General features: G+C 72.6%; 379 protein-coding genes, 5 tRNA genes, 3 rRNA genes, 2 pseudogenes and 3 riboswitches (2 of these 392 running past the window's edge). Of the genes and pseudogenes, 196 read left to right on the forward strand and 193 right to left on the reverse strand.

Annotation, left to right across the window (positions count from 1 at the left end):
- Positions 1-968: the 3' portion of an acyl-CoA dehydrogenase family protein gene (locus tag HDA43_RS36455; protein ID WP_179823824.1), read on the forward strand. 214 nt of this gene lie to the left of the window's left edge; the window shows 968 of its 1,182 coding nt (coding positions 215-1,182); its start codon lies off the left edge, out of view; its stop codon occupies positions 966-968.
- Between the two features lie 108 nt (positions 969-1,076).
- Positions 1,077-1,538, forward strand: coding sequence for an SRPBCC family protein (locus HDA43_RS19705; protein ID WP_179823826.1), 462 nt, complete (start codon positions 1,077-1,079; stop codon positions 1,536-1,538).
- 63 nt (positions 1,539-1,601) lie between these two features.
- Here the strand turns inward: HDA43_RS19705 and HDA43_RS19710 are convergent, their stop codons facing one another.
- Together HDA43_RS19710 and HDA43_RS19715 are read right to left on the reverse strand one after the other, a co-directional pair.
- Positions 1,602-2,393 (reverse strand): enoyl-CoA hydratase/isomerase family protein, encoded by a 792-nt coding sequence (locus tag HDA43_RS19710; protein ID WP_179823828.1) that lies wholly within the window; start codon positions 2,391-2,393, stop codon positions 1,602-1,604.
- Positions 2,390-3,154 carry a gamma-glutamyl-gamma-aminobutyrate hydrolase family protein gene (locus HDA43_RS19715; RefSeq protein WP_179823830.1) on the reverse strand — a complete coding sequence of 255 codons (765 nt, stop codon included), beginning with the start codon at positions 3,152-3,154 and terminating at the stop codon, positions 2,390-2,392. The genes HDA43_RS19710 and HDA43_RS19715 overlap by 4 nt, the downstream gene beginning before the upstream one ends.
- A 539-nt stretch (positions 3,155-3,693) precedes the next feature.
- On the opposite strand from HDA43_RS19715, the gene HDA43_RS19720 reads away from it, so the two are divergent.
- Positions 3,694-4,803 (forward strand): globin domain-containing protein, encoded by a 1,110-nt coding sequence (locus tag HDA43_RS19720; protein ID WP_179823833.1) that lies wholly within the window; start codon positions 3,694-3,696, stop codon positions 4,801-4,803.
- A 27-nt stretch (positions 4,804-4,830) separates the two neighbouring features.
- Here HDA43_RS19720 and HDA43_RS19725 read toward each other — a convergent pair whose 3' ends face one another.
- A complete protein-coding gene (locus tag HDA43_RS19725; protein ID WP_246424463.1) occupies positions 4,831-6,093 on the reverse strand; it encodes an MFS transporter in 1,263 nt (420 codons plus the stop codon).
- A gap of 64 nt (positions 6,094-6,157) precedes the next feature.
- Here HDA43_RS19725 and HDA43_RS19730 point away from each other — a divergent pair, with 64 nt between their 5' ends.
- Positions 6,158-6,808: a helix-turn-helix domain-containing protein gene (locus HDA43_RS19730; RefSeq protein WP_179823835.1), complete on the forward strand. Its 651-nt coding sequence runs from the start codon at positions 6,158-6,160 to the stop codon at positions 6,806-6,808.
- Here HDA43_RS19730 and HDA43_RS19735 read toward each other — a convergent pair.
- On the reverse strand, positions 6,796-7,632 hold the full coding sequence (locus tag HDA43_RS19735) for a helix-turn-helix domain-containing protein (protein ID WP_312873447.1): 837 nt from the start codon (positions 7,630-7,632) through the stop codon (positions 6,796-6,798). The two genes, HDA43_RS19730 and HDA43_RS19735, sit on opposite strands and share 13 nt — an antisense overlap.
- A 64-nt stretch (positions 7,633-7,696) precedes the next feature.
- On the opposite strand from HDA43_RS19735, the gene HDA43_RS19740 reads away from it, so the two are divergent.
- Positions 7,697-7,879 carry a hypothetical protein gene (locus tag HDA43_RS19740; protein ID WP_218912325.1) on the forward strand — a complete coding sequence of 61 codons (183 nt, stop codon included), beginning with the start codon at positions 7,697-7,699 and terminating at the stop codon, positions 7,877-7,879.
- A gap of 123 nt (positions 7,880-8,002) precedes the next feature.
- On the opposite strand, the gene thyX is transcribed toward HDA43_RS19740, so the two are convergent.
- Positions 8,003-8,728: an FAD-dependent thymidylate synthase gene (gene thyX, locus HDA43_RS19745; RefSeq protein WP_179823837.1), complete on the reverse strand. Its 726-nt coding sequence runs from the start codon at positions 8,726-8,728 to the stop codon at positions 8,003-8,005.
- A 211-nt stretch (positions 8,729-8,939) separates the two neighbouring features.
- Positions 8,940-11,096, reverse strand: a complete 2,157-nt coding sequence (locus tag HDA43_RS19750) for an anthranilate synthase component I (protein ID WP_179823839.1) — start codon at positions 11,094-11,096, stop codon at positions 8,940-8,942.
- Positions 11,097-11,440: 344 nt separating this feature from the next.
- Here HDA43_RS19750 and HDA43_RS19755 point away from each other — a divergent pair, with 344 nt between their 5' ends.
- Complete coding sequence (locus HDA43_RS19755; RefSeq protein ID WP_179823841.1) at positions 11,441-12,415, forward strand: helix-turn-helix transcriptional regulator; 975 nt, start codon at positions 11,441-11,443, stop codon at positions 12,413-12,415.
- Positions 12,416-12,436: 21 nt separating this feature from the next.
- Here HDA43_RS19755 and HDA43_RS19760 read toward each other — a convergent pair whose 3' ends face one another.
- From HDA43_RS19760 to HDA43_RS19825, 14 genes are all read right to left on the reverse strand, one after another.
- Positions 12,437-13,381: an SDR family oxidoreductase gene (locus HDA43_RS19760; protein ID WP_376770515.1), complete on the reverse strand. Its 945-nt coding sequence runs from the start codon at positions 13,379-13,381 to the stop codon at positions 12,437-12,439.
- A 131-nt stretch (positions 13,382-13,512) separates the two neighbouring features.
- Positions 13,513-14,805, reverse strand: coding sequence for an ArsB/NhaD family transporter (locus HDA43_RS19765; RefSeq protein ID WP_179823843.1), 1,293 nt, complete (start codon positions 14,803-14,805; stop codon positions 13,513-13,515).
- Positions 14,802-15,245: a CBS domain-containing protein gene (locus tag HDA43_RS19770; RefSeq protein WP_179823857.1), complete on the reverse strand. Its 444-nt coding sequence runs from the start codon at positions 15,243-15,245 to the stop codon at positions 14,802-14,804. Before HDA43_RS19770 ends, HDA43_RS19765 begins: the two co-directional genes overlap by 4 nt.
- A 112-nt stretch (positions 15,246-15,357) precedes the next feature.
- Positions 15,358-16,197, reverse strand: a complete 840-nt coding sequence (locus HDA43_RS19775; RefSeq protein WP_179823859.1) for a universal stress protein — start codon at positions 16,195-16,197, stop codon at positions 15,358-15,360.
- A gap of 222 nt (positions 16,198-16,419) precedes the next feature.
- Positions 16,420-17,421, reverse strand: coding sequence for an Acg family FMN-binding oxidoreductase (locus HDA43_RS19780; RefSeq protein ID WP_179823861.1), 1,002 nt, complete (start codon positions 17,419-17,421; stop codon positions 16,420-16,422).
- 224 nt (positions 17,422-17,645) lie between these two features.
- Positions 17,646-19,952, reverse strand: coding sequence for a heavy metal translocating P-type ATPase (locus tag HDA43_RS19785; RefSeq protein WP_179823863.1), 2,307 nt, complete (start codon positions 19,950-19,952; stop codon positions 17,646-17,648).
- Positions 19,949-20,836 (reverse strand): universal stress protein, encoded by an 888-nt coding sequence (locus HDA43_RS19790; protein WP_179823865.1) that lies wholly within the window; start codon positions 20,834-20,836, stop codon positions 19,949-19,951. The genes HDA43_RS19785 and HDA43_RS19790 overlap by 4 nt, the downstream gene beginning before the upstream one ends.
- 232 nt (positions 20,837-21,068) lie before the next feature.
- Positions 21,069-21,971: a universal stress protein gene (locus HDA43_RS19795; RefSeq protein ID WP_179823867.1), complete on the reverse strand. Its 903-nt coding sequence runs from the start codon at positions 21,969-21,971 to the stop codon at positions 21,069-21,071.
- The gene (locus HDA43_RS19800) at positions 21,955-22,461 is read right to left on the reverse strand and encodes a CBS domain-containing protein (protein ID WP_179823876.1); all 507 of its coding nucleotides are present in this window, start codon (positions 22,459-22,461) and stop codon (positions 21,955-21,957) included. The genes HDA43_RS19795 and HDA43_RS19800 overlap by 17 nt, the downstream gene beginning before the upstream one ends.
- Positions 22,461-23,330 (reverse strand): universal stress protein, encoded by an 870-nt coding sequence (locus tag HDA43_RS19805; protein ID WP_179823877.1) that lies wholly within the window; start codon positions 23,328-23,330, stop codon positions 22,461-22,463. The genes HDA43_RS19800 and HDA43_RS19805 overlap by 1 nt, the downstream gene beginning before the upstream one ends.
- Positions 23,331-23,499: 169 nt before the next feature.
- A complete protein-coding gene (locus tag HDA43_RS19810; RefSeq protein ID WP_179823879.1) occupies positions 23,500-24,411 on the reverse strand; it encodes a universal stress protein in 912 nt (303 codons plus the stop codon).
- An 18-nt stretch (positions 24,412-24,429) separates the two neighbouring features.
- Positions 24,430-25,431: a universal stress protein gene (locus tag HDA43_RS19815; protein WP_179823881.1), complete on the reverse strand. Its 1,002-nt coding sequence runs from the start codon at positions 25,429-25,431 to the stop codon at positions 24,430-24,432.
- Between the two features lie 57 nt (positions 25,432-25,488).
- Complete coding sequence (gene fdhF, locus HDA43_RS19820) at positions 25,489-28,257, reverse strand: formate dehydrogenase subunit alpha (RefSeq protein ID WP_312873449.1); 2,769 nt, start codon at positions 28,255-28,257, stop codon at positions 25,489-25,491.
- On the reverse strand, positions 28,254-29,930 hold the full coding sequence (locus HDA43_RS19825) for an NAD(P)H-dependent oxidoreductase subunit E (RefSeq protein ID WP_179823882.1): 1,677 nt from the start codon (positions 29,928-29,930) through the stop codon (positions 28,254-28,256). Before HDA43_RS19825 ends, fdhF begins: the two co-directional genes overlap by 4 nt.
- A 509-nt stretch (positions 29,931-30,439) precedes the next feature.
- Between HDA43_RS19825 and HDA43_RS19830 the strand changes: the two genes are divergently transcribed.
- The 7 genes from HDA43_RS19830 (at position 30,440) to HDA43_RS19860 (ending at position 37,052) form a co-directional block, all read left to right on the forward strand.
- Positions 30,440-31,933: a bifunctional aminoglycoside phosphotransferase/ATP-binding protein gene (locus HDA43_RS19830; protein ID WP_179823884.1), complete on the forward strand. Its 1,494-nt coding sequence runs from the start codon at positions 30,440-30,442 to the stop codon at positions 31,931-31,933.
- Between the two features lie 284 nt (positions 31,934-32,217).
- A complete protein-coding gene (locus tag HDA43_RS19835; RefSeq protein WP_179823889.1) occupies positions 32,218-32,859 on the forward strand; it encodes a CBS domain-containing protein in 642 nt (213 codons plus the stop codon).
- Positions 32,860-33,314: 455 nt separating this feature from the next.
- Positions 33,315-34,739 (forward strand): MFS transporter, encoded by a 1,425-nt coding sequence (locus HDA43_RS19840; RefSeq protein ID WP_179823891.1) that lies wholly within the window; start codon positions 33,315-33,317, stop codon positions 34,737-34,739.
- An 85-nt stretch (positions 34,740-34,824) separates the two neighbouring features.
- Positions 34,825-36,039, forward strand: coding sequence for a cytochrome P450 (locus HDA43_RS19845; protein WP_179823893.1), 1,215 nt, complete (start codon positions 34,825-34,827; stop codon positions 36,037-36,039).
- Between the two features lie 19 nt (positions 36,040-36,058).
- Positions 36,059-36,256 (forward strand): ferredoxin, encoded by a 198-nt coding sequence (locus HDA43_RS19850; RefSeq protein WP_179823895.1) that lies wholly within the window; start codon positions 36,059-36,061, stop codon positions 36,254-36,256.
- A gap of 88 nt (positions 36,257-36,344) precedes the next feature.
- Complete coding sequence (locus tag HDA43_RS19855) at positions 36,345-36,536, forward strand: hypothetical protein (protein WP_179823897.1); 192 nt, start codon at positions 36,345-36,347, stop codon at positions 36,534-36,536.
- A 108-nt stretch (positions 36,537-36,644) separates the two neighbouring features.
- Positions 36,645-37,052, forward strand: coding sequence for a pyridoxamine 5'-phosphate oxidase family protein (locus HDA43_RS19860; protein ID WP_179823905.1), 408 nt, complete (start codon positions 36,645-36,647; stop codon positions 37,050-37,052).
- A 217-nt stretch (positions 37,053-37,269) separates the two neighbouring features.
- Here the strand turns inward: HDA43_RS19860 and HDA43_RS19865 are convergent, their stop codons facing one another.
- Positions 37,270-39,072, reverse strand: coding sequence for a sensor histidine kinase (locus tag HDA43_RS19865; protein ID WP_179823906.1), 1,803 nt, complete (start codon positions 39,070-39,072; stop codon positions 37,270-37,272).
- A gap of 270 nt (positions 39,073-39,342) precedes the next feature.
- Here HDA43_RS19865 and HDA43_RS19870 point away from each other — a divergent pair, with 270 nt between their 5' ends.
- Positions 39,343-39,570, forward strand: coding sequence for an alpha/beta fold hydrolase (locus HDA43_RS19870; RefSeq protein WP_376770523.1), 228 nt, complete (start codon positions 39,343-39,345; stop codon positions 39,568-39,570).
- 27 nt (positions 39,571-39,597) lie between these two features.
- On the opposite strand, the gene HDA43_RS19875 is transcribed toward HDA43_RS19870, so the two are convergent.
- Complete coding sequence (locus tag HDA43_RS19875; RefSeq protein ID WP_179823908.1) at positions 39,598-39,747, reverse strand: hypothetical protein; 150 nt, start codon at positions 39,745-39,747, stop codon at positions 39,598-39,600.
- Between the two features lie 23 nt (positions 39,748-39,770).
- Complete coding sequence (locus tag HDA43_RS19880; protein WP_179823910.1) at positions 39,771-40,412, reverse strand: TetR/AcrR family transcriptional regulator; 642 nt, start codon at positions 40,410-40,412, stop codon at positions 39,771-39,773.
- Between the two features lie 88 nt (positions 40,413-40,500).
- Between HDA43_RS19880 and HDA43_RS19885 the strand changes: the two genes are divergently transcribed.
- The 3 genes from HDA43_RS19885 to HDA43_RS19895 all read left to right on the forward strand — a co-directional run bounded on the left by HDA43_RS19885 (position 40,501) and on the right by HDA43_RS19895 (position 42,460).
- Complete coding sequence (locus tag HDA43_RS19885; protein WP_179823917.1) at positions 40,501-40,866, forward strand: SgcJ/EcaC family oxidoreductase; 366 nt, start codon at positions 40,501-40,503, stop codon at positions 40,864-40,866.
- Between the two features lie 149 nt (positions 40,867-41,015).
- On the forward strand, positions 41,016-41,480 hold the full coding sequence (locus HDA43_RS19890) for an NmrA family NAD(P)-binding protein (protein ID WP_312873552.1): 465 nt from the start codon (positions 41,016-41,018) through the stop codon (positions 41,478-41,480).
- Positions 41,481-41,758: 278 nt separating this feature from the next.
- The gene (locus HDA43_RS19895) at positions 41,759-42,460 is read left to right on the forward strand and encodes a CBS domain-containing protein (protein WP_179823919.1); all 702 of its coding nucleotides are present in this window, start codon (positions 41,759-41,761) and stop codon (positions 42,458-42,460) included.
- 98 nt (positions 42,461-42,558) lie between these two features.
- Here the strand turns inward: HDA43_RS19895 and HDA43_RS19900 are convergent, their stop codons facing one another.
- The 3 genes from HDA43_RS19900 to HDA43_RS19910 form a co-directional block, all read right to left on the reverse strand.
- Positions 42,559-43,350, reverse strand: coding sequence for a CBS domain-containing protein (locus HDA43_RS19900; protein ID WP_246424465.1), 792 nt, complete (start codon positions 43,348-43,350; stop codon positions 42,559-42,561).
- A 20-nt stretch (positions 43,351-43,370) separates the two neighbouring features.
- Positions 43,371-44,279 (reverse strand): universal stress protein, encoded by a 909-nt coding sequence (locus tag HDA43_RS19905; RefSeq protein WP_179823921.1) that lies wholly within the window; start codon positions 44,277-44,279, stop codon positions 43,371-43,373.
- Between the two features lie 192 nt (positions 44,280-44,471).
- Positions 44,472-46,520: a family 10 glycosylhydrolase gene (locus HDA43_RS19910; protein ID WP_312873452.1), complete on the reverse strand. Its 2,049-nt coding sequence runs from the start codon at positions 46,518-46,520 to the stop codon at positions 44,472-44,474.
- A 250-nt stretch (positions 46,521-46,770) separates the two neighbouring features.
- Here HDA43_RS19910 and HDA43_RS19915 point away from each other — a divergent pair, with 250 nt between their 5' ends.
- The 3 genes from HDA43_RS19915 (at position 46,771) to mctP (ending at position 50,540) form a co-directional block, all read left to right on the forward strand.
- Positions 46,771-48,309 (forward strand): golvesin C-terminal-like domain-containing protein, encoded by a 1,539-nt coding sequence (locus tag HDA43_RS19915; RefSeq protein WP_179823923.1) that lies wholly within the window; start codon positions 46,771-46,773, stop codon positions 48,307-48,309.
- Positions 48,310-48,730: 421 nt separating this feature from the next.
- Positions 48,731-48,946 (forward strand): DUF3311 domain-containing protein, encoded by a 216-nt coding sequence (locus HDA43_RS35200; RefSeq protein WP_312873453.1) that lies wholly within the window; start codon positions 48,731-48,733, stop codon positions 48,944-48,946.
- A gap of 4 nt (positions 48,947-48,950) precedes the next feature.
- A complete protein-coding gene (mctP, locus tag HDA43_RS19925; RefSeq protein WP_179823927.1) occupies positions 48,951-50,540 on the forward strand; it encodes a monocarboxylate uptake permease MctP in 1,590 nt (529 codons plus the stop codon).
- Positions 50,541-50,723: 183 nt separating this feature from the next.
- On the opposite strand, the gene rrf is transcribed toward mctP, so the two are convergent.
- The 9 genes from rrf to HDA43_RS19970 form a co-directional block, all read right to left on the reverse strand.
- A 5S ribosomal RNA gene (gene rrf, locus HDA43_RS19930) occupies positions 50,724-50,840 on the reverse strand.
- Positions 50,841-51,012: 172 nt separating this feature from the next.
- Positions 51,013-54,138: ribosomal RNA gene (locus tag HDA43_RS19935) — 23S ribosomal RNA — on the reverse strand.
- Positions 54,139-54,540: 402 nt separating this feature from the next.
- A 16S ribosomal RNA gene (locus HDA43_RS19940) occupies positions 54,541-56,059 on the reverse strand.
- The 16S, 23S and 5S rRNA genes sit together here, the layout of an rRNA operon.
- A gap of 564 nt (positions 56,060-56,623) precedes the next feature.
- Positions 56,624-59,194, reverse strand: coding sequence for a valine--tRNA ligase (locus tag HDA43_RS19945; RefSeq protein ID WP_179826248.1), 2,571 nt, complete (start codon positions 59,192-59,194; stop codon positions 56,624-56,626).
- 201 nt (positions 59,195-59,395) lie between these two features.
- Positions 59,396-60,676: an ATP-dependent Clp protease ATP-binding subunit ClpX gene (gene clpX, locus HDA43_RS19950; protein WP_179823929.1), complete on the reverse strand. Its 1,281-nt coding sequence runs from the start codon at positions 60,674-60,676 to the stop codon at positions 59,396-59,398.
- A gap of 193 nt (positions 60,677-60,869) precedes the next feature.
- A complete protein-coding gene (locus HDA43_RS19955; RefSeq protein ID WP_179823931.1) occupies positions 60,870-61,514 on the reverse strand; it encodes an ATP-dependent Clp protease proteolytic subunit in 645 nt (214 codons plus the stop codon).
- Between the two features lie 11 nt (positions 61,515-61,525).
- Positions 61,526-62,170, reverse strand: coding sequence for a ClpP family protease (locus HDA43_RS19960; RefSeq protein WP_308426337.1), 645 nt, complete (start codon positions 62,168-62,170; stop codon positions 61,526-61,528).
- Between the two features lie 232 nt (positions 62,171-62,402).
- On the reverse strand, positions 62,403-63,800 hold the full coding sequence (gene tig / locus HDA43_RS19965; RefSeq protein ID WP_179823934.1) for a trigger factor: 1,398 nt from the start codon (positions 63,798-63,800) through the stop codon (positions 62,403-62,405).
- Positions 63,801-64,010: 210 nt separating this feature from the next.
- Complete coding sequence (locus HDA43_RS19970) at positions 64,011-64,877, reverse strand: Sco1979 family transcriptional regulator (RefSeq protein WP_179823936.1); 867 nt, start codon at positions 64,875-64,877, stop codon at positions 64,011-64,013.
- Between the two features lie 267 nt (positions 64,878-65,144).
- Here HDA43_RS19970 and HDA43_RS19975 point away from each other — a divergent pair, with 267 nt between their 5' ends.
- Positions 65,145-65,639 (forward strand): ATP-binding protein, encoded by a 495-nt coding sequence (locus tag HDA43_RS19975; protein ID WP_179823938.1) that lies wholly within the window; start codon positions 65,145-65,147, stop codon positions 65,637-65,639.
- 181 nt (positions 65,640-65,820) lie between these two features.
- Here the strand turns inward: HDA43_RS19975 and HDA43_RS19980 are convergent.
- Positions 65,821-65,894 (reverse strand) — tRNA-Pro (locus tag HDA43_RS19980).
- A gap of 89 nt (positions 65,895-65,983) precedes the next feature.
- Here HDA43_RS19980 and HDA43_RS19985 point away from each other — a divergent pair.
- The 6 genes from HDA43_RS19985 to HDA43_RS20010 all read left to right on the forward strand — a co-directional run bounded on the left by HDA43_RS19985 (position 65,984) and on the right by HDA43_RS20010 (position 72,459).
- Positions 65,984-66,054 (forward strand) — tRNA-Gly (locus HDA43_RS19985).
- A 690-nt stretch (positions 66,055-66,744) separates the two neighbouring features.
- On the forward strand, positions 66,745-68,466 hold the full coding sequence (locus tag HDA43_RS19990; RefSeq protein WP_179823940.1) for a SpoIIE family protein phosphatase: 1,722 nt from the start codon (positions 66,745-66,747) through the stop codon (positions 68,464-68,466).
- A 99-nt stretch (positions 68,467-68,565) separates the two neighbouring features.
- On the forward strand, positions 68,566-69,156 hold the full coding sequence (locus HDA43_RS19995; RefSeq protein WP_179823942.1) for a TIGR03086 family metal-binding protein: 591 nt from the start codon (positions 68,566-68,568) through the stop codon (positions 69,154-69,156).
- Positions 69,157-69,355: 199 nt separating this feature from the next.
- Complete coding sequence (locus HDA43_RS20000) at positions 69,356-70,156, forward strand: DeoR/GlpR family DNA-binding transcription regulator (RefSeq protein ID WP_179823944.1); 801 nt, start codon at positions 69,356-69,358, stop codon at positions 70,154-70,156.
- On the forward strand, positions 70,153-71,232 hold the full coding sequence (galT, locus tag HDA43_RS20005; protein ID WP_179823945.1) for a galactose-1-phosphate uridylyltransferase: 1,080 nt from the start codon (positions 70,153-70,155) through the stop codon (positions 71,230-71,232). The genes HDA43_RS20000 and galT overlap by 4 nt, the downstream gene beginning before the upstream one ends.
- 119 nt (positions 71,233-71,351) lie before the next feature.
- Positions 71,352-71,488, forward strand: a riboswitch (cyclic di-AMP (ydaO/yuaA leader).
- A 41-nt stretch (positions 71,489-71,529) separates the two neighbouring features.
- Positions 71,530-72,459, forward strand: a complete 930-nt coding sequence (locus HDA43_RS20010; RefSeq protein ID WP_218912327.1) for a coiled-coil domain-containing protein — start codon at positions 71,530-71,532, stop codon at positions 72,457-72,459.
- Positions 72,460-72,482: 23 nt separating this feature from the next.
- Here the strand turns inward: HDA43_RS20010 and HDA43_RS20015 are convergent, their stop codons facing one another.
- Positions 72,483-73,013: a MarR family winged helix-turn-helix transcriptional regulator gene (locus tag HDA43_RS20015; RefSeq protein WP_179823949.1), complete on the reverse strand. Its 531-nt coding sequence runs from the start codon at positions 73,011-73,013 to the stop codon at positions 72,483-72,485.
- Positions 73,014-73,078: 65 nt separating this feature from the next.
- Positions 73,079-74,386, reverse strand: coding sequence for a M50 family metallopeptidase (locus HDA43_RS20020; RefSeq protein ID WP_179823951.1), 1,308 nt, complete (start codon positions 74,384-74,386; stop codon positions 73,079-73,081).
- A 164-nt stretch (positions 74,387-74,550) separates the two neighbouring features.
- On the opposite strand from HDA43_RS20020, the gene HDA43_RS20025 reads away from it, so the two are divergent.
- Positions 74,551-75,180 (forward strand): LuxR C-terminal-related transcriptional regulator, encoded by a 630-nt coding sequence (locus HDA43_RS20025; protein WP_312873455.1) that lies wholly within the window; start codon positions 74,551-74,553, stop codon positions 75,178-75,180.
- A gap of 640 nt (positions 75,181-75,820) precedes the next feature.
- Here the strand turns inward: HDA43_RS20025 and HDA43_RS20030 are convergent.
- The gene (locus tag HDA43_RS20030) at positions 75,821-76,936 is read right to left on the reverse strand and encodes a PP2C family protein-serine/threonine phosphatase (RefSeq protein ID WP_179823955.1); all 1,116 of its coding nucleotides are present in this window, start codon (positions 76,934-76,936) and stop codon (positions 75,821-75,823) included.
- 118 nt (positions 76,937-77,054) lie between these two features.
- On the opposite strand from HDA43_RS20030, the gene HDA43_RS20035 reads away from it, so the two are divergent.
- Complete coding sequence (locus HDA43_RS20035; protein ID WP_179823957.1) at positions 77,055-78,284, forward strand: GNAT family N-acetyltransferase; 1,230 nt, start codon at positions 77,055-77,057, stop codon at positions 78,282-78,284.
- A 40-nt stretch (positions 78,285-78,324) separates the two neighbouring features.
- Positions 78,325-78,498 carry a hypothetical protein gene (locus tag HDA43_RS20040; RefSeq protein WP_179823959.1) on the forward strand — a complete coding sequence of 58 codons (174 nt, stop codon included), beginning with the start codon at positions 78,325-78,327 and terminating at the stop codon, positions 78,496-78,498.
- A gap of 25 nt (positions 78,499-78,523) precedes the next feature.
- Here the strand turns inward: HDA43_RS20040 and HDA43_RS20045 are convergent, their stop codons facing one another.
- A complete protein-coding gene (locus tag HDA43_RS20045; RefSeq protein ID WP_179823961.1) occupies positions 78,524-78,991 on the reverse strand; it encodes a ribose-5-phosphate isomerase in 468 nt (155 codons plus the stop codon).
- Between the two features lie 107 nt (positions 78,992-79,098).
- Here HDA43_RS20045 and def point away from each other — a divergent pair, with 107 nt between their 5' ends.
- Complete coding sequence (gene def / locus HDA43_RS20050; protein WP_179823963.1) at positions 79,099-79,587, forward strand: peptide deformylase; 489 nt, start codon at positions 79,099-79,101, stop codon at positions 79,585-79,587.
- A gap of 104 nt (positions 79,588-79,691) precedes the next feature.
- Here def and HDA43_RS20055 read toward each other — a convergent pair whose 3' ends face one another.
- From HDA43_RS20055 to HDA43_RS20065, 3 genes are all read right to left on the reverse strand, one after another.
- Positions 79,692-80,195 carry a hypothetical protein gene (locus tag HDA43_RS20055; RefSeq protein ID WP_179823965.1) on the reverse strand — a complete coding sequence of 168 codons (504 nt, stop codon included), beginning with the start codon at positions 80,193-80,195 and terminating at the stop codon, positions 79,692-79,694.
- 145 nt (positions 80,196-80,340) lie between these two features.
- Positions 80,341-81,750: an aldehyde dehydrogenase family protein gene (locus tag HDA43_RS20060; protein WP_179823967.1), complete on the reverse strand. Its 1,410-nt coding sequence runs from the start codon at positions 81,748-81,750 to the stop codon at positions 80,341-80,343.
- 276 nt (positions 81,751-82,026) lie between these two features.
- Complete coding sequence (locus HDA43_RS20065) at positions 82,027-82,647, reverse strand: mycothiol-dependent nitroreductase Rv2466c family protein (protein ID WP_179823969.1); 621 nt, start codon at positions 82,645-82,647, stop codon at positions 82,027-82,029.
- 263 nt (positions 82,648-82,910) lie between these two features.
- Here HDA43_RS20065 and pepN point away from each other — a divergent pair, with 263 nt between their 5' ends.
- Both pepN and HDA43_RS20075 read left to right on the forward strand, forming a co-directional pair.
- Positions 82,911-85,481: an aminopeptidase N gene (gene pepN, locus HDA43_RS20070; protein WP_179823971.1), complete on the forward strand. Its 2,571-nt coding sequence runs from the start codon at positions 82,911-82,913 to the stop codon at positions 85,479-85,481.
- Positions 85,482-85,575: 94 nt separating this feature from the next.
- Positions 85,576-86,538, forward strand: coding sequence for a hypothetical protein (locus HDA43_RS20075; protein WP_179823974.1), 963 nt, complete (start codon positions 85,576-85,578; stop codon positions 86,536-86,538).
- Positions 86,539-86,569: 31 nt separating this feature from the next.
- Here HDA43_RS20075 and HDA43_RS20080 read toward each other — a convergent pair whose 3' ends face one another.
- Positions 86,570-87,304 carry a Pycsar system effector family protein gene (locus HDA43_RS20080; RefSeq protein WP_179823976.1) on the reverse strand — a complete coding sequence of 245 codons (735 nt, stop codon included), beginning with the start codon at positions 87,302-87,304 and terminating at the stop codon, positions 86,570-86,572.
- A 446-nt stretch (positions 87,305-87,750) separates the two neighbouring features.
- Here HDA43_RS20080 and HDA43_RS20085 point away from each other — a divergent pair, with 446 nt between their 5' ends.
- The 3 genes from HDA43_RS20085 to HDA43_RS20095 all read left to right on the forward strand — a co-directional run bounded on the left by HDA43_RS20085 (position 87,751) and on the right by HDA43_RS20095 (position 91,098).
- The gene (locus HDA43_RS20085) at positions 87,751-88,461 is read left to right on the forward strand and encodes a nuclease-related domain-containing protein (protein WP_312873458.1); all 711 of its coding nucleotides are present in this window, start codon (positions 87,751-87,753) and stop codon (positions 88,459-88,461) included.
- 176 nt (positions 88,462-88,637) lie between these two features.
- Complete coding sequence (ilvD, locus tag HDA43_RS20090; RefSeq protein ID WP_179823980.1) at positions 88,638-90,476, forward strand: dihydroxy-acid dehydratase; 1,839 nt, start codon at positions 88,638-88,640, stop codon at positions 90,474-90,476.
- A gap of 136 nt (positions 90,477-90,612) precedes the next feature.
- Entirely contained in the window at positions 90,613-91,098 is a 486-nt protein-coding gene (locus HDA43_RS20095) for a helix-turn-helix transcriptional regulator (RefSeq protein ID WP_179823982.1), read from the forward strand.
- A gap of 177 nt (positions 91,099-91,275) precedes the next feature.
- Here HDA43_RS20095 and HDA43_RS20100 read toward each other — a convergent pair whose 3' ends face one another.
- The 3 genes from HDA43_RS20100 to HDA43_RS20110 are packed head-to-tail and all read right to left on the reverse strand — an operon-like array spanning position 91,276 to position 92,868.
- The gene (locus tag HDA43_RS20100; RefSeq protein ID WP_179823984.1) at positions 91,276-91,491 is read right to left on the reverse strand and encodes an FmdB family zinc ribbon protein; all 216 of its coding nucleotides are present in this window, start codon (positions 91,489-91,491) and stop codon (positions 91,276-91,278) included.
- 15 nt (positions 91,492-91,506) lie between these two features.
- Positions 91,507-92,328, reverse strand: coding sequence for a GNAT family N-acetyltransferase (locus HDA43_RS20105; protein WP_179823986.1), 822 nt, complete (start codon positions 92,326-92,328; stop codon positions 91,507-91,509).
- A 30-nt stretch (positions 92,329-92,358) separates the two neighbouring features.
- Entirely contained in the window at positions 92,359-92,868 is a 510-nt protein-coding gene (locus HDA43_RS20110) for an HNH endonuclease (RefSeq protein ID WP_179826253.1), read from the reverse strand.
- Positions 92,869-93,195: 327 nt separating this feature from the next.
- On the opposite strand from HDA43_RS20110, the gene HDA43_RS20115 reads away from it, so the two are divergent.
- On the forward strand, positions 93,196-95,268 hold the full coding sequence (locus HDA43_RS20115) for a prolyl oligopeptidase family serine peptidase (RefSeq protein WP_179823988.1): 2,073 nt from the start codon (positions 93,196-93,198) through the stop codon (positions 95,266-95,268).
- Between the two features lie 90 nt (positions 95,269-95,358).
- Here HDA43_RS20115 and purU read toward each other — a convergent pair whose 3' ends face one another.
- The 3 genes from purU to HDA43_RS20130 all read right to left on the reverse strand — a co-directional run bounded on the left by purU (position 95,359) and on the right by HDA43_RS20130 (position 98,655).
- Complete coding sequence (purU, locus tag HDA43_RS20120; RefSeq protein ID WP_179823990.1) at positions 95,359-96,213, reverse strand: formyltetrahydrofolate deformylase; 855 nt, start codon at positions 96,211-96,213, stop codon at positions 95,359-95,361.
- A gap of 388 nt (positions 96,214-96,601) precedes the next feature.
- Positions 96,602-97,096, reverse strand: a complete 495-nt coding sequence (locus HDA43_RS20125) for a GNAT family N-acetyltransferase (protein WP_179823992.1) — start codon at positions 97,094-97,096, stop codon at positions 96,602-96,604.
- Positions 97,093-98,655: an NsdA family TPR-like regulatory protein gene (locus HDA43_RS20130; RefSeq protein ID WP_179823994.1), complete on the reverse strand. Its 1,563-nt coding sequence runs from the start codon at positions 98,653-98,655 to the stop codon at positions 97,093-97,095. Before HDA43_RS20130 ends, HDA43_RS20125 begins: the two co-directional genes overlap by 4 nt.
- 442 nt (positions 98,656-99,097) lie before the next feature.
- Between HDA43_RS20130 and HDA43_RS20135 the strand changes: the two genes are divergently transcribed.
- From HDA43_RS20135 to HDA43_RS20150, 4 genes are all read left to right on the forward strand, one after another.
- Positions 99,098-99,280 (forward strand): hypothetical protein, encoded by a 183-nt coding sequence (locus HDA43_RS20135; RefSeq protein WP_229812017.1) that lies wholly within the window; start codon positions 99,098-99,100, stop codon positions 99,278-99,280.
- Between the two features lie 573 nt (positions 99,281-99,853).
- A complete protein-coding gene (locus HDA43_RS20140) occupies positions 99,854-100,729 on the forward strand; it encodes a mechanosensitive ion channel family protein (RefSeq protein ID WP_246424466.1) in 876 nt (291 codons plus the stop codon).
- A gap of 36 nt (positions 100,730-100,765) precedes the next feature.
- Complete coding sequence (locus HDA43_RS20145; RefSeq protein ID WP_179824000.1) at positions 100,766-101,164, forward strand: globin; 399 nt, start codon at positions 100,766-100,768, stop codon at positions 101,162-101,164.
- Between the two features lie 65 nt (positions 101,165-101,229).
- Positions 101,230-102,759 carry a glycoside hydrolase family 13 protein gene (locus HDA43_RS20150; protein ID WP_179824002.1) on the forward strand — a complete coding sequence of 510 codons (1,530 nt, stop codon included), beginning with the start codon at positions 101,230-101,232 and terminating at the stop codon, positions 102,757-102,759.
- A 155-nt stretch (positions 102,760-102,914) separates the two neighbouring features.
- Here the strand turns inward: HDA43_RS20150 and ettA are convergent, their stop codons facing one another.
- The 12 genes from ettA to HDA43_RS20210 form a co-directional block, all read right to left on the reverse strand.
- Positions 102,915-104,579: an energy-dependent translational throttle protein EttA gene (gene ettA, locus HDA43_RS20155; protein ID WP_179824004.1), complete on the reverse strand. Its 1,665-nt coding sequence runs from the start codon at positions 104,577-104,579 to the stop codon at positions 102,915-102,917.
- 10 nt (positions 104,580-104,589) lie between these two features.
- Entirely contained in the window at positions 104,590-105,903 is a 1,314-nt protein-coding gene (locus HDA43_RS20160; RefSeq protein ID WP_179824006.1) for a GGDEF domain-containing protein, read from the reverse strand.
- Positions 105,904-106,481: 578 nt separating this feature from the next.
- Positions 106,482-107,351 (reverse strand): single-stranded DNA-binding protein, encoded by an 870-nt coding sequence (locus HDA43_RS20165; protein WP_179824007.1) that lies wholly within the window; start codon positions 107,349-107,351, stop codon positions 106,482-106,484.
- A gap of 203 nt (positions 107,352-107,554) precedes the next feature.
- A complete protein-coding gene (locus tag HDA43_RS20170) occupies positions 107,555-109,198 on the reverse strand; it encodes a GTP-binding protein (RefSeq protein WP_179824015.1) in 1,644 nt (547 codons plus the stop codon).
- A gap of 7 nt (positions 109,199-109,205) precedes the next feature.
- Positions 109,206-110,933: a dynamin family protein gene (locus tag HDA43_RS20175; protein ID WP_179824017.1), complete on the reverse strand. Its 1,728-nt coding sequence runs from the start codon at positions 110,931-110,933 to the stop codon at positions 109,206-109,208.
- A 1,265-nt stretch (positions 110,934-112,198) separates the two neighbouring features.
- Entirely contained in the window at positions 112,199-113,431 is a 1,233-nt protein-coding gene (cobA, locus tag HDA43_RS20180; RefSeq protein WP_179824019.1) for a uroporphyrinogen-III C-methyltransferase, read from the reverse strand.
- A gap of 368 nt (positions 113,432-113,799) precedes the next feature.
- Positions 113,800-115,014: a nicotinate-nucleotide--dimethylbenzimidazole phosphoribosyltransferase gene (locus tag HDA43_RS20185; RefSeq protein ID WP_179824021.1), complete on the reverse strand. Its 1,215-nt coding sequence runs from the start codon at positions 115,012-115,014 to the stop codon at positions 113,800-113,802.
- Positions 115,015-115,258: 244 nt separating this feature from the next.
- The gene (locus HDA43_RS20190; protein ID WP_179824023.1) at positions 115,259-116,086 is read right to left on the reverse strand and encodes a sirohydrochlorin chelatase; all 828 of its coding nucleotides are present in this window, start codon (positions 116,084-116,086) and stop codon (positions 115,259-115,261) included.
- A gap of 286 nt (positions 116,087-116,372) precedes the next feature.
- Positions 116,373-116,978, reverse strand: coding sequence for a LutC/YkgG family protein (locus tag HDA43_RS20195; RefSeq protein WP_179824025.1), 606 nt, complete (start codon positions 116,976-116,978; stop codon positions 116,373-116,375).
- A complete protein-coding gene (locus tag HDA43_RS20200) occupies positions 116,975-118,387 on the reverse strand; it encodes a lactate utilization protein B (RefSeq protein ID WP_179824028.1) in 1,413 nt (470 codons plus the stop codon). Before HDA43_RS20200 ends, HDA43_RS20195 begins: the two co-directional genes overlap by 4 nt.
- Before the next feature lie 78 nt (positions 118,388-118,465).
- A complete protein-coding gene (locus HDA43_RS20205; protein ID WP_179824030.1) occupies positions 118,466-119,407 on the reverse strand; it encodes a (Fe-S)-binding protein in 942 nt (313 codons plus the stop codon).
- Positions 119,408-119,477: 70 nt separating this feature from the next.
- On the reverse strand, positions 119,478-121,067 hold the full coding sequence (locus HDA43_RS20210) for a sulfatase family protein (RefSeq protein ID WP_179824031.1): 1,590 nt from the start codon (positions 121,065-121,067) through the stop codon (positions 119,478-119,480).
- 116 nt (positions 121,068-121,183) lie between these two features.
- Here HDA43_RS20210 and HDA43_RS20215 point away from each other — a divergent pair, with 116 nt between their 5' ends.
- On the forward strand, positions 121,184-122,203 hold the full coding sequence (locus HDA43_RS20215) for an LLM class F420-dependent oxidoreductase (protein WP_179824033.1): 1,020 nt from the start codon (positions 121,184-121,186) through the stop codon (positions 122,201-122,203).
- Positions 122,204-122,336: 133 nt separating this feature from the next.
- Here HDA43_RS20215 and HDA43_RS20220 read toward each other — a convergent pair whose 3' ends face one another.
- Complete coding sequence (locus HDA43_RS20220; protein WP_218912330.1) at positions 122,337-124,307, reverse strand: FtsX-like permease family protein; 1,971 nt, start codon at positions 124,305-124,307, stop codon at positions 122,337-122,339.
- Positions 124,308-124,312: 5 nt separating this feature from the next.
- On the reverse strand, positions 124,313-125,071 hold the full coding sequence (locus HDA43_RS20225; RefSeq protein WP_179824035.1) for an ABC transporter ATP-binding protein: 759 nt from the start codon (positions 125,069-125,071) through the stop codon (positions 124,313-124,315).
- Positions 125,072-125,328: 257 nt separating this feature from the next.
- Between HDA43_RS20225 and HDA43_RS20230 the strand changes: the two genes are divergently transcribed.
- Both HDA43_RS20230 and HDA43_RS20235 read left to right on the forward strand, forming a co-directional pair.
- A complete protein-coding gene (locus HDA43_RS20230) occupies positions 125,329-125,979 on the forward strand; it encodes a response regulator (RefSeq protein WP_179824037.1) in 651 nt (216 codons plus the stop codon).
- A 106-nt stretch (positions 125,980-126,085) separates the two neighbouring features.
- A complete protein-coding gene (locus tag HDA43_RS20235) occupies positions 126,086-126,802 on the forward strand; it encodes a DUF4328 domain-containing protein (protein ID WP_179824038.1) in 717 nt (238 codons plus the stop codon).
- Here the strand turns inward: HDA43_RS20235 and HDA43_RS20240 are convergent.
- Positions 126,742-127,008, reverse strand: coding sequence for a DUF6504 family protein (locus HDA43_RS20240; protein WP_179824040.1), 267 nt, complete (start codon positions 127,006-127,008; stop codon positions 126,742-126,744). The two genes, HDA43_RS20235 and HDA43_RS20240, sit on opposite strands and share 61 nt — an antisense overlap.
- Positions 127,009-127,229: 221 nt before the next feature.
- Between HDA43_RS20240 and HDA43_RS20245 the strand changes: the two genes are divergently transcribed.
- From HDA43_RS20245 to HDA43_RS20260, 4 genes are all read left to right on the forward strand, one after another.
- Positions 127,230-129,107, forward strand: a complete 1,878-nt coding sequence (locus tag HDA43_RS20245) for a serine/threonine-protein kinase (protein WP_312873465.1) — start codon at positions 127,230-127,232, stop codon at positions 129,105-129,107.
- Positions 129,108-129,236: 129 nt separating this feature from the next.
- A complete protein-coding gene (locus tag HDA43_RS20250) occupies positions 129,237-130,196 on the forward strand; it encodes a quinone oxidoreductase family protein (protein ID WP_179824044.1) in 960 nt (319 codons plus the stop codon).
- A 120-nt stretch (positions 130,197-130,316) separates the two neighbouring features.
- On the forward strand, positions 130,317-131,150 hold the full coding sequence (locus HDA43_RS20255) for a patatin-like phospholipase family protein (protein ID WP_179824046.1): 834 nt from the start codon (positions 130,317-130,319) through the stop codon (positions 131,148-131,150).
- A gap of 16 nt (positions 131,151-131,166) precedes the next feature.
- The gene (locus tag HDA43_RS20260; RefSeq protein WP_179824048.1) at positions 131,167-132,201 is read left to right on the forward strand and encodes a 1-acyl-sn-glycerol-3-phosphate acyltransferase; all 1,035 of its coding nucleotides are present in this window, start codon (positions 131,167-131,169) and stop codon (positions 132,199-132,201) included.
- Positions 132,202-132,321: 120 nt separating this feature from the next.
- Here HDA43_RS20260 and HDA43_RS20265 read toward each other — a convergent pair whose 3' ends face one another.
- The gene (locus HDA43_RS20265) at positions 132,322-134,892 is read right to left on the reverse strand and encodes an NACHT domain-containing protein (protein WP_376770524.1); all 2,571 of its coding nucleotides are present in this window, start codon (positions 134,890-134,892) and stop codon (positions 132,322-132,324) included.
- 255 nt (positions 134,893-135,147) lie between these two features.
- A pseudogene (locus tag HDA43_RS36745) lies at positions 135,148-135,780 on the reverse strand (NACHT N-terminal Helical domain 1-containing protein); the annotation flags it as partial.
- Between HDA43_RS36745 and HDA43_RS35205 the strand changes: the two are divergent.
- The gene (locus tag HDA43_RS35205) at positions 135,725-136,150 is read left to right on the forward strand and encodes an alpha/beta hydrolase fold domain-containing protein (RefSeq protein ID WP_312873467.1); all 426 of its coding nucleotides are present in this window, start codon (positions 135,725-135,727) and stop codon (positions 136,148-136,150) included. The pseudogene HDA43_RS36745 and the gene HDA43_RS35205 overlap by 56 nt on opposite strands.
- 56 nt (positions 136,151-136,206) lie before the next feature.
- Here HDA43_RS35205 and HDA43_RS20275 read toward each other — a convergent pair whose 3' ends face one another.
- The 3 genes from HDA43_RS20275 to HDA43_RS20285 all read right to left on the reverse strand — a co-directional run bounded on the left by HDA43_RS20275 (position 136,207) and on the right by HDA43_RS20285 (position 139,655).
- Positions 136,207-137,697 carry a cobyric acid synthase gene (locus tag HDA43_RS20275; protein WP_179824052.1) on the reverse strand — a complete coding sequence of 497 codons (1,491 nt, stop codon included), beginning with the start codon at positions 137,695-137,697 and terminating at the stop codon, positions 136,207-136,209.
- A gap of 121 nt (positions 137,698-137,818) precedes the next feature.
- Positions 137,819-138,811: a cobalamin biosynthesis protein gene (locus tag HDA43_RS20280; RefSeq protein ID WP_179826257.1), complete on the reverse strand. Its 993-nt coding sequence runs from the start codon at positions 138,809-138,811 to the stop codon at positions 137,819-137,821.
- A 43-nt stretch (positions 138,812-138,854) separates the two neighbouring features.
- Positions 138,855-139,655: a phosphotransferase gene (locus HDA43_RS20285; protein ID WP_179824054.1), complete on the reverse strand. Its 801-nt coding sequence runs from the start codon at positions 139,653-139,655 to the stop codon at positions 138,855-138,857.
- A 219-nt stretch (positions 139,656-139,874) separates the two neighbouring features.
- Here HDA43_RS20285 and HDA43_RS20290 point away from each other — a divergent pair.
- Positions 139,875-139,951: transfer RNA gene (locus tag HDA43_RS20290), tRNA-Arg, on the forward strand.
- 60 nt (positions 139,952-140,011) lie between these two features.
- Here HDA43_RS20290 and HDA43_RS20295 read toward each other — a convergent pair.
- On the reverse strand, positions 140,012-140,437 hold the full coding sequence (locus tag HDA43_RS20295; protein ID WP_179824055.1) for a DUF4259 domain-containing protein: 426 nt from the start codon (positions 140,435-140,437) through the stop codon (positions 140,012-140,014).
- 343 nt (positions 140,438-140,780) lie between these two features.
- Here HDA43_RS20295 and HDA43_RS20300 point away from each other — a divergent pair, with 343 nt between their 5' ends.
- The 4 genes from HDA43_RS20300 (at position 140,781) to HDA43_RS20315 (ending at position 144,146) form a co-directional block, all read left to right on the forward strand.
- Positions 140,781-141,524 (forward strand): SDR family oxidoreductase, encoded by a 744-nt coding sequence (locus HDA43_RS20300; RefSeq protein ID WP_179824056.1) that lies wholly within the window; start codon positions 140,781-140,783, stop codon positions 141,522-141,524.
- A gap of 206 nt (positions 141,525-141,730) precedes the next feature.
- Positions 141,731-142,909, forward strand: a complete 1,179-nt coding sequence (locus HDA43_RS20305; protein ID WP_179824058.1) for a low temperature requirement protein A — start codon at positions 141,731-141,733, stop codon at positions 142,907-142,909.
- A gap of 177 nt (positions 142,910-143,086) precedes the next feature.
- Positions 143,087-143,857: an SDR family oxidoreductase gene (locus HDA43_RS20310; RefSeq protein ID WP_179824060.1), complete on the forward strand. Its 771-nt coding sequence runs from the start codon at positions 143,087-143,089 to the stop codon at positions 143,855-143,857.
- 70 nt (positions 143,858-143,927) lie between these two features.
- Positions 143,928-144,146, forward strand: a complete 219-nt coding sequence (locus HDA43_RS20315; protein ID WP_179824062.1) for a hypothetical protein — start codon at positions 143,928-143,930, stop codon at positions 144,144-144,146.
- Between the two features lie 23 nt (positions 144,147-144,169).
- Here the strand turns inward: HDA43_RS20315 and HDA43_RS20320 are convergent, their stop codons facing one another.
- Entirely contained in the window at positions 144,170-145,294 is a 1,125-nt protein-coding gene (locus tag HDA43_RS20320; RefSeq protein ID WP_179824064.1) for an IS630 family transposase, read from the reverse strand.
- Positions 145,295-145,395: 101 nt separating this feature from the next.
- On the opposite strand from HDA43_RS20320, the gene HDA43_RS20325 reads away from it, so the two are divergent.
- Positions 145,396-146,172 (forward strand): class I SAM-dependent methyltransferase, encoded by a 777-nt coding sequence (locus tag HDA43_RS20325; protein ID WP_179824066.1) that lies wholly within the window; start codon positions 145,396-145,398, stop codon positions 146,170-146,172.
- A 714-nt stretch (positions 146,173-146,886) separates the two neighbouring features.
- Positions 146,887-148,416: a pectate lyase family protein gene (locus tag HDA43_RS20330; RefSeq protein WP_179824068.1), complete on the forward strand. Its 1,530-nt coding sequence runs from the start codon at positions 146,887-146,889 to the stop codon at positions 148,414-148,416.
- 259 nt (positions 148,417-148,675) lie between these two features.
- Here the strand turns inward: HDA43_RS20330 and HDA43_RS20335 are convergent, their stop codons facing one another.
- The 12 genes from HDA43_RS20335 to HDA43_RS20390 all read right to left on the reverse strand — a co-directional run bounded on the left by HDA43_RS20335 (position 148,676) and on the right by HDA43_RS20390 (position 158,742).
- Complete coding sequence (locus HDA43_RS20335) at positions 148,676-149,212, reverse strand: OsmC family protein (RefSeq protein ID WP_179824070.1); 537 nt, start codon at positions 149,210-149,212, stop codon at positions 148,676-148,678.
- Between the two features lie 17 nt (positions 149,213-149,229).
- Positions 149,230-149,871, reverse strand: coding sequence for a VOC family protein (locus tag HDA43_RS20340; RefSeq protein WP_312873468.1), 642 nt, complete (start codon positions 149,869-149,871; stop codon positions 149,230-149,232).
- Positions 149,868-150,437: an alkylhydroperoxidase domain protein gene (locus HDA43_RS35210; protein ID WP_179824072.1), complete on the reverse strand. Its 570-nt coding sequence runs from the start codon at positions 150,435-150,437 to the stop codon at positions 149,868-149,870. Before HDA43_RS35210 ends, HDA43_RS20340 begins: the two co-directional genes overlap by 4 nt.
- Positions 150,434-151,045, reverse strand: a complete 612-nt coding sequence (locus tag HDA43_RS35215) for a CMD domain protein (RefSeq protein WP_179824074.1) — start codon at positions 151,043-151,045, stop codon at positions 150,434-150,436. The genes HDA43_RS35210 and HDA43_RS35215 overlap by 4 nt, the downstream gene beginning before the upstream one ends.
- 46 nt (positions 151,046-151,091) lie before the next feature.
- Positions 151,092-152,084 carry a putative FMN-dependent luciferase-like monooxygenase gene (locus HDA43_RS20355; RefSeq protein WP_179824076.1) on the reverse strand — a complete coding sequence of 331 codons (993 nt, stop codon included), beginning with the start codon at positions 152,082-152,084 and terminating at the stop codon, positions 151,092-151,094.
- Positions 152,081-153,634, reverse strand: a complete 1,554-nt coding sequence (locus tag HDA43_RS20360) for a dipeptide ABC transporter ATP-binding protein (protein ID WP_179824078.1) — start codon at positions 153,632-153,634, stop codon at positions 152,081-152,083. The genes HDA43_RS20355 and HDA43_RS20360 overlap by 4 nt, the downstream gene beginning before the upstream one ends.
- Positions 153,631-154,428, reverse strand: coding sequence for an ABC transporter permease (locus HDA43_RS20365; protein ID WP_179824079.1), 798 nt, complete (start codon positions 154,426-154,428; stop codon positions 153,631-153,633). The genes HDA43_RS20360 and HDA43_RS20365 overlap by 4 nt, the downstream gene beginning before the upstream one ends.
- Entirely contained in the window at positions 154,425-155,360 is a 936-nt protein-coding gene (locus HDA43_RS20370) for an ABC transporter permease (protein WP_179824081.1), read from the reverse strand. Before HDA43_RS20370 ends, HDA43_RS20365 begins: the two co-directional genes overlap by 4 nt.
- Positions 155,361-155,362: 2 nt before the next feature.
- Entirely contained in the window at positions 155,363-157,009 is a 1,647-nt protein-coding gene (locus HDA43_RS20375; protein WP_179824083.1) for a TIGR04028 family ABC transporter substrate-binding protein, read from the reverse strand.
- A 208-nt stretch (positions 157,010-157,217) separates the two neighbouring features.
- Positions 157,218-158,141 (reverse strand): DUF4132 domain-containing protein, encoded by a 924-nt coding sequence (locus HDA43_RS34440; RefSeq protein ID WP_218912332.1) that lies wholly within the window; start codon positions 158,139-158,141, stop codon positions 157,218-157,220.
- A gap of 63 nt (positions 158,142-158,204) precedes the next feature.
- The gene (locus tag HDA43_RS20385) at positions 158,205-158,348 is read right to left on the reverse strand and encodes a hypothetical protein (protein WP_179824085.1); all 144 of its coding nucleotides are present in this window, start codon (positions 158,346-158,348) and stop codon (positions 158,205-158,207) included.
- A 1-nt stretch (position 158,349) separates the two neighbouring features.
- Positions 158,350-158,742, reverse strand: a complete 393-nt coding sequence (locus tag HDA43_RS20390) for a hypothetical protein (protein WP_179824087.1) — start codon at positions 158,740-158,742, stop codon at positions 158,350-158,352.
- 211 nt (positions 158,743-158,953) lie between these two features.
- On the opposite strand from HDA43_RS20390, the gene treZ reads away from it, so the two are divergent.
- The 6 genes from treZ (at position 158,954) to HDA43_RS20420 (ending at position 166,751) form a co-directional block, all read left to right on the forward strand.
- A complete protein-coding gene (gene treZ / locus HDA43_RS20395) occupies positions 158,954-160,684 on the forward strand; it encodes a malto-oligosyltrehalose trehalohydrolase (protein WP_179824089.1) in 1,731 nt (576 codons plus the stop codon).
- A gap of 3 nt (positions 160,685-160,687) precedes the next feature.
- Positions 160,688-162,781: a 4-alpha-glucanotransferase gene (gene malQ / locus HDA43_RS20400; protein WP_246424468.1), complete on the forward strand. Its 2,094-nt coding sequence runs from the start codon at positions 160,688-160,690 to the stop codon at positions 162,779-162,781.
- A 312-nt stretch (positions 162,782-163,093) separates the two neighbouring features.
- A complete protein-coding gene (locus HDA43_RS20405) occupies positions 163,094-164,272 on the forward strand; it encodes a sensor histidine kinase (protein WP_179824091.1) in 1,179 nt (392 codons plus the stop codon).
- Complete coding sequence (locus HDA43_RS20410) at positions 164,269-164,937, forward strand: response regulator transcription factor (RefSeq protein ID WP_179824093.1); 669 nt, start codon at positions 164,269-164,271, stop codon at positions 164,935-164,937. The genes HDA43_RS20405 and HDA43_RS20410 overlap by 4 nt, the downstream gene beginning before the upstream one ends.
- A 163-nt stretch (positions 164,938-165,100) precedes the next feature.
- Positions 165,101-165,661 (forward strand): TetR/AcrR family transcriptional regulator, encoded by a 561-nt coding sequence (locus HDA43_RS20415; protein WP_179824101.1) that lies wholly within the window; start codon positions 165,101-165,103, stop codon positions 165,659-165,661.
- Between the two features lie 88 nt (positions 165,662-165,749).
- Positions 165,750-166,751 carry an SDR family oxidoreductase gene (locus HDA43_RS20420; protein WP_179824103.1) on the forward strand — a complete coding sequence of 334 codons (1,002 nt, stop codon included), beginning with the start codon at positions 165,750-165,752 and terminating at the stop codon, positions 166,749-166,751.
- Positions 166,752-166,832: 81 nt separating this feature from the next.
- On the opposite strand, the gene HDA43_RS20425 is transcribed toward HDA43_RS20420, so the two are convergent.
- The 3 genes from HDA43_RS20425 to HDA43_RS20435 all read right to left on the reverse strand — a co-directional run bounded on the left by HDA43_RS20425 (position 166,833) and on the right by HDA43_RS20435 (position 170,204).
- On the reverse strand, positions 166,833-168,431 hold the full coding sequence (locus HDA43_RS20425) for a glycosyltransferase family 39 protein (RefSeq protein WP_179824105.1): 1,599 nt from the start codon (positions 168,429-168,431) through the stop codon (positions 166,833-166,835).
- Positions 168,419-169,099 (reverse strand): thiaminase II, encoded by a 681-nt coding sequence (gene tenA / locus HDA43_RS20430; protein WP_179824113.1) that lies wholly within the window; start codon positions 169,097-169,099, stop codon positions 168,419-168,421. Before tenA ends, HDA43_RS20425 begins: the two co-directional genes overlap by 13 nt.
- Before the next feature lie 88 nt (positions 169,100-169,187).
- A riboswitch (TPP riboswitch) is annotated at positions 169,188-169,283 on the reverse strand.
- A gap of 15 nt (positions 169,284-169,298) precedes the next feature.
- Positions 169,299-170,204, reverse strand: coding sequence for a nitroreductase/quinone reductase family protein (locus tag HDA43_RS20435; RefSeq protein WP_179824121.1), 906 nt, complete (start codon positions 170,202-170,204; stop codon positions 169,299-169,301).
- Between the two features lie 614 nt (positions 170,205-170,818).
- Between HDA43_RS20435 and HDA43_RS20440 the strand changes: the two genes are divergently transcribed.
- Positions 170,819-171,637: an NAD-dependent protein deacetylase gene (locus HDA43_RS20440; protein ID WP_218912479.1), complete on the forward strand. Its 819-nt coding sequence runs from the start codon at positions 170,819-170,821 to the stop codon at positions 171,635-171,637.
- Between the two features lie 121 nt (positions 171,638-171,758).
- Here HDA43_RS20440 and HDA43_RS20445 read toward each other — a convergent pair whose 3' ends face one another.
- Both HDA43_RS20445 and HDA43_RS20450 read right to left on the reverse strand, forming a co-directional pair.
- Entirely contained in the window at positions 171,759-172,898 is a 1,140-nt protein-coding gene (locus HDA43_RS20445; protein WP_179824126.1) for a CapA family protein, read from the reverse strand.
- Positions 172,895-174,229 carry an acyltransferase family protein gene (locus tag HDA43_RS20450; protein ID WP_312873470.1) on the reverse strand — a complete coding sequence of 445 codons (1,335 nt, stop codon included), beginning with the start codon at positions 174,227-174,229 and terminating at the stop codon, positions 172,895-172,897. The genes HDA43_RS20445 and HDA43_RS20450 overlap by 4 nt, the downstream gene beginning before the upstream one ends.
- A gap of 196 nt (positions 174,230-174,425) precedes the next feature.
- Here HDA43_RS20450 and HDA43_RS20455 point away from each other — a divergent pair, with 196 nt between their 5' ends.
- Positions 174,426-175,142: an OsmC family protein gene (locus tag HDA43_RS20455; RefSeq protein ID WP_179824128.1), complete on the forward strand. Its 717-nt coding sequence runs from the start codon at positions 174,426-174,428 to the stop codon at positions 175,140-175,142.
- Positions 175,143-175,197: 55 nt separating this feature from the next.
- Here the strand turns inward: HDA43_RS20455 and HDA43_RS20460 are convergent, their stop codons facing one another.
- Entirely contained in the window at positions 175,198-176,823 is a 1,626-nt protein-coding gene (locus HDA43_RS20460; RefSeq protein ID WP_179824130.1) for a serine/threonine protein kinase, read from the reverse strand.
- A gap of 587 nt (positions 176,824-177,410) precedes the next feature.
- Between HDA43_RS20460 and HDA43_RS20465 the strand changes: the two genes are divergently transcribed.
- From HDA43_RS20465 to HDA43_RS20485, 5 genes are all read left to right on the forward strand, one after another.
- The gene (locus HDA43_RS20465; protein ID WP_179824132.1) at positions 177,411-177,983 is read left to right on the forward strand and encodes an EF-hand domain-containing protein; all 573 of its coding nucleotides are present in this window, start codon (positions 177,411-177,413) and stop codon (positions 177,981-177,983) included.
- 130 nt (positions 177,984-178,113) lie between these two features.
- Positions 178,114-184,089 carry a type I polyketide synthase gene (locus HDA43_RS20470; protein ID WP_179824134.1) on the forward strand — a complete coding sequence of 1,992 codons (5,976 nt, stop codon included), beginning with the start codon at positions 178,114-178,116 and terminating at the stop codon, positions 184,087-184,089.
- On the forward strand, positions 184,086-185,480 hold the full coding sequence (locus tag HDA43_RS20475) for a phenylacetate--CoA ligase family protein (RefSeq protein WP_179824136.1): 1,395 nt from the start codon (positions 184,086-184,088) through the stop codon (positions 185,478-185,480). The genes HDA43_RS20470 and HDA43_RS20475 overlap by 4 nt, the downstream gene beginning before the upstream one ends.
- Positions 185,480-186,958 carry an acyl-CoA reductase gene (locus tag HDA43_RS20480; RefSeq protein WP_179824138.1) on the forward strand — a complete coding sequence of 493 codons (1,479 nt, stop codon included), beginning with the start codon at positions 185,480-185,482 and terminating at the stop codon, positions 186,956-186,958. Before HDA43_RS20475 ends, HDA43_RS20480 begins: the two co-directional genes overlap by 1 nt.
- Complete coding sequence (locus HDA43_RS20485; RefSeq protein ID WP_179824140.1) at positions 186,955-188,304, forward strand: cytochrome P450; 1,350 nt, start codon at positions 186,955-186,957, stop codon at positions 188,302-188,304. Before HDA43_RS20480 ends, HDA43_RS20485 begins: the two co-directional genes overlap by 4 nt.
- Positions 188,305-188,376: 72 nt before the next feature.
- Here HDA43_RS20485 and glpK read toward each other — a convergent pair whose 3' ends face one another.
- On the reverse strand, positions 188,377-189,894 hold the full coding sequence (gene glpK / locus HDA43_RS20490; RefSeq protein ID WP_179824142.1) for a glycerol kinase GlpK: 1,518 nt from the start codon (positions 189,892-189,894) through the stop codon (positions 188,377-188,379).
- Between the two features lie 142 nt (positions 189,895-190,036).
- Positions 190,037-190,894: an MIP/aquaporin family protein gene (locus HDA43_RS20495; RefSeq protein ID WP_179824144.1), complete on the reverse strand. Its 858-nt coding sequence runs from the start codon at positions 190,892-190,894 to the stop codon at positions 190,037-190,039.
- A gap of 335 nt (positions 190,895-191,229) precedes the next feature.
- Here HDA43_RS20495 and HDA43_RS20500 point away from each other — a divergent pair, with 335 nt between their 5' ends.
- The gene (locus tag HDA43_RS20500) at positions 191,230-192,399 is read left to right on the forward strand and encodes a cytochrome P450 (RefSeq protein ID WP_179824145.1); all 1,170 of its coding nucleotides are present in this window, start codon (positions 191,230-191,232) and stop codon (positions 192,397-192,399) included.
- Between the two features lie 42 nt (positions 192,400-192,441).
- Here HDA43_RS20500 and HDA43_RS20505 read toward each other — a convergent pair whose 3' ends face one another.
- Both HDA43_RS20505 and HDA43_RS20510 read right to left on the reverse strand, forming a co-directional pair.
- Positions 192,442-192,957 carry a 2'-5' RNA ligase family protein gene (locus HDA43_RS20505; protein ID WP_179824147.1) on the reverse strand — a complete coding sequence of 172 codons (516 nt, stop codon included), beginning with the start codon at positions 192,955-192,957 and terminating at the stop codon, positions 192,442-192,444.
- Positions 192,958-193,102: 145 nt separating this feature from the next.
- Complete coding sequence (locus tag HDA43_RS20510; protein ID WP_179824150.1) at positions 193,103-193,930, reverse strand: SGNH/GDSL hydrolase family protein; 828 nt, start codon at positions 193,928-193,930, stop codon at positions 193,103-193,105.
- Between the two features lie 310 nt (positions 193,931-194,240).
- Between HDA43_RS20510 and HDA43_RS20515 the strand changes: the two genes are divergently transcribed.
- Positions 194,241-195,542 (forward strand): hypothetical protein, encoded by a 1,302-nt coding sequence (locus tag HDA43_RS20515; protein ID WP_179824152.1) that lies wholly within the window; start codon positions 194,241-194,243, stop codon positions 195,540-195,542.
- Between the two features lie 145 nt (positions 195,543-195,687).
- Here the strand turns inward: HDA43_RS20515 and HDA43_RS20520 are convergent, their stop codons facing one another.
- Positions 195,688-196,311, reverse strand: coding sequence for a TetR/AcrR family transcriptional regulator (locus tag HDA43_RS20520; protein WP_312873471.1), 624 nt, complete (start codon positions 196,309-196,311; stop codon positions 195,688-195,690).
- Positions 196,312-196,478: 167 nt separating this feature from the next.
- Between HDA43_RS20520 and HDA43_RS20525 the strand changes: the two genes are divergently transcribed.
- The 4 genes from HDA43_RS20525 (at position 196,479) to HDA43_RS20540 (ending at position 199,931) form a co-directional block, all read left to right on the forward strand.
- Positions 196,479-198,143 (forward strand): ABC-F family ATP-binding cassette domain-containing protein, encoded by a 1,665-nt coding sequence (locus HDA43_RS20525; protein WP_179826269.1) that lies wholly within the window; start codon positions 196,479-196,481, stop codon positions 198,141-198,143.
- Positions 198,144-198,306: 163 nt separating this feature from the next.
- On the forward strand, positions 198,307-199,215 hold the full coding sequence (locus HDA43_RS20530; RefSeq protein ID WP_179824154.1) for a Vgb family protein: 909 nt from the start codon (positions 198,307-198,309) through the stop codon (positions 199,213-199,215).
- 59 nt (positions 199,216-199,274) lie between these two features.
- On the forward strand, positions 199,275-199,511 hold the full coding sequence (locus HDA43_RS20535) for a hypothetical protein (protein ID WP_179824156.1): 237 nt from the start codon (positions 199,275-199,277) through the stop codon (positions 199,509-199,511).
- 117 nt (positions 199,512-199,628) lie between these two features.
- The gene (locus HDA43_RS20540; RefSeq protein WP_179824158.1) at positions 199,629-199,931 is read left to right on the forward strand and encodes a hypothetical protein; all 303 of its coding nucleotides are present in this window, start codon (positions 199,629-199,631) and stop codon (positions 199,929-199,931) included.
- A 94-nt stretch (positions 199,932-200,025) separates the two neighbouring features.
- Here the strand turns inward: HDA43_RS20540 and HDA43_RS20545 are convergent, their stop codons facing one another.
- A complete protein-coding gene (locus HDA43_RS20545; RefSeq protein WP_179824160.1) occupies positions 200,026-200,655 on the reverse strand; it encodes a nucleoside/nucleotide kinase family protein in 630 nt (209 codons plus the stop codon).
- A 447-nt stretch (positions 200,656-201,102) separates the two neighbouring features.
- Here HDA43_RS20545 and HDA43_RS20550 point away from each other — a divergent pair, with 447 nt between their 5' ends.
- Entirely contained in the window at positions 201,103-201,420 is a 318-nt protein-coding gene (locus HDA43_RS20550) for an isoamylase early set domain-containing protein (RefSeq protein WP_179824162.1), read from the forward strand.
- A 58-nt stretch (positions 201,421-201,478) separates the two neighbouring features.
- On the opposite strand, the gene HDA43_RS20555 is transcribed toward HDA43_RS20550, so the two are convergent.
- Both HDA43_RS20555 and HDA43_RS20560 read right to left on the reverse strand, forming a co-directional pair.
- The gene (locus HDA43_RS20555) at positions 201,479-201,937 is read right to left on the reverse strand and encodes a DUF6789 family protein (RefSeq protein ID WP_312873472.1); all 459 of its coding nucleotides are present in this window, start codon (positions 201,935-201,937) and stop codon (positions 201,479-201,481) included.
- Entirely contained in the window at positions 201,934-203,088 is a 1,155-nt protein-coding gene (locus tag HDA43_RS20560; RefSeq protein ID WP_179824164.1) for an acetate/propionate family kinase, read from the reverse strand. Before HDA43_RS20560 ends, HDA43_RS20555 begins: the two co-directional genes overlap by 4 nt.
- A gap of 472 nt (positions 203,089-203,560) precedes the next feature.
- Between HDA43_RS20560 and HDA43_RS20565 the strand changes: the two genes are divergently transcribed.
- The 5 genes from HDA43_RS20565 to HDA43_RS20585 all read left to right on the forward strand — a co-directional run bounded on the left by HDA43_RS20565 (position 203,561) and on the right by HDA43_RS20585 (position 207,553).
- Entirely contained in the window at positions 203,561-203,929 is a 369-nt protein-coding gene (locus HDA43_RS20565; RefSeq protein ID WP_179824166.1) for an STAS domain-containing protein, read from the forward strand.
- Positions 203,930-204,310: 381 nt separating this feature from the next.
- Positions 204,311-205,279, forward strand: coding sequence for an extracellular solute-binding protein (locus tag HDA43_RS20570; protein ID WP_179824168.1), 969 nt, complete (start codon positions 204,311-204,313; stop codon positions 205,277-205,279).
- A gap of 54 nt (positions 205,280-205,333) precedes the next feature.
- Positions 205,334-205,684, forward strand: a complete 351-nt coding sequence (locus HDA43_RS20575; protein WP_179824170.1) for a hypothetical protein — start codon at positions 205,334-205,336, stop codon at positions 205,682-205,684.
- 67 nt (positions 205,685-205,751) lie between these two features.
- Positions 205,752-206,663, forward strand: a complete 912-nt coding sequence (locus HDA43_RS20580) for a carbohydrate ABC transporter permease (protein ID WP_218912333.1) — start codon at positions 205,752-205,754, stop codon at positions 206,661-206,663.
- On the forward strand, positions 206,660-207,553 hold the full coding sequence (locus tag HDA43_RS20585) for a carbohydrate ABC transporter permease (protein ID WP_179824172.1): 894 nt from the start codon (positions 206,660-206,662) through the stop codon (positions 207,551-207,553). Before HDA43_RS20580 ends, HDA43_RS20585 begins: the two co-directional genes overlap by 4 nt.
- Positions 207,554-207,598: 45 nt before the next feature.
- Here HDA43_RS20585 and HDA43_RS20590 read toward each other — a convergent pair whose 3' ends face one another.
- Entirely contained in the window at positions 207,599-208,180 is a 582-nt protein-coding gene (locus HDA43_RS20590; protein WP_179824174.1) for an HAD-IA family hydrolase, read from the reverse strand.
- 516 nt (positions 208,181-208,696) lie between these two features.
- Here HDA43_RS20590 and HDA43_RS20595 point away from each other — a divergent pair.
- The 4 genes from HDA43_RS20595 (at position 208,697) to HDA43_RS20610 (ending at position 211,934) form a co-directional block, all read left to right on the forward strand.
- Positions 208,697-209,182 (forward strand): GNAT family N-acetyltransferase, encoded by a 486-nt coding sequence (locus tag HDA43_RS20595; protein ID WP_179824176.1) that lies wholly within the window; start codon positions 208,697-208,699, stop codon positions 209,180-209,182.
- Positions 209,183-209,526: 344 nt separating this feature from the next.
- Positions 209,527-210,627, forward strand: a complete 1,101-nt coding sequence (locus HDA43_RS20600; protein ID WP_312873473.1) for a lytic polysaccharide monooxygenase auxiliary activity family 9 protein — start codon at positions 209,527-209,529, stop codon at positions 210,625-210,627.
- Between the two features lie 99 nt (positions 210,628-210,726).
- Positions 210,727-211,245, forward strand: coding sequence for a cellulose binding domain-containing protein (locus HDA43_RS20605; RefSeq protein ID WP_179824179.1), 519 nt, complete (start codon positions 210,727-210,729; stop codon positions 211,243-211,245).
- A gap of 119 nt (positions 211,246-211,364) precedes the next feature.
- Positions 211,365-211,934, forward strand: a complete 570-nt coding sequence (locus HDA43_RS20610) for a TetR/AcrR family transcriptional regulator (protein WP_179824180.1) — start codon at positions 211,365-211,367, stop codon at positions 211,932-211,934.
- 136 nt (positions 211,935-212,070) lie between these two features.
- Here the strand turns inward: HDA43_RS20610 and rpmG are convergent, their stop codons facing one another.
- Positions 212,071-212,235: a 50S ribosomal protein L33 gene (gene rpmG / locus HDA43_RS20615; RefSeq protein ID WP_179824182.1), complete on the reverse strand. Its 165-nt coding sequence runs from the start codon at positions 212,233-212,235 to the stop codon at positions 212,071-212,073.
- 195 nt (positions 212,236-212,430) lie between these two features.
- On the opposite strand from rpmG, the gene HDA43_RS20620 reads away from it, so the two are divergent.
- The 4 genes from HDA43_RS20620 to HDA43_RS20635 all read left to right on the forward strand — a co-directional run bounded on the left by HDA43_RS20620 (position 212,431) and on the right by HDA43_RS20635 (position 217,073).
- The gene (locus HDA43_RS20620) at positions 212,431-213,009 is read left to right on the forward strand and encodes a toxin-antitoxin system HicB family antitoxin (RefSeq protein ID WP_179824184.1); all 579 of its coding nucleotides are present in this window, start codon (positions 212,431-212,433) and stop codon (positions 213,007-213,009) included.
- A 109-nt stretch (positions 213,010-213,118) separates the two neighbouring features.
- Positions 213,119-214,021 carry a DUF4097 family beta strand repeat-containing protein gene (locus HDA43_RS20625; protein WP_179824186.1) on the forward strand — a complete coding sequence of 301 codons (903 nt, stop codon included), beginning with the start codon at positions 213,119-213,121 and terminating at the stop codon, positions 214,019-214,021.
- A gap of 97 nt (positions 214,022-214,118) precedes the next feature.
- Entirely contained in the window at positions 214,119-214,328 is a 210-nt protein-coding gene (locus HDA43_RS20630; RefSeq protein ID WP_179824188.1) for a hypothetical protein, read from the forward strand.
- Positions 214,329-214,706: 378 nt separating this feature from the next.
- Positions 214,707-217,073, forward strand: a complete 2,367-nt coding sequence (locus HDA43_RS20635) for a Tex family protein (protein WP_179824190.1) — start codon at positions 214,707-214,709, stop codon at positions 217,071-217,073.
- A 58-nt stretch (positions 217,074-217,131) separates the two neighbouring features.
- On the opposite strand, the gene HDA43_RS20640 is transcribed toward HDA43_RS20635, so the two are convergent.
- The gene (locus tag HDA43_RS20640; RefSeq protein ID WP_179824192.1) at positions 217,132-217,464 is read right to left on the reverse strand and encodes a YnfA family protein; all 333 of its coding nucleotides are present in this window, start codon (positions 217,462-217,464) and stop codon (positions 217,132-217,134) included.
- Positions 217,465-217,552: 88 nt separating this feature from the next.
- Positions 217,553-218,089: pseudogene (locus HDA43_RS36750) on the reverse strand (DUF998 domain-containing protein); the annotation flags it as partial.
- Positions 218,090-218,513: 424 nt separating this feature from the next.
- Here HDA43_RS36750 and HDA43_RS20650 point away from each other — a divergent pair.
- From HDA43_RS20650 to HDA43_RS20665, 4 genes are all read left to right on the forward strand, one after another.
- A complete protein-coding gene (locus tag HDA43_RS20650; protein WP_179824194.1) occupies positions 218,514-218,876 on the forward strand; it encodes a MerR family transcriptional regulator in 363 nt (120 codons plus the stop codon).
- Entirely contained in the window at positions 218,873-219,850 is a 978-nt protein-coding gene (locus HDA43_RS20655) for an aldo/keto reductase (protein WP_179824196.1), read from the forward strand. Before HDA43_RS20650 ends, HDA43_RS20655 begins: the two co-directional genes overlap by 4 nt.
- A 168-nt stretch (positions 219,851-220,018) precedes the next feature.
- A complete protein-coding gene (locus tag HDA43_RS20660; RefSeq protein WP_179824198.1) occupies positions 220,019-220,936 on the forward strand; it encodes a sensor histidine kinase in 918 nt (305 codons plus the stop codon).
- A gap of 169 nt (positions 220,937-221,105) precedes the next feature.
- Complete coding sequence (locus tag HDA43_RS20665; protein ID WP_179824200.1) at positions 221,106-222,863, forward strand: 5'-nucleotidase C-terminal domain-containing protein; 1,758 nt, start codon at positions 221,106-221,108, stop codon at positions 222,861-222,863.
- Between the two features lie 210 nt (positions 222,864-223,073).
- Here the strand turns inward: HDA43_RS20665 and HDA43_RS20670 are convergent, their stop codons facing one another.
- Together HDA43_RS20670 and HDA43_RS20675 are read right to left on the reverse strand one after the other, a co-directional pair.
- The gene (locus tag HDA43_RS20670; protein ID WP_179824202.1) at positions 223,074-224,009 is read right to left on the reverse strand and encodes a phosphotransferase enzyme family protein; all 936 of its coding nucleotides are present in this window, start codon (positions 224,007-224,009) and stop codon (positions 223,074-223,076) included.
- Complete coding sequence (locus HDA43_RS20675) at positions 224,009-225,451, reverse strand: NsdA family TPR-like regulatory protein (protein WP_179824204.1); 1,443 nt, start codon at positions 225,449-225,451, stop codon at positions 224,009-224,011. Before HDA43_RS20675 ends, HDA43_RS20670 begins: the two co-directional genes overlap by 1 nt.
- 229 nt (positions 225,452-225,680) lie before the next feature.
- On the opposite strand from HDA43_RS20675, the gene HDA43_RS20680 reads away from it, so the two are divergent.
- Positions 225,681-225,965, forward strand: a complete 285-nt coding sequence (locus HDA43_RS20680) for a hypothetical protein (RefSeq protein WP_179824206.1) — start codon at positions 225,681-225,683, stop codon at positions 225,963-225,965.
- 378 nt (positions 225,966-226,343) lie between these two features.
- Positions 226,344-227,069 (forward strand): glycosyltransferase family 2 protein, encoded by a 726-nt coding sequence (locus tag HDA43_RS20685; protein ID WP_179824208.1) that lies wholly within the window; start codon positions 226,344-226,346, stop codon positions 227,067-227,069.
- A 147-nt stretch (positions 227,070-227,216) separates the two neighbouring features.
- Here HDA43_RS20685 and HDA43_RS20690 read toward each other — a convergent pair whose 3' ends face one another.
- Entirely contained in the window at positions 227,217-227,588 is a 372-nt protein-coding gene (locus tag HDA43_RS20690) for an STAS domain-containing protein (protein WP_179824210.1), read from the reverse strand.
- Positions 227,589-228,149: 561 nt separating this feature from the next.
- On the reverse strand, positions 228,150-229,520 hold the full coding sequence (locus tag HDA43_RS20695; RefSeq protein WP_179824211.1) for an APC family permease: 1,371 nt from the start codon (positions 229,518-229,520) through the stop codon (positions 228,150-228,152).
- Positions 229,521-229,652: 132 nt separating this feature from the next.
- Between HDA43_RS20695 and HDA43_RS20700 the strand changes: the two genes are divergently transcribed.
- Entirely contained in the window at positions 229,653-230,039 is a 387-nt protein-coding gene (locus tag HDA43_RS20700; protein ID WP_179824213.1) for a DUF8711 family protein, read from the forward strand.
- Between the two features lie 153 nt (positions 230,040-230,192).
- Here the strand turns inward: HDA43_RS20700 and HDA43_RS20705 are convergent, their stop codons facing one another.
- Complete coding sequence (locus tag HDA43_RS20705; protein ID WP_179824215.1) at positions 230,193-231,302, reverse strand: glycosyltransferase family 4 protein; 1,110 nt, start codon at positions 231,300-231,302, stop codon at positions 230,193-230,195.
- Between the two features lie 115 nt (positions 231,303-231,417).
- Here HDA43_RS20705 and HDA43_RS20710 point away from each other — a divergent pair, with 115 nt between their 5' ends.
- The 5 genes from HDA43_RS20710 (at position 231,418) to HDA43_RS20730 (ending at position 238,889) form a co-directional block, all read left to right on the forward strand.
- Entirely contained in the window at positions 231,418-232,209 is a 792-nt protein-coding gene (locus tag HDA43_RS20710; RefSeq protein ID WP_179824217.1) for a PIG-L deacetylase family protein, read from the forward strand.
- A gap of 34 nt (positions 232,210-232,243) precedes the next feature.
- A complete protein-coding gene (locus tag HDA43_RS20715; protein WP_179824219.1) occupies positions 232,244-233,305 on the forward strand; it encodes a lysylphosphatidylglycerol synthase transmembrane domain-containing protein in 1,062 nt (353 codons plus the stop codon).
- A 38-nt stretch (positions 233,306-233,343) separates the two neighbouring features.
- Positions 233,344-236,742: an ATP-binding protein gene (locus HDA43_RS20720; protein WP_312873474.1), complete on the forward strand. Its 3,399-nt coding sequence runs from the start codon at positions 233,344-233,346 to the stop codon at positions 236,740-236,742.
- 419 nt (positions 236,743-237,161) lie between these two features.
- Positions 237,162-237,698, forward strand: coding sequence for a DedA family protein (locus HDA43_RS20725; RefSeq protein WP_179824221.1), 537 nt, complete (start codon positions 237,162-237,164; stop codon positions 237,696-237,698).
- A gap of 159 nt (positions 237,699-237,857) precedes the next feature.
- Positions 237,858-238,889, forward strand: coding sequence for a D-alanyl-D-alanine carboxypeptidase family protein (locus tag HDA43_RS20730; RefSeq protein ID WP_179824223.1), 1,032 nt, complete (start codon positions 237,858-237,860; stop codon positions 238,887-238,889).
- 19 nt (positions 238,890-238,908) lie between these two features.
- On the opposite strand, the gene HDA43_RS20735 is transcribed toward HDA43_RS20730, so the two are convergent.
- Complete coding sequence (locus HDA43_RS20735) at positions 238,909-239,274, reverse strand: ArsR/SmtB family transcription factor (protein ID WP_179824225.1); 366 nt, start codon at positions 239,272-239,274, stop codon at positions 238,909-238,911.
- Positions 239,275-239,442: 168 nt separating this feature from the next.
- Between HDA43_RS20735 and HDA43_RS20740 the strand changes: the two genes are divergently transcribed.
- Complete coding sequence (locus tag HDA43_RS20740) at positions 239,443-240,549, forward strand: NADH:flavin oxidoreductase/NADH oxidase (protein WP_179824227.1); 1,107 nt, start codon at positions 239,443-239,445, stop codon at positions 240,547-240,549.
- Between the two features lie 204 nt (positions 240,550-240,753).
- Positions 240,754-241,038: a hypothetical protein gene (locus HDA43_RS20745; protein WP_179824229.1), complete on the forward strand. Its 285-nt coding sequence runs from the start codon at positions 240,754-240,756 to the stop codon at positions 241,036-241,038.
- 63 nt (positions 241,039-241,101) lie between these two features.
- On the opposite strand, the gene HDA43_RS20750 is transcribed toward HDA43_RS20745, so the two are convergent.
- Positions 241,102-241,917, reverse strand: a complete 816-nt coding sequence (locus HDA43_RS20750; RefSeq protein ID WP_179824231.1) for a TrmH family RNA methyltransferase — start codon at positions 241,915-241,917, stop codon at positions 241,102-241,104.
- Positions 241,918-242,034: 117 nt separating this feature from the next.
- On the opposite strand from HDA43_RS20750, the gene HDA43_RS20755 reads away from it, so the two are divergent.
- From HDA43_RS20755 to HDA43_RS20825, 15 genes are all read left to right on the forward strand, one after another.
- Positions 242,035-242,715 (forward strand): cation efflux transmembrane domain-containing protein, encoded by a 681-nt coding sequence (locus HDA43_RS20755; protein WP_179824233.1) that lies wholly within the window; start codon positions 242,035-242,037, stop codon positions 242,713-242,715.
- 327 nt (positions 242,716-243,042) lie between these two features.
- A complete protein-coding gene (locus HDA43_RS20760) occupies positions 243,043-244,821 on the forward strand; it encodes a substrate-binding domain-containing protein (protein ID WP_312873475.1) in 1,779 nt (592 codons plus the stop codon).
- Between the two features lie 206 nt (positions 244,822-245,027).
- Positions 245,028-246,779, forward strand: coding sequence for a sigma-70 family RNA polymerase sigma factor (locus tag HDA43_RS20765; protein WP_179824235.1), 1,752 nt, complete (start codon positions 245,028-245,030; stop codon positions 246,777-246,779).
- A gap of 170 nt (positions 246,780-246,949) precedes the next feature.
- Entirely contained in the window at positions 246,950-247,321 is a 372-nt protein-coding gene (locus HDA43_RS20770) for a hypothetical protein (protein WP_179824237.1), read from the forward strand.
- Between the two features lie 11 nt (positions 247,322-247,332).
- Positions 247,333-248,502 carry a GNAT family N-acetyltransferase gene (locus tag HDA43_RS20775; protein WP_218912648.1) on the forward strand — a complete coding sequence of 390 codons (1,170 nt, stop codon included), beginning with the start codon at positions 247,333-247,335 and terminating at the stop codon, positions 248,500-248,502.
- 135 nt (positions 248,503-248,637) lie between these two features.
- The gene (locus HDA43_RS20780) at positions 248,638-249,468 is read left to right on the forward strand and encodes a glycosyltransferase family 2 protein (RefSeq protein ID WP_179824241.1); all 831 of its coding nucleotides are present in this window, start codon (positions 248,638-248,640) and stop codon (positions 249,466-249,468) included.
- Between the two features lie 2 nt (positions 249,469-249,470).
- Positions 249,471-250,412, forward strand: coding sequence for a glycosyltransferase family 2 protein (locus HDA43_RS20785; RefSeq protein ID WP_179824243.1), 942 nt, complete (start codon positions 249,471-249,473; stop codon positions 250,410-250,412).
- Positions 250,409-251,233 carry a polysaccharide deacetylase family protein gene (locus HDA43_RS20790; RefSeq protein ID WP_179824245.1) on the forward strand — a complete coding sequence of 275 codons (825 nt, stop codon included), beginning with the start codon at positions 250,409-250,411 and terminating at the stop codon, positions 251,231-251,233. Before HDA43_RS20785 ends, HDA43_RS20790 begins: the two co-directional genes overlap by 4 nt.
- Positions 251,226-253,370, forward strand: a complete 2,145-nt coding sequence (locus HDA43_RS20795) for a lipopolysaccharide biosynthesis protein (protein ID WP_179824247.1) — start codon at positions 251,226-251,228, stop codon at positions 253,368-253,370. Before HDA43_RS20790 ends, HDA43_RS20795 begins: the two co-directional genes overlap by 8 nt.
- Before the next feature lie 72 nt (positions 253,371-253,442).
- Positions 253,443-254,351, forward strand: coding sequence for a glycosyltransferase family 2 protein (locus HDA43_RS20800; protein ID WP_179824248.1), 909 nt, complete (start codon positions 253,443-253,445; stop codon positions 254,349-254,351).
- A gap of 278 nt (positions 254,352-254,629) precedes the next feature.
- Positions 254,630-255,757, forward strand: a complete 1,128-nt coding sequence (locus HDA43_RS20805; RefSeq protein ID WP_179824250.1) for a glycoside hydrolase family 26 protein — start codon at positions 254,630-254,632, stop codon at positions 255,755-255,757.
- A gap of 172 nt (positions 255,758-255,929) precedes the next feature.
- Complete coding sequence (locus tag HDA43_RS20810) at positions 255,930-259,718, forward strand: glycosyltransferase (RefSeq protein WP_179824252.1); 3,789 nt, start codon at positions 255,930-255,932, stop codon at positions 259,716-259,718.
- A complete protein-coding gene (locus HDA43_RS20815) occupies positions 259,715-260,140 on the forward strand; it encodes a hypothetical protein (protein WP_179824254.1) in 426 nt (141 codons plus the stop codon). Before HDA43_RS20810 ends, HDA43_RS20815 begins: the two co-directional genes overlap by 4 nt.
- Positions 260,141-260,248: 108 nt before the next feature.
- A complete protein-coding gene (locus tag HDA43_RS20820; protein ID WP_179824256.1) occupies positions 260,249-260,830 on the forward strand; it encodes an RNA polymerase sigma factor in 582 nt (193 codons plus the stop codon).
- A 2-nt stretch (positions 260,831-260,832) separates the two neighbouring features.
- Positions 260,833-261,915, forward strand: a complete 1,083-nt coding sequence (locus HDA43_RS20825) for an LCP family protein (RefSeq protein ID WP_179824258.1) — start codon at positions 260,833-260,835, stop codon at positions 261,913-261,915.
- 51 nt (positions 261,916-261,966) lie between these two features.
- Here the strand turns inward: HDA43_RS20825 and HDA43_RS20830 are convergent, their stop codons facing one another.
- A complete protein-coding gene (locus tag HDA43_RS20830) occupies positions 261,967-263,061 on the reverse strand; it encodes a phosphotransferase family protein (RefSeq protein ID WP_179824260.1) in 1,095 nt (364 codons plus the stop codon).
- Positions 263,062-263,105: 44 nt separating this feature from the next.
- Positions 263,106-264,764, reverse strand: coding sequence for a MocR-like pyridoxine biosynthesis transcription factor PdxR (pdxR, locus tag HDA43_RS20835; RefSeq protein WP_179824263.1), 1,659 nt, complete (start codon positions 264,762-264,764; stop codon positions 263,106-263,108).
- 34 nt (positions 264,765-264,798) lie between these two features.
- Here pdxR and HDA43_RS20840 point away from each other — a divergent pair, with 34 nt between their 5' ends.
- The 7 genes from HDA43_RS20840 (at position 264,799) to HDA43_RS20870 (ending at position 271,134) form a co-directional block, all read left to right on the forward strand.
- Complete coding sequence (locus HDA43_RS20840) at positions 264,799-265,446, forward strand: pyridoxamine 5'-phosphate oxidase family protein (RefSeq protein WP_179824265.1); 648 nt, start codon at positions 264,799-264,801, stop codon at positions 265,444-265,446.
- Positions 265,447-265,562: 116 nt separating this feature from the next.
- Complete coding sequence (locus HDA43_RS36030) at positions 265,563-267,305, forward strand: serine/threonine-protein kinase (RefSeq protein ID WP_179824267.1); 1,743 nt, start codon at positions 265,563-265,565, stop codon at positions 267,303-267,305.
- Positions 267,302-268,696: a protein kinase family protein gene (locus HDA43_RS20850; RefSeq protein WP_179824269.1), complete on the forward strand. Its 1,395-nt coding sequence runs from the start codon at positions 267,302-267,304 to the stop codon at positions 268,694-268,696. The genes HDA43_RS36030 and HDA43_RS20850 overlap by 4 nt, the downstream gene beginning before the upstream one ends.
- Before the next feature lie 52 nt (positions 268,697-268,748).
- Complete coding sequence (locus HDA43_RS34445) at positions 268,749-269,918, forward strand: DUF2510 domain-containing protein (RefSeq protein WP_218912336.1); 1,170 nt, start codon at positions 268,749-268,751, stop codon at positions 269,916-269,918.
- Positions 269,919-269,940: 22 nt separating this feature from the next.
- Complete coding sequence (gene orn, locus HDA43_RS20860; protein ID WP_179824271.1) at positions 269,941-270,543, forward strand: oligoribonuclease; 603 nt, start codon at positions 269,941-269,943, stop codon at positions 270,541-270,543.
- A 76-nt stretch (positions 270,544-270,619) separates the two neighbouring features.
- Positions 270,620-270,695, forward strand: a tRNA-His gene (locus HDA43_RS20865).
- Between the two features lie 154 nt (positions 270,696-270,849).
- Positions 270,850-271,134 carry a helix-turn-helix domain-containing protein gene (locus tag HDA43_RS20870; protein WP_179824273.1) on the forward strand — a complete coding sequence of 95 codons (285 nt, stop codon included), beginning with the start codon at positions 270,850-270,852 and terminating at the stop codon, positions 271,132-271,134.
- Here the strand turns inward: HDA43_RS20870 and lat are convergent.
- The 4 genes from lat to HDA43_RS20890 form a co-directional block, all read right to left on the reverse strand.
- Entirely contained in the window at positions 271,131-272,432 is a 1,302-nt protein-coding gene (lat, locus tag HDA43_RS20875) for an L-lysine 6-transaminase (protein ID WP_179824275.1), read from the reverse strand. The two genes, HDA43_RS20870 and lat, sit on opposite strands and share 4 nt — an antisense overlap.
- A 176-nt stretch (positions 272,433-272,608) precedes the next feature.
- Positions 272,609-273,169 (reverse strand): HdeD family acid-resistance protein, encoded by a 561-nt coding sequence (locus HDA43_RS20880; RefSeq protein ID WP_179824277.1) that lies wholly within the window; start codon positions 273,167-273,169, stop codon positions 272,609-272,611.
- Positions 273,170-273,293: 124 nt separating this feature from the next.
- Positions 273,294-274,154 carry a universal stress protein gene (locus tag HDA43_RS20885; RefSeq protein WP_179824279.1) on the reverse strand — a complete coding sequence of 287 codons (861 nt, stop codon included), beginning with the start codon at positions 274,152-274,154 and terminating at the stop codon, positions 273,294-273,296.
- Between the two features lie 123 nt (positions 274,155-274,277).
- Complete coding sequence (locus HDA43_RS20890; RefSeq protein ID WP_179824281.1) at positions 274,278-274,889, reverse strand: DoxX family membrane protein; 612 nt, start codon at positions 274,887-274,889, stop codon at positions 274,278-274,280.
- A gap of 383 nt (positions 274,890-275,272) precedes the next feature.
- Here HDA43_RS20890 and HDA43_RS20895 point away from each other — a divergent pair, with 383 nt between their 5' ends.
- Positions 275,273-276,472 carry a M20 metallopeptidase family protein gene (locus HDA43_RS20895; protein ID WP_179824283.1) on the forward strand — a complete coding sequence of 400 codons (1,200 nt, stop codon included), beginning with the start codon at positions 275,273-275,275 and terminating at the stop codon, positions 276,470-276,472.
- 69 nt (positions 276,473-276,541) lie between these two features.
- Here the strand turns inward: HDA43_RS20895 and trhA are convergent, their stop codons facing one another.
- Positions 276,542-277,216 carry a PAQR family membrane homeostasis protein TrhA gene (gene trhA / locus HDA43_RS20900; protein ID WP_179824287.1) on the reverse strand — a complete coding sequence of 225 codons (675 nt, stop codon included), beginning with the start codon at positions 277,214-277,216 and terminating at the stop codon, positions 276,542-276,544.
- Positions 277,217-277,483: 267 nt separating this feature from the next.
- Here trhA and HDA43_RS20905 point away from each other — a divergent pair, with 267 nt between their 5' ends.
- The 7 genes from HDA43_RS20905 to HDA43_RS20935 all read left to right on the forward strand — a co-directional run bounded on the left by HDA43_RS20905 (position 277,484) and on the right by HDA43_RS20935 (position 284,086).
- Positions 277,484-278,047 (forward strand): carboxymuconolactone decarboxylase family protein, encoded by a 564-nt coding sequence (locus HDA43_RS20905; RefSeq protein ID WP_218912337.1) that lies wholly within the window; start codon positions 277,484-277,486, stop codon positions 278,045-278,047.
- A 46-nt stretch (positions 278,048-278,093) separates the two neighbouring features.
- Entirely contained in the window at positions 278,094-278,942 is an 849-nt protein-coding gene (locus HDA43_RS20910; protein ID WP_246424470.1) for a spermidine synthase, read from the forward strand.
- Between the two features lie 104 nt (positions 278,943-279,046).
- Positions 279,047-279,382, forward strand: a complete 336-nt coding sequence (locus HDA43_RS20915) for a hypothetical protein (protein WP_179824288.1) — start codon at positions 279,047-279,049, stop codon at positions 279,380-279,382.
- Positions 279,379-280,329, forward strand: coding sequence for a WXG100-like domain-containing protein (locus HDA43_RS20920; protein ID WP_179824289.1), 951 nt, complete (start codon positions 279,379-279,381; stop codon positions 280,327-280,329). The genes HDA43_RS20915 and HDA43_RS20920 overlap by 4 nt, the downstream gene beginning before the upstream one ends.
- Before the next feature lie 120 nt (positions 280,330-280,449).
- Positions 280,450-281,421, forward strand: coding sequence for a pirin family protein (locus tag HDA43_RS20925; RefSeq protein ID WP_179824290.1), 972 nt, complete (start codon positions 280,450-280,452; stop codon positions 281,419-281,421).
- Between the two features lie 183 nt (positions 281,422-281,604).
- On the forward strand, positions 281,605-282,753 hold the full coding sequence (gene bioB / locus HDA43_RS20930; protein WP_179824291.1) for a biotin synthase BioB: 1,149 nt from the start codon (positions 281,605-281,607) through the stop codon (positions 282,751-282,753).
- The gene (locus HDA43_RS20935; protein WP_179824292.1) at positions 282,746-284,086 is read left to right on the forward strand and encodes an adenosylmethionine--8-amino-7-oxononanoate transaminase; all 1,341 of its coding nucleotides are present in this window, start codon (positions 282,746-282,748) and stop codon (positions 284,084-284,086) included. Before bioB ends, HDA43_RS20935 begins: the two co-directional genes overlap by 8 nt.
- A 127-nt stretch (positions 284,087-284,213) precedes the next feature.
- On the opposite strand, the gene HDA43_RS20940 is transcribed toward HDA43_RS20935, so the two are convergent.
- Positions 284,214-284,927, reverse strand: coding sequence for a hypothetical protein (locus HDA43_RS20940; RefSeq protein ID WP_218912338.1), 714 nt, complete (start codon positions 284,925-284,927; stop codon positions 284,214-284,216).
- A gap of 107 nt (positions 284,928-285,034) precedes the next feature.
- Positions 285,035-285,325 carry a 4a-hydroxytetrahydrobiopterin dehydratase gene (locus tag HDA43_RS20945; RefSeq protein ID WP_179824293.1) on the reverse strand — a complete coding sequence of 97 codons (291 nt, stop codon included), beginning with the start codon at positions 285,323-285,325 and terminating at the stop codon, positions 285,035-285,037.
- 121 nt (positions 285,326-285,446) lie between these two features.
- Here HDA43_RS20945 and HDA43_RS20950 point away from each other — a divergent pair, with 121 nt between their 5' ends.
- The 6 genes from HDA43_RS20950 to HDA43_RS20975 all read left to right on the forward strand — a co-directional run bounded on the left by HDA43_RS20950 (position 285,447) and on the right by HDA43_RS20975 (position 290,164).
- Complete coding sequence (locus HDA43_RS20950; RefSeq protein ID WP_179824294.1) at positions 285,447-286,094, forward strand: class II aldolase/adducin family protein; 648 nt, start codon at positions 285,447-285,449, stop codon at positions 286,092-286,094.
- Between the two features lie 170 nt (positions 286,095-286,264).
- A complete protein-coding gene (locus HDA43_RS36035) occupies positions 286,265-287,476 on the forward strand; it encodes a DUF4032 domain-containing protein (RefSeq protein WP_179824295.1) in 1,212 nt (403 codons plus the stop codon).
- Between the two features lie 163 nt (positions 287,477-287,639).
- Positions 287,640-288,017, forward strand: a complete 378-nt coding sequence (locus HDA43_RS20960; protein ID WP_179824297.1) for a roadblock/LC7 domain-containing protein — start codon at positions 287,640-287,642, stop codon at positions 288,015-288,017.
- A gap of 13 nt (positions 288,018-288,030) precedes the next feature.
- Entirely contained in the window at positions 288,031-288,972 is a 942-nt protein-coding gene (locus HDA43_RS20965; RefSeq protein WP_179824299.1) for a transcriptional regulator, read from the forward strand.
- A gap of 58 nt (positions 288,973-289,030) precedes the next feature.
- Positions 289,031-289,780, forward strand: coding sequence for a roadblock/LC7 domain-containing protein (locus tag HDA43_RS36460; RefSeq protein WP_312873476.1), 750 nt, complete (start codon positions 289,031-289,033; stop codon positions 289,778-289,780).
- A gap of 12 nt (positions 289,781-289,792) precedes the next feature.
- Positions 289,793-290,164, forward strand: coding sequence for a hypothetical protein (locus tag HDA43_RS20975; RefSeq protein WP_179824301.1), 372 nt, complete (start codon positions 289,793-289,795; stop codon positions 290,162-290,164).
- Between the two features lie 47 nt (positions 290,165-290,211).
- Here the strand turns inward: HDA43_RS20975 and HDA43_RS20980 are convergent, their stop codons facing one another.
- The 3 genes from HDA43_RS20980 to HDA43_RS20990 form a co-directional block, all read right to left on the reverse strand.
- Positions 290,212-291,072 carry an alpha/beta fold hydrolase gene (locus HDA43_RS20980; protein ID WP_179824303.1) on the reverse strand — a complete coding sequence of 287 codons (861 nt, stop codon included), beginning with the start codon at positions 291,070-291,072 and terminating at the stop codon, positions 290,212-290,214.
- A 355-nt stretch (positions 291,073-291,427) separates the two neighbouring features.
- Entirely contained in the window at positions 291,428-292,201 is a 774-nt protein-coding gene (locus HDA43_RS35235) for a hypothetical protein (protein WP_246424471.1), read from the reverse strand.
- 240 nt (positions 292,202-292,441) lie between these two features.
- Positions 292,442-292,579, reverse strand: a riboswitch (cyclic di-AMP (ydaO/yuaA leader).
- A 286-nt stretch (positions 292,580-292,865) separates the two neighbouring features.
- On the reverse strand, positions 292,866-293,660 hold the full coding sequence (locus HDA43_RS20990; protein ID WP_246424472.1) for a DUF4253 domain-containing protein: 795 nt from the start codon (positions 293,658-293,660) through the stop codon (positions 292,866-292,868).
- 351 nt (positions 293,661-294,011) lie between these two features.
- Here HDA43_RS20990 and HDA43_RS20995 point away from each other — a divergent pair, with 351 nt between their 5' ends.
- A complete protein-coding gene (locus HDA43_RS20995) occupies positions 294,012-295,052 on the forward strand; it encodes a glycerophosphodiester phosphodiesterase family protein (RefSeq protein WP_179824307.1) in 1,041 nt (346 codons plus the stop codon).
- A 24-nt stretch (positions 295,053-295,076) separates the two neighbouring features.
- Here HDA43_RS20995 and HDA43_RS21000 read toward each other — a convergent pair whose 3' ends face one another.
- From HDA43_RS21000 to HDA43_RS21025, 6 genes are all read right to left on the reverse strand, one after another.
- A complete protein-coding gene (locus HDA43_RS21000) occupies positions 295,077-295,895 on the reverse strand; it encodes a nucleotidyltransferase domain-containing protein (RefSeq protein ID WP_312873477.1) in 819 nt (272 codons plus the stop codon).
- Between the two features lie 41 nt (positions 295,896-295,936).
- Positions 295,937-296,320 carry a PepSY domain-containing protein gene (locus tag HDA43_RS21005; RefSeq protein ID WP_179824311.1) on the reverse strand — a complete coding sequence of 128 codons (384 nt, stop codon included), beginning with the start codon at positions 296,318-296,320 and terminating at the stop codon, positions 295,937-295,939.
- A 223-nt stretch (positions 296,321-296,543) separates the two neighbouring features.
- Complete coding sequence (gene fmdA / locus HDA43_RS21010; RefSeq protein ID WP_179824313.1) at positions 296,544-297,791, reverse strand: formamidase; 1,248 nt, start codon at positions 297,789-297,791, stop codon at positions 296,544-296,546.
- A gap of 76 nt (positions 297,792-297,867) precedes the next feature.
- The gene (locus tag HDA43_RS21015) at positions 297,868-298,143 is read right to left on the reverse strand and encodes an FmdB family zinc ribbon protein (RefSeq protein WP_179824315.1); all 276 of its coding nucleotides are present in this window, start codon (positions 298,141-298,143) and stop codon (positions 297,868-297,870) included.
- A gap of 294 nt (positions 298,144-298,437) precedes the next feature.
- Positions 298,438-299,721 carry a HAMP domain-containing sensor histidine kinase gene (locus tag HDA43_RS21020; protein ID WP_179824317.1) on the reverse strand — a complete coding sequence of 428 codons (1,284 nt, stop codon included), beginning with the start codon at positions 299,719-299,721 and terminating at the stop codon, positions 298,438-298,440.
- A gap of 10 nt (positions 299,722-299,731) precedes the next feature.
- A complete protein-coding gene (locus tag HDA43_RS21025) occupies positions 299,732-300,424 on the reverse strand; it encodes a response regulator transcription factor (protein ID WP_179824319.1) in 693 nt (230 codons plus the stop codon).
- Positions 300,425-300,563: 139 nt separating this feature from the next.
- Between HDA43_RS21025 and HDA43_RS21030 the strand changes: the two genes are divergently transcribed.
- Entirely contained in the window at positions 300,564-301,016 is a 453-nt protein-coding gene (locus HDA43_RS21030; protein WP_179824321.1) for a hypothetical protein, read from the forward strand.
- A gap of 9 nt (positions 301,017-301,025) precedes the next feature.
- Here HDA43_RS21030 and HDA43_RS21035 read toward each other — a convergent pair whose 3' ends face one another.
- On the reverse strand, positions 301,026-301,628 hold the full coding sequence (locus HDA43_RS21035) for a PadR family transcriptional regulator (RefSeq protein WP_179824323.1): 603 nt from the start codon (positions 301,626-301,628) through the stop codon (positions 301,026-301,028).
- Positions 301,629-301,721: 93 nt separating this feature from the next.
- Between HDA43_RS21035 and HDA43_RS21040 the strand changes: the two genes are divergently transcribed.
- Positions 301,722-302,897, forward strand: coding sequence for an FAD-dependent monooxygenase (locus tag HDA43_RS21040; RefSeq protein ID WP_179824325.1), 1,176 nt, complete (start codon positions 301,722-301,724; stop codon positions 302,895-302,897).
- A gap of 12 nt (positions 302,898-302,909) precedes the next feature.
- On the opposite strand, the gene HDA43_RS21045 is transcribed toward HDA43_RS21040, so the two are convergent.
- Positions 302,910-304,154 (reverse strand): MFS transporter, encoded by a 1,245-nt coding sequence (locus tag HDA43_RS21045; RefSeq protein ID WP_179824327.1) that lies wholly within the window; start codon positions 304,152-304,154, stop codon positions 302,910-302,912.
- Positions 304,155-304,383: 229 nt separating this feature from the next.
- Here HDA43_RS21045 and HDA43_RS21050 point away from each other — a divergent pair, with 229 nt between their 5' ends.
- The 4 genes from HDA43_RS21050 (at position 304,384) to HDA43_RS21065 (ending at position 307,918) form a co-directional block, all read left to right on the forward strand.
- Entirely contained in the window at positions 304,384-305,319 is a 936-nt protein-coding gene (locus HDA43_RS21050) for a DUF8094 domain-containing protein (RefSeq protein WP_179824329.1), read from the forward strand.
- 159 nt (positions 305,320-305,478) lie between these two features.
- Positions 305,479-306,624, forward strand: a complete 1,146-nt coding sequence (locus HDA43_RS21055) for an FAD-dependent oxidoreductase (RefSeq protein ID WP_179824331.1) — start codon at positions 305,479-305,481, stop codon at positions 306,622-306,624.
- A 56-nt stretch (positions 306,625-306,680) separates the two neighbouring features.
- Entirely contained in the window at positions 306,681-307,304 is a 624-nt protein-coding gene (locus HDA43_RS21060) for a TetR/AcrR family transcriptional regulator (RefSeq protein WP_179824333.1), read from the forward strand.
- A gap of 149 nt (positions 307,305-307,453) precedes the next feature.
- Positions 307,454-307,918, forward strand: coding sequence for a GNAT family N-acetyltransferase (locus tag HDA43_RS21065; protein WP_246424473.1), 465 nt, complete (start codon positions 307,454-307,456; stop codon positions 307,916-307,918).
- Positions 307,919-307,970: 52 nt separating this feature from the next.
- Here the strand turns inward: HDA43_RS21065 and HDA43_RS21070 are convergent, their stop codons facing one another.
- From HDA43_RS21070 to HDA43_RS21095, 6 genes are all read right to left on the reverse strand, one after another.
- Complete coding sequence (locus tag HDA43_RS21070; RefSeq protein WP_179824343.1) at positions 307,971-309,278, reverse strand: alkaline phosphatase family protein; 1,308 nt, start codon at positions 309,276-309,278, stop codon at positions 307,971-307,973.
- 45 nt (positions 309,279-309,323) lie between these two features.
- Positions 309,324-309,467, reverse strand: a complete 144-nt coding sequence (locus HDA43_RS21075) for a hypothetical protein (protein WP_179824346.1) — start codon at positions 309,465-309,467, stop codon at positions 309,324-309,326.
- A gap of 312 nt (positions 309,468-309,779) precedes the next feature.
- Positions 309,780-310,994 carry an MFS transporter gene (locus HDA43_RS21080; RefSeq protein WP_179824347.1) on the reverse strand — a complete coding sequence of 405 codons (1,215 nt, stop codon included), beginning with the start codon at positions 310,992-310,994 and terminating at the stop codon, positions 309,780-309,782.
- Positions 310,975-313,050: a DUF4910 domain-containing protein gene (locus HDA43_RS21085; RefSeq protein WP_179824349.1), complete on the reverse strand. Its 2,076-nt coding sequence runs from the start codon at positions 313,048-313,050 to the stop codon at positions 310,975-310,977. The genes HDA43_RS21080 and HDA43_RS21085 overlap by 20 nt, the downstream gene beginning before the upstream one ends.
- Entirely contained in the window at positions 313,047-314,834 is a 1,788-nt protein-coding gene (locus HDA43_RS36465; RefSeq protein WP_179824351.1) for an aminotransferase class I/II-fold pyridoxal phosphate-dependent enzyme, read from the reverse strand. Before HDA43_RS36465 ends, HDA43_RS21085 begins: the two co-directional genes overlap by 4 nt.
- 58 nt (positions 314,835-314,892) lie before the next feature.
- A complete protein-coding gene (locus tag HDA43_RS21095; RefSeq protein ID WP_179824353.1) occupies positions 314,893-316,101 on the reverse strand; it encodes a tRNA lysidine(34) synthetase in 1,209 nt (402 codons plus the stop codon).
- Positions 316,102-316,387: 286 nt separating this feature from the next.
- Between HDA43_RS21095 and HDA43_RS21100 the strand changes: the two genes are divergently transcribed.
- Positions 316,388-317,224, forward strand: coding sequence for a GNAT family N-acetyltransferase (locus HDA43_RS21100; RefSeq protein ID WP_179824354.1), 837 nt, complete (start codon positions 316,388-316,390; stop codon positions 317,222-317,224).
- Positions 317,221-318,360 (forward strand): GNAT family N-acetyltransferase, encoded by a 1,140-nt coding sequence (locus HDA43_RS21105; protein ID WP_179824355.1) that lies wholly within the window; start codon positions 317,221-317,223, stop codon positions 318,358-318,360. Before HDA43_RS21100 ends, HDA43_RS21105 begins: the two co-directional genes overlap by 4 nt.
- A gap of 79 nt (positions 318,361-318,439) precedes the next feature.
- On the opposite strand, the gene HDA43_RS21110 is transcribed toward HDA43_RS21105, so the two are convergent.
- The 3 genes from HDA43_RS21110 to HDA43_RS21120 form a co-directional block, all read right to left on the reverse strand.
- Complete coding sequence (locus tag HDA43_RS21110) at positions 318,440-319,303, reverse strand: nucleoside-diphosphate kinase (protein WP_179824356.1); 864 nt, start codon at positions 319,301-319,303, stop codon at positions 318,440-318,442.
- Positions 319,304-319,933: 630 nt separating this feature from the next.
- Positions 319,934-321,160, reverse strand: a complete 1,227-nt coding sequence (locus tag HDA43_RS21115) for a M16 family metallopeptidase (protein WP_179824357.1) — start codon at positions 321,158-321,160, stop codon at positions 319,934-319,936.
- Positions 321,157-322,374 (reverse strand): nucleotidyltransferase family protein, encoded by a 1,218-nt coding sequence (locus tag HDA43_RS21120; protein ID WP_179824358.1) that lies wholly within the window; start codon positions 322,372-322,374, stop codon positions 321,157-321,159. The genes HDA43_RS21115 and HDA43_RS21120 overlap by 4 nt, the downstream gene beginning before the upstream one ends.
- Before the next feature lie 342 nt (positions 322,375-322,716).
- Between HDA43_RS21120 and HDA43_RS21125 the strand changes: the two genes are divergently transcribed.
- Genes HDA43_RS21125 through HDA43_RS21135 form a run of 3 tightly spaced genes read left to right on the forward strand, consistent with a single transcriptional unit; the run spans position 322,717 to position 324,559 of the window.
- Positions 322,717-323,166 (forward strand): RlpA-like double-psi beta-barrel domain-containing protein, encoded by a 450-nt coding sequence (locus HDA43_RS21125; RefSeq protein WP_179824359.1) that lies wholly within the window; start codon positions 322,717-322,719, stop codon positions 323,164-323,166.
- Positions 323,167-323,176: 10 nt separating this feature from the next.
- A complete protein-coding gene (locus HDA43_RS21130) occupies positions 323,177-323,773 on the forward strand; it encodes a cell wall protein (protein WP_179824361.1) in 597 nt (198 codons plus the stop codon).
- Positions 323,774-323,782: 9 nt separating this feature from the next.
- Positions 323,783-324,559: a MauE/DoxX family redox-associated membrane protein gene (locus tag HDA43_RS21135; RefSeq protein ID WP_179824363.1), complete on the forward strand. Its 777-nt coding sequence runs from the start codon at positions 323,783-323,785 to the stop codon at positions 324,557-324,559.
- A gap of 149 nt (positions 324,560-324,708) precedes the next feature.
- Here HDA43_RS21135 and HDA43_RS21140 read toward each other — a convergent pair whose 3' ends face one another.
- From HDA43_RS21140 to HDA43_RS21150, 3 genes are read right to left on the reverse strand one after another with little or no spacing between them, the layout of a single operon-like run.
- A complete protein-coding gene (locus HDA43_RS21140) occupies positions 324,709-325,698 on the reverse strand; it encodes an NAD(P)-dependent alcohol dehydrogenase (RefSeq protein WP_179824365.1) in 990 nt (329 codons plus the stop codon).
- Complete coding sequence (locus HDA43_RS35240; RefSeq protein ID WP_179824374.1) at positions 325,695-325,928, reverse strand: helix-turn-helix transcriptional regulator; 234 nt, start codon at positions 325,926-325,928, stop codon at positions 325,695-325,697. Before HDA43_RS35240 ends, HDA43_RS21140 begins: the two co-directional genes overlap by 4 nt.
- Positions 325,922-326,350: a hypothetical protein gene (locus HDA43_RS21150; protein WP_179824376.1), complete on the reverse strand. Its 429-nt coding sequence runs from the start codon at positions 326,348-326,350 to the stop codon at positions 325,922-325,924. The genes HDA43_RS35240 and HDA43_RS21150 overlap by 7 nt, the downstream gene beginning before the upstream one ends.
- 481 nt (positions 326,351-326,831) lie before the next feature.
- Between HDA43_RS21150 and HDA43_RS21155 the strand changes: the two genes are divergently transcribed.
- Entirely contained in the window at positions 326,832-327,692 is an 861-nt protein-coding gene (locus HDA43_RS21155; protein WP_218912341.1) for a DUF8757 domain-containing protein, read from the forward strand.
- Here HDA43_RS21155 and HDA43_RS21160 read toward each other — a convergent pair.
- The 3 genes from HDA43_RS21160 to HDA43_RS21170 all read right to left on the reverse strand — a co-directional run bounded on the left by HDA43_RS21160 (position 327,670) and on the right by HDA43_RS21170 (position 331,380).
- Positions 327,670-328,125, reverse strand: a complete 456-nt coding sequence (locus HDA43_RS21160; protein ID WP_179824378.1) for a DUF488 domain-containing protein — start codon at positions 328,123-328,125, stop codon at positions 327,670-327,672. The two genes, HDA43_RS21155 and HDA43_RS21160, sit on opposite strands and share 23 nt — an antisense overlap.
- A 166-nt stretch (positions 328,126-328,291) precedes the next feature.
- Entirely contained in the window at positions 328,292-329,824 is a 1,533-nt protein-coding gene (locus HDA43_RS21165; protein WP_179824388.1) for a protein kinase domain-containing protein, read from the reverse strand.
- Positions 329,825-329,832: 8 nt separating this feature from the next.
- Complete coding sequence (locus tag HDA43_RS21170) at positions 329,833-331,380, reverse strand: DUF4407 domain-containing protein (protein ID WP_179824390.1); 1,548 nt, start codon at positions 331,378-331,380, stop codon at positions 329,833-329,835.
- 235 nt (positions 331,381-331,615) lie between these two features.
- Between HDA43_RS21170 and HDA43_RS21175 the strand changes: the two genes are divergently transcribed.
- The 3 genes from HDA43_RS21175 (at position 331,616) to HDA43_RS21185 (ending at position 336,541) form a co-directional block, all read left to right on the forward strand.
- Positions 331,616-333,046: a hypothetical protein gene (locus HDA43_RS21175; protein WP_179824392.1), complete on the forward strand. Its 1,431-nt coding sequence runs from the start codon at positions 331,616-331,618 to the stop codon at positions 333,044-333,046.
- Positions 333,043-334,065: a hypothetical protein gene (locus HDA43_RS21180; protein ID WP_312873478.1), complete on the forward strand. Its 1,023-nt coding sequence runs from the start codon at positions 333,043-333,045 to the stop codon at positions 334,063-334,065. The genes HDA43_RS21175 and HDA43_RS21180 overlap by 4 nt, the downstream gene beginning before the upstream one ends.
- Before the next feature lie 61 nt (positions 334,066-334,126).
- On the forward strand, positions 334,127-336,541 hold the full coding sequence (locus tag HDA43_RS21185) for a hypothetical protein (protein ID WP_179824394.1): 2,415 nt from the start codon (positions 334,127-334,129) through the stop codon (positions 336,539-336,541).
- Between the two features lie 96 nt (positions 336,542-336,637).
- On the opposite strand, the gene HDA43_RS21190 is transcribed toward HDA43_RS21185, so the two are convergent.
- Both HDA43_RS21190 and HDA43_RS21195 read right to left on the reverse strand, forming a co-directional pair.
- Positions 336,638-336,711, reverse strand: a tRNA-Lys gene (locus HDA43_RS21190).
- A gap of 79 nt (positions 336,712-336,790) precedes the next feature.
- A complete protein-coding gene (locus HDA43_RS21195; protein WP_179824396.1) occupies positions 336,791-337,969 on the reverse strand; it encodes a hypothetical protein in 1,179 nt (392 codons plus the stop codon).
- Positions 337,970-338,692: 723 nt separating this feature from the next.
- Here HDA43_RS21195 and HDA43_RS21200 point away from each other — a divergent pair.
- The 4 genes from HDA43_RS21200 to HDA43_RS21215 all read left to right on the forward strand — a co-directional run bounded on the left by HDA43_RS21200 (position 338,693) and on the right by HDA43_RS21215 (position 341,774).
- On the forward strand, positions 338,693-339,544 hold the full coding sequence (locus tag HDA43_RS21200; protein ID WP_179824398.1) for an AAA family ATPase: 852 nt from the start codon (positions 338,693-338,695) through the stop codon (positions 339,542-339,544).
- Between the two features lie 124 nt (positions 339,545-339,668).
- A complete protein-coding gene (locus tag HDA43_RS21205; protein WP_179824400.1) occupies positions 339,669-341,072 on the forward strand; it encodes a vWA domain-containing protein in 1,404 nt (467 codons plus the stop codon).
- Positions 341,073-341,160: 88 nt separating this feature from the next.
- Positions 341,161-341,343, forward strand: a complete 183-nt coding sequence (locus tag HDA43_RS21210; protein WP_179824402.1) for a hypothetical protein — start codon at positions 341,161-341,163, stop codon at positions 341,341-341,343.
- A complete protein-coding gene (locus HDA43_RS21215) occupies positions 341,340-341,774 on the forward strand; it encodes a type II toxin-antitoxin system VapC family toxin (protein ID WP_179824407.1) in 435 nt (144 codons plus the stop codon). The genes HDA43_RS21210 and HDA43_RS21215 overlap by 4 nt, the downstream gene beginning before the upstream one ends.
- A gap of 49 nt (positions 341,775-341,823) precedes the next feature.
- Here the strand turns inward: HDA43_RS21215 and HDA43_RS21220 are convergent, their stop codons facing one another.
- The 3 genes from HDA43_RS21220 to HDA43_RS21230 all read right to left on the reverse strand — a co-directional run bounded on the left by HDA43_RS21220 (position 341,824) and on the right by HDA43_RS21230 (position 344,250).
- A complete protein-coding gene (locus HDA43_RS21220; RefSeq protein ID WP_179824408.1) occupies positions 341,824-342,660 on the reverse strand; it encodes a neutral zinc metallopeptidase in 837 nt (278 codons plus the stop codon).
- A 99-nt stretch (positions 342,661-342,759) separates the two neighbouring features.
- The gene (locus HDA43_RS21225; protein ID WP_246424474.1) at positions 342,760-343,338 is read right to left on the reverse strand and encodes a dienelactone hydrolase family protein; all 579 of its coding nucleotides are present in this window, start codon (positions 343,336-343,338) and stop codon (positions 342,760-342,762) included.
- Between the two features lie 216 nt (positions 343,339-343,554).
- Positions 343,555-344,250 carry a nuclease-related domain-containing protein gene (locus HDA43_RS21230; RefSeq protein WP_246424475.1) on the reverse strand — a complete coding sequence of 232 codons (696 nt, stop codon included), beginning with the start codon at positions 344,248-344,250 and terminating at the stop codon, positions 343,555-343,557.
- 279 nt (positions 344,251-344,529) lie between these two features.
- Between HDA43_RS21230 and HDA43_RS21235 the strand changes: the two genes are divergently transcribed.
- The 3 genes from HDA43_RS21235 (at position 344,530) to HDA43_RS21245 (ending at position 347,781) form a co-directional block, all read left to right on the forward strand.
- On the forward strand, positions 344,530-345,111 hold the full coding sequence (locus HDA43_RS21235; protein ID WP_179824414.1) for a TetR/AcrR family transcriptional regulator: 582 nt from the start codon (positions 344,530-344,532) through the stop codon (positions 345,109-345,111).
- 58 nt (positions 345,112-345,169) lie between these two features.
- On the forward strand, positions 345,170-346,144 hold the full coding sequence (locus HDA43_RS21240; RefSeq protein ID WP_179824416.1) for a helix-turn-helix transcriptional regulator: 975 nt from the start codon (positions 345,170-345,172) through the stop codon (positions 346,142-346,144).
- Positions 346,145-346,338: 194 nt separating this feature from the next.
- The gene (locus HDA43_RS21245; RefSeq protein WP_179824418.1) at positions 346,339-347,781 is read left to right on the forward strand and encodes an MFS transporter; all 1,443 of its coding nucleotides are present in this window, start codon (positions 346,339-346,341) and stop codon (positions 347,779-347,781) included.
- Positions 347,782-347,877: 96 nt separating this feature from the next.
- On the opposite strand, the gene HDA43_RS21250 is transcribed toward HDA43_RS21245, so the two are convergent.
- The 4 genes from HDA43_RS21250 to HDA43_RS21265 all read right to left on the reverse strand — a co-directional run bounded on the left by HDA43_RS21250 (position 347,878) and on the right by HDA43_RS21265 (position 352,196).
- Positions 347,878-348,996, reverse strand: coding sequence for an acyl-CoA dehydrogenase family protein (locus HDA43_RS21250; protein WP_179824420.1), 1,119 nt, complete (start codon positions 348,994-348,996; stop codon positions 347,878-347,880).
- A 55-nt stretch (positions 348,997-349,051) separates the two neighbouring features.
- Positions 349,052-350,224 (reverse strand): acyl-CoA dehydrogenase family protein, encoded by a 1,173-nt coding sequence (locus tag HDA43_RS21255; RefSeq protein WP_376770516.1) that lies wholly within the window; start codon positions 350,222-350,224, stop codon positions 349,052-349,054.
- A 125-nt stretch (positions 350,225-350,349) separates the two neighbouring features.
- Complete coding sequence (locus tag HDA43_RS21260; protein ID WP_179824422.1) at positions 350,350-351,555, reverse strand: acyl-CoA dehydrogenase family protein; 1,206 nt, start codon at positions 351,553-351,555, stop codon at positions 350,350-350,352.
- A gap of 182 nt (positions 351,556-351,737) precedes the next feature.
- On the reverse strand, positions 351,738-352,196 hold the full coding sequence (locus HDA43_RS21265) for a winged helix-turn-helix transcriptional regulator (RefSeq protein ID WP_179824423.1): 459 nt from the start codon (positions 352,194-352,196) through the stop codon (positions 351,738-351,740).
- 86 nt (positions 352,197-352,282) lie between these two features.
- Between HDA43_RS21265 and HDA43_RS21270 the strand changes: the two genes are divergently transcribed.
- On the forward strand, positions 352,283-353,539 hold the full coding sequence (locus HDA43_RS21270; RefSeq protein ID WP_179824426.1) for an MFS transporter: 1,257 nt from the start codon (positions 352,283-352,285) through the stop codon (positions 353,537-353,539).
- A 10-nt stretch (positions 353,540-353,549) separates the two neighbouring features.
- The gene (locus HDA43_RS21275) at positions 353,550-354,128 is read left to right on the forward strand and encodes a GNAT family N-acetyltransferase (protein ID WP_179824428.1); all 579 of its coding nucleotides are present in this window, start codon (positions 353,550-353,552) and stop codon (positions 354,126-354,128) included.
- A gap of 33 nt (positions 354,129-354,161) precedes the next feature.
- On the opposite strand, the gene HDA43_RS21280 is transcribed toward HDA43_RS21275, so the two are convergent.
- From HDA43_RS21280 to HDA43_RS21290, 3 genes are all read right to left on the reverse strand, one after another.
- On the reverse strand, positions 354,162-354,785 hold the full coding sequence (locus tag HDA43_RS21280) for a TetR/AcrR family transcriptional regulator (RefSeq protein WP_179824430.1): 624 nt from the start codon (positions 354,783-354,785) through the stop codon (positions 354,162-354,164).
- A 147-nt stretch (positions 354,786-354,932) separates the two neighbouring features.
- Positions 354,933-361,217: an RHS repeat-associated core domain-containing protein gene (locus tag HDA43_RS21285; protein WP_179824432.1), complete on the reverse strand. Its 6,285-nt coding sequence runs from the start codon at positions 361,215-361,217 to the stop codon at positions 354,933-354,935.
- 449 nt (positions 361,218-361,666) lie between these two features.
- Positions 361,667-365,053, reverse strand: coding sequence for a LamG-like jellyroll fold domain-containing protein (locus HDA43_RS21290; RefSeq protein WP_179824434.1), 3,387 nt, complete (start codon positions 365,051-365,053; stop codon positions 361,667-361,669).
- 392 nt (positions 365,054-365,445) lie between these two features.
- Here HDA43_RS21290 and HDA43_RS21295 point away from each other — a divergent pair, with 392 nt between their 5' ends.
- Positions 365,446-366,795 carry an FAD-dependent monooxygenase gene (locus HDA43_RS21295; protein WP_179824436.1) on the forward strand — a complete coding sequence of 450 codons (1,350 nt, stop codon included), beginning with the start codon at positions 365,446-365,448 and terminating at the stop codon, positions 366,793-366,795.
- Here HDA43_RS21295 and HDA43_RS21300 read toward each other — a convergent pair.
- Both HDA43_RS21300 and HDA43_RS21305 read right to left on the reverse strand, forming a co-directional pair.
- Positions 366,734-367,642: a DMT family transporter gene (locus HDA43_RS21300; protein ID WP_179824438.1), complete on the reverse strand. Its 909-nt coding sequence runs from the start codon at positions 367,640-367,642 to the stop codon at positions 366,734-366,736. The genes HDA43_RS21295 and HDA43_RS21300 overlap by 62 nt on opposite strands.
- Before the next feature lie 154 nt (positions 367,643-367,796).
- Positions 367,797-368,159, reverse strand: coding sequence for a VOC family protein (locus HDA43_RS21305; RefSeq protein ID WP_179824440.1), 363 nt, complete (start codon positions 368,157-368,159; stop codon positions 367,797-367,799).
- A 313-nt stretch (positions 368,160-368,472) separates the two neighbouring features.
- Here HDA43_RS21305 and HDA43_RS21310 point away from each other — a divergent pair, with 313 nt between their 5' ends.
- The 3 genes from HDA43_RS21310 (at position 368,473) to HDA43_RS21320 (ending at position 370,945) form a co-directional block, all read left to right on the forward strand.
- On the forward strand, positions 368,473-369,198 hold the full coding sequence (locus tag HDA43_RS21310; RefSeq protein ID WP_218912343.1) for a 2OG-Fe(II) oxygenase: 726 nt from the start codon (positions 368,473-368,475) through the stop codon (positions 369,196-369,198).
- Positions 369,199-369,247: 49 nt separating this feature from the next.
- Complete coding sequence (locus HDA43_RS21315; RefSeq protein WP_179824442.1) at positions 369,248-369,865, forward strand: hypothetical protein; 618 nt, start codon at positions 369,248-369,250, stop codon at positions 369,863-369,865.
- Between the two features lie 153 nt (positions 369,866-370,018).
- Positions 370,019-370,945: a DMT family transporter gene (locus tag HDA43_RS21320; protein WP_179824444.1), complete on the forward strand. Its 927-nt coding sequence runs from the start codon at positions 370,019-370,021 to the stop codon at positions 370,943-370,945.
- Between the two features lie 178 nt (positions 370,946-371,123).
- On the opposite strand, the gene HDA43_RS21325 is transcribed toward HDA43_RS21320, so the two are convergent.
- Together HDA43_RS21325 and HDA43_RS21330 are read right to left on the reverse strand one after the other, a co-directional pair.
- Complete coding sequence (locus HDA43_RS21325) at positions 371,124-371,915, reverse strand: class II aldolase/adducin family protein (protein ID WP_179824447.1); 792 nt, start codon at positions 371,913-371,915, stop codon at positions 371,124-371,126.
- A gap of 146 nt (positions 371,916-372,061) precedes the next feature.
- A complete protein-coding gene (locus HDA43_RS21330) occupies positions 372,062-373,222 on the reverse strand; it encodes a lactate 2-monooxygenase (protein ID WP_179824449.1) in 1,161 nt (386 codons plus the stop codon).
- Positions 373,223-373,469: 247 nt separating this feature from the next.
- Between HDA43_RS21330 and HDA43_RS21335 the strand changes: the two genes are divergently transcribed.
- Together HDA43_RS21335 and secA2 are read left to right on the forward strand one after the other, a co-directional pair.
- Positions 373,470-373,823, forward strand: coding sequence for a hypothetical protein (locus HDA43_RS21335; RefSeq protein WP_179824451.1), 354 nt, complete (start codon positions 373,470-373,472; stop codon positions 373,821-373,823).
- 277 nt (positions 373,824-374,100) lie between these two features.
- A complete protein-coding gene (gene secA2 / locus HDA43_RS21340) occupies positions 374,101-376,311 on the forward strand; it encodes an accessory Sec system translocase SecA2 (protein WP_376770517.1) in 2,211 nt (736 codons plus the stop codon).
- A gap of 12 nt (positions 376,312-376,323) precedes the next feature.
- Here the strand turns inward: secA2 and HDA43_RS21345 are convergent, their stop codons facing one another.
- On the reverse strand, positions 376,324-377,520 hold the full coding sequence (locus HDA43_RS21345; RefSeq protein WP_179824455.1) for a serpin family protein: 1,197 nt from the start codon (positions 377,518-377,520) through the stop codon (positions 376,324-376,326).
- Between the two features lie 162 nt (positions 377,521-377,682).
- On the opposite strand from HDA43_RS21345, the gene HDA43_RS21350 reads away from it, so the two are divergent.
- On the forward strand, positions 377,683-378,558 hold the full coding sequence (locus HDA43_RS21350; RefSeq protein WP_179824457.1) for an AEC family transporter: 876 nt from the start codon (positions 377,683-377,685) through the stop codon (positions 378,556-378,558).
- 26 nt (positions 378,559-378,584) lie between these two features.
- Here the strand turns inward: HDA43_RS21350 and HDA43_RS21355 are convergent, their stop codons facing one another.
- On the reverse strand, positions 378,585-378,860 hold the full coding sequence (locus HDA43_RS21355) for a type II toxin-antitoxin system RelE family toxin (protein ID WP_179824458.1): 276 nt from the start codon (positions 378,858-378,860) through the stop codon (positions 378,585-378,587).
- Positions 378,857-379,135, reverse strand: a complete 279-nt coding sequence (locus HDA43_RS21360) for a type II toxin-antitoxin system Phd/YefM family antitoxin (protein WP_246424476.1) — start codon at positions 379,133-379,135, stop codon at positions 378,857-378,859. Before HDA43_RS21360 ends, HDA43_RS21355 begins: the two co-directional genes overlap by 4 nt.
- A gap of 205 nt (positions 379,136-379,340) precedes the next feature.
- Here HDA43_RS21360 and HDA43_RS21365 point away from each other — a divergent pair, with 205 nt between their 5' ends.
- Positions 379,341-380,144, forward strand: coding sequence for a helix-turn-helix domain-containing protein (locus HDA43_RS21365; protein ID WP_428837508.1), 804 nt, complete (start codon positions 379,341-379,343; stop codon positions 380,142-380,144).
- Positions 380,145-380,233: 89 nt separating this feature from the next.
- On the opposite strand, the gene HDA43_RS21370 is transcribed toward HDA43_RS21365, so the two are convergent.
- Positions 380,234-380,731 (reverse strand): metallophosphoesterase family protein, encoded by a 498-nt coding sequence (locus HDA43_RS21370; protein ID WP_179824464.1) that lies wholly within the window; start codon positions 380,729-380,731, stop codon positions 380,234-380,236.
- 109 nt (positions 380,732-380,840) lie between these two features.
- Between HDA43_RS21370 and HDA43_RS21375 the strand changes: the two genes are divergently transcribed.
- Positions 380,841-381,647 carry a GNAT family N-acetyltransferase gene (locus tag HDA43_RS21375; protein ID WP_179824466.1) on the forward strand — a complete coding sequence of 269 codons (807 nt, stop codon included), beginning with the start codon at positions 380,841-380,843 and terminating at the stop codon, positions 381,645-381,647.
- Between the two features lie 165 nt (positions 381,648-381,812).
- Here the strand turns inward: HDA43_RS21375 and HDA43_RS21380 are convergent, their stop codons facing one another.
- The gene (locus tag HDA43_RS21380; protein WP_179824468.1) at positions 381,813-382,268 is read right to left on the reverse strand and encodes a MarR family winged helix-turn-helix transcriptional regulator; all 456 of its coding nucleotides are present in this window, start codon (positions 382,266-382,268) and stop codon (positions 381,813-381,815) included.
- A 213-nt stretch (positions 382,269-382,481) separates the two neighbouring features.
- Between HDA43_RS21380 and HDA43_RS21385 the strand changes: the two genes are divergently transcribed.
- From HDA43_RS21385 to HDA43_RS21420, 8 genes are all read left to right on the forward strand, one after another.
- On the forward strand, positions 382,482-383,318 hold the full coding sequence (locus HDA43_RS21385; RefSeq protein ID WP_179824470.1) for an NAD(P)H-binding protein: 837 nt from the start codon (positions 382,482-382,484) through the stop codon (positions 383,316-383,318).
- Positions 383,319-383,623: 305 nt separating this feature from the next.
- Positions 383,624-383,803 (forward strand): YegP family protein, encoded by a 180-nt coding sequence (locus HDA43_RS21390; RefSeq protein ID WP_179824472.1) that lies wholly within the window; start codon positions 383,624-383,626, stop codon positions 383,801-383,803.
- Between the two features lie 286 nt (positions 383,804-384,089).
- Positions 384,090-384,857: a DeoR/GlpR family DNA-binding transcription regulator gene (locus HDA43_RS21395; protein ID WP_179824474.1), complete on the forward strand. Its 768-nt coding sequence runs from the start codon at positions 384,090-384,092 to the stop codon at positions 384,855-384,857.
- Positions 384,858-384,959: 102 nt separating this feature from the next.
- On the forward strand, positions 384,960-386,522 hold the full coding sequence (locus tag HDA43_RS21400) for an amino acid permease (RefSeq protein ID WP_179824476.1): 1,563 nt from the start codon (positions 384,960-384,962) through the stop codon (positions 386,520-386,522).
- Entirely contained in the window at positions 386,519-387,952 is a 1,434-nt protein-coding gene (locus tag HDA43_RS21405) for an FGGY family carbohydrate kinase (RefSeq protein ID WP_179824478.1), read from the forward strand. The genes HDA43_RS21400 and HDA43_RS21405 overlap by 4 nt, the downstream gene beginning before the upstream one ends.
- Entirely contained in the window at positions 387,949-389,424 is a 1,476-nt protein-coding gene (locus HDA43_RS21410; RefSeq protein ID WP_312873479.1) for an NAD(P)/FAD-dependent oxidoreductase, read from the forward strand. Before HDA43_RS21405 ends, HDA43_RS21410 begins: the two co-directional genes overlap by 4 nt.
- Complete coding sequence (locus tag HDA43_RS21415) at positions 389,421-390,698, forward strand: NAD(P)/FAD-dependent oxidoreductase (protein ID WP_179824481.1); 1,278 nt, start codon at positions 389,421-389,423, stop codon at positions 390,696-390,698. The genes HDA43_RS21410 and HDA43_RS21415 overlap by 4 nt, the downstream gene beginning before the upstream one ends.
- Positions 390,699-390,853: 155 nt before the next feature.
- Complete coding sequence (locus HDA43_RS21420; protein ID WP_179824483.1) at positions 390,854-391,966, forward strand: ADP-ribosylglycohydrolase family protein; 1,113 nt, start codon at positions 390,854-390,856, stop codon at positions 391,964-391,966.
- 107 nt (positions 391,967-392,073) lie between these two features.
- On the opposite strand, the gene HDA43_RS21425 is transcribed toward HDA43_RS21420, so the two are convergent.
- The 7 genes from HDA43_RS21425 to HDA43_RS21455 all read right to left on the reverse strand — a co-directional run bounded on the left by HDA43_RS21425 (position 392,074) and on the right by HDA43_RS21455 (position 401,725).
- Positions 392,074-393,246 carry a hypothetical protein gene (locus HDA43_RS21425; protein ID WP_218912345.1) on the reverse strand — a complete coding sequence of 391 codons (1,173 nt, stop codon included), beginning with the start codon at positions 393,244-393,246 and terminating at the stop codon, positions 392,074-392,076.
- Positions 393,247-393,366: 120 nt separating this feature from the next.
- A complete protein-coding gene (locus HDA43_RS21430) occupies positions 393,367-396,447 on the reverse strand; it encodes a DEAD/DEAH box helicase (protein ID WP_218912346.1) in 3,081 nt (1,026 codons plus the stop codon).
- The gene (locus tag HDA43_RS21435; RefSeq protein WP_179824485.1) at positions 396,444-397,991 is read right to left on the reverse strand and encodes a protein kinase family protein; all 1,548 of its coding nucleotides are present in this window, start codon (positions 397,989-397,991) and stop codon (positions 396,444-396,446) included. Before HDA43_RS21435 ends, HDA43_RS21430 begins: the two co-directional genes overlap by 4 nt.
- Before the next feature lie 281 nt (positions 397,992-398,272).
- The gene (locus tag HDA43_RS21440) at positions 398,273-398,716 is read right to left on the reverse strand and encodes a hypothetical protein (protein ID WP_179824487.1); all 444 of its coding nucleotides are present in this window, start codon (positions 398,714-398,716) and stop codon (positions 398,273-398,275) included.
- Positions 398,717-398,901: 185 nt separating this feature from the next.
- Positions 398,902-399,366 carry a GNAT family N-acetyltransferase gene (locus tag HDA43_RS21445; RefSeq protein ID WP_246424477.1) on the reverse strand — a complete coding sequence of 155 codons (465 nt, stop codon included), beginning with the start codon at positions 399,364-399,366 and terminating at the stop codon, positions 398,902-398,904.
- Between the two features lie 229 nt (positions 399,367-399,595).
- Complete coding sequence (locus HDA43_RS21450; RefSeq protein ID WP_218912495.1) at positions 399,596-400,579, reverse strand: aldo/keto reductase; 984 nt, start codon at positions 400,577-400,579, stop codon at positions 399,596-399,598.
- 120 nt (positions 400,580-400,699) lie between these two features.
- The gene (locus tag HDA43_RS21455; RefSeq protein WP_179824491.1) at positions 400,700-401,725 is read right to left on the reverse strand and encodes a glycoside hydrolase family 113 protein; all 1,026 of its coding nucleotides are present in this window, start codon (positions 401,723-401,725) and stop codon (positions 400,700-400,702) included.
- A 181-nt stretch (positions 401,726-401,906) separates the two neighbouring features.
- Here HDA43_RS21455 and HDA43_RS21460 point away from each other — a divergent pair, with 181 nt between their 5' ends.
- A complete protein-coding gene (locus tag HDA43_RS21460; RefSeq protein ID WP_179824493.1) occupies positions 401,907-402,539 on the forward strand; it encodes a TetR/AcrR family transcriptional regulator in 633 nt (210 codons plus the stop codon).
- Positions 402,540-402,627: 88 nt separating this feature from the next.
- Here HDA43_RS21460 and HDA43_RS21465 read toward each other — a convergent pair whose 3' ends face one another.
- Entirely contained in the window at positions 402,628-402,771 is a 144-nt protein-coding gene (locus HDA43_RS21465) for a hypothetical protein (RefSeq protein ID WP_179824494.1), read from the reverse strand.
- A 298-nt stretch (positions 402,772-403,069) separates the two neighbouring features.
- Here HDA43_RS21465 and HDA43_RS21470 point away from each other — a divergent pair, with 298 nt between their 5' ends.
- Entirely contained in the window at positions 403,070-405,052 is a 1,983-nt protein-coding gene (locus HDA43_RS21470; protein ID WP_179824496.1) for a DUF6571 family protein, read from the forward strand.
- Between the two features lies 1 nt (position 405,053).
- Here HDA43_RS21470 and HDA43_RS21475 read toward each other — a convergent pair whose 3' ends face one another.
- A complete protein-coding gene (locus HDA43_RS21475) occupies positions 405,054-405,500 on the reverse strand; it encodes a hypothetical protein (protein WP_179824498.1) in 447 nt (148 codons plus the stop codon).
- 87 nt (positions 405,501-405,587) lie between these two features.
- Here HDA43_RS21475 and HDA43_RS21480 point away from each other — a divergent pair, with 87 nt between their 5' ends.
- The 4 genes from HDA43_RS21480 to HDA43_RS21495 all read left to right on the forward strand — a co-directional run bounded on the left by HDA43_RS21480 (position 405,588) and on the right by HDA43_RS21495 (position 408,893).
- A complete protein-coding gene (locus tag HDA43_RS21480; RefSeq protein WP_179824500.1) occupies positions 405,588-405,878 on the forward strand; it encodes a hypothetical protein in 291 nt (96 codons plus the stop codon).
- Between the two features lie 205 nt (positions 405,879-406,083).
- On the forward strand, positions 406,084-407,535 hold the full coding sequence (locus HDA43_RS21485) for a hypothetical protein (RefSeq protein ID WP_179824502.1): 1,452 nt from the start codon (positions 406,084-406,086) through the stop codon (positions 407,533-407,535).
- Between the two features lie 119 nt (positions 407,536-407,654).
- Positions 407,655-408,011, forward strand: coding sequence for a nucleotide pyrophosphohydrolase (locus HDA43_RS21490; protein WP_179824504.1), 357 nt, complete (start codon positions 407,655-407,657; stop codon positions 408,009-408,011).
- A 270-nt stretch (positions 408,012-408,281) separates the two neighbouring features.
- Positions 408,282-408,893: a DUF6461 domain-containing protein gene (locus HDA43_RS21495; protein ID WP_179824506.1), complete on the forward strand. Its 612-nt coding sequence runs from the start codon at positions 408,282-408,284 to the stop codon at positions 408,891-408,893.
- Between the two features lie 161 nt (positions 408,894-409,054).
- Here HDA43_RS21495 and HDA43_RS21500 read toward each other — a convergent pair whose 3' ends face one another.
- Positions 409,055-409,363: an NIPSNAP family protein gene (locus tag HDA43_RS21500; protein ID WP_179824508.1), complete on the reverse strand. Its 309-nt coding sequence runs from the start codon at positions 409,361-409,363 to the stop codon at positions 409,055-409,057.
- Between the two features lie 362 nt (positions 409,364-409,725).
- Here HDA43_RS21500 and rox point away from each other — a divergent pair, with 362 nt between their 5' ends.
- Together rox and HDA43_RS21510 are read left to right on the forward strand one after the other, a co-directional pair.
- A complete protein-coding gene (gene rox / locus HDA43_RS21505) occupies positions 409,726-411,156 on the forward strand; it encodes a rifampin monooxygenase (protein WP_179824510.1) in 1,431 nt (476 codons plus the stop codon).
- A gap of 361 nt (positions 411,157-411,517) precedes the next feature.
- Complete coding sequence (locus HDA43_RS21510; protein ID WP_179824512.1) at positions 411,518-413,401, forward strand: DUF2075 domain-containing protein; 1,884 nt, start codon at positions 411,518-411,520, stop codon at positions 413,399-413,401.
- Positions 413,402-413,410: 9 nt separating this feature from the next.
- Here HDA43_RS21510 and HDA43_RS21515 read toward each other — a convergent pair whose 3' ends face one another.
- A complete protein-coding gene (locus HDA43_RS21515; RefSeq protein WP_179824514.1) occupies positions 413,411-418,072 on the reverse strand; it encodes a DEAD/DEAH box helicase in 4,662 nt (1,553 codons plus the stop codon).
- Complete coding sequence (locus HDA43_RS21520) at positions 418,069-421,422, reverse strand: hypothetical protein (RefSeq protein ID WP_179824516.1); 3,354 nt, start codon at positions 421,420-421,422, stop codon at positions 418,069-418,071. The genes HDA43_RS21515 and HDA43_RS21520 overlap by 4 nt, the downstream gene beginning before the upstream one ends.
- 161 nt (positions 421,423-421,583) lie before the next feature.
- On the opposite strand from HDA43_RS21520, the gene HDA43_RS21525 reads away from it, so the two are divergent.
- Both HDA43_RS21525 and HDA43_RS21530 read left to right on the forward strand, forming a co-directional pair.
- On the forward strand, positions 421,584-423,353 hold the full coding sequence (locus HDA43_RS21525) for an alpha/beta hydrolase (protein WP_179824518.1): 1,770 nt from the start codon (positions 421,584-421,586) through the stop codon (positions 423,351-423,353).
- Positions 423,354-423,454: 101 nt separating this feature from the next.
- A complete protein-coding gene (locus HDA43_RS21530; protein WP_179824520.1) occupies positions 423,455-423,982 on the forward strand; it encodes a hypothetical protein in 528 nt (175 codons plus the stop codon).
- A gap of 30 nt (positions 423,983-424,012) precedes the next feature.
- On the opposite strand, the gene HDA43_RS21535 is transcribed toward HDA43_RS21530, so the two are convergent.
- Together HDA43_RS21535 and HDA43_RS21540 are read right to left on the reverse strand one after the other, a co-directional pair.
- Positions 424,013-424,213 (reverse strand): hypothetical protein, encoded by a 201-nt coding sequence (locus HDA43_RS21535; RefSeq protein ID WP_179824522.1) that lies wholly within the window; start codon positions 424,211-424,213, stop codon positions 424,013-424,015.
- Positions 424,214-424,321: 108 nt separating this feature from the next.
- The gene (locus HDA43_RS21540; RefSeq protein WP_179824524.1) at positions 424,322-424,894 is read right to left on the reverse strand and encodes an ATP-binding protein; all 573 of its coding nucleotides are present in this window, start codon (positions 424,892-424,894) and stop codon (positions 424,322-424,324) included.
- Positions 424,895-425,254: 360 nt separating this feature from the next.
- On the opposite strand from HDA43_RS21540, the gene relB reads away from it, so the two are divergent.
- Both relB and HDA43_RS21550 read left to right on the forward strand, forming a co-directional pair.
- Positions 425,255-426,148, forward strand: coding sequence for a type II toxin-antitoxin system RelB family anti-toxin (relB, locus tag HDA43_RS21545; RefSeq protein WP_246424478.1), 894 nt, complete (start codon positions 425,255-425,257; stop codon positions 426,146-426,148).
- Between the two features lie 15 nt (positions 426,149-426,163).
- On the forward strand, positions 426,164-426,373 hold the full coding sequence (locus HDA43_RS21550) for a DUF397 domain-containing protein (protein WP_179824526.1): 210 nt from the start codon (positions 426,164-426,166) through the stop codon (positions 426,371-426,373).
- A 114-nt stretch (positions 426,374-426,487) separates the two neighbouring features.
- Here HDA43_RS21550 and HDA43_RS21555 read toward each other — a convergent pair whose 3' ends face one another.
- The 7 genes from HDA43_RS21555 to HDA43_RS21585 all read right to left on the reverse strand — a co-directional run bounded on the left by HDA43_RS21555 (position 426,488) and on the right by HDA43_RS21585 (position 442,755).
- A complete protein-coding gene (locus HDA43_RS21555; RefSeq protein WP_179824528.1) occupies positions 426,488-428,224 on the reverse strand; it encodes a coiled-coil domain-containing protein in 1,737 nt (578 codons plus the stop codon).
- A 64-nt stretch (positions 428,225-428,288) separates the two neighbouring features.
- Positions 428,289-430,283, reverse strand: coding sequence for a GmrSD restriction endonuclease domain-containing protein (locus HDA43_RS21560; RefSeq protein ID WP_179824530.1), 1,995 nt, complete (start codon positions 430,281-430,283; stop codon positions 428,289-428,291).
- A gap of 217 nt (positions 430,284-430,500) precedes the next feature.
- Positions 430,501-433,899, reverse strand: a complete 3,399-nt coding sequence (locus HDA43_RS21565) for a Swt1 family HEPN domain-containing protein (RefSeq protein ID WP_179824532.1) — start codon at positions 433,897-433,899, stop codon at positions 430,501-430,503.
- 4 nt (positions 433,900-433,903) lie between these two features.
- Positions 433,904-436,750, reverse strand: a complete 2,847-nt coding sequence (locus HDA43_RS21570; protein ID WP_218912347.1) for a DUF1156 domain-containing protein — start codon at positions 436,748-436,750, stop codon at positions 433,904-433,906.
- Positions 436,747-440,259, reverse strand: coding sequence for a helicase-related protein (locus HDA43_RS21575; RefSeq protein WP_218912348.1), 3,513 nt, complete (start codon positions 440,257-440,259; stop codon positions 436,747-436,749). The genes HDA43_RS21570 and HDA43_RS21575 overlap by 4 nt, the downstream gene beginning before the upstream one ends.
- A 173-nt stretch (positions 440,260-440,432) precedes the next feature.
- On the reverse strand, positions 440,433-442,016 hold the full coding sequence (locus tag HDA43_RS21580) for a serine/threonine-protein kinase (RefSeq protein ID WP_312873480.1): 1,584 nt from the start codon (positions 442,014-442,016) through the stop codon (positions 440,433-440,435).
- Between the two features lie 220 nt (positions 442,017-442,236).
- Positions 442,237-442,755, reverse strand: a complete 519-nt coding sequence (locus HDA43_RS21585) for a DUF1643 domain-containing protein (RefSeq protein ID WP_179824535.1) — start codon at positions 442,753-442,755, stop codon at positions 442,237-442,239.
- A gap of 227 nt (positions 442,756-442,982) precedes the next feature.
- Between HDA43_RS21585 and HDA43_RS21590 the strand changes: the two genes are divergently transcribed.
- A complete protein-coding gene (locus HDA43_RS21590; RefSeq protein ID WP_179824537.1) occupies positions 442,983-444,713 on the forward strand; it encodes a methyl-accepting chemotaxis protein in 1,731 nt (576 codons plus the stop codon).
- A complete protein-coding gene (locus tag HDA43_RS21595) occupies positions 444,710-445,246 on the forward strand; it encodes a hypothetical protein (RefSeq protein WP_179824539.1) in 537 nt (178 codons plus the stop codon). The genes HDA43_RS21590 and HDA43_RS21595 overlap by 4 nt, the downstream gene beginning before the upstream one ends.
- Positions 445,247-445,249: 3 nt before the next feature.
- On the opposite strand, the gene HDA43_RS36050 is transcribed toward HDA43_RS21595, so the two are convergent.
- On the reverse strand, positions 445,250-445,378 hold the full coding sequence (locus tag HDA43_RS36050; protein WP_281395437.1) for a hypothetical protein: 129 nt from the start codon (positions 445,376-445,378) through the stop codon (positions 445,250-445,252).
- Positions 445,379-445,516: 138 nt separating this feature from the next.
- Between HDA43_RS36050 and HDA43_RS21600 the strand changes: the two genes are divergently transcribed.
- A complete protein-coding gene (locus HDA43_RS21600) occupies positions 445,517-445,936 on the forward strand; it encodes a PPOX class F420-dependent oxidoreductase (RefSeq protein ID WP_179824541.1) in 420 nt (139 codons plus the stop codon).
- Between the two features lie 141 nt (positions 445,937-446,077).
- Here the strand turns inward: HDA43_RS21600 and HDA43_RS21605 are convergent, their stop codons facing one another.
- From HDA43_RS21605 to HDA43_RS21625, 6 genes are all read right to left on the reverse strand, one after another.
- The gene (locus HDA43_RS21605; protein WP_179824555.1) at positions 446,078-448,279 is read right to left on the reverse strand and encodes an N-6 DNA methylase; all 2,202 of its coding nucleotides are present in this window, start codon (positions 448,277-448,279) and stop codon (positions 446,078-446,080) included.
- Positions 448,280-448,292: 13 nt separating this feature from the next.
- Complete coding sequence (locus tag HDA43_RS21610) at positions 448,293-449,198, reverse strand: serine/threonine-protein kinase (protein WP_179824557.1); 906 nt, start codon at positions 449,196-449,198, stop codon at positions 448,293-448,295.
- On the reverse strand, positions 449,195-451,435 hold the full coding sequence (locus tag HDA43_RS21615) for a UvrD-helicase domain-containing protein (protein ID WP_179824559.1): 2,241 nt from the start codon (positions 451,433-451,435) through the stop codon (positions 449,195-449,197). The genes HDA43_RS21610 and HDA43_RS21615 overlap by 4 nt, the downstream gene beginning before the upstream one ends.
- A gap of 61 nt (positions 451,436-451,496) precedes the next feature.
- On the reverse strand, positions 451,497-458,042 hold the full coding sequence (locus tag HDA43_RS21620) for a DEAD/DEAH box helicase (protein WP_179824567.1): 6,546 nt from the start codon (positions 458,040-458,042) through the stop codon (positions 451,497-451,499).
- A gap of 124 nt (positions 458,043-458,166) precedes the next feature.
- Positions 458,167-458,739, reverse strand: a complete 573-nt coding sequence (locus tag HDA43_RS34450) for a hypothetical protein (RefSeq protein ID WP_218912349.1) — start codon at positions 458,737-458,739, stop codon at positions 458,167-458,169.
- 285 nt (positions 458,740-459,024) lie between these two features.
- Positions 459,025-461,373: the 3' portion of a class I SAM-dependent DNA methyltransferase gene (locus HDA43_RS21625; RefSeq protein ID WP_218912350.1), read on the reverse strand. It continues 2,040 nt past the right edge of the window; the window shows 2,349 of its 4,389 coding nt (coding positions 2,041-4,389); the start codon falls outside the window, past its right edge — the gene reads right to left on this strand; it ends in the stop codon at positions 459,025-459,027.

Below are 461,373 nucleotides of genomic sequence, written 5' to 3' on the forward strand. Positions count from 1 at the left end.
CCACCGAGGCCCTGTCGGCGTCCGGCGCGGCCGGCGGCTCGGCGTTCACCTACGTCCTCACCCCCGGGTTCGGCGCCCTCACCCTGGCCCGGCACGGCAGCCCCCGGCAGCGCGAGGAGCTGCTGCCGAAGCTGGCCACCGGCGAGGTGGAGACCTGCTTCGCCCTCACCGAGCCCGACGCCGGGTCCGACTCCCTGGGCATCTCCACCTTCGCCCGCCGCGACGGCGACGAGTTCGTGGTCGACGGCCGGAAGGTCTGGATCACCGGCGTGCAGCGCGCGACCTGGATGCTCCTGGTCACCCGGACCGTCCCGGCCGCCGAGGCGAAGCCGCGCAGCCACGGCCTGACGGTCCTGCTGGTGAACGTGCCCGAGGCGGTCGCCGCCGGATCGCTGTCCTACCGGCCGATCCCGAAGATGGGCGCCAACACCACCCCCTCCAACACGGTCTTCGTCGACGGCCTGCGGGTGCCCGCGGCGAACGTGGTGGGCGAGGTTGACCAGGGGTCGCGGGTGCTGTGGGACATCCTCAACCCCGAGCGGATCCTGCTCGCCGCCGGCGGGCTGGGCGCCGCCGAGGTCGCCCTGTCGGTGGCGGTGCGCTACGCCGGGGAGCGGGAGGTCTTCGGCCGGCCGATCGGCGCCAACCAGGCCGTCGCCTTCCCCCTCGCCCAGGTCAAGGCGAAGATCGAGCTGGCCAGGCTGATGGTCCACAAGGCCGCCTGGCTGTTCGACGCCGGGCTGCCCTGCGGGACCGAGGCCGGCATCGCCAAGCTGGCCGCCTCCCAGGCCGCGTGGGAGGCCGCCGATCGGGCCTTCCAGACGCTGGGCGGCATGGCCTACTCGCTGGAGTACCCGGTGGCGCGGCTGCTGGCCGACGCCCGCATCGGCAAGGTCGCCCCGGTCACCGAGGAGCTCCTGCTCAACCACCTGGCCACCCGGGTGCTGGGACTGCCCAGGAGCTTCTGACCCGGTTGCGGAGCCGTCCCGGGGGGCAGACTCCCCTCGGGCCCGGCGATCACCGCCGGGCCCGACGACGGCGAAGAGCGTGAGACCAGCGACGAGGGGAAGCAGCCGATGCCCGCCTACGCCAGCACCGTGATCGACGCCTCCGCGGACGAGGTGTGGAGCTACCTGAGGGATTTCGGGAACCTCGCCGAGTGGCTGCCCGGGATCTCCTCCTGCGTGTTCGAGGAGGGCGAGGGCGGTCCGGGCACGGTGCGCCGGATCGAGGGCGCGGGCGGGCTCTTCCGGGAGCGGCTGCTCACCCTCGACGACGACTCCCGCTCGGCGACCTACGAGATCCTGGAGAGCCCCCTGCCGGTCCGGGAGTACCGGGCGGTCTACCGGGTCCACCCCGTCACCGACACCGGCCGGGCGTTCGTGGAGTGGTCGGCGGCCTTCGAGACGGACGGCGGGGCGGACGAGGCCAAGGTGACCAGGAACATGGTCCGGTACATCTTCGCGCCCGGCCTGGCGGCCCTGGGCGAGCGGCACGCCGGGCACCGCTCCGCGGCGGGCGCCGAACCGGTCGGCTGACCCCGGCCTCCGGATGTCCCGGACGGGCGGCCCCGGACCGGTTCGGCGGGGCCGCCCGGCCCGTCAGGTGAACTCCGGCGGTCGCCGCTCCCGTACGGCCCGCACCCCCTCGGCCACGTCCGGACCGGTGAAGCCGAGGAACTCCATGGCAAGGGAGGCGTCGAAGGAGGGGCCGGCCAGGCGCAGCCAGTTGTTGAGCGCGTACTTCGTCAGCCGGATCGCCTCGGCCGAGCCCGCGGCCAGCCGTACGGCGATCTCCAGTGCCCGCTCGTGCACCTGGTCGTCGTCCACGCACAGGCTGACCAGCCCCATCGCCTCGGCCTGCTCCCCGGTGACCGGCTCGCACAGCAGCAGGTGGTACTTGGCCTTGGCCAGTCCGCACAGCAGCGGCCAGACGATGGCGGCGTGGTCGCCGGCCGCCACGCCGAGGCGGGTGTGGCCGTCGATGACGCGCGCCGTACGGCCCGCCACGGAGACGTCGGCCAGCAGCGCGACCGCCAGGCCCGCGCCCACGGCCGGGCCCTGGACGGCCGAGACGATCGGCTTGGAACAGTTGATCACGTTGTAGACGATGTCGCGGGCCTCGGTGAAGACGCGCATGCGCGTGGCGTGGTCGCGGGTCATCTCCTCGATCATCGCGAGGTCGCCGCCGGCTGAGAACGCCTCGCCCTCGCCCCGGACGAGCACCGCGCGCACGGCGTCGTCGCGGTCGGCGTCGAGCCAGACGCCGGCCAGCTCGCGGTGGCCGACGGTGTCCACGGCGTTGAGCCTGCGCGGTTCGCTGATCGTCACCCGGAGCACCCCGTCGGCGGCCCAGTCGATCCTCAGCTTCTCGTAGTCCTCGTATCCCCTCATCGCCGGGCCTCCTCCGGCAGCGCGGCGGCGCCGGGCAGGTCCCGCGCCCCGGGACGGGCTTCGGACCGTGGTCCGGATCGCGCCGCGGCCTCGACCAGCGCCGCGACGAGCCGGTCGTCGTCGCCGCGCTCGGGGTGCCACTGGACCCCGACGCCGAAGGGGTGGTCCCGCAGCTCGACGCCCTCGACGATCTGGTCGTCGGCCCAGGCCACGGGGGTCAGGCCGGCGCCGAGCCGCCGGATCGCCTGCCGGTGCGGCGCGGTCGCCTCGACGCGGTCGCCCACCGCCTCGCCCAGCCTGCTCGACACGCTGACCTGGACGACGTGCCCGCCCCCGGTGTGGAGCTCGTGGCTGTCGACCGCGTCGGGAAGCCACGGGATCAGGCTGCCGCCCTGGGCGACGTTCAGCACGTGCATGCCCCGGGCGACGCCCAGCAGCGGCAGGCCGGCCTGGACGGCGGCGCGGGCCAGGGCCAGCTCGAAGCGGTCGCGGTGGGGCTGGGGCTCGCCGAGCCGTTCGTCGCGGGCCGCGCCGTACAGGGTGGGGTCGAGCTCGCCGCCGCCGGTGAGGATCACCCCGGAGAGGTGACGCGCGTGCTCGGCGGCCACGGCCGGGCCGAGCGACGGGAGCAGCACCGGGACGCCGCCCGCCCGCTCCACCGCCCGGGCGTAGGCGGGCGGGGACAGGACGGCTTCGCGGACCCAGTCGCCCCAGCGGGCGGCCTCGAGGTAGGAGGTGATGCCGATCAGAGGTCGGGGCATGGGCTCTCCAGTGGCCGTGCGGGAGGCGGCGCCCTGTTCCCGGACGGCACCTGTCCCGTCTTTCGGCAACATCCCTATCATGCCGCGCGCCATTTCGGTTATGCCACACATATCAGATCTCAACGGCCCGGTACGGCGAACCCGCCGCGGCGGTCCTCTCCGGGGGAATGGAGCACTCCATCGGCCGGCGGCGTCCCGGGGCGATGGAACGATCCACCTGCCGGAGATGCCCCAGAAAAGGCCCGAGGGCCGACCGGACGGTCCGACACGACATTAAATACGAAATATTACGAATATCCCTCATTTTCCACACACCTGGCCGCCAAGAGGTTATTACCCGTGACGCCCTCGCAATTACGGAAGGCCAGATTTCGCACCATATTCCAGAGAAACGGTTGTGACGCCTATGGGAAACTGCAAGAATTCAATTTGAGCGAACCGGCGGGCCGGGGTCACCGGGCGCTCGCCACCCGGAACCGTCATGGAGGTGGTCTGCGTGATCGGACTTTGATCCGGTCGGTGGGGTGAGGTCCGATCACATGTCGTTGAATCCGCGTCTCGTCAAGGAAAGCTTCGCCGTCATCGAGCCCGTCGCGGACCGGGCCGCGGCATACTTCTACGGGCGGCTGTTCGCCGTCAATCCGCACATGCGTGGCATGTTCCCCCCGGCGATGGACGCCCAGCGCGACCGACTGTTCGGCGCGCTGACCCGCATCGTCTGGAGCATCGACGGCCCCGACGGCATGGCGCCGTTCCTCGGCCGCCTGGGCCGCGACCACCGCAAGTACGGCGTGCTCACCGAGCACTACGCCGTGGTCCGCGACGCGCTGCTGGCCACCGTACGGCACTTCGCCGCCGAGGTCTGGACCCCCGAGGTCGAGCGGGCGTGGGAGGCGGCGTACGCCGTCGCCGCCGACTTCATGATCAAGGCCGCCGAGGCCGACGCGGGCGTCTCCCCCGCCTGGTGGCTGGCCGAGGTCACCGGCCACGAGCTGCGCACCCCGGACGTCGCCGTCCTCACCCTGAGGCCCGCCCAGCCCCTGCCGTACCTGCCGGGACAGCACGTCAGCGTGCAGACCCCCCGCTGGCCGCGCGTGTGGCGGCCCTTCTCCATCGCCAACGCCCCGCGGCCGGACGGCACCGTACGGCTGCACGTCCGCGCGGTGCGGGGCGGGTGGGTCTCCGGCGCGCTGGTCCGGCACACCCGCGCCGGCGACACCCTCATGCTCGGCCCGGCGTCCGGGTCGATGGCCCCGCCCGTCTCCGGCCGCGACGTCCTGTGCGTCGCGGGAGGCACCGGGCTGGCCCCGCTGAAGGCGATCATCGAGCACGTCATCGCCTCCGGGCGGCGGTCCGGCATCCACCTCCTGTACGGCGCGCGCCGCGCGGCGGAGCTGTACGACCTGCCCGACCTGGTGCGGATGGAGTCGGAGTTCCCCTGGCTGCGGGTGCTGCCGGTCGTCTCCGACGAGCCGGGCCACGACGGGGTGCGGGGCACCGTGGGCGAGGTGCTGGACCGCTTCCCCTCCTGGGCCGGCCACGAGGTCTACGTCTGCGGCCCGCCCGCCATGGTCGGCGACGCGGTCCGGCGGCTGCGGCGCGGGGGCGTCCCCCTGACCGACATCCACCGGGACATCATCGAGTCCTGAGGTCGTCTCCGAAGTCGTCCCCGCCGCTCAGGCCGTCTCCCCCGCCCGGATCTCCTCCGCACGGGCCGCCTCCGCCGCACGGGCCGCCTCCTCCGCCGCGGCGACCGAGGCGGTCGTGACGGAGCGGGAGACCACGGCGACGGCGACGACGCACAGCACCGCCGCGGCGCAGAACACCGCGGGCAGCCCCGCCCGGTCGGCGAGGAACCCGCCCGCCGCGGCGCCCAGCGGGGTGGCCCCCATCCCGATCAGGCGGGCGGTGGCGTTGATGCGGCCGAGCATCGCCCCGGGGACGATCCGCTGCCGCAGCGAGACGATGACGACGTTGGAGACGGCGTTGGTCGCCCCGAGCAGGACCGCGGTGACGGCGATACCGGGCACGGTGGGCAGCAGGACCGGCACGAACAGCAGGAGCCCGTTGACCAGGTCGGCGACGATCAGCGTCCTGACCTGGCCGGCCCGGCGCGTCAGCCGGTCGGCGACCAGCGAGCCCGCCACCGCGCCCGCCGCCAGCGCCGCGGTGAGCACGCCGTACCCGGCGGAGGTCAGTCCCACCCGGGACTCCTCGCCGACCACCCACAGCACGAACACCGCGAAGTAGGCGGCGTTGGCGAAGTTGAGCACGCCCGAGAAGAGGGCCAGGCTCCGCAGCACCCGGTGACCCCATAGGTAGCGCAGACCCTCGGCGATGTCGGCGCGCAGCGGCCGGGTGGAGGGGGTCTCGACGCGGAACCGCCCGCGCATGCCGAGCAGCGTCAGGGCCGCCGCCGCGTACAGCAGGGCGGGCGTCCCGAGGGTGGCCGTCGCGCCGATCCCGACCAGGACCCCGGCGACCGGAGCGCCGAGGAAGTTGTTGCCGACGGTCTGCACCGCGACGAGCCGGCCGTTGGCCTCGCCCAGCCGCTCGCGCGGCACGACCATCGGCAGCACCGACTGCGCGGAGGTGTCGGCGAGGACCTCCGCGACGCCGGTCAGCAGCGCCCCGGCCAGCAGCACCGGCAGGCTCAGCAGCCCCAGCCAGGCGGTCAGCGCCACCCCGGCCAGCGCGGCCGCCCGCAGCGTGTTGGCGGCGACCATGATCCGGCGGCGGTCGTGCCGGTCGGCCAGGGCGCCCGCGTGCAACGCGAGCAGCAGCCACGGCAACGTGGCCGCCGCGCTGACCAGGGAGACCAGGACCGGCGAGCGGGTCAGCGTCACCGCGACCAGCGAGACGCCGACGACGGTGATCCCGTCGGCGACGTTCGACAGGCCGGAGGCGGCCACCAGCCGGCGGAAGGGTCGTCCGGTCATGTGCGCTCCCGGTATCGTGGAAAGAGAAGTTTGCAAACGATTCTTTGCAAAGATATGGCTGCACATGACGGATGACAAGACCCGTTCCATCGACGCCGCCGCGCTCAAGGGGCTGGCGCACCCCTCCCGGCTGCGCCTGCTGGAACTGCTGGAGCGGCACGGCGAGGCGACCGCGACCCAGCTGGCCGCCCTGACCGGGGAGAACACCGGCGCGACGAGTTACCACCTGCGACAGCTCGAACGGTACGGCTTCATCGAGGACGTCCCGGGACGCGGCAGGGGCAAGGAACGCTGGTGGCGCGCGGGCAGCTTCTCCATGGACGGCGACCGCTTCCGGCGCGACCCCGACACGGCCCAGGCCGCCGAGATGGTGCTCGCCCAGGTGGTCCGCCAGCGCGGGGCCGAGCTCACCCGCTGGCTGGAGGAGTCACGGACCACGCCCCGGGCGTGGATCGAGGCCAGTGTCACCTCCAGCAGCGGCATGCGCCTCACCCGCCAGGAACTCGCCGACCTGGTCGGTGAGGTCTCCGCCGTCCTGGACATCTACCGGAAGCGGGCCCGGGACCGCCCCGGTGACACGCCGGACACCGCCCAGGTCGTCGTCCACTTCGACGCTCTGCCCTTCGGCGTCGGCGAGGCGGATCCCGACGGGGCGGACGCCGGCCGGACGGGCTCCGGCGGGCCGGACTCCGGGGAGGCTGATCAGCCGGGATGAGCCCCCGGCCACGCGATGTCGTCGACCGCCAGGAACGGCTCGCCGGCCACGGCCGCCGGGGTCGCCCCGGTGAACGCCATGACGTCCCGATGCAGGTGGGACTGGTCGGCGTAGCCGGCCTCCGCCGCGACCCCGGCCGTGCCCTCACCCGCGACCAGGCGGTGGGCGGCGTGGTCGAAGCGGACCAGCTTGGCGGCGCGCTTGGGCGACAGGCCGATCTGCGACCGGAACCGGGACCACAGGCGCTTGCGGCTCCATCCGGTCTCGGCCGCCAGCCCGTCGATCCGGACCATCCCGCGACCGGCGACGATCCGCTCCCAGGCCCAGGCCACCTCCGGGTCCACGGACGCCTCCGCCGCATGCCGCCGGGCGAGCAGCGCGTCCGTCAGCGCGAAGCGGTCCTCCCACGAGGAGACCTCGCCCAGCCGTTCAAGGATCCGCGCCGCCTCCCGTCCCCACAGGTCGTCGAGGGCCGCCACGGCGCCGCCCAGGTCCGCGGGAGAGACGCCCAGGACCGCGCGGGCGACCACCGGGGACAGGCGCACCTGCACGCACTCGACGTTCTCACCCCGCGCCCGGACCGCGCCGCCCGACCCGAAGCCGGGCCCGGCGGCCATGCTTCCCCGCTGCCGCCCGGCGGCGTGGTCCAGGACGGGTGAGCCGGAGCCGAACTCCAGAAGCAGCGTCACGGCCGGGTGCGGGACCATCCGGAGCGTGTCCAGCTCACGGACGCGGAACCCCGCCATGGTGACGCCGGCCACCCGGCTGGGCCGCCGCGGGCACGCGATGTCCCACGTGACCGCGCCGTGCATGAACCTCCGCACGGCGCCATGCTACGCGGGCCCGGCCGAGGGAGGAGCGGAGGGAACACTCGGCAAGCCGCTACTGGTGATCTTCGGCGAGGACGACCGCAGGTGGCGATCCTCGTCCGCCGCCGACTACCTGACGGTTCCGGGCGCGGAGGTCGAGGTGCTGCCCGGCCTCGGGCACTCCCCCGTCCTGGAGGATCCGCCGCGGACCGCCGCCCCCTTCCTGGCCTTCGCCGCGGCCCATGCCGTGCGGACCGGATGAGGTAGGGGTGGCCGGTGCGCCGAAGCCGGCGCACCGGTCACGAGAGCACGCCGCACCGGCCACGGGAGCACGCCGCCGGAGACGGCGCCTTCCGGCGGGCCGTGCGCCGCCGTGAGACGCCGGTCAGGGGGCGACGCGGCCGTTGGCGACGAACGCGGCGTGGGTGAGGGGCATCAGCCCCGCCCAGACGGCCTCCATCTTCTCGGCCACCATCTCGATCTCCCGCTGCGGGAACGAGGGCACCTTGGCCTGCTCGCTCTTGGTGCGCAGCGACAGGAAGTGCATCAGGGACCGGGCGTTGCAGGTGGCGTACATCGAGGAGAACAGGCCCACCGGCAGCACGGCCCTGGCCACCTCGCGGGCGACGCCGGCCTCCAGCATCTCCTGGTAGGCGGCGTAGGACTGCCGGTAGGAGTCCTCCATCGCCTCGGTCACCAGCTTGTGCTGCTCGTCGGTCCCCTCGACGAACACGTACTTGCCCGGCCGCCCCTCCTGGACGAGCCTGCGCTCCCGGCCCGGAACGTAGAAATCGGGCTGGAGCTCCCTGTATCTCCCGCTTTCCTCGTTGTACGACCATCCCACTCTGTGGCGGTGGAACTCCCGGAAGACGAAGATGGGCGCCCTGATGAAGAAGGTCATGGAGTTGTGCTCGAACGGGCTCCCGTGCCTGTCGCGCATGAGGTAGTTGATCAGTCCCCTGGACCGCTCCGGGTCCTTGTTGATCTCCTCCAGGGACTGCTCCCCCGCGGTCGACACCCGCGCGGCCCAGAGCACGTCGGTGTCCGAGGCGCTGTGCCTGACCAGCTCGACGGTGACGTCGTCGAGGAAACGCGGCTGACTGTCGTCCATGGGCGGTAGACCTTCCGGTGGCGGTTCGCGGGCACAGGCAAGCCTAGCGCCGTCCGCCGGAGCCGCCCGGAGGGGACGGGCCGGTGCGCCGCGACCGGAACCGGGCACGTCACGGGCTCGGGGGAACCATCGGGCACGGGCCGGGCGCGGCGGAGGAACCAGGGGTCCCGGCGGGCGCGGGCCGTACCGCCCGCGCCCGCCGGGGCGCCGGCTACCGGGTCCGCTGCGCGCCGGCCGCGTCGGCGCGGCAGAGCCTCAGCACGTTGGAGATGATGCGGGCCCCCGCGCCACCCTCGGCGGTGAGGATCGACTCGGGGTGGAACTGCACGGCGAAGCGCCGCCGTTCGGTGTCCTCGATCGCCATCACCGCGCCGTCGGGGGTGAGGGCGGTGGCGGTGAAGCCCACCAGGCCGGGCTGCTTGGCGTGCAGCGAGTGGTAGCGGGCGGCGACGAACTCCTCGGGCAGGCCGTCGAGGAGGGCGCTGTCGCCGGTCCTCCTGACCTGGCCGCGCTTGCCGTGCTCGGGGTTGGCCAGCAGCTCCAGCGTGCCGCCGGCCTGCTCGACCATCCCCTGCAGGCCGAGGCAGACGCCGAACACCGGCAGGTCGCGCTCGTAGAGGGCGTCGATGAGCGACGACAGGCCGAAGTCGACGGGCCAGCCCGGGCCGGGCGAGAGCACCACGAGGGACGGCGCGATCTCGTCGATCATGGCGGCCGGGAAGCCGTGGCGCAGCGTGACGACCTCGGCGCCCTGCTGGCGGAAGTAGTCGGCGAGGGTGTTGACGAAGGAGTCCTCGTGGTCCACGAGCAGCACCTTCAGGCCCTCCCCCGTCCTGGGGGTCTCGGGGGCCGGCGCCTGCTCACGCTCCTCGCCGACCGCGGCCAGGGCTTCGAGCAGCGCGCTGGCCTTGAGCTCGGTCTCGCGCTCCTCGGCCTCGGGGTCGGAGTCGAACAGCAGGGTGGCGCCCGCCCGGACGGCGGCGACGCCGCCGCGGATCTGCGCGGTGCGCAGGGTCAGGCCGGTGTTCATCGAGCCGTCGAAGCCGATGTAGCCGACGGCTCCGCCGTACCAGCGGCGGGTGGTCTCCTCGTGGTCCTCGATGAACTGCATCGCCCAGGTCTTGGGGGCGCCGGTGACGGTGACGGCCCACATGTGGGTGAGGAAGGCGTCCAGGGCGTCGAACTCCGGGCGCAGGCGGCCCTCGATGTGGTCGACGGTGTGGATCACGCGGGAGTACATCTCGATCTGGCGCCGCCCGATGACCTGGACGCTGCCCGGCACGCAGATGCGGGACTTGTCGTTGCGGTCGACGTCGGTGCACATGGTCAGCTCCGACTCCTCCTTGACGCTGCTCAGGAGGGTGCGGATGGCCTCGGCGTCCTCGATGGGGTTGCCGCCGCGGGCGATGGTGCCGGAGATGGGGCACGTCTCGACGCGGTCGCCGTTGACGCGGACGTACATCTCCGGGGAGGCGCCGACCAGGTGCTCGCCGTCGCCGAGGTTGAACAGGAACTCGTACGGTGCCGGGTTGCGCCTGCGCAGGGTGCGGTAGAAGCCGGCCGGGTCGGTGCACACCCCGTGGAAGACCTGGCCGGGGACGACCTCGAACAGGTCACCGCGGACGAACTTCTCCTTGGCCGCGGCGACGACCTCGGCGTAGGCGCCCTTGGCGGGGGCGGCGGGGACCTCGGCGGGGGCGGGAGGCAGCGGGACGCTCTCGCCCTCGCGGGCCAGGCCGCGGGTGGAGACGCCGTCCACGGTGAACTCGTAGAGGTACTCCCTGCTGGTCTCCCGCTTGCGGTCGACCACCATGATCCGGTCGGGCAGGTGCAGCACGAGGTCGCGCTGGTCGTCGGCCCGGGTGAGGACCTGCCGGATCGGCTCGAACTGGAAGGCCAGGTCGTAGCCGAAGGAGCCGTACAGGCCCAGGTGCTCGTCCTCGCCGCTGAAGGCGGCGATGATCTCGCGGATCGCGGTGAAGACGGTGGGCCGGCGGCTGCGCATCTCCTCGGGGAGGATGTCCTCGGACTCTGCGACGTGGACCTCGACGTGGTCGGCGGTCGGCTCGCCGGTGGGCTTGCCGGCGGCCAGCATGCACGAGGCGACGGCGGGCAGCACGACCCGGCCGCGGTCGTTCAGGGCGCGGGCCGAGATCCTGCGCCCGCGGGCGACGATCTCCAGGCAGGGGTCCGCGTAGGCCAGGTGCCACCGGCTGTAGCGGCCGGGATACTCCATCCCCGAGGAGAGCACGCCGCCGCGGCGCTCGCCGAGAGCGGTGACGACGTCCTCCAGCATGCTCTCCGGCACATCGGACGTCGTGACTTCGACGCCGATGCCGCCGGCAGTGGTATATCCGCTGGTCTCCACTTGCAGCCTCGTCCCTTTTGGTCGCTCGATGCCCGGAAGGAGGCGGAAACAGAAAAGGCCGCCTTCCCGGGCGGCCGTCTGTCCACTTCGCGAATGCGAAACACGCGCCGCCTAGCAGCGGCGCCACCACTGGAGGGTGTCGAGGTCTCGCATGTCGCAAGGGTACCGGCGGAAACCGTGATCATGCAACGTGCCCGCACCGGGCCGGGCCGCACGGTGAGCGGGTCGTACGGCGGGGACTGCGGCCCGGTGCCCGGATCCGGAGGCTCACGGCGGAGACCGTACGGCGGCGCGGCGCTCGGGGGCGGGGCCGGGCCGTACGGCGGGCGGGTTAGGGTCGGCGGGTGCGTGCGGCCAGGCTGATGTCGTTGCTGTTGCTGCTCCAGGCGCGCGGCGGGATGACCGCCGCGGAGCTCGCCCGTGAGCTGGAGGTCTCCGAGCGGACCGTCCACCGCGACGTGCTCGCCCTGGCCGAGGCCGGGGTGCCGGTCTACGCCGACCGCGGCCGGGGCGGCGGCTACCGCCTGCTGGAGGGCTACCGCACCCGCCTGACGGGCCTGGACCGGGCCGAGGCGGAGGCGCTGTTCCTGTCCGGGGTGCCACGGGCGCTGCGGGAGATGGGGCTCGGCGAGGTGGCGGCCTCGGCGCGGCTGAAGGCGGCGGCGGCGTTGTCGCCCGGCGCGCGCGACGCCCCCGCGAGCGCCGCGCAGCGCTTCCACCTCGACGCCCCCGGCTGGTTCGCCGGGGGCGGGCCTCCTCCGGAGGCGCTGGCCCCGCTGGCCAGGGCTGTGTGGGGCGACCACCCCGTCACCGGCCTCTACCGGGGCGGGCCCCGGACGCTGGAACCGTACGGGCTGGTGCTCAAGGCCGGGGTCTGGTACCTGGCGACGCGGTCGGCGATCTACCGGGTGGACCGCTTCTCGGGGGTCGAGGCGCACACCGACCGGCGCTTCGAGCGCGACCGCGGCTTCGACCTGGCGGCGTTCTGGGAGGAGCGGGCCGCCGAGTTCGCCCGTTCGCTGCTGCGGACGCGGGTCACCGTACGGCTCAGCCCCGTCGGCCACCGCCGGTTGCGGGTCTTCGCCGACCCGGCGGCCCTGGACGAGGCGCTGGCGTCGGCCACCGGGCCCGACGGGCAGGGCCGGGTCACGGTGTCGCTGCCCGTCGAGTCGCTGGAGGTCGCCTACGGCCAGCTCCTGGGGTTGGGGCCCGAGGTGGAGGTCCTCGATCCGCCGGAGCTGCGCGCGCTCCTGGCCGGGGCGGCCGCGCGGATGAACGCCCTGTACGGCGGGCCCGGGGACGAGGACGCGCCGGGCTGAGGACGGACCGGATGGGGCCGGTCAGCGGTAGCCGGTGGTGTCGGCCGGCTTGCCCTTGCTCTGCACCTCCTCCATGTAGCGCCAGGCGTCGGGCACGCTGCCGTCGACGTCGGTGACCCCGTACGCGCGGGCGAGCCGGACGCTGGAGACGGTCTGCCCCGACCAGCGGGCGCGGTCGTCGGCGGCGGCCAGCGCGGCGACGGCCCGGCCCGCGAAGGCCGGTGACTCGGAGATCGCGAAGTGCGGCTCCCGGGCGGTGGCGTCGCGCCAGTCGGCCTCGGTGACGCCGTAGTGCTCCAGCATCGCCTCCGAGCGGATCCAGCCGGGCGTCAGCGTGACGGCGGCGCAGCCGTGCGGGCGCAGCTCGTGGTCCATGGAGAACGCCAGGCGGTTCAGCGAGGTCTTGGCCAGGTCGTAGAAGACGGAGAGGCGGTAGTTGGCGGCGTTGTACTCGGCGGTGCCGTCGGTCACCTCGACGAGCAGGCCGCCGGGGTTCCTGATCATCAGGGGCAGGAGGTGGTGGCTGGTGATGAGGTGGGTGTCGATCGCCAGGCGCATCAGGCGCAGCCCGTCGTCCAGCGGGTGCTCCCAGACCGGGACGTCCCATTTGGCGAACATGTCGCCGCCCCAGATGTCGTTGACGAGGATGTCGAGACGGCCGTGCTCGCGGTCGATCCGCTCGGCCAGCGCGCGCACCTGGTCGCTCTCCAGGTGGTCGACCCGCTGGGCGACGCCCCGGCCGCCGGCGCGGGTCACCAGCTCGGCGGTCTCCTCGATGGTCTCGGGGCGGTTCATCTCCGAACGCGCCCCGCGGGTGGTCCGGCCGGTGCAGTAGACCGTGGCGCCCGCCTCGCCCAGCGCCACCGCGATGGCCCGGCCGGTCCCCCTCGTCGCCCCGGCGACCAGGGCGACCTTTTCCTTCAGCGTGTTGTGCATGGCGACGATGCTGCCGCCGAAAGAGGACATCTCATGTCATGTTTTCCCGGCGATCCTCCGATGCCGGGCGGCGGCCGTCACGGCCGGGCCGCACCGTCGCGGCCAGGCCGTTCGGCCGGGCCGGAGACGGCGCGGGCCCCGCGGCCCGCGCCGTCTCCGGATCACACCAGGTAGCGCAGCCACAGGTACGGCGTGGCGACCGCGACGGTGGCGAAGGTGACGACGAGGCCGTACTTGGTGAACTCCCAGAAGCTGATCGGCGTCCGGTTGCGCGCGGCGATGCCGAGGACGACCACGTTGGCCGCCGCGCCGACCGCGGTGGCGTTGCCGCCCAGGTCGGCGCCGAGGGCCAGCGCCCACCACAGCACCTGCGCCGGGCCGTTGCCGCCGTTGGCGTTCACCAGCTCGGCGACGATCGGGCTCATGGTCGCAACGTAGGGGATGTTGTCCACGATCGCCGAGATGACGGCGGAGATCCACAGCAGGCCCAGCGTGGCCACCCCCAGGCGGCCCTGGGTGGCCTCGACGGCGGCCTGGGAGACCTGCTTGATGACGCCGGTCTCGACCAGCGCGCCGACCATGACGAAGAGCCCGGCGAAGAACACCAGGGTGGGCCACTCGACCTCGCGGATCGCCTCCTCGGTGGTGACCCTGGTGACCGCCACCAGGATCCCGGCGCCGAGGATCGCCACCACCGACGGCTCGTAGTGCAGCACCGGGTGCAGGACGAAGGCGGCCAGCACCAGGACGAGCACCGTGAGGCTCTGCCACAGCAGCCGGCGGTCGGCGATGGCCTCGCGCTCGTTCAGCTGCATGATCTCCGCGGCGCGCTCGGGGTCGTAGACGAACGCCCTGCGGAACAGCAGGCGGCACAGGCCGATGAACACGACCATCAGCACCACCGCCAGCGGCGCCAGGTGGACGAGGAAGTCGTTGAAGGTCAGCCCGCCGCGGCTGGCGATGATGATGTTGGGCGGGTCGCCGACCAGGGTGGCGGCGCCGCCGATGTTGGACGCCATGGCCTCGGCGATGAGGAACGGCGCGACCGGCAGCGCGAGCCGCTCGCACACCAGGAACGTCACCGGGGCGATCAGCAGGACCGTGGTGACGTTGTCCAGCAGCGCCGACGCGAGCGCCGTGATCACCAGGAGCAGCACCATGAGCCGGAAGGGGCGGCCCCTGGCCCGTTTGGCGGCCCAGATCGCCAGATACTCGAAGACGCCCGTCTGTTTGAGCACCCCGACGATGATCATCATGCCGAGCAGCAGGAAGATGACGTTCCAGTCGATCCCGGAGTGCTCGGAGAAGAACGCGGCCCGGCCGTCGGTGGCGTGGATGACCAGCATGATGCCGGCTCCGCCGAGCGCCGCCGCGACGCGGTTGACCTTCTCGGTGGCGATCAGCGCGTACGCGACGAGGAAGATCGCGACCGTCAGCCACGCGGTGACCGTCACGACGAGAGCACCCGGCCCAGCAGCCTGGTCAGCAGGACGGCTCCCAGCAGGCGCCCCTCGTCCATGACCGCGACCAGCGGGCTGGAGGTGCGCGCCATGAGCGCGGCCACCTCCAGCACGGTCGCGTCGGGGTCGGTCACCGGCAGCTCACGGGGGTCGTCCGGCATGCAGTCGCGGACGGTGCGCCCGGCCAGCGACCGCAGGAACGCGTCGGCGTGCGCCTCGTCCACCACCCGGGCCAGCGCGGGATCGTCCAGGCAGTAGCGCGGCACGGCCTGGCGCAGCACCGCGGTGGCGGGCAGCACGCCGGCGGGCGAGCCGTCGGCGTCGACGACGATCAGCGCCAGCAGGTGCCGGTCGGCCACGATCCGGGCGGCGTCGGCCGCCGGGGCGTCGAGAGGGATGGTCGGGAACTCGCTGACGAGGTCGCGGGCGCGCATCGGATGCACCGGCACTTTCGGGGTCGACGACGGAAGCGCCGACCAGACTTCCCGGCTCACCCCGCCGGATAACCTATCAAGCCGACGCGGAACGACTTCGGAGGGGCCGGGCTCAGCGCTCCGGCGGGCCGGGGACCACGATCAGCGGGCAGGCGGCGTGGTGGATCAGCGAGTGGCTCACCGAGCCGAGCAGCAGGCCGCCCAGCTCGCCGCGCCCGCGTGACCCCACGACCAGCAGGTCGGCCCGCGCGGACAGGTCCCTGAGCACGGCGACCGGGTGGCCCTGCTCCACCTGCTCGATGACCTTGACGTCCGGGTGGCTCTCGCCCCGGCCGGCCAGGGCCTCGGCCAGTGCCCGCCGCTCGCTCCCGGCCGCCGCGCGCACCTGGAGCGGGACGGCGGGCCGTCCCCAGGCGTGGACGGCCCGCAGCGGGGCGCCGCGCAGGGCCGCCTCGGTGAAGGCGAGGTCGACGGCCGCCGCGCCTTCCGGGGAGCCGTCGACACCGACGACCACCTCGCCGCGCGAGTGGGCGGGCAGGTCGCGCACGATGGCCACCGGGCAGGGGGCGCGGCCGGTCACGCCGAGCGCGACCGAGCCGAGCAGCATCCCCCGGAAACCGCCCAGCCCGTGGCTGCCCACCACCAGCAGCTCCGCCTCCCGGGCGGCCTCCAGCAGCGCGCTCCGGGGCTCGCCGGGCAGCAGCTCCGTGTCCGTCTCGACGCCGCCTCCCTCCTCCTCCACTCGCCCCAGCGCGTCGGTCAGCGTGGCGGCGGCCCCGTCGCGCATCCACCGGCCCACGTCGGCGTACGGGGCGTCCTCGGCCATCTGAAGCGGCCAGGCCGGCATGACGTGCACGATGCGCAGTGCGGTCCGGCGCAGGCGGGCCTCCTGGACCGCCCAGCCCACGGCGTCCAGAGCGGCGCGCGAGCCGTCGGTTCCCACCAGGATCACGGTGTCCTCCCCTGCTCTCACGGGCCCGCGGCCCGGTCGTACGGTGTTCCCCCGGCTTCCCGGTTCCCTCGGTTTCTCCGGTTCCCCTGATTCCCCTGGTTACCCCGGCTCCTCCGGGCTCCCTGATTCCCCCGGTTCCCCGGTTTCCCGGTTCCCTTGGTTCTCCCGGCTCCCCGGGCCGCCGGCCGGTGATCGCCGCGCGAGCCGGCGGGGCCCGGCGGGTCAGCGCGGCGGGCGTTCCTCCAGCACCTCGGAGACCGGCCGCCGGGTGGCGGCGTTCTCGTCGAAGGTGAACCCGAGGCGCATGATCATCTGCGGGTACTCGCCGGACAGCAGCTCCTGCCGGATGAACTCCCGCAGGTGTTGCGCCTCCAGCGCCTGGGTGTGGAAGGCGGCGCTGAGGCCGTACGCCGAGGCGTGCAGCAGCACGCGCTGCAGGGCCTGGCCGGCGGTGACCCAGTCCTCGCGGGAGTCGCCGCGCGTGGTCAGCACGGCCACCGTGCCGGTGGAGGTGCCGAAGAACTGGTCGCTGTCGTTGCCCCAGGGGTGGCCGTGGGCGTAGTCGCGCTGGGCGAAGTGCGGGCGCGTCCGCCGGGGCTCGCGGGGGTAGCCGCCGGCCGGGACGCCGTCGCCGCGCGTGCTGCCCGGCGGCCGGGCCCAGCGGACCACCTCCAGGGAGAACAGCCGGTCCTGCGACTGCACGTCCTGGGCGGCGCAGGTGAGCGCGGCGAGCACCCGGACGGCGGCCTCGGCGCGGATCGGCGTGAGCCGCGCCCCCTCGGCGGCGGCCTGGGCGGCCAGCGTCTCCTCCAGGCGCTCGGGGACGGGCAGCTCGGTGAACCCGGCGCGGTGGGTGCGGCGGCGTTCGATCTCGGCGTGCAGCCGGACGGTGTGCTCGTCGGGGACGACCGTCCCGCCGACCCGCACGGTCGCCACCAGGGCGGGACGGTCGGGATCGGGCAGGATCCGCACGAGGGGTTCGTGGCCGAGGCGGCGCAGCGTGAGCCGGACGTTCATCAGGGCCGCGCCGCAGCTGATCAGCAGCTCGCGGCCGGCGGCGTCGCCGATCCGCAGCCTGCGGTCGCTGTCGGCGCGCATGGCGATCTCGTCGCCCTCGACGGTGAAGGACCACGGCTGGGTGTTGTGCACCGACGGCGCCCACACCGCGGCCTGGACCGCCGCCCTCGTCGCCGAGATGATCTCCTCCATCGGGTGAGCGCTCATGACCGTCCTCCGCCGGGCGTCCACGCGGAGGCGGTCCGCGCGCCCGTGCCATCCTTGGTCGTCATCATCGCCTCCTGTGTCGATCGTCCCCGGGCGGCGGCCGGGCGGTCAGCGGCGAAAGTCCCCGATGGCAGGGACCATGGCCCCGGTACGGGCCCGTCCCCCACCGGGCACCCGGTCCGGCCGCGCCGGGGCCCGGCCGCCGCCCCGGACCGCGGCGGGGGTCACGCCGGGGAGCCGGCGCCGAGGGCGAGGGAGAAGTACGCCTCCTCCTCCTGGTCGAAGTGGAGCAGCAGCACCGCGTGCAGGCCGTACAGGCAGGAGCGCAGGTCGTCGAGCTGCTCCGGGCGGAGCCCGGCGTTCCCGGCGAGGTCGAGGTGGCGGCCCAGCCGGCGGACGAGCCGCTCGATCTCGGCGTGCGCCCTGCTCATCGTCATGGTCACCTCCGGGCCGCCGAGCACCTGCCCCATCGCCGGGTACAGCGCACGCTCCTCGGCCCGCTCGTGCGGGAGCAGCCGTCCGGTGAGGAAGCGGTGGACCTCCCGCAGACGCCCGAGATCCTCGGGGCCGGGACGTTCGCCCAGTTCGTCGGCGGTCCGGCGGATCAGCTCCAGCGGAGGCCGCAGCGAGGAGTGGTCCAGCTCGAAGCGGCGCAGCAGGGACTCGGTGGCGGCGTCCACCGCCGGGCGGGTGCCGCGCGCCGAGCGCAGCGCCCGCAGCGCGTTGACGATCACGGCGATGTCGATGGCCTCCTGCAGCAGCGCGCCGGCCGCGGGCGGCAGCATCCCGGCCGCGGCGGCGGCCATGGCGAGCAGTGACATCGCCATCCCGGCGGCGGCGCTCTGTACGGCGATGCGCCGGGAGCGGCGGGCGACGTCCATGGCGTCGGCCAGGCGGTCCAGCCGGTCGGCGGTGAGCACCACGTCGGCGGCCTGGGTGGAGGCGGCCGAACCCCGGGCGCCCATGGCGACCCCGACGTCGGCGGCGGCCAGGGCCGGGGCGTCGTTGACGCCGTCGCCGACCATCACGGTCACCGCCCGGCCGGTCTCCCGCCGTACCGCCGCGACCTTGTCCGCGGGCGTCTGCCCGGCCAGCACCCGGTCCACGCCGAGGACCACGCCGACGCTCTCGGCGACCTCGGGGCGGTCACCGGTGAGCATGACCACCCGCTCGATCCCGGCGGCGCGCATCCGGCGCAGGGTCCGCGCCGCGTCGGGCCGCACGGTGTCGCGGAGCAGGATCACCCCGACCGGGTCGCCGTCGGCGGTCACCCAGACGGTCATGGCGCCGTCCAGGGCGGCCCGCGCCCGCTGGACGCGTTCCCACTCCGGGTGGGAGGGGGCGGTGGCCTTGCCGACCTCGACGCGGCGGCCCTCCACCAGCCCCTCGGTGCCGGTGCCGGGCCGCTCGACGACGCCGGACGGCTGCGGCGGGGAGACGCCGCGCTCCCGGGCGGCGCGGACGATCGCCTCGGCGAGCACGTGGGACGACATCCGGTCCACCGCGGCGGCCCAGAACAGCACGTCACCGGGGTCGGCGCCGGGCGCGGCCACGACGCCGGAGACGTGCGGCCGGCCCGAGGTCAGCGTTCCGGTCTTGTCCAGCACCAGCGTGCGGGCCTGCCCGAGCCGCTCCAGCGCCCCGCCGCCCTTGACGACCACGCCGTGGCGGGCGGTGCGGGACAGGCCGGAGGCGATCGCGGCGGGCGCGGCCAGCAGCAGCGGGCAGGGGGTGGCGACGACCAGCACGGCGACGGCGCGGACCGGGTCACCGGACAGCCACCAGGCCGTCCCGGCCGCGAGCAGCGTGACGGGCAGGAACCAGGCGGCGAAGCGGTCGGCGAGCCGTACGACGGGGGCGCTCGCCGCCTCGGTCTCCCTGGCCAGCCGCACGACGCCGGCGTAGGCGCTGTCGGCCGCGGTGCGGGTGGCGCGCAGGTCGAACGCGGAGCCGGCGTTGACAGTGCCGCTGCGCACCGGCCGGCCGGCGCCGTACTCCACCGGCAGCGACTCGCCGGTCAGCGCCGACTCGTCCAGCAGCGCCGAGCCGGCCGCGACCACGCCGTCGGCGGGGACGGTCTCGCCCGCGGGGACCATCAGCAGGTCGCCGGGGCGGACCACGTCCACCGGGACGAGGCGGGGCTCGCCGTCCTCGTAACGCCGGGCCGAGCGGGGGGCGCGCTCGTACAGCGCGGTGAGGTCGCGCCGGGCGCGGCGCAGCGCGTGCTCCTCCAGGGCCCGGCCGGTGGCGAGCATCACGCCGATCAGCGCGCCGGCGAGGTACTCCCGTACGGCGAGCGCGCCGCCCAGGGCGAGGACGGCGATCGCGTCCACGCCCATCCGGCCGCCGCGCAGCGCCGAGACCACCCACCACGCCGCGGGCGCCAGGGCCACGGCGGTGACCACCGCCCACACGGCATCGGCCGCGGTGACCTCGCCCGCCAGGTACAGCGCGCCGCCGCACACCAGCCCGGCCACGGTGACCGCGAGCAGGACGGCGGTGGCCCGATGCGCGGCGCGGCCGGGGTTCATGCCCGCACGACCGCCACCGGGCAGCGGGCGTGGTGCAGCACCCCTCGGCTGACAGAGCCCAGGATCGCCGAGCCGATCGTGCCCATGCCCCGGGAGCCCACGACGACCAGGTCGGCGTCCGCCGACGCCTCGACGAGGGCGTCGACGGGGTGGGCGCTGGAGACGTCCTCGATCACCTGCACCTCGGGGAGCTTCTCCCGCCAGGCGGTGAGCTTCTCCCGCACCATGCGGTCCTGGTAGCGGCGGACCTCGTCCATGTCGTAGGTGACGTCGGGCGCGAAGGCGTGCACCGGGAGCTGCCAGGCGTGGACCGCGCGCAGCGGGCAGCCGCGCGCCCTGGCCTGCTCGAAGGCGTAGGCGAGGGCGGGGTCGGACTGCGGGGAGTCGTCGACGCCGACGACGACCTCGCGGCGGTGCTCCTCGCCGCCGGGGCGGACGACGACCACCGGGCAGCGGACGTGCCCGGCGACGTAGGTGCTCACCGAGCCGAGCAGGGCGCTGGCGAAGCCGCCCAGGCCGCGGCTGCCGAGCACGATCTGGGCGGCGTCCGCGGCCTGCTCGCACAGGCTCCTCGTCCGGGACCCCTCGATCAGCTCGGTGGTCACCTCCAGCGTGGGCTGGCGGGCGCGCGCCTGGTTCTCGGCCTCCTCAAGGACGCGGCGGCCGCTCACGACGAGCGTTCCCGGCCATTCGGGGGCGGAGAACCGGGGGATGTCGTACGGCCCGCGCTCCACGACGTGCACGAGGCGCAGCGGCAGCCGCCGCCGGAAGGCGTCGTCGGCCGCCCACCGGACCGCCCTGGCGGCGTCGGGTGAGCCGTCCACCGCGACGATGACGGGGCCGGCCGCTCCAGGGACCGGCCGGGCGGTGTCGTTCGAGGACATGGTCTCCTCCTCGGGTAGGGGGCCGTCTGTTCAAGCGTCGGCGCGGGGCGGCGGGGCTCCCAGAGCCGCTGGGCCCGCCGCCGGGGGACTTTCGGCCCGTTTCCCGGCCGGGGCCGTCGCCGGATCCCCTCCGGCCCGGAAAAGCCCCGTCGCGCGGCCCATCTCCCGGCCCGGCCCGCCCCGCTTCGCGACCCGTGTCCCTCCGGGGAACGCCCGCCGGTCCGCGCGGGTCTCAGTCGCGGTCCTTGACCACCGCCACCGTGCATCCGGCCCGCCGGAGCAGCTCCCGGCTGACCGAGCCGAGCAGGCGGCTTCGCACCGGGCCGAGCCCGCGCGAGCCGACGACCAGCAGCCGGGCCCGGTGGCTGCCGGGCAGCAGCACCGGCAGCGGCGGGCCGCCGACCGTACTGGTCGTGACGGTCACCCCGGCGGTTCCCCGGGGCAGCGCGGTGACGGCCTCGGCGACCCACCGCTCCAGCTCCTCCCCCCGCCTGCCCGGCCCGTCCCGGCAGGCGTGGATCGCGTGCACCGGCAGCCGGTGCCCCCGGGCGTACTCGAGTGCGAACCGCAGGGCCGCCAGCGAGCAGTCCGACCCGTCCACCCCGACCACGACGGTCTCCGCGCCCCCCGCCGCCTCGGCGGTCCCGCGTACGGCCAGCACGGGGCAGGCCGCGTGCGTGGCGACATGGGCGCTCACCGAGCCGACGAGCAGCTCTGCCATGCCGCCGCGGCCCCGGGTGCCGAGCACCAGCATCTCCGCCGTCCGGCCGAGCGAGACCAGCTCCGTCCCGGGATCCCCCCGCAGCAGCGCCGACCGCACGGCGCGGCCGGGCAGCAGCCGCTCGGCCAGTTCCACGCCCTCCGACAGGATGAGCCCGGCGAGGCCGCGTTCGCGCGTGGTCACCGCCGCCTCGCGCTCGGCCCGGGGGCCGTCCCACACGTGGCAGACGGTCAGCCTCCCGCCGCGCACCCCGCACGCCCGCGCCGCCCACCCGACGGCGGCGCGGCTCTGCGGGGACCCGTCGAACGCGACGACGATCTCGCGTCCCGCGCGGGGGCGGGACGCGGCGCCGTACGCGACCCGGGCCAGGAAGTGGATCCGCGCGGCGAGCTGCGCGTCAACGCCATGAGTCATGCGGCAGCACCGGGACCAGGCGGAACATCCCCGTCATGAGCTCCGGTGGCTCGCCTTCGCCGGTCTCCTCGGCGATCCGGCCGGCCACCGCCCGCAGGATGTCGGTGGTGGTCACCATCCCCACGATGGTCCCCGACTCCCCCAGGACCGGGACCGCGGCGGTCCCGGCGCCGATCATGGCCGCCGCGGCCTCCCGCAGCGGCGCGCGCGCCGAGATGCGGGGGCAGCGGTGCCCGGCGATCAGGTCCTGGACGCGGACCCTGGACTGCTCGGCCGGGCCGCCCGACCAGCGGGCGGTGATGTCCTCCCGGGTGAGGACGCCCACCAGGTGGCGGTCGCCGTCCACGACCGGCAGGTGGTGGACGCCGGCCCGGCGCATGATCTCCCAGGCCAGCAGCGGGGACTCGTCGGGGTCGACGGCGACGAGCGTCCGGCTCATCACCTGGCCGACCGTGAGGTCGCGGACGTCCGACGGGCTCTTCACGTCCATCACGCCTCCCCGGGGGCGCGTACCACGGCGACGGGGCAGTGGGAGTGGTGCAGCACGCCGTGGCTCACCGAGCCGAGCAGGGCGGAGCCGGCGCGGCCCAGCCCGCGGGAGCCGACGACCACCAAGTCCGCGTTCCGCGACGCGTCGCGGATGACCGCGACCGGGTGCCCGCAGACCGCCGTCTCGGTGACCTCCACCTGCGGGTACTTGTCCCGCCACGGGGCGAGCGCCTCCTGGGTGATGTGCCGCTCGGAGGCGGCGATCTCCTCGATCAGCGGCGTGTAGGCGGTGGCGCCCGGTCCCACGACGGGCATCTGCCAGGTGTGCACGACATGCAGCCGGGCTCCGCGCCGGGCGGCGTCCTCGAAGGCGTACTCCAGGGCCGCCGCCGAGTGGGCCGAGCCGTCGAAGCCGACGACGACCTCGCCGAACGGCCGCTCCCTCGGCTCGCCCTTGACCACCACGACGGGAACGCTCACACGCCCCGCCAGGGCCAGGGAGACCGAGCCGAGCAGCAGGCCGGTGAACCCGCCGCGACCTCGGCTGCCGACCACGACCTCCCGGGCGTCGGCGGCCTCGCGGCGCAGGACCTCCACGGTCCTGCCCGGTTCCAGCACGCTGTTCACCTCCAGCTGCGGGGCGTGTTCGTGGGCCAGGTCGACGGCGCCGTCGAGCATCCCCCGGCAGTACGCGGCCATGGAGTCGTGGAAGCCCGGCGGGGTCTGGAGCGGGAGGTCGTAGGTCCACGGCTCGCACACGTGCACGATCCGCAGGGCCCAGCCTCGCCGGACCGCCTCGTCGGCGGCCCATCGAACCGCGGCCCGCGCCGGAGCGGAGCCGTCCGCACCCACCAGTACGTGCGCTGTCATGTCACCCTCCTTGGGTCCGTCACCGTCCATCCGACACCCGGGCCCGGGGCCGCCGCAGCGGCCGAAGGACCCGTCCACCCGGGACTTCCGGTCCGGGTGCCGGTACCGTCCGTGTGCCCGTCCGTGTGCCCGGCGCGGGGCGGCGCGGGCGCGCCGCGGCCGCGCACCCTCACTCCTCCCCCGGGGACGGCACCACCGCGACCGGGCAGTGGGCGTGGTGCAGCACGCCGCGGCTGACCGAGCCCAGCACGAGCGAGCCGAGCCCGGCCAGGCCGCGCGAGCCGACGACCACGAGGTCGGCCTGAGCCGAGGCCTCGCAGAGGGCGGACACCGGGTGGGCGCAGATCGACGTCTCGGCCGTCTCCACCTGGGGGTGGTCCCTGATCCACGACTCCAGCACCCCGCGCACCGCCTCCCGGCCGGAGGCGAGGGCGTCCTCGGCCAGCGACGAGCAGCCGGCCGCGTACGGGGTCATCACGGGCGCGTGCCAGGCGTAGACCACGCGGAGGCGGGCGCCGCGGCGGGCGGCCTCGGCGAAGGCGTACTCCAGCGCGGCGCGGGACTCGGCCGACCCGTCGAAGCCGGCGACGACCTCGCCCTGCACGGCCTCCTGGGCGCCGCGCACCACGACCACGGGACAGGCCGCCCGGCCGGCCAGGCCCACCCCGACCGACCCGACCAGCATGCCGGCGAAACCGCCCAGGCCCCGGCTGCCGACGACGACCTGGGCCGCCTCGCGGGACTCCTCCAGCAGCGTCTCGATGATCCGCCCGGTGACGAGCACGGGCGTCACCTCCACGCCGGGCGCCTGATCGCGGGCCAGGTCCACGGCGGTGGCGAGCATCTCCTCGCAGGCGCGCGACACGCCCACGGGCGCTCCGGGCACCCGTGCGCCGGGCACCTGCGCTCCGGGCGCCTGGACACCGGGCACCTGCACGTACGGCAGGTCGTAGGCCCACGGCTCGCAGACGTGGACGACGCGCAGGCCGCACCCGCGCCGGGCGGCGTCGTCGGCCGCCCACTTCACCGCGATCGACGCCGGCCTCGATCCGTCCGTGCCGGCCACCACCTGCCCGCCCATGGCTTCCTCCCGTCCGTGTCACCGGCCCCTGTCCCCTGCTCCCGGGGACATGCTCCCGGGGGATCCGTGCTGTCGGGGGTCCGCCGTCGGGGGCCCGCTCCCGGAGAGATCTGCTCTCAGGGACCCGCCGGGCCCGGCGGGTCCCGCGGCGGGGGGCACGACCGCGACGGGGCCGGAGGCATGCCTGACCAGGGAACGGGTCATCAGCCCCAGGTGCCCGGACAGCAGCGCCGACCGCCCGGCCCCGGCCACGAGGAGGGTCGCCTTCGCCGACGCGTCCAGCAGCGACTCCTTCGGCGCGGTGGTGCTGAGGCAGACGTCGACGGCGACCTTCGGGTACTTCTCCTGCCAGCCGGCGAGACGCTCGTCCACCCACTCCCGGCAGACCCGGGCCGAGTCGTCGACGTCGGGCAGCGGGGCCATGGCGACGCCCCACGCCGTCAGGTGGTGCGGATGGCCGGCGTGCATGACGAGCAGCCGCAGCCGCCGCAGGGCCGCCTCCTCGAAGGCGAACTCCAGTACCTCGCCGCCGGTGGTGTCCTTCAGGCCGAGGACCACCGGGCCGGGATGCAGCGGCACGGGGATCGGGCCGGTCCCACGGGTGATGAGCACCGGGGCCCGCGCGTGGGCGGCGACGGCGGAGGCCGTGGAGCCGATCACCGACCGGGCCGGGGCGTTCCGGCCGCGGGAGCCGATCACGACGAGCTCGGCGTCGGCGGACAGCTCCACCAGCCGCCGGGCCGCGGGCCCCTCGTAGAGGTCGGTGGCCACCTCCACGATCGTGCTGCACGCCCGGGCGCAGTCGGCGCCGTGCCGTAGCACCCGCCCGGCCGCCGCCCGGCCCCGGTCCCCGGCGTCCTCGCCGGCCTCGCCGTACGGCCACTGCCAGGCGTGGACGACGGTCAGCGGAAGCCGTCTGAGCTCGGCCTCGTCCATGGCCCACTCCAGGGCCTGCAGCGAGTGGTCCGAGCCGTCGTAGCCGGTCACGACCCTGCGTCGTCTCGTCCGCGGTTTCGCCATGCTGTTCCCCTCGATGCTCCTCTCGATGCCCGTGTCCGGGGACGGCGGGCGGCCGTCTCAGCCGCCCCTGGCCAGCCGTACCGCCGTCACCTTGTACTCCGGGCACGACGTCACGGTGTCGGTGTGGTCGGAGGTGAGGGTGTTGACCCCGCTTCCGGGGAAGTGGAACGCGCAGAACACCTGCCCGGGGGGCACCTCGTCGGTGAGCCGCGCGAGCAGCGTGGCCCGGCCGTGCCGGCTCTCCACGACCACCGGCGCGCCGTCGGCGAGGCCGTGCCGGGCGGCGTCGGCCGGGTGCAGGTCGAGCCGGTCGCCGGGGTCCAGCAGGAGGTTGCCCGTACGGCGGGTCATGGTGCCGGAGTTGTAGTGCGCCCAGCGCCGCCCGGTGACCATGACCAGCGGGTAGCGGTCGTCCGGCGTCTCACCCGGCGGCAGGTACGGCGGGGCGGCCAGGCGGGCCAGACCGTCGGGGGTGGCGAACCGCTCCCGGTACAGGCGCGCCTCCCCGGGGGCGGCGGGGTCCGGGCACGGCCAGGGGACGGCGCCCTCGGCGTCCAGCCGCTCGTGCGACAGCCCGGCGAACAGCGGGGCCACCCGGGCGCATTCGGCCAGCGCGGCGGCCGGGGTGGGGCAGCCGAGGTCCGCGCCGAGCGCGGCGGCGACGGCGTGGATCACCGCGAAGTCGGACATGGCCTCCCCCGGTGGGTCGAGCGCGGGGCGGACCCGCTGGAAGCGGCGGTCGAAGTTGACGAAGGTGCCATCCTTCTCCAGCCACGACGTCACCGGCAGCACGACGTCGGCGCGGCGCGCGGTCTCCGACGGGAACAGCTCCTGGCAGATCACCAGCGGGCAGGCGTCGAGCGCCTCGGCGACCCGGCCCGCGTCCGGGTCGGTGGCGCAGACGTTCTCCCCCATGATCCACAGCGCCCGCAGCGTCCCGGCGCGGGCGGCGGCGAACATCTCCGGGATACGCATGCCCGGCCGTTCCGGGACCGGAGCGCCCCAGACGGCCCCGGCCCGCCGCCGGGCGGCCGGGTCGGTGACCCTGCCGTAGCCGGGCAGCGTGTCGGGCAGCGCACCCATGTCGGAGGCGCCCTGGACGTTGTTCTGGCCGCGCAGCGGGTTGATCCCGAAGCCGCGGCCGGTGCCGACCGCGCCGCGCAGGATCGCCAGGTTGGCCAGCGCCCGCACCCCGTCTGTGCCGTGCAGGTGCTCGGTGACGCCGAGGCCGTAGACGATCGCGGGGCGCTCGGCCCGGCCGTACAGGCGGGCGGCGGCCACCAGGTCGGCGGCCGGGACGCCGGTGAGGGCGGCCACCCGCTCCGGCGGGTAGCCGTCGAGGAGCACGGCCAGCTCCGGCAGGCCGGCGGCGCGCCGCCGCAGGAACTCCTCGTCGATCATCCCCTCGGTCAGCAGGACGTGCGCCAGCCCGTGGAACAGGGCGACGTTGGTTCCGGGGCGGGGCCGCAGGTGCACGTCGGCGTGGCGGGCCAGCCCGACGGTCCGCGGGTCGGCGACGACCAGCCGCGTCCCCCGCTCCAGGACCTGCCGCAGCAGCCGGGCGCCGGCCACCGGGTGGGCCTCGGCCGGGTTGGCGCCGGCCAGCAGCAGGCAGTCGGCGCGCTCGACGTCCTCGAAGGCGTCGGTGCCGCCGGGCAGGCCCAGGGAGGCGGTCAGCCCGGCCGCCGAGGGCGAGTGGCACAGCCGGGAGCAGTTGTCGATGTTGTTGGTGCCGAGGACGACCCGCATGAGCTTCTGCAGCAGGTAGTTCTCCTCGTTGGTGGCCCGCGCCGAGGAGATCGCCGCCACCGCGCCGGGGCCGCCCCCGGCGACGGCGGCCCGCAGTCCCCGGGCGACGCGGTCGAGCGCCTCGGCCCAGGTGACCTCCTCCAGGCGGCCGTCGCGGCGCAGCAGCGGCCGGGTGAGACGGTCCGGTGAGCGCAGGAAGCCGTGGGCGAAGCGGCCCTTGACGCAGGCGTGGCCGCGGTTGACCGGGCCGTTTCGGTCGGGCAGCACGGCCGCCACCTCGCCGTCGCGGGTCAGCACTTCCAGCGAGCAGCCGACGCCGCAGTAGCCGCAGGTGGTGCGGGTGCGCGCGGTCACCGCCGCCCGGCCGCCGAGCGGCAGGCCGGGCTCGGTGAGCGCGCCGGTGGGGCAGGTGTCGACGCAGCCGCCGCAGGCCACGCAGTCGGAGTCGATCCACGGCCCGCCCGTTCCCGGGGCGACGACCGTGGCGGCGCCGCGGCCGGTCAGCGTGAGGGCGAAGGTGCCCTGGACCTCGGCGCACATGCCCACGCACCGGCCGCAGGCGATACACAGGTCGCGGTCGAGGCGGACGTAGGGGTGGCTGTCGTCCCGCCCGCGCCCGCCCGGCGCGCGGGCGGCCTCCGGCCCGACGCCGAGCGCCCGGCACGCCCCGGCCAGCTCGCTGTCGGCGTCGCCGGCCAGGGCGCGCGGCGGCAGGCCCGCCACGATCAGCTCCACGGCCTCGCGGCGCAGCCCCGTCATCTCGCCCGAGGCGACCTCCACGGAGGCGCCGCCGGCCGCCGGGGTCACGCAGGCGGCCACGACGTGCCCGCCGGCCCGCACCAGGCAGGTACGGCAGGAGCCGGCCGGTGACAGGCGGTCGTCGTGGCACAGCGCGGGCAGCGTCGCCGGCCCGACCCCGGCGGCGCGCGCCGCGTCCAGCAGCGAGGCGTCCTCGCCCACCTGGACGACGACACCGTCCACCGCGATCTTCACCGCCGCCGCCCCGGGGGCCGTACCGGAGCCCGTCCCGGGGGCCGCCGCCCGGGGGCTCTTCGCCCGCGGCGGGCCGGGGCTCACGGGTCCCACCCTTCGAGGCGGTCGCCGTAGGCGCGGGCGAGGCTGCGCACGGCGGCGGGGACCCGGCGGCCGAAGGCGCACAGGCTGGCCTGATCCATCACCCGCAGCAGCCGCGCGTACTCCTCGCCGGGCGGCCCGCCGTACCCGGCGATCTCCAGGCCGCGGCGGGAGCCGACGCGGCAGGGCGAGCAGGCGCCGCAGCTCTCGGCGGCGGCGAAGGCCCACACGTGGCGCAGCACGTCGCGCGGGGCCGGGCGCCGGTCGAAGGCGACCAGGCCGGCGTGCCCGAGCGCGGCGCCGCGGGCGGCCAGATCCGCCTCGGTCAGCGGCACGTCCAGCCGGTCGGGGGCCAGGAAGCCGCCCAGCGGACCTCCGACCTGCAGGGCGGCGAGCTCCGCGCCGTCGCGCAGGCCGCCGCCCAGTTCGGTGACGATGCGCGACAGCGGCGTGCCCAACTCGACCTCGTGGCAGCCGGGGCGGGCGAACCGCTCCGACAGGCAGACCAGCTTCGTGCCGGTCTCGGCCGGGGTGCCGCGGCGGGCGTAGGCGGCGCCGCCCCGGCGCACGATCCACGGCACGGCGGCGAGCGTCTCGATGTTGCCGACCACGGTCGGGTCGCCCCACAGCCCCTCCTGGACCGGGTACGGCGGGCGGGGCCGGGCGCAGCCGCGCTCCCCCTCCAGCCCGGCGATGAGGGCGGTCTCCTCCCCCGCGACGTAGGAGCCGGCTCCCGCGACGACGTGGACGTCGAGGCCGGCGCCGGTGCCGTGGACGTCGAGACCCAGGTGCCCGGCGGCGTGGGCCCGGTCCACCGCGGCCCGCATCGCGGCCAGCGCCAGGGGGTACTCCGAGCGCACCAGCACCACGGCCCGGCGGGCGCCGCAGGCGAAGCAGGCCAGCGCGATCCCCTCCAGCACCCGGTCGGGGTCGGACTCCATCAGCAGCCGGTCGGCGTAGGAGCCCGGGTCCCCCTCGTCGCCGTTGGCCACGACCACGGTGGCGGGCGAGCCGCCCGCGGCGGCCCACTTGGCGGCCACCGGGAACCCGGCGCCGCCCCGCCCGCGCAGCCCGGAGGCGGCCACCTCGGCGGCCACCCGCGCGGGGTCGCCCTCCCGTACCACCCGGGGCCACACCTGCCAGGCGGTCTCCCCGCCGGTGATCCCGGCCAGCACGACCGGGTCTCCGGTGGCGTCGGCGACCGGGATCGACGGCGCCCGCGGCGGCACCCGGCCGGAGAGCTGGGCGGCGAGGCCGGGGCCGGTACACGGGACGTCGCCGTCGAGGCAGGCGGGGCCCGCGTAGCAGTAGCCGAGGCAGCGCACCCCCTGCAGCGAGACCTCGCCGTCCGGGGTGACGCCGTCCACGGCGACGCCGAGCGTCTCCTCCACCTCGGTCAGGTGGCGGCCCGCGTCGGCGGCGAAGCAGGCGGCCGCCGTGCAGACCCGCACGTGGCGACGGCCGTGCGGGACGGCGAGGTCTGCGTAGAAGGTCGCGGGGCCCAGGCCGGCCGCGGCCGGCAGACCGAAGACGCGGGCCGTCTCCGGGGCCCACGCCGCCGGGCCGCCCGGCGCGGTGGCGGCGGCCCCGGCCAGCGAGTCGATCAGCCGGGCACCGGGACGCCCGCGCCGGTCGGCCAGCGCGCGGAAGGCGTCCCAGCGGGCGACCGCGTTCATAGACCCATGATGAACCCGGCCGGTTCGCTCCCCTCGTGCCATGGGAGTACCGCGATGGGACTTTTGCCGCTTCTCTACCGTCTCTCGCACACCACCGGCCCGCACGGTCCGGTCCGGGCGCCGCGAGGAGTCCCCCGGCCGCGGACCCGTGACCCCGGGAGGGAGCGGGGCCCGCCCGGGGTCACGGGTCCGCGGGGCGGCTGTCAGGCGGCGGCAGGTCGGGGCCGCGCGCCGTTGACGGTCAGCACCACCTCGATGTTGCCGTGCGCTGCGTTGGAGCAGGGGCACACCCGGTGCGTCGCCTCGATCAGGTCGGCGGCTTGGGCGGGGCCGGCGATGCGTACCCGTTCCGGTGACGCCCACCTGCGCTTTTCCGCCTCCGAACGCCGCCCGGCCGCGTCGGGAGGCGCGGGCGGGGGTAAGGGACGGGCATCGGGGACGTCCGCCCCACCGCGCGGGGCCGGGCGGCGCCGGCCGGGCGGCCGGACCGGGACGCGGAGGCGTGATCGATGGAACCGTGGGCGCAGGTCAGGGAGACGCACTCCGGCGTCGTGATCCTCCTCGGGGATCGCGCCGTCAAGCTCAAGAAGCCGGTGGATCTCGGCTTCCTCGACTTCACCTCCGTCGAAGCCCGGCGGGCCGTCTGCCAGGAGGAGGTGGAGCTCAACCGGCGGCTGGCCCCGGACGTCTACGAGGGGGTCGCCGACGTGGTCGGCCCCGACGGGCGGGTCTGCGAGCACCTCGTCGTGATGCGGCGCATGCCCGAGGAGCGGCGGCTGTCGGCGCTGGTCCGGGCGGGTGAGCCGGTCGACGACCACCTGCGCCGGATCGCCAGGGCGCTCGCCGGCATGCACGGCCGGGCCCGCCGCGACCCGCGGATCGATCGGGAGGGCGGCGTGGCGGCGCTGCGCTCGCGGTGGACGGCGAGTTTCGGCCAGGTCAGGGCGCTGCCCGAGCAGGTGGTCGGCGCCCCGGCGCTGGACGAGATCGAACAGCGCACGCTGCGCTTCCTCGACGGCCGCGGCCCCCTGTTCGCCGCCCGCGTCGCCGACGGCAGGATCGTGGACGGCCACGGCGACCTGCTCGCCGAGGACGTCTTCTGCCTGGACGACGGGCCGCGGATCCTCGACTGCCTGGAGTTCGACGAGCGGCTGCGCTTCCTCGACGGCCTGGACGACGCGGCCTTCCTCGCCATGGACCTGGAACGGCTGGGCGCGCCCCGGGCGGCCGAGCTGTTCCTGCACTGGTACACCGAGTTCTCCGGCGACCCCGCCCCGCCCACGCTGTGGCACCACTACGTCGCCTACCGTGCCTTCGTCCGCGTCAAGGTGGCCTGCCTGCGGCACGCCCAGCACGACCCCGACGCGGCGCGCCAGGCCCGTGAGCTCGCCGGCCTCACGCTGCGTCACCTGCGGGCCGGCGCGGTGCCGCTGATCCTCGTCGGCGGGACGCCCGGCACCGGCAAGACGACCCTGGCCGCGGCCATCGCCGACCGGCTCGGCGTGACGCTGCTGAGCAGCGACCGCGTCCGCAAGGAGCTGGCCGGCGTCACTCCCGAGCGGTCCGCCGCCGCCCCCTTCGGTGAGGGCGTCTACGACCGTGAGCACACCGAACGCGTCTACGGCGAGCTGCTGGCGCGGGCCGGCAGGCTGTTGCGTAACGGCGAGCCGGTCGTCCTCGACGCCTCCTGGACCGACGCCGCGCACCGGGCGGCGGCCGGGGCCGTCGCCGACGACGCGTCCAGCGAGCTGTTCGCGCTGCGCTGCACCGCCCCGCCCCAGGTGGTCGCCGACCGGCTCGCGAGCCGTACCGGGGGGATCTCGGACGCCGGTCCGGAGATCGCGGCGGAGCTGGCGGCGCGGGCCGCGCCGTGGCCCGGCGCGGTCGGGATCGACACCGGCGTCCCGCTGGAACGGTCGCTCGAACGGGCGCTGGCGGTGATCGGCCCCGCCCCGGAGCCGTCCTCCGTACGGTTCCACCGCCCCCTCCTGGAGCCCGGGTGAGCGCGGGCATCGCGGCGGCCACCGCCCCGGTCTCCGTCCCGATATCCGTCCGGACCGGAGTGTTTCCGTGCGAGGCGGGTGGTTTCCGCGCCGCGGACCGAACAGGGCCGACAGTCCCTGACAAAAAGGGCATTTAGCCTCTAGGGGCCGGCCACCCGCGCGCCCAGTCTTCTGGGTGTGAGGTGAGTCAGTTCTTCGCATGCGCCGTCCGTACCGTCGCCTCACACGTGCGGGCCGGGATCCTTCGCGGGCGCCCGCCCCGTCCGGGCGGGGCTGGAGGCACCATGTGCGTCAACGTCGGAGACGTCATGACCCAGAAGGTGATCTCGGTCCGCGAGGACGCCTGCTTCAAGCAGATCGCCGCGATGTTCGTCGCCCACACGGTCGGCGCCGTACCGGTGCTGAACGACGAGGGCCGGGTGACCGGCGTCGTCTCCGAGTCCGACCTGCTGCGCGCGGAGCCGGAGGGTCCGCCCGGGACCGCGGCCTGGGACGGCGACCGCCGCGCGGGCCGGTGCAACCTCGCCCGGCGGCTGATGTCCTCCCCCGCGATCACCGTCCGGGAGACCGCGCCGCTGGCGGACGCCTGCCGCCTGATGCGCGACCACCGCGTCAAGCGACTGCCGGTGGTGGACCGTCTGGGCCGGCTGGTGGGCATCGTCAGCCGCCGCGACCTGCTGAAGCCGTTCGTCCGGCCGGATCGGGACATCGAGCGCGAGGTCCGCCGGAACGTCCTGACCCGCTCGCTGTGGATGGACACCTCGCGGGTGCGTGTCTCCGTCAGGAACGGCGTGGTGACGCTGAGCGGCACGATGACCCTGCGCGGCGACACCCGGACCGCCCTGACGATGACGCTACGGGTCGACGGCGTCGTCGGCGTGATCGACGAACTGCTGTGGGACCGGGACAACGTGCCCGTCCGGTAGGGCCCTTAGCGCCGGTCCCGCGGATCCCCTCGCCCGCCGCGGCCGTCCAGGCGGGCCAGGGTCTCGGCGTAGCCGGTGCGGGTGGTGGGCGTCCCATCCGATCCGAGGCACCGCAGCTCAGCGCCACCCCGTACCTCAGGTTGACGAGACAGGGCATCTTCGCCGACGGCGAGTGGGGGCGAGGTTCCTCCGCGGCTTGAAGCTTTTCCTCCATCGGCCCAGCGCCGTGGGCGACACGCGGCGGAAAGCTTCCGGGAACGGTTCAACGACAGCCTTGAAGTCATGAGTGCTGACTACGACGAACAGCCCGGCGGCGCGGGGCCCGCCATCGACACATTCGTCCCGCTGCCGTGCTACGGACCGGCCGTGGCGCGGCGCCGCTCCTCGGCCGCGGGCGGCGGGTCCGAACCTGGGGAGGCGCAAGGCGGGCCTCAGCGCATCGTGAAGGTGAGCGCATGAACCTGCCCTCCGACCCGCCCGCGTGGCGGGAGTTGCTGGGCCGGGAGCATCTCGGCGCGGCGATCGTGCTGGCCGGCGGAGTGCTGGTCGGTGCGATCAACATCTACCTGGCGGCGAGCCTGCTGCCGACCGCGGTGGCCGACCTCGGCGGCGCGAGTTTCTACGCCTGGAACATGACGGTCTATCTCGTCGCCATGGTGGTCGCGACGACGCTCACCGGCCGGTTGCTGTCCCGATGGGGGAACGTCGGCGCCTATGTCCTCGGTTTCGCCACGTTCACCGCGGGCTCGCTGGCCTGCGCGCTGAGCCCGGCGATGGCGGTGCTGCTGATCTCCCGGGGCGTGCAGGGGCTCGGGGCCGGGTTGTTGTCCGGGCTGGGATTCGCCGTCATCCGGGCGGCGCTGCCGGCCCGGCTGTGGACGCGCGGCGCGGCGCTGATGTCGGCGATGTACGGCGTGGGGAACTTCGCCGGTCCGGCGCTCGGCGGACTGTTCGCCCAGTTCGGGTCGTGGCGGCCGGCGTTCGGGGTGATGGCCGTGATCGCGGCCGGATGCGGCGAGATGGTGCCCCGTGTGCTGCCGCGCGGCGAACGCGGCGGGATACGGGTGGCGATTCCGGCTGGGTCGCTGCTGCTGGTCATGGCCGCCGCCGGCGCGGTGAGCGTGACGGGGGTGGTGACGGGCACGCTCGCGAAGGCGGCCGGTATCGGGGTGGCGCTGCTGCTGGTGGCCGGGTTCATCGTGCATGAGCGGCGCAGCGAGTTGCGGGTCCTCCCGCGGACGACGTACCGGCGGGATTCGTCGTTGAAGTGGGTGTACCTGACGCTGGGGCTGCTGGCCTTCGGCGTCGCGGTCGAGTCGTTCCTGCCGCTGTTCGGCCAGCGGCTGGCCGGGTTGCCGCCCGTCGTGGCGGGGTTCTTCGCGGCGGCCATCTCGCTCGGCTGGTCGGTGACGCAGATCGGCAGCTCGTCGGTGACCGGGGAGCGTACGGTGCGCCGGCTGCGCGTATTCGGCCCGATCCTGCTCGCGCTCGGTCTGTTCGTCCAGGGGCTGTTGCAGCGCGCGGACACGCCGATCTGGCTGGTGCTGGTCTGGGTACCGGTGTTGTTCGTCGCCGGGGCGGGGATCGGCCTGGCCTACCCGCACCTGTCGGTGGCCGCGATGTCCAGCACCTCCGATCCGGAGGAAGGCGGGCGGGCGGCGGCGGCGATCGCCACCGTGACGAGCCTGGCGATCGCGTTCGGCACCGCGGTGGCCGGGATCCTGGTCAACCTGGCCGGCGACTCGATGCTGGACGCGGCACGGTACGTGCCGTTCGGGCTCGCGATCATCTGCGCCATCGGCGCTCTGACCGCACACGCCGCCGGTCGCACGAGCCGGACGAAGCCCGCCGATCAAGCCCCGCTTCACCAAGGATCGTGATCCGATGCCCGGCTCAGGACCTCGATCCCCTGGCCGGCACACGCCCGACATCATCGCCGACCGCAATGCGAGACAAGGAGATCTCATGGCTGACGACCTGTCAGAGGCGCAGATGTTCCCGATGGCCCGTGCGGCGCGGTGTCCGTTCGATCCGGCACCGGAGCTGCGCCGCCTGATCGAAGAGGCGCCGGTTTCACGCGTGAGACTGTGGGACGGCAGCACTCCCTGGGCGGTCACCCGTTACGAGGACGCCCGTGCGGTGCTCGCCGACCCGCGCGTCAGCGTCGACGTCGCGGAACCCGGCTTCCCGCACACCAATGCGGTGAGCAAGGCACGCGACGCGCAGATGAAGACGCTGATGCAGATGGACGCGCCGGAGCACATCGCGCAGCGACGGCTCATGACCGCAGACTTCAGGATCAGGAAAATGGAGGCGCTGCGGCCCAGAATTCAGCGGATCGTCGATGACCTCATCGACGAGATGCTGGCCGGCCCGAACCCGGCCGACCTGGTGGAGGCGATCGCGCTGCCGGTTCCCACGCTGGTGATCTGCGAACTGCTGGGAGTGCCCTACGCCGACCGCGCCTTCTTCCAGCGCGTGGCGGGCGCGCTGGTCATGGATGAGGGCGACCCCGCACAGGCCATGGCCGCCGGCGAGGAACTGAACGTCTACCTGGACGCCCTGGTGGAGGCGAAGAACGCCGAACCGGGCGACGACATCCTCAGCAGGCTGGCCGTCGAACAGTATCGCAGCGGCGCGATGACCCGGCGGGAGATCTCCACGATGGGTCAGCTCCTGCTGGTGGCCGGGCATGACACCACCGCGAACATGATCGCGCTGGGTACGGCCGCCCTGCTGGCGCACCCGGCGCAGCTGGCAGCGGTCCGCGACGGGGATCCCGGGCTGGTGGCAGGCGCCGTCGAAGAACTTCTGCGCTACCTGTCCATCACCCACACCGAGGCCCGGCGCGTCGCGCGGGAGGACCTCGAGATCGGCGGCCGGCTGATCCGCAAGGGGGAGGGCATCATCGTGGTGAAGAGCATCGCCAACCGCGACCCGTCGGCCTTCGCCGCCCCCGACGCCCTCGATGTCCACCGCGGGGCCCGCCACCACATCGCCTTCGGATACGGCGCCCACCAGTGTCTGGGCCAGCCCTTGGCCCGGGTGGAACTGCAGGTCGTCTACGGCACCCTCTACCGGCGTATCCCGACGCTGGCCCTGGCCGTGCCGCTGGAGCACCTGACGTTCAAGCACCACGCCGTCTTCTACGGCGTCCGCGAACTGCCCGTCACCTGGTGAGCCGAGAAGGAGAGAACAGATGAAGGTCACCGTCGACCAAGACGCCTGCGCCGGTTCGGGGCAATGCGTCCTCATCGCCCCCGACACGTTCGACCAGCGTGACGAGGACGGCATCGTCACGCTCCTCCACGACAGCCCGCGACCGGGGCTGCAGGAGGACGTTCGTGAGGCCGCCCGCATCTGCCCGGCTCTGGCCATCCGGCTGACCATGTCGTGAACCGGCTTTCTCGCATCGTGGTCGCAGGGCTTCGCCGGCCGGTCCGACCGCCGCCGAGGCCCTGCGCCGCAACGGGTTCGCCGGTTCCTTGACCCCGGTCGGACAGGAGCGGCGGCCGCCCTACGATCGGCCGCCGCCGTCCAGGCAGATCCTGCGTGGCACGTGGGACCCCGACCGGGTGACGCTGCGCCGTCACGACGACCTCGCCACCCTGGGCGCGGACCGGCTGCCGGGCCGCACCGCCATCGCCCTCGACGCCGCTGATCCGCCGGTTCGGTGACCACGTGGCGCGGTGGGGCCGAAGGTCCGTACGGCACGGGGCCATGGTCCGCGAGAAGGGGACCTTCTCCCCTCAACCGCCGGGGCCTTCCTCGACGAAGCTTCAGGTATGGACATCGACTCGATCCGGCCGCACACGCTCTCCCGGGAGGAGTGCGTGAGGCTGCTGTCGTCGGCGCTGATCGGCCGGATCGTCTTCACCGACCGCGCCCTTCCCGCGGTGGAGCCGGTCGACTTCTACGTCGACGGCGGGAAGATCGTGATCTGCACCGACTCCTCCTCCAAGGTGGCCGCCGCCACCCGGGACACCGTGGTGGCCTTCGAGGCGGACGACTTCGACACCGACGCCCGCACCGGCTGGTCGGTCACCGCCGTGGGGCGGACCCGGACCGTCCGTGACCCCGATGAGGTCACCCGGCTGACCGGGCTGCCGCTGACGGCGTGGACCACGGGCTGCGGGGACCACTTCATCGTGCTCCACATCGAGCGGATCTCCGGCCGACGCGTCCACCGTTAGCGGCGCCGCCGGGGGCGCGCAGGCCGACGGCGGCCCCCGGCAGAGAAGCTCGGGGCGCGCAGGCCGACGGCGGACCTTCGGCAGAGAAGCTCGGGGCACGCAGGCCGACGGCGGACCTCCGGCAGAGGAGTTCGAACGGCGCGTCGGCCGGGCGACCGCAACCCGGTACGCCGTGACGACCCGCGGCGGGTCCACCGTTCTTCGGCCCGCCACGCGCTCAGCCCAGCGGAACGCTCCAGGTGAGCCGGGTGCCGCCGCCGGGCGGGACATCGACGTGGAAGGCGCCGCCCAGCCGGTCGGCGCGTTCCCGCAGGTTGCGCAGGCCGCTGCAGCGGCCGTCGGCCGGAAGGCCGACGCCGTCGTCCTCGACGAGGAGGGTCAGCCGATCACCGGCGAGCCCGGCGTGCACGCCGACGCGGGTGGCCTTGGCGTGGCGGACCACGTTGGACAGCGCCTCGCGCAGTACGGCCAGCAGGTGGTCGCCGATCTCGGGCGGGACCCCGCTGTCCAGGGGGCCGTCCATGATCAGGGCGGGCCGGAAGCCCAGGTGCGCGCCGGCGTCCTCGACCAGCGTGGTGATCCGCCCGCGCAGCCCTCCGGTGTCGCCGCCGTCGGGGCTCTGCAGGGCGAAGATGGTCGAGCGGATCTGCCGGATGGTGCTGTCGAGTTCGTCGATGGCGTTCTGCACCCGAGTGGCGGCCTGGGGCCGCTCGATCAGCGGCACCGCGCTCATCAGCGTCATCGCGACCGCGAACAGGCGCTGGATGACCACGTCGTGCAGGTCCTTGGCGATGCGGTCGCGGTCCTCCAGCAGGCCGAGGCGCTCGGCGTGGATGCGGCTCTCAGCCAGCTCCAGCGCGATCGCCGCCTGCCCGGCGAAGGCGTGCAGGGTGCGCAGCTCGACCTGGCTGAACGGGATGCGGCCGGGGCGCTTGGCCAGCGACAGCACCCCGCGCACCGTGCCGGCCGCGCCGATCGGCACCGCCGCGGCCGGTCCGGGCGCCGCCGGGTCGGCCCTGCCCGGCAGGGAGCCGCCGACGGGGTCGGTCACCATGAACGGCTCGCCGGAGGCGAACGCCTGCCCGGCCAGCGAGTCGGACACGAGGGTGGACGCGCCCACCCTCGGGCACAGCCGTCCGCCGGCGTGGCCGCCGCACTCGTCCGGCGTTCCCGGTGCGTCCCGGCCGCCTTCTGCGGCGTCCGAAGCGTCCGGGCCGCCCGGGACGTCCGTTGCGGCGCCGGGGCCCTCGGCGATGACCACCCGCAGCCGGCGGCCGTCGCCGTCCGGCAGCAGCACCGCCACCGCGTCGGCGCCCGCCATCCGCCGCGCCCGCCCGGCGATCAGCGTCAGCACCTCGGTGGGCTCGGCGCCCGACAGCAGGGCGGTGGTGACGTCGGAGGACGCCTGCAGCCACACCTCCCGGCGGCGGGTCTCCTCGTACAGGCGGGCGTTCTCGATGGCGACGCCGGCCGCGGTGGCCAGCGCCACCACGATCGCCTCGTCCTCCTCGTCGAACTCCCCGCCGCCGCGCTTCTCGGTGAGGTAGAGGTTGCCGAACACCTCCTCGCGGATCCGGATCGGCACCCCCAGGAAGGAGCCCATCGGCGGGTGGCCGGGCGGGAAGCCGTAGGACTCGGAGTGGTCGGCGATGTTGGCCAGCCGTACCGGGCACGGGTCCTTGATGAGCAGGCCCAGCAGGCCCAGGCCGTGCGGCCAGTGCTCGATCCGGGCGATCTCCTCCTCGCTCAGCCCCACCGGGAGGAACTGTACGAGCGTGTTCTCCTCGCCCACCACGCCCAGCGCGCCGTAGCGGGCGTCCACCAGCGTCGCGGCGGTCTCCACGATCCGCCGCAGCACCGTCTCCAGGTCGAGGTCGCTGCCCACCGACACGACCGCGTTCAGCAGGGCCTGCATGCGGTCGCGGGTGGCCAGCACCGCCTCCAGCCGCACCTGCAGCTCCGCCAGCAGCTCGTCCAGCCGCATGTGTGGAGTCAGGACATATGGCGCAACATCTGCCATACATATCAGTTTCCCCACGAAATACGTATTGCACCCACACCGGCAGAGGTGTTGGCAAGAACCGTGACACCGGCCGCCAAATAAAGGAGAGACACCCGCGTCCACCGCTCCGCCCAGCTCCAGCCTCGGCCGCGTGGTGCGCGGCACCGGCCCCGGCCCGCTGCCCGCCCATGGTGCCGGCGGCGGCATAGACGCCGACTACGGTCCCATCCTGGACACCCTGGCCGCCCAGCGATCCCGCCGGGCACGCTGGGGCACCTCGACCTGCTCATCGACCACGTCGACGTACGGGCTGATCTCGCCGCGCTCACGGTGCCGACCCTCGTCATCTCCACCACGCTCGACCAGCTCGTCACCCCGCACCACCACTGGCAGCTCAGCAACGCCATCCCCGGGACGCGCCACACCGAGATCCCAACCGGGCATCTACCATTCATCGAGCGGCCCGAGCGGTGGGGCGCCCTCATCCGCGATTCCCTCCGCGACAGCCGCACCTGACGGCGGCCCCGCACCCGCATCGGGCGCTCATCCCGGCTGGGCCGTCGGCGGCATCCCGGCGAGTGCCGACAGCCCGCCCTCGCGCAGCGCGTCGCGGATCGTGGCGTTCGGGGCGTTCCGCAGGTGCCCGGCGAGCAGGCCGGGGACATCGATGGCCGCCGGCTGGCCGGCGGCCACCTGCTCCCGGTCCTCGGCCGCCCCTACTGGCTCGACCAGCGGCCGGTGAAGAGCTCCTTGCCCGGCGGCGAACCTGGCAACGGGTCATGCCCCGGCCGCAACCCGTCGAGCGCTATCGCGATCAGCCGTCGGCGAGCCTCGGCGGCGGCGGGCAGCAGGTCGTCCCTGCCCTGCTTGCGAAGCTGATCGACCACCGGGGAACGGCCGAACTGCTCGATGAGCAGCGAGATGTCGACCGCGGTCACATCCCTGCGGAGGACGCCGGCCTCGTGCGCTCGCCGCACCAGCTCGTCGAACAGCTCATCGCCGCGGCGGGACTTGGCGCCCATCTCCTGGGTCACCTCGATGGCACCGGCGATGGGCCCCAGCGAGCCCTGCCCGAACTCGACGCAGCCACAGACGAATGCCGCCAGGCCCATCCACGGATCGGGATCAGCCAGGCCCTGCTCGGCCGCCTCGTTCCAGTGGTCGAGGGACAGCACACTGAGCCGCTGGAACAGCTCTTCCTTCGTCTTGTAACGGCGGTAAAGACTGCCGATGCCGATGCCCGCCCGGGCGGCGATGGCGGCGACGGAGGCGTGCGCCCCGTCTTCGGCGAGCACATCCCGAGCGGCCTGGAGCAGTGCGCGGTCGTTGCGTTCCGTGATGTCTTTACGCGTGATCATCACCACACACCTTACCAGTTGCGGAGTGATTCGCTCCGGCATGGTCTCGACGCGGAGCGAAACGCTCCGCCATTTGAGGAGATACGACATGAGCTCCGATATCGAGGCGATCGAGCAGGTCGTCCGCGCCGCCGAAGAGTTGCAGAGCGACGTGACCGGTTTCACCGGGCTGCTGACCGAGGAGGTGACCCTGGTCAACTTCACCGGGACCCGCCTGCGCGGCCGCGAGCAGGTCAAGAAGGTCATGGCCGAGGCGCTGCGCACCCCGCTGAAGGACGTGCTGACCAAGAACGAACTGCTCGACGTCACGTTCCTGCGGCCGGACGTGGCGCTGGCCGGCCTGATCAAGCACGTCAACGACGGCCGCACGGGAGCGCTGACGTTCGTGCTGGTCAAAGACGGCGGCATCTGGCGGATCGCGCTGGCCCAGACCACCCCGGTGGTGAAGCCATGAGTGTGGCTCTGGTCATCGGTGCCACCGGCCGGCAAGGCGGCGCCACCGCACGTCACCTGCTGAGCCGCGGCTGACAGGTCCGCGCCCTGGTCCGCGACCCGGAGAGCCCCGCCGCGCGCCGCCTGGCCGGCGCCGAGCGGCGCACTGGAATCGAGCATTTCGAGAGCAAGGCGGCAATCGAGTCCTACATCCGGGCTCTGGGGTTGCCCGCGACCATCCTGCGGCCGGTGTTCTTCATGGACAACCTGCTGCACTACGCCGACGCCGCGGGCGAACGGGTGATGGAGCTCCCGGTGCTCCCCGACCGGCCGATGCAGCTGATCGCCACCGACGACATCGGCCGTATCGCCGCGCATGTCATCGACCACCGGGACGACTACCTGGGCAGGGAACTCGAGATCGCCGGTGACGAGCTGACCTTCTCCCAGGTGGCCGGAATCTACGAGAAGCTCACCGGAGTGCCGACGCACCTCGTCCCCCTGCCGGTCGAGGGCAGGATGTTCGAGTGGTTCGCAGAGAGCGGCTACCAGGCCGACCTCGCTGAGCTGCGCGACCACTTTCCCGGCTTGCTCACTTTCCAGAACTGGCTCGGCGGGCAGGTCAGCAAGATGTGATCCGGCCGGCCGGGGCGGGCACCGACGCCTGCGCCACCCCTGTCGTCGGGGCCGCCCTCATCGCCGGTCATGCCCGGCCGCCGTCGCCCGGCCGCTATTTAAGATCAGCTATTTGGCGGCCGGCGTCACGGCTCCTGCCGACACTCCCGGTACACGGTGATTCTCCCCGGTGGCCGAAGGTCCCCGTCGTTGAGGACCTCCGGCCGCTGCCCGGCGGGCCCCCGCGGCGGTGTGATGAGAGATGCGAGCGGCACGGGAAGTCCGGAGGAGGTCCGGCCATGCACGTGAAGGTCAAGGACGTCATGACGACGGAGGTGGCGTCGGTCAACGGCTCCACCCCGTTCAAGGACGTGGCGGAGGTGCTCATCGCCCACGGTGTGAGCGCGGCCCCAGTGGTGGACGCCGAGGGGTACGTCGTCGGCGTCGTCTCGGAGGCGGATCTGCTGCGGAAGGAGGAGTTCAGGGAGCGCTACTACCGCGAGGGCTACCAGCCGCCGCTGCGCTCCAGGCTGCGCGACCGCCTGAGCACCAAGGGCGGGGACGGCCGGGCCAAGGCCCGCGGCGACACCGCCGCCGAGCTGATGACGGCCCCCGCGGTCACCGTACGGGCGCACGCCTCGATCGTCTCGGCGATGCGGCTGATGGAGGAGCACGGGATCAAGAGGCTGCCCGTGGTGGACGCCGAGGGCGTCCTCCAGGGCATCGTCAGCCGCCACGACCTGCTGAGGGTCTTCGTCCGCGACGACGCCGACATCGCCGAGGAGGTGCGCCGGGACATCCTCGACCGCACCCTGTGGGCCGAGCCCAGCACCGTCTCCGCCACGGTCCATCAGGGCGTCGTCACCCTGACCGGGCGCATGCACCGGCGTAGCGACGCCCGCCTGGCGACACGGATGGTCCAGCGGGTCAACGGGGTGGTCGACGTGGTGGACGAGCTGCGGTGGACCCTGGACGACACCCCGGCCTGGAGCGGCCGGTAGCCACGCGCTCCGCGGGGGCCGCCGGGACGGATCACCCGCCCGGACCGGCGGGCCCCGCCGGAGCCGCTCCTTCCGTGCCCGGTCCTCCGGGGTCGCGCTCAGTCCTCCGGGGCCGTCCTCGCCAGGGTGGCCCGGCCGGTTCCGGCCGCCTCCGCCGGGCGGTCCGCGGGTTCGCCGGTCAGGTCGTCGGCCAGGTCGTCGTGGTCGTAGGTGACGTCGATCCGCAGATCGACGACGCCGTCCGCCTGCTGCGCGGCCTCGGCCAGCCTGGCGATCTGCGACCGCCTGGCCAGTCTCCCCTGGATGCGGACCACGCCGGCGTCCACCGAGATCGTGAGCGTACGGGGGTCCAGCCGCAGCCGGGCCACGGCCGCCGCCACGTCGGCCAGGACCTCCGGCGCCCGCCGGGCGAAGATCCTCAGCAGGTCGGCCTGGTGCACGGTCCCGGCGATCCGGCCGCTGACGGCGTCGATCACCGGTAGCTGCCTTACCCCGTTGACGTGCATCAGGAGGGCCGCCTCCCGGATGGAGGTCTCTCCCACGACCGTGGGCGCCGGGCTGGCCATGAGCTCCTCGGCGGTCATCTCCATGATCCTCCGGCGGTCCGGATGCCGCCCGCCGCCCGCGGGCGCCTCCTCGCCGCGCGGAAAACCCTCCCCGCCGCGCGGAAGGTCCGCCTCACCGGGCGAGAGGTCCGTATCACCGGACGGGAGGCCGGTCCCGCCGGGCAGCAGGTCGTCCTCCGACACCGTGCCGACCGGACGCCCGTCGGCGTTCACCACCGCGACGGCGTCCACCTTGAAACGGCGCATGGTCGCGACGAGCTCGGCGAACGTCGCGTCGCGCTGGACCGCGATGGCCACCCTGCCCATGACGTCCTTGACCCGCATGACCATGGTCTCCTCCCAACCTAGTCGGCCCCGGCACGCGCGACCCCGGCGGGCGCGACGTCCTCCTCCTCCCGAAGGGCCGGCACCGGGACGACCGCGACGGCGCACGCGCTGCGCTGGAGGATCGACCTGGTGACCGAGCCCAGCCGCCCGTACCCGCGCGCCCCGCCGACCACCACCAGGCTCGCCTCCCTGGAGAGGTCGGCGAGGACGTCCTTCGGCGGCCCGGCGACGCCGTGGATCCGGACGGCCACCTCCGGGTGCCTGAACTGCCACGGCCGCAGCCGCTCGGCCATCTCGCCCTCGGTCGTCTTCGCGACGGTCCCCGGCTCGGTCGTCGGCGGCCCCTGCGACAGCCACGACGCCGGCTGGAGGGAGACGCCCCGTACCGCCACCAGGCTGAGCTGCCGCACGTCCGCCTCGCCGAAGGCGAACCCGATCGCCTCGTCGCGCGTGTCCGCGGCCATGCCCAGGACCACGGCTCCCCGGCGCAGCGGCACGGGGATCGGGCCGGGACCGCGCACCACGACCACCGGGCAGCACGCGTGCGCCGCGACGTAGCCGGCGACCGACCCCAGGACCGTCCTGGCCAGGGCGCCCATGCCACGCGATCCGACCACGACCAGCTCGGCGCGGGCCGACAGCTCCACCAGCCGCTCGGCGGCGGGCCCCTCGTACAGGTCGGCGGTCACCTCGGCGATCGAACTGCACGAGCGGGCGCAGTCGGCGCCGTGGTACAGCACGTGTTCGGCCGCCTTGCGCAGGTGGAGCTTCGCCTCCTCCTCGGCCTGGCCGTACGGCCAGCGCCAGGCGTGGGCCACCCTCAGCGGCAACTGCCGCAGCTCCGCCTCGTCCATCGCCCACTCCAGGGCCTGCATGGAGAAGTCCGAGCCGTCGTAGCCGACGACCACCTCGCGGGTCTCGGTCATCCTTCTCACCCCCTCCCATGGTCGGGAGGGGGGCCTCGGGAACGGCAGGGCGGAAGGTCCCACCGGCGTGGGACCTTCCGCCCTCGTCCTCCGCCCGCGCGGGCGGCCCCGTCACGGGCCGCCCCGCGGTCCGGCGTCGTTCCCCGTTCCCCGCCCGCGCGGACGGTCCCTCACTCCCGTCCGCGCGGCTCCTCAGAGCTTGGTGACGCGGACGGCGTCGGCGATGACGTAGCCGGTGCCGGCGGTCCAGCGGCTCACGCCGACGACGTTGTAGGTGCCGGCGTTGAGGGAGAAGGTGCCGATGCTGCGCCATGCTCCGCCGCCGGAGCGCTGGTCGACGTAGACGGTCTGGTTGCCGCCGGAGGTGGCCACGATGTACGGCGCGGAGCTGTTGTAGCCCGCGTCGGCCGGGTACCACACCTCGACCTTGTAGCTTCCGGCGCTGGGGATGCCCGCCTGGTACCAGGCCACGTCGCTGGAGGAGACGGGGTCGGCGAACCGGTAGTCGGCGCCGTAGCGCTGGCCGGAGTAGGTGGAGGTGCCCCAGCTGGAACCCGCGGTGAACCCGGGGCCGGAGTTGTCGACGATCACGCTGAACTGGCCGGACCCGCTGCCGGTGACCACCTTGCCCGCGCTGGGCCCGCCCTCGGTGTGCAGGCGGTCCAGGGCGGTCACGTAGTAGGTGTAGGCGGAACCGGCCGCCGCGCCGGCGTCGGTGAAGGACGTCGCGCGGGTGGTGCCGACCAGGTTGCGGGCGTCGGCGAAGAAGCACGGGTCGGCCGCGCTCTGCGAGCCGTCCACCCGGTAGACCGCGTACGAGACCGGGGTGCCGGTGCCGCCGCGCTGCCATGACAGCGCCACCCCGCCGGTCCCCCGGGTCGCCGAGGTGATCGAGGGGCCGGCCGGCGCGGTGCCGGCGCCGTACGCGGGCACCAGGGCGGGCTTCGAGTAGTGGGCGGCCACCAGCGTGGAGACGGCGCCGATCCGGTCCGCCCTGACGTCCTTGGCGCTGAAGAAGACGTCGCCGAGCACCTCGGGGTGCTGGCGGTTGTAGGTGAGGTGGTCGCTGAGCTCGCCGGGCCGCTGCCAGGCCGCGCTCTCGCCGGACGCCCCGGCCCGGTAGGCGGCCTGGCCGACGAACAGCTGGACGCCGGTGCCCCGGACCGTGCCGGCCCACCAGGCGGTGAGCGTCTTGTAGTCGGCCACGTTGTAGCCGATGTTCCAGTAGATCTGCGGCGCGATGTAGTCGACCCAGCCCTGCTTCACCCACAGCCGGGTGTCGGCGTAGATGGCGTCGTAGGACTGCATGCCGGAGGTCTGCGAACCCAGCGGGTCGGTCGAGGCGTTGCGCCAGATGCCGAACGGGCTGACGCCGAACTTCACCCACGACTTGGCCGCGTGGATCCGCTGGTCCAGCTCCTTGACCAGGAGGTTGACGTTGTCGCGGCGCCAGTCGGCGATGTTGGCGAAGCCGCCGCCGTACTGGGCGTAGGCGGCCGCGTCGGGGATCGTCTCACCGCTGGCCGGATAGGGGTAGAAGTAGTCGTCGAGGTGCACGCCGTCGATGTCGTACCTGGTGACGGCGTCCATGACGGCGTCCTCGATGAAGTCGCGGACCACCGGGATCCCCGGGTTGTAGTAGAGCTTGCCGCCGTAGGCGAACCTCCAGTCGGGGTGCTGGCGGGCCGGGTGGGTGGACACCAGGCGGGTGGGGTCGGCGTGGTTGGCGATCCGGTACGGGTTGAACCACGCGTGGAACTCCAGGTTCCGGGCGTGCGCCTCGCTGACCATGAACGCCAGGGGGTCGTAGCCGGGGTTTCCGCCCTGGGTTCCGGTCAGCCACTGCGACCAGGGCTCGTACGGCGAGGGCCAGAACGCGTCGGCCGTCGGCCGGATCTGCACGACGACGGCGTTCATGCGCTTCTGCACCGCGAGGTCCAGCCAGGCGCGGAACTCGGCCTGCTGCGCCGAGGCGCTCAGGCCGGTCCGGCTCGGCCAGTCGATGTTGGCCACGCTGGCCACCCACATCGCGCGGAGCTGGCGTTTGGGGGTCGCGGGGTCGGTGGCGCAGGCGGCGAGGGCGGTGGCGGTGGCGGTGTGCGCCGTCCGCGGGGTGGTCACGGCGGCGGTGGCGGCGGTCGTGGGGGTGAAGGCGAAGGTGAGGGCGAGGGCGAGGGCCGTCGCGGCAATGCGGCCGAGGGCGGCGAGCCGCCGCTTGCGGCCCGCTCGAGGCGTCGTCACAGAAAAGAAGTTTCAGACCAATCCCCCGAAAGCGCAATAGTCTTCATCACCCCTCCGCGGGGCCGGGAACGGGCGGGACGAGTCCAAAGATTTTGGAACGTGCCAGAGCAAAGATGCCTGAATCAGGCAAGCCGAACATTCGGCGAAGACGGAAATCTTCTTCTAACTCGCCAGTAATGTCAATTATCGACATTTGTCAGATAAAGGCCGTACTGTGCAGCCGTTGGCACCCCCCAATCAAGGAGCGACAATGACGCTCACCCGTGCCCGGTCAGCAGCCACAGCCGCCGGCTTACTCTCCACCCTCCTGATCTTCGGAGGTCATCCGGCATCCGCCGCCCCGACCACCCCGGCCGCGTCCGAGGGGCCCATGGCCGCCGCGTTCGCCCGCGCCGCCGCAACCTACGACGTCCCGCGCGACCTGCTCGTCGCGCTCGCCTACTCCGAGACCCACCTCGACGGACACGGCGGCGCGCCGAGCGCGAGCGGCGGCTACGGCGTGATGCACCTGGTCAGCAACCCCGCCGCGCACAGCCTGGAGAAGGCCGCCCAGATCACCGGCCAGCCGGCGAGGACGCTGCGCGGGGACGACGCCGCCAACATCCTCGGCGGCGCCGCGGTGCTGCGGTCCTACGCCGACGAGATCGGCCTCGACGCCGCCGCCCGCAAGGACGCCGGCCGCTGGTACGGCGCCGTCGCCAAGTACGGCAACGCCTCCACCCCCGAGGTCGCCCGGCTGTACGCCGACACCGTCTACAACTTCCTCGGCACCGGCATCGACACGCCCAAGGTCAAGGTCGCCCCGCAGGAGGTCACCGCCGACCGCGGCGAGTACGCCAAGGCCGCCGACCTCAACGCGCCGGCCAACACGCTGGCCGCCAGCGCCGACTACCCGGCCGCGTCCTGGGTGGCCGCCAGCTCCAGCAACTACACCGCCTCCAGCCGCCCGTCGAGCTACGCCATCGACCGGGTCGTCATCCACGTGACCCAGGGCTCCTACGCCGGCTCGATCTCGTGGTTCCAGAACCCCAGCGCCCAGGTCTCGGCGCACTACGTGATCCGCTCCTCCGACGGCGCCGTCACCCAGATGGTCCGCGAGAAGGACGTCGCCTGGCACGCCGGGAACTGGACCTACAACACCCGGTCCGTCGGCATCGAGCACGAGGGCTACGTCAGCGACGCCTCCTGGTTCACCGACGCGATGTACCGCTCCTCGGCCGCGCTGACCCGCGCGATCTGCGACAAGTACGGCATCCCCAAGGATCGCTCCCACATCATCGGGCACAATGAGGTGCCCGGCGCCACGCACACCGACCCCGGCACGTACTGGAACTGGACCAAGTACATGCAGTACGTGACCGGCAGCGGCGGCGGCACCGCCTGGTCGGCCACCGTGGACAACACCACCGCCGGGAAGTTCACCGCCAGCGCCAACTGGGGCACCTCCACCTACTCCGGCCAGCGCTACGGCGCCGACTACCGGTTCGCCGACCCCGTCTCCTCCAGCGACGTGGCCTGGTACCAGGCGAGCATCCCCAGCGCCGGAAGCTACAAGGTCGAGGTGTGGTACCCGGCCGACGCGGGCTACAACAGCTCCGCGCCGTACATCGTGGCCACCTCCGGCGGCAACCAGACCGTCTACGTCGACCAGCGCTCCGGCGGCGGAGCATGGCGCAGCATCGGCACCTTCTCCCTCAACGCCGGCACCTACAACGTCGTCGGCGTGAGCCGCTGGACCGCCGGCACCGGCTACGTCATCGCCGACGCCGTCCGCGTCACCAAGCTCTGACCTCGGACGCACCATCCGGCACCGGGTACGGCTCGCACCTCCGCGGAGGCGCGAGCCGTACGCGCGTCCCCGACCGACCGCGCCTGGAAGCGCACCGGAACGGGCGCCGATGATCTCCGAACCGCGCCTGGAAGCGCACCGGAAACGGCGCCGATGATCCCGGCATCCCCGGGGCCCGGCGTCAAGAAGGCAGGGCGTGGAATGCGGCGACCGGCGTGCCCCCGTCGCCGAACGGACCGGCTCGGGCGAGCCGCGCGGCGATGCCGCAGGTGACACCGAGGATGATCGCCGGGGCTACCGCTCGCCGCGCCGACCGGCCCACTCGGCGCTGGATGACCGCAGCAGGCGGACCCCGTAATTACGCTGCCGCTCAGCCGAAGGGGCCGGCCGCCCCGCCAGCCCCTCTCCAGTCCTAGGAGATGTGTTGACCACTCCCGGAAAGGATCGCAGCGATCGCAGTCCGTGGAACTGGCTGTTGATTGTACCGATCGTCCTGCCTTTGTTGCCATTTCTCTTCAACGCCGACGGGCCCCGGCTCTTCGGCTTCCCCCGCTTCTACTGGCTCCAGCTCGCGTTCATCGTGGTCGGCGTCACCTGCACCACGATCGTCTACCAGATGACCAAGCGGAAGCGGTGAGCCGATGAGCGAACACCTGACCGAGATCATCATCTTCACCTTCCTGTTCCTGCTGGTCAGCGGCATGGGCTTCGTGGCCGCGCGCTGGCGGCGCCCCAACGACCTGGCCACGCTCGACGAGTGGGGACTGGGCGGCCGGAGCTTCGGCTCGTGGATCACCTGGTTCCTGGTCGGCGGCGACCTCTACACCGCGTACACCTTCGTCGCGGTGCCAGCGCTGCTGTGGGGAGCCGGGGCCACCGGTTTCTTCGCCGTGCCGTACACGATCGTGGTCTACCCCATCGTGTTCCTCGTGCTGGTCCGGCTCTGGTCGGTCTCGCACGTCCACGGCTTCGTCACCCCGGCCGACTTCGTCCGGGCGCGGTTCGACTCCCCCACCCTCGCGCTGCTGATCGCCGTCACCGGCATCGTCGCGACGATGCCCTACATCGCGCTGCAGCTCGTCGGCATCGAGGCCGTGCTCAAGACGATGGGCGTGACCGGCCACCTGCCGATCATCATCGCGTTCGCCATCCTGGCCGCCTACACCTACCAGTCGGGCCTGCGCGCCCCGGCGCTGATCGCCTTCGTCAAGGACACGCTGATCTACCTGGTGATCATCGTCGCGGTCATCGTCATCCCGGCGAAGCTGGGCGGCTGGGACGGGATCTTCGACGCGGCCAAGGCCAAGTTCGACGCCTCCCCGGCACCTGGTGACGGTCCCCTCCTCAACGCCAACAACCAGCTCCAGTACGTCACGCTGGCGCTGGGCTCGGCGCTCGCGCTGTTCCTCTACCCGCACAGCGTCACCGGTGTGCTGGCGTCCAGGAACCGCGACGTGATCAAACGGAACATGTCCGCGCTGCCCGCCTACAGCCTGCTGCTCGGCCTGATCGCACTGCTCGGCTACATGGCCATCGCCGCCGGGGTCAAGCCCATCGGCACCGACAACAACACGATCGTCCCGCAGCTCTTCGACAAGATGTTCCCCGACTGGTTCGCCGGGGTCGCCTACGCCGCCGTCGGCATCGGCGCGCTGGTCCCCGCCGCGATCATGTCGATCGCGGCCGCGAACCTGTTCACCCGCAACATCTACCGCGAATACCTGAAGCGGGACGCCACCGACGCCGACGAGGCCCGCGTCTCGAAGATCACCTCGCTGCTCGTCAAGGTCGGCGCGGTGCTGTGCATCCTGTTCCTGGACACCGGCTTCTCCATCGACCTGCAGCTCATCGGCGGCGTCATCATCCTGCAGACCCTTCCGGCCGTGGCGCTCGGCCTCTACACCCGCTGGTTCCACCGGGCCGGCCTGATCGCCGGCTGGATCGCCGGAATGGCGGCCGGGATGATCATGCTCTACAACATCTCCAACCCCGCCACCGGCAAGATGCACTTCGCCGGATCGGCGTTCCCGCTGGAGCAGCTGGGCTTCGACACCAAGATGACCGTCTACGCGGGCATCCTGGCGTTGCTCGTCAACCTGGCCGTCGCGGTCATCGGCACGTTCGTCGCCCGGGGCGCCAGGCTCGGCGAAGGGAACGACGTCACCCAGCCCGACCACTACTTCGCCGACGAGGGTGACCCCCGGGTCAAGGAGCTCGACCTCACCCACTGACCTACGAGAGCGGGAAAAGCCCGGGAAACCGGAAACCACAGAGACCGGGAAACCGGGAACCGCGGAGGCCCGGGAGGCCCGGAACCGCAGAGAGCGGGAACCACTGAGGCCGGGAAAAGCTCGGGAAATGCGGAAAGGGCCGCTCTCCTGGTGAAACCAGGGGGCGGCCCTCTCCAAAAGATTGTCCGGCGGCGACCTACTCTCCCACACCGTCCCCGGTGCAGTACCATCGGCGCTGAAGAGCTTAACTTCCGGGTTCGGAATGTAACCGGGTGTTTCCCCTTCGCCATAACCGCCGTAACACTATGAAACACACAAACACGCGCACCCAACCCGAAAACCAGTCCCGGGGGTGCAGACGGTGCCTGCTGCCTCAGAATCACACAGTGGACGCGAGCAAAACCAGTGATCACGCGCTGCTCCGGACCCGGCGAAGAGTACAGAGCGCTGCAGAAAACCACACGAACACTTTATGGTCAAGTCCTCGGCCTATTAGTACCGGTCAGCTCCACACATTACTGCGCTTCCACCTCCGGCCTATCAACCCAATCGTCTATTGGGAGCCTTACCCCCTCACAGGGTGGGAGACCTCATCTCAAGGCAAGCTTCCCGCTTAGATGCTTTCAGCGGTTATCCCTCCCGAACGTAGCCAACCAGCCGTGCTCCTGGCGGAACAACTGGCACACCAGAGGTTCGTCCGTCCCGGTCCTCTCGTACTAGGGACAGCCCCTTTCAAGTCTCCTGCGCGCGCAGCGGATAGGGACCGAACTGTCTCGCGACGTTCTAAACCCAGCTCGCGTACCGCTTTAATGGGCGAACAGCCCAACCCTTGGGACCTACTCCAGCCCCAGGATGCGACGAGCCGACATCGAGGTGCCAAACCATCCCGTCGATATGGACTCTTGGGGAAGATCAGCCTGTTATCCCCGGGGTACCTTTTAGCCGTTGAGCGACGGCGCTTCCACATGCCACCGCCGGATCACTAGTCCCAGCTTTCGCTCCTGCTCGACCCGCCGGTCTCACAGTCAAGCTCCCTTGTGCACTTACACTCGACACCTGATTGCCAACCAGGCTGAGGGAACCTTTGGGCGCCTCCGTTACCCTTTAGGAGGCAACCGCCCCAGTTAAACTACCCACCAGACACTGTCCCTGATCCGGATCACGGACCCAAGTTAGACGTCCAAAACGACCAGAGTGGTATTTCACCAATGACTCCACCGGAACTAGCGTCCCAGCTTCACCGTCTCCCACCTATCCTACACAAACCGTTCCAAACGCCAATGTCAAGCTGTAGTGAAGGTCCCGGGGTCTTTCCGTCCTGCTGCGCGTAACGAGCATCTTTACTCGTAGTGCAATTTCGCCGGGTCTGCGGTTGAGACAGCGGGGAAGTCGTTACGCCATTCGTGCAGGTCGGAACTTACCCGACAAGGAATTTCGCTACCTTAGGATGGTTATAGTTACCACCGCCGTTTACTGGCGCTTAAGTTCTCACCTTCGCACACCCGAAGGCATGCTAAGCGGTCCCCTTAACGTTCCAGCACCGGGCAGGCGTCAGTCCGTATACATCGTCTTACGACTTCGCACGGACCTGTGTTTTTAGTAAACAGTCGCTTCCCCCTGGCCTCTGCGGCCCCCACCAGCTCCGAGTGCAAGACTCATCACCAGCGAAGGCCCCCCTTCTCCCGAAGTTACGGGGGCAATTTGCCGAGTTCCTTAACCGCAGTTCACCCGATCGCCTTGGTATTCTCTACCTGACCACCTGAGTCGGTTTCGGGTACGGGCCGCCATGACACTCACTAGAGGCTTTTCTCGGCAGCATAGGATCACCCACTTCGCCACAATCGGCTCGGCATCACGTCTCAGACCCATGAGAGGCGGATTTGCCTACCCCTCGTCCTACACGCTTACCCCAGGAACAACCATCGCCTGGGATGGGCTACCTTCCTGCGTCACCCCATCGCTTACCTACTACCAGATCAGGTCAGGCGTTCACCCTGACGCCCGCTCCGAAGAGCAGACCGGGTTAAGGACCCTTAGTATCACTGGGTTCAGTATGGGCGCATCACAGCGGGTACGGGAATATCAACCCGTTGTCCATCGACTACGCCTGTCGGCCTCGCCTTAGGTCCCGACTTACCCTGGGCGGATTAGCCTGGCCCAGGAACCCTTGGTCATCCGGCGCAGAAGTTTCTCACTTCTGATTCGCTACTCATGCCTGCATTCTCACTCGCACGGCCTCCACAACTGGATCACTCCGCTGCTTCGCCGGCCGCACGACGCTCCCCTACCCATCCACACCCCTCGACAAAAGCCAGGGTTGATGTGTGAATGCCACGACTTCGGCGGTGTACTTGAGCCCCGCTACATTGTCGGCGCAGAATCACTTGACCAGTGAGCTATTACGCACTCTTTCAAGGGTGGCTGCTTCTAAGCCAACCTCCTGGTTGTCACTGCGACTCCACATCCTTTCCCACTTAGCACACGCTTAGGGGCCTTAGTCGGTGGTCTGGGCTGTTTCCCTCTCGACTACGGAGCTTATCCCCCGCAGTCTCACTGCCACGCTCTCACTTACCGGCATTCGGAGTTTGGCTGACGTCAGTAACCTTGTCGGGCCCATCGGCCATCCAGTGCTCTACCTCCGGCAAGAAACACGCGACGCTGCACCTAAATGCATTTCGGGGAGAACCAGCTATCACGGAGTTTGATTGGCCTTTCACCCCTAAACACAGGTCATCCCCCAGGTTTTCAACCCTGGTGGGTTCGGTCCTCCACGCGGTCTTACCCGCGCTTCAACCTGCCCATGCCTAGATCACTCCGCTTCGGGTCTGCAGCATGCGACTCAAACGCCCTATTCAGACTCGCTTTCGCTACGGCTACCCCACACGGGTTAACCTCGCCACACACCGCAACTCGCAGGCTCATTCTTCAAAAGGCACGCAGTCACATCACGAGCAGGGCGAACCCCGCTCACGCTCCTACGGCTTGTAGGCACACGGTTTCAGGTACTCTTTCACGACCCCTCACCGGGGCACTTTTCACCTTTCCCTCACGGTACTAGTGCACTATCGGTCATCAGGGAGTATTTAGGCTTACCAGGTGGTCCTGGCAGATTCACACAGGATTTCTCGGGCCCCGTGCTACTTGGGATCCCCTCCAGCAGTCGACAGGATTTCGCCTACCCGGCTCTCACGGTCTCCGGCGCCCCTTCCCAGAAGCTTCGGCTACCCCATCGATTTCTCACTGCTTGTGGCTCCGGCAGAAACCACAAGAGGGTCCCACAACCCCGAACACGCAACGCCCGCCGGCTTTAACACGCGCCCGGTTTAGCCTCTTCCGCTTTCGCTCACCACTACTCACGGAATCACTATTTGTTTTCTCTTCCTACGGGTACTGAGATGTTTCACTTCCCCGCGTTACCACCAACCGCCCTATACATTCAGGCGGAGGCAACACCACATGACTGGTGCTAGGTTTCCCCATTCGGACATCCCCGGATCAACGTCTGGTTGGCGACTCCCCGGGGCTTAACGCAGCCTCCCACGTCCTTCATCGGCTCCTGATGCCAAGGCATCCACCGTGTGCCCTAAAAAACTTGGCCACAAAGATGCTCGCGTCCACTATGCAAATCTCAAACAACACGCAGCGACCACCACGACCCCACCACCAGACACCCACACGAGGTAAGCCGGTATGACAGGCGGACGGTCCCGCAGAGGGAAACTCAGAACCTCACCAGCTCCACGCCATGCGTGAAGCGGCTGGTCCGTTTCCTCAGGACCCAACAGTGTGTCCGGACCAGCGAAACCCCTCGCAACCGCCGTTCCCACTCCCCCAGAGCGAACCCCGGAGGCGGTACTAGCCGGCCAGCGACTCCGCTGAACCGAATAGCCAGTGCTCCACTAATGAGCGCACCGTGCGCGAGACGTTCGCTCGCGGCCACGGCATGGACCGATCAGCCCCCACCCCAGCGGGTGGCGTGCTGCCGGCCGGTGCTCCTTAGAAAGGAGGTGATCCAGCCGCACCTTCCGGTACGGCTACCTTGTTACGACTTCGTCCCAATCGCCAGCCCCACCTTCGACCGCTCCCCCCCAAAGGGTTGGGCCACGGGCTTCGGGTGTTGCCGACTTTCGTGACGTGACGGGCGGTGTGTACAAGGCCCGGGAACGTATTCACCGCAGCGTTGCTGATCTGCGATTACTAGCGACTCCGACTTCATGGGGTCGAGTTGCAGACCCCAATCCGAACTGAGACCGGCTTTTAGGGATTCGCTCCACCTTGCGGTATCGCAACCCTCTGTACCGGCCATTGTAGCATGTTTGCAGCCCAAGACATAAGGGGCATGATGACTTGACGTCATCCCCACCTTCCTCCGAGTTGACCCCGGCAGTCCCCCATGAGTCCCCACCACCCCGAAGGGCGTGCTGGCAACATGGAGCAAGGGTTGCGCTCGTTGCGGGACTTAACCCAACATCTCACGACACGAGCTGACGACAGCCATGCACCACCTGTCACCCAGTCCGAAGAGGGCTCTGTCTCCAGAGCTTTCCGGGCGATGTCAAGCCTTGGTAAGGTTCTTCGCGTTGCGTCGAATTAAGCAACATGCTCCGCCGCTTGTGCGGGCCCCCGTCAATTCCTTTGAGTTTTAGCCTTGCGGCCGTACTCCCCAGGCGGGGCGCTTAATGCGTTAGCTACGGCGCGGAAACCGTGGAAGGTCCCCACACCTAGCGCCCAACGTTTACGGCGTGGACTACCAGGGTATCTAATCCTGTTCGCTCCCCACGCTTTCGCTCCTCAGCGTCAGGTAAGGCCCAGAGAACCGCCTTCGCCACCGGTGTTCCTCCTGATATCTGCGCATTTCACCGCTACACCAGGAATTCCGTTCTCCCCTGCCTACCTCTAGCCAGCCCGTATCGAATGCAGACCTGGAGTTAAGCCCCAAGCTTTCACATCCGACGCGACAAGCCACCTACGAGCTCTTTACGCCCAATAATTCCGGACAACGCTTGCGCCCTACGTATTACCGCGGCTGCTGGCACGTAGTTAGCCGGCGCTTCTTCTGCAGGTACACGTCAACTTCGTCCCTGCTGAAAGAGGTTTACAACCCGAAGGCCGTCATCCCCCACGCGGCGTCGCTGCGTCAGGCTTCCGCCCATTGCGCAATATTCCCCACTGCTGCCTCCCGTAGGAGTCTGGGCCGTGTCTCAGTCCCAGTGTGGCCGGTCGCCCTCTCAGGCCGGCTACCCGTCGTCGCCTTGGTAGGCCGTTACCCCACCAACAAGCTGATAGGCCGCGAGTCCATCCCCAACCGAAAAGACTTTCCACACGCATCCCATGCGGAAGCGTGTCGTATCCGGTATTAGACCCAGTTTCCCGGGCTTATCCCAGAGTCAGGGGCAGGTTACTCACGTGTTACTCACCCGTTCGCCGCTCGAGTACCCCGAAGGGCCTTTCCGCTCGACTTGCATGTGTTAAGCACGCCGCCAGCGTTCGTCCTGAGCCAGGATCAAACTCTCCAAACAATGTCTACAGAGTTTCTCCCGGCTGAAAGCATCCCCATCCCCAGCGAAGGAGACGAGGTGCATCAACCAAAGGAATCCGTCCTCCCACCGAGGCGGGTGGGACGGGGTTGTGCATCATGCACTGGCTTTTAACACACTGTTGAGTTCTCAAGAAACGGACGCGTTCACCGTCGGTCCGGATCGTCGATCCGCCCTCCGGGGCATTCGTTTCGCGTCTCAATCCTAGCAGTTCCGCCTGGTTTGTGTCAAACTGTCGCTTTCGCGTCAGCCGACCCGCACCCGCCGGATCCACAGCGGATCTCGAACGCCCCGTCTCCAGGGCAACCCCTCTAACTTACTCCAACATCCCGTCGTTGTCCAACCGGATGCCGCCCGGACGCGAACGTCCCAGCGGAGCAGGTTCAGAGAGAGTCGCGGGGACGCGCCCCGCGGGAAGAAACTCTAGCAGCCCTTCCGGGCCTTGATGACCAACTTCATGGAACAGTCAGGTATTCCCTCCGTCACGCTCCCTAAACCCCGAGAGCCCGGAGCCCGATCGGGCTCCGGGCTCTCGGGCACGCGGGCTCAGCCGGCCGGGAGAGCGGCCAACTGCGCGGTGAGCCGGGTGATGTCCTGGTCGGCCTGGGCCGCGCGGGCGCGCACCTTGGCGACCACCTCGTCGGGGGCCTTGGACATGAACTGCTCGTTGCCCAGCTTGGCAGCCACCTGCGCGGCCTCCTTCCGGGCAACGGCCAGGTCCTTCTCCAGCCGCTTGCGCTCGGCGACCACGTCGATCGTCCCCGCGGTGTCGATCTCCACCACGATGCCGCCCACGTCGAGACGGGCGGTGGCCGAGAACGACTCCGACGGCTCATCGAGCCGGAGCAGCGCGCGGATGGCCCTTTCGTGCGGGGAGAGAGCCGTACCGGTGAGTGACAGGCGTGCGGCGACGCGCTGGCCGGGCTTCAGCCCCTGGTCGGAGCGGAACCTGCGGACCTCGGTCACCAGACCCTGGACGGCCAGGATCTCCTCCTCGGCGGAGGAGTCGCGCAGCGACTCCTGGACCGTCGGCCACGGCGCGACCACGATGGAGTCTCCGCCGGTGAGAGCCCGCCACAGCTCCTCGGTCACGAACGGCACCAGCGGGTGGAGCAGCCGGAGCAGCGCGTCGAGGACGTGGCCGAGCACCAGCCGGGTGTGCTCCTCGCCCGCGGCGAGCTGGATCTTGGCCAGCTCGACGTACCAGTCGCAGACCTCGTCCCACGCGAAGTGGTAGAGGATGTCGGAGATCTTGGCGAACTCGAAGTCCTCGAAGGCCGCGTCGACCTCCGCCACGACCTCCTGGAGCCGGGAGAGGATCCACCGGTCGGCGGCCGTCAGCTCGTCGACCGGAAGCTCGCCGACCGCGGCGCCGTTCATCAGGGCGAAGCGGGTGGCGTTCCAGATCTTGTTGCAGAAGTTGCGGGAGCCGCCGGCCCACTCCTCGCTGATCGCCACGTCAGAGCCGGGGTTGGCGCCGCGCAGCAGCGTGAACCGGGTGGCGTCGGCGCCGAAGCGCTCGACCCAGTCGAGCGGGTCGACCACGTTGCCGAACGACTTGGACATCTTCTTGCCGTGCTGGTCGCGGACCATGCCGTGCAGGGCCACCGTGTGGAACGGCGGGCGGCCGTCCATCGCGTAGAGGCCGAACATCATCATCCGGGCCACCCAGAAGAACAGGATGTCGTAGCCGGTGACCAGGACGGAGGTCGGGTAGAACTTCTCCAGCTCCGGCGTGCGGTCCGGCCAGCCCAGGGTCGAGAACGGCCACAGACCCGAGGAGAACCACGTGTCGAGGACGTCGGGGTCCTGGACGTATCCGGCGGGCGGCTCCTCGTCGGGTCCGACGCAGACGACCTCTCCGGCCGGGCCGTACCAGACCGGGATCCGATGGCCCCACCAGAGCTGGCGCGAGATGCACCAGTCGTGCATGTCGTCGACCCAGTCGAAGTAGCGCTTGGCCAGCTCCGGCGGGTGGATCTTCGTCTGGCCCTCGCGGACGGCGTCACCGGCGGCCTTGGCCAGGGGCGAGACGTTGACGAACCACTGCAGGGACAGCCGCGGCTCCACCACGGTCTTGCAGCGCGAGCAGTGACCGACCGAGTGGAGGTAGGGGCGCTTCTCCTCGACGATCCGGCCCTGCTCACGCAGCGCGGCCACCACGGCGGGACGGGCCTCGAAGCGGTCGAGCCCCTGGAAGGGGCCGTGCGTGGTGATCACTCCGCGCTCGTCCATCACCGCCAGGGAGGGCAGCGAGTGACGGCGGCCGATCTCGAAGTCGTTGGGGTCGTGCGCCGGAGTGACCTTGACGGCGCCGGTGCCGAAGGCGGGATCGACGTGCTCGTCGGCCACCACCGGGATGCGGCGCCCGGTGAGCGGGAGCTCGACCTCGCGCCCGACCAGGTGGGCGTAGCGCTCGTCGGACGGGTGGACGGCCACCGCGGTGTCGCCGAGCATGGTCTCGGCCCGGGTCGTGGCCACGACGATGGAGTCCTCGCCGTCGCCGTACCGGATCGAGATGAGCTCGCCCTCGTCCTCGCTGTGCTCCACCTCGATGTCCGACAGCGCGGTCAGGCAGCGCGGACACCAGTTGATGATGCGCTCGGCGCGGTAGATGAGCCCGTCATCGAACAGCCTCTTGAAGATCGTCTGAACCGCGCGGGAGAGACCGGGGTCCATGGTGAAGCGCTCGCGCGTCCAGTCCACGCCGTCGCCGAGCTTGCGCATCTGGCCGAGGATCCGGCCGCCGGACTCCTCCTTCCACTGCCAGACGCGCTCGACGAAGGCCTCGCGGCCGAGGTCGTGGCGGGACAGGCTCTCCTTGGCGAGCTCCCGCTCGACGACGTTCTGGGTGGCGATACCCGCGTGGTCCATGCCCGGCAGCCAGAGCGTCTCCTGGCCGCGCATGCGGGCGCGGCGGGTCAGCGCGTCCTGGATCGAGTGGTCGAGGGCGTGACCGATGTGCAGGACCCCGGTCACGTTGGGCGGCGGCAGGACGATGCTGTACGGCTCGCGCCCGCTACTCGCGTCCGCGGTGAAGTATCCCTCCGATACCCAGCGCTCATAGCTCCGGGTCTCCACGTCGGCGGGGGTGTACTGGGTGGGCAGATCTGGCATCGTCACGGTGTCCAATTCTAGGGAAGTCCGGGTGGTCGATGCTCCAGGCTTTTCCGGGACCGTCTCTCACCCGGCCGGATCGCCCGGAGCGGGCCGGCGCCGGAACGGAGGACGCCCCCGCGGGATTCCTCCCTCGGGGGCGTCGTGGTGCGGGATCGCCGGTCGCCGGGCCGTACGGGCGGCCGGTGCGGCGGCCGCGGGTTACGCGGACTTCTCGCGCGGCGTGCGCTGCTGCTTGTTGAGCTGGTCGCGGGGCACGAGGGTCGGGTTGACGTGCTCCAGAACCGACTCGCGGGTGATGACCACCCTCGCCACGTCCTGGCGGGAGGGAACCTCGTACATCACCGACAGGAGGACCTCCTCCAGGATGGCCCGCAGGCCGCGGGCGCCGGTGCCGCGCAGGATCGCCTGGTCCGCGATGGCCTCCAGGGCGTCGTCGCTGAACTCCAGCTCGACGTTGTCCAGCTCGAACAGCCGGCGGTACTGCTTCACCAGGGCGTTGCGCGGCTCGGTGAGGATCTGGATCAGGGCGTCGCGGTCCAGGTTGTGGACGCTGGTGATGACCGGGAGGCGGCCGACGAACTCGGGGATCATGCCGAATTTCAGCAGGTCCTCCGGCATGACGTCCTTGAAGATGTCGGAGGCGTCGACGTCGTCCTTGGAGTGGATGATCGCGTTGAACCCGATGCCCTTGCGGCCGATCCGGGACTCGATGATCTTCTCCAGGCCGGCGAAGGCGCCGCCGCAGATGAACAGGACGTTGGTGGTGTCGATCTGGATGAACTCCTGGTGCGGGTGCTTGCGCCCGCCCTGGGGCGGCACGCTCGCCGTGGTGCCTTCCAGGATCTTCAGGAGGGCCTGCTGGACGCCTTCCCCGGAGACGTCCCTGGTGATCGACGGGTTCTCGCTCTTACGGGCGATCTTGTCGACCTCGTCGATGTAGATGATGCCGGTCTCGGCCTTCTTGACGTCGTAGTCGGCGGCCTGGATCAGCTTGAGGAGGATGTTCTCGACGTCCTCGCCGACGTAGCCCGCCTCGGTCAGCGCGGTGGCGTCGGCGATGGCGAAGGGCACGTTCAGCATCTTCGCCAGCGTCTGGGCGAGCAGTGTCTTGCCCGAGCCGGTCGGGCCCAGGAGCAGGATGTTGGACTTGGCCAGCTCCAGGCCGTCGTCGCGGCCGCGGTCGCCTGACTGCACCCGCTTGTAGTGGTTGTAGACCGCCACCGACAGGGCCTTCTTCGCCTGGTCCTGGCCGATGACGTAGGCGTCGAGGAACTCGTAGATCTCCCGCGGCTTGGGCAGGCTGTCCCACTTGAGCTCGGAGGACTCGCTGAGCTCCTCTTCGATGATCTCGTTGCAGAGATCGATGCACTCATCGCAGATGTATACGCCGGGTCCGGCGATGAGCTTCTTGACTTGCTTCTGGCTCTTCCCGCAGAAAGAGCACTTCAGCAGGTCTCCCCCGTCGCCGATGCGTGCCACCCCAGATACTCCTTTGCGTGGGACCGCCCTGGCTTCCGCGGTCCGTTTCTTCCGACCGGCCCGATACCCGGTGCGAAAAGTCATCCCGCTCAGGTTTCGACGTTACCGTCTTCTGGGCCCTCAGTGAGCCCCCTGGCGGCGAGTCGCACCGGAACGTGCCCAATTAGGCACCGTTCCGGTGCGGTGGACCCCGTCAGGAAGCTACGGCCTTGGCCAGCTTCTTGCGGGACGGGATGATGTCGTCGATCAGCCCGTACGCCTTCGCCTCCTCGGCATCGAGGATCTTGTCGCGCTCGATGTCCTTGCGGATCTGCTCGGCCGAGCGGCCGGTGTGCCGCGACAGGATCTCCTCCATCTGCGTGCGCATCCGGAGGATCTCGCGCGCCTGGATCTCGATGTCGCTGCCCTGGCCGCCACCCTCGGTGGAGGGCTGGTGGATCAGCATCCGGGCGTTCGGCAGGCCGAACCGCTTGCCGGGCGTGCCGCCGGCCAGCAGGATCGCCGCGGCCGAGGCCGCCTGGCCGAGGCAGACCGTCTGGATCTCCGGCCGGACGAACTGCATCGTGTCGTAGATCGCCATCATGGCGGTGAACGACCCGCCGGGCGAGTTGATGTACATGCTGATGTCGCGGTCGGGATCGAGCGACTCCAGCGTCAGCAACTGCGCCATGACGTCGTTGGCCGAGGCGTCGTCCACCTGCACGCCGAGGAAGATGATGCGGTCCTCGAACAGCTTGTTGTACGGGTTCATCTCCTTCGCGCCGTACGAGGTGCGCTCGACGAAGGAGGGAAGGACATAGCGGCCGTTGATGTCTCCCGGCCGGATCAACTCACTCACCTTGTTCCCCTTCAGGAGACGGGGCCCGTGGAGGGCACCTGCCGGGCGCTACGGACGACGTGGTCGATGAAGCCGTAGTCCTTGGCCTCCTCCGCCGTGAACCAGCGGTCGCGGTCGGAGTCGGCTTCGATCTGGTCGAGCGGCTGGCCGGTGTGGAAGGCGATCCGCTCGGCGAGGGTCTTCTTGACGTAGAGCATCTGCTCGGCCTGGATGGCGATGTCGGCGGCGGTGCCCCCGATGCCTCCGGACGGCTGGTGCATCATGATGCGGGCGTGCGGCAGGGCGAACCTCTTGCCGCGCTCGCCGGCGCAGAGGAGGAACTGGCCCATGGAAGCTGCCAGGCCCATCGCGACCGTGCACACGTTGTTGGGCACGTATTCCATCATGTCGTAAATCGCCATACCGGCGGTCACGGACCCACCGGGCGAGTTGATGTAGAGCCAGATGTCGCGCTCGCCGTCGTCGGCCGCGAGCAGGAGCAGCTCGGCACAGATTCGGTTGGCGATCTCGTCGTTGACCTGGGTGCCCAGCACGATGATGCGCTCACGCAGCAGCCGCTGGTAGAGCTGGTCTTCGAGCCTGAACGAGCCGGTCGGCTGGCTCATCGACTCGGGCCCGGAGCCGGTCGGCTGGTAAATGGTCGGCGGGCTGGTCACAGCGTCACCTTCCGATGCGTCGTAATCGATTGTGGCTTTGCTTGTGACCTTAACGCGCGCCACCCACCGGACATGCCCCCTCCCGGTGCTGTTCGCTGACGGCGCATGCTCGCCGCGCCGCCCGGACGCCCCGCGCGGGCCGTCCGGCCCTGTTCCCCGGGGGCGCGGCGAAGACGGCGGCGCCCCACCGTGCCGGGCACGGTGGGGCGCCGCGTGGTGCGCGTCGGCGAGATTACTTCTCGGTGGCCTCGTCGGCCTGCTCCGCGGCGGTCTCCTCGGTGGCGGGCTCCTCGCCGGCCTCCTCGGCGTTGATCTCGGCGTAGATGGCCTTGAGGTCGACCTCGTTGCCGGCCTCGTCGGTCACCTTGGCGGCGTCGCCGACGAGGCTCTTGGCCTTGTCACGGACGATCTCGACCATGGCGAGGGTGAGCTGGTCGTTGTCGGCGAGGTGCTGGGCGAGCACGTTCGGGGCGACGTTCATCTGCATGGCGCGGCGCACCACGAAGTTGGTCAGCTCCTGCTCGCTGACGCCGATCTCCTCGGCCCTGACGATCTTGTCGAGGACGAAGCCGGTCTTGAGGGCCTTGGCGGCGCTCTCGTCGAACTCGGCGTAGCGCTCTTCCTCGGTGGTCTGGTAGAGGCGGAAGAACGCCTCCTTGCTCAGACCGCTCTCCGCGATCTGGTGCTCCAGGTTGTGCTTGCGGTTGTCGACCTCGGCCTTGAGGGCGCTCTCCGGAAGCGGGATGTCGATCTGGGCGAGGAGGGCGTCGAGGGCGTTCTCCCGGGCCTGGACGACCTGCTCGACGAGCTTGTTGCGGCGGCCCTGCTCGCGGATGCTGGCCTTGAGCTCGTCGAGGGTGTCGAACTCGCTGGCGAGCTGCGCGAACTCGTCGTCGAGCTCGGGGAGGACCTTCTCCTTGACGTTCTTGATGGTGATCGTGACCACGGCCTCCTCGCCGGCGTTCTCGCCGCCGACCAGGTTCGTGGTGAACTCCTTGACGTCACCGGCGGACATGCCGACCAGGGCGTCGTCGAGGCCCTGGAGCACCGAGCCGGCGCCGACCTCGTAGGAGACGTCGTTGGCCTGCTGCTCCTCGATGTTCTCGCCGTCGATCGCGGCGGCGAGGTCCATGACGACGTAGTCGCCGTTGGCGGCGGGGCGCTCGACGCCGGTCAGCGTGGCGAAGCGCTGGCGCAGGCCGTCCAGCTGGGCCTCGATGTCCTCGTCGGTCACCTCAGCGACCGGGACGGTCACCTCGATGCCCTGGTAGTCGGGGACGTCGAAGTTCGGGCGGACGTCGACCTCGGCGGTGAACTCGACCTGCTCGCCATCGTCGATCTTGGTGACCTCGATGTCCGGCTGGCTGACGGGGAAGATCTCACTCTCGTCGACGGCCTGGCCGTACAGCTTCGGCACCGCGTCGTTGAGGGTCTCCTCCAGCACCACCGCGCGGCCGAAGCGCTGCTCGATGATGCGGGCCGGAACCTTGCCGGGGCGGAATCCGGGGACGCGCACCTGCTGCGCGACCTTCTTGTACGCCGCCTTCATGCTCTCGTCGAGCTCCTCGAACGGCACCTCGACAGTGAGCTTGACCCGGGTCGGGCTGAGCTCCTCGACAGCGGTCTTCACGGGGTGATCTCCTTGATCAAGCTTCGAGTGATCGCGGGCGCGTCAAGTCGTACGGCTACCGCGGCAAGCTCGCGCGCCGCGCCCACATGAGCGGCGCGGGGCACAGCCTTCGAGACATACAAGCCGTGAGGGCATGATCCACCGTGGCGGGTGTCCAGCGCCGCTGGCCAGTCTAGGGCAGTCGCGCACCACAGAGCGACCGGTGGTTGTTCAGTTCTCCTTGATGATGCGCCGCAGGATGTCGGTCGTCTCATCCGGGGTGGTGCTGACGGCGCACAGCCGTTCCATGACCTCGCTGTAACGGTCCACTTCTTCCCGTTTGTCGAGGTAGAGGGCGCTGGCGAGTTGCTCGACGTAGACCACGTCGGGCAGGTCGGGGTCGGCGAAGCGCAGCACGCTGAAGGCGCCGCCCTCGGCGCTGTGGCCGCCGAAGCTGAACGGCATGACCTGGATCGTGACGTTCAGCCGCCGCATGAGGTCCAGCAGGTGCTCCAGCTGTGCCCGCATCACGTCGGCGCCGCCGATGGGGCGGCGCAGCGCCGCCTCGTCGATGACCGCCCAGAAGAACGGCCCGTCGGGCCGGTCGAACACCTTCTGGCGCTCCATCCGCAGGTCGACGCGGCGCTCGATCTCCTCGGGCCCGACGCCGGCGCTTCCCGCGGTGATGACCGCCCTGGCGTACTCCCTGGTCTGGAGCAGCCCGGGCACGAACTGGACCTCGTAGGTGCGGATCCGGGAGGCGGCCTCCTCCAGTCCGACGTAGGTCTGGAACCACGAGGGCAGCAGGTCGTTGAAGCGGTGCCACCAGCCCGGCTCGTTGGCCCGGGACAGAAGGTCCATCACCGCCGAGCGCGCCTCCTCGTCCTCGACCCCGTAGAAGGTCAGCAGGTCGGAGACGTCGCGCTCCCGCAGTCCGACCCGGCCGAGCTCCATCCTGCTGATCTTGGACTCGGAGCCGCGGATCAGATGGCCCGCCTCCTCGCGGGAGAGGCCCCGGGCCTCACGGAGCCGGCGTAGTTGGGAGCCCAAAAGGATACGCAGAGCTGTCGGACCCGATCCCGGGTGGATCTGCGTCACTTCGCCTCCCTGTGCAGTTGGGCCAGCGCACACAGTGTCATCACTTCCGGCCTTCCTGACAAGGTCCCGACACCGTGTCCGATTCACCGAGCATCCCGTAAGAATCGGCGATGCGGCTGCACGCTGCAACTGCACGTGCATTTGGGTCTTGCAGGGGGCGGCCGGGTGACTCATGATGGCCTAGTGCATATTGGGCTTAAGGTGCACAAGCTCTGACAATTCACAGGCGGTACGGAGATGGCAATGGCGGCGGGAGGCACCGGCAGGATGGTTGAGGAGCCAGAATCGGCTACCGACTACCTGCGGGCGACCCGCGAGGTCAGCTTCGACGACCTCCTCGTGGCCGACCGCCTCGACGGCTCCGACGCGACGGCGTGCCCGCTCTCCCCTCAGGCCGACTCCGTCAAGACCGCGCGGGACGTGACCCGCTCGACGCTGCGCCACTGGGGTCTGTCGGAACTGAGCGATGACGCAGCGCTAGTGGTTTCGGAACTGGTGACCAACGCGGTCCGCTACGCGCTGTGCCCGCCCGTCCGCGTCGACACCACCCCGATCACGCTGATGCTGATGCGCATCTCGGCGCACGTCGTCCTCGCCGTGGCCGATCCGAGCAACGAGGCGCCCACGCCCAAGGAGCCCGACTTCATCTCCGAGAACGGCCGCGGCCTCTACATCGTGGAGACCTACAGCAGGTGTTGGGGATGGGACCACCTCGCCCGCGGCGGCAAGGCCGTCTGGGCCGTCTTCAGCGGGACCGACTGACCCGGACCGGGGGATCACGGGGCCCGGCGGCCTCGGCGGGATCCACGGCCCCGCGACCCTCCGGACTCGGCGCGCGGGCCGGGCCGCGCGGACCTCGCGCCCACACGGGCTCCATGCGACCGTCCGGGCCCCGCGCCCATGGGAAAGGGCCGATCCATGCGGATCGGCCCCTGGCCCGCTGTCGGGGTGACAGGATTTGAACCTGCGGCCCCCTGCTCCCAAAGCAGGTGCGCTACCAAGCTGCGCCACACCCCGGTTCGCCGAGTGCGCGCACGCTCCGGAACTCCGGTACGATTACGCCCTGACGACCGGATGAAGTCTAGACCAGACCGGCACCGGCTCGTGCGGACGTAGCTCAATGGTAGAGCCCCAGTCTTCCAAACTGGCTACGCGGGTTCGATTCCCGTCGTCCGCTCCGAACGAGAAAGGCCAGGTCACACCGTACGGCGTGACCTGGCCTTCTCGATTTCCACTTGTTTTCCGCCCGCTGCTTTCACGCCGCCCGCATCGCGCATCAGATTTTGTTCTCTCGTTTCGGCCGTCGCCCCGGGCACCGGCCCGAAGGCATGAGCGATGACGCCTCGTCCCGGCCCCGCGTCGCGCACCAGCGGATCAGCGCCACCCGCGGCGAGGCGTGCCCCACCCCGCCGGCTCCTTGCGGTTCGGGAACCCGTGCGGCTCATCCGCCCGCGGGAACACCGGAACGGTGAAGACCCGCGTGGCGCCCCGGGGCCCGCCCCGGGTCCCGCTCCCGTCGGAGGCGCCCGGCCTACGGGGTCACATGACGTGAAACGTCGCGCCGCGCCGTACAGGCGTCACAAGTCTCATACGGTGAATAATCCGAAATCTCCGGCAAAAATGAGCCTAGACCCTAGATCGTTCCTTACCATTCTTCTTTGGACGTAGCCGAGTTCGTGGAGGGGAACGTGACGAGGTCCGACGGCGTCATCATCAGCGGTGAGCACAGCGGGCTCCCCCACGCCGCGCGCCTCTCACCCTCCTGTCCGCCCACGACCGTGCCCGCCAGACCCGGCGGACGGTCCGGGAACGCGCCCACGGGCGGCCCGGCCACCCGGCGGACCCCGGCTCCCCTCCGGCGGGGCGCGTGAACCGCCGCTTCGTCACCAAGGACCCGGCCACCGCGATCCCCCGGATGAGCAGCCCCGCCTCCATGAACGAGCAGCTGTCGCTGCTCAACGCGGCGAGCAAGCGGATCGGCAGCACCCTCGACATGTTCGAGACCGGCAGGGAGCTGATGAACGTCGCCGTGCCGCGGTTCGCCGACGCGGCCGGCATCCTGGTGCAGGACCGGCTGGTGGCCGAGGGGGAGTCCCCCCAGCGCGCCACCGACGGGTCGGTGCCGGTCCGGCGGATCGCGGTCGGGGTGGCCAGCTCCTCGCCCGGCGAGTACGCCGAGGCGTTCCCGGTGGACGAGGTCGTCGTCTACGACGCCTGGACGCCGTACGCCAGGTGCATGGCCACCGGGAATCCGATCCTCTATCCCCGGCTGGGCCGCCGTACCTCCGAGGAGATCGGGCGGTTCGCCAAGCGCGAGACGGTGGCCAGGGTGCTGGAGGACAGCTCGTTCCTGGTCGTGCCGCTGAAGGCGCGCGGCCAGGTGCTCGGCTTCGTCGTCTTCACCCGCAGGCCGGACAGCGAGCCGTTCGAGGAGCAGGACATCAACCTCGCCGAGGAGCTGGCGGCCAGGACCGCCGTCTGCCTCGACAACGCCCGGCTCTACAACCGTGAGCGGCGCACCGCGCTCACCCTGCAGAGCAGCCTGCTCCCGGTCGACCTCCAGCAGCCCCTGGGCCTGACGATCGCCTCCCGCTACCTGCCCGCGAGCGACCTGGTCGGGGTGGGCGGCGACTGGTACGACGTGATCCAGCTCCCCGGATGCCGGGTGGCCCTCGTCGTGGGCGACGTGATGGGGCACGGGATCAGGGCCGCGGCCACGATGGGCCAGCTCCGCACGGCCGCCCGCACGCTCGCCAGCCTCGACCTCACCCCCGCCGAGGTGCTGTTCCGCCTCAACCGGATGAGCCAGGACCTGGACGGCACCCAGATCGCGACGTGCGTCTACGCCACCTACGACCCCGTCACGCGGACCTGCGCGATCGCCTCGGCGGGACACGTCCCTCCGATCCTGGTACGGCCCGGCGGCGGGGCCGAGCCGCTGGAGCTGCCTCCGGGGCCGCCCCTCGGCATCGGCAACGAGCCGACGGAGATGCGTGAGCTCGTCCTGCCGCACGACGCCGTCCTCGCCTTCTACACCGACGGCCTGGTGGAGAGCCGCGACCGGGACATCGACGAGGGGATCGGCATGGTCTGCGACCTGCTGGCCGGTCAGAACCAGGACCTGGAGGCGGTCTGCGACCTCACGATCGAGGCCCAGCGGCCCGGGCACGAGCGCGACGACATCGCGCTCCTGCTGGCCAGGGTGCGCCGGCTGGGCGAGGAGGATCTGGCGCAGCTCACGCTCGACCCCGACCCGCGCTCCGCCGCCCGGGCCCGCCGTCTCGTGCGCGCGACGCTGTCCGAGTGGCGGCTGGACCCGATCGCCGACGCCACCGAGCTCATGATCAGTGAGCTGGTCACCAACGCCATCAAGCACGGCTCGGGCACGGTCGAGGTGCGCCTGCTGCGCGGTCCCTCGCTGGTGTGCGAGGTGGCCGACCGCTCCCCGGCGCGGCCGGTCATGCGCGAGGCGGGCAGCGACGACGACACCGGCCGCGGCCTGCACCTGATCAACTGGCTCGCACACCGCTGGGGCACCCGCCCGACCCCGGACGGCAAGATCGTCTGGGTGGAGCAGCGCCTGCCCTGAGATCCCTTCCCCCGGTCCCGCCCGGGCCGTGCCCGCGGACGGCGATGACTACTCGTCCCCGCGGGAGTTACGGTCGAGGTGAGGATCGGGGAGGGCATGATGAGCATCGACACACGCGAGGCCTACCGCCGAGCGCTGGACGCCTTCGGCGCTCTCGTCCACCGGATCGGGCCCGGGCAGTGGAGGCTTCCCACCCCGTGCGTGGACTGGGACGTCCGTACCCTGGTCGACCACGTGGTCAGGGAGAACCGCTGGGTCCCCCTGCTGCTGGCCGGCCGGACCGTGGGCGAGGTCGGCGACGCCCTGGACGGCGACATGCTCGGCGACGACGCGCTGAAGGCGTTCGACACCTCCGCCACGGCGGCCGTGCAGGCGGTGTTCGAGGACGGCGCGCTCGCCCGCGTCGCCCACCTGTCGTTCGGTGACGTGCCCGGCGGCGAGTACGTCGCGGAGCTGTTCGCCGACGTCCTCATCCACACCTGGGACCTCGCCCGGGCCGTCGGCGCCGACGAACGGCTCGACCCGGAGCTGGTCGACGCCTGCGCGGCCTGGTTCGCCGACGCGGAGAAGGGCTACCGGCAGGCCGGGGTCATCGGGGAGCAGCGGCCGACGCCCGCGGGCACCGACGCGCAGACCCGCCTCCTGGCCGCCTGGGGCCGCCCGCCACAGTCCGACGGAGACGACGACTAGATCCGTTCGGACCGCTCCCGCCCGCCGCTGGCCGGTGACCGGACCCGCCCGCCGTGCGCCCGGCCGGTGCCCGGCGCGGTACGGGGCCGCCGGACAGGACAGGTGAGACAGGCGGGCATCATCCCCACCAGGTTCCAACATCTTCCAACCATCATGGTTGTGGTAATTTGCTGAAATCTGGTGATTTAAGGGGTGGTCAATGCTCGCCCAGCAGCGGCGGCAGGCGATCTTGGAGCGGGTGCGCGCGAGCGGCGGGGCCAGGGTCGCCGACCTGGTGCGCGAGCTCGGGGTGTCGGACATGACGATCCGCCGGGATCTGGAGGTGCTGGCGGAGCGCGGGCTGGTGGCGAAGGTCCACGGCGGCGCCACCGTCGCCGGGCCCGGATCCACCGAGGAACCGGGGTTCGCCGCCAAGTCGGCGCGCCAGCAGCCGGAGAAGGAGGCGATCGCCCGGCGGGCGGCCCGGCTGGTACGGCCGGGCACGGCCGTGGCGCTCTCCGCCGGGACCACCACCTGGACGCTCGCCCACTTCCTGACCGACGTGCCCGACCTGACGGTGATCACCAACTCGATCGGGATCGCCGAGGTCTTCCACCGCTCCCCCCGCGCCGACCGCACCGTCGTGCTGACCGGCGGCGTCCGCACGCCCTCCGACGCGCTGGTCGGCCCGGTCGCGGTCGCGGCGATCCGCGGGCTGCACGTGGACACCCTCTTCCTCGGCGTGCACGGGATGAGCGTGCGCGCCGGGTTCACCACGCCCAACCTGCTGGAGGCCGAGACCGACCGCGAGCTGGTCGCCTCGGCGCACCGGCTGGTGGTGCCCGCCGACCACACCAAGTGGGGCACGGTCGGCATCAGCACGATCGCCGGGCTGGCCGAGGCGCACGTCGTGGTCAGCGATCCCGGCCTGCCGGAGGAGGCCCGCGAGGAGCTGGCCGCCCGGGTGGGCGAACTGATCATCACCGACCCCCACCAGCGGAACGAGACGGCGACCCGATGAAACGCACGATCACCCACCTGGCCGACGGCCGCGAACTGCTCTACTTCGACCGGCGGGACGACGCCGACCGGAGCGCGGCCGACCTGCGCGACCTGCCGCCCCGTCCCCCCGCCTCCGAGCTGCGCTACGACCCGCTCACCGAGGAGTGGATCGCGGTGGCCGGGCACCGCCAGAGCCGCACGTTCCTGCCGCCGGCCGACGAGTGCCCGCTGTGCCCCTCGGCTCCCGGCCGGCTCACCGAGATCCCCTCGTCCGACTACGACGTGGTGGTCTTCGAGAACCGCTTCCCGTCCTTCTCCGGCCAGCCGGTCGGCACCGCCCCCGTCGGCGGGCTGAGCGAGGTCCGCCCGGGGACCGGGCGGTGCGAGGTGGTGTGCTTCACCTCCGACCACGACTCCTCCTTCTCCCGGCTCTCCCCCGAGCAGGTCGAGCTGGTCATGGAGGCGTGGATCGACCGTACGGCGGAGCTGTCGGCGCTGCCCGGGGTGGAGCAGGTCTTCTGCTTCGAGAACCGGGGCCCCGAGATCGGCATCACCCTGGCCCACCCGCACGGCCAGATCTACGCCTACCCCTACGTGACCCCCCGGACCCGGCTGTCCCTGCGGGCGGCCGAGCGGCACCGGAGGCGGACCGGGCGCGACCTGTTCGCCGACGTGCTCGCCGCCGAGCGGGAGGCGGGCGTCCGCGTGGTCGCCGCCAACGAGCACTGGACGGCGTTCGTGCCGGCCGCGGCGCGCTGGCCGGTCGAGGTCCACCTCTACCCCCATCGCCGGGTGCCCGACCTGGGCTCGCTGGAGGCCGACGAGCGGGCGGCGTTCGGCCCCCTGTACACCCGGGTGCTTCGCGCCCTGGACGGGCTCTTCGGTGTGCCGCTGCCGTACGTGGCGGCCTGGCACCAGGCGCCGGTGCACACCGGCCGGGACCTGTCGTACGCCCACCTGGAGGTGTTCAGCATCCGCCGGGCGCCCGACAAGCTGAAATATCTGGCCGGGTCGGAGTCTGCCATGGGCGCCTTCGTGAACGACGTCCTGCCGGAGGACACGGCCCGCCGCCTGCGGTCCCTGGCCGAGGGGTGAGCCGAGGGGTGAGCCGAGGGGTGAGCCGAGGGGTGAGCCGAGGGGTGATCGGCGGCCGGTCACGGAACGGGGTCGCGTGACCATCCGTTTACCATTGCTATCCTCACCCATTGGACTTTATGTCCGATATGCCTAATTCCGGGTGCGTCGCCCGGAAGCCGGGGAACCACCGCACCCGGGGTGAATCCACTTCGGTGGAAGGGCTCTCTCCCGCCCGAACCCGTCAGCTAACCCGGTAGGCGGTAGGAGAGGAGAGCCGTGGCGGCCCCGTCCCCCACGTCCCGTCGCCGTGCGGCCATGACCGTCTCCGCGGTCTCCGCCCTGGCGTTCGTCCTCGGCGGCGGACCCGCCGGCGCCGACCCCAAGCCGTCCGAGTCCGAGCTGCGCGCCGACCTCGCCAAGCTCACCAAGAAGGTCGACGGGCTCATCGAGGACTACGCGGCCAAGCGGGAGTCACTGCGCAGGGCCCGGCAGGCCGAGAGCCGCGCCAGGACCGCCCTGACCGAGGCGGAGCACGCTTACACCGAGGCCAGGGAGCAGGTCGCGGACATCGCCCGGCTCCAATACCAGGGCGGCGGCGGCCTGCCCGCCCTGCTGTTCGCCCCCCAGCCGGACGGCGCGGCGGTCACCGCGCAGCTCGCCGCCCAGCAGGGCGCCCACCTGCGGACCTTCGCCCAGAGCCGGGACCTGCGCAGGCGGGCGGCCGAGGAGGCCACCCGGCTCACCGGCCGGATCGCCGAGGAGGGCGAGGCCGTGGCCGTCCGGCGCCGCGACGCCGAGAAGGCCATCGCGGACGTCAAACGGAAGCTCGACGCGCTCGTCCCCGTGGGCTCGGGCCGCCGCGCCGACGGCAGCTGGGCGCCCCAGCTGCCCACCGGCTCCGACAACATCACCGACCGCACCCGGATCATGCGCGGAGCGGTCGGGAAGCGGTTCACCCTCCCCCACGAGGTCGGCTGCTACCGCTCGGAGAACGACGGCGGCGAGCACCCGCTGGGCCGGGCCTGTGACTTCATGATGAGCGCCGGCGGCTCGACGCCCACGGCGGAGCACGTCGCGCTCGGCGACGAGATCGCCGCCTGGGTCCTCAAGAACAGGGCGCGGCTCGGGGTCAAGTACGTGATCTGGCGCCAGCGGATCAACAGCGGCACCGGCTGGCGTGCCATGTCCGACCGCGGAGGCGTCACCGCCAACCACTACGACCACGTGCACATCTCGATGTACTGACCGGCCCGTGCGGATCGACGGCGTCACGGATGGGTGACGGCCACGTCCGTCACCCCCGCCGCCTCGGCGACCATCCGGTCCAGGCCGGCCAGGTCGGCCGGGCGGGCGACGGCCGCCTCGGCGAAACGGGCGAGCAGCCGGGCGAAGGTCTCGCGGTCGGCCTCCGTCCAGTCGGCGATCAGGCCGTCCAGGTAGGTCCGCCGGTAGCGGACGACCACCTCCAGCACCCGGCGGCCGCGTTCGCTCAGCACGAGCCGGGCCCGCCGGGCGTCCACCGCGGACTCCTCGCGCGCCAGCAGGCCCGCGCCGATCGCGTCGTTGACGAGCCTGCTGGCGGTGGACGGATCGACGTCGAGCTGCTCGGCGACGGCGCCCACGGTCACCTCGGGCACGTCCAGGCTCAGCTTGTGCACCGCGTGCACGACCATCACGTTCGACATCTGCACCGGCCGGGGCGGCTCGCCCGCCCGGCGGGCGCGCAACGGCCGGGCCCAGATCCGGCGCAGCCGGAACAGCGCCACGTCGATCGCCGCTCCCGGCGTCCGGTCGTTCACGGCGTACCCCTACGGCGGGTACGGCCCGCCCGCGGCGCGCCGTACGGGATGGACGGTTACGGAGATCAGCCCAGCAGGCGGATCGGGTTGAAGACGTCGGCGTACGCCAGCAGACCGGCCATGACGATCATCACCAGGGCGATGGCGTAGGTGAGCGGGAGCGCCTTGGCGATGTCCACGTGGGCGGGGGCGGGGCGGCGCGTCACGCGGGCGAAGCCCCGCTTCAGCCCCTCCCACAGCCCGCCGGCGATGTGACCGCCGTCGAGCGGGAGCAGCGGGATCAGGTTGAACATGCCGATCGCCAGGTTGAACACGGCCAGCAGGTTGATGAAGATGACGACCTTGCTCTCCAGCGGGGCCGAGGAGGCCACGATCTCCCCGCCCATGCGGCCGACGCCGACGATGCCCACCGGGCCGTTCTTGTCGCGCTCATGGCCGGAGAAGGCGGCGTTCCAGACGCCCACCATCTTCTCCGGGAAGCGCAGCAGCGCGCCCGCCGTCAACGAGGTGGTGTCCCACATGTGGGCGGCGACCGCTCCGATGCCCTGCCGCTCGGTGACGATCACCGGGCTGACCCCGAGGTAACCGACGCCCTTTTCGATCTTCCCGGGCTCGTCCAGCGACTCGCGGTCCTGGGCGATGAGGTTCGCGGTGACGGTCATCGGACGGCCGTCCCGCGTGATGCCGATCGCCAGCGGACCGGCGCCGTGGGAGCGGATGGCCCGGGTCGCGGCGTCCCAGCTCGCGACGGGCCGGCCGGCCACCGACACCAGTACGTCACCGGGGCGCAGCCCCGCCGCGGCGGCCGGGCTGGGCCTGTCGGCCGCGGTGCACTCGGCACCGGGGTTCTTCGCGATCTCGGCGGAGGTCTTGACGCACTGCGGGACCGAGGAGATCTGGCTCTTCTCGACGGCGACGCCGAAGCCCATCATCACGACGGCGAACAGCACGAACGCCAGCACGAAGTTCATCGCCGGGCCGCCCGACATGACGATGACCTTCTGCCACCAGGGCTTGCGGTAGAAGACCCGGTCCTCGTCGCCGGGGCGGACCTCCTCCATCGCCGCGTCGCGGGCGTTCTCGATGAGGCCCTGCCACGGACCGGTGGAGACCGAGCGCAGCGTGCCCGGCGCGTCGGTGGGCCGGGGCGGCAGCATGCCGATCATCCGGATGTAGCCGCCGAAGGGGAGCCACTTGACGCCGTACTCGGTCTCGCCCCGGTGACGGGACCACAGCGTGGGACCGAAGCCGACCATGTACTGGGTGACCTTGACGCCGAAGATCTTGGCGGGCACCAGATGGCCGATTTCGTGCAGTCCGATCGAGACCATGAGTCCCAGGAGGATGATGAGGACCCCGACGAGCCAGCTCACAGGTCAAACTCCCCGGTCGTTTATGTGCGGGCGGTCTTCCGAGACTAACCCACGCTTCGTGGTTCCAGAGTGCCACAGAGACGGAGCCTCCGGATCAAGTCTCTTGCGCCGGGTTGACCGAATGGGGACACTTCGTTGACAGTAAGCGATCGTACGGTCACCCTGTGAAAGGCGCTGGGGGGAAACTTTTGATCGGGATCCTGATTGCCGAGCATCTGCCGCTGGTCCGACGAGGCCTGGTGGCCTCGTTGGCGTGCGAGCCGGACCTCAAGGTGGTGGCGGATGTCGGCAACGGCGAGGAGGTCCTGCCCGCCGTCCTGCGACACCGCCCCGACGCGGCGGTCGTCGATCTGGATCTGCCCGACGTCGACGGCTTCGCCGTCGCGCTCCGGCTGCACGAGGACGCCCCGTCCTGCCGGACGCTCCTGCTGTCGCGCCACCCCAGCGCCGGTCAGGTGCGGCGGGCCTTCTCCGTGCACGCGCTCGGGTTCATGAGCCTGGACGTGCGGCCCGAGCAGCTCGCCGACGGCGTGCGCCGGGTGGCCGCCGGGCGCCGGGCGATCGACTCCGAGCTCGCGGTCGCCGCCCTGGAGTCGGCGGAGAACCCGCTGACCCGGCGGGAGCTGGACGTGCTGCGGCTGGCGGCCCTGGGCGCACGGTCCAACGAGATCGCCGACCAGCTCTTCCTGTCCGTGGGAACGGTCCGAAACCACCTGTCGCGGATCATCAGCAAGACCCAGGCCCGCAATCGCCTCGACGCCGTGCGCATCGCCCGCGACGCCGGGTGGCTCTGACCCCGCGAAAACTCCGCGACGGCTCCGCGACGGACGCCCCCGGCGACTCCGCGACGGACGTCCCCGGCACGGCCGCCGAAGCGCAGCCGGCCGCGCCGGGGACGTCCGCCCCGGCCGGGTGCGCGGCCCGTCACCGGACCACGCACCCGGCCGCCTTCGCGTCGCGCCCGGCCGGACCTCCCCCACGAAAGTCACGACGTCGCGCGGCGCGCCGCCGAGGAGCCGCCGATCACCGATGTCACAACGGATGACACCGGCGGCCGCCCACCGGGTGACCCGGTACGACGGCCGGCATGTCGCACCGTCCGCCGCCCAGGCCGGACCCCGGGGCAACCGCGCCACCCCCCGGGGTCCGGAACCCATGCGGACGGGGCGGCCGCCGGATCGGCCGGGCTTCCGGTGAAAGGACACCGGGTCCGGCCGCCCGCCGGGGCGACTCCCTGAAGGTTCGAAACCGCCCCTAGAGCGTTCCAAAAGCCCACCGGCTCCCGCCAGTGTTCCGGCTCACCGGAAAACGGTGTGGAACACCGGCCGTTGACCATGCGTTCCGTAATGGTCCGGCTACCTTCGGTGCTGCCCGTACGGCGTCGGGGAGTGTGCCGGGCCGCGGGGACGCCGGCTCCGGGGCCCGTTCCGGACGTCAGGGGCGCCAGATGAGGATGAGCGCGCAGTCGTCGTTGTGCCCGGCCGACATGGTGGTGACGAGGTTCCGGGCGCCGTCGCGGAAACCGGAGGGCAGCAGTCGCTCGGCCTCGCCGAGCAGCCGGTCGAGACCGGCGTCGATGTCGCGGCCCGGCTGCTCGATCAGCCCGTCGGTGTAGAGCATGAGCGCGTCACCCCTGCGGAGCATGCCCTTGTCGCGCTCGCAGTGCAGGTCGCCGACGATGCCCAGCACCACGCCCTTGGCCGGGGAGACCTTCCAGGTGCCGGTCCCCGCCTCGAACTTGACCACCGGCGGGTGCCCGGCCGAGGTGATCACGTATTCCGCCGTGGCGAGGTTGATCCGCACGTGGACCGCCGTGACGAAGCCCTCCGCCTCGCGCTGGCGGCGCAGGTAGGTGTTGCAGGCGCCGAGGAAGTCGTCGACCGAGCCGAGCAGGCCGCCGAAGGCACCCGACAGCATCAGCGCCCTGGTGCCCGCGTCGACGCCCTTGCCGGAGACGTCGACGAGGGCGAGCTCCAGGACGTCGCCCTCCCGGATGGAGACGAGGAAGTCGCCGCCGAAGGAGGAGCCGCCCGCCTGCTTGAGCACCACCCGCGAGTCCCAGTCCTTGGGCAGCTTCGGCAGCTCGCTCTGCTTCTTGAGCCGGTCGCGCAGCTCCAGCAGCATCACGTCGCCACGCAGGCCCTGCACCCCGAGTTTGCCGCGGGTGCGGGCCATCAGGGCGGCCAGCACGACGGTGAAGCCGAACGTCGCCAGCAGGCCCGGCCCGATGTGCCCGACCCCGCGCACGACGGCCACGTAGACGAGCGAGACGGCGACCGCGCACAGCAGCTTGGACAGGCTGCGCAGCCGGAGCTGCAGCCCGCCGACGAGGGTGATCGGGATCATGAGCGCCGGGGAGAACCACTCCGTGGAGACCCGGGCGGCCAGCGCCCCGACCGTCAGGGTCAGCACGCTCAGCGTGATGAGGAGGTTGCGGTCACGGGCGAACGGCCCGCGCCGCAGGAACCGCACGGTGGGTGCCAGAAGGGGGATCCGTGCCAGAAACGCACGGAGCCCAGGAGGAATCAGCGGCACCGGGCGAGAACTCATGATGCGCCTGACTGTATCTGGCTGCCCCCTGTTTGGGCAGCCCACTTGACCGACACCTTGATCATTTAGGGGGGAAATTGAATGGCCCGACGGTTTTGTCACCTCTACCGTGGGAGAAATGTCTTTCACCCTGCGTCCGATGACGGAGACCGACTGGCCCGCCTGGCTCGATCTCGACGAGGAGGCGTTCGGCGCCGCCGTGCCGCCGCACCGGAGGGAGCAGTACCGGGCGGTGACCGAGTTCGACCGCTCGCTGGGCGCGTTCGACGGTGACCTGCTGGTGGGCACGGCCACCGTGTGCGGCTTCACCATGACGGTGCCCGGCGGGCCGATCCCGGTGGCCGGGGTCACCTCGGTCGGGGTGCTGCCCTCGCACCGCCGCCGGGGCGTGCTGTCCTCCCTCATGACCCGCCAGCTCGCCGACCTGCGTGAGCGGGGTGAGGCGGTCGCCGCGCTCTACGCCTCCGAGGCGGCGATCTACGGGCGGTTCGGGTACGGCAGAGCCGCCGACGCGCTCTCCTTCGACATCCCCCGGCACGGCGCGGCCCTGGCGGGTCACGCCCCCGCGGACCCCGCGCTGCGCCTGCGCGTCGTACGGCCGGCCGGGACCCGGGACCTCTTCGAGAAGGTGTTCGACGCCGTCCGCGAGGGCCGTCCGGGGATGTACGCCCGCACCCCGGCCCGCTGGGACACGGTGCTGTCGGACCACGACGCCGACCGTGGGAACGCCGGGCCGCTGCGCGCGGTGGTGGCCGAGGACGACGACGGCCCGCGCGGCTACGCGCTCTTCCGGACCGTCCAGCGCTACACCCCGCACACCGTGCCCGACGGCGAGCTGCGGGTCGGGGAGATCTTCGCGCTGGACGACGCCGCCTACGCGGAGCTGTGGCGGCACCTGCTGGACCGCGACCTGGTGGCGCAGATCAGGGCCCACCGACGGCCGGTGGACGACCCGCTGGCGCACATGCTGGCCGAGCCGCGCAACCTCAACGCCATCTGGATGGACGACCTGTGGGTCCGTCTGGTGGACGTCGGACGGGCGCTGGAATCCCGCGCCTACTCGGCGCCGGTGGACGTGGTGGTCGAGGTCGCCGACCCCGTGTGCCCGTGGAACGAGGGCCGCCTGCGGCTGACGGCCGGCCCCTCCGGCGTCCGGTGTGTGCCCACCGGCGACCCGGCGGAGGTGTCGCTTCCCGTGGCGGCGCTCGGCGCGGCCTATCTGGGCGGCCGCCCGCTGACGCCGCTGCGGTCGGCGGGGCTGGTGCGCGAGTCGCGGGCGGGAGCCGTACGGGAGCTGTCGCTGGCGATGTCCTGGGAGCCGGCGCCCTGGGCCGGTCTGGTCTTCTGAGCCGTTCCGCGGGCCGCGGACCGCGGTTACGGTGAAGGGCATGGCACTGCAGAGCTTGCAGATCACCGCGCTCACCGCGATGCGGGCCCGGGACGTCTCCCGGCCCACCCGGGAACAGCAGGAGGGCGCCGACGCGCGGCCCCTGCGCGACGAGACGCCGCGCAGGGAGCCCCGGCGCGGGGACCGCCCGCGCGGGGAGCCGCGCCGCGGATGACCGGGCGCGGTCTACCGCGGCCGGTCTACGGCAGCGGCGGAAGGCCGCCGCCGGTCTCGTACGCGCCGATCTGCGCGATCCGGCGGCTGTGCCGCTCCAGGCCCGAGTACGGCGTGCCGAGGAAGATCTCCACGAACCGGAGCGACTCCTCCTCGCTGTTCATCCGGGCGCCGAGGCTGATCACGTTGGCGTCGTTGTGCTCGCGGGCGAGCTTGGCGGTGTCGTCGTTCCAGGCCAGGGCGGCGCGGATGCCGCGCACCTTGTTGGCGGCGATCTGCTCGCCGTTGCCGGAGCCGCCGATCACGACCCCCAGGCTGCCCGGCTCTCCCGCGACGCCCTCCGCGGCGCGCAGCACGAACGGCGGGTAGTCGTCCTCGGCGTCATAGACGAACGGACCGCAGTCGGTCACCTCGTGGCCGTTCTCCTTGAGCCAGGAGACGACGCGGTTCTTGAGTTCATAGCCGGCATGGTCGGCACCGATGTAGACACGCACCCGCCCAGTTTCGCAGGTGTATGTCGCCCCGCCGACCCGCCCCCCGGCTAAGGTAATGACCGGCATGCCAACGCACCCCTTACAGGGTCCACGAGAGAGAATCCCACATGCGTGACATCCGAGTGATCGGAGATCCGGTCCTGCGCACGCCCGCCGAGTCCGTCACGGACTTCGACCGCGACCTGCGCCGCCTGATCGACGAGATGTTCGCCGCGATGTACGCCGCGCAGGGCGTCGGCCTCGCCGGCCCGCAGATCGGCGTGTCGAAGAGGCTGTTCGTCTACGACTGCAGCAACCGCAAGGGGCACGTGGTCAACCCCGTGCTGACCGTGGACGACCCCGCGGAGGTCCTCGACGAGGAGGGCTGCCTGTCGGTCCCCGGCCGCGAGACCGGCACCCCGATCTACGCCCGGACCCCCCGCGCCGCCGGTGTCACCGTCGAGGGCTTCGACCGCCTGGGCCGTCCGGTCCGGGTCAGGGCCCGCGGCCTGCTCGCGCGCTGCTTCCAGCACGAGAGCGACCACCTCGACGGCATGCTCTACGTCGACCGCCTGCCCAAGGACGCCGCCCGCAAGGTCCTGCTCCAGACTCCCTGACCGGCTCCGGCCCGCGGGAGGGACCGGCCTCGCCCACCGGCCGGCGCGGCCACCCGGGCCGTCACCGGTTCACGAACCGGTGACGGCTGACGGGCCGGCCAGGTTCACGGGTCGGTGTCCGTTGGCGGCTCGGTGTCCGTCCGCGGCCCGGCGTCCGTCCGCGGGCCAGCGCCGGGCTCGCCGGCCGGCCGCCGCGCGCGCCGCAGACGCCACAGCGGCCTGGACGCCAGGCCGAGGCCGGCCAGCATGAGCAGGGCGACGGCGATCCACTCGTTGGACCCGCCGGGGCCGTAGACGTGGCCCCGGCGGCCGGTGTCGAAGGCCCGCGCCGCCTGACCCGGGGTGAACGACCCGCGCTCGCCGCCGTAGAACGCCACCTCGGGACGGACCGTCCGGCCGGCGCGGAACTCCCCCAGCCAGGTGCACTGCTCGTGGCCGGGGTGCTGGACGCACTCGACCCGGTGGGCGGTGAAGGTGCCCCAGGCGCCGTCGCCGCGGAACGCGGCCAGGGCCGGTCCGAGGTTCTGTACGGCCAGCAGCAGCAGGATCAGCCCGCCCGCGGCGATCACCAGATCGAACGCGCCGACGCGCGCGGTGCTCGGTCTCATGCCGTTACCGTGCCCCTTCGAGGAGACTGCCCAGGCGGGTCTACCCCGCGCGTGCCGCCGCGACGACCCGGTCCCGCGGCCGGGTCCGGCCGCGTCTCCGCGCCGTCCCGGCGGCCGTCACCCTTCCCGCCGCGCGGGCCGCCGGTCAGAGCTGGACCGACTTGACCTCCAGGTACTCCTCCAGGCCGAACACGCCCAGCTCGCGGCCCAGCCCCGACTGCTTGTACCCCCCGAAGGGGGCCCGGGGGTTGAACTGACCGCCGTTGACGGACACCTGGCCGGTGCGCAGCCTGCGCGCGACGGCGACGCCCTGTTCCTCGGTGCCCGCCCACACCGCGCCGGCCAGGCCGTACGGCGTGCCGTTGGCGATGGCCACGGCCTCGTCCTCGCCACGGGTGTAGGGGATGGCCGCCAGGACCGGCCCGAAGATCTCCTCCTGCTCGATCACCATCCCCGGCTCGACCCCGGCGAACACGGTGGGCTCGACGTAGAAGCCCCGCTCCAGGGGCCGGTCGACGCCGCCGGTGATGAGCCGCGCCCCCTCCTCCTGGCCGCGGTTGATGTAGCGGACGACCCGGTCGCGCTGGGCGGCCGAGACCAGCGGGCCCAGGCGGGTGCTCTCGTCGAAGGGGTCGCCGACGGTGTACTTCGCGGCGGCCCGGGCGGCCAGTTCGACGGCCTCGTCGTACCGGTCGCGGTGGACGATCATGCGGGACCAGGCGGAGCAGGTCTGCCCGGAGTTGAGGAAGGCGTTGGCCACGGTCACCTTGACCGCCGTGGCGAGGTCGGCGTCCGGCAGGATCACGCTGGCCGACTTGCCGCCGAGCTCCAGGGCCACCCGCTTGACCCCCTCGGCCGCCAGCGCCGCGACCCGCCGGCCCGCCCGGGTGGAGCCGGTGAACGACACCATGTCCACGTCCGGGTGGGAGACCAGCGCCTCGCCGATGGTCGGGCCGTACCCGCTGACCATGTTGAACACCCCGGCGGGCAGCCCGACCTCGTCGAAGATCCCGGCCAGCGCGAAGGCCGCCAGCGGCGCCACCTCGCTGGGCTTGAGCACCACCGTGCAGCCGGCGGCGAGCGCCGGACCGACCTTGCACAGGATCTGGTGGAGGGGGTAGTTCCACGGCGTGATGGCGGCCACCACGCCGACCGGCTCCCGGAAGATCCGGGAGTTGCCGACCCGCTCGCCCTCGAAGTCGTAGGCGGCGGCGAGCTCGGCGTAGGAGGCCAGCACCCCGGCGGGCATCAGCGTCTGCACCTTCATCGCCACGCCGTACGGCGCTCCCATGTCGGTGGCGATGATCCTGGCTATCTGGTCGGAGCGCTGACGTATCAGGTCGGCGGCGGCGGCGAGGACCTTGCCGCGGTCGGCGGGGGCCGTGCCCGACCACGCGGGCAGGGCCGCCCGGGCGGCGGCCACGGCGGCCTCGACGTCGGCGGCGGCCCCGGCCGGCACCCTGTCGACCGTCTCCTCGGTCGCGGGGTTGACGACGTCGATGCCCTCGCCCGACGCGGACGGCTGCCAGGCTCCGTTCAGATAAAGATGACGCATGACTCTCATCCTCGCGCGCGGATCGTCATAAGGCGAGAGCCCGGCAGGTCAGGCGAGGGGCGGGTCGCGCGGCGTCAGGCGCGGGCCGGACGCGGGCCCCTCGCCGCGGCGGGCACTCGACCGTCTGTGCCCCCGAGCGTACGGCGAAGCGCACCGTCCGGCGACGAATGACCGACATCATTCAAGATTCGTAATATTGGGGATATTTCGGAAGCACCGAAGAACGACTTCCGGTCCTCCCCTCCGCGCCGGGGAGGACCGGAGGCCACCGCGCGGTCAGTCGAAGATCGGCGGCCGGGTGCGGGAGCGCTTGATCTCGAAGAAGCCGTCGGTGCCGGCCACCAGGCGGACGCCGTCCCAGAGCCGGCCGGCGTCCTCTCCCTTGGGCGCGGGCGTGATGACCGGCCCGAAGAACGCGACGCCCTCCACGGAGATCACCGGCGTGCCGACCTCCTGGCCGACCCGGCCGATGCCGTCCTCGTGCGAGGCCCGCACGAGGTCGTCGTGGTCCTCGGAGTCCATCGCGTCGGCGAACCCGCGGTCGAGGCCGGCGGCCTCCAGGGCCTCCTCGACCGTCTCGCGGAGCCGGTCGAGCTGCTTGAGCATGCCCTGGTTGTGGAAACGGACGCCGAGCTCGGTGTAGAGGCGGCCGACGGTGTCGGAGTCGTACTTCTCCTGCACGGCCGCCACCACCCGGACCGGGCCGATGGCCCTGGCGATCATCTCGCGGTAGGTCTCGGGGACGTCCTTGTCCTCGTTGAGGACGTTGAGGCTCATGATGTGCCAGCGCGGCTCGATGGGCCGCACCTTCGCCACCTCCAGCAGCCAGCGCGACGTTATCCAGGCGTACGGGCAGAAGGGGTCGAACCACAGGTCGACGGGAGTGCGCTCGGTCATCTCTTCAGCTCTCTGGTCGTGAGACTCGTTCATCCGGCGACAACCCGGTACGCCGAGCCCCCTATTCCGGCCCGGCCCCCGGCACCGTTCCGGTCCACCCTTCGACTCCGTTCCGGTCCGCCCCCACGTCCACCGGCCGCTTTATCCTCGAATGAGGTGACCGGCCGACCCGCGGTCCCCGAGGCGGCGTTCCCCCGCCCCGCATGGCAGGATTCGATGGACCCTTCGCAAGGGAGCGGAGGAGTTGTGACGAGGGAGCTGTGGTGGCAGGCAATCTGACCCGTGACGAGGCCCGCGAGCGCGCGCGGCTGCTCAGCGTGCAGTCGTACGCGGTGGAGCTCGACCTGACCGAGGGTGAGGAGCGCTTCGAGAGCGTCACCACGGTCCGCTTCACCAGCGAGCGGGCCGGTGCCGGGACGTTCATCGAGCTGGCCGACGCCAGGATCCGTTCGGCGGTGCTGAACGGCGTCGAGCTGGACGTGAGCGCCTACGACCCGGAGACCGGGCGGCTGCCGCTGCCGGACCTCGCCGAGGTCAACGAGCTGCGCGTCGACGCCGACTGCCGCTACTCGCACACCGGCGAGGGCCTGCACCGCTTCGTGGACCCCGTCGACAAGAACGTCTACCTGCACAGCCAGTTCGAGACGGCCGACGCCCACCGGATGTACGCCTGCTTCGACCAGCCCGACCTCAAGGCGACCTTCGAGCTGACCGTGCTCGCGCCCTCGCACTGGGAGGTCGTCTCCAACGCCGCGCCCGACGAGGTCCAGGAGCTGGAGGGGCACCGCGGCAAGCACGGCGCCCTGCAGGACGCCAAGCGCTGGCACTTCCCCGCCACGCCGGTGATGAGCACCTACATCACCGCGCTGTGCGCCGGGCCGTACCACAAGGTGACCTCCGAGCACGACGGCATCCCGCTGGGCATCTACTGCCGGGCCTCGCTCGCCGAGCACCTCGACCCCGACAACATCTTCGAGGTCACCCGGCAGGGCTTCGACTTCTTCCACCGGGTCTTCGGGATCCGCTACCCGTTCGGCAAGTACGACCAGCTGTTCGTGCCGGAGTTCAACGCGGGCGCGATGGAGAACGCCGGCTGCGTGACCTTCCTGGAGGACTACGTCTTCCGCTCCCGCGTCACCGACGCGATCATCGAGCGCCGCGCCGAGACGATCCTGCACGAGATGGCGCACATGTGGTTCGGCGACCTGGTCACCATGCGCTGGTGGGACGACCTGTGGCTGAACGAGTCGTTCGCCACCTACGCCTCGGTGCTCTGCCAGTCGGAGGCCACCCGCTGGGGCCAGGGCGCCTGGACCACCTTCGCCAACGTGGAGAAGGCCTGGGCCTACCGGCAGGACCAGCTCCCCTCGACCCACCCGATCGCCGCCGACATCGTCGACATGCAGGCGGTCGAGGTCAACTTCGACGGCATCACCTACGCCAAGGGCGCCTCGGTGCTCAAGCAGCTCGTGGCCTACGTCGGCCTGGACAACTTCCTGGCCGGCGTCCGCGACTACTTCAACGAGCACGCCTGGGGCAACACCACGCTCGCCGACCTGCTGGGGGCGCTGGAGCGCACCTCGGGCCGCGACCTGTCGTCCTGGTCCAAGGAGTGGCTGGAGACCGCCTGGGTCAACACGCTGCGCCCGTCGTTCACCACCGACGACGAGGGCCGCTTCACCTCCTTCGAGGTGCTGCAGGAGGCCCCGGCCGAGTACCCGACGCTGCGCTCGCACCGCGTCGCCGTCGGCCTGTACTCCCTGCGCGGCGAGGAACTGGTCCGCACCAAGCGCGTCGAGCTCGACGTGGTCGGCGCGCGCACGGCCGTGACCGAGCTGGTCGGCGAGGTCCAGCCGGACCTGGTGCTGCTCAACGACGACGACCTGACCTACGCCAAGCTCCGGCTCGACGAGCGCTCGCTGCGGACGCTGGTCGAGGGCGGCATCAACAGGTTCACCGAGTCGCTGCCGCGGGCCCTGTGCTGGTCGGCCGCCTGGGACATGACCCGCGACGCCGAGATGCCCGCCCGCGACTACGTGGCCCTGGCGCTCTCCGGCATCGCGTCGATCAAGGACATCTCGGTCGCCCAGGCCGTGCTCCGCCAGGCCCGCCAGGCCGTCCAGCAGTACGCCGACCCCGCCTGGCGCGCCGAGGGCCTCGCCCTGCTGGCCTCCGGCCTGCGTTCCCTCGTCGCCGGCGCCGAGCCCGGCTCCGACCACCAGCTCGCCTACGTCAACGCCCTGGCCTCCGTGGCGACCTCCGCCGAGGACCTGTCGTTCCTGTCGGGCCTGCTGGACGGCACGGCCGTGCTCGACGGGCTGACCGTCGACGCCGACCTGCGTTGGACCCTGATCCAGGCCCTGGTCTCCGGCGGCGTGCTCGGCGAGGAGGACATCGCCGAGGAGCTGATGCGCGACTCCACCGCCACCGGCGAGCGCTCCGCCGCGCGCTGCCGCGCCGCGCTCCCGACGCCCCAGGGCAAGGCCAAGGCGTGGGCGACCATGACCGAGGGCAGGCTGAGCGGCGCGATGCTCCGCTCGACCATCCTCGGCTTCATGGACCCGAACCACCCGGACCTGCTGGAGCCGTACGGGGCGAAGTACTTCGAGCAGATCGTCCACATCTGGAGCACCTGGACCTTCGACTCGGCGCAGAACTTCGCCGTCGGCTGCTACCCGGCCCTGGCCATCTCCCCGCAGACCGTGGCGAGGACCCAGGACCTGATCTCGGCGGAGCAGCCCCCGCAGGCCCTGCGGCGCCTGCTGCTGGAGGGCGCCGACGGCATCGGCCGCGCCCTGCGCGCCCAGGCCAAGGACGCCGCCGCGGCGTCCTGACCCGCGCGTCCCGGCCGCGCCCCCGCCCTTCGTGGCGGGGGCGCGGTCCGTGTGGGCGACATTCCCGGCATCGGCGACTCCGAAAGGTGATCAGGTGGAATCGGCGCGCGACCTTCTCGTCTCCCTGGCGCGGAGGTACGCCTTCGGCGACGTCGGGGCGCTCGCCCCGGAGGTGATCGGGGAGGCGGGCGCCGTCGAGACCGTGTGCGAGTTCGGCCAGCGGCTGCTCTCGCTCGACGCCGAGGACTTCGCGGCCGAGGCGCGCGGCGTACCCGCCGACCTGCGGCGGCGCGCGCGGGCCTGCACCATGCCCCAGACGCCCCGGGAGCAGCCGCGCGGCGCGCTCGCGTCGCTGCGCCCGGCCTACGGGCTGCTGCTGGAGGTGATCGCCGTCCGGTGGCACCGGCGCGAGCTGAGCTCCATGGTGGCCGCCCTGCACATCGCCAGCGAGTATCTCCCGCTGCTCGCCTTCGAGCCCGCGCTCGGCAACGCGGGCGACCCCGCCCGCTGGCCGGTGGGGCTGAGCGCGCCGGGCAGCAGGTTCGGCGTGATCGGCGACCGCGAGTGCGACCACACCAAGTCCGAGCAGTCGGCCGCCAACCGGACCCTGCGGGTGGCCGGGGAACCCGCCGAGGGGTGGCGGGCCTACTTCGACCGCCAGCACAGCCAGGTGGCGGGCGCCCTGGCCACCTGCGTGACCTCCTGCCGCAACCCCTGCACCGCGATGGACTGGGTCGGGCCCCACGTCCGCGACGACCTCGCCCTGCGCGCCCGGATGGCCCTGGCCTTCGCCGAGACGCCCCTCGTACGGCTGCGCCACGCCGCCCCGGTGGGCCACGGGTTCGGCGTCCCCTCCCCCGAGGAGGTCCTCGACGCCTGGGAGCGCAGCCGGGCCGTCCTGTCCAAGAACGACGTGGGCGCCGCGGCGTCCGCCGAGGACGGTTTCCCGCTGCCCGGCCTGCCCAGTCTGTTCTCGGCCGTCGCGGGCGTCCCGGTGGCGCCCTCGACGCTGCTGGCGGACATCGCCGCGCACCTGGCGGGCCTCCTGGAGCTCTGACCGGCGCGGACGTCCGCAGCCGGAGCCCCGATCAGAGCGGGCGTCCGCAGCCGTCCACCGGGTCGCAGCGCCAGGGCGGAGGCTCGGCCTGCCGTACGGGCGGCGGGGCCATGGGCCTGCCGGACAGGTCCCACGACGTCATCAGCTCGCCGGCCACCGCCGAGACCAGGCAGCAGGAGGCCGCGAGCAGCAGCAGGACCAGGCCCCGGTGGACGTAGCGCTGCTTGACGTCGGCGACGGCGCCGAGCCGGCCGGCCCGGCGCACCAGCCGGTCGACCTGGACCGTCGCGTCCCGGGCCCCGTCCCGGCCCGCGTCCCGGCCGGCGGTGCGGGCGCGCAGCTCGGCGAGGGCGCTCTCGGAGAAGGCCCCGGCCCGGGAGTCGTCGGCCGGGCCGGCGGCGCGCGGACCGGCGCGGAAGGCGCCGGCGGGGAACGCCCCGTCGGAGGACGGGCGCGGCGCGGACACCCGGGCCGAGTAGAAGCGGCGGCGCTCCACGGCCCGCGCGGCGAGGCGGGCGCTGTACGGCCAGAGCGCGGCGGCGAGCGTCACGATCGCCATCGCGCACAGGAACAGGCCCGCCCACCACAGCCAGCTCACCTCGGCCGGGAGGTCGCGCGGCGTCAGCCGGGCGGCCGTCAGCCCGCCGATGAGGGCCGTCCCGGCCAGGGCGGCGGCCCTGCGGTCCGCGCGACCACTCCTGTCGCGCGCCTCGGCCAGGAGGCCTGTGAGATAGGCGAACGCCTGGTCCGGCGCCTTTCGCACCATTCCCCCCGCGAAATATGAACGGCAGGGCCGACTCCGGCCCGACCCGGGCCTTTACCCGATATCGGGAAAGGAACGCATGTCATATCAGAAACCCGAGTACCACGTACCGGTTTCGGCGGACGCCGCGGTCCGGCACGGGGCTTCACCGGCGGCCGGGGCGCTAAGATCACGCACGTGCGCGCTGTCCGCGCGGCGGCCGGTGACACCGGGTTCTCTAGAGAGGAAATATGTAGATACCCGGTTGCCTGCGGCCCAAGCGGGCAATGACGGTCACAAAAGTATGAGAAACCCAATACTAGGCACCCCTGGGGGCGTCAGCTACCGTGAGTTACGTGGATTCCGGCCAGGTACCAGAAGACGGTAACAACGCGTCACCGATTTGGGTCAGTGACCGGTCGGCCGACGACAGGCCGGCGCCCCGACCCACCGTGCCAGAGCCCGAGCCCGTGCCCGTCAGGCGCGCCTCCCTGCGCGAGCTGTTCGACGACCCCAGGTACGGCCACCTGCGCCGGCGCGCGCTGATCGCCGTCATCGTGGGCGTCGTCGCGGGGGTGCTGCTGGCGAGCTGGCGGCTGGGCCTCACCGCCGCCGTGCTCGCGGCGATCGCCGACACCGTGGTCCGCGCCCGCTCGCACTCCACCGTGCCCGCCTGGCGGCGCGCCTCGGTCGCGGAACGGCGCACGGAGGCACAGCTCAAGGGGCTGGAACGGCGCGGCTACCGCACCCTGCACGCCCGGGCCATCCCGAGCAGCGAGGCCCAGATCGACCACCTGGTCGTCGGCCCCACCGGCGTCTACGCCGTCGACTCCGAGAAGTGGGACAAGCGCCTGCCGGTCCGCGTCCAGTCGCACCGCAAGCTGTTCCACGGCCCGTTCAACCAGAAGCCCCGCCTCGACGAGGCGCGCTGGGAGGCGGCCCAGGCGAGCGAGCTGATCGGCAAGGCGCTGGGCCGCGAGATCACGATCATCCCCTCCCTCGCCATCTACGGCCCGGCGATCCCGTGGAAGATCCTCAACGTCCGCGAGGTGGACGTCTTCGACGGCAGCCGCGTCCGCAAGTGGATCACCAAGCGGGAGCGGTCGCTGACCGCGGAGGAGATCGACATGATCTACCGCACCGCCGCCGAGGTGCTGCCCGCCCGTTACCCCGAGGACTGACCGCCCCCGGGCCCCCGTCACGCGCTTCTCCCCCCGGCCCCTCCCGTGAGGGGCCGCGGGACGCGGGACCGTCCCGCGTTGTGACACCTCCGTCTCGTGGAATGGACACGACGTCTCACGCACTGGGAGGTGGCCGTACCATTTGAGGACACGGTCGCGATGATGGGAGAAGCCTCATGCCCGCCCTCAGGTCACGTACGGTCACCCACGGCAGGAACATGGTCGGAGCCCGGGCCCTGCTTCGGGCGACGGGCGTGGCGGGCGATGACTTCGGCAAGCCGATCATCGCGGTGGCCAACAGCTTCACCCAGTTCGTCCCCGGGCACGTCCACCTCCGCGAGGTCGGCGACGTGGTGGCCGGGGCGATCCGCGAGGCGGGCGCGATCCCGCGCGAGTTCAACACGATCGCGGTCGACGACGGCATCGCCATGGGCCACGGCGGCATGCTGTACTCGCTGCCCAGCCGCGAGCTGATCGCCGACGCGGTCGAGTACATGGTCAACGCGCACTGCGCCGACGCCCTGATCTGCGTCTCCAACTGCGACAAGATCACCCCGGGCATGCTGCTGGCCGCCTTCCGGCTCAACATCCCCACGATCTTCGTCTCCGGCGGCCCGATGGAGGCCGGCAAGACGCCGGGCCGCAAGCTCGACCTGATCGACCCCATGGTGGCGGCCGCCGACGACAGCGTCTCGGACGCCGAGCTGCTGGAGATGGAGGAGAACGCCTGCCCGACCTGCGGCTCGTGCAGCGGGATGTTCACCGCCAACTCGATGAACTGCCTCGCCGAGGCCATCGGCCTGGCGCTGCCGGGCAACGGCACGATCCTGGCCACGCACACGGCGCGCAAGAAGCTGTTCGAGGACGCCGGGCGGCAGCTGGTGGAGATCACCCGCCGCTACTACGAGGACGGCGACGAGAGCGTCCTGCCGCGCAACATCGCCACCAGGGACGCGTTCGAGAACGCCATGGCGCTGGACGTGGCGATGGGCGGCTCGACCAACACGATCCTGCACATCCTCGCCGCGGCCCGCGAGGCCGGGGTCGACTTCGGCCTCAAGGAGATCAACGAGATCTCCCTGCGGGTGCCGTGCCTGTGCAAGGTGGCCCCGGCCACCTCCGAGTACCACGTCGAGGACGTCCACCGCGCGGGCGGCATCCCCGCCATCCTCGGCGAGCTGGACCGCGCCGGGCTGATCCACCGTGACGCGCGGTCCGTCTCCGGCGGGACCCTGGGCGACGTCCTCGACGCCTGGGACCCGTGCTCGGCGAACGTCCGGCCCGAGGCCCTGGAGCTGTGGCACGCCGCCCCGGGCAACGTGCGCACCGTCAAGCCCTACTCCCAGGACTCCCGCTGGGAGTCGCTCGACCTGGACCGGGCGGGGGGCTGCGTACGCGACCTGGAGCACGCCTACACCCGCGACGGGGGCCTGGCCGTCCTCTACGGCAACATCGCCGTCGACGGCTGCATCGTCAAGACCGCCGGGGTGGACGAGTCGATCTGGAGGTTCACCGGGCCGGCCGTTGTGTTCGAGTCGCAGGAGGAGGCCGTCGAGGGCATCCTCGGTGACCGGGTCAAGGCCGGGGACGTCGTGGTGATCCGGTACGAGGGTCCCAAGGGCGGGCCGGGCATGCAGGAGATGCTCTACCCCACCTCGTTCCTGAAGGGCAGGGGCCTGGGCAAGGCGTGCGCGCTGGTCACCGACGGCCGCTTCTCCGGCGGCACCAGCGGGCTGTCCATCGGCCACGCCTCCCCGGAGGCGGCCGAGGGCGGCCTCATCGCCCTGGTCGAGGACGGCGACCTCGTCGAGATCGACATCCCGGGCCGCTCGATCGAGCTGAAGGTCTCCGAGGAGGAGCTGTCGGCCCGCCGGCAGCGGCTCCTGGCCGAGCTGGGCGGCTACCGGCCGCGTGACCGCCACCGCCCGGTGAGCGCCGCCCTGCAGGCCTATGCCGCGCTGACCACCTCGGCCTCCACCGGCGCCTCGCGGGACCTGTCGCAGCTGTCGCGCTGATCGTCCCCGGTTTCCCCCCGGCGCCTCGCCGGGGTTGTCGCAGCCGTCGCTCCGACCTCGGAATCCTCTCGGATACGTCCCGTCGCATCCGAGAGGATTTTCGAAAAATGTCGGTGTTCGGACGTACCATGAAGACATGGCAAACGTCACGAAATCCCCTGCCAACCCGCTGACGACCGCCGAAATCGCCGCCCTCGCCCTGTCCCTCGCCCACCTCGGCTCGGGCCCGCAGGCCACCGCCGCCCGCCTCGGCCTGCGCCACGCGTTCGAACAGCTCCACCTCGACGACGAGGTCGTCGCCACCACGCTGGCGACCCTCACCGAACCGATGCCCGACGCGGTAGCCGACCGGGCCCGGACCATCGCGGCCGCCATCACCTCGCGCATGGTGGTCCGCCTGCACTACCGGGACGTGTCGGGCCGCATCACCGTCCGCGAGGTCGACCCGGTGACGTGCATGGTCCACCGCGATCACTGGTATCTCGTGGGCATGTGCCGGCTGCGGCGCGGCATCCGGGCCTTCCGGTTCGACCGGATCATCGCCACCGAGCCGACCTTCGTCCCCGCCCGGCCGCACCTCGCCACCGACTTCCTGCCCTTCCAGGGCAAGCGGGCGGCCTGACACCCACCGGCGCCGTCCCGCGGGCCCCGCGCGCCGGGGCCGCGGGAACAGCGCCCCGACGCCGCCCGGGGCGGTCCCTGCCGAGGGCCGGCCGCCCCGGGTTGCGTCAGGCGGAGCCGAGGCGGCCCCTCCGAGGGTGGACGGACCCCCGGGTCGCGTCAGGCGGAGCCGAGGCGGTCAGCCGCAGCAACCGCCCCCGCAGCAGCCGCCTCCGCCACCGGCGGGGCGGGAGGCGGCGCCGCCGGACGCGCCGGTGACGGCGACCGTGGACAGCAGCCTGACGGTGTCGTCGTGCCCCCGCGGGCAGGAGGCGGGCTCGTCGGAGCGGGCCATCGGCCGGGAGACCTCGAAAGAGGAGCCGCAGGAGCGGCAGCGGAATTCATAGCGCGGCATGGCACACAAGCGTACTCACGCGAACGCGACGGAGGCGTAGTCGGCGACGGGGACGTACCCGATCGCCTGATAGATCGCGTTGGACGTGGGATTGGCCAGGTTGGTGAAGAGCAGCACCTCGGTGGCGCCCCCGGCGAGCGCCCCGGCCGTCGCGGCGTGGGTGACGGCCGTGCCGTACCCGCGGCGGCGGAGGGCGGGCGGCGTGTAGACGGGGCCGATCCTGGACACGCCCGCGAGGGGCGCCGAGACCCCGGCGAACGCGACCGGCTCGCCGCCCACCTCCCACAGCAGGAACTCCTCCCGGGTGATCCTGCTGGCCACCAGCGGCGTCAGGTCGAACGCCACGGACTCGTGCTCCTCCTCCTGGAAGGCGGCGTTCCAGGCGACGAGCAGGTCGAGGTCGGCGGCGACGGCGGTGCGGGCGGCGCCCTCGGCGGCGGGCGACGGCGCGCGGAGGGTGCCGATCCGGTAGAGGCGCTCGGAGCGGCGCCCCGCCTCCGGCCGCCACCAGGCGGCGGCGAATGCCTCGGCCGCTTCCGCCGGCCCCGAGACGCCGGGCACCCGCCGCTCCGCCTCGATGAGCCGGGTGGCCAGGTCGCGCACGGCGTCGGCGGGGACGTCGGGGAGCAGCAGGGGGCGGGGCGGCGTCTGGCTCGCCGCCGCGACGACCTCGCCGCCCCGCTCCAGCCAGCCCAGCAGCAGGTCCTCGCCCCACAGCCCGGCGCGTATGGCGCGCAGGACCGTGAGCGGCATGGTGTTGCGGACCGGGTCGCGCAGCAGCAGCGGTTCCGCCGCCCTGGCGTACTCCTCGACGTCCGAGGTGAACGTCCAGGTCATCCGGCCGTCACCCCGTGGCCCCGCGAACGCTCACGCCGCGCTCTCCGCGAGATAGGGGGCCCACAGGGGGTCGCCGACGTTGTGCGCGCCGATCAGCCGCCAGTGGACGCCGTGCGGCACCACCGGGGCGACGCTGAGCGTCCATCCCAGCTCCTCCAGCATCCGGTCGGCCTTGCGGTGGTTGCACGGCATGCACGAGGCCACGCAGTTCTCCCACGTGTGGGTGCCGCCCCGGGAGCGCGGGATCACGTGGTCGATGGTCTCGGCCCGCTGGCCGCAGTAGGCGCAGCGGTGGTCGTCGCGGCGCATCAGCGCGGTCCGGGTCAGCGGGATCCGCGACCGGTACGGAATGCGGACGTACCTGCGCAGCCTGATCACCGAGGGCGCGTCGAGGATACGGCTCGCCGAGCGGATCACGGCGCCCTGCCCGTCACGGTGCACGACGTCGGCCTTCTCCCGCAGCACGAGCACGACGGCCCGGTGCAGGGAAAGCGTGGTCAGGGGTTCGTAGGTGGCGTTCAAGAGCAGGACCTGGCGCATCAGCGAGCATCTCCCGCCGCACACGTCGTCAGGGTCGTCATGTGAGAGGGCACGCCGTGGCGTACCCCGACTGGCGGCCCCTCCTGAGGCCCGGATGTTTCCGTCACGATGACCTCCGCCGGACGGCCCAGCGGATGGTCACCCCGGCGCCGTCCTTCACCAAGTTTGGCTTCTGCATCGTCGTTCCCGCCACCCATAAAAGGCTGGAGAGACGCCTGGTACGTTTTATGCCCGCATTACCAGTTTTTAACTCCTCTTCCGGCGCATCGGTTCCGCCCGGCGCGCTGGTGATGCCGGGACGCCGCCGGAGGTCGTAGGGTTCCTGCCATGACGCGACAGCCCTACCCTCCAGCCAGCCGTGACGACATCGTCGAGAACCTGCACGGCACCCCTGTCTCCGATCCCTACCGGTGGCTGGAGGATCCCGACGACCCCGCCACCGAGGGGTGGCTGGCCGCGCAGGAGAAGCTGTTCGCGGCCGAGATGAGCGCCCTGCCCGGACGTGAGGCGTTCCGGTCGCGGATCGCCGAGCTGCTCCGGTCCGGCTCGGTGGGGGCTCCGGTCTGGCGCGGGAACCGGGCGTTCTTCACCCGCCGCACCCCCGACCAGGAGCACGCGGTGCTCTACACCGCCGATCCCGGCGGCGCGGAGCGGGCGCTGTTCGACCCGATGGCGATCGACCCGACCGGGCTCACCACCCTCGACGCCTGGCAGCCCGACAAGGAGGGCCGTCTGCTCGCCTACCAGGTCTCGGTGGGCGGCGACGAGGAGTCCAGCCTCTACCTCATGGACGTCGCGACGGGAGAGCGGATCGAGGGGCCGATCGACCGGTGCCGCTACTCCCCGGTGGCCTGGCTGCCCGGCGGGGAGGCCTTCTACTACGTGCGCCGGCTCCCCTCCACGGAGGTCCCCGAGGGCGAGGAGCAGTTCCACCGCCGCGTCTACCTCCACCGGGTCGGCACCTCCACCGAGGACGACGTGCTGATCTTCGGCGAGGGGATGGAGAAGACCAACTACTACGGGGTGGCGGTCTCGCGCGACGGCCGCCGGCTGCAGATCTCCGCCTCCCGCGGCACCGCGCCGCGCAACGACCTGTGGGTGGCCGACCTGTCCGCCTCCACCCCCGACTCGCCCGAGCTGACCGTCGTCCAGGAGGGCGTGGACGCCCAGACCGCGCTGCACTTCGGCCGCGACGGCCTGCTGTACGTCTTCACCGACCGCGACGCACCGCGCGGCCGGATCTGCGTGACCGACCCCTCGGAGCCGCTGGCCGAGCAGTGGCGCGACCTGATCCCGCAGGACCCCGAGGCGGTGCTCACCGACTACGCGATCCTCGACGACCTCGACCGGCCGGTCATGCTCGTCGGCTGGACCCGCCACGCGATCAGCGAGATCACCGTTCACGACCTGGCGACCGGCGAGCGCGTCGGGGAGGTGCCCACGCCCGGCCTGGGCACGATCGGCGGCATCACCGAGCGCCCCGAGGGCGGCCACGAGGCGTGGTTCGGCTACACCGACAACACCACCCCGCCGACCATCCAGCGCTACGACGCCCGCACCGGCGAGACCACGCTGTGGGCCGCCTCCCCCGGCGTCGTCGAGGTGCCCGCCGTCCACACGGAGCAGGTGGCCTACCGCTCGGCCGACGGCACCGAGGTCCACATGCTGGTGATCAGCAAGCCCGGCGCCGAGGGCCCGCGCCCGACCATCCTGTACGGCTACGGCGGCTTCGGCCTGTCGATGTCGCCGGGTTACTCGGCCTCCATCCTGGCGTGGGTCGAGGCGGGCGGCGCCTACGCCATCGCCCAGCTGCGCGGCGGCGGCGAGGAGGGCGAGGAGTGGCACCGCGCGGGGATGCTCGCCAACAAGCAGAACGTCTTCGACGACCTGCACGCGGCGGCCGAGCACCTGATCGCCACCGGGATCACCACCCCGGACCGGCTCGGCATCTCCGGCGGCTCCAACGGCGGTCTGCTGGTCGGCGCGGCGCTCACCCAGCGTCCCGACCTGTACGCCGCCGTCGTCTGCTCGGCCCCGCTGCTGGACATGGTCCGCTACGAGCTGTTCGGCCTCGGCGCCACCTGGAACGTCGAGTACGGCTCGGCCGAGAAGCCCGACGAGTTCGCCTGGCTGCACGCCTACTCGCCGTACCACAACGTCCGGGAGGGCGTGTCCTACCCGGCGACGCTGTTCACCGTCTTCCAGTCGGACACCCGGGTCCACCCGCTGCACGCCTGGAAGACGTGCGCCGCGCTGCAGCACGCGCAGGCCGGGGACCGGCCGATCCTGCTGCGCAACGAGACCGAGGTGGGTCACGGCGCCCGCGCGGTGAGCAGGACCGTCGAGCTGGCCGCCGACCAGCTCACCTTCCTGGCCCACCACACCGGCCTGGCCGTCTGACGCGGCCCTCCCCCGGCTCTTCTCCGGCCCTCCCCCGGTCTCCGGCCCTCCCCGGGTCTCCCTGCGGGAGGGCCGGAACGACGGGCGGCCTCAGCGGGGGAAGACGATGGTCTTGTGGCCGTCGAGGAGGACCCGCTGCTCGCTGTGCCAGCGCACGGCGCGGGCGAGGACCTGGCACTCGACGTCGCGCCCGATGGCGGCCAGGTCGTCGGCGGAGTGGGTGTGGTTGACCCGCGCCACCTCCTGCTCGATGATCGGCCCCTCGTCGAGGTCGGCGGTGACGTAGTGGGCGGTCGCGCCGATCAGCTTCACCCCGCGCGAGTGGGCCTGGTGGTACGGCTTGGCGCCCTTGAACGACGGCAGGAACGAGTGGTGGATGTTGATCACGTTGCCGGCGAGCTTGACGCAGAGGTCCTCCGACAGCACCTGCATGTAGCGGGCGAGCACCACCAGGTCGGCGCGGTAGTGGTCGACCAGCGCCAGCACCTCCGCCTCCTGCCGGGCCTTGGTCTCGGCGGTGACCGGCAGGTGGTGGTAGTCGATGCCGTACGACTGGGTCAGCGGCCGCATGTCGGGGTGGTTGGAGACCACGGCGACGATCTCGATGTCGAGCAGGCCCGAGCGCGTCCGGTAGAGGAGGTCGTTGAGGCAGTGGCCGAACCTGCTGACCATCACCAGAACGCGCGGCTTGACGGCGGTGTCCCGCAGTTTGGGCTCCATGCCGAACTCCGGGGCGAGCGCGGCGAGGGCCGTACGGAGCTCGGCCTCGGGGACCGGTGAGGCGAACTGCACCCGCATGAAGAACCGCTGGGAGACGGGGTCGCCGAACTGCTGGCTCTCCAGGATGTTGCAGCCGTGCCCGGCCAGGAGACCGGAGACCGCGGCCACCACCCCGGGGCGGTCCGGGCAGGACAGCGTCAGCACGAACTCCGCCGCGGGACTCATCGGCGCCGCCCGCCCGCCCGCGCCCGGCCCACGCCGGTCCTGTCGACTCGCTCGCTCATCTTTCATCCCTGGAGGTCAGACCCTGAAGGTCGGATCGTACGGTGTCACCCTGCAGGGTACGGTGCCTCCGGGCCGGCAGGGGCGGATCATGGGTCTCCGCGCGCCTTCGCCGGAGCCGAGCCCGCGCCACGGCCGATGACGGTGGCGACGGGCCGGCTGCCTCAGCCCTCGTGGATGGCGCTGGCCGTGCCACTCAGCCGGACGGTGCCGGGCTTGTGAACGATGATCTTCTTCATCGTGACCCCATAGGAAAGGGACTACAGGTACGAGAAGCAAGTATTCCGGCGTGGCATCACGGGGCAAACATCAAATGCCGAAAGAGTCTGAATTAGTGCTGGTTCAACAAAGGAGTCACCGCTTCAACCAGTTCCTTTTCGCCATAAATCACCACACATCCCCCGTGTTCCTCGCGGCCGATCTCGCGCCAGCCGTACTTGCGGTACAGCTCGATCGCGGCGGGCTGGTTCAGTGTGGTGTCGCCGCGGAGCCGTGTGTAACCGAGCGCGATCGCCCGCGCCTCCAGCTCCGCGACGATCCTGGCGCCGAACCCGCGCCGCTGGAACTCCGGGTGCACCCGGATGCGGCACATCTCGGCGGTCCGGTCGTCGATACGGCGGAGGCCGCCCATGGCGACCACCCGCCCGCCATCGGACTCCCCGACCAGGAACTCCCCCCGATCCGCCAGGTAGATCTCGTTGATCCGCGGGAAGTCGTCCTCGTAGTAGACGCCGTCTCCCGGAGCCAGACCGACCTGCGCGAGGCAGATCTGGTGCAGCGCCCACACGGACTCGAGATCGGACCAGCGGTAGCGGCGTACCCTCACAGCACCTCGCCCGTGATCGGGGCCGTCACCGACGCGGTGCGCACCGCCTCCAGATACTCCTTGAGGGCGGGGTGGCCCGGGGCCCTGGTCTCGACCGCCTTGGCCACCTCGTAGGCCCGCTGCATCAGGATGTCGGGCCTGCAGCCCTCCCCCAGGCTCGTCAGCGCCGTCGTGGCGATCCGCAGCGCCTCCTCGACATCGCCCTCCAGCAGGCGGCACTTGGCCCGGTCGAGCTTGATGATCGTCGGGTCGAGCCAGTCGGACGGGCCGTACTTGGTGAGCGCCTGCTCCAGGATGAGGTCGGCCTCCATCGGCTGGCCCAGCCTGACGAGGGCGTCGCCCTGGTGGAAGTAGAGCTGGCGCTCGGTGTAGCCGAAGGTGGCGTCGTCCTGCTCGGAGGCGGTCATCTGGGAGAACGCCGCCCTGGCCCGCGACAGCGCCCGCTTGGCCTGGTCCACCACGTCCTTCTTGCCTCCGCCCGCCATCATCGCGAGCGCGCGGGCCTCGAAGACCGGGGCCATGGCCTGGGCCGCGCACGGCGTCTGTCCCGCCAGGTCGCGGCTCTTGCGCGCGAGGTTCAGCGCCTCACGCGGATCGCCGTAGTACAGCGGCACCAGCGCCTCCCGGGCGATGACCCAGGCTCGCAGCGCCCGGTCGCCGGTGTCGTCGGCGGCCATCCGGCCCGTCCGGAAGAAGGACCGGGCCATCCTGTGGTCGCCCAGGTTGACCATGATCATGCCGCTGAGACCGGCGAGCTGGGCCGCCATGCGGCACAGCCGTTCCTGCAGGTCGACGGGCTGGCGATGCTCCATGGCCTTGCGGACGGCGCTGAACTCCAGCAGCACGTCGCACAGCAGGCGCAGCGGCGGAGTGTTCATGTACTGCCGTCCGAAGCCGAGCGTGGCTTCCTCCCACTGGTCGAGCATCGCGGGTGAGACGGTGGCCGACACCAGGGTCTCGTCCATCCTCCTGCGCACGTTCTCGACCGATCCGAGCAACTGGCCGTCCAGCGTCACGCCGGCGCCGGCCAGGAGCTGTAATAGCGTCCTCCGTAGCACGTTCTCGTCCTCCTCGCCCCCGTTCGCGGAGGGGTCGCCGCCAGCCGGGCGGTTCAGCGGCTCGCGCGTCCCGGGGGAAGTGTCGGGTCTTCTGTTCTGGAGATCACTCCCGGCCACCACGGGCGCCCTGTGGTCGTGGCCGCAGATGCACGGGCCGTCGTAGCCGAGAGAGGCCGGTTCGACCCGGTAGGCGGAGCACAGGTAGTGGAGATACTCGGGACCGGGCCGCTTGAGCCCGCTCTCGTACGCGGACAGGAGCGTCTCGCCGATCCCCGGCGCCGCCTTGCCGTCGCGTTCGAACAGCGCCCGTATCTGCTCGATCACGTCGGCCAGCGCGACGCCGTGGGCGAGGCGATGCCCCTTGATACGGGTGGTCCCGAACTGCGGACCACACCTGTCGTAGATCTCCTCGGCGATCTGGGCGGGGGCCTGCCCCGCCGCCAGGCCACGGGCCCGGATCTGCCGCGCTAATTCCGTCTCCCTGTGTTGCCTGCCGGACATTCCGGCCCCTCTCTGATGGCCAGCCGGGCTGACTGGCGCACTTGACCGGTCCTCACCAGATGACACAGCGTGACTCTCACGTCGCACTGCGCCTACCGAGAATAATGACCCACGTTTGAGTTATTCGGAACGTGCAGATGAAGCCATTGGCTAAGGATCGTCCTCCACCGGACTGTTTCTTTCAACCCGCTTGGGAGAAGGCATATCCCGATCTTGTTTTTCCTACGTTGACCCTTCACGCCTGGTGAGTCATCTTTGGCCAACCAGCACCGATTCGCGCAGCTAAGCGAACCGGATTCGGTGCGGTACCGGCTGAAAAACAAGGAGGGACGAGGTGGGGGAAGACGACTTCGGACACCTGGAGCGATTGGTGTCAGAGCTTGACTCTCGAGGACTGCACGCGCGATTGGTGCGTACCCGGTCGGGCCGCCCCTTTGTCCGCGTGATCAACCCGAACGCGACCAGCCTGGCGGAGAACGTCACCTGCCGAGCGCAGCCGGCCACGGCCCCCCGCCCCCCGGACGTCTACTACTGGTGGTCCTGGGGAGAGCGGATGCACACGGTCGAGGATCCCGCGGGCGCCGCGACCAAGGTCGCACGCGTGCTCGCCGCGGTGGGAGAGTGACACCGGCGGCGGGCGGGGACGGGGTCGCAGCCGTCCCCGCCCGCCGCGCCCACCGCGGTCCGACGGGGGCGGCGGGGTGATCCGGTGCGGAGCGTCCTCGGACGCTGGGCACCCCGCCGACCTCCCCGAAACCCGCCGTGCAGGAGAGTCCGGCGCCCCCTTCCGCCGCGTCCCCTTACACGGCGCCCACGAAGCCACCGTCCGGACCCCTCCGGACGGAGGTCGGAGGGGTCCCTCCCAGAAACGGCACGGGACACGCTTCCGGGTGCGTGCCCCGGCCGAGCCGCCCGCCACCGGGTCGTCTCCGGATCGGCCCCCGCGGCTCCGATCCGGGCGTCCCCGTCTTCCCCGGCGCGATGTGACGGCGGCCGGATCGGTCGGCAATATGGACTGGCAACGCGAGTTGCCCGTTTCGCCGACCTATCCGATCCGGGAGGGATCCACTCCGTGTTCCTGCTCGCCCCCGCCCCCACTCCCACCCCGACACCCACCGGGGTGCCGGGAGTAGAGCAACTTCTCGACATGGCGAGTTTCAAAGGATGTGAGAACGGCGGGGGGCTAATCTGCAGTCTCATGCAGTCCGTCCTGCCCGACGCCTGGGCTCCCGCGGTCGCCGGCGCGATCGCCATCGTCCTCGTCGTGCTCGTCGCACTGGTCACTCGGAACGTGGCCAACCGCCTGATCACCCGGGTGGTGCGCCGCGCCTCCTCCTCCAACGGCTCCTCGATCGCCGGGCGGCTGCGCGGCAAGCAGAACATCCCCCTGGAGGGCCTCGACGCGGTCGCCGCCGAACGGCGCAGGCAGCGGGCCGAGACCATCGGCTCGGTGCTGCGGTCGGTCGCCTCGGTCGTCATCCTCGGCACCGCCGTGCTGACCGTCCTGGACCGGCTGTCGGTCCCCATCGCGCCCCTGCTCACCAGCGTCGGCATCGTCGGCGTCGCCGTGGGCTTCGGCGCCCAGGAGCTCGTCAAGGACTTCATCGCCGGCATGTTCATGCTCCTGGAGGACCAGTACGGCGTGGGCGACGTGATCGACGCGGGCGCCGCCGCCGGCACCGTCGAGGCGGTCACCCTGCGCATCACCCGGCTGCGCGACAACGACGGCCGGGTCTGGTACATCCGCAACGGCACCATCGTCCGGGTCGGCAACGAGTCGCAGGGGTGGGCCCGCGCCGTCGTGGACGTCCCGGTGGCCTACGCCTCCGACATCCCCGCGGTCCGCGAGCTACTCCAGCAGGTGGTCGACGACATGTGGAAGGACCCCGCCTACCGCGACGCCGTCCTGGTCGAGGAGCCGCAGGTCTGGGGCATCGAGCAGATCTCCGACACCGCGATCGTCTTCCGGATCAGCGCCAAGACGATCCCCTCCCGGCAGTCCGAGATCGCCCGCGAGCTCCGCCTGCGGGTCAAGTCGGCCCTGGACCGGGCGGCCATCCCGATCGCCGGCTGACGCCGCCCGGTTCCGGTGTCGCTTAGGCTTGGAGCCGTGTCCGCTATCCCCGAGGAATCACAGTCCTTCTACGACGCCGTCGGCGGCGAGGAGACCTTCCGGCGTCTCGTCCACCGCTTCTACGAAGGCGTCGTGGACGATCCGCTGCTGTGGCCGCTCTACCCCGAGGAAGACCTCGCCGGGGCCGAGGACCGGCTCAGCCTCTTCCTGATGCAGTACTGGGGCGGCCCGAACACCTACAGTGCGCAGCGCGGCCACCCGAGGCTGCGCATGCGGCACAATCCGTTCGTCATCGGCGCGGCCGAACGCGACGCCTGGCTGCGGCACATGCACGACGCGGTGGTCTCCCTGGAGCTTCCCGAGGAGCTGGAGAAGCGCCTGTGGGACTACCTGGTGTACGCCGCCCACAGCATGGTCAACGCACCGGGCGCCTGACCGAGGAGCGGTAACGTCCGGGTCTTCGACGCATAAACCACACCGGGCCAGGGCAATCCAAGCACATGGAAATCCCCTGGTGGCGTGATGCCGTCGTCTACGAGATCTATGTTCGCAGCTTCGCCGACGCCTCCGGAGACGGCGTCGGCGATCTGCCCGGTATAAGACAGCGTCTTCCCTACCTCGCCGAGCTCGGTGTGGACGCGATCTGGTTGACCCCCTTCTACCCCTCCCCCATGGCCGACGGCGGCTACGACGTCGCCGACTACCGCGACGTCGACCCGCTGTTCGGCACCCTGGCCGACTTCGACGCGCTCGTGACCGACGCGCACGCGCTGGGACTGCGGGTGCTCGTGGACATCGTGCCCAACCACAGCTCCGCCGAGCACCCGTGGTTCAGGGCGGCGCTGCGGGGTGAGGGCCGGGACCGCTACGTCTTCCGCGACGGCGGAGACGAGCCGCCCAACAACTGGCAGTCGACCTTCAGCGGCCCGGCGTGGACGAAGACGCCCGACGGGCAGTGGTACCTTCACCTGTTCGCACCGGAGCAGCCCGACTTCAACTGGCGCAATCCCGAGGTACACGCCGAGTTCCTCGACGTGCTGAGGTTCTGGCTGGACCGCGGGGTGGACGGGTTCCGCATCGATGTGGCGATGGGCCTGTACAAGGCCGAGGGCCTGCCCGACCTGCCCCCGGAGGACCAGGCGTTCCGGTCCGAGTCGCCGATCTGGGGCCGCCCCGAGGTGCACGAGGTGTACCGGGAGTGGCGCAAGGTCCTCGACTCCTACCCCGGGGAACGGATGGCCATCGGCGAGGTTTGGACCGACTCCGCCGAGGACCTCGCCCTGTACCTGCGCCCCGACGAACTGCACCAGAGCTTCAACTTCGCCTGGCTGGAGGCGCCGTGGTCGGCCACGGCCTTCCGGAAGGTCATCGGCGACACCCTGGCGGCGGTGACCGCTCCGACGTGGGTGCTGTCCAACCACGACGTGGTCCGCCACGTCACCCGGTACGGCGAGGGCCTGGTGAACTCCACGGCCGGCCTGGCCCGTGCCAGGGCGGCCCTGCTCGCCATGCTGGCCCTGCCGGGGTCGGCATATCTGTACCAGGGGGAGGAACTCGGACTCCCCGAGGTCAAGGATCTTCCCCCGGAGGCGCGTCAGGACCCCGTCTTCCGCCGCTCCGAGGGCTCGCTGCCGGGCCGGGACGGGTGCCGGGTGCCCCTGCCCTGGGCGGGTGCGGCCGCGCCGTACGGCTTCTCACCCGACGGGGTGGGGCCGTGGCTGCCGCAGCCGGCCGACTGGGCCGCGCTGACCGTCGAGCGGCAGGCCGCGAACCCGGGATCGACCCTGCACTTCTACAAGGAGGCGCTGCGTGCCCGGCGCGAACTGCGCGGCGCCCTGCCCGACGGGATCACCTGGCTCGACGCCCCCGAGGACGCCCTCGTCTTCACCCGCGGCCCGCTGACGTGCGTCCTCAACTGCGGCACCGAGCCGGTGCCGCTTCCCCCGCACGAGCACGTGCTGATCGGCAGCGCGCCGGTGGACGGCTATCTGCTCCCCCCGGACACCGCCGTCTGGCTGCACACGCCCTGACCCGGCGGGCCGTCCGGTCCGGACGCGCGAAGCCACCTCGGCGTACGAGGCGGCCCGGAGCCGCGAGGCGATCGGGTGCGTGAGGCGGCCCGAACACATGAGGCGGCCCGCCGCTCCCCGTACGGGGTGCGGCGGGCCGCCTCTGTCGTCCCGCGTCAGTCGCGGGTGAGCTTGCGGTAGGTGACGCGGTGCGGACGCGCCGCGTCGGCCCCCAGACGCTCGATCTTGTTCTTCTCGTAGTCGGCGAAGTTGCCCTCGAACCAGAACCAGTTGGAGTCGCCCTCCCACGCCAGGATGTGGGTGGCGATGCGGTCGAGGAACCACCGGTCGTGGGAGGTGATGACCGCGCAGCCCGGGAACTCGAGCAGCGCGTTCTCCAGGCTGGAGAGCGTCTCGGTGTCGAGGTCGTTGGTGGGCTCGTCCAGCAGCAGCACGTTGCCGCCCTGCTTGAGGGTCAGCGCCAGGTTGAGCCGGTTGCGCTCGCCGCCGGACAGGACGCCGGCCTTCTTCTGCTGGTCGGGGCCCTTGAAGCCGAACGCGGCGATGTAGGCGCGCGACGGCATCTCCACCTGGCCGACCTTGATGTAGTCGAGCCCGTCGGAGACGACCTCCCAGACGTTCTTCTGCGGGTCGATGCCGCCGCGGCTCTGGTCGGCGTAGGAGATCTGGACGGTGTCACCGATGACGATCTGGCCGCTGTCCGGCTTCTCGCTCTCGGTGATCATCCGGAACAGCGTGGTCTTGCCGACGCCGTTGGGGCCGATGATGCCGACGATGCCGTTACGCGGCAGGTCGAACGTGAGGCCCTCCATCAGCACGCGGTCCCCGAAGCCCTTGGTGAGGTTCTCGGCCCGGATGATCGTGGTGCCCAGGCGCGGGCCCGGCGGGATCTGGATCTCCTCGAAGTCCAGCTTCCGGTGCTTGGCGGCCTCGGCGGCCATCTCCTCGTAGCGCTGGAGTCGCGCCCGGCTCTTGGTCTGGCGGGCCCGGGCGTTGGAGCGGACCCACTCCAGCTCCTCCTCCAGGCGCTTCTTGCGCTTGGCGTCCTTCTGGCCCTCCAGCTTGAGCCGGGCGGTCTTGGCCTCAAGGTAGGTGGAGTAGTTGCCCTCGTAGGCGTGGCAGCGGCCGCGGTCGAGCTCCAGGATCCAGCCGGCCACGTTGTCCAGGAAGTAACGGTCGTGGGTGACGGCCAGGACGGTGCCGGGGTACTTCTCCAGGTGGGACTCCAGCCACTGGACGCTCTCGGCGTCGAGGTGGTTGGTGGGCTCGTCGAGCAGGAGCAGGTCGGGCTGCTCCAGCAGCAGCTTGCACAGCGCGACCCGGCGGCGCTCACCACCGGAGAGCATGGTGACGTCGGCGTCCGGAGGCGGGCAGCGCAGGGCGTCCATCGCCTGTTCGAGCTGGCTGTCGAGGTCCCACGCGTTGCGGTGGTCGAGGGCGTCCTGGAGCTTGCCCATCTCCTCCAGCAGCTCGTCGCTGTACTCGGTGGCCATCAGCTCGGCGATCTCGTTGAACCGGTCGAGCATGGCCTTGGTCTCGGCGACGCCCTCCTCGACGTTGCCGAGTACGGTCTTCGACTCGTTCAGCGGGGGCTCCTGCTGGAGCATGCCGACGGTGAAGCCGGGCATGAGGCGGGCTTCACCGTTGGACGGCTGGTCCAGACCCGCCATCATCCGCAGCAGCGTCGACTTTCCGGTGCCGTTGGGGCCCAGGACGCCGATCTTGGCGCCCGGCAGGAACGACAAGGTGACGTCGTCGAGGACGACCTTGTCGCCGTGCGCCTTGCGCACGCGCTGCAGTGTGTAGATGTACTCCGGCATGACTTCTAGCTTAGGGCCTTTCGGGCTTTGCTAGGGGCGGCCGGGGGCCGGGGCCGGTGGGCCGGGGAACCACGGCGGCCGGAAGGCAGATCCGGTCGCGGCCCATCTCCTTGGCCTGGTAAAGAGCGAGGTCCGCGGCGGCGAGCAGCTCGATCAGGTCGTCGCCGTGCATGCTCATGATCGCGACCCCGGCGGAGATCGTCACCGTGACGAGGTTGTCGTCGGCCGGGACCGCCATCCGCCCGATGCGGGACCGCAGCCGCTCGGCCACCCTGCGCGCCTCGGTCACGTCGGCCCGGGGCAGCAGGACGACGAACTCCTCACCCCCGAACCGGCCCACCACGTCGTAGTCCCGCAGCTGGCTGCGGATGGTCGAGGCGACGCCGGCCAGCACCTGGTCGCCGACCAGGTGGCCGTAGGTGTCGTTGACCCGTTTGAAGTGGTCGATGTCCACGATCAGCAGCGCCAGCGTCTCACCCGTGCGGCGGGCCCTGACGATCTCGGTGTCGGCCTCGCGCTGCCAGGCCGCCGCGTTGAGCAGGCCGGTCTTGGGATCGGTGCGGGCCGCGGCCTGGAGCTGGGCGTGCAGCAGGCTGCGCTGGAGCAGCATCACCGGCGGCAGCGCCAGCACCAGCAGGGCGAGGTTCAGCCCGCAGGTGATGGCGACGAGGATGCCGACGCAGAGTTCGACCACGTCGAGCAGCAGGTTCTCCCGGTTCCACAGCACCTCCCGCCAGCGGCTGTCGGGTGCCGCCGCGTGCGCGGCGACGGCGATCAACGCGGTGTTGAGCACCGTGAACAGGGCGGCGCACCCCACGGCGACGAGGATCGGCACCCCGGCCCCGGTGGTCAGCGCGCTCAGGTCGCCCACGACGGAGTGGAACAGCACCGAGGCCGAGCATCCGGCCAGGCCGATGGCGGCCGAGCTGAAGACCCGCCGGTAGGCCACCGTCTCGCGCACGCGCTTCTGCAGCAGGATCTGGAGCGGGATCGGCGACAGGAGCGCGTACACCGGAGGCAGCAGCAGCGCGACGGGCAGCCACCAGGCCGACAGCAGGTCACGCGAGACGCCGGCCGGCATGCCGAGCCTGCGGGTCGCCTCGATGCAGACGGCCCCGCACGCCATCAGCGCGGTGAAGGCGAGCACGTCGTGCCAGCGGAAGACCGTCGAGACGGCGAAGAAACCGATGGCGAGGAGATCGAGCGCTACGATCGCGCAAAGGTAGACGACCAGCGAACGGTGCTGCCCAAGCAAGGGCCAGCGATCAGCCAAGGCCGCCACACCGTCACGCGGTTTGACCGAGGTGTGACCGGGTGCCGTCATGTCGCCCCCTTCTCCGACTAACGATGTGTAACACGATAGTTGCGGAGTGTGCGGCGCGCGACGGGAACCGCTACCTTGAGCGGGTGGGCGCGTGTCCCGGCGGCCCACGAGTGAAAGGACCCGCTCCCCGCCGAGCGGGCCATGTGGGAAAGGAGCAGCCATGCTGCGGGGTGTGACCTGGACCTGACAGGTGCTCCGGCATCTGGCACGGGCAAGACCATCGGGCCGTCTCCACCGGCGCCACCGCCCTCCCGGCGAGGCACCGGCCGCGTCCGGCCGATGCCCCCTCAGCCCTCGGGTCTCCCGAGGGACACCGCCCGGCACCGGAAGCCCGCCGCAGGAACCTCGTCATACGAAGAACACCTCTTCCAGGCCGGAGCACCTTCGCTCCGGAACACCCGCTCAGCAGGTGTCACACCCCCGGGCGGCCGGGACACCCTCTCCGCCGGCATCGCCCCCGGACGGAAACCCCCATCCGAACACCCACCCGGCCGGCGTCACCCCGGACCGGAACACCCACCCGACCGGTCGGCCGGTCAGCCGGTCGGCATCGCCCTCAGGCCGATCCGGTCACCGCTTCAGGCCGCCGCGCGCACCTCGACGGGCCACGGCGTCTCGTCCGTCTCCTCCGGGACCGGTGACTCCCGCCTCGGGGATCTCCGCCCCGAGGGCCTCCGCGCGGCCTCGCCGGGCCTCCCCTCACCGGTCCGCCCCGCACCGGCGCCCTCTCCTCCGGGCCGGTCCGCACCGGCACTCCCCTCACCGGCCCGCTCCGCCGCGGCCCCCGCGGCGGCCTCCCCAGTGGCGGTCCCCTCCGCGCCCGTCCCCCCGGTCGCGTCGCGGACCGCCGGACCCTGGCCGCCGGCGGCGCCGTCGCCGGACCCGACCAGTGTGAGAGCGCCCGGCGCGGACACCGCCGCAGGGTCCGGGTCCGGGGCGGACACCGCCGCGGCATCCCGGACGGATCCCGCGGGGACGCCGGGGACGGGCGTGGCCGCGGGGGCCGCCAGGCCGCCCATGGCCCAGTCGTGCGTCCCGTGGTCGAGCTCGCTCCGCTCGTCACGGCCCAGCGACGGGGCGATCCCGCCCCGCATCGGCTTGGTGAAGCTCCCGAGGCCCCAGCGCAGGTCGTGCCCGAGCGAACTGGCCTCCACCTCGGGCATGAAACGACGCTCGCCCTCGTGGACGAACTCGCGGATCCGCAGCCGCCCCTGCACGACGATCGGCTGGCCGAGCCGTACCGACTGGGCGACGTTGTCGGCGAGCCCGCGGAAGCAGCGGACTCCGAAGTATGTCGTCTCGCCGTTGCACCACTGCTGGTTGTCCCTGTCGAAGTAACGGCTGGTCGAGGCGACCTTGAGCGAGGTGACCCGGCTCCCGTCGGGGAAGGTGTGCTGGCGCGGCGGGGCCGCGACGTTGCCGGTAAGCGTGATCTGGATGTCGTTCATCGTGATCTCCCGTGAAGGCGGGCGGGCTGCCCGCGACCTGAAGACACGATGGCCCGCGCCGCCACCGGCACGGGCCGCCGAACCCCGTTCTGTGGACAGCCGCGCGAACACGCCCAGGCCCTGTGGAAAACCCCGGCCCCGCGGGAAACGCCGCTCGCCGTACCAAGGACCCGAAGGGCCGCGAAAGGCTCGAAGGCCGGGTGTCAGCCCTGGACGCCGCGCATGGCTGCGTAGAACTCGTTGTACCTGGCCAGCTCCCGCTCCACCGGCTCGATCACCAGCTCTCCGGCCACCGCGGCCACCCTGCGGCGCATCTCCCGCTCCAGGCGTTCCCGCTCGTTCTCCGCCCGCATCGCGACGATGTTGCGGGCGGCCGTGGCGGAGAGCACGCCGAGCCCCAGGACCGAGAACACCATCAGCCCCACCCACGGCAGCGAGGCCGCGTCCGCGAAGAACTCCAGCGCCGCGGGCGGCTTCCCCACGCCGAACACACCGTAGGCGAGAGCCGTGCCCGCCCAGGCGAGACCGGCCACGAAGAGCAGGACGAGCAGGTACTGCCAGATCCGCACCAGCCGCCACCAGGCGGGAACCCGGTCGAGGCGCGGCGCCACCTCCGACAGCTCCTCGGAGAGCACCCCGGGAAGCCGGTCCGCGTGGGAACGCGCCGCGTCCCTGATCCCGTTGCGCCACGCCTCGTGCATGCCGGTGGTCAGGCCGTCGGCCAGGGCGTGCACCGCGTTGTCCACCTCGGCGGGCTGGGCGCTGACCGCGCCCCCGGCCAGGCCGCGGATCTCCTCCTTCAGGCCGCCCAGACGCAGGCTGCTCAGCGGGTCGGGCCGGAGCCTGGCGGCCCAGCGGGCGTACGGCCAGCCCAGCCACTCAGCCGCCCGCACGCCGTACACGTTCTCCATGGCCTCCCCGACCGCGGGCACGCCGACCGCGTCGCAGAGGGCGTCGGTCAGGCCGATCCTGCGGGCCTCGTCGACGGACGCGGGGGCGGCGGGGGCCTCCTCGGTGGGCATGGCCTTCGTCAGCCGCGCGGTGAGCCGGTCCAGATCCGCCTCGATGCGCTGGACCGCGGCCCGGCGCCTGGTGACGGTCCCGGCGAGGACGGCCTTCAGCTCGTCCACGCCCTCCCCGGTGAGCGCGGAGGCGGTGACGATGACGGGGTCGGTGACCCCTTCGCGGCGCAGCAGTTCCGCCAGGTCGGAGACGCACTCGGCCCGCTCCTCCGGCTCCAGGCGGTCGACCTGGTTGAGCACGAAGATCGTCACCGCGTCGTGCCCGGCCAGCTCGGTGACGTAGCGGCGGTGGGTGGAGGCGTCGGCGTACTTCTGCGGGTCGAGCACCCACACCACGAGGTCGGCGACCTGGATGAGCCGGTCGGCCTCGGTGTCGGTGAGCGCCCGGATGGAGTCGTGGTCGGGCAGGTCGAGCAGGATCAGCCCGTGCAGCCGGCCCTCGCCCCGGTCCAGGGCGCTGGCCCTGGCGAAGCGGTGCCGCCACTGGACCTGCAGCCAGTCGAGCAGCGGACCGGCGCCGTCCAGGCCCCACACGCAGGCATGGGTGCGGGCCGTCGTGGGGCGGCGGACCCCGGTCGGCGACAGCTCCAGGCCGGAGATCGCGTTGAACAGGGTCGACTTGCCGCTTCCGGTGCCCCCCGCGAGCGCGACCACGGTGTGCTCGGAGGAGAGCTTGAGCCGGTCGCCGGCGCGCAGCAGCAGCTGCCCCGAGCCGGTGAGGAGCTCGGAGTCGACTCTGCCCGGTCCCAGCTCCACGACCCGGGCCAGTGCGGCGAGCCGGACGCCGATTCCCTGCCGGGTCCTGGTGGTGCCAACGGTGGTCATCGCTCGCTTACCGTTCCTCGTTCACCGCGGGGGCGCTTCGTCCCGCGCGGACCACTTCAAGGTTGTACGCCGCCTGGTAGAGGCGGGTCGCGGCGGACTCGTCGGGCACGCCCGCGCCGTCGAGGACCCGGGTGTGACGCGATGTCTCGTCGTCGAAGATCGCGCCGATCCGGGCGCGCAGGTCGCTGCGGGCCCTGGCGCCGATGGTCCGCACCGACTCGGCTCCCAGCAGGGCGTTGACCAGCCGCTGCGGCAGCGTCCCGGTGCCGGGCCCGGCCTCCGCCGAACCCTGCCCGAGCAGCCCCACCGTGAAGACCAGCGCCAGCGACTCGACGTCGAACGAGACCAGCCGCGCCACCGACCGCTTGGTCACGCCCTCGGTGCGGATCAGTTCGACGATGTGGTCCTGCCAGGCGGCGATGGTACGGCCGGCCCTGCGCGCCAGGTCGTCGGAGGCGCGGCCGAGGCCCGGGGCGGCGGCCAGGATCCTGTCCGTGCCGGGCCGCCGCTGCCAGCGTGCGACGGACTCCTCGGCGGCCCGCTGCGCCGCCGAGATGACGACGGATTCCAGGCCCGCCCGGAGCGCGGCCTTCAGCGCGGTGAGTCGCTCGGGGGCCTGCTGGCCCGCCTTGCCCGCGAACCGGCCGGGCCTGCGCAGGTGGAGGGTCCGCATGAGGTCGCCCGAGCCCGCGAAGTCCTGCCATCGGGCGAGCACCTCGCCGCAGAGCAGTGAGCCGTCACCGGTCGCCTTCTCTATCGCGGCCAGCGCCCCGCCGTAGACGGCGTCCACGTCCCGGCGGAGCTCGCCCCGGAACGCGACCTGGAACTCCAGTTGCCGGGCCAGTGCGGGCATCCGGGTGCGGAAGCTGTCGAGCACCCCGGACAGCGTCGCCTGTACGGCCCGCGCCCGGCGCTGCTCGTCGATGGACAGCCCGGTCAGCCAGTCGTGGAGGTCGGCGACCTCGTGGGCGGGGAGCATGCCGCCGGTGACCTTGCTCTCGTCGACGACGAAGCGTTCGACCTCGCCCAGGCCGTACTCGGCCAGCATCCTGAAGAAGTGCTTGGTGACCACGTCACGCGACTTGGGCGGAACCCGGGAGAGCACGATGGCCAGCTCGGCCCCGCGCTCCTTGGCCAGACGCAGCAGCCGCCATACCGGGGCGTCGGCGTAGCGAGCCGCTGTGGTGACAAATATCCATAAATCACCCACGTCGAGCATGCGGTGGGCGATCTCGTGGTTCTCCTCGACGACCGAGTCGATGTCGGGGGTGTCGAGCAGGGCCATGCCCGCCGGGAGGCTCTCGACGGGGGCGAGCACCAGGGGGTCACGGTCGGCCACCGCCGGGACGGCCTCCTGCCTGCGCAGACTCCCCAGCACGTCACCCTTGGCGAACCAGTCGCGGTCATCGGGGTGACAGGCGAGGACCGGGGTGGCGGTGGTCGGGCGGCGCACGCCGGTGGGGCTGACCCGGGCCCCGGCCAGGGTGTTGAGCAACGTGGACTTGCCCGCGCCCGTCGAACCCGCGATGACCACCAGCGCCGGGGCGGTACTCGTGCGGACCCGGGGGATCACGTAGTCGTCGAGCTGGGCGAGGATCTCCTCCTGGGTCCGCCGCGACTCCTCGGCCCCGGGCAGGTCGAGGCCGAACCGCAGGCCGGTGACGCCCTCGCGCACGGCCACGAGCGCGCGGCCCAGAAGGTCGGCGGCGGCGTCGGGCAGCGGGGTCTCCCGCATCCGGTCCGGGCCGTCCGCGAGGCGGGGGCCGTCCGCAGGGCGGGGATCACGCGTGGCGGCCGGGCTCTTCCCCGGAGCCGGCTCCCACGTGGGCTCCGGGTCCTCTCCGGGATCCGAACCGCGCGCGGGGTCCGGGACACGCGGGGCCTCGGCCAAGGGATCCGGAACGGGTACGGCCTCGGCATCAGTGGAGCCCGGGACGTCCTCGGACACGACAGGGTCCGAGGCGGGTACGTCCTCGGACCCTGTGGAACCCGGGACACCCTCGGAGTCCCGCTCATGCACGGAAACCGGTTCGTGTGCGCCCCCGGACACGACGGAGTCCGGGACGTCCGCGAATGACTGATCGTGTACGGGGTCCCGGTCGCGGGTGAAGTCCGGATCTCCGGCGGGGCCGGCCACGACGGGAGCGTGCGCGGCTCCGGTGACCTCTCCGCTCCCGCCGGTGCCCTCACCGGCGTCGTCGCCGATGAGGGCGGATGCGAACCCGTCCCCGGACCGGTCCGGCTCCGCGTCCACGCGGCCGGGAGAGGAGGCCGGGGCGCCGCTCACGGGGGCTTTCCCCACGGGAGCACCGCTCGCCGGGGCCGGTGACGAGGCGTCATGGCCACTCGCCGGAGGCGCGGGAGTGCCACCGGTCAGGGCCGCGATCCTCGCCTGGGCCGCCGCCGCTGCGGCGCGGAAGGCGGCCATCGGGTCGTCAGCCGTCGCGGCGGCACGGAAGTCCGCGAGCGGATCGTTCACCGGCGGGCCGACGGGGCCGTTCGCCGCCGGTGAGGCGGCCCCACTACGTGTGGGCGCCTCGCCCGCGGGCCGCGCGGGCACGCCTGCGGGCCGCCCGGAGGTATCGGGTCGCGCGGGCGCTCGACTCACAGGCCGCCCGGGAGCATCGGGCCGTGCGGGTGCTCCGCCCGCGGGCCGGGCTGATCCGGCGCCCGCCGCCGACGGTCCGGCGGTGTCCTCGCGAGACGCGGGCGCGTCGCCGGTCAGGGCCGCGATCCTCGCCTGGGCCGCCGCCGCTGCGGCGCGGAAGGCGGCCATCGGGTCGTCGGCGGGCGGGGCGGCGGATCCGCCCGCGTCCTCACCGGCCGGGGGACGTTCGGGCGAGCGGGGGTCGTGAGCGGGGCCGATGGCTCCGAAGGCGAGGGTCTGCTCCCCTGGTGACTCGGCGTCGTCCGGAGCGGTGCCGCCGGAGGACTCCCGGGAGGCGCGGGCGAGCCGGCGATCACGTTCGCCCTGGTGGGGGGGCCTATTGGCAGGCGACTTCACGGTACGCGCTCCGCTCGAACCATATCGACCTCCTGGCCGATCTTCACGACATCGCCGACGATCACGATCGCAGGTGGCCGGATCCCGGCCGCGGTCACGCGCTCCGCCACGGTGGACAGCGTCGCGTGGAGAGCCCGTTGGGTGGGAAGAGTACCGTCCTGTACCACCATCACGGGAGTTTCCGGCGAACGTCCCTCCTGGAGAAGAGTTTCGGCGATTATTCCGATTCGTTCGACGGCCATCATGAGCACCAGGGTTCCATTGGAATTCGCCAGGTTCGGCCAGTCGACGGTCGACCGGGGATCGCCGGGCGGAACGTGGACCGACACCACATGGAACTCCTGGCTGACGCCGCGGTGCGTCACCGGCACGCCCGCCGCGGCGGGTACCGCGACGGGGCTGGTGATGCCCGGCACGACGATGACCGGAATGCCCTCGCGGGCGCAGGCGAGCATCTCCTCCCCGCCGCGCCCGAAGACGAACGGGTCGCCCCCCTTGAGGCGGACCACGAACTTGCCCTGCTTGGCGTGCTCGACCAGCAGCCTGTTGATCTCCTTCTGGGGCATGGACCGGCCGTAGGGGACCTTCGCGGCGTCGATCAGCTCGACGTCCGGGGGAAGCTCGTCGAGCAGGGCACGTGGCGCGAGCCGGTCGGCGACGACCACGTCGGCCTGGGCGAGCAGCTGACGGCCGCGCACCGTGATCAGGCTCGGGTCCCCCGGGCCCCCGCCGACCAGCGCCACACCCACCGGTTTGGTACGGCCGCGCCGGGCGTCGATCGTGCCGTCGCGCAACGCCGCCACCACGGCGTCCCGGATCCCCGCCGCCCGGCGGGGATCACCGCCGGCGGTGACCGCCACGTCGATCTCGTCCACCCGCCCGCGGGCGGGGGTCCACGCCGCCGACGCCTCCCTGTCGTCCGCGCGCACGCACCAGATCCGCTTGGCCTCCGCCTCGGCCGCCACCGCCGTGTTCACCGCCCGGTCGTCGGTGCACGCCTGCACCAGCCAGGCCCCGTCCAGGTCGCCCACCTCGTACGGCCTGGCCTCCCAGGTCACGCGGCCGACCGCGATGAGGTCGTCGAGGGCGTGGGTGACCTCCGGGGAGATGACGGTGACCAGCGCGCCGGCGTCGAGCAGCGCCGGGACCCGCCGCTGGGCGACGCGTCCACCGCCCACGACGAGCACCCGCCGCCCGGAGAGGCGCAAACCCAGTAGATAGGGCGACATGCGGCAGATCTCCTGTTCGCGGTCGATCGGTGGGCATGGGCGTCAGGAGGCAAACCTACCGGCTTGCGCCGTGTAGTTGACTGCCTCTGTCCCAACAGGGTTCCCAACAGGGTAAGGAACGCCTCCCCGTCACTCCCCACAGCCTTCCCGCGATCTCTTCGGAATCTCCCGCGGTCTCCACCCGGCCTTTTCGCGACCTCCTCGCGGTCCTCCCACCTCGCCCCACGGTCTTTCCGAGGCCCCGCCCCCGCGCCCCCCAGCCTTTCCGGCCTTCCCGGCCTTTCTGACCTTCCCGGTCCTCCCGGTCCTCCCGGTCCTTCCCGTGGCGGGTGCGGCGACCCGCCGCACCCGTCACCGGGCCGGAGGGCTCACGCCTCCTTGTCCGTGACCCCGGCCGAGTCGAAGGTCGCGACCTCGTGCATCACCCGGACGGCGGCGCAGACCAGCGGGTGGGCGAGCAGGCCGCCGGTCCCCTCCCCGAGCCGCATCTCCAGCTCCACCAGGGGCCGCAGGCCCAGATGGTCGAGGGCGGCGGCGTGACCCGGCTCGGCCGAACGGTGCCCGGCGACGCAGTGGTCCACCGCGCCGGGGGCCAGCGCGGCGGCCACGAGCGCGGCCGAGCCCGCGATGACGCCGTCGAGGATGACGGGCACCCGGGCAGCGGCCCCGCCCAGGACGAACCCGGCGATCGCGGCGTGCTCCAGCCCTCCGACCGCGGCCAGCGTCTCCAGTGCCGATCGTGCCGGCGCCTCACCCGACGCGCCGCCCGCACCGCCAGGGCCACCGGGACCATCCCAACCGTCCGAGCCACCCGAAGCGTCCAGGCCGCCCTGACCGGCCGGCCCTTCCAGGCCCTCCAAGCCCTCCGAACCGCCCGAGCCCTCCGTCAGGCCGCCGGCCAGGCCGTTCACCCGCAGCGCCCGGCGGACCACCGCGACCTTCCGTGCCAGCGTCTCGTCGTCGGCGCCGGTCCCCCTGCCGGTCACGACGTCCGGGTCCCGGCCGGTGAAGGCGCAGATCAGCGCGGCCGAGGCGGTGGTGTTGGCGATGCCCATGTCCCCCGTTACCAGGCAGCGGGCGCCGCGCCCGACGAGATCCCGGGCCACGGAGATCCCGACCTCCAGGGCGGCGACCGCCTGCTCGACGGTCATCGCCGGCCCCTGCGACATGTCGGCGGTGCCGTAGGCGACCTTGCTGACCGTCAGGCCCGGCGCCGGTTCGAGGTCGGCGGCGACGCCGACGTCCACGACCGTCACCGAGGCGCCGACCTGGGCGGCGAAGGCGTTGGCCACCGCACCGCCCGCGAGGAAGTTGCCGACCATCTGGGCGGTGACCTCCCGCGGCCACGGGCTCACCCCTTGGGTGTGGACACCGTGGTCGGCGGCGAAGATGGCCAGCGCCGCCGGGAACGGCATCGGCGGCGGGTTGACCGCTGCGGCCCCGGCCAGCCGTACCGCCACCTCCTCCAGTGCGCCCAGAGCGCCGCGGGGTTTGGTCAGGCTGTCCTGGTGGGCCCTGGCCGCGGCCAGCGCGGCGGGGTCGGCGGGCCTGATCGCGGCGATGGTCTGCTCAAGGAGGGTCATGCCGTTCAGTGTCCGCGAAAACCCGGCGTTCCGCGAAACCTCGGTTCCGCGGGGGATCATGGCATCCGCGGGGGTACGGGTTCCACGGGAAGTTCGGAATCCGGCCGGAAGCCTCGCTTGCCTCAGGAGATACGGGATTCAACCGGAAGTCTCAGGTCCCGCGGGAAGCCCGGGATCCGGCCGGAAGCCCCGCGCTCCGCACGAGACCGGCGTCGGGCGGAGCCGCCGGCCGCTCAGCGGCCGGTCACCAGATGACGCCGCCGAGCGCCTCCTCGTAGCGCTCGACGACCACGTCGGCCAGGCCCTCGCAGTCGCCGATGACGTCGGCGCACCGGACGTCGAGGTCGGGGTGGCCCGCGGCGTAGGCCATGGCCTGGGCCCAGACGCGGTCGAGCACCCCGCCGCCGAACAGCAGGTAGGGGACGACGATCACGCGCTTGGCGCCGAGCCGGCGGCAGCGCTCGATGCCGCCGGGGACACCGGGCGGGGTGAGGGAGACGAACGCCGTCTCCACGGTCATGTACTCGTGGGCGTGCGTCTCCCAGAACAGGCGGGAGACCCGGTGGACGTCCGCGTTGGCGGCGGGGCTGGTGGAGCCGTCGCCGACCAGGACCACGGCGGTCTCGCCGATCTCGATGCGCTCGGGCTCGTCGTCGAGCGGACCGGCGGCCACGGGGACCAGGCGAAGGCTGGCGACCTCGGCGGCGGCGTCGGCCAGGCGCTCGGCCAGCAGCGCCAGCACCCGGGGGTCGGAGCCGAGCGGACGGCCGTAGTCACAGGAGAGCATCGGGTGACGCTCCTGCTCCTGGGCCATCACGGCGAGGAGGTCGGCGTCGGCGCGCATGTCCTCGGTGAGGCTCAGCGGCAGCGCCACCATCCGGTGGTGCCCCCGGGCGACCAGCGAGGCGATCGAGTCGCTGAGGCGGGGCCTGGCCCTGCTGATGTATCCGCCGGAGACGTCGGCCGCCGTCTGGTCCAGACGGCAGCGGAGCCGGTGAACGAACCTGCCGAATTCTGCGGAACCCGCGTCATCGTGCGAGCCCTGCCCGATGAGCAGCAGCGGCGGTTTCATGAAGGAGAGACTCCAATGACCTTGACCTGGCAGTACGCGGTGGATCTCGACCCGGGGACACTCGGTCGCGAGTGGCGAGGATATCCGATGGCGCGGTGGCATGGGCAGGTAACGGACTGTCCAAAAGCGGCGCCACGCCCCTTCACGCCTCCGGGTAACAATCCCATCCGATCCGGCCGGACCATGCCTGACCAGGCAGGACATCCGGCGTCCCGTGAACCGGCAGCACCCCACCGGACGGCGGCGCCGTGGCGCCCGGACGACGGCGCGGTGGCGCCGGGGCGGTTCAGCGGACGACGATCACTTCCAGCACGCGCGGGCCGTGCACGCCCTCGACCCGGTTCAGCTCGATGTCGCTGGTCGCCGAAGGGCCGCTGATCCAGGTCAGCGGCCGGGCCGGGTCGAGCCGCCCGACGGCGTCGGGCACGTCCGCCACGATCTGGTCCGCCCGCACCACGCACAGGTGGTAGTCCGGGACCAGGGTCAGCGCCCGCCGCCCCTGCCCGGGGCCGGCGTCCAGCACGATCGTGCCGGTCTCGGCGATCGCCACCGCGCATCCGGTGATCACGCCGTCCACGGCGTCCAGCTCGGCCGCGCTCAGCGGCGGGTCGTCGGCGACCGGCTCCGGGGGTGTCCACTCCGGGGGGAGGCCGGCGGGGATGACCACCCGGACGGCGCCGCGCCCGGCCAGCGCCGCGGTGATCGTCGCGGTCGCCTCCGCCTCGGCCACCACGTGCACGGCGGCGCGGTAGTCCGCCACCCGCTCGGCGAACAGCTCCACCGCGCCGGGCAGGTCGCGCGTCGTGCGGTAGACGCGGGTGATCTCCACGTCGGGAGCCCCGGCCACGGCGGCGCGGATCCTGGCCAGGATCCGCTCCTTGCCTCCGCTCATCGGGTGCCCCCGTTCGTACGGTTCCACCAGTCGCGGAAGGACTCGGCGGGGATGTCGGGAAGGTCGCGGGTGTCGGTCCAGGCGGCCAGCGGGCCGGGCAGTCGCCCGGGGACGAAGCGGCGCAGCCGTCCGGCGAGCCGCTGGGCCCCCGCCAGGCGCGCCGGACGGTCGAACACCCATCCGGCGGCGCGCATGCCGAGGCGCTCGGCGCGCGGGTGGCGGGCCTTCCCCCGCAGGTGGACCAGGACCTCGGGGATGTCGATCGCCACCGGGCAGACGTCGAAGCAGGCGCCGCACAGGCTGGAGGCGTACGGCAGCGAGGCGTCGAGCTCGGAGGCCATGCCGCGCAGCTGCGGGGTGAGGATCGCGCCGATCGGGCCGGGATAGACCGAGCCATAGGCGTGGCCGCCCGCGCGCTCGTAGACCGGGCAGACGTTCAGGCAGGCCGAGCAGCGGATGCAGCGCAGTGCCTGCCGTCCCACCTCGTCGGCGAGGACGCGGGTGCGGCCGTTGTCCAGCAGGACGAGGTGGAACTCCTGTCCCTCGGCGGCGCCGGTCCAGGTGGAGGTGTAGGGGTTCATCCGCTCGCCGGTGGAGCTCCTGGGCAGCAGTTGGAGGAAGACCTCCAGGTCGCGCCAGGTCGGCAGGAGTTTCTCGATGCCGACCACGCTGATCAGCGTCTCCGGCAGGGTCAGGCACATCCGGCCGTTGCCCTCGGACTCCAGCACCACCAGCGTGCCGGTCTCGGCGATCATGAAGTTGGCGCCGGAGATCGCGACCTTGGTGGACAGGAAGCGCTCCCGCAGGTGGAGGCGGGCCGCCTCGGCCAGGGCGCGGGGGTCGTCGGTCAGCTCGCCGGGCGCCGGACGGCCCCAGGCGGCCATCTTCGCGCGGAAGATCTCACGGATCTCCGAGCGGTTGCGGTGGATGGCGGGGACCAGGATGTGCGAGGGCCAGTCGTCGCCGAGCTGCACGATCAGTTCGGCGAGGTCGGTCTCGTAGGCGGTGACGCCCGCGCGGCCGAGCGCCTCGTTGAGTCCGATCTCCTGGGTGGCCATCGACTTGACCTTGACCACGCTGGTCTCACCGGTCGCCCTGACCAGGCCGGTGACGATCCGGTTGGCCTCCGCGGCGTCGGCCGCCCAGTGGACGTGGCCGCCGGCCGCGGTGACGGCCTCCTCCAACTGCAGGAGGTAGCGGTCCAGGTTGCGCAGCGTGTGGTCCTTGATCTGCCGGCCCGCGGCGCGCAGTTCCGCCCAGTCGGGCAGCTCGGCGACGACGGAGGCCCGCCTCCCGCGAATCGTGCGCGTGGCCTTGCGGAGGTTGAACCTGAGCTGGGAGTCCTGGACGGCGGCGGCCGCGTTGCGCGGGAACGCGGGCATGCCGAGGAACGCGGCGTTCCCGCTCATCGGCCGTCCCCCCTGGTCACCGCGCCGTCGTCCCCGCTCATCGGCCGTCCTCCCGGGTCACCGCGCCGTCGTCCCCGCTCATCGGCCGTCCTCCCCGGTCACCGCGCCGTCATCCCGGGTCACCGCGCCGTCCTCCCCGGCGGTCGTCGCGGCGTCTTCCGCGACTCCGCGTGCGGCACCGGCCGCCGCGGTCCCCGCGGGGTCCTCCGTGGCGGCGAGGATCTCGGCGAGGTGCATGGTCCGCACCCCGGTGCGCTGCCGCCGCAGGGTGCCGCCGATGTGCATCAGGCAGGAGTTGTCGGTGGCGCAGACCACCTCCGCGCCGGTGTCCATGATGTTGCGCACCTTGTCGGCGCACATGGCCGCGGAGACCGCCGGGTTCTTCACCGCGAAGGTGCCGCCGAAGCCGCAGCACTCCTCGGACTCGGGCAGCGGCACCAGCTCCAGGCCCCGCACCCGCTCCAGCAGGCGGAGCGGGCGGTCGCCCAGGCGCAGGCCGCGCAGGGAGTGGCAGGTCGGGTGGTAGGTCACCCGGTGCGGGAAGTACGCCCCGACGTCCTCGGCGCCGAGGACGTCGAGGAGGAACTCCGACAGCTCGTAGACCCTCGGCCCCGCCTCGGCGGACTCCCCCGCCGGAGGGGCGGGCTCGCCGGCACGGGGTTCGTACCCGCCCGCCGCGCCGGACGGGACCGGCCCGCCGCCCGTCTCGTGGCCGCCGTGACCGCCGTGACCGCCCGAGGCGGCGCGGGCCAGCTTCGGGTACTGCTCACGCACCATCGCGGCGCACGACCCCGACGGCACCACGACCGCGTCGTAACCGGCGAAGACGTCCGCGAAGTGCCGTGCCAGCCGCCTGCCCTCGGCCAGGTAGCCGGTGTTGAGGTGCATCTGGCCGCAGCACGTCTGCGCCGTGGGGAAGTCCACGTCGCAGCCCAGGCGGCGCAGCAGGGTCACGACCGCCTGCCCGGTGCCGGGGAACAGGGTGTCGTTCACGCATGTGACGAACAGGGCGACGCGCAAGGCACTCCCTCCCGAGTCTGGTGCAACACACTATCCGTCCGGCTTTCCGAACCGCGGGGAGCGGCACCGGTCAGGGCATGAGGGCGGCGCCCGGCAGGCCCTCCGAGGTGGCGGAGACCGGGGCCGGGACGACGCCCGACGACGGCCCGGGGACCCCCAGGGAGACGGGTCCGAGCGAGGACGCCGGGGACGGGACGGTGCCGGTGATCGAGGGCGGCTGGACGGAGTCGGCCACCCGGCACGACTCGCCCGAGCACGTCGCCAGCGCGTCGAGCTGCCGGTCGAACGCGGAGATCACCGACGGCGGCACCCCGGCCGCGAGGTTGTGGAGCTGGTAGGGGTCGGTGACGAGGTCGTAGAGCTGGTACTCCCCGGTCGCGTAGCGGACGAAGGTGTAGCGGGCGGTCCGCATGCCCCGGTAGGCCGGGACCGGCGTCTGGCGGGCCGAGTCCAGGTTGAACGGGCGGTTGAACTCCAGCAGCACGTTCTGCCGCCAGGACGGGGGCGTGCGGCCTTGCAGCAGCGGCACCAGGGACCTTCCCTCGACGAAGGAGGGCAGCCGGGCCCCGGCCAGGTCGGCGAAGGTCGGGGCGAGATCGACGTTGGCGCCCATCTCCTCGACGACGCCACCGGGCCGCACGCCCGGCCCGCGGACCACGAGCGGCACCCTGATCGCCTCGTCGAACGGGGTGGTCTTGCCGTGCTGGAGCCGGTGCTGGCCCAGGTGGAACCCGTTATCGGAGCCGAAGAAGATATAGGTGTCGTCCAGTTTGCCGGCGGCCCTGAGGGTCTCGACCAGGGCGCCGACCATGTCGTCCACGCCCAGCATGGCGCGGAGCCTCCGGCGGTAGCGCTCGTCGATCCGCTGGGTCGCGAGCGCGCCGAACCGCGGGCGCATCCGCATCCAGAGGGGCTCGGCGGAGACGTCCTCCTGGTTGAACGACGGGGTCCGGGGCGCCGTCGCGTAGGGGAACGCCTCGGCGTGCCGGGGCGCGCAGTTGGCCGGGTTGTGCGGGGCGATGGGCGCGAGGTAGAGGAAGAACGGCTGGTCGCCCGGCTGGGAGACGAACGCCTGGGCCTTCTCGCTCAGCACGTCGCCGAGGTAGTCCTGGGGCAGCGAGCCGTACGCCCGTACCGTGCCGTTCTCGTTGAGCGCGTAGTCGTACTCGTTGTAGAGGTTGCGCACGGGGACGTCCCACTCGTCCCAGCCGGGTGGCACGTGGTCCGGCGGAGCGATGCCGCCGGGGTAGTGGTTGAGGTATTTGCCCATCAGCCCGGTGCGGTACCCGGCGTCCTGCATCCAGGTGCCGATTGTGGAACGTTCCAGACCGGAGGTGAAGAACTTCTCGAATCCCCCTTCGGGGCCGGTGTTGGTCAGCACGCCGTGGCTGTGGACGTACTGGGAGCGCAGAATCGACGAGCGGGAGGGGCAGCACCAGGAGTTCGACACGAAGAAGCGCTCGAAACCGGTGCCGGCGAGGACGAGCTGGTTCCAGATGTTCGGGAAGAGGTGGAGGTTCCCCGCCTCCAGGTCGTCGGTGAGGATGAACACGATGTTCGGCCGCCGGACGGCCTGCGCCGCCGTGGGGGCCAGTCCGGACGCCGCCGCGAGGACGGACAGCAGCGTCAGGCACAGGAGCTTGCGGACGGTGTTCAGCACAAATTCACGTTTCCCACCTGCCCCGACGCCGACACCTCCCCCTCGGCTCCCTCTCGACCCCCCTGCTGGAACGTGTTCTCATCGGGTAGGCGCACGACTTCTCGCGGGAGGCCCCCATGACCGCCGACCTGAGGCTCGGCCTGAATCTCGGCTACTGGCAGCGCGACCCCTTCGACGCCACCGCGCTCGTCCAGGCCGCCGAGCGGCTGGGCTACGACTCCGTCTGGACCGCCGAGGCGTACGGCAGCGACGCCTTCACCCCGCTGGCCTGGTACGGCGCCCGTACGTCCCGGATCAGGCTGGGCACCTCGGTGGTCCAGCTCTCGGCCCGGACCCCGGCGGCGACCGCGATGACCGCGATGACGCTGGACCACCTGACCGGCGGGCGGCTGCTGCTCGGGATCGGCGCCTCCGGCCCGCAGGTGGTCGAGGGCTGGTACGGCGTGCCGTTCCCCCGGCCGCTGGCCCGCACCCGCGAGTACGTCGAGATCATGCGGAAGGTCTGGCGCCGCGACGAGCCGGTGACGCACGACGGCGAGCACTACCCGCTCCCCTATCCGGGCGGCGCCGGCCTCGGCAAGCCGCTGAAGCTGATCACCCGCCCGCTGCGCCCCGACATCCCCGTCTACCTGGGCGCCGAGGGGCCCCGGAACGTCGCGCTCGCCGCGGAGATCGCCGACGGCTGGCTCCCGCTGTTCACGCTCCCGGAACGGATCGGCGAGATGTACGGCCCGCCGCTCGCCGGGGCGGCCCCGGGCTTCGACATCGCGGCGATGGTCATGACGCTGCTCACCGACGACGTCCGGGGCGCCCTGGACACGGTGAAGGCGATGCTGACCCTCTACATCGGCGGCATGGGGGCCAAGGGCCGCAACTTCCACTCCGACATCGTCGCCAGGATGGGGTACGGCGAGGCGGCCGAGCGGATCCAGGCGCTCTACCTGGCCGGGCGCAGGCAGGAGGCGTTCGCGGCGGTCCCGGACGAGCTGGCCGACGGCATCTCCCTGGTCGGCCCGGCCGGGCGGATCCGCGAGCGCCTCGCCGCGTGGCGGGCGAGCCCGGTCACCAGCCTTCTGGTGATGGGCCCGCGCGACGAGGACTCCCTGCGGACGATCCGCGACCTGGTCCTGGGCTGACGTCCCGGACCGGCGATCCGCGGCCTGGTCCTGGGCCGACGCCCCCGGACCGGGCTTCCGGGCCGGGTTCCGCGCCGGGCCGCGGCGCGGACCGAGCCCCGCGCCGCGGCCGGTCCCGGGCCGGCGGCCGGGGTCAGTCCGGCCGCGGCGCGGGGTCGGCGGTGACCGACCGCAGCAGCGGGGCGCTCGCCGCCCCGGCGCCCACCACCCCGGCGAAGCCGAGGACCACGCAGGTCAGCAGGACCGTCAGCCCGGTCGTGTTCAGCGCGGCGTACACGAACGGCAGGGCGCAGAACATGCCCGCCGCGATGGTGCCGCCGCCCATGACCGTCAGCGGGATGAGCGTCTCGGACCGGCGGGCCGCGTTCAGCACCGAGAGCGGGGTGCCCGCCAGCCTGAGCAGCGCGTAGGTCTGCCGGCGGTCCAGGACCGAGGAGGCGGCGGTGATCCCGGCGCTGGCGATCGCCACCAGGAAGCACACCGCGAGCACGGCGACCACGCCGGTGCGGATGTCGCCGAGCATCCGGTTGGAGGCCCGCTGGTCGTCGGCCGCCGTGGTGGCCACGCCGCCCGGGACCAGACCGGTCAGCGCGGTGCGGGCCCGGTCGAGCGTCGCGGCGTCGTGCGCGCGGGGCGTGACGGCGACCACCTTCAGCTTGCCCTCGCTCCCGCCGGTCATCCGCACCGTCGCCGGGACGCCGGCCGCCGACAGCCGCTCGCGGGCCTGGCCGGCGACCTCGGAAAGGCGCGCGGGAGGCGCCGAGACGCGCAGGACGGCGGCGTCCGGGGAGCCGAACAGGCCGCTGTCCGGGACGAGCAGGCCGATGAACCCGGCGATGAATCCGATCATGGCGACGCCGCTCACCGTCCGCCAGGCGGACCTGGGATCGTCGATCAGGCGGCGACCGGCCAGCAGCCGGGCCGGACCGCGGGCGGTGCGCGCGACGATCCGGCCGATCCGGCCGACCACCCAGGGACCGGCGAGGTTGACGGCGCCGAAGGCCAGCCCCAGGGAGAGGGCGAAGATCCCGACACCCGCCCCCATGCCGCCGACGACGGGCACCGTGGCGAGGGCCGCGAGCAACGCGACGACCCGGATGAAGCGCATCGCCGGGGGCGTCTCCCGCCGTGCGACGCCGAGCGGGCTGACCACGACGCGGCGCAGCCCGGCCACCGCCGACAGGCCGACGAGCAGCGGCACGGCCACCAGCACCCCCGCCACCGCCGGCGCGCCCGGCCACAGGTCCGCCAGGAACCAGGAGCCGCCGGCCACCTCGATCCCGGTGAGCAGGGGGGAGCAGACCCCGTACAGGACCAGGCCGAGCAGCGCGCCGCAGAACGCGGTGATCACCGCCTCCGCGACGGTCATCGTGACGACCTGCCCCGGGGTCGCGCCGACCAGCCGGAGCGCGGCCAGGCGCTGGTCGCGGCGGGCCACGGTGAGCCGGGCCGCGGCGCCGCCGAACACCAGCAGCGGAACGACCATCAGGACGCTGGCGACCACCCCGAGGATCTGGTAGCCCACCGCCTCGTCGGTGTGCCGCCCGGCGAAGGAGGAGATCCGCACCGGCCCGACGCCGCGGTCCCGGTCGGCGTAGCCCGGCGCCCTGACGGTCAGCTCCGGGGAGTCCGGCGTCTGCCCGCGGACGACCAGGAGCTCGCCGGGGTGGACCAGCGTCCCCTCCTCGACGGTCCCGGCGCGCCGGCCGGGGAACCGGTCGGCGAGCTGGCCGGCGGGAAGGCTCCCGGCGAGCTCGGCGAGCGCCGGGGAGAACCAGACCTCGCCGGGGGCCGGGAAGCGGGTCAGGCCGGGCGGCGCGGGCACACCCGGCTTCAGCGCCGTCAGGTTGACGACGGTGATCCGCTGCCCGCGCACGTGGTCGGTGCGGACCGACTCGACCGCCACCGCCCCGTCCGCGGCGGCCACCGGGTTGCGCCACGCCTCCCGGTCGGCCCTGCCCTGGAAGGCGAAGTTGACGGCCACGGTGAACAGCAGGAGCGCGGTGCTGATGGCCACCGCCGCCGCGGTCAGGCCGGCGCCCAGCAGGCCGCGGCGGCCCCCGCCGCGCAGCAGCCGCCAGGCCAGGCCGATCAGGTTGCCCATCGCGCTCACCGGCCCGCCCCGGTCTCCCGGTCCCATCCGCCCGGACCGGCCGCCGCGGGCGCGGCGGGCACAGTGGCCACGGCGGGCGCGGTGCCCCGCGGGTCGGGCAGGACGCGGCCGTCGCGGACCTCGACCACGCGGTCGCACCAGCGCGCCACCTCGGGGTCGTGGGTGACGACCACCAGCGACGCCCCGTTGTGCTTGGTGGCCTCCACCAGCAGGCGCATCGTCTCCTGGCCGGTGGCCTGGTCGAGCGCGCCGGTCGGCTCGTCCGCGAAGATCACCGCGGGCCGGGTGACCAGCGCCCTGGCGATCGCCACCCGCTGCGCCTGGCCGCCGGAGAGCTCGCCCGGACGCCGCTCCTCCATCCCGGCCAGGCCGAGCGGGGCGAACCACTCGCGGGCCCGCCGTACGGCGTCGGCCCGGGAGACGTCGCCGAGCATGAGCGGCAGCGCCACGTTCTCGTCGGCGGGCAGCTCCGGCAGCAGCTGGCCGAACTGGAACACGAACCCGAACCGGGTGCGGCGCAGGGCGCTGCGCTCGCGCTCGCCCATCGTGTCGATCCGCCGGTCCAGCAGGCGGACCTCTCCCTCGTCCGGCTTCATGATCCCGGCGAGGCAGTGCAGCAGGGTCGACTTGCCCGACCCGCTCGGCCCCATGATCGCTACGGCCTCGCCACCCCGGACGGCCAGCCCGACACCGCCCAGCGCCACGGCCGGGCCGAACCTTTTGACCAGGCCGATTCCTTCAAGCACAACGTTCATGGGGACGACTCTCCCGCTCCCGGGGGCCGCCGCGGATCGGCCGGGAGTCCGATCCGCTGCCGCCGGCCTCGGCCGAAAGTCGGGGTCCGCGGGCTCCGGGAGCCGATGTCCAGGAGCCGGCGTCCGGGAGCCGGCGTCCGGGAGCCGATGTCCGGGGACCGACCGCGCGGGTTCCGGGAACCGGCGTCCGGGGGCCGGCGTCCGGAGTGTCCGGTGCGGGGGTCCGACCCTCCGGTACGGCTGGCAGAATCCTTCGGGTGACGATTCGGGTGCTCATCGCTGACGATCAGGAACTGGTACGGACCGGGTTCAAAATGATCCTGGACGCCCAGCAGGACATGGAGGTCGTGGCGACCGCCGCGAACGGCGCCGAGGCGATCGAGCACGCGCGCAGGCTGCGGCCGGACGTGTGCCTGCTCGACATCCGGATGCCCCTGCTGGACGGTCTGGAGGCCACCCGCGCCCTGGCCGGGCCCGGCGTCGCCGACCCGATGCGGGTGGTCATCGTCACGACGTTCGACCTGGACGAGTACGTCTACGGGGCGCTGCGGGCCGGGGCGACCGGGTTCCTGCTCAAGGACAGCGGGCCGACGCTGCTGATCGAGGCGATCCGGGCGGCGGCGGCCGGGGACGCCCTGGTGTCGCCGTCGGTCACCGTGCGGCTGCTCTCGCACCTGGCCCGGCCCAGGTCGGACGGCGGACGCCCGCCCGCCGAGCCGCTCACCGAGCGCGAGATGGACGTCGTCCGCCTGGTGGCCCGGGGGCGGACCAACCAGGAGGTGGCCGCGGAGCTGTTCGTCTCGCTGTCGACGGTCAAGACGCACCTGGGCAGCATCCAGGCGAAGCTCGGGGCCAGGAACCGGGTGGAGATCGCGGCCTGGGCCTGGGAGTCGGGCGTGGTCGGCTGACGGAGGGCGCCGCGGAAGCGGGTCTGACCTGCGCCGGGCGATTGGCGAAGAGCCCGGCTGGATAGGAAGAGGGCAGACACCCCATCGCATGCCGGGGGAGATGACCATGCGCTCTGTCCCGCTGGCGCCGAGGAGGCCCGCCGTGGCCGTCTACGCGCTCCTCGCCGCCCAGGTGCTCGCGGTCGCCTGCCTGACCGCGTTCGAGGAGACGCGCGGGCGGTGGCTGGCCCGCCGGCTCGCGGCGCTCGGCGGCGACCACCACGCTCCCCCGGCGCAGGCCGTCACCGGGGCCGCCAGCGTCTTCGCCCTGTTGCTGATCCTCGTGGTGGCGACCACGGTCGCGGCGGCCGTCGCCTACCTGTCGTGGCTGGTGCGGGCCCGGCGGAGCGTCGCCCCCTCCCGGTCGCCGGTGGCCCCGGTACTGGCGGCGTGGCTCGTGCCGGTGGTCAACCTCGTCGCCCCGCCGCTGATGCTGCACCGGCTGTGGCGGAACTCCCGCCCGGCGGGCGGCGGGGGCGGCCACTGGCCGGTGCTGCTCGCCGCCTGGTGGCTGAGCTGGCTGGCCCTGTCGGCCGTGGTCACCGTACGGCTGCTCGCCGGGGGCGGGGACGATGCGGGCCTGACCGGTCTCGGCCCGGCCGAGCTGGCCGGGGTCGCCGCCTGCGCCGTGCTGTGCGCCGCGACCGTCCGGGAGGTCACCCGGGCACAGGACCCGGACGTCCGGCGCCGCCGCCTCACGGGGGCGCGGGCCGGGGCGGGGCGTCAGTCCCAGGCCCTGATCAGCAACCAGCCCTCGGCGGCGGTGTCGAAGCGGAGCTCGTAGGTGCCGACCCGGTCGCCGGGATCGGCCTCGACCCGCCAGAAACGGCGCTCCCCGGGGTCGCTGTCGGAGATCTTCCACCACTCCCGGGCGACCACCCAGTGGTCGAGCACCCGCCGGACGGTGTGGAGCCGGTCGCGCCAGACGAACCGGACCGGCAGCCCGTCATGGGTCCACACGTCGATCGGGTCACCGTACAGTCTGCTCAAGGCGCTCTTCTCCCGCGGCCGTCGAACGATCACCCGGGGGAAGGCGGGCCTGGGCATCGAACGTACGTTCCTATCGTACGGAGCGCAAGCCGCGGGTCGCCACAACTGCCGATCATCGTGAGGATCTCGATATGGTGATCCACCCAACGGATGGCATGCGGTTAGGTATGACGGTGAACAACCTCGGATCCGGCGATTCCCCTCACATCGGCCGTTATCGCGTGCTTCGCCCGCTGGGCCGGGGCGGAATGGGCACGGTCTACCTCGGCGAGTCGCCCGAGGGAGGGCAGGTCGCCATCAAGGTGATCAACCCGGAGTACAGCCGCCACGAGCAGTTCAGGATGCGCTTCCGCAGGGAGGCCGAAGCCGCCCAGCGGGTCCGCCGGTTCTGCACGGCCGCCGTGATCGAGGCCGACCTGGACGGCGACCAGCTCTACGTCGTCACCGAGTACGTGGCCGGCCCCAACCTGGAGGAGACCGTACGGACGCAGGGGCCGCTGCTCGGCTCCAGCCTCGACGCGCTGGCGGTCGGCGTGGCGACCGCGCTCACCTCGATCCACGGCGCCGGGATCGTGCACCGCGACCTCAAGCCTTCCAACGTGCTGCTCTCCTCCGTCGGCCCCCGGGTGATCGACTTCGGCATCGCCCGGGCACTGGACACCCTCAGCGGGATCACCGGGACCGGCGAGATCATCGGAACCCCCCGCTACATGGCGCCGGAGGTGCTGCGCGGCGAACGCGTCTCCCCCGCCTGCGACGTGTTCTCCTGGGGGTGCCTGGTGGCCTTCGCCGCCAGCGGCCGGCCGCCGTTCGGCGGGGACTCGCTGCCCTCGGTGATGTACCAGGTGCTGAACACCGATCCCGCGCTGGAGGGCATGGAGCCCGCGCTGCGCGACCTGGTGGCCCGCGCCCTGGCCAAGGACCCGGAGCACCGGCCCACCGCCCAGCAGATCCTCGACCATCTTATCGGCCGCTCGGCCGGGCCGGAGCAGGCCGCCCGCTCGGTCCGGACGGTCTGGCAGCAGGATCCGCAGGTCACGGCGCCGGGAGCCCCCCGGGACCACGCGGGCTCGCCGACCTCCCCGTGGGACGGCCCCGGGGACGGCTCCGCTCCGGCGCGGACCGCGCAGTGGCCGGAGGGCGCACCGCAGCCCACCGCGCCGTGGCCCGGGGCCACCGCACAACCGACCACGCCGTGGCAGGGAGCCGCTCCGCAACCGACCACGCCGTGGCAGGGGGCCGCCGCGCAGGAGACGCGCGCCGGCCGGCCGGGCGGGGCCGCTCCGGCGGACCCGGCCGCCCCGCCCGCGGCACGCGGCGGCCGGACGGGCGGGCGGTTCCGCCTGGCCGTCGCGGCGACGGCGGCCCTCGTCGTGGCAGGCGGGGTGGGCCTGTACCTCCTGCTGTCCCCGAGCGGCCCGCCGGACGACCTGCCCCTGCTCTACCAGGACGACTTCACCCAGAGCACCAACTGGTACAGCTCCGACTACGACCCGCCCCTGCGCAAGTGGGGCTACTCCCACGAGGGCTACTTCGCCATCGACGTCGACGGCGAGGACTCCTCCCACCGGGTGGACGCGCCCATCCCGTTCGTGACCGCGCCGCCGGCCACCCCCGTCCCCTCGGCCAGTCCCACGCCCGTCGTCCCGACACGGCTGCTCGTCGGCGTGGACATCAAGATCCGCGGTGGCTCCGGTCCCGGCGAGTACGGCGTGTTCTGCCGCGGCGACAAGGACAGCACCAACGCGACCCGGTACGAGTTCCTGCTCGACACCTCGGGCAAGGCCCGTATCCGCAAGGCCGTCGACAACGCCGGAGGAGAGCTCGCCGCGCCCGCCGAGGTGGACCTGGCGAAGGGCGAGGCCGCCCGCGTCCAGGCCGAGTGCGCCGACGAGGGCGAGAGCGGCGTGCGGCTGACCATGTGGGTCAACGGCAAGCGGGTGCAGACCGCCCGCGACGGCACCCCGCTGCCCAACGGCTCGGTCGGCGTGTTCGCCCGGGTCGCCGAGAAGGGCCGCGCCACGCTCAGGACGTCGTTCGACAACTTCACCCTGAACGGCCCGCTCCCGCCCAAGGACTCCGCCGGGAAGGGTGAGTGACCCCGCGGGGCTCCGGCGGCTCCGCCCGAACGACCTGATCGCGACCCGGTGACCCGGCCGGGAAGGGTGAGTGATCCCGCAGAGTTGGGGACGACAGGATCACAGACCGAACCCGAGGAGTCGAGCACGATGCATGCCATAGTCGTCCGTGCCACCGGCGGCCCTGAGGCCCTGACCTACACCGAGCACCCCGACCCCGTGCCCAACCCCGGGGAGGCGCTGGTCGACGTCGCCGCCGCGGGCGTGAACTTCATCGACGTCTACCACCGGATGGGCCGCTACCCCCTCTCCCTGCCGTTCGTCCTCGGCGGCGAGGGCGCGGGCACGGTCACCGCGGTCGGCGAGGACGTCGAGGGCGTCTCGGCCGGTGACACCGTGGCGTGGTCCAACGTGATGGGGAGTTACGCCGAGAAGGTCGCGGTGCCGGTCTCCCGGCTGGTCCGGGTGCCCGAGGGGGTCTCCGCCGAGGTCGCGGCGGCCGTCACCCTGCAGGGGCTGACCGCGCACTACCTGACCCACTCGGTCTACGAGGTCAAGCCCGGCGACGACGTGCTCGTGCACGCCGCGGCCGGGGGCGTGGGCCTGCTGCTCGTCCAGATGGCCAAGCTGCGCGGCGCCCGGGTGATCGGGACGGTCTCCACCGAGGAGAAGGAGAAGCTGGCCCGTCAGGCGGGCGCCGACGAGGTGCTTCGCTACGAGGGCTTCTCCGAGGCGGTCCGCGACCTGACCGGCTCCGGCGTTCACGTGGTCTACGACGGCGTCGGCGCGGCCACCTTCGACGGCAGCCTCGCCGCGCTGCGTCCGCGCGGGATGATGGCCCTGTACGGCCAGTCCAGCGGCCCGGTCCCGCCGCTGGACCCGCAGGTCCTCAACCAGCGCGGGTCCCTCTTCCTGACCCGGCCCGCCCTCGCCCACTACGTCGCCACCCGCGAGGAGCTCACCTGGCGGGCCTCGGACCTGTTCGACTGGGTGGCCTCCGGGAAGCTGAAGGTGCACATCTCCGGCCGCTACCCCCTCGCCGAGGCGGCCAGGGCCCACGAGGACCTGGAGGCCCGCCGCACCACCGGCAAGCTCCTGCTGCTCCCCTGAGCCCCCGCGCGCGGCCGGCCTCGGGGCCGGACGCGGATCCACAGGTCCGGAGTCCGTCCCGGCGGTCAGGCGCCGCCGGGACCGCCGCGTGGGGCGCGCGCCGGGTCTATCGTGTGGGGCATGAACGTGGACACGGCGTTCGTGCTGGGCGGCGGAGGGGTGCTCGGCGCGCACGAGGTCGGCATGCTGCGGGCGCTGGACGAGGCGGGCGTCAAGCCCGACGTGGTCGTCGGCACCTCCGTCGGCGCGCTGAACGGCGTCATGCTCGCCGCCGACCCCGCTGCGGCCGTCGCCCGGCTGACCTCCCTGTGGGAGTCGGAGGCGGTCCGCACCGCCTTCGGAGGGTCGTGGATGACCCGGCTGTCCACCCTCGCCAGGAGCGGCACCCACCTGCACTCCGCCGCGCCGCTGCGCGGCCTGCTGGCCGGGATGCTCCCCGTGACCCGCATCGAGGACCTGGCCGTGCCGTTCCAGTGCGTGGCCGCCTGCGTCGAGCGGGCCACCGCCCACTGGTTCACCGAGGGGCCGATCCTCGATGCGGTCCTCGCCTCCTGCGCCGTCCCCGGACTGCTGCCGCCGGTCCGCATCGGCGGCGACCACTTCCTCGACGGCGGGCTGGTCCACAGCATCCCGGTGGGCCGCGCCGTCGCCCTCGGCGCTCGCCGCGTCTACGTCCTGCACGTCGGCCGGATAGAGCGGCCCCTGGTCGCCCCGCGCCGGCCGTGGGAGGTCGGCCTGACCGCCTTCGAGATCGCCCGCCGGCACCGCTTCACCGAGGAGATGACCGCGCTGCCCGACGGCGTGGAGGTGCACGTCATGCCCGCCGGCGCCGAGGCCAGGCCCGGTGTGGACCTCTCCCAGCTGCGCTACCGCGATTCATCGCGCATATCTGGGTACATCGAGCGTGCGTACCGGGCGTCGTCGGAGTATCTCGCCCGGCGGTCGTCCGCCTGAGCAGAAGGAGGGGCCGGTGCTCCCTCCCCGCATCGTCCGCCGACTGGTCCTCGCGCCCCTGGTGGTGGTGCTCGCCGTGGCCGCGCTGGTCACGCTCCCGGTCTGGCTGCTGGTGGTCGCCGCGGCCTCGCTGCGCCTGCCGCCCCCGCAGCGGCGGGGCACCCGCCTGGTGTGGTTCGCGGTGGCGTGGCTGACGCTGGAGACGATGGCGCTGCTGGCCTGCTTCGGCATCTGGGTGGTCTCCGGGTTCGGCGGGCGGCTCAGCCGCGACGAGTACGAGGACCGCCACTACGCCCTGATCAAATGGTTCCTGGGCCGGGTGTACGGCGCGGCCGAGCGGATCTTCGGCCTGCGCGTCCTCATGGAGGTGCCCCCGCCCACCCCGGGCGAGCTGTCCCGGCGCCTGACCCGCCCGGTCATCGTGCTCGCCCGGCACGCCGGCCCCGGCGACTCCGTCCTGCTGGTGCACCACCTGCTCAGCGTGTACGGCAGGCGTCCCAGGATCGTGATGAAGGCGGCCCTGCGGCTCGACCCGTCCCTGGACGTGCTGACCGGCCGGGTTCCCAGCGCCTTCGTCCCCCGGGGCTCCGGGGCGGGCGGCGTCGTCGCCGAGATCCGCCGGCTGGCCGCCGGCATGGACCCCGACGACGCCCTGGTGATCTTCCCGGAGGGCGGGAACTTCACCCCCAGGCGGCGGGCGAGGGCCATCCGGCGCCTGGAGAACAAGGGCCTGGCCGAGGAGGCCGCCGGCGCCCGCCGCCTCACGCACCTGCTCCCCCCGCATCCCGGCGGGGCCTTCGCCGCCATCGACGCCTGCCCCGCCGCCGACGTGGTGTTCGTCGCCCACACCGGCCTGGACGACCTGGTCACCCTCGGCGACCTCTGGACCAAGCTGCCCACGCACGCGGAGGTGCGGGCGACGTGGTGGCGGGTCGACGCGGACGACGTCCCCCGCGACCGCGAGGAGCAGGTCCGCTGGCTCTACGACAACTGGGCGCGGATCGACGCCTGGATCACCGCGAACCACCGGGCGCCGGCCGCCGAATCCTGAGAGCCGTCCCGGCCCGGCGGATCCGACGCTCCGCCCCGGGCGGCGTCACGGGCCGACGGCGCGACGGGCGGAGTTGGAGCGCCGGTCGTCCGGCCCGGCCGCCGTGCCCCCTCGGTGCCGTTAGACGCGCCTGATCCGTACGCTCCGGTCCAGGAGGTGCAGGTTGCGCAGCTCCTGACCGGATCCGGCCGTGATCCGGAGCCCCCGCCTGCCCGCCAGCGGCGCCAAATCGAGCACGGGGGCCGCACCCGCCAGGCTGAGGTGGCGCAGCGAGCCCACCTCCGCGAGTGGCCCGAGATCCCTCACCCCGGGGCAGTCCGCGAGGTAGAGGTCGCTGAGCCGGGGAAGGCGGGCCAGCGGCCCGAGGTCGGAGACGCCCGTGGCCTGCAGGGTCAGAGTCTCCAGGTTCGGCTGCCGGGCCAGCGGGGTCAGGTCCGTCACCGCGGGACAGCCCGACAGGGTCAGCGTCCCGAGATCCAGGGGGTCCAGAACTCCCAGATCGCCGAGGCCGATCGGGTTCAGGAGGTGGACTTCCCGGATGGTCCGATGCCCCACGGCCAGAGCGGTGAGCCCTCCGTCCGCGTCCACATCGCGGAGACTGACCCAGGTCAGCTCGGAGAGATTCGCGAAAACCGCGGGGTCCCGCAGATGGCGCGCTCCGTGCAGGCCCAGGAAGCGAAGGCCGGTGTGCCGGGCGACCGGGCCGAAGTCCCGTACCGGCCCTACGTCCCGCAGGAAAAGGAAGTCGAGCCGAGGCAGGGCGTCGAGGAAGGCCAGGCTTCCCCCGAAGTCGTGCTCCATCAGGTTCAGACGCCGCAGCTTCGGCATGTGCGCGAGGAACCTCAGGTCCGGGGAGCGTCGCGGCGCCAGCCAGATGTGCAGCCATTCGAGGTCCGGCTGGAACGTCAGGCCGTCCAGACCGCCGTTCCCCACGGAGTCCAGCACCAGCGTCCGCAGCGGCGGCGTGGACCGGAGGAACCCGAGGTCACCGGGGACATGGCAGCTCACCTGCAGTTCCCTCAGCCACTTCACATGCCGCAGGCTGTCCAGCAGGCGCGGATTGCGCACCGTCAGCGCCGCCTCGTCGGAAGACGCCCCCGCGAGGACCTCCGCCGCGTACCGGTCGGGTTCGAAGTAGTCCCATCCGGTGGCCAGTTCGTCCCGTACCTCCCGTCTTTGATCCGTCCGGTACCCGGCGAGTCTGCGCAGCCCTTCCTCCCCGTTGACCAGCCAGCAGGTCCGCACCGTCGCCACCGCCCGCGCCTTCGGCAGGCCGCGCACGTCGTCGGGGAGGCGGCGCAGCACCTCCTCCCCGGCGAGCGCGAGCGTCCTCGCCTCGGCCTCGTTGCGCGGCGGGATCACCGCGGCGAGGCAGCCCTCCAGGCGGTCGCGCAGGTCGCCGGGGAGTTCCTGGATCGTCTCCAGGCAGCCGGCGACCAGCAGCCGCAGCCGCCTGCCGTACCGGTCCTCGGCGTCGATCCGGTCGAGCAGCCCGCGCAGCAGATCCCGCCGCACGGGCGCGTTGGCGTGCCCGGCGGCCATCACCACCGTCTCGCGCCACTGGTCCAGGTGCGCGCGCTCCACCAGTGGCTCCACGTCGGCGTCGTCAGCGGCCTGCTTGGCGGCGAGATACTCCTGCACGGTCCGGTGCACGAAGTCGATCCGGCCCGGCACCGGCTCCCGGATCACCCCGCTGCGCTGGAGCAGGTGGTCGAGCACGGCCTCGGCGGTCGCCTTCACCCGGGGCATGGTCCGGATCTTCTCCTCGACCCGTCGCAGCGCCGTCGTCCTCGCGAGCTCAGAGCGGCCCCACACGGCGAGCTGCCAGGCGAGGTCCTGCAGGATGCGGATCTTCTGCTCGGCTTCGAGGGCGACCTCGGCGGTGATGCCGCGCTCGGCGTCCCGGCGTTCCAGCAGCAGCTCCAGCGCCGCCGCGTACAGGCCCATCCGGTTGCGCGGCAGCTGCTTGCCGCGGTCGAGGTTCAGCGCGCACAGCATCGCCGCGAGCAGCGGCGTCGCGGCGAGCGCCCGCAGGTGCGGGCCGCCCTCGAACCGGGCCAGCAGCGCGCCCTCGTACTCGTCCAGCCGCTCCGGCGGGCACGGCAGGCTCGGTGACCCGCGCATCGCCGCGTGCCACTGCCGTACCAGTTCCCGCAGGTCGGACGGGGTCATCGGCTCCAGCGTCACCGAGGAGAAGCCCTCCTCGGTCAGCCAGCGGGCGTCGGCGGCCGCGGGGCGGGAGGTGACGACGGTCCGGGTGCCGGGGTAGGCGGCCAGCAGGTCGGCGAGCCACCTGCGGACCGCGGGGCGGTGCCGTACGGCCAGCTCGTCCACCCCGTCGACGAGCAGCAGCGCCCGTCCGGCGTCGAGCACCCGGTGCGCCCACCCGGCGGGCATCCGACCGGCCACCGGACCGGCGACGTCCGCGAGGAGGTCCTCGGGCGCGGGCAGGTCGCCGGAGGGGTGGCTGCGGAGCTTGACGACGAACGGGACGGAGCCGTTCCAGGGCTCCAGGTCGCCGGAGAAGCCGCCGCGCGCCGCGGTCACCGACAGCCAGCGCAGCAGCGTGCTCTTGCCGGACCCGGCGTCGCCGCGCAGGAGGGTGCGCCGGGACCGGCCGAGGGCGCTCTCGACACGCAGGGTCGCCGGTTCCGCCTCGGCGGCCGTCCCGGCCAGCTCGGCGAGGCGCATCCGCTCCGGGACGCGGCGGCGCGCCTTCGCCTCCGCCGAGACGCCGAGGCTGATGTAGGCGACGCTCAGGGTGGCGCGGGGCCGGTAGTTCTCCACGCGGACGCCGAACAGCTCGACCTCGTCGAGGGTGCGGCTGAGGTGTTCGAGGTAGCGGCGCTCGAACTCCGCGTCGTCCTGGGTGCCGCAGGGCGCCTCCAGGGAGCGGGCGGGCAGCCGGGCCAGCGCCGCCGAGACGTGCTGCCCGAGGGCGGCGATCTGCTCCTCGACGGACGACAGGCGGCCGAGGGCCTCGGTGGCGGCCCGCGGCAGGTACTGCGGGAGCTGCTGGATGATCCGGACGAGGCAGTCGAGGCACTCGTCCAGCAGCACGTCGTACAGCCGTCCCCCGGCCTCGCCGAGTTGCCGGGCCGGGTCGGGCAGCCCGGCGCGGACGGCCTTGGCGAGCTTGATCGGGTCCATGTCGGCCGCCAGGACGGCGCCGTCGGTCAGGTCGGCGGCTTTCAGGGTCGCCAGCACCTCGTGCAGGACCGCCGCCCGGTCGTCCTCGGTGAGCCCGCCGTACTCCCGTTCGACGAGTGCCGCCAGCCGCCGCTCCACCCCGTCGGCGATGGCCTCCAGCTGCCGTTCGAGGCTGCGCCGGACGAACCGGTCGGGGAACCCGCTGCGGATCAGCGTCGTGAGGTCCGCCTTCCGCTCCGTCCCGTCCGCCCGCGCGGCCAGCCCCTCCCGTACGGCGCGCTCGGCGACGGCCTTTCCCGCCGCGGCGACGACGGCTTCCAGTCCCGGCATCCCGCTCCTCGGCAACGCTGTGCAGTTCGCGTACCAGGATCGCGTGAAATGCCGGGATCCGCAGGGGTCCACGGAGATCTCCGGTGAAAATCCGATCATCGCCGGGCTCCCGCCTCGTCACGCGGCGGGGGCGGTCGCCACCATGGCCGCGGCCCGCGACGCGGGCCTGCCGCAGCCGGCGGGCGCCGTCGTCCTGTCCCCGTGGGTCGACCTGACACTCGGCGGGCAGAGCATGCGCACGAAGGAGGGCATCGACCCGATCTTCACCCGGGAGGCGGTCCAGGCGTTCGCCACCCGCTACCTGGCCGGTCAGGACTCCGCCGATCCGCTGGCGAGCCCGGTGTTCGCCGACCTGCGGGGCCTGCCCCCGCTACTGGTGCAGGCCGGCTCGAACGAGCTCCCGCTGGACGACGCCGTCCGGCCCGCCGGGCGCGCCGGCCCGCGCGGGACCGCGACCCGGCGCGCGTGACCGGCCCACCCCTGACCCGCCCGCCGGGTCCGGTCCCGGCGCTCGCGGCGGCCCCGTCACGGCGCTCCCCGGACACCGCCCGGCGGCAGGATCGGCAGGCCCTCCGGGGCTCCGTGTTCCAGGAGCCGGAGCAGGGCGCCGGTGTCCAGATGGTGTTCGACCAGGTCGCCCAGGGCGTCCAGCCGTTCCTCGCGCAGCGCGGCGAAGGAGACGTCCGGGGCGGGCACGAAGTCGCGGCCGGTCACCGCCGCCACGTCGGCCAGGAACGCCCGGCGGAAGCCGTCGTTCTCCAGGGCGCCGTGCCAGGTGGTGCCCCAGACGGTGCCCGAGCGGCAGCCGTCGAGGAACGGCTCGCCGCCCTCGGCCGTCACGACCCCGTGGTGGATCTCGTAGGCCATGACGGGGCAGCCGTACGCCGCGCCGACCGGCCGGCCCAGCGTCTTGTCCGGGGCGAACACCACCGTCGCGGGCAGCAGGCCGAGCCCCTCCACCCGGCCGGCGCCGGACTCGACGTCGTCGTGGATGGTCCGGGCGAGCATCTGATAGCCGCCGCAGATCCCCAGCACGGCCCGGCCGGGCAGCGCGGCGGCCAGGCCGGTCGCGCGCAGCCAGGCCAGGTCGGAGACCGTGGCGCGGGAGCCGGGCAACACCACCAGGTCGGCGTCGTCCAGCTCGGCCGGAGAGGTCACGAAGCGGACCGTCACCCCGGGCTCGGCGGCCAGGGCGTCGACGTCGGTGAAGTTGGAGACGCGCGGCAGCCTGACCACCGCGACGCGCAGGGTCTGCCGGCCGTACGGCGCACGCGTCCCGATCGCGGGACGGTTGTCCAGGGCGAGGGAGTCCTCGGCGTCCAGCCACGCGCCCTCCAGCCACGGCAGCACGCCGTAGACCTCCCGGCCGGTCAACTCCCTGATCATGCCGAGGGCCGGTTCGAGGAGCTCGCGGGCCCCGCGGAACTTGTTGACCACGAACCCGGCGATCAGCGCCTGGTCGGCGGGCTCCAGCAGGGCCACCGTCCCGTACATCGCGGCGAAGACCCCGCCGCGGTCGATGTCGCCGACCACGACGACCGGCAGGCCGGCGGCGCGGGCCAGGCCCATGTTGGCGATGTCGCCCTCGCGCAGGTTGATCTCCGCCGGACTGCCCGCGCCCTCGCAGACCACGACGTCGTAGCGGGCGCGCAGCCGCTCCAGCGCGTCGACGGCGACCGTGCGGAGGTGGTCCTTGAGGTCCCGGTACTCCATCGCGTCGACGTCGGTCAGCGGCCGTCCCATGACCACGACCTGGCTGCGCCGGTCGCTGCCCGGCTTGAGGAGGATCGGATTCATGTCGGCCGCCGGCTCCAGGCCGCACGCGGCGGCCTGCATCGCCTGCGCGCGGCCGATCTCGGCGCCGTCGGCGGTGACGAAGGAGTTGAGCGACATGTTCTGCGCCTTGTACGGCGCGACCTTGACCCCCTGGCGGGCCAGCCAGCGGCAGACACCGGCGGTGACGACGCTCTTGCCCGCGTCGGAGGTGGTCCCGGCGACCAGCAACGCGCCCTTCACCCGCGCACCTTCCCGTCTCTTCCGTCCGTTCCCGCCCGGACCGCCCTGCTCGTCGTCCGGCCGCCGCTCATGATCCGGCCGCAGTCCGTCGCCCGATCGCCGCTCATCGTCCGATCGCCGCTCATCGTCCGATCACCGCCCGGCTCGCGAGCCGTCCCTTCGCCGGTCCGGTACGGCGGGCGAGCAGCGCGGCGGCGGCCAGGCCCGCGGCGGCGAGGTTCACCACCCGTGCCAGCCGTACGGACCTGCGGATGTCCGCGACCGACGGCTTGGCGCCGTCGCCCATCTCCGGACGGTGTTCCACGCGTTCGCCGTAGACGTTCACGCCGCCGAGCGTGAGGTCCAGCGCCCCGGCGAAGGCCGCCTCGCACCGGCCCGCGTTGGGGCTCGGGTGGCGGTGACCGTCCCGGCGCAGCACGGCCGCCGCCCGCCGGGCCGAACCGCCGGCCAGCGGGGCGGCGAGGACCGTCAGCAGCCCGGTGATCCGGGCCGGGACGTAGTTGGCCACGTCGTCGAGCCGGGCCGCGGCCCAGCCGAACCGCTCGTAGCGCGCGTCGCGGTGGCCCACCATCGCGTCGAGGGTGTTGACCGCCCGGTAGGCCAGCAGGCCCGGGATCCCGGCGACCGCGCCCCAGAACAGCGGCGCCACGACGGCATCGGAGGTGTTCTCCGCGATCGACTCGACGGTGGCCCGGGCCAGCCCGGACTCCTCCAGCCGGGACGGGTCGCGCCCGCACAGGTGCGGCAGCCGCCGCCGGGCCCCGGCGAGGTCGCCGGACTCCAGCAGCCCGGCCATGGCGGCGCCCTCGCGTCCCAGGGTGGTGCCGCCCAGCACCGCCCAGGTCGCCGCCGCGGCCAGCGCGCCCCGGACCCGCGGGTCCGGCGTCCGGGCCGCGGCCAGCCCGAGCAGCGCCACCGGGCCCACGCAGGCGGCGACGTAGCGGATCCCGGCGGGGCGGGCGTCACCGTACAGACGCCTCTCCAGCGCGGCGGCGGCCCGGCCGAACACCGCCACCGGGTGGCCGCGCCGGGGGTCGGCGAGCAGCGCGTCGAGGGCGACCCCGGCGAGCACGCCGAACGCCTCGGCCCGGCCGGGCCGCACAGGGCCGGGCATCCGGGAGAGCGCGCGGCCGAGGGCTCCCGGGGCGGTGCGACGGTCAGAGGAGATGGGCATCGAGTTCGTCCTGATGGGTGTCGAGCCAGGCGAGGGCCCGGCGGATGCGCTCCCCCGCGCCCGACTCCCACATGCGGGCCCAGCCGCCGCCGGCGGTGACGGCCCGGGTCCGCATGACGTGGTAGGAGCGGCCGAAGCGCAGGCGGGCGAGGTCGAGCAGGCGGCGGCGGTCGCGGGGGGCCAGGCCGTACGCGTCGCAGAACAGCCGCAGCCGGGGGCCGACCGGCAGGGAGCGCTGGAGCGGCTCCAGGTCCAGCGGGTCGGCGAGCGGAGCCCAGTGCCGCAGGGTCGTCACCACGTCGAACAGCCGGGTCGTCGGCCGGGCCAGGTCGAAGTCGATCAGCGCCGCGGGCAGGCCGTCGCGGAAGATCACGTTGTCGAGGTTGACGTCGCAGTGCCCGACCAGCTCCGGGGCCGCGTCGTCGTTGGACCCGGCTTCCCATACGGCGCGCGGTGACGGGGTGAAGCCCGCCGCCGCGTCGTGGAAGCGGCGCAACAGGACCGCCAGGGCTGTCAGCGCCTCGTCGGTGAGCGCGTAGCCGGGCAGCGGCCTGGGAGCGGAGTTGCCCTCGACGTAGGAGAGGATCTCCCGGCCCCGCTCGTCCGTTCCCAGCGCCCGGGGCGCGCCGTCGAACCCGGCGGCCTCCAGATGCCGCAGCAGCGCGTGGACCGCGGGCGTGGACGGCCGGGAGGGCCTGCGGACGGTCTCGCCGACCCGGACCACCCCGTAGGTCACGTCACCGCCCAGCAAGGGGATCTCCTCGTGGGCCGTGACAGCGAACATGGCATACGAGGGTAGACCCGCCCGCGGGCGGGCGGGAACGCGCTCGTGCGAACCCACCCGGCCGCCCGGCCTCTGCGCGGTTCCGCCTTTCCGGGCCCGCCGTCGCCCGGATGGCGCTTACCGCGCCGGGCGGTTCGAGGATCCCCTACAGTGATCCTCACAACACAGCCTGATAACTGATGCGTGACCGCTTCCTGAATCATGCACAATTAGGCGGGAGCGCCCTTAGCTCAGCTGGATAGAGCACCGGACTTCTAATCCGACGGTCGCAGGTTCGAATCCTGCAGGGCGCGCCACCAAGACCAGGTCATCTACCGTCCGACCTGGTCTTTCTCATGTGGCCGCTCCCGCTCTCCTCAGCCGGCGGCTCCCCGCGTGAGAGCGGCGCGCAAAGGTTCGATCTCCGCCAGGAACGAGCGGCCGTCATCAGCCTCCTCCCACAGCTCCCAGAGCTCGGAATCCTCGCCCAGAACACGGTCCAGCGCACGCAGCGCGAGCGGCACGAGGTCGTCGGAAAGGCCGATCCCGCCGCCCTCCCGCAGGAAGTCCGGCGCGTACGCCGAAGTGACCGGCGGACCGCCGCAGCACTCGGCCGCGACGATGGCCGCCGCCGCCACCGCCGCGGACCCCTCGTCCACCTCCAGATAGTCCACGGACTCCGCGGCACCGAGCAGCGCCTGCCGGACCACGCCCGCCCGGTCCTCCGGACCGGCGTCACCCAGCTCCCCGCACCAGTCCGCCGCCGAGTCGTTGTCGAAAGGACCGCTGTCCCAAGCACCCACGCCGCTCACTCCTCACCCGAAGGATCACATGCCAACGAGGCGTCAACGTACAGGCCGGGACCGACATCGCCGGCGGGGACGTTTCGGCTCCGGGGCGACCGTCGGGGACGTGCCCGCCGTCATCGGCCGGTGAACGGCGGCGGTGAGGGCATGCTGGTCTCGTCGCCATCGACCCCGGACAGGCGAGCGGACCAGGGGGCCGGGAGACCAGGTCGTTCGTCCGGCGGGAACCTGTCACGAACCGGGGGATCATCCGGTCGCAGGGGATGAGCGGGCCCTTGGCGTCCGGGTCCGCGGGGGAGGCGGCGCGTGCCGTCATTGCGAGAGCGGGGAAGGTCATGAAATGAAGATCGCTGTCATCGGTGGGACCGGCCTCATCGGATCCAGGGTGGTCGGGATCCTGAACGCGGGCGGGCACGAGGCGGTGCCGCACTCGACGTCCACCGGCGTGGACCTGCTCAGCGGGCGGGGCCTGCCCGGGGCGCTGGCGGACGTCGACGTCGTCGTCAACCTGACGAAGCCGCGGACCTTCGACGACGCCTCCCCCGCCTTCTTCCGCAGGACCATGGACAACCTGCTGGCCGCCGCCGATGCGGCGGGCGTCGGTCACGCGGTCATCCTGTCGATCGTGGGTGCCGACCTGGTGCCCGATCTGGTCTTCTACCGCGCGAAGGTGCTGCAGGAGGACATCCTCAGGGCCGGGCCCGTGCCGTACTCGATCGTGCGTTCCACGCAGTTCTTCGAGTTCGTCGACACGGTGCTGTCCTGGACCTCCGACGAGCGCACCGTACGCCTGCCCACTACCCTCCTGCAGCCCATGGCCGCGGACGACGTCGCCCGGGCCGTGGCCGACGTCAGCGTGGGCGTCCCGCTGCGGGGTACCCTGGACGTCGCCGGTCCCGAGGTCTTCGCGCTCGACGAACTGGGCCGGATCACCCTCGCCGCCCGCGGTGACCACCGCGCGGTCGTCACCGACGACCGCGCCGGCATGTACGCCGCCGCCTCGGGCGACGCCCTCATCGCCAAGGAGAGCGCCGTCATCGCCGGGACCACCTATCGGCAGTGGCTCGCGCGTCACGCCGGATGATCCACCGGGGCTTCCGCGCCGGGTGAGCGCCGCGGCGCGCCCGGCGCGGGTTCCGCGCGTTCCCCGGCGGCGAGCGCGCGATCCCGGTGCCGCGCCGTCACAGAGCGGAACGCCGCCCTGTCTATCTTCAGGATGACCGTACGTTGCGAAACGACAGGAGCAGGACCTTGCCCCCAGGAGGCACCACGATCCGGATCCGGACCCGAATGAGCGCCCGTGCCGTCGACGAGCCGCACCGCGTTTCGAGCCCGCTGGAGCTGCTGTTCGATCTGACCTTCGTGGTCGCGGTCGCGGCCGCCACCGCGCAGTTCGCACACGGCATCGCCGGCGGTCACGGCCTGGCCGGGCTGGTGCCGTTCCTTCAGGTGTTCTTCGCGATCTGGTGGGCGTGGATGAACTTCACGTGGTTCGCCTCGTCCTACGACACCGACGACATCCCCTACCGGCTGCTCACCATGGTGCAGATGGCCGGTGTGCTGGTCCTCGCCGCCGGCGTGCCCGCCGCGGCGGGCCACTCCGACTATGGGGTCATCACGCTGGGCTATTTCCTCATGAGGATCGGGCTCGTCGTCCAGTGGCTGCGGGCCGGTCGCGAGGATCCGGAGGGGCGCCGTACCGCGTTCCGCTACGCCGGCGGCATCACCTTCCTGCAGGTGGGCTGGCTGTCGCGGCTCGCTCTCGTGGAGACGGGAGCGCTGCCCCCGTCCCTGGGCCTGCCGTCCTTCGTCCTCCTGGCCGCCCTGGAGATCGCGGTGCCGTGGTGGGCGGAGCGGGCCGGGTCCACCAGCTGGCACCCGCATCACATCGCCGAACGCTACGGCCTGTTCACGATCATCCTGCTCGGTGAGAGCGTCCTGGCCGCGAGCAGGGGGGTCGAAGGGGCGCTGGAGGCGGGCGAGGTCGGCGGACGCCTCGTCGTGATCGCCGTCGCCGGTCTCCTCCTGCTGTTCGCTCTCTGGTGGCTGTACTTCCTCGGCCCGGCGGGCGACGGTCTCAGCGACCACCGCCGGCGGTCCTACCTGTGGGGGTACGGCCACTACGGCATCTTCGCGGCCCTGGCGGCCCTCGGCGCCGGGCTCGAAGTGGCGGTGGAGCGGAGCGGGCACGACGTCGCGGTGTCGCCGATGGCGCTCGGCTACGCGGTCGCCGCCCCGGTGGGTGTGTACCTCGCCCTGCTGTGGGCGGTGAACGAGCTGGTCGGCGCCGTACCCGTCCTCTTTCCCGCCACGGTTCCGGGGTGCGTCGTCGTCGTCCTGGCGCTGCCGCTCGCGGCGCCCTGGATCGGCGTGGCCGCCGTGGTAGGAGCGATCGCGGCCGTCTGCGTTCTGCTGGTCGCCGTCACGATCTGGGCGGCGAACGCCGGGGCCCGCGCCGGAGCCCGGTGAGGTGACCGTCCTCCGCCGTGCGGGGGCGAACGGGCGGCAAAGGTTCCGCTCGCCACCGATGACGCGTCATAGGCCCGGGAAGAATTTCGCGGTGGCCGTCACAAACCCGGAGGCTGCCCGGTCTCAGCTGGCGACCGGGTGGCGACAGGGCGGCCCGGCGGACGGAAAGGGAACACGATGATGATCGTGGTGGTCGGCGGAACCGGCCTGATCGGGTCGAAGCTGGTGACGAGGCTGGGCGAGCACGGCCACGAGGCGGTGGCGGCGGCGCCGGGCACCGGCGTCGACACGCTGACCGGCGAGGGGCTGGCCGAGGTGCTGGCGGGCGCGCAGGTGGTGGTCGACGTGTCGAACTCGCCGTCGTTCGAGAGGGAGGCGGTGCTGAAGTTCTTCGAGACCTCCACGGGCAACCTCCTCGCGGCGGAGGCGGCGGCGGGTGTGGGTCACCACGTCGCGGTGTCGATCGTGGGAACGGAGCGGATGCCGGACAACGGCTACTTCGCGGCGAAGATCGCCCAGGAGCGGCTGATCGAGAAGTCGGGGGTCCCGTTCTCGCTCGTGCACTCGACCCAGTTCTTCGAGTTCGCCCGCGGCATCGCCGACGAGGCCACGGTGGACGGCAAGGTGCACATCGCGCCCGTGCTCTTCCAGCCCATCGCGGGCGACGACGTCGCCCAGGCGGTCGGCCGGATCGCGGTGGGGTCGCCGCTGAACGGCAGGACCGAGATCGCCGGGCCGGAGCGGTTCCGGATGGACGAGTTCTTCCGCCGGGCGCTGGTCGCCTGGGGCGACCCGCGTGAGGTGGTCACCGACCCGCACGCGCGCTACTTCGGCAGCGAGCTGAGCGACCGGTCGCTGGTTCCGGAGGACGGCGCCACCCTCGGCGCGATCCGCTACCACGACTGGCTCGGCGGCGCCGCCACCGGCGAACAGGCCGACGGAAGGTGACCCCGCGTCCACGCCGGGATCACCGGGATCACCGGGATCACCGGGATCACCGGGATCACCGGGAGGAATGATGAGCGTTCCGAGCGGCGGAAACGACGTTCTGCACGAACTCGAGGCCGAGGTCGAGGCGGAGGTGATGCGGGCCGAGGCCGGCCGCCCGGAGGACGTTTCCAGCCTGCCGGTCACCGACTGGCTGTTCGATCCGACGGACGTCGAACGCGAGGAGATCGGCCTGAGGTCCGCTGGGCGCGACCAAGGCGCTGGAGGACGCGCCCCGGCCCGGCGGTGACGGCCGGACGGTCTAGTGCCGCATCAAGCAACGTTTGCCCTGTTGACGACGGCGCGTAGACGTCGGTCGTCGGCGTGGCGGTTTCGCCAGATGATGTAGCGGCGGATCATGCTGCCTTGTTCTTTGTGGTCGGCGTGGTCGGTGCCGTCGAGGGTGAAGTAGCGCAGGGCGGTGAACTGGGCTTCGATCCGGTTGAGCCAGGAGGAGTTCGTCGGGGTGTAGGCGATCTCGACGTTGTTTGCTGCGGCCCAGGTGCCGACGCGCTGGCATTTCTTCGTGGTCAGGTGTGGGGAGAAGTTGTCGCAGACGATCGCGATCCGTACTGTTGGCGGGTAGAGGGTGCGGCAGAACTCCAGGAACTGGGTGCGCCGCTTGACCGGCTTGATGTGTCCATAGAGCTTGTCCTTGGCCAGGTCGAGGGCTGCGAACAGATGCCGCACTCCGCCGTAACGGTTGTAGGTCGCCCGCCGGCGTCGACGCGGTTCGTGGGCAGGGTCCTTCTGCTTGCCGTCGCGCTCGGCCCACTGCCGGCCCGGGTGGGGCATCAGATTGAGCGGGCCGAACTCATCCATGCAGAAGACGACGTCGGGCTCACCGTCCTCGGGTGTGACCTCACCATCGGCGATCGCGTAGAGGTGTTCGACGCGGGCCTTCTTGGCTGCGTAGTCCGGATCGCGGGAGGTCTTCCAGGTCTTCAGGCGTTGAAACGAGACGCCTTCCTCGTGGAGCAGGATGCGCAGGCCCTCGTGGCTGATGTCGTCGACCACCCCCTCGGCGACCAGGAAGTCCGCCAGCTTGGTCAGGCTCCAGGTCGAGAACGGCAGGTCGTGCTCGGTCGGCTTCGACTTGGCGATCTTCTTGATCTCGCGCCGCTCGGGCAGCGTGAACGTTCTGGGCCGGCCGCCGGAGTACTTCGGATACAGAGATTCGAAGCCGTCGGTGTTGAAGTTGTGGATCACGTCCCGGACCCGGTCGTCGCTGGTGAACGAGACCTCGGCGATCCGCGCCGCTGGCATGCCCTGAGCGGACAGCAGCACCATCTGGGCCCGCCGCCAGGTCACCACCGACCCGGTGCCCCTGCGGATGATCCGCAGCAGCCGTTCTCCCTCAGCATCATCAATCTCACGCAAACGCACCGGTGCGGCCATGCCCGCATACTGGCTGGTTTCCCGGACGGCGTTATAGCAGTATGCCCACAAGATACTGAACAGAGCACTCTTATCTGCCTGAAGCGTCACCGAAGGAACACATGGACACTGGCTTCGACAACACCGCCTGGCGCTACGGACCGCTGGCAACCCTGTTCTACGAACTCGACAAGCCGATCGGCACCTCGTTCGGAGACGTCGAGTTCTACGCCGACCGCCTGCGGAACGTGTCCGGCCCCATCCTGGAACCCGCCGTGGGCACCGGCCGAATCCTGATCCCCCTGCTCGAACAGGGACTGACCGTGCGCGGCTACGACACCTCGGTCTCCATGCTGGAACAGTGCCGCGTCAACTGTGCCCAGCGAGGTGTGAAGGCCGATGTCTTCGAGGGTGACATGACCACGCACCACGACCCCGGCGCCTTCGAAGCGATCGTGATCCCCACCGGGTCCTTCGCCCTGCTTCCCGACCGTGAAAGCGCGCAGACCGCACTCACCGTCATGCACGAAAACCTGGCTCCAGCAGGCCGGCTGATCGTCGACATCGAACCTCCGTCCGCGGGCACAGCCCCCGACAACGGACCGGTCCCCCACCAGTGGAGTGGCAGCGATCTCGTCACCCTCACCACCTGGCGCACGCACGTGGACCCGGTGGCCCAGCGCACCACCCGCTGGCTTCGCTACGAAGCCTGGAAGGACGGCACCCTGACACGCACCGAGCTCCAGATTTTCTCCCTGCTGTGGTTCGGGCTGGCCGAGTTCACAGCCATGCTGCACCAGGCGGGCTTCGCAAATGTCAGCGTCCACGGCGGCTACCGAGCAGGCACCGCACCAACAGCCGCAGACGACGTGTGGACCTTCGAGGCCACCCGTACATAGCGCGCCTGCCCTCACCGGCAAGCCGCCCGGGCGAACGTTGCTTGATGCGGCACTAGATTCTGTTCTTCGAGTGACCTCGGGGCGGGAACCGGAACCGGTTCCCGCCCCCTTCACTTCCGGTGCTCTCGCCGCCTTCAGCGCGCGGTGGTGAGCGGAAACGCGGAATCCCGTCCGCCGTGGACGGCGGCAGTGATTCGAGAACATCGCGGTCACGAGCTCGTCGGCGCCGAACGAAGACCGTTGCGGCGCTATGAAACTTTCATTCACCGACAAATCCGCGGCAGAGCCGTCATTTGCATCGTTCCTTCGGGTTTCCGCAGCTCACCGCCCGGATCGATGTCCACCGGCACGGCTTTCCGGGGGCGTTCCCAGGGCTCCGGCACGCCGCCCGGCCCGGACCGGGTGGATTTTCAGCGCGCGGCCTTGCCAACCCGAAAGGGCCGCCCTATCTTTCACTGGAAAGCGCTTTCCTATACAAAGGCCGCCCCGACGGAGGCGACCTTCGCACCGCGGCGGGAGCACGGTCGCGGCGGCCCCGCGGCCGGCACCGGCGCCCCGCGGAGCCGGGCCGCGGCTGAACCACCGCCCCCGTCCACATCGAAAAACGCTCGCACCCCCTGCCCGGCGACGGGTCGCCGACGCCAACGGTCCGCCGGAACACCCCGGACATGGAGCGGCGCCATCCGGAACTCAACAACGAAAGGGACGTCGATCATGAGGCGACCAGTCGCGCTGCGACTCTGTGCGGCGCTGGCCACGACGGCCGTTGCGGCCGCGACCGGCACGATCCTGTCGTTACCCGGCGCGTCGGCGGCGGCCGGCGGCGCCACCGGCTACGCGACCCAGAACGGCGGGACCACCGGTGGCGCGGGCGGGCAGACGGTACGGGCCACCACGGGGACCGCGATCCACCAGGCCCTGTGCAGCCGGGCCGGCAGCAGCACCCCGATCACCATCGAGGTCGAAGGAATCATCAACCACGCCAACACCGCCAAGGTGTCGGGCGGCAGTTGCAACACCGCCGACGGCGTGATCGAGCTCAAGCAGATCAGCAACGTCACGATCATCGGGGTCGGCGGCGGAGCCGTCTTCGACCAGGTGGGCATCCACATCCGCGAGGCCGGCAACATCATCATCCAGAACGTGACGGTCCGGAACGTCAAGAAGTCGGGCTCGCCCACGTCCAACGGCGGCGACGCCATCGGCATGGAGAGCGACGTCCGCAACGTCTGGGTCGATCACGCCACCCTGGAGGCTTCGGGCGGGGAGCCGGAGGGCTTCGACGGCCTCTTCGACATGAAGGACAACACCCAGTACGTGACCCTGTCCTACAGCATCCTGCGCAACTCCGGCCGCGGCGGCCTCGTCGGGTCCAGCGAGAGCGACCGCTCGAACGGCTTCATCACCTACCACCACAACCTGTACGAGAACATCGACTCCCGCACGCCCCTGCTGCGCGGCGGCGTAGCCCACATCTACAACAACCACTACGTGCGCCTCAACGAGTCCGGCATCAACTCCCGGGCCGGAGCCCGCGCCAAGGTGGACAACAACTACTTCAAGGACTCCAAGGACGTCCTGGGCACCTTCTACACCAGCGAGGCCGGCTACTGGCAGGTCAGCGGCAACATCTTCGACAACGTGACCTGGTCCGGCCCCGGCAGCGAGACCAACCCCGCCGGCCCCGACCCACGGTCCAACACCACCGTCGACATCCCCTACCCCTACAGCCTCGACGGCGCGAGCTGCGTGCCGGACATCGTGGGCCGGACGGCGGGCGCCGGCAAGGGGCTGAAGGTGTCGAACGGCAGCTGCTCACCGCAGACCCCCACCCCGGGACCCACCACCACCCCCACCACCGGGCCGACCCAGCCCGGCGGGACCAACCTCAGCCTCGGAGCCGGCGCCGACGGATCCAGCAAGGCGAGCGGGACGAGCTACGGCAACGTGCGGGACGGTGACATGAGCACCCACTGGTCGCCGTCCGGCTCGACCGGTTCCATCTCGATCAAGTGGGACTCCCCCACCGCGGTATCCAAGATCAACATCCGGGAGGCTTCGGGGTCCGCGGGCGGCATCAGGACCTGGAGGGTCGTCAACGCCGACACCGGCGCCGTCCTGACCTCGGGCAGCGGGGCGGGCGTCATCACCTTCCCCCGGACCTCGCTACGCAAGATCACCTTCGAGATCACCGGCTCGACCGGAACGCCGAAGGTCGCCGAGTACGAGACCTACGCCGGATGACGGCGGGCCCCGCCGCCCGCCCGGGACCGGCGCCTCCGGTTCCGGGCGGGTGCGGGCACGGGCCGGCGGGCCGGCCGCCGGCCGACGAGGCGAGCCGGTCCCGCCCGCAGCCTCGCGACCCTCACAGCCCTCATACGCGCGATCCGGGCGGGGAACCCGTCGAGCGCGCGGCTCGGAGGGCGGACGGCTCATGCCGTCGCGGTGAAGCGCAGAGGACGGACGACCGGCCGCGTATCGGATGGCGGTCAGGGCCGCGGCGCTACGCCGGGAGGGCCGACCCGGCGCGGACCCTCACCACCGAGCCGCTGATGTCCTGGGCGTGGCGGATCAGGTTGAGGATCGGGCACACCCGCTCGACCTCGGCGTGCAGGCGGGCCAGCTCCTCGTCCGAGGCGGGTGAGTCGATCAGCACCTCGTAGCGGAAGTTCTGCGGGTACACCGGGATTCCGTTCTCGCCCGGCCGCTGGGCCGCGGGATCGTACTCGGCGCGCACGTCCACCTCCAGCGAGTCGAGCGGTATCCCCGACTCGGCCGCTTTGATCAGGAAGACGTGGGTGACGCAGCTTCCCAGCACACCCGCCTGCAGCTCGGGGGAGCCCGGGCCGAGGTCGTATCCGGCGAAGTCGGGTCCGCTGTCGCTGAGGATCTGGAAGTCCCTGATCCTGATGCGCCGGATTCCGCTGCGGCCCTCGGCCGTGACGTGGGCGTGCAGCGGGACGGGGCCCCGCTCGGGGGACTCCCGGCGGGCCAGCAGGGCCGTGCGCTTCTGCGACAGGTAGTCGCGGAGGGTGCTCATACGGGTGGATCTCCGTTTCAGGTCAGCGTCACAGGGCCGAGAGGGGTGAGCAGCACCGCTCTCAGCGCGGGTTCCGGGCCCTCGGCGACGTCGAGCCGTACGTCCAGCGCGGCCAGGTCGCGGCGGAGTCCGGCGGGGTCGGGGTGGGCGGCGGCGAAGGAGTCCAGGCTCAGCTCGGGCAGCCCGGAGGCGGCGGGGTGGGGGGTACGGCCCCAGTCGATGAGGAACGGCACCGGTCTGACCGCTGCCGGGTCGTCGCGGCGGGTCAACCGCCACTCCAGCAGCGTCCCGCCGGGCGTGCGCCGGGAGAGCGGCCGGACGTCGCCGGGGTCGTGGCCGCGTTCCCGCGCCCGCCGTACCGCGGCGTCGATGTCACCGGGGTGGACGGCCCAGGCGACGAGGCGCGGCTCGCGGAGGGAGTCCAGGCCGAAGGCGCGCGGGCGGGTGTCGGGCCCGGCCGCCGGATCGGGGCCGATGATCTCCAGGTAGGAGGAGGGGCCGAGGCCGACGAGGTGGTTGGCGGTGCCGCCGGGGTGGCTGCCGCCCGCCACCGGGGTGACGCCGGTGCGCTCGGCGAACTCGGCGACGCCGGCGAGCAGGTCCGGCACCGCGTAGACGAGGTGGTCGAGATGGGGGTCGATGGTCGTACCGGTGGTCACCGGTCCTCCTCCTTCACTGGTTCGCCGAGTGAGAGCATGAGCCGGTTGGCCCAGTTGAAGAACGCGGCGGCGTTGATGACGTCGCTGATCTCCAGGTCGTCGAGCCCCGCGGCGCGCAGTGCGGCGAGGTGTCCGGCGGTGAGTTCGCCCGGGGTGGCGGTGAGCGCCGCCGACGCGTCGATGATCGCCCGCCATCGGTCGTCCTGCCGTGCGTGGACGCCCTCGTCGAGCAGCCGCTGTACGTCGCCGGGCCGCCTGGAGTGGTGCGCGGCGAAGCGCGCGTGCACCGAGGCGCAGAACACGCAGCCGTTCCGGCGGGAGGTGGCCGTGGCGGCCAGCTCGCGTTCGGCCCGCGGCAGTCCGCCGTCGGCGTTGTGGAAGATGTCGTTGTCGGTCACCGTACGCGCGTGGAGGATTCGCGGGTCGCGGGCGAGGAGGCGGAAGTACGGCGACGCGGCGCGCGCCCTGTCGACCAGTGCCTCGCGGTGCTCGTCGGTGAGCTCATCGGCGGCCGGCGGCTCCAGCCACGGTGTCCAGCCGAGCTGTTCCCGGGTGAAACCGGTCATGCGGCGGCCCCCAGCAGACGCAGTCCGGCGGCGACCCGGACCTGGAAGCTGAGAAAGGCCACGAGCTGCGAGAGCGTGACGATGCCTGTGGAGCTCCAGCCCGCACGGCGCAGCGCGTCGAGGGCCTCCCTGCTCGCCTCGCGGGGCCGGAACACGAGCAGGTGCGCGTGCTCGAACGCGGCGGTGAGGCGTGCGCCCAGCGCGCCGGGGTCGCCGACGCGGTGGCGCGGTCCTTCGACGCTCTCCTCCGGCGCCGCGACGCCCGCCGGATAGACCCCGTAGGGTCCGGTGGCGGCGCCCGCCTCGACCTCGGCCCGTACGGCCGCCGACAGGCCCGGGGCGAGGTCGGCCAGCCGCTCCGCGTAGAAGCCGGCGGCGGGGGCGGCGCGGTGCAGCCCGGTCACGAAGGCGGCGATCGCGTTCCGCTCGACGAGCGTGACCTCGGTCTCCGTGTCGGGGGCGAACAGCGCGTCGAAGCTGCGCTGGGCGTGCTCGCGGGCGCCCGGCCGCCGGTGGCGGAGCCGGTCGAGGGATGAGCCGGGCGTGATCCCGGCCAGCCGGTCGATGACGTCGGTAGTGCCTGCGGTGCCGGGGATGTCGAGGGTCATGCGGGGCTCGTTCCTGCCGGGGCGTACGGGTCTCGTGCCGTCGTGGTCACGCGAGGCTCCTCTCCGCCGAGGGGACCCAGCCGAGCGCGGGCGCGACCTCGGTCGCCAGCAGCTCGATGGAGCGGAGGATGAGGGGATGCGGCGGGTCGACCGAGTGCACCTGCAGGGCCAGGTCGGTCACCCGGTCGAGGACCGGGTCGGCCTGGAGGGTCTCGATGACGTCCTGCGGGGTGCCGACGTGCACGTCGAACGCGGTGATCCGCCGATCAAGGTCGCTGTCGGGCAGCTCGAACGGGAGCCGGTCGCCGCTGAGGCCGCGTTCCGCGTGCCGGAGCGCCTCGGTCCGGCTGTCGGCCACGAAGGCGGTGCGCGAAGCCATGATCCGCGGTGTGGCGTCCGGCGGCAGGTTCTCCAGGTAGGCGTCCACGATGGGCCGCTGGAGCTCCGCGAGGGTCGCCTCCGGCCGGTCGGCGGGGCGGGGCTGGGTGCGCGAGAGCATCAGCCCGTTGCCCGCCCGGCCGGCGCGGGCGCCGCCGGCCGCGGAGAACGTCGCCTCCCACACGGCGCCGGTCAGCCGGGGCGCGGGCGGGTGGAGCCGGTTGCCGCCGCCGAGGTCCTCCCCGGACCAGGCCCGGACCAGCACGGCCAGGTGCTCGGCGTACAGGGCCGCGCGGCCGGCGCTGTCGCGGCCGAAGGGGGCGAAGGAGGCGGGCGTCCCCCCGCTGCCCACGCCCACTTCCAGGCGGCCACCGGACAGCAGGTCGAGTACGGCGGTGTCCTCGGCCGTGCGCAGCGGGTCTTCGAGCGGGAGCGTGATGATGCCGGTGCCGAGGCGGATCCTGCGGGTCTCCGCCGCCACGTGCGCCAGGAACACCAGTGGCGAGGGCAGGCCGCCCTCGGCGGCGTTGAAGTGGTGCTGCGCGACCCAGGCGGTGTCGAACCCCAGGGCCTCCGCGTGCCGGATCTGCTCGGCCGCCAGCCGGTAACGCTCTCCGGGCGGCGCCTCGTCGAGGAGCCGGGTGAAGAAGCCGAGCCTCATCGGACCGGCTCCGGGATCGCGGCGAGAAGTTCCCGGGTGTAGGGATGGCATGGGTCGGTGAAGACCTGCCGGGTGGTTCCGGATTCCACGATGCGCCCTTCGTTCATGACGGAGATGGTGTGTGAGATCTGCCGCACCACCGCGAGGTCGTGCGAGATGAAGAGATAGGTCAGTCCGAGGTCACGCTGGAGCCGTTCCAGCAGGTCGAGGATCTGCGCCTGGACGGTGACGTCGAGCGCGGAGACCGCCTCGTCGAGCACGAGCACCTCGGGTCCGGCGGCCAGCGCGCGGGCGATGGCCACCCGCTGCCGTTGCCCGCCGGAGAGCTCCCGGGGCCTGCGCCCGGCGACGTCCCGCGGGAGCGCCACCCGTTCCAGCAGTTCGGTGACGCGGGTACGGCGGGCCGCGCGGTCACCGAGCCGGAAGTTGCGCAGCGGCTCCTCCACGATCTCCGCGATGGACTGCCGGGGGTCGAGCGACCCGTACGGGTTCTGGTACACGAGCTGGACGTGGCGGCGGAACAGGCGTCCCGGGCCCGCCCCGGGGATCTCCACCGTCCCGGACGTGGGCTCGGCGAAGCGCGCCACCATCCGCGCCGTGGTGGTCTTGCCCGAGCCCGACTCCCCCACCAGCGCGTGCGTCGTCCCGGCGGCCACCTCGAAGGAGACTCCGTCGACGGCGCGGAACGGGCGCCGGCCGGTCCGGAACTCCTTGACCAGGTCCCGGACCACGACGGCGGGACCGCGGCCGCCCGGCTCGGCCGTCCGGAACTCCCGGGCCGACAGGGCCGGGGCGTCGTCCAGCAGCCGCGCGGTGTAGCCGGCCCGGGGGTCGGCGATCACGGCGGAGGTCGGTCCCTCCTCCTCGACCAGGCCGTCCTTCATGACGACCAGCCGGTCCGAGCGGGCGGCGGCCACGCCCAGGTCGTGGGTGACCAGCAGCACCGCCGTGCCGAACTCGGCACGCAGGTCGTCGATGAGGTCCAGGATGCGCCGCTGCACGGTGACGTCCAGGGCGCTGGTGGGCTCGTCGGCGATGATCAGTTGCGGTTCCAGGGCGATCGCGATGGCGATGAGCACCCGCTGCCGCATCCCTCCGGAGAGCTCGTGCGGGTACTGGCGGGCCCGCGTCTCCGGGTCGGACAGGCCGACGCGGGCGAGCAGCTCGACGACCCGCCGCCGGATCGTACGGCGGTCGCCCCGCCCGTGCAGGCGGAACACCTCGCCGATCTGGGCGCCGATGGTCTTGACCGGGTTGAGGGAGTTCGCCGGGTCCTGCGGGACCAGGCCGATCCGTGTGCCGCGCACCGACTCCATGCGCCGCGAGGACCACGAGGTCAGGTCGGCGTCGCCGAGCAGGATCCGGCCGCCGTCCACCGTCCCGCCCGGGGGGAGCAACCCCATGATCGCGTGCGCGGTGGTGGACTTGCCGGACCCCGACTCGCCGACGAGGGCGACGACCTCCTTCGGCTCCACGCTGAAGGAGATCCCTCTGACCGCGGGCCTGCCGCCGTAGGACACGGCGAGGTCGCGGATGTCGAGCAGGCTCATGCCGTGCTCCTTCCGATGGAGCGGCTGATCCGGCCGGCGGCGAGCACCACCGCGACCACCACGGCCCCCGGCAGCGTGGTCAGCCACCACGACGTCGCCAGGTAGTTGCGCCCTTCGGCGATCAGCAGGCCCCACTCCGGTGTGGGCGGCTCCGCGCCGTAGCCGAGGAAGCCGAGCGTCGAGATGGCCAGGATCGCCATGCCGAACTGCAGCGCGGTGAGCGCGATGACGGGTCCGAGCGAGTTCGGCAGCACGTGCCTCCAGAGCACGACCGGGTATCTGCCGCCGCTGCCGAACGCGGCCTCCACGTAGTCGGTACGGCGCACCCGCACCACCTCGGACCGGGCGAGGCGGGCGAAGGCCGCGACCGAGCCGGTGCCGACCGCGATCGCCACGTTCACCGTACCGGGGCCGAGCAGGATGATCACGGTGAGTGCCAGGAGCAGGCCGGGCACCGAGAGCAGCACGTCGACGAAGCGCATGACCGCGTCGTCGACCGGCCCGCCGGCCGATCCGGCCAGCAGCCCGAGCAGGGTCCCCAGGAGCAGCCCGACCGCGACGGCCACGAACGCCCCCGACAGCGAGTGCACGGACCCGTGCACCACTCTCGCGAACAGGTCGCGGCCCACCGCGTCGGTGCCGAACAGGTGCCGCGCGCTCGGCGCCTGGAGCTTCTCGGCGGGCACGCCCGCGATGGGGTCGTGGGCGGTGAACAGGCCCGGCGCGAGCGCCCAGAGCGCGACGACCGCGAGCACCAGCGAGGCCACGAGCAGCCCGGTCTTCGGCCGGTTCATCCGGTCACCGCCCTCAGCCGCGGGTCGAGCACCGGGAACAGCACGTCGACGGCGAAGTTGACCAGCACGAACACGGCCGCGGCGAGCACCACGACGGCGAGCATCACCGGCGTGTCCTGGGCGTTCACGGCCTGCTCGGTCAGCCTGCCGATGCCGTTGCGGCCGAACACCGTCTCCGTCACGACGGAACCGGCGATCAGCTCGCCGAACGTCACCCCGGCCACGGTCAGCGCGGGCAGCGCCGCGTTGCGCGCCACGTGCCGCCAGAGGATCCACCACCGCGACGCGCCCTTCGCGGCCACGACGGGCACGAACGCCTGCGCCTGCACCCGGTCGATGCTCCGGGCCAGGACCTGAGCGATCGGGGCGGCGATCGGCACGGCCAGCGTCAGCACGGGCAGGACGAGCTGCTGGAGGGCGCTTCCCCCGATGACGGGCACCAGGCCGAGCCGGAACGAGAACACCTGGATGAGCAGGATGCCCAGCCAGAACACCGGGACCGAGACGAACAGCGACGGCACCGCCAGCAGCGCGCCCCTGATCCACGACGTCCTGCTGTGACCCGCCGCGAACGCGATCACCACGGCGATCAGCACCGCCAGCAGGAACCCGCTTCCGGCCAGCACGGCCGTCGCGGGCAGCGCCTCGGCCAGCCTCTCGACCACCGGGGTGCCGGTGTCGATGGAGTAGCCGAAGCCGCCGCGCAGGAACCCGAGCAGGGTGGTCGCGTAGGACTCCAGGGGGGACACGTCACCGCCGTAGTAGGCGCGGATCTCCTGGATCTGCCGCGGCGACAGGCCCAGCTCCGGATTCTGGAACTTGATCAGGATCGAGTCGCCCGGCAGCAGTTGCAGGAGGACGTAGGCGACGGTGAAGGCGGCCCACAGCACGAACGCCGCCTGCGCGGTCCGTCGAAGCAGATACCTCGCCACCGCTACTCCCGCTCCGACTTCCAGACCGAGTAGAACGAGGGCCTGGCCACCGCCTCGAAGGCGACTCCGTGCACGTAGGGCGCCCCGCCGTACACCTGGGGCTCCTCGAACAGCGGGATGGCGTACCCCTGGTCGACCACGTACCGCTGGATCTCGGCGACCTTGGCGTTGCGCTCGGTGACGTCGGGCTCGGCCGACTCCTCCTCCAGCAGCCGGTCCAGCTTCTCGTCGTCGGAGAGGATGACGTCGCGGTTCTGGCTGTGGAAGTGGCTCTTGATCACGTCCTGGTCGGCGCGGCCGACCATGCTGTGCGCGACGGCGGTCTTCTCGGCGTCCTTGATGTCCACGGCCTGGGTGCCCGCGTCGGCGGGGCGGATCTCCAGCTTGACCCCGATCCTGGCCCACTGCTGGCCGACCAGTTCCAGGGTCTGCTTCGAGAGCGGCTGGGGGCCGGCGACGAACACGCCGAGCCGGAGCTTCCTGCCGTCCTTCTCCCTGACGCCGTCGGGGCCCCGGGTCCAGCCGGCCTCGTCCAGCAGTGTGGCGGCCCGGTCCGGGTCGTAGGCGAGCTCCTTCGACAGGTCCGTGTAGCCCTGGGCGAGCCGGCTCAGCACCGAGGTGGCCACCGGGTAGCCGGAGGTGAAGAGGGTCTCGACGATCTCCTTGGCGTTCGTCCCGGCCTGGAGCGCCTTGCGGACGCCGCGGTCCTTCAGGATGCTGTTGCCCGGCCGCAGGTAGAGGCCGTTGTTCACGCCCCTGGTGGGTTCGGCGTAGACGGTGAACCCGGCGTTCTTGACGGTCGCCTCGTCGTACGCCTGCACGTACCGGACGAAGTCGGCCTGTCCGGAGACGAGCGCGCCGACGCGCACGTTGTCCTCTGGCGTCACGATGATCTTGATCTCGTCGAGATAGGCCCGGCCCTGGTGCCCGGACGACGGCGGCGCCCAGTCGTAGTCCTTCCGGACGGCGAGGTCCACCTCCTTGTCGACGACCTGGTTCTTCACCGTGAAGGGACCGGAGCCGACGATGTTCCTCAGCCGGCACTGCTCCTCGTACGGCAGGGCGATCGTCTTCTTCGAGACCAGGCCGGCGCCGATGACGGATGTGCCCTGGAGGAAACCGGGCGAGGGCTTGGTGAAATGGAAGCGCACGGTCAGGGGGTCGACGACCTCGCTGCGCTCGTAGTTGTTGACGAACTCCGCGACCGGGAGCTTCAGCTTCTCGTCGCCGAGGCCGTAGACGTCGAAGTTCGCGGCCACCGCCTCCGCGTCGAGCGGGGTGCCGTCGCTGAACGTCACGCCGTCACGCAGGTGGAAGGTGTACTCGGTCGCGTCCTTGTCGATCTCCCATTTGGTGGCGATCCACGGCTCGATCTTCAGCGTCTCGGGGTTCTGCCAGGTGAGCTTGTCGGTGATCTGGTTCAGGATGCCGCCGTTCGGATAGAACCCGGCGGCCGGCAGGTAGAGGCAGGTCGGAGGCTGGTGCTCCAGATAGGTCAGCGTGCCGCCGTACACCGGCTGCCCCGCGGCCTTCGCCTTTCCGGTCGAGGAGTCCGCCGCGGGTCCCGTGCCGCCACAGGCCCCGAGAAGCCCTGCGACGGCGAGCGTGGCGGCGCTCGCGGCGGCGAATCGCAGTCTGGAACGTGACATGGGGCTGCCCTTCGTGAACGGAGGCATGGGATCGCCTGAGGTGAATCGATAATAACCTACCGGAAAAGAGGGTTATGGTCAGGTGTGATCGTGGCCACACGGAGGGCGTGGATCTCCGGGGATGAGTCACAAGAGGGACAGCGGGCGGCACCGGGCCGACGTGACGGCGGTGGCGACCTCCCCGATCACGGGGGTCGCCACGGCGGGTTCAGGGGACGAGCTGGCGGGTGATCGACGGGTCGGCGATCCTCAGCCGGGGCAGGAGCCGGGCCAGCACGTCGCGGCGGGTCCGGGCGGTCTCGGTGAGCTCGCCGAAGCCGCAGGAGTGCCAGTAGTCCTCGTGCCCGTCCCGGTGGAAGGTGATCTGCTCACTGGCGCAGAGTGAGGCCGTGTCCCAGCCGTCGGCCTCCGGGAAGCTGACCACGTGCATGCCCCAGCGGGCCCGCCAGCCGGACAGCTCCCTGACCGCCGCGCCCTGGTCGCCGCCGCACTCGTAGTCCCAGTGGCCGATCGACAGACCGGTCCAGCCGCGCTGGTTCAGCAGCGTCTTGGCCTGGCCGTAGCGGAGCACGTGCCCGGCGAACCGGTTGGAGAAGGTCCCGGTGCGCTCCTCGGCCGGGGTCAGCAGATAGACCTCGCGGAACGCCTGCTTGTACGGCTGTCTGAGCCAGCGGGCGCTCGGTTTGGCGGACCGGGCGGTGTTCCAGTGGCGCAGCAGCGGCAGGGCTTCGGGGGCGGCCAGGCGGGGACCGTACTCCTCGGCCAGCAGCCGGGCGAAGTCGTCGCACTCCCAGATCATGTTGTGCACCACGCCGGCCGGGCCGTGCCCGGGAGGTTCGGTCAGCAGCTCCTGCAGCCGCTCGGCCAGCGCCTCCCTCGCCTGCTCGCTCCGCACCCGCCGGCCCTGCGTCCGGGACCCGGAACGCCGCGACGGCCCCGCCAGCCGGCCGAGCAGCTCGCGGCGCTCCTGGAAGCCGAAGCGGCACGCCGCCGCGAACGGGATCCGGTAGATCTCCTCGTAGCGGGTGTGGCCCCGGTGGACCAGCTCCCCTGCCCGGTGCACGAGGAGCCGCGCGTCCACGAGCGTCCAGTCGATGTCGCGCTCGGCCACCGAACGGATCAGCCGCAGCACCCGCTCGTCGTGCTCGCGCCCTCCCTCCGGGCCCAGGCCCAGCTTCAGCCGCGCCCAGTGCCCCTACACCCGCCAGTCGGTGTCCGGACCGGGCGGCAGCCCCTGTTCGAAGAGCTCCTCGAAGCGGCGGCGGATCTCCCTGGTCTCATCGCTCACGTATCCGCGCAGGTTGTCGTAGATACAGGTCATCTCATCGATCGCGCCCACCTCAGCCCCCGACCAGCGGGACGAGCTTGATGAACGACACCACCGGGTCGGCGGTCAGGTCGATCGTCTCGGACAGGTCCTCGATCTGGCGGTCCCCCACCAGCAGCAGGAACCCGTTGCGCAGGAAGGCCCGTTCGGCGGCGTCGGCCTGCCGCTCCCAGTCGATCCGCCGCCCGGCGCCCATCCGGTAGCCGTTCAGCTCCGCCTCGGCGTCCACCGGGCGGACCAGGCCGTTGAACCGGGTCGAGGGCGCGGCGTTGTACCGGGCGACCTCCTCGCGGACGCGGAGCCGTACCAGTTCCCGTGCCGAGACGCTCTCGGGCAGGTCGGGGAGGGCGAACTCCTCCATCGTCTTCCCCGTGGCCGTCTCGTCCCGGAAGGTGACCGTTGTCATCACGCGGCTCCGCACGTCATCGGAAACATTATGAAGATCATCGATATCAACCGGTACCGACAGGAACAGGACGGCCGTCGTCCCGCTTGTGAGGGGCCCGGACGGGTAAGGAGAAACCGCGGCCGGTCGTGAGCCGCCCGGCGCGGCCTGCCCGCGCCCGGGAGTGGCACGGCGGGCCGCTCGCGATGTCCGGCGGCGGGTAGGGGGACGGGTGGGACACGAGTTCCGGGTGTGGGCGCCGACGCGTGAGCGGGTCGAACTGGTGCTCGGCGAACGCAGGCTGCCGATGCGGCGCTCCGGGGACGGCTGGTGGGAGCGCGCCGTCGAGGAGGCCGGGCCGGGCACCGACTACGCCTATTCGCTGGACGGCGGGCCGCCCCGGCCCGACCCGCGCTCGCCGTACCAGCCGTACGGCCCGCACGACCCCTCCCGGCTGGTGGACCACGCCGCCTTCGGCTGGACCGACGACCGCTGGCGCGGGACGCCGCTGCCCGGCGCGGTGCTGTACGAGCTGCACGTGGGCACCTTCTCCCCCGCCGGGACCTTCGACGGGGCGATCGAGTATCTCCCGCACCTGGCGGAGCTGGGCGTCGACGCGGTCGAGCTGATGCCGGTGGCGGAGTTCTCCGGCGGCAGGGGCTGGGGGTACGACGGGGTGTCGCTGTTCGCCCCGCACCACGCCTACGGCGGGCCGGACGGCCTGAAACGGCTGGTGGACGCCTGCCACGCCCACGGGCTCGGCGTGGTGATGGACGTCGTCTACAACCACCTGGGCCCCTCGGGCAACTACCTGCCGGAGTTCGGGCCCTACTTCACCGGCCGCCACAGCACCAACTGGGGCGACGCGGTCAACTTCGACGGCCCCGGCAGCGACGAGGTGCGCGCGTTCGTCGTCGACAACGCGCTGATGTGGCTGCGCGACTACCACGTGGACGGGCTGCGCCTGGACGCCGTGCACGCCATCGCCGACGACTCGGCCGTGCACGTCCTGGAGCGGCTGGCCGAAGAGGTGGAGGCGCTGGCCGCGCACGTGCGCCGGCCGCTGTTCCTCATCGCCGAGAGCGACCTGAACGACCCCCGGTTCGTGCGGGGGCGCGAGGCCGGCGGGTACGGCCTCGACGCGGCCTGGGCCGACGAGTGGCACCACGCCCTGCACGCGGTGCTGACCGGGGAGCGGAGCGGCTACTACTCCGACTTCGGCCCGCTGTCCCTGCTCGCCAAGGGGCTGCGGCAGGCGTGGGTCTACGACGGCACGTGGTCGCCGCACCGCGGGCGGGCGCACGGCAGGTCCCCGGCGGGGCTGTCCGGGCACCGGTTCGTGGTGTGCGCGCAGAACCACGACCAGGTGGGCAACAGGGCGCGGGGCGAGCGCGGTTCGGCGCTGATGAGCGAGGGCCGGCTGCGGATCGCCGCCGCGCTGCTGTTCACCGCGCCCTTCGTCCCGATGCTCTTCCAGGGTGAGGAGTGGGGCGCGACGACCCCGTTCCAGTACTTCACCGACCACGAGGACCCCGAGCTCGGCCGGGCGGTCAGCGAGGGCCGCCGCCGGGAGTTCGCCGCGTTCGGCTGGGAGCCCGACCAGGTGCCCGACCCGCAGGACCCGGCCACCTTCGAACGGTCGCGGCTGGACTGGAGCGAGCGGGACAAGGAGGTCCAGGGGCGGCTGCTCGACTGGCACCGGGAGCTGATCGCGCTGCGGCGGCGCGTCCCGGCCCTCACCGACGGCCGCCTGGACCGGGTCCGGGCCGACTGCGACGAGGACACCGGGCTGCTGGTCATCGAGCGGGGGCCGGTCCTGGTGGCGGTGAACCTCGGCGCGGAGACGCTGACCGTGCCGTCCCGGGGACGCGGTCGCGTCCTGGCCGCCTCCGACCCGGAGGTCGCCCTGTCCGGAACGGATCTGACCCTGCCACCGGACACCGTGGCGATCCTGGAGGACTGAACGATGGCCGACGCCTGGGGGATCGAGCACGAATACGAGGACGCCGGGGGCCGGCGCCACCGGGTGTCGCCCGAGACCGTGGCGGCGCTGCGCGAGGCGATGGGCGCGCCGCCGTACGACGCGGGGACGGACGGGTCGTACGGCGGCGCGGACGCGGGCGCGGACCGGTCCCGGGGCGACACGGACGGCAGAGCCGGCGCGGACGGCGGAGATGGCGGGGACGGCGGGGGCGGCCCGCGGACGCTGGTACGGCGGCGCGGTGACCGCGTCGGCCCGGCCGAGCTGGTCCTGGAGGACGGCTCCGAGCTGCGGGTGGACGACGTGCTCCCGCCCGACCTGCCGTTCGGCTACCACACCCTGCGGCGGCCCGGTGAGGAGACCGGCCACCGGCTCATCGTGAGTCCCGGCCGGTGCCACCCGCCGGAGCGCCGGGCCTGGGGCTGGGCCGCGCAGCTGTACGCCGCCCGGTCGCGGGAGAGCTGGGGCGTCGGCGACCTCGCCGACCTGCGGCGGCTGGCCCGCTGGGCGTCCGGGCAGTGCGGGGCGGGGTTTCTGCTCCTCAACCCGCTGCACGCCACCGCGCCCGTCCCCCCGGTCCAGCCGAGCCCCTACTTCCCGGCGAGCCGCCGCTTCCACAGCCCCCTCTACCTGCGGGTGGAGGAGGTGCCGGGGGCGGCCGAGTCGGGCGCGGACCTGCGCGACCTGGCGGCGCGCGGCCGGGCGCTCAACGAGCGGCGGCACATCGACCGCGACGAGGCGTGGCGCCTGAAGCTGGCCGCCCTGGAGGCGATCTGGCGGCGCACCCCGCCGGGCGAGGAGTTCGACGCCTGGCGGGCCCGGCGGGGGGACGGCCTCGCGGAGTTCGCCGCCTGGTGCGCGCTGACCGAGCGGCACGGCCCGAACTGGCAGGTCTGGCCGGTGGAGTACCGCCGCCCGGACGGCCCGGCGGTGGCGCGCTTCGCCCGCGAGCACGCCGACCGGGTCCGCTTCCACGCCTGGTTGCAGTGGCTCACCGACCGGCAGCTGGCCGCGGCCGCCTCCGGCGTCCAGATCATCCAGGATCTGCCCGTCGGGGTCGACCCCGACGGCGCCGACGCCTGGTCCTGGCAGGACCTGCTCGCCCAGGGCGTCAGCGTCGGGGCGCCCGCCGACGAGTTCAACACCGCCGGGCAGGACTGGGGGCTGCCGCCGTTCGTGCCGTGGAAGCTGCGCCGGGCCGGGTACCGGCCGTTCGCCGACAGCGTCCGGGCCACGATCGCCTCGGCCGGGGGCCTGCGCATCGATCACGTCATGGGCCTGTTCCGCCTGTGGTGGATCCCGTCCGGGGCGGGGGCCGGCCAGGGCGCCTACGTCCGCTACCCCGCCGGCGACCTCCTCGACATCGTCGCGCTGGAGAGCCATCGCGCCGGGGCCGTGGTGGTCGGCGAGGACCTCGGGACGGTGGAGCCGGGCGTGCGCGAGACGCTGGCCGATCGCCGCATGCTGTCCTACCGGCTGCTGTGGTTCGAGGAGGACGATCCGGCCCGCTGGCCGGAACGCGCGCTGGCCGCGGTCACCACGCACGACCTGCCGACGGTCGCGGGCCTGTGGGACGGGAGCGACCTCGCGGCCCAGCGCCGCCTCGGGCTCGATCCGAACGAGGACGGCTCGAAGGAGCTGCGCCGCAGGCTCGCCGAGGCCGGCGACCTCGACGCCGGGGCGGACGCCGATGCCGCGGTGCTCGCCGCCTACCGGCTGCTGGCCCGCGCCCCCTCGCTGCTGCTGTCGGCCACGCTCGACGACGCGCTGGCCGAGCCGGAGCGGCCCAACATCCCGGGTGCCGACGGCGAGCGCGCCAACTGGTGCCTGGCGCTGCCCGTCCCGCTGGAGGAGCTGGAGAACAGGCCGCTGGCCCGGCGGCTGGCGGAGACGCTGTCCGGCGCGGTCACCGCCGCCGGGGAACCCGTCGCCGGGCCCGGCACCGGAATCGAAGCCGGGCCCGGCGCCGGAACCGAAGCCGGACCTGACGCCGCCCCGGACCGACGAGCGTCCAGGCGCAGCCGGCGCGGGGAGCGGGGGGAGACGCCTCCGGAGCGGCCGGCCGTGTCGTGGACGTAGTCGTGCTGCATCCGGACGCATGGCCGCCGGTGACCATGAGCGCCGCGTAGGCGGAGCCCTGCCCGGTGCCGTCCTTGACGCTGATCCCGGCCTTGCCGCGATCATGGCGATCATCGGGCCCCGGCCGCGGAAGGCGACCCACTCCCGGCGCACGACGGACGTGATCGGTGACATGGCGGTGGTTTCGTCGGTTGACGGCATGCGGCCGGTTCTTCGGCTCCGCGCCCGGCATCGCGCGAACCGCCGCCGTCATGCCGTTGTTAGGCGCGGCAGGGCATCCTGGTGGTCCGCACGTCACCCGGGAGAGGACCGATGGGCAAGCCGCGAGGTCTCACGCTGAGGGGCCGGACCGTACGGCAGCGCTTCACCGTCATGTACGCCGCGCTGTTCCTGGCCTCCGGGATCGCCCTGCTGGCCATGACCAATCTGCTCGCCGGAGGGTGGCGGGCGTCCCGGGCCATCCCCGGGCCGCCCGCTCCGCAGACTGATCTCACGGCCCTCCAGGGGGACGTCGAGCTGCTCCAGGCACAGCTGGCGGACGTCCACGCGACGCAGTCGCGGCAGCTCCTGGCGGGCTCCCTGGTCGCGCTGGTGGTGATGGGGGCGGTCTCCGTACTGCTCGGCGGGGTCGTCGCCGGCCGGGTGCTGCGTCCGCTGCGTACGATCACCTCGGCCACCCGGCGGATCTCCGCCGACAACCTGCACGAGCGGCTGGCGGTGCCGGGTCCCGCCGACGAGGTCAAGGACCTCGCGGACACCGTCGACGGGCTGCTGGAGCGTCTGGAGGCGTCCTTCGCCGCCCAGCGGCGGTTCGTGGCCGACGCCTCCCACGAGCTCCGCACGCCACTGGCGACCATGCGGGCGTCGCTGGACGTGGCCGCGGCCAAGCCGTCGGCGACGTCCCAGACGCTCGCGCTGACCGATCGGCTCCGCACCGAGCTCGACCGGATCGACCACCTCCTGGAGGGTTTCCTCCTGCTCGCCCGCGCGCAGCACGGCGCGCTTCCCGGCCGGGCGCCGGTCTCGCTGGCCCGGCTGCTGTCGGAGGCGGTGACCGGCCGCTCCGCGGCCATCGCGGCGAAGGACCTGACCGTCCACGCCGACACGGGGGACGGCGCGTGGACCCGGGGCAGCCCGGTTCTGCTGTCCCGGGTGGCGGACAATCTGATCGACAACGCGGTGATCCACAACCGGCGCGGCGGCTGGATCCGGGTGGCGGCCACGACGGCGGGTTCCTCGGCGCGGCTCGTCGTGGAGACGGGTGGAGCCGTCCTCGACCGGGAGCACGTCGCCCGGCTCACCGAGCCCTTCCGGCGGCTCGCCGCGGACCGGACCGGATCGGAGGCCGGTTCCGGCCTCGGCCTGTCGATCGTCGCGGCCGTCGTCGACGCGCACGGCGGACATCTGGAGCTGCGCGCCCGGCCGGAAGGCGGCCTGCGGGTCGCCGTCTCGGTGCCGTCCGCGCCCGCGCCGGCGGGTGCCGCCGCATGAGGATCCTGGTCGTCGAGGACGCCCGCGCCCTGGCCGACGTCCTGGCGGAGGGGCTGCGCGACCGGGGCATGGCCGTGGACACGGCCCACGACGGTCTGGCCGCCGCCGCCAAGCTCGATCTCAACGCCTACGACGTGGTCGTCCTCGACCGCGACCTGCCCGGCATCCACGGCGACACGCTCTGCCACATGATCACCGAACGCGACGACCGCCCCATGGTCCTGATGCTCACCGCGGCCGGCTCGCCGGGGGACAGGGTCAGCGGCCTGACCCTGGGAGCCGACGACTACCTCGCCAAGCCGTTCCACTTCCCCGAACTCGTCCTGCGGATCCACGCCCTGGCCCGGCGGCGTCCCTCCGCCCGCCCGAGGACGCTGCGCGCGGCCGGCATCGAACTCGACGCCGCACGCCACGTCGCCACCCGCGACGGCCGTCCCCTCGACCTCTCGCCCAAGGAGTTCGCCCTCCTCGAAGCCCTCCTGAGCGTCGCCCCCGCGTTCCTCAGCGCCGAGGCCCTCCTGGAGCGGGTCTGGGATGAGAACGCCGACCCCTTCACCAACACCGTGACCGTGACCGTCGGCCGTCTGCGCCGCAAGCTGGGTGACCCGTCACCCATCACCACGAGACCCGGTGTGGGCTACCGCATCACCGATCCGGCAGGTTAGCGCGGGTCGTTGCCGCCCAGGCCCGGAACGGGACCGCACGCCGCGGAATCGGGCGGCGGGCCGCGGGGCCGAGTGCCGGCCGTACCGTGGGTGGGAGGATCACCCATCGGTTTCGCCTATCCGGCCCTTGCCGAAAATCGGCAGACCGGTCTATTTTTCTCTCATGGGCCAGAAAGGTGAGGAGACGCGCGGGCGCCTGCTGGACGCCACCCGGGACCTGATCGAGACCGGGGGCTACTTCGGGACCGGGCTGAACCAGGTGATCGCGGCCAGCGGCACGCCCCGGGGCTCGCTGTACTTCCACTTCCCGGGCGGCAAGGACCAGTTGGTCGGCGAGTCCGTACGGCGGGCGGGCGACGAGATCGGCCGGTCGCTGCGCGCGCTGGCGGAGTCCTCGTCCGGCGCCCGCGGCATGGTCGCCGGGATGCTGGCGTTCCTGGGCGACCGGCTGGAGGGATCGGGATGGCGCAAGGGCTGTCCGGTGGCGACGGTGGCGCTGGAGACGGCGGCCACGAGTGACCCGCTTCAGCAGGTCTGCGCCGAGGTCTACGGCTCCTGGGAGGCGGAGCTGCGCCGCCGCCTGGCCGCCGAGGGGCACCCCGAGCCCGCCGACACCGCCGTCACCGTCCTCGCCCTGGTCGAGGGCGCGCTGCTGCTGGCCAGGGCCCATCGGAGCCGCGAGCCGCTGGAGCGCGTCGCCCGCCGGATCGAGGCCCTGCTGTGACCCCGGCGCCGTCACGGTGGGGCCCGCCTCCGGCGGGCTTTCTTTTCGGCCAAAAAATATGTAGACCGATCTATTTTCAAGGAGTGTCATGACCCCTCACCCGCCCGACTCGATCGTCTTCGGCGCCACCGGGTTCCTCGGCCGGTCCATCGTCGCGGAGCTGCTCCGCCAGGGGCGCCGGGTGGCCGCCGCGGTGCGCGGGCCGGGAGACCGGCTGACCTCCTGGCTGGCCGGGCAGGAGGTGGGCACCGCGGGGATGACCGTCGTCACCTGCGACGTCACCGTGCCGGGGCTGGGGCTCACCGGCCTCGCCGACCTCGCCGGGGTCCGCGACGTCTACAACGCCGCGGCCCGCTTCGCCTTCGGCCTGGACGTGGCGGAGGCGCGGCTCGCCAACGTCACCGGCGCGGTCAACGTGACCGAGTGGGCCGCGGCCCGGACCGGCCTGCGCCGCCTGGTCCACGTCAGCGGCTACCGGGTCAGCGGGGCGGAGCCGGACTACCGGAGGCTGGGTCCGTACGAGGCGTCCAAGGCCGAGGGGGACGCGGCGGTCCGCCGCCGGGCCCGCGAGCTGGACGTCCCCCTGACGATCGTCAACCCCGCCACGGTGATCGGTCCCGGCCAGTTCATCGGCCTGGCCTCGCTGGTCCACGACCTGTGGCGGGGGCGGCTGCCGGTCCTGCCCGGCGGTCCGGGCGTCTTCGTCCCGGTCGTGGACATCGGCTACCTCGCCCGTTTCATGGCCGCGGTGCCCGAGCACGAGGAGACGGCGGGCCGGGCGTACTGGGTGCTCGACGACGACACGCCCGAACTGCCGGAACTGGTCGCGCTGCTGGCCTCCCACCTGGGAGTGCGCGCCCCGCGCCGGTCGATCCCGGTCTGGCTGCTGCGGCGGCTGCCCCGGGCGCTGACCGGGGCCGACCCGGAGACGCTGTCGTTCCTGTCGGGCGACCGCTACGACACCGCCCCGGCCCGGGCGTTCGCCGAGCGGGCGGGGCTGCGCATGCCGCCGGTGGAGCAGGCGCTGCGGCGCTGGGCCGACGACCTGGTGACCGCGCGCTTCGGCGCCGGTACGGCCGGCGCCCCCTGAGCCCTCCGGCACCGGCTTCCCGGACTTTCCGGAAACCCCGGCACCGGTTCCCCGGATTCCGACGGCGGGCCCCGCGGATCGCTACCGGCGTCCGCCGCGCGGGGGGCGTTCGAGCAGGAGGACGGTGACGCCGCGCAGCGGCCAGGTCCGCGTCACGGTGTATCCCCCCTCCAGCAGCGCGTCGACCTTGGGGACCATCCCCGGGGCCACGCCGTTCCTGGACGGCAGCGCGGTCCCGGGGCGGACCGCCCGCCCGAAGTCGCTCCGGACGAGCCAGACCCGCTCCCCCGCCGCGTCGCCGGAACGCCTCTCCGGCGGCATGGTCCCGTAGCGGGTCAGGCCCTGGCGGGCCCAGGGCACGACGTAGACGGTCCGGTCGCCGTCCCGGCGCTGCGCCGCGACGATCTCGGCGGCGGCGCGGTAGCTCACCTGGTGACCCGGCTCGGTGCGCAGCAGCACCTGCTGCCGGGCCCCGAGCGCCACGGCCACGCCGAGCCCGGCCACCAGGACGGCGCGCGGCAGGCGGGCCGCCCCCAGCCCGGTGAGCAGCGCGAAGGCGGGCGCGGCGAACAGGACGTACCGGGAGCTGTAAACCGGGGTGACCAGGTGGGACACCGCGACCAGGACCGGCATCGGCAGCAGGCCCCACACCACCAGCCCCGCGGCGAAGGCCCGGGGCGCGGGAACGCCACCGCCGGCCGGCCGGGCGGCGAGGACCCCGTCGGACGGCCGGCCGAGGGCGAGGTGACCGGTGGGCGTCCCGGCGGGCGGCCGGTCGAAGGCGAGGTCATCGGTGGGTGTCCCGGCGGCCGGCCGGTCGCCGTTCCCCCGCCGGAGCAGGACCGCCGCCGAGGCCAGCCCGGCCAGGGCGACGGCCCAGCCGAGGAGCACGGCCGGCAGGTTCCCCGGCTCGGGCTGCGGCTGCCAGCCGGTGATCGCGCTGCGGACCAGGACGACGTTCTCCCAGCCCGGCGCCTCCAGCCAGTTGACCTGCCCCACCTGCCCGGCCGAGACCGCCGCGACGGCGAGCGTGACCGGCGAGCCCAGCGCCAGCCACGGCAGGCAGCGCCGGGAGACGACCAGGTGGGCCGGGAGGGACAGCACCGCGAAGAGGTGCGTGCAGGGCAGCAGTACGACGGACAGGACGTAACGGCCCCAGCGCCCGGTCTCCAGCGCCCGGTGCAGGCACCAGTAGGAGAAGACCGCGGCGGCGACGGCCAGCGTGTACGGCCTGGCCTCCTGCCCGAAGCGGGAGATCGCCGGCAGCACGAGCAGGGCGGCTCCCGCGACCGTCCCGGCGCGGACGCCGCCGAGCCGGCGGCCCAGGTCGGCGAGCAGTCCGGTGGCCGCGGCCACCGCCAGCGCGGAGGGCAGCCGCAGCCACCAGTCGGCCGTGCCCGCCCGGGACCAGACGTACATCAGCAGGTAGTACGGCAGGAACACCGCGTCCCGCTCGCGGAGCGTCTCCCACAGCGTGTCCCAGGAGGTCGCGGTCTGCGCGGTGGCCAGCTCGTCGGCCCACATCGAGGGCGCCCAGGAGCCCGCGACCGCCAGCACCAGCGCGACCGCCGCGAGGAGCAGCGGCAGCCGCGCCGGGAAGGGGGTCCGCCCGGCACGGCCCCGGCGACCCGTGCGAGACCCGCCGTCCGGACGAGGCCCGCGGCCGGCTAGCCGAGCCACTGCCGGGTGGGCCAGGTCTCAAGCCGCCACGCGCTGTCCCAGAACATCCACTCGTACTCCGTCGCCCGGCAGAACGCCTCGGCCATGGCGCGTCGCGTCGCGGGGTCTGCGGTCTCGGCCAGCCGGTCGGTGATCGCCTTGATCCGCTCCACCGAGGCGGCGAAGGACTCATCGGAGTAGGTGTCGATCCACGCCCGGTAGGGGTGGTCGTCCATGCCCGCCGTACGGGCGAGGAGCGCGGTGCCGACGTCCTGGTACACCCAGAAGCACGGCAGCACCGCGGCGGCGAGCACGGGCAGGGGTTCGGCGAGCGCCGTCGCCTGGAGGAACGACGCGTAGGCCAGGCAGGTGGGCGAGGTGGGGACCGCCGCCTCCTCCTCGGCGCTCACCCCGAACTCCTCCAGGTAGGAGGTGTGCAGGCCGCGCTCGACGGCCAGCGCCGTGTGCGCGCTCTCGGCGAAGAACATCGCGTCGGCGGGGTCGGCGGACCGCACCGAGGCCGCCGCCAGCGCCTTGGAGAACGCCGACAGGTAGCGGGCGTCCTGGACCATGTAGAACGCGAAGCGCTCCCGGTCGAGGGTGCCGTCGCCGAGGGCGGCGTTGAACGGGTGGTCGTGGATCGCCTTGAGCAGCGTGGCGGTACGCGCCCAGATCTCCTCGCAGAACATCGTGTCCCCTCGCTCACCGGGTCTCGGGGAGGACGACGCCGCGGGAGGCCCGCGGGCGCCGCGCACCGCGGCCTGCCGCGCCCGGGGACACGGCAGGCGGTGACGTCCCTCCGCTAGTACGAACTAGATCAGGTTCTACGGGTTTGATCTCAGCCCGGCGTACCGGGCACCCCGCGTCGCGACCAACCGTAACAGAGGCTCAGGGGGCCGGTGGGACCGGAGGGAACGGGATCTCGGCCAGTACGGGAAGCAGCGACTCCTCCTCGTGGTCGAGGTGGGCCCGCAGTTCCTCCGACAGCCGGTCCAGCTCGTCGCGGAAGCGGTGCGGGTCGGCGGTGGCGACGCCGTCCAGCAGGACGACCAGCTCGGCCTGGATGCGGGCGACCGTACGGTGCTCCTCGCGGAGCCGGTCGATGGCGTCGCGCAGGTGGGGATACCGGCTCGCGAGGTCGGGGAACGTGTACGCGTCCTCGTGGGTGTGGTGGGATTCCAGGGACTGGCAGAACGCCAGGCAGTGCTGCCGCAGTTGCAGCCCCAGCCCCGGCGCGGGCGGCTCGTCCGGGCCCTGGTGGGCCGCCCGCGCGGCGAAGTGCGCGTCGGCCTCGGCGCGCACGTGCCGCAGCTGCGAGCGCAGCCAGGCGTGGATCCGCAGGAGCACTCCGGCGAGGTCGGTGACCCCGTGCGGGTCCTCCTCGGGCCCGGAGCGCCGCAGCATGACGACCGGCAGGCGGCGGTCGACGCGGGCCTGGTAGTCGGCGTAGCCCGGGGCCGCGCGCACGGCGTGCTCGAACAGCCGGTCCCGCTCCTCGCCCTCGGCGGGGACGGCGATCGCCCAGAACGTCTCGGCGCCGACCTCCACCCGGACCATGGGGTGGGCGAGCAGGTTGTGGTACCAGGCGGGGTGGCGGGGCGCGCCGCCGGCGGACGCGACGACCAGCAGCAGGTCATCGTGGCGGACGTAGCCGAGGGGGACGGTGTGCTCGGTGCCGGACCGCGCGCCGGTGGTGGTCAGCAGGAGGAGGTCGCCGCCCTCGAACGGGCCGCCGACCCTCCCTCCGTTGGCCCGGAACTCCTCGATGATCGACTGGTTGAAGGACATGGGCATGCGGTGCGTGAACCTTTCTCTCGTGGGAGCGCTGAGAGCGCTGAGAGCGCTGAAAACATTGAGAACGCTGAGGACCTGTGGAAAAGGGTGGGAACGGAGGAAGACCGGGTGCCCGTACCCGATGACGGGCGCGGACCGGATACGCGGAGTCCGTGGGACCACGAACGGCCGCCCGGAGACGGCGGACGCCGCCGGGCCGGGACGCGCCGGGAGCGCACGGCGGTGCCGGGCACCACGGCGTGCGGGAGACGGCGCGCGGCGTCGTCCGGTACGGCGCGGGGATGCCCGGTACGGCGCGCGGCGGTTACGTCAGATGTGGGACGCGGAGTGTGACCTCATGGCGTGTGTCCCTTCTGGAAAGGTGCTCACCCGGCCGCCGGCCGGCCCATTGCTCTTTGGCCGGCGCCACGTGGCACGCCGCCCATTACAACCATCCGGCGATCGCCTGTCAACGGGGATGATCACGGGGCTCGCGCCGATCCCGGCGGCGGCCCGTCCCGGCCGCCCCGGGCGTGAGGCACCATGAAGGGGTGATGTGGAAGGTGGATGAGGGACCCGGCACCCCGACCGGCGCCCCGCCCGGTACCCCGGGCACCGCGAACCCCCGGTTCCGCATGCTGGCCGATCTCGTCGCCGACGGCGACGTGGTGGTGCTGAGCGGGGCCGGCCTGTCGACGGAGTCCGGCATCCCCGACTACCGCGGGGAGACCGGCCGCGTGCGGCGGGCCGAGCCGATGACGTACCAGACGTTCGTCGGCAGCGCCGCGGCCCGGAGGCGGTACTGGGCGCGCAGCCACCTGGGCTGGCGGCACATCGCCGACGCCCTCCCCAACGCCGGTCACCGCGCGGTCGCCGGGTTGCAGGAGCGGGGGCTGGTCGGCGGGATCATCACCCAGAACGTCGACGGCCTGCACCACGCCGCCGGAGCGCGTGACGTGATCGAGCTGCACGGCGGCCTCGACCGCGTCCGCTGCCTGTCCTGCGGCCGGCGGACGTCCCGCCACGAGCTCGAACGGCGTCTGGGCGAGGCCAACCCCGGCTGGCACGCGCACGCCCGGACCGCGGTGATCAACCCCGACGGCGACGCCGTGCTCGACGACGACCTGATCGACGCCTTCCGGATCGTCGACTGCCGCGACTGCGGCGGCGTGCTCAAGCCCGATGTGATCTTCTTCGGGGAGAACGTCCCCGGTCCCCGCGTCCAGGAGTGCTACGAGCTGGTCGAGCGGGCGGGCCTGTTGCTGGTCCTCGGGTCCTCGCTGACCGTGATGTCGGGTTACCGGTTCGTACGGCGCGCCGCCGAGCACGGCATCCCCGTCGCGATCGTCAACCAGGGGCCGACCCGGGGTGACGGCGACGCCCTCCTGACGCTCGACGCCCCGCTCGGCCCCACCCTCGCCGCCCTGGCCGCCGCGCTGGACCCGGCACGCTGACGCACGGCCCGGCACCGGCACCCGGCGCGGCACGGCGCGCCCGGCGCGTACGACCCAGCGCGGCGCGTAGGCCCGGCGGGCGGCGGCACGCCCGCCGTCCGCGGTGGACGTGCCGCCCGGCTCACGTCCACTCCGCCACGAGCGTGCCTTCGGGGCCGAGGCCGATCCGCGTCCCGAAGGGACGGCTGACCCCGTCGAGGACCGCCCGCAGCCACGCCGCGTCCTCGTCCGGCGCGCGGTGGAGCCGCATCCGGCGGGTCCGCACCGGCGCCATCCGCAGCCCGGCCAGCCTCCCGGAGGCCGCCTCCAGCGACACGAGGTACAGCAGCCGCAGCTCGTCCCGGTACTCCTCGTAGCCCGTGATGCCCTCGTAGTCGTCGATGAGGTCGCCGCAGCCGTACAGGACGAGCCGGTCCCGGTACACCTCGACGGGACGCGGGTGGTGCGAGGAGTGGCCGTGCACGACGTCGACGCCGCCGTCGACGAGCGCGTGCGCGAAACGCACCAGGCCGGGCGGGACGTCGTAGCCCCAGTTGGACCCCCAGTGGACGGAGGCGACCACGACGTCCCCGGGCCGCCGGATCCGCCGTACCCGGTCGGTGATCCGCGCCGCCTCGGCGTCCGGCGTGCCGGCGGCGAGATCCGCGAGGTCCACCCCAGCGCGGTCCGCGGTCGCCGCCCAGTCCGGCGGGATGCCGCTGGACTCGGTCCCGAACGACAGGACCAGCACCCGCCCGCCGCCGCGCAGGGGGACGGCGACGGGCCGCCGCGCCTCCTCCGCGTCCCGTCCCGCCCCCGCCGACCGCAGTCCCGCGGCGGCCAGCGCGTCCAGCGTCTCGGCGAGCCCCCGCCGGCCGAAGTCCAGCACGTGGTTGTTCGCCAGCGCGCAGACATCGGGTCGGACCGCGGCCAGGCACGGAAGGTTGGCCGGGTTCATCCGGTAGTGCACGGTCTTTCCCGGGGCGAAGTCGTCGCTCCGCGTGACGCTCGTCTCCAGGTTCACCACCCGCGCGTCGGGCCCGAAGTCCCCGATCATCGGCAGCGCGTCGCCCCAGGGCCGGGAGAAGCCGCACGGGCGGGGAACCGGGCCGCCCACGGCCTCCGCCAGCTCGACGTAGGACAGCGCGCTCCGCATGTACGGCTCCCGCAGTTCCGGGTCGCCCGGGTGCGGCAGGATCTGGTCGACGCCGCGGCCGAGCATGACGTCCCCGCCGAGGAACAGCCGTATCCGGCCGGTGGTCGTGTCCGCGGGCCGGTTCATGATCCCGGACGCCTCCGGAGGAACCGGAGCAGGCCCGCCCCGGCGAGATAGGCCAGGAGCATCGGGACGGGCAGGCGGGCCGGGAGCGTCACGGCGGCGCCCAGCAGTCCCCCGGCGGCCAGCGCCGCGCCGACGACCGCCGCGACCGCGCGCGGGACCCGGCTCGCGGGCCCGTCCGCGCCGGGGACCGGCCCGGCGCGCCGCTCGATCCGGCCGAACACCGCGACGAGGACCGCCAGGACCACGAGCAGGCAGGCGAGCCAGGGCAGGCGGAGCAGCAGCCACGGCGCCGACCCGGCGGGCGGCTGCGGCAGCAGGCCCGTGGGGTAGAGCGCGACGGCCGCGATCACGACGGCGGTCAGGTGCCAGAGGAAGACGGTCATGATCACGGAGTTGACGCCCACCACGACCGTCCACGGGCGGGCGCGCCGGAGCCAGCGGTCGGCGGGGTCGTGCAGGAGCAGTGCGAGCCCGGTCTGCGCGGTCGCCAGGGCCAGCAGGGCGAGGGTCGGCGGGGAGGTGTTCTGCAGCCGCTCGCCGGGGGCCGCCACCATGCTGATCGGGTACGGCCCGGCCACGGTGAGCAGCACCAGGGCCGCGAGCCCCCCGGCCGCCATCGGCAGGGCCACCGTACGGCGGGTCGGCAGCGCCCCCTCCCGCCAGGCGATGCCGAGCTGGTGGATCGCCAGCCAGGCGAAGAGGAAGCCGGCCTGGCCGAGGAGGGGCGGGCCGGACCGGATGCGGACGGCGTCGCCCAGCCCGACCAGCGCGGCGAGCACGACCGGTACGGCGAGGCCCGCCCGGCGGTGCAGCGCGAGCATCACCGGCGTCAGGAGGACGACCGCGAGATAGGCGACCAGGAACCACAGCGGCATGACGGCGAGCCACACGGCCGTGGCGACCGTCCCCTCGCCGACCCCGAGGAGGAGCGCGAGGAGCGCCGCGGCGCTCAGCGTTAGCAGGAGCGCCGTGGTGGGGCGGATCAGCCGGTCGGTGCGGCCGAGGAGCCAGCCCGTGGCGGTGCCGCCCCGCCGCCGGTAGGAGTCGAGGGAGGCGGCGTTCACGAAGCCGCCCACCAGGAAGAACACCGGCATGACCTGGAACGCCCAGGTCAGCGGGCGGGCCCAGGGCAGAACCGCGAGGACGGTGTCGCCGCCGAACCCGCCGTGGTAGGTCACCACGACGGCCAGCCAGTGGCCGAGCACCACCGCGGCGATCGCGACGGCGCGCAGCAGGTCAAGGTGGCGGTCACGGTGCGGCGGCGTCCGCTCCGCGGTCAGGCGGATCGCGCGGACGGCGGCCCGGGGACGGCGTAGCAGCACCTCGCACACGGCCGATCCTCCATCCGTCCGGCCGGCCCGGCCGGATGACCGGTTCCTACCCGGTCAGGGCGGGTCTGGACCTCGGGCCCGGGAGAGCGGGGCTTAGGTCCCTGGTGCGCGCGGGTCCCGCCGTCGCACGGTGAACGAAGGCAGGGGAAAACCCGTGAACCGTCGGGGCGCGGGGATCGCACACTTGGAGCCACTCGTGGAACACGACAGGAACGGCGTGGTGAGGCTCTCCTGGCGGGGCGGGGACCGTTTCGACCTGGCGGTCCGCCGCCACGTGGTCCGCGTCGACCAGACCAGCGACTTCCGCGGCAGCGACACGGGCCCCACCCCCGTGGAACTGTTCGTCGGGAGCCTCGCCGCCTCCGTCGCCCAGTGCGCCGAACGCTACCTCCACCGCTGCCAGCTGCCCGCCGGCGTCTCGGTGACGGCCCGCTACGACCTGGACGTCCGCCCGGAGCACGCCAGCCGGATCGAGCTGGTGGTGGAGGTCCCCGATATCCCGCACGGGCTGCGGGAGTCCTTGGCCAACACCCTGGACCACAGCACCGTGACCGCCTTCCTGCGGGTCCCGCCGGAGGTCGGCGTGCGGGTCCACGAGGCCGAGCCCGGCTCCGTCCCCGGGTGCGTGCCGGAGCGGGCCCGGGGGACCGCGCTCCGCTACGTCCGCGGGGACGAGAGGCTGCGGCGCGAGTTCGACAACCTGCTCGCGCGGTTCCTGCGCGAGCAACCGGACCACGGCCGCTGGGACGTCACACCCCTGGTGGAGGCCCTCGACCGGCTCGGGCGGCAGATCCCCCGCCTGCTCGTACGGCTGAGCCGCCACCCCCCGGAGGAGGCGCTCCGGGTCAGCGTCGAGTTCGACCTCCCGGCGATCCCCGCGCCCGTTCCCGGGCCGTCCGCCCATCCCCGGTGAACGGCGGGGCGGCGCACCGGGCACGGCCGGCTCCCCCGTCCGGTCACCCGGGACCTCACCTGAGGATGTAGCAGTAGTTGGACTTGTTCCTGAACCGGTGGAACGCGCGCGGCTCCCGGTACCGCCATCGGCAGCCGTCGTCGAGCCGGCCACCGGCCAGGTACATGGTCTCGCCCTTCCGTTTGACGCAGTAGGCGCCCGGGCGGGGAGTCTCCCGGTACTCCACCCATTCCCAGCCCAGCGTGACGCAGTACTGCGTGAAGTGGCCGGGGCCGAGTTCCGTGATCCGGGCCTGGGGCGACCGGGACGGCGACGGCTTCGACGGGTCAGAGAACTTCGGCGGCTTCGGCGACTTCGGCGGGGAGGGGAGGGCGGTGGTGGTCTCGGGTGGCCGCGGCCGGACCCGGTCGTCCGGTGCGCGGGTGGCCGTGGGATGCCCGCTCACCCGGGGCCGGGGACCGCGCGTCGCCGGGGACGGCGAGGTCGGCACGGCCGGCGGGGAGGTCTCCGGGGTGGCGACCGCGGGGGTCGCCGCGAAGTGGGACTCCTCGGCGGGAGAGGCCGTACCGAGGCCGGCGGGCGCCTCCGGCGTGACCCCCGCGGCCATTCCCTGCGAGGTCCGGGACGCGCCGGCGTCCGTCGTCGCGGGGTCTCCGCCGGGCAGCAGCATGACGCCCGCGGTCCCGGCGACGGCCATCGCGGCGACGGCGACGACGGCCACGCGCGGCACGCGGCGCCCTCCCGGCGCGGCCGGAGGCCGCGTGCCCGCCGTCCCGCCGGACGAGGCCGCGCCGCCCGGCGGGTGCACCGGGATCGGCCCACCCGGGGGCGGATGGCCGACGGCGGCCGCCCCGTGTCCTCCGCGCACGAGACGGCCGAGGATCTGCTGGGCCGTCGGCCGCCGTGCCGGGTCCTTGACGAGGCATTCGCGGATCAGATCGAGCAGGGGCGGCTCGATCCCGTCCAGGACGGGCTCCTCGTTCAGGATCCGGTTGATGATCGCGGGGATGGAGTCGTTGCCGAACGGCGGGCGGCCCGTGGCGGCGAAGGTCATGGTGGAGGCCCAGGCGAACACGTCCAGGGGAAGGCCGGGCTCGTCCGCGTTGAGCTGCTCGGGCGCCATGTAGGCGGGCGTGCCCACGACCCCGCTGGTCACCGTGCCGGTCGCGGCGAGGGAGCGGGCGATGCCGAAGTCGATGACCCGTGGGCCGTCCGGGCCGAGGAGCACGTTCTGCGGCTTGAGATCCCGGTGGACGACGCCCGCGTCGTGCAGGGCGACCAGCGCGGTGGCCGTGCCGACGGCGAGGCGTTCGAGGGCGCTGCCCGAGCGCGGTCCCTCGGTGGTGACGACGTGCTGCAGCGAGGGGCCCGGGACGTACTCACTGACGAGGTAGGGGCGCATGCCGTACAGGCCGAAGTCCAGGACCTGCGCCGTGCAGAACCGGGCGACCCGCTTGGCCATCTCCGCCTCGCGCATGAGGTCGTCGTGCACGGCGGGCTCCCCGCCGACCCGGGCGTGGTAGAGCTTGACCGCCACGCGGAGGCCGGGACCCGTCTCCGTGGACTCCGCAGGCTCCGCGAGGTAGACGGCGCCCTGCCCGCCTTCGCCGATCCTTCCGACGACGCGGTAGGGGCCGAGCATCGTGGGATCGCCCGGTTCCGGGGGGTGGAGATCCGACATCTGCCTCCGGCACCTTTCCGTCGACCGGCGAACGTACGAATCGTAGATCCCGTGATGGGAGAAATCAGTCTTTCCGCCGAGGCGGGATTCACCCGCCGTGGCAGTGGTGGCGGTGTTCGCCGGCCATGGGGGACTTCGACGGAGGTACCCGAGGCGCGATGTCCGGCGCGGCTCCGATGGGTCCGGCCCCTGTGATCACGGCTCCGGCGGCCCGGTACGGGGGCCGGTACGGAGGTCCGGCGCGGCACGAACGGACCGCCTCGTCGCGGGCGGCTCTCCCCGGCACGGGCGGCCCGCCACGGCACGGGCGGCCCGCCACGGCGACCCGTCGGGCGACATATACCTTATTGGCCCCATTTACCCTAAGCATCTTAAATGCTATATACAAAATAGGCTGGAAAAATAGTTGAGAACGCCTCCGAGCGACAGATCGGCCACCATTCCGCAATACTCATCCGCGTCTATCTTCCCTGGCCACGCGGCCAGAATTCCCCTCCCGCACAGCTGAAGACATGACGCCCGGATCGCACAAGAATGTCAGAGCAATCACCTGGGGCAGGGGGTGCCCAGAAAAGAAGGAGAGACCGATGGAACTGAACGGCAACCAGCTCCTCAACCGCAAGATCGACATCTGCTTCGGGCACGGCGACCAGAACGGTGACGGCATCCTCGAACCGGCCGACGCCCTGGCCCTGGCCGCGCGGATCATCGCCTACCTGGGTGAGCCCTTCAACTCCCCCAAGGCGCAGGCGCTGCTGGACGGCTTCGAGAACTTCTGGAGGCACGTCTCCGCCCGCATGGACACCAACCAGGACGGCAAGGTCACTCCCCTGGAGTGGCGCACCGGGATGATCGGCGCGTTCGCCGGCGACTCCAAGGCGTTCGACGAGGGGTTCCGCCCTCTGGCCGAGGCCCTGTGGAGCATCTGCGACCGGGACGACGACGGAACGGTCGGCCCCAACGAGTTCGCGGCCTTCCAGCGGGCCTTCGGCACGTCGCCGGCCAACAGCAAGATCGCCTTCGACAGGCTCGACAAGGACAAGAGCGGCACGCTCTCGGTGGAGGAGCTGCTGGCCGCGTGGCAGGAGTACTACACCAGCCCCGACCCACAGGCCGCCGGCAACTGGCTCTTCGGTGACATCTGGGGCGACGACGTCTAGGACCGCACGCGCGTGAAGCTCTGACCGGCCGGACCGGGACGGGTCCCCGGCGCGGCGCGCCCGCGCCGGGGACCGCTCTCGCGTGTCCACCGGATCCCGCCGACGAGCGAACGCGAGCTTGGAGAACCCAATGGAAAGCCGATGTGAGCCGATCGCGGTCATCGGAATGGGGTGCCGTTTCGCATCCGGCATAGACACCCCCGACTCGCTGTGGCGTTTTCTCATCGAACGCGGTGACGCATCGGGAACGGCACCGGAAGGTCGCTGGTCCCCTTATCACCGCATAAGTCCGGAAAACTCCGCCGTACTGCGGGCGACCACTGCCCGCGGCTCCTTCATTCCCGACATCGCGGGATTCGACGCGGATTTCTTTGGGATATCCCCACGCGAGGCCCGGCTGATGGACCCGCAGCAGCGGATGACACTTGAGGTCGCCTGGGAGGCCCTGGAACACGCGGGCATCCCGCCGCACTCCCTCACCGGCTCCGACACGGGCGTCTTCACCGGCGTCAGCGCCGACGACTACGGCCGGCGGCTGCTTTCCGACCTGCCCCGGATCGAGGCGTGGACCGGCATCGGAGCCGCCCCGTGCGGGGTGGCCAACCGCGTCTCCCATGCCCTCGACCTGCGCGGCCCCAGCGTGGCCGTGGACACCGCCTGCTCGGCCTCGCTGGTGGCGATCCACCAGGCGTGCCAGAGCCTGCGGCTCGGCGAGATCCCGCTGGCGCTGGCCGGTGGCGTGATGCTGATGGCCGGCCCCGAGCTGAGCGTGGTGCTCGACGCCGCCGGCGCGATCTCCCCGGACGGGCGGTCGCGGGCCTTCGACGCCGCGGCGACGGGTTACGGGCGCGGCGAGGGTTGCGGCGTCGTCGTCCTCAAGCTCCTGCGCGACGCCGTCGCCGACCGCGACCGGGTGCTCGCGCTGATCACCGGGAGCGCGGTTCTGCAGGACGGCAGGACCCCGGGCATCATGGCCCCCAGCCGCGAGGCCCAGGAGCACCTGCTGCGCCGGGCGTACCGGGCGGCGGGCGTCGACCCGGCAGACGTCGGCTACGTCGAGGCCCACGGCACCGGGACCCGCGTGGGCGATCCGGTGGAGGCCGGCGCCCTGGCGGCGGTGCTGGGCGCCGGACGCCCCGCCGGCCGCCCCTGCCTCATCGGCTCGCTCAAGCCCAACATCGGCCATCTGGAGGCGGCATCGGGCGTCGCGGGCCTGATCAAGGCCGTGCTGTGCCTGGGACACGGGCTCATCCCGCCGACGCCGACCACCGCCGGGCCCACCCCGGCGATCCCCTGGGAGAGCTCCGGCCTGCGGCTGGTCACCGAGACGACCGGGTGGCCGGGCACCGGGCGCCCCCGGCGGGCGGGGGTCTCGGGCTTCGGGTACGGCGGCACGATCGCCCACCTCGTCCTCCAGGAGGCCCCGCCCGCCCCCGCCCCGGCCCCGGCGGACGATGCGGACGACGTGGACGACGTGGACGACGTGGACGACGCGGCGGTCCGGCCGTACCCGCTGTCCGGCGCCACCGACGAGGCCCTGCGGGCCAACGCCGCCCGGCTGGCCGACCGGCTGTCGGGGCGCGAGGACCCGCCGCTCGCCGCGGTGGTCTCCACCCTCGCCCGCCGCCGTACCCACCTGGCCCGCCGCGCCGTCGTCGTCGCGGCCGGACGGGCCGAGCTGGTCGAGCGGCTGCGCTCCCTGGCGGCGGGCGACCCGGCCGCCGTGACCGGCCACGCACCTCCGGAACCCGTACGGCCCGCCCCCGCGACCGGCCATGCCGCACCGGAGTCCGTACGGCCCGGTCCGCACGCGGACGCCGGGCCGGTACGGCGCGACCCGGTGTGGGTGTTCTCCGGGCACGGGGCGCAGTGGGCGGGCATGGGCGCGGACCTGCTCGCCGACGAGCCGGCGTTCGCCGCCACGCTGGACCGCCTGGAGCCGGTGTACCGCGAGGAACTCGGCCTCTCCCCCGCCGACGCGTTGCGCGCCGCCGACCTGGGCGGGACGGACCGGGTCCAGGCGCTGACCTACGCGCTGCAGACCGGGCTGGCCGCCGTCTGGCGGTCGTACGGCGTGCGGCCCGGCGCCGTCATCGGGCACTCCGTCGGCGAGATCGCGGCCGCGGTGGCCGCCGGGGTCCTGACCGAGTCCGACGGCGCGCGCCTGGCCTGCCGCCGCTCCCGGCTGTTGCGCCGGGTCGCGGGGGCCGGGGCGATGGTGATGGTCGGCCTGTCCCCCGAGGAGACGGCCGCCCTGCTCGCCGGGGACGGAGCCGGCGACGAAGCCAGGGACGGGGACGGGGACGGGGACGGAGACGGAGACGGAGACGGAGACAGGGCCGGGGACGGGGAGCTGTGCGCGGCGGTGTGGGCCTCGCCGTACTCCACCGTCGTGGCCGGTGACCGGGAGGCGGTGGAGCGGGCGGTCCGCCGCTGGCGCGCCCGGGGGATCGCCGTCCGCGAGGTCGCCTCCGACGTGGCCTTCCACAGCCGCCACATGGACCCCCTGCGCGCCGACCTCGCCGCCGCGGTCAAGGACCTCCCGGCGGGCCCGGCCCGGGTCCCCCTCTACACGACCGCCCTGGCCGATCCGCGGGACCCGGCCGAGCGCGACGCGGCGTACTGGGCGCGTAACCTCCGCGAACCCGTCCGCTTCGCCGCGGCGGTGGGCGCCGCCGCGGAGGACGGCCACCGGGCCTTTCTGGAGGTCTCGGCGCACCCGGTCGTGAGCCACTCGATCGGGGAGGTCCTCGACGCCGCCGGGGTGACGGGCGCCGTCGTCACGCACAGCCTGCGGCGCGACCGGCCCGGACGGCGCGCGCTCCTCGGCGGCCTGGCCGTCCTGCACGGCGGTGGCGTGCCCGTCGACTGGCGGGCCCTCTGCCCCGGCGACGACCTGGTGGACCTGCCGAGATACGCCTGGCGGCACCGGACGCACTGGGTGGGCGACCCGCCCGCGGCGGCCGGTGGCCCCGGCCATGACCCGGACCGTCACACGCTGCTGGGCGGCCGGGAGACGGTGCACGGCACCTCCCCGGCGTACCTGTGGCGCACCCGGCTCCGGCACGGCAACCGCCCCTACCCCGGGGAGCACCCCGTGCGGGGGACCGAGGTGGTGCCGGCGGCCGTGCTGTTGAACACGCTGTTCACCGCGGCCGGAGAGGTCTTCGGGGGGACGCCGGCGCTGGCCGGGGTGTCGCTGCGGGTGCCCCTGTCCCCCGCCGTTCCCCGGGAGGTCCAGGTGGTCTGCCAGGACAGGACGCTGCGGCTGTCCTCCCGGCTGCTCCGCGACCCCGCCGCGTCGCCCCCCGGCACGGACGGGCTCCGTCCCGGTACGAACGGGTTCCCGCCTGGCGTGGGCGGTTCCCGCTTCGGCGCGGACGGGCCGGGCGGACGAGGGGAGGCGGCCGACGAGTGGCTCACCCACACGACGGCGGTCGTCGTCCCCCCGGGCGACGAGATCCCCGAGCCATCGTCCCCACCCGGCCGCCGGGAGGCGGGCCCCGGAGACGGCGGGCGTCCCGGGCATCCGCGCGTCGCGGCCTCCGGCGGTCTTACCGATGTCGCCGCCCGCGAGCGATCGGCGCCGGCCGCCGCTCCCGCGCCGGAAGGGCCGGCCGAGACCGGGGAGCCGCTCGACCCGGGTTTCGTGGTCGACCGGCTCGCCTCGGTCGGGGTGGCGTCGATGGGCCTCCCCTGGCGGATCGAGGAGTTGCGCCGGACCGGCGGCACGCTCACCGCGACGGTCACCGTCGCTCCCGAGGAGCCGCGGCGGACCGGTGACGCGCTCACCACGACGCTCGCCACCGCTCCTGAGGAGCCGCGGCGGACCGGTGACGCGCTCACCGCGGCGGTCGCCGCCCCTCCCGGAGCGACCCCGTACTCCCCCACCTGGGCCGGTGTCCTGGACGCCGCCTTCTCCGTCGCCTCGGTGGCCCTTCCCGGTCCGGCGCGCCTGCGGATGCCGGCCCACGTGGGCCACGCGGTCCTGACCGGTGAGCCGCCGTCCCGCGCGGTGATCGAGGTACGGCCGGCCGGCGCGGATCTCGCGCCCGGTCACGGCGTCGACGCCGCGCCCGCCGCCGATCCCGGCGCCGCGGCCGTCATCGGCGCGGTCACCAGTGCCGTCGTCGACGTCGGGATCATCGACGAGCGGGGCGTCCCCGTCGCCCGGCTGCTCGGGCTGCGGTTCGGCGAGCCGGACGCCGGCCCGTACCCCGGTCCCCACGGCGACGCGGAGGACGCGGGCGGCGCGGGCGACCCGGCGGGCCTCGTCCACGAGGTGGCCTGGCTTCCCCTGGAGGTCACCGACCGGGGACTGCCGCGCACCGTGCTCCTGGCCGGCGCCGATCCCGCCCTCCGCGAGGCGCTGGACGCCTGCCTGTCCGGCGCCGGGTCGTCCCTGGAGGTCGCCGCCGATCCGGACGACCTCGTACGGCGGGCCGGGCGGCTCTCCGCCGCCGACGCGGTGGTCCTCGCGCCGTCCCTGTCACCGTCCGCGTCGCCGTACGGCCTCGATCCGGCCGCGTGGTCGTACGGTTCCGGTCCGGTCGCGTCGCCGTACGGTCCCGGCCGGTCCGCGTCGTGCGGTCTCGATCCGGCCGAGGCGGCGGCGCGCCACGCGCTGCTCCTCACCGGGACGGCGCGGCTGCTGGCCGCGACGGTGCCCGTCGGGGGCCCGCGCCTGTGGTGCGTCACCCGCGGCGCGCGCGAGGCGCGGGACGAGGCGGCGCTGGCGCAGACGTCCCTGTGGGGCCTGGGCAGAGTGATCGCGGGCGAGCACCCCGACCTGTGGGGCGGCCTCGCCGACCTGCCCGCGGAGCCCGGAAGGAACGACGTCGCGACCCTCGCCCGGCTGCTGGGCGGCCGGTGGGACGAGGACGTCATCGGCGTCGACCGCGGTACGGCCACCACCACGCGGCTCGTCCCCGCCGCCCCGGCCGGCGCGGCCTCCGGCGTCCGGTGCCGGGCTGACGGCACCTACGTCGTCACCGGCGGGACGGGGGCGCTCGGGCTGCGGGTGGCCCGGCGGCTGGCCGAGCGGGGCGCCCGGCGGCTGGTGCTCGTCGGCCGCGCCCCCCTGCCGCCGCGCGGGCGGTGGGACGGCGACGGCCACCCCGCCGTCGCGGTGATCCGCTCGCTGGAGGCGACGGGGGTGACGATCCGGACGATCGCCGCCGACGTCGCCGACCACGACTGGATGGCCGACCTCCTCGCGCCCGACGCGCTCGGCATGCCCGCCGTACGGGGGGTCGTGCACGCCGCCGGGGTCGTCGACGACCGGCTGCTGCGCGACCTCGACGGCCCGGCGATCCGGGCGGCCATGCGGCCGAAGGTCGCCGGGGCGCTGACCCTGCACGACCTCTACCCGCCCGGCAGCCTGGACTTCCTGGTGCTGTTCTCCTCCGCCGGACAGCTGCTGCGGCTGCCGGGGCAGGGCGCGTACGCGGCGGCGAACGCCTTCCTCGACGGCCTCGCCCGGCACCGGCGGTGCCGGGGCGCCCGCGACACCGTCTCCGTGGCGTGGACGAGCTGGCACGGGCTCGGCATGTCCGTGTCGTCCGCGGTCACCGACGCCGAGCTGCGCGTCCGGGGGACCGCGGGCATCACGGCCGGGGAGGCGCTGCGGGCGTGGGACCACGCCGGCCCGCGCGCGGCGGGCAACCTGGCGGTGCTGCGCGTCCTGCCCGGCGGGGCACGCGCCGGCCGTCCCCGCGTCCTGGCGGCGATCCCCGACGCCACCGCGTCCGACGCGACCGGCCCCGCGGGCGCGGCGGCGAACGGTTCCGGAGCCGGAACCGGAGCCGAGCTCTCCTGGAGGGACCTCGATGGTCCCGAACTGCGCGCGTTCCTGCTGGCGGAGACGGACCGGGCCGCCGCCGAGACCCTGCGCGCCGAGCCCGGCGCGCTGGACCCGCACCGGCCGCTCGCCGAGCTGGGCGTCGACTCCCTCCTGGCGACGCTGCTGCGGTCCAGGCTCCAGGAGCGGCTGGGGCTCACCCTGCCCGCCACGCTGCTGTGGAACCGGCCCGCGATCTCCGACATCGCCGACTACCTGGCCGAACTGCGCGCGGCCGACTCTTCCCTCCCTAGGAGCGCAACATGATCACCGGACCCGATGTCCGCCTCTTCGCGGACGACCCGATGGAGTTCTTCGGCGGCTCGCGCCACGCCATGCACACCATGCCCCCGCACGACCTCGCCGCCCTCCAGCTCGCGGCGCTGCGGCTGCGCTTCGCCGAGCTGCGCGACCGGCTGCCGGTGCTCCGCGCGATGGCCGACGAGCAGGGCATCGACGGGATCACCCGGCTCGACGACGCGGCCCCGCTGCTGTTCCCGCACACGATCTACAAGTCGTATCCGGCGTCGCTGCTGCTGGAGGGCAGGTTCGACCGGCTGACGACCTGGCTGTCGCGGCTCGTCACCGTCGACCTGTCCGGCCTCGACGTCTCCGGGTGCGACTCCATCGACGGGTGGCTCGACCTGCTGGACGGCCGGACCGAGCTGCGCCTGGCCCATTCCTCCGGCACCTCGGGCACGATGTCGTTCATCCCGCACACGCGCGAGCAGTACACCAGGCTCTACGACATCGTGCGACTGGAGGTCCTCCCCGGCCCGGAGCGGAGCGGGGAGCGGCTCGACGTCGTCTGGCCCGGGTTCCGCACCGGCCGCAGCGGCATCGACCGGCACGCCGCCGCCATGGCGGAGCGGATCGCGGGCTCGCCGGACCGGTTCCACAGCGCCCATCCGGGGCCGCTCAGCGCCGACGTGATGTTCCTCGCCGCCCGGCTGCGGGCCGCGGCCGCCCGGGGCGAGGCCGGCCGCATGGAGATCCCGGCGACGCTCCGGGAGCGCCGCGCGGAGTTCGAGGAGGCGCAGCGGGCCGCCGCGGCCGGGATGGGCCGGTACGTCGAGGAGCTGGCCGAGCGCCTCGCCGGGCGGCGGGTCGTCTCGCTCAGCCTCTGGGCCACCTACCACGAGATGGCCACGGCCGGTCTCGCCCGCGGCATCGAGGGCGTCTTCGCCCCGGACTCGGTGATCTTCCCGGGCGGCGGCGCGAAGGGCACGGCCCTGCCCGCCGACTGGGCGAGGGGCGTCGAGCGGTTCGCCGGGGTGCCGGCCCTGCGGTACTGCTACGCGATGGCGGAGGTCATCGCGCTCAACCTGATCTGCCCGCGCGGCCGCTACCACATCGAGCCGTGGGTGGTCCTGTACGTCCTGGACCCCGACACCGGGGCCCCGCTGCCCCGCGAGGGGACGCGGACCGGCCGGGCCGCGTTCTTCGACCTGCTGGCCGACGTCTGCTGGGGCGGTTTCGTCTCCGGCGACGAGGTCACCGTCGACTGGTCGCCGTGCGGCTGCGGGCGCACCACCCCCCACCTGGCCACGGACATCGGCCGCTACAGCGACCGGCGGGGAGACGACAAGATCACCTGTGCGGCGACCCCGGAGGCGCTCAACGACGCGCTGGACTTCCTCAACGGGGCGCTGCTCTGATGGGCGCGCCGACGATCCCGGCGTTCGTCCGGGGCGAGACGGTCTGGGACGACCCCGTCGCCTTCGGCGGGACCGGCGAGGCGTGCGCGTTCCGCGCGCCCGACCCGGTGGCCCTGCTGGACCGGCTGCCGCTGACCGACCCGCTGCGCATGCGCGACCTGGCCGAGGTCACCACCTCCGACGTCGTGGACTACCTCGCCGAGCTGGGGCCGCGGCTCCGCCTCTCGGTGAACGGCTTCCTGCGGGAGGCGCTGGAGCACTCGACGGCGTGGTCCGACATGACGCCGCCTGTCCTGGCGGCCTGCTACGAGCAGCTCCCGTCGCTGTTCACGCCCGAGGCCGTCCGCGCGGTCGCCGAGGGGACGGTGGGCTCCCGGTTCCTGGACGGCTGGCAGGAGGTGGCCTCGCCCGGCGGCGGGACCGCGGCGGTGCGGGCCGTCGGGGCCCGCGCCGTGCACATCATCGCGGGCAACAACCCGATCATCGCGGCCATCACGATCATCCGGAACGCCCTCGTGCGCGGCGACGCCGTGATCAAGACCCCGGCCAACGATCCGCTCACCGCGGTGGCCGTCGCCCGGACGATGGCGGAGACGGCGCCCGGCCATCCGCTCACCCGGCACCTGGCCGTCGCCTACTGGAAGGGCGGCGGCGCCGCCGTCGAGGACCGCCTCTACCAGCCCGGCAACATCGACAAGATCGTGGCGTGGGGCGGGCTCGCGTCCGTCCGGCACGTCACCCGCTACATCCAGCCGGGCGTGGAGCTGGTCACCCTCGACCCGAAGCTCAGCGCCACGATCGTCGGCGCGGAGGCGTTCGCCGACGAGGCGAGCATGGCCGAGACGGCCCGGCTGGCCGCCGTGGACGTCGGCGCGCTGAACCAGCTCGGCTGCTTCAACGCCCGCGTCGTCCACGTCGTCACCGGCCTCGACGCCGCGGGCCTGGAGCGCGCCGAGCGCTGGGGGGAGCTGCTCCACCGGGAGATCCTGCGGCTGCCCGCCGCAGTGAGCACCCCGGCCCGGTGGTTCGACCCGGAGCTGCGGGCGTCGTTGCGGGCGTTGCGGACCAGCCCCGACTGGTACCGCGTCATCGGCGGCCACGACGACGAGGGGGCGGTGGTCGTCTCCCGGGTGGCCGAGCCGGTCGACTTCCACACCGCCCTGTCGGGCCGGGTGGCCAACGTCGTGCCGGTGGCCTCGCCGCGGGACGCGCTGAAGGCCATGAACGCCTACACCCAGACGGTCGGCGTCTACCCCGAGTCGCTCAAGCGGCGGCTGCGCGACCTCCTCCCCCTGTACGGCGTGCAGCGCCTGGTCTCGCTCGGCTACGCCACCCGCTTCCGGCCGGACGTGCCCCAGGACGCCATGGAGCCGGTCCGCCGCATGGTCAAGTGGATCGTCGACGAGAGCTGCTCCCCCGGCGACGTCCACCCCCTCGGTCACCTGGACCGGCGGGCGGAACCCTGGGGGCGGTCATGACGGGCACGCGCGGCGTCCAGGCGACGGTGAACGGGCCGGGGAACGGGCCGGGGAGCGGCGGCCCGACGGCCGGGGACGCGGCGGACGGGGCTCCGGGGAGCGGCGGGCCGGTGGACGACGACCGGCGGGCCGCCGAACGGAGGGCCGCCGAACGGCTGACCGCCGACTTCGACCACCACGACCCCGAGCTCACGCCCGACCTGGCGTGCCTGGTCCACCGGGAGATCCGGGAGACGACGCCGGTCGCGTACTCCCGCGCCCACGGCGGAATGTGGATCCTGTCCCGCTATGACGACGTCCGCGCCGCGCTCCGGGACCACGATACGTTCAGCTCGGCCTCCGGGGTCTTCTTCCCGCGCGCCGAGGGCACCCCGCCGTTCGCGCCCCTGGAGTACGACCCGCCGGAGCACACCCGCTTCCGCGCCCTGATGAAGCCTCCGCTGCTGCTGCCCGAGGCCCGGCGGCTGACGCCGGAGATCGCCGTCCTGGTCGCCCACGCCGTACGGCCCGTCGTCGCACGGGGCGGTGGGGACCTGGTGCGCGAGCTCGCCGTACCTCTGCCGCTGGCGGTGGTGTCGCTCGCCGTCGGCTTCTCGGCGGACGCGCGCGACCGCATCCGCGACCTGACCAGCAACACCTGGGCGCGGATGCCCAGGGACGGCGACGCGGGCGGCTTCTGGCCGGCGTTCGCCGAGCTGTTCCAGTCGGAGATCCGCCGGGCCCGCGCCCGGTCCGGCGGCGACCACCTGTCCGTCCTGGTCCGCGAGGAGATCGACGGCCGCCCGGTCACCGACGCCGAGCTGCACGTCATGCTGGTCGCCTACGCCATCGCCGGCCACGAGACCTCCATGAACACCCTGGCGCACCTGCTGCGGCACCTGGCGGCGCACCCCGGCCTGCAGGACCGGCTGCGCGCCGAGCCGCACCTGATGCCCGCGGCGGTGGAGGAGGCGCTGCGGCTGTGGACGCCGGTCGACCACGGCACCCGGCTGACCACGAGGGACGTCGAGGTCGGCGGGGTCGTCATCCCGCGCGGGTCGCGGGTCGTCCTGCTGACCGGCGCGGCCAACCGCGACCCGCGGGCCTTCCCCGAGCCGGAGGAGTTCCGGCTGGACCGGACGCCGAACCGGCACCTGACCTTCGGCCACGGCATCCATTTCTGCCTCGGCGCCCACCTGGCCCGCGTGGAGTTCCTCGCCGTCCTGCGCGAGCTCGCCCGCCACCCGGACTACGAGCTCGCGGGCGAGACCCGCCGCTACTACGAGAACGGCCGGCACATCTGCCTGGACCGGCTGCCGGTACGGTTCCGCCCGGCCAGCCCGGTCGGCACGGCCCGGACGGCCTGAGCCGGCCTGTCCGGGTGTTCCGACGCGGCCACCGGAGCGCCGGCCGGCGCTCCGGTTCCGCCGGGGGGCGCGTCAGGACACGTCCACCCAGTCGAGGGTACGGTTCACCGCCTTCTTCCAGCCGGCGTAGCCCTCGGCCCGCTGCTCGTCGGACCACCGCGGCTCCCAGCGCCGGTCCTCGTTCCAGTTCTGCTTGAGCTCCTCGGTGGACTTCCAGAAGCCGACGGCGAGCCCGGCGGCGTAGGCGGCGCCCAGGGCGGTGGTCTCGGCGACGACCGGCTTGGAGACGGGCACGCCGAGCACGTCGGCCTGGATCTGCATGCACAGGTCGTTGGCGGTGACGCCGCCGTCGACCCGCAGCACGTCCAGGGTGACGCCGGAGTCCTGCCGCATCGCCTCGACCACGTCGCGGCTCTGGTAGCAGATCGCCTCCAGCGTGGCCCGGGCCAGGTGGGCGTTGGTGTTGTACCGCGACAGCCCGACGATCGCGCCGCGGGCGTCGGAACGCCAGTAGGGGGCGAACAGGCCGGAGAACGCCGGCACGAAGTAGATGCCGCCGTTGTCCGGCACCTGGCGGGCCAGCGCCTCGCTCTGCGCCGCCCCGGAGATGACGCCGAGCTGGTCGCGCAGCCACTGCACCGCCGAGCCGGTCACCGCGATCGACCCCTCCAGCGCGTACACCGGCCGCTCGTCGCCGAAGCGGTAGCAGACGGTGGTCAGCAGGCCGTTCTTGGAGCGGACCGGTTCGTGGCCGGTGTTGAGCAGCAGGAAGTTGCCGGTGCCGTAGGTGTTCTTGGCCTCCCCCGGGGAGAAGCAGACCTGACCGACCGTGGCGGCCTGCTGGTCGCCGAGGTCACCGGAGATCCCGACCTCCCCGCCGAACGGGCCGTCGGGCCGGGTCGTGCCGTACAGGCCCGGATGCGAGGAGGGGAGGATCTTCGGCAGCATGGCGCGGGGGATGCCGAAGAACGACAGCAGCTCGTCGTCCCACTCCAGCGTTTCGAGGTCCATGAGCATGGTGCGGCTGGCGTTGGTGGGGTCGGTGACGTGGACGCCGCCGTCGGTGCCGCCGGTGAGGTTCCACAGCAGCCAGGTGTCGGTGTTGCCGAAGATCGCCTCGCCGTCCTCGGCTGCCCGGCGGACCCCGTCGACGTTCTCCAGGATCCACTGGATCTTCCCGCCGGAGAAGTAGGTGGCCGGGGGCAGGCCGGCCTTGCGGCGGATGACGTCGCCGCGGCCGTCGCGGTCCAGGGCCGAGGCGATGCGGTCGGTGCGGGTGTCCTGCCAGACGATCGCGTTGTGGTACGGCCGGCCGGTGCGCCGGTTCCACACCACCGCGGTCTCGCGCTGGTTGGTGATCCCCAGGGCGGCCAGGTCGGAGGCGGACAGGTTCGCCCTGTTGAGGGCCGTCTGGACCACCGAGCGGGTGCGTTCCCAGATCTCCACCGGGTCGTGCTCGACCCAGCCGGCCCGGGGCAGGATCTGCTCGTGTTCGAGCTGGTGGCGGGCGATCTCGTTGCCGCCGTGGTCGAAGATCATGAATCGGGTGCTCGTCGTCCCCTGGTCGACTGCTCCGACGAAGTCAGGCATGAGGGTCGTGTCTCCTTTGGCGCTCAGTTGATCCGCCGGGGCCTCTAAGGTCCGGCGGCTTGCGGGGCGGCTCGCGGAGCGGCTCGCGCGCGGTCTCCCGGCCGGTCTCGTGTACGGTCCCCGGACGGACGTCAGGCGGGTGTCAGGCGGCCTCGCTGTCGGCCGGCACCCGGCCCGCCCCGGGCTCGTCGGCCGGCACCGGCACCCGGCCCGCCTCGGGCTCCTCGCCGGGCGGCAGGAACCGGGCCACCATGATCTGGTAGAGGCCCGCGCCGAGCAACCCTCCGATCAGCGGGCCCACGATCGGCACCCAGAAGTAGAGCCGGCCGTACTGGTCCTGCCAGGCGGTCTCGTAGCCGGTGAGGAAGGAGGCCAGGCGCGGCCCGAAGTCGCGGGCGGGGTTGATGGCGTAGCCGGCGTCGGTGCCCCAGGCCATGCCGATCGCCACCACGATCAGGCCCACCACGAAGGGCGCGAGGTTCGCCGCGGGCGCGGAGTTGCGCAGGTCGGAGACGGCGAGCACGAGCAGGAGCAGGATCGCGGTGCCGATCACCTGGTCGCGGAGGGCGCCCCAGGTGCCCACGGGCAGGGTGCCGTTGCCGGGCAGCGTCGAGAAGACGCCCTGTGTCTTGATGGTCAGTCCCGGGTCGGCGGCGTGCAGCACCTCGGTGTAGTTCCACCGCACGACCAGCGCGGCGACGAACGCGCCCGCGGTCTGCGCCAGCGAGTAGGGGAGCACCTTGCGCCAGGGGAAGCCCTTGAACGCGGCGAGCGCGACGGTGACGGCGGGGTTGAGGTGCGCCCCGCTGATCCGGGCCGCCACGTAGACGCCGAGGGTGACGCCCAGGCCCCAGGCCCAGGCGATGCTGTCGTGGTCGCCGATCCCGCCCGCGACGACCTGGGCGACGACTCCGGTTCCGAACAGGATAAGGATCATGGTTCCCGCGAACTCGGCGGCCAGCTCACCGAGCAGGCCCCGGGCTCTCACAGATTCCGCCACTTCTCCTCCTCATCGTGCCGTGCTGCGGCGCGGGCCGTACCCGGCTCGATGCGGCTACCGGGGGGCCTCGCGGACAGCCATGGAGGAAGGCCGCCGACTCCCGGCGGCCCTCGCACAATTCGGACGTTAAGGTCGTGATGATCAACGGTCAACCGCAATAACAGAGAAATATTCTGGCATTTCTGCGCGTTTCCGCCGTGACGATTTCGCCGGTCGTGACGTGTGCGCCGGGCCGCCACGCCCCCGGTGAGCCGAGTCCGTACCCTTGCCGCGTCCGCCCGGGCATGTAACGGTCGAAGAGAATCCGACCGCGAGTACAGGGGGGTACGTTCCGCATGGAGAAGAGGATGCCGTTCGAGCGGGAGAACCTGCTCGACCTGCCCGACACGTACCGGGAACTGCGCGCCACCGAGCCGGTGGCCCGGATCCGCACCTACGTGGGCGACCCCGCGTGGCTGGTCTCCGGCTACGAGGAGGCCCGGCAGGCCCTCTCCGACCCGCGCCTGGGCCGCTCGTCCCCCGATCCGGAGCGCTCCTCCCGGATCTCGGACTCGGTGCTGTTCGGCGGCCCGCGCGACGAGATCGAGACCGAGAAGTCCCGGCACCAGCGGATGCGCCGGATGCTCACCCCGGCCTTCTCCGCCCGCCGGATGGGCGCCATGCGGCCGCGCGTCCAGGAGCTCGTCGACGGCCTCCTCGACCGCCTGGCCGAGTTGCCGAAGCCGGTCGACCTGCACGAGGGGTTCTCCGTCCCGCTGCCCATCCTGGTGATCTGCGAGCTGCTCGGCGTGCCGTACGAGGACCGCGACCACTTCAGGAAGCTGGCCGACGAGATGGGGATGCTGGGCGACCCGGTGCGGGCCCAGGCGGCGATGGACGCCATGACCGAATACACCGGGGGGATCCTCGCCGAGAAGCGGGCGCGCCCGGCCGAGGACGTCTTCTCCGACCTGGCCACCATGGACGCCTCCGACGAGGAGGCCGCCAAGCTCGCGGGAGGGTTGCTGTTCGCGGGCCACGAGACCACCGTCAGCCGGATCGACTACGGCGTGCTCCTGCTGCTGGCCAACCCCGAGCAGCGGGACGCCCTGGTCGCCGACCCGTCGCTGGCGGACGCGGCGGTGGAGGAGATCCTGCGTCTGGCCGCGCCGAGCGACCACGGCCTGCCCCGCTACGCCCAGGAGCCGGTCACCGTCGGCGGCGTGGCCGTCGAACCCGGTGAGGCGGTGGTCGTCTCCATCCAGTCGGCCAACCGCGACGAGCGGGCCTTCCCGGACCCCGACCGGTTCGACCTGCGCCGCCCCACCGGCGAGCCGCACGTCGGGTTCGGCTACGGCCCGCACTTCTGCATCGGGGCGAGCCTGGCCCGGGTGGAGCTGCGGACGGTGTTCGGCACGCTGTTCCGGCGCTTCCCCACCCTGGCCCTGGCGGTGCCCATGGAGGAGATCCGGGCTCGTCCGAACGCCCTGACCGGCGGCCTCACCGGCCTGCCCGTGACCTGGTAGCCCGGCCGCCCCCGAAAGGGGCGGTCAGGACGGGGAGATCACTCAGGCCAGGGGGATGAAGGAGTCGCGAGCGTGGTCGGCGACGGCGGCGCCGACCACGGTCGCCTCGATCGGCAGCACGTCCATGCACAGCCGGATCGCGTCCACGAACATCGGGCTGGGCACCCGCATGGACAGCGTGCAGTGCGGCACCCAGCGACCGGGCAGATAGACGTCGAAGCCGTCGATCCCGGCCCGGCCGAGCCGTTCGTGCACCGCCGCGTGGTGGGCGAGCAGTTCCGGCGTCGGGATCGGGCCGAGCCAGAGCACCCGGCCCAGGAACTGCCCGACGAAGTCGAAGCGCAGCTCGAACGGCGCCGCCACCCGCATGTCCCGCAGCGCCGCGACGACCGCGGGGCCGTCGAGCCGGGGAGCGCCGATCAGCGAGACGTGGGGACGGTGCCGGCCGCTGAGCAGGTCGCGCATCGACGGCACGCCCGCCCGCGCCAGCGCGTCCCACAGCGTCCTGATCCGTTTCTCGGCGGCGGGATCGAGATAGAGCTCCAGGGCGGCGACCATGAGGGAAGGGTAGGGCCTTTCCCGCGGGCCCCCGTCCCGCCGGGTCCGGCACCCGGGTCAGGGATGCGGGTGCCGGACCGGGCACGGGTGCCGGACCCGGGCCGGGGGCGCCGGGTCCGGCGGCACGGACGCCGGGTCCGGCCGGTCAGAGCAGGAAGCCGGTCGCCCCGTAGGTGACCTCGGACAGGACGGCCTGGCCGCCGGTGTTGGGGTGGAAGTAGTCCCAGGTGCTCAGCTGCGACAGCGTGAAGGGGTAGGAGAAGACGGCGCCGCCGTCGTGCCGGCAGTTGGCCCGCTCGGAGCAGACCCGCGTCAGGACGTTGTTGAAGTCGACGACGCGCTGCCGCACCCGGTCACGCCGGTCGGCGTCGGCCTGGGCGGTGGACAGCGGGTTGGCCAGCATCGACTTGCAGATACCGAAGGCCGACCACGCCGTCCGGGCCGACGAGCTGCCCTTGCCCGCCTCCCACAGCCGCTTGATGTCGGGGATGGTGGCGACGAAGATCGACGCGTTGGGCAGGCCGGTGGCGAGCGTCTGCATCGCCGTACGGAATCTCGCCTCGAAGTCGGCGACCGACGTCATGGTGGACTCCGACGACGTGCAGGCGTCGTTGGCCCCGATGAGGATCGTCACGTAGTCGGCGTTCTGGGAGACGGCCTGCTGGGCCTGGCCGGCCATGTCGGCGACCTTGGCGCCCGTCTTGGCGTCGTTGTAGGCGACGAGAGACGGGTTGGCGGCGCGCAGGCGCAGGTAGTGGCTGTTGACGGACGTGCTGGATCCGGTGGACCACGACCTGGACGCGCAGTCGAGGTAGTAGCCGCAGGCGTTGAAACCGCGGGTGATGGAGTCGCCCATCGAGGCCATGACGCCGGGGGCCTCGGCGGCCTGCGAGGCGTTCGCCAGGGTCAGGGCCGGGATGAACGCGAGCATCACGGCTGTGAGGAGGGTGAGGGCGCGACGGAGGGTGTGCATCTGCTCTCCTGGGGGGTGCTCCCCTGTCGGGGGTCGTGCTCAGAATGTCAGGTCGCCGCCTCGCTTTGACAAGTGGAGATGACAGATCGGTTATCCATTCTTGACTTTCGTCTCCGCGCCGCCCCGAGACCGGGCGGGGCGCCGCGCCCGGCCCGGCGTCCGCGCCGGGAAGCCCCAAGACACGCCCAAGGACGTTTCCGGAGTTATTGGGGTCTCCGGGGCGGCGCGGTGACCTGCGGCGGAGGAGAATGGGAACGGTTGTCCGGGAGTGGACGGGGCGCGAGCGCCCACACGCCGAGAGGACACGGCAATGATCACCATCGACACTCCCCTCTGGGCCGCCCGGTTGCGTGCGCGACGGCGGGCCCACCTGTGGAGCCGGAGAGAGCTCGGGGAACGGGTCGCCGAGGCCGCGGGGGACGCCGGCCGCGACCGCCTGCCCGGCCCGGATGGAATGGCCGGGATGGTCGCCTCCTGGGAGGCCGGGGAGCGGCCGGACGAGATGTGCGCGGAGTGGCTGTGCCGGGCGTTCGACGCCGACGAGACCGGCGAGAGGGGCCTGTTCGGCGGGGAGGCGGCCGGCACGACGCTCTGGCACCACCTGACGGGTGTGCCGCTGATGCCCGAGCGGTTCTCACCCGACGACGAGGAGCGGACCGGCCGGGCGATCGAGGACCCGGCGCGGGCCGACGACCGTACGGTCGCCTACTTCGAGGCCGTGCTCGACGCCTACACCCGCACGGACATGCGCCCCGCGGGCCTGGTCGGCGCCCTGGCCCCGGTCTTCGGCGCGATCCAGGGGCTGCGCCGCGACGCGGGCCCGGCCGTCCGCCGTTCCCTGCTGCGGCTCAGCTCGCAGGACGCCGACCTGGTCAGCCGGATGTACTGCGAGGCCGGCGACCCGGAGGCGGCGCTGGCCTGGTCGGACCGCGCCCTGCGGGCCGCCCGGGAGGCCGGTGACGAGCGGCTGGTGGCGTACGCGCTCGCCCACCGGGCCGGGCTGGAGGAGTCCCGGGGCGATCCCGGGGAGGTGATCGGGCTGGCCGTCGCCGCGCGCGAGCACGTCACCCCGGCCGAGCCGCCGACCGCGACGGCCCGCAGGCACGAGGCGCAGGGGCACGCCATGGCGGGCGAGGAGGACATGTGCCACCGCTGCCTTGAGGAGTGCGCGGAGGAGGCGGCCGCGGGAACGCCGGAGACGCCGGGGGCATCGGCGGCCGGGACGTCCGAGACGCTCGGGGCGTCACGGTCCGGGGTGGAGGGGGCGGCCCGCCCGGAACCCGGGACGCCGGACGACGACCGGCTCCGTCCGATCGAGTACCCCGCCGGGCTGGGCGGCGCGCTGGCCGCCGGCTGCCTCATCGACCTGCACCATCCCGCCGACGCGATCGAGATGCTGGAGCGGGAGCTGCCCGGCGCCCCGGCCGGGTACGTGACGGCGTACGCCATGGCACGCCTGGCCCACGCCTACGCCGACGCGCACGAGGACGAGCGGTCGGCCGCGACGGCCCGCGCGGCGCTCGCGCTGTCGCGGCGGACCGGGGCGACCCGTGCGATGCGGGAACTCCTCCTGATCCGCGGCGAGGCGCCCCGCTGGATGTTCGCGGGCTGACGGCCGGCCGCCGGACGCCCACGGGCCGGCCGCCGCGCTCCGGCACGGAGGAGACCGTAAAGGGACCGCAAAGGAGGCCGCGCATCCCGGCGCGGGGGCGGGCCCGGGGAACGAGCCGCGTCCCGGAGACCCGTGCCCCGCGAACTCAGGCGGGGTCATCGGGGGCCCGGGACGCGCGGAGGATCCCGGCCCGGGCGGCGGCCAGGGCGGCGTCGGCCGCCCGGTCGGCGATCGCCCCGTCCACCGGCTCACCGCTGACGAACAGCCGGTAGTACAGCGGTGCGACGGCGATCCGCACCACCTCGGCGGGGTCGGTGCCCGCCGGCAGCTCGCCGCGCTCGACCGCCCGGGTGACGAGGACGGCCGACTGCTCGTGGCGGCCGGCGAAGAACGCGCGCAGCGCCCGCGCCGTGGGCGCGTTGCGCATGGCGGCCGCGATGAACGCGGTCGAGACCGGCCCCAGCTCCGGATCGGCGAACCCGGCCACCACCAGGCGGGTGAGCGCCCGCAGGTCACCCTGGATCGAGCCGGTGTCGGGGACGGGCCAGGGCTCGCCGCCCGCGAGGTCGAGGGCGTCGGCGGCGAGTCCTTCCACACCGCCCCAGCGCCGGTAGACCGTCGTCTTGTGGACGCCGGCGCGCGCGGCGACGCCCTCCACGGTCAGCCCGTCGAACCCCTTCTCGCCCAGCTCGGCGATGGTCGCCTGCCGTACGGCCTCGCGCACCCGCGCGGCGCGCCCGCCCGGCCGGGTCGTCCCACCGGAATCCACGATCCCTCCCGTTATCCGTTTGCCCGTTCCGCGTCGCGTCGGGCATACTCCATCTTAACGCAACTAGTTGCGTTAAGACCTGCCACAGCGACCAGGGAGGGCAGCAGCAATGGGCATCCCGCCGGACACCGCGACGACCCGTTCATCCCGTCTTCCGGAGGAAAACCCTGTCCACCCAACTCTCCCTTCACGACGTTTCCAAGGCGTACGGCGACCGGCCGGTTCTTGACCACGTCTCCTTCACCGTCCGGCCCGGCGAGCACGCCGGGATCGTCGGGGAGAACGGCTCCGGCAAGTCCACGCTGCTGCGGCTGATCGCCGGCGTCGAGCCCCCGGACGACGGTGAGATCACCGTCGTCGCCGGCGGCGGGATCGGTCACCTCGCCCAGACCCTCGACCTGCCGGACGACCACACCGTCCAGGACGCCGTCGACGCCGCGCTCGCCGACCTGCGCGACATGGAGCGGCGGATGCGCGAGCTGGCCGCCGACCTCACCGGGGACCGGCTGGCCGAGTACGGCGACCTGCTCGACGCCTACGAGGCGCGCGGCGGTTACGAGGCCGACGCCCGCGTCGACAAGTCCATGCACGGCCTCGGGATCGGCCACGTCGGGCGCGACCGGCGGCTGGGCGGCCTGTCCGGCGGCGAGCGGGCCCGCCTCGCCCTGGCCTGCCTGCTGGCGGCCTCCCCGGAGGTCCTGCTGCTCGACGAGCCGACCAACCACCTCGACGCCGCCGCCACGCACTGGCTGGAGGAGCGGCTTCGGTCCCACAGGGGCACGGTGGTCGCCGTGTCGCACGACCGTCTCTTCCTCGACCGGGTGGTCACCGCGATCCTGGAGGTCGAGGACGGCGGGGTGACCCGCTTCGGCGGCGGCTACACCGGTTTCCTGGCGGAGCAGGCCGCGGCCCGGCGGCGCTGGGAGCAGGCGTACGCCGACTGGTGCGAGGAGGTACGGCGGGCCGAGGAGTTCGCCTCCGTCACCGCGCACCGCGTCGCCCACGGCCGGCTCATGCGGGACGCCAACAAGATGGCCTACGACCGCGCCGGCGGGCGGGTGCAGAGCTCGATCGCCGGCCGGGTCCGCCAGGGCGCAGAACGCCTGCGGCGGCTCCACGAGAACGCGGTGCCCAGGCCGCCCGAGCCCCTGCGATTCGGAGGCGTCCCCGCCTCCGGCGCGGCGGGCGGCCCGGTGAGCGGCCCGCCGGACGGTACGGCGGGCGGCACGACAGCCAGCCCGACGGCCGACGCGGCGGGCGGCGCGATCGTCGAGCTGCGGGCCGTACGGGTGGCCGACCGGCTCCACGTCGACTCCCTGACCGTCGGGCCGGGCCGGCGGCTGCTGGTCCACGGCCCGAACGGCGCGGGCAAGTCCACGCTCCTGCGGGTGCTGGCCGGCGTCACCGAGCCCGACGAGGGCACCGCACGGCGCCGCGGCCGGGTCGGCCACCTGCCGCAGGAGTCGTCCTTCGACCGGCCGGAGCGCCCGCTCCTCGCCGCGTTCGCCGAGGGGCGGCCCGGCCACCCCGAGGAGCACCGGGCGCGGCTGCTGTCGATGGGACTGTTCCGGCCCGAGCAGCTCGCGACGCCGGTCGGGGCCCTCTCGGTCGGCCAGCGGCGCCGGCTCGGCCTGGCCCGCCTGCTGACGGAGGAGGCGGACCTGCTGCTGCTGGACGAGCCGGCCAACCACCTGTCGCTCAGGCTCGTCGAGGAGCTGGAGGAGGCGCTCGCCGCCTACCAAGGCGCCCTCGTCCTGGTCTCCCACGACCGGGCGCTGCGCGGCCGGTTCACCGGCGAGGAGATCGAGCTCCGCGACGGCCGTCTCCGCTGAGCGCCGGGCCCCGCCCGCGTGGAAGGCCCTCCATCAGCCGGTCCAGGACGTCGCCGCTGGGCGCCGGGCCCCCGTCCGCGTGGAAGGCCCGTCCTCCCCCGTGGCGAACGCCTCATGACGCGCTCCGACCCACCCCCTGTTCCCCCGAACGAAAGGACCCCCGATGTCATCCGACCAGACCTTCGCCGTGACGGAGATCCGCGTGTCCGGCCCGGACGCCGGGCCGTACGGCATCACCGCCGGACCCGACGGCGCGCTGTGGTTCACCCTGGTCCATCAGGGCCGGATCGGCCGGATCACTCCCGGCGGGGAGCTCACCTCCCATCCGCTCGACCCGGCGTCGGGCGGGCCGACGACCATCACCGCCGGGCCCGACGGCGCGCTGTGGTTCACCGAGTACCGCGGCCACCGGATCGGGCGCCTCACCACCGGCGGGGAGGCCACCGCGTTCCCGCTGCCCACCCCGGAGGCGGGGCCGTTCGGGATCGCGGCGGGGCCCGACGGCGCGCTGTGGTTCACCGAGACCGGCGCCGACCGGATCGGCCGCGTCACGGTGGACGGGGAGATCACCGAGTTCCCGCTGCCGGAACGCGGGACCTTCCCGTCGGCCATCGCCGCCGGACCCGACGACGCCCTGTGGTTCACGATGAACCAGGCGAACGCGATCGGCAGGATCGGCGTGGACGGCGACGTCACCGTCCACCGGCTGCCGTCCGAGGGCGCGGCCCCGGTGGGCATCACCGCCGGGGCGGACGGCGCGATGTGGTTCGTGGAGATCGGAGCGGGTCAGATCGGGCGGATCACCCCGGACGGGCGAATCGAGGAGTTCCCGCTCCCCGACCGCGCCGCCCGCCCGCACGCCATCGTCGCCGGCCCGGACGGGAACTGCTGGTTCACCGAGTGGGGCGCCAACCGCGTCGGCCGGATCACCCCCGGCGGGCGGATCGACGGGTACGACCTGCCGACCCCGTCGTCGGAGCCGCACGGCATCGCGGCCGGGCCGGACGGCGCGCTGTGGGTGGCGCTGGAGATCGGCGCGCTGGCCCGCCTCGCTCCGGAGTCCGCGGGCTGACCGTCCGGCGTACGGGCGGAACCGGGAATTCAGCCCCGAAGCGCGGGTATGGACCCCGAATGAGCATCAACGACGAACTTCACGAGGTTGAAGAGGAAATCGCGCGACTGCGTTCCGAGGCGGCCGACCTGCGCGAGCAGGTGAACGATCTCGGCCCGACCGACGCGGTCGAGCGGTCGGCGCTGATCACCATGGCCGAGCAGCAGGAGTCCCTGGCCGACGACCTGGAGCTCAGACGCGAGGGGCTGAACCGGAAGCTCGGCGAGGCGGGCCAGACGGGGTCGCGGGAGTCCTGATCCGCGGGGACCGGTGGGCCGCCTTCTCCGGGGACATGACGTGACACAACGCAGGCGGTCGGTTACACGCCACCTCGAAGGGTACCCATAACAACGAACCATCATCGGGGGGACGAAATGATCAAAGCTCTGCACAAGATGGGCGTGAAATCCAGCATGATGTACGGGGCCGGGCTCGCGTCCATCGGCCTGTCATTCGCGACGTGGTACGTGTCGCTCTCACAGGAGAAGGCCGGGCTGGACCGGGCCGACCGCTGGGGCATCTTCATCGGCGAATGGGCGCCCACCTTCTTCGCGATGGGCGTCGCGCTGCGGATCGAGGAGACCCACGAGGGCATGGAGCAGGGCCGGGGGCACGGCATGGAGATGACCGAGGGGACCTACGCCGAGGGCATGATGCCCTCGCGCGCCGGGGTCTAGCCCTTCGCGGTCTCCGCGGCGGGGACCGCGCGAAGGTTCGGCTCACGGCGACGACCGCGAGCGGGCCGCGTCCACGGGTGCGGCCCGCTCACGGTCATGACCGTTCGACCACCGCCGGATGCCGGGGGTCGTCGGCGCGGACGACGACGTCGGCGCTCTTCACCGGTCCGGCCTCGTCCTCGTATCGCGCGTAGGCGGGCAACGTCCACCGCAGTCCGGGGTCGGTCCGCCGGGCCAGCGCGCCCGGCGACAGCCACAGGTGCACGGTCAGGTCGAACGGCAGGCCCCGGCCCAGCAGCAGGCCGCCGTCCAGCAGCAGCACCCCGCCCGGCGGCACGGTGACGTACGGCGCGCGTGTGGCCCGGTCGGTGACGCTGTCCCACAGCGTGGGGACGATCCGCCCCGAGGAGCCGGGGCCGAGCGGGCCGAGGACCTCGCGCACCAGGCCCTTGAGGTCGAGCCAGTCGTCGTAGTAGGCGTCCGGGTCGGTACGGCCGTGCTCCAGGCGCAGCGACGCCGGGCGCAGGAAGTCTCGCGCCGACACCCTCATCACCTCCCTGCCGCGCAGGCGGAGCGGGCCGGCCAGCGCGTCGGCGAGATCCTCCGGCCGCGCGGCGGGGGCTCCGTCGAACGCCACCCGGACCCAGGCGTCACGGGGAGCCGCGGCGATCCGGTCGGCGAGTTCCTCCACCAGCAGCGACGGGGTGATGGGCCGTATCCTCACCGGGATATCCTCTCCCACACGCCTGTCCGGAAACTCCCGCGCACCCTCCTGGAAACCCCCGCGCGACCGCCCGGAATCCCCCTCGCCCGCCCGGGGGTCCCCCGCGCCCGGAGACACGCGGCCACCCGGCGACGCACCGCCGACCGGGGACGTACCGTCGGCGGGGTGAAACCGCCGTCCACCGTCCGAGGCCCGGCCAATCGCCATGATCCAGTCAAAGTCGGACGTGATCCCGCTCAAAAATCAGCACATTCGGGTTGTCGAACCGTCACTCGCGGTAACGATCCTGATGGATCGTACCGGCTCGGCCGTGACTGGACGCCGGTCTCCCTGGCGGCGCCGCCCTCTGGCGGAGGCGGCGACGGGAGACCGACGTGACCTTGGCGTCTCACCGTCACCGCGCTCGCGGCCGGCTACTCATGGAGACCGCGAGTCAGGAGAACTTCAATGATCAAGCGTGGCAAACCGACCAAGAACGGACAGGTCAAGCTCACCTTCAGCGTGCCGGCCGACCACGCCGCCGGCGGGATCTCGCTGGTCGGCGACTTCAACGGCTGGGATCCCTACGCCCACCCGATGCAGCGCAGGAACGGCACCTACCAGGTGAGCCTCACCGTCTCATCGGAGAGGCCCATCCGCTTCCGCTACCTCGCCGACGGCGGCGTGTGGTTCGACGACGCCGACGCCGACCACTGTGACGAGCACGGCTGTCAGCTGAACCCGACGGGCCACGAGGACTCCTCCACGGCCCCCTCCCCGGCCTGACACGCCGCGTCCCGGCCGTGCCGGCCCCACCCGGTGGCCGCCGTCCATCGGGACGGCCCTACGCCTCCCGCTCTGGACCGCGGCGGAGACGGTCCAGCAGGACGGCGAGCACCGTGCCGTACACCACGTGGCCGGCGGCCATCACCGCCGGCCGACCGGGCCGGTCGCCGGAGATCGGCGGCAGGATGCCGAAGCCCGGCACCCAGCCCTGATAGCTGACGAGCCAGATGGCCAGGCCGTAGCCGGCGCCCAGGGTGACCGGCGCGCGGCGTCCCCCGCGGAGCAGCGCGAGCAGGGAGCCGCAGGCCGCGCCGAACCCGAAGTGCGCGATCGTGCCGAGCGCCTTCTCCCCCGGCTTGGGACGGTGCCGATGGCCCGGCAGGACGGCGCGGGCGATCCGCTTGGGAGGCTGGTCGGGCATCAGTCCCGCCCGCTGCCCGGCGAGCATCACCACGCTCATCACCGCCGTCGCGCCCGCCCCGGCGACCGCGCCGCGCACGAGATTCCTCACCGTCACCTGGTCTCTCCCGTCTTCCTGTCCCCACCGGGTGTCTTCTTCCCGTCTCCGCCGAGCGCGGCGAGGGTGTCGCGGGCGAGCTGGAGCTCCTCCCGCGGCTGGACCACCAGGACAGGTACGGCCGCGCCCGGCGCGCTCACCACCCCGTCCTCCTCCACCGCGGCACGGACCGGCGGCTCGACGCCGAGCAGGCCGAGCCGGGCGCAGACGGCCTCGCGGACCTCCGGCTGGTCCCAGCCGATCTCCCCGGTGAACACCAGCGCGTCCAGCCGGTCCAAGCTCGTCGCGGCGGCCCCGATCTCCCTGGCCACCCGGTGGGCGAACACCGCGAGGGCCAGCGCGGCGGCGGGGTCCGCGGCCTTCACCAGCTCCCGTGTGTCACCGGATACGCCCCCCGACAGCCCGATCAGCCCGGAGCGGTGCTCCAGGCCGTCGCGCAGTTCCGCAAGGGTCAGCCGGGAGTCCGACAGCAGCCACAGCAGCATGCCGGGGTCGACGCTGCCCGACCGCTTGCTCATCGGGACGCCCTCCAGCGGTGTGAAGCCCATCGAGGTGTCCAGGCTGCGGCCCTCGCGGACCGCGCACACCGAGGAGCCGCCGCCGAGGTGGGTGAGGACGAGCCGGAGCGCCCCGGCGGGCCTGTCCAGCAGCTCCGCCGCCCGGTCCAGCGCCCAGGAGTAGGACAGGCCGTGGAAGCCGTAGCGGTGCAGGCCGTACTTCTCGCGCCACTCCGCGGGCAGCGGGTAGGCCGCGGCGCTCTCGGGCAGACCGGCGTGGAAGGCGGTGTCGGGGCAGAGCACGTGCGGGACGCCGGGCAGCAGCCGGCGGCACGCCTCGACGAGCGCCAGCGCGGGCGGCACGTGCAGCGGGGCGAGGTCGGCGTACCCGCGCACCGCGGCCACCACGCCGTCGTCGGCCACCGTCGGGCGCCGTACGGCCTCGCCGCCGTGCACCAGGCGGTGCCCGACGGCCGTGATCTCGTGGTCTCCGGCGGCGTCGAGGAAGTCCGCCACGGTCTGCTCGACCTCCGCCGGGTCCGGGCTCCGCTCGCTGTGCTCGACGCGCAGTACCTCGCCGTCGCGGACGAGGTGGAGCTGGAGGCTCGACGAGCCCGCGTTGACGGTGAGCACCGCCCGGTCTGTGGTGGCCATGGTCTCCGGGTGCCCGGCCCGGACCGGGGCAAACGCCCGCCCGGACCGGGGCGGACACCCGCGCGGACCGGGGCGGACGCCGGCCGGGCGGGGGCGGGCGCCGGGATGGACGCCGGGGCTGACCGGGGTGGACGACCGGGGCTCACCGGGGCGGACGACCGGGTGACGATCCTCCTCCCGGGGTGCGGCGGGTCGGGCCCCGGCAGCATTGAACTGTGCCCGGCCCGGGCGTACGGTGGTCGCAGCGGTTATCCGTCTCTGCACGCTCCGTAGGGAGCCGTCAGGCGGGGTGAGAAGAACGCCGGGTCCGCCCGGCGGGAAGGCCCTCGCTGATATGGTTCCCGTGATCGAAACGGGCAGGGTTGTCCGTCGCCCACCTCGACCGGGGAAAGCGAGCAACCGCTCTCCCCAGAGGGCGGAGAGGTCGCGAGGGCGCTGTTTCCAACAGCTGTGGACAGCGGGGCACATATTGATGAACCAGCTCTCCATCGCCGTGAACGACCAGCCGCGGTTCGCCGTGGTATCACTGGCCGGCGATCTCGACAAGCTGTCCGCCTCCGATCTGGAGGAGGCACTCTCCGCGCTGCTGGCGCGCGGGCGGATCCACATCATCATCGACGTGCACGAGCTGAGGTTCTGCGACTCCACAGGCGTGTGGGCGCTGCTCGGCGGCCTGCGCCGCGCCTACGAGCTCAAGGGCTGGCTGCGGCTGGCCGGGGTGCACGGCTTCCTGGGGCGCCTGCTCGACCTCACCCGGCTCAGGGACGCCTTCCCCATCGACGCGAGCGTGGACGAGTCCGTCCTGCGCGCCTTCGAGAGAAACGTCCCGCTCTCCCTGTGACCCGTCTCCTCCCCTGAGGTCACGGAGGACCGTCGAGGGACCATCGGGTCCACCCACCCCCCTGCGGTGATCCGCCGGGGCGCCCTCCGTCCCGGTGCCGCCGCACGGACCTCCCACACGGCCACGCGGACCTCCTGTACGGCTCGCCGCCGTTCCCGTACGGCTCGCCCACCCGTTCCCGGTGCCGCCCCCGGCGTCCCGTCCGGATGCCCGGCGTACTACGGGTGCCCGCCGTGCTCCGGATGCTCACCGTACGAGGAATCCGAATGTCCGCCGCACAAAGAATAAAAACGGATTCGGATTTCCATTACCGGAAAATCCACGTTTAACCCTCCCTTTAAGGGAAGGGACCTGGCGCACAAGTGAACCGAGGAGGCGTGGATGCCCAAGTACCACTCGGGCCGTATCTCGGCCGTGGCCCTTCTGGTGGCGGCCCTCAGCGCCTGCGGCGGTGTCGGAGCGAAAAGCGGTGACAGCGGCGGCGGAAGCGGAGCGGCGGGCGGCGGTGGCGCGGGATCATCACTGACCACGATGGGATTCGGCCTCCCCGACGAGATCGCCGCCGTCCGGGTCGACGCGTTCAAGAAGGCGTACCCGGACGTGAAGGTCGCGATCAACGAGGGCCAGTTCGACGAGCAGGCGTTCCTGTCGGCGGTGGCGAGCGGCAACCCGCCGGACGTCGTCTACCTGGGCCGTGAGCGGATCGGCAGCTACGCCGCGCGTGGGGCCATCCAGCCGCTGGACGACTGCGTCTCCCGCGAGAAGATCGCCACCGACGACTTCTACCCGGCGGCGCAGCAGCAGTCGAAGTACGACGGCAAGTGGTACGCCATTCCGGAGTTCTACAACTCGATCGTCCTGCTGGTGAACAACAAGGCCGCCAAGGACGCCGGGGTCGATCCGGCGAGCATCGACACCTCCGACTGGGACGCGCTGGCCAAGCTCGCGGAGAAGATGAACCGCGTCCGGGACGGCAGGATCGAGCGGTTCGGCTTCTATCCCAAGTTGCCGGAGTTCCTGCCGCTGTGGGCCAAGGCCAACGGCGCCGACATCCTGTCCGCCGACGGCCGCACCGCGAAGCTCGACGACCCGAAGGTCGTCGAGGCCCTCGACTACGCCGGCCGGCTGGTGGAGTCGCAGGGCGGCTGGAAGAAGCTGAAGGCGTTCACCGAGACCTTCGACTACTTCGGCGAGGAGAACCCGTTCGCCACCGACAAGCTCGGCGCCATGCTCACCGAGCAGTTCGTGGTCAGCGCCATGGCGGGCACGACGCCGGACGCCGACATCACCGTGCTGCCGGTCAAGGACCGCCAGGGCAACCCGGTCAACAACGTGGGCGGCAACGCGTGAGTGGTCCCCAAGGGCGCCAAGCACCCCGACGTGGCCTGCCGCTGGATGAGGACCATGACCTCCGCCGACACCTGGATCGCGGCGGCCAAGGCCCGCGCCGACAAGCGCGCCAAGGAGGGCAAGGTCAACATCGGCACCTACACCGGCAACGTCAAGGCCGACGACGTCATCTTCTCGGAGGTCGTGAAGCCCAGCGGGCACAAGGCCTACGACGACGCGGTCAAGACGATCCGCTCGGTGCAGCAGGCCGGGTTCGTGGTGCCCCCGTCGGCGGCCGCGGCCGAGTTCACCAAGGCCTGGCAGGACGCGGGCAACCGGGTCCTGCTCGGCGAGAGGAAGCCGGCCGACGCCATGAAGCAGGCGCAGCAGCAGGCGCAGCAGGCCATCGACGAGGCGACACAGTGATCCGCGCTGTGATCCGCGCAGTGGTCCCCGCGGTGATCCGCCGGTCGGCGGCCCCGCGGGGGCCGCGGTGAGGCGGATCCGCCCGGAGACGCGGTGGGCGTACGTCTTCCTGCTGCCGTGGCTGATCGGCCTGCTGGTCTTCCAGCTCGGCCCGATGGTCGCCAGCCTGGTGCTGTCGTTCACCGACTTCGACCTGATCGGCGACCCGGAGTTCGTCGGCCTCGGCAACTACGCCAGGATGGCCCAGGACCCGAAGGTCCTCCGGGCCGTCGGCAACACCGTCTACTACACGGCGCTGCACGTGCCGCTGTCCATCGCGCTCGCGCTCGCCCTGGCGCTCATGCTCAACCGGATCACCGGGCGGGCCGCGGGCGTGTTCCGCACGATCTTCTACCTGCCGTCCATGACGCCGTACGTCGCCGTGGGCGTGCTCTTCCTGTTCCTGCTGAACGGCCAGGCCGGGATGGTCAACCAGTTCCTCGGCCTGTTCGGGATCGAGGGACCGCAGTGGACGACCGACCCGGACTGGATCCTGCCGGGCATCGTGCTGATGTCGCTGTGGAACCTGGGCTCGACCACGATCATCCTGTTCGCGGCGCTGCGCAACGTGCCACGCGAGCTGACCGAGGCGGCGATGATCGACGGGGCCGGCCGGTGGCAGCGGTTCCGGTCGATCACGCTGCCGATGATCAGCTCGGCGGTCTTCTTCGTGGTGATCATCAACACGATCTCCGCGTTGCAGATGTTCGACCAGGTGTACGCGATGTTCTTCGGCAACCAGGTCGCCCAGCAGTCGCACGGCGACGCGGCCCTGTTCTACGTGGCCTACCTGTTCCAGCAGGCCTTCCAGTTCCTGCACATGGGATACGCCTCGGCCCTGGCCTGGGTGCTGTTCCTGGTCATCCTGGTGATCACTCTCATCCAGGTGAAGGTGGGCAACCGGTTGGTCTACTACGAAGCCGAGGAGCACGCCGGATGACCACCGCGCTGGACCGGGCGCGGCCCCGGGTCGAGGCCGGCGGCCCGGCCGACGACGCCGGACGCGGGTCGCGGAAGATCTTCTTCCTGGTCATGCCGTCCGCGGCGTCGGCCCTGTTCCTGTACCCGTTCGTCTGGCTCGTGGTCGCGTCGCTCAAGCCGCGGTCCCGGACGTTCGCCGACCCGTTCGTCCCGTGGCCCCACCCGTTCGCGCCGGAGAACTACCTGGCGGTCTGGGACGCGGCGCCCATGCTGGCGTGGCTGGTCAACACGCTGGTCATCGGCGTCGTCGCGGCGGGCGCGGTCACCCTGTCGAGCGCCTTCGTCGCCTTCGGGTTCGCCTACTTCCGCTTCCCGGGGCGCAACCTGCTCTTCGGCAGCGTGCTGGCGACGATGATGCTGCCCGCGGCGGTCACGCTGGTGCCGACCTACCTCATCTGGAACTCGGTGGGGCTGACCGGCACGCAGGTGCCGCTGTGGGCGGGCAATCTGTTCGGCTCGGCGTTCTACATCTTCCTGCTGCGCCAGTTCCTGCTGGGCGTGCCCCGGTACGTCTTCGAGGCCGCCCGGGTGGACGGGGCGTCCTACCTGGACCTGTTCTGGCGGATCGCCGTGCCGCTGGCCAGACCGGCGCTGATCATCGCCTTCATCTTCGAGCTCAAGGCGAGCTGGTTCGACCTGATGAAGCCGCTGATCTATCTCCAGGACCCGGCGCTCTACACGCTGCCGCGCGGCCTGAAGGCGATCGTCGACCAGTTCTACCAGGGCGGCGACCCCAAGTGGGAGATCGTCCTGGCGGCGAGCGTCATCACCACGCTCCCGCTGGTCGTGATCTTCTTCTTCGGCCAGCGCCACTTCGTCCAGGGCATCGCCACCACCGGGCGCCGCTGAGAGGCCGGGGCGCCGCCGGGCCGGAAGGACGGCCCGGCGGCCCGGTCAGTCCGGCCGCCGCTCGAAGGGTGTGCCGGGCCGGTACAGGACGGCGTGGATGCCGACCGCCGCGGCGGCCTCGACGTTGACCGCCCGGTCGTCGAAGAAGGTGACCTCGCCCGGTTCCGCGCCGAGCCTGTGCAGGACCTTCTCGAAGATCTCGGGGTCGGGCTTGGCCAGGCCGAGGCGGCAGCTGTAGAAGCGGTGGTCGAACGCCTGCGCCCACGGCGCCCGGTCGATGGCCGCGGCCATCGGCTCGGGGGCGTTGGACAGCAGCGCGAGCCGGTGGCGGCCGGCGAGGACGCGGATCGCCTCCAGGCTCGCCGGGTCGAGGCGCGACCAGCTCGCGGTGTCGGCCGCGTCGAGCGCGGCCACCAGCGGGTCCCCCTCGGAGAACCCGCGGTCCAGGACGTCGCCCCAGTAGGCGTGGGAGGGTCTCCCCCGGTCGTAGAGGTCCCGGTGACGCCAGTAGCGGTCGAGGAACGTCTCGGTGTCGAGGTCGGCGAGGACCGCCATGGCCGTCACGTCCTCGGGCGGCTGCGGCAGTGAGATGACCTCGCCGTAGTCGAGCAGCATCCAGGTGGTCACGCGTCTCCTCCGTCTCGTGGCGAACTTCGTCTCCGTGCCGGAACCGGTCGCGGTGGTCCCGCGGCACCCGGCCGGCCGCCGTGGGCGGACCGCCGGAGACCGCCCCGGGTGCCTCGCCGTACGGAGGACCGCCGGAACCGATCCGCAAGGGCTTACGGTTCATTTGAACATCTCATGTGTTCGAAGGCAAGGGAGGCCGGTCACCGGGAGAAGGCACGGGTCCGATCATCCTGGTCGACGACGTGCTCACTCTCACCGGCCTGGCCCTCGTCCGGGAGCCGGTCACCATGCACGGCGGCCGGATCGAGGTGACCGGCCGTGTCGGCGCTGGCACCACCTTCACGATCAGCCCGCCATACGGCTCGGCCCGCCTTCCCCCGGAGCGGGTCGCCGAGGCGGCGACGCCGTGCCGGGACGGCGGAGTCGGGGCTCCCGGGTCAGGGCGGCGGGCCAGGACTCCCAGGTCAGGACGGCGGGGCCGGGAAGGCAGGGTCGGAAAAGGCCTAAACTTCACCCATGATTCGCCCCGCAACACCGGACGACGTCCCAGCGATCATCGGCATGATCCGCGACCTCGCCGAGTACGAGAAATCGCTGGACAAGGTCCAGACCACCCCCGACGACCTGCACGAGGCGCTCTTCGGCGACTCCCCCGCGGTGTTCTGCCACCTCGCCACCGAGCGCGACGAGCGGGGCGAGGAGAAGCCCGTGGGCTTCGCGATCTGGTTCCTCACCTACTCCACCTGGGTGGGCAAGCACGGCATCCACCTCGAAGACCTCTTCGTCCACCCCGACCGGCGGGGCGGGGGACACGGCAAGCGGTTGCTCGCCGAACTGGCGCGCATCTGCGTGGAACGCGGCTACGGCCGTCTGGAATGGGCGGTCCTCGACTGGAACACCCCCTCCATCGAGTTCTACCGGTCGCTGGGCGCCGCGCACCTCGACGAGTGGCACACGTACCGGCTCGCCGGCCCGGCGCTGGAGAAGCTCGCCGCCCGGTAGGGACCCGCGGGAACGGCCCCGGCGGGACGCCCGACGCGACCCGCGGCGGGAGGCGGCGATGACCGGCCCGGCGATCACGGCCCGGCCGGACCGCCGGGCGACACCTCCTCCCGGCGGGGCCGCCGACGGGGGCCGGCCCGGCGATCACCGTCGGCCGGGGCATGAACCTTTCATCCTTCCGCTCATCCCCGCACCTCGCTGACCTGCGTCGATGACGCATGCCTCGCCCACGGCGACCGCACCGCGTTCACTCCCCGGAGACGACGGCCTAAAGTCCGTCTCGCGTGAGCGCTTCACCGCCATGAACCAGCGGTTCGTCGTCCCCGGAAGGGGGAGGTAATCCCGTGAAGAAATGGCCAGGCGCCGTCGCCGCGGGCGCGGTCGCCCTCCTGTCCGCATTGCTCGCGGTCGTTCTCGTCCCCGGTTCGGCGTCCGCGCACGGCGCGATGATGGTGCCGGGCAGCCGTACCTATCTCTGCTGGCAGGACGGGCTGTCGCAGACGGGGCAGATCATCCCCGTCAACCCCGCCTGCGCGGCGGCGGTCGCGAAGAGCGGCCCCAACTCCCTGTACAACTGGTTCGGCGTGCTCCGCTCCGACGGCGCCGGGCGCACCCGCGGGTTCATCCCCGACGGGCAGGCGTGCAGCGGCGGCAACCCCACCTACAGCGGGTTCGACCTGCCGCACGCCGACTGGCCCATGACACACCTGACCGCCGGAAGCTCCATCCAGTTCCGGTACAACAAGTGGGCCGCGCACCCCGGCTGGTTCTACGTCTACGTCACCAAGGACGGCTGGGACCCCACTCGGCCGCTGACCTGGGACGACCTTGAGGCGGAGCCCTTCTACACGGCCGACCACCCGGCGAGCGTCGGTTCGGCGGGCACCGCGGACGCCTACTACTACTGGGACGCCCGCCTGCCCTCGGGCAAGTCGGGCCGGCACATCGTCTACTCGGTGTGGAAGCGGTCCGACTCCAACGAGACGTTCTACAACTGCTCCGACGTCGTCTTCGACGGCGGAAAGGGCGAGGTGACCGGTGTGGGCCGGCCCGGCTCGACCCCGACCCCCACGGTGACGCCCACCTCGACGCCCACCTCGACGCCCACCGCGACCCCCACGGTGACCCCGAGTTCGACGCCGATCGCGGGCGACTGCACGGCCACCTACCGGACGATCAACTCCTGGCAGGGCGGGTTCCAGGGCGAGGTGACCGTGACCAACCGCGGCTCCTCCCCGCTCAACGGCTGGACGGTGAGCTGGACTCCGGGCAGCGGCACCACGATCAACAGCGTCTGGAACGGCGTCTACACCGCGTCCGGATCGATCGCCGTGGTCAGGAACACCGACTGGAACCGGACCGTCGCGGCGAACGGCTCGACCACCTTCGGGTTCGTCGCCAACGGCACCAGCGGCTCACCCACCCCGACCTGCACCAGCCCCTGACGGATCCCCGGTGAGAGGCGGCCCCGGCCGGCGCCCGCAGTCCGCGCCGGCCGGGGCCGCCGCAGTCCGCCGCGTTCCCGCACGGAAGGAGGCCCCGCGGTGGTGACCCGGAGGATCGCGCCCCTGCTGGGCGTCGTCTCGCTGGGAGCCGCGGCGGCGCTGGTCGTGGCGTCCTGCGCCGGCCGTACGGCGGACACCCGGCACACCGCCGGGCACGCGGCGGAGACCCGGCACACCGCCGGGCGCACCGCGGACCCCCGGGACGCCGCCGGAGCCGCGACGGGGACCCCGGACGCCGCCGGGTCCGCGGCGGCGTCCGCCGCCGGCTGCACCGCCACCGTCACCCTCGTCGAGTCCTGGCCGGGCGGCTACCGGGGAGCCGCGACGATCAGCAACGTCTCCGGCCGGCCGATGCGCGACTGGTACATCCAGTGGCTGCTCCCCCAGGGCGCCAAGCTCACCCAGGTGTGGAACGGCACGCCCATGCAGAGCGGCCCCATCGCGATGATCCACGCGCCCGAGGGGGCCGTCCTCTCCCCCGGGGCCACCGTCTCCGAAGTCGGCTTCGTGGGCTCCGCCGCCGCTCCCCCGGCCTTCACCGAGATCACCTGCGGCTGACCGTACCGTCCGGCCGTGCGGGGCGACCGCCGGCACCCGCCGGTACGGCGCCGGCAGATCATGTTGCCGGAATGCTTCCGGGAACTACACAATCGCTGCAGGAAGACGGAGGGAGGATCGTGGCACGCGCGGGGCTGACGGCGGAACGCCTGGTCCGGGCGGGGGCGGAACTGGCCGACGAGGTCGGCTTCGACCAGGTGACCGTCTCGGCGCTCGCCAGGCGGTTCGACGTCAAGGTCGCGAGCCTGTACTCCCACCTGAAGAACTCGCGGGACCTCAGGACCGGGATCGCCCTGTTCGCACTGGAGGAGCTCGCCGACCGGGCCGCCGCCGCCCTGGCCGGACGGGCCGGCCGGGACGCCCTGGCCGCACTGGGAAACGTCTACCGCGACTACGCCCGGGAGCACCCCGGCCGCTACGACGCGGCGCGGCTCCGGCTCGACCCGGACACGGCGGCCGCCAGTGCCGGGGGCAGGCACGCGCGGATGACGCGGGCGATCCTGCGCGGCTACGACCTGACGGAGGCGGACCGGACGCACGCCGTACGGCTGCTGGGCAGCGTTTTCCACGGCTACATCAGTCTGGAGGCGGCCGGCGGCTTCGGTCACAGCGATCCCGGCACGCAGGAGAGCTGGGAGTGGATCCTGGACCACCTCGACGCCCTGCTGCGGAGCCGAGCCGCGCCCTGAGACCCGCCCGCGGCGACCCGGCGGCACAACGGAACGACGCCCCGCGGCGCCTGGCACCGGGACCCCGCCCGGATCGCGCCCGCCGGGACCGCCCGGGGGAAGACCCCCGGGCGGTGAGGACCGGCGGAACGGGATCTCAGCGGTCCTCGCGGAACTCCACGTGGCGCCGGGCGATCGGGTCGTACTTGGTGAGCGTGAGCCGGTCGGGGGAGTTCCGCCGGTTCTTGCGGGTCACGTAGGTGTAGCCGGTGCCCGCGGTCGAGCGCAGCTTGATCACGGGACGGATCTCGTTTCCAGCCATGGCCTTCTCCTTTTCCGATCGACGAGACCCACAACAACGCCGACAACGATTTCCATTCCTCCCGGTACGGAGATCCCCCGACTCCCGAACCGAAGCCGTCGACACCACCGTGACGCCACACGACGTCCAGAAAGACGTCATAAGTGACGTCATATGGCTTGACGTGACGTCATTTTTGGCGTCATAGTGGTGCCCATGGACGTCACGCCCTTCGTCGAGAACCTCCGCCGGGCACTGGCCGCGTCGGCGGCGGTCGCCGACGCCGAGACCCGGGCCGCCGTGGAGAACCTGACCACGTCACTCGACTCCGCGGTCAGGCTCACCCTCATCGAGGTGCTGTCGGCCGCGGCCGACGAGGTCACCCGCGAGCTCGCGCCCGGCTCGGTCGAGGTACGGATCCGCAACCGCGAACCCGAGTTCGTGGTGACACCGCCGGACTTCGGGGAGGCCGCGGGTTTCGCGCCGCCGCCCGGAATGCCCGGCGCGTTCGCGCCGCCGGGCGCTCCGGCCCCGCCGGGGCCGCCCGGCTTCCCCGCACCGCCGTTCCCCCCGACCCCGCCGACCCCGCCGACGCTCCCGGGCGAGGAGGGCACGGCCAGGATGACACTGCGCCTGCCCGAGTCGCTCAAGAGCCGCGTCGAGGAGGCGGCGGGCGCCGAAGGCGTCTCGGTCAACGCGTGGCTGGTCCGCGTGCTGTCCGCCGCGTTGCTGGACGGCCCGCGGGAGCCGCGTCCCCGCGGGAGTGGCAAGCGCCTCAGCGGCTGGGCCCGCTGAGGCCCCCGCGCCCGCCGGTCCACGCCTGAGTGGCGGTCATCAACCCCGGGCCTTCCTGCTCCCCCGGCACCATTCCATGATCCCCCGTACCCGAAAGGGAGATTCCGCCATGCCCTCGTTCCCCGCCCCCGGACCCGTCACCCTGCGGGTCAAGCTTCCCGCCGGTCTCCTGGAGGTCACCGCCGCCCCGCGCGAGGACGCGGTCGTCGAGGTCCGGCCCTCCCGTCCGTCCAGCTCCGCCGACGCCGAGGCCGCGAGCAGGACCCGCGTCGAACGGCTGGACGACGGCACGATCCTCGTCGAGACACCCGAGCAGCGCGCGATGCTGGGACGCCGGGCGAGCGTGGACGTGCTCGTCGCCCTTCCCGCGGGGTCGGCGGTCGCCCTCGACGCCGCCTCCGCCGACGTCCGCGCCTCTGGGCCGCTGGGGGACGTCGCGGTCGGCTCGGCCTCCGGCGATGTCCGGATCGAGCGCTGCGCCCGGCTTGACGTCAGAACGGCGAGTGGTGACGTCACATGTGACGTCATCGGCGCCGAGGCCGGCGTCCAGACCTCCTCCGGCGACATCCGGCTGCGTGAGCTGCGCGGCGAGGCGGAGATCACCACCTCCAGCGGAGATGTCAGGCTGGGCGCCGCCCACGGCGACACCACCGTCAGGAGCGGCTCCGGCGACATCACCGTCGAGACGTCGGCCGCGTCCTTCAGGACGAGGAGCACCTCCGGCGAGGTCACCGTCGGGACGGCCGGTGACCTGGTGGAGGTGCACAGCTCCTCGGGCGACGTCGAGGTCGGGGCGGTGACCCGCGGCCGGGTGTCGGTCGACAGCGTGTCGGGCGACGTCAGGATCGGTGTCGCCGACGGGGTGAGCGCCTGGCTCGACGTCTCCACGGTCTCCGGCGACCTCCGTTCCGGCCTGGAGGAGGCGGACCGGCCCGGTGACGAGGCCCCGCGGACCGAGATCCGCGTCAAGACCGTGAGCGGCGACATCTCCCTGGTCCGCACCCGCCCGTAGGACCCGTGCCACGGATCCCGCCACCGGAAGGATCCGCGGCGCGGGCCGCCGAACCGCTCCCAGAAGGCAGACCCCCCGTTCCCAGAAGGGAAGAGCCGTGAACAACGAGTTCCAGATCACCGCCCTGTGCCGGACGACGCACGCCGAGGCGATCGCCGAGGCCGAGCTCTCACGTCTGACCCCTCGGAGTCCCGGTCCCGCCCGCCGGTGGACCGCCCGCGCCATGCGCCGGCTCGCCGACCGGATCAGCCCCGAACCGGCCGGGGCGCGTCCCGGTCCCGCCCACCGCCGCCCGACCACCGTCTGACCATCGCCCCGCCACCACCTGATCATCGCCCAGCCAACGTCCGGCCACCGTCTGACCACCACCCGGCCGCCGTCCGACCACCACCCGGCCGCCGTCCGACCATCGCCCGACCACCGCCGGGCCATCGTCCGGCCGCCGTCTGACCACCATCCGGCCGCCGCCGGGAAGGCCGGGCATCCGGCCGGTGTCGCATCGCCCGGCCGCGACCGCCGAGCCCGCCGCGACGCCGGCGCCGCCCTCCCGTCACCCTCGCCCCGCTCGCGGGCACCACCGGGACATCCGTCTGTCTCCGCCGGACCCTGTCGGGGTCGCGCGGTAGCTTTGGGGCTGCCCACAGGGCCGCCCGCCCCGGCTGCCCGTCCCGAGGAAAGAGAGACCGTGACCACGTCAATTCATCAGCGGATCGCCGACGAGCTGGGTGTGCGCGAGCGGCAGGTACAGGCGGCCGTGGAGTTGCTCGACGGCGGCGCCACGGTGCCGTTCATCGCCCGTTACCGCAAGGAGGTCACGGGGGCGCTCGACGACACGCAGCTGCGCACGCTGGAGGAGCGGCTGCGCTACCTTCGGGAGCTGGAGGACCGGCGGGCCGCGATCCTGGAGTCGATCCGTTCCCAGGGCAAGCTCGACGACGCCCTTGAGGCGCAGATCGTCGCGGCCGACTCCAAGGCCCGCCTGGAGGACATCTACCTCCCCTACAAGCCCAAGCGGCGGACCAAGGCGCAGATCGCCCGCGAGGCCGGTCTCGAACCGCTCGCCGACGGCCTGCTCGCCGACCCGTCCGTCGACCCGCAGGCCGCCGCCGCGGCCTTCGTCGGCGAGGGGGTGCCCGACGCCGCCGCCGCGCTGGACGGGGCGCGGGCGATCCTCGTCGAACGGTTCGCCGAGGACGCCGACCTGGTCGGCGAGCTGCGCGAGCGGATGTGGACGAAGGGCCGCATGGTCTCGGCGGTCCGCGAGGGCAAGGAGGAGCAGGGGGCGAAGTTCTCCGACTACTTCGACTTCGCCGAGCCGTTCACCAAGCTGCCCTCCCACCGGATCCTGGCGATGTTCCGCGGGGAGAAGGAGGAGATCCTCACCCTCACCCTGGAGCCCGAGCCGGAGCCCACCGGCTCCTACGAGGCGAGCATCGCCCACCGCTTCGGCGTCTCCGACCGGGGCCGCCCGGCCGACAAGTGGCTGGCCGACACCGTCCGCTGGGCCTGGCGCACCCGCGTCCTCGTCCACCTCGGCATCGACCTGCGGACCCGGCTGTGGCAGGCGGCCGAGGACGAGGCGGTGCGCGTGTTCGCCGCCAACCTCCGCGACCTGCTGCTCGCCGCGCCCGCCGGCACCCGCGCCACCATGGGCCTGGACCCGGGCCTGCGCACCGGCGTGAAGGTCGCGGTGGTCGACGCCACCGGCAAGGTGCTGGAGACCGCCACGATCTACCCGCACGAGCCGCGCCGCCAGTGGGACCAGTCGCTCGCCACGCTGGGCGCGCTCGCCAAGAAGCACGACGTGGAACTGGTCGCGATCGGCAACGGCACCGCCTCCCGCGAGACCGACAAGCTCGCCGGCGAGCTGGTGAAGCTGGTCCCCGGGCTGACCAAGATCGTGGTGTCGGAGGCCGGCGCCTCCGTCTACTCCGCCTCCGCCTACGCCGCCCAGGAGCTGCCCGGCCTGGACGTCTCGCTGCGCGGCGCGGTGTCGATCGCCCGGCGCCTGCAGGACCCGCTGGCCGAGCTGGTCAAGATCGACCCCAAGTCGATCGGCGTCGGCCAGTACCAGCACGACCTCGCCGAGACCAAGCTCTCCCGTTCGCTCGACGCGGTCGTCGAGGACTGCGTGAACGCGGTGGGGGTCGACGTGAACACCGCCTCGGCGCCGCTGCTGGCACGCGTGTCGGGCATCACGGCGGGCCTGGCCGACAACATCGTCGCCCACCGCGACGCGTCCGGCCCGTTCCGGTCGCGCCGGGCGCTCAAGGAGGTGCCCCGCCTCGGCCCCAAGGCGTTCGAGCAGTGCGCGGGCTTCCTGCGCATCCCGGACGGCGACGACCCCCTCGACACCTCCAGCGTGCATCCCGAGGCGTATCCGGTGGTGCGCCGCATCCTGTCGGCCACCGGCGGCGGCATCCGCGAGCTGATCGGCAACGGGACGGTCCTGCGGTCGCTGCGGCCCCAGGACTTCGTCGACGACACCTTCGGCCTGCCGACCGTCACCGACATCCTGTCGGAGCTGGAGAAGCCCGGCCGCGACCCGCGCCCGGCCTTCAAGACGGCGGCCTTCAAGGAGGGCGTGGAGAAGATCTCCGACCTCGAACCCGGCATGGTGCTGGAGGGCGTGGTCACCAACGTCGCCGCCTTCGGCGCGTTCGTCGACGTCGGCGTGCACCAGGACGGCCTGGTCCACGTCTCGGCGCTGTCGCACACCTTCGTCAGAGACCCGCGCGAGGTCGTCAGGCCCGGCGACATCGTCCGGGTCAAGGTGCTCGATGTCGACATCCCGCGCAAGCGCATCTCCCTGACCCTCCGGCTGGAGGACGAGCCCGCCCGCGGCGGGGGCGGCAGGCGTGACCAGGCCGACGGCGGCCGCCGCGGCGGCGACCGGCAGCAGGGCCAGGGTGACCGCCGGCAGGGACGCGGCGGGCAGCAGGGACGCGGCGGCCAGCAGGGGCGTGGCGACCGCCGGCGTGAGGCGCCGGGCGGCGCGATGGCCGACGCGCTGCGCCGCGCCGGGCTCACCGGCTCCGACGGCGACCGGTAGCCGGCGACGCATCACACGGTACGGCCGCCGCCCCCGTGGGCGGCGGCCGTACCGCCGGTCAGCCGCGCGGCGCGTACATGATCACGGCCATTCCGGCCAGGCAGATCAGCGCGCCGGCCACGTCCCAGCGGTCAGGCCGGAACCCGTCCATGACCATTCCCCAGGCCAGCGAGCCCGCGACGAACACCCCGCCGTAGGCGGCGAGGATTCGGCCGAAGTCCTGCGCGGGCTGAAACGCGGCCGCGAAGCCGTACGCTCCGAGCGCGAGGACACCGCCCGCGATCCAGAGCGGCCCGCGCCCCTCGCGCACGCCCTGCCACACCAGCCACGCGCCGCCGATCTCCGCGACGGCGGCGAGGGCGAACAGCAGCAGGGAGCGGAGGACGGTCATGGGTACGACGGTACCCGGCGGCGATCAACAGTCCGACCAGAGCCAGCACCGCCACCTCGAAGACCACGACCAGCCGCTGGGTCACCCCGGCGGGGATGTCCTCACCCGCCAGGGGGATCCCGAACATCCGCACCACGTACGGCAGGACCACCAGCACCAGCACGCCCAGGGACGCCAGGCTCAGCAGCCGCACCGGCCGGGCGTAGGAACCGGCGGCGTGCCGTCTGGAGAGGATCAGGCCCGCCACCGGCATGGCGAGGAAGGCCCCGAACGCCGCGTAGCGGTGGATGCCCCCGGACATCGACAGCGGCAGGCCGGGCGCGTCCGTGGGGAAGACGCCGATCAGCAGCATGCACAGGCCCCAGGCTCCGACCAGCAACGCGGCCCCGCGGTCCGCGGTGCGCCGCGCCAGCGCGATCCCGAAGGCGGCGGCGCCGGCCGCGAAGAACGTGAGGGATACGGGCAGCAGCCACCCGTCGGGCGCGAACGCGTACTCGCTGATCAGCGTGTGCACCGGGTCCAGCCCCGTGGCCACGTGCAGCCCCACCATCGACGCGGCTCCGGCGCCGATCGCCGCGTAACCGCCGTGGATCATCCCTGTTCCGGAGAAAGCCTGACTCGCCATGACTCAAAAATGGCGATCGACCAGGGGTTCGGAATATTGGAGATGGTCCCCAGGCGTCCCTGAGCCGTCCCCGAGGGACTCCGGCCCGGGGTGGGGTCACCCTCTGCGGGGACGTCCCGGACATGACCCCTCTGAGCTGCGCGGAGACCGCCGGGGGTAGGGCCTTCCCCCTCAGGGTCGGACCCCCGGGACGGCTCCGGGACGGAAGTCCCCTCGCGGGGCGCCTCCGGACCCGGCGCCCGCGGACGGGACGCCCCCGGGGCCGGGTTCCCGCTCGCAGGACACGCGCCTCCGGGGCCGGGTTCCCGCTCGCAGGACACGCCTCCGAAATCACGTGTCCCACCTGCCGGACCGCTCCGCGAGCCGGGCGCCCCGGGGGGACCCGCTTGACTTCGAGCGCGCTCTAAGCGGCAAGGTGAGACATATGGGGATCACCATCCAGGAGGCCTCGCGCCGCTCGGGACTGAGCGCGCACACGCTGCGGTACTACGAGCGGATCGGGCTCATCCACGAGGTGGAGCGCGACCCGAGCGGGCACCGCGCCTACACGGAGTCCGACCTGGCCTGGCTCGACTTCCTGACCAGGCTGCGATCGACCGGCATGCCGATCGCGGACATGTGCCGCTACGCCGAGCTGCGCCGCCGGGGCCCGGGGACCACCGCCGAACGGCGGCGGATCCTGGAGGCCCACCGGGAGCGGGTCAGGACGCGGATCGCGCGGCTCACCGAGGACCTGGGGATCCTCGACTACAAGATCGACTTCTATGCGACAACGGAGGCACGATGAACAGGCGCCGTCTCGGCCGGAACGGCCCCGAGGTCTCGGCCATCGGCCTGGGCTGCATGGGGATGTCGGAGTTCTACGGCGCGGCCGACGAGGCCGAGTCGATCGCGGTCATCCACCGCGCCCTCGACCTGGGGGTGAACTTCCTGGACACCGCCGACATGTACGGCAGGGGCCACAACGAGGAACTGGTGGGCCGGGCGATCGCCGGCCGCAGGGACGAGGTGGTGCTGGCCACCAAGTTCGGCATCGTCAGGAGCGACGACCCCGACGCCCGCGGCGTCGACGGCAGCCCCGCCTACGTCAAGAAGGCCGCCGAGGCCTCCCTGAAGCGGCTGGGCGTGGACCACATCGACCTGTACTACCTGCACCGCCGCGACCCCGATGTCCCCATCGAGGAGACCGTGGGGGCGATGGCCGAGCTGGTCGCCGAGGGCAAGGTCGGTCGTCTCGGCCTGTCGGAGGTGAGCGCGGAGACCCTGCGCCGGGCGCACGCCACGCATCCGATCGCCGCCCTGCAGAGCGAGTACTCCCTGTTCACCCGTGACATCGAGGCGGAGATCCTGCCGGCCGCGCGGGAACTGGGCGTCGCGCTGGTGGCCTACTCCCCCATCAGCCGGGGCCTGCTGGGCGGCACGCTGCCGCCCGCCGGGGAACTGCCCGACGACGACTTCCGCAAGCGCCACCCCCGGTTCACCGGGGAGAACGGGGCCCGCAACGAGGAGCTCGTGGCCGAGGTGCGCAAGATCGCCGAGGAGGCGGGCTGCACCGCGGCCCAGCTCGCCCTGGCCTGGCTGCTCTCCCGGGGCGAGGACGTGATCCCGATCCCGGGCACCAAGCGGCTGCGCTACCTGGAGGAGAACGCGGCGGCGGCCGGCGTCACGCTGACCCCGGACCAGCTCGCCGCGCTGGAGGCGGCGGTGCCGGGCGGCGCCCGGGGCGAGCGGTACGTGAACATGTCGCTGATCGAGCGCTGACCTCACCCGGGCCGGAACGCCGGACGGCGGCTCCGGCCCGGCACCCGGCCCCACCGGCTTCCGGAAGGCCGGGAACCGGACTCCCGTCCCCGGACGGCGGGAGAGTCGTGACTCCTATCAGTCTCACGGCGGATGCCGCCCGCCCGGCGCCCGCCCTACCCTCGCCCCATGAGCCTCCGTCTTCCCCCCACCGCGGCCGGCCGGCTGCCGGCGCTGGCGCTGGTGACGGCGGTCTGCGCCGCGGTCGGCGCGGGCCTCGCCGTACGGCGGCACCTGCGGATCGGTCGTCGCGCGCGGGAGCGCGGCGAACTGCTCGCCCGCGAGCCGGTGCGCGGGAGGCGGACGGTGAAAGGCGGGGTGGTGAGCAGCCGGACGGTGAACGAGCGAGCGGCCGGCGGTGGGACGGCGGGCGAGTGGGCGGCTGACGAGCGGACGGCGAGCGAGGAGCGGGCGAGGATCGCCCGGGAGCTGCACGACGTCGTCGCGCACAACGTCAGCGCGATGGTCATGCAGGCGGGCGCCGCGCGTCTGTCGCTCCGCCCCGACCAGGTCACCGAGCGCGAGGCGCTGCACGTGGTGGAGGAGACCGGCCGGGCCGCCGTGGAGGAGCTGCGCCGTACGCTGGGGCTGCTGCGCACCGGCGCCGAGGACGACGGACTGGCGCCGCAGCCGACCCTCGCCCGCCTGGACGACCTCGCCGAGCGGATGCGCGCCGCGGGCCTCGACGTGCGGCTGAGCGTCGAGGGTGAGCCGAGCCCGCTGCCCGTGGGCCTGGACCTGTCGGCGTACCGGATCGTGCAGGCGGCGCTGGACAACACCCTGCGGCACGCGGGTCCCACCACCGCCAGGGTGCGGATCGCCTACCGGCCCCGGGAGCTGCTCCTGGAGATCACCGACAGCGGGCCGCTCGACGGCCGCGCCGGGCCGGCGGGCGGACCCGGGGCCGGGCTGGTCGGCGTGCGGGAGCGGGTCGCGCTCTTCCACGGCAGCCTGTCGGCCGGTCCCGAGCCCGGCGGAGGGTACGGCGTGCGGGTGGTCTTCCCGCTGGCCTCCCACGCGGTCAGGCCGGGCAGGGTCACGGCGTAGGACGGTTTCGCCGTCGGCCTCCCACGCGGTCAGGCCGGAGCGTTCCGGCGGAACCGCGGGTTCAGGAAAGGGATGAAGATCACCTATCCGGCGGAAACCCCTACATTCACCCTGTCCTGTAAGGCTGCCGTGACCGCCCGGCAACCTGGGGTGGTTACTGTCCCGTGACATGCACAGTAAGAAGATCGCCGTCCTCGGCATGGCCGGGCTGACCGCCCTGGCCATCCCGTCGGTCGCACACGCCTCGGCCGGCAAGTCGGTGACGGTGACCGTGATGGGCACCTCCGATCTGCACGGCAACACCCTCAACTGGGACTATTTCAAGAACGCCGAGTTCGACGACGGCAAGGGCAACGACGTCGGCCTCGCCAAGGTCTCGACGATGGTCGACAAGATCCGCGCCGAGCGCGGCGCCGACCACACCCTGCTGTTCGACTCCGGCGACACCATCCAGGGCACGCCGCTGGCCTACTACTACGCCAAGGTCGAGCCGATCACACAGACCGGCGAGCTCCACCCCATGGCCCGCGCGATGAACGCCATCGGCTACGACGCGGTGACCCTGGGCAACCATGAGTTCAACTACGGCCTGCCGCTGCTGGCCACCTGGATCAAGCAGATGAAGGCCCCGGTGCTCGGTGCCAACGCCGTGGACGCCACCACCGGCAAGCCCGCCTACCAGCCGTTCGTCATCAAGACGATGAAGGTCAAGGGTGAGAAGCCGATCCGCGTCGGCGTGCTCGGCCTGACCAACCCCGGCGTCGCGATCTGGGACAAGGGCAACGTCGAGGGCAAACTGCGCTTCGACGACCTGGTCAAGACCGCCGGGAAGTGGGTGCCGGTCATCCGCGGCCTCGGCGCGGACGTGGTCGTGGTCACCGCGCACGCGGGCGACAACGGCCTGTCCTCCTACGGCGGCGACCTGCCGGTCGAGAACGCCGCCGCCATGGTCGGCGAGCAGGTCCCCGGCGTGGACGCCGTGCTGTTCGGGCACGCTCACAACGAGGTGCCGCAGCGGTTCGTCACCAACAAGGTCACCGGCGAGCAGATCCTGCTGACCGAGCCGGCCAAGTGGGGCCAGCGTCTCAGCGTGCTGGACTTCACGCTCACCAAGAAGAACGGCAAGTGGGCGGTCACCGGCAAGTCCTCCGCCACGCTGAACACCAACGCCGTCGCCGAGGACCCGAAGATCGTCGCGCTCATGAAGAAGCAGCACGACGCCACGGTCGGGTACGTCAACAAGGAGGTGGCCACCTCCAAGGACGAACTGCTGGCCGCCGAGTCCCCCTACAAGGACACCCCGATCCTGGACTACATCCAGAAGGTCCAGACCGAGACGGTGAAGAAGGCCATCGCCGGCACGGCGGACGCCGACCTGCCGGTGCTGTCGATCGCCGCGCCGTTCAGCCGGACCGCGACGTTCCCCGCCGGACCGGTGAGCATCCGCGACATGGCCGGCCTGTACATCTACGACAACACACTGATGGCCGTGAGGCTCACGGGCGCCCAGCTCAAGGACTACCTGGAGCACTCGGCGAAGTACTTCGCGCAGCTCGCCCCGGACGCCCCGGTCGACCTGTCCAGGCTGACCAACGCCGGCAACATCCCCGACTACAACTACGACCAGCTCTCCGGCGTCGGCTACGACGTGGACGTCGCCAAGCCTGCCGGCCAGCGGATCACCGGTCTGTCCTACAACGGGCAGCCCGTCTCCGCCGACCAGCGGTTCGTGGTCGCCGTCAACAACTACCGCCAGTCGGGCGGCGGCGGCTTCCCGCACGTCTCGACCGCGCCGGTGGTCTACAACGCCCAGGTGGAGATCCGCCAGGCGCTGATCGACTACGCCACGGAGACCAAGATCATCGACTCCGCCGACTTCGCCGAGGTCAACTGGAAGCTGACCCGCGACGGCAAGCCGCTCTTCTAGGTCCCCGGACCCCTCTTCCGGGACCTTCCGGATTCCGGCGGTCCATCGCATGTCCCGGGGCCGCCTCCGCCGTACGGCGGAGGCGGCCCCGGCCCGTCTCCCGGGCGGGCCCGGACCGGCGGCGACCCGCGCGCTCGACCGGGAAGCGCCCGGGAAGCGCCCAGGAAGCGCCCGGGAAGCCCGGGAAGCCCCCGGGACGCCCGGCCCGGCTCAGCCCCGGCGGGAGGCGCTCCGCCGGGGGACGACGGCGACGGGTTCCGCCATGTACCACCGGGTGAACCGCTCGCCCCTCGCCAGCGAGTCGAGCCTGCGGGGCAGCTCCCGGCGGGAGAAGGGGTCGGCGCCGGCATTGCGGATGTGGATGCCCACGGCGTACATGTCGCGGACCTCCATCAGGGTGGCGTAGCCCGGCCACGACCGCAGGTCCCGGCCGTAGGCGAGGGCGAAGGCGTCCACGTCGGCGGCGGTGAGGCCGAAGCGGCGCTGGCCGTGGTAGGTGTGGACCAGGTCCCACTCGCACGGCCCGACCGCGACGCCGTCCCAGTCGCAGAGCACGACGTGCCCGTCTGTGCGGCGCAGCAGGTTGTCGATCCAGGCGTCGCCGTGCAGCAGCACCGGGGCGCCCTTCACCTCCAGGTCCGACCACCGCTCGGTCAGCTCGGCGATGCGGTCGCGCAGCCAGGTCCGCTGGCCGGGGGTGAGCACGTCGGAGCGGTCCACCTCGGCGCGGATCCCGGCCAGCGGGTTGGTGAACCGTTTCACCGCCACCGGCGGCACCGGCAGCAGGTGCAGGGTGCGCAGGATCTCGCCCAGCTCGGTGGTGGTGGGACGCTCGGCCGCCGCCGGGACGTAGTGCCAGAAGGTGACGACCCCGCCCTCGTGGACCACCGGCTGCTCGCAGATCGTGTCGGCCGGCCGTACCGCGGGGAAGCCCTGCTGGGCCAGCCACCGGGCCACCGCCAGGACCACCGGCAGGCGGGCCCGCGCGTCGGACGCGGTGGCGATCCGCACCACGATCTCCCCGCGCAGCTTGAAGACGGCGTTGCTGCGCACCCGCAGCAGCTCGGCGCCCCGGTGGTCGATCCCCAGGTCCTCGCAGACGTCGCGCAGGACCGCGAACGCGTCCCGCGCCAGCGAACCGCCCATCACACGGCCCGTGCCGCGTCGTCGAGCAGGTCGGCCAGCCGGCGCGCCGCCGCCGTACGGTGCCGGGACGGCGGCATCTCCGCCAGTACCGCCCGGGCCCGGTCGAGCACGATGGAGGTGCGGTGCTCCGCCGGCACCTGGAGCAGTGCCTTCTCCGCCAGCAGGCAGGCGTCCTCGACCTCGCCGCCGCGGGCCAGGTGCGCGGCCCGGTCGAGCAGGATGAGCACCGGGTCGATGGCGTAGGCGCCGGAGGGGCCCGGTGTCCAGTCGACCTCCTCGCCCAGCTCGATCAGGGTGCCGATCCGGTAGAACTGCAGCCGCCGCTCGGAGAAGCGGAAGGCCAGGTGGTCGTGGCCCTCGGGGGGCATCCTGGCGAAGATCCGCTCCGCCTCGGCGAGCGCGACCCTGGCGGCCCGGTGCTCGCCCATCCTGGCGAGCGCGCGGGCCTCGGCCGCCGCGCCGAGGGCCGCCGGGGAGCTGGGCGCGCTGCCGGCCAGCGTCCGCGCCTCCCGGGCGAGCCGCACGGTCTCGGCGAGGTCGCCGTAGTAGTAGGGCAGCATGGCCTCCTGCGCCCGGACCAGGGCGCGCAGCCGCAGGTCGCCCATGTCGTCGGCGGCGGTGCGGGCGGTGCCGTACCAGGTGTGGGCCTGGCGGGTGTCGCCGAGCTTCATCAGCGCGTCGGCCGACAGCAGCGCGAGCATCACGGTGGCGTTGAGCAGGCGCCGCTGGGCCATCGCGGGCTGCCGGGCGCCGACGAGCGTCCGCACGTCGGACAACTCCAGCATCAGCCGGTAGAGCATGGGCAGCGGAGCGCTGGTGACGTACTCCCGCCGGTAGCGCAGCACCTGCTCGTCGAGGCGGTCGAGCTGCTCCTCGGAGACGGTGGCCGCGACGAGCGTGCGGTCGAGGTCCTGGCGGATCCGCTCGACCTCGGCGAGCAGGCGCCCGTTCAGCGGCAGCCGCGCGCCGAGCAGCGCGTGGTGGAACAGCGCGCGGCGCTCCATGCCGTCGTCGCCGCCGGCCCTCTCGTCGGCCTGGTACGGCGTGCGGCCGTCCCCCGCGGCGACCACCACGATCCTGGCCTCACCGCCGTCGTCCTCGCAGTAGTCGCCGGCCAGTCCGAGCCGTACGGCGTTGGCCCGGTACAGCCGCGCCAGCAGGTCGATGGTCTGCGGTCGCGGCCGGGCCCGGTGGTTCTCCCAGGCGTTGAGCAGGTCGATGCTGGCCCGCGCCTCGCCCAGATCGTGGCGTTCGCACAGCTCCTCCAGCTCCTCGACCGCCTGCCGGGCCGACCAGCCCCGGGCCAGCCGGTGCGCCTTGAGCAGGCTCACCCCGCAGCAGCCACGGATGGCCTGGGCCGTCTGCCAATGGGTCCATCGCCTCGCCTGCGCCTGCTCGCGCCAACGCCGCGCGCACGCGGGCGGGTGCTCACCTCGGGCCACGGCGCCCTCCCCGGTCGCTGTTCACCCATCACGGACGAGGGCGCGCCACAGCGTGAGCGCTCCCGCGCCTCGCCTTCCCGTTATCGCGCTTTCCGCACGGAACAGGGGGAATTTTCCTCCCTATTCCACCAGTTCGGTGGGAGATAGCAAGATGGGACATTGCCTGCCGCGCCGGGAAAACGCACTCTGCTGGGAAGAACGACACCAGCATCCGCCGGGAGTGATCCGGATGACGGCAGACGACGGCCAGGCCGTTGATCATCTGCGGCGACTCGCCGCCCAACTGGAGGCCCACTCCTTCAAGGTGTGCCTCGACGCCCCGGCGGGGCCGCCGCCCCGCCTGCACGTGACCAACCCGATGGTCCCCACCGTGTCCGAGGACGTCCTCGCCGCCCACGAGGAGGACGGCGAGTGGTGGTTCTGGCTGTCGTGGGCCGGCCGCATCGGGCACGCCGAGGACATCGCCACGGCCGCGGAGCGCGTGGCCAGCGTGCTGCACGTGGCGCGTCGATAGGTGATTCTTGGCGCGGACATGGGTAACACGTGTTAAGCCCGTGAGAGGAGTGACCTGTGAGAAGGATCCAGATCATCCAGCGGCCGCGGCCGCCCCGTGAGCCGGCGCCGCTCGACATGCGGACCCCCTCGGGAAAGATCCTGCCCTTCTAGCCCCGGTCGGAGGAAGCCCCCGGGACCTCCCTCCGGCTCCGGCCGGCGTGCCGCGCCGGCGCGGGCGCCCCGCCGGCACACGCCATCCGTGGCGAGGCCGTACCGAGGCCGTACCGGGGTCGCGTCCGAGCCCCGCCGGGCCCCGCGACGCCTTCCCACGGCCGTGCCACGGGCCTTGCAAGGAGGCTTAAAGCAGGTTGCAGGCGGTCCGGTGAACCTTGGGACCATGAGCAGCCGTCCCTTTCCCGTCAGCGTCAGCGTGGTGGTCCCCGCCCTCAACGAAGCAGCCAACCTCCCACACGTGTTCGCGACCCTGCCCCCGTGGATCGACGAGGTGATCCTCGTCGACGGAAATTCCACCGACGGCACCGTCGCCGTCGCCCGGTCCCTCCGTCCCGGCCTGCGCGTGGTCACCCAGACCCGCAGGGGCAAGGGCAACGCCCTCGCCGAGGGGTTCGCCGCCGCCACGGGCGACATCATCGTCATGATCGACGCCGACGGCTCCACCGACGGCCATGAGATCTTCGCCTTCGTGACCGCGCTGGTCGAGGGCGCCGACTTCGCCAAGGGCTCCCGTTACGCCCCCGGAGGCGGATCCGACGATCTCAGCCCGCTCCGCTCGCTGGGCAACAGGGCACTGACCCTGGTCACCAATCGGTTGCACGGCACCCGCTACACCGACCTGTGCTACGGCTACAACGCCTTCTGGGCGTGCCACCTCGACGCCCTGGGCCTCGACTGCGACGGCTTCGAGGTGGAGACCCTGATGAACATCCGCGCGGCCCGCGCCGGGCTGGTGATCCGCGAGGTGCCAAGCCACGAGCGCAGCCGCATCCACGGCGTCAGCAACCTGAACGCCGTACGGGACGGCTGGCGGGTGCTCCGCACCATCCTGCGTGAGCACCGCTCAGCCGAGTCCTCGACACCCGTCCACGCGGCCGCCACGATCTGACCCGCCCTCCCGGGCGGCGGAGAACCCTCTTTCGGCCTCGGGTTCGGCTGCTCCGTGTCCAGACGGACCGGACAGGGATGTCGGTGGTCGGCCCGTTCGAGCCCCTCGCCTGATCGCCGGAACCCGTCGTGCGGCGGCCGGGCGGGGTCAGCAGGCGGTGGCCTCCAGGGCCTCGGTGACCGAGGGGAAGATCTCGAAGACCTGGGTGAGCCCGGCGAGGTTGAGCCGCCGGGCCAGGTTGCCCTGGATACCGGTGAGGATGAGCCGGAACCCCCTGATCTGGCCGTTGTGCCGCGCCTGGAGCAACTCGCCGATGCCGGAGGAGTCGCAGAAGGTCAGGGCGGACAGGTCGAGGATGATGGTCTTCGACGGCGCGGCGCGCCAGACCTTGCTCAGCTCGGCCCGCAGGATCGGCGTGTGGTAATGATCCAGTTCGCCGCTGGCCTGCACGACGATCGTCGAACCGTGCAGTCCTGACGTCGCCGTGAAACTGGGCTCCGGCTCATTACCCACGAACATGATCAACCTTCTACAGCGGCCGTTCTCAGCCATGCAACTGTCTCATACGGAGCGGACCATCCCGGCGGCACGGCGGTCCGGCGCCCTTCGGCGTCCGGCGCCTCCACCCGATCCCCGCGTGCGCCCGTGGTGTGGAGCGTCCGCGGATCCCGGCCGGGTTTCCCCTTCTACGACGTCTGTCAATCCCCTTCGGGTGACAGGTGCCCCCCGGCGACGGGAGTATTCAGGATCCGGACCGCGGTCTTCCGGCGGGGAGCCGGGGAACCGCCGCGCGCAGAGGGCCCGCCGGAGAAGCGGGTGTGCGCCGTGAGTCCCCCGTGAGGGCGGCGCACCGGAGAGCCGGGGGCGGCCGGACCGCGCGACGCGACCGCGAGGCGAGCGGACGAAGGCCGCCGCGAACTGCGGCGTCTCATTATGTGAACAAAGGGGGCGAAATTCCCGAGACGTTGGCGTAGTCTCTCCGAAACTCCACCTAAAAGGGAGTCGGAGATGAAAAGGGTACGAATCGTCCAGAAGCCCCGTCCGCCTCGTACGCCCGCCCCTCTCGACCTGCGCACGCCCTCAGGCCGAAGGCTCCCTTTCTGACGACCTCCCGCGCCGCCCGCCCTTCGCCCGCAGGAACACCCGGTTGGCGAACCACAGGACCACGCCCACGACCAGGAGCACGCCCGCACGAAGGTAGACCTCGCCTTCGCGGCCCGTGACGGGCAGCGCCAGCACCACGCAGACCACCGCGCCCAGGACGGGCATCCAGCTCGGGGCCCGGTAGTGCCCGTGCTCCACCGGGTCCTTGCGCAGGACCAGCACGGCCACGTTGACCAGCGCGAACACACACAGCAGCAGGAGAACGGTGGTGTCCGCCAGGCCGCTCACGTCACCGGTGATCACCAGCGCCACCGCGATGCCCAGGGTGAACAGGATGGCCACCCACGGGGTGGACCTGCGGTGGTGGACGGCCGCGAAAACGCCCGGCACGATGCCCTCGCGGGCCATGCCGTACACCAGGCGCGAGGCCATGAGCATGTTGATCAGGGCGGTGTTGCCCACGGCCAGCAGGGCGATGAGCGCGAACAGTTTCGGCGGGAACGCCAGGCCCGCGACCTTGACCACCTCCAGGAGCGGCCCGGTGGACCCGGTCAGGGTCCTGGTGTCCACCAGCATGGTCGCGGTGAAGGCGACGGCCATGTAGATCAGCGCGGCCACGGTGATGCCGCCGAACAGCGCCCGGGGGAAGTCCCGCTGGGGGTCGCGGCACTCCTCGGCGAGGTTGACCGAGTCCTCGAAGCCGAGCAGCGAGTAGAAGGCGAGGGCCGTGCCGCCGAGGACGCCGAGGAACGCGCCGTTGACCGGATGGAACTGCACGGCCCTGGCGGGCTCGCCCTCGCCGGAGACCAGCGCGTAGATCCCGATCGCGACGATGACCAGCAGGCCGAACGCCTCGATGATCGTCAGGACCACGTTGACCCGGACCGACTCGGAGATGCCGGCGAAGTTCACCAGCGTGACCAGGCCGAGGAAGATCAGCGCGCCGACGACGGCCGGCAGCGTGACGAACTCGCCCAGGTAGTTGCCGCCGAAGGCGCGGGCCGCCGCGCTCGCCGAGGTGATCCCGCTCATCAGCACGGCGAACGCCACCATGAACGTGACGAAGGGGACGCCGAACGCCTTGTTGGCGTACAGCGCCGCGCCGGCCGCCCGGGGATACTTGCCGACCAGCTCGGCGTAGGCCGTGGCGGTGAGGGCGGCGAGCACGAAGGCGACGAGGAAGGGCAGCCACAGCGCCCCGCCGACGTAGCCGGCCACCTTCCCGACCAGGGCGTATATCCCCGCGCCGAGGATGTCCCCGACCACGAACATCAACAGCACCTTGCGCCCGATGACCCGCTTCAACGATTGCTTACCGGTTTCGGACCCGACGACAGCCTCAGCCATGCGGCTGCCTTACCCGAAGTCGAGACGGAATCACGCTCGGTCACACCGGCCGCTTTTTTCGGCAACCATGAAGTGCCTTTGAGGACAGCCCTCTAAGGTGCACCTGTCACAAAAGGCAAAGAAAGGCAAAAAGTGGTTTCCGTCCTCACCTCCCGCCGTGTCGCCGCCACCGTCGCGGGAGCCGTCCTCCTCTCCCTGTCCGCCGCCTGCGGCGGATCCGGCGACGCGGCGATGTGCGCCGACGCGCAGAAGGTCATGACCGGCTTCCAGACCGACTTCGCGGGTGCCGGCCTGGACACGGAGAAGATGAACGCGGTGAACGAGAAGTACGCCGCGAACTTCAAGGCCATGGCCGCCAAGGCCGACGGCGACCTCGCCTCGGCGCTCAACGACCTGTCCGCGGCCTTCGGCGCCCTCAAGCTCGACACCGGCGACTCGAAGGCCTCCGTCACCGCCGTCCAGAGCTTCACCACGAAGATCTCGGAGGCCGGCGTCAAGCTCACCACCGCCTGCTCCTGACGCGCGCCGCGCCTCCCCCTCTCCCCGAGCTCCCCGAGGAGGCGCGCCGCCGTACGACCCGGCCGACCCGAGCGGCCGGGCCGTAACCGGCCACGCACCGCACCGGCCGCGCGCCGTACGTGCCGCGGGGCTGAGCCGTACGGCGCGTACGGCTCAGCCCCGCGGCCCCCGCGCCTGCTCGTAGCAGCGGTCGAAGCCCTCCAGCACGGCCGGCCAGGAGCTGCGGACCGGCTCGGTCGCACGGTTGTGCGCCGCGATCGCCTCGCGCAGCTCGCGGTCGCGCACCAGCCTGGCCACCGCCGCGACCAGGCCGTCGAAGCTCCTGCCCAGCAGCCCCTCCTTGCCGGGCCGCACGAAGTCGGCCACCCCGCTCTGCGCCCGCGCGACCACCGGTACGCCCGCCGCCCTGGCCTCCAGCGCCGCCAGCCCGAACGACTCGCGGGGCGCCGGGGCGACGAACACGTCCGCGGTGGTGAGCAGCTCGCGGATCCGGTCGCGGTCGTAGCGGCCGGGCAGCGACACCCATCCGGCCATGCCGTTGGACCTCAGGTAACGCTCCATCTGGGCGCGCGCCGGGCCGTCCCCGACGATCGTGGCCCGCATCGGCGTGTCCCCCGGGACCTGCGCCCTGGCCTCCTTCAGCAGCCGCAGCAGCCGGACCGGCTGCTTGCGGGGCGCCAGCCGCCCCACCGCGACGACGTGCACCGGCTCGCCGCCGGGCACGTGCCGGGCCGGGCCGGTGGCGCGCCAGCCGGAGACGTCCAGGCCGTTGGAGACGACGTGCACCGGCACGCCCCGGCCGGCCACCGCGCGGATCGGCCGGGCCGCCGCCTCGCTCACCGTGGTGCCCACCAGCCCCCAGCGGTGCCACTCGAACGCCAGCCGCAGGCCGGTGTAGACGGCGCGGGTGACCGGGTCCCACATGCTGTGCACGGTCACCACGGTGGGCAGCCCCAGGCGGACGGCCGCGCGGACGCCCATCCAGGCGAACGGCGAGACCGCGCCGGTGTGCACGTGGACCACGTCGGGCCGCCGGGCCCTCATCAGCCGCAGCAGGTGCCCCACCCCGAACGGGTGGACCGGCAGGTCGAAGGGCAGCCCCGCGACGATCCGGTGCACCCCCGGCAGGGGGTCGCCCGGCGTGGCGGTCGCCACCTCGACGTCGTGGCCCGCCTCGCGCTGCGACCGGATCAGATCGGCGACCTGGACCTCGATCCCGCCCAGGCGCGGCAGGTAACAATCGCTGACGTGGAGGATCCTCACCGTGCCAGCGTATCCCCGCGTGAGATCATGCCTGCGTGCCCGTCTGGGGAGGCCCCATGAGCGGGAGACGGACCGCGCGAACGGAGTGAAGGCGATCAAGACCGTCAGGACAGCCGTGTTCTTCCATGCCCATCCCGATGACGAGGCCCTGCTGACCGCGGGGACCATGGCCATGCTCGCGGCCGAGGGGCACCGGGTGGTCCTCGTGGTGGCGACCTCCGGCGAGCGGGGCCAGGCCGACCTGGAGCCGGGTGAGGCGCTGGGCGCGGCGCGGGTCGCGGAGCTGTACAGGTCGGCGGCGGCGCTGGGCTGCGCCCGCGTGGTGAACCTCGGGTACGGCGACTCCGGGCTGGCGCCCGGCGGCGGGATCGCCGACGACCGCCCGGACAACGCGTTCATCGACGCCGACACCGAGGAGGCCGCCCGGCGGCTCGCGGCGATCCTCACCGAGGAGGACGCCCACCTGCTGACGACCTACGACCCGGCAGGGGGCTACGGTCACCCCGACCACGTCCAGGTGCACCGGGTCGGCACCCGGGCCGCGGAGATCGCCGGCACCCCGATCGTGCTGGAGGCCACGGTCAACCGCGACCCGCTGCTCAGGGGCATCCGCCTGATCAGCCGCTTCTACCCGCAGCTCGACATCCGCGCCTTCGAGCGCGCCTACTCCCCCGGCGAGGCGATCACCCACCGGGTGGCCGTGCGGCGCTTCGCCCGCCAGAAGCGGGCCAGCATGGCCGCCCACGCCTCCCAGGCCACCGGGGCCGACACCCGCACGCTGGGCGTGATGCTCAAGGTCCCCCGGCCCCTCTACCGGCTCATCTTCGGCACGGAGTGGTACGTTCAGCGCGGCCTGCCGTCGGGCACGAGGTTGAGGCATCCCTTCGAAGTTCCTTCGAAAGGATGAGCCCCGAACCGGCAGACTGGTTCATGGGGGTGTGATGAAGAACAAGTGGGTCCAGATCGGATTGTCGGCGGTGTCGCTGGCGCTGGCCGCCACGCTGGTGCTCTTCCTGCCGGAGATCCTGCAGGCGATGACGGGTGAGCACGTCTCCTGGTCGACGATCGGCGCCCAGTTCGCCAAGCTGAGCTGGCAGACGGTCGCGCTGATGACCGCCGTCTGGCTGGCGAGCCTGCTGGCCTACACGTTCGTGCTGACCGCCTCCCTGCCGAAGCTGACCCACCTTCAGGCGCTGACGCTCAACGCGGGCGGCAGCGCGGTGAGCAACCTGCTGCCGTTCGGCGGCGCCGCCGGGGTCGCGATGACCCTCGCGATGACCAAGGGCTGGGGCTTCCCGCTCCGGGCCGTCGTGGTCTCCACCCTGGTCAGCGGCATCTGGAACACCCTCTTCCGGTTCATCCTGCCCGCCGTGGGCATCGTGGCGCTGCTGTTCAGCGACCAGGACCTCAACCCCGCCGTGACCGGCGCGGCCTGGGCGGGCGTGCTGTCCATCCTCGCCCTGGTCGCCGTGGTGACCGCCGCCCTCTACTGGGACCGCGCCGCGGCCCTGCTCGGCCGCGCCCTCGACGCCCTGGCCCGGCTGCTCCCGGCGAGGATCCGGCCCGACCGGCACGGGCTGTCGCAGGCGCTGGAGAAGCTGCGCGCCGACACCTCCGAGATCGTCCGGCGCCGCTGGTCCGGGCTGACGCTGGGCATGATCTCCTTTCTCGCGCTGCAGTGGCTGATCCTGGTCTGCTGCCTGCAGGCGACCGGCGCCTACACCGGGCTGGCCCAGTCGGTCGCCGCGTTCGCCCTGTCCAGGGTGCTGACCACCGCCCTGGTGACCCCGAGCGGGGCCGGGATCATGGAGGCCGGCACCGTCGGCGCGCTGGTCTTCTTCGGCGCCCCGGTCGATTCGGCGACCGCCGCCGCCCTGCTCTTCGGGTTCTGGACCTACACTGTCGAAATCCCCTTCGGCGGCCTGGCGCTCGGCGCGTGGGCGCTCCTGCGCCGGCGTGACAACGCCGCCCCGGCCCGCGAGGAGGAGCCGGTCCGCCGTTAGGAGAAAAACCTTGTGCGCGATTCGAAGGCACGCATAGCGTGGCGCCTGACATGGTGGCGTTCCGGGTTCTCGGGCCGGTCGAGGCGCATTCGGATGATGACGAGCTCGACCTGGGTGGGCTGCGCCAGCGCGCCGTCCTCGCCCGGCTGCTCGTGGCGCGCGGGCAGGTCGTCCCGGTCGACTCGCTGCTGTACGACCTGTGGGACGACGACGGCGCCCGCGGCGCCCAGGCCAACCTCCAGGTGTACGTCTCCAGGCTGCGGCGGGTCCTGGAGCCCGGCCGCCCGCGCGGGGGCCCCAACCGGCTGCTGGTGACCGTCGCCTCGGGATACGCCCTGCGGGCCGGCCCCGACCAGGTGGACGCCCTGCGGTTCGAGGCGCTGGTCCGCACCGCCGGGGAGCAGCTGGAGGGCGACGACCCCGTCTCGGCCCGGGCCCGCCTCGCGAAGGCGCTGGGGCTGTGGCGCGGCACGCCCTATTCCGACTTCGCCGACCAGCCGTGGGCCGAGGCCGAGGTCAACCGGCTGGCCGAGCTGCGCCTGGTGGCGCTGGAACGGCACGCCGACAGCGGCCTGCGCCTGGGCATGCCCGCCGAGTCGGTGCCCGACCTGGAGGCGCTGACCGCGCGGCACCCACTGCGCGAGGAGGGCTGGCGGCTGCTGGCCCTGGGCCTGTACCGCTGCGGGCGGCAGGGCGACGCGCTCGCCGCGCTGCGCCGGGCCCGCGCGATCCTCGCCGACGAGCTGGGCATCGACCCCGGCCCGGCGCTGCGCAAGCTGGAGTCCGACATCCTCGCCCAGGACCCCGGGCTGGAGCTGGCCGTGCCGGTCGCCCGGCAGCGCGCCGCGGTCCCGGCCGACACCTGGCCGCCCAGGCCCGCGGCGGGCGCGGGCGGTACGGCGGGCGTGGTGGAGCCGCCGCCGCTGGAGACCGAGCCGTTCGTCGGCCGGGACGCCGAGCTGGGCCGGCTGACCGCGGCCGCCGCCCGGACCGCCCGCTTCACCGTCTCGCTGGTCGGCGGCGACGCGGGCGCCGGCAAGACCACGCTGGTCCGCCGGCTGGCCGCGCGGCTCGCCGCCGACGGCTGGGTCGCCGCCTCCGGCGCCTGCCCCGACAGCAGCGCCACCCCGCCGGGCTGGGCGTGGGTGGAGATCCTGCGGACCCTGGTGGACTCGGCCGGCCCCGGCGAGTACGCCCAGTTGCTCGCCCCGCTGCTGGACGACGCGGCTCCCGAGCCGGACGACGACCAGGCGTCCGGGGGTTTCCGGCTGCACCGGGCGGTGGGCGGCTACATCGCCGCCGCCGCCCGCGCGACGCCGATCCTGCTGACGCTGGAAGACCTGCACTGGGCCGACGACCAGACCCTGGCGCTGCTGCGCGCGCTGCCGAGCCTGCTGTCCACCAGCCGCGTGCTGCTGGTGGTGACCTGCCGCGACAGCGAGCTGAGCGACCAGCAGGCCGACGTGCTGGCCGCGCTGGCCCGGCTTGGACCGGTCCGGGTCGGCCTGGACGGTCTCGACGCCGAGGCCGTCGCCGAGCTGGTCCGGGCGACCTGCGTGCGCGAGGTCGACGAGGACGCGGTCGGCACCATCGCCGAGCGGACCGGCGGCAACCCCTTCTTCGTCCGGGAGACCGTCCGTCTGCTCGACGCCGAGGCGACGCGCGACCGCGCGACGGCCGCCGAGGTGCTCTCCGGCGTGCCGTCCGGGGTGCGCGACGTGCTGCGGCGGCGGATCTCCCGGCTGCCCGCCGCGGCCCAGCAGATCCTGCTGCAGGCCGCGGTGATCGGCCGCGACGTCGACGTCGACGTGCTGGTGGACGTCGCGGGCGACGAGGACGCCGTGGTGGACGCGGTGGAGGCGGCGCTGCTGGCCGGGCTGGTCACCGAGCCGGGGCCCGGCCTGCTGCGGTTCGACCACGACCTGGTCCGCGACACGATCTACTCCGACGCCTCCCGGCTGCGCCGTTCCCGGCTGCACGCCGCGGTGGCCGCGGTGATCGAGCGCAGGAACCCCGGCGACGTGGCTGCACTGGCCCACCACTACGACGCGGCGGGCACCGCCGAGACGGCGGGCAAGGCGGTCCACTACGCCCGGCTCGCCGCCGCGCAGGCCGAGCGCCGCTTCGCCCACCGCGAGGCCGCCACGCTGTGGGAGCGGGCCGTGGCCGCCTTCGACCGTTCCGGCGCGGCCCACACCCCCGAGACCACCCGCGAGCGGCTGCTGCTCACCCTGAACCTGATCAAGGCGCTGGCGCTGTGCGGGGACATGGCGGCGGCCCGCAGGCGGCGGCGCGAGGCGATGGACGCGGCCCGGCCGCTGGGCGACCTGGAGCTCACCGCCCGGGTGGCGGCCTCGCTGGCCGTACCGCACAAGGGCATGGCCCGCGACTTCACCCGCACCGCGTGGGAGATCGTCGACGTCGCCGAGCAGGCGCTGGTGGAGCTGCCGGCCGCCGAGCAGTCGCTGCGGGCGAGCCTGCTGGCCACGCTCGCGCTGGAGCTGGAGGGCTCGGCCACGTCGCGCGGCGAGCAGGCGTCGCTGGAGGCCGAGGAGCTGGCCCGGCGGACCGGCGACCCGGCGCTGCTGGCGACCGCGCTGAGCGGACGGCTGCGCCAGTCCTACGGCATCACCCCGGTCGGTGAGCGCGAGGTCATCGGCCGGGAGTTGCTGGAGGTCGGCGAGGCGAGCGGGCAGGTCTCGGTCCAGGCCCTGGCCCACCTGGTGCTGATGGAGTGCGCCGCGGCGCAGGGCGCGTTCGCCGAGGCCGACGCGCACGTCGCCGCCGCCGAGCGACTGGCCAGGCGGTACGGCCTGCCCGCCCCGGCCGCCGTGGGCGCCTGGTACGCCGGGCAGCGCCTGATGATCGCCGGTGATTTCGCGGGCGCGGAGCGCGCCTACCGCGACGCGGCGCGGCTGACCGCGCGGGCCGGGATGCTGGAGGGCCGCCAGGACCTGCCGCTGATCACCGCGTTCTGCCTGCGCCTGGTGAACGGCCGGGCCGCCGAGATGGTGGAGTCCCTGGCCGAGGCCCACCGGCGCGGGGCCAAGTGGACCACCGACGCCTACGCGGTGGCGCTGGCCTCGGCCGGGCACCCCCTCGACGCCAGGGCGGTCATCGCGGTGAAGACGCCGGTGCGGCCCGACTTCCTCTACGAGCTGGCGATGATCTGGCGGGCGCTGGCGGGCATGCTGCTGGACGACCGGGAGCGGATGACCGAGGCGTACGACACGCTCAAGCCGTTCTCCGAGCGGATCGCGGGGGCCGGCACCGGCGTGGTGGCGCTGTGGCCGGTGGCGCTGACGCTCGGCGACCTGGCGCTGCGGCTCGGTTTCACCGACGCGGTCCGGCCGCACTACGAGAAGGCGCTCGCGGTGGCGCGGCGGGTCGGGGTGACCCGCTGGATCGAGGCGGCGCAGCGGTCGCTCGGCGGCTGACCCGGCAGATCCGCTCCGGACGCCCGTCCGTGGTGACGGCCGCCGCGCCCGGGCCGGAGCGGGCCTGACGGGCCGCCGTGTCCGGAGCGGAGCCGGCGTGGCGGGCCGCCGCGCCCGGTGCGGGACCGGCGTGCTCCACGGTCGTGACGGTCGTGCCGGCGTAGGCTCCGGCGAAGGCGAGGCTCGCCACCAGCAGTCTCGTGACGCTCGCGGTTCCGCTCGCCAGCACCGTGACCCATCCGCTCCGCGGACCCATGACCGCACACCTTCCCCTCTTCGTGTCAGGTGTACGCCCGGCCGGTTGATCTTTAGTTGACGCTCACTTGCAGGGGGTCCGTAGTATCGAACAGGTAAGCCTGACCTAATATCCGACACATCCGGCATGTGCCGACGATTCAAGCGCGAGGCGGTGTTCACCGGTGCGATCTCCGGCGGCGGGCATCCCCGACCCCACCTCCGCGGCGCTGTGGGGCCTGCCACTGTGGCTGTGGGTCGTGCTCGGCGGCATCGGGCTGTTCGGGGCGTTCCAGGTCTACTACTGGGTGGGCCACCGTCTCGGCTCCCGGCTCTACGCCTCCCGGCTGGGCCGCAGGCTCGGCCAGGACAACATCCGCCGGGTGGAGAACGCCGTCCGGAGATGGGGGGCGCTCGCCGTCTACGGCTGCTTCTGGGTCCCCGGGCTGCGGCACACGCTGCCCTGGACCGCCGGGGTGCTGCGGATCTCCTACCCCTGGTACGTCGTGGCCAGCGCGCTCGGCTGCCTGACCTGGGTGCCGGTGACGTCCTTCGGCCTGTACTCGGTGATCTGGGGCTGGCTGCGGCTGGCCGCGCGGTCGCCCGCGCTGGCGGTCGTGGTCGCGGTCGTGGCCGTCGCCGCCGTCGCCGTCCTGCGGCGCCGCCGTCGCCGTCGCCGCGAGGCCGAGCGGCGCCCCGAGGACACCCTGACCACCGCCTGAGATCGCCGCCGGGCCCGGTGACTCCGCGGGAAAGAACACCGGGACTTCGCGGGGAGAACGCCGGGGAACACCGAGCCCGCAGGGGCCGCCGGGGCGACATCTCACCCGGAAACCGGTCAAGGGTCGTGTGCCGGCGGCCGGTTCTGTCACCATGATCCCATGCAGATCGGGGGAATCCGCCTCGGCGCGTGCGCCGTCCTTGCCGCCCTTGCCGTCTTCGGCACCGGCCTGTCCGCGCCCGCCCACGCCCACCCGGCGCCCGCCGCCGCGCGGGCCGGGTGGACCGCGCCGACGGTCACCGGCGTCCCCGGTACGGCGGGCCCCGCCGTACCGGCCCGGCTCACCGGGACGGACGGGCTCGCGGGCGCGGTGGCCCGGCCGGTCGCCGACCGCGCCGCGCCGGCGATCACCGGAAAGGCCGCCTACCTCTTCGACGCGGCCACCGGGACGGCCTACTTCGGCAAGCAGGCGGGCAGGCGGCTGCCGGTCGCCAGCCTGACCAAGGTCATGACCGCCTACGTCGTGCTGCGGCAGGCGAGCCTCGACGCCGTCGTCAGGATCGACGCCTCGGACGTGCGGCACGCACGGGCCAACGACGCGACCTCGGCGGGGCTGCGGGCCGGTGAGCGCCTGACCGTCAGGGACCTGCTCTACGGCGTGATGCTCCCCTCGGGGGCGGACGCCTCCCACGCCCTGGCCCGCGTCTACGGGCCGGGCGCCGCCCGTTTCACGGCCAGGATGAACGCCGCCGCGCGCGCCCTCGGCCTGTCGCTGACCCGCTACGCCAACCCCGACGGGCTGCCCGAGCCGGGCGGCGGCTACTCCACCGCCATCGACCAGGCCAAGCTGGCCCGGGTGGCGCTGAACGACCCGGTGCTGCGGACCATCGCCTCCACCAGGCGCCACGTCGTGCGGGCGTCGAAGCTGCACCGGGCGCACACCTGGACCAACAGCAACAAACTGCTCGGCAAGACCCCCGGGGCGCTGGGCGTCAAGACCGGCTACACCCGGGCCGCCGGGTACTGCCTGTCGTTCGCCGCCGACCGCGACGGCCGCCTGCTGATCGGCGTCGTCCTGGGCGAGTCGAGCTCCGACCGGCGGTTCAGGAGCGCCGACCGGCTGCTGGACTGGGCGGCCGGGCAGGCCGCGGAGCCGCCGGACCTGGGCGCCGGGGTCGTCCGGAACCTCTGAGGGCGCGTCCGCGCGGGTCTCAGAAGGGCACGGGCTCGGCGTCGCCCTCGCGACGGCGCTGCGCGGCGCGGGCGTGCAGCACGGCGTCGAGCAGGCCGGGGAAGAGCTCGTCGAGGTCGCGGCGGCGCAGCGCGTTCATCTTCGCGGTGCCGCGGTAGACCTGGCTGATCACCCCGGCCTCGCGGAGCACCCGGAAGTGGTGGGTGCTGGTCGACTTGCTGACCACCAGGTCGATCGCCGAGCACGGGGCGCCCTCGTCGTCCACCCCGGACAGGAAGGCCACCACCCGCAGCCGCATCGGGTCGGACAGCGCGTGCAGCACGGCCTCCAGCCGGATGTCCTCGCGGCGGGGGTGATCGAGAGCCCTGTCGGACGTGACCCGCATGACGACTCCTTCCCTCGGGATCACCCGATTGTACGAGAAGCATCGTAGTTTGACATACCTCGTACTACGAGGTTTATCGTACAAGGGTGCCCGGACGGCGAGACCCCCGCTCCCGGCACGGAGTGCCCGGAGCGGGGCGATCCCGCACAACGACGAAGGAGCAAGGCCGTGAGCGCGCTGTTCGAACCCCTCACCCTGCGGGGGCTGACGATCCCCAACCGCGTCTGGATGGCGCCGATGTGCCAGTACTCGGCGGAGGCCGAGGGCCCCGAGCAGGGCGTTCCGCACGACTGGCACTTCTCGCACCTGGCCGCCCGGGCGGTGGGCGGGACCGGCCTGATCCTCACCGAGGCCACGGCCGTCGCGCCCGAGGGCCGCATCTCCCCCTTCGACCTCGGCATCTGGAACGACCGCCAGGTGGAGGGGTTCGCCCGCATCACCCGCTTCCTGAAGGAGCACGGGACCGTCCCCGGCATCCAGCTCGCGCACGCCGGCCGCAAGGCGTCCACCGACGCCACCTGGCACGGCGGCGGTCCGGTCGGCCCCGACCGGTACGGCTGGCAGCCCGTCGCGCCGAGCCCGCTGCCCTTCACCGACCGCCACCCGACCCCGGAGGCGCTGAGCGTCGAGGAGATCGGACGGCTCGTCGAGGGGTTCGCCGCCGCGGCCCGGCGGGCGCTGGCCGCCGGCTTCCAGGTGGCGGAGGTGCACGGCGCGCACGGCTACCTGATCAACGAGTTCCTGTCGCCGCACACCAACCGCCGCACCGACGCCTACGGCGGCTCGTTCGAGGGCCGCACCCGGTTCGCCCTGGAGGTCGTGGACGCCGTGCGCGCGGTGTGGCCGGAGGACCTGCCGGTCCTCTTCCGCGTCTCGGCGACCGACTGGCTGACCGAGAACCCCGAGGACGACCGCGAGGGCTGGACCGCCGACGACACCGTACGGCTGGCCAAGGAGCTGCTCTCCCACGGCGTCGACCTGCTGGACACCTCGACCGGCGGCAACGCCCCCGGGGCGCGCATCCCGACCGGCCCCGGCTACCAGGTGCCGTTCGCCGCCCGGGTGAGGGCCGAGACGGACCTGCCCGTGGCGACCGTCGGGGAGATCACCGAGCCCCGGCAGGCGGAGGAGATCATCGCCTCCGGCCAGGCCGATGCCGTACTGCTCGGCCGGGAGCTGCTGCGCACGCCGTACTGGCCGAACCTCGCCGCCCGCGAGCTCCGCGAGCTCGGGGCCGAGCCCCGCTGGCCGGACCAGTACCACCGGGCGGTCTGACCCACAGTTCCCCATATTTCCGATACAAGGGCGTTAATATCCAAATAATGCCTTACGCTTATTTATTTCTTATTTATGCCCGCCTTACGGCCTTTGCCGAAGCATAGGTTCTTTGCGGTTTAATGGTCGATCCCTGTCCGGCAGTGTTGTTCCTCAGGGAACCCCGAGGACGAATCCTGTCCTCACTTTCACCCGGAGGGTCGCATGAGGACGAAGATCACTGCCCCGGCCGTCGCCGGCGCCGTGGGGGCGGGCCTGCTGGCCGGCACCCTGTTCGCCGGCCCGGCGGGAGCCACGGTGACGCCGGCGTCGGCGCCGCAGACCGTCTCGCAGAGCGTGGCGGCCACGACGCGGACCGCCGGCCTGCAGTTCCACCCCTGCCACCGCTGCCACCGGTTCCACCACTGGCACCGGTGGAACCACTGGGGCAACTGGGGCGGCGGCTGGCGCTGGAACAACTGGAACGATTGGGGTGGCTGGTCCTGGTGACCGGATTCATCCGTACGGCGGCCCACCCGGACCGCCGTACGGGCGGACCCCCACCCCCGGGACTCAGCGCCCGCGCATCAGGCCGTGGCAGGCGATGGCGGCCGCGGCGACCACGTTGAGGGAGTCGACGCCCAGGTCCATCGCCCGCGGGCTCATCGGGATGCAGACCGGTTCGTCGGCCTCGCGCAGCCAGCGCGAGGAGAGCCCGTCACCCTCCGAGCCCAGCAGGAGCGCCACCCGCTCGGTCATGACGGCCCGGTCCAGGGGCGTGGCCGACTGGTCGGGGGTCAGCGCCAGGGTGCGGAACCCGGCCGCGCGCAGCTCCGCCAGCCCGCCGTACCAGTCGGTCATCCGCGCGTACGGCACCGCGAACACCGCCCCCATCGAGACCTTCACCGACCTGCGGTAGAGCGGGTCGGCGCAGCGGGGCGACAGGATCACCGCCTCGACGCCGAGCGCGGCGGCGCACCGGAAGATCGCGCCGACGTTGCCGTGGTCGACGAGGTCCTCCAGGACGACGACCCGGCGGGGCCCTTCGGCGGACGGGCCCCCCAGGACCCCGGCCACGGAGGGCAGCTCCCTGCGTTCCATGGCCGCCAGCGCGCCCCGGTGCACCGGGAAGCCGGTGACCTCCTCCATGACGGCATCGTCCACCACGTGGACCCGGTCGCCGAGGCCCTCCAGCACGTCGGAGAGGGAGGCGACCCAGCGGCGGGTCAGCAGCACCGAGCGCACCGGATAGCCCGCGGCGACGGCCCGGCGGATCACCTTCTCCCCCTCGGCGACGAAGAGGCCGTGCCGGGCCTCCAGGCTCTTGCGCAGCTCGACGTCGCGCAGGTTGGCGTAGTCGGCCAGTCGGGGATCGGAGGCGTCAATCACCCTCGCATACTGCCACGACGGCCCCGCGCCGCCACCCGGCGGTCCGTTCCCCCGCGAGCGGGCCGCGCCGCGTTCCGGCGGGAGCCTCGCGTACGCGCCTCCGTGACGCTCCGTGACATGTATGTTGCTGGGAGCTTCATCGCGGAGATCGGGGGCGTCGTGACCGACCAGGTCGTGCTGTCACAGCCGGTGGCGGGAGACGGGTGGCTGCGCGACGCCCGGCGGGCCCGGCTCCTGTCGCTGGCGACCCTGGCGTGGCTGGGCGTCGAGAGCGTGCTCGGCCTGGCCGCCGGGCTGGGCTCCCACTCGCTGGCGCTGATCGGCTGGGGGGTGTCGTCGCTGGTGGAGGCGGCGGCCAGCCTCATCGTCGTCTGGCGGTTCACCGGGTCGCGCACCCGCTCGGCGGACGCCGAGGTCAAGGCGCGCAGGGCGGTGGCGGTCAGCTTCTGGGTGCTCGCCCCCTACCTGGTGCTCCATGTGGCGCACGACCTGGAGGCGGGGCACCGGGCCGTGCCCAGTCTGCTGGGCGTGGTGGTGACGTCGGTCAGCCTGGTGAGCATGCCGCTGCTCGGGCTGGCCAAGCGGCGGCTCGGCGCGCGGCTGGGCTCGGCGGCCACCTCGGGCGAGGGCACCCAGAACCTGCTGTGCGCCGCGCTGGCCGCCGGGGTGCTCGCGGGGCTGGCGCTGAACGAGGCCGGCTGGTGGTGGGCCGATCCCGCCGTGGCGACGCTGCTGGCGGCGGTCGCCGTGCGCGAGGGCCGCCGGGCCTGGCGCGGGCACGCCTGCTGCCACCACTGAGGACCCGCGAAGGGCTCATCCCGGCACACGCCGTGATCTCCGCACCACGAGTGGTGTTTCGTCGCACCGGTCGTTCCCAGTACAGTTCCCCGCACATTGCTGGACATCTGCCTATAAGGTGACCGGCCAAGGCGCGTTCCGCACGTCGTGCCCGCCGTACCGGCGGGTCGGCGCGGCGGGTCTCCCGGCGTGGCGAGACCGCCCGCGCGGACGCCTCCGGACGCCACCGGACGGCGGCATCCCCGGAAAGAACGGGCCCGGCGCGGTCGCCGGGGCGGATCGGCGTAGCGTGCCCAGCATCGGACTTCGAACCCCTGAGAGGGCATCGTGGGCGGACGCCACCGGACGGATGAACTCGACGACGGCCATCCGTCCCCCTCTCCCCGGCCGGCCAGGCGGCGCCGTACCCGGCCCGGCATGGTGCTCGCCCCGCTGGCCGGCGCGGTCGCGCTGGCCGTACTGCTGGGCGTCGCCGCCTTCGTGGTCGTCAACCGGGACCGGGGGTGCACCGGGGGGCAGGTCGCGGTGCGCGTCACCGCCTCGCCGGACATCGCGCCGGCCGTGTCCCGGATCGCCGAGCGCTTCACCAGGGCCCGGCACGACGTCGGCGGCCGCTGCGTCAAGGTCGCGGTGACGAAGGAGGCGCCGGCGACCGTGGCCTCCGCGCTGGAGGACGGCGCCGGCACGCCGGGCGCGATGGACGTGTGGATCCCCGACTCGTCGCTGTGGGTGACCGGGCTGCGGGAGAGGAACCCCGGCGTGCCGGCCCCCGGCGCGTCGCTCGCCCGCTCCCCCGTCGTCCTGGCGGCGTCCGAGGCCGTGGTCGGCGACCTGCGGAAGAACCTCGGCGAGGTGAGCTGGCACGGCGTGGTCGACGCCGCGAACGTCGCCAACGTCGAGGGGCCGGGCCGCAAGGTGCGGGTGCTCGCGCTCGACCCCGCGGCCAACGCGGCCGGGCTGGGCGCGCTCCTGGCCGCCTCCGGGGCGGCCACGGCGGCCGGGACGAGCCAGGAACAGCTCGCCGGCGCGCTGAAGACGCTGTCCGGTTCCGCGGTCCGCGACCCGGAGGCGCTGCTGTCGAGCCTCGGCGTCAGGGGCAGCCGCGCCCCCGTGGGCGTCGCCTCCGAGCAGGCCGTGTGGGCGTTCGGCGCGGCGGGCGGGCCCGAGGTCCCGGTCGTGCCGCTCTACCCGGCCGAGGGGACCCTCGACCTGGACTACCCGATGGTGGTCACCGGCGACGACCCGGCCGTGCGCCGGGCGGCGGCGGCGTTCGCCGCCGAGTTCGGCACCGAGTCGGCCCGCGAGGTGCTGCGCGGCCAGGGTTTCCGCACCCCGGACGGTACGGCCGGCGCGGCGCTGTCCGCCGCCGGCGGTTTCAGGGCCGAGGCGCCCCGGCGGCTGGAGACGCCCGGTCCCGCGGAGATCGCGCGGATGACGCGGTCGTGGTCGCGGCTGAACCTCGGCACGCGGCTGCTGGCGCTGGTGGACGTCTCCGGCACGATGGCCCTGCCGGTCCCCGGCACCGGGCGCGACCGGATGGAGGTGATCTCCAGGATCGCCGTCGAGGGCATGCGGCTGTTCCCGCCCAAGAGCGAGATCGGCGTCTGGGAGTTCTCCACGGACCTCGACGGCCCGGGGGTGGACTTCCGGAAGACGGTCCCGGTCGGCCCGCTGGCCGAGCGCGTCGACGGCGTGCTCCGCAAGGACCTGCTGGCCCGGAGGCTCTCGGCGGTCCGGGCCGTGCCCACCGGCGACACCGGGCTGAACGACACGCTCCGGGCCGCCTACGAGCAGATGACCGAGGAGTACCGGAGCGACAAGATCAACACGGTTCTGGTGCTGACCGACGGCGCGGGCGACGACGACCCCGGCGGGGGCCTGTCCGACGCGGAGATCTTGAAATACCTGCGCGAGACCTACGACCCGGACAAGCCGGTCAGCATCCTGCTCATCGCCTTCGGGCCGGACGCCGCCCGGGGCAAGGCCCGGATGGACGCGCTGGCCAAGGCCACCGGCGGCGAGGCGTTCATCGCCAAGGACATCCTCCAGGTCCGCACGTTCTTCCTGGAGGGCATGCGGCGCCGCACCTGCCTGCCGGACTGCTGAGCCCTCCGGTCCCGGACGGCTCCGCGACGGACGTCGCGAGGCATTCACAACAGCCCCATCAATCACTGTTTTACCAGTTCATGCCGTGTCGGCATGGGATGGGGCGATCAGGACAACCCGCCGCCCGGGGGTGGCGTCTCCTACGCGTATGGGGTCTCGGGCGTGGCCCGTGAACGAACGAGCCCGTCCCGCGGGGAGGAATGTACGTGCCCGGATGGCCGGCCGTGGGCCGAACCGACGATCAGCGACTGGTGGAGGAGCTCCGGCGTGCCGACGCGACGGCGGCGGCGGGCCTCTACGACTCCTATGCCGAACGTCTCTACGACTACGCCCGCTCGCTGCTGGGCGACCGTGACGGCGCGGCCGGCGACGCGGCCGACGCCGTGCACGACGCCCTGGTCACCGCCCGGGAGCGGGTCGGCCTGCTGCGCGAGCCGGAACGGCTGCGCCCGTGGCTGTACGCGCTGACCCGGGTGGAGTGCGCGGAGCGGTCCCGGACCCCGCGGGAGCCGGCCCGCACCGCGGTGCTGGACCCCGGCGACCTCCCCGACGACCCCGGTGAGCGGGAGCTGGCCCTCCTGGTGCACGAGGCCCTGGCCGAGCTGGGCGGGCAGGAGCGCGAGGCGCTGCTGCTGTCGGTCCGGCACGGTCTCGACGCGGCGGAGGCCGGCGCCGTGCTGGGCCTGAGCTCCCGGCAGGCCGGCGCCCGGCTCGCCCGCGCCCGCGACCACCTGGAGAACACCGCCGCCGCGGTGGTGCTGGCCAAGGTCGGCCGGGCGCACTGCCCGGACCTGTCGGCCATGGTGGACTCGCTGGAGGGCCCGCTGCCGGCCATGCTGCGCAGGCGCCTGTCGAGCCACATCGGCCGATGCGAGGTCTGCGTGGAGCGGCGCGGCCGGCACGTCTCGGCCGAGCGGCTGCTCGACCTGGTGCCGGCGGCCTTCGCGCCGCTGTCCCTGCGCCGCCGGGTCGTGGAGACCTGCGTGAACCCGGAGCTGCGCGACGCCCGGGCCGCCGCGGCCTGGCCGGTCGGCCGCTTCGACCGGTCGGGGTTCCCGGTGACCGCCGGGGAGCGCGGGGGGCGGCGCCGTACGGCGGGCGCGCGGCGCGCGAAGGCGGGCCGGGGACGTGAGACCGCGGGCCGGGCGGATGGGGCCGCGGGCCGGCCGGCCGGGGCCGCGCGGCGTGCCCCGCGGGGGGCGAAGCCGGTGGTCGTGGCGGCGGCGTGCGTGCTGGCCGCGACCGGGGTGATGGTGGCCGTCACCGGGGGCGGCTTCGCCGGTGGCCCGCCACGTGGCGCCGCGCCCGCCGGGGAGCCCGCCGTGATCTCCCTGGAGCCGGGACCGGAGGCGGACCCCTCCGAGCCGGTGCCCGATGACCCGGCGGACGACGGGGGGACCGCGCCGGCGGCCCCGGAGCCGACCGGGGACGGGGAGGACGGAGAGGACGGAGAGGACGGGGCCGGCGGGTCCAGGACGTCCGCCCCTGCCGTCCCCACCCCCTCGCGGACCGCCGGCCCGGCCCGGCCGGCCCCGCCGCGGCCCGCTCCCCGGCGCAGCCCCTCGCGCCGCGCCTCCGCGACCCCGGCGGCCGGGCGGCCGGTCGTCACGTGCCCGGCGGACCTCGGCAGGGGCGCGGGGCGGGTTCTCCTGACGGCGAGCGGCGGCGCGCTGTCGTGGTCGGCGTCCGCCTCCGGCGGGCTGGACGTCAGCCCCGCCTCGGGCCGGTTGACGGCCGGTGGAAGAGCTGTGATATGGGTCACAGCCGCCGATCCGAGCGAGAGCGGTTCCGGCCGGGTCTCCATCAGGGCCGCGGGCCGCACCCTCGGCTGTGCCCTTTCTTGGGAAGCGCCTGGTCAGGAGGATGATGACCCGCCGGGCGACCCGCTGCCCGTCCCCTCGTCCGACCCCTCGGCGGCCACTTCCGCGGACGTCCCGTCCGCGCCGGAGGCGACCTGATCTCGTGACCTTCCGCCGACTGGATTCGGCACTTCCTTTTGCGATCCGGTAAACCGGAAACTTCCGCCAGGCGTCGGCATTGACGTGCGGTGCAGTGGTTGGTCACATGAGGTTGCGATCAACCGTGCGAAGAAGAGTGCGAAGACGAGATCGGATCGGGGAGCCAGGAGATGCCGGGTCACCGCGTGGTGCTCAGGTGGATCCTGGTGCCGGCCTGCGCCGCGGGCGCAGTGATCGCGCTGACGGGGTTCGACACCCCGCTGCGTCCGGTATTGACGGGTTTGTTCATTTTGCTTACCCCCGGGGTCGCCGTGGTAGGACTGTTGCGTGATCGTGACCCTCTCGCGGCAATATCGACCGGGGTAGCGGCAAGTCTGGTCATGAACGTTTCCCTTGCCACCTCGATGCTGATCCTTGACGCATGGTCGCCTCGCGCCGGAGTGGCGACGATCGCGGTGCTCAGCGGCTTCATCTACGTACTACGCCTGCTGCAGCCGAAGAACGCACGCTTGCAGACCGAACAGGGGGCCGGGTCGAAGTGAAGATCACCGTCGTGAGTCCGAGGGATCTCGGGGAGTCCGAGGCGTCACGGTGGCGCGAGCTCCAGAAGGCCTCTCCCAGCCTCGACAACCCCTTCCTGTCGGTGGAGTTCACCCAGGCCATGGGCCGGCTGCGCGACTACGTGCGGGTCGCCGTGATCGAGGACGGCGGGACCGTCGCCGGGTTCTTCCCCTACGAGCGGCACGGCCTGGGCGTCGGCAGGCCGCTGGGCGGCTTCCTGACCACCTGCCACGGGCTGATCTCCGTACCGGGCCTGCGGCTCGACTCCCGCGAGCTGCTGCGGGGCTGCGGGATCTCGGCCCTCGAGTTCGAGTACCTGGTCCCGGGCCAGCCGACGTTCGCCCCGTACGAGACGGACGTGCGGCCGGCCCCGCTCATGGATCTCCGCGGCGGCTTCGACGCCTACATCGAGCAGGTGCGCGCCCAGTCCGCCAAGAACTACAAGACGGTCCGCTACAAGGAGCGCAAGCTCGGCCGCGAGCAGGGCGAGATCCGCTTCGAGTACGACTCCGCCGACCCCGCGACGCTGCGCACGCTGCTCGACTGGAAGTCCGACCAGTACCGGCGTACCGGCCGCGTGGACCGTTTCGCCCAGCCGTGGATCGTCCGGCTCGTCGAGGAACTGCACGCCCGGCCGTCGGACGGCTTCGCCGGCGTCCTGACGATGCTCTACGCCGGTGACACTCCCGTCGCCGGGCACTTCGGCCTCCGTACGGAGACCACCCTCGTCGGGTGGTTCCCCGCCTACGACCCCGAGTACGCGCGGTACTCGCCCGGGATCATGCACCACCTGCACATGGCCGAGCACGCCGCCGCGGCGGGCCTTGAGCAGGTGGACATGGGCAAGGGCGGGCGCGAGTACAAGGACTGGCTCAAGACCGGCTCCGTCATGGTCGCCGAGGCGCGCGTCTCGCGGCCGTCCCCCGTCGCGGCCGCCCAGTGGCTGCGCCGGGTACCGGTGAACCGGCTCCGCGCCGTCGTGGTGGAGAACCCCACGCTGTTCCGCGCGGCCGACCGGGTGCTCAAGAGCTACGGCCGGGCACGGTCGAGCCTCCAGGCGCGCCCCGCCCCGCGGGAGGCCGGCCTCGCGTCGCAGCCCGCCGCTCCGGAACGATCCGCCGCGCCGGAACGGCCCGCCCCGGAGTCGTCTCGGGCGCGCTGAACCTCCCGGCCCCCTTTTCCCCCCTCCAGCCCCTGTCCCTGTCCCCAACGCAAGGCTCCCTCTATCGAAGCCGCGCCGTTCTCATTTCCCGAGTGAGGGCGAGCGGGCGGAAGGACCAAAGGAACATCCGTCATCATGAACCCTGACACCGTCAGACAGAACTCCAAGCAGCTCGGCGTGCTGCGCTCGGTGCCGCCCATCGAGCGCTTCACCCCCATCACCCCGCACGTCGCCGTCTCCCCGACCGTCAGCGTCGTCGTGCCCGCGATGAACGAGGCGGAGAACCTCCCACACGTCTTCGCCACGCTGCCGCAGTGGATCGACGAGATCGTCCTGGTGGACGGCAACTCGGTGGACGACACCGTCGCCGTGGCCCGGCGGCTGCGTCCCAACGTGAAGGTCGTCACCCAGCGCGGCAAGGGCAAGGGCGACGCGCTCTCGGCGGGCTTCGCCGCGTGCACCGGCGACATCATCGTGATGATCGACGCCGACGGCTCCACCGACGGCCGCGAGATCATCCAGTTCGTGGGCGCCCTGGTCACCGGCGCCGACTTCGTCAAGGGGTCGCGCTACGCCGCCGGCGGCGGCAGCGACGACCTGACCTTCAGCCGCCGGTTCGGCAACACGGTCCTGACCACGCTGGTGAACTGGTTCTACGGCACCCGCTACACCGACCTGTGCTACGGCTACAACGCCTTCTGGGCCCGGCACCTGCCGGCCCTCGACCTCGACTGCGAGGGTTTCGAGGTCGAGACGCTGATGAACATCCGCGCCGTCAAGGCCGGACTGCGCATCCAGGAGGTGCCCAGCCACGAGCGGTGCCGGATCCACGGCCAGAGCAACCTGCACGTCGTCCGCGACGGCCTGCGCGTGCTGCGCACCATCCTGCGCGAGCGTTACCGGCGTCCGTCCGCCGCGCTGCCGGAGCCCGCGACCACCCCCGCGGCGGACCAGGGCGCGGCATAACCATGAAGATCAGTGTCGTCATCTGCGTCTACACCGAGGACCGCTGGGAGGACATCCGGGCGGCCGTCCGGTCCGTACGGGACCAGCGGCGCACGCCGCACGAGATCATCCTCGTGGTCGACCACAATCCGGACCTGCATCTGAGACTCAAGCGGGAGTATCCGGACGTGGTCGTGGTGGAGAACACGCACCAGAAGGGCCTGTCCGGTGGCAAGAACACCGGCGCGGAGATCGCCACCGGCGACGTCGTGGCCTATCTGGACGACGACGCGGTGGCGGAGCCTGGCTGGCTGGAGGCTTTGGAGGAGGGCTTCCAGACCCCGTCCGTCGTGGGGGTGGGCGGGCTGACCAGGCCTCTGTGGGCCACGGGGCGCCGCCCCCGCTGGTTCCCCGAGGAGTTCGACTGGACCGTGGGCTGCACCTACCGGGGCATGCCCACGGTCCGGGCGCCGATCCGCAACGTCATGGGCGGCAACGCCGCCTTCCGCCGCGAGGTCGTCGGCGGGGTCGGCGGCTTCCACACCGGAATCGGCCGCAGCGTGCAGGGCCGTAAGAGCCGCCCGCTGGGCTGCGAGGAGACCGAGTTCTGCATCCGCCTGTCCCAGCGGCGTCCCGGCTCGGTGATGCTGTTCGAGCCGGGGGCGGTGATCGGCCACAAGGTCCCCGCCCCCCGGATGGGCTTCGCCTACTTCCGGTCGCGCTGCTACGCCGAGGGCCTGTCCAAGGCCCTGGTCGCCTCCAGCGTCGGCACCGAGGACGGGCTGTCGAGCGAGCGCAGCTACGCGACGAAGACGCTGCCCCTGGGGGTGCTGCGCGGCGTCGGCGCGGCGCTGCGGGGCGACCTCGCCGGTCTCGGCCGGGCCGGGGCGATCGTGGTCGGCCTGGCCTGGACCGCCTGGGGGTACGCCGTGGGCACCGCGCGGCTGAGGCTGGGACGGTCATGACCGGCGTTCCGATCCTGATGTACCACTCGGTGAGCGACACCCCGAACGACGAGACCCGGCCGCTGGCCGTCTCGCCGCGGCGCTTCGCCGAGCAGCTCGGTCTGCTGCGCGACCGGGGCTTCACCCCGATGACGCTGTCGGACCTGGTCGCGGGAGTGCACCGGACCGGGAAGCTGCCGGCCAAGCCGGTGGCGATCACCTTCGACGACGGCTACGCCGACTTCCACAGCGAGGCGCTGCCGGTCCTCGACCGGTTCGGCTACCCGGCCACGGTCTTCGTGACCAGCGGCTGGATCCAGGACGCCGGCCCCGACGAGGCCGGGCGCAGGCTGGCTCCGATGCTGACCTGGAGCCAGGTCCGCGAGGCCGTCTCCTGCGGCATCGAGATCGGCGGGCACAGCCACAGCCACCCGCAGCTCGACCAGCTCCCCGACGCCGAGCTCCGCAACGAGCTACGCACCAACAGGGCCCTCCTGGAGGACCAGATCGACCGCCCGGTGGCCACGATGGCCTACCCCTACGGCTACTCCAGCGCGCGGGTGCGCCGGGAGGTGCGCCGGGCCGGGTACTGGACCGCCTGTGCGGTGGCGAACGACGCCTTCGAGGAAGGCGACGAGATGCTCACGATCCCCCGCCTGACGGTCACCGAGCGGACGTCCATGACGAAGTTCGCCAGGGCCGTCGAGGGAGAGGGGATCCCGCTGCTCTATCTGCGGGAGCGGGCCCTCACCAAGGGCTACGCGCTGGTGCGCCGCGCGCGCTACGGGTTGCGCCAGGTCTCGACGATGTACACGCGGGGGCGGGTAACGGCAGGTGAGTGACACGAGTCTCTCCGGCGGGACGACGGGGACCCGGGCGACGCGGGGCGGACCGCTGAAGAACCTGTGGAGCCGTCTTCCCAAGGACCTCAACGATCCCCTGCTGCGCAACGCCTACTCGCTGATCGTCAACGCGGGCGCCGCGGGCGCCCTGGGGCTCGCCTACTGGACGGTGGCCGCGCGGTTCTACGACGAGGGCGACTACGGCCGCTCCTTCGCGCTCATCGCCGCGATGCGCCTGCTCGCCGCGATGACCGCGTTCGGGTTCGTCGGCGCGCTGACCCGGTTCCTGCCCGAGGGCGGGCGGGCGACCGGGCGGCTCGTCGGCGCCGCCTACCTCGTGGGCGGCGGCGCGGCCGCCCTGGCCACCGGCTTCTTCCTGACCACGCTCGACCAGTGGGGTTCCAACTACGGGAGCCTGCACGGGATCGGCACGGCCGGGTGGTTCCTGCTCTCGGTCGTCCTGTGGTCGGTCTTCACCCTCCAGGACGTGGTGCTCACCACGCTGGGCAAGGCCACCTGGGTGCCGCTGATCGGGGTGGGCGTCGGAATCGCCAAGATCGTCCTGGTGGCGGTGCTGGCCCCGATCTTCCCCGGCACCGGGATCTTCCTGGCCTGGACGATCCCGGTGGCGTTCACCGTCGTGCCGATCAGCATCGCGATCTTCGGCAGGCTGTCCCCGCTGGCCGCCGCCCGGGGCGCCCACCGCACCCCGCCCCGCCCGCGCCGCATCGGCCGCTTCCTCGCCGGGGACTTCCCCGGAACGCTGCTCACCCTCATCAGCGTCTACCTCATGCCGGTGATCGTGTCCGGCGGCGTCAACGCGGAGATGGCCGGATACTACGGCGCGGCCGTCACACTCGTCGGCGTCTTCGACATGCTCGCCCTCAACATGGCCATCTCGCTGACCATCGAGGGCTCCGGCGACCCCTCGCTGCTGGCCGGCAAGTGCCGCCTCGCGCTGCGGCGGACCCTGATGCTGCTGGTCCCGGTGGTCACCGTGACCGCGCTGAGCGCGCCGCTCATCCTGCGCCTGGGCTGGGGCGCCGCCTACGCCGAGCACGGGGCGGCGGTGATGCGGCTGCTGGCCCTCGCGTGCCTGCCGCACGCGGTGATCGAGATCTACCTCGGCGTGCTCCGCGCGCGCAGCCGGGTGCGGACGCTCCTGATGCTCCAGGCGCTCCTGTGCGTCCTGGTCGTGGGGCTGTCGTTCGTCTTCTTCCGGCTCTACGGCATCACCGGCGTGGGCTTCGGCACGCTGACCGCCCAGCTGGTCGTGGTGGCCATCGTCGCGCCCGGCCTGGTCTCCGTGCTGCGCGCGGCGCCGCGGGCCCCGGCCGCGGAGGCCGAGCTCTCACCGGACGAGACCCCGACCCTGGTCATGATGATCGTGGACGCCCAGCCCACCGTGGCGACCGTGGCGTCGGCCGCCCACGACCCGGGACGGGCCGCCGGACGGGAGGCGGCGCCCGCACGGCCCCGCATGCCCCTGGTGGTGCGGGCCAGGGCCTGGCTGCCGCCGCTGATCACCGCCGAGGGGCTGGCCGTGGCCGCGCTGGCCGCCCTGGCCGGCGGCGCCCTGTCGTTCCCGTCCACCACCGCGGCCGTCGCGGCCGCCGGGCTGGTGATCGTGGCCTTCGCCGCCGAACTGCTGATGAACCGCCGCCGTCCGGTGCTGTGGACGCAGCTCGTCGCGGTCGCGGTGTGCCTGAACGCCACGGCGGCGCAGACCGGCCCGGCCGCGGAGCTCGCCGGCCGGGTGACGCGCATCATGACCACCGGCGAGGCCACGGGCGGCGACCTGCTGCTGGCCCTGCCGGCCTTCCTGGCGCGCGCCCTGGGCCTGACCGACCCCACCTGGCTGCTGGCGTGGGCGCCGGCCGCCTTCGCCGTGGCCGCGCTGGCCCCGGCGGCGCTGGCCGTACGGACGATCCGTCCGGGCGGGCGGCTGCGCTGGCCCGCGGTGATGCTGGTGACGATCGTCTTCCGGCTCGTCTCGGCGGGTTCCCCGCAGGTGGCCCTGGCCGTCCTGCTCGGCCTGTGCGCCGCCGCGCTGGCGCTGGTGCCGGCGCGCAGGACCCGGCGCGGGCCCGAGCCGGCCGTCTCCGCGACGGACGAGACCCTGAGAACGGCGGCCTGAACCGCCTAGACTGCCGCCGCGGGGCTCGACCTGCGTCCCCCCACGGCTCAAGCTCCAGCGAAAGGACCCATCGTGAACGACTGGCCGGCGGTCACCGCAGTCATTCCCACCCGTAACCGCCCGGACATGCTCCGGGAGACGATCGGCTCGATCCTCGGCCAGGACTACCCGGGCGACGTGACCTGTATCGCGGTGTTCGACCAGAGCGACCCGGACGAGTCGTTCGTGTCCGACACCCCGGGCCGCCGCGTGCTGGTCACCCCGAACAAGCGGCAGCCGGGGATCGCCGGAGCCCGCAACACCGGCAGTCTCATGGCCGACAGCGAGCTGGTCGCCTTCTGCGACGACACCGACCTGTGGCTGCCGCACAAGCTCCGCGCCCAGGTGGCCGCGCTCGGCGACGGGCACTTCGTGACGTGCGGGGTCGAGCTGTTCAACGACCGCGTCTCCTACCCCAGGTCGATCCCCCTGACGTCGGTGACCCTGCGCGACCTGCTGAACAAGCAGCTCCCCACGATGCACCCCTCGACCTACCTGATGCGGCGCGAGGCGCTGGTGAACGGCTTCGGGCTGGTCAGCGAGGAGCTGCCCGGCGGCTACGGCGAGGACTACGAGCTGCTGCTCCGCGCCGCCAAGATGGGGCCGATCGCCAACCTCACCGAGGTCGGGACGCGGCTGCGGATGCACAACTCCTCCTATTTCTCCATCGTCGACACCAGCGCGACCATCTCCGAGGCACTGCGCTGGATGCTGGACCGGTATCCGGAGTTCTCCGGGGCGGGCGGCTACGCGCAGCTCGCCGGGAAGATCGCCTTCGCCGAGGCGTCCCTGGGCCACTCGTCGCAGGCGCTGCGCTGGATCGGCCGCACCGTCCGCAAGCGTCCCTGGGAGCCGCGTGCCTACCTCGCGCTGGCCGTGACCGCCGGGGTGCCCGCCGACGCGATCGTGAGCCGGCTGCAGCGGATCGGCCGCGGCATCTGACGGACGCGGGCCCCGCGACGGCGGGCTCGCGTCCACGGTGGGACCGGAGCACCCCCCGGCGGAATCCGGCGGAATCCGTGGGTTCACGGATTCACAGGAAACCGTAAGAAACGGCCAGAACGGCGATCACCTGCGGCTAAGCACATTTCCTTATGCTCGCCATAACAACGGACGAGCATGATCTCATATAAAAATCAATTAAAACTCGAACGACCCGGAAAGCCGCGCTCTATGTTGATCATCACCGGTCCACCGGCCTCACCCACTCGGACGGATTCATGATCCAGCCTGGAAACAGAAAGCGCGCCGGAGCCGCGGCGAAGTCCCCGGCCTCACGGTGGCTGCTCGTCACCCTGGCCGTCGTCCTCGTGGTCGCGGCGGGCGTCTACGCGCTCGTCTCCAGGGGCGGCGGGAGCAACGAGACCGCCGCGCCCCCTCCTCCCCCGACGATCCCCGGGGAGAGCACCCCGCCCGCCTCGTGCGCCCCCACCGACAAGCTCGTGCCGCCCTGCGGGGCCTGGTGGGGCATGCACGTGCCGGTGTCCAGCGACGCCGAGCTCGTCTCGGGCGTGGAGGGCATCGAGAAGCAGATCGGCCGCAAGCTGGACGTCACTATCAGCTACCACGACATGTCCGACAGTGAGGCGGGGCGGTTCTTCCGGGAGGGCGAGGTCGCGCTGAGCTCCGACCGCATCACGTTCCTCGGCTGGGAGTCGTCGATCTGGAGCGACAACCTCGACATCCCCTGGCGGGAGATCGCGGCCGGATACTACGACCAGGCCATCACCGACCAGGCCGCCCGGGTCAAGGAGTACGGCAAGCCCGTCCTGGTCGGCTTCGACGGCGAGAAGGACCGCGACGAGACCGGCCAGGACCCGAAGGACTACATCGCGGCCTACAAGCGCATCGTCGACGGCTTCCGCCGGGAGGGCGCGACCAACGCCGTCTGGGTCTGGGGCGTCACCGGCTACTACCCGTTCCGCGACCGGTGGAAGGCGTACTACCCGGGCGACGAGTACGTCGACTGGATCAGCTACGACCCCTACAACTTCGCCTCCTGCCGCAACGCCTCCTGGCAGAACTTCGAGGAGACCGTGAGGCCGACCTACGACTGGTTCCAGGAGAACGGCTTCGCGGGCAAGCCGATGATGCTGGCCGAGTACGGCACCGAGAGCGACAAGGGCGACTCCTCGGCACGGGCCGACTGGTACCGCGACATCCCGAATGTGGCGAAGACCATGCCCAACCTCAAGGCGTTCATCCAGTGGAACAACGTCGACGGCGACTCCTGTGACTTCCGGCTGACCGGTTCCGGTGTCATGGAGGCGTTCGCCGAGGCCGGCCGGGACCCCTACTTCAAGCAGCCGGGCGCGGCCCAGGGCGACGCGGCGCAGGCCACGGGCTGAGCGGACGGCATACCCCGTCCTGGTCGCCCCCGGACGGCGGTATGCCGGGAATGGGGTGGATCCCGGCGGAACACGCCAGGCGGGAGTCCCGGCCGACACGCACGGAGAAGAATCCGCGCGGAGTAAAGTCGTGGTCTGGCATTGACATGGCGGGGACCGGGAAAGGGCGAGCGTGGAGGGCAGGAAGGCCGAAGAAGTGATCGAGGAACCGGCCACCCGAGTGTTCGCACGACCGCCGTCCACCCCGGCCGCGCCCTCCGGCCACCCCGCGGAGACCGGGACGTCCGGAACGCCGGAACGCTCCCCGGACGACGAGAAGACCCCGGACCACGTGGAGCCCCCGGGCGAGGGGGAACCCTCGGACGGCGGGACCGCGTCCGAGAAGCCCTCGGACCTCACGACCGCGTCCGGGGAACCTTCGGATCGCACGGCCGCGTCCGAGAAGCCTTCAGACCGCACGGCCGCGTCCGGGGAACCTTCGGACGCCGCCGACGACGGAGCCGCCTCGGACCGTACGGACGGCGGCGGAGCGACCTCGGATCGCACGGACGGCGAGAAGGACGAGCCTCCCCCCTGGCCCGTGTGGCGTGCCCTGCGGAACGAGGACTTCGCCGGGGGCGGGGACGAAACGGGGGACGAGGTCCCCGACGGTGACGGCCCCTCCGGCGACGGACCCGCCGGAGAGGGGCCCGCCGGAGAGGGGCCCGCGGACGGACCCTCCACTGACGACGAGGCCACCGACAGACCCTCCGGCGACGATGAGACCGCGGACGGGCCCTCCACTGATGACGAGGCCACCGACGGACCCTCCGGCGATGACGAGACCGCCCACGGGCCCTCTGACGGGGGCGAGTCCGCCGACGAGGACGAGATCGAGATCCTCCTCGAAGACGCGGACGAGGACGCGGAGGGTGGGAAAGCGGACGACGCCCCGCCCCGGACCTCGTCCGGCGACGCCTCACCCGAGGACGAGAGCGACGACAGCGACAACAGCGACGACAGCGACGCGCCCGGTGAGAAGGCCGGGGAGGACGAGGGGGACGAGGAACTCGTCGTCGTCGCTCTCCCCATAGAGGACGACGACGCCACCGTGAGCTGGCGCATCCCGGCCGACCTCCTGAGTGGACAGGCCCGCGGGTCCTCCGTACCGTCCGCCGGATCGTCCACCTCGCCGGCCGCCGGTTCGGTGCGGACGGCCACGAGGACGGCGGTGCGGACCGCGGACCCGTCCCTGTCAGTGGTCCTCACCGGCGACTCCATGGACTCCCGGGCCCGGCTGACCGCCACGGTCGCGGCGTTGCGCGCCCAGGACCCGGCGCCCGAGGAGATCATCCTGGTCGTCGACCAGTGCCCGGAGCTGGTCTCCTGGGCCGAGACCGAACTCGCCGGCGTCACGGTGCTGCCGGGACGCGAGGCGGGCGGCTCGGCCGCGGCGCGCAACCTCGGGCTGGCGAACGCGCACGGCGACGTGATCGCGTTCCTGGACGAGGGCTCCCTGCCCGAGCCGGGCTGGTCGGCGTCCCTGCTGGCCGCCTACGCCGACGACGACGTGGTCGCGGTGCGCGGCCGGGTGACGCCGCGCTGGAGCGCCGGCCGTCCCGACTGGTTCCCCACCGAGCTGTCCTGGGTCCTGGGGGTGCCGTGCACCGGCTCGCCCGACGAGACCGAGGAGATCGACGACCTGTACGGCGGCGCCCTGTCGTTCCGGCGCCGGACGCTGACCGAGGCGGGCGGCTTCCCCGAGACGCTGGACCGCCGGGCGGGCGACGCCGCCGCCGAGCCCGCCGGAGGGACCGCGACCGAGCTCCGCTCGCGCCTGCGGGAGCTCGCACCCGAGGCGAAGCTGGTCCACGAGCCCTCGGCCGCGGTGCGGCTGAACGTCCCGCCGCGCCGGGCCCGCCTCTCCTACTTCCTGGCCCGGTGCTTCGCCGAGGGCCGGTCGCAGGCGGGCGTGCCGCAGCGGGCCAGCGGGCGGGAGGGGGCGCTGGCCCACCTGGCGCCCGTCAGGGCCGGGCTGCCCAGGGCGATCTTCCGGGCCGTCACCTTCACCGGCCCGGTGGACGTCAAGGGCTGGAAGGCCCTGCTGGTGATGCTCCTCGGTCTGCTGACGGTCAACGCCGGTTACGTCGCCCGGCGGCTGCGCACCACGCGCACCGAGGGGACCGTCCGGCAGGTGAACACCCTGACCTGGTTCGTCTCCCGCACGTCGCTGCCGCTGGCCAGCATCCTGTGGGGGTTGTCGCTCCGCGGCGTCCATCTCGACGGGATGACCGACCTCGGGCTGATAACGGTCATGCCGGTCACGTTCTGGCTGGCGATCGCGGTCATGGTGATCGGGTTCGTCTGCCTGCTGGGCGACCGGGAGGCGCTGGAGTTATGGCACGCGGGCTACGTGCTCGTGCTGATCGCCGTACTCCACGCGACCCCCGCCCTGCTCTACCCCTCGCTGCGCTACTCCTGGGCGTGGAAGCACGTCTCGGTCATCGACTACCTGATCAGGCACGGCGCGACCGACCCGGACGTCACGCCGCTGTCGGCCTACCACCAGTGGCCCGGGTTCTTCTCCTTCTTCGCCCTCATGACGAGGGCCGCGGGACTGGAGAACGCCCTCGGCATCGCCGTGTGGGGGCCGGCCGTCTTCAACGTCGCGCTGCTCCTGCCACTGCTGCTGCTGTGGCGTACGGTGACCCGCAACCGGCAGCTCGTGTGGGGCGCGGTGTGGGTGTACTTCTCCTGCTCCTGGGTCGGGCAGGACTACTTCTCCCCGCAGGCCACCACCCTCGTCCTCTACCTGATCGTGCTCTCGGTCGTGGTCAGGCGCTTCCGGCGCGGGCCGATCCGAGCGGGTGATGATCCCGAGGCGCTGGGCGCCGAGCCGCCGCCCGTCTCCGGCACCCGGACCCGTCTGGTCTGGTCCTGCCTGCTGGTCGTCGTCGTCCTGGGGATCGCCTCCTCCCACCAGCTCACCCCGCTGGTGCTGACGGCCGCGCTCTTCTCCCTGGTCCTGCTGCGCCGCCACCGCAACGTGGGCATCCTGGTGGTCACCGGGCTCGTCGTGGCGGGGTGGGACCTGCTGGCCGCCCGGCAGCTCCTGGAGGAACGCTTCGGGGACATCGTGGAGTCGCTCGGCGACGCCGGCGGCAACCTCGACGACGGGCTCATCGCCCTCGGTGACGCCTCCCCGGGCCAGGTGATCGTCGCCTACGCCGACCGCGCGCTGTCCGCCGGCCTGTGGCTGCTGGCTTTCGCCGGAGCCTACAAACGCCGCCACCTGCTCAGGCGGGCGTGGCTGCCGCTGGTCGCGATCGGGCTGAGCCCGCTGCTGTTCCTCGCCGGCGGAAGCTACGGCGGTGAGATCGTCTTCCGGGTCTACCTGTTCACGCTGCCGCTGACCGCTTTCCTGGCCGCGGCCCTCTTCCTGCCGGCCCGCCGGGAGTGGGTCCGCCTGACGGTGCTGCCGCTCGTCTTCCTGCTGATGGTCACCGGCTTCTTCTTCGGCAACTACGGCAAGGAGCAGACGAACTACTTCACCTCCGCCGAGGCCGCGCTCGTCCAGGCGGTCTACGAGGTCGCGCCGAACGGCTCGCAGATCGTGGCGCCCACGTTCGTCCTCCCGGGGGCCTACGACTACTACGAGCGCTACGACCACACCTGGCTGGACGAACTGCCGCCGACGCGCACCGCCGTGAAGAACCTGCCCGACTACGTCCCCACCCTGCCGGAGATGATCAAGGATCCGATACCGTCCCTGACCAGCCTGATGTCGAGGCTTCCACCGGGAGGAAAGGCGTATCTGATCATCAACCGGGCGCAGAAGGCCGCCACCGAGACGGCGGGCATCTTCCCCAAGGGGACGGTGGACCGGATCGACAAGGGCGCCGCCGCGTCGGACCGTTTCAAGCTGCTCCTGCGCACCTCCGGGGGCGTCGTCTACGAGCTGGTCCCGGAGAAGAGCAAATGACCCCCTCGAACCGGCCGAGCTGGCCGATGCCCCTGCTCGCCCTCACCGGATGGCTGGCCCTGCTGGTGACGCACGTGGCCGACCCCGGCTTCCTCCGGGTCACGGTGACGATCGTCTTCATGCTCACCTGCCCGGGGGCCGCCGTGCTGGCCCTGGCGCGCCCGCTGTTCGGACGCCGTGACCACGCCGGGGACGCCACGGAGAGCACGGCGCTCGCCCTGGCCCTCAGCGTGGCCATCGGGATGATCGTGAGCGAGGCGTTCTTCATGAGCGGCACGTTCACGACGGACCGGGCGATGATCGCGCTGGCCTCCATCACCACGGTCGCCGCGCTGGGCGCGCTGCTGACCGGGCGGCTGGCGCGGCGTTCCCGCCGTGACGCCCGCCGCCGCGCCGTGGCGGCCTCCACCGACCCCTCCTGACGTACGGGGCGGCGCGGCACCGAGCGTGAACCCGAAGGCGGGTGTGTGGCGATACATCACCGACCACCCGTCCCACGGAAGGCCGGCCTTGATGCCATGGTGCCCGCGATGACCGCTCCGCCCACCGCCCGGAGCCTCGACTCCGACCTCGTCAGGGAGTCCCTGACGCGACCGGAGGCGTTCTCCGCGCTGTTCGACCGCTACGCGGCGATGCTCTACCGGTACGTCTCCCGCAGGCTCGGCCCGGAGATCGCCGAGGACCTCGTCGGCGAGACGTTCCTGGTCGCCTTCGCCCGCCGGAAGAATTACGACCTGGCCTGCGAGGACGCCCGCCCCTGGCTGTTCGGTATCGTCACCAGGCTGGTCTCCCGGCACCGCCGCGCCGAGGCCGCCCGCTACCGGTCGCTGCTGCGCACCACACCCGAGGACGTCGTGGAGTCGCCCGCCGACCGGGTGGCCGCCGGGGTCACCGCCCAGGCGTCCCGGCCGGCGCTCGCCCGCGCCCTGGCCGGGATCGCGGCCCGCGACCGCGACGTCCTGCTGCTGGTCGCCTGGAGCGACCTGTCGTACGAGGAGGTGGCCCGCGCCCTGGACATCCCGGTCGGCACCGTGCGGTCCCGCCTCAACCGGGCCCGGCGCAAGCTCCGCGCGGCGCTCGGCGACACCAACCCGCTGCACGAGGAGGCGTGACCATGGACGACCTGACGACGCTCCGCGACCTCGGCCGCGACCTGGAGCACGAGCCGCCGGCGACGCTGGCGCACCAGCGGCGGCGCCTCCTCGACGCCGCCTCCGGCCCGCGCCGGACGTTCCGGGCGGTCCGGCCGCTCCGGGTGACGCGCGGCTGGGCGGCGCTCGGCCTGGCCGCCGCGGTCACCGCGGCCGCCGCCGTCGCCGTCCCCGTGGTGTTCCGGACCTACGGCTTCCAGGCGGCCGTCGGGGACCCGTCCGTCACCGCTCCGCGGGGCGAGCGCCCGCCCGGGGCGGAGGAGACCCTCGACATCCTGTTCGTCGGCACCGACAGCGAGGCGCTCAACCCCCGCCACCGGGCGGGCACCGGCGCCCGCAGTGACACGATGCTGCTGATCCACCTGCCCGCCGGGCGGAAGAAGGCCACGGTCGTCTCCTTCCCCCGCGACTCGATCGTCCGGATCCCCTCCTGCGAGACCCCCGGCGGGAAGCCCGTACCGGCCCGGACCGACATGATCAACTCCGCCTACGGCAAGGGCGGATTGTCCTGCGCGTGGAAGACGGTGGAGTCTCTGACCGGGATCCGCGTCGACCACGCGATGGAGACCGACTTCTCCGGGTTCGCGAAGCTGGTGGACGCGCTGGGCGGGGTGGAGGTGACGCTGCCGCGGGCGGTGTACGACCGCAAGGCGAAGGTGAGGCTCCCCGCCGGCCGGCAGACGCTGAACGGCGCGGCCGCGCTGGGCTATGCGCGGGTCCGCTACGCCCTGGGTGACGGCTCGGACCTCATGCGCGTCGGACGCCAGCAGCAGCTGATGGGCGCCCTGGTGAAGAAGGCGGAGAAGCTGACCGGCGAGCCCGCGAAGCTGATGAGCTTCCTCGACGAGGCGCGCAGGTGGGTCAGGACCGACCCCGGGTTCGACGCGGAGACGATGCTCGCCGTCGCCGAGAGTCTACGGAAGGTCGGGCCCGGCGAGGTCGAGTTCGTGACCGTCCCCGTGCATCCCCACCCCGAGGACCGGAACCGGCTGCAGTGGGATGCCCGCGGCGCCGAGCGGCTGTTCGCCGGGCTTCGGAAGAAGTAACGCCGGGATGCTCCCCGGCGCGCCGGGGAGCACGTCCGGGGCGAGCACACGTCAGAGGCCCTCGTCCAGTGCCCGGTGCGCCCGGGCGACCAGCAGCGGCACCGCGGCGCCGATCTCGTCGAACCCCTCCCCGACCGTCTTGCCCTGGACGAAGCGGGCGTGGATGCCCTCCACGATGACGGCCAGCTTGTAGTTGCCGAACGCCAGGTAGAAGTCCAGGTCGCCCAGGTCGGCGCCGGACACCCGGGCGTAGTGCTCGGCGAACCCCCGGCTGTCCAGGAAGCCTGGGGTGAGGGTGATGTCACCGGCGACCGGCAGGGCCGAGCGCTCGTCGTCGCCCGGGTCGTGCCAGTAGGTCAGGGTCAGGCCGAGGTCCGCGATCGGGTCGCCCAGGGTGGACATCTCCCAGTCGACGACCGCCCGGATGTCCGGGGCCGCGCCGGGTGCGAGCCGTACCAGCGTGTTGTCCAGGCGGTAGTCGCCGTGCACGAGGGCGGCGCGGGAGGCGGCGGGCAGACGGTCGCGCAGGCGCGCGGCGAGCCGGTCGTACTCGGGCAGCTCACGGGTCTTCGAGCGCTCCCACTGCTGCCCCCAGCGTTCGAGCTGGCGGACCATGTAGCCGTCAGGGCGGCCGAAGTCGGCCAGGCCGACGGCCTCGTAGTCGACGGCGTGGATGGCCGCCAGGATCTCGGCGAGCCGTTCCGACAGCGCCCTGGCGTCCTCCGGCGACAGCCGGACGTCCTGCCGCCCCCGGACGGCCTGCCCCTCGACGTGTCCCATCAGGTAGAACGGCGCGCCGATGACGTCCTCGTCGACGCAGAGCGCGACCGGCTCGGGCACCGGCACCGCCGTCCCGGCCAGCGCCGAGATGACACGCCACTCCCGGCGCATGTCGTGCGCGGTGGGCAGGACGTGGCCGAGCGGGGGACGGCGCAGGACCAGGGCGCGGTCCCCGGTGTCGACCCGGGTGTCGATTCGGGTGTCGATTCGGGTGTCGATTCGGGTGTCGATTCGGGTGTCGATCCGATAGGTCAGGTTGGACTTCCCGCCCGAGATGAGGGAGACCCCGGTGGGCTCCCCCACGTCGGGGACGTTGCTCGCCATCCAGGCGACCAGGCGGGACCAGTTGATGCCGGGCGTGCTCATGACCAAACATTAGAACGTCATTCGGCTTTTATCCGCCAGACGGGTCACCGCCGGGCGCCCTTTCCGGCCGGCGCCTGTCTTCTCCCGTCTTCTCCCGTCCGCTCTCCCCGCGTCTCCCCTGTTCTCCCCGGCTCTTCCCGCGTCTCCCCTTTCCGGCCCTCCCCGTCCCGCCAGGCCGCGACCAGTTCGGCGATCACCGTGGTGCCCCGCCTGACCTCGGTCAGGGAGGCGGAGCCGTACCCGAGCACCAGCCCGTGACCGCGCGGCCGGTCGCTGCGGCGCGGGCTCTCGGTCCAGTCGACCAGCACGCCCCGCTCGGCGGCGCGGGCGACGACGAACGGGACGGCGGCGGGCGGGACCTCGATCATCACGTGCAGCCCCGCGGTGTCTCCGCTGACCAGCGGGCCCAGGACGTCGACGACGGCGGCGCGGCGGCGGGCGTACTCCAGCCGCATGCGCCGCAGGTGCCGGTCCAGGTCTCCCCTCTCCAGCAGTACGGCGACCGCCTGCTGGGCCGGGCCTCCGGTGCGGTCGGCCAGGTCGTGGCGGGTCCGGGCGACGGCGGCGAGCAGGTCGGGGGCGGCCACCAGCCAGCCGACCCCCACGTCCGGGGCCAGGGACTTCGACAGCGTGCCGAGCAGGACGACGCGGCCGGGGTCCAGGCAGTGCAGCGCGGGCAGCGGGGCGACGTCGTAGCGGAACTCGGCGTCGTAGTCGTCCTCCACGACGATCGCTCCGGTACGGCGGGCCCAGGCCAGCAGGCGCTCCCGCCGCGGGATCGGCAGGCGTCCGCCGAGCGGGTACTGGTGGGCGGGGGTGGTGTAGAGGACGCGCAGGTCGCCGGGGAGCTCCTCGACGACGACCCCGTCCCGGTCCACCGGGCAGGGCACGATCTCGGCGCCCCGGGCGGCGAAGACGTTGCCGGCGACGCGGTAGCCGGGGTCCTCGACGCCCGCCCGGTCGCCGGGGCGCAGCAGCGTGGCGGCGACGAGGTCGAGGCCGTTGCCGGTGCCCCTGGTGACCATGATGTTCTCCGGGCCCACGGCGACCGCCCGGGTCTTGCGCAGGTGCTCGGCCAGCGCCTCGCGCAGGCGGGGCAGGCCGTAGGGGTCGGGGTCGTCTCCCGGCGGCAGGTCGGCGGCGGCCCGCCAGGCCCGGCGCCAGGCGGCCCGGTCGTAGTCGTTGACCCACGGCCGGCCGGGCCGCAGGTCGATCACGGGCCCGGCGGGAGCGGCGCCGTTCCCGGCGGGGAAGTCGGGCGGAACGGCGCCGGACCGGGCGGCTCCGGCGGCCCCGGACGGCCAGGTGGAAACGGCCGGCCCTGCGGAGGCGGCCGGCCCTGCAGAGGCGGCCGGCCCTGCGGAGGCGGCCGGCCCTGCGGAGGCGAGCGGCGGGGAGGGGGTGTGGACGACCACGTCGGCCACGTAGGTGCCCGACCCGTGGCGGCCGTCCAGCCAGCCCTCGGCGTACAGCTGCTGGTACGCCTCGGTGACGACGGTGCGGCTGACCGCGAGCTGGCGGGCGAGGGCGCGGGTGGAGGGCAGGCGCTCGCCGGACTTGAGGGTGCCGTCGCGCATGGCGGCGCGGAGCCGGTTCCCGAGCTGGACGGTGAGCGGGACGGAGGCGTCGCGGTCCACCGAGACCGGCAGGTCGATGGAGGTGCGCGGCAAAGTGGTCTCCCGGAAGCACGGAAAAGTGGTCATGTTCCTTATGTCCACTTCTTTCTAGATTAGAGCCATGCTTTCCACGACTCCGCGCACCCGGCCCGGCCGCATGAAGGAACGCGCCAGGACCGGCCGCGAGGACCTGTACGCGGTGCTGGACGCCGGGCTGATCTGCCATCTGGGCGTGGTGAGGCCCGACGGGACGCCGACGGTGCTCCCCACCTGCTACGGCCGCATCGGCGACACCCTCTACCTGCACGGCTCGACCGGCTCGCCCTCGCTGCGGGGGGAGGGCGAGGTGTGCGTGACGGTGACCCACCTGGACGGGATCGTGCTGGCCCGCTCGGTGTTCAACCACTCGGTGAACTACCGCTCCGCCGTGGTCTACGGCCGTCCCCGCGTCGTGACGGACCCCGAGGAGCGGCTGGCGGGGTTGCGTGCGATCACCGAGCGGCTCGCGCCCGGCCAGTGGGACGCCGTCCGCCTGCCGACGCGGAAGGAGCTCGCCGCCACCGCCTTGGTGGCCCTCTCCCTGGCGGAGGCGTCGGTGAAGGTACGGCAGGGCCCGCCGGACGACGAGGAGGAGGACTACGCGCTGCCCGTCTGGGCCGGTGTGCTGCCGCTGCGCGCCTCCTGGGGCGAACCGGAGGCGGACCCCGCGCTGCCCGCGGGCGTGGACGTCCCCGGGCACATCGCCTCCCGCGCCGCGCCCGGCCGATAGGGCGTGTTTTTCCGGGCGTTCTGACGGTTTGTGGTTAATCCGCGGAAACCGATGTTCTGTCGCTAAGCTACGGTCCGTCTTTCATGGGTGGGGGCCCAGTCAACTGAGGAGACCGCATGTACGGCACGTCATCGGCCTGGCGAGTCCCCGGCTACACGGAGATCCGCGAGCTGGGCGCCGGCGCGGCCGGCCGCGTGATGATGGCCCGGCACGACGCCGACGACGTCCTGGTCGCGATCAAATACCTGTCCGACAAGCTCAGGGGCGACGTCGGCTTCGTCGCGCGCTTCCGGCACGAGGCCCGGGTGCTCTACACCCTCGACAGTCCCCACGCCGTCCGGCTCTACGACTACGTCGAGACCGGCGAGGGCGCCGCGATCGTCATGGAGCTGGTCAACGGCGTCCCGCTGCGGGCCGTGCTCCGCTCGGAGGGGCCGACCGGCCCGGAGGCCGCGCTGGTGGTGCTCAAGGGAGCGCTCACCGGCCTGGCCGCCGCGCACAAGGTCAACGTCGTGCACCGCGACTTCAAGCCGGAGAACGTCCTGATCGAGCCGGACGGCACGAGCCGGCTGGTCGACTTCGGCATCGCCGTCCGCTCCGGCGAGGGGGACGTCCCGGCGGGCACGCCGCCCTACATGGCGCCGGAGCAGTGGTCGGGGGGCCCGGCCTCCCCGGCCACCGACGTCTACGCCGCCACCGCGGTGTTCTTCGAGTGCCTGACGGGCACCCGGCCGTTCCGCGGGACGAACATCGCCGCGCTGGCCCGGCAGCACCAGAGCGCGGCCCCTCCGTCGGAGGAGGTGCCCTCGGCCCTGCGGGGCCTGGTGGAGCGGGGCCTGGCCAAGCACGCGGCGGACCGCCCGCCGACCGCCATCGCCTTCCTCACCGAGCTGGAGGCGGTGGCCGCCGACGCCTACGGCCCCGACTGGGAGGAGCGGGGCCGCCGCCGCCTGGCGGCGCTGGCCGGGATCATGGCGTCGCTCTTCCCCTTCCCGCGCAAGTCGGCGACCTCGGAGGCGCACACCTCGCTCGCCGAGACCGACCTGGGTGACCCGGTGCCGGGCGAGGCCGACCTGGACGGGCCGGAGGACCTGGACCTGGACGACCACGGCTGGCGGGCGGTGCTGTCCAGGCGGACCTCCAAGATCCTGGTCGGCGTCGGGTGCGTCGCGCTGGTCGGCGTCATCGGGATGGTGCTGGTCAACTCCTCCGGCTCCAGCGAGATCCAGGCCCGCAGCTCGGCCGCCACCGCGAGCGCGACCCCCTCGGATCCGGTGGAGTCGATCACTCCCGAGGAGACCGACGAGCCGCAGGAGGAGACGACGGAGGAGCCCCCGGCGAAGGCCACCCCCAGCGCGTCGGCGACCGACGAGACCCCGGCGGCGACCTCCGCCGCCAGCCCGCCACCGGTGTCGCCCGCGCGCAGGCCCACCGCCCGGCCCGCCAGGACCACCGCGGCCCCGTCGGCCACCCCGACGCGGACCCGCCGCCCGCACCGGCCAACCCCCACCCGGACGGCCTCACCGGCCACCACCGAGGAGGAGACCTCCGACGTCGGCCGCTCGGGTGAGCAGCCGGCGCGGACCTCCACGCCGCAGACCTCAGCCCCGCAGGCGACGCAGCCGCCGAGGACGCAGCCGCCGAAGACGCCGAAGCCCGACCCCACTCCCAGCGAGGGTGGCGGCACATCCGATCCCTCCCCGTCGGACTCCCATAGCGGAGGCAACGGCTTCTCGCCCACCCCGCCCGCCACGACCGCGTCCGCCGCGTTCCTCGCCCTCGGGGCGCTGACCGGCGGCGCCCTCCCGTTCGCGGCCGGACGGCGCCGCGGGCGTCCGAACGGCCGGACCCGGCGGTGAACCCGGGCCCGGAGGACCCGGCCGGGTTCCGGCCGGGCCACCGGACACGGGCCGGCGAGCTGGGCACCTGGTGGTCCGCGGTGACGGCCGACGGGCGTCCGGGCGGCGCCCTGCGCTTCTCCCCCGAGTCGGTCGCCGACCCGGGGGCGCGGCGACGGCTGGCCGGGGCCGTGACCGCGGACCTGGGGCTCGCCCGGGGCGGCCGAAGCGGGCTGCTCCCGATCGCCGACCTGGTCGCGGCCGGGGACGACGTGTGGCTGCTCACCGCCGAACCCGCCGCCCCCACGCTGGCCGACCTGCTGTCCGAGCCGCCCGCCGCCCACGGTCCCGGTCCGGGCGGCGCCGCCGCGATCCTGGTGGAGACCGCGCAGACGCTCCTGACCCTGCACGCGGCGAGCCTGGCCCACGGCGCGCTGCACCCGGGCACGGTGGTGATCGCCGCCGACGGGTCGGCGCTGCTCGCCGAGCGCGGACTGGCCGGGGCGCTGCGCGACCGCCCCGCCGCTCCGGAGCACGACGTCGCGGCGTGGGCCTCGCTCGCCACGGAGCTGGCCGCCCGCTGGGCGGCGCCGTACCCGGAGGCGGCCGGGCTCCTGGAGCGGGCCGCGGCGACCGCCTCCGCCCGGGGTCTCGCCCAGGCCCGCGACGTCCTGCTGGCCGGGCGCGACCTGCTGCCGGACGGCTTCGCCGGACGCGACCGGCTGGCGGAGGCCGCGCGTCGGCGGCAGGCGGAGGCCACGCTTCCCCCGGGGCCCGTCCCCGGGGCTCCCCTGCCGGACGAGGGAGGGATCGCCACGCTGCTGCCGGCCGCCGCGGGCGGCGGGCGCGCGGGCGGCGACGAGAGCACGGTCCTGGGGTTCGGGTCCGGGGCGCCGGCGGAGACCGAAGCCGCGCGGATCTGGCGGGGCGGCCGCGACAGGTCGTCCGGCGCGGCCTCCCGCGGGCGGCGGGCCTCCCGCGGGAGGGTCCGGCGCGGCCGTACGGCTCTCGCCTCGGTGATCATCGCGTTGATGGTGGTCGCGGGGGTGCTGGTCTGGTTGTTCCGCGAGCCGGCGGACCCGGGGACGCCGCTGGCGGTGACCGGGGTGCGGGTGACCGCGCCGAAGAAGCCGCAGGGCTGCGGCACGACCGTCAGGATCACCGGCGTGCTCTCCACCAACGGCTCCGCCGGGAGGATCCGCTACCAGTGGCGGCGCAGCGACCGCAGGACGCCGACCGAGCAGACCGAAGAGGTCGAGGCCGGGAGGACCTCGCACGAGGTGACCCTGCTGTGGACGGTCCGCGGCGACGGGGACTTCCGGGGGATCGCCACCCTGCGGGTCCTCTCTCCCCTGCCCAAGGGCGGGAAGCTCCAGGGCAGGGCCACTTTCGTCTACCGGTGCAAGTCATGATCCGGATATGCCGATAATGCAGGATAAATAGGTTCTTACTACTCTGGCGGCCATGACCACGCAGACCCCCGCCGGCTGGTACCCGGATCCCTACGGCTCACCGCGGCTGCGGTGGTGGGACGGGAACCAGTGGACCGACGCCACCCACCCGGTGGAGACCCCCGCCGGACCGGCGTCCCCGCCCCAGACCGGACCGCCCCCTGGGCAGACCGGACCGTTCCCCGGCCAGGCGGGCCCCGCCGGGCCGCACGACCAGCCGGGGGCGTCCCCGTTGCAGCCGCCGGGACAGGCCGGTCCGCCGGGAGGCCCTCCGGCTCCGGAGGCCCAGCACGGCCGGCCAGGTCCGGAAGGCGGGCCCGACCAGCACGGCCAGTACGGACAGCCCGACCAGTACGGGCAGCCGCCGTGGGGCGGCCCGCCGAACGTCACGGCGCAGCTGCCCGCGGGCGCGTACGGCCCGCCGCGCCGGAGCATCCCCTGGCCCTGGATCCTCGGCGTCGGCGCGGTGGTCCTGGTCGCGGTGATCGTCGCCGCCGTGTTCCTCATCCCCAGGGGCGGCGAGCTCGCGGACGACCGCCCCTCGCCGCTTCCGACGACCGCGGAGCCGACCTCCCCGTCGACGCCCGCGCCGTCGGACCCGGCGACGCCGGAGTCGCCGCCCCCGGACGGCCCCGAGCTGCCCCAGCCGGAGGACGGGCGCATCACCGACTCCACCTCCGGCCTGTCGTACGACTTCCCCGGCGAGCCCTGGAAGGTGCCGCCCGGCACCCGTACGGACGGCACGAGCTTCCTGGGCGGCAGCAGGGTCGAGGCGATCTCCCAGAAGAACTTCGACGGCGAGGGCCACGACTGGGTCGGCAACCTCTTCACCGGCGAGCTGCCGGACAGGTTCGGCTACGACGGCGTCCCCGGCATGCGGGCGACCCTCGCGTCGCTGCTGCTGGGCGTCGAACCGGTCTTCTACAGCCCCCCGCACACCAAGAAGATCGTCGAGAACAAGGCGATCAAGGTGAGCGGCAGGGACGCCTGGCTCCTCGTCTTCGACATGGACTTCTCCCAGGAGGCCAAGGCCAACGGCTGGAAGTTCAAGAAGGAACGCGGCGCCATGGTGCTCGTGGACCGCGGCGCGGGCAGGCGCCCGGCCCTGATGTACATGTCCGTGCCCGACAATCTCGGTCTCGCGGTGATCGACCGGGTGGTCGGCTCCCTCAAGCTCTCCTGAAGGTGGGACTACGCTGAAGGCTATGAGTGACCTGCTGGTCTGGATCGACTGTGAGATGACCGGGCTCGATCTCGGCCGAGACGCCCTTGTCGAGGTGGCCTGCGTGGTCACGGACAGCGAGCTGAACCAGCTCGACGAGGGCATGGACGTGGTGATCAAGCCTCCGCCGGAGGCGGTGGAGCAGATGTCGGACGTCGTCCGGGAGATGCACACCGCGTCCGGCCTCCTGGAGTCCCTGGCGGGCGGGGTGACCCTGGCCGAGGCCGAGGCCCTGGTCCTGTCCTACATCAAGGGCCACGTCCCGGAGGCGAAGCGGGCGCCGCTGTGCGGCAACTCCATCGCCACCGACCGCTCCTTCATCGCGCGCGACATGCCGGAGGTGGACGCGTTCCTGCACTACCGGATGGTCGACGTGTCCTCGATCAAGGAGCTGTCCCGGCGGTGGTACCCGCGGGTGTACTTCTCCGCGCCGGAGAAGCAGGGCGGGCACCGGGCGCTGGCCGACATCACCGAGAGCATCCGCGAGCTGCGCTACTACCGCGCGGCGGTCTTCGTGGCCCAGCCCGGCCCCGACTCCGCCACCGCCCGCGAGCTGGCCGAGGGCGTCTCGGCGGAGCCGGTCTGACGGTGCTCGCGAAACCCGGTACGAAACGACTCCCGGGAACCGCTACACTTTTCCATGTGCTGCTGCGGCAGACGCGGTGGGTGTAGCTCAGTTGGCAGAGCGCCAGGTTGTGGTCCTGGATGTCGAGGGTTCAAGTCCCTTCACTCACCCCACGGAGAACGGCCGGTCCTACGGGACCGGCCGTTCCGCTTTCCACCCGCGACTGGATCACCAAATCCAGATATAACCGGTTATGCTCACTTCTATCGCCTCGCCGTAAGATCGGGGGGTTCGGCGACCTGACCGTGTAGCCGCCACGGAGGCCGGATGAGACCCGACGACGCCCCCCACGCCGCCGACCCGCGAACCGCGGCGGGCCTGAGCAGACGCGAGGCCGAGGTCATGGAGCTGATAGCCACGGGCCGCTCCAACGGGCAGATCGCCCAGCACCTCTTCCTCAGCGAGAAGACCGTGAAGAACCACGTGAACCGGATCTACGCCAAGCTCGGCGCCGACTGCCGGATGACCGCGATCGGCCTGTGGCGGCAGCGATCCGGCAAGGGCGACGTCCCGGCCAGGGCCGCGGACAGGACGTCCAGGGCGGCCGGTTAGGCGCGCGAGGGCGCGTCCCGCAGGGCGGTCAGGGCGCGGGAGATCGCCTCCGTGCCCTCCTCCAGCTCCTCGCGGGTGATCGACAGGGCCGGGCGCAGCCGTACCGACCGCTCGCCGCAGGGCAGCACGAGCACGCCCTCGTCCTGCCGGAGCAGGGTGACCAGCCGGTCGCGCGCGGCCGGGTCCGGCAGGTCGAAGGCGCACATGAGGCCGCGCCCCCGGGCGCTGCCGACCAGCTCGGGGAAGCCCGCCTGGATCTTCTGCAGTGTGGCGAGGAGTTCGGCGCCGAGCTCGCCGGCCCGGGCGATGAGCCCGTCGCGTTCGATGATCTCCAGGATCCGGCGGGAGCGGACCATGTCCACCAGCCCGCCGCCCCAGGTGGAGTTGATGCGCCCGCTCACCCGGAAGACGTTGTCGGGCACCAGGTCCACCCGGCGGCCCGCCATGATCCCGCCGACCTGGACCTTCTTGGCGAAGGCCACGATGTCGGGGCGCAGGCCGAGCTGCTGGTGGGCCCAGGGGGTGCCGGTGGTCCCGGCGCCGGTCTGCACCTCGTCCACGATGAACAGGGCGTCGTGCTCGTGGCAGAGCCGTTCCATCGCCTGGAGGAACTCGGCCCGCATGTGGTTGTCGCCGCCCTCGCCCTGGATGGGCTCGGCGATGAAGCAGGCGATGTCGTGCGGGTGACGTTCGAAGGCCGCCCGGGCCTGGGCGAGAGCCCGCTCCTCGGCGGCCTCGACGTCGCCGAGGTGGATGGCGGGCACGTCGATCCGCGGCCAGTCGAACTGCGGGAAGCGGTCGGTCTTGACCGGGTCGGTGTTGGTCAGCGAGAGGGTGTAGCCGCTGCGGCCGTGGAAGGCCCGGGTGAGGTGGAGGACCCGGGCTCCGAGCCCCGGGGAGCGGCCCTGGGCCTCGTTGCGACGGCTCTTCCAGTCGAAGGCGCACTTCAGCGCGTTCTCGACGGCCAGCGCGCCGCCCTCCACGAAGAACAGGTGCGGAAGTTCGGGGTCGCCCAGCACCCGGACGAAGGTCTCGGTGAAGTCGGCGAGGTGGACGGTGTAGAGGTCGGGGTTGGCCGGCTTGTTCGCGGCGATCCTGCCGAGCCGGTCCAGGAACGCGGGGTCGTCGTCGAACGGGTTCACGCCCAGCGGCGCGGAGGCGAAGAAGGTGTAGAAGTCCAGGTAGCTGCGGCCGGTGCGGGCGTCGACCAGCCGGGAGCCCCGGCTGCGTTCCAGGTCCAGCACCAGACGGTAGCCGTCGACGAGCAGATGACGAGAGAGCCGGCCGTGCACGTCCATATCGCCTCCACGGTGTTTGGGAAGATGATTCCCCGTTGAGCGGTCATCCCTATGGAGACGTTACGCAGAAGAGGCGGTTTTTATAAATATTCTTCGGCGTCTGCCCTTGGTGACCTTTTCGGCCGTCCCGGGGTCGCCTCCCCGCCGGGAAGGCGACCCCGGGCCCGCGGTCCCCGTCAGGCGACGGTGGGCGCGGCCCCCGCGGGGCCGGCCCTGCGGGAGTGGAGCGCCCGCACCCGGAAGGCGAGCGCCACCAGGGCGACGCCGTAGACGATCGCCATCGTGCCGATGAGCCAGACGACCGCCAGCGCGCCGGTGGCCGGCCAGACGAACAGCAGGACGCCGAACAGGACCGCCAGCACCCCGCTGAGGATGAACGCCCACTCCCCCGTCGTGGCCTTTCGCAGGCGGATCCCCGCCATGATCTCCGCGACGCCGACGACGACGGCCCAGGCCGCGATCAGGAACAGCAGGGCGAGCGCGGTGATCCCCGGCCAGACCAGGGCCGCGACGCCGGCCAGGACGCTCAGCACACCGTAGGCGATCATCCAGGTCCGGGAGCCGCGCTCCCTCGACCCGAGGAGCGCGAACACGCCGTTGACGATGGCGTAGACACCGAAGACGACGACCAGCGCGAAGACCGTGATGCCCGGCCAGAGGATCGCCAGCAGGCCGAACAGGATCGCGCATGCTCCACGAACGAGATAGACCCACCATGTACGGGTCAGCTCTTCCATGACCCACCTCCCCCTTTGGCCGATTTATGCCCAGAACCCCCCCGGGGGCGGCCCAGGATTCGGTCAAAACGGTCTTATTCTCCGGAGATCGGCCGGTTCGTCGCCCCGGCCCGCGCTCCCCGCCCTACGGGCGGGGCCGCACGACCGCGACCGGGCAGTGCGCGTGGTGCAGCACGCCGTGGCTGACCGAGCCCAGTACGGCCGAGCCGAACCCGCCCAGCCCCCGCGCCCCGACGACGACCAGGTCGGCGTCCCGCGACTCCTCCGTCAGGAGCGGCACCGGGTGGGTCAGGACCGCCGACTCCGCCACCTCGACATCGGCGTACTTCTCCCGCCAGGGTTCCAGGCGCTGCCGGGCCGTACGGACCTCCTCCTGGAACGAGTCCTCCAGCAGGGACGCGTAGTCGAAGGTGTGAGAGGGGATCACCGGGGCCCGCCAGCCGTGGACCACGCGCAGCCGGGCCCCGCGCAGCCGGGCCTGGGCGAACGCGTGACCGAGGGCGGCCTCGGAGTGCTCGGAGCCGTCGAAGCCCACGACGACCGTCCCGCGGACGGTCCTGGCGGGGGCGCGGACCACGACGACCGGGCCGGGGGCGTGCCCGGCCAGGCCCAGTCCCACCGACCCGAGCAGCAGCTCGGCGAAACCGCCCGCGCCCCTGTTGCCGATCACGACCTCGTCCGCCCGCTCGGCCTCGTCCCGCAGCCGCTCGACCACCGCGCCGGTCACCACGGCGCCGGTGACCTCGACCTCCGGCGCGCACTCACGGGCCCGCCCCACCGCCGCGTCCAGCACGTCCTGGCAGTACCGGGTCCGCACGTCCTCGCTCAGGCCGGTCCCGGCCAGCGGGAACGCCGCGGCCCACGGCTCACTCACGTGCACGACCCTCAGTGCCGCGCCGGCGCGCGCGGCGTCCAGCGCCGCCCACTCCACCGCGGCCGTCGCGGACGCGGAGCCGTCGACTCCGACGACGATCAGTCCGGTCATCGTTCTCTCCTTCTCGGTCTTTCCTCACGTCCTGCGATCATTGCCCGTCACCCCACGCGCATTCACCCGGACATGCCGGTGCCCGTCCCGGGGGCGGGGACGGGCACCGGACGGGGGTGGGCGCTACCGCAGGATCGGCAGGCGGCGGACCAGGGCGGTGTTGCCCCACCACCGGCCCAGGCCCAGGGTCTCACCAGCGCCGGCCAGGGCCAGCCCGATGAGGACGACGGCGTAGATCAGGTGCTCGTCCAGGAAGGGGTTGTTGGCCAGCGGCAGCTCGGCGGCCCACATCAGCACCAGCATCAGGGTGCCGGCGGCGGCGGCGATCCGCATGCCGACGCCGAGGATGAGGGCGGCGCCGATGCCCAGCAGGCCGGTCATGAACAGCCAGTCGACCCAGGCGTGCCCGGCCAGGGCGCCGAACAGGCCGCCGAGGGCGTTGTCGCCGGCGCCCTTGAGGAAGCCGGTGGTGGGGCTGCCCCCGTTGATCCAGGCGCGGTCGGCGGGGGTGGCGAAGCCCCAGCCGAAGACCTTGTCGAGGAAGGCCCACAGGAAGACCCAGCCGATCCCGATCCGGGCCGCGGCCCAGGCGTAGGCGGCCGGCCGCGCCGTGGCCGCGGTCGTGGTCTCCCCGGCGGCTCCGGCGACGGTCGCGGTCCCGGTCGGCGCGGCGGTCCCGGCGGCGGCCCGGTGGACGAGCTTGCGGTTGGTGTGGTGGTGCGCGGTGGCTGCCATGAAGAGCTCCTTCGTCGCCGGCCGCTGCCGGTTTTCCCTGTTCTCCGGTACGGCTCCATCACACTCTTTACCGGGTCTTTGCCGCAGGTGCCGTACGGCTCTCCCGCGGCGGCGGAGGTCCCCGGCGGCCCGGGACCTTGGTCACTTACCGCCCACACACCGCGCGGGGCACCCGCGGGAGCCGTACGGAAAGTCCCGCCGGAGCCCCGCGGAGGCGGCACGCCGACGTCCCCGCACCGGGAACGTCGGCGCGGGCGTCGGGCCGCGGCGGACCGGGCGTCCACGATGACCGAGTTCATGCCAGAAGATGACCGCCGGAAAACGACAATCCACGCAAAACGGTCTTATGGTTCTTCAGTCCCACGAGCGCAGAGGAGCCTCCGATGTCGCTTCGCGCGTCAGCCGACGACATGCGGGACGAACTGACCCGCCTCCGTCACGACCTGCACCGCGAGCCCGAACTGGGCCTCGACCTGCCGAGGACCCAGGAGAGGGTGCTGGCCACCCTGACGGGCCTCCCCCTCGACGTACGGCCCGGCCGGCGGCTGAGCTCGGTGACGGCGGTGCTGCGCGGCGCGTCCCCGGGGCCGGCCGTGCTGCTGCGGGGCGACATGGACGCCCTGCCGGTCACCGAGCGCGGCGACCCGGCGGTCGCCTCCCGGGTGGCGGGCCGGATGCACGCCTGCGGCCACGACCTGCACACCGCCATGCTGGCCGGGGCGGCGCGACTGCTGGCGGCCCGGCGCGACCTGCTCGCCGGAAGCGTGGTCTTCATGTTCCAGCCGGGCGAGGAGGGGCAGGGCGGCGCGAAACTCATGATCGAGGAAGGCGTGCTGGACGCCGCGGGCGAGCGTCCCGTCGCGGCCTACGCCCTGCACGTGTTCAGCTCGGGGCTCCCCCGCGGGGTGTTCGCCACCCGGGGCGGGCCGATGCTGGCCGCCTCCGACACCCTCTCGGTGACCGTGCGCGGCGTCGGCGGCCACGGTTCGGCGCCGCACCGCGCCAGGGACCCGGTACCGGTCGCGTGCGAGATCGTCACCGCGCTGCAGACGATGGTCACCCGGAGCTTCGACGTGTTCGACCCGGTGGTGCTCACGGTCGGCAGCTTCCACGCGGGCACCACCGAAAACGTGATCCCGGACCGGGCCCGCTTCGAGGCGACGGTCCGCTCGTTCTCACCGGCCTCCCACGCTCTGGTCCGGGACCGCTCGACGGCCCTGGCCCGGGGCATCGCCGCGGCGCACGGGCTGGAGGCCGACGTCGAGTACCGGGTGAGCTACCCGGTGACGGTCAACGATCCCGAAGAGGCGGCCCTGGTCGCAGAGACCGTGCGGGAGGTGTACGGCGAGGACCGGTTCGTCATGGCCCCGCGGCCGTTCCCCGCGTCGGAGGACTTCTCGTTCGTCTGCGCCGAGGTTCCGTCGGCGTTCGTGGCGCTCGGCGCGTGCCCGGAGGGCGTCGACCCGGCCACCGCCGCCGTCAACCACTCCCCGGAGGCGCTGTTCGACGACGCCGTGCTGCCCGACGGGGCCGCGCTGTACGCCGAGCTCGCCGTCCGCCGCCTGGCGCGCGCCGCGCGCTGAGCCGCCGGGGAGCGGGCCGGGCGCGCGGGCACGGGCATGGACCGGGCGCTGGCACGGGGGGCGGGCGTCTCAGGAGGCCCCGTAGACCACCAGCGAGACGGCGACGTACTGGACGACGTAGGCGGCGACGGTGAAGGCGTGGAAGACCTCGTGGAAGCCGAACCACCGGGGCGAGGGGTCGGGGCGGCGCAGGCCGTACACCACCCCGCCCGCGGTGTAGAGCACCCCGCCCGCGATCACCAGGGCCACCGCGGCCACCCCGGCGCCGGACAGGAGCTGGGGCAGCACGAACACCGCCGTCCAGCCCAGGGCGATGTAGAGGGCGGTGGACAGCAGGCGCGGGGCGGAGATCCACAGCACCCGGAACAGCACCCCGGCGACCGCGCCGGTCCAGATCACGGCCAGCACCACGACGCGGGCCGGGCCGTCGAGGGCGAGCAGCGCGAACGGGGTGTAGGTGCCCGCGATGATCAGATAGATGTTGGCGTGGTCGAGCCGGCGCAGCACCCCCTCCAGGCGCGGGGAGAGCGTGCCGCGGTGATAGGTGGCCGAGACGCCGAAGAGCAGGCCCGAGGTGATCGCGTAGATCGCGGCGGCGAGCCGCGCCTGCAGGGTGGGGCCCAGGGCGACGAGGACGTACCCGGCGATGATCGCGACGGGTAGCGCCCCGGCGTGCAGCCAGCCGCGCAGCCGCGGCTTGATCGACATGGAGAGGGAGGGTCTCTGGGTGCCGGTCGAGCTCATGAACCTACGGTAGCGTAAGTTACGCCTCCGTAGGTTGTGATCTTCCCTACATCGCCCTCTCGCAGGGCGACCTTGCCCATAAAGACAACCTGATTTACTATCTAGACAACCGGGTTGCCCTTTTGTCTCGGCGCACCGAGTCACCGCGTCCGCCCGGCCCGATCGCGCCGGGCGCCCGACCCGGTCCACCGGACCCGTCCCGTCCCACCGCCGCGCTCCGCCGTACGGCGGCAGGCGACCCCCCGACACCGAGAAGAGAGAAGACACGTGCTCGACGACCTGTTCGTCCCCCACACCCTCGAAAGCGCCCCCGCCGAGGCCCGCCCCATCATGGAGGGCACCGCCCGCAAGTTCGGCCACGTCCCCGCGGCGGTCGCCCTGATGGCCGGCGCCCCGCAGGTGCTCAAGGGGTTCCTCGCGGCCAACGGCGCCTTCGAGCAGACCTCCCTGACCCCGCTCCAGCGGGAGGTCGTCGTCATGACGGTCGCCACCCGCAACGCCTGCCACCTCTGCGTGGCGATGCACACCGCCGCGCTGGCCGGGCTGGAGGCCCCCGCCGAACTCGTCGAGAACCTGCGGGAGCGCAAGCCGCTCCCCGAGCCCCGGCTGGAGGCGCTGCAGCTGTTCACCCTCGCGGTCATGGACCGCCGGGGCGCGGTCACCGACGAGGAGATGCGCGCCTTCCTCGACGCCGGCCACACCTCGCGGAACGCCCTGGAGGTCGTCCTCGGGATCGGCGCCTACACGATCTCCACCTTCGCCAACCGGATGACCGCCGCACCCGTCGACCCCGCGTTCCAGCCCTTCGCCTGGGAGGGCGAGCCGACCTGACAGGATGGTCGGGAGCACGACGCACCAGGAAGGCGGGCCGCGGGCGATGAGCAGGCGGGAACCACGGGAGCCGATGCCGGGCCGCTACCCGGTCACCTTCGGCGAGGTCGAGCTCCTGGCCGACCTCGACCGGCCCGCCGGATGGGTGATCTCCAAGGACGGCGTGCCCCAGTCCTACGTGGACCTGGACGACCCCACCTACCTCGACTTCGAGTACGTCCAGCTCATGGCCATCGTGATCGACCTCCTGGCGGAGGGGCCGGTGGACGCCGTGCACGTGGGCGGCTGCGCCTGCACGCTGCCCCGCTACGTCGCGGCGACCCGCCCGGGGTCGCGGCAGATCGTCGTCGAGCCGGACGGCGACCTCGTCCAGCTCGTCAGGGACCAGCTCCGGCTGAAGTCGGTGCCCCGGCTCAAGGTCAGGGTCCTCGACGGCCGCGCCGCGACCGCCGCGCTGCCGGACGCCTCGGCCGACCTGTTCGTGCTCGACGCCTTCAGCGGCGCCACGATGCCGCTCGACCTGGCCACCCGCGAGTACATGGACGACGTCGCCCGCGTCCTGCGCCCCGGCGGCACCCTGCTGGTCAACGTCGCCGACGGCAAGGGCCTGGCCTTCGCCCGCCGGCTGCTCGCCACCGTCGGCGGCGTCTTCCCGCACACCGCCCTGCTCGCCGAGCCGGGTGTGCTGCGGGGACGCCGCTTCGGCAACCTCATCATCACGGCCTCCCCCGCCGAGCTGCCCACCGCCGGCCTGACCCGCCGGGGCGCGGGAGGCCTCACCCAGGCCAGATGCCTGTACGGCGAGGCGCTGACCAACTTCGTCGCCGGAGCGCCGCCGCTGCGGGACGGCGACCCGGTGGTCACCCCGGTCCCACCCCCGGGCGTATTCGGCTGAGCGCACGTCTCGCCGGCCTCGGACACGGCACCACCCCCGTCCGAGGCCGGCGAGACGTCGAGATGGCCGCAATATACTATTTTCCGGTGGGCAAAGGAGGTTTTATGCCATACATGGCCATGTCCCCCGACACCGTGAAATGGTCCGTCGCGAGGCCCTTCACGACGGAGGGCACCGAGCTGACCGAGTCCGTCGTCATCGAGACGAACAGGCTGTACTCGGTGGGGAACTTCTGGGGGGACGACCGGGCCGGGAGGCTCTTCTACGACGGCGACTCCGGATCGCCGGGCTACCGGCACATGACCGAGGGGGTCATGGGCGAGGCGCACGCCCTCGCGGGCCTCTGCGTCCGGATCGGGGACCGCCTCTTCGCCATGGGCACGAACGTCGAGGCCGCCGAGTGGGAGGCCATCGCCCAGGTGCCGCGGATGCCGTGGTGAGGCTCGGACGCCCGGCGCTGTACCCGCTGGGCCTCACCGGAATGGCGGGCCTCGTCGCCCACGACCTGTACGAGCACTGGCCGGAGGGCGACCCGGAGGGGGCACGCGCCGCGGCGGCCGTCTGGAGGTCGCTCGGGGAGCGGGTGCGCGGGGCGGCGAGGACCCTCGACCCGGTGGCGGCGCGGATGTGGCACGACCACCCGGGTCAGGGCAGCACGGCGTTCCGGCGGTTCTGGCAGGGCGGCCTCCTGGCCGTCGCCGCGCTTCCCGCCGGCGGCCGGGACGAGGGCGTCCGCCTCTCCTTCGAGGAGTACGCCGGGACCGTCGTCGCCCACTGCGAGCTGACGGCCGAGGCGTGCGAGGGGTACGCGGAGGCGGTCGAGGCGACCCGGCACGCCCTGAAGGTCCTGGCCGCGACGAGCATGGCGCAGCTCGCGTTCGCCGGATCCTGGCCGTGGCTGGGCGGGCCCGGCACGGCCGCCGTCAAGTGGGCGGCCGAACGTCTGTACCGGAGGATCCGGGCACGGCTCATCGGGCAGCTCCTCGAACGGCACGTCGCACAGATCGTGCGGGAGAAGGCGGCGACGTACGTCGCGGGCAGCGCCTTCTTCGCGCTCGGCGACACCGCGTTGTCGATCGGCACGAAGGCGGCCTTCGGCGACGGCCCCGGCTCCTTCGAGGACAACGCGGTGGCGACCATGAAGGACTTCGCCTCCTGCCTGGTCTTCTTCGGCGTCTGGGACCTCACCAAGGTCGGACCCCTGTCCCGGGTGTTCCGGAACAACGACCTGGGGGACTTCGCCTCCTACTACGTCGGGTCGACCTCCTACACCGTCACCTACAACGCGCTGAGCGGCGAGACCGGGACCGACCTGGCGCCCACCCCGGAACAGCTCGCCGGCAAGCTCTTCATCGGTACGGCGCAGCGGGGCAAGGCCCCCGGCTGACCGCCGCGGCGACCGGACGGCCGTGCGCCGCGGCGGCCGGACGGCACGGGCCCGTCCGGCACGGAATAGTTGAAGTATCAACTGAGTTGATGTCAACACGTTCTTTGGAAGGAGCCGTCCATGCCCGCCGTGACCGTGGAGAACCCGCTGACCCTGCCGCGCGTGGCCGCGCCGGTGGATGCCGTGCCGCGCCCCGTGATCGGTGTGACGACCGCACCGAGCGGTTTCGAAGGCGAGGGTTTCCCCGTTCGCCGGGCCTTCGCGGGGATCCACCACCGCCATCTCGACCCGTTCATCATGATGGACCAGATGGGCGAGGTGGACTACCAGCCCGGGGAACCGAAAGGAACCCCGTGGCACCCGCACCGCGGCTTCGAGACCGTCACCTACATCATCGACGGCGTCTTCGACCACCAGGACTCCCACGGCGGTGGCGGCACCATCACCAACGGCGACACCCAGTGGATGACGGCCGGCGCCGGCCTGCTCCACATCGAGGCGCCGCCGGAGCACCTGGTCATGTCCGGCGGGCTCTTCCACGGCCTCCAGCTGTGGGTGAACCTCCCGGCCAGGGACAAGATGATGGCCCCGCGCTACCAGGACATCCGCGGCGGCAACGTCCGGCTGCTCACCTCCCCGGACGGGGGCGCGCTCCTGCGCGTCATCGCGGGCGAACTGGACGGCCACGAGGGCCCCGGCATCACGCACACGCCGATCACCATGATCCACGCGACGCTGGCGCCGGGTGCGGAGATCACGCTGCCGTGGCGGGAGGACTTCAACGGCCTCGCGTACGTCCTGGCGGGCCGCGGGGCGGTCGGCGCCGAGCGCCGGCCGATCCACCTGGGCCAGACGGCGGTCTTCGGCGGCGGCGGCTCGCTGACCGTCCGCGCGGACGAGAAGCAGGACTCCCACACGCCGGACCTGGAGGTCGTGCTGCTGGGCGGACAGCCGATCCGGGAGCCGATCGCTCACTACGGCCCGTTCGTCATGAACACCCGGGAAGAGCTTCTGCAGGCGTTCGAGGACTTCCAGAAGGGCCGGCTGGGCACGATCCCGGCCGTGCACGGCATGTCCGAGGGCGGCCTGTAGGGCTCGCCGGGGCCGCACGCGGACGAGCCCGGCCCGGACAGGGGCGGGACTCGTCCGCGCTCGCCGCCCGCCTCTGACGTCCGATATCTCCCCGCCCCGCACAGCGCCCTACAAACTTCGGGGCCGGACCTTTGTCCGGTCCGGCCATTGGGAGAACCGGAGCCGGGTCAGAGGATCGGTTCCATGGATCTGCTGACCCGGCTGGTGGACAAGGGCCTGCGCGGCGAGTCCGCGACGCGCGAGGAGGCGCTGGCGGTGCTGGCGACCTCCGACGACGACCTGCTGGCGGTGGTCACCGCGGCGGGGCGCGTGCGGAGGCGATGGTTCGGGAACCGCGTCAAACTCAACTATCTGGTCAACCTCAAGTCCGGCCTGTGCCCGGAGGACTGCTCCTACTGCTCCCAGCGGCTCGGCTCGACCGCGGGCATCCTGAAGTACAGCTGGCTCAAGCCGCAGGAGGCGGCGGAAGCCGCCGAGGCGGGCGTGGCGGGCGGCGCCAAGCGCGTGTGCCTGGTGGCCAGCGGGCGCGGGCCCACCGACCGCGACGTCGAGCGGGTGGCCGACACCATCGCGGCGATCAAGGACCGCGCCCCGGACGTGGAGATCTGCGCCTGCCTGGGACTGCTGTCGGACCGGCAGGCCACCCGGCTCCGCGAGGCCGGCGTGGACGCCTACAACCACAACCTCAACACCTCCGAGGAGGTCTACGGCGAGATCTGCACCACGCACACCTTCGCCGACCGCGTCCGGACGGTGCGGAGCTCCCACGAGGCGGGCCTGTCGGCCTGCTCGGGACTGATCGCGGGCATGGGAGAGACCCCCGATGACCTGGTGGACACCGTCCTCGCGCTGCGCGAGCTGGCCGTGGACTCGGTGCCGGTCAACTTCCTGATCCCCTTCGAGGGCACCCCCCTGTCGGAGAACTGGACGCTGACCCCGCAGCACTGCCTGCGGATCCTGGCGATGACCCGGTTCGTCTGCCCCGACGTGGAGGTACGGCTCGCCGGCGGCCGGGAGATCCACCTGCGCACCCTCCAGCCGCTGGCCCTGCACGTGGTGAACTCCATCTTCCTGGGCGACTACCTCACCAGCGAGGGACAGCCGGGCGCGGCCGACCTCGACATGATCGCCGACGCGGGCTTCGAGGTCGAACAGGCCGGCGAGCCGTCGCTTCCCGAGCATCGCCGTACCCGGGACGGCGGCACGGCCGCCGACGCCCCGGCCGCCGACGCGTCCAGTGGTACCGCCGCGGGCTCCCCGGCGTCCGCCCGCACCGACCTGGTCGCGCTGCGCCGCCGCGGCGCCGGCACCGGCCTGCCGCCCAATGCCTGAGCCCTGCGCGCCCGGCCGGGGCGATGCCACGCGGCTGCTGGAGCTGGACCGGGCGCACGTCTGGCACCCGTACGGGCCGATGCCGGGGCAGGAGACCCCGCTGCTGGTGGAGTCCGCCTCGGGGGTACGGCTGCGCCTGGCCGAGCCCGTCGAGGGCCGGACCGAGCTGATCGACGCCATGTCGTCGTGGTGGGCCGCCATCCACGGATACGGTCACCCGGCGCTGGACGCCGCCGTCCGCGACCAGCTGGGCCGGATGAGTCACGTGATGTTCGGCGGGCTCACCCACGAACCGGCGATCCGGCTGGCCGCCCGGCTGGTGGAGATCACCCCCGAGCCGCTGGAACACGTCTTCCTCGCCGACTCCGGCTCGGTGTCGGTCGAGGTGGCCGTCAAGATGTGCCTGCAGTACTGGCGCTCGCTCGGCCGGCCCGCCAAGCACCGCCTGCTGACCTGGCGCGGCGGCTACCACGGCGACACCTTCCTGCCGATGTCGGTGTGCGACCCCGACGGCGGGATGCACTCGCTGTGGACCGGGGTGCTGCCACGGCAGATCTTCGCCGACGCCCCGCCCGCGGGCTTCGACGCCGAGCCCGACCCCGCCTACCTCACCCACCTGGCCGACCTGATCGGACGGCACGCGCACGAGCTGGCGGCGGTCGTCGTCGAGCCGGTGGCGCAGAACGCCGGCGGCATGCGATTCCACTCCCCCGGCTACCTGCGGGCGCTGCGCGAGCTGTGCGACGCCCACGACGTGCTGCTGGTCTTCGACGAGATCGCCACCGGCTTCGGCCGCACCGGCGCCTTCTTCGCCGCGGACCACGCGGCCGTCGCACCCGACGTGATGTGCGTGGGCAAGGCCCTCACCGGCGGCTATCTCACCATGGCCGCCGCCCTGTGCACCTCGGAGGTGGCGTACGGCATCGGCCGGGGGGAGCATCCCGTGCTCGCCCACGGGCCCACCTTCATGGCCAACCCGCTGGCCGCCGCCGTGGCCCGCGCCTCCCTCGACCTGCTCGGCGACGGGGCGTGGGAGGCGCAGGTCAAGCGCGTCGAGGCGGGACTGCGGGCGGGACTCGCCCCGGCCCGCGAGCTGGACGGCGTCCGCGACGTGCGGGTCCTCGGCGCGATCGGCGTGATCCAGCTCGACCGGGAGGTGGACAGGGTCGCGGCGACCCGCGCCGCCGTACGGCACGGGGTGTGGATCCGGCCCTTCCGCGACCTGATCTACACCATGCCCCCCTACGTCACCGGCGACGCCGACCTGGCCCGGATCACGGCCGCGCTCGTGGCGGCCGCCGGGGCGACACCCCCGGGAGGCCCGACCGCCTGACGGCCGCGCCCGGATCCGCCCCGCCCGGGGCGGCCCGGCCGGCTTGACCGGGCCGGCTCGGGGCGGCGCGACCGGATTGACCGGGCCGGCCCGGTGCGACCCGGCCGGATTGACCGGGCCGGTTCGGTCAGCTCGGCACGAGGGTGACGCAGGCGACGCGGGCGCCGGCCGCGCCGGCGTCGGGGCCGGACGTCGTGGTGGGCTCGGCGTGGACGACGAGGGAGCGCGGCCGATGGGCCGGGGTGAACGCCCAGTCCTGCCGGGAGGTGGCCGTGGCGGCACCGTTGGCGTCGGTGGTGAAGTCGAGCCAGAACTCGGTGGCGGCGCTCGCCCCGGCACCGTCGTGCCCGTGCCCCGCCCCGGGATCGGAGTGACCGGCCTTGGCACCGGGATCGGAGTGACCGGCCTTGGCACCGGGTCCGTGCCCCGCGCCGGAATGGGAGTGGCCGGCGTCGCCGGGACGGCGGAAGTGCGGGCCGGCGGCGGCTGGCTTCTTCCCGCAGGGGTCGACGTGCAGGTGCGCGCCGTACGTCCGGCCGGGCAGGAAGCCGCTGATGGTGGCGGTGGTGACGGCGAACACCGACCCCGACTCGGCGGTCACCTGGACCGACGCGCCGGGCGGCGCCAGCGCGGCGTCGTAGACGATCGCCGTGGCCTTCGGCGCGGCCGCGGTGAGCACGCCGCCCCCGGAGAGACGGATCTCGGCCGGGAGCGGGTCCCGGGCCGGGATGGGGTCCTGGGCGGGGGCGTGGCCCACCGGGTGGGACGCCACCTCCCGCTGCTCCCCGCAGGCCGCGCAGAGCAGCCCGGCGGCGACGAGGACGACGACGGCGGCACGCATACGGCATCTCCTTCGGCGGATACGGCGTGGGCGGCCACTCTATTGAGTGACCGCATGATCACGCATGGTATTCGCCGTTCCCGTCCGGCGGCCGCAACCGGCGCCCGTCAGGCGTGTGAGGCGGCGATCTCGTCGATCCGCGCGGCCAGGGTGAAGTCCAGTTCGGTCAGGCCGCCCGCGTCGTGGGTGGTCAGGGCGAGGTGAAGGGTGCGCCAGCGGATGTCGATGTCGGGGTGGTGGTTGAGCTTCTCCGCCTCGACCGCGATCTCGTCGACGATGCGGATCGCGGTGGGGAAGTCGCGGGCCTCGACCGTGCGGCGGATCTCGTCGCCTTCGCGTCGCCACTGGGGCACGCCGTCCAGCCTCTGGTTCACGGTGGAGTCGTCAAGCGGGTCCATCGGGCCATGACATCACACCGGGAAGGGCCGTGCCGAGCCGAGGCGCCTCCCGGGCGTGGCCCGCCGTCCGGTGCGTGGACCGGGTTTGCCGCTCCTCACGGCGAGCGCCTACTTTGATCGCATGTTGCTGGCGGAACAGCGGCGCCTGCTGTGTGAGTACGGCCGCCGGGTGGTCGGGACCGGACTGGTCCTGGGGACGTCCGGGAACCTCAGCGTGCGCGTGGGAGACCTGGTGGCGGTCACCCCGGCCGGGGGCGCCCTGGACCGGCTGGAGCCGGAGTCGTGCCCGGTGGTCGACATCGAGGGCCACCTGGTCGACGGAGACCTCCAGCCGTCCTCGGAGACCCCGATGCACCTGGCGGTGTACGCCTCCGCCGACGTCCGGGCGGTGGTGCACACCCACTCCACCTTCGGCACCGTGATCGCCACGACCATGACCGAGCTGCCTCCGGTCCACTACAACACCCTCCTGCTGGGCGGCACCGTCCGGGTGGCCGACTACGCGACCTACGGCACGCCCGAGCTGGCCGCCAACGTCCGGGCCGCGCTCGACGGCAGGCGCGCCGCGCTGCTGGCCAACCACGGCGGGGTCACCGTCGGCGGCGACCTGGAGGCCGCCTTCGAGGCGGCCCGGCTGCTGGAGTGGCTCTGCGAGGTCTACATCCGCGCCAGGTCCGTGGGCGAGCCCAGGGTGCTCACCGAGGAGCAGCTCGCCGCGGTGGTCCACCGCTCCCGGAACCCCCCGAGGTTCCCGCGCCGCGAGGGCTGACCGGCCCGCCCGGCGCCCCGCCCCGGAGCCCCTCCGGTCCGGAAAGCTCCGGAAGCCCTGGAAAGCCCCCGGGACACCCGACGCCCCGTGCCGCCGGCCCCTCCCGCCCCGGAGAGCCCTCGGAAAACCCCCGGAACGCCCGTCCCGCTCCCCCGTCGGAGGTTCGACCCATGCCCCTGCAGCTCACCGGCACCCCCGGCGACCCCGACCTGATCCGGCTGCCCTGGGACCGGCCGCTCGCGGAGTGGCCCGAGCACCACCTCGTCTCGCTTCCGCGCGGCATCTCCCGGCACGTCGTGCGCTTCGCCCGCCTGGCGGGCCGGGTCTACGCGATCAAGGAGATCAGCGAGTACTACGCCAAGCGGGAGTACCGCCTGCTGTGGGACCTGCACCGGCTGGACACCCCTGCGGTGGAGCCGGTGGCCGTGGTCACCGGGCGGACCGGCCCGGACGGGGAGCCGCTGGACTCCGCGCTCGTCACCCGGCACCTGCAGTTCTCGCTGCCCTACCGCGCGGTCATGTCGGGCACGCTCCGGCCCGAGACGCTCAACCGGCTGCTGGACGCGCTGGCCGTGCTGCTGGTGCGGCTGCACCTGACCGGGTTCTACTGGGGCGACTGCTCGCTGTCGAACGTGCTGTTCCGCCGGGACGCCGGCTCGTTCGCCGCCTACCTGGTGGACGCCGAGACCGGCGAGCTGCATCCGTTGATCAGCGAGGGGCAGCGCCTGCACGACATCGACGTGGCGCACGTCAACATCTTCGGGGAGATGCTGGACCTCCAGGCGGGCGGCCTGCTGCCTCCCTCGATCGACCCCGAGGAGGTCGCGGACTCGGCCCGTGACCGCTACCACGGCCTGTGGGAGGAGCTCACCTCCGACGACATCATCGAGGAGGTGGACTGGCACGTCATCGACCAGCGCATCCGCCGGCTGAACTCGCTGGGCTTCGACGTCGCCGAGATGATGGTCCGCCGCAAGGCGGGCACCGGGCGGCTGGTCGTCCGCCCCAAGGTCGTGGACGCCGGCCACCACCAGCGCCGGCCCCTGCGCCTGACCGGCCTGGACGTGGAGGAGAACCAGGCCAGGCGGCTGCTCAACGACCTCGACTGCTTCCGGGTGGCGCACGGCCTGCGCCACGAGGACGAGGCGATCGTGGCGCACCGCTGGCTCGCGGAGGTCTTCCTGCCGACGGTGGAGGCGGTCCCCGGGGAGCTGCGCGGCAAGCTGGAGCCGGCCCAGTTCTTCCACGAGGTGCTGGACCACCGCTGGTTCCTGTCTGAGGAGGCCGGGCGGGACGTCGGGCTGACCGCCGCCGTGGAGTCGTACGTGAAGCACGTTCTCGTCCACAAGCCGGATGAGGAGGCTTTCATCTCCGGAGAATGATCCGGGGCGGATGATGTTTTCCCCCGGGGGATGAACATCCTTCTTCTCAGGCGAGGAATATCACCTCCCGACATATCTGCGTTTCACATAGAACGCTTCCTTCCTCAGGAATGTCCCTACGCTAACCGGGCGACGCCTTGAAGTCGTCGGCGAGGGAGATCCCGTGCTCGGAATCGAAGACTGTGTGACGGAGGCCATGGCCATCCCCGGCGCGCTGGACGCGCTGCTGATCGACCAGACCAGCGGGATGGCCGTGGCGGTGGGCGGTGGCCGCGACGAGGACGTCGACGAATCGGCCGCCGCGCTGAGCGAGACCCTGCGGGCCGCCATGGACGGCCTCGCCCTGAACTCCCCCGGCGGAACGATCCGGATAAACGACATGATCGTAACCGCGGATAACGGACATCATTTACTCCGGCCGATGGAAACGGTATTCGACGGCCCGCTGGTGATTTACGTCCGGCTTGACCCGGAACGCTCGAATCTCGCTCTCGCCCGCCACCGCCTGCGGTCCATTTCCGGCCGGCTCGTCACGACGTGACGCCATGCCGACGATGGAGAGCGTTCTCATCGACCTGGCCGAGGACCGCGTCACCGGCGCGCTGCGCCTGGACGAGGCCGGGACCGTCTACCTGACCGACGGCCGGGTGACCTACGCCGAGAGCCCGGCCGTCCCGAGGCTGGAGGACCTGCTGACCGCGGACGACAGGATCCCGGCGCAGGCCGTACGGCAGGCCAGGCAGGCGGCCACCGAGGACCGGCCGGGCGGCGAGCGGCTGGTCGGGCAGGGTGTGCTGACCCGCGGTGAGCTGGAGTTCTGCGTGCTGAGCGCGGTGCTCGACGCCGCCTACTTCCTGTCGGGCTCGGCCGCGCACCGCAGGGGGTTCCGGCCCGGGGACCGGCACTGGCTCGGCCCCCAGTGGTATTTCGACGTGGCCGGGCTGTCCCGGGAGTGCGAGCGGAGGAGGGCGCAGTTGGACCGTGCCTGGCCGTCCGGCGAGCTGGACATGCTCCCGGTCGCCCCCCTGGCGCGTATCCCCGCCCAGCGGGTGGTGCTGACCTCGCTGCAGTGGGAGGTGCTGGTCGCGGCCGACTCCGTCGCCACCCCCGCCGAACTGGCGCGCAGGCTCGGCCGGCCCGCCTACTCGGTGCTGCTCGCCGTACGGCGACTGGCCGCGGCGGGGCTGCTCCGCGTCCCGGAGGCGGGCGGACGTCCCGGCGCGGCGCCCATCGGGACGGGAACGCCGGCACCGGCCCCGCAGACGCCGCAGAGCTCGCAGACGTCACCGACGCCGCAGGTCCCGCAGACGCCGTCGGCTCCGCCGGCGCTGCCGCGGCGCCCGAAGACCACCGGGGAGCCCCGGGCGGGTGGGGAACCCCGGGAAGGCGCCGTGGGGAGCGCCGCGTCCGCGCGGTGGCTCCCCTCGGCGACCGGTGACCCCACCGACGTGAACCTGCTCATCCGGCTGAGGAACGCACTGGAGGCACTGACATGAGCTCGTCCCGATGCCGCTGAGGTTGCGGACGTTGAAGCTGATCGGAAGGAGACCGCCGGTGGAGGCGCGTGACCGGGAACCGCAGGGGGCGCGGCCGTACGCGGATCCCGCCGTGTCCCGCGACCGGGACGTCGTGCCGTTCCGCGAACCCGGCGCCGAACCTCCCGGCCCCGGCGCCGAACCGTCCGGACCGGGCACGCCGGACGCGCAGGGCATGCCGGACGCGCCGGGTGCCGTACCGGTGCCCTCCGCCGCGGACGGCGCCGGGGCGTCCGCGGGGACGTCCACGGAAACGTCCGCGGAGGCGTCCACGGAGGCGTCCACGAAGATGCCCACGAGGACGTCCGCGGGCGCGTCCTCCGCGCAGGCGCCTCCCGCGCCGGACGGGGAGGGGGTGCCGCTCCACGACCGGGCCCGGCGGGAGCTGGCCCTGCTGCGCGACCGGCTGCACGAGGAGATGGCGCTGCTGCGCGAGCGCGTGCCGGAGGTGAACGGGAGCGTCGCCTGCAGCGTGGACGGCCTGCCGATAGCGAGTGACCTGCGAGGGGAGACCGAGCAGATCGGCGCGCTGTCCTCCGCGGTGCTCGCGCTCAGCGGCCGGCTGACGGCCATGGCCGAGAAGGGCTCCTTCGAGGAGACGCTGATCTCCGGCAGCAACGGCTACGCGGTCTTCTACGCCGCCGGCCCCACGATCGTCCTCACGGTGCTCGCCCGGCCCGGGACCAACCTCGGGCTGCTGCGCCTGGAGGGCCGCAAGACGGCGGCGAGGCTGGCCGCCATCACGTCCCGCACATCGACAACCCACTGATCGGAGTCAGACATGGGCAACATGGATATCTCTCTCAAGGAGATGATGGGCATCGACGGCGCGATCGGCGCGGTCGTCGTCGACTACAACAGCGGCATGGCGCTGGGCGCCCTCGGCGGCTCCAAGGACCTGGACCTGCAGGTGGCCGCCGCGGGCAACACCGAGGTCGTCAAGGCCAAGCTGCGGACGATGGACTCCCTCGGCCTCAAGGACACCATCGAGGACATCCTCATCACGCTCAGCGGGCAGTACCACATCATCCGCCCGGTCACCGGCCGGAGCGGCAAGGGCCTCTTCCTGTACCTGGCGCTGGACCGCAACCGGGGCAACCTGGCGCTGGCCCGGCACACCCTGCGGATGATCGAGGAGAGGCTCGAGATCTGATCCTCCGGTACGGCTCCGCGCACCGGGAGCGCGGGCCGTACCGGAGCTCACCGCTCGGCGGAGGCGGTGAGCTCGCCGATCGCGTCGGCGAAGTCCGGCCAGAGCGGGCTCGGCAGGTCGTGGCCCATGCCGGGGAAGGTGACCAGCTCGGCGCCGGGGATCGCGTCCGCCGTGGCGATCCCCCCGGCCACCGGGATGAGCTGGTCGGCCTCGCCGTGCAGCACGAGAACGGGTACGGTGACCTCCCCGAGCAGCGCCGTACGGTCGCCCGAGGCCATGATCGCGGCGAGCTGCCGCGCGGTCCCGGCCGGGTCGTGGCCGCGGTCGTAGCCGAGCCCGGCGGTCCGGGCGACGCGCTCCCGGTCCATCGGGTAGCCGGGGGACCCGAGGATCTCCCAGGTGCTCAGCGCCTGCCGGATCGCGGCCTCGCGGTCGGGCGGCGGCGGCGCCATGAGCACCGCCATCGCCGCCTCGGTGGGCGGGGCGACCGCGTGGCCGGGGGTGGACATGATCGAGGTGAGGCTCCGCACCCGGTGCGGGTGGCCGATCGCCATCGCCTGGGCGATCATGCCGCCCATCGAGGCGCCGACCACGTGGGCCGATTCCCAGCCGAGCGCGTCGAGCAGCCCGGCGGTGTCGTCGACCATGTCGCCGAGCCCGTAGGGGGCCCCGCCACCACCGCCGGAGGCGGGCGTCCCGGCGTCGCCCAGGTGGGTGGACTCGCCGGCGTCGCGGTTGTCGAACCGCACCACGTGGTGCCCGCGTCCGGCGAGCAGTTCGCAGAACTCCTCGTCCCAGTTGATCATCTGGGCGCCGAGGCCCATGATCAGCAGGAGCGGCCGGTCGCCGGGAGATCCGAAGGTCTCGTAGGCGATCTCGATGCCGTTGGCCCGGACGCGCGTCGTCATGTCGCTCCCTCTCCCCGTCCGTCCGCGGGCGGGCCGGGTGGCCGCCCGGGCGGTTCCCGCCGCACGGAGCCGGCGGACCGGTGACCCGAAACAGAATGTCATTCTGCCCAGGCCGGGGCAAGGCATCCCCGAGCCGAAGGACCGGAGACGCAGAACGGGAGCGGACGCCCTGCGCCGGCGTCCGCTCCCGTGTCCAGGGGAAGCTGGGGTTCGAGGCTCTTCGCTTCCGGCCGCCACGGTCCGACGGCGCCGTGACGGCGCGACGGCCGTGTCGGTCCGGCGCCGTGACGGCCCGATGGCACCGCCACGGTTCGGCGCCGTCGCCGTCGTCACGACTTCGGCGGCGCCGCCCTTGTCAGGGCTTGACGGTGATCTGGACCGGCTTGGCCGGGTCGCTGTCCCGCTTGTTCCAGGCACCGGCGGAGAACGGGACCGGGTGGTTCTTCTTGCCCGGGCCGTCGCCCCACTTGGTGATGACGTAGTCGACCTTGATGTGACCCTCACCGCCGTTGCCGTCCACACCGAGGGTGTCGGAGTTGAACGTGCCGCCGGTCAGGTCGGCGAAGGTCTTGGCGTCGAGGTCGATCATGACGCCGCTGCTGGAGGGGACACCGGGGCCGCGGTCGCCGACGAAGAACTTGGCCTTCTTGCCCTTGTAGATGACGTAGCCCTCGGTGAACAGCGGCCAGCTCGGGCTGGCGATCATGCCCTTCTGCATCGGCTTGCCGCTGGCGGGGAGGCCGGTGTCACCGGCGCGGCCGGAGGAGTCGTCCCAGAAGTAGGAGGCCGTGGTGTGGCCCTTCAGCATGACGGTCTTGGTGATCTTCTGCGGCTTGGCGGGGGCGGCCTTCTCCGGCGCGGCCTGCTCGGGGGCGGCCTGCTCGGGGGCGGCGGCGGGCTTCAGCGCGGCGGCCCGGACGGGGGCGCTCTCGGGGGCGACGGCCGAGACCTGCTCGATCACCGCGGCGGCCCGGGCGCCGGCCGCGGGCACGGCCGCGGGCACGTCGTGGTCGGCCGAGGGGAGGGCCGAGACGGCGGCGGCGGAGGCGAGGAGCCCGGCGCCGACCAGGCCGGCCACGGCGTAGCGGGTCTTGCGGGCGGTCTTACGGGGGTCCAGGGAGGAAGGCATGAAGAAAAGAACTCTTTCGCGAGGGAACGGGGCAGCCGCGTGCCATGTGCGAAAAGGCACCGGCGGGGTCGCGCTCACAGGGAAGAGGGGCGCAGGAGTAGATCAGGTGGTGCTACACGGAGCGCTGGGGGATGCCGCGACCGATCGCGGCGAGAGGGCCCAGGGGGCGTGAAAGTCTCAGAGGACCGGCACTGAAATGGTGTATACCGGTACGAAGGTGGCGCAGTCTCCCACTGGGGGATCTCCTCTCCATCTCGTCTACCGGGTTAGCTGACGGGTTCGGGCGGTGGAGTGCCCTACCACCGCGTGCGCGGCGGATTCACCCCGGAAGGGTGGGTCCCCGGTTCCCGTGGCCCTGGTGGCTTCGGGATTCGACGTCGGCCCGGCCGCTCCCTCGGATGAGGGTGCAGGTCACCTGCCGATGACTAGGACACTACCGGCCAAATCCGACAAAGCAAAGCAGAACCCATGGAAACGCCAGAAGATCTACCTTCTATAGCCAAGAAAGGGCAGACGGCCGGGTTTAGCCTCTTCCGAACCGGCTCAGACCAGGGCATACACGCCGCGACGAATTACTTACGGGTGATTCACCGCCGCCATTCCCGGTGGTCCGGGCCGCCGTTCCCGCCCGGCCTCGCGGGCCCCGCGCCCGCCCCCGCACCGGTCAGTCCCACCAGAACGACCAGGCGTTCCTGCCCATGATCTGCTCGGCGTAGCCGGCGAGCGTGCCGGCGCTGTAGATGACGCTGTCCGGGCAGAACGTCCAGTGCTCGGCCGCGACATGCAGGGCGTGCTCCGCCGTCGTCGGGGGCGCCGCAACGCTCAGGTCAAGAGTGTTGAAACCCACGCCCACCAGCCGCGCCCCGAACCGCTCCTCCCAGCTCCGCACCACGGCGGCCAGCGGGACCATCCACTCGTTGTGGTTCAGCGCGCCCTGCCATCCCATGACGGCCAGCGCGTCGGCCCCCCGGCCGGCGGCCACCAGGCCCAGGGGGGTCCTGCGCTCGGCGACCAGGCCGGCGTACCAGTCGGCGACCACGTCGGGGTCGGCGGCGAGCCGCCCGGCGGGGGCCGGCCCCGGACACCGCGAGCCGAACGGAGCCAGCAGCTCCAGCTGGTCGTCGCTCGCCTTCTCGGTCCAGTCGGCCCAGACCTCGGCCATGAAGGCGGAGGTGTGGTAGTTGTCGATCTCCTCCACCGTGTCCGGGGCGATCTGCCCGGACGACCACGGCTGGACGGAGTCCTCCAACAGCAGCGGCCACAGGCCCGAGCGCGGATGCTCGGCCCGCAGGCCGGACCACAGCTCGGCGGAGACCGGCTCGTCACTGAGCCAGAAGGCCGGGCGGTACCCGATCATCAACGGAGAGTACCCGGGGTCGGGCCACACCACGTCGCCCGGAGGCAGCTCGACCGAGAGCGCCCGGCCCTCACCGCCGTCGGCGAACAGCTGACCCAGCAACGGCGGAAGTTGCCCCCGCTCGCAATCGCTCATCCCTGTCGATCCGATCCTGACCACGGACCAATTTTGGCCTGTCAGGCGGCGGGAGGACAGTTCTCCCCCCAGCGCGGCCGAAAAACAACGCGCTCGCGGCCCTCGCGGGGAGGACTCCCGCCACCTCCCTGCGGGAACCGGGCGGCCCATCAGGGCGAACCGGCGAACCCCGGCTCCACGTGGGGAGGGACCGAGTTCGGTGGAAGCGGGCCCGAGCCGGTCACGTAACGGTAACGGTTGACCGTTACCGTCCCGATGAAGATCGGAAACGGATATCCAGGAGCGGCTCCGTCCCCTTTTCGACCTGGAAGACGGCCCATGTCCCAACCCGAACGCCCCCGACGCTCGCGCCGCGCGCCGCGCTCCCGGCCCGCCTGGCCCTTCCGGCTCGCCCGGAGCCTCCCGGTCCGGGTGGTCCTCGTCGCGGCCGTGACCCTGGCCGCCTTCGCCTACTCCAACAACGGCTCCTGGCGGGCGCGAGGCAAGGGCGAACCGCTGCTCCTCGCCCACCGCGGCCTGGCGCAGACGTTCGGCTTCGAAGGCATCACCAACGAGACCTGCACGGCCGAGCGCATCCACCCGCCGGAGCACTCCTACCTGGAGAACACGCTGGCCTCGATGCGGGCGGCCTTCAAGGCGGGGGCCGACATGGTCGAGTTCGACGTCCAGGTGACCCGGGACCGCCGGATCGCCGTGTTCCACGACGCCACCCTCGAATGCCGCACCGACGGCCGGGGCAAGGTCCGCGACCACACCCTCGCCGAGCTGCGGCGTCTCGACATCGGCTACGGCTACACCGCCGACGGTGGCGCGACCCACCCCTTCCGCGGCAAGGGCGTGGGCCGCATGCCGGCCCTGGAACAGGTCCTCGCCGCGTTCCCGGAGCGGAAGCTGCTGATCCACGTCAAGAGCGACGTGGCGGCCGACGGCGACCTGCTCGCCGGCCGCCTGGCCACGCTGCCGCCGAAGCGGCTCGCCGCGCTCACCGTGTACGGCGGGGACAGGCCGGTGGCCGCGCTGGCCGCGCGACTGCCGGCCGTACAGGTGATGTCGAAGGCCCTCATGATGGACTGCCTGAAGCGCTACCTCGCCGTGGGCTGGACCGGATCCGTCCCCGACGCGTGCGCCGGCCTGGAACTGCACATCCCGGAGAAGTACGGCCGGTGGCTGTGGGGCTGGCCCAACCTGTTCGTCGAGCGCATGCGCGCCCGCGGCACCCGCGTCATCGTCGTGGCGGGATCCGGCGACTTCTCCGAGGGCTTCGACGCCCCCGCCGACCTCTCCCGCCTCCCCGAGGGCTACACCGGCGGCGTCTGGACCAACCGCATCGACGTGGTCGCCCCACTCCTGGACCGGTGAGACCGGCCGGGGCTCACGCGGTGGTCAGCGGCCGACGGCCGCCCGTACCTCACTCATCAGGGTCGCCGCCTCGGTGACGGTCTCGGCGATCCGCTCCGCCGGCTCGCCGACGTGGCCGAGCAGCCGCTCCGCCCGTACGGCGAAGCCCCCGGGCGCGGCGGGCAGCCGGCCTGCCGAGGCCACCATGCCCTTCTCGTTGATCAGCCAGCGGCCCGCGTGCCCGTGCAGCGCCTGGCAGGCGACGCCGACCGCGCGGAACAGGCAGCCGGCCGCGTAGGCGGGGTCGGCTCCGGACACCCCGTAACGGGCCAGCTCGACGCAGAAGTCCGCCTCCCACATCCCGTCGGCGAGCGCGTCGCCCAGGGCGGGCGGGTAGGCGCGGGTCCGCTCCCGCAGGTCCGTCAGCTCCCCGCCGGGATCGGCCAGCACCCGGCACAGCGCGACCTCGCCGGCGTAGGCGTGGGAGTAGAAGCCCAGCGGGTGGCCGGGCTGGACGCCGATCTCGTAGCGGCCCTCCCGGCAGTCGGCCCAGATCCGGTGGACCCGGTCCAGGTCGCGATAGATCCAGTCGACCCGGTGACCGCCGACGGTCAGCCAGCCCCCGCCGTTCACCCACGGGCCCCAGCCGCCCGGCGCGGTCAGCTCCGCCTGCTCTCCCGCCTCCTGGACGGCCAGCGCCCGCAGCGCCGTCACGTCCGGCTCTCCCCGGTAGTACAGCCCGAGATCGAGGTCGGAGTCCGGGCGGTGCGTGCCGCGGGCCCGGCTCCCGCCGAGCACCACCGCGACCACTCCGGGCACCTCCGCCATCCGCCCGGCGAGCGCCTCCAGTTTCGTGTCGTCCACGACGACATGATCACACAGCCGTCCGGCCGGCGGCATCGGCGTCAGTCGTCGTCCTCGTCGTCGTCCTGGTCGGCGGCGACCGTCGAGGTGATCCCGCCGGTGGCGGCGTCCACGACGATCTCCTGCACGGCCCCCTTGCCGTCGGCGACCTCGACCTCCCAGGAGGTGGTGTCGCCCTCGGTCTCCAGCTCGGTGGAGACGACCCATCCGCCGCTCACCTTCGACAGCGCGGTCCGCTGGGCCTGCTCCGCCGACACGGCGGGCTTGCGCACGGCGCCCGCGTCGTCGCCCGAGCCGGTCCCGGGGGTGGCGGACGAGGACGGCGAGGCCGGGTCGGCCTTGATCTCGTCGGCGAGGGCGGCGCCGCCGCCGGCCACGATTCCGGCGAGGGCGAGTCCGGCGATAACGATCATCGGCTTACGCATCGGGCTTTCTCCATATCCGTTGAGAGGCGCGGTTCCGCGGAATCCGCGACGACCCCTCAAGGCTGCTAGCCCGGGTGATAGCGCGTTGCTGTGAAGTTCCTAAGGAATCGTTAACACCCCGCTCCGACCGGTCCGCCGGGGATCGGCCGGCGGCCGGGGCGCGGCCACGCCCCCACGGGCCGCGGCCTCCGGTCCGCCGGGGATCGGCGCCCACGCGCGCCGGTCAGGACGTCACGGCGCACTGCCCCCTGTCCTCCCTGGCGGGGCCGGCCCCGCCGGGGCGGATGTCGAAATCGAACATCTCCGTGGGCAGGTAGAGCGTGCAGCAGGCGTTCGGGACGTCGACGATCCCGCTGATCCGTCCCTCCACGGGCGCGGAGCCGAGGAGCAGGTACGCCTGCTCGCCCGTGTAACCCCATTTCTTGAGGTACTCGATGGCGTTGAGGCACGCCCGGCGGTAGGCCAGCGTCGCGTCGAGGTGGTGGTTGACGTCCCTGTCGTGGTCGACCGAGATACCGACGAACGACAGGAACTCCGAGTAGCGCGGTTCCACGTTTCCGGGCATGAAGACCGGGTTGGTGGTCACGCCGTACTTCTCCATGCCCCCCTTGATGAGGTCCACGTGGAGGTCGATGAAACCTCCCATCTCGACCGCGCCGCAGAAGGTGATCTCGCCGTCGCCCTGGCTGAAGTGCAGGTCTCCCCCGGAGAGCTTGGCGCCCTCCACGTAGACGGGGAAGAAGACCCGCGCCCCGCGGGTGAGGTTCTTGATGTCCTGGTTGCCGCCGTTCTCCCGGGGAGGCACGGTACGGGCGCCCTCGCGGACGATCCGCGCGGCCAGTTCGCCGGTGGCCGTCCCGGCGAGGGCTCCGTCGGACAGCGGCGGCAGGGCCAGCGGCGGGACCCGGTCGGGGGCCGTGTCGATGAGGGCCTGCTCCCGGCGGTTCCAGCGCGCGAGCATCTCCTCCGACGGCGCCGTGCCGAACAGCCCCGGATGGGTGATGCCCGTGTAGCGGATGCCGGGCAGGTGGCGTGACGTCGCGAATATGCCGTGGAAGTCCCAGACCGCCTTGTAGGCGTCCGGGAAGTAGTCGGTCAGGAAGCCGCCGCCGTTCGCCCTGGCGAAGATTCCGGTGTACCCCCACCCCTGCCCGGACACGGGGCCGGACTGCTGGGGTATCGGGCCGATGTCGAGGATGTCGACGATCAGGAGGTCGCCCGGTTCGGCGCCCTCGACCGCGATGGGGCCGCTCAGCATGTGCGGGACGGACAGGTCGACGTCCCGCACGTCGTTGGCCGAGTCGTTGTTCCCGATCTGGGAGTCGGTCCAGTCGCGGCACTCCAGACGGAACTCGTCTCCCGGCCGCACGGTGGCGACCACCGGGATGTCCGGATGCCACCGATTGTGGCCGGGCACGTCCTGGTCCCGCATTGACTTCGACTGGTCCACGCCGAACACGACTTCTGGCATGACAGCCCCCTTCTCGTGGAATGCGTGCTCCCGGTACGGCGGGCGCCGACGGGCGAGCCGGGTGTCCCCGTACCGCTCACGGCCTGGGCAGGCGTGCCGTCGCCGGGTGCGGAGGGCGCGCGGCCCGCCGGCCGGGCGGCTCAGGGACGACCTCGGGCGCCTCCCGGCTCCGTTCCCCCCGGTCGAGGGCGGCCGACAGCGCGGGAGACACCCGGGACAGGCGCGGCGCGGACAGGACGCGCCGCGCGGCCCGCTCACAGGCGGGGCAGTCCCGGGTGGGCGGTGCGGCCCCCATCGGCAGGCGCACCTCGAAGCGGCCGCACTCCGGGCAGAGATATTCATAGGTGGCCATGGGCACCCCTCCGCGTCGGAAGGACGGATCTCCGGTACGGCCACGGGGCCGGCCCCGGAGCCGGGTGGATCGCCTCTCATCACGTCGGACGACCCGGACGACGCGTTCCCGCCGGGCCGGTCGCGTTCCCCTCGGATGACCGGCACTGTCTCCCGGGTCTCCCGGGCGGCGTTCCCCCCGGGCGACCGCGAACGTCTCCCGGCAGGCGGGACGCTACCCCGCCGACCGGCGAGAGTCCGTTTCATACCCGCCGTGAGCAGGGCGAATCCCGGCACGCCGGGGCCGGGCCCGTTCTCAGCGGGCCGGGCCGGGGCCGAACTCGACGACGACCTCGGCTCCCCCCGAGGCGCGTGTGCGGGCCAGCAGGCCGCCGCCCGACTCCTCGGCGGTGCGGCGCGCGATGTCGAGACCGAGACCGGTGGACGCGCCACCGCTCACGCCCCGGCCGGTCGGGTCCGGGTGGGCGAAGCCGGGCCCCTCATCGGTGATCACCAGCCGGGCTCCGCCCCCGGGCCGCCGGGGCGTCAGCCCGACGGCGAACGGGGTGCCGTCGGGGGTGTGGGCGAACACGTTCTCCAGCAGCAGGTCCACGCAGGCCGCGAGGTCGTGCTCGCTCACCCCCACGGTGATCGGGTCGTCCGCGAGGTCCAGCCGCAGTGGCCGATCCTGGTCCTCGGCGAGCGCCGACCAGAAGGCGACCCGCTCGCCGACGACCCGGGTGGCGTCGCAGCCCGGCACGCCCTCCCGGTCGAACCGGCGCGCCTCGCGGATGATCTGGTCGACCATGCGCTCGACGCTGTCGACGACCCGTCCCACCCGTTCCGCCTCGTCCCGGTCGCGCATTCCGTCGGCCTCCAGCCGGAGCGCGGTGACCGGGGTGCGCAGCCGGTGGGAGAGGTCGGCGACCGCCTCGCGTTCGTGGGCGAGCAGCTCGCGGATGCGGGCGGCCAGGTGGTTGAGGGCGCTGCCGACCTCGCGGATCTCCGGCGGGCCCGCCGGTTCCACCCGGGCCCGCAGGTCACCGCGGGCCAGCCGCCGGGAGACCTCCGCGACCTGCCCGACCGGCCGGATCAGGGAGCGGGCGAGCCGGTCGGCGACGGTGATGCCGACGAGGAGCAGCGCCAGCCCGGTCAGGCCGAGCACCAGCCAGGCCCACCCGACCCCCCGGCGCAGCCGTTCGGCGTCCACGAACGCGCGGACGACCACGGTGCCGCGTTCCCCGCCCTGGACGGCCACCAGCACCTCCCGGCCCGCGGGCGTGTCGACGGTGATGCTCCGGCCGCGCGCGGCCAGCTCGACGCCGGGTCCGCGCGGCGCCGGCGCGCCGAGGAAACCGTGGCCGGGCAGGAAGACGGTGATCGGCACCCCGCCGGCGCCGCTCGCCTGCCGTACGGTGGCCTCCAGGACCTTCGGGTCGTCCAGCGCCGCGGCGGTGGCGACCGACTGCGCCCACGTGGTGGCGGCGGCCGTGGCCCGCTCGGCCGCCAGCGTCCTGACCAGTACGGCGAGCGGCACGAGGAAGGCGATCAGGACCAGCGAGGTGGTCGCCACCGCGAGCAGGGCAAGGCGTCGCCTCATCGGGGTCTCCTCACGTCCCCGGATCGACGATCTTCACGCCCACGCCGTGAACGGTCTGCAGGTAGCGGGGCCGCTGGGCGCTCTCGCCGAGCTTGCGGCGCAGCCACGACAGGTGGACGTCGACGGTCTTGTCCGCGCCGCCGTACGCCATCCGCCACACCTCGGCCAGGAGCTCCCGCTTGGGGACGACCTGGCCGGGGCGGAGCGCGAGGTAGTGCAGCAGGTCGAACTCCTTGGGCGTCAGGTCGAGTCTCACTCCGTCGAGGAACGCCTCCCGGCCGGCCGGTTCGATGAGCAGCCCGCCGACCCGCACCGGCGCCGCCTCGGCGCCCGCGCCCGCGTCCCGGCCGCGGCGCAGCACGGCCCGGATGCGCGCGTCCAGCTGGGCCGCGCTGAACGGTTTGACGACGTAGTCGTCGGCTCCGGCGTCCAGTGCCCGGACGATCTCCGGTTCGGCGTCGCGCGCGGTCGCCACGATGACCGGGACGGCGCTGACGGCCCGGAGCATGCGCAGCACCTCGCAGCCGTCGAGATCGGGCAGGCCCAGGTCGAGCACGACCAGGTCGGGCCGGTCCTCCACCGCCAGGGTGAGTCCGGGCATGCCCGCGACGGCCGAGGTCACGGCGTGGCCCCGGTCGGTCAGCGCGCGGCTCAGCGCGGATCTGACCTGGGCGTCGTCCTCGACGAGCAGCAACCGGGCCACGGTGACGTACCGACCTCTCCTGGCTGGTTAACGGTCCCGACGAGAGTGGAAGGTTCCCCGTCGGACAGGAAAGACACCGGGGGAGGAAACCCGGGGACGGACGCGCCGCCCGTCCCCGGCCGCCGACGGGAGGGACGTGATGGGCCGCCGCGCGCTGCTGGGGGTGGGGGGCTGGCTGGCCGCCGCCGTCCTGACCACGATCGCCGTCGTCTGGGCGGTGTCCCTGATCGGCACCGACATCACCGGCCCCGCCGCCCGCCCCATGACCCTGGAGGAGGTCGAGCGGGCCCTGGCCACCGCTTCCGCCGTGCCGAGCGTCGGGCCGCCGGCCTCGGCCGGTCCCGGCTCGCAGGCTCTCGGTTTCTCCTACGCCGAGGGGTCGGTGACCGCCGCCTGCGACGCCGGGCGGGCCCTGCTGCTGTCCTGGACGCCCGCCCCCGGGTACGGCGTCGACGACGTCGAGCGCGGTCCGGCCCACACCGCCTCGGTGGTCTTCGAGTCGGACGACCGCAAGACCACGGTCAGCCTGACGTGCCGCTCGGGAACGCCCGTCGCCACGGTCCGCTCCGCGGTCGAACACGACGAGGACTGACCGCGGCGGTCAGGGGGAGCGGTCCCCCGCGATGGCGGCCAGGACCTCCAGCGACCACGGCAGCCGTCCCTCGCGCAGGTCGTCGAGCACCGTGCGCAGCCACGCCGCCTCGGCGGCGGTGACCGCCCGGAGGTACTCGGTCTCCAGCATGGTGATCCGTGGCAGGTCCGCCTCCCGTTCCAGGGCGGCCTCGTACCCCTCCAGCGTCGCGGCGAGCGCGTCCGCGCGCCGGCCGAGCGCGTCCAGCGCCTCCTGCGGCGTGAGCATGAGCAGCTGCGACAGGGCCGCGGGGAACTGCGGGAACTCCTGTTTGGGCACGGCGAGCATGTCGCACAGCCACTGTTTCGCGACCCGGCGCCCGGCGTCGGTGACCTCGTAGACGGTCCGCTCCGGGTACTGCTGGTCGCGCCCGGTCTCCCGGACGGCGATCAGTCCGGCGGCATGCAGCCGGTCGATGGCCCGGTAGAGGCCGGTGCGCTGGCCGACGTTGACGACCTGGTCCTTGCCCCACTGTCTGATCAGCCGCTGCATGCCGTACGGGTGCAGCGGCTTGTGGTGCAGCAGGGCCAGAACGGTGAGGGCCAGCGGGGAGGCGCGGTATGGAGCGTCCATGCACCGAATCATACTTACAAAGAAACTAGTTGACTAAACACTAGTTACAGTGAAACTATCCAGGCATCGGCACCTCACCCCCCAGGAGATGACATGTCCGCAGCGCGAACGGCACTGATCATCGGCGGCGGCATCGCCGGGCCCGTGACGGCTCTGGCCCTGCAAAAAGCAGGCATCGAGTCCACCGTCTTCGAGGCGCACCCCACGGCCGCCGACGGCGTCGGGGCCACGCTCACGGTCGCCCCCAACGGCATGCGGGCCCTGGCCGTCGTCGGCGCCGACAAGGCCGTGTGCGCCGTCGGCCAGCCGGTGCCCGGCACCGTCATGGCCGACGCCCAGGGCACCGTCCTCACCTCCACCCCCGGCCTGCCCGGCCTGCCGGACAGCCAGACCCTGTCCAGGTCCGCCCTCTACCGCGCCCTGCACGACCACGCCGTGGCCCAGGGCGTGAAGATCGAGCACGGCAAGCGGCTCGTCGAGGTCCGGGAGGGCCCGGCGGGGGTCACCGCGTGTTTCGCCGACGGCACCGAGGCCACCGCCGACATCCTGATCGGCGCGGACGGCATCCACTCCACGGTCCGCACCCTGATCGACCCCGCCGCGCCGGGCCCGGAGTACACCGGCCTGCTGGGCTTCGGCGGCTTCGTCGCGGACAGCGGGGTGCGTCCCGAGCCCGGCCACATGACCTTCTCGTTCGGCGGCCGGGCCTTCCTCGGCTACTGGGCCGTCCCCGACGGCCGGGTCTGCTGGTTCACCTCACTCCCCTCCGCCGAGCCGCTGACCGCCGCCCAGGTCAAGGAGCTCCCGGCGGCCGGGTGGCTGGCGCAGCTGAGGGAGCTGTTCGAGGGCCACCAGCCTGGCGAGGCCCTGCTCGCGCACACCGGCGCCGACGACCTCCTGTGCACCGGCGGCATGCTGATGATGCCCCCGGTGCCGCGCTGGTACCGCGGCCGGATGGTGCTGGTGGGCGACTCGGTCCACGCGCCCTCCTCCAGTTCGGGGCAGGGCGCGTCCCAGGCCGCCGAGAGCGCGGTCGAACTGGCCCGCTGCCTGCGCGACCTGCCCGATCCGGAGGCCGCCTTCGCCGCCTACGAGGCCCTGCGCCGTCCCCGGGTGGAGTCGATCGCCGCGGCGGCCGTGCAGACCAACGCGCGCAAGGCCGCCGGCGCGCAGGCGCCCGCCCAGCGGTTCTTCCCCACCGCCGAGCAGATGTTCGGCCCGGTGCACCGCCACAGCATCGACTGGGACCAGCCGGTGTCGGCGGCGTGAGGACCCGCGGGATCAGGCGTTCCGGTTCTCCGGGACGTCCCCGGCCGCCGGGGTGCCTCCGGTCTCCGGGACGTCCCCGGCCGTCGCGTCGTCCCGGCCCGTCGCCAGCCGGTGCCGTCCGGCGAACAGGAGGAGGGCGCCCGCGGCGGCGCCCGCCGCGCCGCACGCGGCGGCCCAGGGGGCGCTCGCGTGCTCCAGGACGAACCCGGCGGCGGCCGATCCCAGCGCCGTCCCACTGGTGATCAGCGTGACCAGCCAGGCGAACGCCTCGGTCACCGTCCCGCGCGGGGCGAGCTGCCCGATCAGGGCGAACGTGACCGTCAGCAGGGGCGCCAGGAACAGCCCGGTGACGATCATCAGGCAGGCCATGAGGGGCGGGGCGGGCAGCAGGCAGAGCAGGGCGTAGCCGCCGGCCAGCCCGGCGGCCAGCGGCGGCACCCGCCGCGCGGGACGCGCCGCCGGGCGCATCGTCCCGTACAGCAGGGCGCCGATCATGGCCCCGAGCGCGTTCAGCGCCAGGAGCGCGGGGGCGCCGCCGAAGACGCGGTGCTCCTCGGCGTAGGAGACCACCAGGACGTTGAGCGTGCCGATGGCGACGCCCGCGCCGGTGAGCCCGGCCAGCAGGAGGAGCAGGGCCCGGCTGCGCAGCGGCCCGAGCCAGTCGGTCGAGCGGAAGGGGGCCCGCCAGTCGCGGGAGGGCGGGGCGGTCACGACGAACAGCACGCCGGCGACGCCCAGGGCCGCCCCGGCCCACAGCGCGGCGACCGGCGAGGCCAGCGCCACGGCGCCGGCCACCACCAGCGGCCCGCCGATGAAGATCAGCTCCTGGGCGGCGGCGTCGAGGGCGTAGGCCGATCCCAGCAGCTCAGGGCCGACGAGGTTCGGCCACAGCACCCGCAGGCAGGGTTCGAGCGGCGGCGTCGCCGCGCCCGCGAGGACCGCCCCGGTCAGCACCGCGTACGGGTTCCCGGGTGCGACGGCGACGGCCGCGAACCCGGCGGCCGCCGCGAGCGCCGCCGGGAGGAGCACCCGCGTCTGGCCTACCCGGTCCACCATGCGCCCCAGGACGGGTCCGCCCACGGCCGCCGCGACGGCGAACGCCCCGGCCGCGACGCCGACGAAGGCGTAGCCGGCGCCGTTCTCCCGCAGCGCCAGGGGGATGGCCACGGCGGCCATCGCGCTGGGCAGGCGGCCGACGAGGCTGCCCAGCAGCAGCCGGACGACGTACGGGACGCGGAGCAGGCTGAGATATCCCATCCGAGCATTCTGGACTGATCCGCGGGTGTCCGGGAGGTGCCGACCGCGTCACCCGCCGCGGCGGGGCGGCCGTGCCCGAGAACGCGCGGACGGGCCACGCCCGGGACGGCGCGGACGGACCGTGCCGGCGAACGCGCGGGCCGGCCGTACCCGCGACCATGGTCCACCGAAATGTCCGATACGGTCGTACACCGCCGTCTGCCGGGACGAAACGGGAGGAACCAATACCGTGGTGCGCGAGGCGCGTGAGGCGCTGTCCGTCGCCGTCCTGGCGGTGATCCTGACCGGCTGCGGCCTCGTGCCGCCCTTCTCCGCCCGCCCGGCCGACACGCCCGCCGCGGCCTCCCCCTCCCGGCCGGGCACGACGCCCGCCCCCGCCACCACCCCGGCGCCGACGCCGGAGCCGTCGTCCGGGGCGCCCCGGCTCACCCCCGCCGCGGCGAAGCAGGCCGCGGCGTCCTGGGTGGCCGCGTACAACAAGATGATCAAGAAACGCCGATGGGCGGACGACCCGGACGCGATGAGCCGCCTCCTCGGCGAGGCCGCCCTACACGAGGCGGTCATCGACCGGGCGCACCTGGAGGAGGACAAGAAGCGGGTCCGCAAGCCGATCCGGCTGACCGGCCGCCAGACGTACTACGTGCCCCGGGAGCAGCCGCCCGGCGGGGAGTGGTTCATGCTCCAGGCGACCTACCGCGGGGAGGACCGCCCGCACATCCTGTCCTTCTGGCGGGAGGCCGGCACGCCGTCCTTCGTCCTGGCCGGGAAGAGCCCGCTCCACTACGGCGAGCGGGTCCCCGAGCCGCGCCGGGACTCCGGCGGCTACGTCACCGCCGCGCCGCGCACGATCGGCACGCTCCTCGCCCTGGAGTACCGGACCTTCTGGAACTCCCCCAAGCACACGAGCCCGGCGGGCGCCACCGGCTACCGGCTGGCCAAGGACAACTACAGCCGCCGCGCCTTCCCCCAGGTCTACAAGGGCCTCTACGCGGCCTACCGGTCCTTCACCCCCGCCTACGGCTTCGTCACCCGGGGCGGCGGGTCGTTCTACCTCTTCAGCCTGCTCAACAACCCGCAGGGGGTCACGCAGGTCCTCACCGTCGGCGCGTTCGTCCCCCGGGGCCGCAAGACGATCGACGAGATCGCCGGCGACTGGTACGCCTGACCACCGGGCCGGTCGGCGACGCGACGCGTCGCGTCGCCGACCGGTGACCGCGCCCACCGGATCCCGATGGGTCACCACGGCGGCCTGCCCACCTTCGGCACCGTGACTTGAAAACATATTTCCAATCTGTTTTCATAGTCGCAGAGAGGAGATCGCGACATGCGAGCCATCATCATCGGAGCGGGGATCGCCGGGCTGGCCGCCGCGCTGCGGCTGGAGCGGGCCGGCTGGGACGTCCTGGTGGCCGAGCGGGCGCCGGAGCGCCGCGGCGGCGGCTACGGCGTCACCTTCGGCGGGATCGGCCACGACGGCGCCGAGCGGATGGGGATCCTGCCCGCTCTGCGGCGGCGGGCCTTCGTCACCCGGGAGCTGATCTACCGCAGACCGGATGGAGAGCCCCGCTTCACGCTCAGCGGCCAGGTCATCACCGCCACCATGGGCGCCGGGTCCTTCAACATCCTGCGCGGCGACATCGAGGCGGTGCTGTACGAGGCGGTCGGGGAATCGGCCGCGATCCGCTTCGGCACCACGCTCACCGCGGTCGACCAGGACGACGAGGCGGTGCGCGTCACCCTCAGCGACGGCACCGTCGAGCACGCCGACCTGCTCATCGGCGCCGACGGGCTGCACTCCGCGACACGTGCCCTCGTCTTCGGGCCCGAGGAGGACTACCGCCTCGACATGGGGCACCGGGTCGCGGTCTACATGCTCGGGGAGCGGCCCGCCGGCCTGCCGGAGGGCACCACGGGCACCATCAGCGCGGGCGGCCGCACGTTCGCGATGATGAGCGTCGGCGACGGCCGTACGGCCGCCTTCTTCGGCTACCGCAGCGACCTCGGCCGTCCGCGGAGGTCGCCGGAGGAACTGCACGAGGTCTACGGCGACATGGGCTGGCTGGTCCCGCGGGCGCTGGAGGGCCTCAGGAGCGCCGATTCGGTCTACTTCGACACCATCAGCCAGATGGTGGTGGACCGGTGGAGCCACGGCCGGGTCGTGCTGCTCGGCGACGCCGCCTGGTGCGTCACGCTGTTCGCCGGCTACGGCTCCTCCCTCGCCGTCGGCGGCGCCGACCTGCTCGGCGCCGCCCTGGAACGCCACCCCGGCGACGTCGCGGCCGCGCTCGCGGAATGGGAGGCGCGGCTGCGGCCGGAGGCGGAGAAGAAGCAGAGGCTCGGCCGCCGGGTCAAGGGCGTCTACGCACCGCGCAACCGGGTCGCGCTGGAGCTCACCCAGCTCCCGCTGCGACTGTCGTCGTGGGGGCCGGTCCGGCGGATGGTCGAGCGCGGGTTCCAGCTGCGAGGATGAGGCCCTGCCCTTCTGAAAACATACGATCGGAATGTTCATATGGAAGGGACCCGCTCATGCCTCCAGCCTTCTCCGCCGAGGAGCGAGCCCGTATCACCGGGCTTCTCATGGCCAACGGCCGGCGCCTGTTCACCACCCAGGGCCTGCGCAAGACCTCGCTGGAGGACCTGGTCGCCGGCACCGGCATCGCCAAGAGCACCTTCTACGTCTTCTTCGACTCCAAGGAGGCGCTCTACCTGGAGCTGATGCTCACCCAGATGGCCGAGGTCAAGCGACGCGTCATCGACCAGGCGCTGCTGGGCGGGCCCGACGCCCGCGCGGGACTGCGCCGCTTCCTGCACGCCACCATCGAGGAACTGACCACCAACCCGCTGTACGGCAGGCTGATGACCCACCCCGAGGAGATGGAGGCCGTGACCAGGAGGCTGGACCCCGACCGGGTGGCGTCCGCGCCGGAGAACCCGGTCACCGCGCTGGCCGCCTTCCTCGCCCGGCACGGCGAGGACCTCGTCGACGCCGACCCCGCCGTGATCACCGGTGTCCTGCAGGCCGTCCTCCTGGTGCCCATGCACAGGGACCGGCTGGCCGACCCCGACCTGTACCCGAAGGTCCTCGACCTGCTGATCGACATCGTCGCCACCGGCCTGACCGAGAGATCGCCGCGGCCCCGCCCTTCGTGAAGGCGCGCCGTCCGCCTCCGCGGTGCGGGACCTCACCGTCTCCGCGGTGCGGATCTCGCCGCCTCCCGCCCCGCCGGCCCCTTCCGGCGGAGCGGGGCGCCGGGGATATCCGGTGGCCCGCCGCCGCGCGGGTGTGCCACCGTATGCGGATGCGACAGACCGTGGGCCCGCGCCGGGCCCTGCCCGAGGACGCCGAGCGGATCGCCGAGGTCTTCCTGGCCGCCCGCGCCGGGATGACCTACCTGCCGGACCTGCACACCGACGAGGAGACCCGGCACTGGATCGCCCACGTCATGGTCCCGGGCAACGAGGTCTGGGTGGACGGGCCGGACGGCGACGTCGCGGCCTTCGCCGCGCTCGGCGACGGGTGGCTGGACCACCTGTACGTCGCGCCGGACGCCCAGGGCCGGGGCATCGGCGCCGCGTTGCTCGCGCTGGCCAAGGAACGGCGGCCGGACGGGCTCGACCTGCACGTGTTCCAGGAGAACACCGGCGCCCGCCGCTTCTACGAGCGGCACGGCTTCACGCTGGTGGAGCTGGGCGACGGCGGCGGCAACGAGGAGAACCTCCCCGACGCCCACTACCGCTGGCGGCCCGCCGACCGGAACGCCTGACCCCTCACCCCCGACCCTTCACGCCCCCGGATCGCCGAGCCGGGAGCACGGCTCAGGCCGGTGGCCAGAGGGCCAGCGGCACGAGCATCTCGTCCTCGGTCAGTGCCCCGTGCTCGAAACGCGGGCCGCGCACCGGGAGGGGGAAGCGGGGCGAGGCCGCGACGGCCACCACCTCCCCGAGCCGCTCCCGGACGGCCGGGGTCAGCTCCAGCAGGCCCAGGCCGGGCAGTTCCCCGGCGGCCAGCACGAGCGCGTGCTCGCCGAGCGCGGCGGCGAGCCGTTCCGCCGCCTCGCCGGCCCGTCCCGGGCGCGGGTGGAGCCAGCGCACCCGTCCCGCGCCCCCGCCCGGCAGCGCGCACAGCTCCGGGGCGTCCACCTCGGCCCACGCGGCCTCCAGGGCCGGATCGGGGACGACGGGCACCTGTCCGTGGTCGGAGTGCGCGATCACGTGCCAGCCCCGCGCGGCCCAGGACAGCGCGTGACGCTCCAGCCCGGCGACGGCGCGCATGGCGCGGGGGTCGTAGCCGTGCCGGTGGAAGTGGTCGTCCAGGTTGACGTAGATCCACAGCAGCAGCCGCCGGCCGTCCGCGGCGTGCTCCGCGAACGCGGCCTCGGCGTCGCGGGCCACGGCCGCCACCAGGCTCTCCGGGTCGAGCGCCTGGGCCGTGAGTTCTCGCCGTCGCGCCGCCGGGACGCCGCCGGTGGCCCGGAACGCCGGGAACCGGGCGGCTCCCCGGAGCAGGGCCGCCGACCAGGGGCTCGTGAGCGTGTCGATCTCGCGCCCCACGGCGACGGCGACGGTCCCGGGAAGCGCGGCCGCGCGCTCGAACACGGTCGTCCGCGCCGCGATGAGATCACCGCCCGGCGGAGCGCCGTCGGAAAAGGCGCCGCCGGAAAGGGAGTCCTCGGGAGGGCCGCCGCCGGAAAAGGCGCCCCCGGAGAGGGAGTCCTCGGGAGGGCCGCCGCCCGGCGGAGCGCCGTCCGCCCGGTCCGGTACGGCTCGCGCGAGGGTCTCACCGGTGATCACGTTCACCAGGGAGCCGTCGGCGGGTGAGCGGCAGGCGGCTCCGATCGCCAGGTGCCCGGCGACGGGAAGGCCGGTGACCGAGGTCATCCAGGCGGTCGCCGAGGTGCTGGGGAACGTCGAGGTGAGGCGGGCGAGATCGGCCGCGGGCCAGGCCGCGCGGGCCGCCCGCCACGACAGGCCGTCCACCGCGAGGACGACGACGCCGCGCTCGGCCCGGTCCAGCGTCGCCAGGATCCGGTCCGGCACCGCGCGCAACGACTCCCGGGGGTGGGGTGTGACGCCGACCCCCGGGACGCCGGCGTGTCCGCCCGTCAGGTCCGCGTCATCCGGCAAGGCCGGACGGGTTTCTCGCGACGGACGTCCCGGGTATTCCGATCATCAGTAGTTCGGCACGCAGTCCGTGCACGTCGTGCGGAATTTCATCACCTGTACGGCCTGGCGCTCGGAGAGCATTGTCTCCACGAGTTCAGGCGTGAGCATAACCGGGGTTTCGGTCGTCGTTTGCTGCAGGATCTCGGGCATCACGCGGGACCTCCTGACGGGGATTTGACGATTTCCCCTGAGATTATGTGAATGAACGTAAAATGGGGTGACTTACCTGTCAACGGGGAAATCGCACAGTCCGCCGTTCATTTACCGACTGGCTCGCGCCGTGTGCCGGCACGTCCCGTCAACGGCCCCGGCCGCGTATCGGCGCGCCGCTCATCGGACCGGTGGAACCCCCCGGAAGCCCCGCCGGGCCCCGACGTCCCGGAAGCCGGCCCGTCCCGGCCCCCGCGCCCGGCGACGCCCGGGACGGGCCCTGTGCCCGGCGACGCCCGGGACGGCCCCGGGTCATCCGGTCTCCCCCGCGGCCACCGGGGACCCGCGGCGCGACAGCAGCACGTACGCCGCCACCGCCGCGAACGCCACCGCGCTGAAGGCGTAGATGAGCCGGAACTCCACGAACCGGATGATGAACGCCCCCACCGCCATCGACGCCACGAACGGCAGGTCGATCAGCGCGTCCATCGCGGTCAGCGCCCGGCCCTGCAACCCGGCCTCGGTGCGGCGCTGCACGAGCGTGGTGGTCGCGACCATGAACACCGGGATGGAGAAACCGACGAAGACGCCGCTCACGCAGACGCTCACCACGCTCGTCGGGATCACCAGCAGCAGGCCGAGCGCGCTGGAGGCGAAGCCGACGGCCGCCGTGCGCTGCTCGCCGTACCTCCGGATGAGGGTCCCGGTGATCAGGCCGCCGACGATGGCGCCGCCGCCCTCGAACGCGGCGATCACCCCGACGAACGCGGGCGGCCGGTCCAGGCCCTGGTCCACCGCGGCGAACATGGCGGAGTTGATGAGCCCCGCCGCGCCCAGCGCCAGGCCGAGCGCGACGACGCCCGCGCGCAGCTCCGCGTCGCGCAGGATGTGCCGGATGCCGGCGGTGAGGTCACGCGTCAGGCCGCCCGGCTCACGCTCGCGCTCGCCGGAGCGCGTCAGGTCGGGTGCGCGCCGCAGCGCCAGGAGCACCAGCACCGACACCAGGAAGGTGCCCGCGTCCAGCACCGCCACCGCGCTCAGGCCCATCGCGGTGAAGAGGGCGGCGCCCAGCAGCGGTCCGATGATCCGCAGCCCCTGGCTGAAGGAGCCGAACAGGCCGTTGGCGTCACCGAGCAGCTCGGAGGGGAGCATGGAGTGGACCAGCCCGCCCCTGGCCGCGTTGAACACCTGGTTGGAGACGCCGTAGCCGAAGGTCACGACGAAGACGATCCACAGGTCACCCGGGTGCCGTACCAGCAGCAGCGACAGCACCAGCACGGCGGCGACCAGGTCGTTGACGATCATCGTCGCGCGCCGCGGGAACCTGTCCACCAGCAGCCCGGTGAGCGGGGCGATGAAGGACGGCAGCGACAGCAGCACCAGGACGACGCCGGCCATCGAGTCCGACCCGGTCAGGTCCTTGACGAAGATGGCGAGGACGATCAGCAGGGCGCGGTCGCCGAACATGTTGACCGCCTGGCCGAAGAAGAGCAGGACGAACTGTCGGTCACGCAGGAGCCTGCGCATCGGCGCCCCTTTCGGCGGTGGTCGTCTCCTCTGCCCAGCCCGCCTCGACGAGGACGGACAGGAACCCGTCGGCGAAGTCCGTCCCGACGGGCAGTTCGGCGGCGTACTCGGCGTACCGGGCCAGCTCCGCGCGGTCCCGCGTGCCGTCGACGCCGTGTGCCAGCGCCAGCATCAGCGCGTAGGCGCGGGAGCGGTCCGCGGCCAGCCGCCCGTCGATCCAGTCCCGCCCGGCCGGGCTCGCGGCCTCGGCCAGCCCGCGCAGGTTGAAGGGCCCCTCCCAGGTACGGCGCAGCGGCGGCCCCACGGGCTCCGGTGTGCCCGGCTCGGCTCCCGACGCCCACGGCTCCGGCCTCACGCGACCCACCGGCACGGTTTCGGGCCTCGTGCGGCCAAGGCTCCCGGGCCCCGCCGGCGCGGGCTCCGACCGGGTGCCGGGCAGCAGTCCGGCGACGTGCGCGGACAGGCCCTCGACCCACCGGCGCGGCCCCGGGTCGCCCGGCCGGCCGCACAGCCGGTCCACCCCGTCGAGCGCGCCGAGCGCCACCGCCGTACGGTGCCGCAGCAGCCCGCGCGCCCGATCCGCCGCCAGGTCCGCCGGGGGCGCGCCGGGCCGGGGCAGGCACTCCAGCAGCCGCGCCGCGGCCCAGCGGGTCGCGATCCGCTCCAGCTCCCCCCGGTCCTCCTCACCGGCGGCGGCCAGCACCGCGGCGGTGGCGCAGGCGATCGTCGCGGTGCGCCGCAGCTCCTGGAAGTCCACCTTGTCGAGGGTGTCGGCGGAGCTGTGGTTGAACCGGTCCGGCCAGTGGCCGAGCGTGACCGTGGGGCAGCCGACCGACCGGTCCACCAGCAGGCTGTGGTCGGAGGCGCCGACGAACGGCGTGGCCCGCCAGGCCCAGGTGTCGCAGGCCACGGCGCCCGAGTAGGAGCGGCCGGCCTGCGGGAGCGCGCCGACCACGTACTCGGCCAGCGCGTTGACGAAGCCGGGCAGGTGGTCGGGGCTGCGCTCGACGATGAGCGGGCCGCCGCACAGCCGCTGGTCCTGACCCGCCATGTCCACGTTCACCGCGGCCACCGGCGGGGCGGGCGCGACGTCGTGCAGGTAGGCGGCCATGCCGGTGAACTCCGGCCCCCACACGAAGCGGACGGCCCGGCGGCCGCGCCGGACGCCCGCCAGGACGGCCGCCGCCCCGAGGAGGGCGGCGACCCCCGAGGCGTTGTCGTTGGCGCTGGGCCGGGGGTGGCACAGGTGCGCCGACAGCAGCACCTCCTCCGCCGCCGCGGGGTCGCCGGGCTCCCGGGGCTCCCCTGGCAGCAGCGCGGTGACCACGGGCATGGGCGCCGCGCCGTGCGTCCGTACCGTGACGCGCACGCGGTCGCGTCCCGCCAGGTCGGCGAGCTGCCCGGGGGTGAGGCTGAAGGCGAGGAGGGGACCGCCCGCGCGCAGCTCGATCCGGCCGGTCCTGCCGGGGCCGGAGACGCGGTCGGTCGCCAGGCCGAGCGCGCCGTACCGGGCGGCGAGGTCCAGCGCCGCGGGCAGCGGCAGGTCCGGGTCGTCGTGTACGGCGATGGCGCCGCGCAGCCGTTCCGGGTCGTCGTGCGCCGTGCCGGCCCCCCGCGCGGGCCCCGGCGCCCCGCGCGTGGATTCCAGCGGCACCCCGCGCGTGGTCCCCGGTCCCGCGCCGAGCCGGACGACGGGCGCCTCGACCCCGTCGGGACCGGTGGGCGCCGAGTACGCCGCGAGCGTGAACGGCCGGTCCGGGTAGGCGGCCACGCCGGCCAGCTCGGCGTGGACGGGCGTCCACGAGGAGGGGGCGCGGAAGGTCCACCAGTGCCGGCCGCCGTCGGCGGGGAACTCCAGCAGCCGCACGTCGGAGAGGCCCGCCCGCTCCGCGCGTTCGGCGACGTACGCGGCGGCCGCCATGATCCCGTCGGACGCCTGGTAGCGGTCGAACCGGCACAGCTCGGCGACGTCCCGCTCGGCCGCCCCGACGTCGAACCGGGCATGCGCCAGCCCGGTGGCCCCGCCGACGTCCCCCGCCGCGCCGGGCCCCGTCATCCGGCCCTCCCGCCGGCCACCGCCTCGCGCAGCGCCCGCCTGCGCGCGGCCGACAGCGGCACGCTGATCCTCGTCAGCGCGGGGCCGCCGGCGCGGTGGCGCAGCGGCCTGCCGAGAACACCCGGCGGGGCGTCGCCCTCGACCGTCACCCACGGCAGCGCGGGGTGCCCGGGGTCGGCCTCCCGGCCCAGGCCGCGCAGGGCCGCGACGAGCTCCGGCTTGGCCTCCGCGACGGCCGCGCGCAGCGGGCCGAGGACGTCGCCCTCCTCCAGCAGCCCCAGCGCGACCTCCAGCGACAGCGGTGACACGGCCAGCGGCGGGGCCACCGCGCGCAGGGCGTCCGCGGCGCCGGCGGAGGCGACGGCGAACCCGGCGCGCAGGCCGCCGCAGCAGTATCCCTTGGAAACGCTGCGCAGCACGACGAGGCCGCGGGCCCGCGCCGTGAGCGGCACCGCGCTCACCCCCGGGCCCGCGTAGGCCGCGCACGCCTCGTCGATCACCAGCAGGCCGCCGGCCCCGCTCACCGCCTCGGCCAGTTCCAGGACGCGGCCGGGCGGCAGCAGGTCACCGCGCACCCCGGGCCGCTCGACGAGCACCATCGAGGGCCGGAGCCGGGCCACCAGCTCCGGGGCCGCGACGTCCGCCGGGTCGAACACGTGGAGGGCCGCGCCCCGCCGCGCCGCCCACGCCGGCAGGTCGGGATGGGCGTACGGCGTGCACAGCAGCGCCCTGCCCGGCGCGGCGAGCGCGCTCAGCGCGTTGAGCAGCCCGGTCGTCCCGGCACCGGTCACGACCCGGTCGGCGGGCAGGTCCGCGCCGAAGTGCCGGCCGAGCACCGGCGCCGCGCGGGCGCCGCCGTACGGATCTTCCAGCGCGTAGCGCCGCGCGGTCTCGGCGAGCCCGCCCGGTTCCCCGGCCGCCCGCGCCCAGGCCCGGTCGACGGCCTCGCGCACGTACTCCACCTCGTCGGGCGCCCAGCGCAGGTCCACCTCCCCGGCGGACGGCTCCGAGCGCGCGTGGTCGAGCACCGCGGGCTCGGGGCGCGCGGGTGCCACGGCGACGAACTGGACGTACCGGGTGCCGGGCCGCACCGGGGAGCCGGCGGTGAAGTCCGCGTCGGCGCGCACGATGTCGAAGCCGGTCTCGCGGAGCAGGGCGGCCACCTCGTTCGGCTGGTAGAGCCGCACGTCGTCGCGGAGCACGGTGACCGTTTCGCGGCGGGTGACGCGCAGCTCGCCGCGGCTGCGCCCGCTCACCGGGTCGTAGGAGCGCAGGAAGTCGAAGATCTCCCCCTCGGCCTCGAACCGCGCGGTCGGCTCGTAACGGCTCAGGATGGCCGAGACGTTGGAGTGGTCCAGGATCAGCACGCCCCCGGCCACGAGGCGCTCGCGCACCCGGGCCAGCAGCGCGCGCTGCTCGGCGTCGGCGCCCCAGCCGAACGCCTGCACGCAGATCACCGCGTCCGCCTCGGGGAGGTCGGGGGCGGCCAGCAGGTCGGCGTGGCGGAGCCCGAGGCGGACGCCCGCCCGGCCGGCCGCCTCGGCGGCCCGGTCGAGCGCCCACGCGCAGACGTCGACGCCGACCACCTCGAAGCCGTGCCGGGCCAGGGGGACCGCGTGCCGTCCGACGCCGCAGCCCAGGTCGAGCACCCGCCGCCCCGGGGCGTGCTCACGGAGGGTCTCGGCCAGGTAGGCGACCTCGCCCGCCGTACGCTCGGCGGTGTACTCGTGGCGGGCGAAGCTCCAGTAGTCGGCGGTGAAGTAGTCGGCGTACCAGCCCGTCACGCGGACCGGCCCGTCACGCGGACTCCCGGCGCGTGAACCCCCGGTGTGAAGAAGTCCGTCACGCGAACTCCCGGCGCGCGAAGAAGTCGCACACGTCGCACAGGCCGGCCGGGTTGCCCGGAACGCCCTCCTGCATGACGTACACGCCCTCGCACACCCGGCACTTGTCCTCCACCAGCGGGAACATGTACCGCTGCATGTTCCCGAATGCCTCGAACAGGTAATAGTCGATGCCCGGCCACAGGTCGTAGAGGTGGTCGGCCATCGCGTAGGCCATCGACCTCTCCTGCGGCCCGGTGGTGAACCGGCCCGGCGTGCCCTGGCGGTTCAGCTCCGGCGCCACGAGCTCCAGGTAGAGGGTGAGCTCCTTCTTGGGGATCCGGTAGAGCGGGAAGATGTAGCGCATCCCGCCGATCTCCCGGACCGGGATGCCGCCCATCCGGTAGCCGCTCGTCATCCAGGTGACCATGCTGGCGACCAGGTCGTCGGCGTTGAACCCGAAGGCGACGGTGCCCGCGCCGATCCGCTGGGCGTGGTCCTCCAGCATGCGGCGGAGCACCTGGTGGCCGACGACCATGGTCAGGTGGCTCGTGTCGCCCGCGACCACGCTGTTCATCGCCTCGACGAACGGCCTGCGCAGCTTGAAGACCCGCTCGATGTCGGTGGCGTCCACGATGACCTGGTCGATGCCGAGCCCCTCGGCCGAGGCGCGGGCCGCGGCGAACGTGGCGGGCTCCTCCCAGTCGGGCAGCCCGGTGATGGTCACGGAGGTCATCGTGAAGGCGGGCAGCCGGTGCCGGGTGCGTTCCAGCAGTTTGAGGAAGGCCACGCTGTCCCGGCCGCCGGACAGCCCGATCACCACGGAGTCGCCCTGCCGCAGCACCTCGCCGCGCAGCACGCTCTGGACGAAGGTCTCCTCCACGTAGCGGACGAACCCCTCGGCGTCGAACTGCTCGACGCGCTGCTCCAGGCGGCCCAGGGTGTCGAACAGGACCGACTTGACGTAGACCGGGTCGGGCGTGCCGTAGACCGTGCGGGCGGGCCTGCGGGTGACGTCGAGGTCGTAGTGGCGCACCTGGCGGACCTCGATGAGGTCGTCCTCCCCGACGATCGTCGTCTGCTCGGGGACGATCTGCCCGTTGCGGGTCGTCAGGACGGCGTTGATCGGGATGCCGTGCGCGGCGAGGACCGCCGTCAACGGCTGGCCGGGGGCGGCCGCGAGATTTTCGGACCCACCGACTTTGTTGTGGAAGACGACGTGAACCACGGCTTTCTCCCTCGCTACGGAGAGCAGTATCCGCTTAGTATTGCGCCATATACGACATTGTCGTCAAGCGTCTTGTCTCCCCCGATCCGCGCCGGTTTCTGAGGCTAGGTGTGCCATGAGTGCGTCCTTAACCGTCGAGATCAGCACGTCCATAGAGACCGTTGACACCGCCGAATGGGATGAGGTTGTATCGAGGTCGGGAGCGCCGGTTTTCTACCGGTCCCGCTATTTGCGCGCCTACGAGCGGTTTCCCCTTATCGCGATCGAGGCGTTTTTCTATTTCGTCGTGCGCGCCGGCGGACGTGCCGTCACGGTGCTTCCGGTCACGCTGTTGCGCGGGCTCGACCCGCTCGGCCAGCTCCGCGTCCGCTACCCGCTGTCGGGAGACGAGACCGGCCTGCTCAGCCACGTGTGGCACTGCTACGACGCCTGGGTGCCCGGGGAGCCGAACCTGGGGGCGGTCACCGGGGCCATGCGGGAGCTGGCCGGCGAGCGGGGGGCGGCCTGGTACGGCTTCGTCAACGTGCCGCGCGGGTCGGCGCTGGGCGACGGCCTGGCCTCCCTGGGCTTCCCGGCCCGGCACATCGAGGACCGGTTCCGCGTCGACCTGCGCCCCTTCGGCGACGTGGCCGACTACGTCGCGAGCGCCAACCCCCGGGGGCGGGCCAACATGCGGCGCAACGGCCGCCGGGCCGGCGACGCCGGGGCGCGGGGCGTGTCCATCCCCCTGGAGGAGGCGGACCTCGCCGAGATCGGCGAGCTGTGCGAGCGCACCGCCGCCCGGCACGGCACCGGGTCCTTCTACCCGCAGGAGGTCTTCGCCGGGTTCCTCACCGAGCTCGGCGACGCCGCGCACGTCATCGAGGTCCGTGAGCGCGGACGGCTGGTCGGCGCGGCCGTCTGCCTGCGCGACGAGAGCCGCTTCCACGCCTGGGCCTGCGGGGTGGACTACGAGGTCGGCGGCAACTACAGCCCCTACCCGCTGCTCTACCCCCTCTCGGTCGGGCAGGCGCTGCGCGAGGGGCTGACGACCCTGGAGGGCGGCCGGGGCAACCACGTGTTCAAGCTCAGACACGGCCTGACCCCGCTCCCCCTCGACGCCTGCCTGCTCCCCGTCCGATGAGCCCGGCGCGCGTCTTCGAGGCGGTGCCCGGCCGCCCGCCGGAGTGGCCCGCCCTGGCGGCGGACGGGCCGATGTTCGCCACCGAACGATGGCTCGCGGCGATGCGCGGCCGGGTGCCCGGCGCCGCGTACACCTTCGTGCTGCGCGAGACGGGCGCGGCCGTGCTCGCCCTCTACGGCACGGTGGTGACCGGCGTGGACCGCCCCGGCCGCGGTGAGGTCTTCGACCTGCCGTACGTCCTGGTCGGCGACCCGGCCGAGCTGCCGCTCAGCGCCGCCGCGCGGGCGGCGCGGGCCGCGGGTCCCCCTCCGCGCACGCCCCCTCGGGAGGACTGGTTCCCGCACCTGGTGGTGATGCTGCCGGGCTACGAGTGCCATCCGCTCGGGCCGCTGGCCCGCGACCGCGAGGCTCTGGACGCCCTGGTCGGGGCGATCACGGACTGGGCCCGGGAACGCGGGCTGCGCGCCGTCGCCTTCCTCTACCCCCCGCCCGGCACCGCGCCGCTCGGGCGGGTCCTGGCCGCCCGGGGGTTCACCGGGGTCCCCCTGGCGTACTCCTGCGAGCTGCGGCTGCCCGGCGGCGGGTTCGAGGACTACCTGGCGGCCCTGCCCCGCAAGCGGCGCGGCGAGGCCCGCCGCGAGCTGCGCCTGCTCCACGAGGCGGGGGTGGAGGTGCGCGCGGAACGGGTGTCGGAGCCCGGCGCGGACGTCGTGGAGCTCAAGTGCGGCCACTCGGCGAAGTACAACGGCCGCCCGCCGGACCGGGCGAAGACGGCCGGGCGGCTCCGGGACCTGTGCGCGGGCGGGGCGCTGCTGCTGCGCGCCGAGCGAGCCGGGGACCTGCTCGGCTACGGCCTGTTCGTCGAGCACGCGGGCGTCTGGTACTGCGTGAGCACCGGTATGGACTACTCCTCCGCCGCAGCCCGGCACACCTACTTCGCGACGGTCTTCTACGAGCCCGCGCGGCTCGCCTACCCGGCGGGTGTACGGCGTCTGCACTACGGCCAGGGGAGCTGGCGGGCGAAGACGGCGCGGGGGTGCGAGGCGGTGGAGCTGCCGGGGTGGGTGCTGCCGCTGGATCCGGCGCTGGAGCCCGCCGTGACGTGGAGCGCCCGCACGACGGCCCTGTCCCCGTGAGTCCCCGCGAGTCCCTGTGAGTCCCTGTGAGTCCTCGGGTCTCCCGGGCGTACGGCGGGCCGGCCGTACGGGGTGGGAGTCAGTCCCGCCGCAGCGGGGGGAAGATCATGGAGGTCTGCAGCACCACGTTCTCCCACCGGTCGAGGGTGAGGCCGTACACCGCCATCCGCGCCGCCGCCCGTTTGAGGTCGATCTTCGGGTGGTCCGGCAGGAACTCGCAGGAGAGCAGCTCGGCCAGCGGGTGCGCGGTCCCGCCCGGCAGCAGCGCGGCCAGCTCGGCCCCCGCCCCCTGGCGGGTCAGCCCGGCCAGGCCGGGCGCCAGCTTGCGTCCCTCGGGGGTCAGCTCGTTCCAGACCGCGGCGACCAGCTTGGCGCGCAGCCCGGTGAGCACGTCGTCGTACTCCCTGGTCTCCCTGGGGATGCCCGCCTCCAGCAGCGCCACCAGGTCGCGCAGCTCCGCGGGGCCGCCGTCGAGCGGCCTGCCGAGTCCGGGGCCGAAGAACACCTCGGCCTCGTGCCGGGAGTCCTCGGGGCTGTCGGAGCTGTGCACGATGTCGAGCATGACGTTGATGCCGCGCAGGTCGCGGCGGATGGTGCCGGGCGCGGCCTCGGCGGGGTCGCTCGCGCCCTTGAGCGCGCGCAGCCGGGTGTGGCTCGTGCCGGGCGCGGCGTCCGCGCGCCTGTCCTCTACCAGCAGGGCGAGGGTGGGTCCGAGGTCGAACACCAGGTCGACCTGCCGGTAGAAGTAGGCCTTCCAGACGGAAGTGATGTTGCGTTCCTGAAAGGCGTCCTGGTTGGGGGGCCGGTGCCACAGAACGTCGTACCGGACCGGCGAGAATCCGTTCTCCTCCAGAATGTCGAGGACGGGTCCGCACAGGTGACGTTCGAGCGCGTCGGGCGGTAGGAGGAACAGGACGGTCCTGTGCCACTCGATCGCGGTCACCGATCACTCCCCGTTCGTTCGCCTCGGTTCTCCGGCCGGTCATGGTTCCCGGCCGGTTTCGGCTCGCGGCCGGCATCGGTTCTCCCCGATCCCAGCCGCCGGCTGACGCCGGTCCTCGCCGGCCTCAGCCCCTGATCCGGTTTCGTTCTCCGGCCCGGGTCAGCCCTTGGCCTGCTTCACGATGCGCGGCCTGCGGGCCGTCACGCGGTTACGGTCCATCGGTCACCCCTTCCTGGGTTTCGCCGTCCTGGGGCGGCGGAGCAACTGGTGCCTGCGGTCCATCGGTCACCCCTTCTTGGGTTTCGCCGTCCTGGGGCGGCGGAGCAGATGGTGTCTGCGGTCCATGGTCACCTCTTCCTCGGCTTGGAGGTCCTGGGCCGGCGGAGCAGATTGCACCCGCGGTCCATGGTCAGCTCTTCCTCGACGCGACGGCCCTGGGCCGGCGGAGCAGTTTGCGCCTGCGGTCCATGGTCACTTCCCCTTCGGTTTGACGGTCTTGGGACGGCGAAGGAGTTTCGCTTTCCGGTCCATACCGATCCTCCCTTTCGGCCATGGATCACCGCCTAACAGGACAGGAAATGTCCCGCCGGGCCGATCCCTAATAAATGAGTTTTTAGGGATAAATCAGCATTAGTCAATACCGGCGATGGCGATGACGAGGGGGTCCATCGCCGCCCGCAGTGCGGCGAGCACGTCGTCCGAGGTCACCGCGCGGATCGCGGCGACCTGCGCGTCGAGCGTCCAGTGCGGGTCACCGCCGAGCAGCCCGTACCGCCCGTACAGCAGCGCCTCCTCCAGCGACTCCTCGGCCTCCAGCCGGAACAGGCCGGCCGTACGGCGGGCCGCCAGCGCCACCTCCTCCCCGGTCCAGCCGAGCCCGGCGCGCTCCTCCAGCAGCGCCACGGCCGTCTCCACCACCTCGCCGACGTTCTCGGGGGCCGTGGAGACGAATGCCCGCCACACCCCCGCGTCGCGGTAGGCGTTGGCGAACCCCCACATCTCGTACGACAGGCCGCGCCGGTTCCTGATCTCCTCGGTGAGCAGCGCCGAACTGGCGTCCGCGACCAGGTCCATGAGGACCTGCCAGGCGGGCAGCAGCCGGTCACCGTACGGCACCGCGGGCCCGCCGAGGACCACCCCCGCCGAGTCGCTGTTGAGCGCGAGCGTCCGCCGCCCGCCGCCGCCGAAGCGCGGCCGTTCCGGCACGGGGAGCGGGCCCGCGGGCGGCAGCGCGCCGAGCGGCCCGGTCTCCAGCGCCCGAAGCAGCGCCTCGGGGTCGGCTCCCCCGCAGATCACCGCGGCCACCGTCCCGGCGCGCGCCCACCGGGCGTGGTGGGCGCGCAGCGCCTCCAGCCCCAGCCGGCCGACGCTCCCGGCTGTCCCGCCGACGGGGCGGCCCAGGGCGCCGCCGGGGAAGGCCGCGTCGAAGAACAGGTCGTGGACCACGTCGGCGGGGTCGGACGCGGCCAGGCGCAGCTCCTCCTGGACCACCCTGCGCTCGGCCTCCAGCACCTCGGCGGTGATGACCGGCTCGGCCAGCGCGCGCGACAGCACGTCCAGCGCGGCGAGCGTCTCGGAGGTGGGCACGCGGGCGTACAGCACGAGGTGGTCCCGGCTGGTGACCGCGTTGGCCTCGCCGCCGAGCGCCTCCAGCAGGTCCACCGGGCGGCCCCCTCCGGGCAGCGGGGCCTGCATCAGGATGTGCTCCAGCAGGTGGGTGCCGCCCGACAGGTCCTCGTCCTCGTATCTGGATCCGGTCAGCGTCCACAGCGTGACGGTCGTCACGCCGGCCCCGGGCCGGTGCAGGATCCAGGCGGGCACTCCGCCCGCGAGTTCGGCGCGGATCGGCTCCGTCATCCCCGGTCCTCCTCGCGCATGCCGCCCGTCGCCTTCTCCCCCTGCGGCTCCTCGCGCATGCCGCCTGCGACCTTCGCCCCCGCCAGCAGTTCCTCGTCTATCTCGTCGCCGTGGACCAGGACGAACCCGCCCACCGGTGTGTGCGCCCACAGCGCCCCGCCGCGCTCGATCAGCGTGAGCCCCTCCGCCCGGTGGTCGTCGCCCTCGACGGGCAGCGCGAAGAGCGGCAGCCCCGCGTCGAGCGCGACGCGCGGGCTCATCCTGCGCGACACGGCGTCCCAGGCCCGCCTGCCGAGCATGCCCGCGGAGCCGTTCACCATGCCGTTCTGCAGCGCGGTCACCGCCAGGCCGAACGGCCGCCGCAGCCCGCTCGCCGCGGTCGCCCGCCGCCACATGCGGCTGGCCCGGACCAGGGCCCGCTCGTCCCCCGGCAGGCGGGGGACGGTGAACGGGCTCTCCTCCAGCAGGGCCGCCAGCTCCGCGTACTCGGGCCACAGCGCCAGCTCGTGGACCGCGAGCGCGCAGGACGCGAGCAGCCGCCGCGGGGCCCCGGTCAGCAGCACGGCGGCGTCGACGAGGTCGCGGGCCCGGTACGGCTGCTCGAACCGCTCGAAGAGCAGCGCGACCAGGTTCTTGACCACGGGGTCGGCGCACAGGGCGGGCAGCGCCGTACGGACCGGCACCCCGATCCGGTCGCCGACCAGCGGCGTGGTGCTCAGCTCGATGCCGTACGGCAGCGCGTACGGATCCTCCGGGAGCCTGCGGAGGCTGAGCAGGAACTGCAGGTCCCCGCCGGCCAGCATGAAGGTCGCCGTGTGCATCGACCAGCCGTCCGCGAGCAGCAGGCCCGCGGCCTCCCAGAGCCGGTCCCGCCGAGGGAACCAGTAGTCCAGGTCGTTCATGTAGCGCACCAGCGCGTCCGGGTAGCGGTCGGCGACCTCCAGGCCCTTGAGCGGCACCGCCTCCGGCCACGCCCGGCCGAGACCCGCCTGCAGCCCGCGGTAGAAGTCCGTCCGGGCCCGCTGCTGCCGCAGCTCGTGCGAGAGGGCGGGCCCGAGGTCGCGCCCCTCCCGTTCCCAGGCGCTCAGCAGCGTCGCCACCAGGGACGGCTGCTCGCGGCGGGCGACGTGGAGGATCTCGCCGGGCGTCTCCTCCTGCTGCCCCGTGACCAGGGTCAGCACTTCCTCCAGGTCACCGGACGTCAGCTCGATCACCGCGTTCCGCCTTCCACGCGCGCCGGCCGGGATAGTGGATCTTCTGCCGACTGTGACAGATGGGATTACCCCCGACAAGAGGCGACCGGCCGTTCATGACGTTCACCGCGTTCATGGGGTTCATGGCGGAGCGCGCCCGGGGTCTCCCGGGACCGAAGCGCCGACAGATCGGGGATTGACGAAATTTAGTTACATGCTTTTCATGTGAAAAGTCAGGAAATTTCGTGCTACTGCGCCGCCTGATCGGGCCCCCGACGCCCCGACGTCACCCCCACCTGATCGGGCCCCTCGGCACCCACCTCACCCCCCACCCCCACCTCCCTTCCCCCCAGGAGGACGCGCATGACGCGCAGCCAGCCCACCGACCCGCCCATCGACCTCCTCGCGGCCGTACAGGGAGAGGTCTCCTGGTTCTGCTGCGGCACGGCCTGGGGGCCGTGCAGCAGCACCGGCAAAGGCGCCTGCGGCACCTGCAACTCGGGAAGCCTGCAACACGCCTGGCCCAACACCTCCGACGCCTGCTGGTCGATCACCCGGCCGGACAGCTGCGGGGTGTCGCTGAGCCGGAGGACCTGCGGCTTCCAGCACCGGATCACCTCGCTGTGCGGCGGCGGCAGCGTCGTCACCTCCATCGCCGACTGCGGCCCGCAGACGGACCTGTTCTGCGGCGAGCGGAGCTGCTGCGGCTCGACCTGCGCGAGCAACCGCCTGATCGACCTGACCCCGGCCGCCTACAGCCGGATCGCCAGCCTGTCCACCGGCCTGCGGCCGTGCGAGATCTCGACCCCCTAGGAGGCCGACGATGACCAGCAGAAGGCAACTGCTCAAGTCCGCCCTCCTCGGGGGCGGGGCCGGTGTCGTCGCCGCGACCGCGCTGGGATCGCTCGGGCCGGAGGCGGCCTTCGGCGCCGCCGCCCCCGACGTCGCGCCAGGCGCGCCCGACCCCGACTTCGCCGAGGGCCGCATCCGTTCCGTCAAGGAGAACACCCTCCTCGTCCTGGGGTCGAACATGGTGTTCCACCGCATCAGGATCGTGGACGGAACGAGCCTGTGGAAGCTGGGCCCCACCACCTTCGACCAGGCGAAACCCGGTGACGGCCTCTACGCCCGCGGGGTCCGCATGCCGGACGGCGTGCTGGCGGCCGAGGCGGTGTGGCTCAACATCGTCAACATCAAGGGACACGTCCGGAACATCACCGCCGAGCGGATCCACCTCGACCACAAGGGTCAGCAGGTCCTCTGCCATCGCGTGCCGGGCAAATCCGTCGCCATCTACTCCGACGCGCCGCCCTCCGGTGACCTGTCGCTGCTGCGCGTGGGCCAGCACGTGCAGGTCATGGGCGCCTGGCGGCCCGACACCAACGAGGTCGACATCGCCACCGTCTTCTCCGCCCACTAGGAGCGACAGATGCAAGGGATCGCCGCGCTGCAGCCGTACGTGATCAGCCTCTTCCTCCTCTGGGCCGCCCTGCTGAAACTGCTCGACCGGCGGATGCGGGCACAGGCCGGGCAGACCGCGCTGGCCAGGCTGGTCGGCCCGGCGCGGGCGGTTCCCGCGCTCCGGCTCGTCGGGGTGCTGGAGCTCGCGGTGGCGGCGGCGCTGCTGCTGCCGCCCCCGTCTCCTGCGGAGGGTGTGGCCGCCGCCGCGCTCTCCGCGGGGTTCCTCGGCTATCTCGCCTACGCGCACCGGGTGGCGCCCACCTCGTCGTGCGGCTGCCTGGGCGCGCACTCGCGCCCCGTCGACCGGCGCGGCTTCGTCCGGGCCGGGCTCCTGCTCGCCATGAGCCTCGTGGCGATCGGGGCGGAGCCGTACCCGATGGACCCGTCGCTCGTGGCGCTGGGCCTGGCGGAGGCCGTCGCCCTGCTGGGGCTCTCGGCGGAGCTGGACCGCCACTGGCTCACCCCCCTGCGCCGGCTGCGTGTACGGCTGCGCAGACCGCTCGCCCCGCCCTCCCCCGGCGAGGTCCCGCTGGAGGTCACGCTGCGCCTGCTGTACCTCAGCCCCGCCTACTGCTCGGCGTCCGCCCTGCTCACCTCGGACGTCCAGGACACCTGGGACGAGGACGGCCTGCGGTTCGTGGTCTACGGGGCCGGTCAGCGGACGGCGGTGTTCGCCGCCCCGCTCGCCGGCGGCGACCCGTCGGCCGTCCGCGTCGCCCTCACCGAGGTCCCCGCCCTCACCTGACCACCCGTCGAACCCGTCAGGACACCGCACGAACGACCGCCCCTCGTCCGGTACGGCACCGCACACCCGCCGGGCGGGGGGGTGACACGGATGTCGCGCGACGGGAGTCCGAGCCGGCTCCCGTCGCCGCGAGTCCGGGGCCCTCCGCCTCAGGCCGCTCCGGGCACGGTGACGACGACCTTGCCGCCCGGGTGCCCCCCGGTGAGGTGGCGGATCGCGTCGGGCACGGCGGCGAGGGGATAGACACGGTCGATCACCGGGGTGACGGCGCCGGACTCGACGAGCCGGGTCAGTTCCTCCAGGTGCTCGGCGCGCTCTCTCGACATGAGCGGGCGAAGCCGCTGTCCCGTGAACATCGACAGCAGCGGCGCCCGGAACGTGCGCCCCATGCCCCCGGTGAAGCGGTACGCGGTGTGCCCGCCGCCGACGACGACCAGCGTCCCCCGCGGCGTCAGGACGCGACGCAGCAGGGACAGCGGCCGGTTTCCGGCGGTGTCGATGACGACGTCGTAACGTCGCCCGTCCCGGTCGATCTCCCCGTGGGCGTAGTCGATGACGTCGTCGGCCCCGAGCGACCGGACGAGCCCGGCCTTCGCCGCCCCGCACACGCCGGTGACGCTCGCGCCGTCGGCCTTGGCGATCTGCACGGCGAACGACCCCACGCCTCCCGACGCGCCGATCACCAGCACCCGCTGCCCCGGCCGTACGCGGGCGCCGTGCCGTACGGCCTGCAACGCCGTCATGCCGGAGACCGGCACCGCGGCGGCCTGCTCGAACGTGAGGTCGGCCGGCTTCGGCGCGAGCCTGCTCTGCCGGGCGCTCGCGTACTCGGCGTACGAGCCGCTCTCGCAGGTGCCGTACACCTCCTGACCCGGCTGGAACCGGGTCACGCGGGCGCCGACGGCCGCCACCACCCCGGCCACGTCACGGCCCCGGACCGCGACCTTGGGCCGGCGCAGCCCGAAGCCCGCGACGCGCATGAGGTACGGCCGGCCGGTCATGAGGACCCAAACGCCGGGGTCCACCGCGGCGGCGCGGACCTCGACGAGCACCTCCTCGTCACCGATCCCGGGGCGGTCGACGTCGCCCAGGCGGAGCACATCCGCCGGGCCGTACGCGTCCTGGACGATGGCTTTCATGGCGTTCCTTCCGGGGGGTCTGGGTACTGGAACACGTCGTCGAGCGGAGCGCCGAACACCCGGGCGATCCGGAAGGCCATCTCCAGGGAGGGCGAGTACCGGCCCTGCTCGATGGCGATGACCGTCTGCCTGGTCACACCGATGCGTTCGGCCAGTTCGGCCTGGGTCATCTCGTCGTGGGCGAACCGCAGCGCGCGGATGCGGTTGGTCACGTGTGTCGGCTTCACCACTCCGGAAGGCTCCTGCGATAGACGACGATCCTGGTGATGCCGCCGAGGACCGCCGACAGCGTGAAGCAGAGGTAGACCACGTTCGCGATCCAGAAGCGGTCCCATCCGGCCATGGACATGAGCATCGCCGCGAGCGCGCCGATCACCACGAACGCCTGACCGGTGTGCTCGCCGAGCCGGTCGATCTCCCTGTCGCGGACGTCGACGACGCGCGAGGCCCTCGGGTTGACGATCGCCATCCCGATCTCGGCCACGATCGAGACGGCGATGGCCCCGCCGACCGACCACAGCAGGGCGGCGGTGTACGGCACGTCGGGTAACGGCCCTCCGTCCGCCCGTCTGAGGACGGCGACGACGTACGCCGCGTAGGCGAGCACGGCGACGACCAGCCTGATCCAGGCGCGCTTCTCCACGTGAGTCATGATCGACACCTTCCGATGTACAGAATCTTTGACACCTCCAAAGTAGCCAATCTTTGACCTCATGTACAGAATTTTTTACACCGCTCCCCGCCGGCCGCCGGTGGGCACCCGCTCTGCGCCAGCCACCTGCCCGTCATCACAGGACGGCAGGGTGACCAGGCTCGTCCCTGTACCTCCGGGACAAGGGCGAAACCCGGGACACACCGCCCGCCATGTCATGTCGATCCACCCGCCGCATGACCACAGTCCGATCACCGAACTCCACCCTCCGCGCATGCCGAGGGGGTGATGGCCTCCCCTGCCGAAGGCCCCGAACGGCGCCGCCTTCACAGAAGGTGATGATCACTTGAGCGCCACGATGCACCGTGGCGCGAACGCATGGCCGATGTAGGCCATTCATGATCGACCACGGAGCTTCAAGGATTCGTAAAGATAATCTACTCGGAGCGGCACCGAAATCAGCAGGAATGAAAGGTTGAAAATGACACAGAACTCACTTTTTAGCCCGGATTTCGGAACGATTCAGAGCAAACCGCTCGGCCCTCACTACCAGCCGCTACGCGTGCTCATCACAGTCAAGGCCGCACCCAACCCGTCAGAAACCTACGGCGAGACCGTGTGTGTCGCCGCCCTCAACCTTGACCTTAACAATCCAGGCTGGATTCGCCTCTATCCGATCAACTACCGCGAGCTGGACAGCGACAGCAGGTTCGGCAAGTACGACATCGTCAGGCTGGAGGCCAAACCCAACACCGGCGATCCGCGTGCGGAGAGCTGGCGGCCCCGCATCGACAGCCTCGTCGTCGAAAAGCACGTCAAAGGCTGGGACAGGCGGATGCCCTATCTGGAGGACTACGTCGAGGAATCCATGTGTGAGCTCATCCAGGCTGTCCACCAACGGCCCGGCGCGCGTTCCCTGGCAGCGATCCGGCCGAAGGAGATCCTGGGTATCGACATCCAGCCCCATCCTGGCTGGACCGCCGAAGAGCAGACGAAGATCCATCGCTATGTGAGCCAGCTTGACCTGTTCGACTCCGAACCGCGCACGGCCCTCCAGGCTCCCAGATTCAAGGGGTGGTATCGCTACCGCTGCCACACCGCCACATGCGGCACCCACCGTCAGGGCATCTTCGACTGGGAATTCGTCGCCCTTCAGCGCCGGTTCGATGATCGTGACGACGCGAGCTTGGTGCAGGTCATCCGCGAGAAGTTCTGGGATCTGATGTGCGCGTCAGACCGGGACACGATCTTCTATGTGGGAAACCAGCAGGCGCATCCGCGCAGCTTCATCGTCTTGGGCGTCGTCTACCCACGGCGGCCTAAACCGGGGCCGCGCAGCTGAACCGTTCGCGAACGGCCCGCAGAACCAAGTCTCTGTGACAGCGGTGCTCGTCGGCTTCGAAGCACATCACCGCCACCATCTGCCGGCGAGCGGTCTCCGTGATGCGTTCCAGGCAGCGGCGGGCGTCGGCCCCAGCGAGCGCCTGAGTGTAAATACCGCGAGCCGCCCCCAGCTCCCCCGGACTTCCGCCGAACCCGGATCGATTCCATTTGGGATTGCCCAGCTCCCGCATGTGTTCGTAAGCGATGCCGGCGTCGGCCAGCGCGTGGGCGAGCGCGGTCTTGCTGAAACCGCGCTTACGTGAGATCGGATTGAGCCGCACATCGATCAGCATCGTGATGCCCTGCCGGTGCAGCCGCCGGATGAACCCGTCGAGGTCGCATCCCTCGTAGCCGACGCCGGTCACTCCTGTCTGCCGATCGTTGAGAGCCATGATCTGTACTCTTTCACGCCAGGTCACGCCCGTCACCCCCGTTCCCGGAAGGCGCCCGCTGTGGCCCGGTTCGTCCCTGTGCCTCCGAGACGAGGGTGAAACCCGGGACACACCACCCGCCCCGTAAGACCGCGGCCCACGAGAGCCTTCGCGGAAACCGGCTCGTTCACGTCGCACCGGTCAGGCGGGTGAACTCCTCGCGCACGGCACGGCCGAGGCCGCCGAGGAGCCGGTCGGTACGGCCGTCCGAGGTCGCCGACAGCAGCCTCGCGACGACGGCGGGCGGCATGTGGGCGAGCACCCGGCAGGCGCGCCGTAGCGTCATCGCCTCCACCAGGCGGACCGCGACGGGGACGACGCCGAGCGCGCCGAGGACGGCGGCCGTGACGCGGTCGTCCGTGTACGCCAGAACGCTCGCGCTCAGGCCGGTGGGCATCGCGCCAACCAGCCTGGCCGCCCGCTGCGGGATCATGTGGTCGATCAGCCGCGCGGCGCGCGGCGGCGGCAGCAGCGCCAGCGCCTCGGCCGCCGGGCCCGGTGTCTTCGCCGCGTCGTTCAGGAGCCGTCCGGCGTCATTCGGCTCCATCGAGCCCAGCAGGGTGGCGGCCTCCCGGCCGGACCGGCCGAGCAGCGGGTTCCCGCCGTCGCCGGCCTCCCCCGGCCGGGCCGCGTCCCCGGCCCGGTCCGGGCCGTGCGCCCCGGGTCCGCGTCCCGCCTCCCGGACGCGCTCCGGCCCGTGGTCGTCGGGTCCGCGCCGCGCCTCCCGGCCCGGTCCGTGCGCGCCCTGTCCGCCTCGCGCCTCCCGGTTCGGGGGACGCGGGTCCTGCCCGCCTCGCGCCTTCCGGTCCTGCCCCGGACCGGTGCGCCGTTCCTCCCCGCGCCCACGGGCCCGCGACCCGGCCGTGAGGATCGCGTCCAGCCGGCGTCCCAGCTCGGCCGCTCCCGTCCGTCCGGCGGGGTCGGCGACGAGCAGGCCGGTGATCGCGTCGGCGAGCGGGCCCGGCCGCCGGAAGCTCGGGGGATGCCCGGAGGTGACCGCCCGCACCGTCTCGATCGGACCGTCACGGAGAAACGGCGAGTAGCCCTCCAGCGCGCAGAACAGCGTCACCCCCAGCGACCACAGGTCCGACGCCGGTCCCACCGGCTGTCCCTCGATCCGTTCCGGCGCCATGAACTCGACGGTTCCGATCAGGGTGTTGGCCGAGGTGAGACCGCGCTCCCCGGAGATCCGCGCGATGCCGAAGTCGACCAGGAAGACCCGGTCTTCGGAGTCGACGATGATGTTGGCCGGTTTGACGTCCCGGTGCAGCACCTGCGCGTCGTGCACGGCGGTCAGCCCGGCCAGCACGTCGCGCCCCACCCGGGCGATCTCCCGTTCGGAGAGGGTCTGCCGCTCGATCCGGCGTTCCAGCGAGGTGCCCTCGATGTACGACATGACGATCCAGGGCGACTCGTCGTCCATGATGGCGTCGTAGACGTGGACGACGGCCGGATGCCGGATCCGCGCGGCGGCGCGCGCCTCGCGCAGCGCCCGCTTCCGCCGTACGGTCATGTCCTCGCCGTACGGCGCCAGCACGACCTCCTTGAGCGCGACGGACCGCTGCAGCGTCCGGTCCCAGGCGAGCCACACCGTGCCCATGCCGCCCTTGGCGAGCCGGGACCTCAGTTCGTACCTGCCTCCGATGACCCGTGCCGTCACCCGGCGCCTCAGTCCTCGTCGGGGAGCAGTTCGACGCCGCCCGAGCGCCCCGCACCCGATCCCGGTCCCGCGCCCGGTCCGGCGCCCGGGTCCGGTCTCCGGACGATGCGGGTGTCGGCCATCCCGCGCAGGGCCTGGTCCTCCAGGGGCTCGTACCCGTCGTCGGCCGGGGGACCGTACTCGTCGCGCGGAGAACGGTGCTCACCGCGCGGGGGACCGTACCCACCGCCGGAGGGCGGCCCGTACTCACCGGACCGGGGACCGTGTCCGCCGCCGTCATCGGACCGCTCGACCCGGGTGCCGTTCGGCCCGCGGGGCGTCCCCGTCTCCTCCCCGAAGGCGGGGCCGGACCGGGGCGGCGCGTCCTGCGGGTGCGACCAGATGCTCCAGACGCTGTTCGACCCGCCGGACTCCGCCGACCCGGACCGGGATCGCGAGCCGGAGCGGGTGCCGAACTCCTCGCGCACGCTGTCCATCTGCCGGCGTTCGGCGAGCGCGAGCGCCTTCTCGTAGACGCCGGGCCGCTGCATCAGCTTCACCGCGACCGGCAGGCACTCGATGAGCAGGAACAACGCGAACAGCAGCAGCCGGGCCGCGCTGAGGGTGAAGTCTTTTCCGGTCAGCTCGTTGAGCGCCCGGAGCCGGGTGAGCAGCCCGTCGGTGGCGAGGTTGTCCTCGTCGAAGGACCGCTGGATGCGGGCCTGCTGCTCGACCGCGGCGTCGAGCTGGCGCTGGGCCCTGGGCAGGGCGTCCTGCGCGGCGGCGAGCCGTATCCCCTTGGCCTGTTCCCCGGTCGAGTTCAGCTCCCGTTTGCGGTCCTCCATCTGCCGGGTGAGCAGCTCGATGCGGTCCTTGTCTTTCTCGTAGGCGCGGCGGCTCTCCTGGGCAAGGGGACCATTGCCCTTTTTGGGGCAGTTCGCACCGCCGTAGAGTTGGCACTGCCACTCTTTGTAGTGTTTGTCCGCCTGCTTCTGCTCATCGGCGCGCCGGGTGGACAGCGCCTTTATCTTCGGGTCCTGCTCCAGGTCGAGGGGGACGTCCCCGCCGGAGGAGATCACCTGCTGCAGGCCGGCCACCTCCTTGCGGAGCTGGTCGACGCTCTTGCCCACCGCGCCCTTCTCCTGCTGCACGGTGAAGGCGTCGGCGCGCCGCTGCTTCATCTCGGAGATCTGGGTGTCGATCTCCGCCTTGAAGACCTGCAGCACCAGGGGGGTGGAGATCACCAGGCCGAGCACGATGGCGATGGCGACGCGCGGCGCGGCCAGCGCCCAGCGGTTCGGCGCGTCGGCCCTGATGGTGGAGACGAGCCACCGGTCCAGGCTGAGGATGGCCAGGCCCCACAGGAGGGCGACGACGACGGCGAGGACGATGTTGACGCCGAGCGCGCTGTTGAGGGCGAACGTCATGGAGACGGCGGCGAGCACGCTCGTGGTGAGGACCGCGCCCCCGATGCCCTCGAACTTGCCGCGTTCGGTGGGGCACGTCCGGAGAACCTCGGGGCGCGCCCCCGAGAGCGCGATCAGCACCGCGGACAGCGCGGCCAGGAAACGTCGCATACCCCTCCTCGGAAAGGAAGTCGTACCGCGCCGGCATCGATCGGAACGCCGCGGGCCCCCTCGAAGGGGCTATCATAGGCGCCCAATGTCACATTTCCGGATGCCCAGTGGGATTTCATCGACGAAACTCGCGGAACTTTATTCGGATAGCTCGTCATAGCATTCTATAAGCCGACTAATCGGGATATTGGGGACGCAGCGCAGCTGATACGACATACCGACGGAGGACTCCCCCGTGCCGGAGCCCGACAGGGACCTGACCAGGAAGGCGATCGCCCAGGCTCTGGCCGGCCTCGCCGACACCGGCCACCTCACCGTGGTGGAGGTCGCCGCCGACGGCGTCACCACGTTCCTGCTCCACCGGGACGGCAACGGCCGCCCCCGCGGCCGGAGCTGGGCGGCGACCTGGCCGGACCTCGCGGGCGAGCACGGGTGGGACGCCGATCCGGCCGCGGCCCGGGAGGCCGTGCTCCGCGCGGCCCGCGTCCACCCGTCCCCCGCCGACGTGATCCTCGTGGCCGCGTCCGCCGACCCGAGGGCCGAGCGGGCCCTCGACTGGCTGCGCGCGGCGCATCCCGCCGCGCAGGTGCTGCGCGCCGACGCCCCGACCGCCGCGCTGGTCCGGGAGGTCATGACGGACGATCCGCTGACCAGGCCGTACGAGCTGGTGGTCCTCCTCGCCGATCCGGGCACCGGCAGGCTCCGGCTGACCGGCAGGCGGCTCTTCCCCATCGGCTCCCGTCCGGGGGCCCGGACCCGGGTCGCCCTCCGCTGCACGGAGCCGGGCGCGCACGGCACCGCACTGGCCGTGGTCACCTGGCAGGGCCCGGAGCCGCGGCTGCTGTCCCTCCAGTCCGCTCCGCTCGCACCCGGCCGGTACGAGGTGACCGCCGAGCTGGTACGGCCCGGCCGGGTACGGTTCACCGGCCTGCCCGCGCTCTCCCCCGACCACCGCGACTGGGAACAGCTCGTCGGCTCGCTCCCGGACCGGCTGCCGGGGCGCGCCGGTCCGGCGCACCTCGTCTGCGCGGTGGAGGTCTGCGGGGCCGACGACCAGGTCGCGGAACGGCTGAGCCGGGCACGCCAGATGATCAGTTTCGCCTCCGGAGAGCTCGGCGACCTGCTCCGGGTCTCCCTCCTCGCCTACGCGGCGCACTCCTTCGACCCGTCGGCGCCGGAGCACCCGGTGCGGGTCGCCGCCTGGAACGCCGACGCCGGAGAGGCCCTGGACGCGCTCGGCGAGCTGGAGGAGCAAGGGGCGGTGACCAGGGGATATCCGTACCACCCGCAGGCGGCGCAACTGGAGGACGCGCTCGCCGCGGTGACCGGACGGCTCGGCCAGGCCGGCCCGGCGCCCGCCGTCGTCCTCACGGTCGGGGGCCGCCCGCCGCACCCGCCGCGCACCGACCGGTCCAGGATCCTGCCCTGCCCCCGCCGGCACGACTGGCGGAAGCTGGTCGCCGTCCTGCGGCAGCGGCCGGGCACGACGCTGGGCGCGATCTGCGACCACGCCTCCGGCCAGGCGCATCGGCTGTGGCACGAGCTCGGCGCGACGGCGCTGGCCCACCTGGAGGCGGTGGACGTGCGCGGGCTGGCCGCCGACCTCGGCCTGACCGCCCCCTCCCCGGCCCACCTCCCGTTCCCCCTGCTCGACGAGACGGAGTGACGACGCCCATGCAGCCCGACCCGAGCCGGGGACGCCCCGATCACGACATCGCCATGTGGGGCGCCCCCGGCAGCGGCAAGACCACCCTGCTGGCGGCGCTGTACATCGCCCTGACCAGGAGCGGCAACGGCTGGAAGATCGTCGGCTCCGACCCCGCGTCGTCGGACTACCTGGTCGAGCGGACCAAAGACCTGTTGCAGGGCAAGGTGTTCCCCGAGGCGAGCATGGCCCTGGAGCGCTACCACTGGTCGCTCATCGGCCCCCCTCCCCGGAAGACCGGCTTCTGGAACAGGAAGGCCAAGCCGGGGCAACCGCCCAGGATCGGCATCGGCATGATCGACGCCCCCGGAGGGTTGTTCGGCGCGGGGCAGCGCCCGGCGGGCGGCCCGAGCCCCCAGGACGGCTCGGGGGACCCGCGCCGGCAGGAGCTGCTGGACAACCTGGAGCACAGCCGGGGAATCGTCTTCCTCTTCGACCCGATCAGGGAGTTCACCTACGGGGACGCCTTCGACCACATGTATCCCCCGCTCACCCGGCTCGCCGAGCGGATGCTCGCCGCCGGCGAGTTCACCGATGGAAAGCTGCCGCACCACATCGCCGTGTGCGTCACCAAGTTCGACGACCCCCGGGTGCTGGAGACGGCCGAGGCCCGGGGGCTGCTCACCACGGACGACGACGACCCGTACCGGCTGCCGCGGGTGGCCGGCGACGACGCGCGGGAGCTGTTCCACGAGCTGTGCCAGGTGTCGGCCACCGGCAGCGCCGACATGGTGCTCAAGACGCTCGACCAGTACTTCCACCCCGACCGGATCCGCTTCTTCGCCACCTCCTCGATCGGCTTCTACGTCGACCGGCGCGCCAGGCGTTTCGACTGGGACGACTTCCAGAACATGCTCCCGGGAGAGGCCGACGAGGACTCCCGCATCCGGGGGCAGCTGTATCCGATCAACGTGGTGGAGCCCATGCTCTGGCTGGGACAGCGACTCGCCGCGCTCCGGCCGGCGAAGGGGGTCTCGTGACCGGCCGTACGGCGGGACCCCGGCGCGGGACGCCCGCCGTACGACCGGGGAAGGAGGTCTCGTGACCGGTCACGAGATCGGGTTCGAGTGGGCGCTGGAGGGGAAACGGCCCGGCGCCCACAACGACTACGAGCTGCTCTCCTGGAGCGACGGCCGCCTCGGGCCCGAGGTCTTCGAGGAGATCAGGAACAGGTTCGCCACCGGCCTGTCGGCGGACCTGCCCCAGCTGACGGTCGCGGTCGCGGCGACCAGGGAGCGCGAGCGGGTGTCGCGTCACGTCGTGCTCGCGATCCAGGAGTGGTCCGGGCACCGGGACGCCACCAACCGGAAGATCGCCTACACCCGCTGGTTCTACGTCCCGTACGAGGAGCTGGCCGCCCACCGGGTGTCCTACGAGGCGCTCTACCACGCCCTCGCGCGTCTGCCGGTGACCCCGTCCGCCCCGCCGGTCGTACGGGTGCCCGACTCCGATCCCGCGGCTCTCGACCCCGGGCCGGACGCGCGGTGCGCCGCCGCGCTGCTGCTGACCGGGCGGCCCGTCTGCGTGGTGGGCGCGGACGGGGTTCCCATGGTCGAACGGCTGCGCTTCCTGGACACCGTCGCCGCGCTCCTGCCGTACGGCATGCGGACGAGGCTGACCGCGGCGACCTGGGTCAGCAGCACGGCCCGGCACCGGATCAGACTGTCCTTCGCGCGGCACGCGCCGAGGGACGCCTATGAGGTGGGATGGGGCCGCGGAACGGAGGTCGCTTGGAGGGACAGCCCGGCGAACGTGTACCTGGATCTGCTGACCAGGACCGACGTCCGCATCGAGGACATGATGGAGGGCCTCGCCCGGGATACCGAGCCCCTGTCGTTCGGCCCCGGTGACCTGCCGCGCGCCGTACGGCTGCTCGAACGCTCGGGCTATCCCGAGGAGGTGCTGTCCTCCGCCGACGCCGAGGCCGACACGGAGTGGGAGGCGGAGGGGCCGGGGGCGGTCCCCGCTGGCACGGCGGGGCTCCAGAACGCCGCGCCCGGCGTCGGGGAACCGGTTCCGGCGGGCGGCGGCGCCCCGTGGCCCGACGCGGCCCGCCCCGCCCTGGAACCCGGGGAGGGGCGCGGGGCCGGTGAGGGGCGGGAAGCCGGTGAGGGGCGGCCCACCTCGCCCGTCAGCAGGCTGACCTCGCTCATCGGCACGCCGTGGAGGCGACTGGGCCTGGGCTCCGGCGGGACACGGGCCGTACGCCCGCCCGGCGCGACGCTCGACACCGCACCCGGAAGCCGGACCGCACCCCCGCTCGGCATCACGTCCGGGAGCCGGGCCGCCCCCGCGATCGAACCCGCGACCGGGAGCCGGGCCGCGCCGACGATGTCCTACCAACCGGCCGCCGTCCCGGGGCCGGGTGCCATGCCGCCCTCGATGCAGGACAATCTCGGCGGGCTGAAACAGGCGGACCACGCGAAACGGCCCGGACCCGCCTGGGGCCCGCACGGCAGGCTCACCCTGGCCGCGGCGTTCATGGCGCTGGCCGTCACCCTGATCGCCGTCGGCGCCGTCGCGATGGTGAGCGCCTCCGGCGGTGATCCGCCCGCCGAAAAGGGCGTGACCGGGACGGAACCGGACGTGGTCGTCGTCCAGGTGCCGGCCGGGCAGCGGGACGCGTTCGCCAGGCATCTCGTGGCCGAGGCCGTCCGGCGGGCGGGCCACCGGCCCGAGGTCCGGCTGAGCGACACCCCCGCCGCGGCCGCGCCCGCCGCGGAACCGGCCGTGGTGCTCATGGCGCCCCCTCCCCCGGACCCCGTCCCGCCGGACGGCGCCGCGCCGGCGCCTCCGGTGAACCCGCTGGCGGCGCAGGGGTTCTCGGAGGTCGCCACCGTTCCGGTCCCGGACCCGTACGTCCTGGTCTACGACGCCGCACGGACCGGGCCCGATGATGTGGCGGCGGCCCTGACGAGTCAGGACGGGAAGGCCCGGGTGTCGGTGCCGGACGCCTCTCCCGACGGCCTCTTCGGGGAGAATCCCGGGCGGATCCTGCGGGACCGCTATCCCCGGCTGAAGCCGAGGACCGTCCCGGCGGCCGACCCACTGCGCGACCTCCGGAAGGGAGAGGTACAGGCCGCTCTCGTCCCCCGGGAGGTCGCCGGAGGCTATTCCAGGTCGGAGGCGCTCTCCGAGCCTCCCGACCGCTCGCTGCTCGTGCTGGCCAACCGGGCCGTCGGCCGCGGGCTGCGCGACGCGCTGGGCGAGGTCGCCCGGTCCGTCGATCCCGGCAAGCTGGTGTCGGCGGGGTTCGACTCTCCGGCGCCGGCGGCGGTCAGGCTGGTCGAGTCGGTCCTGCCGCCGCCCGCCGCCCCCCGTTCCGCGGATCAGGAGGACGACCGGGAGCGGGACGATTCACAGCTCGCCCTCATCCTGATCGTCGGCGGGGCCGTCATCGGGTTCCTGGCCCTCCTGCTGGCCATCCGGCTGCCGTCCAGGATCGAGCCGCACTGAGACGGCGACGTACGGAGATCCGTACTCGAAGCCCCGCCGGAGGGGCGAATCGAAAAGACCCCGGCTCGGTCACACCGAGCCGGGGTCTCTTTTCCGTGCGCCGCCAGGGACTCGAACCCCGGACCCGCTGATTAAGAGTCAGCTGCTCTAACCAACTGAGCTAGCGGCGCGTGAAGCCCTTGAAGAATAGCGCACTCCGCCGGACGATCCGAACCGGAATCCGGTGACCGCCCGGCGGGCGCACACCCCCTACGCGCAGCCGGATCCGGAGCCGGCCCAGGCCGTCCACCCCCGCCGGGCCCCGCCCTCGTCCGTGACCGTCCAGCCCGCCGGGGGCAGGGCCGTCGGGGGTGCGATGACGGTGCAGACGCCTGCCGGCGGGAGCCGCCGGGCTCCGTCGAAACGCTCCAGTTCCGTCCACCACACCCGATGGACCAGCGGCACCCAGACATGCCACCGCACCCGGAGGTCCACCGCCACCCGGCCCGCGGCCGGAACCGGAAACGGGTCCCCGCCCGCCGCGGACGCGGGAGCGGGGGCCAGATGCACGACGAACGCGATGTTGATCGCCGCCAGCACGGCCGCCACCACCGGCAGGCGGCCGCGACGGCGGGGAAGGAGGGCGGCGGCGGCCACACCTCCGGTCCCCGCCATCAGGGCGGCGGCCGCCAGCGCGTGACGCGGCACCGTCAGGCGCCGGGCGCGGACCAGGGTGACGAGCCCGATCAGCGTCCAGGCCACCGCGACACAGGCCGTGTACCGGCCGTAGGTGTAGTTGCCCACCCGGTGCTCGTCCGGCAGCGCGGCCGAGGACGCGTACGCGACACCCAGCGTCACCAGCGCCAGAGCGGCCGCCGAGACGCGCCGGCCGGGTGGGACACCCCGCCGTGCCAGCAGGACGGCCACTCCCCCGAAGCCGACGCCCGCCAGCCCCCAGGTGCCGACGATCAGGTACCAGAGCTGACCGGCCGCCCCGGACAGCGCCCATGCCTGCCCTTCGAGGCTGGTGAGGCGGGTCACCAGCAGGCCCGCCAGGTCACGCGGTCCGTCAGGGTACAGCTCGGCGGAGAGCGCGCCGTTGAGCAGCGTGCCCACGGCCGCCACCGCCGCCGCCACGCCCAGCGCCGCGAACCCGGCCCGGCGCGGCACCCGTCCGCTCACCAGCAGTGCGACCACGATCAGCACCGACACCGCCAGGATCACCGTGCCGCGCAGGTGCACCGCCATCGCGAAGGCCGCCAGCCCGCCCGCGGCCGTCCCGGCGGGGAGCGAACCCCGCTCGGCGAGGTCGTGCAGCGCGACCAGCAGGCCGAGCACCAGGGCGGGCAGGATCGCGTCGGCCAGCGCCAGCCCGGAGAACAGCAGCAGCGCCGGCGAGAGGCCGGCCGCGAACGCCACGGCCAGGGCCGCCTTCCTCTCCATCCCCACCGCCGCACCAGCATGTACGCCAGCGGGAACGCACCGGCCGCCGCGATGGACCCGATCCCACCACCAGCCGGTAGACCTGCGTGGGATCGGAGGTCAGCCAGAAGGCCGGAACGAGCAGCAGCGGATAACCGCCCTGGTAGAAGGTGGAGCCGCTGAAGTCCGCCTCCGGGCCTCCGGCCAGCCACCGCGCCGCGGCGAGATAACCCGTCTCGTCCGGATTCGCCACCGGCCCGGTGTGATACCTGAACAGCCACAGCCGCAGCCCCACCTGGGCGGCGAAACCGGCGGCCAGGAGCCACCACGGCCATCGGTGACCGTGACGGGCCCTCCGCAGGGCGGGTGACGGCGCGAGGGGCCGGACGACAGATGTGGACAGCATGATCTCCTCCGGATCCGGCGCGGGGACGTTCCCGGCTCCGGTCGAGGAGTCCAGCAAAAGATCCATAACTCGCCCGTAACCGGAAACGGTTATCCGGACGTCACACGGCCCTCCGGCCGGGCGGGCGGCCCAGCAGGACGCTCGCCGGCACACCCAGGGCGGCCCACGCCCCCCCGGCCGGGTGGGCGGCCCCCCTCCGGGCTCGGCCACCGCGGCCCGGCCCGGTCGCCGCGGGCATGATCGGCGGCTACGCTAGAACAACATTCGGTCCTGCCCGAATCCGCCCGCGCCCGTCCGAAGCGTCCGTCCGAAGCGTCCGTCCGAAGTCCTGTCCGGGAGCACACATGTGGTTCGCCTCGCCCGCCGACGTCCGCGACCGGCTCGCCGCCGCGGACTACCTCTCCGACGACTCCATCGCGACCTCGGTGTTCCTGGCCGGCGCGCTCGGCAAGCCGCTGCTGGCCGAGGGCCCGGCGGGGGTGGGCAAGACCCAGCTCGCCAAGGCCGTGTCGGCGGCGACCGGGGCCGCGCTGGTCCGGCTCCAGTGCTACGAGGGGCTGGACGAGGCCCGGGCGCTGTACGAGTGGAACTACAAGAAACAGCTCCTGCGCATCCAGGCGGGCGGCGGCGAGGGCTGGGACGCCGCCCACGACGACATCTTCACCGAGGAGTTCCTGCTGGAGCGGCCGCTGCTGCGGGCGATCCGCGCCGAGACCCCGACCGTCCTGCTGATCGACGAGATCGACAAGGCCGACGTCGAGGTGGAGGGCCTGCTGCTGGAGGTCCTGTCCGACTACCAGGTCACGATCCCCGAGCTGGGCACGATCACCGCCACGCGCCGGCCGTACGTGGTGCTGACCTCCAACGCCAGCCGCGAGCTGTCGGAGGCGCTCAAGCGGCGCTGCCTCTACCTGCACCTTTCGTACCCGACGCCGGAGCGCGAGCGGGACATCGTGCTGACGCAGGTGCCCGGCATCGAGGCGGACCTGGCCGAACGGCTCGCCCGTACGGTCGCCACGATGCGCGCCCTGGAGCTGAAGAAGTCGCCCTCCATCGCCGAGACCATCGACTGGGCCAACACCCTGCTCGCCCTCGGGCGGACCGAGCTGGACGAGGCGACCATGGACGCGACCCTGGGGGTGGTGCTCAAGCACGCCTCCGACCAGACGCGGACCCGCAAGGAGCTCGGCCTGTGACCGGCCGGACCGGCGGGCGTCCCGGACGGCACGGGCGGCACGCGCAGCCCGAAAGCCCGTCCCGCGCCCGTCCGGCCGGGACGGCTCCCCGGGTGGCCCGGGGCGCCCGCTTGGGAGCCGGGCGGTGAGCCTGCTGGACCGGCACGTCGGCTTCGTGCGCGCACTGCGCGAGGCCGGGCTGCCGGTGTCGCCGGCCGAGGGGCTGGACGCCGCGCGGGCGCTGCTGGTCGTCGACCTGGCCGAGCGCGAGTCGCTGCGCGCCGCCTACGCCGCCACACTGGTCAAGCGGCCGTCGTACCGGCCGGGGTTCGACGCGCTCTTCGACCTGTGGTTCCCCGCCGCGACCACCGCCCCGCACGCCCTCCCGGACCCGGAAGACCTCCGGGACCCGCGCGCCGGGGCCCCTGGCGCGGACCTCTCCGAAGGCGCGGACCTGGGGACCGCCGCGCTGCCCGAGCTGCGCGACCGGCTGGCGGAACTGCTGCTGGACGCCGAGGGCATGGACGCCTTCGCCCGGGCCATGGTGGAGCGCTTCGGCCGCCAGGACGCCTCACCCGGCCGGCAGAACTGGTTCTCCTACCCGGTGCTGCGCGCGCTGTCCCCCGAGACGCTCATCGCCCGGCTGCTGGCCGAGGTCCTGGCCGGGCGGGAGCGCGGCGGCCTGGCCGAGAAGGTGGCCCGGCGGCGGATCGGCGACAACATCCGGCGCTTCGAGGAGGCCGTCGCCACCGACGTACGCCGCCGGATCGCCGAGGAGTCGGGGATCGAGCGGATCGCGCGCTCCGCCGTACGGCCGCCGCTGGAGCAGGTGGACTTCCTCCGGATCACCCGGGCGGACCTGGCGAGGCTGCGCCGGGAGGTCCACCCGCTCGCCCGGCGGCTGGCCGCCCGGCTGACGGTCAGGAACCGGACCGGCCACCGGGGCCGCCTGGACTTCCGCCGGACCGTGCGGGCCTCGCTGTCCAGCGGCGGCGTGCCGCTGGCCGTCTTCAACCGGCCGCGCCGCCCGCACCGGCCCGAGCTGGTCGTCCTGTGCGACGTCAGCGACTCGGTCGCCTCCTTCGCCCACTTCACGCTGCTGCTGACCTACGCGTTGCGCGAGCAGTTCGCCAAGGTCAGGGCGTTCGGGTTCGTGGACACCGTGGACGAGATCACCCGCTTCTTCACCCCCGGCGCCGACGTGGCCGAGGCGATGACGCGGATGGCGGCCGAGGCCGACATGGTGCGGTTCGGCCGGACCAACTACGGACACGCCTTCGAACGGTTCGCCGAGCGGTACGGTGACGCCGTGGGGCCGAAGACGTCCCTGCTGATCCTGGGCGACGCCCGGTCCAACTACCAGCCGCCCGCCCTGGAGACGCTCCGCGGCCTGGTCCGCGAGGCCCGGCACGCCCACTGGCTCAACCCGGAGCCGGTGAGCCAGTGGGACACCGGCGACTCCCTGGCGAGCGCCTACGGCGCGGTCGTCCCGATGCGCGAGTGCCGCAACGTCGTCCAACTCGCCGCCTTCATCGAGGACCTCACCTGACGGCCACCTCACACTCCGGCATTCAATCGATGCGATGAGTCAGACCAAGTCTCGGTGCCACCGAGAGGCGACCGCCTACACTGAAGCCATGACGTTCGACGACGATGTCCGGAACGGCGCCTCTGCCGGGCAGTTCGACGAGCCCCGGCTTCCCAAGCACTTGGCGGCGCTTGTCGGCGCGCTTCAGGGGCCGCCCGACCTCGGCGCGAACCACGACGATTACCTGACGTACCCCCACCGCGAGGAGTCCGGAGGAGCGGTCACCGCGTGATCCTCTGCGACACCGGGCCGCTGGTCGCCGCCTTCAACAAAGCCGACAAGGATCATTCACGCTGCGTCCGGTTCCTGACGCGGCATTGGACCAGACTGGTCGTTCCGTCGCTTGCCGTCACCGAGATATGTCACCTGCTGACCGACCCGGTACGCCGTGGCAGTCCGGCCCTCGCCGCGGAGTTCTGCGCCGCCATCGCCGACGATGAACTTCGCGTCATCGAAGTCACCCCGCATGACTACCGACGGATGTCCGAGTTGCTCCTGGCCTACGCCTCATTACGGCTCCAGGCGGTCGATGCCTGTGGGATCGCGCTTGCCGAGCGTTTCGATCTACGGGAGGTCGCGACACTCGACCAGCGCGACTACCGGATCGTCGCCCCTCGGCATCTGCCCAAGGGGCAGCGTCTCACCGTTCTGCCGGAAAGCTGAGCCCAACGTCGTCCGGCGGGTGGACCTGCGGTGACCGGCCGTATCCCGATCACCGCAGGATCCACCGTTCGGCGGGGGCGGGGTAGCAGTTCTTGGCGCCCGACTCGAAGCCGTCACCGAAGGCGCGGGTGCGCTCGAACCCGCTGCCGTGGGCGGCCGGGTCGGTCCACGCGGTGCCGGGCAGGTCCCGGCCGGAGAAGACCGCCAGCGTGGCCTCGTCCAAGTCGCCCTCCTCCAGCAGGTTCTGCTGCGCCACCCACCGCGCCCAGGCTCCGGCGAAGCAGTCGGCCTGCAGTTCGCGCAGCACCCCCGTCTGCTCCTGGCGCGGCATCCGGGCCTGCATGGCGTGACCGAACTCGTGGGCCAGCACGAAGGAGGCGGCGAAGTCGCCGCCGCTGACGTAGTACGGGATCATCAGCCCGGACTCGTCCCAGGCGATGAAGTCCCCGGCCGGGCAGTAGAAGGCGTTGCGGGCGGGCGCGGGCTGGTCACCGCAGACCGGGCCGCCGCCCTCGTCGGAGCGGTAGTAGGTATAGGCCCGCGGCTTGCTGTAGGAGCCGCCCAGCTCAGGCACCTCATCGCTCCAGTACCGCTCCAGGAGACCGAGCGTGACCGACAGGGTGCGCTGGTAGGCGGCGTAGTCGAAGGACGTGCGCCCGTCGGTGCCCAGCGGCGTCGAGTCCCCCCGGCTCGCGGTGGTGCCGCTCTTCTGCTCCCGATGCCGTTTGACGTCGTCGATCGCCTGCTTGATCACGTCGGTGATGCCGCGGTGTTCGCCGTCCCCCGCCGAGCAGGCCGGAAGCAGAAGCACCAGCGCGGCGATCACGGCGTACACCGCCCGGAACCGGGCGCGGGAACGAGGCGGGCGGGGGGTCGTCTTCGACATCACCCGCCCGCCGCTACCCAATCACTGACAAAACATCCATGGCGCACCTACCGGGGCGAACCATCCGCAACCCACCGGACGTTTCTCACCCGACGCCGCTCAGCGGATGCCCGCGAGGAAGCCGAGTACGCGCTCGGTGAGCAGCGCGGTGGCCTCCGCGTCGTACGTGGGCAGGCCCGGGTCGGCGAACAGGTGCCGGTCACCGGGGTAGAGGAACAACTCGGCGTCCTCGGCCTCCGCGACCAGGGCGCGGGCCGCGTCGAGGTCGCCCTCCTCGACGAAGAGCTCGTCGGCGTCCATGCCGTGGACCTGGACCGGAACCCCCTTCGGCCACGCGCCGCCGAACTCCGAGACCGGCACGCAGGCGTGGAACAGCAGCGCGCCCCTCGCGCCGGGCCGCGTCTGGGCCAGCGACTGCGCCGGAAGGACACCGAGCGAGAACCCGGCGTAGACCAGCTCGCCGGGCAATCCCTCGGCGGCGGCCCGCCCGCGCTCGGTCAGCACGTCGAACCCGATCTTCTGCGCGTGGGCCACGCTCTCCTCGAAGTCGTCGAAGACCCTCCCTTCGTACAGGTCCGGGACGTGGACGGTGTGCCCGGCCCGCCTGAGCTCCTCGGCGAACTCCAGCACCCCGGCCGTCAGCCCGTGCACATGGTGGAACAGCAGAACCTCGGCCATCTCGTTCCCTTCATCCGGCGGCACCGGAACGGCTTCCGCCGGGGGATGAGTATGGCCGGGGGCACCGACAGTTTCCGCACCGCCCGCCAGGTGGGAGCCGGATCTCCTTCTTCGCGCGGCGACCGGCCTCATGCCTCCTGGAGGCCCACGCGGCGGCCGGGGCCCTCGCCCGGATCACGGAGGAGAGGTTGCGTCGGGCGTCGCCGGAGCCGACGGTCAGTTCATCCGGCGCAGGACCCGGGCGGCGGTGCGGGCGAGCAGTTCCACCTGCTGGGCGTCGTAGTCCGCCCGCGGACCGCTCAGGATCCAGCGGGTCACCAGGCGCGGCTTGAGGAGGGTGAGCCCCTCGGCGGTGACCGTACGGCGCAGCCTGCCGCCGTGCACCGCGAGCAGCGGCTCGATCGTCACCTCGACGCCCGACTCGCGGGTGAGGACCTCGGCCAGGGCGGCGGAGACGTCGACGAGCGCCTTGGCCACCTTCGTGCCGTACTTCTCGCCCAGGAACAGCCGGTCACCGTAGCGGGCGATCTCGGTGTCGGGGTCCCACGCCTCGTTGTCGACGACCCAGACCCCGCCGGGACCGATGACGAGGTGGTCGATGGACGCCTGTCCGGGGACGGCGCGGCCGTCGAGGACGTGGTAGCCGCGCCTGCGGAGCCTGCGGCGCAGCAGCCTGCCGGTGATGGTCTCACCCCGGCGCCTGCCCCGCCAGACGGCGGTGGCGTTGTAGGAGTACCAGGCCCAGGTGGCGTCGGCGGCGGCGACCAGCAGGGCGGTCACCACCCCGGCGAGCGGGAGGTTGAGGCCGAAGCGGTAGCCGAGCAGCACGCCCACGACCAGGCCGCCGACGGCCTTGACCGCCCGCGTCTTCCGGCGTTCGCCCGCTTCCTTGATCCAGAACTGCTCGTACATGACCTGAGGGGACAGGCCGTGAACCTGGTCCTCTGGCGTCACGTAGATTGATCCGCCGGACACAGCGAACCCCCGGAGGTCGAGAGCTGACAAGGAGCGGATCTGCCACGCTGAAGATCCCTGTGCCAGAAAATACCCAACCGGGGGCTCCAGGCAGCCAAAGGTGACGCAAATAACACACCTACGCCAGGTACCGACGCTTTAACCGACCAGTCGGTATGCTGGGTCGGCACACGGCGGGGGGCCGGACGGCCGGGGCCGGCGGCGGGGAGGGGCCAGATGACGCGCGACAGGGAGTCCGTACGGCAGCGCCTGCTGAGCGAGGCCACGCGCCTGTTCGCCGAGCGGGGCTTCGAGAGCACCTCGGTGCAGGAGGTGGTCTCGGCGGCCGGCGTCACCAAGGGCGCCATGTACCACTACTTCGACTCCAAGGACGACCTGCTCCACGAGATCTACGGGCGCGTGCTGCGCATGCAGATGGAGCGGCTGACCGCCATAGCGGACGGTCCCGGCACGGTGGCCGAGCGCCTGCACGCCGCCGCCGCGGACGTCGTGCGGACCACGGTCGAGAACCTGGACGACTCCAAGATCTTCTTCCGCTCGATGCACCTGCTGGCCCCGGACACCCGCAAGAGCGTGCGCGCCGAGCGCCGCCGCTACCACGAGCGCTTCCGCGACCTGGTGACCGAGGGGCAGCGCGAGGGCGTCTTCAGCACCGCCTCCCCCGCCGAGATCGTGGTGGACTTCTTCTTCGGCTCGGTCCACCACCTGGGCACCTGGTACAGCACCGAGGGGCCGCTGTCGGGCGCCGAGGTCGGCGGGCACTTCGCCGACCTCCTCCTCGCCTCCCTGCGTCCCTGACCCAACCGCCCCCGTATCGCGGAAGAAAGCCTTCCGCGATGGGCGGCACAATCGGGGGATGCTGGAAACCTCGGCGCGGCTGCTGCGCCTGCTCTCCCTGCTGCAGACCCCTCGTGACTGGACCGGCCCCCAACTCGCCGAACGGCTCCGGGTGACCACCAGGACCATCCGCAACGACGTCGAACGGCTGCGCGAGCTCGGCTACCCGGTGCACGCCACCCCCGGCGTCGCGGGCGGCTACCGCCTCGGCGCGGGCGCGCAGATGCCGCCGCTGCTCCTCGACGACGAGGAGGCCGTCGCGGTCGCCGTGGGGCTGCGCACCGCCGCGGGCGGCTCCATCGCCGGGATCGAGGAGATCTCGCTGCGGGCGCTGGCCAAGCTGGAACAGGTGCTGCCGTCCCGGCTGCGCCACCGGGTCAACGCCCTGCACACCGCGACGGTGGCGGTCCCGGACCGCTCCCCCGCCACCGTGGACGCCGCCGTGCTCACCGCCATTGCGAGCGCCTGCCGGGACCACGAGCGGCTGCGCTTCGACTACCTCAACCACGACGGCGACGAGAGCGTCCGGGAGGTGGAGCCGCACCGGCTCGTGCACACCAGGCGGCGGTGGTACCTCGCGGCCTGGGACCCCGCGCGGCAGGACTGGCGCAGCTTCCGCGTCGACCGGATCCGGCTGCGCACCCCGAACGGCGGACGGTTCGCCCCCCGCGAGGCGCCCGGCGGCGACATCGCGGCCTATGTCACCAGGGGTGTGACCACCGCGGTGATCCGGCACCGGGCCACCGTACGGTTCCACGCTCCGGTCGAGGCGGTCGCCGAGCGGATTTGGCCCGACTGGGGGGAACTGGAGGCGGCGGACGAGCGGAGCTGCCTGTTCCACACCGGAGCCTCGTCCCTGGACGCCCTGGCGATCCACCTCGGGATGACCGGCCTCGACTTCGAGGTCGTCGATCCGCCGGAGCTGGCCGCGCACCTGCGCGAGATCGGCGCCCGCTACACCCGCGCGGCCGGCACGCCCGCGGAACCGTCCTGAGCACCCCGCGGAACCGTCCCGAGCACCGTTCCGGGCCGCGGTCCCGGCGGGGCGGGCCGTCCCGGGCGTCCGCCGCGCTCCCGGCGGGTCTCCTCTCCGGAGTTCCGCAGCCTGACGCCAATGCGGAACCAACCTTTCCGCGTTGATCCCTAGTGTTCCTCCCGTCCCCCGAACGAGACGCTCTGGAGGAGCCGATGACCACTCTCGACACCCACCCGGCACAGGCGCCGGAGACCGCCGGGCCCGCGCCGTACCGGTGGCGCTGGCCCGCGCTCTTCGTGATCCTCGCCGGGTCGGTGATGGAGCTCCTCGACGCGACCGTCACCAACATCGCCGGGCCGACGATGCGGGCCGACCTGGGTGGCGGTACCTCGATGATCCAGTGGCTCGGCGCGGCCTACACCCTCGCCATGACGGCCGGGCTGCTCACCGGCGGCCGGCTGGGCGACATCGTCGGGCGCAGGCGGATGTTCCTCATCGGCGCGGCCGGGTTCGTCGTGGGCTCGCTGCTGTGCGCGGCGTCCTTCTCGCCGGAGACCGTCATCGCCGCCCGGGTCGTCCAGGGGCTCTTCGGCGCCGCGATGGTCCCGCAGGGGCTCGGCATGATGCGGGAGATGTTCCCGCCCACGGAGCTGCGAGCGGCCCTCGGCATGTTCGGCCCGGTCATGGGCCTGTCGGCGATCGGCGGGCCGATCCTTGCGGGCTGGCTGGCCGACGCCGACCTCCTCGGCACCGGGTGGCGCATGATCTTCCTGATCAACCTGCCGGTCGGGCTGGCCACCCTGGCCGCCGCGCTGCGGTTCCTGCCCGCCTCCCGCCCGGCACGGTCGCTCACCCTCGACCTGCCCGGCGCCGCCCTGGCCTCCCTCGGCGCTCTGCTGGTCGTCTTCCCGCTGGTCCAGGGCCGCGAGTACGGCTGGCCGGCCTGGGCGTTCGTGATGATGGCCGCCTCGGCGGCGGTGTTCGCACTGTTCGGCCGGTACGAGTCGCGCCGCGCCGGCCGGGGCCGCGACCCGCTGGTGGCGCCCAGCCTGTTCCGCAAGCGCTCGTTCGTGGGCGGCCTGTTCACCGGCACGATCTACTTCGCGGCCTTCACCGGCTTCGGCCTGGTCTTCAACCTCTACACCCAGCTCGGCCTCGGTTACAGCCCGCTGAAGGCCGGCCTGGCCGGGATCCCGCTCTCCGTGGGCATGATCGTCGGCATGGGCCTGGTGCAGGCGCTCCGCGGGCACGGCCGCCGGTTGCTGCACGTCGGAGCCCTGATCATGACGGCCGGGGTCGTCGCCCTCCTGCTGATCCTGGGCGCGGAGGCGGGCCCCTGGCAGTTCGCCCCGGCGCTGCTCGTCACCGGCGTCGGCTCGGGGCTGATCATGGGCCCGTACTTCGAGATCGCGCTGGCCGGCGTCGAGCCGCACGAGATGGGGTCGGCCTCCGGGACGCTCACCGCCCTGCAGCAGGTCGGCGCGGCACTCGGCGTGGCGCTGCTCGGCACGGTCTTCTTCGGCGCCACGGGCGGCGACCCCACCGCCGCCGCGCGGCAGACGTTCTGGGTGGTCGCCGGGATGGTCGCCCTGACCTTCCTGGCCGGTTTCCTCCTGCCCCGCCAGACCCGCGAGGACGCCGAACCCGGCCATTGAGCCCCGGCGCACCCGCACGCGGCTGTTGACCCCGGCGCACCCGCTCCGATCCGCCCGCCCCGCCCCGGCGCCCCGCTCCGGTCCGCCCGTACCGGGTCAGATCGGGGCGGGGAGGTCGGCGAGGGCGGACAGGGCGTCGCGGTGGGCGCCTGGGGTGCCGAGCGCCGTCTCCGACGCCTTGGCCCGCTTGAGGTAGAGGTGCAGCGGGTGCTCCCAGGTCATCCCGGTGCCGCCGTGGAGCTGGACGCCCTCCTCGGCGACGCGGACCGCCACCTCCGAGCACCACGACTTGGCCACCGCCGTCGCGGCCTCGGTCTCCAGGGCGGCCTCGGTGCCCGGCTCCGGGCGGGCGGCCAGCAGGTTCGCGGCGTTCCTGGCCGCCGCGCGGGCCCGCGCCACGTCCAGCCACAGGTCCGCCATCCGGTGCTTGATCGCCTGGAAGGAGCCGATCGGCCGGGCGAACTGGTGGCGCTCCCTGATGTGGGCGAGCGTCGTCGCGAGGCACCACTCGGCGACCCCGAGCTGCTCGGAGGTGAGCAGCCCGGCCCCGAACGCCAGCACCCGCCGCGCGTCGAAGGCCCCGAGCCGCTCGCCGGGCGCGCCGGAGAGCGTGACGACGGCGATCGGCCGGGTCAGGTCCAGCGAGGGCACCACGTCGATCCGGGCGTCCCCCGCCCGCACCCGGTAGAGCGCCGTGCCGACCGGGACGAGCAGCACGTCGGCCGCGTCGGCCCCGGCCACCGCCCGGATCTCGCCGTCGAGCGCGCCGTGGTCGTTCAGCGCGACCGGCGGCGGCAGCGGCCGGTACGGCGAGGCCGCCAGCGACACGGCCAGCGCCGCCGTGGTCTCGCCCGCGGCCAGCTCGGCGAGCAGGTCGCGCCCGCCCGCCGGAAGCCCTTCGTGGACCCCCGCCTGGAGCAGGGCCTCGGTCGCGAGCACCGCGCTGGTCAGGAACGGCACCGGCGCCACGGCCCGTCCCAGCTCCTCCAGCACCACCGCGGCCTCGCGGGCCGACGCGCCGGCCCCGCCGTACTCCTCGGGTACCAGCAGGCCCGCCACGCCGATCTCCCGCGACAGGGTCTTCCACAGGTCTGCGTCGTACGGCGAGGCCGACTCGGCCCGCCTCAGCACGGCGTCGGGCCGGCAGCGGTCTGCGAGCAGGTCGTGGACGGAGGCGCGCAGCTCCTCCTCGACCTCGGTGTACAGCAGCGTCATCGGCACTTCTCCTCGTTCGGCGTGGGAGCCGCCGACCGGCCCGCTCCGGGGCCCGTCACCGGGGCAGGTCCTTCCAGGGCACGTCCTTGTCCACGCGGGGCTCCGAGGGCAGGCCCAGCACCCGCTCGGCGACGATGTTGCGCAGGATCTCCGAGGTGCCGCCCTCGATCGAGTTGCCCTTGGCCCGCAGGTAGCGGTATCCGGGGCCGCGGCCGAAGAAGTCGACGCTCTCGGAGCGGCGGAAGGTCCAGTCGTCGTACTCCAGGCCCTCCTCGCCGCGCAGTTCCACGTCCAGCGCGCTGAGCGCCTGGTTGAGGGAGGCGAACGAGAGCTTCATGGCCGAGCCCTCCGGGCCGGGCTGGCCGGCCGCGAGCTGCTCGCGCAGCCGCGCCCCGGCCAGCCGGGTGACCTCCGACTCCACCCACAGCGCGAGCAGCCGCCGGTGCAGGTCGTGGGTGCGCAGCTCCGGGCGGGACCGCCAGGTGTCGGCGACCAGGCCGATCATGCCGCCGCCCCGCCGGACCGGCCCGCCGCCGATCGCCACCCGCTCGTTCATGAGCGTGGTGGTCGCGACCCGCCAGCCGTCGCCGACGGCGCCGAGTCGCAGGGAGTCGGGGAGCCGCACGCCGGTCAGGAAGACCTCGTTGAACTCCGCCTCGCCGGTGATCTGCCGCAGCGGCCTGACCCCGACGCCGGGGGCGCGCATGTCGCAGACGAAGTAGGTGAGCCCGCGGTGCTTGGGAACGCCGGGGTCGGTCCGGGCGACGAGGATCGCCCACCGGGCGTGGTGGGCCCCGGAGGTCCACACCTTCTGCCCGTCCACGACCCACTCGTCGCCGTCGCGGACCGCCCGCGTGGCGAGCGTCGCCAGGTCGGAGCCGGCGCCGGGCTCGCTGAACAGCTGACACCAGATCTCCTCGCCCGTCCACAGCGGGCGCAGGAACCGCTCCTGCTGCTCGCGGGTGCCGAACGCCAGGATCGTCGGCGCCGCCATGCCCAGCCCGATGGCCTGCGTGCCCGGGTCGGGCTGCGGGGTGCCGGCGAGCTCCCGCTCGACGACGTTCTGCAGCTCCCGGGGGGCGCCGAGCCCGCCGAGCCCCTCGGGGAAGTGGACCCACGCCAGCCCGGCGTCGAACCGGGCCCGCAGGAACCCCGTACGGTCCTCGGGGCGGTGCCCGGCCAGGAACGCGACGGCGCGCTCCCTGACCGTCTCCTCGTCCAACGTCACGACGCTCCCTTCGCAGTCACGCGATCACCTCTGCCGCCCGGCGTTCCGTTCCGGGTGCTTCGGACGGGTCCGGTCCGCGCCCGGAGCCCGGTGACCCGGTGCCGGGGGGCGCCGCCGGCACCGGGTCAACCCATGTGCTTCTTCAGCTCTCGGTAGGCCAGCGAGCGCTTGTGGACCTCGTCCGGGCCGTCGGCCAGGCGCAGCGACCGGGCGCCCGCCCACAGCCCGGCCAGCGGGAAGTCCTGGCTGACGCCGCCGGCGCCGTGGGCCTGGATGGCCTTGTCCAGGATCCACTCGACCTCGCGCGGGGTGGCGATCTTGATGGCCTGGATCTCGGTGTGCGCGCCGCGGTTCCCGACGGTGTCCATCAGCCAGGCGGTCTTGAGCACCAGCAGGCGGAGCTGCTCGATCTTGACCCGCGACTCGGCGATCCAGTCCTGGACGACCCCCTGCTGGGCGATCGGCTTGCCGAACGCCGTACGCGACAGGGTCCGCCGGCACATCAGCTCGACCGCGCGCTCGGCCATCCCGATCAGCCGCATGCAGTGGTGGATGCGGCCCGGCCCGAGGCGGGCCTGGGCGATGGCGAAGCCGCCGCCCTCCTCACCGATCAGGTTCTCCACCGGCACCCTGACGTCGGTGAAGTCGATCTCCGCGTGCCCGCCGTGGTCGGCGTCGGAGTAGCCGAACACGTGCATGCCGCGCCTGATCTCCAGGCCGGGGGTGTCGCGCGGCACCAGGACCATCGACTGCTGCCGGTGGGTGGCGGCCTCCGGGTCGGTCTTGCCCATCACGATGAGGATCCGGCAGTTCGGGTTCATCGCGCCGGAGGCGAACCACTTGCGGCCGTTGATGACGTACTCCGAGCCGTCGCGGACGATGGACAGCGAGATGTTCGTGGCGTCGGAGGAGGCGGTGTCCGGCTCGGTCATGGCGAACGCCGACCGGATCTCCCCGCGCAGCAGCGGCTCCAGCCACTCCTCGCGCTGCCACTCGTTGCCGAACATCGACAGCACTTCCATGTTGCCGGTGTCGGGGGCGGCGCAGTTGGTGGCGGTGGGGGCGATCCTCGGCGAGCGGCCCATGATCTCCGCCAGCGGGGCGTACTGGAGGTTGGTCAGGCCGGCGCCGTGCTCGCCGGGCAGGAACAGGTTCCACAGCCCGCGCTTGCGCGCCTCCTGCTTGAGGTCCTCCATCAGCGGCGGGCTGGACCACCCGCTCTGCGCGGCCTGGGCCTCGAATGCCTCCTCGGCCGGGTGGACGCACTCGTCCATGAAGGCGAGCAGCCTCTGCCGCAGCTCCTCGGTCCTGGCGTCGAACGCGAAATCCATGGCCCTCCTCACGGTCTCCAAGGAGCGTACCGACCGGACGGTATGGCTGTCGACAAGGGACGGCGGGGTGTCGGCCGTCCGGCCACCGAAACGCCCCCTCGGCCGTCCGGCCACCGAAGCGCTCCCCCGGCCGCGTGGGCGGCGAAGCGCCCGCGAGGCCCGAAGGCGCGGGGGCCCGCCTCCTATCGGGACTTCCGCACGTGGGTGGTGTCGGTGTCGAGGAGGGTGCCGTCGGAGCCGGTCGGCGCGATCTCCGGCACGGGGGCGCCGTGCCGGTCGACCAGGACCGAGTGGGCCTCGCCGGGGGCGAAGGCGTGGCGTTCTCCCCACTGCCGCAGGGTGAGGACGACCGCGAAGAGGTCGTGGCCGGCGTCGGTGAGCACGTACTCCTGGCGGCGGCCCGACGGTGCGGCGCGCTGGGCGAGGAGCCCGTGAGCGACCAGCCTGCGGAGGCGGTCGGAGAGGATGTTGCGGGCGATGCCGGTGCGCCGCTGGAACTCGGTGAACGACCGCGCCCCGTCCATCGCGTCACGGATGACGAGAAGGCTCCACCTGTCGCCGACGAGGTCGAGCGCGCGGGCGACCGGGCACTCCGGGTCGGTCCAGTCGAGGTTCGGGACGCCCGTGGTGGCGAGCGACATGACACCTCCCGATGAGTTGCGGATTGAAACCATCATGCCGTACGGTCAAATTGGTTGCATTTTGCTACTTATTGAGTCGGGGTGCGATGAACCTGTGGCGGCGGACGTTGCTGGCGGTGGTGTGCGGTGTCTCTGTGGCGGGCGTCTACGCCGCGCAGCCGATTCTGGGTCCGATGGGACGTGATCTCGGCGTGCCGGCGGAACTCACCGGCTGGATGGTCGCGACCGGCCAGTTCGGCTATCTGGCCGGGCTGGTGCTGCTGGCGCCGCTCGGCGACGTGGCCGACAGGCGCCGGCTCATCCCCGCGCACCTGGTGATCACCGCGCTGGGGATGATCCTGACGGCCTCGGCGTCGGCCGCGTGGGTGGCGTTCTCGGGGCTCGCGGTGGCCGGGATGTTCGCGGTCGTGGTGCAGACCACGGTGGCCTACGCCGCGTCGGCCTCGCCGCCCGCCGAACGCGGGCGGAACATCGGTGTCGTGACCTCGGGCGTCGTGGCCGGCATCCTGGGCGCGCGGATCGTCGCCGGCACGCTCGCCGAGGTGTGGGGCTGGCGGAGCGTCTACGCCGTGCTCGCGGTGCTGTCGCTCGGGCTCGCGGCCCTCGTCCTCGCCGTCCTGCCGCCGGAGGAGCGCCCCGACCGGCCCACGGGGGTCGGGCGGGCCATCGTCTCGCTCGGAGGACTGTTCGGGCGGCGCGTCTTCCTGACGCGCGGGCTCATCGCGTTCTTCCTGTTCGCATCGTTCGGAACCCTGTGGAGCGGGCTGTCCCTGCCGCTGGCGGACGCGCCGTGGCGACTGGGCGAGAGCCGGATCGGGCTGTTCGGCATCGCCGGGCTCGCCGGCGCGCTCGGCGCGGCCCGCGCGGGACGGTGGGCGGACGCGGGACGGGCGGCCCCGGTCACCGGTCTCGCGCTCACCCTGCTCATCGTCTCGTGGGCGGCGATCGCGCAGCTGCCGTGGTCACTGTGGATCCTCGTCGCCGGAATCGTGGTCCTCGACTTCGCGGTCCAGGCCGTGCACGTGAGCAACCAGCACCTGCTCACCGCCGCGCATCCGGATCGCACCAGCGGCGTCATCGGCGGCTACATGGTCTTCTACTCGCTCGGCTCCGCCCTCGGCGCGGCGGCGACCACCGCCGCCTTCGCCGCCCACGGCTGGGCGGGTTCCAGCCTCCTCGGGGCCGGATTCGCGGCCTGCGCGCTGGCCGTCTGGGCGGCCGACAGGCGGCCGTCCCCCGGCCGGAGGGGCCGGCCGCTCACCGGGGACGCCGCCCCGCCGGCGAAGTGGTCGTCCGGCAACCGGGCCGAGTGGACCTTCCGGGCCGCGCGCCGCCGGCCGTAGGGTCGCCGCCATGACCGCGAAGATGCCCGACCCGCTCGTCCTCGAAGGCGCCGCCGTACGGCTGGAGCCGCTGACCGCCGGCCACGTCCCCGACCTGTTCCTGGCCGGTGGCGGCGACGAGGAGGTGTGGCGCTGGCAGCATCCCACGCCGCACGGGGTGGAGGAACTCGCGACGATGGCGGAGCGGCTGATCGACGACCCCGGCCACGTGCCGTTCGCGGTGATCCTCCGGGAGACCGGCCGCGCGGTCGGCTGGACCTCCTACATCGACACCCCGGGCTTCGACTCCAGCGTAGAGATCGGCTGGACCTGGTACGGCAGGGCCGTGTGGCGCACGGCGGTGAACACCACCTGCAAGATCCTGCTGATCGACCACGCCTTCGACCACCTGGGCGTGAACCGCGTCCAGCTCAAGACCGACATCCTGAACACCCGCTCCCAGGCCGCGATCAGGCGCATCGGCGGCGTCCCGGAGGGCGTGCTGCGCCGCCACCGCCGCCGCCCGGACGGCACCTGGCGCGACACCGCCTATTTCGGCATCCTCGACGAGGAGTGGCCCGCCCACCGCGCCCGCCTGCTGGAACGCTGAGCCCCGGACCGCGCCGGGGCCGGGAAGGCCGGGTCAGAGGCGGCCGGAAGGCGAGCCCAGCATGCCCGCCAGCACCTCCCTGACGCCCAGGCGCAGGTCGTCGAGGGTGGGTTCGGCCCCGGCCCCGGCGATGGCATCGAAGATCACTCCTTCGCCGTAGGCGACCATCTGGTGGCCGTGCCGTACCGGGTCGGGGGATCCGGCGGCGGTGAGGACCGCGACGGCCAGCGTGCGGAAGCGCTGCCCCGCCTCGTCGTAGATCCTGCGCAGTTCGGGGCGGCGGGTGGCCTCCAGCGCCAGCTCGTAGCGGGCGACCGTGCGGCGGCGGTCGACGGTGAGCTGCGCCCACAGGCTCCGCGCGGTCATCTCGGCGAGCGTCTCGGGCGTGACCGGCCCGGCGCTCCCCCCGGGTTCCGTCCCGGCCGCGGCGTGTTCGGTGACGCCGAGGAGCGGCTCGAAGACCGCGCCCTCGATCTCGGTCAGTCGCTCCAGGGCGAGTTCCAGCAGCGCCGAGCGGGTGCGGGCGAGGTTGGAGGTCGAGCCGGGCGGCAGCCCCGCCTCCTCGTCCACCGCCCGGTGGGTCAGGCCGCGCATGCCCCGCTCGGCCAGCAGGGTGATGGCGGCCTCCGCCACGGCCCGGGCCCGTTCCGACTTCATGCGATGAGACTACACGTGTAGTTAAGTCGCGTTCACCCACCGGAGCCGGAGGAACGACGGGCCCCGGCACACCGTGGTGTGCCGGGGCCCGCCGCCGTCCGCGCCGGTCACCCGCCGGTCATCGGACCGGTGGGTGACCGGCCGGGATCACCCTCCCCCCGCCAGGCGGATGATGTGCATGAAGAGGCTGTCCAGGTCGCCCTCGTTGATGAACTTGGTCGACCGGGCCGCCGTCTCGGCGACGATGCCCGTCCTCGTCGACGGCGGGTCCAACTCCGCCGGTTTGTAGTCCTGCCGCATGCCCTGTCCCGACCCCGAGGGCCGCACCATGCCCTGGGGCGGCCGTCCGTCGGGGTACATCTTCCCGTCGCGGTAGACGCTGACGGATTTCGACGGATGCCTGCTCCCGTCGATGCGGTGGTAGCTCCCGTCCCTGACCGGCGAGCGTTGCGCCTTGGGCGGGGACTGCCGTTGGACCGCCTTGCGGCTGGTCGGACGGTGGGCGGGCCGCTGCCGGGCCGGCTTGGCCGGGGCCCTGCTCACGCGTCTGCTGCGCGCCTTGGCCACGGCCGCCTTGGCCCGCCGGGCCGCCGCCCGGCGCGCGGCCGCCGCCGCTCTTCTCTTGGCCGCCGCGGCGGCCGCCTTCCTGGCCTTCTCGGCCGCTCGTTTCTTCGCCGCCTGCGCGGCCTTCTTCTTCGCCAGCTCCGCGGCCTTCCTCTTCGCCAGCTCCGCGGCCTTCTTCTTGGCGAGCGCGGCGGCCCGCCGCTTGGCCAGCGCGATGGCCGCCCGCCGGGCCGCCGCCTGGGCCGCCCGCCTGGCGGCCGCCTGGGCGAGCTTCCTGGCCAGGGCGCGCGCCGCGATCCTGGCCGCGATGCCGACGACGATCCAGACCAGCTGCCCGTCGGGGTCGCTCATCGTGACGGGGCTGTTGTTGGCGTAGGCGTAGGCGTTGAGCTGCTGGGGGTCCTCCTCGTCGATGACCGGGTCGACGGACAGGAACCGGCCGTTCACGGGGTCGTACTCGCGGGCGCCGAGCTGGACGAGCCCGGTCGACGCGTCCCGCACGCCTCCCACGAATCCCCGCTGGCCGGGCCACCACGGCGGTACCGCGCCGCGGTCCTCACCGAACGGCGTCGTCCTGCGGACGGCCACGTCTCCGGTGCCGCCGTTGACCGCCGCCTGCGCGGTGCCCTGATGGTCGGACGCCAGGAAGTACACCTTGTTGTCGGGGGTCCGCACGGCGATCGTCTCGTCGCCGATGGTGTAGTAGCGGGTGCACTCGACGACGTCCTTGGCGATGTCGAGCCGCAGCTCCATGTCGTCGATGTAAAGCGTCGAGTCCGTCGGCGTCTTGCGGAGCAGCCGCTCGCCGTCGGCGTCGTACACGAACGACGTGGTCTTTCCCGCCTCGGTCACCGATTCGAGGTTGCCCTCGGCGTCCCAGACCAGGGTCTGGTCGGCCGCCCCGACCTTGCGCCGGGTCGTGTTCCCGGCCTCGTCGTAGGCGAAGACGTCCGTGCCGGCCGTCAGGAGGGCGTGCGGCCGCGCCTCACCCGCGGCGGGGTAGGTGTAGGAGCGGACGGACTCCGCGCGCCCGCCGAACGCGTGCCGCGTCTCCTTCGTCCTGTTGCCGGTGGAGTCGTAGGCGTAGCCGATCGCGTACGGCGCCACGCCGCCGATCGTGTCCGACCGCGGGCCGCCGCCCGCGCAGTCGTCGGTGGCCGTCCACGCCGCGGTCAGGCGGCGCAGGTGGTCGTAGGTGAAGCACTGGGTGTCCTTGGACCGGCCGCCGTCCATGTCCGTGATCCTGGTGATGTTCCCGGCCGGGTCGTAGGTGTAGTTGAGGTCCAGGTCGGGCGCCGGGGCCGACTCGCGGTCCAGCCGGGTCCGGGTCAGCCGCCGGGTGCTCTCGTCGTGGGTGTAGGTGAGCCAGCTCTTCTTCCCGCCGCTGTTCAGCTCGTACTGCAGGGTCTCGCCCAGCTTGGAGTAGCGGGTGGCCGTGACGTACGACGACAGGCCGGTGACGGTGACCGGCTGGCTGAGCCCGTCGTAGGTGTAGACGACCGACTCCTCCGCCAGCCCGCCCGCGGCGGGGAAGCCGGCGGACTGCACCTGGTCGTCGAGGGTGTAGCGGCTGTTGAGCACGTACGACCCGGCCAGCTTGCCTTCCCTGGCGGGGACGGTGACGGTCTGCCGCAGGGTGCGGTACTCGGCGTCGATCGCGTTGATCTCCGCCTTGTACGCCTGGCCGCCGACGTAGCGGATGCTGGCGTTCATGTGCCCCTTGGCCAGCGCGTCGTACTTCCACTCCGCGAGCAGCGGGCCGGTCGTGGAGCCCTCGTGGAGCTCGCGCTTGCGCCCCAGCGCGTCGTAGACGTACGCCAGGGTCCGGCCCCGGGCGTCGGTGGAGGTGACGGCCTCGTCGACGTCGTTGTAGGTGAACGTCGTGACGCCCTTGTCGGGGTCCTCGGTCCTGATCTCCCTGCCCCGCAGGTCGTAGGTGTGCCGCCACACGTTGCCCGCGTGGTCGGTCACGGTGGCCAGCCGGTCCGACGTGTCGTAGGTGTACTTGGTCGCCTCGTAGTCGCCGGTGGGCGTGGCCCCCTTGTACTGCCTCAGTTCGACGAGCCGGCCCTCGGCGTCGCCGATGCGGGTGACGGCGGTGCCTCCGGCGGGGGCGGTGATGTGCATCCGGTCGCCGCGGTAGGTGGCGGCGGCTCGCCACTTCTCCACGCCCTTGACCCGGAACGCCTGGACGGACACCTCCCCGGTCCCGTCGTAGGAGGTGACGATCTGGCTGGGAACGGCCGTGTCGGCCACCCCCAGCAGCTCGGTGGACGGCTCGCCGGGGCTGAAGTAGCCGCTGTTGGACTTGGCCACCTCGCCGAGCGAGTTGTGGAAGGTGTCGGTGATCGTGCGCCCGTCGCGCAGCGCGGGATCCTGCGCCTGGTCGTCCCGGGGCGCCGGCTCCTGGGTCTGCCGGGGGCGCAGCAGGCCGTCGAGCAGCTCGTGGCTGACGGTGTAGCCGCCGTCCGCCCGCAGGGTCTTCGTGGTGACGACGTTGGGGCCGTCGTTACGCGTCAGGTAGGAGTACTCGGTGCTGGGCGACTGGCCGGCCTCCTTGCTGCGGTCGCCCTGCCACACCTTGACGAGACGGCCGAGCGCGTCGTGCTCCAGGTCGACGCGCCGGTTGTTGGCGTCGATCTCGGTGACGACCTCGCCCCAGGCCGGCTCGATGAGGGTGCGTTCCACGTGGCCGAGCGGGTTGGTCTCGGTGACCTCCGTCGCCGGAGCGCCGGAGGTCGGTGTGTAGGCGGTGACGACCTTGGTGCCCGCCGCGTCGGTCTCGCTGGTCATCCGCCCGTAGGCGTCGTAGGTCTTGACCGACTCGGTGACGGCCGAGCCGTCCCCGGCCACGGACTGGACGGCGGTGACGTCGCCCTTGACGGGCGCCTGGCCGTACGGCCCGCCGTCGAACTGCATCCTCTCGTCGGAGATCACGTCGGCGGCGGCCAGTTTCGACACGCCGGCGCCGCATCCCGCGGCGACCTTGTGGATCCTGCTGGTGTAGTCCAGCAGCCACGCCGTGGTGTTGCGGGCGTAGGTGTAGCGGGTGCACTGGTCGTCGTCACCGGTGTCCAGGTCGCCCTTCTCGTCGACCTGGGTGAGCATGCCCTGGGTGTCGTAGGCGCGTTCCTCGGCGGTGCGCCGCCACTTCCCGCCCTCCAGCGCGGTGCGGGTCACCATGGATTTCGGCTCGACGATGTGGGCGAGCTTGGTGACGCCGCCCTGGGTGGACTCGGCCGTCTTGAGCGACCACGGCTCCTCCGCCGTGGCGGTCGCGATCTCCCCGCCGTCGCCCTCGTAGAGGATCTCCTCACGCTCGAACCCGGCGAACTGGTCGAAGTCGTCCAGCTTGCCGCCCTCGGAGTCCACGACCTGCGCCCGGCGTTTGGAACCGTCGGCCTGGCGGTCGCCGTCCATGCCGCGGAAGTACCGGAACTCGGTGAGCGTGCGCTGGGTGTCCTGTCCGTCGCCGCCGCGGACCCTGACCCTGCCGAACCCGCGCCACTCCGACCAGGTGCGGTGCTCGGGTTTCACCAGGATGTTGTCGGCGTAGTGCCAGGCGGCGCCGTCGAGGTACTCGTAGTCGGTGACGACCGGCGGTGACTGCGCGACCCGGTCGATCTCCAGCGTCCGCGTCACGACGTACTTGTGGAACCAGTCGGTGACCTCGCCCTCGTCCGGCGGCGCCCACCGCTGGGGGAAGCAGAGCCGGCCGTTGCGGTCGGCGGCCGGCGCGTCTCCCGGCTTGCAGTCGGCGGGGCCGTACTCGACCCGGAGCTCCCCGCCGCTCTCGTTGTTCACCGACCGGACCCGCCACTTGACGAGCGGCGCGCGGCCCTCGTTGGAATCCACCCTGTTGGGCAGCTGGACGCCGGCGAACGTGATCTTCGGCAGGGTGATGGTGCCGCCCACGTGGCCGCTCTGCTGGATGGACGCGAGCCACAGCGAGGGGCTGAGGCCGTCACCCGTCGCGGGGAAGGAGTGCGTCAGCGTCCAGGAGTCGACGTCGCAGTACGGCTTGCCCGCGCACTTGGCCGTGTCGGGGTTGAGCACCTGGGTGGTGACCTTCGCCAGGCGCAGACGGGTGAAGAACGTCGGCGACAGCCGGTCGGTGCACTTCTCCCCCGAGCCGCAGATCTGGTCGAAGGGGACGTCGGGCCAGTGGCTCGCCGTCTCCTTCTTGAGCTGGTCGGCGGCGCAGGTGACCGTCCCGCCGGGCACGCAGCGTTCGGCGACGTCGAAGACGACGCGGGCCGCGGGCGACCTGGTGAACAGCTCGCCCCGCAGGTAGCCGTAGTCGATCCGCTTGAGGTATCCGCCGCGCACGTACTCCGTGCCCTGCTCGGGCTTCATGTTCCGCCCGTAGTGGTTCTTCTCGGCCCCGTACCAGTAGGTGGTGGCGTTGCCGTGCGTGTCGACGGCGAGGTCGAGGTTCCACCGGTAGGCCTGCTGACACCAGGAGGACGCCGCGTCGCTCTTGTGGCAGGGCTCGCCGCTGTTGTTGCCGAACACCGGCACCGTCCACGTCGACCCGGTCTCCGGCTTGCCCGTGGCCCAGCCGGGCAGGCGGTTCAGGCCGAAGGTGTACTGGGTGCCGTCGTCGGTGGTGACGCGCCAGTGCTCACCGTTGTCGTCGCCGTTGGCGGCGCCCGTGAGGTACTCGACGCGCGTCCCGTCGTCGCGCCTGGGCCGCCACTGCTTGGTCGTGGCGTCCTTGACCAGCTCGACGGCCGAGTTGCCGAGGGCCAGTGTCGCGTTCTCCTGGTCCCAGCACAGGTCGCCGGTCTTCTTGCCGTCGATCATGCACGACTTGTAGCGGCGTTCGATGTAGCCGCCGGGGTTCAGCTCGAACCCCTCGCCCGCCCAGGACGGCTGGTTGTTCGTCGAGACGGTGCGGCCGTCCACGCTCTGGGAGCTGTAGACGAGCGACATCTCGGGTTCCTCACCGCCCAGCGCGGGTGGCGCCCGCAGGCCGTAGTCCCAGGTGAAGTCACCCGACTGCGTGCCGACGCTCCAGTTCGACGAGGGGGCGAGCGAGGTGGCCGCGTGGTCGCCCGACGGCCCGGAGGGCGCCGCCTGCAGCGCGTACAGCGCCGGCATGTCGACGTCGGCGGCCAGCGTGCCGTTCTTCGCGTCGTTGTCGGACGGTACGGGTTCGGGTCGCGGGCAGGCGGCCGCGGCGGTCGGGGCCGTCGGGGCCGTCAGGGCGCACTCGTCCAGCCGTACCAGCCGCAACCTGGCGCCGTAGTCGCCGCCGAAGGCGTACCGGAAGCCGGAGTAGTCGATCTCCAGCCGGGTGCGCCCCCTCGCGACCGCCAGTCCCTGCCCCGCCGTCACCCGCAGGGCGAGACCGAGGAGTCCGGACGGCGCGGTGTCGAGCAGTTCGACGCGGACCCTGTCGGGGGTGGCCGCCGCCGCGACCTCCTTGCTTTCCTTGGCTTCCTTGCCGCCCTCGCCGTTCCTGTCGTCCGCGGCCTTGGCGGGCTCGGCGGGCTTCTTCGGCGGGGCGAGCCGTACCGGGAAGTCGGCCGTCAGCGTGCGCGCGCCGGCGCCGCCGGTCGCGTCCAGCTCGACCGCCTGCGGTTTCGGCCAGACGACGCTCGGCGGCGTCTTCCACGCCTGCTTCTCCGCCGGGTCGGCCGTCCTGGGCAGTACGGGGACCCGCTTTCCGAGGACCGGGGTCTCCCGCTGGACGGCCGGAGCGGAACGGGGCGCGGCGCTCGCGGGCTCCGCGTGCACCAGCGGCGCCATCACGACGACCGCCAGCGTGGCCGCCAGCCGCCGGGGCCACGGCGACTCCCGTACGGGATGCGTCAGACGGTTCCAGTAGGACTCCGGAGGATCTGGATCATGTGCCAGGTTCACTGACTTCACCCAATCTGTGGACGAGTCGAACGGGGGGAGTGACCGGCTGGACGAGCCGGGGCGGAGGGGTGAACGACCGGTTCGGAAAGGGACGGGAAGGGGCGGGGCGGTGAGCGACCGAGAGGAGAAGAAACGAGACAAGAAGGGATAAAACGGGATATGGAAGACCGGAATTGAGCAGGGAAGGTCGGAGCGGGACCGGAGGAGACCGGGATCGGGGGAAGGCCGGGGCGGGGACCGGAGGCCGGGGACCGGGGATCGGGGATCGGTGGGGGCGGGGAAACCGATGGGATGGGGACCGGTGAGTCGAGGGCCGGTGAGTCGAGGGCCGGTGAGTCGAGGGCCGGTGAGTCGAGGGCCGGTGGGTCAGGGGCCGGTGAGTCGGGGGCCGGTGAGTCGGGGCCGCCCGGCGGAGTGCCGGGCGGCCGATCGGGAGATCCGCCCGGGGACTACTGGGCGGCCAGCTGGGCGATCTGTTCGGCGCTCAGCACGCCGTCATAGGTACGGACGTCGTCCACGATCCCCGGCCAGTGACCGGTGAAGACGCCCGCGGCCTTGGCCCGGCCCAGTTGCAGCGGGCCGGTGGCGTTCCACGAGCTGACGTGGGCGGTGACGGTACCGGCCGACAGCCGGCCGTTCACGTAGATGCGCAGTTCGCCCTGGAGGGGGTCGTAGACCCCGGCCACGTGGGTCCACTCGAACGGCGCGGGGACCGCGTCGGAGCGTGTCCGCGCCACCGCGGCGGTGTCGGTGTCGGCGGCGGCCATGCCGAGGACCCAGCGCCCCTTCTCCTTGTCGTAACCGAGCTGGAATCCGCTGGCCCTGCTCCCGGCCTGGGAGACGATCGCCGCGTCGCGGGTGGGCAGGTAGTCGAGCTGGGTCCAGGCGGCGACGGTGAATCCCGTCGCGGTGTTGACGGCGGGACCGGCGGCCTGCGCGTGACCGCCCGTCCCGTCGAGGGCGAGCGCGCCGTCCAGCCAGCCCTCGGTCCACGACGCCCCGCCGCCCAGCGTCGCCGCCGACGCCCGGCCGGAGGAGTCGGCGGCGACGGCGCCGGATTCCTCGTCCAGCTTCCAGTGCCCGACCAGCGTCGCGGCGCTGTTCACCAGGTCGTCGACCTCGTCGCCGAACATGGCGCGCCCGTGGACGCGGACGTCGTCGACGTCGCCCGGCCAGAACTCCGTCTCCGCTCCGCCGGTCTTCGTCCTGCCGATCGTCAGCGGCCCGGTCGCGTCCCACGGCCGGGTGAACGGGACCGCCGACTCCAGGCGGCCGTTGACGTAGAGGGACAGCTCCCCCGCGGCCGTGTCGTAGACGCCGGCGAGGTGGGTCCACTCGCCGGGCCTCGGCGCGGACGTCGACAGCGCGCGTACCACCGCCGCCCCGTCGGTGTCCGCGACGGTACGGCTCAGCGCCCAGCGGCCGTCGGCCTTGGAGTACCCCAGGGAGAAGCCGCCGTTGCGCCCGCCGTCCTGGCCGACCGCGGTCGCGGCGGCGCCGGTGCCGGTCAGCCGCACCCAGGCGGCGACCGTGAGGTCGCCCAGGGTGGACACGACGGGGCCGGTGGTCCGCGCGTGGCCGCCGGCGCCGTCGAGCCGCAGCCCCGCGCCCGTCCTGCCGGTGGTCCAGGCGGCCGCGCCGTACAGGGTGGCCGGGTGGGCGCCCGTGCGGTCGGCGGCCACCCCGCCCTGCCCGTCGTCCAGGGTCCAGTGCCCGTCGGGACCGGTGCCCGGGTTGACGTTGAACACGTAGGTGCGGATCGGGCTCTGGTGTCCCGCGCGGTCCTTGCTGCGCACCGCCAGCACGTTGGGGCCGTCGTGGCGGGGGGTGAGCCGGATCGTCGCGGGCCCGCCCGCCTGGTCGGCCGCGACCTCGGCCTTGGGGGCGGTGTCCAGCCCGTAGACGTAGCCGACGACGTCGGCGACGCCGGCCGCGGTGAACGTGAAGGAGCCGGACCGGCCGACGCCGTCGCTCCAGCCGTCCTCCGGGTAGTCCGTCGAGGTCACCACCGGTTCCCCTCCGGGCGCGGAGGCGTCGGCGGTCATCTCGCACCAGGGGCTCCACGCGCTGTTGATCCTGCCGTCCTCCGCGCGGACCCGCCAGCGGATCACGTCGCCGTCACCGAAGGCGCCCTGCGGGACGGTCGCGAAGAAGGCGCTGCCCGTTCCCTGCGACTCGGTGAGCCGCTCCCCCACCTTCGTGCCGGCGGCGGTCCACCACTCGAACCGTCCCCTGACCGCGTTGTCGGCGTCCCGCAGTTTGGCCCACAGCTTCGGCGTGGTGGTGCCGATGATCGGCCGCTCGGCGCCGGTGACGCAGTCGCCTCCCGGGTCCGACCAGGTGTCGGCGGCCACGGGCGCGGCGGGCGGCGAGTTGAACTCGATCACCAGGCTGGGGTTGTTCTTGAACTTCTTCCAGGCGTAGACGTCCGTCTCGCTCGTGGCCCTGAGCCCGACGGTGATGTTGGGCCAGTTCTTCGCCGCGGCGTCGGCGGCCTGGCTGGTGACGTCGAACTCGACGCCGCCGGGCAGGCAGGACGGCCCCCAGCCCTTCGCGACGTTCACGGTGTCGAGGAGTCTGGACCAGGTGGGCTGCTTGTTCCAGGTGGTGCTCTTGCTGATCGTGCCGGTCGCCCAGGCCTCGACCTTCCGCGCGCCGCACGAGTAGGACCAGGTCTCGTACGTGCGCAGCGTCGCCTTGATGATCTGCTTGCCGTGGATGGTCGTGCCGGTGTTCATCTGGAAGAACGACCTGTTGGTCTGCCCGGAGACGTGTCCCACCCTGGCGACGTCGTTGGCGTTCAGGAAGTTGGACGAGGGGTTGTTGCTCCAGACGGACGTCCAGGCGCCGCGGGCCGCGGAGAAGAACGGGTCGAGGTAGATGGGGAACTTGGTCCCCGGGTCCTCGATCATGCCGCGGTGCGGTTTGAGCACCAGCTTCCCGCCGGTGAGTTCGAGGCCCATCACCTCACGGCGCGCGTCCGCGGACGCGCCTTCCCCCGCCGGTGTCTCCGCCCCTGCCGCCGTCTCCGCTCCCTTCGCCGGCGTGCGCGCGGCCGGGGTTCCCGAGGAGTCCCACATCATCGGCGGTGAGGCGGTGAAGATCGATCCGCCGTTCCCGTCGACCGCCTCGATGTTGCCGCCCTCGGTGGATTTCAGCGACAGCCCGTCGGCCGAGATCGGGAGGTTCAGCTCGGTGAGGGCCCTGTTCCGGGCCGCGGCGCGCGACTTGACCACGAGGAGGTGGGAGAAGCCGTCGACGTCCGCCTTGACCTGGAGGTCGACCCCGGGAAGCACCTCTGGGTAGGTCGCGGTGTCGTCCTTCAGCACGGGCTTCGGCAGCGTGCCCGGCCAGCCCAGCTCCAGCGTCCTGTCGCCGCGGGCCATCCGGGCGAGCGGCGCGTTCCCGCCGCCCGAGAACGTCAGGCCGACCGCCGTCGCGACGGGGGCGATCGTGCCGTCGGGACGGGCCCGGAGCGTCGGGTCCACGTCCACCCATCGGCCTTCCTGGCGGACCCGCACCGGACGCGCGTACTGCTCCAGGGTGAAGGTGCCGTCCGGTTCGGCGAAGACCTGGCGGGTCTCCGTGCGCATCGCGGCGACCTCGACCGGTTTCCCCGTCCGGCGGGCGAGCGCCTGGGCCGGTTCCTCCGCCGGTCGTTCCGTACGGCCGGCGAGGGGTCCGGCCGGTTTCCCCGCGGGATCCGCGTCCCGCGGTCCCGTGACGGCGTCCGTGGTCTGTTCCCACGTGCCGGCGACGGCGTCCGAACGATTGAGAGGCGTCACGGCGGCCACGCCCGCCAGCATCACCACGACCAGTCCACGACCTAAGCGCATCGGCCCTCGCCGTCGTCGAGCTGGGACGCCGCGCGGCCCATGGTCGTCCGGCGTCTCCATGATCTTGAATTGACAAGCGGATTGTCACCCGCGTGGAGGGGACCGTCCAGATCTTGTGACACATTTCTTCAGAAACTTCCCCTTCCTGAAGAAAACTGCCAGCACACGGCCCGACCGGCCCGCGAAGACCGGTCGTGCGGCCCCGTCCCCTCACTGGCGATCACGGCGTCACCCGGCGACCATCCCGGCAGGTCCCGCCCCCGCGGCGCGCCCTCCGCGGCGCCCTTCTCCGCGGATCCGGCATGCCGCGACTCCGCGTTCCCGGGACTACATTTGTAGTAAAACTACAGACGTAGTACCGTCACTACATTCGTAGTGACGAAGGAGGGACCGTGGCGCACGCGGTGGTGGTCGGGGCGGGGATCGGCGGGCTGACGGCGGCGGCGGCGCTGCGGCGGCGCGGCTGGGAGGTCACGGTGTTCGAACGGGCGCCGTCCCTGGAACCGGTCGGTTCGGGGCTGGCCATCGCCGCCAACGCGCTCCGGGCCCTCGACACGATCGGCGTCGGGGACGACATCCGGCGGCTGTCGGCTGTCCAGGGCGAGGCCGGCATCCGTCGCGCGGACGGCCGGTGGCTGATGCGGACCACCGAGGAGGCCACCTCCGCCCGGCACGGCGACTCCGTCGTGCTGCTGCGCCGTACGGACCTGGTCGACGCGATCGCGGCCCGGCTGGAGCCCGGCGTGATCCGGCTGGGTTCCACGGTCACGGCGGTGGACCCGTACACCGGCCGGGTGACCGTCCGGACCGGTGACCCGTCGGACGCGGACACCGGCGCGGACACGGGTCGGGCGGGCGCGGGCCCGGATGGCGGCGCGGGTCCGGATGGCGGCGCGGCCCATGACGGCGCCGCCGGGACGGCCGAGGTGGTGGCCGACCTCGTCGTGGCGGCCGACGGCATCCGCTCCCCGGTCCGGGCCGCGCTGTTCCCCGGCCACCCGGGCCCCTCCTACGCGGGCGTCACGAGCTGGCGGCTGCTCGTCCCCGGCGGGGGACGGCCCGGCCGGACGTTCGAGAGCTGGGGCGAGGGCAGGGTCTTCGGCGTCATGCCGCTGGCCGGCGGCACGGCCTACTGCTACGCCACCGACACCGTCCCGGCGGGCGAGGACCCCGGGGACGGCGAGAGCCGCCGGGCCGAGCTGCTCCGCCTGTTCGGCGGGTGGCACGACCCCATCCCGGCGCTGCTGGAGGCGGCCCCGCCGGAGCTCGTCCTCCGCAACGACGTCCACCACCTGGCCACCCCGTTGCCCGCGCTGCACCTCGGCAGGGTGGCGCTGCTGGGCGACGCGGCCCACGCCATGACACCCAACATGGGGCAGGGCGCCTGCCAGGCGATCGAGGACGCGGTGGTGCTCGCCCACGTCGCCGGGGACGGCGGCGGCCCGGCGGGTGCGGCCGGCGTGGACCTGGGCCCGTACACCGCCGCCCGGCTGGAGCGGACCGCGCGGATCATGGCCCGGTCGGCGTCGATCTGCCGCACCACCCGGCTGCGCAACCCGCTGGCCGTACGGCTGCGCGACACGATGATGGCGCTCGCCTGGCGTCTCGCCGGCGGGCGGATGACCGCCGCGATGGACGAGGTGCTCGGCTGGCGGCCGCCCACGCCGCCCGGGTCCCGGCTCAGGCCACCCGTGACGCCCCTGACGTCTCCGGCGGCTGCGGCCCGGCGGGAGGCGAGGTGATCGGCGGGACCTCCGGGACGGGGGTGCGGCCGTGGTCCGGGGAGAGCCGTCCGAGGGTGACGGTCCCCCAGATCAGCAGCGCCGAGGCCAGCAGGGCGGGGACCGCGTCGGCGGCCCCGCTCGGCAGTGCCTCGTCGAGCAGCAGCGCTCCGGCGAGGACCGAGGTGATGGGGTCGACCACCTGGACCGCGGCGTAGGCGATCCCGAAGTAGCCGATCGCGTAGGACCTCTGCAGCAGCACCACCGCGCAGACCAGCAGCACCGGGATGGCGAGCGTGAACCAGGTCAGCAGCCTGCTCAGGTCGCCCTGGAGGTCGCCGCCCACCACCCGGACGAAGGTGGACACACTGGCCGTCACCGCTCCCGCGCCGACGGACATCAGCAGCGCCTTGGCCGGGCCGCGCGCCCTGCGGGCGGCGAGGTGGGAGATCAGCACGACCAGCCCGACGCAGCCCAGGAAGCCCAGCGCCTCGGTGTTCGTCAGGTGCGGGACGCTGGGGTGGGCCGGGACCAGCAGCATCAGCCCGAGCAGGCCGACGGCCACCGCGATCGACCCCAGGATCTCCGCCCGGTGCGGCCGCCTGCCGTGCAGCATCGCCGCCAGCGGCACCGCGAACACCAGCGTCGCCACGCTGATCGGCTGCACGACGACCAGGGGGGCGAGGCTCAGCGCGACGGCGTGGAGGCTGGCGCCGGTGAACCCGATGATGCCGCCGATCCACCAGCGGGGGCGCCGCATCAGCTTGAGCGAGGCTCCCTCGGTGACCGCCTCGAACTGCTGGAGGGCGGCGCCGAGCGCGTAACCCAGCGCACCGACCAGGGCGATCGTCACTCCGGCCCAGGTCATCGCCACTCCCCGAGGACGAGCAGGACGGGGGGAGGCGATGGCAGTCGGATCATTGTTCCAGCTTAGGGGCCCGGCGGGGAAGTAAGCGCCGGGTCATGTACCGGCAGATACCTCTTGACGGTGCGAACCCGTGTCCTCCCCGCGGGCGGGGGCCTCAGTCGCGCTGGGGGCAGACGCAGAAGAGGTGCCCCTCGGGGTCGGCGAGGACGATCCACTTGCCCTCACCGGGCTGGAAGTCCGGCTTGGAGGCGCCGAGCTTCAGGTAGTCCTCGACCGCCTGCGCCACGTCCGGGACGAGGACGTCGAGGTGGAAATGCTTGTCGGGCCCCGGCCAGGCGGCCGGCCTGCGGTCGAGGTTCTGCTGGAAGTAGATGCTCATCGTGCCGTCGCCGATCCCGGCGTAGGTGTCCTCGGCGTACTGCACCTCGTAGCCGAAGACCTTCGAGTAGAACTCGGCCAGCCCCCGGGGGTCGGCGCAGTCGATGTTCACGGCGAGGAATTTCGCGGTCATGGTCATGGATCTCATCGTGCCGCCCATACCTGCCACGTGCTGTCAGGTACAGGAAGAAAATGCGGATCTCCCGGATCGGCGAGGCTCCCACGCCCGGCCCCGGTACGGCGGGCGGACCCCTTCGGGCCGGTCGCGCCACGTGCCGGGGCCACGGCCGCGACAGTGGCCCCGACACGACGTCCGGAACCCGCCGGAACCCGGGGCCGGACCGGCGTTATACAGGGCGAGGGGGAAAAGGGCGCGTTCCAGCCGTCGCCCATGTGGCCCGGACCCGAGCCGGGTGTTCCTGTCCCCACCGACGTGACACCGAGGAGCGAACATGCCGACACCGATGGCGGTCACCCCGCACGAACGCGTGGCAGGCACCGACTGGGCCGGCCTGGCCCAGGAGATGGACGCCCACGGCTGCGCGCTGACCGGTCCGATCCTCACCGGGGACGAGTGCCGCGAGATCGCCGGACTCTACGACGAGGTCTCCCGGTTCCGTTCGACGATCGACATGGCACGGTTCCGCTTCGGCCGCGGCCAGTACCGCTACTTCGGCCGGCCCTTCCCCCACCTGGTGGGGCAGCTGCGGCAGGCGTTCTACCCACGGCTGCTGCCCATCGCCCGCGACTGGGCGACCAGGCTCGGCAGGCCCGCGCCCTGGCCGGACAGCCTGGACGAATGGCTCGCGATGTGCCATGCCGCCGGGCAGACCAGGCCGACGCCCATCTTGCTGCGTTATCGCGGCGGTGACTGGAACGCCCTGCATCGCGACCTGTACGGAGACCTGGTGTTTCCGCTGCAGATCGTGATCGGCCTGGACCGGCCGGGCACGGATTACGACGGCGGGGAGTTCCTGCTGGTGGAACAGCGCCCCCGGGCCCAGTCGCGGGGTACGGTGACGCTGCTGCCCCAGGGTCACGGACTGGTCTTCACCACCCGCGACCGGCCGGTCGCCTCCGCACGGGGCTGGTCCGCCGCTCCGGTACGGCACGGCGTCAGCACGGTACGGCGCGGCCTGCGGCACACCCTCGGCCTGGTCTTCCATGACGCGGTCTGACGTCCGCCCCGGACGCCCGGTCCACATGGGAGCCGGAGGGCATGACGCCATGCGAACGACCTCGCCGCTGCTTCACGGGATGCGGGCCACCGAGACGATCACGCCCCCGCACACGGCCGCCGAACTGGCCGCGCTGCTCGAACTGCTGCGCGCCCAGCGCCCCAGGATCGGGACCGTCACGATCGGCCACAGCCGCGACGCCGTCTCGGCGGCCGCCGCGGCGGCGTTCGCCGACGCCTGGGAAGGAGAGATCCTCGCGGTGGTCGACTGGCCGGAGGAGGCCGCCTCCTGGCTGCGCCCGGCCCGGCGCTTCACCGCGGGCCACCCGGACGCCTGGGTGGTGGCCGGCATCCCTCTCGGCTGGGCCCAGATGAGCCGCCGCCTGCGGCACAGCACCGGCTGGCGGCCGACGAGGACCTTCGGCTTCGCCTCCGTCACGCGAAGCGCGGCGCTCGCCGGCCCCGGCACGCTGCGGGGCCTGCGCGGCGCCGCGTTCGACGGCGGCACCTGGGAGATCGGCCCCGGCCTGATCACCTTCTTCCCGCCGCGGACCGGGCGGGGACCGTCACCCGATGACCGCGCGGTCACCGCGTACGGACCGTACGGTGACCGGTTCCGAGGAGCCGGAGCCACCGAGGCTTGGGCTCCCGGCCGGGGACGGCGTTAGGATCCATCCGTGCGCATGCTGATCGTCTCTCCGCCGCCCGCCCGCTGACGCGGGCGGTCCCCTCTCCTGACGACCGGATCCGAGCGATCCGGTGGGTGGCTGCTGCCCGCACACGTGCGGCCCGACGACCACCTTCCTGTTGGAGAGAACTCCATGACGCACGTCTCCGTACGGCGGGGCCTGCTGTACGTTTCCATCGCGGCGACCGCCTGGGGCACCGGCGGCGCCGCCGGGGCGCTGCTACGCCTCTCGGGCGGGCTGGACCCCGTCTCGATCTCGTTCTGGCGGTTCGCCGCCGGAGCGGCGACGCTCCTTCCGATCCTCCATTTCATCGGCCGGATCCGAGGCCGGAGCCAAGACCGGGACCGGGGCCATGCCCGCGAGTCCCGGCGGTACGGCCGGATCGCCGCCACCGGCGTGGCGATGGCCATTTGCCAGACGGCCTACTTCGCGGCCGTCGCCTCCTCCGGCCTGGCCGTCGCCACGGTGGTGACGATAGGCGCGACCCCGGTGTTCGTGGCCGCCGCCGCGCGGCTGCTGCTGGGCGAGCGGCTGGGCGCGGCCGGGCTCGGCTCCGCGGCGGTCGCCCTGGCGGGCTTGGCCATGCTGGTCCTCGACGGCGGCCCGGCGTCCTTCTCGGCGGCGGGCACGGGCTGGGCGCTGCTGTCCGCGGTCGCCTACGCGGGGGTGACCCTGCTCAACCGGGCCTTCTCCGCCGAGCCGTACGCCGCGACCTTCGGCGGCTTCGCCGTCGGCGGCCTGTGCCTGCTGCCCCTGGCGCTGTCCGGTGGGCTGCTCCCGGACGGCGACCCGCTCTTCTTCTGGGCGGCCGTCGCCTACCTGGGCGTCGTCCCGACGGCCCTGGCCTACGTCCTGTTCTTCACCGGGCTGGGGTCCGTCCGGGCCACGACGGCCTCGGTGATCTCGCTCGTGGAGCCGGTCGGGGCGGCGGCCATCGGGATCCTCGCGTTCGGTGAGCGGTTCACGGCGCAGGGCGTCGCGGGCGCGGCCCTGCTGCTCGCCGCGGTGGCCCTCCTCGCCCTGCGGGAGAGGAGGGAACCGGCGCCGGTGACCGGCTGATCCCCGGCACGGTCCCGCGCCCGCCGTCCGGCGGCGCGGGACCGCACACCGGGACCGCACACCGGGACCGCACACCGGGACCGCACACCGGGACCGATGTCCCGGACCGCGCACGACCGGGCGCGGGACCGGACGGCGGGGACGCGGGGACCGCGCCTCGGAGCCGCCCAGCCCGGCGTCAGTCGAACATCTCCGGCTCGGCCGCGCTGATCTGGTCGTAGAGGGGCTGGAAGTTGACCCAGCCGACCAGGTCGTTGCCGATCTGCCCGTGGGTGAGCTTGGCGTTCTCGTGCTCGATCGGGACGGTCGGCCCGGCGGCCTTGGCCAGCAGCTGCGCCTGGCACGAACGCTCCAGGGTGATGAACCACCAGGCCGCGGCGTCCACCGAGTCGCCCACCGTGAGCAGGCCGTGGTTGCGCAGGATGACCGCCTTGTTAGAGCCCAGCGCCGCCGCGATGCGGCGGCCCTCCTCGGTCTCCAGGACCACGCCGGTGTAGTCGTCGAACAGGCTTATGTCCTCGTAGAAGGCGCAGGCGTCCTGGGTCAGCGGCTCCAGCAGCGTGCCCAGCGACGACAGGGCCTTGCCGTACACCGAGTGGCTGTGGGCGGCGGCGACCGCGTCCGGCCGGGCCTGGTGGATCATCGCGTGGATCGCGAACGCGGCCTGGTTGACGTGGTAGCGGCCCTCGACGACCTGCCCCTCGTGGTTGACGAGGATCAGGTCGCTGACCTTGATCCGCTTGAACGACATGCCGAACGGGTTCACCCAGAAGTGGTCGGTGTGCTCGGGGTCGCGGGCGGTGATGTGCCCGGCCACGCCCTCCTCGAAGCCGAACCGGCCGAACAGCCGCAGCGCCGCCACCAGGCGCTCCTGGCGGTGGCGGCGCTCGTCGGCCACGTTCTCGAACTTCTGCGGCAGCCGGAAGGTGAGCTGGTCGGCGGGGACCGGCTTGAGATCGGACAGGCTCATCGTGCCTCCAGTGCGGACGGGTCGGGATGGATGGGAACGGGCGGAGGGGATCACAGGAGGGTGGTCACAGGGCCACCGGAGCGGACCGGCCGGAGCCCGGCGCCCAGGGCGCGGGGCCCGGAGTGCGGGGCCTCGGCCGCGACGGGTCACCGGGTCGACAGGACGGACGGGTCCAGGCCGGCGGGTGAGCGGTGTCCCGCGAGCCCGAGCGTGAGGTCGAGCTCGGCGAGCAGGCTCCGCACCACGTGGCGCACGCCGTCCTCGCCGCCGGCGGCCAGCCCCCAGACGTACGGCCTGCCCAGCAGCACGGCGCGCGCCCCGAGGGACAGGGCCTTGAAGATGTCGGCGCCGGTGCGGATCCCGGAGTCGAACAGCACGGTGAGCCGGTCGCCCACGGCGGCGGCGATGCCGGGGAGGGTGTCCAGCGCCGCCACGGCGCCGTCGATCTGCCGGCCGCCGTGGTTGGAGACGACGATCCCGTCCATCCCGGCGTCGGCGGCGCGCAGGGCGTCGTCGACGTGCTGGATGCCCTTAAGGACGATCGGACCGTCCCAGTTGTCGCGCAGCAGCGGCAGGCGGTCCCAGGTGTGGGAGCGGCCGTTGAACATCGGCGCCCACTGCATGATCGCCGCGTTCAGGTCCTCCTCCACCGGGCGCGCCAGCCGGGAGCGGAAGACCGGGTCCGACAGCGGGATGGCCAGGCCGGTGCCGCGCAGGAACGGCAGGTACGCCTGGTCGAGGTCGTTGGGCCGCCAGGCCAGGGTCCAGGTGTCCAGGGTGACGACCAGGGTGTCGTAGCCGTTCCCGGCCGCCCGGTCGAGCAGGCTGAGCGTGACCTCGTCGTCGTGCGGCCAGTAGAGCTGGAACCACCGCGGGCCTTCGGGACCGGCGGCCTCGGCCACCTCCTCCAGCGTGTGGGAGGAGGCGGTGCTCAGGATCGCGGGGACGCCGAGGGCCGCCGCCGCCCTGGCGGTCGCTAGCTCGCCGTCCGGGTGGACGATCGACTGCACGCCCACCGGGGCGAGCGCGACGGGGGCGGGGTAGGTCCTGCCGAACAGCTCGGTGCGCAGGTCCCTGCCCGAGGCGTCGCACAGCATCCGGGGCACGATGCGCCACCGGTCGAACGCCTCGCGGTTGGCCCGGTCGGTCGCCCCGGTGCCGGCCGAACCGGCGACGTACCAGTAGGGGCCGGGGTCGAGCTTCTCCCTGACGGCCTGTTCGAGTCTGCCGACGTCGGTCGAGTACGGCGGGAGCTGTCCGGCCAGTCCGTTCAGGTAGATCTCGTACTGGTAGTCAGAGAAGTTCACGGGTCAAGCCTGTCCCGCATAGAGGGAAATGTCCATATTCACCGCGGGTCCACGACCCTCCGTGCTCACCGCGGACCCATGACCCTCCGCCAGTGGGGAACCGGGAGACCGGCTTCGCTAAAGCTGCTTCAAGAACCGGAAAGCGGGCGATTCGGTCCCTCGCTCCGGACCTTCGCTTTCCTACCGTGGTCGCCGAATACGACCGCCGGGCGATCTCCGCCCGCGGTTCGATCACGGGGAGGAACCCATGTACGGCAAGAGAGAACTGACGGCGCTCGGCGCGGCGCTTCTCGCCGCCCTCGCCGTCGGGGCGGTCTCGGTCTCGGCGGCCTCGGCCGCGCCGACCCCGGCGGGCACGGCGGACACCGCGCAGAGCGCGGCGCAGCCCACGGTCGCGCCGCGCAGGCCGCCCCAGGACGACTACTGGCGGGGCTACCGGGACGGCTACCGCGCCGCCGGCCAGGACTGCGTGTCGGCCTACGCGAACTCGCTGAGGTCGATGGCCTCCCCCGGCATGACCCGGATGAGCGACTACGACAGGGGATGGCTGGACGGCTACGACGACGGCTACGCCCGCTTCTGCAGGCGTCCTCCCCGGTAACCGGCCCCTTCCCGGGGGAGGGACCGGCCACCGCGGCCGCCCCTCCCCCGCGGATCGCGCCGCCCCGAGGCGGGTGCCCGGACCGGCTCTTCGGGGCTGGACCGCCGTGGACGTCGGCCGCGCTGATCGTGACAGAGCTCGGAAGACCGCTCCGTTCGGTGATGAGACGGCCTAAAGCTCTATTCATCACATTCCCCCCCACGACACGTGATCCGTTCCCTGGGTACGGTGAGGCGACACCGGAACCATGGCCCCGGAAGCGGGCGTTGGAGGGAACGTGGCCTCGATAACCGCACGCATCAGACGATTCCTGGAGCGTCCCGGCTCGATCGACCTCGCACCCTTCCAGCGGATCGTCGCCGCGGCCGGGGAACGCGAGGACGGCCTGCGGGCGGCGGACGAGCTGCCCCGGCCCTCCACCGACGACCTGGCCGGGTTCTGCGCGATCATGCGCGAGGCCGCCCGCCGAACGCTGGGGCTGCGGCCGTACGACGTGCAGCTCGTCGGCACCCTCGCCATGCTGTCGGGCAACGTCGCCGAGATGGCCACCGGCGAGGGCAAGACCCTGTCCGGGGCGATGGCCGCCGCCGGATACGCCCTGCAGGGCAAGCGCGTCCACGTGATCTCCGTCAACGACTACCTCGCCCGGCGCGACGCCGAGTGGATGGGCCCGCTGTACGAGGCGGTGGGCGTGTCGGTCGGCTGGATCTCGGAGTCCGCCACCCCGGACGAGCGCCGGGCCGCCTACGCCGCGGACGTCACCTACGGCTCGGTGAGCGAGATCGGCTTCGACGTGCTGCGCGACCGGATCGTCACCGACGTGGCCGACCTGGTCGTGCCCGAACCGGACGTGGCGCTGGTCGACGAGGCCGACTCCGTACTGGTGGACGAGGCCCGGGTGCCGCTGGTGCTGGCCGGGGCCGCCGACCCGGGCGACGCGGCGCCGGAGACGGCGGCGCTGGTCCGCCGGCTCGTCAAGGGCTACCACTACGAGATCGACGACCAGGAGCGCAACGTCCACCTGACGTCCAGGGGCATCGACACCGTCGAGGAGGCCCTCGGCCTCGACCTGTACGACACCCCCGCCACCCTCACCGAGGTCAACCTCGCCCTGCACGCCCACGCGCTGCTGACCAGGGACGTCGACTACATCGTCCGCGAAGGCAGGGTCCATCTGATCAACCCCTCCCGGGGCCGGGTGGCGATGCTCCAGCGCTGGCCGGACGGCCTTCAGGCCGCGGTCGAGGCCAAGGAGGCGCTCGCCCCGTCCGAGAGCGGCGAGGTCCTCGACTCCATCACCGTCCAGGGGCTGATCACCCGCTACCCCCAGCGGTGCGGCATGACCGGCACCGCCGTCGCGGTCGGCGACCAGCTCCGGGAGTTCTACGACCTCAGGGTGGCCGTGGTCCCGCCGAACCGTCCGTGCGTGCGGATCGACGAGCCGGACCGGCTGTTCGAGTACGCGATGGAGCGGGACCACGCCCTGGTCGACGAGATCGCCGAGGTGCACGCCACCGGGCGGCCGATCCTGGTCGGCACCCTCGACGTCGCCGAGTCCGAGCGGCTGGCCGGAAACCTCGCCGGCCGAGGCCTGGACTGCGTGGTCCTCAACGCCAAGAACGACGCCGAGGAGGCGGCGATCATCGCCCGGGCCGGGGAGCGCGGCGCGATCACCGTCTCCACCCAGATGGCCGGGCGCGGCACCGACATCCGTCTCGGCGAGGGCGTGGAGAAGCTCGGCGGGCTGTACGTCATCGGCTCCGGCCGGCACGCCAGCAGCCGCCTGGACGACCAGCTCCGCGGGCGCGCCGGCCGCCAGGGCGACCCGGGCGGGTCGGTCTTCCTCGTCAGCGGCGAGGACGACCTGATCACCCACTACGTGGCCGACGAGTACGCCAGGGGTGTGCCCGACCGCGAACTGGTGGGCCACGCCCAGCGCGTCGCCGAGGGCGTGGACATGGAGATCCACCGCAACACCTGGCGCTACACCCGGCTGCTCGAACAGCACCGCGCCATGGTCCTCGGGCTGCGCGAGAAGGTGCTGCGCGGCCGTTCGGCGAGCGACGCCCTCTCCGGGGCCGCCCCGGAGCGGTGGGCGGAGCTGTCGGAGCGCGTCGGCGAGGACGTGCTCGACGAGGCCGCCCGGCAGATCGTCCTGTTCCACCTCGACCGCTGCTGGGCCGACCACCTGGCCTACCTCGGCGAGCTGCGCGAGGGCATCCACCTGCGCGCGCTGGGCCGGCTGAGCCCGATCGAGGAGTTCAACAAGGAGGCCAAGCCTGCCTACGAGCGGATGCTGGCCGAGGTGGAGTCCCGCTCGATCGCGGCGTTCGAGGCCGCCGAGATCACCGCGGACGGCCTCGACCTCGACGGCGCGGGCCTGAAGCGGCCCACCGCGACCTGGACCTACCTCGTCCAGGAGAACCCCTTCGGCACCGAGTGGGAGCGCATCCTCAACCGCCTGACCACCAAGGTCCGCCGCCGCTGACCCCCGCGCCGCCTACGGGTTCCACGCCTCCGGCTCGGCAACCCAGCCGGCCGCCAGCACGAGGCCGCTCGCCCGGTCCACGGCGAGGAACCCGAAGGGCCGGGTGAGATCGACCTCGACCCTCCTCACCCGGTGGGCGGGCCGCGTCACCGCCGCGGCCGTGACCATGCCGAAGGCGGTGACGGCCGCGGCCTCGAACCCGGTGGCGGAGAACGTCGCGACCGCGTCCTGCCTGGCCTGCCCGACGGCGAGCGGTTCGTCGCCGATGCCGGGGAAGTGGCCGCGGCCGGTGTCGGTCACCGCGGCCAGGCCGAACACCTCGGGCAGCGCCGTCAGGTCGTGCGAGGAGGCGACGGTGAACCGCGGCACCGTGACGGCCAGCAGGTCGCCCGGCTCGTGGGAGCGTTCGCTGGAGACGGTGACGCCCGGCCCCGCGTCCCCCTCCGCCAGGGCGTCGCCGTCCACCGCGGGGTGCCGCCCGGTCAGGACGCCGATGCCCGCGGTGAGGATCTCGCCGGCCGTACGGGACTCCTCGCCGAGGAGGAGGTGCACGTCCACCTCCCCGTCCCCCTCGACCCGGAGCGCGGTCAGCGGCCCGGCCGGGGTTCCGGCGACCCGGACCCGTCCGGGCGTCCGGGTGGTACGGCGCAGCACCGCGACCCGCCGGCCGGCCCACGGACCGGCGGCGGGCTCGGCCCCCTCGTCGAGGAACGGGTGGCGCCAGGCGGTGCGGACGGTGAGCGCGCCGGCCAGCACCAGGCGCGTGTCCCCGGTCACGGACACGGGCAGGGCCCGGATCAGCCCGCCGGTCCGGTCGGCGGCCCAGGCGTCCAGCGCGGCCCGGTCGTCCTCCGGGACGCCGGTCAGCTCGCCGCGCAGGTGCTCCGGCAGCGCGGCGGTCCACGACGGCCGCAGCGGCAGCCCCCGCCCTGTCCACAGCCCGAGCGCCGCGTGGACGGCCGGCGAGCCGTCCAGGATCGCCAGGACCTCCCCGGCCGCCCGGGCCGCACCGGCGGCGTCCACCCCGACGGCCCGCTCCAGTTCCTCGCGCCCCGGCCCGTCGGCGGCCGAGGCGAGGTACGCCAGCAGCGGCCAGACGCCCGCCCCCGCCAGCACGGTGGACGACTCCCCGGAACAGGCCGCGGCCCAGCGCGCGGTCAGCGCGTTCACCGCCGCGACGAGTTCCCCCTGCGATCCGCCGAGCACCATGCCCACCTCCGGGGTGAGAGTCCGTCGGAAGGCGCGATCATCTCACCACCTCCCATATCGGGCAATGCCCTCCGACACCACGACCTCACCCGTGGCACACCGCCGGCCCTTTCGCCTTCCCCGCCGTCGGGTCCGGAGAACGGGGATCAGTACGGTGGGGCGGTGCAGGCGGTGATCTCGGCGTTCGCCCCCATCTGGCTCATCGGCGCTCTCGGCTGGCTGGCCGCCCGGTCCGGGTGGGCGGGTGAGGAGTTCCAGCGGACGCTCACCCGGTTCGCGTTCACCCTGGCGATGCCGGCCGTGCTGTTCGGCACGCTGAGCCGTACGCCGCTGGACCGGATCCAGCCGCTCCCGCTGCTCGCCTTCGCCGTCAGCACCTTCGCCGTCGGCCTGGCCGCGCTCGCGCTGCGACGGGGCAAGCTGCCGGACCGGGTGGTGGCCGCGATGTCGTCGGCCTACGTCAACTCCGGCAACCTCGGCATCCCGGTCGGCCTGTACGTCCTGCACGACGCGACGTTCGTGGTGTCGGTCATGGTCTTCCAGGTCGCGCTGGTCTCGCCGCTGATCTTCCTCGGCCTCGGCTCGGAACGCCCGTCCCCGCTGGCGCCGCTGCGCACGCCCATCGTGGTGGCCTCGCTCCTCGGGCTGGGCGTGTCCGCCCTCGGCTGGCACCCGCCCGAACTCGTGACGAAACCCCTGGAGATCCTCGGCGGGGCCGCCGTGCCACTGGCGCTCTTCTCGCTCGGCATGTCGCTGAACGGCTCGGCCGTCGCCTGGCGGGGGACCCTCCCGGTGGTGGCGCTCAAGCTGCTCGCCCAGCCGCTCGTGGCCTTCCTCGCCGGGCGGTTCCTCCTCCACCTCGACGGCCACGCGCTCTTCGCGGCCGTCCTGTTCGCGGGGCTGCCCACCGCGCAGAACACCTACGTCTACGCCGTCGAGTACGGCCGCGCCGCCGACCTGCCGCGCGACGCCATCCTCGTCTCCAGCGTCCTGTCCCCCCTCACCCTCGCCGCCATCGTCCTCACCGCGGCCGCCTGATCTCATCCACCGCTCGGACCGGTCACCTAACGCGGCCGGTAGGCGTCTCCCCGATGCTGAACGGTGACCACCTGAACGATGACCCGGCCGTCATCGATCAGGTACAGAACCCGGTATTCCCCTCGACGAGCCGACCATTGAGGAGCCAGCGGCTCATCGAGCGGCTTACCCACGCGGTGGGGGTTGTCCAGCAGCGGCCCGGTGATGAACTCCCAGACAGCGGGCACGACCTTCGCGGGCAGGTGCTCGGTGAGGTCCTGTCTGGCGCGACGGGTGAGGCGAAGCTCGTACCGGTCGCTCACAAGCGGCCGATCCGGCGCAGCTCCGCTTCCACGTCGGCTTGGGAGTGGATACATCCCGCTTCCAGGTCGGCAAGCCCTTCGCGGATGGCCTCCACCACCTCCGTCGAAGCGAGGATGTCGATCATCTCACGCATCGTCTCGTACTCGTCGGCGGCCAGTAGCACGGCAGCGGGCACGCCGTTACGAGTGATCTCGAATCGCTCATGCGTGCTGACGGCGGACTCGACGATGCCGGACAGCCTCGCACGAGCGTCAGCCAGAGGAAGAACCGTCATGTACATAATTATAGTCAAAGTCCTTCGGGGATGGGCGACACCGCCGGCTCCAGCGGTCCGAGATGCCCGGGGCTTGAGGAGGCGGCGTCGGAGAAGCGCCCCGTGAGAGCCGTTCGGGACCGCCGGGGTGCGTCGGTGACTTCATGGTCACGATTACCCTCGTGACGATGGTTCCGCCGACGGGGCTGTGGCTATGGTGGTGATCGTGACCACCGCCAGCGCGTCCCGGCCGGTCGGCGAGCTGCTGCGCCAGTGGCGGGAACGCCGACGGATGAGCCAGATGGACCTCGCACTGCAGGCCGACATCTCCACCCGGCACCTGAGCTTCGTGGAGACCGGGCGGTCCAAGCCGAGCCGCGACATGATCCTGCGGCTGGCCGAGGAGCTGGACCTCCCGCTGCGCGAGCGCAACCACCTCCTGCTCGCCGGGGGCTTCGCGCCGGTCTACTCCGAGACGCCGCTCAGCTCGCCGCACATGGCCTCGGTTCGGGAGGCGCTCGGCCAGGTGCTGCACGGCCACGAGCCGTACCCGGCGGTGGTCGTGGACCAGCGGTGGAACCTCGTGGACCGCAACGCCGCCACCGGCGTGCTGCTGCGCGGCGTCGCGCCGGAGCTGCTCGACCCGCCGGTCAACGTGCTGCGGCTGAGCCTGCACCCCAAGGGGATGGCCCAGCGGATCATCAACCTCGGCGAGTGGCGGGCCCACCTGCTGCACCGGCTGCGCCGTCAGATGAGCCTCACCGCCGACCCCGACCTGGCCGCGCTCTGGCGGGAGCTCGACGACTACCCCTGCGACCAGCCCGAGCCGGAGATCGAACGACCCGGCCCCGGTGACATCGTGGTCCCCCTGCGGTTGCGCCGCGGCTACCGCGAACTCGTCTTCTTCAGCACGATGGCCACCTTCGGCACCCCGCTGGACATCACCGTCGCCGAGCTGGCCATCGAGGCGTACTTCCCGGCCAACCCCGAGACCGCCGCCTACCTGCAACACCAGCACCACCCCGACTGACGGCCCGTACGGCGGGCCGGCCCCGTACGGCGGAACCCGGCCCGGCGTGGCCGGGCCCGGGTCCGGACCGGACCTGGTGACCGGGTCGCTCAGCCGGTGACCGGGACGATCCGCGCCTCGGTCAGCGTGCCGTTCTCGATGCGCAGCAACCCGACGGTGCCGTACGGCTGGCGGCGCCGGTCGGTCGGAGAGCCGGGGTTGAAGATCCGCAGGCCGCCCTGGTCCTCGTCGCCGCTCTCGTCGAGCGGGATGTGGGAGTGACCGAAGACGACCAGGTCGGCGGCGGGGAACCGGCGCCGCATCCGGGCCAGGCGGCCCTTCGCCGCCCCGCTGTCGTGGATCATCGCCACGCGCAGCCCGTCGAGGTCGAGCTCCAGGGTCTCGGGCGCCACCACGTCCGGCCCGTCGTTGTTTCCCTTGACCGCGCGCACCGGTGCGTAGCCGGTCAGTTCCTCCAGCACCTCCGGGACGCAGACGTCCCCGGCGTGCAGGATCAGGTCGGCGTCACGCAGGTGCTCGGCCACCCGCGGCGGGCACGACCTCCACCGCCGCGGCGCGTGCGTGTCGGACAGGACCACGACCTTCATCCCCCCATCCTCCCCGTCGCGGCCGGCCGTATGTCCGGAGTTCCCATATGCCTGCGGCACGGCGGAAATCCGGGTGACACGCCCGTCCGGCGGGTGCTGGGATGGCCCGATGGACGCTGACGAGATGCTCGCCCTGTTCGACCGGCGGATGCGGCGGGAGGCGCGGGCCGACGCCCCGGGAGCCCGGATCGAGCGCGTGGAGGTCCCCGGGCCCCCGAGCGGGCGGACCGGCGTCGTGGTCCGCCAGGTCGGCGGCGACGGCGGCTGGAACGGCGTCCTGTGGACGGACCTCGACGAGACCACGGCCGACGCGGCGATCGCGGCCCAGACGCTGTTCTTCGGATCGCTGGGACACGGCTTCGAATGGAAGCTGTACGGCCACGACCGGCCCGCCGGCCTCGGTGAGCGGCTGCGGGCCGCCGGGTTCGCCGCCGAGCCCGCGGAGACGGTGATGGTCGCCGAGATCGGCGGCCTGCCCGCCGACGGCGGGCTTCCCGAGGGCGTACGGCTGCGCCCGGTGACCGGCCCCGGTGACGTGGACCTCATGGTGGAGGCCCACGATCTGGCGTTCGGCCGGAGCGATCCCGGGATGCGGCGGTGGCTGCTCGACCGGCTCGCCGGGAGCCCGGAGACGACCGTCATGGTCGTCGCGATGGCCGGGGACCTGCCGGTGAGCGCGGCCCGCATGGAGCTGCACCCGGGCACCGGGTTCGCGAGCCTGTGGGGCGGCGGCACCGTGCCCTCCTGGCGGGGCCGGGGCGTCTACCGGGCGCTGGTCGCCCACCGGGCCCGCGTCGCCGCCGAGCGCGGCTACCGGTATCTCCAGGTCGACGCCTCCGACCAGAGCCGCCCGATCCTGCGCCGCCTCGGCTTCGTCCCGCTGACCGTCACGACCCCGTACATGTACGGGCCCTGAGCGCGCCGGCTCGGCTGCCCGTTCCCGCCCCCGGCCCGGACACCGTACGACTACGGACCGTGAGCGCGTCGGCTCGGCTCTCCGTTCCCGCCCCGGCCCGGACACCGTACGACCCGGGTGGCGGCACCCGGGGCGTCCGCCGGGTCCCGTAGCGTCCTCGGGTCCTCAGCGGCCGGAGTGGTGGTCCAGGACGCGGCGGAGCAGGTCGGCGAGCTGGGTGCGCTCGCCCGAGGACAGCGGGGCGAGCAGCTCGTCCTGGACCCCGGCGAGCACCTCGTCGAAGTGCCGCAGCCGCTCGGCCCCCGCCGGGGTGAGCGTGATGACGTTGCGCCTGCGGTCGGCGAGGTCGGGGGCCCGTTCGACGGAGCCCGCCTCGACGAGCTCGTTGACGGCCGCGACGACGTAGCTGCGGTCGATGCCGCAGCGGCGGCTCAGTGCCGCCTGGCTCGCGGGACCGAACTCCTCCAGTGCGGAGAGCAGGGCGTAGTGGTAGCGCCGGGCGCCCGCGGCGTCGAACGCCCCCCACACGAGGCGGCTCGTGTGCGTCGCGACGTGTGAGATGAGCCAGCTCGGGGTGTTCCGCAGCCGGGCGGGGGCGGTCTCGGCGGCCGTCGTCTCCATACGGCCAGCCTAACAAAATTGTTGGCTTCGCCAATCGCTGCTACCGTTGATCATATGAACGTTGGCCATGCCAACGTTCGATTCCCGTGAAGTGACCCGTGAAGTGGCCCATGGCCACGGCCGTCGAGGCGCGGCCCCCGTCCGGCTCACGACGCCGGGCCGCCCGGGGAACACTCCCGTCGACACGGCACCTCATCCGAAGGAGAGCGGAACATGATCCTGGTAACCGGCGCGACCGGAAACGTCGGCCGCAACGTCGTGCGGCAGCTCCTCGACGCGGGCGAGAAGGTTCGCGCGATCACCCGTGACCCGGCCCGCGCCGGGCTGCCGGAGGACGTCGAGGTGCTGCCGGGCGACCTGACCCGCCCCGAGACGCTGCCGGCCGCGCTGCGCGGCGTCGACAGGGCGTTCCTCTTCCCGGTGTTCGGCTCGCTCGGCGACTTCCTGCGGATCGGCGCGGAGTCCGGGCTGCGGCACGTGGTGCTGCTGTCCTCCTACGCGGTGGTGTTCCCCGAGCCGGGCTGGATCGGCGAGCAGCACATCGCGTGTGAGCGGGCGGTGCAGGACTCCGGCCTGGCGTGGACGTTCGTCCGGCCGGGCGCGTTCATGACCAACGACCTGAACTGGGCCCCGCAGATCCGGCACGGCGACGTGGTGCGCACGCCGTACGGGAACGCGGCCATGGCGCCGATCGACGAGCGCGACATCGCCGCGGTCGCGGTCCGTTCCCTGCTCGACGAGCACGCCGGCCGGTCGCATGTGCTCACCGGACCGCAGTCGCTGACCCAGGCCGAGCGGGTACGGATCATCGGCGAGGCGATCGGCCGGCCGCTGCGGTTCGAGGAGCAGCCGAGGGAGGAGGCCAGGGAGCAGCTCGTCCGGCACATGCCCGCCCCGGGGGCCGACTTCCTGCTCGACGCGCTCGCCGCGGCGGTGGGCCGGGAGGCGGAGGTGCTGCCGACCGTGGCGGAGGTCACCGGGCGGCCGGCGCACACCTACGAGGAGTGGGCCGCGCTCCACGCCGGCGACTTCCGCGGCGCCCCGGCCTGACGGACCCCCCTGACGAGCCCGCCCGACGAACCGGCCCGACGAGCCCGCCCGACGAGCCCGCCCGACGAGCCCGCCCGACGAGCCCGCCCGACGAGCCCGCCCGACGAGCCCGCCCGACGAGCCCGCCTGACGGGCCGGCCGTACGGCCTGGTCTCAGCCCGGTCAGGCGGGCCGGGACCGGAGCGACCGATTTCCAGTGATCGCCGAAACCACCATAAAAATCCATTTATCCGCATAGCGAATGTCGAAGGGGGAAGTTGCCGGGCGGAAAGCCCGCAGGGCATGACACAGGGAAAGGAGCCGCCATGGCAGCGCGTTACGTCCTGAAGAAGACCTCCGCCGGTTTCCGCTTCAACCTGGTCGCCGGGAACGGCGAGATCATCGCCACCAGCGAGTCCTACAAGACCAAGGCCGGCGCGATGAAGGGCATCGAGTCGGTCCGCACCAACGCCGCCTCCCCCGTCGACGACCAGACCGAGAACTGACTCTCCTCCTCGAGCGGCCCCGGACCCGGGCGGTGACGCCCGGGTCCGGGGCCGTTCGCGGTTCCGCCGCGTGATCACGCCTTCCCGCCTTTCTCCGCGGAGGTCGCGGCGGGAGCGGTCGACGAGCCCGGGTCGCTTCCCTGAGCAGGCCGTCGACCTTTCGGGCGGTTTGGTCAAGATTTGAGTAAAAAGTCCGGGTGCCGTGGCTCACCCTGTTGACGGCGTAATCCACATGGACACATACTCGCCCTCATGAGCCCACAGAAGTCCACAGAAGCGGGCACGCATGCTGCCCGCTGAGCGGCACTCGCGGATCGGCGAGGCGCTGCGGACCTCCCGCGTGGTCAGCACGGAGGACCTCGCCCGCGAGCTCGCCGTGTCCGCGGAGACGATCCGCCGCGACCTGGTGCTCCTCGAACGCCAGGGAAAGCTGGCGCGCGTCCATGGAGGCGCGACGATCGCGCTCGGGCGGCCCGCCGGTGAGGAGGCGCCGTTCGCCGAGCGGTCGGTGACCGCCGCGGAGGCGAAGCGGCGCATCGGGCACGCCGCCGCCGCGCTCACGCGGCCCGGCCAGACGATCGTGATAGACGTGGGGACCACCGCCGTCGAGGTGGCCCGCGCCCTGCCGATGGACTTCTCCGGCACCGTCGCCACGTGCTCCCTGCTGGTCGCGGCGGAGCTCGCCGAGCGGCCGGGGGTCGAGATCCTCGTCTGCGGAGGTAGGCTCCGCAAAGGAGACCTCGCCCTGTCGGGGCCGGTCGCCCAGGCGTTCTTCGACGACCTGAACCCGGACCTCGCCTTCCTCGGGTCCGGCGGCATCGACGCCGCGGTGGGCCTGACCGACTACTACCTGGACGAGATCGCGGTCCGCAGGATCATCCTGAGGAACGCGGCCCGGTCGTACGTGCTGGCCGACTCCGGCAAGTTCGGCCGGATCGCCCGCCACCGGGTCGCGGGCGTGGAGGAGTTCACCGGTCTCATCACGGAGGCGGAGCCGCCGCCGAGCGTCCGGGACGCCGTCACCCGCGCGGGCGGGGTGATAGCGCTGCCCTGAGACGTCTCCCGATGATTCGAGGGCCGGGCGGCGCGGCAACGCCACCCGGCTCGGACCCCTCACAATGCGCCATCTCACAGGAAACACAGAGGTCGAGGATCCATGTCCCAGTATTCACCATCCCCACCCCCGTCCGGTGATCAGGCGACCGCCGGAGGCGTCGAGGAGTTCGGTTACCAGCAGGCGATGAAGCGCGGAACCGGCCGTTTCGCCTCGTTCGCGGTGGCGTTCGCCTTCGTCTCGATCGCCACCGGCATCTTCACCACCTACGGCTCGGTGCTGAACAGCTCAGGACCGGCCGGCATCTGGACCTGGCCGCTCGTGATCGTCGGGCAGCTCGCCGTCGCGTTCATCTTCGGCTCCCTGGCCGCCCGCATCCCGGTGACCGGCTACTCCTACCAGTGGACGTCCCGGCTGGCGAACCCCGTGCTCGGCTGGATCATCGGCTGGATCTCGTTCACCTTCCTGGCGATCGTCGTCGTGGCGGTCGACTACACCATCGCCTCCACCGTCCTGCCCGTGCTGCTCCGGTACGAGGGAACGTCGCTGAACGCGTGGGTGATCACCGGGGTGGTCATCCTGGCCCAGGCCGTCCTGGTGGCGTTCTCCACGAAGTGGACCGAGCGGGTCAACAACTTCGCGGTGACGGCGGAGCTAATCGGCATGGTCGCCCTCGTCCTGCTGCTGCTCGGCGTGGGGTTCGTCGCCCGCGAGGTCGACTTCGCGAACCTGTTCAGCACCGGCGCCGTCCCGTCCGAGGGCTACCTCCACTTCGGGACCCTCACCTCGGCGGGCCCGTGGATGCTGGGCTTCCTGCTCGGCGCGTTCACGATCGTCGGTTTCGAGTCGGCGGCCAACCTCGCGGAGGAGACGAAGGACCCGGCGCGGGTCGTCCCCCGCGCGATGTGGCAGGCGGTCCTCGCCTCCGGCGTGCTCGGCTTCCTGTTCCTCATCGCGGTGACCCTGCTCGCCGGCGACCCGGTCGAGCTGGCCAAGTCGGCGACGCCGATCGCCGACGTGATCACCCGGGTGCTCGGCCCGGTCGTGGGCACGGCCCTGCTCGTGCTGGTGGTCGTCGCGATCTTCGCCTGCGGCATGGTGATCCTCATGACCGGGGTGCGCCTGGTGTGGGCGATGTCCCGTGACGAGAGGTTCCCCGGCTGGCAGGCCTGGCGGAAGGTCTCGCCGCGGTTCGGCACACCGCTGAACGCCACCGTGCTCATGTGCGTCATCGGCCAGCTCATCCTGGCGATCTTCTCCACCCGGACCGACGCGCTGTTCGACCTGTTCGCCGCCGCCACCCTGCTGCCCGCGATCATCTACACCGCGACCGTCGTGCTGTACGTGGTCAAGCGCAGGACGCTGCCGCCGAGCAAGGGGTTCGCCCTGGGGCGGTGGGAGACCCCGGTGATCGTCGTGGCGCTGGTCTGGCTCGTGTTCGAGCTCCTGCTGTTCCGGGACGCCTCGTTCGCCGCCCCGTGGACCTACATTCTGATCATGCTCGTCCTGGGCGCCCTCTACCTCGGCTACCTCCTGTTCTCCCGGGGCGGGGCGGCGGGCCTGGCGATGCCGACGATGCGCTCCATCGACGCGGAGCTGGACGCCGACGCCGGAGCGGCCGGGCACACCGGCACGGCCGACGTGAGCCGGAGCCGGGAACGATGACGACCGTACTGGCCATCGACCAGGGCACCTCCGGCACCAAGGCGGTCGTCGTCGACGGCGACGACACGGTGCTCGGCCTCGCCGAGCTGCCCGTCCGGCCCGCCTACCTGCCCGGCGGCGGGGTCGAGCAGGACCCCCGGGAACTGCTCGACTCCGTCCTCGACGCCGGACGCCGGGCCGTCGAGCAGGCGGGCGTCCCCATCGACGCCGTCACGCTGGCGAACCAGGGCGAGACCGTCCTGGCGTGGGACCCCGCCACCGGTGAACCCCTCTCTCCCGCCATCGTGTGGCAGGACCGCCGCTCGGAGGGCCTCTGCGCGGAGCTGGCCGGGCACGCCGGCCGGATCGCGGAGGTCACCGGGCTGGTCCTGGACCCGTACTTCTCCGCGCCGAAGATGGCGTGGCTGCGCCGGAACGTGACCGCGGAGGGGGTCGTCACCACCTCCGACTCCTGGCTCGTCCACCACCTGACCGGGGAGTTCGTCACCGACGCCGCCACCGCCAGCCGGTCGCTGGTCACCCGGCTCGACGACGCCGAATGGGACGCCGGGCTGCTCGACCTGTTCGGGCTCGGCGGGGAGCGGCTGCCGCGCATCGCCTCCTGCGACGAGGTGGTCGGCCACACCACCGCCTTCGGCGGGAACGTCCCCGTCGCCGGGCTCGTGGTCGACCAGCAGGCGGCGCTGCTCGCCCAGAACTGCCTGACGGCCGGGCAGGCCAAGTGCACCTTCGGCACCGGGGCGTTCCTGCTGGCCAACACCGGCACCTCGGCCGCCCGCTCCACGGCGGGACTGGCCGCCTCCGTCGCCTGGCGGGCCAGGGGCGAGACCTCCTACTGCCTCGACGGACAGGTCTACACGGCCGCCTCCGCCGTACGGTGGATCCAGGACCTCGGCCTCGTCCGCGACGCCGCCGACCTCGACGCGGTCGCCGCCGACGACGCCGAGGGGGTCATGTTCGTCCCGGCGCTGGCCGGACTGGCCGCCCCCTGGTGGCGTCCCGACGCCAGGGCCGCGTTCACCGGGATGACGCTCTCCACCGGCCCGCGGCACCTCGTGCTGGCCGTACTGCAGGGCATCGCGGCGCAGGTCGCCGGGCTCGGCGACCTCGTCGCCGCCGACCTCGGCCGTCCGCTGACCGCCCTGTGCGTGGACGGCGGGCTCACCCGGAGCCGGGTCCTCATGCAGGCGGTCGCCGACCTGACGCAGCTCCCGATCGGCGTCTACCCGTCCCAGCACGCCACGCCGCTGGGCGCGGTGGCGCTGGCCCGCGCCGCACTGAACCCCTCACTCCCCCTCCGGGAGGCGGTGCCGGCGTGGGAACCCGCCATGACATACGAACCTCGATGGTCCGCCGACCGGGCGGCCGGCTTCCGCTCCCGCTGGGAGAACGCGGTGGCCGGCGTCCTGGCGCGGGAGGGGAACCAGTGAGCACCACAGACAGGAACAGGACCGCGAACGGTGACGCCTCAGCCACGTTCGACGTGGTGGTGATCGGCGCGGGCATCGTCGGCTCCGCCATCGCCCGGAAGCTGGCCGGCCACGAGCTGAGCGTCGCGCTGCTGGACGCGCGCGACGACGTCGGCGACGGCACGAGCAAGGCGAACACCGCCATCCTGCACACCGGCTTCGACGCGAAACCCGGCACGCTGGAGTCCCGCCTGGTGCGCGAGGGCTACCACCTGCTGTCCGACTACGCCGAGCGGACCGGCATCCCGATCGAACGCACCGGCGCCCTGCTGGTGGCCTGGACCGACGAGGAGCTGGAGGCCCTGCCCGGCCTGAAGGAGAAGGCCGAGCGGAACGGCTACGACCGTACGGAGATCATCGGCCCCGCCGAGGTGTACCGGCAGGTCCCCCACCTCGGGGAGGGCGCGCTGGGCGGCCTGACCGTCCCCGACGAGTCCGTCATCTGCACCTGGACCACCAACCTGGCCCTGGCCACCGACGCCGTGCGGCGCGGCGTGACGCTGCTGCTGAACCGCAGGGTCGAGGCGGTCGAGGAGCGCGGCGGGACGACCGTGCTGCGCACCACCGGCGGGGACGTGACCACCCGCTGGGTCGTCAACGCCGCCGGTCTCGGCTCCGACGTCATCGACCGGATGTTCGGCCACGACCGCTTCACGGTCACGCCCCGCCGCGGCGAGCTGCTGGTCTACGACAAGCTCGCCCGCCCGCTGGCCGACAAGATCATCCTCCCGGTGCCCACCTCGCGCGGCAAGGGCGTGCTGATCAGCCCGACCGTCTACGGCAACGTCCTGCTCGGCCCCACCGCCGAGGACCTCACCGACCGCACCGACACCGGCACCTCGGAGAAGGGCATCGCCTTCCTGCTCGAAAAGGGGCGCAAGCTCATGCCGGAACTGCTGGAGGAGGAGGTGACGGCGACCTACGCGGGCCTGCGCGCGGCCAGCGACCACTCCGACTACGTCATCGACGCCGACGCGCGCCGGCGCTACGTCCTCGCCGGCGGGATCCGCTCGACCGGCCTCACCGCCGGCATCGCGATCGCCGAGTACGTCGCCGGGCTCGCCGGGGAGGCCGGCCTGGAGCTGGTGCCGCGCGAGGACCTGCCGGAGCCGCCCCGCATGCCCAACCTCGGGGAGGCGTTCCCGCGGCCCTACCAGGACGCCGCCCGGATCGCCGCCGACCCCGCCTACGGCAGGGTGGTCTGCTTCTGCGAGCGGGTCACCGCCGGGGAGATCCGCGACGCCTTCCGCTCGCCGATCCCCCCGGCCGGGCTGGAAGGGCTGCGCCGCCGTACCAGGGCGATGAACGGGCGCTGCCAGGGTTTCTTCTGCGGCGCCGAGGTCGGGAGGCTGCTGGAAAGCCGGGGCGCCTGCGTCCCCCATGAGAATCGCGAGCACGGCGGGGAACGCCGCTCGCCGGAGGCCCGCCGATGAGCACCGACACCACGCCGGACAACGCCGGCGTCACCACCCTCACCCCGGCCGTCGTCATCGTCGGCGCGGGACCGTCCGGGCTGAGCGCCGCCCGCGAGCTGGCGCCGCGGGTCAGGGGCGAGGTCCTCGTCCTGGACCGGGAGAGCGCCGCCGGCGGCATCCCCCGGCACAGCGACCACCCCGGCTACGGGATCAGGGACATGCGGCGCTTCATGAGCGGCCCCGCCTACGCCCGGCGGCTCGTCGAGCAGGCCCGGGCCGCCGGCGCGACGATCCGTACGAACGCGACCGTGACCGGCTGGGCCGGTGAGCGCACGCTGGAGGTCACCACCCCGCAGGGCCGTCTCCGGGTCGAGGCGGGAGCCGTCGTCCTCGCCACCGGCGCCCGTGAGCGCCCGCGTCCCGGCCGCCTCATCCCCGGGGACCGCGGCCGCGGCGTCTACACCACCGGCCACCTGCAGAACATCGTCCACCTGCAGCACGGCAAGGTCGGCAGGAGGGCCGTCATCGCCGGCGCGGAGCTGGTGAGCTGGTCGGCCGCGCTGACCCTGCGCGAGGCGGGCTGCGCGACCGTGCTGATGACCACCGAGTATCCCCGGCCCGACTCCTACGCCCTGTTCAACATCGGCGGCCGGGCCTTCTTCCGGCCCCGGATCGCCACCCGCACCCGGGTGTCGAGGATCATCGGCAAGCCGGACCTCCGGGCGGTCGAGATCGAGAACCTCGACACCGGCGCGCGGCGGATCGTCGAGTGCGACACCCTCGTCCTCACCGGCGACTGGATCCCCGACCACGAGCTCGCCCGCGCCGCCGGGATCACCCTCGACCCGGGCACGAAGGGCCCGCTGGTCGACAGCGCGTTCCGGACGGACCGGCCCGGCGTGTTCGCCGTGGGCAACCTGCTCCACCCGGTCGACACCGCCGACATCGCGGCGATCGACGGCGCCCGCGCCGCCCGCTCCGTCCTCGCCTGGCTGAACGGCGGGAGCACGCCGGACGGGCAGGTGCGCCTCGTCGCCGAGGCGCCCTTCCGATGGGTGACACCGGAGGTCATCCGCCGCGGCGACCCCGCCCCGGCCCGCCGCCGCCTGCTGCTGTGGAGCGACCGGTTCATCCCGTTCCCCCGGGTCGTCCTCCGGCAGGACGGGAAGGTCGTCGCCCGGAAACGGCTGTGGTGGCCGGCGTCCCCGGGCCGGGTGTTCCGCGTCCCGTCGATCATGCTGGCCTCGGTGAACCCCCGGGGCGGACCGGTGAGCATCGGCGTGGAGGACTGACGGCGAGCGTCCCCCGGTGGGCCGGAACTCCCCGCGACCCGGCCCACCGGGGACGTCGGCCGCCCCGGACCCGCCCACCGGGGGACGTCGGCCGCCCCGGAGACGGCCTCCGGCCTCGGCGCGGTAGCCTCCACCGGAGACGAAGGAGTGTGATCATGCCTCGTTCCCCCGGCGGCCCACCGGAGTACCGCGACCGGGTGCGCGGCTGCCTGCTGGGCGGCGCGCTCGGCGACGCGCTGGGCGCCCCCGTCGAGTTCGATTCGATCGGCGTGATCCGCCACCGGTACGGCCCCGCGGGCGTGACCGGGTTCGTCCCCGACTCACGCGGCAGGACCGGCCTGATCACCGACGACACGCAGATGACGCTGTTCACCGTGGAGGGGCTGCTCCGCGGGGGTGACGTCACCGCCGTCCACCACGCCTACCTGCGCTGGCTGGACACCCAGTCGCACCCCGCCCCGCCCCCGGCGGACGGCGCCGCGTTCCGCACCGGCGCGCTGCGCGAGCAGACCTGGCTCTACTCCCGGCGCGCCCCCGGCAACGCCTGCCTGTCCGGCCTGCGCCAGGGCCGGTCCGCGCCGCTCTCCGGCGGGTCCGGGCCGGACGGCCACGGCCTCACGTTCTCCGGCGAGCCCGGACCGGTCAACCCCGACTCCAAGGGCTGCGGGACGGTCATGCGCTCGGCCCCCTTCGGCCTGCACGCGCCGAGTCCCCGGCACGCCTTCGAGCCGGCCGCCGCGTGCGCCCGGCTCACCCACGGCCACCCCACCGGTTATCTCGCCGCCGGGGCCTTCGCCGCCGCCGTCCACTTCGTGGTGGCCGGGGAACCGCTCGTGCCCGCCGTACGGCAGGCGATGGACCTGCTGGCGGCCTACCCGGCCCACGAGGAGACCACCCGGGCGCTGCGCGCCGCCGTGTCCCTGGCGGCCGAGGGCGATCCGAACCCGGAGAAGGTCGAGTCGCTCGGCGGAGCGTGGGTCGCCGAGGAGGCGCTGGCCATCGCGGTCTACTGCGCGCTGTCCCATCCGGAGCCCGGTGACCTGCGGCGGGCGCTGCTGCTCGCGGTCAACCATTCCGGCGACAGCGACTCGACCGGCGCCGTCTGCGGCAACCTCCTGGGCGCCCTGCACGGCGAGGCCGCGCTCCCCGCCGACTGGCTCGCCGGCCTGGAGGGCCGCGACACCGTCACGGGACTCGCCGACGACTTCGCCGCCCGGTTCGGCGACCAGGCCGCTGTGGACCCGCGCACCGGACGCCCCGGCGCCTGACCGTTCGCCGCCCGGCTCGGCGACGGGGTCGCCGTAAACCCGCGCACCGGATGCCCCGGCGCCTGACCCGCGGGATCCGCCCGGCCCCCGCCACCCGCGCCGGAAGGTCACTCCAGCATGTCGAGGTGGAGGAGGTGGTCGTGCATGCGCTCGCTCGTGGCGTGGTCGCGCAGCTCGGTGAGCGTCGGCGCGGCGACCTCGAGCCGGGCGGCCAGCGTGGCCGCTCTGCCGAGCAGGTCGGCCCGGGTGCGGACCTCGTGCAGGCGCGCCATGCCGAGGGCCCTCTCCAGTACGGCACGGCGCCGCAGCCCCGGGTCGTCGCACCACAGCTGCAGGAAATGGTGCCCGCGCAGCTGGAACGAGCCCACCTGGCTCGGCGGCAGCTTCGGGGGGCCGCCGAACGCGGCCGGGGTCAGCACGACCCGCCAGACGCCGTTCGGCAGTTCCTGGAGGCGGCCGGGGCCGAGCTTCCGGTCGGCGAGCCACCCGGTCCACAGCTCGCGCGGGTCCGCGCGGGCCTCGGCGGCGATCATCGCGTGCAGCGCGGGGACGTCCCGGCAGACGTTCTCGATCAGGTCATCGCGTCCCGCGCCGGCGTCGGTGTAGGCGAGCAGGTCGCGACGGTCCGTCTCGATCAGGTAGGCGGGCAGGTAGGCGTCCCGCACGGCGACGCCCCTGATCTCCCGAAGCTGGGCCGGGAGGTTGTAGTCGGCCCGGTCGGGGCGGGCGGCGAGGGCCTCCACCAGCTGGTGGCGGAACGCCGTCGGCGCGTACAGCGGGAGGAACCGGGTGCGGTCCGCCAGCATCTCCTCCGGGACGTGCGGGGCGGGCAGCACGGTGAGCGACCCGCGGTGGTACCGCCGGGGCAGCGGCCTGCCGGTGAAGCGCTCGATCAGCAGCTTCTGCCTGCTCTCCTTCGGGACGTACCGCACGCCCGTCCGCACGGACCGCAGGCCCAGCTCGGTCAGCCGGACCTCGCCGCCGGGGGTCACGGTGAGATGCCCGATCGCCGTGAGGAAGGCGAGGCACCGGTCCACCAGCGAGGGGTCCAGGCCGAAGAGCGCGGCCAGCCCGCCCCGGGTGCCGACGCCGCCCTCGGCGAGCGCGCGGGCCAGGAAGCGGTCGACGACCTCGTACGCCTGCTCGTCGTAGACGCTCGCGGTGATCTCCACCTCCCACAGCGGCCACAGGACCGCGAAGAGACGCACCGGCCGGACCCCGGGCACGGTGACGGCGTGCTCCACGGCACGCCGGGCGGGATAGATCGCGCGCACCGTCACAGCGGCTCCTCCGGCCGAGCATGATGAATCCGGGCCGTCACAGGGACCCCTCCGGCCGGGCAGGGCGGATCCGGGCCGTCACGGTAATTCCTTGCCGGGCAGGGCGGATTCCGCGGGCCGTCACGACGACTCCTCCAGCCGGGCCAGGCAGGCGAGGACGTCGGCCGACGGCCGCAGGTCGCCGGTCCGGCCCAGATGCTCCGCCAGCCGCCTGGCGACGGCGCGGAACCCCTCGTCCCGGGCGGCGGTGAGGGTCGCGGTGTCCCCCACGAGCACCAGCTGCCGCCTGGCCCGCGACACGGCGACGTTCAGTCTGCGCAGCTCCCGGAGGAAGCCCACCTCCCCGCGCGGGTTGCTGCGGGTGAAGGCGTAGACGACGAGGTCGCGTTCGCCGCCCTGGAAGGAGTCGACCGTGCCGACGTTGTCGGCCGCCTCGGCGCCCTCGCCGAGGACCCTGGCGAGCTCCGTGCGGATGCGCTCGGCCTGGGCGCGGTAGGGCACGATCACCGCCCAGTCCCGGTAGTACCGGGCGTGCACGCGGAGCAGCCGCGTCACGATTTCGGCCTCCAGCGCGTTGACGTAACCGCGCCGCTCACCGTCCGCGCCACGGCCGCCGGGTTCCTCCCTCCGCTCGCCCGCGGGCCGGTCGGAGGTGTCGATCATCGCGAACGGGCTGCTGAAGACGGGGTCGCCGGACGCGCCGTCGTGGTCGGTGCGGAGCGCACCGTCGTAGAAGGCGGCCGACACGAACTCCCCGACCTCGCGGGGCATCCGCCGCTGCACCGCCAGCATCACCCGGTGACCGGCGGGCATGGCGCCGTACAGCCGCTCGAAGGCGCTGCGGCGCAGCAGGTCCGCGACCTCCCGCGCCGCGGCGGGCGGCAGCTCGCCCTCCCGTTCAAGGCTCTCGCCCCACTCGCGCACCTCCTCGTCGAGGTACGGCGGAAGCTGCCGGTGGTCCCCGACGAGGACGGCCCGCCTGCCCCGCACCAGGGGGACGAGGAGGTTAGGGGTGGAGATCTGCCCGGCCTCGTCGACGATCACCAGGTCGAACTCCAGCTCGGCGAGCAGCTTGGTGGTCGCTGTGCCGATGCAGGTGGCGGCCACCACGTCCGCGTAGCGCACCAGCTCCCGCTGGAGGTCCTCCTCGGCGTCGCCGACCTGGGCCCGCCACTCCGCCAGGAGGGCGGCCCGCGCCCGGAGCATCCCCACGGCCCGCTCGAACTCCCCGCGCAGCGCCTCCCAGCCGGCCGGATCGGCCGGCAGATCCTCGTCCGAGGCCAGGTCCGGTCCGAGCGTCTCGCCCGGGGCCGGCGCGGCGTTCGCGACCATCGCCCGCAGCGACCACGCGGCCTTCGCGGCCTCCGACGTCGCCTCCCTCCCGCGCCGCCGGGCGGCGTCCCGGTCACCGGCCAGCCGGGCCGTCTCCGGGTGGGCGCCGACGCGCCGTTCGGCCTCCGCGCGTTCCGCGCGCCACGCCGCCTCGGCCGCGGCCGCCTCCCCGGCGGCGCCGGCGAGCCTCCGCTCGACCGCCCGCAGCCGGTCCAGCCGCCGGTCGGCCAGCCACCGGTGGAGGAAGGCGAGCAGCCCGGACTTCGCGCGGGCGCGGGCGGCGGCGTGCCGCCGTTCCCAGACGTCCCTGGCGGCCGTCAGCTCCTCGGCGGAGACACGCGCGGCGTCGAGACGGGCGCGGGCGGCGGCGATCCGCTCCGCCAGGGCGGGTTCCAGCCGGCGGAGCGCCTCGCCGAGACGCGCGGTGAGGTCCCGCTCGTCCCGCTCGGCCGCGGCGGTCTCCGCCACGGAGTCCGTGAGGTGCGCCAGCCAGCGACCGGCCACGTCCCCGGCGTGTCCGGCTTGTCCGGCGTGCCCGACGCTCCCGGCGTGTCCGGCCGCTCCCCCACCCCGGGTCACGCCCCCGGCCGCGCCTCCAGCGGCGCCCCCGCCTCCGTTCCCGGCGAACGGGGCCAGCCGCGAGGCGGGCCCCTCCGTGAGGGTGAGGATCCGCTCGCGCAGCCCGGCGACGTGGCTCTCCACCATGAGTGCGCGGGCCCGCCCGGTCACGGCGTCCTCGTTGCCGACCCGTACGGCCAGGACGTCCGCGGGCAGCTGCTCCAGGACGTTGTCCACGGCCCGGTTGGTGTGCGAGGTGATCAGCACACGCTCCCCCCGGGCCGCGCACGCGACCGCGATCTCGGTGATCGTCCTCGTCTTGCCGGTGCCCGGAGGCCCCAGGATGAGCAGCAGGTCCGGTACGGCGAGCGCCCGCCGGAAGGCCGGGAGCTGGCCGTCAGGGTCGAGCGCCCCGCGGGGCCGGTCGCGGGGATCGACGTCGAACCGGGTGAACCTCCGGTCGACGAACCAGGTCAGCAGCTCGCGGTTCACCGCCTCGCCCAGGCGCAGGGCCCGTACGGCGTCGGCCTGCGCCTGGAACACCCGCTCGCTGGGCATGACCCTGAGCGCGCCCTGGGCCGGGATGCGGCCGTAGTCGACCGCCGACTCGAACCGGACGACCACCTCCAGCCCGCGCACCATCCGCACCCGGCCCCTGAGGTCGGGCTGGTCGGCGAGGCAGACGGCGGTCCCGGCCGCCAGGCCGGCGGGACGCACCAGGTGGAAGGTGTAGACGCCGCGGGCGGAGCGCCGCTCCTCCCGGGCGCTCTCCATTCGCCGGTAGTGGATGGGCGGCGCCTCCCGCTGCCGGGCGACCTCGATGTCCCGCCCCGCCTCGATGACCCGGTCCATCAGGTCGAGGTGGTCGGTGTGGTGCCGGGGCAGCGACGGCCGTTCCGGCGCGGACCGGCTCACGTCGCTCCACGCCCGCCGCAGCAGCCCCCAGTGCGCCGACATGCCCTGCGGCACGTCGCGAAGCCGGTGGAAGCCCCGCCAGCCGGCGGAGCACCCCAGCAGCAGGGACCCGCGCAGCAGCCGCTCCTCCTGCCCGAACCCGCGCGGCCGCGCGCTGCCCAGCACGTAGGCGTCCTCGCGCCGGGACAGGTAGAGCCGGGCCACGTGCGTGTCGACGTGCACGACGAGGCACTTGCGCTCCTCCTCCAGCAGGGCGGGCAGCGCGCCGATCCTGGACAGCCGCTCCATCTCCTGGATCAGCCGGCCGGGGTGCAGCCGCGGCGCCAGGCTCGCGTGGACCTTCTCCGAGGGGACCACCGCCACCGGACCGGGCAGGAACACCGGAACCGTCGTCACGAGAACTCCCCCCGCGAGAGCTCCCGCCGTCCCTCCCGGAACGCCGCGGCGAGCGCCCCCGCCCGCCCGGGGCGGCGCCGCGGATCCGCGTCGAGGCAGCGGGCCAGCAGCTCGTCCGCGGCCGCCGGGAACCCGCGTACGGCGGCCCGCACCGGAGGCGATCCCCCAGGCAGGGGCGGATGGCCGGTCACCGTGTGGTAGACCACGGTGGCGAGCTGGTGGAGGTCGGTGTGCGGCCCCGGCGACGGAAGGCGCGGACCGGCGCGGACCTGCTCGGGCGCGCGGTACCCATCGGGCCCCTCCCCGGGCCGGACCGGCCAGGCCGCCAGCCCGGCGTCCCGCAGGGCGGGTTCGTACGCCCGGCCGGTCAGCACGATCGTGTCGGGGCTCAGCATCCGGTGGCTGTGCCCGCGCCGGTGCAGCTCGGCCAGCGCGTCGGCCAGCCGCGCGGCCTTCGCCAGGACGTCCGCGACCGTGAGCCGATCGAGCGGCCCGGCAGTGAGCCCGTCGAACGGCCGGGCAGTGAACCGGTCGAACGACCCGCCCGTGAACCGGTCGAGCAATCCGCCCGTGAACCGGTCGAACGATCCGCTCGTGAACCGGTCGGGCGGTCCGCCACCGGGGCCGAAGACCTCCCGCCAGCGTGGCCCGGCCGGTGACTCCGTGACGAGGGTGACGGCCGCCGCTCCCGGTTCCTCGTGCAGGCCGAGCAGCCTGGGCAGGCCGCGCGCCCCGGCCAGGGCGGACAGCAGCGCCGCCCGGTCGCGCAGGGCCTCGCGGGCGCCCGCCGCGTCGGGGGTGTCGCGCAGCACCGCGACCCGGTGCAGCCGTACCCGGGCGGCGGCGGGTTCGACGCGGTCGGCGGTCGCCTCCCGCGACACCCAGGACCGGTCGGGCGCGAAGGTCTCGGCCGCGTCGTCGTGCAGCAGGTAGCGGTCACCGCCCAGACGCAGCTCCTCGCCGCCTCGCCAGGGGGCCTCCGCCGGGCCGTACGGCGCGGGCGGCACAGGAGCCGGACCGGCCGGTCCGGCGGGCCGGTAGGGGTCGTAGTAGGACCGCCTGACGGTCGCCGCCTCGGGCAGGGCGAGACGGCGGCGCAGCCCGCCCGCGTCCCACAGTTCGATCGTGACACCGGTCTCGGCCTGCCGTTCGCGGCTCCAGCGCTGCCACCACCGCACGGTCGGGGCGTCCAGCTCGCACGGAACGCACAGCACCCATCTCTCGATGGTGTAGCCCTTTTCCCGGGCGTATTTCCGCGCGGACCCGAAAGACTCCCGCACCTGCCTCTGCTGCGACTCCCCGAAACCGTTGACGAAGTACTTCGCCTGCCAGATCGTGACGCGGCCGTCGAGATCGCCCACCAGCACGTCGATGCCCCAGTCACCGGGATTGGCCCGGACCGGGATCGCGTCCTCTCCGGTGACCGCCGAGACCAGGTCGGTGAGCATCTGCTCGAAGTCCTCCCTGGCCCCCGCCTCGCCCCTGCGCTGGCGATGCGCCGCGAAGTCGACGGGGTGTTCCCCCGCCCCGAAACCCCCGCTCACCGCGGGTCACCGGCTGCCCGGGACGCGGCGCCCAGTGCCGTCACGCCCCTCCGCCCCGCTCCGTGATCGAGCATCTCGCCCCCTCACCGGCCGGCTCCGCATTACCAACCCGTTGTACATCACCGGCCCGCGGCTGACAGGGAATCGGATCATCCGTCCGGAAACGGCCCGGCGAACGCCCCGGGAGACCGCAGGGACGCCCCAGGAGACCGCGGGGACGCCCCAGGAGACCGCGGGGACGCGCCGGGAGACCGCGGAGGACGCGTGCGTCAACGGCCGGGTCACGAGACCGGCAGGCAGTTCGTCTCGCCCCGCATGCCGTACTGCCCGTGACGCCGCGAGTCCAGGATGATCACGGTTCTGTACTCGTCGCCGGCGAGCCGGATGGGGGCGTTCTCCTCGTCCTCGACGATCCGGTAGCGGGCGACCCGGAAGAGCGCCCCCATCAGGAGGTCGTTGAGCAGGCCCGGTTCGGTCCCGGGCGCGCGGTCCCTGCCGACGGCGGCGAAGGTCCGTTTCGCTTTTCCCTCGCCGCAGGGGATGTCACGCCCGCCGGGGTCGGTGATCCGGACGTCCAGCGCGCGGCGTCTCTTCATGACCTCGGTGATGTGGTGCTTGAGGGTCTCCCCCGCCTCCGCCGCCGTGGGGCCGCTCGCGCCGCATCCCGACACCGCCAGCACCGCCACCGCGCACGCCGCCACGCCGCGCCGTACGGAAAGCGCCATGGATCCCTCCGGGGCGGCCGATACGCCGTGATCCGACAACGTCCAATAAAGCCGCCGTCGCGTCTGCCCGTAAAGGGGATGGCCCCGTACCCGGAGGATCGGGCGCCCACCCGCGGCGCGCGGGGGGTCGGATCGCCATGGAGCGCGCCCGCGCGGGCGTATCTCCCGTCGTGGGCGCGCGGGGGTCAGAGACGCCGGGTCAGGAACACGCTGCTGGGGTCGGGACGGTAGTCGGCGAACGGCTCGCAGTAGGTGAATCCGAGCTTCTCGTACAGCCTCCTGGCGGGCAGGAAGAACTCGGCCGACCCGGTCTCCAGGCTCAGCCGGGTGAAGCCCATCGCCCCGGCCTCGGCGATGATGTGCTCCAGCAGCCGGGACGCGATGCCGCTCCGGGCGCGTTCCGGCGCGGTGCGCATCGACTTCAGCTCGGCGTGGCCCGCGTCCAGCCTCTTGATCGCCCCGCAGCCCACCGGGTCCTCGCCGTCCAGGACCGACCAGAACGTCACCCCGGGCGCGCGGAGCCCGTCGAGGCCGAGGGCGTGCTTGCTCTCCGGCGGGGTGATGGACCGCATCTGCCGGACATGCTCCCGGAGGAACTCGATGATCCGCGGACCGGACAGGTCGTCCACCACGATCCTCAAACCGCTCAACTCACATACTCCGCGTCAAGGAGGGGCGCGCCGCCGGACCCCGAACCCGTCGATACGCCGGGAGAAGCATCTCGCACCCGGCTGCGAGGGGCATCCCGGCCCGGCCGGGAGGGCTGCTGCCGTCCCGGCCGGGCCCTAACTGGGATGCGCCCTCCTGCCCGGATCGGTCCGAGCCTGCTCCGGGTTCGTTCCATGCCTGTTCCAGACCTGTTACGGGCCTGTTCCGGCGCTATCCGGCCAGGTCGGCCAGGTCGTCGGCGGTGAGGCGAATACCGGCCGCCCCGACGTTCTCGGCCACGTGGTCCGGTGAGCTGCTTCCGGGAATGGCGAGGACGACCGGTGAGGCGGCCAGCAGCCAGGCCAGGGCGACCTGCGCGGGCGTCGCCCCGTGGCGGGCGGCGACGTTCGCGACGCCGGGCCGGTCGATCGGCTCCCGGCCCCCGCCGAGCGGGAAGAACGGCACGTAGGCGATGCCGGCCTCCTCGCACCGCGCGAGCACGGCGGCGTCGTCCCGGTGGCCGATGTGGAAGTGGTTCTGCACCGCGGCGACCGGGGCGATCGCCCGCGCCTCGGCGAGCTGGGCCGCGTCGACGTTGCTCACGCCGAGGTGCCGGATCAGGCCCTGGTCGCGCAGCTCGGCGAGGGCGGCGAACCGCTCGGCGACCGCGAGGGGCGCGTCGGCGACTGGACTGACGGGCGCCGGGAGCGCAGCGACCGGAGCGAGGAGGGAAGGAGCCGACTCCGAAGCGTCCCGAGCCGCGGCGCGAAGCGCCGCCATCGACACCGACTCGCCGCCCGGCCGTCCCATGCCGCCCACCCGCAGGTAGACCAGGTCGAGGTGGTCGCGGCCGAGGCGGCGCAGGTCCTCCTCGACCAGGCCACGCAACTGCCCGGCCGTCGCCTGGCCGGTGGGCACGACGCCGCCCTCCAGGAGCGGCCCGACCTTGGTGGCGATCACCATGTCTTCGGAGTACGGCGCCAGCCCCCGCCGGATCATCTCGTGCGCCTGGAGGTCGCCGAAGCCGTAGAAGCCGGCGGTGTCGATGTGGTTCACGCCGAGCTCCACGGCGCGGCGCAGCACCGCGACGCCCTCCTCGGGGTCCCGGATCCGGCCACCGAGGGCGAGCCGCATCGCGCCGAAGCCGAGCCGGTTGACCCGCAGGTCACCGCCCAGCGGGAAGTCTCCGGCGGCGGTGGCGGAGGGCTGGTTCATCGTCATGACGGCACCGTCTTTCTCAGGTTCTCTCGGGTTCTTTCGGGTCTTCTCTGGCTTCTCGGGCCGGGCGGCGTACGGAACGGGCCGGCCGTCCGGAGTGGGCGGGATGCGCAGGTCTCAAGCGCCCCGGTAATAGTCGGCGAGCGCGGCGAAGGCGGCCTTGGGCTCCCACGGCAGCCCCGGATACGCCTCCCCTGTGCGACCGCCCTCCAGGATCTTGACCACGCCGTAGCTCGCCAGGTCGAAGTCCTCGCGGGGGTCGTCGCGGTGCGGCAGGTCGTAACGCGCGAAGGTGTTGACGAACGCGGTGTCCACGCCTTCGGCGGTGAAGACGTCCAGCAGCTCCCGCAGGTAGGCGGCCTGCTCCTCCTCGTCGCGGACGTGGTCGCCGACGAGCCGGACCGGCCGGCCGTCCCCGCCCCATTCGACGATCATGTCGCCGCGTCCGCCCAGGTCCGCCGCGCCACGGTGCGTGGTGCACCCGAACTCGGTGATGGCGAGCGGCTTGCCCCGCCGTACCGCGGCCCGGATGTCGTCGCGGAACCGGGGGGCGATCTCGGCGTTCCGGTAGCCGGCGTCGGAGGAGACGATGTCGAACGGCGTCCAGTCGACGCCGTCCATCGGCAGGGACGCGTAGCTGACCTTCCCGCCGAAGCTCCCCCGCACGGTCTTGACCGCGTGGGCGAGGAAGTCGTTCACCCGGGCTGGGACCTTCGGCAGTACCTCGCGCAGCCGCGCCGGCTCGGCCAGCAGCGCGAGCCGCTCGTCGAGGGTGTCGCCGGGCAGGAACCCGGTGGTGAAGAGACTCAGCTCGGAGCCGGTGAGCAGCACGACCTCGGCGCCGTCCCGGCGTAGCCGCTCGGCGCGGGCGGCGCCGTCGGCCAGGAAGTCCAGCAGTTCGCCGGCGGTCAGGTCACAGGTGAACGGCGAGTACCAGACCTCCAGCCCTGCCTCCGCGGCGTACCCGGCGGCGGCCTCCAGACGGTCCTGCCGGCCACCGGTGATCCGTACGGCCGTGCAGTGCAGGTCCGTACGGATGACCTGCATCTCCCGCCGGACGACGTCGGGGTCGAACGGCTCCCGGGTGCTGTGGCCCGGCCCTGCGACGAACCCGGTGTCGTAGGTGATCCCCTTACCGCGCATGGCGCGTTCCTCTCCCTGACCGGTCCGGACCCTGGCTGCCACCGGAGGCCGGTCTTCGGCCTCCGCTCAGAGCCCGGAGCCCGGCGCCATTTGAAGGTACGGTACGTACCGTACTCTAAAACCGGCATCCGCTCCAGCCGCCTCCCCTACCTGGGATACGCTCCGTACCGGAAGGAGCGGGATGGCCGACGAAGCGACAGCGAGCTCGACCCAGCAGCCCCGGCCCGCGTCGGGCAGGCGGCGCGGGGCGGCACTGGAGCATGCGATCCTGCGCGCGGCCATGGAGGAGCTCGCCGAGCACGGCTACGCCGGAATGACCATGGAACGGGTCGCCCGCCGCGCCGGCACCAACAAGAACGCCATCTACCGCCGCTGGCCCACCCGCGCCGCCCTGGGCATCGCCGCCTACGGGCAGTTCGCCGTCATCCACGCCCAGGTCCCGGACACCGGCAGCCTGCGCGGCGACGCGCTGGAACTGCTGCGCCGCGCCAACGGCACCTACTCCTCACCCGTCGGCGGCATCCTGCGAGCCCTGCTGGCCGGCGCCCGCGACGACCCCGAGCTGCTGGCCCAGCTCCAGGAACGCACGGCCGACGCGGGCAGCGACATCTGGCTGACGATCCTGGCCCGCGCCGTGTCCCGCGGCGAGCTGCGCCCCGAGGCCCTGCACCCGCGCGTCGCCACCGTGGCCGTCGTGCTGCTCCGCGACGAGTTCATCACCCGCGGGCACCCCTCGGCGCCCGACGAGGTCCTCGTCGAGATCATCGACGAGGTCTACCTCCCGCTCCTGCACGGCCGCGGCCCCGCCTGCTGAGCCCGTACGGCCCGGCATCGAACGATCTGCCCACCGATCCGTACGGCCCGGCCTCCGGCCGTCGAATCCGCCGAGTCCTCAGCCGTCATCAGGTCTGGTCGTTCAGGCGGCCGAGGGCGTGGAACCCGGTGTGGAGACCCAGCATCAACTCCCGGAAGGAGCCGTGCCGTTCCGGGCCTACAGCCCTCCGGGCGAACAGCTCGTACGCGGCCCGCTCCCCGTGCTCGTCCACGTCCTCCGGGTCGAGGAAAGCCAGGTCCCGCCGACCGGTTCCCCGGCCCCGGAGAGCGGTTCCGCGTCGTGCAGGGCGGCCCACTCCCCGCTCCAGCGCTCCAGAAACGGTTTCCAGGCCTGGCGGTCCACCCGGCGGCTCCTCGATGTCGGCGATATCGCGCCCATGCCAGCAGACATCATCGACAACGAGGAAAGAACCCGCTCATGACGGTTGTTGAATTCGCATTCATCGCCCTCGACCCGCCTTTATCGAGTTAAGGTGAAAGACCGGAATAAGGCGATGACAGGGAGGGCCGATGGCGTCCGGAACGGGGCCCTTGTCGCCGGACTTCAGCGGAATCGACCCCGACCTGATGCAGGGCTTCGTCGCCGCGCTGGAACGTGGCCGGGACGTCATCGGCGAGCAGTCCGAACGGATCCGCCAACTCCTCGCCACGGCGCAGGTACCCGCCGCCGGCCTCCAGCCGATCCGGGAGATCAAGGGCTGGATCGACGACGAGCTGCCGGAGCTGCGCAAGCGAAACGAGACCATCAAGGCGAGCGACGCCCTCGCCCCCTGGCTACCCGGCGCGCGGACGCCCGGCTCCAAGCTGGTCGGCTATGACGAGGGGAAGATCCTCTCCCCCGCGGAGGCACAGAAGCAGGGCACGGCGCTGGGCAAGCGTTTCCTGGCCATAGAGCCGCGGAACTTCTTCTCACTCGGCAACCCCTCCTCCGACGCGTACATGAAGGTCGTCAAGGAACTGGCCGATCACAAGAACGACGCCGACTACACCGCGGCCTTCTTCGCCGCCCTCGGCACGAAGGGCACCGTCCAGCTGCCCGCCCTGCTGCGGGAGAACCTGGACACCGCCGACTTCCAGGCACCCGCCGGCCCTCCCCGCCCAGACGACGAGGTGCTCCGGACGGTGAGCCAGGCGTTCGGTACGGCGGTCACCGGAGGATCACGCGTCCCGGGTTTCGCGAAGATCAAGGAGGAGATCCGCGGCACCGCAGCCGGGGCCGGTGCGGGCCTGCTGCTGAGCGCGGGGAGGTTCCCCGCCGAATGGCTGCGGGACGTGGTGCTGAACCACGGCTTCGCCGACCCCAAGAAGGTCAGCACCGGGTTCCTCTACGCCCTGGGCAACAACCCTGGCGCGGCCCGGCAGGCCATCGCGGCGGTGACCGGACCGTACGGCAGGGACCAGACGAAGCTCAAGACGTTCCTGAAGTCGTTCAATGGGCACTTCGGCGGCTCGTCCCTCCCTCCGACCGGCGGTGACGACGCCTTCGGGCGCATGCTGGCGGCGGCCTCCGGCGCCTACGACGAGGAGGACGGCAAGCACAGCCAGGAATCGGCGGCGTTCGCCTTCACCGTGATGACCACGCTCGGCAAGGTGGGCGAGGGCGCCCGGGTTCACCTCGCGGAGATCGCCGGCGCGTACGCCACCGAGATCACCGAGGGTGCGAACATCGGTGACGCGAACATGACCGAACCCAGCGCGCTGAAGCCCTCGACCTCGGCCTTCGGCCTGAAGTCCGCCTTCACGCTGAGCCCGAAGGACACCTACCGCTTCCTCAAGCTCTTCGCCGACTCCCCGGAGAACCTCAAGCCGTTCGACGAGGGGATGGGACGGTTCTCCCAGAAGGTGATCGCCGACGCCTCGGCGAAGACCTTGAAAACCGGGGACGTCGAGCACCTGGACCGGGTGTTCACCGCCCTGGGCAACGTACGCGGCTTCGAACTGGCAGCCGTCGAGAAGGTCCAGGGCAACCTCGACACGATCGACAAGCAGCGGGACGACCTGGTGGGATTCATCCGCGACACCGCCATCGGGGCGATCAGCATGACTCCTGTCGCCGCGCCGAACATGGCCGCGGATCTCGCCTGGTTCGCACTGAGTACCACGTTCGCCGCTGACGGCGCCTTCGGTGATGACGACGAGACCCGGGTCGAGAAGGCCGACAAGCAGGACGCCATCGACACCCTCGGCCGCCAGCACACCTACGCGCAGATCCTCATGGCGAACGGCTTCGCCCCGAAGGTGACCCCGGGCGAGTACCAGGCGAAGTGCCCGCCGGGGGTGGCGATCGCGGACGCGAACGGGGAGCTGAGACCGTTCGCGGACCTGATGAAGCAGGGGAACAAGGGACTGGAGGCGTTCGAGAAGTGGGCAGCCGTCAACGGGATGGGTGGCGATGATAGGACCGCCGTTGGGAGATTGTCCGGCAACATGGCGAACTCGTTTGATGGCGGCAACAAACGGGGCCGGGAACGCAGCTTGGCGTTCGACAGCTAGCTCATGAGGTCGGAAGACACTCGGTCTCTCCTCTGACCGCGTACTGCCCGTTGGACGGCGACTCCAGGATGATCACGGTCTTGTACTCGTCATTGGCGAGCCGGATGGGGGCATTCCCACGATCTTCGACGATGCGGTACGGCGCAACTCCAGAAAGCGCACCCACCAGTAAGGTGTTGAGGCTATCCGGCTTGCGTTCGGTCGCGGGATCCCTCCCAGCTGCAGCGAAAGTCCGCTTCGCTTTTCCTTCTCCGCAGGGGATATCGCGTCCGCCGGAATCGGTTATACGGACATCCAGAACCTGCCCCTTCCGCATCAGCTCCGTGATGTGCTTCTTGAGTGTCTCCCCCGCCTCCGCCGCCGTAGGACCACTCTCCCCGCACCCCGACACCGCCACCAGCACCATCACTACGCACACCGCGACGCCACGCCGTACGAAAAACGCCATGAATTCCTCCGGGGCTGGCCGATGTGCTGTAGATCCAATAATGTCCAATGAAGCCGCCGCTGTGTCCACGATCCACAAAGGGGATGTATGAATCCTCAAGCCGGGGATCTGGTGCCCAACCCGCGGCGCCAGGTGCTGGAGCAGGCGCTGGCCGAGGTCAGGGCGCGGGTCGCCATCCTGGAGGCGGCGCTCGATCCGGCGCACGGCCAGTTCACGGGACAGCCCGTGTGGGTGGGGCCGGCGGCCCGGCGGTTCGCCGAGGATCTCACCGCCCGCCGGGTACGGCTCCGCCAGGCGGCCAGGGCGCTTCTCGAAGCGCTCGAAGACGAACTCCGCTCCGTGCCGGAGAGGGTCCCGCCCTCCGCCGCACGGCACTGACCCGCCAGCCTGAAATGCGACGGGGACGGGGCGGGTTCTCCGCCCGGAACCGGCGGGTGAAACCACCGCCCCGGCGGCCGGCCCTTTCCGTCCACGCGGTTCAGGGCACGCATGCCGGAACGAGAAGCACCGTCGGCGGAGATTTCACGGGAAACCAAAGCAATAAGCCCTCTTTTACTGATCAACCGGCATATTCTTCCCTTCCGTGTCCCGACGATCATTGCTCCTGTGGGCGGCTGCGCTGGTGGCGGCGCTGGCCCCGGTTCTGTCCGTCTTGGGCGCGCTGCTCCTGGGCTGGGGTGACGGGGAACAGGGCTTCGCGTGGATGTCGACGGGGTGGTGCGCCGGTTACGAGATCAATGAGGAGATCCGCACCCTCCTCGGGCCGGTCAGGGAGTTTCCGCTGGTGCTGTTCGGCCTCGCGCCGCTGGTCGGCCTGGCCTTCGCCGGCTGGCTGCTGAGCGTCCGTGCCGGACGGCCCCGGCTCGGCCGGATCTTCGGTCTCGCAACCGCCGGGGTCATGCTCGTCGTCTCACTGCCCGAGCCGGTGCTGCTCACGTTCGACGCGGCCGTCTCCCGATACTGCCTGAGCGCGTGGGGCCCGCCGGAGCTGGTGAACTGGACCCTCACGTCCGGCTTCTACCCTCTCCTCCCCGCGGTCCTGACGGTACTCGCGGCCCGGCCGCCGGTCAGGCCGCGGCTCGTCCGGCGCGGCCGCCCGGTCCGCGTGGCGATCACGGTCCCGGTCGTGGCCGTACTGCTGCTCGGCGCGGCGAGTGACAGCCGGCCCGGCCGGGTGAGCGACTCGAACGAACTCGACTGCGCCGGATTCGGCGACGTCCGGGTGCCCGCGATGAGCGGGCAGGAGAAGGCGTTCCTGTGCGCGGTACGGTCCGACGGGTTCGGGGCCGATGGGCCCGGCGTGCCCGAACTGGCCGGCCTGCCCGACCGGGCGCTGATCGCCTACGGCCGCAACCTGTGCCACGCGGCCACGCGGAACGGCGGCGACACCGGGGCGCGGGCCGTACAGCGGATGATGGGCGAGGCGGCGGGCGGGCCGCTGGCCGGGGCGCTCTCCCGGATGTGCCCGGCTGTGGCCAAGATGTTGCAGGCCGAGGGTGATCGGCAGCGGGCGGAGGCGGAGGCGTTCGTCGCCGCCGCGGAACGCGCCTGCGCCGCCCACCCCCGCCACCGTCCGAAGATCAAGCCGGTACGGCGGGCACGCGCCACCATGTGGACGGAGTTCTGGACCATCAACGCCTGGGAAGAGGGGTGGGAAGGCGAGGAGAGCGGCGACAGGGTCGCCGACCTGGTCGGGGGCGGAGACGGCACGCTGCAGGTCTGGGCCGCCGACGAGGCCGGTCACGCATGCGTGACCGGTGAGGCCTACACCAGGCGTCCGCCGGTGGAGACACGCGGCTGGGAGCAGGTCGTCGAGGTCGGCTACCGGACCCGGACCGGCTCCCTGGTGCTGGTGGACGGCGAGGGCAAGGAAATGCCCGACCTGGCCGCCGGAGGGCCGGGACGGTACCGGGTCCGGGTCCACGTACGGGGCCGCAAGGCCGCCCAGGAGCACATCGACGTGCCGGACGGCACCGTCCAGCTTCTGATCATGGTTTTCCCGGGAGAGCAGCGAAAGCCGGTGATCTACCGGTGACGCCGCCCGCGGCGACGGTCCGATCGGTTCGCGGGACCGGGTGAGCGCCGACGGTTTGATCAACCGGCGCGAAGCAGGCGGCGGCGAGGCTTCCACGGCGCCTTCGGTAGCGTGCTCGCATGACGGAACTCGAAGATCTCGCCGACCGGCTGCGGCGGTTCGCGCGGGAGCGTGACTGGGAGCAGTTCCACACGCCCAAGAACCTCGCCATGGCGTTCGCCGGAGAGGCCGGCGAGCTGGTCGCGGAGTTCCAGTGGTTGACGCCCGAGGAGTCGGCCGCGGTCATGGACGACCCCCAGGCGGCGGAACGCGTCAGGTCCGAGCTGGCCGACGTCGTCACCTACCTGGTCCGCCTCGCCGACGTGCTGGGGGTGGACCTCGTCGAGGCCACCCACGCCAAAATCGACCAGAACGAGAGACGCTTCCCGGTGGAAGCCTCCCGGGGGCGGGCCAGGAAGGCCCCGCCGTTCGCCTGATCTCGCTGGAAGATCGCTGTAGTGTTCCCGGCGTGGTGATGCGGTCCGGCGGGCTTTGCGCCGACATCGCGTGTTCACCGGCGAGGACGTCTCCGGCGCGAGGCTGTGCGACGGTCACGCCGACCACCGCTGTGCGAGATCACGCCGGGGCTTCTTCCGGCTTCATGCGCGATATCCGGCAAGAACGCAGCGCTCGGCTTCGATGGCGCCGCGTCCCCGCCGGCCCGCGACGGGCACCGTATCGACGAACCGCGCGATGAGGGGTTGGGCATGTCGCCGAGAACACACCTGTACGACCTGCTGGTATCGACGATCTTCACCGAGGGACTCGATGGCGAGATGGACCTGTGGGCGCTGGGGTTCAGCGCCATATGGATCAAGGGCACGGACCTCGACACGCTCGCCGCGGATTTGCACCTGGATCCCGCCACCCGCACCCCCTGCCACCTGAGTGAGATCCTCGACCGCAACATCGACGACGGATCCGACTGGGTGGCCGAGGTCAACGGCTGGATCGGCATCGTGCCGGGGGTCGGCCGCGAGCGCCTGCGCTCCATCAGCGAGGGCGGCCGTGAGGTCCTCAACGTCAGTATGGACATCACCGGCAGGGAGTACTTCGACTACGCCCGCGACGGGCGCATGATCGTCTCCTTCGATCCGGCCTTCCCGGAGAATCGGTCCGGCGACGACCCGCACGCGCTCGATCACCTGATGGACGGTCTGCGCTTCCAGATCAGCGATGACGGCTTCGTCGACGATCGAGTGGAAGAGGACGAGAGCTTCAGCTCGGCCCTGGCACTGATCGGGCGGATCACGGGAACGGACATGGCCGCCGACTGGTTCGAGGCGCGGCATTCCAGCATGCGTCCCGTCTCCTCCTGATGGTCCTGCTGAGGAGGAAGCAGGTCAGCGGACCGCAGAGCCGGTGATGCGAACGGTTCCGGCCGCGGAAGGACCCGGACCGACCTCGAAGACCTCGCCGACCGGCCGGGGCAGTTCACGCGCCACGGCGCGGTGCGCTCACTCGGGAAGCAGCGGTGCGCTCACTCGGGGAGCAGCGGTCTCATGAAGGTCCGTTCGTAGCGGAGCACGCACCCGCTCTCGTCCCTGATGCGGTCCGCCTCGACGAAGTCGGGGTGGACGCCGAAGAGCCCGCGGTACTCCTCGTACGCGGCGAGGCTGGGAAAACTGAACAGGGCGAGGGCCTTGTCGCTGGCGCCCTCCGACGGCAGGAAGTAGCCGTGGTGCGTGCCGCCGTGCAGGTTGACCAGCTCGATCCAGCGACGACCGAAACGCTCGAACGCGTCGATCTTCCGGGGATCGATCACATATTCGACGACACAGGTGATCATAAGACCATTTCTATCCTGCGCGACGACCGGCCTCGACGGCACGCGGAGGAGTCCGTCCATCACCGAGGACGAAAAGGCAAGGAGGCTGAACACTCCTTACCACTTTCAATCTATAGCCCACCGGGGGGCTTGCAGCAAGACCCGGGTCGTGCCGCAGAATCTCCGACCGAAGCCATGACCCGTGGGAACAGGGCTCACCGAGTACGTGTGCTCCTGCCGAGTCGTCCGGGCCACGCGGGACGCCGAACCGGCGGTGGGGCTCACGACGCGGTCGCGGAGACTTCGCGCGAAGACGCGGGTGTGCGCGCCTCCGGATCGTGCGGAGCAACCGGCTGAAACGCAACCTTGAATGGGGGGGGTTCATGATCGACGTGATCATCGCCGGCGGCGGACCGACCGGCCTGATGCTGGCCGCCGAGTTGCGGCTGTACGGCGTGCGCGTACTTGTGCTGGAGAAGGAGGTGGAGCCGGCCCGGTATGTCCGCGCGCTCGGTCTGCATGTGCGCAGCATCGAGGTGATGGACCAGCGCGGTCTGCTGGAGCGGTTCCTCGCGCACGGCAAGCAGTACAACGTCGGTGGCTACTTCGCCGGCATCATCAAGCCATGGCCGGACCGGCTGGACACCGAGCACTCGTACATCCTCGGCATTCCGCAGACCATCACCGAGCGCCTGCTGGCCGAGCACGCCACCGAGGTCGGCGCCGAGGTCCGGCGCGGTTGCGAGCTGGTCGGGCTGAGCCAGGACCAGGACGGGGTGACCGCCGAGCTGGCCGACGGCACGCGGCTGCGCTCGCGCTACCTCGTCGGTTGCGACGGCGGCCGCAGCACGGTGCGCAAGCTGCTCGGCGTCGGTTTCCCCGGTGAGCCCACCAAGATCGATACGCTGCTGGGCGAGATGGAGCTGACCGAGGATCCGGAGACGGTCGCCGCCATCATGGCGGAGGTCCGCAAGACCCAGCTGCGGTTCGGCGCCGGACGCCTCGGAGACGGAGGGGTGTACCGCGTCATCGTCCCCGCCGAGAAAGTGGCCGAGGACCGTACGGTTCCGCCGACCCTCGAGGAGTTCAAGCGGCAGCTGCGGGCCTTCGCCGGCACCGACTTCGGCGCGCACTCACCGCGCTGGCTCTCCCGGTTCGGCGACGCCACCCGGCTGGCCGAGCGCTACCGGGTCGGCCGGGTGCTGCTGGCCGGCGACGCGGCGCATGTTCACCCCCCGATGGGCGGGCAGGGGCTCAACCTCGGCATCCAGGACGCGTTCAATCTCGGCTGGAAACTGGCCGCCCAGGTCAACGGCTGGGCACCGGAAGGACTGCTGGACAGCTACCACGCCGAACGGCACCCCGTGGCCGCCGACGTGCTGGAGAACACCCGCGCGCAGGCCGTACTGATGTCCACCGAGCCGGGACCCCAGGCAATGCGCCGGTTGCTCTCGGAACTGATGGACTTCGAGGAGGTGACCCGGCACCTGATCGAGAAGATCACCGCGATCGGGGTCCGCTACGACTTCGGTGAGGGGCACGAACTGCTCGGCCGCCGGCTGCGGGACGTGAAGCTGAAGCGGGGACGCCTCTACGAGCTGATGCGCGGCGGTCGCGGACTTCTGCTCGACCGGACCGGCCGGCTCTCGGTCACCGGGTGGGCGGACCGGGTCGACCACGTCGTCGACGACGGCGAGGAGCCGGACGTGCCCGCGCTGCTGCTGCGGCCGGACGGGCACGTGGCGTGGGTCGGCGAGGACCAGGAGGAGCTGATCGACCGGCTGCCCAGGTGGTTCGGCGCGCCCGTCGAGTGAGACCGGGCGCTCCGATCTGAGCGCGTCACCGGCACCGGGGCGTCGCGTCGCGGCGGCCGGCCGGGCCTGGTGCCGCATTCGGAATCACTCCTAGAGCACACCCGCCTGCATGCCTGCCCGTGGCGCGAAAAACGCTTTTCGGCGGAAACCCCCAAAGGCCGGCTGAATGACCCCACCGCCCGTCTAATTTTGTCGGGAGATCGCTGTAATGTTCCTGGCGTAATGATGCGGCCCGACGGGCTTCCGCTAAGTGTCTGATCGTCTGATCACTTGATCGTCTGATCACTTGATCGTCTGATCCACCGGTCGCGGACACGCCCCCATACCGCACGAGTCTCTCGTGCTGCCTGGGGGTAGGTCCGTGACGGCGTTCCGGCACTCCGCCGAAGGTCTGGCCAAATTGGCGGCCGACGGCTCGGTTCCCGAAAGACGGCTCAGCGAGGTCATCGCCGAGTGTCTCCGAAGGACGGCGCGGATCAACCCCTCCTCGGCTGAGCTCAGGTCCTGGGACCGCAGCCTCCCCGTCCTCGCCCAGGACCTCCTGGACGCCGGGCTCGGCGGTGTCGAGATGCTGGTGGAGTACCAGCTCCCGCTGACCAGCAAGCGCGCCGACGTGGTGCTCGCGGGGGTGGACCGCCGTACGGGCGATGACGCCTACGTGGTCGTGGAGCTCAAGCAGTGGAGTCGCGCGGAGCTGTTCGAGGACGATCCGAAGCTGGTGCTCGTCGAGGGCATGCCGGGCGGCCCCAGGCTGCACCCGTCGCTCCAGGTGCGGGACTACTGCGACTACATCGCCGACTTCGTCGGCGCCCTGGCAGGCCGGGACGACGCCATCCGGGGTGTGGCCTATCTGCACAACGCCGCCGACCTCGATGTCGAGGACCTCTACGAACGCGTTCAGGACGAGCGCACCCGTCTGTTCACCAAGACCCGGCGCGGCGCCTTCGTCGACTACCTCCGGGACCGGTTCGCCCCGCTCCCGGGGGCTGGTGCGGCCGACCGGCTGCTGAGCAGCGCCGTACGGCCCTCCAAGCAGCTCCTCAAGCTCGCCGCCGAGGAGATCAGGGATCGTAAGCAGTTCGTCCTGTTGGACGAGCAGCGGCTGGCCTACGAGATCGTCCTGAACGCCGTGGACCGGGCGCGCGGGGCCGACTCCAAGGAGGTCGTCATCGTCTCCGGCGGCCCGGGGAGCGGCAAGAGCGTCATCGCGCTGTCGCTGCTGGGCGAGCTGTCACGGCAGGGACGCGCCGTGCTGCACGCCACGGGCTCCCGTTCCTTCACCGAAACGCTGCGCCGGGTCCCCGGTAAGGGCTCCTCGAAGGTGAAGGGGCTGTTCAAGTACTTCAACAGCTTCATGCAGGCCGAGCGGAACGGCCTCGACGTGCTGATCTGCGATGAGGCGCACCGGATCCGCGAGACCTCGCAGAACCGCTACACCCCCGCCCGGCTGCGCAGCGACCGCCGCCAGATCGACGAGCTGATCGACGCCGCGCGGGTGCCGGTCTTCCTACTGGACGAGCACCAGGTCGTACGGCCCGGTGAGCTGGGCACCGTCGCCGAGATCAGGGAGCACGCCGAGGCCCGCGGGTTCCGCGTCCACGAGGTCTCCCTCGACGGGCAGTTCCGCTGCGGCGGCAGCCGCGCCTACGAGCAGTGGGTGCTGCGCCTGCTCGACCTGGACGGCGACGGCGGCGGCCCCGAAGCATGGACCAATGACGGCCACTTCGCCGTGTCCCTGGCGGACTCGCCGTACGAGCTGGAGTCCCTCCTGCGCGACAGGCAGGAGAAGGGCTTCTCCGCCCGCATGACGGCCGGTTTCTGCTGGCCGTGGAGTGACCCGCGCAAGGACGACACCCTCGTCCACGACGTCCGGATCGGCGACTGGTCCCGGCCCTGGAATGTCAAGAATGACCGAGCCGTGGGCAGCGCGCCGCCCAGCACGCTGTGGGCGACCCAGGAGGGTGGCTTCGAGCAGGTCGGCTGCGTCTACACCGCCCAGGGCTTCGAGTACGACTGGAACGGGGTCATCCTCGGCCCGGACCTGGTCTACCGCGACGGCCGGCTTGTCACCGTCCGCTCCGCCAGCAAGGACCCGGCCCTCACCAAGAAAGTCACCGACGAGCAGGCCGACCGCCTGATCAGGAACACCTACAAGGTCCTGCTCACCCGCGGGATGGTGGGAACCTTCGTGTACTCCACCGACCCGCGGACCCAGGAGTTCCTGCATGGGCTGATCCAGAGCTGAGGCGGAGCCTCACGGCCATCGCTCGGCGGCCACCAGCCGTCCTCCCGTCACCAGGGGCCGCAGCGCCTGGATCGCCGCGGCCCGGCTGAGGTCCTCGTGATACGCCTGGTTGCCGAAGCTCCGCAGGCAGCCGTAGCAGGAGGTCTCCTCGCCGCAGTCGCAGTCCGACACTCTGGCGTGGGCGGCCTCCACGACGTCGTCCAGGGACCGGGCGATGCGCAGCACGCTTCCCGCCCCGCCGGGCACGGCGTCGAACATGACCAGCCCGGTCTCGCCGCCCGGCTGGGCGTACAGCGTGCCGCCGAGGTCGTCCCGGCTGAGTTCCAGCCGCTCGGCCGCCCCCTCCAGCAGGGCGTAGAGGGTGGAGCGCCAGTGCGCGGGGCCCGCCGCCAGCGGCATGGCCAGGCGGTCGAAGACGAGCTCGAAGAGGTCGGTCTCGTAGGGGTGGGCGAGCGAGCGCCGCCGCAGGGGTCCGGAGCACTCGGATCCCCTCAGGAGATGGGTGTGCGTCTTGGCCGCCCGCGTGTTCAGGGGCATCCCCGCGCCGCACCAGTCGCAGATCAGGTAGCCGCCCCCGGTCGGTCCCTCGGAGAGGGCGATCAGCCGGCCGCGTGAGCCGGCGCGGCCCCAGAGCGTCCCGCCGTTCGGCGCCTTCCAGGTGGTCTCCTCCACCTCGGCAGCCAGCGACAGGACGTGGGTGGCGCCGTTCCAGCTCCGTTTCGGCGGGGTGGTCGTCGTCTTCGACGGCTTGGTGTCCGCGACGAAGCCGAACTCCGGCATGTAGTACTGCCGGGAGGCGTGCCGCGCCACGGTCGAACAGGAGGGGCACACCGGGTCGAGCGGCTCGTCGCTCTCGCGGTAGTGCTGGCAGTGCTCGCAGACCAGGTAGTGCTTGCCGAAGAGTTCCCGGTCCGGCAGCCGGTAGACCCCTCCCGAGCGCCACAGCAGGCCGCCCGCGACGACCTCGGAGCCGGGCGCGTACTCGTAGATGGCGGCGGACAGGTCGCGGGTCAGCTCCAGCTTGGCACCGACCGCCTCGCCCGAGTAGGACGTCCGCAGCTCCACGGTGTCGACGGGGAAGCCGTACTTGGGCAGCACGTTGCGGTTGGCGAGATAGCCGAGCAGGTTGCGCCGGGTCAGCGTGTTGACCGTCTTGGCGTACCGGGCGACCAGGTGGTCCTGGCGCGCCTCGTACGCCTGGCGGCGGCGTTCCTCGAAGATCTCCACGTCGTAGGCGAGCTGGGCCCTGACCTCTTCGAGCAGTTCCCCCAGCCTGTCGACCCACGCGCCGTCGTTCACGCCGATCTCCCGCTGCACCTCGGGAGGAAGCACCCGCAGCAGCGACTCCATGACGTCGCGCGGCACGGGCGACAGGAAGGATCGCACCCGTGAGGCGGCCACCGTCCCGGCCTGGGGCAGGAAGAACTCGCCCGCGGTCGCCCACGTCTCCCCTGTGGTCCGCCGGGCGTGCCGGAAGAACGCCGACAGCGCGATCGAATGGGCGTGCCGCCGGTCGATGCGCTCGTTGCCCAGCGGCACGTACGGCGCGCGCACCTCACCGGCGATCATCGACACGGGGTCCTGGTAGCGGGAGAGGTCGTGCGAGCGCCGCTGCGCGTAGGTGACCACGAGGGCCGCCGAGTCCGTACGGCGTCCCGCGCGCCCGGCCCGCTGGACATAGTTGGCGGTGGTCGGCGGCATGTTGCGCAGCACGACCGACTGCAGCTCGCCGACGTCCACGCCGAGCTCGAACGTGGTGGAGCACGACAGGACGTTGACCTCGCCGCGCAGGAACCGCTGCTGGATGTCGGCCGCCTCCAGGCTGGTCCACTGTGCCGTGTGCTCCCGGGCGACCAGCGGCACCGGGGTCATGGACCGATACATCGCCCGGTAGTGGTTGTCGTCCTCAGCCGTCGGCGGGACGGAGAACGGCCTGAGCGCACCCCGGCAGCCCATCGTCGGGCAGACCTCGCGGACGGAGACGGCGGTGACGCGCCGGCACAGGTCACAGCGGTGCAGGGGACGGTCCGGGTCGGCGGGCGCGAGCCGCAGCCAGGTGTGGTCCACCTGGCGGACCATCCCCAGCCCGCGGACGGTGTCGGTGGCGAGCCAGCCGTCCCGCTGCGCGGTGATCAGCTTCCAACAGCCGCGCAGCACCTCCTTGGGGTCGGCGGGCGCGCCGAGTCTCTCCAGGACGCGGGTCACGTAGTCGAGGCGCCGGTTCATCCCCCGGGTGGGCAGCCAGCTCAGGACCTTCCGGGGCGGCTCGGAGCCGTCCTCACGCACGTAGATCGGGCCGCGGCGGGGGTCGAACGCCTCGTCGCGGGGGTCGACCTCCTCCGGCATGGTGACGACGCCCTGCTGGCGCAGGCTGCGCAGCAGCTCCGACAGCAACGCCCAGCCCTCCTCGGCGGACAGGCCGAGGGAGCGCAGCACCGGCGGTACGGTCCACCGCCGGTCGCGGTCCAGGTCGACCCGCAGCAGGCCCAGTCCTTCCAGGGACTGGCGGTCGTCCAGGGCGACGAGCTCCCGCATGATCCACAGGGCCGCCTCGCGTTCGCGCTGCTGGCGGGACATGCGCCGGGTGAAGACGTGCGCCCGGTCGGCGGCCTTGGCCACGTGGTAGGTGAGGTCGGCGACGCCGGCCGCCTCGTCGTCACGGGTGGCCGCCGCGAGCCCTTCGAGGATGAGGCGGCGGTGCTGGATGCCGGAGTAGCTGGATTCGAGGTAGGGGGCGAAGAAGGCGGCCGCCTGCCGGCTGTCGCTGAACGACAGGAGCTTGCGCCCCTCCCCCGGCTGGTCGGCCAGGTCATCGGCGGCGGGCGGCAGCGCCTGGTAGAGCGCGCTGGCCAGGACGGCCACCGCCGCGTCGTTGCCGCTCTCGAACCGCCGGACCATCCCCGTGCCCCGCGCGCCGCAGGAGACGCAGCCCGACGGGGAGTCCTGATGGGTGTTGAGCCGGCGGACCGGCCAGAGTGTCGTCGAGGCGCAGCCCTTCCGCCCGCACAGGAGCCGGGGCGAGGAGTGGAGCCCTCCGCAGGCGGCGCAGAGGAACGCGTCCTCCCCGGTGACCCGCGTGGCGCCCTCCATGTCCTCGTCGTCCTCGTCGGCCACGACGGGAGAGTCGCCGAGGAGCAGCCACACCCGGCGCTCGTCCTTCTTGATCCTCGGCGCGAAGACATAGCCGTCGTCGCCCGGCCGTACCGCGCCGAGCAGGTGGACGGCGCCGCACCGCTTGCACGCGCCGAACTCGAACACGGCCCCGCGGCAGGAGTCGCAGACCTCCCGGCGACCCAGGGAGACGTGCGGGCCAGCTTCAGTGAGGCAGGTGAAGGCCCCTTCGGTGGCCCGCGCGAAGAGGTGGTAGCGGGCGGACAGCACCGGGGAGCCGGCCGCGTCCCGGACCTTGCTGCCCACGGCGACCAACGCCGCCAGAGCCGTCCCCGGCCTCTCATGGGGATCGAAGAGCAGCCCGGCGAGCTCGCCGAACAGTTCGGGTCCGGCGGCCAGCCGGGTACGCAGCTCGGCCATGCCCCGCTCGTGGGCCAGCGCCGTCCCGGGGTCGTCGGCGGCGAACCCGTGCTCCTTGGCCAGCCGCAGCAGGTCCGTGCCGGGGTCACCGGCCCCGGCCAGCTCGCGGTACGCCTCGGCCGGCAGCGGCCCCCAGAAGGGTTCGGCGGGCATCCTCACCCGGGTGGCCCGCACCAGGTCCTGCCGGGAGGCGTCCCCGGGCTCCCATTCGAAGGGCACGTTGAACAGCTTGGTGGCGAAGCCGGTCACCGCGGCCGGGTCGTCGCCGACCGTCGCACTCGTGGCGATGCACTGCAGCGCCTGTCCCGGGGCGACTCGGTCGTGCAGGCGGCGCAGCAGCATGGCCAGCTCGGCGGCCTTGGCGCCGTCGTAGACGTGCGCCTCGTCCAGCGCGACGAACCTCCAGCCCTGCCCCTCGAACAGCTCCAGGTCGGCGGGCCGCAGCAGGAGGTACTCCAGCATGGCGTAGTTGGTCAGCAGGAGGTGGGGCGGCGTGGCCCGCATCTCCTCCCGGCTGAGGAGCTCGTTGGGCAGCCGGGGCTCGTCGGGGTTGAGGGATTCGAACGTGTCCGCGCCCACCCGGGCGCTTTCCGGGGTGTCGCCGGTGTAGCGGCCGAAGGTGATCTGCGGCACGTGCCCGAGCAGTTCGCGCAGCCGCTTGAGCTGGTCGTTGGCCAGCGCATTCATCGGGTAGAGGAGCAGCGCCCGCACACCGGGGCCGAGTCCGCCGCGTGAGTGCTCGGCGAGCAGCGAGTTGAGGATGGGCAGCAGGAAGCTCTCGGTCTTGCCGGAGCCGGTTCCGGTGGCGACCACGAGGTTGCGCCCCTGCACGGCCTTGCGGAGCGCGTTCTCCTGGTGCCGGTACAGCGGCCTGTCGAGTGGCAGTTTGGTACCGGCGAGCACGCGGAACGCCGGGTCGAGGACGCCCTCGGCGATGAGCCCTTCCGGGGTGGCCCCGGTCGCGTACGGCGGGGTGGCCTCCAGCAGCGGCCCCTTGGTCAGCATGGGGCTGCGGGAGATCTCCGCCGCCAGCGCCTCCGCGATGCGCGGCTCACGCACCGGCAGCAGCGACCGCAGGTAGCGGCGGTAGCTGGCGATGATCAGGTCGCTGGTGCCCAGCGGGTCCAGGGTGTGGCTCACTGCGTCTCCGTCTTCTCGGCCTTCTCGTCGGTCTTCTCGCCGGCCTGCTCGGCTCCGGCCAGGAGCTCGGCCAGGATGAGGTCGGTGGTCACGAGCTGGGGGGCCGCGGCGGCGAGCCGGGCCCAGTCGGCGCGGAACGTCTGCTCGGCGGACCGGCACCCGGCGTCGCCTCTGGCGGCGAGCCGGGCGGTGAGCGCGAACGCCGCCGAGGCCGCGGGGAGTGCGTACCAGCCGCCCCTTCCTCCCGGGTGGCCGCGCTGTTCGAGTTGACGCAGGAGGCGCGGCCGCCGGATCAGCGTGCGCGCCTTTCTGACGACGTGCGAGGCGAGCCTGCCGAGCTCGCAGACGGCGTCCTCCTCCCGCAGGTCGAAGAGGCGGCGCGCGGCGGCGGCCCGGCTGTCGGCGTCGAGCAGCGCGCGGGGCACGACGTCGGCGGCCCGCCAGATGCCCTCGATCTGCTCGGGGGTCAGGTGGACCATCCGCTCGACCTCGGGGCCGAACCGCCCGACCGCCGCGTACGGATCGGCTCCCTTCTCCCTGATCTCCGTCAGGGAGTCTCCGCACTGCCGTTCCGCCGCGGCGCGGCAGTCGCTGTCGGCGAGGTCCCCAGCGAGGACTGCGGCGCCCGGCAGGACGGGCCACATCTTCTGGGCCGCCGCGGCCCGTTCGAGGTCTGGTACGGCCGTCGCCGCCAGGCCGGAGGAGATCAGCGCGACCAGGGCGCGGCCGGGTTCGAGGCCCAGTTCGGCCAGCGCGGCCAGTGCGGCGGACGGGCGCCGCTGCAACGGCCGTGAGCACGCCCGGAGGAACCTCTGCACGTCGGAGGGAGCGCAGAGCTCCCGGGCGAGCTCGACCATGACCCAGACCCGCCCGAGGTCCTCGACCTCCTGCGGGCACTCCCCCTCCCCGGCGGCGAACCGGGACAGGGCCGTCTCCTCCGGATCGTCGCCGGTCAGGTGGCCCTGCCCGTCCACCGGCAGGAAGTGCTCGGGCCAGCGCGGCCACTCCGCGGGCGCCCACTGCTCCTCGACCTGGAGGAACACCAGGAGCGGCCCGGCGACTCGCAGCTCCTCGGGCAGCGGCACCAAGCCGCCGTCCTCCACCGGCACGATCCAGGGTTCGCGCCAGGGGGCCGTCGTGGCGTAGACGCCCGCCGTGAGCCCTTCGACGGTCGCGCAGTCGTCGAGCCTGAGGTGGTCGCCGGCGCGCTCGGCGCTCAGCGCGAGCCGGCGGGGCCGTACGCTCGCGAGCCGGACGACCTCGTCGTCCACCTCCAGCAGCAGGTCGGCCCGCTGGTACGCCCTGACCGTGTCGGCGATCCTGACCAGGTCGTACCGGGCCGTTCCGCCCTGGATCCGGCCACTGGCCGGGACGTCCTGAACGACTCCGCTCCCGGCGACCACCCGCATCGGCTGGAGGGCGCGGGCCTCCGGGACCCGCACAAGGAGCGCGCCCGGCTCGTCGGAGAACTCGTCCGTGACGAGCCGCAGCGGCCCGGCCTGCCAGCCCTGCGCGTCCGCGCCGCCCTCGCGCAGCATCTGGACGTGTGGAGGGGTGACCACCAGCGGCTGGGAGCCCTCCTCCGTCCGGTACTCGACCACCTCCCTGAGCCGGTCGGCGGTGAAAGACAGCACGTGCGGGTTGGCCCGGGCTCCGACGGCCGCCGACAGCTCGGCCCGCCCGTCGGCCAGACCGGACACACCGAACACCCGGACCCGGGGGGTGAACCGCACCCCCAGTCCCTCGGCGACGAACACCGTCCGCCGGACGCCGCGCCCGAGCGGGCCGCGGACCACGAGGTCGAAGGCGCCGAGCAGCGGCCGGGGCAGCTCGTCCCACAGGTCGGTGACCGAGCAGGGCTCGGTGGTCGTGTAGCCGCGAGACAGGACGACGGTGTCGTCCCCGCTGCGGCGGACGTCGATCCGCCAGGTCGTCTCGGCCCCGGCCTCGCCCGGCAGCCACACCTCCGGCACCCGCGCGTGGACCGGGGACCCGTACGGCGTGGCCACCCCCGGCACCGGGTCGCCGGTAACGACGCGCGGGTGGGAGTGGCCGCGCACCGGACGCCTGCTCCCGGGGATCCCGGCGAGCCCCAGCGAGCGCGCCCCCTCCAGGGAGACCTGCCGCAGGCACCAGCCGTTCCAGCCCAGGGGAAGGTGCCCCTCGATCGTCACCGCGAGCGTGCCGTCCGCCACCAGCTCGTGCTCGGCCGGGTACACCGCCCACACCACGTCCGGCGGCAGCGGCAGGCTCGGCGGCAGCCGCCGACCGTCCTCGGCGAAGACCAGTAGCGGCGCGGCGGGATCAACGACGGGCAGCTCGATCTGGTGGTTCCACCCCGCCAGCGCGACCACCGCCGTCCGAACCGGCCGGGGCAGTCCGAAGGAGGTCGAGGGGGCGCCCTCCGCCGCCCCGACCCACAACGCCTGGCTGCGAACCGTGGTGGTCACCCCGTCGGCGGTGACGTTCCAGCGGGCGATTCCGTCGGGGGCGTCGCTGGTCGCGGGCAGCACCACCTCGACGCCGCGGCCGAAGGGGTCGAGGGCGATCCGGGGCCGTTCGGTCCGAGGCCCGCCCCCGGTGGCCGAGCGCCGGGAGCCGAGGCCGAGACGCTTCTCGGCGGCCAGCTGCTGGGCGCGGACGACCACCCGGACCGGCAGCCCGACGCCGTCGAGGTCGGGGTCGGCGTCGCGGAGCCGGTCGAGCAGGTCGAAGCTGCGCTCGACGAAGTCAGCGGCGAACTCGGTGCCGTGCTGCAGGAAGCGCCGCGCGGGCACGTCGAGCTCCTGGATGCGCTTCTCCTTCCCCGACTCGGTCGCCCAGGCCAGGAATCCCTCGGCGTCCAGCCCCCGCTCCGCCGTCCGCCGCTGGAGGATCAGCCGGAAGTAGTCCTCCAGGCAGAACGTCGGGATGCCGGTGTGCATGAGGATCGGGCCGAGGTAGGGCATCGGCATGTCGGGGAAGGTCGGCATGCCGAGGGAGCCGAGCGCCGCCGTGAAGCCCCGCCCCCAGACGGTGCCTTCCTCCGGGAGACCGGGGAAACGGATGGCGTTCCACAGCTCGGGCCAGAACGTGCCCTGCCGGTAGCCGCGGGCGGCGATCCCGGTGACGGCGACCGCGACGCAAGCGGGCCAGCGGGTGAAGAACCTCTCGGGCGGCTTCCCGGCGGCGATCCATTTCTTGTAGACCGGCCCGAGCACCGCCGCGACCTGCTCGCTGTGGGCGTCCTTGACGTCCACCTCGGCGACCAGGGAGGAGCCGCGCAGCCGCCTGGACCAGGCGCGTTCCCGGAGGTCGAGCAGCTCCAGCGGCTTGACCTTCCGCACGGACCCCGCTTTGGAACCTTCCATCCCAGAAAGGTAAGGATCTTCAGCAGAATATGGAACAGAAAGCCGGAATCGATTTCGGTCTGTGACAAATCACGGTGCCGGGCGGAACACCGAGCGGTCGCTCATTAACACTGGAGCGACGATCACATACGTGATTAAATGCGCCGGTGACGTCCCCCGGTATGACAGCCACCGCGAAATCCGCGATCGCGGCATACCAGAGAATCGCCGAGCTTGCGCAGGTCAACGCCCCCGCGCTGAACAAGGCGGCCCAGACGATACAGGCCAACGCCTGGGTGGGCGGCGGGGCGTCCAATTTCAGCAAAGAACTGTTCGCCCACCGCACGCGGATCCAGCAGGCGTTCCAGTCGGCGCTGGACGAACTCGCCGAGCTGATCGTGCGCGAGGGCGGGTCCGCTCCCCCACGCCTGCACGTGACCACCCCGATGCCGACGACCATGAGCGCGGGCGCCGGCGGGTTCAGGGGGATAGACGAGGGCCAGATGGAGGCCCTCGTCAAGGAGCTCGACCGGGCCGGTGACACGCTGTCGGCGGCCGGCTCCCAGTTGCAGAGCGCCTGCTCGGCACTGTGCGTGGCCCCCGGCGCGGGCCGTACGGTCGGCGCCGCCGGGGCCTGGGCCGAGACCCAGACGAGAGACCTGCGCAGACGCTTGGACGTCATCAAGCGCAGGGTGCCGACGACCGAGAGCGGGCTCCCCCTGACGGGACCGTTCCCCGGGGCAGGCATGATCGGCGCGGCCACCGCGGCCTACGAGCTGTTCGGCGCGTCCGACACCGCCCCGAACAAGGCCAGGGACCTACTCGCCCGCGCGGGCAAGGGAGACGCTGAAGCCCTGAAGGGCGTCCTGGACATTCAACGCGCGGGGAAGGACGCCGGTCTGGCGGGACGGGTCAAAGCCTGGTGGGAGGCGCTGGACCCGGCCACCACGAAGAAGCTGAGTGGCGCGGCCCCGGGCCTGGTCGGCTCGCTGAACGGGCTGCCCTCCGCCACCCGTGACCAGCTCAACCGGACCTTCCTCGCCAATGAGGAGAAGCGGCTGACCAAACAACTGTCGGAGCTCAACCAGGGCGCGCGCAGCGGCCGGTTCCCAGCCCTCGCCGATCCCCGCGCGATGTCGGCGGCGGCCACACAGATCGGCGACATGCTGAAGAGAGTCCAGGCGGTGAAGACGGCCCTCGCCAAGGGAGGGCAGAACGGCGTGCCCCCCGCGCTGCTGCTCAGCTTCGACGCGGTGCACGGGCACGGCCGCGCGGTGCTGTCGTACGGCGACCCCGACAAGGCGAACAACATCACCACGTACGTGCCGGGGTTCTCCACCAAGGTGGAGGGCGACGGCGGCGACTTCGACCGTTCCCTGACCACCTGGAAGGTGGCGGCCGAACTCGATCCCGACAAGCGGACGGCCTCGATCGCCTGGCTCGGCTACGACGCCCCCCAACTCGAGGGGGTGGCCGTTCCGGGTCATTCCGTGGCCTTCGACGGGGCCGCCGACAAGGGTGCCCAGGAACTGGCCTCCTTCGTCGACGGGCTGTATGCCACCCACGACCTCGCTGCGCCGGCTCGCCTGACCATGGTCGGCCACAGCTACGGCTCGTTGACCACCGGCAAGGCCGCCAGGTTGCGTCCCGGGACGTTCGCCGACGACCTGGTGTTCGTCGGCAGCCCCGGTGTCAGCACCTCACACGCCGACCAGCTGAGCATGGGCAGGGACCACGTGTGGGTGGGGGCCAGCGACAACGACCCCGTCGCCAAGTTCGGGCGGTTCGGCGGGGATCCGGACTCCCCGGAGTTCGGGGCCATCCGCTTCCGCGCCGGCGAGGGCGGCCACTCCGACTACTGGCAGGATCGTTCGGACTCCCTGCGTAACATCGGCCGCATCGTCACCGGGAAGACCGACAAAGTCGAGAAAATGTTCGTACCCTTTCTATGAACGACAGCACGTTCTCATGAGAAGCCACGTCATGAAGAGAATCACACCAGGCGCCGGCCGGGACAGCCGTCGATCAACCAAACGAATGGTGAAGGGAATCCATGGAACGGCGACTGCGTGTGTTCGCGGTGCTCACCGCGCTGGCGATGATCGGCTGGCTCAGTGGCTGCGCGAAGGAGTCGCCAATGGATGACGGACCGGACATCACCGAAGCCCAGGCCACCGCTCGGGCGGAGGATCTCATCCACACGGTCCTCGTGGGGGTGACGCCGGCCCCCGGCATGGACCTCATCTCCACAAGCCCCGGCAGTCAGACCTGCCTTCCCGACGAGGGGAACACCCCTACCGGGAAGGTCTACGTGATCAGGAAGTATTACCTCACCGGGATTCCCAAGGACCGTATCGTCGAGGCGGCTCGGCAGATCCAGGCCAACTGGAAGAAGGCCGGGCACAGAATCACCAACGAATACGCCTTCGACATGGGTGAGCCGCAGCTCTCCGGGCGGACCGGCGATGACTTCCGCCTCGCCCTGGACACCGTCGAACGAGACTCCACCCCGCAGATCCTGCTGTCGGTGGGCTCCCCGTGCTTCCGCCCCGACAAGCCCTCCCCCTCCTCCTCTCTCTGATCCGCCCAACCCACCCTTCACTCATGCGGTTCACCGGTCATCCAGGATCTTCGCGTTGGCCCGGCGCAGGCTGTCTCTCATCTCCAAGAACTCCGACCTGAGCGCGTCGCCGACACCGGGGTCGTCGTGCTGCGGCGGTCGGGCCTCGCGTCGCGCCCGGAAGCGGTCACGGAGCACGTTCGCCTGCCTACGGCGACGCGCCCGGTTGAGACGGTCACGGAATCCGCCCATCATTACTCCTCCGGGAGAGACGCTGAGGATTCCGCTTGAGGGAATCGTGGCTGTCGGTATGGTCGGCGAAGTCGGTGATGTCCGCGCCGCCGAAGCCGTGGCGCTCGTTCAGTAGTCGGAGATCCGCTCCGGTGGGACGCAGGGGTCGTCAGGACCGGGCGAGCCACCGGAAAGCATCAACGGGGCGGTCAGGGTGCACCAGACGACTTTGCCGCCAGTAGCGAGGCGGTAGTGGCCCCAGCTTCGGGCGAGGAGGTCGACGAGGCAGAGGCCGCGGCCGCCCTCGTCGTCCGGGCCGGGGTCGCGGAGGACCGGCGGGGTACGGCCGGCGGCGTCCCAGACGCGCAGCACGACCAGGTCCCCGGCGTGCCGGGCGCTCTCAGTGCTCCCGGTACCTCCGGGGGCTTCGGTGTGCTCGGGGTCGCCGGGGCGGTAGAGGTCGAGCCAGACGTGGTCGGGGGGCGGGGGCGCCGCCGTCTCCAGGTCCGCGCCGGCGATCGGGGCGAGGTGGGCCTTGATGGCGTTGGAGACCAACTCGGAGACGATGAGCTGGGCCGTCTCGACCAGGTCGTCCCGGCCCCAGCCCTCCAGTACGCGCTGGACGTGGACGCGGGCGTAGTAGGGCGAGGTCGGGAAGAGGGAGAGTTCCAGGTGGTGCTTTCCGGTGCTGAAGTCGGTCATCGGTCACCCGTTCCTGGTCGGCATGACAGGCGGCAGGGCATGGGACCGGCGCCGTTTGCAGACGGGGGCGGCTGCTCTCCCCACGGGGGATGGGAGCACGGCGCCGGTCCCATGAGGGCACGACCTGGGACGCGGCAGGGGGCTGCTGCGGGTCATGCCGCTTGAGCCGGACGGACCCCGAACGGGGTGGGCCGTTTCGGGAGGGAAGATCATCCGCCCGGCTGTCCAGGGAAATCAGAGGTTTCGCCTTCCGGAGAGGAACCGACCCGGCAGGCTTTACGCTGAGAGCATGCACCATCACAATGGGTAAACGCAATATAGGCGTTCACACTGCCCGCATAATCCAGAGAGGCGGTAAAGATGCAGGAGAAGCCCGGTTCGGGCATGGTCGCACCCCTGAAACGAACCAGACGCCAGCCGCCCACGGTTCGCCTGCGCCGTCTGGCCTCCGAGTTGCGCCGCCTTCGGGAGGAAGCCGGGCTCTCCCAGACCGAGGTGGCCGAAAAGACCGACGTGAACCTCGCTACCCTCCACCGGATCGAGACGGCCAAGGCGAAGCCGCAGCTCCGGACGCTCAATGCCCTCCTCGACGCCTACGGCGTGACCGGCGACCGCCGCGCTGAACTGGTGGCGTTGCAGAAAGAGGCCAAGCAACGCGGCTGGATTCATGGCTTCGAGGTAGACCTTCCCGACAAGTACAGCGCGTACATCGGTCTGGAAGCGGAAGCCCGCGAGGCCATCAACTACGAGTCGTTGTTCATCCCCGGACTGCTCCAGACCGAGGATTACGCGCGGGCGGTGATGCGCGGCGTGCGGCCCACCATCACCGGCGACGAGATCGAGACGCGGATCGCCGCACGGCTGCATCGCCAGGCACTCCTGGAGAGTGAAACGCCTCTGCGGCTATGGGCGATCCTGGATCAGGCCGCACTGTCACGGATGGTCGGCGATGACGCCATCATGTATGACCAGCTCACGCACCTCGCTCAGCAGGCCCAGCGCCCACACATCACCGTCCAGGTCATTCCATTCTCCGCCGGAGCCCATCCCGGCATGCCCGGAAGCTTCATCGTGCTCAAGTTCGACGGTGACGGTCCCGACGTAATTCACATTGACAGCATGGCCGGCGGTCTGTTTCTTGAGAAAGAAGCGGATATCCGGCAATACAACGACACATGCCAGCATCTTCGCGCGATGGCCCTCAGCCCCGCCGACACGGCCGCTCTCATCGCGTCCCTGCGTGAAGATCGCTAGGGGAAGGAAGACAGGATGCAGCAGCCCGACCTCTCCGGTGCACGCTGGCGCAAGAGCAGCCTCAGCGCCGACGGCCCGAGCTGCGTCGAGGTGGCGTTCGTCAACGACGCCATCGCCGTCCGCGACACCAAGGACCGCGACGGCGGCACGCTCGTCTTCCATCGTGACCACTGGGCCGCCTTCGTCGGCGACATCAAGCGCGGCGGCCTCGACGACCTCGCCTGACCGGCGAGCCCACCCTGTTGGAGGCAAGACGCTTCCGGGAGGCCATCGCGTAGCGCCACCTCCCGGAAAGCAGCCTTCGGCACCGGGCAAGCCGGGACCGCCCACCTCACCGGCTTAGTTGGTCGATTTCACTTCCAGGTGAGGTCCGAGGTAGCCGATGTAGATCTTCCCGGTCCCATGCACGTCGTCGTGGAAGTGCAGGCGCGGGGAGCTCATCCCCGCGTTCCCGCCGATGTAGATGTGCGACCACATGTGGACACGTCCTGAGTGGTGAACCTCTGGCGGCACCGGAAATTCCCGCTGCCGCCGCATCCTGGTGTTGGTACGCACCGACTCCGACTCGTCCGGTTTCACCTTCCCGGCGGAAATGGCCGAGACCCCGGAGGGCGGTTCGCTGCACCAGCGCCGGAAGTCACCGCCCTTGAACCTTCCCTCGATCACCGACTCGGCGTACTCCTGGAACGCGAGAACGACCTTCCAGGCGGTCTGGGCCCACGTCGACGACTGCGCCTTCTCTTCGAGCTTCCACACCTTGTCGATGTCGCCGGTGAACTCCACCCTGTCGAGATCCTTGAGCCATTCCACCACCTCGGGCAACTGCGTGGGAAGCCTGACCGGCTCCTCGACCGGCACGTACGCCTCAGCAGCGCGTCCCGCCTCCTCCAGCCGCCTCCTCAGGACCCGGACCCATGCCTTCAGTTCGGCGTTCTCCTTGTTCGACGCTTCCAGATCGTCCGTGACGTCCAGGAGGTCGTCCTGGGCCACAGCGAGTTCTTCGCGGAGCTTCGTCTCTTCGTGGCCCGCCATGTCGAACAGTTGCCGGAGCTCATCGTTCTCTCTCCGGAGTTCGCCGTTCTCCTGCCGGAGACTCGCGATCTCCTGGCGGAGCGCGGCGAGAGATGCCTCGGCGTCCGTTTGTGGAGGGAGCGTCGGCCGGGGCGGGACAGAGGTTACGGCGGCGGCCGTACGGGCCAGCCTGGTCAGCGGCCCCGGCAGGCGGCCGTCGGCCGCGAGCTTCCGGGGAAGGCCGGTGAGAAGCTGTGCCGCTCGCCAGTTGTCGACCTCGATACGCGGTTCGGACAACACCCGATGGCGAGTGGCGTCCCCGTCGACCGCCGGGTCGAGGCCGGGCAGGTAGGTCCTTATCGCTCCGCCCCGGACTCCAAAGGGAGCGCCCACCGCGTTGTTGAACTGGGTTTCCGCCAGTGGGTCGAGGATGTAGAGGCTCGCGAGACCTGGGAGGAGCTTCGTCAGTCCCTCGACCCTCACTCGCCACGACTCGAAGGGAACGCGACTGTGCGGTGAAGCCACGACGACGGGGAGCCGCCGCTCCTCGTCGACGAGGATGTCCAGTAGCTCCTCGACCCTGTCCGGCCTGATGAGAATGGGCTTCGGAGTCAGCTCGGCCCAGTGGTCGCGGGCTTCCACCGCCGCCAGTAGCTGGCGGGCGATACCGGGCACCGCTGCGCGTGGCGGTCGGCGCTCCTCTTTCGCCGTCTCGTCGGTGGTCCGGATGTACTCGACATCGAGCCAGAACCAGGTGCGTTGCTCCGGGTCCCTGGGTTTCGAGGGGGCGTGTACGACCAGCGAGCTGAGCCAGTACCCGCCTGCGTCGTGTTCGCGAAGCTGCCACTGGTGGGTCTGCGCGCCGCCCCCGTCCGACCGGGAGTTGCGGAGGAGGATGATCCCCTCCCCCAAGCGGGCCTGCCCGTCGTCGTACGCGGCGATGTCGATGGCTTTGTGTCTGGACTTGGCGACCAGCCAGGAGCGTAGCTCCCGGGCGGCCGTACCGAAGGCGTCGGCCGGGGGCAGTGCGGTGTGGAAGACGGTGCGGTAGCGGCCGGAAGTCACCGTTCCTCCCGGCCGCCGGGGCGCAGTGTTCTCATGTGGGGGACCTCTCGGGAAGAGGCAGTCGCTATTCGATGCTGGTGACGGGGAAGAGGAGCCGTTCGCCCTCCCAGGGCCGGGGCTCGACGACCGGGCAGCGGGACAGCGGCTGGGCGTCGGCCTTCTCGCGTTCGAGCGTCTTACGCCAGGCGTCGATGGTGCCGGAGGCCAGGAACGGCCCGATGGGGATCGTGACGGTATCGCTCTCGGTCCGCACGGGGACGGGCTCCCCCGCGATCTCCAGATCACTGTCCAGGCCGCCGTTCGCGGCCTCGATGACGGACTCGAGGTCGGCGAAGCCGAACGTCCCGGTCCACTCGTCGTCCTCCCGTTTGGCGTTGACCACGATGCGGCCGGCGTCCCAGGAGCTCTGGTAGAGCGTGAACTCCAGGGAGCAGCCCGCGAGCGGGTCAGACACCACCGCGGTCTCGTCCATCCAGGCCGGCCGGAAGCGGTCGAGCAGCTCGGTCATGGCCCGGGCGAGGAGCGTACGGCGGGCGTTCAGGAAGTCGCGGTAGGCGTCGGCGTGCCGGAGCGACTCGTCGTACGGCACGAAGTGGGCCGCGAGTTCCTCCTCGGTGAGCAGCGGCGGCTTCGGGTCCACGAAGTACTCGCCGGGCGACCGGTCACTGATCTTGCGGTTCGCCTTGGCGGAGATGAAGGCCAGGTTCGCGAGGTCGTTGATCTCGGTCTTGCTGTAGTCCTTCTTGTGGTTCCGGAGCGTCGCCTGCGGGTGGATGTGGTGATACTCCAGCTTCTGGCCCGCTTCCGCGGTCGCCGAGATCTCCGTGGAGTACCACCAGTCCCGCGCGCCGGCGTTCTTGGCCGCCAGGAAACTGAGGAAGAAGTACGGGCTGCCGACCGTACGGCCGATCAGGTCCTGCGGCGTCACCTCGAAGTGGGCGCCGTTGACGCCGAGGTTCGAAAGGAGCTTCTTCACCGGCTCGGGACCGCGGGCGGCCGGGATGTCCTGGCCGAGGCGGGTGTCGGTCGAGCTGCTGTAGCGGTTGCGGAGGTTGGCGAGCAGGAACCAGTAGATGATCCCGTTCGCCGTCTCGGCGTCCAGCCCGGTGTCCGGGTGCTCGCCGAGCAGCACGATGAGCGGGAGCAGCGCCACGTGGGAGGGGATCAGGTTGCTGTTGCTGACCTTGAGGTTCTCCCGGAGCAACGGGATGAGATGGCGCAGGCCGCGCTGGACGGTGGCCCACCCCTTCTCCAGCTCTTCGTCACTGGCCGCGACGAGCCGGCCGTGCGACCAGGTGGACAGGCCGCGGCCCAGCACCGTGCCGGTCAACGCCCGGGTCAGGAAGGTGACGTCGAGGTCCTGGTAGTGCTGCTGGGCCCAGTGGTCCGCCTCGTCCTCCAGCTTCTGGAGGACCCCGCTCCAGCGGGCCGAGAGGGTCGCCAGCGCCAGGTCACTGGTCTTGAGCGGGCGTCCGCTGTTGACCCGGACGAAGATCTGCGCGATCTCCTCGTAGGGGAACTCGGCGAGTATCTCCATGTGGAAGGCCCGGTTGCGAATGGCGGCCAATCGTCCCAGCCGTTCTCCGATGAGGTTCGGGTCGAGCCGGGGCAGCGCAGCCTGCATCGTGCTGATGAGCTGGTACTGCTGGGCTCCGACCCTGGCCAGCTCGTAGACCTTGATCCAGCGTGGGTCCTTCGCCGTCGCCGCGCTCTGGTTCTGGAACGCCTCGGTCTCGACATTGAAAACGATCTGTGCCTCGGAATGATCGTTCAGCACCCGATGCAGGGAGGTCAGGCGCTGTTGCCCGTCGAGCAGGAAGAGCGGCTGCACGGCGGGGTTCGCCTGTTGGCCGCCGATCGCGACTGACCGGGTGGCGGGACTCTCCGCGGTCCTCCAGAAGAGGAGTGATCCGGTGGGATAGCCCCGGTAGAGCGACTCGATCAGCTTGGCGACCTGGGTGGGTTTCCAGACGTAACCACGCTGGATCTCGGGAAGCTTGATCTCTCCGCTGGAGATCTGCCCCACCAGGGTCTGGATGTCGCGCTCTGTCTTCTCCACCGGCATGCGGACTCCGTGCAATCAGTCGAGGGATATCGCTTGAATTTTCACCTTACTGAGGCGAAATCTTGTTTCCAACGGACCGGCAAGGCGAGGCGATTTTTTGTTAAGGACAGACATGTAACTAATTGGGTAAATCCGACAAATTGCCATCGCATGATGGTCTACCTGGGCCGATGTGCCCGCCCGGCCGTAACGGGCGGGCACATCGACGCTCTCAGCGGTCCTCGAAGCCGAACTGGTCGAACTTCAGCACGCGGGCGTTCTCCGAGACGATGCGTACCTTGTCCTCGGGGAAGCCGTCCGCCTTGCGCGCGGTGATCTCGATGCTCAGCTCCAGCTCCACGCCCTCAGCCGCGGCCAGGTGCTGGATGACCTCCTGGGCCAGCTTGGTGAAGCTCTTCTGGTAGAACTCCGGATCCAGCCTGGTGGCCCCGAAGAACCGGACGTTCTTCGGACCAGGCTTCGGCTTCTCTGGGTCGGGGCGAGGGCCTGTGTCCGTATCGCTGCTACCGGATCGGCCTCCGTCCGTGTCGCTCCCGTCGGCGTCTCCGGTGGTGCTTCCGCCGGTCTCCCCGGCCCGCCGGGCGGCCTCAGCCTCGGCCTCGGCGCGGGCCCGTTCCTCGGCGTCGCGCTGGGCGACGGCCAGGTCCGGCCGGACCAGCAGGGTGCCGTCGGTGACCTGCCCGAAGCCCGCACGGGAGGGCAGGACCAGGCCCTCGAACCGCTCGCCGTCGTAGCCGGTGGCGAGGGCGAACCCGGTGCGCTCCCAGTCGATCTCGTCGAGGCCGGCGACGATGCCACCCTCCAGCACCTCGCGGCCCCGCAGCCTCGGCAGGTAGGGGTAGCGGCAGTAGTAGTCCCACAGTTCCTTGATGGAGATGTGACCCCGCTGCCAGACGCTGGCCAGCTCGTTGTCCAGGTTTCCCCGGATGACCGAGGCGGCCTGGATCACCCGGAGCGCGTCGATCTGGCGCAGCTTGGCGCTGACCCGCTCGGCGAGCCGCTCCTTGCTGCCGTCCGCCTTCTCCATCTGCCAGGTGATGTGGGCTCCGGGCGCCTGCGCCGGAACCAGCGCCCAGTAGTAGGTCTCCCTGATCCGCAGCTCGACGGCCTGGTCGGCGTTGGCGAGCCGGGTCTCGACCTGCTTGATCTGCTGGACGGTGAGGTCCAGCTCGTCCCTGCGGTCGGTGATGTTCTTCCAGGCGAGATACTCCCGTACGGCCTCCGCCAGCTCCTCCATCCGCTTGGCGTCACCGGCGAGGAAGACGAGCATGTTGCGGTTGATCCGCTGGGCACTGCTCCTCTTGTCGAGGATCTCCTGTGCGCGGACCATGGCCGAGGAGCCGCGGTCGTTCTTCGCGTGGACGACGCTCGGGTGCAGGATGACCAGGCGAGCGTCACCGGTGTCCGGCACCTCCGCGCCATCGTCGGTGACGTGTACGGCGGAGAAGTCGCCCCGCGTCTTGAGCTCCTTCGCCCGCAGCCGCTTGACGATCTCCAGCCAGACATCCTCCTTATGCAGCCGCTCGGCGTAGTCCTTGGCAGTACGGGTCACCGACGCCTGCGTGTCGTACCAGTAGCGGAACCCGTCCACATAGAGGAAGGTCGCCCGGTCGGTGAGGACGTGCAGGGCGGAGCCGAAGTTGCCCACCACGTCGCCGGGGAGGGCGACGCCGAGCCGGATGTTCTGCTGCTCGATTCCCTTGTGCGGTCTGGTCAGCGTCGGGGCGGAGCCGAAGAAGAGCGTCCGGGCCAGCCGGCGGGTGAGTGCGCGCTTGCCGAAGACGGTCCGCTCCCCGTCGATCTGGACCGGCGTGGCCGTCTCGCTGTCGACGTCGGTCTCCAGGACGGCCTTCCAGTTGTCCTGGAGGTACTGCGCCAGCTCACCCACCACCTTCGGGTCGTTGAGCGGCAGCGAGCCGGGCATGATCAGCGGTCCAGCATCCTGGGACTGCCAGAGCCGCTGGATGACCATGCTCATCAGTCGCAGCACGCCTCGGGTGCGCTGGAAGCGGTCCAGGGTGGACCAGTCCTCGTAGAGCCGGTCGAACAGCTCCGGGTGAATCGGGTAGGCGTCGATGATCCGTTTCTCGTAGGCGACCTCGGAGCACTCGCGCGGGAACTCGCCCTTGTGGTCGTTGTAGAACTTCCAGAACTGCTTGGCGATCGCCGCGATCTCGGCCTTGGCCGCGGCGCTGGGCTCCTCGAACAGACGGCGACGGACGATCTCGAAGGACTCGTGGGCACGGGCGGGCTGCCACTGCTGGGCGACGCGGCGGATCACGTTCTGCAGCCGGTCGAGGGCGGCCTGACCGTTGACGCCGCCGACCTCCAGGGCGCTGCCCATGATCCCTTCCTCCGCCTCCTTGTGGCTGGAGGCGGGGATGGAGACGACGAGCAGCGCGCCGGGCACCGCCTTGGCCGCCTCGGTGATGGTCTGCGCGAAGGTGAACTGGGTGTCGAACGTCCCGGCTTCCAGATCTTCGCGCCCGTAGAGCTGCCGGGCGTAGGCGACCCACTCGTCGATGAGGACTAGGCAGGGCGAGTACGCCGCCAGGAGCCGGCGCAGCGCGTCACCCGGGTTGGTGTGCGCCTGGTCGGACTCCCTGACGATCTCGTACGCCTCCCGGCCGCCGAGCTGCCAGGCCAGCTCGCCCCAGAGCGTGCGGACATGAGTGCCATCTTCCTTGACCTTGCCGGCCTTCGGGTCGATGTGGTTGCCGACCAGCGCGGCCCGGTTGACCTTCTCGCTGACCACGCGAGCGTCGGTCTCCTGCAGCAGGTCGACGACCTCCTGAGGGAACTCGTGCAGGGGCGTGCCGGAGAAGATGTGCCACAGGGCGAGCATCGAGTGGGTCTTGCCGCCGCCGAAGTTGGTCTGCAGGTTCCAGACCGGGGTGGCGTTCATGTCGCCGCCGACCCGCTCGACGGCGCGCTTCAACAGGTCCTTCAGCCCCTCGGTGAGGTAGGTGCGCCGGAAGAACTGGACCGGGTCGGAGTACTCCTCGCCGGTGCTCTCCCCGATGGAGACCATGTGCAGGTCGGCGGCGAACTCGGCGGCGTCCAGCTTGCCCCGCTGCACGTCCGTGTGGGGGGTGATGACCTCCCGCCACGACTTGAGCCCGTTGGCCTCGACGACGGGCATGGAGGTCACCGACTGTGCGGCCCTGCGGGCCTCGCTGTCGTAGAGGCCGCGCTGGTGATCCAGCCGGAGCTTGCGCACCTCGTCGGCCCGGTCCATGGCGCCGATCGCGGTCAGCAGCCGCTCCATCGTGTCGAGGGCGCGGTAGGTGTCGTCACCGGAGAACGGCTTGGTGTGCGCCCACTTGTTGCCGACCTCGCGCAGCTCGCTGGCGAAGTTCTGCTCCACCCGGGACAGGCGGTCCTTGAAGACCCGCCACTCCTCGGTGAGGACCCGGAGCAGGAAGCGGACGTCGGTCTTCTCGTAGGACCTGTTCACGCCGTGCTTGGCCGCGTCCCGGGCCTCGATGACCTGGAGCCAGTCATGGCTGCCGGTCGTGGCCATGCTCATCATCAACTCGACGAACGGCTCCAGGCCCTTTCCAAGGATCTCCAGACCCCGGCCGATCCTGTCCCTGTTGCTGAGCGCCATCTCGTCAGTCCTCTTCGGGGGTGAAGTCGAACATTCCCTGGGTCATCGGGATCGGCGCGTTGCGCGCCGCCTTCTCGATCTCCGACCATTCCGATCCGAGCATGTTGAAGAGCAGTGCTGTTTTGGCCCAGTTGCGCTTCTCGCAGATCGAGTAGAGCAGGTAGGAGAGTTCCTTGGAAGTGTCGAGGTCAACTCTGGTCTTTGCGGCGGCCATGAGTGCCCCGGCCGCCCCGATGCCTTCCTCGTCCAGCCGCTTGGCCAGATGCATAACGACTTCCCAGACAGAAATCCGATCATCGTCTCGGGGGTCATAGTCGTTCGGAAGCTCCCCTGGGCTAAAGAGCTGGACGATCCCGCCGCGTGACTTGAGCACTCCGGCTCGATCGAGACCGGCGACTGCGGTGTCCATGGCCCTGGAGAGGGTGTCAGCCTCACCGAACTTACCTGAATCGAAACCGTAACCTTTGAACCATTCGATACAAAAGCGAGTGTCGGAGTCGAAGTCTCCCTCTTGCTCAGAGAGGACCTCTGCAAGGATTTGATTAATTAAAATAAGCGCCGCACGAACCCGCATTGGAGAACCATCAGATTCAATTACCTGCGCATACCGGGAAAATACTGCCATCCCGGGCCCAATCGCCGCTTGAGCCAGATCAACTGGGGCTATTCCACCCTGCTGCAGGTCACGAAGTGCGCCAGGAAGTTCAGTCTTGAGAATATTAATCAGGCCTCGCCGGTCAATTAAACCAGCCGTTTCCGGTCGAGGGCGACACGCTAGCACTACCGAGGAGGCAAGCGCGTTGGTTCCAATGCTGATCATGCGACCACCCCGCTCAGTGCGGATTGGCCAAGTAGCAGTGATTGACCACCCCGAACGAATCATTCCTTCAAGAAGAGTCTCCCAACCGGTCGAGGCGTCTCCATTTTCATCCACCTCAGACTGTTTAAACGCATAGAAAACAGTCATCGGGAATCGCTCTGTCGCACTCTTTCGAATTTGCGTGAAAACCTTTTGGAAGCCGTCCTCGAAGAATCGTGTCGCCCCTCCCTTTCCGCCGTGACGGTAAGGGTTAGCAACAAGCTCGTCGGTCTTTGGCGTTAGCAGCGTACTTAGAATGTCCGGAAAGACAGATCCGAGCGAACGACGCAGCCATACATAAAAGAAGTCAGCCAGATCTGCATATCCAATATTATCGTAATAGGGCGGATCAGTCGAAACTAAAACCCCTTCATAAGTTCGATTCCCAGCGTCAAGCTGTGCCACCTCGCCACGCCCGCCACTTGGCAGCATCATCATGCTCTTCGCGATCGCAGAAATTATAATATCTAGAGTTCCAGACGATGGGCCAAATATATTACCTTCCCCAAAATCCCATGTCATAGGGAGAGATTGTCGTGCAAAAGTGTTACGCAGCAGCTCGTTCTGAGGATTACTGGACCAAGTCGTCAAGGTTGACGAATAGTCAGCAAGACGGCTAACAGCAAGAGCTAGATAGATCGATACTGCATCAGCGTACGCTTCTTTATATACGCCATTCTTGCCGACATGACTGCCTCGACAGGAATCAACAGAAGGTGTTTCGCCAAGAATCTTTTCTCGTGCTTCAAGTACGAGGTCACTGAAGGTCTCGAATGCAACAAGCTGGCGATCAGTAAAAAGCTGATCGAAGGTATCTAGCCCGTAGTTTACACACCAGATGTTCCTAGGATCTTCAGCTAAAGCTGAATCCGGAACATTATCAGGACGAACAACTGCGGCGGCCTGACAGTGCTCTTCATTAGGAGCGAGATAATAGCGCATCCGAGGCCCCTCGGCGGCGATAGCCATGAGTTGGACCCCCATACGCCTTGCTTTTCCCTCGCTTTGAATATAGCTAGAACGTACTGGTGCCCCACATATTAAGCAAACAGCTTTCCCCTTAATGATAGTGCCATCTTGGGGCTTCCCCTCAGGGCCGCGAATCTCGAAGCGAATTTGCTTACCTTCAACGATCGGTTCCACATAGCGTTCTTTTCCTTTCTTTCTGCCAAGCCAGAAAGAGCGGACTAGTGGCATAGTGCTACCACAGGCAGGGTTAGGGCAGGTCACTGTACGAGCCCAGATCCAGGCAATGACATTGGCCTTGGTGCCGTCCGCCAGCTTGGCCTTCGGATACAGGTGACCGATGCGCTTCTCTGCCTCGTCCCGCATCCACTTCCCGTACCGGCGAACGTCCTCCGCCAGGCCGGTCGCCCCCGGCCAGTCCCCCATCCGCTCCTCGGCCGCTCCCGGGAACACCGGAGGCTGCCCCGCCCACTTCGGCGGGATCTCGATCAGCGCCTTGTTGATCAGCACCGGCACCGGGTTCAGGTCCGAGGCATGCGCCTCCAGCCCCAGCCGCTGCGCTTCCAGCGGGATCGACCCGCCTCCCGCGAACGGGTCGAGGATCGGTGGCGGGTTGCCGTCGCAGGACTTCCAGATCTCCCGGCGGGCCTCCTCGTAGAGCGCCTTGTCGTTGATGTTGTCCCAGTTCACGAGCCGCTCGATGATGCCGAACAGGCGCTTGCGCTCCACCTCCTGCTCCGCCTCGGTGGGGAACTCCTCGGGGCGCGAGGAGGGGTCGTCCACGAGCTGGGCGAAGAGCACCGCCCGGCAGGCCGCCAGCGGCCGGCGTGCCCACCACAGGTGCAGGGTGGACGGGTGGCCGTGCCGGATCGACTTCTCGCGGGCCGACTGCTTGTTGATCTCCTCCAGCGGCAGCGCGACCTCGATCAGCTTCTTCCGGTACCCGCCCGAACCCGTACCGCCGCTCCCCGCACCGGTGCCGCCTGCGCCCATGCCGTCCGTCCCGCCCGTGCCAGCGTCGCTCATACCGGTGCTCCTCCTCGTGCCCATTCCTTGTTCCAATCGCCACCCAGGTCGGTGGCGGCGAAGTCGCCGAACTCCACGTCCCGGAAGGGGTCGACGAGGTAGCGGACCTCGTCGCGGTCCGGGCCGTCCGGGTGCACGCTCACCAGTGCGAGGCGGAAGGACCGGCCGGAGTTCTTGCCGGTCAGCACCTCCGTCCGGGTGACGTGGAAGTCTGCGGCCCCGGCGACGCGGCCCTTGACCTCGATGAAGACCCAGTGGTCGTCCACCGTTCGGGAGCGGATGTCGTAGCCGGGGTTGTTGTGCGCCATCTCCTCCGGCAGGCGGCCAAGTTTGCGCTCCTCGGCCAGCACGCGGTCCACCGCGCGCCGCTCCACCCCGGCGGTGTCCCTGGCATACGCCTCCGACGGGCCGGTGCGCAGGCCGTCCAGCCGGTCGAGCAGGCCCTGCGGGACGACCAGCGCGCCGCCGGCCACCAGCGGGGTCCGCACCTGGAGCAGCTCGTCGCGGTCCAGGTCGGCCAGGCGGCGCTCCAGCCGGGCTTCCAGGTCGCGGGCCCGCCGCTGCGCGGTCTCCGGCCGGATCTTGAGCTTCTTGCCGGTCAGCTCGGCGTCCAGCAAGTCGGCGTGCCGGGTGTCCCAGTAGTTGATCTCCTGCAGGAGGCGCTGCCGGACGAGCGTCCGGGTGCGGGCGGTCTGCGCCTTCAGCCGGGTCCGCAGGTCGTCGACGAGCACGGCCAGGCCGTGCTCGACGGCCCAGCCGATCGCCAGGTCCTCCACGCCCGCCGCGAGCCAGTCCTCCTCCAGCACGCCGGCCACCAGTCGCCGCTCCCGCTCCGAGGCGGGCGCGTAGTCGAGGTACGGCGCGGCGCCGGCCGTACGGGCCGCCGTCCGGCCGAGCTCGACGAAGTCGAAGCGCTTGCTGACCACGTGGTTGTGGCCGTCGGTGACCTCCTGGGAGACGGCGACCAGCAGGTGCGGCTCCTCCCCCGTGTCGCGGCGGTCCACGAGCACCGCGCCCTGCTTGAGCTGGGTGCCGTGCCGTTCGACGATCAGGGAGAGCACCGCGTCGAGCAGCGGGTGCCCGGGGGCGAGCAGGTCGGCGCGGGGCCGGCCGGGGACGCGGACGAGCTCGCGGTCGAAGGTGACGCGCTCGTAGCGGCGCAGCACCGGGACGCCCGCCCGGATCTGGCGGTCGTGCTCGACGATGTCGCCGGCGACGTGGGTGATCTCGTAGCGGCCGGTCTCGCGCTCGGCGATCCGGCCGCCGAGCAGCCGGAAAGCGGCGAGGAAGAACGCCTTGACGTAGTGCGGCTGCAGGCGGCGGGCCTGGGCCTCCTCCATGCGCAGCCGCCACCGGGCGACGTCGGCCTCCTCCAGCCGCTGGTGGGCCAGGGCGCGCTCGCGCATCAGCCGGTCGAGGCCCTGGCCGACCGAGTCGTCGATGACCTGGTTGAGCCGGTCGCGGACCTCGGGGCGGTCACCGTACTGGATGGCCTCGACGAGGAGCTTGCGCAGCGGCTCGCCGTGGAACGCCTCGCCGAGGACGTCGAAGACCTTGCCCTTGTAGGCGCGTCGCTGCTCCTCGATCTTCTCCAGCAGGCGCAGGAAGACGGCGCCCTCGCGGGTGTCGGCGGCGACGAGGTTCCACAGGTGGCAGACCTCGGTCTGGCCGATGCGGTGGATGCGGCCGAAGCGCTGCTCGATCCGGTTGGGGTTCCACGGCAGGTCGTAGTTGACCATGAGGTGGGCCCGCTGGAGGTTCAGGCCCTCGCCCGCGGCGTCGGTGGCGACGAGGACGCGACATTCCCTGTCCTGGGTGAAGACCTCCTTGACCCGGCGACGCTGGTCGCGGGAGACGCCGCCGTGGATGGCGACGACGGCCTCCTCGCGGCCGATCAGCCCGCGGATCCGCTCGACGAGGTACTCCAGCGTGTCGCGGTGCTCGGTGAACACGATGAGCTTGCGGGGGCTGCCGTCGGCGTCGCGGATCAGCGGGTCATCGCAGAGCAGGTCGGACAGCTCGGTCCACTTGCGGTCGGTGCCGGAGTTGCGCACCCGGCGGGCCAGCTCGGCGAGGTCGGCGAGGATCCCCAGCTCCTTGTCGAGCTCGGCGATGGTCTGCGCGGTGGTCGCGGCGTCGACGACGTCGTCCTCCAGCTCCTCCACCTCGGAGCTGGACAGCTCGTCCAGCTCGGCGTCGAGGTCGTCCGGGGCCTTGCCGAGGGCAACGGCGAGCCGGTCCTTCAGCCGGGACTCCATGGCGCTGCCGCCGGTGGCCAGCTCATGGCGGAGCCGCTGCAGGCGCTTGTGCCGGCGGAGGAGGGACTGCAGGATCGCCTCCGGGCTGGAGGCGAGGCGGCGCTGCAGGACGGTGAGCGCGAAGCCGACGGTGTTGCCGCGCCGGCCCTCGCCCTGGGCGGCGAGCTGCTGGGCCCGGCCCATCTCCTCGCGGACGTAGTCGGTGACGACCTCGTACAGCTCGCGCTCGGGGTCGGACAGCTCGTACGGCACCGTGTAGGCGCGGCGTTCGGGGAACAGCGGTTTGCCGTCGAAGGTGAGCAGGTCCTCCTTGACCATGCGGCGCATGAGCCCGTCGGTGTCGGCGGAGCTGATGCCCTCGCGGTACTTCCCCTCGAAGCGGTCGGAGTCGAGCAGGCCCATGAACAGCTGGAAGTCGGCCTCGCTGCCGGCGTGCGGGGTCGCGGTCATCAGCAGCAGGTGGCGGGCGTGCCGGCCGAGCAGCTCGCCGAGCTGGTAACGCCTGGTCTTCTTCAGCTCGTCGCCGAAGTAGCGGGCGGACATCCGATGGGCCTCGTCGACCACGACGAGGTCCCAGTCGCTCCGTTCAAGTTGGGCCTGCAGCTCCTCGTTGCGGGAAAGCTGGTCCATGCGGGCGAGCAGCAGCGGGTGGCGGTCGAAGACGCTCTGGTCGAGCTGGGCGTCGACGAGCTGGCGGGTGAGCTGCTCGAAGCGGAGGCCGAACTTCTCCAGCAGCTCCTCCTGCCACTGCTCGACCAGGCCGCCCGGCGCCACGATCATGCACCGTTCCAAATCACCTCGAAGCATCAGCTCCTTGATGTAGAGGCCGGCCATGATGGTCTTGCCGGCACCGGGGTCGTCGGCGAGGACGAACCGCAGGGGGGTGCGGTCGAGCAGCTCGCCGTACACCGCCTGGATCTGGTGCGGCAGCGGCTCCAGGTCGCTGGTGGTGACCGCGAGCATCGGGTCGAAGCGGGCCGCCATCCGGATGCGGAGCGCCTCGGCGGCTAGCTTGAACAGCGCGCCGTCGCCGTCGAAGCCATAGGCGGCCGAGGGCTTGCGCAGGCTGAGCCGGGACTCGTGGTCGCGGGAGAGGAGCTGGTCCTCGACCTGGCCACCGGCGGTCCGGTAGGTGAGGTCGACAGCGTCGGAGCCGTACCACTTGACCGCGACGACGGAGACATCTACACCGGGTGTCACGCCGCCGACGACCGCGCCCGGAGTCAGATCCTCGAGTCTGACGCCCGCCACCCTGGCCTCCCGCTTCACAGCAACTTTCGCGCATGATCCACTTGCAGCCATGGGAGCGTGTTAGATTCCCCAAGGACGGGTCAAACATAGATCAAATCTTCAACTCACACAATAAGCTTCTGTGTATCGAATTCACCTCTTCCGAGTGTCGAAGAGGCCGCGTTCCCCTGTGATCAGAGGGCGAGACGGCCGAGGCTCTCCCGGACCTTCACCGCGTCGGGGTGCTCCGGCCCGCGAAGCTCGACGAGGTCCTCCAGCAGCGCGGAGAGCGTGCGGTGGGCCCGGTCGGTGTCGCCCGCACCCAGCTCCAGCAGGCCGATCTGCCGCCGCAGCTCCAGCGGGCGCGCGTCGGTGCGGCCGTAGACGACCTGGACATCGATCAGCAGACGCCGCAGCCGCTCCAGCGCCCCGCCGGTCTCACCCATGAGGGCCTGGCAGGTCGCCTCCTGGCGGCGGCAGTGCAGGGCCCGCTCGTCGTGCGGGCCGTACCGGCGGGCCAGGTCGCGGTGCAGCTCACCGAAGGCGGGCGCCGCCCGGCGGTAGTCGCCGCCCTCGAAGAGCGCCTCGGCCAGGCGCAGGCGCAGGGCGAGGACCTCCTCGTCCAGCGGGTCCAGCGACCGCCCGGCAGAGGAGACGGCGGCGTCGAGCACCTCGACCGCCTGGCCGTACCGCGATGCTCCGGCCAGGGCCTCGGCCTCACCGCGCGCCCGGGAGAGGGTATCCCGGTCGAAGACCGCGTCATCGGGGTCGGCCTGCCGGGCCGGCTGTGACGATGGGCCGGGGTCGGGCCGCAGGGACGAGCCTGGGGCGGGACGCGGGTCCGCGCCGTCGAGGACGCGGCCGACCGCCTCGGCGTACATCCGCACCGGGCTGGGGCCGGGGCCCACCACCCCGAGCAACGGCCGCAGGCCGGTCGCGAAGGGCAGCAGGGCCCGGTGGACCTCCTCCGCCCGCGCGGGACGGCCCTCGGCGCGCTTCACCAGCAGCCGCAGGACAAGACGGTCCAGCTCCCGGGGCACGTCGGGACGCCCGTCGCGCACCGGCGGGGCGGGCTCGTGAACCTGCCGTTCCAGGATCCGGTACTCGGTCGCCCCATCAAACACCCGCTCTCCGGTGAGCATCTCGTGCAGGACGAGACCGAGGGAGTACAGGTCGCTCTGCGGGCCCACCGCCGCCCCCTGGGCCTGCTCCGGCGACATGTAGGAGGGGGTGCCCATGACGGTCCCAGTCCGGGTGAGCCGGGACAACTCGGGGTCGTGGAACATGGCCAGGCCGAAGTCGAGCACCTTGACGGTGCCCTCGGGGCAGATCATGAGGTTCGACGGCTTGAGGTCCCGGTGCAGGACGCCCCGGGCGTGGGCGGCACTGAGCACGGCCGCGACCTGCGCGGCGATCCCGGTGGCCCACCCGACGGGGAGCGTCTCTTGCTCCCCCAGGACGTGGTCCAACGTGGCGCCCTCGACGAACTGCATCACCATGAACGGCCGGGGCCCGACGCGCGGATCGTCATAGACGTCCACGTCGTGGATGGCGGGCATGCCGGGGTGCTCCAGCTTGGCCATGATCCGCGCCTCGTGGACGAAGCGCTTCACCAGGGCCTCGTCGGGCTGGCCGTAGGGGAAGCGGATCAGCTTGACCGCGATCCTGCGGTCGAGCTTCTGGTCGTAGCCGCCGTAGACCTCGCCCATCCCGCCCCGGCCGAGGGGAAGGGGATCCAGCTCGTAGCGGTCGCCGACGACCGTGCGTCCCGCCGTCACCAGCCCTCCCGGAGCCTCGCCATTCGGCAAAGTTACACCGATGATCGCGCCGATCGCAGGGACTTATCAGGCATGACTCCGAAGTGTGTCTAGAACCGGACGGAAGCCCTGCCTGCGGAGCGGACACCCGTCAGCTAGGGGCTTTGGTTCCGAGGATGTTCGAGGCTTCGAGCGGATGCGCGACCCCGATCGGGTCCGGAGCTTCGAGCGAGTCCGGGGCTTAGGGCGGATCCGGGGCGTCGAGGGGGTGCGCGGCGAGCACCTTCGCCAGCCGGTCCTCGAAGGTGCTGCCCCGCACCCGGGCCTTCTCCGGCCCCACGTACTGCCGCCAGCGGGAGGGGTGCCGCGGCGTGCCCGCCACCATCCACGCCCGGCGGACGCCCGACGTCTCGAGGTGCCGACGCAGCCAGGCCACCTGTTCCCTCAGGATCGTGCCCGTACGGCCGCTGACCCGGTTCGATCCCCAGGCGAACAGGACCTCGTCGGCCCCGCGCAGCGCCTCGGCGAGCAGGGCCCGGGACTGGGTCACCTCCGGCTCCCCGATCGGGAGGACGGCGAGCTGGGCCTGGTCCTTGGAGGGGACGTCCAGCAGGTTGGCCAGCCGGAGCCGGTCGCACCCCACGAGGGGAAGGGCGCAGCCGAGGTTGCGGAACGAGATGGTCTCCGCGGCCGGGCGGAGGGCGGGGTTCAGCAGGATCGCGCACAGTGTCCGGGAACCGGGACTCGCCTCAGCCTGCACGTGGGTCTCTCCTGGTCTGCGGGGGGTTCCAGGACTTTACCGCGCCACCGGGTCTTCCGATCTTGTCACCGGCCCGGGACGGCCGGCCGGGAGCCGGGGCTCGGCTCCGCCTTCGTTGAAATGCGCGATATCTGCCATCATGATCGCGCAGGCTGCCCCCTGGATCGATCCATCGGAACCGTCCAGCCCCGCCGTACCCCCCGCTCACGAGAGGAGGTCGGACGTCCGTGACCGACCATACGCTCGTCACCGAGCTCCGTGACCTCGCCGACCACCCGTATCTGGCGGCGCGCGGCGAGCAGCTGCGTGACCTCGCCGACGCGATCGCCGAAACCGGGCAGGACGACATCCCGGAGGGTGGGAAGGCGGCCCGCTGGTGCGAGATCGATCTCTTCTCGGCCTTCGCGCCCGGCGACACGGTGCTCCCGTCCGGCGCCGGGGACCACTCGGGGGATCTGCCCGGCTCTCCGGAGGCGAAGCCGTCCTCCCGGGACTCCGGCTTCCGGAGGTGGGTACCGATTCTCAGCCACGTTCTGGTCTTCCTGCCGATCGTCGTCACCTGGCTCGGGCTGAAGATGGCGACGGACGCCTACGGCCAGACGCTCAAGGCCGACGGCGTCGAGGCGGCCCGGCACCCCTTCCTGGAGATGTGGCAGCAGGGTTTCGGCGGGAGGCTGGCCGAGTTCTGGGAGTTCGACAACGTCGCCCTGCTCACGCTGGCCGCCATCGGCGTTCTCGTCGTCGTCACGGTGGCCGACCACCGGCTCCGCAACGGTGAGGAGGACGCCGCCGACCGACGGGAGAGGGACCTCGACCGGGAGCTGGCGGTGCTGCGCGGCAGGCTCAGGAACGCCCTGACCCGGGCGAGCCTCACGCTCGGCCAGGTACGGCTCGCCTCCCCCGCGCGCTTCACCGCCGAGCTCACCAAGGCGGCGGCCCAGATCAACAGGGTGGGGAACACCACCCGCCGCGCCCAGACGGAGCTGGTCGACGCGCTGACCCGGGCACTGGAGGCGACACAGAAGGCCACGGACGCGCTCATGGCCGGCGCCGCCGACGTGCAGGGCTCCATCGGATCGCTCGACCGGCACCTCACCGGCATCAACGCCGCCTGCATCGACCTCGCGACGGCGGTCGACCGTACCTCCTCGGTGGTGGACGACGCGGGGACCAGGGCCACCGAGGCGGTCGGGCAGGCCGGGGACCAGCTGGCCACCGCCATCTCGCAGACCACCCTGGGGCTGCGGGAGTCGTTCAACGAGGAGCTGGTCCGCTCCATCGAGACCATCCGGAAGACGGTCGCCGTCCTCGACGCACGGGTCGGCGAACTGGCGGGCAACGCCGCCGGCATCGGCGTCGCCGTCGACCGCGTCGCGGTCTCCGTCGGCGCGATGGGCGCCGGCACCGAGCGGGCGGTCGCCTCCGTCGGCGACCGGCTGGCCACCGCGCTCACCGGCACATCGGCCGACTTCCGGAACGCCTTCGGCACCGTCGGCACCGAGATCCGCGAGGCCCTCGGCACCTGGTCGGACGCCGCGGGCGCGCACGCCTCCCGGATCGAGACCGTCTCCGGCATCTCGGGCCGGACGGCCAACGTCCTGGAGGACACGCGGAACGCCCTGGACCGGCTCCCCGCCACGCTGGACGGCGTCCTCGCGGGCCTGCCGTTCCGGATCAAGGAGGTCACCGAGAGCGACTTCTCCGATCTGACGCATGCCATCACCCGGCTCCAGGACGCGTTGGACCGGGCGACCGACGTGATCGGCGGCGCCGTACCGAACGGTGCCGCGGCGGGCCTCGTCACCTCCGATGGCGTCACGTCCGGTGGGGTCGTTCCGGACGACGCCGCGTCCTGCGGTGTGCCCGGCGGCGTCATGGCCGGTGGTGCCATGGCCGGCGGTGTTCCCGGCGGAGTCGTGGCCGGTGGTGTCCCGAGCGGCGCCGGCGGAGCCGTATGAGAGCCGGCCCGAGGGTCTCCCGCCCGACGCTGCTGGCCGGCTGGCTCTTCGCCGACCTGCTCCTCGGCCTGACGATCATCATGCTCGGCGCCCAGGCCCCGCCCGAGCCGCCGAAGGCGTCGGCCGGGCCGGAGACCGGCAGCACCATGGCCACTCCGGCCCCGAGTCCCTCCCCGTGCGCGACCCGCGTCGCCGGGGTGAAGGCCAAGCCGGTGAAGGTCACCTTCCGGGTGAGCCCCGGGGCCGACGGCAAGGCGCTGAACGCGCAGGTGAAGAAGGAACTGCTCGCCTACCGGGACCGGCTCACGGGGCGGCACGCCGGCATGGTGCTGACCTTCGGCGCGAGCGGCGGCCCGGGAGAGGGCGCGCGCCTGGCCACCCGGGTCAACGCGGCGGCACGCAAGGCGTACCCGAGCGTCTTCGAGGCCGCCGCCACCCGGAACTTCCACGACCTGTCCGCACCGGGCGGAACGATCTCCATGGAGATCTACTTCGTCTCGGACGGCTGCGCCCCGGCGACCGACGAGGGCTGAGGATCATGCGACGAGCAGCCAGCTGAACGAGTTGTAGATCAGCTCCGCGCTTCCCTGCCACCAGGTCGTCGAGAAGCTGGCCGCCCGCCTGGCGGCCTTCCCCACCGCGACCGCCGCGCTCGCCGGGCCCACATGCCTGTCGGCGCGATGACGGATGGGAAGCGTGAGGTTCGACGGTATTCGAGTGTGACACCGTGGACATACTTCTCATGAATCGCACACGCGTCACCCGTAACACCCCGGGGACGCCGAGCCGAACGAGGAGAACCCATGTCGAACCCGCCGCTTCCCGAGGGCGCCGTCGAGATGTTGAGGAAGGCGAACCCCGCCGTCATCGCGACGCTCCGGTCCGACGGCCAGCCCGTGTCCACGGCCACCTGGTACCTCTGGGAGGACGACGGCCGGATCCTGGTCAACATGGACGAGAGCCGCAAGCGGCTGGACCACCTGCGCAACGACCCCCGGGTGACGCTCACCGTGCTCGACGGGGGCAACTGGTACACCCATGTCAGCATCATCGGGCACGTCGTCGAGATACGCGACGACGAGGACCTGAGCGACATCGACCGGTTGTCACGACACTACGGGGGCAACCCGTACCCGCGGCGGGACCGTAAGCGGGTCAGCGCCTGGATCGAGGTCGACCGCTGGCACGGCTGGGGCGAGCACAAGGACAGCAGCCAGGCCTGAAGGCCGCGGATCGGGACGGGCCGGGGAAGCCGCGCGTCACGGGCCGACGTAAGCCGGGCGTCACGGGACGGGGACGCCGGGCGTCACGGGACGGGGACGCCGGGCGTCACGGGACGGCGCAGGCCGGACCTGAAGGGACGGTCAGCCGCGGAGAGTGCCGTCGCCGAGGCCCTGGAGGCCCAGCCGTACCAGGGCCGAGCCCTGTTCCGCCAGGCCGGACGCCGCGGTCTCCACGGCGGCCAGCCGCCGGAAGGCGTCGCCGAGGCGGCGCTGCTCCGCCAGGGGCAGGCGGGGCAGTTCCACGCGGCGGATGTCGGAGCGGGAGCTGCCGGTCTGGCCGCGCCGGGAGGTCTGGGAGCCGGCGAGCCGGAGGAAGCCGGCGAGGCAGTCGGGGTCGATCCGCTCGGGGTCGGGGCGCAGCAGGTACAGGCCGGGTCCGAGGAGCGCGCCGCCCTCGGTGACGACACGGGCGGCGAAGGCCCGGCTTCCGGCCGGGACGACGACGTCGCCGGGTTCGAGGATGACAGGGCCGGGGGCGGACGGGGCCGAGGAGCCGGAGGCAGACGTGACGGAGCCGGGTGCGGGTGCGGCGCGGCCGGTGGGCGGGCGGCCCGCGATCACGTCGTTCACGGTCAGCATCGGGGCCGCGCCCGCATCGGGCTCGCCGGAGGGCGCCTGGTGAACGGTGACCGCGCCCGCGCCGGACTCGCCGCGGGGGGCCTGACAGACGACGATCGCGCCGGCCCTGACCTGCTCGGCGACCGTGGTCCTGGGCAACTCGTCCGCCGACGCGGTGAGCGTGCGCAGCTCCTCGGCGGCCCGCTGGAGCACGGCGGCGGAGGCGGACAGCGCGTCGAGCGAGGCGGCGAACTGCTGCCCGGCGCCCGCGGCCGAGCGGCCGGTGGCGTGGCGGGCGGGGGTGAGGTCGACGTCCTCGTCCAGCAGCTCGATGAGCGGTACGGTCCCCGGCGTGTCCGCGCCCACCCGCGTTTCCGCGGTTCCCCGGAGACCCGCTCCTCCCCGCCCGTCCGCGGCTCTCCCTCGTCCGTCCGCGGCTTCCCCGGGGGCGGCGGTGAAGGCCCGCCAGCCGTCCAGGACGGTCTCCCGTACCCGGGGCCAGGGCAGGTCGGCGGCGTCGATCATCAGGACGTGGGAGGGGATCGGGTCGCCAGGCTCGGGCCTGCGCAGGATCCACAGGTGAGGTGAGCCGAGGGCGTTCGGGGCGGTCCCGGCGGGCAGGGCGACCACCGCGCGCAGCGCGCCCGCGCGCAGGAGCTGGGCCCGGATGCGGCGTCCGGAGCGGCGGTCGGCGGCGGCCGAGGGCATCAGGACCACGGCGTGGCCGCCGGGCCTGAGGTGGAACAGCGCGTGCTGAACCCAGGGCAGCTCCGGCTCGCCGCGCGGGGGCAGGCCGTACTGCCAGCGGATGTCCCCGGCCAGCTCCTCGTAGCCCCAGGCGCGTTCGGCGAAGGGCGGACCGCAGACGACGGCGTCGGCCTGGAGGGAGGGGAACCGGTCGTCGCGCAGGGCGTCGCCGACACGGACCGTCGCGGGGTGGCCGTGCAGCAGGAGCCGTACGGCGGCGATGCGGGCGGCGTGCTCGTCCCGTTCCTGGCCGGAGAGGGCGGTCGCACCCGAGGCGGCGGCCGACAGCAGAAGCGTGCCGAGCCCGCACAGCGGGTCGAGGACCGTGCCGTCCCCGGCGGCGGACAGGGTCGTCATGAGGTCCGCCACGTCGGGTGACAGCGTCACGACGCGCCGGGAGTGGGCGTCGAGGTAGCGCTCGCAGATGAAGTCGAAGGTCTTCGCGGCACCCTGCTCGGCGGTCAGCTCGGCGACGGCGCGCAGCAGCGGAACGGACACCATGGAAGGCCCGGCGGCCTCACCCCGCTCCGGACGGTCGTCCAGGGCGGACCCGGCGGCGGGCGGCCTGCCGGGAGAGACGCCCGTCGGCCCCGGGAGGTCGTCCATAACGAGCTCGGCGGCGAGTGACGCGGACAGCACGTCGTCGTCCTTCTTCGCGAGCTTCGCCCACGTCTTCGGGGACCGGTCGAGGAAGAGCAGGAACGCGCCGACCTGACCGACGGCCTCAGCGAGGCGCAGGTCCTCGACGCCTGCCCGCAGCTCCTGCCACACCCGCTCGCCGAGGGGGACCTCGGCCAGCTTGCCCTGGCGGCGCAGCCACTCCTCCACCTCGGTCAGGGAGAACAGCGGGCTGCTGGACGTTCCTCCCACCGGCACGGGGAAGTCGTCGAACCGGCGGCGCCAGTTGCTGACCGCGGCCCGCCCGACCCCGGCCAGCCGCGCGATGTCCGCGGCCGCGACCGTGGCGCTGTCACCCATGGGAACCCCAAACCTACGTACCGACGCGCTGGACGGCCGCCGCGTACATGTGCACGGGATCGGTGGACAGATCCCTGTTCACCAGCCCCGGCAGCGGCGGCACCGTCCTCACCAGGGGTGCCAGTATCTCGAAGACCCGGACCACGTCGTCGGGGCGCCCCTCCGGAGACTTGGCGAGCAGCCGGAACGTCAGTTCCTCCAGCTCGCGGGGGACGTCCGGCCGCCTCATGGGGGGCGGGTCCTCGCGCCGGCTCCGGTCGATCTCCGTCAGCAGGTCCCGGGAGGCGAACGGGCGCGAGCCGGTGAGCAGCTCGTACAGCAGGCATCCGACCGTGTAGAGGTCGCTGGACCGGCTCGCCTCCGCGCCGTCCAGGAGCTCCGGGGCCATGTAGCGGGCCGTTCCGGGGATCTGCCCGGCCGCGGTGATCTGTGAGAACTCCGTGGGGCCGAAGGAGGTGGCCACCCCGAAGTCGATCACCTTGACGGTGGCGTCCGCGCAGACCACGAGGTTGCCGGGCTTGATGTCCCGGTGGATCAGCCCGGCTCCGTGCGCCGCGGCCAGGACGGCGCAGACCTGTGCCCCGATGAGGACCACCCACGGAACCGGCAGCGGTGTGTGCTCGGCGAGCACGTCCTGCACCATGTGGCCGTCGAGGTACTCCATGATCATGAACAGCTCATCGTCGTCGCTGCCGAAGTCGTAGACGACCGGTACGCCGGGGTGGCGCAGACGGGCCGTGATCCGCGCCTCCCGATAGAAGCGGCGGGTCGCGTCCTTCCTGGCCGTCAGCTCCTCCTCGCAGATGAGCTTGACCGCCACGGGACGGTTGAGCCGCAGGTCGGACCCCTGCCAGACCGTTCCCATGCCGCCGCGAGCGATGGGGCCGGCCAGCTTGTAACGCCCGGCGATCGTCCTCAACCCGGAAGTCCTGGGTGTCCCGGCGATTCCTGGGATCCCAGGAACCTGCTCTTCTGCCCGTGCCAGGAGATCACCAGGGTGTCCCTGGCCCGGGTGGCGGCGACGAACAGCAGCGACCGGGCCTGCCGCAGCTCGCGCCGGTAACGGAGCGGGTCGGTGTGCTCGTACTGCAGGGCTCGGTCGGAGGGGACCAGTCCGTCGGCGACCCCGGCGAGGATCATCCGCTGGTACTCCAGGCCCTTGAAGCGGTGCATCGTCCCGACGTGGACCGCGTCCCAGAGCTTAGGGCCGTCCGGCCCGATGGCCACGGCCTTGATGCCGGCCTTGCCCAGTCGGTTCTCGACCTGCGCGACCATGTCGCGCCGTGGGACGCAGACGGCGATCGACGAGAGCGCCGGGGTGTCCCATTCCTTGATCTGATCGACGAGGGCGTCCAGTTCGACGTCCCAGGTGGATGCCGGGCGCAGTACGGGACGCGGGCCGGAAAGGACCGACCGGTACCCGGACAGGTCCTCGCGCTTGTCGTCGAGGTCGTCCCACTCCTCCTCGCCGAGGATGCCGAGGGCGGCCTTGAGGTTCTCCTGCGTGATCCGGTAGCTGAGGGTGAGCTTGGAGGACCGTCCCCGGATGTTGACGCCGAGGCTGCCGAGCGACACGTAGTTGCCGTAGATCCGCTGGTGGGTGTCGCCGACGAGGAAGATGTCGTTCGGGCCCTCCGGGACCATGGCGCGGAGCATCTTCCAGTGGGCGGCGCTGAGGTCCTGCGCCTCGTCCACCACGATGTGCCGGTAGCGGGGGCGGTGCCAGATACCCGACTCGCGCTGCACCTTGACCGAGCTGATCTGGTCGGCCTCGTAAGAGGCCCGCCGCCGGGCCCGTTCGATCTCCAGCCGGGCGGCTCTCTCGGCCACCTGCCGGTAGGTCCACACCTCCTTCTCGTCGAGCCGCTTGACGTAGCGCTCGACGAGCTGCCAGATCGCCGCCCGGTCCTCCCGGCTGATGGGCCGGCCCCGGCCCGCGCGGCGGGCGCGGAAGTAGTCGGCGCGCGAGTTGATCGACTGGCCGAGGATGACGTGGGACCACTCGGAGTGCAGGAACTCCGCGTCCCACCGGGTCTCCCCCTGCTCGTCGAGCAGATGCTCCCACTCCTGCAGCGCCTTGGTGTCGTCGATCCATCGGCGGTGCCCGCCGGGTTCGGCGTCGGCGACGATCTGCGTGGCGAGCTTGTCGATGTTGACGATCTCGACTCGCCTGGCCGTCTCGTTCCCAGCGAGCACCAGCAGGCGCTGGCGCAGGTCCGCGGCGAGGTTCTTGTTGAACGTGGTGAGCAGGACGGGGGTGTCGTCTCCCGGGCCGAGCCGGTCGACCAGGTGCTTCACCCGGTGGAGCGCGACGATGGTCTTGCCGGTTCCCGGTCCCCCGCTGACCCTGGCGGGCCCGCTGTACTCCCGCTCCACCACCTTGCGCTGGGTGGGGTGCAGGAAGACGCGCCAGCGCTCGAAGCCATCCTCCAATGCCTCGCGCAGGGCGGTGTCGTCGGTGGTGACCTGGGTGGCGGGCCGGGTCAGGGCGGTCTGGTAGTCCTCGGCGTCGACCGGTTCGTCCGCGGCCACGGGGGTGGTGACCTGGTCGAGGACCTCCTCGTAGGTCCTGCCATCGTGCAGGGCGAGCAGCACCTCGGTGGTGAGCTGCGGCGCGTACTCGGTCAGGCCGAGCAGCTCGTCCTCGGTGGTGATCTTCGCGATCAGCCCGATCAGCGGCTCGGCCACGCCGAGCGAGAGGAGCTGTTCGGCGGTGAAGGCGGCGAACAGCGTCTTCGGTTCAGGCGTGGGCACGGGCTCCGGCGCCGGGCCGGGCCGGGGATCCGGACGGGATGCTCCGGAGTGGATCGTCTCCTCGATGGAGACCAGGTCGAGGAACTCGATGCCGCCGGTGACCGGGTTGATCTGGTAGGCGAACCGGTCGAGGTTGTCGTAGACGTCCTTGCGGTGCTTGACCGCCACCAGGATGTAGTCGGAGTCGCCGGCGTGCAGCAGCAGCGCGCGGTAGTCCTGGTTGACCCGCGCCGAGTACAGCCTCGGGTGCCCCTTGAGCTGCTTGAAGCGCAGGCCCGGGTTCGCCGGATCCCTCCGGAATTTGTGCTGGAAGTCGTAGATGGCGCCCTTGACCTCGCGGGGAAGCTTGAAGATCTCCCTGTCCGCCTTGTCGAGCAGCCGCAGCGTCGCCTCACCCTGCATGTTCACTCCGTCTCGTCTCCGCGTCCATCGATGAGCGCGGCCGGCCCCTCACCCCGCATGGTCACTCCGTCCTGTCTCCGCGTCCGCCGATGAGCGCGGCCAGCTCCCCGGGGTCCCAGCCCCCCACGTCCCGCGCGTCCCAGCCGGCCGCGGCGTACGCCTCGTTCCGCCTGTGCGCCTCGTCGTCGTCACCGGCTAGCACGACCGCGACGTTGGCCGACGGCCAGGCCAGCTCCGCCTGCCATGCCTGCTCGCCCAGCTCGAACCCGACGTCACCGGAGGCGGGGGCGGGCACGCCGAGCCGGGCCAGTTCCCGGGCGAGTTCGGCCAGGCCGGGCTCCTCCGGATCCAGCAGGTCGTAGACCTTCTCCCAGCGCGGGTCGGGCCCCGCGATCACCTCCTCCGGCGCGGCCGGCTTCGGTACGGCCGGCTTCGGTACGACGCGTGTCCCGGAGTCGTCCGATGCGGGCCGTACGACCCGCATCGGGACCGTCTCCGCCTCGTCCGCCTCGTCCTGCTCGTCCGCCGGGTCGTCCGCGGGCAGGAGGCTGAGGACCGCCCGGACGCCCGCTCCCCCGGCCACGGCGAGCAGTGAGGGATCGAAGGCGTCCAGGTCGCTGAGCGCGAGCTGGCCGCCGTCCCCTCCCCCGGCGTCCAGGAACTGCAGCACGTTGCCCCAGTGGAGCCAGGCCGCCCAGCGGCGCCGGTGGCCCTCCTCGTCGGCCCGGATCGTCTCGTCGGTGTCGTCGATCACGGCGAACGCCGTCACGACCAGGCCGCCGCGCGAGTCGGCCACCACGGCGACCGGGCAGCCGGAGTGGTCCACGGCGCGCGCGGTCGTGATGCCGCCCTGGCCTTGAGCCCCGGCGGGCAGCGGCTCTCCGCGGAGCGCGGCCGTCAGCCGTTCCGGCACCCCGTCCGGGCCGGAGGTGCTCCTCTCCGCCTGCGTGAGCAGCCCGCCGGCGGCGGCTCCGGCGCGGTGCAGCCACAGGTCGAGGTCCGGCTCCCGCAGGAATTCGAGCAGGGCGTCGACGGGGTTGGCCCACACCGTGCGGACCAGCTCCTCGGGGTCGCGGTCGCCGGTGAACATGCGGTAGAGCTGCCGGGCGGCGGCCTGGGCGTTGCCCAGGTAGGGGGCGCGGGCCGGCTCGCCCCTGCCGAGGGGGGCGTGCCCCCGCTTCTCCCAGTCGTCGAGGTCGTCCCAGGTGAGCTGGAAGACGGGACGGCCGTGCGCGCGCAGCACGGCGCGCTTCGCGGCGTCGCCCGCCAGCCGGTTCTTCTGCGGCGACGCGTGGTAGTTGTAGCCGTCGAGGTAGACGGCGACCTCCAGCGGCGCGTCGTCCAGACGGCGGAACAGCACGTCGGGGCGGGTGCCCTTGATGGTGTTCTGCAGGATCATCTGCCAGTGCACGATCGAGCCGTCGGCGGCCTCGACGCGCAGGTCGGCGGTCTTCTTGCCGCCCACGACGCCGCCCCGGCCCAGCGTGCCGGGGGTGTCGGCCCGCCGCGCCCAGGCGTCGAGCCCGCCGAGGAAACGGGCTTCCAGCTCGCTCTCCACCTGGTCCCACAGGGAGATGGCGCCGGTGGTGGCGACCGTTGCGGTGCCCCAGTCGTCGAGCAGCTCCCGCAGCATGATGAGCGCCTCGGCCCGGCTGACCTTGTCGTACCTGTTGCCCGGCACGTGGGCGAGCAGGCAGCGGTGGCAGGCCGCCTTGACCGTGTTCTCCCCGCAGGAGCACCCGGCCACGATCTCCAGCGCGGCCTCCAGCACCCGGCGGAACCCCTCGTCGGTGGAGAGGCGGTGGAGGTAGCCGGTGCCGCCCGGCAGCGTGTCGTGCAGGACGAGGAAACGGCGCCGCCGCCCGGTCTCCTGGTCGGGCATGGTGGCCGTGACGACGGCGAGGTGCGCGGGGTCGCCGCCGTACTCGGCCGCCACCCCGGCCATCAGCGCGGCCTCGAACGAGGCCATCCGCTCCTCGATCAGCAGCGTGGCGACCGGCAGCAGGATGCGCAGCGCCTCGGTGCGCAGCTCGTGCGCGAGGATCAGCCTGACGTGTTCGGCGTCGTGGGCGGAGCGCCGGTGGACGCACCAGGGCCGGTGGTGCCTGCGCGCCGGGTCGGCGAGGGAGGTGGCGGTCAGCGCGGCCTGGGCGGCGGACTGCGGTGGCCCGTCCACCGTCGTGCCGCCGCAGGCGGGGCAGGTGTGGAAGGGGTTGAGCCGGACGTCCTCCCCGGCGAACCTGTCGGTCGCCGGCCGGTCGTAGCGGGTGGTGCCGAGGTTGAAGCGCCGGATGACCGCCTTGCGGGTGAAGTCGACGCCGAAGACCGCCTTCTTGTGCCGCCACGACCCGGGCGCGATGTCCTCCGGCGCGATGTCCACCGCGACGGCCGTCTCGTAGTAGCGGCGCTGCCGGTCCTCGTGGTCGTCGCGGATCTGGGCGTCGTCGCGGCGGTCGTGCGCGGTCACCCGGGTCGGGCGCAGCACGCCGTACAGCGAGTCCAGCTCTCCGATGTCCCGGCCGCCGCAGCGCGGGCACGGGGCGGTGTCCTTCTCCGCGAGGGTGGTCCGGACGTGGCCGCAGTCGGGGCAGACCCGCCACTGCTCCCACGCCTGCCGCGACGGGGTGCCGATGTCCAGGCCGGTCACGCGGTGCTGGTAGCCGCGCATGTAGAAGGAGTTGCCGGGGGCGAGCTCGGTGAGGGCCAGCCGGGCCGGGCGCTGGTATTCCCTGACCTCGCTGTGGTAGCGCTTGCCGCCCTCGACCTCCTCCTCCCAGGTGATCGTCGCCTCCAGCGCGGTGGTGGAGTCGATCAGGGAGTAGTTCGGCAGCAGGCCCAGCTCGACGAGCGCGCCCTGGGCGTTCTGCCGGCCGATCTCACCGATGCGCCTGGCCACGGCCCGCCGTTCGGCGGTCAGCGCCCGCTTCTGGGCGCGCTGCCCGGGGTCCGACTCCAGCAGCGCCTCGATCGCGGCGTCGATGGCGTCGAGCCGTTCCCGCAGGTCCGTCAGCCGCTGCCCCCACGTCCGCCTCGCCTCGTCCACGACCCGCGCCAGGTCCTCGGTGGCGAACCGCCGCAGGTCCCCGGCGGCCTCCGGGTTCACCGAGTCGCCGAACAGCCCGAGGAAGCCCTCGGCGAGGGCGGCGCCGTCCGCGAGCGCGGCGGCGGTGAACCCGGTCATCCAGCCCGTCTCCCCGAACAGCGCCGACGCCAGCCGTGGCAGCGGCGGCACACCGCCGAGGCGGCCCCGGGCGCAGAGGTCGACGAGGTGGGCGACGTACTGGCGGCGCAGGATCTCCACCGCCGACAGGTAGCTGCCCGGCGGAATGATCTCCCCCGCGATCATGTCGCGCGGCTCGTTGAGGAAGTACAGGTCGCGCGGGGACCGGCCGACCATGGTGACCAGGAACGCGTTGCCGGTACGGCGGCCCGCGCGGCCGGCCCGCTGCACGTAACTCGCCGGGCCGGGCGGCAGGGACGCCAGGATCACCGCCGACAGGTCACCGATGTCGATGCCCAGCTCCAGGGTGGGCGTGCAGGCCAGCGTGTTCGGGTCGTTGTAGCGGGTGCCGTCGCGGAAGCGCTGCTCGACCTGTTCGCGCTGCCTGCGGGTCAGCGCGCCGGTGTGCTCGGCGGTGACCACCCGGAACGCGCCCCGGCCGCCCCGGGCGAGGTACAGGTCGCGGTAGTAGTCGAGCCGGTGGTCCTGGGTGCCGCGGTCGGTCAGCCGGCCGTGGCAGCGGTAGCGCGGGCAGGGCTGGCCGTACCAGTCGTCGAACAGCAGCGGGTGGACGGTCTGGACCCAGGCGCACGTGTCGCAGCCGATCCCGGCGTCGTTGACCTGGGAGTCGGTGAGGAGACGGACCTGGATGTGGCCGGGCTGCAGGCCGTACACCCGGGTCGCGCCGTCCTCGGCGGTCCGTACGGAGATCACGCCCTCTCCGGCGAGCAGCGGCAGCAGCCGGGAGAGGTACTCCCCCGAGGCGCCCCGGCCGAGGCCGAGGCAGCGGGTGGTCCAGTCCTGGTACCAGCCCTGCTCGGCGTCGATCCGGTCGAACTCCGACCTGCGCTTCTGCCGGTCGAGGAGGAACGCCGGCGCGGACAGCCCCTTGGGGAAGGCGGGCATCCCCTCCGGACGCCTGCCCCAGATCGCGCCGTACCTGCTGGTCCCGGCGTTGCCGATCCACCGGTCGAGCCAGAGATGCTTGATCGCTCCGCTGCGGCGCAGCCGCTCCAGCAGGCCCCGGACGTAGACGAGGTAGCGGTCGTCGGCGGCCAGCTCGATCATCCCGGCCATGCCGGTGTGCGCGTCCCTGGCGAGGGCGGCGATCTTCTCCGGGTCGGCCAGCACGACCTCGGCGGCGGCCGTGCGGGTCAGCTCCAGCGTGCGGCCCTGCCGGGAGCGCAGACCCAGCTCCATGACGGTCGCGAAGGCCAGCCGCTCCCCGATGAGGTCCCACGCCGTCTTGGAACCGGTGGTCTCCTGCGCTAGGATCGCGTCGATCTCCGGCCGGTCGTGCAGGTCGGGCGGGACGACGGCGGGCAGCACGTCCGCCTCGCTGGCCGCCGCGGCCAGGTCGGCCATCAGGTCGTTGAGCAGCGTCGGCGTCTCGGGGTCGAGCCGACCGGCCAGCAGCCGGCGCAGCGAGAACGCGTACGACCGGTTCGCCACGAACCCGGCCCGGTGGGCGGCGTCCTGCACCGAGTCGTTGAACAGCAGCGTCTTGCGCTGCTCGACCTCAAGCTGGTTGCCCGCGAAGAGCTGGGTGACGGTCACCGCCGCCAGCGAGGCGAGCCCGGAGCCCAGGAAGCGGATGCCCTGGTCCACCCGGCAGGCCGGGCAGCGGTCCTGCTCGGCGGCGTTGTTCGCCTCCGGCCTGGTGTCCAGGTCGGTCAGGACGAACACGATGCCCTCCCGGCCGTATTCGTCCCTGGCGGGGTCGAGCGGCCGGACCCGGTCGGATTCGAGGATCGCGAGGTTCTGCACCCGCCCCTCGGCCTCGCTCCGGGTGGCCAGGATCAGCGGCCGGACGCGCTTCTTCTCCGACCCGACGGCGGCGCGGTAGATCCGCTCCGGGCTGGTGACCAGCTCCGCCGGGTCGCGTTCCGGGGAGAGCGCCGCCCAGCCGGACCGCCCGCAGTGGCGGCAGTACACCGAGGGCAGCAGGCTCTTGCCCATCACGTTGAACGTCGAGTCGGTGTCCAGCACGGGCAGCTCGCCGATCCAGGCGAAGGCCGGGGTGTGGTCGACCAGCCGCATCAGCCGGGAGACGGCCCGCACCCAGACGTGGGTCTCGATGTGCAGGAACGGCCTGCGGGGGTCCTCCGGGTCGCGGGCGTGCGACAGCAGCGCCACGAACCTCGCCAGCGCGGTGGCGGCCTGCGCGGGCGAGTTGCGGATGGCGGTGCCCCAGCCGTAGGCGCCCCGGCGCGGCAGCAGCTCCAGCATCTCCGCCGGTGTCTTCGGGCCGTCGCCGAGCAGGTCCAGCACGGCCTGGGTGAGGATGTGCTCCTTCAGCACCGCGCCCAGCGCCTGCGGGTCGAGGCCGTTGCGCCCGGTGACCGCCGCGGCGACCAGGTCCATCGCGCCCGGGTCGCGCAGCGGGTCTGGAAGGCCGGAGAGGTCCTGCACGTCGGGCAGCGGCAGCGTCACGTCGATGTCGCCGACGAACTCCTCGGCGGCGAGCCGGTCCTCCCCGACCACGGCGTCCTCGGGGAACGGCGTGCCGAAGACCTGCTCGGCGACCCGGCGGACGGCGGTGCCGGCGGCCCCGCCGTCCTTTCCGCGGCTCTCGCCGAGGGTGGCGGAGGTCGCGACCGGGCAGATGCCGCCGAGCGGGCTGCCCGGCCGGGCATGACCCGTCGCGGCGGCCAGGCGGCGCAGCAGCATCGCCACGTCGGTGCCCTGCGCGCCGTCGTAGGTGTGGAACTCGTCGACCACGACGTACGCCAGCGCCGCGTCCCGCCACAGCGGCAGGTCGTCGGCGCGCTGGAGCAGCAGGTCGAGCATCTTGTAGTTGGTGATGAGGACGTCCGGCGGGTTGCGGCGGATCTCCGCCCGCTGCGTCATCACCTTCTGATAGCCGGTCTCGGGGGTGTCGCCGATGTAGAGGGCGGCGGTCACGTCGTGCAGGTCCTGGTGGAGCAGGTAGTCGTTGATCCGGTGCGCCTGGTCGGTGGCCAGCGCGTTCATCGGGTAGAGCAGCACGGCCTTCACCCCGTGCCGGCCGTTCGCCCGCTCCCTGCGGCAGTGGTCGAGCACCGGGACGAGGAACGACTCGGTCTTGCCGGAGCCGGTGCCGGTGGTGATCAGCGTCGGCTCGGCCGCCTTATCCAGCGTGCTGAGCCGCCGGAAGGCCGCCGCCTGGTGCCGGTACGGTGTCCAGTCGCCGGGCGGCGCCCACTCCAGGACGTCGCGCCACCCTGGTTCCGCCACCCGGAACGGCGTGCGGATCCGCAGGTAGGGGCCGCGGAAGATGCCCTGCTCGGGGTGGTTGAGAAACCGCTCCAGGGCCTTGCGGACGGGTTGCTCCGCCAGGGCGAAGGTGGTCGTGAGGTACTGCGTCAGACTCCGCCGCAACTCATCGGCGGCCAGCGTCGGTCTCACCCGACCTCCAGGTGGGGTCGTACGGCCCGCCGGCACCCGGACGTGGCCCGTGCCCGCGACACCGTCTGATCAGGATTGAGGAGGGCCGCGCCCGGCCGGAACGGGGTGACGGCGGCGGTTCCCGTCATGACGCGCCATCCGCATCGGGGGCGGCCGGCGACTGCCAGCCGGAGCGGCGGAGCCGCTCGGAGAAGACGGCGTGCGCCTGGCGGTACTCGGCCTCGCGGTCGGCCTTGTAGAAGGGGGCGGTGTAGCCGTCGGGGACGGGGCCGTTGACCTCGGGGTCTAGGTGGGCCATGAGCTGCTCGAAGTGCTGCTTGGTCTGGCCGTGACCAAAGGCGTTGAAGTTCTCGGCGATCTTCCGACCGTCGGCATCGAACCACATCGCGCTCTCGTAGGTGAGCATCTGCGGGAAACGGGAGCGGTAGAGCGCGATCAGTTCTTCGGCGTCGATGTCGAGCATGAGGGCGACCAGGGCGTCCAGTTCGACGAGGGCTGCCCGACGGGCACGCTCGGTTCGCAGCGGAGTGCTCCAGCCCCAGGCCGGACCGGCCTCGCCAAGAGGCGGAAGCCCTGGCCAGTCAGCCGCCCAGGAGTCCTGAGCCCAAGAATCGTCGTAGAGCTCGGACCAGAGATCCGCGTAGGCATTGGTCAGGCAGTTCAGGCGAAGCGTACGAAGCAGGAGCGCTTCGGCCAAAGGATGCTCTGAATCTGGTGCAGGCATCGTTTTGGCATCCGCAACGTCTAGGTGGGATCGTCCAGTAACCCGGAGAAGATAATCCACCGGCAGTGATGCCCAAAAGCCAGCAGTAAGTGCCGTCTCTCTATTCGTTCGCAGCGCCATGCTTCGCACGCCATGAATGTGAGCAGGGCCGGGCGGCATAAGCGCAGCAAAAAGGCTTTGTGCAGTGTTATTGGGAATCATGGCCCGCCAAAATACTCGATAAAACTCGGTATATCGACGACTTTTCAATTCTTGCCACTAACTCCCGGACCGCTCGACCGGAACAGTTTTATTCCCCTGGAGATCAGTCGACTTCCCGTAGACAAACCAGCGATCCTGAGCTTGCTCATAGCGCTCCAGCGCGGTGGCTCGCCGATAGTCGGTGGCGGGAATTGCGTCCACCTCAAGCAAGGTAAGATCGACTGGTCGATCGGTATGTAAGGTGTTTGGCGGCTGCTTGGCGAAGGGTGTGGCGCCAGTGAATTGCGGGCCCCGAATAATCACCTTTCCCCAGCTATCAGGATGACTGGTCTCCCACGCTATAAGACCGTTTTTCTTGGCATTCGCCTCGTCGTAACCACGGCTGATCCGCGGCTCCAGGCCACCAAGGCGGCGCTTCACCCGAGAGAGTGCGGTGATCGCATCCTGCTCTGCCGTGGTCACCGGATATAGCAACTTGGTTTGCTCGACAAGGGAATCGATTTCACCGGTCAGTAGACGCCAATCAGTAAGCACCTTCTCATTCACTAGGACCAGCCGATCCCTGTGCGGTCGAAGATCCCAGTAGCCGTTATGCTTGATGCCTGGGCGCTCTCCCGATCCGTCATGGTCGAATGACTCCAGCAGAGGGGTCGGATCGAAGAGCCAGCTCACATGAGCGAAGCTGATTTCCTGAGCAGGCCCATAGATTTGCACGCCATACATCTTGTTCCAGTCAATGTCAGCGAAAAGCAGCCGCCGATTTTGGAAGTGTGCGTGCAGCCGCAAATGTCGGTAAGCGGCGGCACGAAGCTGGCCTTCCTGGGAACCGGTGAAGTGACTGTCGGGGTGGATGAGCGCGGAAATTCCATGGAGACCGAGATTGCGCCATGTCCGGATCATGAAGGCCCGGTAGAGGTTCGGCTGCGTCCCGACCAAAAGGTCATAGACCGCCTGAGAGCCGAAGACGGCAACCGCGCCGACGTTGGCTGTCAGTTCGGCGAGGAAGTACGCCCGATCACGGCTCCCTGAAAGAGCTGCTTCTTTGTGACGGTTCCACTCCGACACCGCTGGCTTGTCGGTCAACTCGAACCACGGCTCCAGCTCCGCCAGAACCGGAGCCTCCTCCCAGCGAGGCCGATACCACGGCGGGTTGCCGACCTGGAGGTCGAAGCCACCCTTATCGAAGACCTGGGCGAACTGAAGCTCCCAGTGGAAGAACCCCTGCCGCTCGGCGATGTCCTCGACGACGTCGAACCAGGGGAATCGCTCCAGGAGCCGATTCGCCGAGTCCATGCCCATCCACGCCGGAAGCTCGTCCTCGTACACCTCCAGGTCCGCCAGGGAGGCGAAGCTCTCCACCAGCGAGTCGGCGGGGATGTCGGCGCGGCCCAGCATCGCCTCGGCGAAGTCGAGCCAGTCGTCCAGGTTCGCCAGCGGGATGATCGGGCGCAGCGGCTCGAAGACCGGGCTGGGCCTGCGGCCGACGCTGCGGCGGGACTCGCGGGCGAAGCCGTCCAGGCTCGTCTGCTTGGGCAGGCCGAGGTCGAACAGCGACTCCGTCTCCCAGTTCTCCCCGAAGCCGGTCGCCTTCACAGGCTCCACAGACTCCACGGCCTTCGCGGACTCGGCCGACTTCGTGGCCCCCTCGGCGGGCTCGGGCCGTACCTCTCCCCGCTCGGCCGGAGATACACCGTCTGATCCGTAGTCAGAGGGTTTATCAGCGGCGTGGCGCGTGTAGACGTCGGCGGTGCCGTCCAGCAGGCCCGCGCGGTCGAGCGGCCAGAACCACAGCGCGCACCAGGCGTCCATGACCTTCTTCAGCCGCCAGTACGGCGTGCCCGGCGCGACCAGGTCGCCGTAGACCTTCTCCTTCCGCACGGCGTCGGCGGGCTGGTCGATCCAGTCGGCGCCCCAGACGTCGATCCGGCGGCTGATCTCCCGCTCGGAGATGGTCAGGCGCTGGACGACGAGGTCCCACAGGTACTCGGCCCGCCCGGAGAGCGCCTGGAGCCGCTGGAGCTGGGAGGACTTCCGGCCGCCGGACTTCTTGTCGGAGACCTTGGCGCGCATCCGCCTACGCCAGTCGCCCAGTTGCTTGGCCTCGGCCGGGGCCAGCTCGCGGGCCTCCTTGGCCCCGGCGACCGCGCCCCAGCCCTCGGCGGGCAGCAGGAAGTGGTGGACCTTGCCCTTGGGCAGCGGGCCGGCCGAGAACGGCAGGTCCTCGGGGGCCTCCTTCAGCCAGGCGCCCTTGGTCAGCGACGCCGGGCCGTACACGCGGCGGCCCGCGCCGATGAGCGAGTTGCCGCGCCGCAGGTGCAGGCCGAACCAGGGAGCCCGCAGGCCGGGGTACATGACGTTGAGCCAGACGGAGACCTCGGCCAGTTCGATGGCGGTCTCGTTGAGGTC

This window comes from Streptosporangium sandarakinum (assembly GCF_013409935.1).
Classification (GTDB): Bacteria; Actinomycetota; Actinomycetes; order Streptosporangiales; family Streptosporangiaceae; genus Streptosporangium; species Streptosporangium nondiastaticum.

Bases quoted from the DNA above. Each gene is read 5' to 3' on its own strand.
- HDA43_RS20895 (WP_179824283.1), top strand. From the start codon at position 275,273: ATGTCGCTTCGCGCGTCAGCCGACGACATGCGGGACGAACTGACCCGC.
- HDA43_RS20690 (WP_179824210.1), bottom strand. From the start codon at position 227,588: ATGTTCGTGGGTAATGAGCCGGAGCCCAGTTTCACGGCGACGTCAGGA.
- HDA43_RS20665 (WP_179824200.1), top strand. From the start codon at position 221,106: ATGCACAGTAAGAAGATCGCCGTCCTCGGCATGGCCGGGCTGACCGCC.
- HDA43_RS19770 (WP_179823857.1), bottom strand. From the start codon at position 15,245: ATGCGCGCCCGCGACCTCGTCAGCGAGTTCCCGACCATCCCTCTCGAC.
- HDA43_RS20570 (WP_179824168.1), top strand. From the start codon at position 204,311: ATGCCCAAGTACCACTCGGGCCGTATCTCGGCCGTGGCCCTTCTGGTG.
- HDA43_RS21085 (WP_179824349.1), bottom strand. From the start codon at position 313,050: ATGACGGGGCCCGGCGCGGCGGGGGACGTCGGCGGGGCCACCGGGCTG.
- HDA43_RS20280 (WP_179826257.1), bottom strand. From the start codon at position 138,811: ATGCCCGGCCCTGTGCGGCCCGGCCGGGCCGAGGCGTTCGGCGTGCTC.
- HDA43_RS20410 (WP_179824093.1), top strand. From the start codon at position 164,269: ATGAGGATCCTGGTCGTCGAGGACGCCCGCGCCCTGGCCGACGTCCTG.
- thyX (WP_179823837.1), bottom strand. From the start codon at position 8,728: ATGGACGACAGTCAGCCGCGTTTCCTCGACGACGTCACCGTCGAGCTG.
- fmdA (WP_179824313.1), bottom strand. From the start codon at position 297,791: ATGCCAGAAGTCGTGTTCGGCGTGGACCAGTCGAAGTCAATGCGGGAC.
- HDA43_RS20320 (WP_179824064.1), bottom strand. From the start codon at position 145,294: ATGGCCGCACCGGTGCGTTTGCGTGAGATTGATGATGCTGAGGGAGAA.
- HDA43_RS19705 (WP_179823826.1), top strand. From the start codon at position 1,077: ATGCCCGCCTACGCCAGCACCGTGATCGACGCCTCCGCGGACGAGGTG.
- HDA43_RS20825 (WP_179824258.1), top strand. From the start codon at position 260,833: ATGGACGACCTGACGACGCTCCGCGACCTCGGCCGCGACCTGGAGCAC.
- HDA43_RS20110 (WP_179826253.1), bottom strand. From the start codon at position 92,868: ATGCGCCAGGTCCTGCTCTTGAACGCCACCTACGAACCCCTGACCACG.
- cobA (WP_179824019.1), bottom strand. From the start codon at position 113,431: ATGTCGCCCTATCTACTGGGTTTGCGCCTCTCCGGGCGGCGGGTGCTC.
- HDA43_RS20225 (WP_179824035.1), bottom strand. From the start codon at position 125,071: ATGAACGTTGTGCTTGAAGGAATCGGCCTGGTCAAAAGGTTCGGCCCG.
- HDA43_RS21265 (WP_179824423.1), bottom strand. From the start codon at position 352,196: ATGTCGCTCGCCACCACGGGCGTCCCGAACCTCGACTGGACCGACCCG.
- HDA43_RS20540 (WP_179824158.1), top strand. From the start codon at position 199,629: ATGATCAAAGCTCTGCACAAGATGGGCGTGAAATCCAGCATGATGTAC.
- HDA43_RS21150 (WP_179824376.1), bottom strand. From the start codon at position 326,350: ATGACTCACGTGGAGAAGCGCGCCTGGATCAGGCTGGTCGTCGCCGTG.
- HDA43_RS21385 (WP_179824470.1), top strand. From the start codon at position 382,482: ATGATCCTGGTAACCGGCGCGACCGGAAACGTCGGCCGCAACGTCGTG.
- HDA43_RS20035 (WP_179823957.1), top strand. From the start codon at position 77,055: ATGTCTTTCACCCTGCGTCCGATGACGGAGACCGACTGGCCCGCCTGG.
- HDA43_RS20755 (WP_179824233.1), top strand. From the start codon at position 242,035: ATGTATGTTGCTGGGAGCTTCATCGCGGAGATCGGGGGCGTCGTGACC.
- HDA43_RS21615 (WP_179824559.1), bottom strand. From the start codon at position 451,435: ATGCAGGGTGAGGCGACGCTGCGGCTGCTCGACAAGGCGGACAGGGAG.
- HDA43_RS21140 (WP_179824365.1), bottom strand. From the start codon at position 325,698: ATGAAAGCCATCGTCCAGGACGCGTACGGCCCGGCGGATGTGCTCCGC.
- HDA43_RS20330 (WP_179824068.1), top strand. From the start codon at position 146,887: ATGAGGCGACCAGTCGCGCTGCGACTCTGTGCGGCGCTGGCCACGACG.
- HDA43_RS21115 (WP_179824357.1), bottom strand. From the start codon at position 321,160: ATGACGGAGCCGATCCGCGCCGAACTCGCGGGCGGAGTGCCCGCCTGG.
- HDA43_RS36035 (WP_179824295.1), top strand. From the start codon at position 286,265: ATGCCCCTGCAGCTCACCGGCACCCCCGGCGACCCCGACCTGATCCGG.
- HDA43_RS21030 (WP_179824321.1), top strand. From the start codon at position 300,564: ATGGGCCGCCGCGCGCTGCTGGGGGTGGGGGGCTGGCTGGCCGCCGCC.
- HDA43_RS19840 (WP_179823891.1), top strand. From the start codon at position 33,315: ATGAACCTGCCCTCCGACCCGCCCGCGTGGCGGGAGTTGCTGGGCCGG.
- HDA43_RS19865 (WP_179823906.1), bottom strand. From the start codon at position 39,072: ATGGCAGATGTTGCGCCATATGTCCTGACTCCACACATGCGGCTGGAC.
- HDA43_RS20255 (WP_179824046.1), top strand. From the start codon at position 130,317: ATGAACGTGGACACGGCGTTCGTGCTGGGCGGCGGAGGGGTGCTCGGC.
- HDA43_RS21345 (WP_179824455.1), bottom strand. From the start codon at position 377,520: ATGGTGCTCGGCGGATCGCAGGGGGAACTCGTCGCGGCGGTGAACGCG.
- HDA43_RS21300 (WP_179824438.1), bottom strand. From the start codon at position 367,642: ATGACCTGGGCCGGAGTGACGATCGCCCTGGTCGGTGCGCTGGGTTAC.
- HDA43_RS21220 (WP_179824408.1), bottom strand. From the start codon at position 342,660: ATGTCGAAGACGACCCCCCGCCCGCCTCGTTCCCGCGCCCGGTTCCGG.
- HDA43_RS20530 (WP_179824154.1), top strand. From the start codon at position 198,307: ATGTCATCCGACCAGACCTTCGCCGTGACGGAGATCCGCGTGTCCGGC.
- HDA43_RS20780 (WP_179824241.1), top strand. From the start codon at position 248,638: ATGAACCCTGACACCGTCAGACAGAACTCCAAGCAGCTCGGCGTGCTG.
- HDA43_RS20325 (WP_179824066.1), top strand. From the start codon at position 145,396: ATGGACACTGGCTTCGACAACACCGCCTGGCGCTACGGACCGCTGGCA.
- HDA43_RS21395 (WP_179824474.1), top strand. From the start codon at position 384,090: ATGCTGCCCGCTGAGCGGCACTCGCGGATCGGCGAGGCGCTGCGGACC.
- HDA43_RS21270 (WP_179824426.1), top strand. From the start codon at position 352,283: ATGAACCTGTGGCGGCGGACGTTGCTGGCGGTGGTGTGCGGTGTCTCT.
- HDA43_RS20950 (WP_179824294.1), top strand. From the start codon at position 285,447: ATGTTGCTGGCGGAACAGCGGCGCCTGCTGTGTGAGTACGGCCGCCGG.
- HDA43_RS20475 (WP_179824136.1), top strand. From the start codon at position 184,086: ATGATCACCGGACCCGATGTCCGCCTCTTCGCGGACGACCCGATGGAG.
- HDA43_RS20965 (WP_179824299.1), top strand. From the start codon at position 288,031: ATGGAGAGCGTTCTCATCGACCTGGCCGAGGACCGCGTCACCGGCGCG.
- HDA43_RS21550 (WP_179824526.1), top strand. From the start codon at position 426,164: ATGCAGCAGCCCGACCTCTCCGGTGCACGCTGGCGCAAGAGCAGCCTC.
- tenA (WP_179824113.1), bottom strand. From the start codon at position 169,099: ATGTTCTGCGAGGAGATCTGGGCGCGTACCGCCACGCTGCTCAAGGCG.
- HDA43_RS20200 (WP_179824028.1), bottom strand. From the start codon at position 118,387: ATGAGCGGGAACGCCGCGTTCCTCGGCATGCCCGCGTTCCCGCGCAAC.
- HDA43_RS21530 (WP_179824520.1), top strand. From the start codon at position 423,455: ATGGAACGGCGACTGCGTGTGTTCGCGGTGCTCACCGCGCTGGCGATG.
- HDA43_RS20060 (WP_179823967.1), bottom strand. From the start codon at position 81,750: ATGCGTCATCTTTATCTGAACGGAGCCTGGCAGCCGTCCGCGTCGGGC.
- galT (WP_179823945.1), top strand. From the start codon at position 70,153: ATGAAACGCACGATCACCCACCTGGCCGACGGCCGCGAACTGCTCTAC.
- HDA43_RS20785 (WP_179824243.1), top strand. From the start codon at position 249,471: ATGAAGATCAGTGTCGTCATCTGCGTCTACACCGAGGACCGCTGGGAG.
- relB (WP_246424478.1), top strand. From the start codon at position 425,255: ATGCAGGAGAAGCCCGGTTCGGGCATGGTCGCACCCCTGAAACGAACC.
- HDA43_RS20975 (WP_179824301.1), top strand. From the start codon at position 289,793: ATGGGCAACATGGATATCTCTCTCAAGGAGATGATGGGCATCGACGGC.
- HDA43_RS20655 (WP_179824196.1), top strand. From the start codon at position 218,873: ATGAACAGGCGCCGTCTCGGCCGGAACGGCCCCGAGGTCTCGGCCATC.
- HDA43_RS21540 (WP_179824524.1), bottom strand. From the start codon at position 424,894: ATGACCGACTTCAGCACCGGAAAGCACCACCTGGAACTCTCCCTCTTC.
- pdxR (WP_179824263.1), bottom strand. From the start codon at position 264,764: ATGACCACTTTTCCGTGCTTCCGGGAGACCACTTTGCCGCGCACCTCC.
- HDA43_RS20745 (WP_179824229.1), top strand. From the start codon at position 240,754: ATGAGGACGAAGATCACTGCCCCGGCCGTCGCCGGCGCCGTGGGGGCG.
- HDA43_RS21240 (WP_179824416.1), top strand. From the start codon at position 345,170: ATGCTGGAAACCTCGGCGCGGCTGCTGCGCCTGCTCTCCCTGCTGCAG.
- HDA43_RS20415 (WP_179824101.1), top strand. From the start codon at position 165,101: ATGGGCCAGAAAGGTGAGGAGACGCGCGGGCGCCTGCTGGACGCCACC.
- HDA43_RS20285 (WP_179824054.1), bottom strand. From the start codon at position 139,655: ATGTTCGCTGTCACGGCCCACGAGGAGATCCCCTTGCTGGGCGGTGAC.
- HDA43_RS21475 (WP_179824498.1), bottom strand. From the start codon at position 405,500: ATGGCGTTTTTCGTACGGCGTGGCGTCGCGGTGTGCGTAGTGATGGTG.
- HDA43_RS20215 (WP_179824033.1), top strand. From the start codon at position 121,184: ATGACCGCCGACCTGAGGCTCGGCCTGAATCTCGGCTACTGGCAGCGC.
- HDA43_RS20565 (WP_179824166.1), top strand. From the start codon at position 203,561: ATGAACCAGCTCTCCATCGCCGTGAACGACCAGCCGCGGTTCGCCGTG.
- HDA43_RS21130 (WP_179824361.1), top strand. From the start codon at position 323,177: ATGACCAGCAGAAGGCAACTGCTCAAGTCCGCCCTCCTCGGGGGCGGG.
- HDA43_RS21170 (WP_179824390.1), bottom strand. From the start codon at position 331,380: ATGCGACGTTTCCTGGCCGCGCTGTCCGCGGTGCTGATCGCGCTCTCG.
- HDA43_RS21420 (WP_179824483.1), top strand. From the start codon at position 390,854: ATGCCTCGTTCCCCCGGCGGCCCACCGGAGTACCGCGACCGGGTGCGC.
- HDA43_RS20935 (WP_179824292.1), top strand. From the start codon at position 282,746: ATGCCTGAGCCCTGCGCGCCCGGCCGGGGCGATGCCACGCGGCTGCTG.
- HDA43_RS36030 (WP_179824267.1), top strand. From the start codon at position 265,563: ATGTACGGCACGTCATCGGCCTGGCGAGTCCCCGGCTACACGGAGATC.
- HDA43_RS19895 (WP_179823919.1), top strand. From the start codon at position 41,759: ATGCACGTGAAGGTCAAGGACGTCATGACGACGGAGGTGGCGTCGGTC.
- HDA43_RS21045 (WP_179824327.1), bottom strand. From the start codon at position 304,154: ATGGGATATCTCAGCCTGCTCCGCGTCCCGTACGTCGTCCGGCTGCTG.
- HDA43_RS20890 (WP_179824281.1), bottom strand. From the start codon at position 274,889: ATGGCAGCCACCGCGCACCACCACACCAACCGCAAGCTCGTCCACCGG.
- HDA43_RS20505 (WP_179824147.1), bottom strand. From the start codon at position 192,957: ATGGTCGCCGCCCTGGAGCTCTATCTCGATCCCGCCGCCGAGAAACGG.
- orn (WP_179824271.1), top strand. From the start codon at position 269,941: ATGAGTGACCTGCTGGTCTGGATCGACTGTGAGATGACCGGGCTCGAT.
- HDA43_RS20660 (WP_179824198.1), top strand. From the start codon at position 220,019: ATGAGCCTCCGTCTTCCCCCCACCGCGGCCGGCCGGCTGCCGGCGCTG.
- HDA43_RS19795 (WP_179823867.1), bottom strand. From the start codon at position 21,971: ATGACTCATGGCGTTGACGCGCAGCTCGCCGCGCGGATCCACTTCCTG.
- HDA43_RS21360 (WP_246424476.1), bottom strand. From the start codon at position 379,135: ATGACGGTTCTTCCTCTGGCTGACGCTCGTGCGAGGCTGTCCGGCATC.
- HDA43_RS35235 (WP_246424471.1), bottom strand. From the start codon at position 292,201: ATGCCTTCCTCCCTGGACCCCCGTAAGACCGCCCGCAAGACCCGCTAC.
- HDA43_RS20250 (WP_179824044.1), top strand. From the start codon at position 129,237: ATGCATGCCATAGTCGTCCGTGCCACCGGCGGCCCTGAGGCCCTGACC.
- HDA43_RS21160 (WP_179824378.1), bottom strand. From the start codon at position 328,125: ATGGCTCTCAACGATCGGCAGACAGGAGTGACCGGCGTCGGCTACGAG.
- HDA43_RS21075 (WP_179824346.1), bottom strand. From the start codon at position 309,467: ATGCCCGAGATCCTGCAGCAAACGACGACCGAAACCCCGGTTATGCTC.
- bioB (WP_179824291.1), top strand. From the start codon at position 281,605: ATGGATCTGCTGACCCGGCTGGTGGACAAGGGCCTGCGCGGCGAGTCC.
- HDA43_RS20925 (WP_179824290.1), top strand. From the start codon at position 280,450: ATGCCCGCCGTGACCGTGGAGAACCCGCTGACCCTGCCGCGCGTGGCC.
- HDA43_RS20440 (WP_218912479.1), top strand. From the start codon at position 170,819: ATGCTGGCCGATCTCGTCGCCGACGGCGACGTGGTGGTGCTGAGCGGG.
- HDA43_RS20310 (WP_179824060.1), top strand. From the start codon at position 143,087: ATGATGATCGTGGTGGTCGGCGGAACCGGCCTGATCGGGTCGAAGCTG.
- HDA43_RS21470 (WP_179824496.1), top strand. From the start codon at position 403,070: ATGGCGTCCGGAACGGGGCCCTTGTCGCCGGACTTCAGCGGAATCGAC.
- HDA43_RS20470 (WP_179824134.1), top strand. From the start codon at position 178,114: ATGGAAAGCCGATGTGAGCCGATCGCGGTCATCGGAATGGGGTGCCGT.
- HDA43_RS20515 (WP_179824152.1), top strand. From the start codon at position 194,241: ATGATCACCATCGACACTCCCCTCTGGGCCGCCCGGTTGCGTGCGCGA.
- HDA43_RS20140 (WP_246424466.1), top strand. From the start codon at position 99,854: ATGCAGTCCGTCCTGCCCGACGCCTGGGCTCCCGCGGTCGCCGGCGCG.
- HDA43_RS20000 (WP_179823944.1), top strand. From the start codon at position 69,356: ATGCTCGCCCAGCAGCGGCGGCAGGCGATCTTGGAGCGGGTGCGCGCG.
- HDA43_RS20980 (WP_179824303.1), bottom strand. From the start codon at position 291,072: ATGACGACGCGCGTCCGGGCCAACGGCATCGAGATCGCCTACGAGACC.
- HDA43_RS20335 (WP_179824070.1), bottom strand. From the start codon at position 149,212: ATGAGCACCCTCCGCGACTACCTGTCGCAGAAGCGCACGGCCCTGCTG.
- HDA43_RS19885 (WP_179823917.1), top strand. From the start codon at position 40,501: ATGAGCTCCGATATCGAGGCGATCGAGCAGGTCGTCCGCGCCGCCGAA.
- HDA43_RS20065 (WP_179823969.1), bottom strand. From the start codon at position 82,647: ATGACCGAGCGCACTCCCGTCGACCTGTGGTTCGACCCCTTCTGCCCG.
- HDA43_RS20160 (WP_179824006.1), bottom strand. From the start codon at position 105,903: ATGACGGCACCCGGTCACACCTCGGTCAAACCGCGTGACGGTGTGGCG.
- HDA43_RS19995 (WP_179823942.1), top strand. From the start codon at position 68,566: ATGAGCATCGACACACGCGAGGCCTACCGCCGAGCGCTGGACGCCTTC.
- HDA43_RS19790 (WP_179823865.1), bottom strand. From the start codon at position 20,836: ATGTCCTCGAACGACACCGCCCGGCCGGTCCCTGGAGCGGCCGGCCCC.
- HDA43_RS21605 (WP_179824555.1), bottom strand. From the start codon at position 448,279: ATGGGTGACAGCGCCACGGTCGCGGCCGCGGACATCGCGCGGCTGGCC.
- HDA43_RS21280 (WP_179824430.1), bottom strand. From the start codon at position 354,785: ATGAAGTCGGAACGGGCCCGGGCCGTGGCGGAGGCCGCCATCACCCTG.
- HDA43_RS35210 (WP_179824072.1), bottom strand. From the start codon at position 150,437: ATGACCGGTTTCACCCGGGAACAGCTCGGCTGGACACCGTGGCTGGAG.
- HDA43_RS19760 (WP_376770515.1), bottom strand. From the start codon at position 13,381: ATGTCCTCTTTCGGCGGCAGCATCGTCGCCATGCACAACACGCTGAAG.
- HDA43_RS20010 (WP_218912327.1), top strand. From the start codon at position 71,530: ATGACCGTCTCCGCGGTCTCCGCCCTGGCGTTCGTCCTCGGCGGCGGA.
- malQ (WP_246424468.1), top strand. From the start codon at position 160,688: ATGGCCGACGCCTGGGGGATCGAGCACGAATACGAGGACGCCGGGGGC.
- HDA43_RS19905 (WP_179823921.1), bottom strand. From the start codon at position 44,279: ATGACCGAGACCCGCGAGGTGGTCGTCGGCTACGACGGCTCGGACTTC.
- HDA43_RS21315 (WP_179824442.1), top strand. From the start codon at position 369,248: ATGCGAACGACCTCGCCGCTGCTTCACGGGATGCGGGCCACCGAGACG.
- ettA (WP_179824004.1), bottom strand. From the start codon at position 104,579: ATGCCGGAGTACATCTACACACTGCAGCGCGTGCGCAAGGCGCACGGC.
- HDA43_RS20195 (WP_179824025.1), bottom strand. From the start codon at position 116,978: ATGAGCGGAGGCAAGGAGCGGATCCTGGCCAGGATCCGCGCCGCCGTG.
- HDA43_RS21500 (WP_179824508.1), bottom strand. From the start codon at position 409,363: ATGATCACCTGTGTCGTCGAATATGTGATCGATCCCCGGAAGATCGAC.
- HDA43_RS19825 (WP_179823882.1), bottom strand. From the start codon at position 29,930: ATGAACGCGGTCGCCCGCTGGGACGCCTTCCGCGCGCTGGCCGACCGG.
- HDA43_RS21210 (WP_179824402.1), top strand. From the start codon at position 341,161: ATGACGTTCGACGACGATGTCCGGAACGGCGCCTCTGCCGGGCAGTTC.
- rox (WP_179824510.1), top strand. From the start codon at position 409,726: ATGATCGACGTGATCATCGCCGGCGGCGGACCGACCGGCCTGATGCTG.
- HDA43_RS21325 (WP_179824447.1), bottom strand. From the start codon at position 371,915: ATGAGCCTGTCCGATCTCAAGCCGGTCCCCGCCGACCAGCTCACCTTC.
- HDA43_RS20560 (WP_179824164.1), bottom strand. From the start codon at position 203,088: ATGGCCACCACAGACCGGGCGGTGCTCACCGTCAACGCGGGCTCGTCG.
- HDA43_RS21375 (WP_179824466.1), top strand. From the start codon at position 380,841: ATGGACGCTGACGAGATGCTCGCCCTGTTCGACCGGCGGATGCGGCGG.
- HDA43_RS19880 (WP_179823910.1), bottom strand. From the start codon at position 40,412: ATGATCACGCGTAAAGACATCACGGAACGCAACGACCGCGCACTGCTC.
- HDA43_RS19845 (WP_179823893.1), top strand. From the start codon at position 34,825: ATGGCTGACGACCTGTCAGAGGCGCAGATGTTCCCGATGGCCCGTGCG.
- HDA43_RS20420 (WP_179824103.1), top strand. From the start codon at position 165,750: ATGACCCCTCACCCGCCCGACTCGATCGTCTTCGGCGCCACCGGGTTC.
- HDA43_RS21310 (WP_218912343.1), top strand. From the start codon at position 368,473: ATGCCGACACCGATGGCGGTCACCCCGCACGAACGCGTGGCAGGCACC.
- HDA43_RS20680 (WP_179824206.1), top strand. From the start codon at position 225,681: ATGACGGCAGACGACGGCCAGGCCGTTGATCATCTGCGGCGACTCGCC.
- HDA43_RS20315 (WP_179824062.1), top strand. From the start codon at position 143,928: ATGAGCGTTCCGAGCGGCGGAAACGACGTTCTGCACGAACTCGAGGCC.
- HDA43_RS20305 (WP_179824058.1), top strand. From the start codon at position 141,731: ATGAGCGCCCGTGCCGTCGACGAGCCGCACCGCGTTTCGAGCCCGCTG.
- HDA43_RS21035 (WP_179824323.1), bottom strand. From the start codon at position 301,628: ATGGACGCTCCATACCGCGCCTCCCCGCTGGCCCTCACCGTTCTGGCC.
- HDA43_RS21450 (WP_218912495.1), bottom strand. From the start codon at position 400,579: ATGAACCAGCCCTCCGCCACCGCCGCCGGAGACTTCCCGCTGGGCGGT.
- HDA43_RS19810 (WP_179823879.1), bottom strand. From the start codon at position 24,411: ATGGGCGGGCAGGTGGTGGCCGGCACGGACGGATCGAGGCCGGCGTCG.
- HDA43_RS21065 (WP_246424473.1), top strand. From the start codon at position 307,454: ATGCGACAGACCGTGGGCCCGCGCCGGGCCCTGCCCGAGGACGCCGAG.
- HDA43_RS19835 (WP_179823889.1), top strand. From the start codon at position 32,218: ATGTGCGTCAACGTCGGAGACGTCATGACCCAGAAGGTGATCTCGGTC.
- HDA43_RS21335 (WP_179824451.1), top strand. From the start codon at position 373,470: ATGTACGGCAAGAGAGAACTGACGGCGCTCGGCGCGGCGCTTCTCGCC.
- HDA43_RS20870 (WP_179824273.1), top strand. From the start codon at position 270,850: ATGAGACCCGACGACGCCCCCCACGCCGCCGACCCGCGAACCGCGGCG.
- HDA43_RS21055 (WP_179824331.1), top strand. From the start codon at position 305,479: ATGCGAGCCATCATCATCGGAGCGGGGATCGCCGGGCTGGCCGCCGCG.
- HDA43_RS21415 (WP_179824481.1), top strand. From the start codon at position 389,421: ATGAGCACCGACACCACGCCGGACAACGCCGGCGTCACCACCCTCACC.
- HDA43_RS20190 (WP_179824023.1), bottom strand. From the start codon at position 116,086: ATGAAACCGCCGCTGCTGCTCATCGGGCAGGGCTCGCACGATGACGCG.
- HDA43_RS19815 (WP_179823881.1), bottom strand. From the start codon at position 25,431: ATGGCGAAACCGCGGACGAGACGACGCAGGGTCGTGACCGGCTACGAC.
- HDA43_RS19785 (WP_179823863.1), bottom strand. From the start codon at position 19,952: ATGAACCCCGGCCGCGCCGCGCATCGGGCCACCGCCGTCCTGCTCGCG.
- HDA43_RS35215 (WP_179824074.1), bottom strand. From the start codon at position 151,045: ATGACCCTCGACATCCCCGGCACCGCAGGCACTACCGACGTCATCGAC.
- HDA43_RS20105 (WP_179823986.1), bottom strand. From the start codon at position 92,328: ATGACCTGGACGTTCACCTCGGACGTCGAGGAGTACGCCAGGGCGGCG.
- HDA43_RS20355 (WP_179824076.1), bottom strand. From the start codon at position 152,084: ATGAGGCTCGGCTTCTTCACCCGGCTCCTCGACGAGGCGCCGCCCGGA.
- HDA43_RS21460 (WP_179824493.1), top strand. From the start codon at position 401,907: ATGGCCGACGAAGCGACAGCGAGCTCGACCCAGCAGCCCCGGCCCGCG.
- HDA43_RS20080 (WP_179823976.1), bottom strand. From the start codon at position 87,304: ATGGTGCGAAAGGCGCCGGACCAGGCGTTCGCCTATCTCACAGGCCTC.
- HDA43_RS20945 (WP_179824293.1), bottom strand. From the start codon at position 285,325: ATGGACCCGCTTGACGACTCCACCGTGAACCAGAGGCTGGACGGCGTG.
- HDA43_RS21305 (WP_179824440.1), bottom strand. From the start codon at position 368,159: ATGACCATGACCGCGAAATTCCTCGCCGTGAACATCGACTGCGCCGAC.
- HDA43_RS20715 (WP_179824219.1), top strand. From the start codon at position 232,244: ATGAAGAACAAGTGGGTCCAGATCGGATTGTCGGCGGTGTCGCTGGCG.
- HDA43_RS19730 (WP_179823835.1), top strand. From the start codon at position 6,158: ATGACGGATGACAAGACCCGTTCCATCGACGCCGCCGCGCTCAAGGGG.
- HDA43_RS20695 (WP_179824211.1), bottom strand. From the start codon at position 229,520: ATGGCTGAGGCTGTCGTCGGGTCCGAAACCGGTAAGCAATCGTTGAAG.
- HDA43_RS20940 (WP_218912338.1), bottom strand. From the start codon at position 284,927: ATGCGTGCCGCCGTCGTCGTCCTCGTCGCCGCCGGGCTGCTCTGCGCG.
- rpmG (WP_179824182.1), bottom strand. From the start codon at position 212,235: ATGGCTGGAAACGAGATCCGTCCCGTGATCAAGCTGCGCTCGACCGCG.
- HDA43_RS21080 (WP_179824347.1), bottom strand. From the start codon at position 310,994: ATGCGCAGGCTCCTGCGTGACCGACAGTTCGTCCTGCTCTTCTTCGGC.
- HDA43_RS19860 (WP_179823905.1), top strand. From the start codon at position 36,645: ATGGACATCGACTCGATCCGGCCGCACACGCTCTCCCGGGAGGAGTGC.
- HDA43_RS21570 (WP_218912347.1), bottom strand. From the start codon at position 436,750: ATGAGCGACGCTGGCACGGGCGGGACGGACGGCATGGGCGCAGGCGGC.
- HDA43_RS19725 (WP_246424463.1), bottom strand. From the start codon at position 6,093: ATGACCGGACGACCCTTCCGCCGGCTGGTGGCCGCCTCCGGCCTGTCG.
- HDA43_RS21225 (WP_246424474.1), bottom strand. From the start codon at position 343,338: ATGGCCGAGGTTCTGCTGTTCCACCATGTGCACGGGCTGACGGCCGGG.
- HDA43_RS20375 (WP_179824083.1), bottom strand. From the start codon at position 157,009: ATGTCACGTTCCAGACTGCGATTCGCCGCCGCGAGCGCCGCCACGCTC.
- HDA43_RS20510 (WP_179824150.1), bottom strand. From the start codon at position 193,930: ATGCACACCCTCCGTCGCGCCCTCACCCTCCTCACAGCCGTGATGCTC.
- HDA43_RS21595 (WP_179824539.1), top strand. From the start codon at position 444,710: ATGAGAGCCGGCCCGAGGGTCTCCCGCCCGACGCTGCTGGCCGGCTGG.
- HDA43_RS20830 (WP_179824260.1), bottom strand. From the start codon at position 263,061: ATGAGCACGCCCGGCATCAACTGGTCCCGCCTGGTCGCCTGGATGGCG.
- HDA43_RS34445 (WP_218912336.1), top strand. From the start codon at position 268,749: ATGACCACGCAGACCCCCGCCGGCTGGTACCCGGATCCCTACGGCTCA.
- HDA43_RS20095 (WP_179823982.1), top strand. From the start codon at position 90,613: ATGGCAAACGTCACGAAATCCCCTGCCAACCCGCTGACGACCGCCGAA.
- HDA43_RS21535 (WP_179824522.1), bottom strand. From the start codon at position 424,213: ATGGGCGGATTCCGTGACCGTCTCAACCGGGCGCGTCGCCGTAGGCAG.
- HDA43_RS20460 (WP_179824130.1), bottom strand. From the start codon at position 176,823: ATGTCGGATCTCCACCCCCCGGAACCGGGCGATCCCACGATGCTCGGC.
- HDA43_RS20445 (WP_179824126.1), bottom strand. From the start codon at position 172,898: ATGAACCGGCCCGCGGACACGACCACCGGCCGGATACGGCTGTTCCTC.
- HDA43_RS21245 (WP_179824418.1), top strand. From the start codon at position 346,339: ATGACCACTCTCGACACCCACCCGGCACAGGCGCCGGAGACCGCCGGG.
- HDA43_RS21200 (WP_179824398.1), top strand. From the start codon at position 338,693: ATGTGGTTCGCCTCGCCCGCCGACGTCCGCGACCGGCTCGCCGCCGCG.
- HDA43_RS20405 (WP_179824091.1), top strand. From the start codon at position 163,094: ATGGGCAAGCCGCGAGGTCTCACGCTGAGGGGCCGGACCGTACGGCAG.
- HDA43_RS21455 (WP_179824491.1), bottom strand. From the start codon at position 401,725: ATGCGCGGTAAGGGGATCACCTACGACACCGGGTTCGTCGCAGGGCCG.
- HDA43_RS20650 (WP_179824194.1), top strand. From the start codon at position 218,514: ATGGGGATCACCATCCAGGAGGCCTCGCGCCGCTCGGGACTGAGCGCG.
- HDA43_RS21380 (WP_179824468.1), bottom strand. From the start codon at position 382,268: ATGGAGACGACGGCCGCCGAGACCGCCCCCGCCCGGCTGCGGAACACC.
- HDA43_RS19780 (WP_179823861.1), bottom strand. From the start codon at position 17,421: ATGAGCGCTCACCCGATGGAGGAGATCATCTCGGCGACGAGGGCGGCG.
- HDA43_RS20465 (WP_179824132.1), top strand. From the start codon at position 177,411: ATGGAACTGAACGGCAACCAGCTCCTCAACCGCAAGATCGACATCTGC.
- HDA43_RS21440 (WP_179824487.1), bottom strand. From the start codon at position 398,716: ATGGCGCTTTCCGTACGGCGCGGCGTGGCGGCGTGCGCGGTGGCGGTG.
- HDA43_RS21390 (WP_179824472.1), top strand. From the start codon at position 383,624: ATGGCAGCGCGTTACGTCCTGAAGAAGACCTCCGCCGGTTTCCGCTTC.
- HDA43_RS20735 (WP_179824225.1), bottom strand. From the start codon at position 239,274: ATGCGGGTCACGTCCGACAGGGCTCTCGATCACCCCCGCCGCGAGGAC.
- HDA43_RS20550 (WP_179824162.1), top strand. From the start codon at position 201,103: ATGATCAAGCGTGGCAAACCGACCAAGAACGGACAGGTCAAGCTCACC.
- mctP (WP_179823927.1), top strand. From the start codon at position 48,951: ATGAGCGAACACCTGACCGAGATCATCATCTTCACCTTCCTGTTCCTG.
- HDA43_RS20115 (WP_179823988.1), top strand. From the start codon at position 93,196: ATGACGCGACAGCCCTACCCTCCAGCCAGCCGTGACGACATCGTCGAG.
- HDA43_RS21060 (WP_179824333.1), top strand. From the start codon at position 306,681: ATGCCTCCAGCCTTCTCCGCCGAGGAGCGAGCCCGTATCACCGGGCTT.
- HDA43_RS20175 (WP_179824017.1), bottom strand. From the start codon at position 110,933: ATGCGGGAGACCCCGCTGCCCGACGCCGCCGCCGACCTTCTGGGCCGC.
- HDA43_RS20150 (WP_179824002.1), top strand. From the start codon at position 101,230: ATGGAAATCCCCTGGTGGCGTGATGCCGTCGTCTACGAGATCTATGTT.
- HDA43_RS19800 (WP_179823876.1), bottom strand. From the start codon at position 22,461: ATGGACGTGAAGAGCCCGTCGGACGTCCGCGACCTCACGGTCGGCCAG.
- HDA43_RS21020 (WP_179824317.1), bottom strand. From the start codon at position 299,721: ATGAGGCGACGCCTTGCCCTGCTCGCGGTGGCGACCACCTCGCTGGTC.
- HDA43_RS21600 (WP_179824541.1), top strand. From the start codon at position 445,517: ATGTCGAACCCGCCGCTTCCCGAGGGCGCCGTCGAGATGTTGAGGAAG.
- HDA43_RS19945 (WP_179826248.1), bottom strand. From the start codon at position 59,194: ATGCCAGATCTGCCCACCCAGTACACCCCCGCCGACGTGGAGACCCGG.
- HDA43_RS20360 (WP_179824078.1), bottom strand. From the start codon at position 153,634: ATGAGCCTGCTCGACATCCGCGACCTCGCCGTGTCCTACGGCGGCAGG.
- HDA43_RS20220 (WP_218912330.1), bottom strand. From the start codon at position 124,307: ATGGGCAACCTGATCGGCCTGGCCTGGCGGCTGCTGCGCGGCGGGGGC.
- HDA43_RS20185 (WP_179824021.1), bottom strand. From the start codon at position 115,014: ATGACCCTCCTTGAGCAGACCATCGCCGCGATCAGGCCCGCCGACCCC.
- HDA43_RS21405 (WP_179824478.1), top strand. From the start codon at position 386,519: ATGACGACCGTACTGGCCATCGACCAGGGCACCTCCGGCACCAAGGCG.
- HDA43_RS21275 (WP_179824428.1), top strand. From the start codon at position 353,550: ATGACCGCGAAGATGCCCGACCCGCTCGTCCTCGAAGGCGCCGCCGTA.
- HDA43_RS20365 (WP_179824079.1), bottom strand. From the start codon at position 154,428: ATGAACCGGCCGAAGACCGGGCTGCTCGTGGCCTCGCTGGTGCTCGCG.
- HDA43_RS20435 (WP_179824121.1), bottom strand. From the start codon at position 170,204: ATGCCCATGTCCTTCAACCAGTCGATCATCGAGGAGTTCCGGGCCAAC.
- HDA43_RS20595 (WP_179824176.1), top strand. From the start codon at position 208,697: ATGATTCGCCCCGCAACACCGGACGACGTCCCAGCGATCATCGGCATG.
- HDA43_RS20170 (WP_179824015.1), bottom strand. From the start codon at position 109,198: ATGACCACCGTTGGCACCACCAGGACCCGGCAGGGAATCGGCGTCCGG.
- HDA43_RS20995 (WP_179824307.1), top strand. From the start codon at position 294,012: ATGTCCCAACCCGAACGCCCCCGACGCTCGCGCCGCGCGCCGCGCTCC.
- HDA43_RS19915 (WP_179823923.1), top strand. From the start codon at position 46,771: ATGACGCTCACCCGTGCCCGGTCAGCAGCCACAGCCGCCGGCTTACTC.
- HDA43_RS20670 (WP_179824202.1), bottom strand. From the start codon at position 224,009: ATGGGCGGTTCGCTGGCGCGGGACGCGTTCGCGGTCCTGCGCGACGTC.
- HDA43_RS20915 (WP_179824288.1), top strand. From the start codon at position 279,047: ATGCCATACATGGCCATGTCCCCCGACACCGTGAAATGGTCCGTCGCG.
- HDA43_RS19720 (WP_179823833.1), top strand. From the start codon at position 3,694: ATGTCGTTGAATCCGCGTCTCGTCAAGGAAAGCTTCGCCGTCATCGAG.
- HDA43_RS20165 (WP_179824007.1), bottom strand. From the start codon at position 107,351: ATGAACGACATCCAGATCACGCTTACCGGCAACGTCGCGGCCCCGCCG.
- HDA43_RS20910 (WP_246424470.1), top strand. From the start codon at position 278,094: ATGAGCAGGCGGGAACCACGGGAGCCGATGCCGGGCCGCTACCCGGTC.
- HDA43_RS20640 (WP_179824192.1), bottom strand. From the start codon at position 217,464: ATGACCGTCCTCCGCTCCCTGCTGCTGTTCGCCCTCGCCGCCGTCGCG.
- def (WP_179823963.1), top strand. From the start codon at position 79,099: ATGCGTGACATCCGAGTGATCGGAGATCCGGTCCTGCGCACGCCCGCC.
- HDA43_RS21480 (WP_179824500.1), top strand. From the start codon at position 405,588: ATGAATCCTCAAGCCGGGGATCTGGTGCCCAACCCGCGGCGCCAGGTG.
- ilvD (WP_179823980.1), top strand. From the start codon at position 88,638: ATGCCCGCCCTCAGGTCACGTACGGTCACCCACGGCAGGAACATGGTC.
- HDA43_RS20030 (WP_179823955.1), bottom strand. From the start codon at position 76,936: ATGAGTTCTCGCCCGGTGCCGCTGATTCCTCCTGGGCTCCGTGCGTTT.
- HDA43_RS21495 (WP_179824506.1), top strand. From the start codon at position 408,282: ATGTCGCCGAGAACACACCTGTACGACCTGCTGGTATCGACGATCTTC.
- HDA43_RS21135 (WP_179824363.1), top strand. From the start codon at position 323,783: ATGCAAGGGATCGCCGCGCTGCAGCCGTACGTGATCAGCCTCTTCCTC.
- HDA43_RS21040 (WP_179824325.1), top strand. From the start codon at position 301,722: ATGTCCGCAGCGCGAACGGCACTGATCATCGGCGGCGGCATCGCCGGG.
- HDA43_RS21370 (WP_179824464.1), bottom strand. From the start codon at position 380,731: ATGAAGGTCGTGGTCCTGTCCGACACGCACGCGCCGCGGCGGTGGAGG.
- HDA43_RS21320 (WP_179824444.1), top strand. From the start codon at position 370,019: ATGACGCACGTCTCCGTACGGCGGGGCCTGCTGTACGTTTCCATCGCG.
- HDA43_RS21260 (WP_179824422.1), bottom strand. From the start codon at position 351,555: ATGGATTTCGCGTTCGACGCCAGGACCGAGGAGCTGCGGCAGAGGCTG.
- HDA43_RS20820 (WP_179824256.1), top strand. From the start codon at position 260,249: ATGACCGCTCCGCCCACCGCCCGGAGCCTCGACTCCGACCTCGTCAGG.
- HDA43_RS19975 (WP_179823938.1), top strand. From the start codon at position 65,145: ATGGTTGAGGAGCCAGAATCGGCTACCGACTACCTGCGGGCGACCCGC.
- HDA43_RS20235 (WP_179824038.1), top strand. From the start codon at position 126,086: ATGCGCTCTGTCCCGCTGGCGCCGAGGAGGCCCGCCGTGGCCGTCTAC.
- HDA43_RS20055 (WP_179823965.1), bottom strand. From the start codon at position 80,195: ATGAGACCGAGCACCGCGCGCGTCGGCGCGTTCGATCTGGTGATCGCC.
- HDA43_RS21015 (WP_179824315.1), bottom strand. From the start codon at position 298,143: ATGGCCACCTATGAATATCTCTGCCCGGAGTGCGGCCGCTTCGAGGTG.
- HDA43_RS20805 (WP_179824250.1), top strand. From the start codon at position 254,630: ATGATCCAGCCTGGAAACAGAAAGCGCGCCGGAGCCGCGGCGAAGTCC.
- HDA43_RS19710 (WP_179823828.1), bottom strand. From the start codon at position 2,393: ATGAGGGGATACGAGGACTACGAGAAGCTGAGGATCGACTGGGCCGCC.
- HDA43_RS20265 (WP_376770524.1), bottom strand. From the start codon at position 134,892: ATGCGCCTCGCCGAGCTGGCCGGGACGGCCGCCGAGGCGGAACCGGCG.
- HDA43_RS21520 (WP_179824516.1), bottom strand. From the start codon at position 421,422: ATGGAAGGTTCCAAAGCGGGGTCCGTGCGGAAGGTCAAGCCGCTGGAG.
- HDA43_RS19830 (WP_179823884.1), top strand. From the start codon at position 30,440: ATGGAACCGTGGGCGCAGGTCAGGGAGACGCACTCCGGCGTCGTGATC.
- HDA43_RS20625 (WP_179824186.1), top strand. From the start codon at position 213,119: ATGCCCTCGTTCCCCGCCCCCGGACCCGTCACCCTGCGGGTCAAGCTT.
- HDA43_RS20770 (WP_179824237.1), top strand. From the start codon at position 246,950: ATGCCGGGTCACCGCGTGGTGCTCAGGTGGATCCTGGTGCCGGCCTGC.
- trhA (WP_179824287.1), bottom strand. From the start codon at position 277,216: ATGAGCTCGACCGGCACCCAGAGACCCTCCCTCTCCATGTCGATCAAG.
- HDA43_RS21525 (WP_179824518.1), top strand. From the start codon at position 421,584: ATGACAGCCACCGCGAAATCCGCGATCGCGGCATACCAGAGAATCGCC.
- HDA43_RS20100 (WP_179823984.1), bottom strand. From the start codon at position 91,491: ATGCCGCGCTATGAATTCCGCTGCCGCTCCTGCGGCTCCTCTTTCGAG.
- HDA43_RS20535 (WP_179824156.1), top strand. From the start codon at position 199,275: ATGAGCATCAACGACGAACTTCACGAGGTTGAAGAGGAAATCGCGCGA.
- HDA43_RS20485 (WP_179824140.1), top strand. From the start codon at position 186,955: ATGACGGGCACGCGCGGCGTCCAGGCGACGGTGAACGGGCCGGGGAAC.
- HDA43_RS20885 (WP_179824279.1), bottom strand. From the start codon at position 274,154: ATGACCGGACTGATCGTCGTCGGAGTCGACGGCTCCGCGTCCGCGACG.
- purU (WP_179823990.1), bottom strand. From the start codon at position 96,213: ATGAGTCCCGCGGCGGAGTTCGTGCTGACGCTGTCCTGCCCGGACCGC.
- HDA43_RS20790 (WP_179824245.1), top strand. From the start codon at position 250,409: ATGACCGGCGTTCCGATCCTGATGTACCACTCGGTGAGCGACACCCCG.
- HDA43_RS20300 (WP_179824056.1), top strand. From the start codon at position 140,781: ATGAAGATCGCTGTCATCGGTGGGACCGGCCTCATCGGATCCAGGGTG.
- HDA43_RS21250 (WP_179824420.1), bottom strand. From the start codon at position 348,996: ATGACGCTGCTGTACACCGAGGTCGAGGAGGAGCTGCGCGCCTCCGTC.
- HDA43_RS21230 (WP_246424475.1), bottom strand. From the start codon at position 344,250: ATGTACGAGCAGTTCTGGATCAAGGAAGCGGGCGAACGCCGGAAGACG.
- HDA43_RS19805 (WP_179823877.1), bottom strand. From the start codon at position 23,330: ATGACAGCGCACGTACTGGTGGGTGCGGACGGCTCCGCTCCGGCGCGG.
- HDA43_RS19850 (WP_179823895.1), top strand. From the start codon at position 36,059: ATGAAGGTCACCGTCGACCAAGACGCCTGCGCCGGTTCGGGGCAATGC.
- HDA43_RS21490 (WP_179824504.1), top strand. From the start codon at position 407,655: ATGACGGAACTCGAAGATCTCGCCGACCGGCTGCGGCGGTTCGCGCGG.
- HDA43_RS21155 (WP_218912341.1), top strand. From the start codon at position 326,832: ATGACACAGAACTCACTTTTTAGCCCGGATTTCGGAACGATTCAGAGC.
- HDA43_RS20130 (WP_179823994.1), bottom strand. From the start codon at position 98,655: ATGTCCGGCAGGCAACACAGGGAGACGGAATTAGCGCGGCAGATCCGG.
- HDA43_RS19900 (WP_246424465.1), bottom strand. From the start codon at position 43,350: ATGCGGGTCAAGGACGTCATGGGCAGGGTGGCCATCGCGGTCCAGCGC.
- HDA43_RS21105 (WP_179824355.1), top strand. From the start codon at position 317,221: ATGAGCCCGGCGCGCGTCTTCGAGGCGGTGCCCGGCCGCCCGCCGGAG.
- HDA43_RS20840 (WP_179824265.1), top strand. From the start codon at position 264,799: ATGCTTTCCACGACTCCGCGCACCCGGCCCGGCCGCATGAAGGAACGC.
- HDA43_RS20880 (WP_179824277.1), bottom strand. From the start codon at position 273,169: ATGGAAGAGCTGACCCGTACATGGTGGGTCTATCTCGTTCGTGGAGCA.
- HDA43_RS20730 (WP_179824223.1), top strand. From the start codon at position 237,858: ATGCAGATCGGGGGAATCCGCCTCGGCGCGTGCGCCGTCCTTGCCGCC.
- HDA43_RS21565 (WP_179824532.1), bottom strand. From the start codon at position 433,899: ATGGCGCTCAGCAACAGGGACAGGATCGGCCGGGGTCTGGAGATCCTT.
- HDA43_RS21400 (WP_179824476.1), top strand. From the start codon at position 384,960: ATGTCCCAGTATTCACCATCCCCACCCCCGTCCGGTGATCAGGCGACC.
- HDA43_RS19715 (WP_179823830.1), bottom strand. From the start codon at position 3,154: ATGCCCCGACCTCTGATCGGCATCACCTCCTACCTCGAGGCCGCCCGC.
- HDA43_RS21125 (WP_179824359.1), top strand. From the start codon at position 322,717: ATGACGCGCAGCCAGCCCACCGACCCGCCCATCGACCTCCTCGCGGCC.
- HDA43_RS20685 (WP_179824208.1), top strand. From the start codon at position 226,344: ATGAGCAGCCGTCCCTTTCCCGTCAGCGTCAGCGTGGTGGTCCCCGCC.
- HDA43_RS20620 (WP_179824184.1), top strand. From the start codon at position 212,431: ATGGACGTCACGCCCTTCGTCGAGAACCTCCGCCGGGCACTGGCCGCG.
- HDA43_RS20480 (WP_179824138.1), top strand. From the start codon at position 185,480: ATGGGCGCGCCGACGATCCCGGCGTTCGTCCGGGGCGAGACGGTCTGG.
- lat (WP_179824275.1), bottom strand. From the start codon at position 272,432: ATGGACGTGCACGGCCGGCTCTCTCGTCATCTGCTCGTCGACGGCTAC.
- HDA43_RS20390 (WP_179824087.1), bottom strand. From the start codon at position 158,742: ATGACAACGGTCACCTTCCGGGACGAGACGGCCACGGGGAAGACGATG.
- HDA43_RS20815 (WP_179824254.1), top strand. From the start codon at position 259,715: ATGACCCCCTCGAACCGGCCGAGCTGGCCGATGCCCCTGCTCGCCCTC.
- HDA43_RS20500 (WP_179824145.1), top strand. From the start codon at position 191,230: ATGGAGAAGAGGATGCCGTTCGAGCGGGAGAACCTGCTCGACCTGCCC.
- HDA43_RS21005 (WP_179824311.1), bottom strand. From the start codon at position 296,320: ATGCGTAAGCCGATGATCGTTATCGCCGGACTCGCCCTCGCCGGAATC.
- HDA43_RS21235 (WP_179824414.1), top strand. From the start codon at position 344,530: ATGACGCGCGACAGGGAGTCCGTACGGCAGCGCCTGCTGAGCGAGGCC.
- HDA43_RS21290 (WP_179824434.1), bottom strand. From the start codon at position 365,053: ATGCGCTTAGGTCGTGGACTGGTCGTGGTGATGCTGGCGGGCGTGGCC.
- HDA43_RS20585 (WP_179824172.1), top strand. From the start codon at position 206,660: ATGACCACCGCGCTGGACCGGGCGCGGCCCCGGGTCGAGGCCGGCGGC.
- HDA43_RS20575 (WP_179824170.1), top strand. From the start codon at position 205,334: ATGACCTCCGCCGACACCTGGATCGCGGCGGCCAAGGCCCGCGCCGAC.
- glpK (WP_179824142.1), bottom strand. From the start codon at position 189,894: ATGCCTGACTTCGTCGGAGCAGTCGACCAGGGGACGACGAGCACCCGA.
- HDA43_RS20040 (WP_179823959.1), top strand. From the start codon at position 78,325: ATGGCACTGCAGAGCTTGCAGATCACCGCGCTCACCGCGATGCGGGCC.